This is a genomic window from Hyphomicrobiales bacterium, assembly GCA_017642935.1.
Taxonomy (GTDB): domain Bacteria; phylum Pseudomonadota; class Alphaproteobacteria; order Rhizobiales; family MH13; genus MH13.
In genome coordinates this window covers 343,831-805,203 of the sequence record JAEPOK010000001.1, presented here as the reverse complement: position 1 = coordinate 805,203, position 461,373 = coordinate 343,831, and the positions used below count along the sequence as shown (strand labels likewise).

Genomic DNA, 461,373 nt, shown 5'->3' with positions numbered 1-461,373 from the left:
AATCCAAAAACGTGCTCGGCACCCGCCGCACGCGCGGCTTCCACCATGGCGTCATGTTCAATCCGAGAGGCGCGGTCGTGCATGGGCTCGGGCGCCAGAACGACGATCCGGTGGATGCCACGCTCCGCGCTGTAAAGATCGACAACCAGCGCACTGGGCAGTTGCGCAACAAACTCATTGTCTGGCCGTTCAGTGGCATCGCCAAGCCAGTCCGCCAGCGTCACCTCCGAAAGGACGGTTAGCCGGGGAGCTGCCTCGGCAATGGCTGCCGATATCGCACCTGTCGTCGGCCAGGCCTCATCGGGGCTATCTGCTTGAAACTCAAACCAAAGGGGCAAATAACCGCCAAACCTTTCTTCAATGAGCCGATGGGCTCGGCCCACATCGCTATCATCGGGCAGGTTTGCGTAAAGCGGGAACCACGCCTCCACGCGAGAAGACGCGACAGCACTGATCCCAAAAACGATTGCGCCGAGCACCAAAACCACCACCGGTCTGCGCAAGACGAGGTGCGGCAATGCTCTCGGCAATGTCGGGTGTGGAGGTCGTCGAGACTTTTCGTTGGGAAGCTGCTGCTTCAATGATCCGAGCAAACGAAGTTGGACGATCGGGAGAAGTGTGACGACGCCGGCGGTCACGACCCAATAGGCTGCGAGCACCGAAACGCTGCCCGACAGCGCCAACTCGTCAAGCTTGGCAAAGGACGACACGCCAATGGCGGCAAAGCCGATCGCCGTCGTAATTGATGTTAGTGCATTGGCAGGCGCGACCTGTGCGATCGCCGAACGCAACGCATCGTCCAAGTTTTGGGTTTTCAAATTGGCGCGGGTCGCAGTGGCCAAGTGCATGCCGTCAGCAAGGGCCAAAACCAGCACCAGGATGGGCACAACCACGCTGAGCACCGTGATCGGCAATCCAAGAAGTGAGAACAGCGCCAACGCTGTAAAGGCGGCCATCACCGCAGGCAAAAAAGCAACGATCGCCCAGCGGACACTTCGCAAAGCCACGAGCGCGATGAGGAAGGCAGCAAGGCTTCCTACCGCGTTGAGAACCACCAAATCCTGGCTCAACGCATCGGTCAGAGCAAAGGCGATGGCATCCTCGCCAGTGATCGATATTTGCAGTCGATCGCCTTCCAATGGCGCGATGAGCGCTTCGACATCAGCCAGAACCTCGCGCATGTCACCTAGGCTGAGGCCCGCCGAAGGCACGATCGTCGCGATCATTGTCGCCAGATCACCGGCGACCATCGGGCTTAAGCCGGTGATGCCTGACGTGTAATCCAGCAAGGCGCGCAGGCCAGATTGTCCATCTGCGGCCCGCAGGACCAATCCGCCAGGAGTGGAAGCATCGCTTGGTGGATAGCGTAGGGAGAAGGGCGAAATGACCTGCGCAATCCCGGGCGTGAGCGAAAGGTCAAGCATCAGCGCATTGAGTTGCTCCAGGTCCTGCACCGAGAACGGCGCGTCGGCCTCAACCAGCAGCATGACCGGGCGCGAGCGGGTTGAGCGTTCGCGGAGCAACGCGCCATAGGCCTGCTCATCTGCTGTCCCGGCTGAAAAGCCACGCTGAAGATCGGCCTCAAAGGTCAGCGATGGAAGGCTCACCGCAGCCAGAACAACAGTGAGCCCAATCAAAGCTGCAGCCACCCATCGATGCCGGGCAAACTGCAAAGCTCCGAAAGTGAAGGCAAATCTTTGTGTCAACGCGCCAACAGACTACAAACGATCTGGCACGCCAACGTCGGAAGAACCGGTGCGTGATGCAAAGTACATCCCCTCGCCTATAGACGTGTACCAACGCGCAAAGAACGCCTCCGCATGGTTCAGATTGCTGATGGCCGCGGTACTGAGGCCCTCGGCGATGTCCCCAAACTGATCACCACGGATGCCCAACACGAACGTGCGCGGTTCCGCGTTGAACAGAAGCGCGCACAGGGCGAGCGCAGCCGGCGGCGACACCGAGTGGCTACCGAGCGCCTCAGGCTTTGGATCGATAATCTCTTCAAACACAAACGGTGCATCGCCGTTGAGCAGCGCATCGGCAAAGACGACGCAATCATGTTGCGCCATGTCCAAGGCATGGTCTGCGGAGATCTGGTAGTCGGCCCGGACGGTCAACCCTTCTAGGTTACGTTCCGCCATGCGTTCGGCAAAAGCCTGACCAAGGCCATCATCGCCATGCGCTGGGTTCCCGTACCCGATGAGAAGCGTGGAGCGTTGCGTCATGCAGGCGTCATCGCCTTGTCGATGACCGCACCATCGGCATCCACAAGCTCGACTTGCAGTGGCATTTGCCCCAACGCGTGTGTGGCGCAGGACAGGCACGGATCATAGGCGCGGATGGCAACCTCGATATGGTTCAGCATGCCTTCGGTGATCGTGTCGTGCCCCGACAGGTGGCTGACGGCGACATCCTTCACCGCCCGGTTCATGCCCTCATTGTTGTGCGTCGTTGAGACGATGAGATTGCAATAAGTCACCTGGTCATTCTCATCGACTTGATAGTGGTGGATGAGGTTGCCGCGCGGCGCTTCAATGACCCCAACGCCCTCCTGACGCCGGTCGCCTTTGGCCACCAAATCCGTGCCCTGCAGATCGGGATCGTTGAGAAGTTCGCGGATTTTCTCGACACAATGCAGGACCTCGATCATCCGCGCCCAATGGGTTGTCAGCGTGGTGTTGTTCGGCAATCCATCCGAAACCGCACGCAGTTCGCGATGGGCTTCATTGGCCAGCGGCGTGTCGATGAAGCTCGCCGTGTTCATGCGCGACAGCGGGCCGACGCGGTACCATCCCTCTCGTGGGCCGAGCACGTTGAGAAAAGGAAACTTCATGTAGGACCAGCTTCGCACATCCTCCGTGAGGATGGTGTGGTACTGACGGTAGTCCAACCCATCGATCAGTGGCTCGCCCTTGGCATCAATGGCCCGAAGGACACCGTGATAAAGGTCCAACGCGCCATCCTCAGCTCGCACCAGCGACATGTGGCTCGATGGAAAAGCGCCGAAGGTACCAACTAAGTCGGCATGATCGAGCGTATAGTCGCGGGCGAGCGCCAACGCCTCTTGCGTCCAACCTTCCATTTCGTCGATCTGCGCCAGGAAGTGATCGCGCTTCTCCAAAGGCAGGTTCCGGTTGATCCCGCCAGGGATAGCGCCCGTCCCGTGGATTTTTTTGCCCGCCGTCGCCTCAATGATTTCCTGGCCAAACTTGCGCATGAGGACGGCACGCCGTGCAAGATCCGGTTTTTCTTTGATCACCTCGAAGATGTTGCGTTTCTGCGCCGGCGCGCTGAATCCGAAAAGCAAATCAGGTGCTGACAGGTGAAAGAAATGCAGCACATGGCTTTGCATCACCTGCCCATAGTGCATGAGCCGGCGCATCTTCTCGGCTGTCGGCGGTAGTTCATCAACACCGACGATCCGGTCCATCGCCTTGGCGGCCGCCAGGTGATGGCTGACCGGGCATATGCCGCACAAACGCTGCACGATGACCGGCACCTCCCAGAGGAGCCGACCACGAATGAAACGCTCGAAACCACGAAATTCGACGATGTGCAGCCGCGCCTCATCGACCTTATTGTCGCGATCCATATGGATCGTCACCTTGCCGTGCCCTTCGACGCGGGTCACCGGTGAGATTTCGATCAGTCTTGGCTCTGCCATGGCACGGACCCTGTTTGTCTCAATCGAACCGGATGGTTTCGCGTTCAAAGCCACGGAACTTGCCGGCCAACAGCTTGGTCAGCGTGTTATAAATGAAGTCGCCCTCGGGCGCGCAGCCGGGGATTTGATGATCGATCTCAACCACTTCAGCGCAGCTGTAGACATTGTCCAAGATAAGCGGCAGCGCCGGATCATTGGGAACGTTGTGGGTGGCGTTCCGCAGATACCGGCCTGAAATATAGGCTTCTTCCAAACATTCACGCAGCGGATCGTCGGAATGCATGATGGCGTTGCGCATAGCCGGCAGACCACCCATGATCGCGCACTGCCCTATCGCGACCAAAACGTCGCAATTGCGCCGGAAATCCTGAAGGACCTCGACGTTCTCCTCATTGCAACAACCGCCTTCGATAATGCCAATGTCGCAACGCTGCGTGAAACGTTTTTTATCGGTCAGTGGCGAGCGATCAAATTCGACCTGTTCCATCAGATCGATCAGACGCTCATCGATATCCAGGATCGCCATATGGCAGCCGAAACAACCGGCCAAAGAGACGGTGGCGATACGGGCTTTCCTTGGTTCGCTCATCGGTCTGCGTCCTCGGCACTCTCGCCTTCGCGCGCAAGAGCCTCAATCTCACTGCCGATGAGTCCATCATCGAATTCGCGCTCGCCAATCGGCGTGGAAAAACCTTCACGCTTGCGAATGATGCAACCGACCGGGCAGACCTCCGGCGACATGGCGTGATCAGTGACATCCGCGTCGGTATGGGCAAGGTCCGGGCCATTGACCGCCACCCGCCGGTGAATGCCGCGCCCGACATAGCCGAAGATGCCCTTTCCATCGACATCCTGCGAGGCCCGGATGCAGCGCCCGCAACTGATGCAGCGATTGGTGTCGAGCGCGATATCGGGATGCGAGGCATCAAGCGCCCGGCACGGCTCAAGATAAGGGAACTTCGTTGGCTCGGTGGTCATTCCCAGCCGATACGCCATGGCCTGCAATTCGCAGTTTCCGCTGGCCTCGCAGATCGGGCAAAGGTGGTTACCCTCGTGGAACAGCATCTCCACCAGATTACGGCGCATCGCATTGATGTGCTGGCTCTCATTTTCGACCACAAGGTCAGGCGCGGCAGGCTGGGTGCAGGCCGCAACGCTGTGGCCATCAGCCTTCACCGTACAGACTCGGCATCCGCCCTGGTGGCGCAAGCCCTCATGATCGCACAAACGTGGAATGTAGATGCCCGCAGCGTCAGCCGCTTCCATGATCGATTGATCGGGCTCGGCGGAAATCGTAACGCCGTCGATCGAGAAGGTGAACGCAGCCTCCGTCATTGGGTGAAGTCCTTGTCGAAGATGTAGGACCGTCGTTTGGCGATGGAACGCGCCTCACTGATCGCATCTTGTATGTCGAATGTCGCCTTCATCCCCTCCTCGTTTTCCTTGGTGATAGCCGAATAGACCAGGGGAAAGTTTTGCAAAGTCGAGAGGATCGGATTCGGCGATGTCATGCCCAAACCACAGCGACTGGTCTCAACAATCGTCGAGGAAAGATCCCGCAGATAGGCAACGTCAGAGCTGTCGGCATTGCCTTTGCGGAATTTCTGAATCGCCTTTTGCAAAAAGACGTTGCCGACGCGGCACGGCGTGCAATAGCCGCAGCTCTCATGAATGAAGAAGCCGAGATAATAGTCGACGATCTCAAGAACGTTGCGTTCGCCTGAGAAGACGATGACAGCGCCGGCCGTGGCCAGATCATCAAAGCTGAGCAATCGGTCAAAGCTGTCACGCGCGACCATGGTTCCAGAAGGTCCGCCGACCAACACGGCAGCGGCATCGGTTCCACCGGCCAGTGTCAGCAGATCGCGAACACTGATCCCATAGGGCAACTCGTAAATGCCGGGGTTGCGGCAATCACCACAGACACTGAACAGTTTTGTGCCATTGCTGCCCTCAGTGCCGATGGATTGAAACCATTGCGGGCCCTGATCAAGGATGCGCGCTGCGTGGCACAGCGTCTCGACATTGTTCACCACGGTCGGATAGCCGAGATAGCCACGACTGACCGGATAGGGCGGACGGGTTTTTGGTTCGCCGGGTAGGCCTTCGCAGGAGCTGATCAGCGCGCCCTCTTCGCCGCAAACATAGGCCCCTGCCCCCATCTGGATGCGGATATCGAAATCGAAGCCGGCCTTGCCAAAAACGTTGGTGCCCAAAACACCGCGCTCGCGGCGCTTGGCAAGGATCGTCTCCAGATGGTCGCGCAAATAGATGTACTCACCGCGCAAGTAGATCAGACCTTCCTTGGCGCCGATCGCGCGGGCGGCAATGGTCATGCCCTCAACCACCAGATCAGGGCGCTCGGTTAGAAGAACTCGATCCTTGAAGGTGCCGGGCTCGCCCTCATCGGCGTTGCAAAACACGAACTTTCGCGGCTCGGTTTCCGTCGCTGCGGCGCGCCATTTGGTGCCCGTCGTGAAACCCGCACCACCGCAACCGCGAAGCCCGCTGGTTTCCAGTGACGCAATGATCTGCTCAGGACGCAACACGACGGCTTTTTCCAGCCCCTTGTCCGTCGGCACAGGTCCCAGCAAGGCCTCTCCGGCGTGACGGATGTTGTTGTCGACGGTCCGCGAGGCCCGCTCATAGGGGCTAAGGGCTTCGAAGTGCGGGCTCACCAAGTCTTCGGGCTTGGAGCCGTTTTTGAGCGCGGCGGCGATACTGCGCGCCTTCTCAACGGTCAGGCGCGTGACAATCACATCGTTGATCATCGCAGCCGGCGCTTGATCGCACATGCCAATGCAGGGGGTGTACTCAAGCGAGAAGCGTCCGTCCGTCGAGGTTTCGCCGACGGCGATGCCAAGTTCCTGCTCGAAGGCAGTCACAGCATCAGCCAATCCGGCATAGCGATCAACAATGTCGTCGCACAGCCGAATGGTAATCGCGCCTTTCGGCTCCAGAGACAGGAAATGGTAGAAACTCGCCACACCCTCGACCTGGATGCGGCTTTGACCGGTTTGGGCCGCGATCGTTTCCATCGCCTCCGGGGAGATCCAGCGGAAGTGATCCTGGACGGCCAGCAGAATGTCCAAGGTTCGATGCTTGTCATTGGCAAATCTGGCGCAAAACTCGACGATCTCAGCGTTCGCTTTGCCGCTTGCGCTTGTCAGGCCGTTGGCGCTTGCCAAGCCATTGCCGGTTGGGGTCTCAAGATCGCCCATGCGGCATTGTTAAGCCATCGCGGCAAACCCACAAGCTCGGCCTTTCGCTTAGGCGTCGATCTTCAGTTGGCTTTCGCCGACCACGCTTTCCCGACACTCAAGGACCCGATACTCACACCCGCACCCATCCGTTTTGCACTGAGATGGCCAGCGCCTGCTCACGCGTTAGTGCGCCAAGCTTCTTGCGCGCATTTTTGAAGTGAAACTCTACAGTGGCTGGCGAAATAGCGATCCGCTCGGCAATGCGTTGGGTGCGTAGCCCTTGGGCCAGAAGCGAAAGGCACTCCTTTTCGCGTTCGCTAAGATGCTTGGGTTCAACGTCATGGTCGGGCCGTTCATCAAGGATGCGCATAAACTGGTCATAGCTTTGGATCGCCACGCGTTTGGCTTCGATTTTGCGTTCGGGCTGAATCTGCGCGCAGCGTCTGGTCGGTACGAGTACCCAACCGGCTGTTTGGACTGCATGGGCAGCACCAAGCGAAATGGTGAACCCACCAGGACGCAAGCGACTTGGAAGCTCACGCGTCACCCGATCGACCACATGTGAGATTGCCGCGCCTGAGCGAAGCACGCACAGCCCTGTGGGCAGTCGATCGTGGCGAAGAACACAACTGACGTTGGAAAAACCCAGTTGCTCCAGAGCGGATAGAGCGCTGTTCCAAGCTTTTTCCAAAGCCGCATGAGGCGGTGGGTCAAACCTGCCTGAGGTGCCGTGCTCCATGGCAATTTGCGTCTGATGGTTCACAGGCCTGCCGCTCGGTTGTCATGATGGGTGGCCAATGTGTGCGCTGACACACTCGGATTTCTATAGGGCAGTTGCCCTATTGGAAAAAAAGCGCTTACGTTTCCATGGGGACCTGCTACGGAGATCAGAGCAAATGCTCGAAGCGATCAACAGAATTCAGGCCGCCATCCTCTCCGGTTATGACAGTCCAACCGAAGTCTGGGCCCACGATATCTGCTCTTCGATGGGTAGCCTGCTGGGTACCGACCATGTCTATTTCATCGAACCAGAAGAGCCCGACGCACCCCACGAGCCGCGGGAAAAACTTGGCGTTTACAGCCGGTCAATCGGACAGACTTTCGCAGATGGCATCGCCTCGCATTTTGAAGGTTTTGACGATGATGGTTTCAGCGTGTTCCGCGAAGACTATGCGTCGGCGCTGCATCGGATCATCCGCGCCAGCGGCGTTGGCGCCTATCACGATGCGCCGCTTTTTGATCGCCGCACTCGCGAGTCGATGGAGCTTCATCAAGAGGTGTTCAAGCCGGTGGGGCTTGAGCGCCAAATGGCGCTCTCTGCGCCACTTGTGCGTGGTGAAGCTATGCTTATCGCCGGCTTTGGGCACAAGGATTTTCCAGAGCATGACGACGAACGCCACCAAGCCCTCCAACTGCTCACACCGGCCTTTGAGGCGGCCATTGCCTTTCGCGCTCGCTTGAAGCGCAGCTATCTGGAAACCAGAGATGCCATGGAGGGTGCTGGCAAGCCTTTCGCGATCGTCAGCATTGATGGAACATTACTGTTTCTCAGCAAGCAGCTTCAGGTCTACCTGGCTGGCCATGATCATCGCAAAGATCTTCTGGCGGCGATCCTTTCGATGGCGCAGGATGCAACGCAGGCGCTTGTGACCAATCCTGGTGGCGGGCTAGCCCGACCTGCGCAGCGTGCCAAAATCGGAAACCGACACTACACGCTGCGCGCGCGAATTGGCACGGCCTTCAACGGCGACCCGGAAGTGCATATTTGGATTGAACCGCAATCGGGTCGAACGCTGAACAAAGACCTTGCCGGCGCCTATGGTCTGACGCCCAGAGAGTGCGACGTGGCAGTGTTGGTTGCCGAAGGCCTGCGCGACAAGGAAATTGCCCGGCGCCTCTCCATCAGTCCGCATACGGCCCGGCGTCACTGCGAAGCGCTGCTGCGCAAGACAGAACTGTCAAACCGGGCCAGCCTCGGGCCGCTTCTGTTTCAACCCTATGGATTTCGGTAGCTATCCAGTCGCCGTGCCTTTGGCCTTCAATGCCCAGCGTTCGTGGGGCGATGGACAAAACTGGATGATGCGCATGACACCACCTTCCAAAGCGACTCTCGGTCTGGGCATTGCCTTGGCGCTGATGGCCTGCAACGCGAGTGCCAGTGAGCCAGTCCGCATTTGCCTGGCCGCTGGAAGTGAAGCCGATGGCATGACGGCCATGATCCATCACGCCGACGACAGCTCGGTTCGTGTGGATAGCCCCTATTCTGATAATCCCAACTCACGCATCACGCGCTGGAGCGAAGCGGGCTATTTCGCCAGGTTCTGGGCTGCCGCAGAACAGCCTCTTGCCGCTATGGATGGCATGACTCCAGACAGCTGTGACGACGACTGGCGTGACATTTTGGTTGTGACATTCGCCGATGGAACGGCGATCCGCCAGGAAGCGTCGTGTCCGCGCAATCCCATCCATCTTTTGCGCAACGACCTGGCGATGAACCTGCCCAGCTTCGTTGAAAACGCCAGCCGCGACGAAGTGGAGGGCGCGGTAGACGGCGTCTTCGCTCCGTGTGCGCAAGACTGGTGAGATAGCAACCTTGTGTGTGCGCCGTCACAGCCTGCCAATCTATTCGATCACTATCTGAGCGACAGCAGCGCGGTTCAAACCATGCGCAAACCAATCCTCATGAGGCAAACATTGACTGGATTCTTCAAACGCCTGTGTGCGGTAAGCCTTGGTTTTCTGGCCCTTTGCACCCTCCCTGTGAACGCGCAGCAGAGCGATCTGCCGCGTGCGATCCTGGTTTTTGATGGCTCCGGATCGATGTGGGGCCAGATCGATGGGATCAACAAGATTGTCACGGCGCGCGAGACGTTGGCGCGGGTGCTGCCAACCTTTCCGGCCACGATGGAGCTGGGATTGATGGCCTACGGCCACAATCGCCGTGGCGATTGCAACGACATTGAGATGCTTGTGCCAACTGGCCCTGTGACGACAACGGCAGGCTCAATCTCCGCTGCCGTCAACTCGCTGAATCCACGCGGGAAAACACCGCTGTCCGAAGCGGTACGCCGCGCGGCATTGGACCTGCGATACACCGAAGAACGCGCCACCATCATTCTGATCACCGATGGCCTGGAAACCTGCGAAGCCGACCCGTGTGCCCTGGCCAATGAACTGGAGAGCGTTGGGATAGATTTCACCACCCATGTCATCGGGTTCGGGTTGACAGAAGAAGAAGGCCAACAGGTCGCGTGTCTGGCTGAGAACACCGGCGGTAGCTATTTCCAAGCCAGTGATGCTGACGCGCTGGGCGAAGCGCTCACGCAAACCGTGGCCTTTGTGCCGCCCCAGCCACCAGCGCCGCCAGTACCTGCGTTGGAGCCGGTTGAGCAAAACCTGTTCGTCACCGTGCGAATGGAGGCGGCCAGCGAGCCATTGACCACTCAAGACCCCATTCGTGTGGAGTGGGATTTGGAACCGCTGGACCCTCAGATTGATCCGGCTTCGGTTCCCTTCATCGCTGCCGTGCCAAGTTTTGAGCGTTTCATTGAGCCAGGCCGATACCGCCTAACGGCCAGTACGAATCGCGGCCTGCAGGTAAGCGAGGAGATAACGCTCACTGCGACCGAACAAACGGCCGTTGATTTGGTTTTTGGTGCAGGGACGCTCGATCTCTATGCGGTCATGCTCAACGACGGGTTTGGGCTCTCCAACACAGATTTCGGTTGGACCATCCGTAATCTTGAAACGGATCGCTCGTTCACCGTGTACGCCCGCAATGCGCGGGAAATCGTTCCAGCTGGGCGCTACGAAGCCGCGCTCGTCATCACGCGCCTTGAAAGCATGTCGCCTGGAACCGTGACGCTCGACGTCTCGGCCGGCGATGTGACTGAGCAGGAGGTGATCGCTTCGACCGCGCGCGTCGGTTTCCGGGTCTTCAACACAGATGGCAGTGAACTGACGGGGTTCGAGCTGCGCCACCAAGTGCTGCGTGGACCGACGGATCAAAGTGAGGTCGTTGCAGGCAAGATTGGCAACGATACCTATTTCCTTCTGCCTGGCAGCTATACCGCGCGCCTTGAAGCTTGGGACGATGGTCCACGCCGCTCGGTCGAAACGGTGTTTGAACTGGCGGCTGGCGATGATCGGATCATCGAAGCGACCATGCCAGACGCACCGTAGTGATCGCAGGCCTGCGACCTCAAACAAAGAACGGAACACGCCCATGAGCTGGAAATCTGTTGTTGCGGGTGCGGTGGCTTTGGCGGCGCATGTGGCGCTCACCTCATCGCCGTCGCACGCCGACCCCAACACCTGTGTTGGCAGCGCGCCCAACGGATCATCACTGCCCGTCTTTGACCAGCCCAACCCACAAAGCGCCGTGCTTGGCGGCATTGGCGTTGGCCAGTGCGACATCACGGTGACCAACCAGTGTGAGGGCAATTGGTGTGTGATCGTCTACCAGGGTCTCAATGGCTGGATAGAGATGCGGCACCTCACGGGCAGTCCGGTGCAACCACCGGCTGGAGCAACCGGCCAGCAATCAGGCGGTGCAGTGCAGACATTCGAGGTGATCGGTGGCAGCGGCACGGTCACCATGATGGGGCAAACCCAGCCCACGCCGGTTGATCCTGGCGGTACGGTTAGCCTGACCCCAATCGATGGTTCCACCGCTCGTCTGTCCATGCCAGCGGCGATCTTTCCTAGCCAACCGACGATGCAACGCGGCCCAGGCGGCGTTTGGACCGGATCGTTCGGTGAGTGGGCAGGTATTCCGGCCAATGTCGCCGTCACCCTGCGCGACCTCACCACACCAACGCCAATGCTCGTCCTTGATGGCACCAGCCCGATGGCGGAGTTCTTTTTGGAGTTGCAGCTTCGCCCCGTCGGTGGGTCCTCGGGCGTTCAGCAAAGTGGTGTTCAAGGCACCCCAAACAATCCTCCACCTGCGCCGCCCGGAGCGGCATCTGCCGACAGCTGCGCGCAACTGGAAGCGATGAGCGCTCGCATAAATGCCATGGGCAGCACCGACAGCGTCCAGGAATTACGCGGCATCTATGTGGTGGCTGGTTTGGCCTTTGGCGGCGCGCAGACCCCGGACAAATGCCAGCAGGCGCTCGATCTGATAGCCGCATCGCCACCCCTCCAAGGCCTGCTGGCATCTGGCGGCAGTGGTCAGTCGCCAAACGCGGGCGCTGTTCGCAATGCCAGCGCGAATTGTTCGGCTGTCGATGAGATTGCCGTCGCCATTGAGCAGGCCAATGATCGCCGTCTGAGCGGCCTGTTTGGCCAACTGATCGATGAGGTCGGCATCATGGATCTTTTCGCGGCCAATGAAGAGCAGTGTGGTCGCCTCCTCGATCTGCTCGAGATGGAAGGGATCATCGACGGGCCATCGGTAGCCTTGCAGGCTGGAATCGGCACACAGAACGGGACGCCCCCCTCTCCGACGCCTGCACCATCGCCGGGATTGGGTAATGCGTGCCGCGAGGTTTTGGCGATTGATAGGGCCGTGGAAGCGGTGAACGACCGCACGGTTTCTTCGATCTTCGGCAGCAGCATGGCCTCGGTACCGATGTCCGACGTGTTCTCCGCAACCGAAGGGGAGTGCCTGGCGCTGCTTGAGCTGCTTGCCATGGAAGGCATGGGCTCGCCGGAACAGGTTCGAGCATTGGCGCAGAGAATTGCCCAATCCAACGCGACCGCCAACCCTGTGCCGGAAGGCCGGCCCCTTGCTTGCGAGGCATTGGCGCGTGCCATCCGGCCAATCTTGCGTGGCGGTGCACCTGATGCGCGGCGCGCTGTTACCAGCACACTTCAGGCCAATGGCATAACCAATGTGGCCAGTGCCTCGCAGCAGGTATGCGCGCAAGTGATGGCGCAATTGATCGCAGCCAACGCGATTCCTGATGATGGCGTAGGCTGGGGATCGGCGAGCGCGACGCAACCAGCCCCCGCACCGGCGGCTGCGCCGACCCAAAACGATGCCTGTTTGGCGCTTGGCGACCGGGTTGTCGCTATCGTCAACCGCGGCGTGAATCGCGAACTCACCGCCATGAGCGACATCCTGGCCGACGCGGGCATCCGCTCGCTTTCCGGTGAGACCAACACGGCCTGTGCTTCGGCACTCGACGCCGCAATTGCTGCCGACCTTGGATGACGATCATCGTTCCACTCGGTTCACGTTCGCACGAGCTTGCGACGCTGGAAACTGGCGGACTCCTAAGCCCGCTTTGAGAGCGGCACTTTGCTCAGTCGATCCGCCATGCCTATCACTGGACCGTGTGGCTAGGTCCTTAGCTTTGCCAACCAGCCAAGCGTGTCGTCGGTTGAACCGTGCGGCTTGTATTCCGCGCCCAAGGGTTTGGCGTAACCAAAATCGTCAAGCAGGGCGAAGATATGGGCATAGTCCACCTCGCCCTGGTCGGGTGCGCAGCGATCAGGCACCGAGGCAAATTGGACATGGCCGATGCGCGGCAACAGCGCCATCAGCCTGTTCGAAAGGTCACCTTCCATCAATTGCACATGGTAGCAGTCGAACATCAGGCGCACGCTATCCGAGGCAACCTCATCCAAAATCGCGACGGCCTGCCCGGTGGTTTGCAAAAAGTACCCCGGAGCATCGTAACGGTTGAGCGGCTCAATCAGAATGCCGATACCGTGCGGTGCGGCCCGCGCGCCGGCATAGCGCAGCGCCTCAATAAAGCTTTTGTGCGCGGCCTCGCCTGAAGCAAAACCCGCCATGACATGAACATTCTGCGCACCAACCGCGTGCGCATAGTCGATGGCTTGATCAATGGCCGCCCGCGCATCGCTTTCACGTCCCGGCAAGGCGGCAAGACCATTCTCGCCCGCTGCCACATCGCCGCGCGCGGTGTTGAGTCCAAGCATCGCCATGCCGGTTTCTTCAAGCGCTAACGCTACCTCGTCCGCTGGCGTGTCATACGGCCAATGACACTCGACCGCATCAAAGCCTGCGCGTTTGGCGGCGCGAACGGCATCGGGAAGAGAAAGCTCAGTCCACAAAAATCCAAGGTTAGCCGAGAACCTCACGCGCCCCACTCCACGTCAAACTTTGTCACAATGGCATCGATCTGGGCCGGCGTTAGCGTGCGCGCCTCAAAGCCTCGCATCAGCACGGCCAGCCGCGCCGTTTCTTCAAGCTCTTCGATGGCGTTGCAGGCTGCTTCGACATCTTTGCCGGCAACCACCGGTCCATGATTGGCCAGCATGACGGCCGACCGTTTGCCAGCAAGGCCGCGAACCGCCTCGCCCATCGCCGGGTCGCCCGGCAGAAAAAAGGGCAGCAGCTTCACTTTGCCCAGCTTCATGATGGCGTAGGGCGTGAGCGGCGGCAGGAAATTGTCCTCATCGGCCTCCGGCATCAGCGACCAGGCCACCGAATGGCAGGAATGCAGGTGGACGACCGCACCAGCGGTGCTGCGTGTATCGTAAAACGCCGTGTGCAATGGCATTTCTTTGGTTGGCGGGTCACCGTCAACGAACTGACCTTGCGCGTCGAACCGACTGAGCCGGCCTGGATCAAGGCGGCCAAAGCTTGTGCCTGTGGGCGAAACCAGTAATCCGCCGTCGCCGGTACGCGCGGAAATGTTACCGGTGCTGCCCCCGGTCAGCCCGCGATCAAACATGGATTTGGCGAGCAGGCACATGTGCTCGCGCAGTTTTGCGTCGCTCATGCTGTCTCCAACAGATCAAGGGCGTGGCTGAAAAAGGTTTCAGAACCGAAATTGCCCGATTTCAAGGTCAAGGCGATGGGCACGCCAGCGCTCTGGCTATAAGTCCAAGGCACGCCTGGCGCGATTTCCACGCCGATGTCGAGCCGTGTCACGCCCAGCGCTTTAGTTACGGCGCCGGATGTCTCGCCGCCGGCGACAACAAATCGACGAACGCCCCACTCACGCGCTGCAACCGCCAAAGTCGCCAAAGCGTCTTCGACCAGCTCACCAGCCCGCTCAACACCCAAGGCATCTTGCGCTGCGCGAACATCTTCAGGTGCAGCCGACGCGTAAATCAGCGGTGCTTTTTCATTGCCCTGAGCAGCGAGCCAAGCCAGTGCCTGGTTCGGTCCATCATTCGCAAGGACCCGCGGATCGAGATGATAAGAAGGTGCTTGCGCCGCATAGTCGGCGACTTGCTTGCGTGTCATGGCAGAACAACTGCCGGAAAGAACGATGGCACGCGGGTCGACGTGCGGTTTTTCACCAGAAACACCAGTCACATCGTCCGCGCCTTGCGCCGCATACAGCGCAGGTAAGGGCATCGCCAAAGCGCTGCCACCGGTCAAAAGCGGCATGGTGTGGCAAGCCTGCGCGATGAGGCTCAGGTCTTCATCCGCCACGGCGTCGATCACCACATGGGCAACGCCCTCCCCCTTCAGAGCATCAAGCGCTCGACGGATGGCTTCCGGGCCCTTGGCGACTGTCAGCCGGTCCACCAAACCCACAGACTTACTGACCTGCGGTTCCAGGAGCCGCATCAAATTGCTATCGCGCATGGGCGTTAGCGGATGGTCTTTCATCGGGCTTTCCGCCAAAGGCTGCTGACCGACAAACAGATTGCCCATGAAGATCGAACGACCATTTTCCGGAAAGGCCGGACAATAGATGGTTTGGTCGGTTCCAAGGTCTGCCATCAAGGCTTCGGCAACCGGACCGATATTGCCCTCCGGCGTGGAATCGAAGGTCGAGCAGTATTTCCAGAAGAAGTGCTCAGCGCCCGCCTTCTTCAGCCAAGCCAGCGCCCGCCGGCACTCATCGACCGCCTCTTCGACAGGTGCGGTGCGACTTTTTAGGGCAATGACCTCAAAGCTCGCCGTTTGCGCCGGCGGCTCGTCCGGAACGCCAATGCGCAGGCTGACCGGTGCCCCACTGCGCGCCAACATCCCCGCAAGATCGGTTGCCCCAGTAAAATCATCGGCGATGCAACCAAGAAGCGTGCTCATACGTCCTCCATGCCCGGTAGCGTGACATTGCCTTTGCGCGCCAAAAGTTTGGCAAGGGCGGCGTCGTCTTCGCCGCCCATCCCGGCACGGCTGGCTTCCTTGAACAGGTCAAGGGCGGCTTGGGTCATGGGAGTTGGGAAGGTCTGGGTTCCGGCTTCGGCGGCGACGATACCGAGGTCTTTGACGAAAATATCAACCGCCGAATGCGGGGTGTAGTCACCGGCCACGATATGGGCACCGCGATTTTCAAACATCCATGAATTGCCTGCGCTTTGCCGGATCACATCGTAAAGCGTTTCCAAGTCCACGCCGATACTCGCGCCAAGGCTCATGGCTTCGGCTGCGGCCGCGATGTGCACACCGGCGAGCAACTGGTTGATCATCTTCACCCGACTGCCGGCACCCGGCGCATCGCCAAGGCGGAAAACTTTGCCGGCAATGACATCCATTGCGGAAGCAGCCTTGGTAAAGGCAGCGTCCGATCCGGCTGCCATCATGGTCATTTCACCGGCCTCGGCTTTGATCGACCCACCAGAGACCGGCGCGTCAATCACCAACATCTCGTGCTCGATGAGTTCCTTGGCGATCGCTTCAGCCGAACTGGGCGGCATCGTCACGCACAACACGAAAACGGTGCCGGGCCGCGCGGCGCCGGCAGCGCCATTCTCGCCGAAAAGCACTTGGCGTGCCTGCGCTTCATTGACCACGAAGACGAACACAATGTCGACGCTGCTTGCAGCCTGTGCCGGAGTGGAGGAGGATTGACCGCCAAACTGCGTGAACCGAGCAAGCACGTCTTCGCGGATATCAACGCCAAGCGTCGGTATTCCGGCGCGCACCAGCGACATTGCCGCACCCCAGCCCATCGAGCCAAGGCCAATTACCGCGGTGGTGATGCCATTGTCATTGGAACCGGTCACGAGGCGGACCCCCCTCGCGCCACGGTCACGGCGTCGCGCCTTGTGGTCCGGACCCGGTACACCTTGTCCGATGATGTGATGAACATGTCGGTGCCGCTCGACCCGCCAAAGCAGAGGTTGGAGGTTGCCGCGGGCAGCACGATCTTGCCGATCACGGCACCGTCATGATCCAGGCAGCGGATGCCGTCCATCGCCGATGTCCAGACATAGCCCTCATGGTCAACCCGAAGCCCATCAGGCACGCCGGGGTGGGTTTCGGCAAAGACGTCGCCGCCAGAAAGCGTTGTGCCAGCGACATCAAACACCCGAATATGGTGCGGCAGATCGTAATCGATGCCCGGAAAGCTCGCGCCTTTAATCGCCCCGGAATCGGCGATGTAGAGGCGTTTTTCGTCCGGCGAGAAAGCCAGGCCATTGGGCTTGTCAAAATCCGTAGCGACCGCGCGCATCTGCCCGTCAGGCATCACGCAATAGACAAAGCACCCGTCCTGCTCGCTTTCAGCCGGATAGCCCTCGACGTCGCTGTTGATGCCATAGGGCGGATCGGTGAACCACACAGAGCCGTCCGAGCGCACCACAACATCATTGGGCGAATTCAGAGGTTTTTCGGCAAAGTGGCTGGCAACCACCTCAACACTGGCAAGCTCCTCGGGCACCTCGCGACGAACAACGCGGCGACCGCCATGCTCGCAGGAGACCATCTTGCCATCCAAATCCAGCGTGTTGCCGTTGGCAAACTCGCTGTTTTCAAGTGCCACACGAACACCAGCCGCCTCGGTCCAGCGCAGCATCTTTTTGTAGGGGATGTCATTGAAATAGAGCCCATCGTTCAGCCAAACCGGGCCCTCGGTCCACGTAAAACCCTCCGCAATCACTTCAGGACGAGCGGTGATATCGACAAAGCTCTCAAAACGCGGATCCACCGTTTCATAGGCCACACTCATGCGCGCGTTCCTTTTCTGCGAAGGGTCTGGAACAGCAGCATGATGATGATGATGCTTCCGAAAATGATGTTCCGCCACGCCTCAGAGATCTGAAAGACGGAGAGGATCGAGGTAAGAATGGTGATGAAGAGAACACCGCCAATGGTGCCGACCAATGATCCACGACCACCCAGGATGGACGTGCCGCCGATCACCACTGCTGCGATAGTGGGAAGTAGGAACGGGTCGCCCATCGATTGGTAGGCTTGGTTGGCATAGCCGGCCAAGAGCACCCCGCCCAAAGCGGAGCACGCACCAGCGATCATGAACGCGGCAAAGATCACGCTGGGTGTCGAAACACCCGACAGGAACGTCGCTTTTTCATTGTAGCCGATGGAGGAGAGGTAGCGGCCAAAGCCTGTGCGCGAGAAGAAAAGCCCGATGATCAACGCGATGGCCATCCAGAGGAGAAAGGCAAACGGTATGCCCGCAACCGTGCCCGTCGCCGCTTCAATCATCAGCGGAGACGCAACGCCGCGTGGGCTGAACCCGCCGGTGTTGAGCACGGCAACACCGAGCAGCATGGAGTTCACCGCCAGCGTCCAAACCATGGAAGGTATGCGAAAGACGGCAACGCCCACGCCATTGATGATGCCAACCAGCACGCCGAACAGCAGCGCGGCAGGCACAGCCAATGCACCCAACATGGCACTGTCCGTGCCAACCAGAGCCGTCGAGATGATTGCTGCGCCACCGAGAACCCACGGCACCGACAGGTCGATATGGCCGAGCAAGATGACCACGGTTGCGCCCAGCGCCAGGACGCCGAGAAACGAGGCCACCTGCAGCTGCTGCAACAAATAGTCCAGGCTTAAAAAGCGCGGCACAAAGAACGCGCCAATGATGATGATCGCTGCCGTAGCCAGAAACGGGATGGCGGCATCAAGATCGAAGTTTGGTCGTTTGAGGGAAAGCGTTGTCATCGCCGAAAAACCTCCAAACGGTTGCGTTGGCGCAAGATCGTGAGGCTGCCAACGGCAATGGCTGTGGCGAGCACCAGCCCCTCCACAAAGGGTTGAGCCAAAGGCGGCAGGCCAGAGAAGAACATCAGAAACGCGATAGTTTCTAAGATGAATGCGCCGATCACCGCCCCGACCAAGCTGCCGACACCGCCGCTCAGCGCCACACCACCGAGCACAACGGCAGCGATGGAATTGAGCGTGAAGTTGGCAGAGATGCCAGCATCACCGGTGGTGGTGACATAGCTGAAATATGTGCCAGCCAAACCGGCAAAAAGACCGCCCAACGCAAAAGCTGCAATGCGCACCGTGTTGATCGGGATACCCGACTGGTAGGCCGCCGTCTCCGACGACCCCAAGGCATAGATCGACAGACCGAGACCACTGCGGCGCAGCGGCAGCCAGAAGGCGCCGATGATCACTGCCAAAATCACAAGCGCGGTGGGGACGCCGAGAACGTCCAGCGTCATCGCATCTGCCAGGTCGAAGTTGACACTTCCACCTGGCGTCGGACGGAGCAGCAGCGCGATGCCGACATAGATCGATGCCGTGGCCAGCGTGACGATGATTGGCTGAATGCGCCCATAAACGACGATCAACCCGTTGATCACGCCGCATGCAGTGCCGACAGCCAGCACAAGCAACATGCCACCGAACAGGCTGAGCCCTGTACCGGCCAACACATAGGAGGCAACCGTGTTGGTCAGCGCCATCATCGCGCCCACGGACAAATCGATGCCGCGAACCAGAACAACGAAAAACTGAGCAATCGCCGCCAAGGCCAAAATCAAGCACTGGTTGGCCCAGATGGTCATCACATAGGTTGATGGTCCGCGCGGGTGCGTGGCGAGATAGGCGATCAACGCGATCATCAAGATCGAGAATGCGATCAATTCGCGCCGATTGGAGAGAAGGAACTGACGCATCTTAGGCCGCATCCTCCATGGTCTCCGTCAGCCCAAGATTGAGCGAGGCCGCAATGATGTTTTCAGCGGTCAAATCGTCACCGGATAGACGCTTCACTACCTGACCAGCATAGAAAATATGCACCTCGTCGCAGAGGTGGATCAGCTCTTCATAATCGGTGCTGAGCAGCAGAACCGCCACGCCATCCTCGGCCAACTTGCGCAGCAGCGCGTAAATCTGTGTCTTGGTTTTCACATCAATGCCGCGCGTTGGGTCGGCCAACAGCAAGCATTTGGGCGAAAGCACCAGCCATTTGATCAGCGCCACCTTCTGCTGGTTGCCACCGGAAAGATCTTCAACCGGTTGATCCAGGCTGCGGCATTTCAGTTCAAGCGCTTCGATGAATTCTTGAAAGATCTCTGGGCTGGGGGCGTCATGGCCCGTTCGGTCGGTCGCAGCCAACTCCATGTTCTGGCGGATCGACTGGGCGAGGATCAGGCCCTCGGTCTTTCGGTCTTCGGGTACCAAGGCGATGCCCGTATCTGGTTGTTTCGCGTCTTTGGGCGAACCAAGGGCAAGAGGTTTGCCGTCCATGGTCAAGGCGCCATCAGTTTGCTTCAGCAGACCAAACAGACCCTGAAGCACCAGCATCTGGCCCTGACCGTCCAGCCCACCCAATCCGGTGATCTGGCCCGCACGCAGGCAAAAGGAGACATCGCGCAGCACATCGCCCCACCCGAAATTCTCCAACCGAAGCACTTCTTGCGCGTGCGGGTCAGGCTCGGGTTTGGGTGGGAACAGTTCATCGAACGACTGTCCAACCATCTTGTCGATGATCGCTGGATAGTCGTAGGCGCCATTGGCAAACGTATCGATGTGCTTGCCATTGCGAAACACAGATATGGTGTCAGCAAGCGCTTCAATCTCGTGGAAACGATGCGAAATGAAGAGAACCCCTGTCCCGTTGTCACGTTCCTTGCGAACGAGCGCAAAGACCTTATCAACGACCGATGCGTTGAGGGCCGACGTCGCCTCATCGAGGATCAACAAGCGCGGTGAACGGCTGAGCGCCTTGGCGAACTCAACCTGCTGGCGTTCGGCCAATGTCAGATCGGCAACAAGGGCGTTGAAAGCGATGGAAGCACCGTCAATCTCATCAAGAATGGTGCGAGCGCGCTGCAAACCGTCAGACTTCAATCGGCCAAGCCCGCTGCCAGGCGCGCCGAGCAATAGATTGTCGCGAACGGTTAAGTCCGGCACCAGCGAGAGTTCCTGAAACATGCAGATGAGGCCGAGGTCCATCGCAACGCGCGGTGACGACAGGTTCTGCTCCTTGCCATCGACAAAGATCGACCCTTCGCTCGGCTCGATCACGCCGGCAATCAGCTTCATGAGCGTGGATTTGCCAGCACCGTTTTCGCCCAAGATGGCGTGAATTTCGCCAGCATAGCAGTCAAAATCCACATCGGTCAGCGCCGCCGTCGGACCGTAGAATTTCGACGTGCCGGAAAGGCGCACCAAGGGTGTCGTTGCTTTGGCCATTATGATCCCCTGCTACAAAGACAAGACGCATCGCCACAGTCGTGGAGCTTTGTCGCCTTGGTCAATGCACCGCGCGAAAAAGCGGCGCCCGGAAAAACAGGCGCCGCTTCGCTGTGGGCCTACTCGACGCTTTGGCCGAGCAGCTCTTCGGGGGAGAAGGGTTCAAAACACTCAGCGAACCCTGTGCCGGTGTTGAACGAGTTCGGCAGATCAGGGAAATAGTTCACCCCAGCTTCCAGATCGTCCGCCGGCACTTGCGGAATCGGCAGGAAGATCGTTTGCGGCAACGCGTTGCCCTGAAGCAGTGCAACGGCAGCTTCCAGCGCGATCGCCGACATGGCCGGGGCCTGGCTGGCGGAAATGCCTGGAATATCATGCTCGTCCATCAGGATACGCACGCCATTCTCCCCATCCACACCCATGGGAACGATGGGGTGGTCGGCGGCGAGCATCGCGTTGATGGTTCCGGCAGATCCGTGCTGCGACACCACGCCGTCAAATTGACCATGGGTCGCCAGCGCGTCGGCAACCACACGTTGGCTGGTGCCGGTGTCCCAGTTGCCCACAACTTCGACAATCTCAAGACCTTCGACGTCTTCCAGGATGCTCATCATGCCCAAACGACGATCGCGGTCCGTGGCGTTACCGGGCAAACCGTTGACCATCAAAATCTTGTCGGCCTCACCGCCCAGCTCGTTTATCACGGTCTCAGCCTTCAAGCGACCAAGCGCGAACTGGCTTTCATTCACCTGCACCACCTGGTCGGTGTCGAGCACATTGTCGAATGGCACAAGAATGGTGCCAGCGCGTTCGGCGCGGCGGATAACACCCTCAAACGCAGTTGGGTTCACAGCGATGAAGGTAATGGCGTCGTAGCCGGCGGCGATGAAGTTATCGATCGCCGCGATTTGCGCCGCGCTGTCGTCGCCAACCGATACAACGTCAAAGGTTTCAAGGTTGGCTGCATTTTCTGGACGCGCCGCCCAAGCCTGCGCCGATTGAATGGCCTGAATGCGCCAGTCATTGCCAGCAAAGCCGTTCACGAAGGCAATCTGATACGGGCCTTCGCGCTCATCATACTCGATGACTGCCGAATCTGGCGCCGGCGCAAAACATTCAGCGCGGTGGGTCGCATGGTTGTCGGCGGCTGCCGGGGCGCTGAAAGACGCGGACCCAGCAATTGTGCCGGCCATCAACGCGGCGAAAGCAAAAGCGATTGGTTTCATGATGTCCTCCCAGGACCATTGGTTATTCTTGTTGGTGTTACGCCACGATGGCGACCTGCACATTTGACAGCGCATAAGCCATTTCTGTTATGTTAGCGCAAACATATTTTGCAGCGCCATATTATGATTGCGCAAACACATGTCAAGAGTAGACTTTGAACCTCAAACAATGGTCTGACTGCGAACAAAGGGGAGCAGGACATAATGGCGAGCAAAAAGCAGGCTGCGACAACCGCGCGTCAGCCGACAATGAGCGATGTCGCTCGGCTTGCCGACGTCAGCCAGATGACCGTTTCGCGGGTCATGCGAAAAACCGGCTATGTAAGCCAGGACATTATCGACAGAGTGCAAGCGGCATCCGCGCAGCTAGGCTATGTGCACAACCGCATTGCCGGCGGGCTGGCTGGCGAAAAAAATGCGCTTGTTGGCGTGGTGTTGCCAACGCTCGGCAACCGCGTCTTCACCGAAGTGCTCACGGGCATCACACAGGCCCTTGCCTCCTCCGGGGTCCAGCCCGTCTTTGGCGTCTCGGAATATTCGCCGCAGACTGAAGCCGCGCTGGTCGAAGATCTTCTCTCCTGGCGACCCATGGGCCTCATTTTGCCTGGGTTGGAACAGGCCGAGCCGATCCGCAAAATGGTGGAAACATCCGGCATTCGCACCGCCCAGATCATGGATATCGATGGCGCGCCGCTGCTGGGCGAGTACGCCGCCTGCTTCGGCTTTTCGCAGGTGCGCGCGGGCACCGAAATGGCGGAGCATCTGCTGCAAAAAGGTTATCGCCGATTTGGCTATATCGGATGCCAAGTCGATCTTGATGTGCGGGCCGCCAAACGGCGCCGAGCGTTTATCGACACAATTCAGGCCAACGGCGGGCACATGGTTGCCGAGCGGCAATCCGACGAACCCTCGTCCATGGTCGTGGGTCGCAGGCTAACGGCCGAAATCGCAAACGATCCAACACCGCCCGACGTCATCTATTACGCCAATGATGACCTGGCATCCGGCGGTCTCATGCATTGCATCGCTGAAAACATTGCCGTTCCCGACAAACTGGCTTTGGCTGGGTTCAACGGTTTGAGCTTTCTGGAATCAATGCCCATCGACATCACCACCACGCGCACACCGCGCTACGAGATCGGCTTCCAGGCCGGCCAATATGTCAGTGGCACCGAACACACCGGCGCCCGCCTGGTTGACCTCGGCACGACCATCGTTCCCGGGCGGACAAGCTGACTTTTATCTGAAGCGGCAGCAGTTTAGTCTTCCGTTGAAGCCAGGCGCCAATAGGATCCTTCTTTGCGTCCGATATGCTTGATGAGAATGTCCTCGGCCGCATCAACATCACCCGCCTTCAAGCAGTCGACCATTCTTTGGTGCTCATCAAAGGATTTGCTCATATGCTCGGGGTGATTGCCTAGCCGGTTCCGTAACGCAGCCATCTTCGATGCGATCGTCTGATAGGCATCGTTGAGGAACCGGTTGTCGGCACGGTCGAACAGGATCTGATGGAACCGCGTGTCAGCGGCCAAATAACGTGAATCATTGCCAGCCTCTCGCGCTCGGCCCATGTCATTGACACAGGCACCAAGGTCTTTCGCCAGCGCCTCGGGCTGCACCCGGAAGGCATGCCGAAGTGCGGCCGTTTCCAGGCTGACGCGAACATCGCTGATTTTACCAAGCTCCTCAGGTTCCAGCGAAAAAACAAAGGTTCCGCGCTGAGGTACCGTGCGGACCAAGCCCTCCATTTCCAGGCGGTTAAACGCTTCACGGATCGGCGTGCGGCTGATCTCCAGGCTCTTCGCCAGACGCACCTCAGACAACATCGCGCCTAGGTCCAGTTCACCGGAAACGATCTGTTGGCGGATTTCATCGGTCACCAGCCCAGTGAGTGATTTTGGCTTTTCAAATTTTGACATGCGCACTCCTGTCCTTGGCAAGTTCTAGCCCGAGCGCCACTGGCATACAATGCACATGAATTGACACGCTGCCGACTGTATGCCAGTTTGGCGTCATCGCTCAATCGGGAGGAAGCGGTGAACGCCCTGGAACGCCACCTTGTGGCCCTCAACCGCGCTTTGGTCGCGCTGGTTCTGGGCGCAATCTTCGTGATCGTCTTCATCAACGTGATCGGCCGCTACTTCTTCGGGGAGTCCCTCGCCTGGGGCGAGGAAGCTGCGCGTCACCTGATGGTGTTTGGCGCCTTCTGTGGCGCTGGCTTGGCGCTTCGCGACGGCCGGTTGGTGTCGATCGATCTCATCCCCGATCTGTTGCCCAAGCCTGCCACTTTGGCCATCCGCTGGCTGGGTGTCGCTCTCATGGCGATCTTCATGGCGGTCGTGTTGTGGCTCGGCGCGGAGTTTGCAGCCTTCAGTTGGCGCAACCAGACCATGTCCACCGGCATGTCGCGCGGCATCCCCTATCTCTCCATCCCCATCGGCTGCGGCCTGTTCCTCATCCATCTGGCGTTTTTTGCCCGCCGCTACGTGCGCGGCGCGTTTCATTCGGTTGAGGACACCGGCAACGAAAGCGAACAGGGCTAGGCGATGGGCAACACGCTGATCTTGCTGTTCTTCGCGACGCTGCTTCTCGGCGTCCCGGTGGCGTTCACCATGGGCATGGCGGGCATTGCAGCCATTTTTCTGGATGGCGGCCTCAATCCTCTGGTCGCCGCGCAGCGGATGTTTGCCGGCATTGATTCCTTCCCGTTGATGGCGGTGCCGTTCTTTATTCTGGCGTCAGAACTGATGACCGCCTGTCGCCTGACCGACAAGTTACTGCGCTTCGCCAACGCTTTGGTCGGGCACCTGAAGGGTGGCCTCGGGCACGTCAACATTCTGGTCTCGATGCTGTTTGCCGGCATCAGCGGATCGGCGCTCGCCGACGCGGCCGGACCATCCGCTATCGTCATGCGCATGATGCGGGCCGCCGGATACGACAAGCACTACGCAGGGGCGCTTTCGGCCGCCACGGCGACCATTGGGCCGATCATTCCACCATCCATCTTGATGGTTATCTACGCGATCTCCACCACCGGCGTCACGGTGGCTGGGCTGTTCTTGGCCGGCATCATCCCTGGCCTGATGCTCGGTTTGGCACTTGCGGTGGCAAATCAGATCGTCTCGACGCGCGCCGGATATCGCGGCCAGGAAACGCGGGCGAGCGCATCGGAGCTCGGTCAGGCGACGCTGGCCGCCCTGCCCGCGATCATCATGCCGGCGATCATTCTCGGCGGCATTCTCTTTGGGGTTTTCACGCCAACCGAAGCCGGCGCCGTGGCAAGCGCCTACGCGCTTCTTCTCGGCGTGGTCACCAGGAAGCTCTCTTGGAGTGGGCTCAACCACGCGTTCACCCAGGCGGCCATCACCACAGCGTCCGTTCTGCTCATCGTGGCCATGGCATCGGTCTTTGCCTGGCTGCTGACCTATGTACGCATACCGCAAACCCTGGCGGAGATGATCGCGCAGATTTCCGACAATCGCTTGGTCATCCTTTTCATCCTCGCGGCGTTCGCACTGATCTGCGGCTTCTTCATCGACACCCTGCCCGCGCTCATCATTCTCACGCCCATTCTTGGACCCATCGCGGCAAGCGCCGGCATCGACCCCATGCATTTCGGCATGATGCTCGTCCTCAATCTGACCATCGGCATGATCACGCCGCCGGTCGGTCCGGTTCTCTTTGTCATCGCGACCGTGGGCAAGCTGCGGGTTGAGAGCCTGTCCAAGGCGGTCCTGCCACTGCTCGCAGCTGAATTGTGCGTGCTGCTGCTCGTCATTCTGGTGCCGGAACTGAGCACCTTCATCCCAAATTTGTTTGGTTACTGACATGAAAACGGAGGAAACAACCATGAAAACCATGTCCAAACTCGCCGCCACGACGGCGTTGGTGGCTATGGCCATCGGAACCCAAGCGGCCCTGGCCCAAGACGCGACTGTTCTGCGCTATGCGCACTTCCAGGCCGCAGACCTCAGCTCACCGAAGCACGCTGCTGCGTTGGCGTTTGAGACCTGCGTCGAGGCGATGACAAGCAGTTCCATCGACGTTCAAATCTTCCCCGCCAGCCAGCTTGGCAACGGCGCGGAAGTCATGGAAGGCCTGCAGCTCGGCACCATCGAAATGGGCGTCGTCCATGACGGCCCGATCTCGGCAAGCTACGCGCCGTTTAGCGTATTGGCCCTTCCCTACCTGTTCGACCACCAAGCCATGGCTTGGTCGGTCATGGATGGTGAATTTGGTGACGCACTGTTTGATGACATGCGCGACCAAACCGGCATTCGCGTGTTCGGCGTCGCTGACAATGGCGTGCGCAACTTCACCAACTCCGTACGCCCAATCGACGATCCATCCGATATGGAAGGGTTGCAGATGCGCGTTATGACGGCGCCTGTCTGGGTCACACTGGTGGAAAGCCTCGGCGCCTCCGCGACGCCCGTGCCATGGCCAGAGCTTCCCGGCGCGCTGCAGCAAGGCGTCGTTGATGGTCAGGAAAACGGCGTCACCAACATCGTCAACGCCTCGCTCTACCAGCATCAAACCTACGTGTCGCTCGATGCCCATGTGTTCTCCTGGCACGCCTACATGATGTCGGACATGTTCTACAACTCGCTCTCTGATGCTGAGCAGGACGCGGTGAGCCAGTGCATGGACATTTCCATTGCCATTCATCGCGGCATGACAGCGGCACAGGACGCGAACGCAGCCACGATCCTCGGTGATCTCGGCATGGAGGTTGTGCCGGTTTCTCCCGAGCAACGCGCCGAGTTCCGCGACCTCGCCCAGCCGGCTGTTCGCGAGTTCGTCGTTGGTGAGATCGGCAGCGAATGGCCAGCAGCGCTCGACCAAGCCATTGCCGACTACCGGGCGGCATTCGAGTAAGGCAATGGACGACCATTCCGCGAACCAACCTCGGATCAGCGTGTTGGAGCCTGGCTATGCCAGCTACCAAACCGAAGCATCCATCCTTGCCCGTCACGGCGCCACACTGGTGCCCGTGGCGGAAGAGGACGATGCCGTTGAAGCGCTAAAGGCGATCGATCCGGTTGCCATCCTGGTTCGCGAACGACTCGTCGGACAGGCGGAGCTTTCCGCCTGTCCCAACCTCAAAATCGTCCAACGCTACGGCGTTGGCGTCGACAACATCGATTGCGCTGAGGCAACACGCCGAGGCATCTTTGTCGCCAACGTGCCGACCTATGGTGCTGAGCACGAGGTTAGCGACCACGCGCTCGGTCTTTACCTGGCGCTGCAACGTCGGATCGTGACCCGTGACGCTGAAGTGCGTTCTGGCCAATGGGACATCGGGCAAGCCCAGCCGATCATGGGTCGTGGTGCCTCCACGCTCGGCTTGATTGGCTACGGGCGCATAGGCGCGCAGGCCCGCAAAAAGTTCGCGGTCTTCGGCTTTTCCCGCGTCCTTGTTTCAGACCCCAGCCTAACCCAATCGGCAGCCAGGGAAGACGGGGTTGAGGTATCCGATGTCGACACGATCTGTTCTGAGGCCGACGTCATCAGCCTCCATGCGCCGCTGACGTCCATCACCCATCACATCATCGACCAGCGGCGCATTGCGCTGATGAAGCCGACGACGCTGGTCATCAACGTTTCCCGCGGCGGGCTCATCGATGAGACTGCACTTGCCGATGCGCTTTCTTCGGGCGCGCTTTCCGGCGCTGGCCTCGACGTTTTCGAAACCGAGCCGCCAGCCCTCGATCACCCCTTACGCCTCACACCGAATACGATCCTGACCGACCACAGTGCTTGGTACTCCGAACGCTCGGCCAGGGCTCTGCAAGAAACCGCTGCCCAACAGATCGCAAAGGTCATGGACGGCAATCCCCCCGACCACTGGGTCAACCGTTGGCCCAGCTAATCCTCACCCCCACTCCAAGGAGTTTTGCCATGGACACTCAAGCCCTCGTGGCCGGTTTTCGAGACGTCGCCACCGCTTCGGTCGCCGATGCCGTTGACAGCATCGCAGGTCGAACAGGCTTCCTGCCGCAGTCGATCAAGCCACGCATCAACGAAAACAAGGTCGTTGGTCCTGCCGTCACCATTCTTGAAGGACCAACCGAAGAAACGGTCCCGCCGCAGCACGCTTTGGATGCGATTGACGAGGCCGAGGCGGGCTCGGTGATCGTGATCTCCACCAATGGCACGACAGACGTCGCCGTCTGGGGCGGATTGATGACGGCAGGCGCCGTCGCCAACAAACATGAAGCGGCTGTTCTCGATGGCGGTGTGCGCGATCTGGTTGAGATCAAGCGCGATTATGACTTTCCGGTCTATGCCCGCTGCGTCTCGCCAGGCACGACTCTGGGCCGGATCAAGACCATCGCATCGAATGTCGAAGTCGCCATTGGCGAAGTCATCGTGCGTCCCGGCGACATTCTGGTTGGCGATGTCGATGGCGTCGTGGTTGTCCCGCGTGAGCATGCCGAAGCGGTGTTAACCCGCGCGCAAGAGATTGACGCCCGTGAAGCCGAGCAGGCGCGGTTGATCATTGCATCCGGCTCGCTTCGCGAAGGTTTAGCGAAATACGGCCGCATCTGACGGGCAGGAAAGAAACGCGCATGACACCTGACATTCTCTGTCTCGGCGAACCCTTGCTCGAGTTCAACGAGCAACCGGATGGTCGCTATCTTTCCGGCCATGGCGGCGACACGTCCAATGTCGCGATCGCAGCCGCCAGGCAGGGAGCGTCAGTCGGCTATGTCACGCAAGTTGGAGCAGATGCCTTCGGCAACAGCTTCATGGAGTTGTGGCAGTCCGAGGGCGTCGACACGTCAACCGTCAGGCAGGTGACGGACGCCCACACCGGCATCTATTTCGTCACCCATGGCCCCAAAGGCCATGAGTTTAGCTATTTTCGTGCCGGGTCGGCGGCAAGCGAGATGACGCCTGACGATCTGCCCGACGAGGCGCTGGACGCCTGCAAGATCCTTCATGTGTCCGGCATCAGCCAGGCGATATCCGACACGGCGGCGGACACGGTTTTTGCGGCCATCGAGACCGTCAAACAAGCTGGCGGACAGGTCTCTTATGACACCAATCTGCGGCCAAAACTTTGGCCGCTTGACCGGGCGCGGGCCGTCACCCATGCCGCCATGGCAAAGTGCGATATCGCGCTTCCAGGCTTGGAGGATGCTGAGCAACTGACGGGATTGAACAATCCTGACGCCATCGTGGACTTCTACCTCCAATTGGGGGCGAGCATCGTCGCCCTCACCCTCGGGCCCAAGGGCACGCTGGTGGCAACGCCAGATCGTCGTGACACCCTCCCCGTCAAAAAAGTGGAGGCGGTTGATGCCACAGCGGCAGGCGACACCTTCGACGGTGCGTTTTTGGCACGCCTCTGCGCTGGCGACTCGCCGTTTGATGCGGCAAGGTATGCCAACGCTGCCGCGGCGTTGGCGGTTCAAGGGTATGGTGCGGTTGCGCCAATGCCGCGTGCCGATGCTGTGCGCGCTTTCTTGGCGGAGTGAGACTGCATGAAAAAAGCGTTGGTAACCGGTGGCACACGCGGCATTGGAGCCGGTGTCGTGCACGTTCTTGCCAGCCAAGGATGGCAGGTTATCGCCGCAACCCAGTCCGAGGCAGAGATCGAGGAGTTCGAGGCGCCGGCAGGTACGACAACGGCCCGCGTCGATGTCACGGACCAAGCGACCGTCGATGCTTTGTTGGCCGGCATCGATCGGCTCGATGGGCTGGTAAACTGCGCTGGCATTTTGATGCGCGGTGAAGAGTATGACCTCGACAACTTTCAAAAGGTGATCGACGTCAATCTGGTCGGCACCATGCGCATGTGCGTCGCCGCCAAAGACAAGCTCGCCGAGACGGGCGGATCCATCGTCAATATCGCCTCCATGCTAACCTATTTCGGCGGGCCTTTGGTGCCGGCCTATTCCGCCTCAAAGGGCGGCGTGGGTCAGTTGACCAAGGCGCTCGCCGGCAAATGGGCTGGCGATGGTGTGCGCGTAAACGCCGTCGCACCCGGCTGGATCGACACCGAGATGACCCAAGCCCTCCAAGCCGATCCAAGCCGCAACGGGCCGCTCATGAACCGAACCCCGATGAACCGTTGGGGCCAGACAAACGAAGTCGGCGCGCTTGTCGCCTGGCTGCTTTCCGACCAAGCATCCTTCATCACCGGGTCAGTCTATCCCGTCGATGGCGGCTACAGCGCAATGTGAGGACCCGATGCCCCTGCAAAAGACCGACGAAAATCCGCTGACGCCCTATCAACTGCCCTTCCCGGCCGATGCGCAGGACGAGATCGTTATCCCCGATGCCGTTCCCAAGGATGAACGGATCTGGGTGCCCCAGGCCGACAACGTTTGGTTCCGGCCGCTGTGCCTCAACCGATCGCAGGGTTACTGGATGAACCTTCTAAAAGTTCGAAAATCCGGAGTCTTGTCACGCCATCGCCACCCGCAAGCCGTACACGGATGGGTTCTCAAAGGACGCTGGCACTATCTGGAACATGATTGGGAAGCGACGCCCGGCAGCTATGTTTTTGAACCGCCGGGCGAAACCCACACCCTGGTTGTGCCTGAGGGCGTCGAGGAGATGATCACCTATTTTCAGGTCAATGGCGTGATGTGCTACGTCGATCCTTATGGCGAAGTCCTTGGCTACGAGGACGTCTTCACCAAGATCGACAATTGCCGCAAACACTATGCCGAGGTCGGACTCGGCGCCGATTATGTCGATCAGTTCATCCGGTAAAAACCGAGATTTCCAACGAGAGCTCGCCGGTTGTCGTTAAAAATGCCAGAGGGACGTGTCCAATCTGCCGGCTTGTCATCTCATCACCGTCACGGCGGCAACGAATTGGTCCGGCTGGACTCTAGGTCGCGATGATCTCCAAGCCCTTCTGACGCGCAGCCTTCATAAAGTCGGTTGGTGCAGCCTTATTGGTAATCAGCGTATCGGCGCGCCCTAGCTCCACGATACGTGCTGAAGCGATGTGGTTGATCTTGGTGTAGTCGGCCATGAAGACCACCCGCTTGGCCGCGCGCACCATGGCTTTGGTAACCTCCGCCTCGGCCCAACTGCTGTTTGTGAACCCCCGCGTCTCATGCACGCCAGAGGCGCTGAGCAGGGCTAAGTCGGCATTGATCTCACGAAGCAGCACATCGCCCAACGGCGAAACCAGCGAGTTGCTCTTCGGCCTCAGTGTTCCACCCGTCACAATGACGGTAACGCCCTCATGACCGGTCAAGATACGCGCAACATTGATGGAGTTGGTCACCACGACCAGGTCCTTGATGGCAGCCGGTATATGCGCGGCCAGAAGTTCGGCTGTTGAACCGCTCGACATGAACATCGTCTCACCGTCACGAATCATCTCGACGGCAGCGCTCACAATGCGTTCTTTTTCTTTCAAACGTGTTGGCACCGAAAGGCCGTCATCGCCATCATGACGGCTGGTAAAAGCCGCAATCGCTCCGCCTCGTATCCGACGTAGAAGATGTGCTTGCTCAAGCTGCGCTAGGTCGTTGCGAATGGTTACGGCGGAAACGCCCATCGACGCCACAAGATCATCGATCTGCACGCGACCGTGATCCTTGAGGTCATCAACGATCAATTTTTGTCTTTCGGTAGCTTTCAAAGATGGCATATAGTAAAGCAACTCTCATGCAGGGCCAGGTGCTCAAACGGCCGATCCGATTCAGGTGAAGTTCGAGACTTTGCATTCTTGGATCAGCATCAAGCCTCGGCCAACTATCTGAAAAGTGAGGACAATTGTCTATCCCCCCCGTTATTGCTGCGCTTCAAATCCCAGCTTTCGCCGCCGGTTCCGCGCGCAGCATGGCATGGTATGAAGATTTTTTGCTTTCCAACGCAAAAAGCTTTGTCGAAAACGGCATCAAAGCCATCAAGATACAAGACGAGACGGTCGAGTCCGGTCATGCGAGTGAACGCACAATTGCGCGCATGGCCAGCCTTGGGCAGGCGGTGCAACGAGAATTCGCTGACCTGTGTCTGGGTGTCATCGTTCAAGCTCACGATCCCAAGGCCGCGCTGGCAATCGCCGATGCATGCGGCGCAACCTTCGTCCGACAGAAGATTTTTGCGGCAGCAGCCGTGAACGCCGAAGGTGTGCGTCAGGCGCTTGGCCCAGACGCCATTGCGTACCGCGAGGCCATTGGTCGGCCGGATATACAGATCTATGCCGACGTTCAGGATCGCACGTCCGTGCCGCTGGAGAATGTACCAAGCCAGATGGCGGCCCATTGGACCGAACGCTTGGGCGCCGACGCTCTCGTGATCACAGGAAGCAACTTCGCCGACACCAAGGACCGCATTGCCAAAGCGCGCGCCTATGGCGTGAGGGCACCGATCCTGATCGGCGGCAGTATCACCAAAGACAATGTCCAAGAGGCACTCAGCGTGTGTGACAGCGTGGTCGTCAGCTCATCGCTCGTCCGGTCCGGCGCTGCACGAGACGCTTTCGATCGCTGGGATCCAGCCAGCATTCGCCAATTCATGGAGGAAGCAAACGCATGACCGTTTCTACTGCCCCCGTTTCGCCATTGGTCGGCGAGAGTTCCCCCTTGAATGCCTCGGACCAAGCCTTGATCGCTCGTCTCAACGAGGAAGAATCTGCCCACATTGCTGGTCTGCCATCTGACGATCCGAACGACCCCAGACGTCAACGCCGCGTTGGTTTTACCCTGCCGGAAATCCTTGATCAGCCGGCCTGCATCGAAAACACGGTGAAAGGTCACCGCGAGACCATCCGCACCACAGCCCAGTCCATTGCCAAAGCCGATTTCACGCGCATCGTCATGACCGGTTGTGGCGACTCCTTGGCCGTTCATGAGGCGGTTCGCAGCCTCATGGAAATGATGACCGGCGTACCATGCGAACCGGTGCAGGCCTTGGAACTGGCCTATTATCAAAACCGATTCATCGACGCACAAACCCTGGTGATTGGCCTGAGCTCCAGCGGATGGACGCCCCGGACACTTGAAGGCATGCTGCTGGCCAAGCAGCAAGGCGCAAGCCTGTTGGCGCTGACCAACACCGCTGGATCAGCAATCACCGACATCTCTGATTACACGCTCATGATCGAGGCGCAGCGCAAGGGCTGGCCAACCCAGTCCAGCACGGCCGCGATCGCGCTTCTCGCTCAGCTGGCGCTCGACATCGGCGAGGCCAACGGACTGACCGGCGACCGTATCACACGCTGGCAGCAGGAGTTGGATGCCATGCCCGCCACGGTCTCCAAGGTGCTGGAAGCGATCGGCCCCGACGTTGAGGCGTTGGCCCAGGAACTGTCCGGCGCACCCATGGTGCTTTTCACCGGCGCGGGTCCGTCCAACGCGGCAGCACGCTTTGGCGCCGCAAAGATCAAGGAATGCACTTCCGGACACGCACTTTCGATCCCGTTGGAAGAGTTTCACCACTACACGTCGATCAAGCCAGGCGAACCTCTGTTCATCGTGGCGCCACCGGGACCGCTGCAGTCGCGCGCGCTCGACACGGCGCGGCGAGCCAAGGTTTGGCACGGACGTCCCTTCGGCATAGTGGATGCAAGCAACACGCTTGTTGCCGGTGAATGCGAAAAGAGCTTCGTCATGCCGCCGGTAAGCGAAGAGCTGTCCAGCCTTATCTACAGCCTCCCCGTGCAGGTTCTGGCCGTGCACATGGCCTTGAGGGAGTTCGAAACAGCGAGCGCCAATGACTGATCCTTCGCTGGTCTGCTTCGGTAATTTCACCATTGACGATGTTGTCTTGGCCGACGGCCAGAAGCACGACGGCTGCACGGGTGGTGACGCGCTTTACGCGACGCTGGCAGCGCGCGCTTTCGAGCCAGCCAGTGAGCTGGTGGCACCCATCGGCAATGATATGCCGCCTGACATCCTCGCACGGCTTGAAGAGCTCGGCCTATCCCTCGTCGGAATGCCGAAGCGCGACGTGCCCAACTTGCACAACCGGGTCGACTACAAGGCCGATGGTAGCCGCGAATGGACGCTCTACAGCGACCCAGACCATTTCGACGTGCTTTCCCCCTTCGCCCGCGACATCCCCCCCTCTTTCCTGGGCGCTGATCGCTTTCTTGTATTGGCCATGGCCTTGCCGGCACAAGAAAGTCTGATCGAGGACCTGAGCGGCAGGACGGACGCTCTAGTGGCGCTCGACCCGCAGGAAGACTACATTTTTGGCAACGAAAACCGCCTTGAAGCGATCGTTGCCCAGACCGATATCTTCATGCCCAGCGAAGAAGAAGTGGTGCGCCTAACGGGACTTCGTGACTGGTCGCAGGCCGCCCGGCAGTTCGCACAGCTTGGTCCAAAGCTTGTGATCATCAAGCTCGGTGCCAACGGCGCCTACCTGTATGACAAGGAGCGTGACGCGAGCTTCGAGATACCCGTTTTTGATGGCGGCAAGGTCGTCGATACGACCGGTGCAGGGGACAGTTTTTGCGGGGCCTTCATGGCCATGATGGGTCGCGAGGCACCTGAATACGCGGCTCTTGCCGGCGCTGTCGCTGCATCAGTGACCGTCAGCGGCTATGGCGTCGATCCTCTGCTCACGACACCTTCCAACATTATCGCACAGCGCTACGATGAATGGCGGTCACAGCATGATTTCCGGCTGGAATCCGACGGCGTTCACCGCTTGCGACCAAACGACGGGGCTTGAATGTGACAAAATCCATCGTTCGAGCACGCTGGCTTCTGGAGGGGTTTGATGGGGAAACGCCGATCATTCACGAACAGAGCGCCGTGCTCGTCGTCGATGGTGTGGTTGCCAAGATCGGTGATGCCGATGACTTGGCCGCCGAACAGCCTGATGCCGAACCGATCGGGAGCGGCCAGGATTTGGTCATTCCAGGGCTCATCAACGCCCACCACCATGTTGGCCTGACACCTTTTCAACTGGGCTCAGTCGACCATCCCTTGGAGCTTTGGTTTGCCAGTCGCTTGGGATTGCGGGCTGTCGCGCCCTATCTCGACACGCTGTATTCCGCGTTTGAAATGATCACATCGGGCGTAACAACGGTTCAGCATCTGCACAGCCGCGCACCCGGTGGTCTCGAAGGCCTCCATAAAACGTCGCAAGAGATCCTCTCAGCCTATGACGACATCGGCATGCGGGTGTCATTCTCCATGGCGCTGCGCGACCAGAACCGCCTGGTGTATTTGGATGATGATGCGTTTTTGAATCGCTTGCCTGAGCGCTTGCGACCGCGGCTGGCGGCCTATTTTGAAGCCTATAAGGTGCCGTTCACCGACCAGTTGGCGCTGTACGACGATCTGACATCCATGACAGACGGCAAACCGAAACAGCAAGCCCAATTGGCACCGTCAAACCTCCACTGGCTCAGCGACAACGCGCTTCAAGCGACCGCCGACCTCGCGGAAAAAAGCGGTGCCCATTTGCACGCGCACATCTTGGAGACGCCCTATCAAAAGCAATACGCCGCCAAGCGCACCGGCGGTTCAGCCCTCGCTACGTTTGATGAGATGGGGCTTCTGAGTCCAAAGATGACCATCGGTCACGGTGTTTGGATGAGTGAAGAGGACATTGAACTTTGCGCCGATCGCGGCTGTCATGTCTGCCACAACTGCAGCTCGAACATGCGGCTGAAGAGCGGCAAGGCGCCGGTCAATGCACTTCTCGCGCACGGTATTCCCGTCGCCATCGGTATCGATGAAGCAGGCATCAACGACGACCGCGACATGCTGTCCGAAATGCGCCTTGTCATGCGCGCGCACCGCGATCCAGGCCTTGCTTCCCCTGCCCCAAGCGCGGCCGATGTGCTGAAAATGGCGACCACCCACGGAGCCAGCACGACGCCCTTTGGAACGTCCATCGGTCATTTGGGCGTCGGAGCGCAGGCCGATTTGGTCATGTTCGATTGGAAAACTGTCACCTGGCCCCATCAAGACCTTGATCCAGGGCCAGTCGACATCTTGCTCCACCGCGCCAAGACGAACGCGGTGAAGCGCGTGATGATTGCCGGTGATATCGTGTATGCAAATGGTGCCTTCACCCATATCGATAAAGACGCAGTCCTCTCAGAGATTGCAGAGCGTCTTGCCGAACCGCTTACCGATGACGAAGTGGCGATGAAAAAGCTCGCCCGCGACATGCTTCCCCATGTGCGGGCCTTCTATGAAGAGCACTACACCCACGACCCCGCACAGTTCTGACGACGCCATGCTTTCATGACCCAAGATTTTTACGGCTACGGTCCGAACCCACCCGACATCACTTGGCCCAATGGCGCTCGGGTCGCCGTGTCATTCGTGGTCAACGTGGAAGAAGGGGCACAGCTTTCGCGAAGCGCCGGCGATGAGCGCAATGAAAGTGTCTATGAGGCGCGTGAGGAAGTGGTTGGCGCGCCGGATCCATGCATGGACAGCCACTACGCCTATGGGCCCCGCAAGGGGTATTGGCGCATCGCGCGAGCACTGGAAAAGCAAGGCGTTTCGGCAACGTTTTCAACCTGCGGGCGCGCCGCCGAAGCCTGCCCCTGGCTGATCAAGGATGCGGCTCAACGCGGCCATGAGGTGGCCTGTCATGGCTGGCGTTGGGAAACCCATGCGCACATGGATCATGAGTCCGAGCGCGAGGTTATAGGACGGACCCATGCAACGCTGGAACGTATCGCAGGCATCGCGCCCGTCGGCTGGCACACGCGCTCGGCCTCAACGCCGAACACCCGCGACCTTCTGCGCGAACATGGTGGATTTCTGTACGATTCCGACGCCTATGACGATGATCTTCCGGTGATCCTGGACGACCAAAAGGGACGGCACGTCATCCTGCCCTACGCCTTCGACACCAACGATATGCGTTTCCAACCCGGCGGTGGGTTCATCCATGCCGAAGATTTTTCCCGCTACTGCCTGGCCGCTTACGACCGACTGCTGGCCGAAGAAACACCCTCTGTGCTTTCGATCGGACTGCATCTGCGCATTCTCGGGCGCCCCGCGCGCATTGTGGCACTCGACCAGATACTTGATGGCATCAAAGCACGCGGCGACGCTTGGATAGCCACGCGTCGGCAAATCGCAGAGCATTGGTTGGAAACTACAGGCTAACCCGCGCTTTCGATCCGCGCTTCGGCTAGGCAAACCGCGCTGACAATCGGCTCGATGATCGGCACATCGAAGTGCGGTTTCAAAACGCGCGCGGCCTTCGCCAATGGCCCGCCGCCTATCACCACTGCCTGTGCGCCATCGCCAATGCACTGATCAATCGTCTTGGCGAGGGCCGCAACCAGACGGTCTGTGTCGGCCATAACCACGAATGGGTCACCGTCAGTGAACCGCACCGAGAGGCATTCCGTCTCCAACCTCAATTGGGCGGCACGCTCCTTGATGCGCGGACCAAGCGCTGGTGTCGTTGTCGCCACGCTAAACGATCGCCCATTTTGGCTGGCTTCAAGCAAGCTGGCTTCGGCGATGCCAACCACCGGCACAGACAATCGGGCGCGTAGGCTATCGATGCCCGGATCACCAAAGGCTGCAACGATGACGGCGCTGTACACGCCATCGATTGGCGTTTGAGACACTGCTTCGGCGGCCTGATCCAAGGCTTCAGGCGTTGTGATGATCGGCGGCACACCGGTCATGGTCACGCCGTGAATCGTGCTGGTCTTGGCTGCCTCGCCTGCAATCTCCACCATTGCGCTAGTGGTCTGCGCACTGCTGTTCGGATTGATGAGCAGGATTGAGCGTGGCATCGCCAACTTAGGAACGGGCCGCCAGAAACGCGCGCGCGATATCCTCACGCGTCGCGATCCAAATGCGGTCTTCGTTGCGCTTGAGCAGTTTCAAAATGTTCCAGACCGCCTGAAACCGGGCCGGCCTCCCACAAATCCGCAAATGAAAGCCGATATTGAGCAAACGACTCTTGCCCGCGTCGGCTTCTCGCAAGAGCGTAGCCAGTGCGTCCTCGACATAATCCTCCATGTCCCGCGAGCGCACGAACCCGTTGGGGTGGAAGAACTTCATATCGTTGCTGTCCAAGGCGTAGGGAACAATCAGCAAGTCTGGGTGATCAGGGTCTGTGTACGGCAGATCATCGTCAAAAGCGTTGGATGTGTAGAGAAAGCCACGTTCGGCAAGGAGGCCGCGCGTCCAAACGCTTTCGCTGCCACGGCAAAAGAAGCCGGTCGGCTTGCGTCCCGTTGCGGCCTGGATTGCCGCAATAGCACGGTCAAGATCTGCACCTTCGTCTTCCGATGTTTCGTAGTCGGTCTGCGGTCGCCATCGCCAACCATGGCATGCTGCCTCATGACCTTGGTCCGTTATCTGTCTAGCCAACTCCGGCGCGCGCTCCACCGCCTGCCCGCAACAGAAGAAGGTCGCTGGAAACTCATAGTGCGACAAGGCATCCATGAACCGCCAGAAGCCAGCACGCATGCCATAGGCAAAGATTTGCTCCTGGCCCATGTCGCGCGTGCCCGGCGCGACCACGCTCATCACCTCACCCATGGGCTCCGAAACAGGGTCGCCGTCGCCAACCTGCCACTCGGCACCCTCCTCGAAGTTCACGACGACGGAGACAGCCAAACGAGACCCGTTTGGCCAGAGGATATCGGGCGTCACCCGGCCATAGCCGATGAGGTCGCGGGAGGCGTCCATCACTGCTTGGCCAAGCGCTCAAGCCCCATGGTGCGCGACAAGACGATCATGATGAGGAACGCCAACAAGATTTCCAGGCTCGACAGCGCCGCCACCATCGGACTGCTGTCGAACTGGACGAGATTGTAAAGCTCCACTGCGAGGGGACGCGAACGCGGGGACGATGTGAAAAGCGCCACGGTGAGATTATCGAAGGACTCGATGAACACAAAAGCCGCAGCGGCAGCGATCGAGCCGGTCAACTGCCGCACCGTGATGCTGGTGAACGTGCGAAACTTGGTGGCTCCCATGGACAAGGAGGCTTCTTCAAGCGCCGGATCCAACTGGGCCAGGCGTGCCATCACGATGCGCACGGCAAACGGCATGCAAAACACCGTCAGGCCAAGAACAAGCATCAGATTGGATTGCCGAAATGCGATAAACGCGCCGAAGAACAGCAGCGCGACACCAATCACCATGCCAGGGATCATCTGCGGCGCCACGATCAAAGCCGAGGCGAAGGCCTTGCCGGGATAGCGCCCTCGTACAAGCGAATAGGCTGCCGGAATGGCAAAACCCAAAGCTATCGCGGTCGCCGCCCCAGCCACCTGGAGGCTAGTGATCGCCGAGTCGATGATCTGTTGGCGGCCAAACAGATCGGCATACCAGTGAAGCGTGAACCCCTGAGGCGGGAACGTGATGTAACGCGTCTCGGTAAAGGAGATCGCGATCACGATCAGGCTCGGCAAGACCAGCAAAAGCAGGGCAAAGACGGCCAAGGTCACCATCACCGCTGTTCCAAGATGATCAAGCCAGCGCGAGCCTCCCGCTTGGGGCAGCGAACGTGCCGACGGTGCAGTGTCCGTTGGGGATGTTGACTCGACAACGCTCATGACTTGGCGGGCTCCATCCATTTCATGAGGCGGTTGCCGACCACGCCAATCAGCATGATGAAGACGAAACAGCTGCCGAGCAGCAGCAACGCCAGCATCGCGCCCTTGCTCCAATCCAGGATCACCACGATGGACTCGTACACCTGCACCGCCAGCGTCGTGTAGGCGCCACCACCAAGCAGCTGGGGAATGATGAAATTGGTGTAAGAGAGCGCAAAGACGATTGTCAGGCCTGCCACGATGCCCGGGACGCTCATCGGCAGCACCACGCGGAAAAAAGTCTGAATGCGGCTCGCGCCCATGCCCAGCGACGCCGCTTCCAAATTGCGGTCACGCATGGCGAGCACAGTGATCAGCGGCAAGATCATGAACGGCAGGTGGACCTGCGTCATGCCGACGATCACTGCAAAATCGGTGTTCAGCATGCGAATGGGCCGGGTGATGATCCCTAGCTCGATAAGCGCTGAATTGATGACACCGCGACGCCCGCCGAGGATAACCAACCAAGCGTAGGTGCGCACGATCGCGCTGGTTAAAAGCGGCGCGATGGTCAGGATGAGAATGAGCATCTGCATCCGGCGACCAACCAGCGTGTAGACGTAGGCAACCGGGTAAGCCAGCAATAGGCAGACAACGGTGGAGATGACCCCGACATAGAAGGACTTCCACCAAACCCGCCAAAACAGATCATCCTGCAGCGTTTCGGTGAGATATTGGAACGTGAAGCCGGTGCCCATCACCTGGCCACGTTCGATGGTGGTGAAGCCGAACGAGAAGAGCACCAACATCGGCGCGATGAAAAAAATCGTCAGGAAAACAAAGGCTGGCACAGCTGGCCAAACCCCTTTCCCCTCTTTGAACCGTTCAAGTGCGGTCGCGATCATCACAGGGTGCCAAGCACGGGTTTGCAGCCATCCTTGTCGCGCACCGACACATAGACCGGGTCGCCAACGTCGAGCTGAATATGGTCATGGCGGTCGATGAGCGCGCGCACGGACGGTCCACCATCAAGCGCAATTTCATAGGCCATGTCTGGGCCAGTCAGCCGGACAAAATCGACGCGGCCAGACACTGAACCCGGCACCGCCTGTGGCGTCAGGCTGAAATTTTCCGGTCGGACCACGATGCTTTGCGCGTCCCTCGCCCAGCCTTGATCGTCGGCAACAAACTTATCAGCTGCTTGCCGTGGCAACACATTGGCCGCGCCAATGAAGTCAGCCACAAACGCAGTGGTCGGATTGTCATAGATCGTCTGTGGGCTAGCAAACTGCTCGATGCGCCCTTCGGACATCACCGCGATCCGGTCGCTGATGGTCAGCGCCTCATCCTGGTCGTGCGTCACACAGACGGCCGTCAGCCCGACCCGCTTCACGATCTTGCGTAGCTCAATCTGCATGGCGCCACGAAGTTTGGCATCAAGCGCGTTGAAGGCTTCGTCCATCAACAGCACTTTAGGGTGGAGAACCAGCGCACGCGCCAGGGCCACGCGCTGTTGCTGTCCGCCCGACAGTGACTTTGGAAACCGGTCACCAAACCCGGTTAGCGAAACCATGTCCAAAGCTTCAGCAACGCTGCTTTCCATGGTTTTGCGGTCCGCGCGGCGCACCGAAAGGCCGTATCCAACGTTTTCCGCCACCGTCATGTGCGGAAACAAGGCGTAGTTTTGAAAGACAAAGCCCACGTCGCGCCGATTGGGCGGCAGGGCGGTTACATCCTCGCCAGCCAGCGTCACGCGGCCCTGCTGCGGCGTCTCAAAACCGGCGATACAACGCAGCAGCGTAGTCTTTCCGCAGCCTGAGGCACCAAGCAACGTCACGACCTCACCAGCATCGATCGCCAGCGAACAATCGCGCAGCACATGGTTGGCCCCGAAATGCTTGTTGAGGGCTGAAACCTCAATCATCAACTCAATCCCCTCAAACAGCCGTGGCCGGATCACCCGCCACGGCATGAAGCGACCGCCGGGTCAAAAGACGGCTGGTCTTGAACCGCGTCGTATCGTTCTTCAAATGCATGCGGCGATTGGGGTCGAAGCCAGCCGCAACGGCCCAATGATAGGCCAAGAGCTGCAACGCGCCAGATGCCAGCGTCGCGTCATCCACGTTTGGATCATCGCGCCAAGTCAACTGCCAACGCGCGGTATCGACACCAAGGCTGGCCGGCCCGATTGCTGCCGTATCGACCTCCATGGCGCGCAGCGCATCAGCCGATTCCTTAGCGATGTTGGCCACGAACGCGCTTGTCGGTAGCATGACGGCCACCTCTCCTCTGGCCATGGTCCAGTACTGGCGATGGGCAAACTCTTCGATGTCATCGGACCAGACCGGCGTTGCTGAGAGTTCGACGATTTTGGCCGCACCATAGTCCGCGATTGCCGCGCCGCGACGTCCACAGGAGAGATACCGCAGACCAGGCGCGCCATCGGCCTTTTGAGCTGCAATCTCTTCGGCGATCGATGCGGTTTCTGCCAAAAGAGCTTCCAGCGCATCTGCGGTGGCAATCATCTGCTGCTCAATGCTGCTCACCGACTGGCCGTCAGCTAATGCAGAAAAGGCAGCCAACACGGTGCGCGTCGCGGTGAAGCTGGACGTCCCGCACAAGAAAGGTGCGACATCATCAATCTGAAGCGAAAAATTCGGCAAGCCGAGCTCGGCGAGACGCCCGCCGGCGCTGTTGGTGAGACTAACCGCCTTGCCCCCTTGCTCGATGGCCAGCGCAGCCGCTTCGACGGTCCGATCGACATTGCCGGACATGGAAATGGCAATCAGCCGATCATTAGGCGTGATCAACGGGCCCTGATCACCCGCGATTTCCAGCCCACTGGCTGCCAGTAGGCCCGGCTCGCTAGCGCGAGTGGTCACGCTGCGCGCCGCAAACCAACCGTCACCGCTACCAAAGGCGATCAGGCGCGACGCATCGCTCAGATGCTCGCGCCAGAAAGCTTCGATCTCGCCCAAACGTGACGCCAGCCCTCGAAGAAGCGAGGGCTGGCGCAAAATGTCGTCGAGCATGGGTCGTTCAGACACCCGTGCCTCCGTGGTGCAGGTAACGGGAACGCTCAGACAGCGAACTCACGGTCAAAACGCTCCACCAACTGCGGACGAACGGCCACGATGGCATCCCAGTTGACCGTCTGTAGGTTTGCAACCTCTTCCGGCGTCGACGGCGTGTAAGGCCGAGCGGCCTCTGGCACCGAAACGCCCTGCACGGTGACACCGAAGAAATAGGGCGAGTCGGCGGCCATCTCCTGGTATTCCGTGCTGATAACGCCATCCATGAAGCGATGCGCCATTTCCGGAACACGGGTGCCGGTGATTTCCGACATCATGGACAGGATCGCGACAGGACCTGGGTCCGGCTTGACGAACTTGATTGGCAAGCCGCGTTCGGCGGCAACGGCGGCATCATTGTTCCAAAGTGGCGTCACGCCAATCTCTCCACGCTCCAGCATCTGCGCGAGAATACGCGGGCTGCGACCGGCGATGGGGTTCAGCTCTTTGAGCTTCTCCCAACCCGGCTCGAGGTTTTCTTCCGAGCCGCCAAAGATCTTCGAAACGACCGCCAGCGTACCAAGGCCAAGGTTAGAGGACGTACGGCAGAGACCAACCATGCCGGCATATTCCTCGTTCCAAAGGTCAGCCCAGCTGGTTGGTGGTGTCTCGACCATCTCTTCATTGTAAGCAATACCGATCAAGGAGAATGTGGCCGGAACACCAAAGCCGTTGGTCTTCTCCCAGAATTCCGGAACGACATTGTCGTAGTTATCAATCGTCGACGGGTCGAGCTGCTGAATGTAGCCATCACGCTGGGCAATCAGATGCGGCGGCTCGCCGTTCGGCATCACGTCATAGGGGCTGAATCCCTGCGCCGCCTTGATCTGCGCGACGATGTCTTGGGACTCACTGGGAACCAAGCGCACGGTCAGTCCAGGAAATTCTTGTTGCAAGCGATCACCTAGCCAGCGGTGCGGCTCCTGCAAAGCACCGCCATAGCTGATGACGATCAGCTCTTGCGATTGGGCGCGAACAATGTTCGGCATCGATAGTGCGGCACCGGCTCCAAGAAGCGTTTTGCCGAAGGCTCGTCTGCTCAATTTCATGAATCATTCTCCCTGTGTGCCATGCAAGCCCCTCGACCTGCGATTGCGACCGGGCTCATCGCCACTGCCTTGAACATCCGATGACACCGCCGAACATCAAGGACTGTCTCCTATGAAATCTACGCCCCCAAGACGCGGGGCCGATGATCCAGCGAGACAGGAAACCCGTCCGCAAAACCACTCCCCATACTTTCACCTTATATCGAAAAAAAAGAAAGCACAATTTTCGTGCACCTGCTGCCACAAGCTTGATCGCAGCCCACCACCGACTGGTTGGAACGGAACCGCAAACCGCTGCCGCGCGAAAGGATCATGCGCAATTTCGCACTTCTACGCTTTCGTTTTGCCTCCATGAAAGGAGTTGGCTGCCGCTGTTGTGACCAACCAAGATTTTTGCAGCCTTATCGCTTATGCAGAAACGCAAATGCGTCGATCAGTTTTCTTTCGAAGAAATCCAAATAGAAAGAATAAAAAAGAGTATAAGCAAACTGCAACGCGCCATACGCAGCGCTCAGGCTGTGCACTTTGTAGCGACGGTTGATCGATGACATGGCTGGCGCAGGGATGGCGCCTCCAGGCGCCCTTCTTCAGATGGAGTGCGCCTCTTTGGCCAAAGGTTTGCCGTCCAAAAAAGCGCGTGTGGTGACATAGATGCGCATGGCATGCTCCGCCACTTTGCTTTCAGCAAGATCAGGGTCACCGGCCTCCAAGGCTGCCAGAATGGCGCGATGATCTGACAGGCTTTCGGCAATTGAGCCAGGCTCGGCGACAATGCGGCGTCGGTGATCGAGAAGATGGTTGTAGAGCGACATCGCCAAATCAAAGAACACATCATTGTCCGCGGCCCGATAGAGCGCGGCATGAAACTCCCGATCACAAAGAAGAAAACGCACAGGGTCATCCCCGCATTCTTCCTGTGCGGAAATCGACGCCCGGAGCGTTGCTAGCCCCTCCTTGCCGATGCGCCGGGCTGCATCCGCAGCGATGCGGCGTTCCACCAGAAGCCGTGCCTCGTGCACGCTTTCCAGATCGTAAGGGCCATCAAAACCCGCTGCCGCTGGACCTCGAACAAACGAGCGGGTGTCAGCGGTCGCAACTGTTGTTCGCGCGCCGTGCGCAACCCGCAAAATGCCGTGCGAGGCAAGAATGCCAATTGCGCCACGCACCGTCTCGCGACTGACAGACAATGAGGCCGCTAGCTCGCGTTCGCCGGGAAGTTCGTCGCCCACCGCAAGCACACCGGAGGACACCAATGCGGCAAGTTTCTCCGCAATTGTCTCACGAACCGAACGACGCGAGACATCGCCCATAAGGGCTTTGGTTTGCTCAAGCGGCATCCGTTTGGCTGGTTCCATGGTGTCGTTTGTCCTCAATTGTAGACGCAAAAGGCAGATAGCAGGTCCGTGTTCTCGAATACAGCGCCGGCATCGAAGGCACTGTTAAAGAAGCCGCAAGCGCGACAACGGCCAAAGCTCAGCCCTCTGTTGACAGTGAATTCCCAATGGTACAGTGTCCAGACCAGTAGTCCAAATAAGACGTCAAAGAACGTTCTACAAAATTGGGCCGCCTTGCCAACCGGCGGTGGTCTGAACAGCCGAAACGGCATTTCCATGGGAGGAAACCAAACATGATCAACCGCAGAACTTTCGGAAAAACGCTAACGGCAGCGGTCGCGACCAGCATGCTCGCCTTTGCTGCGCCAGCACAGGCGCAGAACAATGGCGAACTGGTCTATATGACGCCAGGCCTTGATCTGGCGTTTTGGCGTTATGTCTCCGAGGGCGTGCGCTCGGTTGCCGAGGAAAATGGCTACGGATTCTCCGCGCTTGATTCCACCAACGACCCGCAAACACAGCTTCAAAATGCACAAGACGCCATCGCGCGTGGCGTGGCGGGCATCATCCTGTCGCCCACAGATAGCTCCACCGCACCGGCCGTGCTGCAACTGGCCCAGGATGCGGACATTCCGGTGGTGATTGCCGACATCGGCACGGACTCAGGCGAATTCGTTTCGGTCATCGGATCAAACAATTACGAAGGCGCCAACGGCGTTGGTCAGGCCCTTGCAGCTGCCATGCAAAGCGCTGGCACTGCTGATGCCAGCGTTGGTATCATCGGCATCAGCCAGGCCCGCTTGAACGGCCAAGCACGCACCCAAGGCTTCTTGGATGCGATGGCCGAAGGCGGCGTGACCGGCGATGCGGGATTGCAGCAAATGCAGGCCTACACAGCCGATGAAACCTTTCGGTTCACCCAGGATATGATCACCGCCAACCCGGATCTGGGCGGTATGTTCGTACAAACCGATGGTCCAACGCTTGGCGCTCTGCGTGCCATCAGGGCCGCGCGGATGACCGGCGATGTGCTGGTTGCAGCGTTTGATGGCATCCCTGAGTTTGTGCCGTTGCTTCAGTCAGGCGACCTGGTCGTCTCCGGCATGCAGCAGCCTTACCTGATGGGTGTGCGTTCTGCTGAAGCGATGCTGGAGCATCTGGGCGGTGGTACGCCAGACAAGGAAATCACTGTTCCGATTTTGATCGTGACGTCGGACAACATCGATGAGATGTTGCCAACGATCACCGAAACGGTTTTCGCGAACGAAATCGAATAGACTGGGTCGGTTCTGCTGGGGAGAGGCGCGTCCTCCCCCCGGCAGGATCGGTCCTTCTGCCATGGTAAAAATCCAGTCGTCACATGACATCGCGGCGCGTGCTGAGCCGTTGCTCACCGCCCGTGGCGTTTCCAAACATTTTGGCCAAACCCATGCCCTAGTCGATGCGGCCCTGACGCTTCGTCCTGGCGAGGTCACGGGGCTGCTGGGCGCCAATGGCGCTGGCAAATCCACCCTTTCGCGGATTGTCTCCGGCCATATTCAGCCAACAGGTGGCGACTTGAGCTTTGACGGCGCTCCACTGGCGCTGTCTTCAACGCGCGATGCTTTGCGACAGGGCATTGCCCTGGTTGCTCAAGAAACCTCGCTGGCGCCTGACCTCTCTGTCCTGGAAAACGTGTTTCTACCCGATCTGGCGAACCCTGGTCGGCTTTCTTTTCGCGCCATGCGCGCCCGTGCCACCGATCTGCTGGCCGACCTCGGCCACGAACATGCCCTGCCCCTGGATGCGGAGGTACGCACCCTGTCGGCAGCGCAACGCCAGCTGGTGGAAATCGCCAAGGCCCTCGCCTTGGAGGCACGACTGGTCATCTTCGATGAACCCACCGCTTCGCTGTCGGCAACCGAAGTCGACAGATTGTTTGATATTGTCGATCGCTTGCGCGCCGGTGGCCGTGCGCTTGCCTTTGTCTCACACCGTCTGGAAGAAGTTTTTGCCATCACCGACCGCGTGACCATTTTGCGCGAAGGCCAAGCGGTCTGTGAGGATGTAGCAACTTCGAGCCTGACCCAGGGCGACATCATCCAGCACATGGTGGGCCGCGATCTCGGTGCCATCTACACAAAACGAGATGTCGCACCAGACGCCGCTGGCGACACCGTTTTTGAAGTGCGTGGCCTGAGAGCAACCCCTTGGGTGCGCGACATGAGCTTTTCCGTGCGCGCCGGCGAAATCATGGGCCTAGGTGGCCTTGTTGGCGCGGGGCGCTCCGAAGCCATGGAAGCAATCTGGGGCCTGCGCAATCGGCAGGCCGGCGAGATTTTGGTGCACGGTAAGCCGGTAAATCTACGCAAACCCGCTGACGCCGTGCGTGGGGGCATTGGCTTTGTGCCCGAAGACCGCCGCGCGCAAAACATCGTGCCGGACCTTTCAGTGCGCGAGAATTTGCTGATCGCCCAAATGGGGCAACATCGCGGTTTCTTGCGAGGCTATGGCCGCAAAACAGAGGAAACCGCAGCGCTGCTCGCTGACCTTGGCCTGCCCGCAGATCGGCTCGACACGAGCCTTTTGAACTATTCCGGCGGTATGCAGCAAAAGATCATCATTGCCCGTTGGCTGCTCACGGCACCAGAGATTTTGATCCTGGATGAACCGACCAAAGGCGTGGACATCGGCACACGTTCATCGATCTATCGCCTCTTGCAAGACGCCGCCGACAAAGGGCTGGCGGTCATCGTGATTTCCTCAGACTTCGAAGAGCTGCTTGGTCTTGCCGAACGCATCGTAGTGGTGTCCGACGGCGTGACCATCGCTGACCTACCGGCAGAGCTGCTCACCGAAGAGAAGCTGACGCTGCTTGCGGCGCCACGCACATCGACAGAGCGCAACCAGGCCGTGCTGAGCGATATCTCAGCGGCGCACGGTGGCGATGCGTTTTGGATCCTGCTCGACCAGGAAGAGACAATTTGCCTTGCGCAATCTGGTGAACAGCTCTCGGGTTTGGTGCCCGGTCAAGCTGCCCTCGCGCACCAGACCCAGATTCCAAACGCCATTGGCACGCTAGGATCCGACTTCGTTGCCGAAGACGCTGGCCATCGCACCTTGCTTACCCAAATGACCGACCGACGAGGCCATGATCTTGGTTGGATCGGTCTGACGCTGCCCGCCGACGCCACCTTGCCAGAACCTGGTGACGTGCGGGCTCGCGTCCATAACCTTACCCATCTGGAGACCTGAAATGGCGGAACGCACAAGCGCAGCGAATGGCTCAGCGCTCGCAGCAAAGGTTTTTCGCAGCCTGGAATTCAGGATGCTCTGCCTCGCGCTACTTCTGGCGGTGGTTTTGTCGTTTGCGTCGCCCTTCTTCCTGACCGAACGCAACATATTCAACATCCTTGATCAGTCGGTTGTCATCGGCATCGTAGCCGTGGGTATGACATTTGTGATCCTCACTGGCGGCATTGATCTGTCGGTTGGGGCGGTGTTTGCTCTGACGGGCATCATTCTCGCTCAAGCGCTGCAAATCATGCCAATCCCCATGGCCATACCGCTGGCCATTCTCTCTGGGGCAGGCATTGGCCTGTTTTCCGGCATTTTGATTGCCGTGTTTGGCCTGGCACCGTTTGTGGTGACGCTTGGCGTGATGGCCATCGGACGAAGCCTGTCCTTCATCTTCTCTGGGCAACGCAGCATTTCCGGCCTGCCGCCAGAACTGGACTCCATCGTCTATTCAACCTTCTTGGGCATCCCCGCCAACGTCCTCTTCCTCATCGGGCTCTACCTTCTGGCCTGGGGGTATCTCACCTACACAAAGGGTGGGCGCACGATCTACGCCATCGGATCGAACCATGAAGCAGCGCGCGCTGCCGGGCTTTCCACCATGTTCTATTCGATCCTGCCCTATGTGATTTCAGGCGCCTTGGCTGCCGTCGCTGTCACGTTCAGCCTGGCACAAATCATGTCCGCGGACCCGCTTGCCGGCAACCAGCTGGAGCTGGATGCCATCGCAGCCGTCGTGATCGGTGGCGCGAGCCTTTATGGCGGGCGCGGATCGATCATCGGCACGCTTTTGGGCGTGCTCATCATGGTCATGATCCGCAACGGCCTGAATCTGATGGGCGTATCGCCCTTCTGGCAGGGCACGGCCATCGGCTCCATCATTATTATCGCGCTTTTGGCAGAACGCCTCATCAACTGGCGCTCTGCGCGCGCCTAGAGGGAAACATGATGCAAAACCCATCTCGCGCCATTGCGCTCTACGGCACCGAGGAAGATGTACCTGCACCCCGCATCCTACGCGCTGGCAAGCTTTCCGCCGAGCTGGAAGCAGGCAATCTGCGCTACATTCGCTGGGATGGCGAAGAGGTGCTGCGCGCCGTCTCGTTCATCGTCCGCGACCGCGATTGGGGCACCTATGCGCCTGAGATTTCCAACCTCACCGTTGAGGAAAGCGCTGAGAGTTTCAAAGTCTCTCTGAACGCCGTTGCCCAGGGCCAAGGCGAGAGCTTCGCCTATGACGCAGAGATCAAGGGCCGCACGGACGGCACGCTGATCTTCCATGGCCGTGGCACCACCCCAACCGGCTTTGAAACCAACCGCACGGGTTTTGTGATCCTACACCCCATCGACGGTGTTGCCGGTGCTCCCGTCACCATCGAGCACACCGATGGCCGCGTCGTGGAAGACCATTTTCCAAAAATCATCGATCCGGTCCAACCCATGATGGATCTGCGCGCCCTCTCCCACCACACACCAGGTGGATTGGCGGTGAAGGTTCTAATGGAGGGCGACACCTATGAGATGGAGGACCAGCGAAACTGGACCGATGCCTCCTACAAAACCTATGTGCGCCCACTTGCACGCCCATGGCCGTACCAGATCGCGCCTGGCGAGGTCGTGGATCAAACAATCACCGTCTCCATCAATGGAGAGAGTGGTGAAGAGGCTGAGACCGGAGCCGTGAACCTGGTTCCAGGGGCAACCGTCGGCGCTATGCCACCTCTCGGTATTGGCCTGCGACCAGAAAACACCGCTACAGCGGCGGCCGCGACCGATGCGCTAAAGGCTCTTGGGTCCCATTACATGGTGCTGCATCACGATCCGCGCGCCGGTCACGACCAAGCATCGCTGCAAGCCATGGTGGATGTGGCCCATGCCATCGGAGCCGAGCCGTGGCTTGAAGCCGTGATTGAAAACACCAGCGACGAAGGTGCCCACGACGAAATCGTGGCACTGGGCCAGATCGCAGCAAACTTGGGCAACCCGTTTGCCACGGTTCTTGTCTCCCCAGCACCTGATCTGAAATGCACACTGCCGGGCTCGGTCTGGCCAGACGCACCGGATGCGCGCGCGCTCTATGATGCAACCCGCAGTGCCTTCCCGCACGCGCGTATTGGCGGTGGTATGTTCAGCTACTTCACTGAGCTCAACCGCAAGCGGCCACCATCCGATGTTTTGGACCTCGTTTCATTCACAACCTCGCCCATGGTCCATGCAGGCGATGATCGCTCGGTGATGGAAAGCCGCGAGGCCCATGGTGCAATCGCAGCATCCGTGACGGGCATTGCAGACGGCACGCCTTGGGCGGTCGGACCCTCAGCCATCGGCATCCGCGACAATCCCTACGGCGCGTCCGCCAAAGACAATCCGGACAACATCCGGCAGGCGATGAATCGCAACGATCCGCGGCAGCGCGGCCTGATGGGGGCTGCTTGGACCCTTGGCTACATTGCAGACTTCGCAGAAGGTGGCGCATCGGCCATCGCCATGGGCGGCGCCACCGGTCCCTTCGGCGTTCTCTCTGCGCCTGGTGATGATCCCGATCCATGGTTTGAGGGCAATGGCGGTCTCTATCCGGTGTTCCATGTCCTTCGGGGCCTCACACGCCTGAACGGTATGCAGAGGCTTGCGCTCGATCTTCCAGCCTCCGGACCTGTTGCGGCCATTGCGACTCAGACCGAAGACGGTATCGAGATCTGGGTCGCCAACACGAGGCCTGAGAAAGCGGAGATCACACTGCCAGCAGCCGCACAGATCGCCGTGTTGGACGCAAGCAATTTCGCAGCGGCAGCCGAGAATCCCAACCATTTTGACGCGCTTGCCGACCATCAGGGCGCCCTTGCTCTGGACGGCTTTGCCATCGCTCGCATCCTCCTGAAAGGCTGATCCATGCACGTTGCAATCATAGGCGCTGCGGGCATGATTGGCCGCAAACTGGCTGAACGGATCGCCGACACAGGCAAGATTGGTGCTACATTAGTCGACGCCTTGACGCTGATCGATGTTCACGCGCCCGACGTAGCGAAGCATTTTGCGGGCACTCGAACGGCCTTGGCCGCAGACCTCTCCAACCCAAAAACTGTAGCGGGGCTAGTCGCCCAAAAACCTGACGTCATTGTGCATCTGGCGGCGATCGTTTCCAGCGAAGCTGAGGCCGACCTCGAGAAGGGTTACCGGGTCAATCTGGATGGCACCCGCGCACTGTTCGAAGCGCTGCGCCACGCCGAAGGCTACACGCCACGGCTCATCTACGCCTCCTCACTTGCCGTTTTTGGCGCCCCCTTCCCCGTCCGCATCCCCGATGATTTTCAGCTCACGCCTCAGTCGAGCTACGGCACGCAAAAGGCGATGGGCGAACTTCTGCTCGACGACTATTCACGGCGTGGCTTTCTGGACGGCGTGGGCATCAGATTCCCCACCATTTGCATCCGGCCAGGCAAGCCCAACAAAGCCGCGTCCAGTTTCTATTCCAGCATTTTGCGCGAACCGCTGAACGGACAGACAGCGATCTTGCCCGTCAGCGAGGATGTGCGCCACTGGTTCGCGAGCCCTCGCGCTGCGGTTGGCTTCATTGAGCATGGCGCCGCATTGGATACTGCCCAGCTTGGTCCACGTAGAAGCATGACGATGCCTGGCGTATCAGCCACCGTTGCTGATCAGATCGAAGCTCTGCGGGTGGTCGCCGGGGACAAAGCTGTCGCGCTCATCCGCCGCGAACACGACCCAGCAATCGCCAGCATCGTTGAAAGCTGGCCGCGTGATTTTGACACCGCCCGCGCGAACCAATTGGGCTTTCGCGCAGAAACATCCTTTCGCGAGATTATCGAGGTCTATCTGGAAGATGAGATGGCCGATAGCCGCGTGCACTAGTCTGCAAAGCGAGCTGGCGCACTTATCCACTCCCGCGCGTTTGCTTCCTTGACGTCGATAAAGGCGCGTATCCGGTCGACGCCGATCTCAGGCCCGCTGGCACACCTTTTCTTTCAGCGCGAACAATAAAATGAGCATCCGTTCAATGCGTCACCTCACAGGCTGAGCGGCCTTGCAACCAGACGCACATCTGTCAGCCTAGAAGAGTCTTTGAACGCGGCAGGAGTACACAATGAGGATCGCATTTTTGGGGACAGGCTTGATGGGACTGCCAATGGCTCGGCGCTTGATAGCAGCCGGACATGAGCTAACCATCTGGAACCGCTCGCCCGATCGTGCCGCCCCCCTAGGAGATATTGCCAAAGTTTGCGCTTCTCCGTCCGAAGCCGCAACGGACGCCGAGTTGGTGATCGCCATGCTTCTGGATGGACCAGCCGTGCGATCGGTGTTGCTCGACCAAGGCGTGCTTGACGCCATGCCATCGGGTGGTCTGGTGATCGACATGGGATCGGTCGATCCAGCGACCGATCGCGCATTGGCCGATGCGGCCAAGGTTCGCGGCCTCGATTATCTCGATGCGCCGGTTTCGGGCGGCGTTGTTGGCGCAGAGGCCGGAACCTTGTCGATATTCGTCGGTGGAACGGAAGCGGCAGTGCGCCGCGCCGCGCCCGTCTTAGAGGTTCTCGGACGGCCAAAACATCTTGGCCCGTCAGGCGCTGGGCAGATCGCCAAGCTGGCCAATCAGGTGATCGTTGCCACCACCATTGGCGCCGTCGCTGAAGGCTTTCGTTTGGCACAGGCCGGTGGCTGCGACTTGGCCGCCCTACGCGAGGCGCTGATGGGCGGCTTTGCCGATAGCCGTATTCTGGAGCTGCATGGCGCGCGCATGGTGGCGTCCGATTACGCCCCTGGCGGTCGGTCGGCCACGCAACTGAAAGACCTCGACAATGCCGCAGCCCAAGCCGAAGCAACCGACCTTGATTTGCCCCTGACTCAGGCCACGCGTGATGCGTTTCGCGATTTGGTCGACCATCATGATGGTGCCGAATTGGACCACGCAGCCTACTTCCACTGGCTCACGGTTCGGTAAAGCCGGACTGCGTTGGCTTAGCTATGCACGTTAGCCTCGTCAAAACGGAGCGGCAGCCTAACGGACCTCGCCGGTTAGGCGTTAATCAAAGGTTTTGCCTGTCCACTGTTGATCCGACATGGCTTTTCGCAAACGCTCATTTGCCCTGCGCTATCACAGCGTCGATTAGCTGGTTCACCTGCGTTGGCTTCTCAAGCGGTACGCTGTGGCCACTTGCCGGTATCTCGTGAAACGTTGATCCAGCTATGGTGTTGTGAATGATACGGGCTTCTTCAGGCGGCGTTGTCGTGTCGGCGTCGCCGACGATGACCACGGTGGGACAGGTTATCAATGCCAGCCGGTCGGTCGCGTCTTCACGGGCGATGATGGCCTTTTGCTGTTTCTCATAGGCTTCAAGACCAATTTCCACCGCAGCATCGGTCATTGCACGAAATGGCGGAGTGTCTAGCAGCGAAGCGTCAACACAGTTCAACGCCTGATTGGCGCGATTGAGAAACCCGATTCCTTTGCGGCGTGCCACCTCGATCTGCCGGTGGCGATTGCGAGTGCTCTGTGCGGAATCCGCACGCGCCGATGTGGCGATCAAAGCCAGGCTGAGTAGCCGGTCAGCAATCTCCGGCAGCAATTGAAAGGCCACGTATCCGCCCATCGACCAAGCCACCAGATGAAACCGCTCCGGCAGTTGCGGCAGAATGATACGGGCCATCCCAGCCAGACTGTCCTGGTTATGAAAGCCTTCTGCGACGATGACGGGATGGCGATTTTGGAAGTGTGCAATTTGATACACCCAGGAACGGTGATCCGACTGCAGGCCCGGAAGGAAGACAATCGGGTCAATCACAGCGCGTTGCTGCCAACGTGTTCTATGTCATCGTCGCGGACCCCGATGAGACCGGGCGATGCGAAATCTTCAGCGAAATGACAGGCAACCTGTTGTGCCTCACCGAAGAGACGCAAAGCTGGAACATCTTGCCCGCATCTGGGTTGGGCATAGTGACAGCGGGTGCGGAAATGACACCCTGATGGCGGAGAAAGAGGGCTTGGCAGTTCGCCTGTGACATCGGCTTTTTCGCCGCGCCGGTCTGGCGTTGGTGTCGGGATCGCCGCCAGCAACGTCTGTGTGTACGGGTGTTTGGGAGACTTGAAGACCTCATGAACCGGTCCGGTCTCCACAATCCTGCCCAGATACATGACTGCCACCCTGTCGGCCACGTGGGCAACGACAGACAGATCATGGGAAACGAAGACCAGCGTCAGCCCCATACTTTTCTGCAAGCGCATGATAAGATTGAGAATTTGCGCCTGAATGGAAACATCCAGCGCAGAAACGGGCTCATCGGCGACGATAAGATCAGGCTCCAGCGCGATCGCACGGGCCAGACCCACCCGTTGGCACTGACCGCCAGAAAGCTCGTGGGGGAAGCGGTCAAGATGGTAGCTACTCAAACCCACCTGCCCGGCCAGTTCCTCGACACGAGCGTTGATGTCCGCCTTGGATCCATAGCGGTAATTGACCAGCGCTTCGGCAAGGCTTGCGCGCACCCGCATGCGCGGGTTGAGGGAGGCATAGGGATCCTGAAAGACCATCTGAAAGCGGCGGCGCTGCGCCTTCAACTCGGTCTTGCTTAGCGTTGCCATGTCGACACCATCAAGTGTGATGGTACCGCTGCTTGGTTCCTCAAGCCGCATGATCAAACGGGCAAGCGATGATTTTCCGCAGCCGCTTTCACCGACCAGGCCCAGCGTTTCGCCTTTGGCCATGGTGACCGACACTTGGTCGACGGCCTGCACAACCTTCTGCGGGCGGCCAAGCCGTCGCTGCCCAACCGGATAGTTTTTTGAAACGTCAGACAGGCAGAGGAACGGTGAACTCATGACCACCGCACCACAATGGGGTGGCCGCGAACACCGGAGAATACCTCTGCATGGCGCACGCATGCGGTACGGTGATCGGCACTGATGGCGTGCGGAGGTGGGAGCGGTTCTTTGCACTCAGGGCCGGCAAAGCCACAGCGATCAAAATAGCTGCATCCAATGCTCGGCTTGTCCAGACGCGGTACGCTGCCGGGGACTTCAGCCAGCATAGTTCGGTGACCTGTGTGTCCACCTGGCAGAGACTGCAGCAACCCAGCCGTGTAGCCATGCGACGGCCGGCGAAACACCGAGCCCGTTGGCCCTTCTTCGACAATCCGGCCTGCATACATCACCATCATTCGGTCGGCGCAACCGGCCACCACACCCAAATCATGGGTGATGAGAATGATGCTCATGCCTAGCTCATCTTTCAGCTCGTTGATGAGGTCTAGGATTTGCGCCTGGACGGTTACGTCGAGCGACGTGGTCGGCTCATCAGCGATCAAAAGCTCCGGGTTGCAGGAAAGCGCGATCGCAATCATAACCCGCTGCCGCATGCCGCCAGAAAGCTCATGGGGGTAGGCATCCAGCCGGTTCTTGGCATCGGGTATCTTCACCAAATCAAGCAGCTCAAGAGCCCGGACCCGCGCGTTCCGTTGGCTCAGACCAAGATGGCGTCGAAGGGGCTCAGCGATCTGCATACCGATGGTGTGAACCGGGTTGAGGGAGGTCATGGGGTCTTGAAAAATCATACCGATGCGAGCGCCACGCACCCGGCGCATAGCTCGTTCGCCGCAACCCAAAAGCTCCTCACCGCCTAGGCTAATCGATCGACCACTAAGCTCTGCCCCCTCGGGTGGCAGCAGACCAAGGATCGCCATGACGGTGACACTTTTGCCGCAACCCGACTCGCCAACAAGGCTCAGAATTTCGCCGGGATGCACGTCAAACGAGATACGGTCGAGTGCCTGCAAGACGGACCCATGGGCATGAAACCGCAAGCTGAGTTCGCGCACGCTCAAGACAGGCGTTGCCGTCTGTGCGACTGCATCCATCACAGCGCACCACGCTTCATCTTGCGCGGGTCAAGTGCATCGCTCAACCGGTCGCCGAGCAGGTTGACAGCCAAGACCAACAACGAAAGCAATAGCCCCGGATAGAGCATAAGCTCCGGGTGAATGCGGAAATGGCGGCGCGCATCGGCCATCATGCCGCCCCAGCTGGGCACTTCCGGCGAGGTGCCGACGCCCAGAAAACTCAAGACAGCAGAGGTGATGATGGCGGAGGCACACACATAGGTCGCCTGAACCATAACCGGCCCCATCGTGTTGGGCAGTATGTGGCGCCAGACCATAGCTAGGCCCGATGTCCCGATGGATCGCGCCGCCATCACATAGGGTTGTTCGCGCACGCTCAGCACAACCGAGCGCACCAGCCGCACCATGCGCGGTATCTCTGGCACAGTGATCGCAAAGATCACGGTCGTGAGACCAGCGTCGAAAAGTGCCGCCAAAGCGATCGCCAGCAGAATGGCCGGGATTGCCATCATGGCATCGTTGAGCCGCATGATAATCGCGCCGCCAATCGTCGATAGACCGGCATAGATGCCAATCGCGACGCCGATGATGCTAGTAAGTGCGGCAACCGCAAAACCAACGGTCAGCGAGGCTTGCGTGCCATAGACGGCGCGGGCGAACACGTCGCGCCCCAGATGATCGCGGCCGAGCAGCGCCGTCTCGTCCGGCCCAGCGAGCCGACCGGCAGGAAAGATTTGCAGCGGATCATCAGCGATCAGCGGCGCGAAGACGGCGGTCAACAACAGTGCCAGCAGGATCAAGCTGCAAATGAGCGCGGCTGGATCCTTGAAAAAGGTCAGCGTCTGTTGCTGCCAACTGAGATGCGCCGGTCGGTCGTTGACGGCAACTGAGGACGGTTCGGCCAGGCTCATTGCTATCCCCTCACCCGAGGGTCGAAAAGCCCGTAGCTCATATCGACCAGCAGATTGACGCCGATCAGCATCAGCGAGAAGAACAGAATGACCCCTTGCACGACGGGATAGTCACGCCGTGTAATCGCATCCACTGTTAGCCGTCCAATACCGGGAATATTGAAGACCGACTCGGTGACCACCACGCCGCCGATCAGCGTGGCGAAACCAATGCCGATCACCGTGACCACCGGCACGCCTGCGTTCTTCAGCGCGTGCGTGATAAGAATACGCGCGGTGCCCATACCTTTGGCACGCGCCGTGCGGATATAGTTTTCGTTGAGAGCCTCGAGCATCGCTGCGCGGGTAACGCGTGCAATGAGCGCAGCAAATACCAACGCAAGCGCGATCGATGGCAGCGTAACGGAGTGCAGGCTTGCCAGAATACCATCTGATAAGGACTTGTACCCCTGGACGGGGAACCATCGTCGTTCCACCGCAAAGAAGTAGACGAGCATATAGCCGATAACGAAGACCGGAACTGAGAAGCCGATCACCGCAAAGCCCATGATTGCACGGTCAAGCAAGGTGTTGGCTTTCCAAGCAGCAATCACACCCAGCGGCACCGCAATGGCAACGGTGAGAATGAGCGTCACAATGCTCAGGACAAATGTCGGTTCAATACGCTGAGCGATCAGGCGTGTGACCGGTTGGCGCGAATAGATGGACTCGCCAAGATCAAGCTGCACAGCGTTGACGGCCCAGATACCGAACTGCTCGTGTAGTGGGCGATCAAGCTCCAGACGTTCCCGAATCTGCTCCACCTGCTGCGGCGTTGCATTGTCGCCGGCCAGGAGCACGGCCGGGTCGCCAGGGGCCAGGTGAACCAAGGAAAAGATGAAAACGGCAACCAGCGCCGTGATCGGAATGGCGGCAAGCAGGCGTCCAGCGATGTAAAGCAACATGGAAGGTTCTCACCGCATGGCACGACAGGCAAAAAGCTTGCCGCGGGATGGCGTAGTGGCTGTCCCGGCCAGTAAGGGGCTGGCCGGGACAAAAATCATTGAGCGGGTATGGTTTAGTTTGCCCGGCGAACGTTCCAGAAGAAAGGGACCGGGCTTTCCAGGAAACCTTCAAGGTTGGTGGCGATGCCCTGAGACGGGAAAACCTGACCAAGTGGCACATAGCTCACCAGATCATGGGTCAGCACCTGCATCTCCTCAGCCAGAGCGGCTTTCTCCGCATCGCTCTGGGCGACCGCAAAGTCCTCCCGCAGTCTTTGCAATTCTGGAGAACAGGCCCAGCCGAACCAGGCATCATCGCAAGCGCCCGACACATAGACATTGGTCATCGGGTTGATCTGATCAATGTAGCCCCATCCGGTGAAGAAGAGGTTCCAACCGCCTTCATCAACCGGCGCCTTGCTGGCACGACGCGTAGCAACCGTGGCCCAATCACTGATCTGCTCTTCGACGACAAAGCCTGCCTCTTCCAACATGGGCTTAAGCACCGAGTAGTAAACATCGTGCGTGGCAATGTCGGTCACATGCATCAAGAGAACCGGCGTACCGTCATAGCCGCCGCGCTCCAGTAGAGCAGCGGCTTCTTCCAGATTGCGCTCCAGCACGCGCTCGGTGTTGGCATCCGACGCGTAAGGTCCATTGCAAAAAAACACGGCCGCACACTCAAGAAAGCGCTCGGTGTTGTTACCAAAGGCGGCCTGCAGGAACGGGGTCTGTTCAAGGGCCAATTGCAGCGCATGACGAATATCAGGATTGTCGAATGGTGGATTGAGATGGTTGACCACCAGCTGCATGGAGTTGCCGGACTGGCGGGCGGCAATGGGCATGGCATCATTCTGACCATCAAAGAAAGCAAGCATGTCGGCTGGCACCTCTTCTACCCAGTCGATCTCGCCAGCAATGAGCGCGTCGATGGCCGTGGCAGTATCGGGAATGTGGATCAGCTCAACCCGATCAAAATGGGCAATCTTGCCACCAGCAGCCATGCTGGCAGGCTCTGAGCGCGGCACATAATCATCAAACCGCTCGAACACCGCGATGCTACCAGGGACCCACTCATCCATCACAATGCGATATGGGCCGGAGCCGATCGGCTCGCTCACCGCTTCGCTGGCTGGCGTCGCTGCCAATCGGGCCGGCATGATCACAGGTACGTTGGAGGATATCTTCGCGAGCGCATCGAGCACTAGGCCCCAAGGTTCAGCCATCTGAATGACGAACGTGTCATCATCACTGGCGGTGATGGTGTCCATCTTTGAAAAGAGAATGCGGCCAAGACCATCGACTTCCGCCCAGCGTTCCAGCGATGCAACAGCATCTGCTGCCGTCACAGGTGATCCGTCGTGGAACATCAAACCGTCACGCAGCGTGATGGTGTAGGTCATCCCATCGTCGGACAGCTCGTAACCCCCGGCCATCTGCGGCTGAACCGCGTAGTCAGCATCCAGCGCAAACAGGGTGTCATAGATCAAATAGGAGGCGTTACGAATCGTGAAGTTCGTGGTTGCGATCGGATCCATCACATTGATGTCGCCGTTCATTCGCAGGCGCAGGGTTTCCTGTGCAGCCGCGGCCATCGTGCTTGCGGCCAGCAGCGTGGCCGCCAACCCTGGCACGATAATGTATCTGAGTGATCGCATGGTCATTGTCTCCCGGTTATGACACAACGCAAATCGTTACGTTGTTCTGGTTCGCTAACTTCAAGAACGCCTATTTTTGTTGGCATATTGTTTACGCGTAACGATACGTTTCTAGCAGAGGTTGCGGTTGATGCAAGAGCGCAGTGGCACTAAAAGCAACACCGTAACCCTATTGCGTGAATTGCAACTGGGGCGCGTGCATGGGATGAGCATGCCGCCTGGCAGGAGCTGATCGATTGGCAACAATGAAGGACGTAGCGCGGTTGGCCGATGTATCGGTGACAACCGTGTCAGCAACCCTTTCTGGCGCAGCGCCGGTGAGCGAAACGCTGCAGAAACGGGTTTGGGACGCAATTTCCGAGGCCGGCTACCAGCCCGATCTCATCGCACGAAATCTGCGCAAGGGAACCTCAACAACCGTCGGCCTGGTCGTGCCCGATATTGCCGTGCCATGGGCGGCGCATCTGGCGCGCGCCATGCAGCAGGCTTTGTCAGACCGCGGCTACCATATGCTGTTTGCAAGCAGCGGTGATGATCCCGAACGGGAATTTCGGGAGATTGCCCTGATGATGGCGCACAAGGTGGCTGGCCTTATCATCGCGCCCACCAGCCTTGGCGAGGGTTATGCGGATCGTTTTGTGAAGACCGTGCGCGGTCCGGTGGTCCTTGTGGACCGAGTTCTACCGGGCACGGGCTTCGATACGGTGACCGATGATAATGTTTACGGCGCTCAACTCGTCACACGCTATTTGTTGCGACTTGGCCATAAACAGATTGCCTTTCTCGCCGGACGCCCGACGATTTCGGCATCCTACGAACGTTACGATGCGTTCCGGTCGGTGCTATCCAGTGATGGCGTGGAGCCTCGTGAAGAGCTGATGCAGCAATCGATTTTTAAACGCAAACAAGCCTACTCGGCGGTCCAGCAGCTTATGTCTCTGCCGGCCCCGCCGACCGCGATTATCTGTCTGACCATTGCCCAGCTGAAAGGCACCATGGAGGGATTGAAGAATATGGGGCTTCGGGTGCCCGATGATGTTTCAGTCATCTGTTTTGACGGGCATCACCCGGCCGAAGGATGGACGCCATCGATAACGGCGCTGTCACCTGATATTGCCGCACACAGCCAGCAGACGGCAAAACTGTTGCTCTCTCAATTTGCAGGCAACGAACCCAGGGGCGAGGTCATCCGGATCAAACCGCTGCTCCAGATCCGCGAATCTTGCCGCGCCATCGGCTAGTCAGACGTACGCAGGCGCTTCTCAACGGCGAGGCCGCGCAACCGGTGTCGCAAGGACAAACCTCAAACGGCGTAGACCAATGGTGGTCTAGGCCTTACCGACGCGCTCATCCAACTTGCTTCCGTCCGCTGATCAACGGACCCGGGTCGATGGCGCGCGATCCGGGTTCAGAGCTGCAACCCGCCCAGCTCAAGGACGCTTTCCATAGACACGAAGGTTGATGTGGATGCAAGGTGCGGCAGCTGCGAGATCTGCTCACCCAAAACTCGTCTATAGGCGGCGATATCCGTGGTTCTGACTTTGAGCAGATAATCGAATCCGCCGGCAATCATGTGGCAGGATTCCACCTCGGGGATGAGGCGCACTGCGTCGTTGAAGTCGGACAAAGCCTGCTGCCGCGTATCGGAGAGCTTCACCTCCAAAAAGGCGACATGCTCAAGCCCAAGTTTGCTTGCCGAGAGCTCAGCCCGATAGCCCGTAATCACACCAAGCGACTCCAGCCGCCTCACGCGAGCCGTGACCGGGGTTTTGGAGAGACCAACTTCCAAGCCGAGTGCTGTCATCGAAATCCGCCCATCGGCCGCCAACGCGCCCAGGATTCGATGGTCAATTTCGTCCAAGCGCTCATTTTTCAGCATCAAGAATCGTCTTCTTTTCAGTCATACTTTGGGCTTTTTGCCCTTCATTGGTCAGCCTACAGTCGAAACGGCTCTTCGTAAAATGGTAGAAAGCGCGCAACCTGAGTGAGCGTGTCAATGATCGACATCAACCAAGCCTGGGACGAGAACAAGCGGCGTAGCGAAGCCGACGTTCTTGGCGACCTTGAACGAACTGCGCAGCTGGAACCGGGCTCGCGGGCCGCAATCGTCACAAGAGCTACGTCCTTGGTGGAGCAAATCCGCGAGGCATCCAGACCCGGCCTCATGGAAACCTTTCTGGCCGAGTACGGCCTATCCACCAGCGAAGGCGTCGCCCTAATGTGTCTTGCCGAGGCACTTCTGCGTGTGCCGGATCCCAAGACAATCGACGCGCTGATTGAGGACAAGATCGCGCCATCCAACTGGTCTGACCATCTGGGTCAGTCCAGCTCACCGCTTGTCAACGCTTCGACATGGGGGCTGTTGCTGACAGGGCGTGTGTTGGATGACGCAGAACCGGGCGTGGCCGGGACGCTGCGCTCCATGGTGCGCCGCCTCGGCGAACCGGTCATCCGTACCGCCGTTGCTGCTGCCATCAAACAGATGGGTCGGCAATTTGTCCTTGGCGAAGACATAGGCGCTGCAATGCAGCGTGCACGCGGAATGGAGGCAAACGGTTACACCTATTCCTACGACATGCTGGGCGAAGGAGCGATCACGGCCGCCGACGCGCAACGCTATGCCCGCGCCTACCGCGATGCCATCGCTCACATCAGCGCCGCATGCAAAGGCCCGGACATCACGATCAACCCAGGAATTTCGGTCAAACTGTCCGCCCTTCATCCGCGCTACGAGGTGGCACAAACCGACCGCGTGATGACTGAACTGGTGCCGGTATTGACCGGGCTAGCACGGCAGGCTGCCGACGCCGGAATGGGGCTTAACATCGATGCCGAAGAGGCCAACCGCCTGGCTCTATCGTTAAAGGTCGTAGAGGCCACGCTTGCGGATCCGAGGCTTGCCGGGTGGAGCGGCTTCGGTGTGGTCGTTCAGGCCTACGGGCAGCGCGCCGGCGGCGTAATCGACGAACTCCACCGGATGGCTGAAACGCATGACCGGCGGATCATGGTTCGGCTGGTCAAAGGCGCCTACTGGGACATGGAAATCAAACATGCGCAGGTTCAGGGCCTGGACGGCTTTCCAGTCTTTACGCGAAAGGCTGCGAGCGATGTCAGCTATATCGGACTGGCGCAAAAGCTCTTGCGGTTGACCGACCGCATCTACCCGCAATTCGCGACACACAACGCCCATTCCGTGGCCGCGGTTTTGGAGATGGCCGAAGACCTGCCGCGCGAAGCGTTCGAATTTCAGCGGCTGCATGGCATGGGCGAGGCGCTGCATGATCTTGTCCTTGCCGACAAGGGAACGCGATGCCGGATCTACGCGCCAGTCGGCGCCCATCGTGATCTCCTCGCTTACCTGGTGCGGCGCCTGCTCGAAAACGGCGCCAACTCCTCCTTCGTCAACCAGATCGTCGATAAATCCGTTCCTGCATCAGTCGTGGCGGCCTGTCCTTTTGAGCAGTTGGCGACAGATATGTCCTCAGGCGGGTCCACTGTCACGACAGGGCCGGAGCTGTTCGCACCTGATCGCCGCAATGCAGCCGGTTTCGATCTAAGTGATGTCAACGAACTCTCCCGTATCGATGCAGCGCGTCAGCGCCCGGCCGGCCTAACGGTCGGCCCGATCATCGCTGGGACACCCATCGGCGGCATATCTGAAGCCATTGCCGACCCAAGCTCCGGTGAAATCATTGGCTCAACAGAGTTAGCATCCGCCGACGATGTGGCAACCGCTCTGTCAGCCGCAAGCCCTTGGACAGCCCCACCCTCCGACCGCGCCACTGTGCTGCGCCGCGCCGCGGATATGTTTGAGGCAGAATTCGGAGAGGCTTTTGCGTTGCTCGCGGCAGAAGCGGGCAAGACACTTGGTGATGCTGTCGCAGAACTTCGCGAGGCGGTGGATTTTCTGCGCTACTATGCGCGTGAGGCCGAGACGCTCGAAACGCCGGCCCGGGGTGTCTTCACCTGCATCAGCCCCTGGAATTTCCCGCTTGCGATCTTCAGTGGCCAGGTCGCAGCGGCACTGGCTGCGGGCAACGCCGTGCTTGCCAAGCCCGCCGAAACGACGCCCGCAATTGCCGCCTGGGCCGTCCAAAAGCTTCATCAGGCGGGTGTGCCGCACGCGGCCCTTCAGTTCCTGCCAGGAACGGGAAGCCAGATCGGTACCGCCTTGACCTCCGACCCGCGGGTGGGCGGCGTGGCCTTCACCGGCTCAACGGCAACGGCGCGCCGCATCCAGTCGGCCATGGCCACCGGCTGCGCGCCGGGCACGCCCCTAATTGCCGAAACCGGCGGGCTCAATGCGATGATTGTCGACAGCACGGCCCTGCCCGAACAGGCCGTTCGCGACATCATCGTCTCCGCGTTCCAGTCGGCCGGTCAGCGCTGTTCGGCGCTGCGCTGCCTCTATCTTCAAGAGGATATCGCCGCGCCCTTCCTGGAGCGCCTAGCTGGGGCAATGGACGAACTGGTTCTTGGTAACCCGTGGGACATCGCAACCGATATCGGGCCCATTATCTCAGAGACGGCCGCAGTTAGGATCAACGCCTATATCGACGCCGCTGCGCGTGACGGTCGGCTGATCCATCGACGTGAGGCACCTAATTTGGGGTCTTTCGTCGGGCCGGCCCTCATCAGCGTGTCCGGCATTGACGACTTGGAAGAGGAGGTCTTTGGACCTGTCCTCCATGTCGCGACCTTCAAGGCCGATGAGATTGACCGTGTCATCGCGGCCATCAACGCGACCGGCTATGGTTTGACCTTCGGCCTGCACACAAGGATCGACGACCGTGTGCAGACCATCGCCGACGCAGTTGATGCCGGCAACATCTACGCCAATCGCAATCAGATTGGCGCAATCGTCGGCAGCCAGCCTTTTGGCGGCGAAGGTCTATCGGGGACCGGGCCGAAGGCCGGTGGACCACATTATCTGACCCGTTTCACCGCCTCACCCGCCCCGCAAATTTCGGCGGACTGGGCGACACCGACGGACATTGGCGCTCTCAAAAAGGCATTGCGTGCATTGGATACCCGGTCGGTCCTCAGTCAAACGCAAATCCTTCCAGGACCAACAGGCGAGCTCAACAGGTTGACCACCCTGCCCCGAGCCCCGCTCATGTGTGCAGGCCCCGGCCCCGAGGCTGTTGCCCTGCAATGTGCTGCCACAGTGGCACTTGGAGGCCAAGCCGTTTGCATCAATGGCGTGCTTGACCCGATGGATTTGCATGATCTGCCGCCCTTTGGCGGGTTGATCTGGTGGGGAGAAGAGACTGCCGCGCGTGCTTACGCAGAAGCGCTTTCCCAACGCCAAGGACCGATCATCCCGCTCATCACGGGGCATCCGGATAAGGCGCATGCCTGTCTGGAGCGCCATCTTTGCGTCGATACGACGGCCGCTGGCGGCAATGCCGCGCTCCTCGCTGGAGAGCGTAGCAACCCACGCCGGGTTGCCTGATGCAAACGCAGATAGGATGAGCTGTCGATCGACCACGCTCAGTGATTTAGCGCTGGCGACAAAGGCGCGATCGCGTTGAACAGCCCCGTCTCCATCGCTGTCATCGGCTCGGGCATCGTTGGACTGAGCGTGGCCTTCTTTTTGAGGAGAGACGGTCACGACGTAACGCTCTCCGCCTTCTACGACGGGATCGGCATCGCGTCCCACCAATCCATGGTGGAACGGCCCGCCTCAGCTTGCCGCTGAACTCAACCATGCCATTTCCGGTTTTTGCGGCCCAAGGTGGCGGTCGGATTCACTGCTGTGCGGCGGCGCCGATGATACCGAGACAATGCCTCGTTTTCCAAAAGCTGTTGTTGATACCGTCCGCGCAAGTGGCAGGGGCAGCAGGGTTCGAACCCGCGACCTACGGTTTTGGAGACCGTGATATCTTAGTGCAAAATATTGTTTTTATTTGTTTTTTGGCAATGTATAGCATTGTTGTGCAAGTTTTTGTGCAAAGCTTTGTGGTCGTTTCTACGCTTCTGATTGCTCAATTCCACGCGCTATGAGCCAGTCTCACGGACAATAGGGTTATCAGCAAACCAGATTTGGGCGTAGCAACGAGAGTGAGTGCTCAGCAATGCCTGGCGAGTCACTAAGACTTTCGTGATATCCGATGGAGCAACGAAATTTTTCAAAATTGACAATTTAAAACAGACAACCTTCATGCAATCATCAACTCAGACGTATTGACGGATGATGGAGAAATTCATGATGCGCTTTGTGGTAGTTTTTCTTTGCCTCACTATGCTTGGCTGCCAATCTGCGAGCATCAACCTTTCGCACGTCAAAACTGACCGAGGTTTTTTAAACACCGGCCTGTTGGGTGTGGGCGATCTGTATCTGTTGGACACACGCGATGACTCTTTGAGTATCCTTGCGAATTTGGGACCTGAATTTCAGCGGTTCGTTGTTAACGATAACTCGTTTGACCGAATTCGCGCCAGTAGTATTCGTGGGATCACAGTGGAAGGCAGCCTGTCCGCCGCTGTTCAAGCTCAGGTAGAGTTGGAGGTCGCTGGTCAAGCGTTCATCGAGTTGAACAATGGACGCAGAGAAACCATTACCGACACACACGACGCACTAAGTTCAGCAATCAACCGGCGAGAGGCGCGCGGTGTAGATCTTGGGACTCGCTGGTTCCTTGATGCAGCAGCAGAAGAAAACTCACCGTTTAGACTTGTATTGGTAGCCGGTGCGATCACGGCAGATTCGACCCTGGTAGGGTATCGCAATGCTCTGTCCTCCGGAGCGACCATTTCGGTTCCAGTTCCGGGACGGCGGGGCGGATCGGTAAATGTCGAAATCGTTGGGGCGTCGACCGAAGATTGGCAGGGTCAAAACCTACCAGTCCTATTGGATATTCGGATCTACACCGTGTTTTTAAACGACCAGAGAAACTATGATTACCAGGCCGACATATCATACCGACCAACTGAACGCTTAACAGACGCTTTTCGCAGCCTGTAGTTGCGAAGTGTCTCAATCTCCATGCGCGGGTCGCATACTAAGGTTCAGTTGCCCAGCCCATACCGACCAGAAGGTTTCTTTCGCGGTTAGCAAGAATCGCAGCACCTGCTCGATCATAGTCAGTGTTGCCCATCATCTGGGCCAATCTGGTGCCAGAACGGTAATTATCCAGCAGATACCCAAGCGGTACGGTTTTGGATCGGTAAGTGCCTACTTCGAAATACCCATGGATCACGCCGGCTAAAATTAAAGCTTGCATTCTCCGGTCATTTTTCGAGAACTCTTGTTCAAACAGAGCTCTATATAGATGCAAAAACTCGATCACCTTGAACGCTTTGTTCTTGATCGATGCGCAGTACGAAAAAAAATAATAGAGATTGGTATCCACAGACATAGGCTGGTGCCAGCTTGGAGCACTATCAACCCAGAAATCAATGTTCTTTGGTAGCGGAAGGACCCCGTGCTCGCCCAGAGAGTGAATATGGGTTGTATCAACATAACCACCAGGCGTCAGTCCAGCTTCTGCATTGAAGATAGCACAGACGTCTTCAAGAGTGATTTCAATAACTGGTTTGTTGGTTTGTTGCGCAGTCTCTCGATTTATCCGATTAATTAGGTTTAGCAAAATCGCTTTGTTAAACGATATAAAGTCATGCTTCCGCAAGCCATCTTGCTCCCAATCAAAGTTCGGTGGTGCCATCAGTTCGCACCAATGCGGTGCCATTCAAATGCTGGACCGATATCTCGCTTCCCCGTACTACGATAATTCACGTGGCTTGAGATACCTCGAAATTTGGCTGCTTCTTCCGATCTTGCGAATGGCTCAAACCGCGTCGAAAGGTTCAGGAATCGACGTGGAATATCGTATTTATCGCATAAGGCATCCAGGAGAGCATTTAAGCTTTTGTATTGTAAGGCAGTAAATGCAGCATAATACTCATACCCGCGATAGGCAGAACGTAATTTTGTGTAATAATTTGTTTCTGTCGCGCGGCAGTACTCATTTCCCCAATACGTGAACATCAAGTCACCAGATTTTTCAATGTGTCCAACCGAGTTCAACTCAATGCCAATCAATGCCTTTGAGCCACGCGTGTTTCCGCCTATTGCGCCACGTCCCAAATGATATGACCAATAGTCAGGGTCGAATAGCTGCACGATTTTTCCGCTCTGCCCGATCAAGAATGGTACGCTCACTTTATAATCGTGGCGGGTAAGATACGAAATATCGCCCCCCAAATAGCCTTCAGTGTAATGAAGGCAAATCCCCGTTTTCCTTGTGCGAGATTTATAGAAAAAACCAGAGTGCTCATTGTCGTCGAAGTGAAGCACCGGGAGGCCTTGAAATTCTCCATCACGGATACGTCCTTTGCGACGATGCCAGGCTAAATCACGCTCCTCGCGAGCTACCAATTCACTTGCCATTACCATTTTCACTTACCCGCATTGATGCCAAGGCCTACACTATCAGTGCATCTTTAGCACGGCGTTCTCAAGTATCCAAAGCGATGAGTTCAATTTGGGCAAGCACACCCCGTACAGCCTGGAGGATATAACCTCGGTCAAATTAACTTGAGGTTGCGCTTGGTCATTCAAATAGCCTTCTATAGTGGGAATTGTTGACGCGAATCTAGCAACCTCTTGCTCAGTTTTACGAATACCGGTTTGGCTAAAGCTCTCAAATAGGCTGAGACACGTCGAGTACAAACAGTTGGGTTTTGGCGTTCAAAGGTCGAGGCGACTGACTCTGCAACATTGTCATCAAATCAGCAGCTGAATTCGGCCTACCGATCGTTCGAATTCCAGGCGGGTTCCTGCCAGCAACATCGCCAAACCAAACCACCGCATAAATTCCCCGCCCATCACTTCGGTAATTGCGCGCGTAATTGTCCTCCAACTGCTCACAGGCAGCATTCCAAAGATTGGGATGCCACTGACCTTTGATTTCAATCGGAAGGTCCAATTCGCCAATAGTGCACAAGAGATCACAGCGTCGCCGGTCAGGCATCGTCCCCTCGCTATGCACCCTGACACCGTATGGGAGCAGGTAGGGTTCGAGGTGTTCGGCCAGGCGATCACGGCAATAGTTCTCGTCGTGTGGTTGATTGTCATTCCAGAAGGGCTGAACACTATTGAACGTACCGTCGCGAACTCGCTCCTGTGCTGACACGAGCTCCGACATCACGAGGCTTTGAAGGTCGTCAATGGTCTGTGGTGGACCAGCAAGGAGTACTGGGCGTATGCTTTGAAGCGTGTTGGCACGCCAAGCCGCATCTGCCAGCGAACGCGTGTGTTCCGCCAAAACATGGCGCGCATTGTCGATGTGGTTCCCAAGCATGCCGCCATCGACAATCTGCTCAAGAGCTGAGTGAGCCGCATCGGTCAGATGTGAGCCCAGTTCGTTGATGCAGCCAGCGATATACTGAGCTTGCTCATAAGGGTGCGTGCCCGCCCATCCGCCTCGAGGAAGTTCAGTTATCTGATATGCTGCAGCATAGTGGGTAATGACAAAGGTGAGTTGGCCGACGGATCGCTTCAGTTTCGTCTGTTCACCACTGTTTGCTCCCCAGCTCAGGTCCCGCAACGCATGAAGTGTTGCCTGGTCTTGCTGTGCGAACGATTCCAAATCTGATCGAAAACGCTCAAAATCAACCGCGAATGCTGCAGCCATCCACCGACGTTTGTGCTCGTCCGACGGAAAATCGTCGTTTTCCAGCTTTCTTGCGACAAGATCGGAAAGTGCAGTTTTGTCACAAACTGACAGTGCGGTTTCCAGTAGCTGTTTGAGTGGCTGGTCCGATACTCTCTCGCTGTTTTCCAACCACTCCAATGTCAAGGACTCGGCATGCTTGGTGAAACGCTGATCACTAGCCAACTCATGCAAGCCTGACACATGTTGCTCAGAGGCAAAGAGCGCGGGCTCGATTGAATCGCGAAGGAACTGCTCTGTCTCCTGATCATCTTGAAGCAGGAGGTCCTCGAGCTGCTCCTGCAGTGCTTCAATTGCCTTGTCGTCATGAGAATACAGCCCCCAACTGCAAGCCGCTAAAGCACACCACAAGGCAGAAGGCGGGAGGTCTTCTAGAGCATGACCGCTCGCTTGATGGGCAGCGCACGCGGCAAGGATAATCCGTTCCAGGAAGTAAGTTTTCTGTTCTTGGACCGAGAGCTCAGCCATTTCACGCGGGCTTGGTAAGTCCTCGCGTTGACAGGCCGCCAGTAGTCCATCGCGTGCCATTTGTAGGTTCGTATCACCGACCAACCAGGCAACACGCTCCGCTGGGTCTTCAATCTCGCGTACTTCGCCAAAGAGGCCAAGGTAAGCCTGCGCGATTTGATGCAAATTGTGCAGGTGGCTTCCATCACGAACAGAATCTGCGACGTCTGCGAATTTCTTCCGACGAAGCTCATCCCGCCGACGCTGTTTTGCTTCCTCAACGCGTTGACGTTTTTCTTCTTCGATTTCCCAGGCTGGCCGTGGACGATTTTCAATTTCATCTAAGACGGCGTTCAACTCGGGCCGCAGGGTGGCGAGTTCGCGAGCACGCATCCAGGAATCGCCAGCGAAACCTGACGAGCCTGCCGCCCAATGAGCCAACTCTCGCCATTGTTCTATCAAGTTCTCAGAATCTGAATTCCTCGAACACAGCTTCGCCATGTGGTAGACAACGTCATCTTCGTTGGGCGTCAGTCCCGAGGCTACATCGCGAAGTCGAAACAATGCAGCGCGAGTGCCGTCTTCACCAGCGTTGACCAAAACCAACTCTTGGATCGCCCGCCGCAATTCAGGCCTTTCGCTGAAGTACTCGATTGAGAACTCGTCGAACTTCTTTGCCTGATAGCCAAAGCGGCTCGTGTTACATACCCACCCCCAAAACTGGGAAGCTGTTGGCTCACTGCTTTTCGAGAGCAGAACTATAACAGCGGCTTGAACACGGTCTTCGACGCGTTGCTGATAGTCGGTGCGGCTGTGTGGGTCGGATGGCAATTCCGCTGAGATCGCTTGTATGGCCGTCTGTAGCTGGTCAACACGCAGAACTGGCCACAATCGAAAGTCTATTCCTAATATCGTACGCCCATCCTCACGCGCATTTAGGCGGTCATTGTTCAGAACAACTTCTGCAACCTTGTCACCGGAGAAATCATCTGGATGGCGGATAATGATTTCCACAGCCAACCGTGCGGAATCGAGCGTATCGTTGGAAGACAAGCTGCTTGATAGGGCCACCCAGTCTTCCGGTTCTCCGCTTTCCTCTAACGCTTCAAGTGCTCTGGACCGCACTGAAAAGACCATCGCATCGTTGAGTACGACTCGTCTGAGGTCTTCGCGAACTGAAGCTGCGAGTGCCACGCCCTTAAGAGACTGAAGCACTACCGATGACAATCCGAATGGGACGTCGGGTGAACTGATCAATTGGACGACTTCATCCCGAACAGCATGTCGTACAAGCCCGGCCGCCACTGGCGCATCCCAATCCTCACCTCGGAAGTAAGGATCAATGGCGGCCAAATCCTGGAGTTGCTCAATCAGGACCCTGATCTGTACATCCGAGAACTGACTAACGTCACCGTAGCGCAGGCAACCATAGGGGTCATGGCTTGAGAGTTTGTTTGTGCGAGATCGGTGCAGCGTCGCCATCCAAGCATGTAGACCTCGTAGGGAAGTTGGTACGGTTCCTTCAACATAGATGGCCGATTCCAGGCGTCTGTAGGAAAGACTCCCGGCTTGTTGTGCTGACACCAGCCAGCGTGCAGCGAGATACTCAGCCACTGTGCGGTGCATGGGCTCGACTTTGTCGTTTCCCACCGAACGAAACAGCAGCGTAGATGCGGCTGACCTAATGCTTTCAATTGAGAAAGAACCACCGGCAAAGGTAGCGGTAGGCAGAAATTGGTCGTCACTGTTCTGGTTGTCGAGGTCTATTCCCCTCACACCGCCGAGTAGTAATTGAGCACACACAAAACCGGCAATGCTAAGCAACTCCTGGCTATCAGGCACGGTCGGCGATTGTGAGCGATGATACCTGTTGCGCTCTTGAACGAAGTCCACGCAAGCGCGCTCATAAATCTCGGTTCTCGTGCTTGGCCAGCCGTCAGCACCGATCGCCGCGATCAACAAGCGCAGCGATTGGGGGTTGCGCGCCAGCTCAATGGCGTGGCGGTTATGTGCCTCTTTTACAAACTCATCGCCAGAAGAAGAAAACGTCCCCAAACCTTCAACCACTGACGCAACTTCGTTGTCATTGAGAGGTTGAAGATGGCCAATGACGGGCTTCCTGCCTGTCCAAGCCACAATCGCCCGCTCTTTTTGAACTGCGGCCAAATCTGCCGCTCGGCAAGTAATGACAAAAGCCTCTATGCCTTGAGAATGAAGTCGTTCCAGTGCCAACTCGATGGGTTGATGAGCCGAGCTCGCAGGCACTTCATCAAAGCCATCGATAACGGTATAAGAACCTGTGGCTAACTGAGGGAGCGGAACACTGGACGCCACACGATAGGCTTCAAGAAGGACGCCTTGCCGCAATGTACATATCGCGCTCGCAGTATCCGACTTGCCTGAGCCCGGCTCGCCAACCAGTATAAGGGGGCCGTCGAGCGCAGCAAACTCGATGTCGGAAATTTCACGCCAGTTGTCAGCATCATCGCTGACCCGAATTCTACGGGAAACATAACTCACAAACCGACGATAACATCTCATTCGACGTATTTGAACAACATCTTACGATGTGTTTCTCATGCGCCGCCTATCATTCCTATAATTTATCAACATTCAAACGGAAGCGTTTGATTGAGTGCTCAATTGCAACCTTTCGCTTCAAGTCACAGGACAGCCCAACAATTCAAACTCGTCGACCGTTTCATCCATCCCTCCGGCTCAGCCAGCCGACAGCTGTGCTTAGCTGTTCCCAAGCCCAAGCGACCGGTGGCGCAGCGGGTCAAGGCCAGCAACGTTCTACCCTCCTCAAAAAACACAAAAACCGCCTTGAGGCGGAGAGCAGGCGATCGCACAGTTCGGATTTACATGAGATTTACATGAAAGCGATGAGGTGATGTGTTTCTATCATAGGTTATTGTTTTAAATGGTGGACCTGAACGGAGTCGAACCGATGACCTCCTGCGTGCAAATCGCATCGTGGAACAGATTTTAAACCAGGCTGACCACGGTAACATACTGAATTCATTGCGAATAGTTCGCACTAAGTACATTTTTAAGTTGCGCAATTACTGCAATAAATGTATATTTTCTTTAAAGGAGATTTACATGAAGTGCCTAAATTATATTTGAACGATACTTTTGTAGGAAGCGCGATTTGCCCAGCGGGCAAAGATCAAGAACTGTTTTGGGACAGCCCACTCTCACTGGACGGCAAAGTTCGAGGCGGAGCTATCCCGGGTTTGGGACTGCGGGTAACCGTACAAGGCCACAAATGCTTTGTTCATTCGTTTGAATGGGGCGGCAAACGTCGTCGCATCAAACTCGGTGACCCGGCCAACATGAATGTCGCGTCCGCCCGCTTGCTGGTGAGCCAGCGGAAGGCGCAGTTGACGAACGGCGAGAATCCCGACCTCAAATCTCTGGGGTACTCAGATGACAAGCCACTGACTTTAAGCCGCATCATCGACCAGTTTTGGGTAGCGAATAGTGGCGGCTGGTCCGAATCTCACCGCTATAGCATGGCATCGCTGTTGTGCCGTCGACTGCGTCGCTCAAGGGTGTCGGCTCGCAAAGCTTGCCGCCATGCAAGCTACCGCGACCTCGACTCCGTTCTTGGAGACTATGTTGCAACCAAAATCAAACCCGCCGATATCAGTAGTTACCTCTCCCAGTTTACTGGAGCAGCGACACACAACCGAGCTTATTCGTCGGCCAAGTCCCTCTTCAATTGGGCCATCCGCATGCAGTTGGTCGACATGCGCAACCCGTGCGACCCGCTGAGCTTACGCAAAAGCATCAGGCAGCGACGGGACTACAGCTCCACTGAAATCCAAGCCATCGCGCGGCATATCTTCCAGCCCCAATTCGACCCGCTCCCCGCTGTCATTGGCACTGGCACCGAGAAACGCCTCACAGCCTTGGCACATGGCCGCGAACTGGTGAGCCAGAAACAGATGCAGGAGCTTTGCCACTTCATGGGCATTCTGTTTCTGACGATGGCCCGGCCCAAAGAGCTACGCGAAGCCGAATTCAGCCACTTCGACCTAGAGCGGCTGATTTGGCACAAGCACAACACCAAAGGCATCAAGCTCTCTCGGCAACCTTATGAGTATGCCTTTCGCTCTATCCCCATCCATCGACGGGTCGCGGACATCGTCAGAGCGCAACGACAGCTCTATCCCGGCTCACGTTTCGTGTTTCCTTCGCAAACCGATGCCACGCAACCGCGTGACAATTTCAAGCGGCAGTTGGCCAAATTCAAACAGCTGGACGGGGTGCCAGAGCACTTCCAATTGTATGACCTTAAACGTATTGCGATTTCGCTGATGCTGGTTGGCCAGGGGGTCCGTCGCGAGGATGTCTCGCACTACGTCGATCATCGCGGAAACCTTGCCACCACCATGATTTACGACCTGGGATTTGTTGATCCCATGCGTCCAGTGACTGACCGTCTGGGCGAGCTGCTAGGCGTCTAAAGTTCTTGACCGTTCGCACGGAACGCCACAGGATTCTAACATCTGGAGACCTTATGCCTCCAATGCAGCACCGTTCCGGTGCTTTTTTTATGCCGAAACCCAATGAAAGCCCGAACCATGAAAGCACAACCCGCGCTCATTCTTGCGCCTGACCAACTTGAAGACCTGCTCGCCCAAACTGCCAAGCAAGCCGCCGACCAAGCGGTGGCCGCCTTGCGTGAAGACCTGGCCCGCGATCCGCGCGAACAGCTCGTTCACGACCTCCGCGCATACATTCTCGATCACACCACTGAACCCAACCCGGAAAGCCGTTGGGCCAATGGTCATCACATCCGCCAAATCGAGCTAAACGGGCGTGGCCGCCCGAAGTCTTTGGCGTGGTTTCAGAAGTTCAAGCAGGATTCAGGGCTCGCAAAGTGCCCACACCGCTCAAGCCCGCAGCATGGGCGGCTGCAGGAATGGACGTTCCGCGACATCGCGTTAGCTTGGCATGGCTATTACGCGTTTCGGTAGTCTGGTGGTTTGGCCAAATCAAGACGCAGACATGAATGAATGCTACTCCTGCGGGCCAAACACATAATCCACATCAACAATTGGTCGATGGGCTGATGCTAGGATAGTGCAGTTTTCATCGCGCCCGGTGGACGCCACTTCAACAATGAAAGCTGGATTGCCGATGTAATAGCCGTAGTAGATGATACGCTCACCGTCCGGATATTTGTTCACAACCTCGGGCCGCCATTCCAAGAATTCAAACAAATCTTCCAGCTCTGGTCCAACCGTCGAAGCGTGCTCAAGGTAAAGCGGAGAGGTGCAATCCGGAGTATAGTCCATCAAATCTGCATGGAAGTTCGTAAGTAGGATGCTCGCCATTACGTCCGCCTTGGCTGAAGGTGTTGCTGGCATGCCTGGACCTTCGTCAAAATCTCCGTTTTCGAACCCATCAAAGTTTAGAGTGAATAGGACTAGGGCTGATGCTCCACCACTAGGATTCCAATGCGTTCCAGATCGACGCGCGTTCTCTGTGTAAGGAATGAATTGATCTTCACGAACCGCATCGCCCAAAAATGGCGCGACCTTGACTATTTCTTGGCCTTCAAAATCGAGGCGTATCCCCGCGTCTGTCAAAAAATCATAGAACACGATGAAGTTCTCAAATTGAACGAGCAAGCTGCGTTGAAAGAAGCGAGACCAGTCACGCCCCATCACGCGTTCTACCTCTTTCGGCAGGCCAAAGTGACTGGTGGTCGCTTGCTGGGCAGCCTCAAGGCGCCAGTTTTGCGCTGCAACCACTCTTTCTTCTGCCGGAGTCAATGAATCCGAACAGCCAGCCACCACAATTGCAATCAATAGGATGAATGTGTAACGCATGTTGCACATTAGTCAGAACGAGACGCCAATGTTGGTCAAGCAAAAAACGCGAAGCCACATCGCACAAGCTGCGTTGATCGTGACTTTTTTGATAAGCCTCATATCAGTCAGCTTCGCTGAAGAAAGCAGCGTCTCCGAAGAACTCGAAATACCACTGTTCATACTTGATGCTGCATCCGAGCACGGGCAAACCTTTGCGAGCAATACACCAGTTGGGCGAGCGGCACGCTTCGTGGGTGAGGCCCAAACAATTGTGGGAACCTCAGCACGAATTAAAGATGGCATTCCAGTACTCGAAACTGTAGTTGATGCCAGCTCATCCACCTTGCTTGGCACCGTAGGTTACCGTGTATGTGGACTTGCAGCCGCTACCGCGTTGTGTGTCCCTGCCAACGGAGCAACGCCATTAGGCTATGCGGCCTGCGTCGGAGCTGTGAGCACTGCCTGTTTATATGGCGGCCAAGAGCTCGGTAGTGATTTTGCCGACCAAGTTTCACCTAAGATCAGATCAGCATATGAGGGGGCGGTAGAGCTCATCGAGGCTATCCACGAGACAGCTCGTGCGCAGGCGCATACGGCATGGGTTAACCGTGAAATAGAAGCGGTAAAGCAGCACGCAATCGCCAGTCTAGCCGGCTCTGGCGTTTCCGAGGACGAGTTAGAGATATTTCCGATCAACCTATCGCCCCAAGACAATCTGCATAATGAATACATGGTTTTTACCGACTCCGCTCTGTTCTGCGGATCAGCAGGTTGTCCAATCAATCTGTACCAGTTAGGGCATCGGGCTTTTGAGCCAAAGCTAATCCTAGCAACTGGCGGTTTTACTGTAAGCATCGCTAATGAGTTTGTAGGCGGCCAGACACTCGTCCCGATTATCATTCATGGGCGGCTGGGGCGAACGACTTACTACTACAACGGTTCCGAATACGAGATGGGGCAAACCGAAGAATGGTCTCAAGGTCAGTGGGGGGACTGGTTATTCAATGTCGCGGGTTTTCCGTTCGCCTCAGCAAACTATGCAGATGAATGGATTCACATATCCTTCTCCTTGTATTGCAGAGATGACGGCCTGATCAGATTGTCGACGGCTAGTTTCGCAGGAGGAGCGTATACCGGAGATCGTGTATTTTTGGCCTTTCCTGAAAACGAAATTTCCTGGCGAGCGGATCTTGAGCCACCTGTAGCCGCTCCAGATGAGCTCGATGGTAGAATGCTAAATTCTGTCACGACGGTCCCAACAGCATTTCTAGAAGCGTTAGAGGCGGAACGTTCTGTCCTCATCCACTCTGCTCTTTATCGTGGTTCGATACCATTGAACGGTTCCGCCGATGCAATTGGACGGCTCAGAGGGGTTTGCAATGATTTGAAGAACCGAAATGAGCCTACCGCTGATCGAGAAATCATTGCGGAGGCACAGAATCTTCAAGGAATAGAGGCCGTAGTAGGGGAGTGGATTGCTGAACGACCCAACACCACAATGGACACTTTTGGCACACCCAGTCGACAAATCTTGTTTACTCGCGATGGTCGATTTGGGCTTGTTGTCAGAAGTACTGGAGTTATTGGTCGCCACCTAACCGCTAACAATCCAATTGTTTGGGGCACTTATGAGGTTTCCGGGAACACCCTGATTATGACCACCCCGGGTTCGGGTGCCTTTTCGCCTCCCGAAGTGCGTCGCGGCAGATTTCAAAGGGAAGGTACCGACCTCGTTCTAGATGGCATGCGGTTTCGTCCCCTTTAATAGACCTGGCGAAGACGTCACAACACATTAACGACATCTATATGTCTCATATAACTCGGCCTCACCTAATTCTCCGTCTGCCCTTCTACTCATATTCAAAACAGCTGATATCATTACGAGCGATCATGTGACGACATGCGATAATCGAATCTGGCCCTCTGCCTTGTTTGACGAAAAATAGTAAAACGTAACTTGAATCTGACACCATGCTCTCGTGAAGGCTCGTGGAAACAAGCTCATAACCATCATTGATCAGAGAGTACGGTGAAACATCGGGTACAAAGCGCGTTTGGGCACCGGAATTGGCTGGATAAAACATCAGTGCGAATAACAGTGCGATTGCCGATTTCTGAACCATTTTTGTGCCACTCCCTCATGTGCTTCGGCGAATGGCAAAGTTACTGCAACAGATAGTGAAAATCCATCGCCGATGCACAACTCCAGGCAAACCCTCCTACGCAGTTGGCCGAGCGCAATTGGGATTGGAGGTCGATAAAGAAGGGGTGGTTGGGCCGCTGGCAACTTAGGTTTTTCTAGCGGTTCCAATTGCAATCATCTCATACTCCCCGTACCCACGAGCCTCCGGCATCGTTAGGTGGTAGGTGACGCCGGCGACTGCATTGCCGCTTTTCTTTTTTGCAGCCTGCCGGTTGCAACTGACTGGTCTCACCAGGCGGCGGGCAAGTAAATTGCTTCGGTCTTCAGTACGGCAATAGGTTTCGACCAAAAATCTGTGCCATCAGATCATCAAATGCCTGATCAATTGCGCCAGATTGCTGAATGAAAAACGCTAACGCCACGCCGATCACAACCAAGAGAATCATCGGCAGATTTGCTGATCGCTTTGGCTGGTTGGCGCGGAACTCCTGAGGCGGCAATGGTGGCGGAGTGTTGCTTGAATCGTCACGTTTGAGAGGGTCGTTGGACATCGATTTGGCTCTTGGTTCTTAGATGAGGCCGGGGCACGCCGTCATTCACATTGAATGGGTGGCTCCCTTTACCGTTTTCTGTGGCCAAAAGGCCTCGGCGGTTGGGCCGCTATCGCAATCGGTTACTTCGCACGCGGTCGTCTTGAACCGGCCTGCTGACATGGGGTGCACGCTCTACCGTCACCGATCGGGCGGCAATCGCGTTGATCCTCGTGTACTTTCCTTGATCGCCCCAATAGCACCCAGTCCAACCAACCCTACCGCAACGACCCAAGCTCCCATGTAAACCTCCCGATCGAGACAGGTGGTCTGCATCGTAATGTCGCCGATGTGGTAGCAGCTCTCCCCAAACACGCGGGTTTCCTGAACGAAGACGAACAGTCCGGCTGCCAGCGCAGCTCCCAAAATGAGTAACGGCTGCCATGGTGGCAGTGCATTGTCTGATGATGGTCGGTTGTGCGGCGGCAATGGCGGCGGTGTGATCCGCGAATCCCGGTCGTGGTTCTGTGAATTCTCAGACATTGGGATGTCCTTCTGACGCGCGATGAAGAAGCTGCGACAGAATTGGGAAAACTGTTACATCATTGATTCCAATTTGATTTTTGCTTGATTAGGCCACCCAGATTGGCCTAGCATGAGACTTGACCAGCCGATGGCCGTTGGTGGCCTAGGCTTTTTTCCAGACGCGACAGTTTTCCCAATTCTGTCGCGTACTTAGCCCGCAAAGGGAGGCAAAAAAGAGCAACAAAACAGAAAGCTTCGCGCATGACGCAGCACGTATTTCCCGCGTATCAGGCCCTGTATGCGCCGAACGCGGCCCGCAAGTATCTCAACGCGGATGAACGGCAGCGTTTTCTGGTCGCGGCCCGCCAAGCGAGCCCACCCGTGCGCACCCTCTGCGAGACGTTGCTCTTTACCGGTTGCCGCATCACCGAAGCCCTGAACCTGTCACCAGCTGCCATCCAATCGCGCGAGGGCGTCGTGGCCATCCGGTCACTCAAGAAGCGCGAGCGGCTGGTGATCCGGGAGGTGCCGATTCCAACCATGCTGATTGATTTGTTGGTGGCATCGCACAAGCTGGACCAGCGGCAGCCATCGTCAGAATGCCCCTATCTGTGGCCGTGGCATCGGGGTCATGCATGGCGACACGTCAAGCAGGTGATGGCAGCGGCGGAGATATCTGGCATTCAAGCGTGTCCGCGTGGGCTGCGTCATGGGTTTGGCGTTCATGCGATCCGGTCAGGTGTACCGCTGACACTGGTGCAACGCTGGCTAGGCCATGCCGCCCTGTCGACCACCGCCATCTATCTGGACGCGATTGGGCCGGAGGAACGGCTGATGGCCGAACGGATGTGGACGCGGCTGTGAGCTAAGAATGGGACAATGGGCGCGATCAGCGCACCGCTCAATTCATCTGACAAACAATGTTGCTTGCGCGATTTGGGTAGTGACGGGGCACCGGCCCCGTCACTACCTTCAACGTCAGCAACGCATTCCGACGATATTTGATGGCTGACGGTAAATGCCCGGCAAATGCCAGCAACAGACGCCGCAAATATGCAACTTTTGATTGCATTTTTCCGCGTTTTGTGCCATGATTTCAGTAACGTGCCAGAAAGCTAGCGCACGTCATCTTTCCCACAATTTGACCGAAAAGGAGCACGTGATGCCGTACCAGGTGACCGTGAACGCATTTCCATAGCGGGTAACGAAAACCGCTTAACTGTCCTCAATCAAAAGGAGACTCAAATGCCACCTTAATCTGACCCACTGACCTGACGCGTGACGCCATTGGCTCCGCGACCGCCCATCTGGGCATCATGACCGCGCACCAGCCCCAACACGGGGCTTTTTTTGTGCGCGCTGGTCATCGATGACGACCGTCACCGATGCACCAATGCGGTCAATATCGCCGCTTGCGGCGAACCGACCAGAGCTAAGGCCTGGCGGTGACCAATAACACTTAGCAACAATCAAATAACAACGTGAAAGCCAGAGCCATGAACAACCTAGCACTGGCTCTGGTGCGCTTGACCAAGCACAATCGCGACGGGGCATTGGCCACCCAAGCCAATCGGCGGCGCGGCTTGGTTGCGATTGCCAATGAACTCCATGGGCTGGGGTTCAAACTGCCCAGGGCCAACTCCCTCAAGCCCAAACATATTCAAAAACTCGTCAGCACTTGGCAGACCAACGGCCTGAGCAACGGTACCATCAAGAACCGCCTAGGTTGGCTGCGCTGGTGGGCCGCCAAGGTCAACAAGGCATCGGTCATGCCAAGGACCAATGCCGAATTGGGGCTACCTTTACGTGAAGGTGCTCGAACAAACCGAGCTCAAACCACCGTCAAAACAACAACACTGCGCAACCCTCGGATGCAGGCTTCACTCAACTTGATGGAGTTGTTCGGTCTGCGGTTCGAGGAAGCTTTGAAGCTGCGCGTGCGTGTCGCCGATAAAGGCACGGTCCTGGCCCTCAAACCGTCTTGGACCAAGGGCGGGCGCGGTCGCTTTATTCCGATCCGCACAGCGGCACAGCGCACGTTGCTAGATCAGGTTTCCATACTTGTGGGCAACGGCTCGCTCATTCCGGCGGACAAGTCCTACATCGGCTGGCGCAAGGTGTTTGAAACACAGCTGGCCAAGCACGAGATCAAGAATGTGCATGGCCTGCGCCACCGCTATGCCCAAACCCGTTATCTCGAACTGGTGGGGCAGCCTTGCTCACTGGCGGGCGGCAAGCGGCATGTTGACCTATCACCGGCTGAGCAGGCGCAAGCAATCGCCGCGCGTCGGCTGATCTCGGCGGAGCTCGGCCATGCACGGCTGAGCATCACTCGCGTTTATCTCGGCGAATAGGAGGGATTGACGATGCAAACCCTCTTTCGATTATTGTGGCCCTTACTAAGAGAAATACTGAGCTGGACTGTGCTCGCGGTTGCTGCAATTTTGATTTGGCGATTACTCACACTGCCGCTTTAGCGTCGACGAACATCGGATATCCGATGTGCTTAGCTAGCCGGCTGCAAGCTCTCGGGGATACAGTGATGGCTGAGGCAGACGACGATCCGATACTGGAACCACGGCCTGCGCGTCCTTGGTATGTACAAGCGATCGACACGCTTAATAAGCGGTCTTCTTCGCTGTCTCATGCTGAACCCAACTTCCCAAAAGAAAAATCACTCGACGACAGTCGCTTAGGACAGATGGCGACCTATGAACGCGAGCTCTTTGACCGAGCAACGGTCAAATGGTGGCCAAGCCGGGCCGAACGCGAGGCTCTGAAACTGGTCAAGAACCAGTCAGCTCAAGTGCGCGGCTATTATGAAGAACGCATCATCCAACGTCGAATGGACTATCTGCGAGAAAAAGATCGCCAAGCCTATTGGCGCAGCATTCAACCGGATGTGACGCCGACATTGCGGGAACGGATGGCTTGTTTTTTGAAACGGCGAGTGTTGGAAGAGCGGGAAAGGTAGCAGGCCTTTCTTGTAATAAAAATGCCAGCTCTTACTTGGAAGTAATGAAATCCAAGCGGAGAGAGGCAAAGATGAATCGAGTTATATTTTTAGCCGTCTCATTAATATTGTTCAGTGTCGGGCATGCTGCTGCACAAAGCCAGCCGACGTATGAAGATATGATGACGCAGTCTTTACGCCTCTGCCTTTTGGGCATGGGTGTAGAGATATCATCAGAAGGGGATGCGGGCATTCGACTGCTGCGCCGAGGCGTAGCAGGGGATTTCACCATTCGTAGGGAGGAGTATCCCTCGATCCTCGATAGACTCGACCAAGAATTAAAGGGTGAGTTCACCCGTGACTCTCGAGAGTGCGTGGAGCGCAATGTTGAACAGATTAACCGCTATTTTCTCGAAAGAGATCGCTTAGAACGGTCGGACCGAACCGAAGATGATCCCATAGAGAGCTACCTCCCCAGACCGGAGGTCACCGCGCAGGTCAATGGGCAAGAGCCGAACGCAGACATCATGTCAGGTCTGGAAAGTGCTTTCTTCGGCGGTCTAGCCGCAGAACATCAGGATGACATCACGCGGCTACATTTCACAGTTCCCAGAGCCGGCCATCAGTCACAGCGCATGGCAAGAACGGATCAGATGGGCCTTTGCCCTGGTCGCGCGTTTGGAACCATTAACAGTCACGTTGCCGAGCTATCTGCAGAAGTCATTGCTAAGACTGGCAATCGATTTGTCACCGATGCTTCTGTGACTTTGGTCGATTGTTCCGACGATGATCAGAACAATATTAGCAGGCAAGTGCTCTTTGCGGCGGCAGAGAATGCTGGCTGCGCGTTTTCTGCATCTTTGAATGGGGATCGGATATCGCGCAGCGATCGCCACGTCCAGGTTAGCGCAAGGCCGCTAACCTTTGTCGGGAATCCAGAACCAATTCAGATTCCGCTACCGGCATGCCGATAATGCTCAACCGGCCTGTTGCCGCGATCTACCAAGCTGGAAGTGGCCACCTGAGACATTGTCGCGAACTTGGTCAATATCCCCAATTTTCTGGGTTTTCGTTGGCCAGGCAGCAAATTGTTCAACCTACAATCAGCAACTCTGGCTCGACCTCATAAACCCAACCTTCGTGTGTGAGGTCACGCCCCAATCGCTTATAATCGATGAAGCGGTGATGCGATCCGGCAAGTCCTCGCAGTCTCGGATGAGGTCTTCGGCATAGTCAGCGATGCTGCCACGATACACGTAATGGTCATCCCAGTGGTCCGCGAGCTGATCCATTTCATAGCCGTATTCAGCCAGATGGCAGGCCACCAAATAGCGATCTTGGTCATTACCAAGAGCGTCGAGTAGATCAAACCAGTCGCCCAAGTTGGCTTGATTGATCCGCAATGCACTGAAAAAAGCCTGCCGTTCGCCATCGATGTATTGCAGTTCGTACTCTTCAATGGGCCTGCCTAAGGCATTGCGATTGTCATCGACACAGTTTCGATATTCCTCCGGCGAGGTGAAGTAGAACCCGATGGCATCAAGGCTGTAAGGCTGAGCGAAGTACACGGACTTCGCCCAGTTGGTTTGCGGAGACTGGCTCATGCGGCGGCCTCCTGCTTCGGCTTGACCTTGCGGACCACAGTACGTCCAGCCACCAGCGGGGTGTAATTGATCACCATGTTTAGGCCGTCCTGGTCTTGATGAGCCCAGCCGACCCCGATCTTCGTCCAGCGGGCTTTGTCGCCGTCACCGATCACGTGGAAGACTTCGTGCGTCGGAGTCTTTGAGTTGGTTTGTTTGTTCGTCATGGTTTGATCCTTTCCTTTGGTTTGACCGGCCACCCTGTGTGACCGGTTGGGAAAGGGCCGACCCCAGCCTTCAAGACACTGGGCCAGGGGGTTCTCGGTCTGGTGCGGAAGCTCCCTTGACCGGTGGCTGGCTGGGGTCAGGTTCTCCCAATCCGTGTCATTGGTGGTTGGACGCTTCAGGAAAGGATCGTGACGAACGACCTACCGCTCAGGCTCTTCACGCTCATAGTCATCGGTCATCCGCCGTCGTGCGCGATCCAAGCTGCTGGGCAGCATCGGTTCACCATCGGGACCGGGTTCAGGCTGCGGGTAATCCTGATAGTTCTGCCGCTGTTCGCCCAAGTACCGCTCCAAGGCTGCACGCTGATCAGGCTCCAATCGTTCATGCAGTAAGTCCAGCCGCTGAGTGCGTTCATCAGCAACTGCTGCCAATTGCTGTTGGTAGGCAATCTCAGCGGCTAGAGCCTCTCGTACCGCATCGGGTGCATCGGCGGTCAACGCTTGCAGTTCAGCTGCGGGGCCAGATTGTTCAACTTGCTGGTCAGGTTTTGCAGGCTGCCGCTCGTCGGCTGCGGCAAGCCCATCCACGGCCTGCTCAAACCAACGGCGATCGGTCGTTACGGTTGGGTCTGGTGACTTACGGGCCATCGTGGTGGCTCCTTGCGTGGGTTGAGATTGGTTTTGCAACCGGGCACGTCGGGCCCTGCGTTCGGCAGGGTTTGGCCCGCGATGCTGGGTGGGCTGCGCCGCAATCCCACGGGCTTTGTAGCTCCGCGCGTCCACGCGGACGCTCAGCCCGTTGGCCTTGAGATACGCATTCGTGAGGTCAGCCCAGTGCGTCCGCGCGGTCTTGACGAACGCTTTTTGATTCACGGTTGGCAGTTTACGCCCAAAGCCGTTCGGCTGCAGGGCGTGAACGGTAAGGAGGACATGCAAGTGCGGATTGTGCAGCGAGCCATCTTCATGGATCGCTACATCCGCAATCTGACCCTCATCCAACCAAGGCTGGACATAATCGGCGGCCAGCTCTGGCCATTGTTCAGGCGGAATTCCTCGGGTGATGGCCACCACCACTTCTTTGGCCAGACGGCCATCCTTGCGTTTCACATTGGCTTCAACGGCATTCCACAGCTGGGCACGTTCGCGTGCCCACGCCGGTGCGCCCTTCGGCGTAATCACCGCCGTGTACACCACGTCGTGCCGGGTTGGCAGCGTGGTGGTGCGGTCTTCCCGTTCAATCGGCAACGCTTCACCACTGTTGTAGGCGGCCTTAGCTACGACTGAGCGTAGGCGTCCGTCTTTGCCGCGCCGCGTAATGTTCTTCACATGGCAGTGGAGATTTCCGTCCTGCATGAGATTTATGACCACGCCAGCGGCTTGGTGGCCTGAGGGGTCTTGGGGCCAGGCCGAACAACGGCCCCAAGCGCAGTTCCGTGGCCGGACCGCGTGCCGCGCACGCCCGTCCGGCCACGGCAATGTTGCCAACCTGTAATACAGGTCTGGCAACATGTAAGTGCGCTGTTACGAGATAAGGACATGTCCCAATTGCACGATCACGTTGTTGTCTGCCGATAGTATTGGTGGAGACAATACAGTGGTGCGTATATGAGCGACGATCCGTGGAAAGACCTAACCAAGATGCGTCTGCCACCGATTATTGAGTTGGATAGTCGCTCTGGGATGATGAGTGATCTCAGTACGCGCGACATCACCGACACTATTCGCATGGGCATGACGTTTGGACGGTCGATTACCGCCTCGTCTGTTAAAAAGAAGCTGCGGCAACGCGGTTATGACCCCATCACTATTGCGGCGGTTGTTGCGGCCATCAAAGACGGTCGTGAGTATGACGGGATACTCATGGCGGCGGAACAAGCGGCGGCGACACGGGCTCGCAATGACGAACTGCGCCGCAACCCAACACCGATTCATGGCGGGGCACACTGGGCCACCAGTGAACACCTAGCCCATGCCAACTTGCTTGAACCGGACATACCGGATGTTGGCCCGGGACTGTGGCTGGGCACAACGCATGATAGCTCGTCGGTTTATTGGCAGGGTGAAAGCCACTTGTTGACCGTTGCGCCAACCCGCACCGGTAAGGGCACGATGCAGATCATCCCCAATCTGCTGCGTTATCAAGGTAGTGCGGTGGTGCTTGATCCAAAGGGCGAGTTGGCGGCTGCCACAGCTGCTTGGCGGGAGGCGCACATTGGGCCAGTGCATATCCTCAATCCGTTCGGCCTGCCTGCTTTCGGGGGCAAGACCGCTGCCTTCAATCCGCTTGATCAGGTCACCGACGCCCCGTCTGCCTTGAAGCTGGCGGAGATGATCTACCCGCGTACTGATGACGATCGGCAGCGGTTTTTTGACAACGAAGCGATTGGGTTCTTGTCGGCGGTGTTGGAGTTCACCGCCTGCTTTGCGCCAACCGAGTACCGCACCTTCGGCACCATCCGGGATACGGTTTCTACGCTCAATGAGGACTTCTATCGCCTATTGCACGCCATGACTGATCCGCGCCTGCCGCCCGCCGTGCGCAATGGTGCACAAAACGTCCTGACCAAAACCAGCGATGTCGGCCAACCGCGTCTGATCGATAGTCTTAGTCAGCATTTACGGATGTGGGATACCCCGGGTTTGCGAGCCGCCACGGCACGCTCCGATTTTACTTTCCAACAGCTGAAGGACGAGCCCACCACCGTTTATTTGGTGCTGCCGTTCGACGAGCTGAGCACCTACGGCACCTTCGTCCGCATGGTGTTTGCCTGCGCGCTGGATGCGATGCTGACGAATCCACGTCAGCCGGATACGCCGGTATTGTTCGTGCTCGACGAGTTCTTGGGGCTAGATGCCGATGATCGGTTTGTCAGTGCGCTGCGCACCCATGCCAGTGCTGGAGCCCGGTTGTGGTTCTTCCTACAAGACCTCCCGACCTTAGAGCAAAAGTACCCCACCACCTGGAAGTCGTTCCTCCAAGCTGAGGTGAAGACGTTCTTCGGCACCGACGATCCGCATACCGCCAAGCTGATCTCTGACTATCTGGGCGATACGACAGTCGCCTATGACCAACCAAGCGTCAGCCCAGCGGTCAGCGGTGGAGCCGCCTCCTACAGCATTGGTGACACGGTGCAGCTCACTGGGAGACGGCTCTTGAAGCCGGAAGAGGTCATCAACCAACTGGCTGCCACCGACTTGGCCCAGCCGCGCCAAGCGATCCACTTCTTACGCGGTGTTCCACCGGTGCAAGCCAAGCTTCATCCCTGGTTCACCGACCCGGTGGCCGTCGCGCGACAACAAACCGGAAAGGGCGCAACCCATGGCCATCAACCCAAAGGGCTTTAGGAACTATTTGCCGCTGACGGTGCTGCTCATGGCTGGGTTGGCGACTTTGGGCGCGTTATGGGGGGCGACGGCCACCACCACCGCCCTAATGAGCAGTGCCATGGTGATGGGGCCACTGGCCTTGATCACCACAGTGCCGCTGGCCTTGGCCACTGCGTCTTTCGGCAACCTATTCGCATTGGTCGCAACACCAGTATGGGCGATCCTTGGCGGTCAAACCTTCGCAGGCAGACAAGCCTGGGCGGCAGCGAACAATGGCAGTCATCCGTTAGGTGTGACCCTGTTTGCTGATACCCATCCGATCCATCAGCACCTCAATCACTTCGCGCGGCAACTCGACCTTCCGCGTATCAAGTGGGTGGGGTGGTTTCCGGACGACAGCATCAATGCCTTTGCCATGGGGCTCAAACAAGACGAGGCATTGGTGGCGTTTTCCAGTGGTGCAATCAACAAGCTAACGAAAGACGAAATGCAAGCCGTCATGGCGCATGAGTTGGCGCACATCGCGAACCATGACATGGCGCGCATGACCTACGCTGTCGCTGTGCAAGACGCGCTGACCTGGTTTTTGCGCTGGCGCGGTCTCAAACAATTTGCCCGTTGGGTGTTCACCCCATTGTCTGAACTGGAGTTGATGCGGATGTCGCGCCGTCGGGAATATTGGGCCGATGCGATTGGAGCTCGTTTGGTCAGTCCTGAAGCGATGGCTGGCGCGCTACGCAAAACGTCCGCGCTCAAAACCAACAGCAAAGCTGCCGCTGACTTCCGACATTTTATGCTCAACGCGGATGCCAGCAGTTTTTTTGCCTCTCACCCCACCACCAAACAGCGTATTGAAGCCATTGAACGGCGCATGTTTATCAATCGTTTGCCGGAAACAGGGGTTGCTAGCAGCGACGTCGACTTAGGCGGCGTAGCGGCTCGGCTCAAGACCTGGGTCTATCGCCGGTTTAACGAGCCGCCTCACAAGCCAAGCTGAACAACTGTCAGTTTCCATTTGTGCGCGGTACGAAAAAGTAGTACCATGAGAACAAATGGAGAATATTTGATATGGCCACAGTAGATAAGCGCAGCATCTCACTGACCCCAGAACTCGCCTCGATTGTCGACGCGGCGGTTGCTGAGGGTAATTACGCTAGTAGCAGTGAGGTTGTGCGTGACGCGCTACGCGAATGGAAGGAACGGCGTGATTTTCATGGCTATACGCGAGAGGAAGTTCGCGTGCTCTTGCAAGAAGGGTTGGCCAGTGGCGCACCGAAGCCGTGGGACAAATCCAAGTTTCTGTCAGAGGCTCGCAAGCGACTGCAAGCAGATCAAGACGACAGTTAATTCCACTGCATGCCTCTAAGGCTCCTACTCACACCGCAAGCCGAAGAGGACCTCTTCGAGATTTGGCTGTTTATCGCTGCCGACAATCCAGCTGCAGCAGATCAGCTTATTGCTGACGTTGAAAAGGGCTGGTCGCATCTAGCGGAGTTTCCATTGTCGGGCGAAGCCAGGACCGACCTGGCACCAGGCATTCGACGGCAAGTCACGCGTCGCCACCAAACGCTGTACAAAATTGAAGACGATGCCATTTTGATCATGCGCGTATTGGCACCAAAAGGTAAGCCGGTTGACAAAGAGGCGAGCGAGGTTTGATCGATTGCCTCGCGCCATCCTCCTGCACGTGGCATTCTCAATGAGCGTTCAAGTTAGATGCGTATTTAGCTCCAACCAGCGCGCTTCATTGCCTTTGCCTGACTTGCTTTGCCGCCGGTTCACCGCTCGCGCATCGATCGCGTTTTTCAAATGGACCGCATAATGCTGCTCAATCATCTCCACGCTGGTGCGGCAGTTTTTGGCGATCTGGTAGATGTCTGCGCCTTCTAATAGTCGAAAGGAAATGTAGCTGTGCCGCAGTGAGTAGAAGGTCCGTTGATTGCCTTGGCGATCGGTCTTCAACTCGAGGTCATGCAAGATGCGGTTGAAAGCCTTCTTGTGATCATGGGGAAACACGCGATCGGTCGGTTGCGGTTGGTTGCGCTTCACCAGTCGCTGGAAGGGAAACACGGCACCGGCGGTTGATTTGCAATAGCCGACGCCGCGCTTGCCGCGCACCTGGATGACCAGGATGGTCTCGCCGCTGTCTTCGTCTTCGACGATCTCGACATCACGGTATTCCAGCACATTGATCTCGTCGGGGCGGAGGCCGGTGTTGGCCATGAACAGCACTTTGTCGTGTAGCTGTTCGGCCAGATAGCGGTGCTTGGCGTTCTTCATCTGTTGGATGTTGGCGCGCGTGGACTCGTAGAGGCGTTTGTATTCCTCGGGTGAGAACCAGCCACGATGAACCACCTTTCCGGCAGACCGGTAGGGGGTCGACATATCGGGTAGATGTGTGAGCCATCCATGCCGGATCGCGGTCTTCAGCACCAGGCGCAGCGTCACCATTTCATGATGGAGCGTGCTGCGAGAGGGCGGCTTCCAAGGTTTGGCATCTTCGCCATCTTCGTTCGCCTCAGCACCTTCGACTGGCGGCTTTAGCCGCTTAAGCCGGTATTCCTGGATCAAACCTGACGTAACCTTCGATAGGCCGTAGCTGCCAAAAAAGGGAACCAGGTGGAGCCGGAGCCGCCGATAGTGGTCATTGACCCAGCGTGCATTGCGATCACCGTCGGTCAGGGCTTCGTATTCTGCCTGAAAGCGATCCGCCGCTAGCTTGAAGGTTGGTTCCCCGAGATTCTCACCACGCCGCTGCATATCGCGTAGTGTGAAAAACCAGTCCTCCGCGAAATCCTTGGCGCGCGCGAGGCTGGTTTCTTTCGTACTCACACGTTGATTTTTGCCGCCCAAATAGGCCGAACACTGCCAGGTCGGGCCGGTGTTGCGCCGATACAAATGCACTTTGCCATCGAGAATGGTGTGCTTGTCCATCGCCTCTGTTCCCCATCAATCACATGTGCAATTTTGTGTAAGGGTTGTGTCAGGGCGATTCTAACGCACGAGCACCAGAAAGCGACAGGTATAATACTGATTTTAATGGGAAAATGGCAGGGGCAGCAGGGTTCGAACCCGCGACCTACGGTTTTGGAGACCGTCGCTCTACCAACTGAGCTATACCCCTAGAGCAACTTCAGCAAAAGTTGCCGACTTTTGCGCTCCGAAATTGCGCACAACAACGACTGTGCGTCTTGCGCGTGATGCGCAGATCGCGAGAAAACGCTGGCGCATCACGCGCGTTGATTACGCGCCAAGTGCACAGATTTCAAGAGCTAGTTTGACGGCGCAACCGCTTCTAACGCCTCGATATCAGCGCCGACAATGGCCGCTTCGTTTTTCAAGATCGTCTCAATCGGCCAATCCCACCAGGCGATTGCGTTGAGGCGGGTGATGGTCGCCTCATCAAAGCGCATTTTCACCACTTCTGCGCGGTTGCCCGCAACGATCGCATAGTCGGGCACAGTGCCGCCCACCACGGCCCCAGCGCCGATGATCACGCCATTGCCAAGGCGCGCGCCGGGCAGGACCGTCGCGCCTGTTCCGATCCATACATCATGGCCGATCACCGTATCTTTCGTGCCGGTGGGCATGCTCGGTCGATCATAGTCCACACCGCCTTCAAGACCGTCGAAAACGGCGAAGGGATAAGTTGAAATCCCGTCCATGCGGTGGTTGGCGGACGAGGTGATGAACTGCACGCCGTCGGCAATTTGGCAGAAGCTGCCGAGCACCAGCCTCTCTCGGTTGCCGCCAAACAAATAGGGCGCAAGCGCCATAGCCCAATTCTCTGGCGGCTGGTGCGCCGAGGCGTAGGTGTAGCGGCCGATCTCCCAACTTGGATGATCGATCGCCGCCTGCAAGAAAACCGTGCCCTTATGGATCGAACCATCAGGCAGTGTAATCGGGTGCAGTGTGTCCGGTGGTGGAAAAGGCATCAGGTGGACGCCTCCCCGCCTGCCCCTGCCCGGGCCAGCGCCTGTTCCAAGTCGTAGATCAGATCGTCGGCATCCTCGATCCCGATGGAAAGCCGCAAAAGGCGCGGATGCACTGGAAAGCCTTCGCCTGACACCGTCTTGCGATGTTCGATCAGGCTCTCAACGCCGCCCAGCGAAGTCGCCGGATAGAACACCTCGGTAAAGCGACAAACATCGATGGCGGCCTGCTCGCTGCCCTTGACGATAATCGACAGCATGCCACCGAATAGCCCACTGGTCTGACGCTTGGCAACCGCGTGACCCGGATCGGAAGGCAGCCCAGGATAAAGCACGGCGTCCAGCGCTGGGTGACCGTCAAAGTGTTTCGCGATGGCCATGGCGTTGGCGCTGGCTTTCTCGACCCGCAGAAACAGCGTGCGCATGCCGCGCACCAAAAGCCAGGCATCGAAGGATTGCAGCACGGTGCCCTGCAGCTTGCGAATGAGAGCAATCTCGTCCCAAAAACCGCCCTCGCCGCCCGTTTCACGTACCGAGAGCACGCCGGCGGTGACATCCGAGTGTCCGCCCAGGTACTTAGTGGCCGAGTGAAACGAGATGTCGGCCCCAAAGTCGAGCGCCCGGGTGATATTCGGTGGCGTGCCGGTGCAGTCGGTGATCAGCTTAGCCCCTGCCCCATGCGCTATATCAGCGGCGGCCTGAATATCGGTCACTTCCCAATTGGGGTTATTGGGCGTTTCCACCCACACAAGCTGTGTTTCGCCGGGGCGCACGGCGGCGGCCAGCTCATCCAGATTGCCCGCCGTGTAGCTGGACAGCGTGATCCGGCCATTCGCCTCATAGGCCAGCAGCTGCATGCGCACGCCGTGATACATCACCTCCGGCGCCACCACATGGGCGCCGGTCGGCAGATGCTCGATAACGGCGGTTGCCGCCGACATGCCTGACGCGAAGAGAAGCGACTCCTTAGCGCCCTCCAACTCAGCTATGACCGCCTCGGCGTGCGCCGTCGTTTGGCTGCCATCGCGGCGGTACCAATAGGGCTTGCGGATATCGTAATTCTCATCACGCGCATAGGTGGCGGCCGGCTGAATGCCCGGCACGACAGCGCCGGTCTCGTCTTCGACAAAATGCAGCGCCTGCGCCACGCGCGTCGCCAGGCTTGGCTTGCGGTTGCTGGGGTCCGTCATAGGGTCCTTAAAAAGGTTAGAAAGCGTAGAGCTCCACGCGGTAGCCGTCCGGGTCGAAAACCTGAACCCGTGTCGGTCCATGATCCTGCCATTCGGCTTCGACAATCCCATCGTCCGAAAAGCGTTGTCGCGCAACCATCACCTCATCGACGCTGTCGCACTGAAAGCCGAAATGGGTGGTGCGTGGCACATCGACCACAGGTGTGCCCTCACTCAGCGCAAGAAGGCACCCCGACACGCTGGCGAGAATGAGCAAGTGGTCGTCCTCATGCACGCGCTGATCCAGGCCGAAATAGCGCGCATAAAAGGCGGCCGAGCGTTCGCGATCCGCGACCGTCAAAGCAACATGGTTCAGACGCATGGCAGACCTCCCGTTATTGTTTTCGGCAGCATAAACGAAAACAGGCGGCCCGAAGGCCGCCTGTTATTACCCCTGAGGCGGTGCCTCTACTCGACGATTTTGGAAACGACGCCGGCGCCGACGGTGCGGCCGCCTTCGCGGATGGCGAAGCGCAGCTTCTCTTCCATGGCGATCGGCACGATCAGATCAACATTGATCTCAACATTGTCGCCCGGCATCACCATTTCCGTGCCTTCCTTCAGCGTCACGATGCCGGTCACATCGGTCGTGCGGAAGTAGAACTGCGGACGGTAGTTGGTGAAGAACGGCGTGTGACGGCCACCCTCTTCCTTCGTCAGGATGTAGGCTTCAGCCACGAACTTGGTGTGCGGCGTCACCGACCCTGGCTTGCAGAGGATCTGGCCACGCTCAACATCTTCACGGCCAACACCGCGCAAGAGAGCACCGATATTGTCACCAGCTTCACCGCGATCCAGCAGCTTGCGGAACATTTCCACGCCCGTGCAGGTCGTCTTCTGGGTGTCGCGGATGCCGACGATTTCGATTTCATCGCCCACATTCACAACACCGCGCTCCACACGACCGGTCACAACCGTACCGCGGCCGGAGATCGAAAACACATCTTCGATCGGCATCAGGAACGGCTGGTCCACCGGACGCTCAGGCTGTGGAATGTAGCTGTCCACCTGCTCCATCAGTTCGCGGATCTTCGTCTCACCGATTTCAGGTGTCTTGCCTTCCAGAGCGGCCAGAGCGGACCCTGCAATGATAGGGATGTCATCGCCCGGGAAGTCGTAGGACGAAAGCAGCTCACGGATTTCCATTTCGACGAGCTCAAGCAGCTCTTCATCATCGACCTGGTCAACCTTGTTCATGAACACGACAAGCGCCGGCACACCAACCTGACGGGCCAGCAGGATGTGCTCGCGGGTCTGTGGCATCGGGCCATCGGCAGCCGAGCACACCAGGATCGCACCATCCATCTGCGCCGCACCGGTGATCATGTTCTTCACATAGTCAGCATGGCCTGGGCAATCGACATGGGCGTAGTGACGGTTGTCCGTCTCATACTCAACGTGCGCGGTCGAAATGGTGATACCGCGGGCACGCTCTTCAGGCGCACCATCGATCTCATCATAGGCTTTGAAATCGCCAAAATACTTCGTGATCGCCGCCGTCAACGTCGTCTTGCCATGGTCAACATGACCAATCGTGCCAACATTCACATGCGGCTTGTTACGCTCAAACTTCTCTTTCGCCATGGCGATTTTCCTTCGGCTGGGCGGTTGTCGGGAGGGCGTAAACGAGAGCCGCTACGCTTGAGCCGCGCACATAAGGCTTTAGGCCCCAACAGGCAAGAGGTTTCCGACGGGCGATGGCCGGCGGACCAGTCAGAAAAGACGTTGGGACGCTATGAGGTGGGCGTTGCTGTGCCAGCAGGTGCCGTCGGTGTTGGTGCCGCATCGCTCGCCGCCGGGGCAGCCGCCGGATCGACCACATCGCCAAATGTGACGATCACCGGGTTGGGGTAATGATCATTCATAGCGCCTGTCGACGCATCGACAACCGCACCGACAACGCCGCCCAAGATCAAATTACCCGCCATACCGGCCGCCCCGGAGCCAGCGACCTGCGTCGTCACAGGGACGACACGCGGCTCAAAACCTTCAAGGTTGAAGGTCGCTGTGAAGCTCTGGTTGCGCGGCACGTCAAGCATGCAGGGCGTGACGCAGGTTTGTTGCAGCGAGGTCAGAACCGTCGCGCCCGACGGCGTGCTTTCAAAATGCACCTCATTGGTCGTCCCGCGCGTCACCGTCGCGCACCCCGACAGCGCCAATGCGGCGACCCCACAAATGATCAGCTTTTTCATTGCCCCAAACCCCGATTACGCAACCCAACCTTGCCCGTCAGCCCACGAGCAGGCGAGAACCCTAACGGCAAATGGGGGAAAGTCCAACTGACCCGTAGGCAGACGCCGGCACAAGGAAAAGGGAGATCGTCAGGGAATGGAGCGGGTAGCGGGAATCGAACCCGCATATTCAGCTTGGAAGGCTGCTGCTCTACCATTGAGCTATACCCGCGATCACGGTCGCAAGATGGGCGTTGTGGGACGGGCCGTCAATCCAAATCGACCAGGTTATGCACCCATGCGGTTGGGTATCTTTCTTTGCTCTGTTCCTTCGAAACAACCGCAGAAGCCCTAGAGCAACAAGGATGCCCGGTTGGGCTGAAAACCCAGGACCAAGGGGGATGTCGTTCTCGGTGATTGTTCCACAATCACCCGCCACGACCACGCCGCTTTCTGCGAAAGCAGCTTGGTGGAGGAGGCTGGATTCGAACCAGCGTACGCTAAGCGAACGGATTTACAGTCCGTCTCCTTTAACCACTCGGACACTCCTCCACGAAGCTCCCTGGCGTGTGCCTCTTGCGAAGCCCGCGCGTTATCAACATTCGCACCTGCGCTGTCAATCCGTTCGCACCACTGCTAACAGCCTCCTCGCCAATCTTTTCTCCCAGCCAGGCTGATCAGCATGACAGATGACACCGGCCCCACCAAAGGGTCTGCTAAACCTCGTTCCAGCTTTCAGCGGTTGAAGGCCTCCAAAGCGGCCAAAAAGGGCGGGGAAACCAAAGCGCAGCGCCAGAAACGGTTCGCCGCCAAGCCCAAGGCGGATACGCCGGAACGCGACGTGCCCTACCATGTACACGGCCTGCATGCAGTGCGCGCCGCACTTGGCAATCCACGGCGCAAAATCTTCAAATTGATGGCAACACCCAACGCACTGCAGCGCTTGGAGATTGAGCCGCATCCCTCCATCGAAGTTGAAACCGTTCACCCCAAAGCGCTCGATGAGTTGCTCGGCGAGGATACGGTGCATCAGGGCATCGCCGCGCTGATTAAGCCGCTACCCGAGCAGCCGCTGGAAGCCCCCTACCCCAGTTTCTCCATCGTGCTCGATCAGGTCACCGATCCGCACAATGTCGGCGCGATCCTGCGCTCCGCCGCCGCGTTCGATGCCGACGCATTGATCACGACCACCCGCCACGCCGCGCGCGAAACCGCAACGCTCGCCAAGGCGGCCTCCGGCGCGTTCGAGCTGGTGCCGATCCTCACCGTGCGCAATCTTGCCGACAGCTTGGAAGAACTGAAAGCCGCCGGAACGCTGGTCGTCGGATTGGACGGTGAGGCGTCAACCGAACTTCCGGCCGCGCTAAAAGCCTTTCGGAAGGCGCCCGATCAGCCCATCGCGCTCGTCTTGGGGTCCGAAGGAAAAGGGCTTCGGCAAAAAACCATGGCGACCTGCAGTGTGGTCGCCAAGCTTCCGCTGACAGGCGAAGCACTGGCCAGCCTCAACGTGTCGAACGCTGCGGTGCTCGCTATGTACATCGCGCGAAGCGCTTAGCGGCACAAACAAAGTCTTGCGCGGCAGGCCGACGCGCAGTATGGCGGGTCGCATCGCTTCCATGCGCATCGTGCTGGCATAGCTCAGTTGGTAGAGCACCTGATTTGTAATCAGGGGGTCGCGGGTTCGAACCCTGCTGCCAGCACCATACATCCCCCACTCCATGCCGTCAGAACGGCGGTACGCCTCGGATCAAGTCCGAGGATGACATGGGCATAGGATGCCCACCCTACTCCGCCGCATCCACCTTTGGCGGCTGGGTTTCGGTCAAGAAACCGCCGGACTGGCGGCGCCACAGCTGGCTGTAAAGGCCGCCGGCTTCAAGCAAGCTGGCATGGGTACCATCCTCGATGATCTGGCCCTTATCCATCACGATCAGCCGGTCCAACTCAGCAATCGTCGACAGCCGGTGGGCAATGGCGATCACGGTCTTCCCAGCCATAAGCTCGTAAAGACTGTCCTGGATCGCCGCCTCAACCTCGGTGTCGAGCGCCGACGTCGCCTCGTCGAGCAAAAGGATCGGTGCGTTTTTCAACAGCACGCGCGCAATCGCAATGCGCTGGCGCTGACCGCCGGAGAGTTTGACCCCGCGTTCGCCAACCTGCGCATCGAGCCCTTTGTGCCCAGCCATGTCTTCCAGATCGTAGACAAAGCTGTCCGCCCGCGCCATTTCCACGGCCCGGCGAACATCAGCCTCGGACGCATCGGGCCGGCCATAGGCGATGTTCTCGCGCACAGAACGATGCAGCAAAGCCGTGTCCTGCGTGACCACACCAATATGGCGCCGCAAGGTTTCCTGCTGAACCTCGGCAATGTTCTGACCGTCGATCAGCACCCTGCCCGTTTCCACATCGTGCAAACGCAAGAGCAGATTGACCAGCGTCGTCTTGCCGGCGCCGGAGCGTCCGATAAGGCCCACCTTCTCGCCCGGCGCGATGGTGAGGTTGAGGTTCTCCATCACGCCATCGTCTTTGCCATAGTGGAAGGCGACGTTCTCAAACCTGATCTCACCGCGATCCACATGCATGACCGGCGCATCGGGCTTATCCTGAACCAGGCGCGGCGTGGAGAGCATGGCCATGCCATCATAGACGGTGCCGATGTTCTCAAACAGCGCCGCCATCTCCCACATGATCCACTGGGAAATGCCATTTAGGCGCAGCGCCAGACCCATCGCGACGGCTATCGCACCGACCGAGATCGCGCCGGTCAGCCAAAACCAAATCGACATCGCGCCCAGCGCGAACAGGAGCAACATGTTCAGCGAATAGAGCAGAATGTTGAACCAGCTGGAGAGCCGCATCTGCGCGTGCACGGCCTGCAAGAACGGATCCATGGCCTCACGCGCATACTCCTCTTCAGACCCTGAATGGGCAAAGAGTTTGACCGTGGTGATGTTCGTGTAGCTGTCGACGATCCGCCCGGTCATATCCGAGCGCTTATCGGCCTGGATCTGCGCCACATCGCGCAAACGCGGCACGAAATAGACCATGATGGCGAGGTAAAGCACCAGCCAGACCAACATCGGGATGAGCAAGCGAATGTCGGCCGAGGCCGCCACGAAAAGCGTGCCGATGAAGAAGGCAACGACATAGACCAGAACGTCAAACAGCTTCAGCACGCTTTCGCGCACGGCCAGCGCCGTTTGCATCACCTTGGTGGCGACGCGGCCTGCAAAATCATTGGCGTAGAACGCGTGGCTTTGCCCGAGCAGATAACGGTGCGCCCACCAGCGGATACGCATGGGATAGTTGCCAAGCAGCGTTTGGTGGACGATCAGCGTTTGCCAGATGACTGCCGCTGGCAGGACGAGGAGCATCAAAAACGCCATCCACAGCAGCGTGCTGCCCTCATCGGCCAAAAAACTCTCCCGCTCGCTGGTCACCAGCCAGTCCACCACCTGACCGAGGAACGAATAGACGTAGACTTCGCCGATACCGATGAAGAACGACAGCGCCGATGCTGTCAGCACGGCCGGCCACGCACCACGGGTGTAGTGCGCACAAAACGCCAGCAGCGTGGCCGGTGGTGTGACCGGCTGCTCGGCGGGAAACGGATCAAGGCGTCGCTCAAACCAGGCGAACATGAGGGGACCTCAAGGCCAGCGCCCGTTCAGGTCGGGGCCGTCTTTATGGGTTTCGAATCGGGAAAAGCAGACCGCAACTGTCCGCGAAGGCAAACTATACATCGCCCAACTGTGACACCGCGAGGGCAGTGCCGCCGATTTCGGTCAAAACGGCAATCATTCTTGCCATACCGTGCCATTTAAGCGACACACCTCGGCGCCCTGTTTTATGGCCTTCCTTCACCCGCGCATTTGAGCCTCCCATGTCGCAGACCTCCTTTTCCCGCATCGGCTTCATGGCAAGTTCGGTGGACGAAGCGCAGCAGGCCAAGGCGCGCCTTCAGACCCGCTATGGTGCCCATGATCTGGCCAATTGCGATGTCATCGTCGCGCTTGGCGGCGACGGGCTGATGCTGTCGGCGCTGCATGAGTTCATGAACACTGGCATCCCGATTTACGGCATGAACCGTGGCTCGGTCGGTTTTCTGATGAACGAGTATGCCGAGGAAGGCCTGACCGAACGGCTCGCTGCGGCCTATCCGACCACCATCCATCCGTTGGCGATGAATGCCTGGGACAAGGATGGTGCGCTCCATGAAGCCCGCGCGCTCAACGAGGTTTCCTTGCTGCGGCAGACCTATCAGGCCGCCAAGCTGAAAATCTCGGTCGATGACCGGGTACGCCTGGAAGAGTTGATCTGCGATGGCGCGCTGGTCGCAACACCGGCCGGCTCCACCGCCTACAATCTCTCCGCCCACGGTCCGATCCTGCCGATCACCGCCAGCATGCTGGCGCTGACACCGATCAGCCCATTTCGGCCACGGCGCTGGCGCGGCGCGATCCTGCCGTCCATCGCCAAGGTCCGCTTTGATGTCTTGGAAGCCGAGAAGCGGCCCGTCGCCGTTGCCGCCGATGCCCAGGAGACCCGTTCGGTGGTGCGCGTCGATGTCGTCGAGTGCCGCACGGACTCCGCCAACATGCTCTTCGATCCACACCATTCGCTCGAAGAACGCATCTTGAACGAGCAGTTTTCCGGATTTTAGACCGGGTCGAGGGTGAGATCGTCCTCCAAAGTGGTGTCTTCGACCGTCATTGCCGGCATGTCGCTGCCGGATTGATCGTCAGGTTCGCTGACACCTGACCTAGAAGCCGTCGCGATCGCGCGCGGATTCAAGACGCAGCTTTCCAGGCGCAGGCGCAGCATTTTTGCCGAGATTGGTTTGGTGAGAAAGCCGCTCACACCCGCATCACGGGCCAGGATGACACGGCTAAGTTCTGCGTGCGCAGAGAGCATAAGGATGGGGATGTGCGGGTTCCTGCTCTGCGGGTCGCGCACAGCTTGGGCCAGTTCCAGCCCGTCAAAGACCGGCATCACCCAATCGGTGATGATGATATCGACTTCGTTTTGCTCGAATGCCTGAAGCGCGGCAACGCCGTCCTCCGCCTCGATCACACTGCGAATGCCCAGCCCGTTGAGCAGCGAGCGCACAAGGCGGCGCATAAACGCCGAGTCATCGGCAAGCAGTATCCGCAGTCTCGATAGGTCCAGATGCAATACAACCATCCTGCAATCAAAGATTGTATTTGCACCTAAGCCTACGCCGGTTAGGTGAGGCTTAACTCGCCCTGTAAAATGCCGGAGATGGACGGAAAACGGTGCCCTGGACGCAACAGCCGAGCAATGCGGATCGTCAAGTTAAGCGTCTGCTAACAGGATTGGAGCATCCTAACGTCCGTTCCATCATGGGAAGTGCGCCGGCTTTGCCTCAAGATCTGTCCCAAATCAGCGTCTTGCTGGTTGATGACTCGCTCTACATGCGGCGTCTGTTGCGCTCGCTGTTGCAAGGGCTTGGCGTGCGCCACGTGCTGGAGGCCGAAGACGGTGCCTCGGCGCTGGAAGTCTTCCAACAGCAGCCAGTCGACATCATCATCACCGACTGGGTGATGCCGGTCTTTGACGGGCTGGAGCTGACGGCGGCGGTCCGCAATCCTGAGACCAGCGACAACCCCTACACGCCGATCATCATGCTCTCGGCCTATACCGAGCGCAGCCGCGTCATCCAGGCGCGCGACGCCGGCGTGACGGAGTTCCTGTGCAAGCCGATATCGGCCAAACAGCTCTATCTGCGGTTGGAGAACTGCATCGTGAAGCCGCGTCCCTTCATCCGCACCCAAAGATTTTTCGGACCTGACCGCCGGCGCTTTGTCCACCCGAACTATGTCGGCGAAAAGAAGCGGCAAGACGATACCGATGAAGACGAAGAGTTCCAGGAAATCGACGATGCCGTCGAAACCTGACCAACTGGCGGCCAATGGACCTGACCTGCACCGCAACGCCTAACGCTATGGCAACCCTTTTGGCTTAGTGTTCAGAAGCGTCGGTACACAAGGGCCAATTTTCGAGGATGATGATGGACGAGACGATCAAAAAGGGTGGCTATCAAACGATCACCCCGCCCAACACCTTGCAGAAAAAAGTCCGCAAGCTGACCGGTCGCGATGCCCAGTTCGATCCGATCAAGAAAGCCGAACAGGCCGTTGAACGTCTATCCGTGAACTTTGCCGACTGGATGGACGAGGAAGTGCAGCGCCTGATGAAAGTCTGGCAGCAGAACAAAGACACCGGCTTCACCAAAGAGGCGCGCGGCGACCTCTACCGCACCGCCCATGACATGCGCGGCCAGGCGTCCACCTTAGGCTTCCCGTCGGTCGGCAAGATCGCCGGCGTCTTTTGCGACATCATGGATGCGATGGGCGAGCGCGAGGTGCCCGACGCGTTCATGGAAAAATACATCAAGGCCATCCGCGCCATCGCCCGCGAAACCAAGGCTGGCGAAGACAATTCCATTGCAACCACACTTGCCGATGAACTGTCCAAGGCCGGGGCGGAAATGATCGCCAAGGTCGAAGAGGAAGACAGCAAGGCCGCCTAACCAGCGTAAATTCGGTTAGGCCGCGATCGCGTCGGTGATCGCCACGTCCACCTGAACCTCCGGCGAGGCTTCGGCAAACATTTCTTCCAGGTCGGTTACGTCAGGCACGCGGCTTGCCACCGTGTAGGCACGTGCGTCCGCCTGCATGATGTCGGCGGCAATGCTGTGGCAAAGCGCGACCGTCGCATCGATCGGACCGTTCGCGGCAACGCCATCGATGACCTGTTCGACGCTGCGCTGATCGACGACCTCGATCAGCGTTTCGGCGAAAAAGGATGGCGTCCAATCCACATCCGCGCGAGCCAATTCGCGGGCCATCACCAAGGCCATCGAAAGCACGTTGCGCACGTCGTCATTGAGGCCGGTTTTTTTGAGCAGCGTCGCGGCGACCACCGGACGCGGATGGACAAAAGCGCTGCGCACCCGGTCCATCGATACATCACATAGCCGGGCGACCATCGCCTCCAGCGTCGGAATATGTCCCGAAAGCGCCACCCGCAGCACGAAAGCCGGGGTGATGATGCCACGCCCATGAAGCGCGCCAGCAGCCTGCCAACAGGCCTTGCCATCAAGGCGCATGAGAACGGCAAGAAGCGCTCGCTCGCGCGCCGCGCCCGTCAAGCGCTCCAACCGCTTGTCCGGCACCAAGGCGCGCACAAATTCATTGGACTGATAGGCTTCAGCACAACGCGCCACAAGCAGACATTGATGTTCCGGCGACAGCCGTCGGTTCGCCTGCAGAGCATCCAGCGCTTCCAGATCGCCGCTGAAACGGTCAATGAATCTGGATAGTTCCTCACCCGACAACTGAACATAAGGGTTGCCGACAAGCGCCTTGCAGGCTGCAACGCCTGCCTTTTGGAGGATCCAACTGATGGTCGCCTGATCAAGACCCATTCGCTGCGCAATCGCCTCATCCAAGCGCGGCTCACCGCGCTGCAGGGCCTCGATAAGATGGGTCGTCAAAAGCACCGGCGAGCGCGCAAACAAAGCCGCGCTGACTGACGGCACATCATCGATGAGGCGCAGGACAAGCGCACGTGGCGCATCGCGCCGGTCAGCAAAAACGCTCGCCAACCGCTCGCGGACCTCAACGCACGGATCATCGAGCAGCGCGAAAAGCCCGGTCAGCACCTGCCGGCGATCGGCATCATCAAGCGGGGAATGCAGATAGGATCGGGCCAGAGCATCGGCCGCCTCAATCCTGCGTTCACGCGGGGCGCGCTGCGACCACTCCAAAAACGCATCGACAATCATACCGGTGGCACCAACTCCGAGCCCGCACGGATCGCCGCTGGGTTGCGGTAGGTTTGCGTCAACTGGCCGGATTGAACGAACCCGACCAGATCAAGTGGCGGGCCAACCTCTTGCGGGCGCGACACGGGATTGGGCACCACAGGCGCGCGCTGATCGCCAAAAGGCTGTTGGCCTTCCATTCCAGGTGAAGGCGAATCGTGCGTGGCCACCAAATCTTCGGCGATCTCCGGCGCCTGCACGCCATCAGGGCGATAGAGGGCGGCAAAAAACGGCACCGAGCCGCGACCGGCCGGCGAGAACAAGCCCATCTGGGCGAACTGATCTGGCGGCGCGGCCTCCGGCAGAGCATCGAAGCCGGCCGGTTCAAGCACCACGGGTTGGCTTGGATCGCGCGGCACCGGCGCGGCGACGGTCTCAGGTCGCGCGGTAAGACTGGTGCCTGCAAGACGCGTATCGGTGGAGACGGTGTCGGTGGGGAAGCCATCCACCAAGCGGTCGTAAAGCTGGCGCACGGACACCGGCTCACCAGAACGGTCATAGAAAAGACCGCGATTGGCCGCAGCCTGGGTCGGAAAAACATCGGCCGCCACACGGTTAGGCTGCTGTTCTGCAAGCGAGATCAAGCGCGAAGCACCCGACGGACCAAACACATGGGCCACATAGCCCTCGCCCACGGTTACCGGCCGGCCCAGCGCGTTTTGCAGATCGCCCGCGTTTTCCTGCAGATAGAGCCCACTCATAACCGCCGAAAGCTGCGGGTCGTGGCGCATCGCCAGAACCGCTTCACGGGTTTGCGGATTATCGACCAGGAACCGTCCATCGGAGCGGCGCTCAATCGCCGCCGCCTCTTCGGCAAGACCCAAAGCCTCGCCATGCTCATGAACCATGCCGAGCCAGGTCTGCTCAATGAACTGGAAGGGACCGCGCGCCGAGGAGGTGGTCGCTGCCGCGTTCACATCAAGGCTGCTCTCGCGCATCGCCGTGGTCATGAAGAAATCGAACGGCAGTCCGGTCGCCGCCGAAGCGTTGGCGAAAGCCTGTTCGATGCGCTGCGGCGCCGGCGTCGCGCGTGCCGGATCGCTCGGGCGCGCTAACGCCGTGTCGGGCACTGAAAACAGGGACAGAAAAGACTGCACCGCACCACTCCGCAAGTTACCCGCAACTGTGGAGCCGTTATGGTAAATGCACCCTTAACGCGTGGGCGAGGCGCAGTGATTTCAGCGCGTTAGGGCTCCTTGGGCCGTTTCTTTTCGACGATATGATCGGCAATCGCGTAATCAAGATAGCCACAGCGGGCCATCAACGCGGCCTTGGTCGAATCAAATCGACCCTGGTCGGTGAGATAGTCGTCATGAATGTGGACGCCGACCACTTCGCCAAACACCATCCAGTAGCTGCTGGCATTGCCGTTGCGGTCGAGCGGCTGCTGAACTTGCGTCACCACGCATTCCAGCGCCGAGGGCGCATCGACAAGCCGTGGCGCATCCACCTTCTCAGCATCGACACACTGAAGCCCGGTTGCGGCGATTTCGCTGACGCCGCGCGGATAGGTCGCCGAGCTTTGGTTCATGGTATCGAACATCGCCTCAGACACGCTGTGGGCAACGAAGCAGCCGCTTTCACGCGCAAAGGTGAGGGAATCTTTTTCACCGCCCGATGAAAACATCACAATCAACGGTTCATCGCTGACGGCGTTGAAAAAACTATAGGGCGCAAGGTTCTCCTCGCCGTTCTTGGCGCGTGTTGCGATCCAGCCGATGGGGCGCGGCGCAACCAACGCCTTGAAAGGGTTGTGGCGAAACGGATGGCCGTCCTGCGGCGAATAGAACATCGTGTCAGGCCTCGACAGAAAGAACTGTCAAATGGTCCTCAACAGCTGGCCTTGGCCGTTCGGTCGGCGGCGCGCTCGCCGTGCCGATGTGAAGGAACCCAACGACCTTTTCCTCCGGTTGGACGCCAAGCAGTGCTTTGGCATCGCCATTGTAGGTCGCCCAACCGGTCAGCCACTGGGCGCTGTAGCCCATCGCATGGGCACCATGGATAAGGTTCATGGCGCTTGCTCCGGCGGAAAGCTCCTGTTCCCAAATCGGGATTTTGACGTGCTCGGCAGCCGTGCTCACAACCACCAGGCAGAGCGGCGCTTGGACGAAAATGCTGTCGACCTTGTCGCGGCTTTCCACCGGCAGGTCCGGCTCGTCCACTTCGCGCAGCGCGCGCAGCTTCGGCGCCAGCGTTCGCCGCGTGGATTGATCGAGCGCGATGTAACGCCAGGGCGCCAGCTTGCCATGGTCAGGAACCCGCATCGCAATGGTGATCAGCGTGTGCAACTCATCCGCCGACGGCCCGGGCGCCTCTAGAAAGGCGGCCGTGACGGTCCGCCGTGTCTGCAACTGGTCGAGCGCTGTCGGTTCACCCATCAAATTTCTCTCCATTGGCCTGCGATTTTCCGCCTCATCGGACCTGAATGTGCCAGCTTGCCAGTCAGTAACCTTGAAGCCAGACAACCTCTTTGGCAAAGGTTTTGCCCAAGCGGCGCTGATCACGCGGGTGGTGAGTCGCGCTGTCGCCGGGCTCTCGCCCCTGCACTACCTGCACCACCTTGAAATCGCCATACCCAGACGGTCGAACGGATTGATGCTTCACAAACCCCTCACCCACCAGGCCACCCCAATGGAGCGCTCTGCAGCCGGTATACTCGCCGTTATTCTGGTGGCGGGCGCTGCTTTTCTCGTTCCATCCGGTAGAGCCTTAGCGCAGGACGCAGTGATCCGCGAAACGCCGCCCAATCCGGTCGCGCGACCCGCAGAAATCGTCTCAACGCCGTTGCAGCCTGGCCAATCGCCGGCCCCAGACCCGTTCAACCCGGATGCTGGATCGCCGCAAGCGCTTGATCCCAATGCCGTTTCACCGCTTGCCGAACCGAGTTTTGAGGTCGTTATACCCGATCTGGACGCCGCCGGCGTGCCGGTGCAATTCACCGCAATCCTCAACGAAGATGGTCCCCCGCTCCAGCGCGATCTGATCTGGACCATCTACGCGCTTGGTGATGATGAGGTTGATGACGAGGACCTGGTGCTGAACTCGCAGGGTGGCACGCTTAACGCCGATGTCCCACCCGGCAGCTATGTCGTGCACGTGTCCTATGGCCTGGCAACACTCTCCCGACCTCTGACCGTCGGTCCTCAGGGTCTGACGGAGGTTTTCAATCTCAACGCTGGGGGAATGGCGCTACGCGCCGCAATCTCCAGCGACAACTTCCTGCCCAATGAAGCGGTGTCGTTTCAGGTCTTTCCTGAAACGGTCGAGGATTTTGAAACCGCCCGCCCGCTGGCCCGCGACATTGATGAGCAAGCCATCTTGGTTGTTCCAGCCGGGCGCTACACGGTGGTGAGCCGCTATGGCGATGTGAACGCCATCGTCCGCGCCCAGATCGATGTCGAACCAGGGCAGTTGACCGAAGCGGTGATGTTCCACAACGCAGCCCAAATCACGCTGAAACTGGTCAACGAACCTAATGGCGAGGCGCTGCCCAACACCGCTTGGAGCGTCTTGAACCCAGGTGGTGACATTGTGCGTGAGTTCGTCGGCGCCTTCCCAACCATGGTGCTATCCGAAGGCGATTACACGATCATCGCGCGCCATGACGGCCAGGTGTTCAGCCGCGAGTTCGCCGTCGTCTCCGGCGTCAATCGCGAAGAAGAGCTGGTTGCCCAATAACGCGGGACTTTGTCGCGACTGAATGTGTGTTTGTCGCGACCAAAGGGCCGTTGTTCCAGACGATTGACGCGACAAGGGCACGACGAAAAGGCTTTCGTCGCGATTACATTTTGTCCCTCAACGCCAAACGAGTGAAACTGCATGACCGACCCACTGGATGATCGACGCGCCCGCGGCACACGCATTTTGGACGAACTTCATCCGGATGCCTATGGCGCCGTGAAGGACGCCATGGCCGATATCGCACCGGAATTTGCCAATTTTGTCAGCGATTTCGCCTTTGGCGATGTTTATGGTCGCGAGGACCTGGCGCTACGCGACCGTCAGATCACCACCATCGCCGCGCTGGCTGCAATCGGCAATGCCGCGCCGCAGCTGAAAGTGCACATCCAGGCAGGTTTGCGCGTCGGCCTTTCACGCGAGCAAGTGGTTGAAATCCTGATACAAATCGCAGTTTACGCGGGGTTTCCTGCCGCCCTCAACGCGCTGGCCGTGGCCAAGGAGGCCTTTGCCGAGTTGGATGAAAAAACGCCCGGCGCTTAAGCACCGGGCGTTTGCTCTAAGCCTCTGATTTTCTGGCCAAATCCGGCGGTGTCGCTTCCTTTTTGAGGCTAGCAAGTGCCTCATCCAGGCTCATCGCCGTTTGATGCTTGACGCCCAAGCGGCGCACATTCACCGAGCGCTCTTCGGCCTCGCGATTGCCGACCACCAGGATCACCGGCACTTTTTGCAGCGAGTGCTCGCGCACCTTGTAGTTGATTTTCTCGTTGCGATTATCGAGTTCAGCGTTGAAATCATTGGCCAAAAGCGCCTCATACACCTCTTGGGCGTAGGCGTCCGCGTCCTGCGTAATGGTCGCGACCACCACCTGCGTCGGCGCCAGCCAGAGCGGGAAATGCCCGGCATAGCTCTCAATCAAAATGCCAAGGAACCGTTCCAACGATCCGCAGATCGCTCGATGCACCATCACCGGCTGCACTTTGTCGCCATCCTTGTCGACGTAAAATGCGCCGAACCGTTCGGGCAGATTAAAGTCCACCTGCGTGGTGCCAAGCTGCCAATCGCGGCCAATGGCATCCTTCAACGTATACTCGAACTTTGGCCCATAAAACGTTCCCTCGCCTTCATTAATTCCGATCTTGATGCGCGGGTCTTCGGCCGCCATGCGCTCCAGCGCGCGCTTCAATATGTCCTCGGCATGGTCCCAGGCCGCGTCGGTGCCGACGCGTTTTTCTGGCCGAGTAGCGAGCTTCACCTCGACCTCTTCAAAACCGAAATCCTCGTAAACCGACATCATCAGATCGTTGATCTTTAGAATTTCGGATTCCAGCTGGTCCTCGGTGCAAAACACATGCGCATCGTCCTGCGTGAACGCCCGCACCCGCAGCAGGCCATGCAAAGCGCCAGAGGGCTCATAGCGATGGACCGCGCCGAATTCGGCGAGCCGCATTGGCAGGTCGCGATAGCTTTTCAGCCCGTGCTTGAAGATCTGAACGTGCCCTGGGCAGTTCATCGGCTTGAGCGCAAACACGCGCTGGTCGGCGTTCTCATCGTCCGGCTCAACGAGCGCGTCAGCGGCCTTCACGCCGAACATGTTCTCCGAGTACCAACCCCAGTGACCCGACGTCTCCCAGAGCGATTTATCGAGCACTTGCGGCGCGTTGACCTCCTTGTAGCCATCCTTGCCGATGCGCCGGCGCATATAGCTGGTGAGGTTCTGAAACAGCGTCCAGCCCTTGGGATGCCAGAAAACCGTGCCCGGCCCCTCTTCCTGGAAATGAAACAAATCCATCTCGCGGCCAAGCTTGCGATGGTCGCGCTTCTCGGCCTCTTCGAGCATGTGCAGATAAGCTTTCAGCCCCTTCTCGTCCTGCCACGCGGTACCGTAGATGCGGGTCAGCATCTGGTTGTCGCTGTCCCCGCGCCAATAAGCGCCGGCCACCTTCATCAGCTTGAAAGCCTGGCCAATCTGCCCGGTTGTCGCCATGTGCGGGCCCCGACAGAGATCGAACCAATCGCCTTGAAAATAGATTTTGACGTCTTCGCCGTCAGGAATGGCGTCGAGCAACTCGACTTTGAAGTCCTCGCCCTTCTCCTTGAAAACTTCTGCGGTCTTATCGCGGCTCCAAACTTCTTTGGTGAAGGGTTTGTTGCGCGCAATGATCTCGCGCATCTTCTTCTCGATGACCGGCAGATCCTCGGTCGTGAACGGCTCGTCACGATAGAAATCGTAAAAAAAGCCGTTCTCGATCACCGGGCCGATGGTGACCTGCGTGCCCGGCCAAAGCTCCTGCACGGCCTCGGCCATCACATGGGCAGCGTCGTGGCGTATCAGCTCGGTTGCGCGCGGATCATCGCGGGTCACGATCTCGACCTTGGCCCCATCGGGCAGCGGATCGGTCAGGTCGCCGACTGTTCCGTCAACGGCGACAGCGACGGCCTTTTTGGCCAGAGACTTGGAGATGGACGCGGCCAGATCGGCGCCCGTCGCACCGTCATCCAGCGAACGCTCTGTTCCATCAGGCATGGTAAGAGAGGGCATTGTCATCGCTCCTTTGGCTCAACTCCTGCCTACGAGTGCAGGTAAGCGCGAAATGTTCGATCCGGCTTGGATTAGTCCGGCAGCCGATGATCTTTGGGTATATGGGCGCCGGTCCAGTGCCCATAGCGCCAGGGCGTATACCAGCGCGCCTGCGGGTTCAAGCGTTCCGGCACCGGGTCTAGACCGGATGACCCAAGCGGCCGACAACGCCAGATGCGCGCCGCTCCCATCCAAACGCCGGGCCATGCGCCGTGCAGGGCAATCGCCTCGTCGGTGTAAGCCGAACAAGAAGGCATATGCCGGCAGGTACGCCCAAAGATCGAGGAAAGCGTCAGCTGGTAGAAGCGAATAAAAGCCCTGAGAACCGTCGTCACGAGACCGGTTCGGCCTGGCTTGCCGGTGCCTCTTCCAGTGCTTGCTCCATGGCCTGCGCCGTCGCTTCAAAGGCAAGCATCACCGACGCGTGGCGCGCCTTGTAGTCACGCACCGCCTCAAAGATCGACAGATCGGCAAAACGGTCACCAAACGCCACATCCTCGCCAGCAAGCAGGGATCGAAGCCCGTCGCGAGCCTGGCTGACCTCCTTCGGCGAAGCACCCATAACCCCTTCCCCCAAAACGGCCGCCGAGGCTTGTCCAAGCGCACAGGCTTTGACGTCCTGCGCAAACTCGCAGACCAAACCATCAGAATTGAGAACAACATCGACGGTGACCACCGAACCGCACATCCGCGCATGACGTGTTGAACTGCCCTGCGGGGCGTCCAGACGGCCGAGATTGGGAATATTGGCCGAAAGCGATAGCAGTCGTGCGCTATATAGATCGTCAAGCATGCTTGCGTTCGGCCGAGGCCGCCACCTAACGTTATTGTGATGCCTCTGGAATGTAGGCCGATCTGCTCCATATGCAATCGGGCGTTGAGGCGGCATAGTGTCAGCACCGTGGCACGACCGCCAGCCGAAGACGCTGGACCGGTTGGTCCATACTCCTGCCAATGTCGTACGTTCCGGTGCAATGACCAAAAAAGACCAATCCCACCCGGAGAATATCATGGACGCGATCCTCGACAGCCTGAAAACGTCCGAGGCACGCCCGGCCCACGCGCGCCCGTCGCGCGAAGAGGCCGAAGAGGCGGTTCGCACGCTGATCGCCTGGGCGGGCGACGATCCGACCCGTGAGGGTCTGATCGACACGCCCAAGCGCGTCGCCAAGGCCTATGGTGAACTGTTTTCCGGCTATGATGCTGATATTGAAGAGATTCTCGACCGGGTGTTCGAGGAAGTCGAAGGCTATCAGGACATCGTCCTGCTCAAAGACATCCCCTTTCACTCGCACTGTGAACACCACATGGTGCCGTTCGTCGGTAAGGCGCATATCGCTTATTACCCGCGCGCCGGTGTCGTTGGCTTGTCCAAGCTTGCCCGTTTGGTCGACGCCTATGCGCGCCGCCTGCAGACTCAAGAGGCGATGACGGCACAAATCTCTATGGCCATCGAAGAGTATCTCGGGCCACGCGGCGTCGCCGTGATGGTGGAAGGCGAGCATATGTGCATGTCGATGCGCGGCATTCGCAAAGCCGGATCCTCGACGATCACGACGCGCTTTACCGGCGTGTTCGAAGAAGCCGACGAACAGGTGCGCTTCTTGACGCTTGTGCGCGGATAGGGTTGCTGGGGCAGCGCGGCCAACCGGTCACGCTGTCCTTTTTTCAATCCTTACCGTGTTCCGCCATGTCATTCCCGCCACCGTCTGCCGAAACCGAAATTCAGGAACTTGGCGACCGTTTCGCGCCGCGCTTCGACGCAAACGGCCTGGTGACGGCCGTTGCCGTCGATCATGCGACAAAGCGGGTCCTGATGGTCGCGCATATGAATGCGGACGCAATCCAGGCGACCCTGCAGTCGGGATACGCCCATTATTGGTCGCGCTCGCGGGCATCGCTTTGGAAGAAGGGCGAATCGAGTGGCGAACTTCAAAAACTGCAGGCGCTCTATGTCGATTGTGACCAGGACGCGCTGATCGTAGAGGTCAGCGTCGAAGGGCGCGGAAGCGCCTGTCACAACGGCTTCGCGTCCTGCTTTTACCGCGTGGTGCAAAGCAAGACCGGCGATTGGGTGTTGCACACGCACGAGCAGCCGCTTGTCTCCAAAGATACGCTTTACGGCGGATCATAGGGTCCACGATGCCCGTCACACACCACGACACGCTCAGCAGCGTTCAAAGCCAAACCAATGGACGCCCGACAATTGGTCTGGCGCTTGGCGGTGGCGCCGCGCGGGGTTGGGCGCATATCGGGGTGCTGGAAGTTCTGGCGGAAAACGGCATCGTGCCCGATGTGATTGCCGGCACGTCGATTGGCGCCGTCTCAGGCGGTGCGTTCAGTGCCGGCAAGCTGGCAGAACTCAAAGCTTTTGCCCTATCGCTCACCTCACGGCGCGTGTTTTCGCTTGTTGACCTGACACCGCTTTCGAACGGGCTAATCGCAGGCAAAAGGCTTGAGGCGCGGCTCGCGGCTCATATGGCTGGATTGCGCTTGGAAGAGCTGCCGATCCGCACCGTGTTCATCGCCGCGGAGTTGGCGACCGGCCATGAAATTTGGCTGCGGCGGGGCGATCTGATCCGGCTGATGCAGGCGTCCTACGCGCTGCCCGGCGTGTTTCATCCGATTGAGATCAATGGACGGGCTTTGGTGGATGGCGCGTTGGTCAATCCGGTGCCGGTTTCGGTTTGCCGGGCCTATGGTGCACGCCTGGTGATTGCGGTGAACCTGTCGCCAGAAACCATGCCACATGGCGGTGTCGTGCCCGACCTTCCAGATTTTGAAGGCGATCCTGTCGGGCAGGACGCTCGCAACGACGCTGACGAGTCCACATTCGGCTGGAAGGACGTGACGGGTTTTGCCAATCCGTTTCGCAAAATTTTGCGCAGCCAGTTTGGCGCCGACGATGATGACGGGCCGCGCGGTATTCCAGCGGTCATGATGCAGTCGTTCACGATCATCCAAGATCGGTTGACGCGCATGCGGTTGGCTGGCGATCCGCCTGACACCACCATCGCGCCCCATGTGGGGGGCATCGGCATGTTCGATTTTCATAAGGCGGATCAGGCCATTGCCGCTGGTCGCGCAGCCGCCACACGCGCCTTGGACGACATCGCCGCCCTTACCGAGCGATTGTCGGCGCACTAGGGCACTATGCGATCAAGCTGACCCGCGACACGCCCTAGATTCAAGCGTTTTGCGGCGCTTACCTGAATCAGCCAGATCGCAAAGTGCTCTAACCAAAGGTTAACCGGACCGAAAGGCTTTGTTGATAGCTTGAATCGTGGCGGCAGCCACCCCCGCGCTGCCACGACGGACAAGGTTCCATGTTGGAAGAAATCAGCAAACTGCTTGGACTAAGCCTGCTCATGAGCGTGCTGATCGCCGCGCTCTTCACCTTCGGTTCGCCTGTCCAAGCAGAAGACTCTGTCAATGCTCAGAACCAGCAGAACATACTGGGCCAAGCAGCAACCACGCAGGGCGTGCCTTTGCTTGGCATCGACGATGACGAAGACACCGATCAGAGCGCCGCAGGCGATGATTCATCGGCAGACTAGCTGGCTAGCTTGTTAACTGGACGCGATGTAGTCGCGCAGGGCTTCGGCCTCGCGCTGAACCTCTTCGATGCGCGCCTTGACGATATCGCCGATCGAAATCACACCAACCAGCCGCATATCGGAGACAACCGGCACGTGGCGGAACCGCCCGGCTGTCATTTTGCCCATCAAATCATGGCTGGATTCATGCTCTGAGCAGGTGACCACCGACTGCGTCATGTAGTTTGCCACCGGCTGGTCGAAGACCGTTGCACCATGCTGGGCCAAGGCCCGCACAATATCGCGCTCGGAGATGATGCCGACCACCGATTGGCGCTCATTGGTAACGATGATGGCGCCGATGTTTTTCTCCGAAAGGTCTTCCATGACGGCCATCATGGTGGTTTCGGGATTGGCGGTTGCGACCTCATGGCCTTTTTCGGCCAATATTGCGCTTACTTGCATGGCATCCCCCTCCTAAACTTGGCAGGCGTTGATCCTTTACATGACAGCTTCTTGGAAAGGCTGCCCTGAAAGAGCGAGCATGCGCCAAGCTTGAGCAGATTGGCAAGACCGGCTTTTGGCCGCCTGCTTCACGGGCCATGTCGCGATGTTTCAGACGCCGGGCGCAGTCATCAGACGACGCGGATGCGAGGACGCTTATCGAACAGCGGGAAACCGAAAAAGCCAAGCGCAAAGCCGCCCAGATGGGCCTGCCAGGCTATGCTTGATCCGCCTTCACCGCCGGGAACCGAAACCGCGCCGAAAAGCAGGTTGGAAACGATCAACATGCCGCAGAACATTAGGACGGTCGGATTGCTCCAAAGATCTTGCAGGGATTGAACTGGCCGCTCGCGCATCAGTTCAGGATGCCGCAAGGAGGCAAACATGCCCCGGTCACGCGGATCGAACACGAACCGCGCCGCGCCGCCCATAACCGCTGAAATGCCCGCCGACGCGCCGACCAAGGGCGCCGCACTGCCCCAATGGACGATCACATGGGTCGCCGCGCCAGCAATCGTGCCGAGCAACAGGAGCAGCAAAAAGCGCTGCGTGCCCAGACGGCGGACCACTGGAGCGCCGAACGTGACCAGCCAAAGCGCGTTCATACCCAGATGCATCCAGCTGCCATGTAGCAATCCATAGGTGGCAAAGGTCAGATAGCCCAGCCAAGCTGGGCCAACGAAAAACTGGTTGAGAACTTCGTCCGACGCCAGAAGGCGAGCCGGAAAGAACGCAAAATTGAGAAACAGCTCGGTCCCGAGCGTCTGCGGTCCGTGATAGACAAGCGCGTGAATGGCAGCGAACAGCAAAACCAGACCCAACAGGAGCGGCGGCACGTTGAACGCCGGCTCACGCGGCGGACGTGGTGGCACCGGGCGCATCGCGCCATCATCACCACCCTGTCCTGATTGTCTCATCGGCTCCATTCTGCCTGCCTTTTCAAAAACCTTGGTGTGTTGCCACAACGCTGCTCAACGCCCAGCCGCTTCCCCTATATAGATCGCACCGCTCACGATGCGACCGTCATGGGCGCACGTGCTCGGCAAAAAAAAGCCGCCGGCTTTCGCCAGCGGCTGGTCACATCCCCTTGTCGGAAAATTCTGCCTCAGCGCGAGTCTGGAAGAGCGCCGAAACGGGGCAAATCCGCCCGTCGATGTGTTGGTTTCAATAGAAAACCGAAGGTGTGTGTAGGCGTTAACGTCGCCCAATCCACAGGCGAGGGCAATGATAACGCCTTGTTAAGGTTAATCATCACAACCGCCTGCATTTCATGGAAATCCGTGCTGATTAGCATCTCAACACACCCCCACCACCTGTCTCCAAGTGAGACACAAAGGTAAACATTGGTTGAGATGTCATGAAATCTGTTAGCAGCAAGCGGCTCTATCAATACTGGCAGGACCTGCGCGGTGACCGCCCTGCCCCAGAACGCCGCGACATTGAACCGGCTGCGATCAAATCTCTGCTCAGCGACGTCTTCATCCTTGAGCACGTGTCGGGGGTCGAATTTTCTTACCGCCTGGCTGGCTCATCGCTCTGCGCAGCCTACTGCCGGGAGCTGAAGGGCCGCTCCTTCCGTCAGTACTGGAATGAGGAGGACCTTGAAGCGCTGGACACCATGTTGATGGCGATCCGCGAAGACGCGGCAGCGGCTGTCGTCGGCTATCACGGGATTAATCAGCGCGGCCAACGCGCGCCGTTTGAAATGCTGCTCCTGCCGCTGCGCTATGGCGGCAAAGACTATCCGCGCATTCTTGGCATCGCCGCGCCATCGGACTCTGACTACTGGCTCGGCCTTCACCCGGTCGAACGTCACGAGATCACCTCGATGCGCCTCATTTGGCCGGACGAGCAGCCGGCGTTCCTGCGCCATGCGGTGAATGCCGACGCCCTGATGGAATCCGATTTCCTCAACGATGACGGGCCTTTGGGCGATCTGGTCGAAGGTGACTTCGACGTTGCAGTGCGCGATTCGACCGTTTCAGAATCGCGCGCCACCGCGCGCCGCCAGGCCTTCCGGATCATCGAAGGCGGCCGGTCCTAAGCCCGCTCGGCAAGGCGCGATGCAAGTCTTTTCGGCGGCTTTTCGATAAACCGGCAAAAGAACGCAACAAGCGCGCCCGCGTTTAGCTGGCATTTACCTAAAGCCTTCAAGGTGCAATTCGACTGATCACCGTCAAGCGAATTGCCAATGCAGCCCAGCGCCCTTGAAATAGCATCTTCACAAGCTGCCGACCGCCGCCGATACCAGCGCGTCGAAGTGAACTTGCTTGGACGCTTTATGTTGCCCAATTGGCAGGAATATCCCTGCCAGGTGATCGATATGTCGCCAGGCGGCGCTGGCATCGTCTCGCCGGTTACCGGCAATATCGGTGATCGGGTGGTCGCCTACATCGATCATATTGGCCGTGTCGAAGGCACCATTGCCCGTCACATCAGTGGCGGCTTTGCGATGACCATCAAAGCCTCCGCGCACAAGCGGGACAAACTCGCCTCCCAGCTGACCTATCTGGCCAACAAAGAGATTCTCGACCTGCCCGAGGATCGACGCCACGAACGCCAGCCGGTCGAAAATCCCTATTCGCGCATCACCATGTCGGATGGACGCCACTACCAATGCGTCGTGCTCGACATTTCTTTGTCCGGTGCCGCTGTGCGCACGACCGTTCGCCCGGCGATCAATTCGATGGTTCAGCTCGGCAATATGCGCGCCCGCGTCGTGCGCCATCTGGACGATGGGATCGCCCTGGAGTTTGCGGTCGTTCAGAAAGACGGCGACACATCGGCGGCCTTCGTTTCCTAGAGCCGAACGCCTAGGCAGCAGCCAACACCAAATTTCTTTTACAGGTTTCGCTTTGCAAGCCGCGCCCACAGCGCGGCTTTTTTGTTGCGCGCCTGGCCTAGGCATAGCCTCCAATCTTGAGACCGTGGCGCAATGCGGATCGCCACCTATCAAGGCGCCGGTATGATGCATCGGCACACGGGCAAAATTTGATTCAAACTTTCATCAAACACGTCACAAAGGCGATTCAAACTCAAATAAAACTCAAATCAAATACAATATAAATACTTCGATAATTTGCCTCATATTGCCATTTGAACTTGAACGTCAAAGTAAAAAGGCAGTGCTAGAACCGATCCTGTAACAAGGAGGGGTTCCATGCGTAACAAAGTTCTTGGGATTATTGCAGGCACACTGTTTGCGGGGCAAATGGGCGTCGCCCATGCCGAACTTCCCTATATGGAAGTGCTCGGCGCGACGAGCGCGCCGATTGGCTACGTGCAGCTTTGCCAACGCACGCCATCGATCTGCGTGCAGCGCACGGCATCGCCAAGCGTGGTTCAACTAAGCGAAACGTCGTGGCGCGATCTTCTGGCCGTCAACACGCACGTCAACCAGGCCATCCAACCGGTGACCGATGCCGAGCTCTACGGCCATCCGGAAGTCTGGACGATGCCGACGACCTACGGCGACTGCGAAGACTATGTGCTGATGAAGCGCCAAATGCTCATCGACAATGGCTGGCCGGCCTCGGCGCTGCTAATCACCGTGGTGCGTGAACGTTCTGGCGAAGGTCATGCGGTGCTGACGGTACGCACCGATCGCGGTGACTTCATCCTCGATAACCAGGAAGCCAACGTCCTGCGCTGGGATGAAACCAACTACCACTACATCAAGCGCCAGTCGGAGTTCGACGAGACCGTCTGGGCCTCCATCAATGACGGCCGGGTGTAACGCCTAGCCGAAACGGAAAACTGGTCCGGTCACGTCCCCACCCTCCCCGTCCCCAAAGATCGGGCCAGCGGGCCGACGCTCACCCAAGCGTCGGCCCATTTTTTGATGCAAATGCAGACCGGAACGTCATTCTGGGAACGGCTGCTAGGCGGACAAAACGACAGTTCAGTCAGCGAAAAGCTTCTTGAGCATAGGGCAGTCTTTCCGTCCTGTACGGCAAGACGCGACGAGTTCCTGCAATGCCTGTTCCATACACTTTAGGTCGGCAATTTTCTGACGGACAAGCGCTAAGTTATCCGTGCCGATCTTCCCTGCTTCTTCGCAGGTGGGCTTATCCGAATAAGAGAGCTTCATAAGCTCAGTGATGTCTGGAATTGAGAACCCAAGCTCTCGGCATCGCTTTACAAATCGTAACTGCGAAATCGTCTGCGCGTCATAGTCGCGTCGCCCAGCAGATGTGCGCGGCGGCTTCGATGTGATGCCCTCGCGCTCATAGTAGCGGATGGTCTCGATACCAACACCGCTAAGCTCAGATGCTTTGCCAATAGCCCAGCCCATTTTTCCTCTTGCTCCTGTAGTTACTACAGGTTGTATACTCCAGTCTCAAGGCGAACAAAACAGTCAATTCCTTGGCGGTTATCGCAGCCGTAGAAAAGCTTGAGACAACGATCATGAGTAACAAAAAACTCCTTGCAACAGGGATCGTCGGCACCCTCATTACCGCACTGTGTTGCTTCACACCTGCTTTGGTGGTGCTGCTTGGCGCGGTCGGCCTTTCGGCGGTCGTGGGCTACCTCGACTTTGTGCTTTTTCCCGCTCTGGCAATCTTCATCGGCATCACGCTTTACGCTGTGTGGCGCAGGACAAAGGCGCAAGCATCATGAGCGGCAACAGCACATTCGATGTGGCCGTCATTGGAGCGGGTTCGGCTGGATTCTCTGCGGCAATTACAGCGGCAGATGAAGGCGCGCAGGTTGCTCTCATTGGCCACGACACGATTGGGGGAACGTGCGTCAATGTCGGCTGTGTGCCGTCAAAGGCTCTAATACGCGCGGCCGAAACATTGCACATCGCAAGCGCTGCCGAACGGTTCAACGGTATCGAGGCTTCAGCGAAGGTGACCGATTGGCAAGCCGTGGTGCGACAGAAACAAGAACTGGTCGATGACCTTCGCAAAGCGAAATACAGTGATCTGCTGCCAGCCTATAACTCCGTTTCCTATCTCGACGGCAAAGCAGCATTTTCAGATGATGGAACGCTCCTCGTCGATGGTGATGTCATCAACGCCAGCAAGGTCATCATCGCCACAGGAGCCCGAGCTGCTCTGCCATCAATAAAAGGGATTGAAGGCGTACCCTACCTCACCAGTACCACCGCCCTTGAGCTGGAAACACTGCCTGAATCCCTTCTGGTGATTGGGGCAGGCTATATCGGCGCAGAAATTGCCCAAGTGTTCGCGCGGGCTGGGGTTAAAGTGACAATCATCAGTCGTCGCGGCCTTCTCCCAGAAGCGGAGCCTGAAATTGGCATTGCTCTTACTGGATATTTTGAAGATGAAGGCATCACGCTCATCAGCGGCATTTCGTACAGCCGTATCGAGCAACGTGATGGTTCGATCGTTCTAACGGTTCAAGAGAGCGGAAATCCCCGCGAGATTTCAGCCGAAAAAGTTTTGGTGGCGACGGGGCGCACGCCCAATGTGGAAAGCCTGAACCTTGATGGCGCAGGCATCGACACCAACCGGTTTGGCGGCGTAAAGGTGGATGAGCAAATGTGCACCACACGCAAAAATGTTTATGCGGCAGGCGATGTCACGGGACGCGACCAATTCGTTTACATGGCCGCTTATGGCGCGAAAGTCGCCGCTAAAAATGCCATGAAGAGCAATTCCCTTTCCTACGATAATTCGGCTATGCCTGCCGTTGTGTTTACCGACCCACAGATGGCCAGCGTTGGTCTCACCGAAGCGCAGGCAATGGAGCAGTACGAGAACGTGCTCACCTCTATTCTCACACTCGATAATATGCCCCGTGCCTTGGCCGCCCGAGACACACGTGGCCTCATCAAACTGGTTGCCGACGGAGAAACCAAGAAGTTGCTAGGTGCACATATTCTTGCGCCCGAAGGCTCGGATTCCATCCAAACAGCTGTCTTAGCGATCAAAGCAGGCATGACCTACGATGATTTGGGAGCAATGATTTTCCCATATCTGACAACCGTTGAAGGACTAAAACTTGCTGCTCAAACCTTCAATATGGATGTGAAAAAACTTTCCTGTTGTGCAGGGTAGCCGGCATTGTCCAATGTCTTAAAAGGGCTCATTCTTGCTATGCACGGCATCGGGCACCAAGACCGCGCTTAGACCGGAAGTGACGCAACGGTTTCACCATGCCAAGGTCTGCATCGAGTCAGACCTGATGCTGCCTCAGCCGACACCCACCAATACGCGTAGCGATGAGGACCCAATGGATCACGCACAAAGCCTGGAGGGCCTGCTCGACAAAGCGGCCATCACCGACGTGATCCATGCTTACTGCTATCACTTCGACCGGGCTGAAGCGGAAAATGTCTTGGCGCTTTTTACCACCGATGCGGTCGTCGACTACGGCCCAGATGTTCCAACGATGACCGGCTTGGACGAGATCAGCCCGATGGTCGAGCGTGGGTTGGCAAGCTTTTTCGCCGCCACAAGCCACCACATCTCCAACATCCAGATAACGGTCAACGGACCGGATGCGGCGAGCAGCGTTTCCTATCTCTATGCGTGGCATCGCTACCAGGATGGCAGACCCAACAGTGAGCTTTGGGGGCAGTACCATCATGATTTCCGGCGCACGCCGGACGGATGGAAGATAGCGCGTCTTTATCTTTGCGCCGCCGGGTCCAAGGGCTTTCACCGCGATGCGATGCATCCCATTGGCCGCCGAGAGCCGACGATTTCAGCCTAGCCGGATCGCCTGGTTGGACAGCACCGATATCAATCGTCGATGCGCTTCAATCCATCGCGGAACCGAGCCGCGTTTTGCACATAGTGCGCAGCAGACTTTTCCAGCATCGAACAGGCGCCATCGCCAAGCTCTTTGACCTCACGCGCCGGCACGCCGACCGCCAGCGATCGCTTCGCGATGCTCTTGCGCTCCGACACCAGCGCATTGGCGCCGATGATGGCGTTGTCACCTATGGATGCGCCGTTGAGCACGGTGGCGCCCATGCCGATCAACGCGTAGTCGCCGAGCGTGCAGCCATGAAGAATGGCCTTATGGCCAATCGTGCACCCTTTTCCGATCGTCACCGGAAATCCCGGGTCGGTATGCATCATCACCATGTCCTGGACATTGGTGTCCGGGCCGACATCGATCCACTCATTGTCGCCACGCAGCACCGCGCCAAACCAGACATTGGCGCCAGGATGCAGGCGAACCTTTCCGATCACCCGCGCCGAGGGTGCCACCCAAACGCTATCGGGGTCGATTATGTCCGGCCGCACACCATCAAGTTCATAGAGCGCCACGTCTGTCCCTTTCCTTTCCTCGCGCCACCTGTTCCAGGATGAAACCTCTCCTGGCCAGTGTCACAGGACGGTACAGGCAGTGGCCTTGCTTTGTCACCCAAGGGCGATGGCAAAACTGAGCACAATGATGCCCGCGCAGACGCTCCAAATCCCGGCGATGAAGAAGCTGGCGACCAGCCATCCAAGCGGACGACGTTCGATCAGGCGGCCGCGCACCGCGTTGCGCATGATGATGTAAGGCGCCGCCCAAATCACCAAAAGTGCCCGCCCGACCGCGCCAAACAGCGAGGCTTCGGCCACATCGCGCACCATCTCAAAGCGCGCCGGTCGATTGGCCACGAGCTGGTAGCCGGTAGCGAGCAGCGCGGCGACGACAAAGCCGCACGCCGCAGCATAGGTGAAGAGAAGCGGTTCGGTCATGGAGGAAGGCCCTGTTTCACTTTGCGCCACTGCCGGGCGCTTCGAACAGGGCGCTGCAACCGCCGTGCCGGATGGTAAACCAGGTGTTAACCGAGAACGCCGTATTTTCACGGCATGATCCAGGCTGACCATCCTATTCTGCGGCATGATCGCGGCTTTGCCGTCTTGCCATTCTCCCTTTTGACCGGCGCACTGGTGCTTTTGAGCGCCCTGTTCATCGGCCATGCGAGCCTGCGCCATATGGGCTTGGTGGTTCCAACCGGCACCGTGGAACGCGGCGAAGCGGCGGCCTATGAACTGGTTGTCGGTGGCATCAATTTTCGCGTGCCGACCGGTTATTTGCGCTTTGCCGAACAGCACCGCAATGGCGTGCTGCCGGGCATCGACCTGGCGCTCGCCTGGCCAACTATGGCGCCGCTCGGTGACGCCGAAACGCTGCGTGCCACGCCACGCGAAAACATCGTGTTCATTGGAATTTCCGACGTGGATGGCGCGATGGATACGACCGATCTGCTCGGCACGGTCTACCGCGAGGTCTTTGTCGGCCCGATCGAGCACACATCCTCAGGCCTGGTTCGTCGTCAGCTCGATCCCGAAGCAGGCTATGTCGATGAGACTGTGTTTTATGACATCTCAACAGGGTCGGGCTTTGCCGCCCGCTGTGCCGGTGGCGGCGCGACGGTTTGGGAAACCTGCTACCGCGACGTCGTCCTCACCAACGGGCTCACCGTGACCTATCGCTTCTCACCGACGCTTCTGGACGAGTGGCGTCAGCTTGATGAAAGCATTCTTGGCTTTTTGCTGATGTTGGCCCGCTCCAGCCAGGACTATGCCGGCAATCAGTAGAATTGCCTGCAGGGCAATCTAGTTCAAATCGTAATCCAGAATGGCCATGGTGAAATTGTAGGACAAATCGTCCTCATCTTCGTCGTCCTTGTGAATAAGGCCGACAAACTCATCGCCCACATAGACCTCCGCGGAATCGCCCTTGCGCGGCCGCGCCTTTACGGCGATCGACGGCGAATCAAACAGGCGCTTCAAATAGGCTTCCAGCTTCGATAGTTCCTCGGCCTGCATAGCCTGCTCCTTGGGTGTCGCGATCAAAATGTTGGGTGCATGTAAACGCGATGGCGGCGGCGTTGCAACGCCCTCAGCGCGATCGCTCAGATGCCCGAGCCGCTATCCACATGCCGTTCGTGGTCACGTTCGTGCGGCACGGTTTGATCCATGTTGAGCGAGGGCATGCAGTCCGGGCCAAGCGGCTCAGCGATGCTCACGATTTTCGCTGGTATACCAGCCACCGTCGCGCGTGGCGGAACCGGATCAAGAACCACCGAACTTGCGGCAACGCGCGATCCCTGACCAAGTTCGATATTGCCCAGAACCTTGGCGCCGGACCCAACCAGCACGCCGCAGCGCACTTTCGGATGACGATCGCCACCCTCTTTGCCCGTGCCGCCCAGCGTCACGTTCTGCATAATCGAGACATTGTCGTCGATCACCGCGGTTTCACCGATCACAATCCCGGTGGCGTGATCAAAAAAGATACCGCCGCCGATCTGCGTGGCGGGATTGATATCCACCTGAAACACGGCGCTGATCCGGCTTTGCAGATAGAGTGCCATGTCCTGGCGACCGGCTTGCCAGAGCGCGTGCGAAAAGCGGTGGGCCTGCAGCGCCTGGAAGCCTTTGAAATACACCAAAGGCTCGACATAGCGGTGGCATGCTGGATCGCGGTCGAAAACCGCCTGCATATCGGCGGCCAGATGCTCGAACACATCGGGCGATGTTTCCAACACTTCATGCAGCAGCTTGCACAGCGCCTGGTCGGCCCAAAACGCGTCGGCAAGCCGCGAGCAAAGAACCGCGATCACCGCGTCTTCCAGACGCGCATGTTTCAACACCAGCGTGTCGAACATCGGCGCGGTCGCCGGATCGCGATCGACGGCGGCCAACGCGTCATCGCGCACCGCACGCCAGATCGGGTCCTGGGGAACGATCAGTGGCGCAGCAGACTCAAGCGCTGCTGCTTCATTCGGATGGCTGTGTTTGTTCATCGTGAGGATCGTTATAGCTGGCTGTGTCAACTTGCCAACCGGGGAGCGTGCAACGCTGATGGCCAAAAAGGACAGTCTTGGGGTGATCACCTATCACATCGAGGGCGCCCATGCCGCCCTTACAATCAGCAATCCGGCGCGGCGCAACGCCATTTCTCTGGCCATGTGGAAAGAGCTCTCGGCGCGTGTTCAGGAGGCCGATGCTGATCCCAGCATCCATTTGATCAGCCTGCGCGGGCACGACGGCACGTTCGTTTCCGGCGCCGACATTTCTGAGTTCGCCGATAACCGCGCCGATGTGGACCGCGCGAAGGCCTACGAAGCCTTCAACGGTGCGGCCTTTGCGTCGTTGCGCGAGGCAAAAACGCCGACACTTGCCTTGATTGAAGGCTTCTGTTTCGGCGGTGGTGTTGGGCTGGCGGCAGCCTGCGATATCCGCCTTGCTGCATCGACAGCGCGGTTTGCCGTACCTGCCGCCAAGCTTGGCCTTGCCTATCCGATCGATGGCGTTCGCGACCTTGTTCGCTTGATCGGTCCAGGCGCCACAAAACGACTGTTCTTCACAGCTGATCCCATCTCCGCTGACGTCGCGCTGCGGATTGGGTTCGTCGACGAGTTGGTTGAGGTCGAATCCTTCCAGGAATCAGCCGAACAGCTCATCGCCACGATCCTGTCGCGTGCCCCCCTCACCCAACGCGCCGCCAAATCTGCAATTGCGGCAGCGCTCGACTCAAGCCTTGAGGCACAAGCCCTAGTGGACGCGGAAGCATGCTTTGCCTCTGAGGACTACGCCGAAGGTTGGCAGGCATTCTTGGACAAGCGTGCGCCTGCATTCAAAGGCAGCTAGCCCTCAAGAAACTCCAGAACACCTGCCTTGAACACTTTGTCGCCAACAGCCGTCATGTGATCGCGGCGCGCGATGTCGAGAAACTGGCCTTGTGGCAGCAAGTCGACCAACGCCGGACCGTCGCCTGACACCTCATCTTTGCTGCCAACGCCCACCAGTACCGGCGTCTCGATGCTGCGCACATCCGCTTCGCTGATCGGGTCGCGGGAGGCCAATATGCAAGTCGCCAGCGCCTCGCGGTCTGAGCCTGTCTGTTCAGCAAACGCGCGAAACGCCCGGCCAACTGGGTGTTCGACCTCGCGCAAGGTCGGCGCGCGCAGGGCCTCTGCGATGATCTCCGCACCGCCAATCCCGCGCACCATGTTGATGCCTAGCCCGCCAAAGACAAGCTTCGACACCCGCTCAGGCGCATCCATATTCAGAAAAGCTGAAATGCGCGCTCCCATGGAATAGCCCATGACAACGGCCTGATCGATGTCCAGATGATCAAGCAGTCGGCGGGCATCGCCAGCCATCTGCCTTGAGGGGTAAAACGCCGGATCGTAGAGCTTCTCGCTCTGCCCATGGCCGCGATTATCAAGCGCAACCACCCGGTATCCAGCACCGGTCAGTGTCTCGAACCAACCTGGCCCAACCCAATTGATCTGATGGTTTGACGCGAACCCATGAATGAGAAGGATCGGATCGCCCGCGCCTTCATCGCGATAGGCGATCTGGATGCCATCAGAATCAAAGCTTTGCATGCGCGCACCTCACAGTTTTGTGGCGCGGCGTACCAGTGATCGGCGTCAACGACAAATGGCGCGCTTGCTGCGACTTTAAAGCCGCGCTAGACGGCTGACAGAACCTACTCGCACCAGCAAGGGCAGACCATGGCCGACAAGGCAATTCTCCATGTCCACAATCATGATGGCCTTCCAAGGATCGAGGTCGGCGCACATTCCTTCATGTGCATAGGCGCCAAACCACCTTTCGACCATCCGCATGTGTTTTTGACCTTTGGCGATGAGCACGAAAAGGTGTGCCCCTATTGCTCGACGCTCTTTGTACACAACGAGGCGCTTGGCGAACACGGCGCCAAACCGGACCAAAGTGTCTGGTCCGGTGAAGACGCGGCCTAACGCGCGCTGGTGCACGATCCCGTTCCCATTGTTGGTGGTGGCATTGCCGGGCTGACGACCGCGCTGTGCCTCGCGCATCAGAGTCTGCCATCGGTTGTCTACGAACAGGCCAAGACCTTCGACGAGGTCGGCGCAGGCATTCAGGTTTCGCCCAACGCTATTGAGATATTGCGCGCGCTTGGCCTGGTTGAGCGCTTGCGGTCCTATGCGGTCGCGCCGACCCGCATTCGCCTGCGTGACGGCCGTGCGAACACAGACCTTGCCGAAGTTCCGCTCGGCGCGGTGGCCGAGAAACGCTATAGCGCACCCTATTTGGTGATCCATCGCGCGGATTTGCAGCGCGTCTTGGTTGAGGCCTGCCAACAGAACCCGGCGATCACCATTGAGCTTGGCGCAACGATCGATCCAGACCCGTCAGCAAAGCTCATCGTGGCCGCCGATGGTGTCCACTCGGCCTTCCGTGCCTTGCTACGCTCATCTTCGCACAAGCGGTTCACCGGCTATGTTGCCTGGCGCACCGTTGTTCCGCTTGATGAAGCCGACGCGATGCCAGAGACACATGTCTGGCTCGGCCCCAATGCGCATCTGGTCGACTATCCAATTTCGGCCGGCAAAGCCCGCAATCTGGTCGCTATCGCCCGCGCCGATGATCCGCGGCCGGTCCGCTACAACCCGGATCGGGTGCTCGCCAAGGCTTTTGAAGGGTGGCATCAGGAAATTCTTGAACGCCTGTTGGCGCAAACCGATTGGACGCCTTGGCCGCTGTTTGGTGTTAATCCGGAAGAACCTTGGGTGGACGAGCACATCGCCTTGGTTGGCGATGCAGCCCACGCCATGCTGCCCTTTGTGGCGCAGGGTGGAGCGATGGCCATCGAAGATGCTTGGGTCTTGGCGCAAATGCTGACAGCAACGCCGCAGGTCAATCAGGCGCTTGCCCGATATGAGATGGCCCGCAAGCCTCGCGTCACGCGCGTTTGGCATGAAGCGGCGCGCAACGGCAAAATCTATCACCTGTCGGGACCGCTTGCCGCCGGACGCAACTTCGTCCTGAAATCGCGATCCGGCGAGCGTTTGCTGTCACGCTTCGACTGGCTCTATGGATGGAACGCCAGCGGCACTTAGCCTCGTTCGTTCAAGCCGCGGCGTTTTCTGATTGCGCCGGGTTCGCCAGCTCATCGAGCGCCCCGTAATTCAGCTTGCCCGTTCCCAGCACCGGTAGCTCTTCGACGCTCACGACTTTGCGCGGCAACATCAACTCCGCCACACCGTTCTCTTTGGCCCAGGCGCGAACCTCTTGCAGGTCCGGATCCTCCTTCTCGGTGACGAGCACCAAAGTCTCGCCCTTGCGCGGGTCCGGCACGGCAACGACCGCATGCGTCGCGTCCGGCCAGACCTGGCTGACATAGGCTTCAACCGCGCTTAGCGAGACCATTTCACCGCCCAGCTTGGCAAAGCGCTTGGCCCGGCCTTTGATGCTGATGCGGCCTGCTTCATCAATATCGACGATATCGCCGGTGTCATGCCAACCGTCTACCAGCGGCTGCACCACACCGGGGGCATCGACTTTGATGTAGCCGGCCATCACATTCGGCCCGCGCACCATCAAACGCCCACCCTCGCTGAGGCCCGGAACCGGTTCCACTTTGTGTTCAATGGCAGGCATCATGTAACCGACGGTTCCAGGCGTGTTGTCATCTTCGTGGTTCGCCGCAAGCACCGGCGCCGTCTCGGTCACCCCATAGCCTTCGAGCAACTCGATATCGAACCGCTCGCGGAAAAGTTGGCGGGTTTGTTCGCGCACCCGTTCAGCGCCAAGGACGACAAGACGGACGTTTTTGAAGTCATCGGGTTCAGCGGATTTGATCCAGCCGTTGACGAAGGTGTCGGTCGACACCACGATCTTGGCTCCGGATTTACGGATATGCTCCGGAATTTCTTTGTAATGAAGCGGCGACGGGTAGAAGTAGGCGCCGACGCCAAGAACCACCCCGGCGATCAAACCGGCGGTGAGGCCAAAGGTGTGAAACACCGGAAGCGCTGTGAAAAAGGTGTCGCCGGGATGCAGATCGATCACATTGTCAAACTGCCAGCAGTTGGAGAGCAGGTTGGCATGAGTAAGCGCCACCCCTTTGGGAACGCCCTCAGTTCCTGAGGTGAACACGATCACGGCGACGGCATCCGGTGACGTATGACGACCGGGCACATTGCTCAGGCCGAGTTTGAGGCGCGCCATGCCCTTGATCTTGTCAAACGTGCCGATCTGAGCCCGCAAATCTTCGGTCCAAACGAACTGGCAGCGCTTGGATAATCCTTCCACCAGGTCTTCCAGTCCAGCTTTTTCAATGAAAGCCCGCGAGGAGACAATCACCGATATCTCGGCCGCATCGCAAGCAGCGTTCAGGCTACGCAGACCACTGGAATAGTTGAGCATCGCCGGCACACGCCCAACAGCCTGGCAGGCAAAGAACACGGCCGCCACGCCGGAGGCATTGGGGAGCAAAATGCCAAGAGGCGCATCTGCGCGGCCGAGATCACGCAGCTTGTCGCCAAGAAGCATGGCGCCGAGCGTCAGCCGGTCATAGGTCAGCTCGGTCTTGGCAAAATCATTGTAGACAACCGTTTTGCCGCCAAACCTTGCCCGCGAATCGCAGAGCGCCGTGAACAGGGATTTGCGCCAGGGCTCCTTGCCAGGCTCTGGCAGATCGACCTGTTTTGTGCCGATAGCAATGCGGCCGAACGGCTGATCGGTTCCCGTCGCAGGCGACGCAACACCTTGTGACATGCGCAGTTCTCCCCTCTTCGCGCTGACAGCATCGTCCGAGCACGTTGTTTTACGTATCTCTAACATAAGCAGAGATGGAGAGAAACCAAATGTGAACCGGTTTGGCCTCGCGCCGAACCCCAACTGGAAGGGTTCAGCGCGAGTAAAGGCGGTTGATCCGCCCAACCTATTTCAAGCGCGCCAGGGCCGCTTGAACCGCTGGGCGCGCGTCAATCGTCTCCACCCAGGCGCGCGTCGCTTTCAGCGGCGGCAAACGATCGGGCGAAGCTTTGTTCAGGAACTGATAGCCGCCCTTGACCCAAGGAAAGCTCATCATGTCGGCGATGGTGTAATCCTCGCCAGCCAGATAGGCGTTTTTGGAAAGACGCTCTTCCATCACCTCCAGCAGTCGGATGGATTCAGCCAGATAGCGCTCGATGGCATAGGGGTGCTTTTCCTCCAGGCGCGAGAAGTGACCCCATTGGCCAATCATGGGGCCTAGGCCACCGACCTGCCAAAAGGTCCAGACCAAGGCGTCGGTCCGCGCCTGACCGCTGGCTGGTAGGAACTTGCCGTGCTTTTCGGCCAGGTGCATCAAGATCGCACCGGATTCGAACATCGTTTGGTCGCCATCGACCAGTGCCGGGATCTTGCCGTTCGGGCTGATGGCGCGAAAGTCCGGCTGATGTTGGTCGCCTTTGCCAATATCGACCATCACGACGTCATAGGGCAGGCCGAGTTCTTCCAGCATGATCGCCGGTTTTTGCCCGTTGGGCGTGTTCCAGGTGTGAAGTGTAAGCATGGGGGGTATCCAATCGCGTGTGTTGCTGTGTTGGCGCCCATATGCGCCTCGACCCGCACCCTGACCACCCGCTGACTCCCGTTGCCACGCGAATGTGATAGGCAGAGAGCAGTGCGCGATCAGAGGATTTTCATGCCATCTCAAGAGAAGACGCCCGGCCCGATGCCGCTTGCCGGATTGCGGGTGCTGGACTTTGGTCACACCGTTATGGGTCCAACCGCCGGGCTAATCCTCGCCGACCTTGGCGCCGAGGTGATCCGCATCGAACCTGCCCCGGGCGGCGACCCAACCCGCAAACTCAAAGGTTTTGGCACCGGCTACTTCCCCTTCTTCAATCGCAACAAGAAGAGCATCGCGATCGATCTCAAGGCGCCAGAGGGCCTGGCGCTGGCCAAGAAGCTGATCGCCACCGCCGACGTGCTGATTGAGAATTTTGGCCCCGGAACCATGGAGCGTCTCGGGCTTGGATTTGACGCGCTGAAGACCGAGTTTTCGAGGCTTATCTATTTGTCCTTAAAGGGCTTTTCATCGGGCCCTTATGAGAACCGCGTTGCGCTCGACGAAGTTGTGCAGATGATGAGCGGCCTTGCATACATGACAGGACCGCCGGGCCAGCCGCTGCGTGCCGGGTCGTCGGTGGTCGATATCATGGGCGGCATGTTCGGCGTGATCGCGATTCAGGCGGCGCTCCGCGAGCGCGATACCACCGGCAAGGGCCAATTGGTGACGTCAAACCTCTTCGAATCGGCGATGTTCCTGATGGGCCAGCATTTGGCCTATGCCGCGCTTTCCGATGCCCCGGTCCCACCGATGCCAGCGCGGGTCTCGGCCTGGGCGGTCTATGATCAGTTCACCACTGGCGACGGCGAACGGGTTTTTCTCGGCATCACATCCGACCGCCATTGGACGCGGTTCTGCGAGGTTTTTGACCTGCCGGACTTGGCGACCGACGCAGGCCTTGCGACGAACAACCAACGGATCGAAGCACGTGACCGGCTGATGCCAAGGATGGAACAGATTGTCGGCGCACTGACGCTCAGCGAGTTCACCGATAAAGCAACGCGAGCTAAGCTGCCCTTTGCGCACATCGCCCGGCCCGAGCAGCTGTTTGACGACCCGCATCTCAACGCCGGAGGGCGTCTGCTGGAAACCAAACTGCGCGGCGGGGTGACAACGAAGCTTCCCGCGCTGCCCATTGAGATGGACGGTCGTCGCTCAGACATTTTTGCCGATCCACCAGAGCTTGGCGCTGACACCGCCAACGTGCTGGCCGAGCTGGGCTTGCCTGAAGCTGAATTGGCCGATCTCGCCGCCCGCAACATCATCGCCACCGCGCAAGACAAGGACTAGACCATGAGTGACGTTTCCGACTGGTGGTCAACCGCGATCATTGACATGGAACCGGGGCGGATCGACCTGCGCGGGCATCCTGTGCAGGAGCTGATTGGACACGTCACCTTCCCGCAGATGATTTGGCTTATGGTGCGTGGTGAGATGCCCTCACCCGATCAAGCCAAGCTACTGGAATGCGCTTTGGTGGCCGCAGTCGACCATGGGCCGCAAGCCCCATCCATTGCCGCCGCGCGGATGGCTGTGACCTGCGGGCTAGGATTGAACGGTGCAATGGCAAGTGCGGTCAACATGCTCGACGATGTCCATGGTGGCGCAGGCGAACAGGCCGTGGAGCTCTATGGCTGGGTGAAGGGCCAAATCGATACAGGTGAACCAGTAGAATCGGCAGCCGAACGGGCAATCGACCGCTGGCAGGCCGAGCGCACGCCGTTCGTGCCGGGGTTTGGCCACCGTTTCCACAAACCAGAGGACCCGCGCGCGCCGCGCCTGTTGGCACTTGTCGATCAAGCCGCTGCACAAGGCACTGTCAGCGGCGATTTTGCCGGGATTGGCCGCGCCATTCAAACCGTGCTGAACACACGCAAAGGCAAGCCCGTGCCGATGAACATCGATGGCTCCACAGCGGTGATTTACGCCGAGCTTGGCTTTGCTGGCCCCTTGGCGCGCGGGCTTTTTTGTCTATCGAGGTCGGTGGGAATCATCGCCCATGCCTGGGAACAGATGCAGCAGGGTGGGCGCAACAAAGGCCCAACTCCGCCCTCCTATCGCTGGACCTACACCGGCCCGGCCTCCGATCCGTCGGCCAAAGGGTAATCCGCAACCAGGTGGAACCGGCCATCCTCGGCCTCACCGACCAAGGCCAGAGCGTCGATAACAAACGGCTCCGCCAAAACCTGCGCAAAATGCTGGTCAAGCCGTTCGGCAAGCGCGTTGGCATCTGACCCATCGAGCTTGCCCGACAACGTCATGTGAAAGCGGAACTCCTCCATCACATAAGGGTAGCCCCAGCGCTGAAGCAAGCGGTCCTGCACGTCTGACAGACCCGACCGTCGGCGCCGGGCCAGTTCTTCAGGTGATGGCGGCGCACGGAAGGAATCCAGGGCTTCAACAACCTGGGCCGCCAGCGCGTCGAGCGGCGCACAGGGTTGCTCAGGCACCATGGCGACGAAGCCGCCCAACGGCTGCACGACCAGGCGCCCTACGCGAACCGCGTCAATCCCGGCGGCGAGTTCAGCGCAGGCATCCTGCAAGCCGCTCAGCGTCTTGCCTTCCGGAAGCCGAAACGGCGGTTTGATCGTACCATGAAAGCCGTAGCGCCGTGGCGTGGCCGTCAGGTCCGGAGTTGGCGCAGGTAACCCGCCGATCTCAGGCTGTTCGCGGACCAAGCCACGCCGTGCGTCCCAACCAAGCCATGTCGAAGCCCTGTCATAGAGCGGCCCTTTGGGCATGACATAGATGGCGTAGCGGCTGTATGGCGCCATGGTTTGATCCTGTTCGCAGCGATTGCGCAGACCCGTCGCATCGTGAAAGAACCCCGCTATGACGCAAACCACCATTCTCGCCAATGCCAAGTTGATCCTGCCGAACGAAATCGTCCAGGGAAGCCTTCGCTTTCAGGACGGTGTTCTGACCGCAATAGACCAAGGCAACGCCGTGCCACCAGGAGCGGTGGATTGCGACGGCGATTATGTAGCGCCGGGGCTGATCGAACTGCACACCGACAATTTGGAACGCCATCTGCATCCGCGGCCCAGCGCCAACTGGCCACACAACGCCGCCATAGTCGCGCATGACGCGGAACTGGCATCCACCGGCATTACAACGGTTTTCGACGCGGTACGGCTCGGCTTTGCCGAACAGGTGAAAGACACCGCACCGATCAAACCCTATGCCCGCGCCATGGTGAGCGAAGTTCTTCAGGCCCGAAGCGCAGGCCTTCTGAAAATCAGCCACCATATCCATCTGCGCGCCGAGCTTTGTTCAGAAACGCTGATCGATGAACTCGACACGTTCGGGCCAGAAGATCGCGTCGGCATCGTCAGCCTGATGGACCACACGCCCGGCCAGCGCCAGTTCACCGACACGACCCAGTACGAGACCTATATGCGCGGCAAACACGGCATGTCGAAACAGGACTTCCAGGCGCATATCGCCGAACGCAAGGCGCTCAGCGCGCGCGTCAGCGAAAAGCACGAGTTGGCTGCCGTTGAAGCGGCGGGGCGCTTCGGCGCCGTGCTGGCAAGCCATGACGACACAACGCGTGATCATGTTGAGCGCAGCGCAAGCCACGGTATCCAACTGGCCGAATTTCCGACCAGCTTGGGCGCGGCGCATGCCTGCCGCAAAAACGGCATTGCCATTATGATGGGCGCACCCAATCTGGTGCGCGGCGGTTCGCATTCAGGCAATGTCGCTGCCCACACGCTGGCTGAAGCGGATCTGCTCGACATTTTATCGTCTGACTATGTGCCCTCAGCGCTGCTTTATGGCGCCGCCAAGCTCGGGCAGCTTTGGGACGACCTGCCGCGCGCTATGGCAACAGTGACGCAGGCGCCGGCCAGGGCCACGCATTTGGATGATCGCGGCACCCTAGAAACCGGACAACGCGCCGACTTGATTCGGTTTCGATTGGCCGACGATGTGCCTTTGTTGCGCGGTGTTTGGTCCAACGGGATGCGCGTCGCTTAGACAAGTATCGTCGCTATAGCGACGCCCGCACCGGATCGGCGCCTGACGCGACGCGGTCGGCTGCCGCCCTGCCAAGCGCCTTGAAAACTGCCCGATGTTTGGCGCGATGCAGCAGCAATTCCGGGTGAAACTGCACCGCCAAAAAGAACCGCCGCGCGCGATCCTCCATCGCTTGAACGACATTGTCACCATCGCGGGCCGTCACCTCAAGACCATCGCCGACACGATCCACAGCCTGAGTATGCAGTGCGTTGATCGTCAGGTTCGTCGTCTCGACGATCGACGCCAAACGGCTTTCCGGCTCGATCGACGCCTTCTTGCGGAACGTTAGTGAAGGCCAAACGCCGGCACCAGGGTAATTGTTGCGCTCCGCGACCGTGCGCACGTCAAAGTGCAGCGTGCCACCGCGCACCACGTTGGACATTTGCAACCCGCGACAGATCGCCAGCACCGGCAGATCGTGCTCCTGTGCGCAGGTCAGCCAGGCTTCCTCCATCTCATCGCGCGCCATCTGGTAATGGTAATTGGGTTTCGACTCGCCGCCATAGCGCTCCGGATAAACATCCGACCCACCGGTCACCATCAACCCGTCAATGGGGTGCGTGGGGTCCGGAGCATCGGCAGTGATAGACACCATGCGCGCGCCGGCATGACCGAGTGCCAACCGGATCAAGATGTTAGAAAAGGTCGACCCCTTAACCGAATGCGTCACGCCGATAATCGGCTTGCGAGCCGCCATCAGGGCTTCAGCTCCGGCGGCAATTCGCCATGCTCCAGCAATGACCCGAGCACGAACAGGACGCCAAGCCCGACCAGCGGATCGTCATCATCGATCCCCACTGTCTCAACGGCATCGGCGTCTTGCAGGCGCTTTTTCAGATCCTGAAAGGCGTGACGCAGGCCAAGTCCCGTGTTCGGTTGGCTGGCGAAGCCTTGGAACGCCTCGCGCACCTTGCCCGATTTCAGCTTTTCGAGCAGTTCAGCGTTGGCTGTCTCGCGCTCGGCGCGGTCCTTGTCGGCGTCCTGGTTTTCCAGCGCCGCAAGAAGCCACAAGCCTGGCAGCTTCGAACGATGCCCAATTTCCGGCTTCGGCGTGTCGCTCACCTTGCCGGTGACGGCCTGCTCGTAATGCATCCAGGGAAAATCGACACCGGAGGAAACCGAATGATCCAAATTGGCCCAGAATCGCGGGTTGAGCTCGATCATCCGCGGCGTGTCGCTTTCCTCACCCGTCCACATGAAGTCGATCTGCCCGACTCCGTTCCATCCTGTGTCGCTGATCAGTTTGCGGGCCGCCTCCTGGAACGGCGCATGCTCCACCGTCTCGCGAATAACGCCGGCGCCATAATCGGCCGGGTAGCTGACGAGATTGCGGTAGGCCATGTCGGCCACAATCTCGCCGTCTATGGCCAGAAAGCAGTAGCAATAGTCATCACCCTTGCTCAGCGCCTGAACGACCGGTGCGCCGGGAAATTCCTCGTTGAGAAACGCCCAGGCGTCGCGTAACGCTGCCTCATCATCAACCTTGCTGATGCCGCGACCGCCGACACCATCGGCTGGCTTGATGATGCATGGGAATTTCATTGCGGCGATGGCGTCTTCGAGTTGGTCTTCGCTCTCACAGGCAAAAGACTTGGGCGCCGGCAGATCAAGCCGATTGATCGTGCGGGCAAAGGCGTCCTTCGGGTGGACGGTATCGATGGCCGATGCTGGCGGCGCTGCGACTGTTACGTGCGGCGCAAAACGCTCGGCATTCTTAGCCACCAATTCCGTTTCCTTGAAGATCGGCATCAGGACGTAGGGCCGATCATCCTCCGGCTTGTTGTCGCGAACGATACGCTCAAGATCATCAAGAAAGGCTTCGGGGTCGTCGACGGCTTTCGCGTGTTTTTCACTCTTCTCCGACCATTTGGAGAAAGCGAGAACTGTCAGATCGACATCATCAGCGGCGATCACTTCAACGCCGCGCTGCGCCAGCGATCGGGCGATCGCCAACGCCATCAGCGAACGACCATAGGTGACGATGACCCGGCCGGCGGAAAGATCGGTCATAAAGGCTCCTTGAAAAATCGGCCGTGAAACGGCCCGCGCGTCATTTCTCTTACGCGCTACCGCCTGGTTGGTTCCCGGCGGTGGAGCAATTCAATGCTAGGAGGCCAGAACGACAGGCAATCGTTCCATGGAAACGGAGCGTTTGCTTCCAGAAGAAAAGTGTTTCAGCGCTCTCGGCATTTGTTTCACAAACGCCTGTCGCTCATTACGCCATTCGCTCAGCGATTGGCTCTGGTGCGGGCGGCGGGACTCGAACCCGCACGGCCTAGGGCCTCGGGATTTTAAGTCCCGTATGTCTACCAATTCCATCACGCCCGCAGCGCATTGTGACGTCAGTCGCCGGCGTCGCGCGCGATTGGCGGCACGAACGAATAGCCAAGATCCCAAGGGAAATAAATCCAGGTGTCTTGGCTGACTTCCGTCACGAACGTATCGACCAGCGGACGCCCCTTCGGCTTGGCATAAACGGTGGCAAAATGCGCCTCTGGCAACATCGAGCGAACCTCCTGCGCAGTTTTGCCCGTGTCCACCAGATCATCGATGATCAGAACGCCGGAGCCTTTGGTTTCGAGGATCTTGCTAGAAATCGTCTTCAGAATAGCCAGATCGCCCTGCGTCTGCTCGCCGGTCCCTCCATAATCATAGCTGGCAATGGAGATCGTATCGATCTTGCGAATACCAAGCTCACGGCAGACGATGGCCGCTGGCACAAGGCCGCCGCGGGTGATCGTCACCATGGAATCGAATGGGCCTTTTTCGGCCAGACGCCAGGCAAGCGCACGCGCGTCGCGGTGGAACTGATCCCAGGAGACCGGGAAGGCTTTGTCGTTGAGAGCTTCACTCACGGGGCTCAGGTCCTTGTTTCTCAGGCAGCATCAAGTTGGGTGCGCAGCTTTTGGGCCGCTTGGGTTGCGGCGTCAAGCGCCGCCGCATCGCGCGAACGCAGGACAATTTCGGTGGAAAATTTGCCATCCACGAGCTTGGGATAGCTTCCGATGGCAACCTCTGGATGGTCCGCATCGATGGCCGCCAGGCTTTCAGCCAAATCACCCTCGCCGCAGTTGAACGGCAGGGTGTTGACGGCAATCGGCAGGCCGCCTTCCAGCGTCGGCAGAACGCTTTCCAGCATCGCGGCAAACACCGACGGCACGCCGGCCATCACATGCACACTGCCGATACGAAAACCCGGTGCGATGGACACCGGGTTGTCGATGAGATCGGCGCCATCGGGAATACGGGTCATGCGCTCGCGGCCTGCATTCATTTCTCGGTCGGTCTTGGCGTAGAAATCCGACAGCAGCTTGTAAGCGCGCGGATCGACACCAATGCCAACGCCAAAGGCTTTGGCTACGCTGTCGGCAGTGATGTCATCATGGGTCGGGCCGATCCCGCCGGACGTGAACACATAGGAGGTTTGCGCCCGTAGCGCATTGAGCGCCTCGACAATGGCGGCCTCATCGTCCGAGACGATCCGCACTTCGACCAGATCGATGCCAACCATCGTCAGAGCCTCGGCCAGCACGCCGATGTTCTTGTCTTTGGTCTTGCCTGAGAGGATTTCATCCCCAATGACCAGCATGGATGCGGTCGCTGTCATCTGCACTCTCCTGTGCACGCATCCCTAACGCCGCCGCCTTGCGCTTGCAATTTGAGGATGCACTGGCCAAGCCAAAAGCATGCAGTTTCCCACACCCCTTTTCGAAGCAAGGCTGATCAAGCGCTACAAACGCTTCCTCGCCGACGTTGAAATGCTCGAAGGGCCGGACGCCGGCCAGATGCTGACCGTCCATTGCCCCAATCCAGGTTCGATGATGGGACTGGCACGGCCGGGCGCGCAGCTTTTCGTCTCGCGCTCCCCGAACCCTAAGCGCAAACTGGCCTACACCTACGAGTTGGAACAGGTCGATGGCCCGGGCGCGCCGTGTCTGGTCGGCATCAACACCATGCTCCCCAACAAACTTGCCGAAGAGGCGATCATCGACGGCCTCATTCCGGAACTTGCCGTGTTTGACCGTCTGAAGCGCGAGCAGAAATATGGCGAGACATCCCGGATCGATATCCTGCTCGAATTCGACAACGCCCCCCTCACCTATGTTGAAGTCAAAAACGTCCACCTGATGCGCCAGGCCAGTCATTTGGAATTTCCCGATTCGGTCACAGCGCGCGGCGCCAAGCATCTTGCCGAACTGTCGGCCATGGTCGCGGCGGGTCATCGCGCGGTGATGCTGTTTGTTGCGCAATGGCCGGGCGGAAAAACGATGAGCGTGGCGGCCGACATCGATCCGACCTACGCCGCCGCACTCAGCGCTGCAATGAATGCCGGGGTCGAGGTGCTGGCGCTGGATTGTGCTGTCGCGCGGGAGGGCATCACACCCTGCGGGATGTTGGACTTCGTTCCAGGCTAACGCGTCAGAACAACATTAAGCCGTGTCTCGGAGATGACCTGATAGCCGTGCCGCCGCGCCAACGCGATGCAGTCGGTCTGCCAGCTTTCCGGGCTGTTTTCGATGATCATCAGTCGCGGCCAAAGCTTTTCCGGCGCATCGCGCAAAAACGGCACAAGCGCCAAATCTTCTGCGCCTTCAATGTCGATCTTGAGGGCATCCACCCGCGGCAGATCGCGCTCACCCAAAATGTCCGCCAGCGGCTTGGCCTGAACCTCGATCATACTCTGAGGATGGGTTTCGCTGCCGATCCGGCGCATGCTTGTTTCACCGGCATTGCCGCGATCGACGAAAAGTTGGATGGGACCGTCAAGGTCAGCCACAGCCAACTCGATTGGCTCGATCGGCACACCCGGATTATAGGCGATGTTGTCGCAAAGCCTTTGATAGACCGCTGGCTGGGGCTCAATCGCCAGGATCTTAGCGACCGAACTCATGCACGAAGCTGCAAAGAAGCTGTAGGCACCGACATTTGCGCCAATATCGACAAACACCCCATCGCCGGGCAACACCCGGCGCAACAAATCGCGTTCAACGGGATCAAAAAATTGCGGCGTGAAAAGAACTCGTTTTTCAGCCAAATTGGCAAACGGTTCGATCCGCATCTTGTGGCCAAAAACCTCCACGTCGAGCGGGCCGTCAACCTGCATCATTGCCAGCTTGCGAGCCAGAAAGGCCAGCCGTTTGCCGACATAACCGTTCGCCCTGGCACTGGAAAAGGCGCGCAATCGCGCGACACTTGCCGACGGCCTATACGCGCCCCATTTATGCGACGTCGAAACCGGTTCTTCGGTGGAGATGGCTTGCAGGTTAAGCTCTGTCACGATGGATCAATACTGATTACGATGTGACCTGCCGGTAAGGCCAACATCTATCCTATCCGTTTATTGCCGCCCTTCTTTTTGCGGCGATTTCCAGTTAGGTTTATGTCGTTGCGGCCCAGGGATTAGCCTTGGTCGCTCCCGGCGGCTCATTCTAGGCGCCGCTTTTACACCATTTCGGTGGCGTGTCACCTCGCTGGCATGTTGCCATGATGCGGCGCTACCGCGCCTTTGCCGTTCGAGTGGAGCCACAGCTACGTCATCATGCTGCAGACCCAACCGCCCATCAAACTGTTCGGACCTGAAGCCTTTGAAGGCATGCACCGCGCTGGCCGCATGACAGCGACGATCCTCGATCAGCTGACCGACCTGATAAAGCCCGGCGTCACCACGCAGGAAATCGATGATGCGGTGATGGACTTCGCGATCGCCAACAACGCGGTGCCGGCCACGCTCAACTATCGCGGCTACGGCAAATCAAGCTGCACATCGATCAACCACGTCGTGTGCCACGGCATTCCCAATACCAAGCCTCTGCGCCAAGGTGATATCGTCAACGTCGATGTGACGCTGATTGTCGATGGTTGGCATGGCGACTCCAGCCGTATGTACCCCGTCGGCGACGTCAAGCGCGCACCCGAACGACTGATGGAGGTCACCTATCTGGCGCTAATGCGTGGTATCGCTGCAGTGAAACCAGGCAATCGAACCGGCGACATAGGTGCGGCCATTCAAACCTTTGCCGAAGCTGAACGCTGCTCGGTGGTCCGTGATTTTTGCGGCCATGGCATCGGCGATGTGTTCCACTTGCCGCCCAACATTCTGCATTATGGCCGCCCCGGCGAAGGCGTTGATCTGCGCCCCGGCATGATCTTCACCGTCGAGCCGATGATCAATCTTGGGCGCCCGCACGTGAAAATCCTGTCCGATGGCTGGACGGCGGTCACGCGCGATCGGTCCCTGTCGGCGCAGTACGAGCATTCGATCGGCGTGACCGAAGACGGCTGCGAGATTTTCACAGCCTCGCCAGCCGGACTGTTTGCTCCGCCGACCTTGCGCGAAGAAGCGGCAGCCAGCTGAGCGAAACGCTGTTCGCCGATGCCGGACACCATAAAGCCTGACAAACCCCACTATCACGGCCACCGCGAACGCTTGCGCACCCGCTTTACCGAAGGTGGTCGCCAAGCCTTGGCAGACTATGAGTTGTTGGAGCTGTTGCTGTTTCGATCGATTCCGCGCCGCGACACCAAACAGCTCGCCAAAGATCTCATCGCACGGTTCGGGTCGCTCGCCGATGTGCTGACTGCCCCCTCAGCCCAGCTTTGCGAGATGAGCGGCATCAAGCAGGCCACAGCCAATGATCTGGCGTTGGTGCGCGCCGCCGCCGAGGCCTTGGCGCAAGGCAGCATGGCGCAGAAAGAGGTCCTTTCCTCCTGGTCCGATGTGGTGCGCTATTGCCGGGCAGTGATGGCCTACGATGCAATCGAAGCTTTTCGGGTCCTGTTTCTCGACAAGAAAAACCGGCTGTTGCGCGATGAAGTCCTGCAGTCAGGCACCGTCGATCATACGCCAGTCTATCCCCGCGAAGTCGTCAAACGCGCATTGGAACTTGGTGCCTCGGCTCTCATTCTGGTCCACAATCATCCCTCTGGTGACCCGACCCCATCCCAGGCCGACATTGAGATGACAGCGACCATTATCGCCGCCGCGGCAGCACTCGATGTCACGGTTCACGACCACATCATTGTCGGCCGTGAAGGTCATGCGAGCCTGCGAGCGCTCGGGTTGATGAAGGCGAATTGATTTTTCAGTCTTTTTTCGGAACCGAACGCTGCGTCATGCGTTGGCTCGACCAACAGTTGCGCGTTTACTTAGCCGTTAGATCATGCTGCACTCTCATCGGAGAGCGGCACGTCGCGCGCGATATTCATTCCAACCGCCAAGGTGCCGGTTACCGGTAGCCAAGGCGCCAAAAAGGGGCGCAATGACAGCATTTGATGAGATGAGCGTGGACGGCAGCCAATGCCGTGCACCCTATGAGATGGTGCGAACGTGGCTCGATAGCCTTGATCCAGAAGCACTGAAACGCCAGAGCGCAGAAGCCGAGATGCTTTTCCGCCGCATTGGGATTACCTTCGCAGTGTATGGCGAAGCAGACGCCGAAGAGCGGCTCATCCCCTTCGATCTCATCCCGCGCATCATTGCCCATGACGAATGGCTGCAGCTGGAAAAGGGCCTGACCCAACGGGTCAACACGCTCAACGCCTTTCTGGCCGACATTTACGGGCCACGCGAATGCATCAAGGCCGGCATCATTCCAGCTGACCTCATCGATCAGAACCCGCAATACCGCCCAGAAATGATCGGGGCTAAACTGCCCGGCAATATCTGGGTGAACATTGCCGGTGTCGATATCGTCCGCGTTGATTCTGACAACTTCTATGTGCTGGAAGACAATGCCCGCACGCCCTCCGGGGTCTCCTACATGATGGAGAACCGCGAGGTGATGATGCGCATCGCGCCGGAAGTGTTTTACGACCATGCCGTCGAGCCAGTCGACAATTACGGCGATGAATTGTTGCAGGCCCTGCAATCGGTGGCGCCCCGCAATGCCAACAAAGAGCCGACCTGTGCGCTGCTAACGCCTGGTCCGTTCAACAGCGCCTATTACGAGCATTCCTTTCTGGCCGACAAGCTCGGCATTGAGCTCGTCGAGGGGCGCGACCTCTTCGTGCGCGACGCTGTGCTCTACATGCGCACAACGCTTGGGCCGCAGCGAGTTGATGTCATTTACCGACGCATCGATGATGATTTCATCGACCCGCTGGTCTTCAATCCCGATTCCATGCTCGGCGTCCCAGGCCTGATGACGGCTTATCTCGCCGGAAACGTCACGCTCGCCAACGCCGTCGGCACGGGCATCTCCGACGATAAGGCGATTTACACCTACATGCCGGAGCTGACGAAGTTCTTCCTTGAAGAAGAGCCGATGCTCAAAAACGTGCCCACCTGGCGCTGTCGCGAGCCGGAGGCTTTGTCCTATGTGCTCGACCATCTCGAAGAGCTCGTGGTGAAGGAAGTCGCCGGTTCTGGTGGCTATGGCATGCTGGTCGGACCACGATCGACGAAAGACGAGATCGATATCTTCCGCGCCAAGCTGAAGGCCAATCCGGACGATTTCATCGCCCAGCCGACCCTGGCTCTCTCCACCTGCCCGACGTTCGTCGGCGAAGGTGTCGCACCACGCCATGTGGACCTTCGGCCATTCGTCCTTTCCGGCACCAACGGTGTGCGCATCGTGCCAGGCGGTCTGACCCGCGTTGCCTTGAAGGAGGGATCGCTGGTCGTGAACTCCTCGCAAGGCGGGGGAACAAAAGACACCTGGATCTTGGCACGATAGGAGGGACGACCATGCTACTTAGTCGAACAGCCGACAGTCTCTTCTGGACGGCACGCTACATCGAACGCGCAGAAAACACCGCCCGCCTTTTGGAGGCCGCCACGCGGCTTTCAAATGTTGGCGGCAGCCAGGAACAGGTTTCCAACGAATGGGAATCAGCCGTGCTGGCCACCGGCATGGAAGAGCTATTCGAGGAGCGCTATGGCGAGCCAACGGCCCGCACCGTCGTCGACTTCCTCGCTTTTTCCGAGGCCAATCCCTCGTCGATCCGCTCTTGCTTGGAGGCAGCGCGGGCCAATGCGCGCTCAGTGCGCACCGCGATCACTATCGAAATGTGGGAGACGATCAACGCTGCCTGGCTCGAGCTCAAACGCTATCGCACCTTTGGACAGTCGCGCGGCGAGCTTTTGGAGTTTCTGCGGTTCGTCAAACAGGTCGCGCTCAGCGTCGATGGGATCGCCCACCGCACGATGCTGCGCACCGACGGCTTTTCGTTCTTCCAGCTTGGCGGCGCCATTGAACGCGCCGACAACACGGCGCGCATTTTGGACGTGAAATATCATGTGCTCTTGCCCGCCGGTGACCGTGTTGGCGGCGGGCTCGATTACTTCCAGTGGACGTCCATCCTGCGCTCCGTATCGGCGCTGACCGCCTATCACTGGGTGTACCGCGAGAGCCTCAAACCTTGGCTCATCGCCGACCTTTTGATCTTGAACGAAAAAATGCCGCGCTCTCTGGCAAGCTCCTACGGCAACGTCACGCGGTATCTCGACAGCTTGTCGAAGACCTATGGCCGGCAAGGCAAGGCCCAGCGCATGGCCAGATCGATCCACAGCGAGTTCCGCAACCGCGATATCGACGCGATCTTCCAGGCCGGTCTGCACGAGTTCGTTGAAGATTTTATCAGCAAGAACAACAAGCTGGGCGCCACGATCGCCGAGCAATATCTGTTCTAACCAGTTCCAGCCTCAAAAGGCCCGTTATGCGTTTATCCGTCCGCCACACCGAAACCCTCACCTATGCAACGCCGAGCATGGGCACCATTCAGGTGCTCCGGCTGACGCCGCGCGACCACACCGGCCACTATGTTTGCGATTGGACGGTGGATGTGGATGCCGATTGCAAGATTGAGAGCCACAAGGACGCTTTTGGCAACATCGTCACCAGTTTCTCGCTCAATGGTCCGCTGGACGAGTTAACGATCAGCGCTGTTGGCGAGATCGAAACCGAGGAAACGCACGGCATCGTGCGCGGCGCGCCAGACAAAGTCCCGCATGGCGTTTTCCTGCGGCCAAGCCACTCCGAAAGCGATGCGGCGTTGGTTCGCACAGCGATCAACGCACTCGCCGACGTTACGGGCCCTGAGCTTGCCCAGATGCATGCCCTGATGGCCGTGCTGCATGCAGCCCGACCCAATGGCGATGACGATGAAGACACAGACAATTCCCATGAGCAGGCCCACGAACAGGCACAAGCTCAAGCGCAGATGGGTGGCTCACATAGCCAACAACAACAGACCGCCGGTGACGCCGAAGACGTGGCACTGAAATCCTCAGCCTCCTCCCGCCTGCGCGACATGCTGGCGGAAAAGAAAATCCGCGAGGCAGGCGATTTGGCCGATATCTTCTGCAACACAGCGCGACGCCTTGGCTTGCCGGCTCGCCTTGTGTCCGGCTATCGCTGGCACGGCAAGGATGCGAGCCAAGACCAACGCGACATCTGGGCTGAAGCCCACATAGGCGATCTGGGATGGGTGGCCTTCGACCCGAGCCAGGGCAATTGCCCAAGCGAAGACAGTGTGCGCGTCGCCATCGGTCTCGACCAGCACGGCATCGCAAGTGCAAGAGTTGGGCATTATGGCGGGATGAGCGATTTTGAGCGCGAAACCAGCATTGCCGTGCGCCGCGTAGGAGGCTAACGCTAGCCTTTAGCGGCAGACCATCGGCGCGCTTTCCGCGCGGCGATGACGGCATGAAGGAACGTCAGCCTTGACCTATTGCGTTGGCCTCTTGGTCGAAGAGGGCTTGGTGATGATCGCCGACACCCGTACCAATGCCGGGCTCGACAACATCGCGACTTTTCAAAAGCTCTATCGCTTTGAGCAGCCAGGCGAGCGCAGCATTGCCATTGCCACTGCCGGCAATTTGGCCGTCAGCCAGGCGGTTATGTCCATCATGTCCGATGGGTTTGAAAACCCGCAAACCGGCATGCTGGAAACGATCTACGATCATCCCACCATGTTTCTGACCGCAAGTTACGTCGGCCGCGCGATTGGCGAGGTCATGCGGATGAACAATGGCAGTTCGCAGGGCATGGGCGCCGCCTTTGACGTCACCATGCTGGTCGGCGGACAGGTTAAGGGCGGCCGCTTGCGCCTCTTCATGGTCTACGCGGCAGGTAACTTCATCGAAGCGACGGAAGACACGCCCTACCTGCAAATAGGGGAACACAAATATGGCAAGCCCATCCTCGACCGCGCGATCACGTTTCAGACCAACCTGTCGGATGCGGTGAAGATAGGCCTAATCTCGATGGATTCCACCATGCGCTCCAACCTTGGCGTGGGCATGCCGATCGACCTCTGGGCGATCCGCCGCGACGCGATACAGGCCTCTCTATCGACCCGCATCGAACATGGCGAACCCTACTTCCACGATCTGCAGGAGCGATGGTCAGCTGCCCTAAGGTCAGCGCATCAATCGATCCCAAAACCACCCTATCTTGAATCGAATGATTAAGTTAGCTTTTCATGATAAGTGATTGCTAGCTAAACAGTTTCTTAAAAAATGACTCAGCGTCACTTTTGATAGCAGCGCGGCGTTCATCGCTCGTTCTTTCTAACGAACGATAGATCATGCCCATCCTTGGATTGGCTCGAAGGTGGTCCGCATTGCGGATGATGAAGTCCCAATAAAGATAGTTGAACGGGCAGGCATCAGGTCCGTTTTTCTCCTTCACCTTGTACCGGCACCCAGCGCAATGATCGCTCATGCGGTCGATATAGGCGCCGGAGGCAGCGTAGGGCTTGGAGGCCATAATCCCGCCATCGGCAAAGATAGCCATGCCGTGGGTGTTGGGCAGCTCAACCCACTCATAGGCGTCGGCATAGACAACCATGTACCACTCGTTGATAGCGCCCGGCGCAATCCCGGCGAGCAGCGCGAAATTTCCGGTGATCATCAGCCGTTGAATGTGGTGGGCGTAGGCGTGCGTCTTCGTGGTCGCGATGGCATCGGCCAAACACGCCATGTCGGTGTCACCGGTCCAAAAAAAGTCCGGCAGCGGGCGATCGGCGTCTAAGGCGTTGAGCATCTTGTAGTCCGGCATTTTCAGCCAATAGAGGCCGCGCACATATTCCCGCCAGCCAAGGATCTGCCGGATGAACCCTTCAACGGCGTTAAGCGGCGCGGAACCCACGTCATACGCCGCCTGCGCGGCGTCACAGGCCTCTTTCGGCAAAAGCAAGCCGACGTTCATGACTGCCGAGATGGTGGAATGGAACAAAAAGGCCTCGCCCTCCACCAACGCATCTTGATAGTCGCCAAACTGCGGCAAACAGGTATCGATGAAATGGTCGAGCACCCCAAGCGCCTGATCCCGGGTCACCGGCATGTCGAACGGTTCCAAGTCACCGAAATTGTCTGAGAAGCGCGCGTTCACCAGCTTCAGTACCTCGTGCGTGATCGCGTCAGGCTCAAACTTCAGCCGATCCGGCAACGCCACATCTTTGGGCAGCTTGCGGCGGTTTTCCTTGTCAAAGTTCCACTGCCCGCCTTCCGGTTTATCGCCGTCCATCAGATAGCCGGTCTCGCGGCGCATCTCGCGATAGAAAAACTCCATGCGCAGTTGCTTTTTGCCATCGGCCCATCGCTCGAACTGACCGAGGCTTGCGAAAAACCGGGTGTCCTCGCGCACGATCACCGGAACATCCAAGCTGTCCTGCCAGCTATGGATCATCTCCATCACCCGCCATTCGCCAGGCTCAGTGATCACAACGCGGTCGTAATCGCCGGCGGCCAATGCACGCTGGAGCTCACCGGCAAAGCCACCCGAATTGTCCGGATCATCGAGCTGCACGTACCGCACGGCCTTACCTGAGGATTCCAGCGCCTCGGCAAAGTGGCGCATCGCCGAAAATACAAAGGCAAGCTTCTTCTTGTGATGGGGCACATAACTGGCCTCCTCCATCACCTCGCACATCAGGATTGTGTCCCCCCCTTGCCAATCAGCGAGCGACGAAAGGCTCATGGAAAGCTGGTCACCGAGCACGAGACGGAGTGTGGGCATAAAACACCTGCAGTTTGTGATGGCCGGTACGCTGGCGATAGGCGCGCGACGCCTTAGATTAGCTCCCACCTAGGGCGCAGGGAGTCAGTTCAACCCCAATGATCGAGCTTGTTTGGTTCAAACGCGACCTGCGTGCCGCTGACCATGCCCCCTTGGCGATGGCGGCACAAAACGGCCCCGTTTTGCCGCTTGTTGCGGTTGAATCAGATTATTGGGAACTGCCTGAAACCTCTTCGCGGCATTATCTTTTTTGGCGCGAGAGCGTCGATGATCTGCGAACGCAGGGCGTTCCGCTCTGCGTACGGATCGGCAAGATCACGGCCATCCTCAACGCGCTCCATGAAAGCCATGGCATTCGCCACATCTGGTCGCATGAGGAAACGGGCAATGCCTGGACCTATGAACGCGACAAAGCCGTTGCACGCTGGTGCCACGGAATGGGCATCGGTTGGACGCAAATCAGGCAGTTTGGCGTGGTGCGAGGCCCGATCAACCGCGATCGCTGGGCGCGGCAGTGGGAAGCCTTCATGGCTGAGCCACTTGCCACACTGCCTGACACCATTACCTACGCCGATGCGACAAGTGAACCATTGCCAAGCCTGGACGATCTGGGCCTTGTCGATGATCCCTGCCCGCAGCGACAGCGCGGCGGCCGCGCTCGGGGTCTTGCGCTCTTTGAAAGCTTTTTGACATCAGGCCGGGCGCGACACTATCAACGCGCGATGTCGAGCCCAATCAGTGCGGCTGACGCCTGTTCTCGGCTTTCCCCTCACCTTGCCTATGGCACGCTCTCAATGCGCGAGGTTGTGCAGCGCGCCTACAACGACTTGCGTGCGCTGAAGACTGTACCGCCAGACCATCAGCCGATCCCGCCCCGTGGCCTCAACGCTTTCATCGCACGACTGCACTGGCACTGCCACTTCATCCAAAAGTTTGAAAGCGAACCGGAGATGGAGTGGCGCGATCTGCACCCAGCCTTTCGTGAGGCGCGCACGAAAGGTGTCGGAGATCCGCTTTTTGAAGCCTGGGCGATTGGCAACACCGGTTTTCCGTTCGTTGATGCCTGCATGCGCTCTCTGATCGCGACCGGTTGGATCAATTTCCGTATGCGCGCGATGTTGGTCGCGTTTGCCAGCTACCATCTTTGGCTTGATTGGCGGGCCACCGGCACGCGGCTGGCGCAACTTTTCACCGACTACGAGCCCGGCATTCACTGGCCGCAGGTTCAGATGCAGTCAGGTTCGACCGCAATCAACACACCGCGGCTCTACAATCCAGTCAAGCAAGGCCATGACCAAGACCCTGACGGATTGTTTATCAAGCGGTGGGTACCCGAGCTAAGCCAGCTCACGGGTCGCGCGGTTCATGAACCCTGGACACTTTCGCCGCTGGAAGCACGTGAACAGGGCTTTGTTCTCGACGAATCCTACCCAGCTCCGATCATCGACCATCAAGAAGCTGCACGTGCTGCCCGAGAGCGCCTCACCCGCATCCGCGCCAGCGATGGGTTTTACCAGCATCAACGCGCCATCTACTTAAAACATGGTTCGCGCAAGTCCTCGCGCCACACACCAAAACAAGGGCGCGCTTGGGTGAAGAAGAAACCGGCCAACCAACTGGAGTTGGACCTTTAGCCATGGCCAAAATGCGCAAAAAGGCCGACCTGCCGTCGAAAATCTGCCCGGTCTGCCAAAAGCCGTTCCTATGGCGAAAGAAATGGGAGCGAGACTGGGACAACGTCGTTTACTGCTCAAAACGCTGCCGGTCGCAAGCCAGTACGATCAGTCAGGCCGACCCAACGGCCGCTAAAGGTCAGTGATCACGGCCGCTCTTGCGGCATCACGACACTGCAACAGCCCGTGAAGTGGGGTTCCAAGGCGCTGCGCCTTGGGCCATATCAACATCAACAACGGCCAATCTGGTGTATCGCTCAAGCGTGCACTATCGACGCGGCAAAGCGAGCGGATAGGAACCGACGGATCAATGATCGGCGAACTGACATTTGCAGCGGTTTTTCTCGCGGGCGTTATTTCCTTTCTCTCCCCCTGCGTGCTGCCGCTTGTCCCCGCCTATCTCACCTATATGACAGGCGCGTCGCTGGAAGAGCTTTCCGATGATGCGCGCAGCGCCAAGCTCTCGCGGTTCCTGCTGATCCAGTCAGTTGCTTTTGTTGTCGGCATTTCGCTGGTGTTCGTGCTGCTTGGCGCAACTGCAACGCAGATCAGCCTGCTCTTGAGACAATATTCCGCCATTCTGTCGATCGTCGCGGGCATCGCCATCATCATTATGGGCCTACATTTTCTCGGCGTCTTTCGCTGGTCCCTGCTCTATCGTCAGGCAAAGATCGAAGGCCCAAAATCGACCTCCGGCCCAGGTGGCGCATTGGCGATGGGATTGGCCTTCGGCTTCGCCTGGACGCCGTGCATCGGTCCGATCTTGGGGGCTGTCCTGGCTGTCGCAGCGAGCCGTGAAACAGTTGGTCAAGGCGCGAGCCTGTTGCTTGTCTACGCGCTGGGCATGGGACTGCCGTTCATTCTGGCGGCGCTTGCTGTCGGTCCATTCACGCGGTTTCTCGGCAAGTTCCGCGAGCACATGCAAACCATGGAGCGGGCGACCGGGGCCTTACTGGTCGCAACCGGCACGGCATTCCTGCTTGGCTGGCATACGATCCTTGCCAATTGGATGCTCGATCGCTTTCCTGGCCTAGTAGCGCTGACCTGATCGAGGGTCAGCCCGCTTCACGCACCACCGGCTCGAACGGCCAGATCAATCCGTCACGCCATTGCCAAAGCTGAAACGATGGCACGTTGGCATCACCGATGGCATCAAAGCGGATTGGACCGAGTACGGTGTCAAAGGGCGCCTCGTCGCCATCGAGCATCGCAAGAGCAACCTGTGCGGCCGCCATCGACGGCAGAACAAGCCCTGCCATTGATCCGAGGTCCTCGCCCTCAAGCTCAGATAGCGTGGCCTCATCCACCAGTGTGCGCCACGGCGTTGGTCGCGCAAACACAACGCCCTCCACACCCTCACCCGCCATCAAGCGGAATTCGGCGGTCATGACGCTGTCACCGGCGAGCACAGGCACATCCGGCAACCGTTGATGCAGCGCATCGGCCAGAAGCGCACTGTCGGCCTGCCCCGCCAACACGATCACCAAACCCGCGCCCTCGGCCTGCGCACGGCCGACCAACGCATCCAAATTACCGTCCGGCACAAAGGCCTCAGATAGCGCCAGAGTGACGCCCTCCTCACCGAGCGCCGCTTCAACGCCATCGGCCAAGGTCCGCCCATAATTGCCATCGGTGTAGAACACCACCAGCGGGCGGTTGCGCGCAGGGCCACCAACAGCGCCATCCAGCGTGCCGTCCAAAATGGCGTCCGCCAGGTAGCGCGCCTGATCATCGTCGCGCCCACTCAGACGAAAAACCGGGCCATCGGCTTCATCGGTGAAACTTTGATAGCGAACGCCGCTTGATACAAAGGGAATATCGGCAAAGGCAAAAACATTGCGCGCCGAGACCGCTGGTCGCCAACACACCCCGCCAATGACGACATCGACCTGCGCACCGACAAGCTGATTGGCCGCATCGCGCCCGCGTTCTTCCTCACATGCATCATCCACCGCCGTGACCGTCACATCGACGTCATCGCCTAACCGCTCGATCGCAAGCGCGACACCTCGCTCGACTTGGCGCCCCAGCACTTCAAACGGCCCGGACAGAGGCGCCAGAACACCGATATGAACCGCTTCACGCACTGGTGCGCTGCTTTGTTGCGCGACAACCGGTTGGCTGACCACGGCCAAGCAAAGACATCCGAACACCAGAGACTTTACTTCGCGCATGATTTCCCTTGGGTTGGAGACGGATCGCAGCGATTAAGATCAACAAGCGCGGCGGCTCGCAAGGCTTTGAAGCCGTGGCAATCCGTCCAACGTGCCACAAAACAAGGAAAAAGCGCCATGTGGCATAAGGGAGAAACCAATAGCCCGGCCGATATCGCCGGCGTGCGCATCGGGCATGCCAGTGATCAGAAAGCCAAAACCGGCACAAGCGTGGTGGTCTTTGATTCGCCCTCGACCGCTAGCGTCTCAATTCTCGGACAGGCGCCAGGCACACGCGAAACCGAACTTCTTGATCCAAGCCGGACGGTCGACAGAATCGATGCACTGGTCTTGTCGGGCGGTTCAGCCTTTGGTTTGGCCGCCACCGAACCGGTTGTGCAGGAGCTTGCTAAGGCGGGGCGTGGTTTTCAGGCCGGCCCGGCGCGCGTGCCCATCGTACCGGCGGCCATCCTGTTTGATCTCGCCAACGGCGGTGAAAAACCCGATGATCTCCAAGCACATTATCGATCTCTGGGGCAATCGGCCTTTCACAACGCCGACCGATCACCGAGGCTGGGCGAAGTCGGCGCCGGTGCAGGCGCGACAATCGGAACGGGCGGCTCCGGCGCTCTGGGCATGGCGTCTTGCGTTTTCGGCAAGGACGCTCCGGAAAGCCTGCAGGGCAAAACCGTCGCTGCCCTTGTGGCGGTCAACGCGGTGGGAAGTCCGTTTCTTGACCGAGGACCCTATTTGCGCGCCTGGCCATTTGAGTTGGACGACGAGTTTGGTGGCTTGGGCGCGGGTCCAGTCGATCCAACGCGGCTTTTCATGAAAACACTGGCCGAGCCCGGGCAAAACACCACCATCGGCTGCATCATCACTGACACCGCTTTGGACAAACGCGGTTGCCATAGCCTTGCCATCGCCGGACAGGATGGGATCGCCGCAGCAATCTATCCCGCCCACACAGCGTTGGACGGCGACTTGGTCTTTGGCGCATCGGTGGCAACGTCAGACCCACTATCAGACCCAGGGCTGCTCGCCTTGGTCCAGGCCGCCGGGACGGCGACGATGGCACGGTCCATTGCGCGTGGAATTCATAAGGTTTTGCAGAAAGACCGTTCCATGCTGTGAGCCAACGCAGTAAAGCGCACGGATGTCGCGCGCCGTGAACCTGCTCCTCGCTCCCCTCACCTTTCTGGGCCGCCATGGCACACTCGCCATCGCGCTCAGCCTTTTGGTCGGTGCAGCACTACCGTTCTTATCAGCGACGATGCGACCGTTTCTTGATGAAGCGATCCTGACACTCCTGACTTTGGCCTTTTTGCGCATCGGTTTTCGGGCGGTTGGCCGGGAATTTCGCGCACCCTTGCCCGTCATCATCGCGACGATCATTGCGATGCTCATCATGCCGGGCCTGGCGTTCTGGATTGCCCAAGCAATCGGTTTTGATCAGTCCCATCCCGATCTCTATCTCGCGCTGTTCATCGCGCTCGCCGTTCCACCGATCACAGCCGTTCCAATTTTTGCCAGCCTTTTGCGCCTGCCCGGCGCCATCGCCCTGGCCTTCCTGATCCTTTGCATGGCGGCAACACCGTTCATCGCGACCTTGCACGCGCGCCTCTTCTTCTCGGCCGAGGCCCTGCCTTTTGATGGCATCACGATTGGATTGCGCCTGGCGGGTTTTATGGCCGGCGCGATGATCCTTGCCGCGATCATCAAACGCCTGGTTGGCCAGGAAAGGCTGGAACGCAACCGCACCACCTTCGACGGCGTCAATGTGCTTGTGATGCTGGTGTTTGCGATTGCCGTCATGGACGGATTTGGACCGGCGCTCCTCGCCTCACCAGCGCTGGTGGCAGGCCTGTTTGTCGCCACCTTCGCGCTGGCCATCGGTCAAATGGCGTTGATGCGCGCCGCGCTCTTCTTTCTGCCTGCCGATCAAGCCATGTCCATCGCGTTTGCCACAGGCTTGCGCAACATGGGCTTGATGGTGGCGGCGCTGGGCCTTGCCATCCCCGAGACCACCTGGCTCTGGTTCGCCGTCGGCCAGTTTCCGATCTACTTCATGCCCTGGTTTATCGAACTTGCCCGTCGCCAGCGCCAATCCTCACAGCTTACGCCTTAGCGGCCCTTGACCCTCGCCAGCCGATGACGCACTCGAAACCCATGACTCAGCCTCTCATCATTGCCCCCTCCATTCTTGCCTCGGACTTCTCCCGCCTGCGCGATGAAGTGCGCGCTATCGATCAGGCCGGCTGCGATTGGGTGCATCTGGACGTGATGGACGGCCATTTCGTGCCCAACATCAGTTTCGGGCCGGCAATCGTTGAAGCGATCCGCCCGCACACGGACAAGGTGCTCGACGTGCATTTGATGATCGCGCCCTGCGATCCTTATCTCGAGGCTTTTGCCGAGGCCGGCGCGGACATCATCACCGTGCATGCCGAAGCCGGTCCGCACCTTCACCGCTCGCTGATGGCCATCAAGGCTCTGGGCAAAAAAGCCGGGGTCTCGCTGAACCCCGGCACGCCCGCCAGCGTCATCGCCGAAGTGCTTGATTTGCTCGATTTGGTGCTGGTCATGACAGTGAATCCGGGCTTCGGCGGACAAAGCTTCATCGCCAGCCAGACGGCCAAGATCGCCGAGATAAGAACCATGATCGGCGAACGCGACATCACACTTGAGGTCGATGGGGGCATCACGCCACAAACAGCGCCAAGCGTCATCGAGGCCGGCGCGAATGCGCTGGTGGCAGGCTCCTCAGTCTTCAAAGGCGGAACGCCGGACGATCCGAGCCACTACCAAGCCGCCATCAACGCCATCCGCGCCGCAGTACCAGCCTAAGGACATCCCCCATGATACCTCGCTATGCGCGTCAACCGATGGTCGACATCTGGTCGCCGGAGACCAAGTTCCGCATTTGGTTTGAGATCGAAGCGCATGCCTGCGACGCGCAAGCCGAACTCGGTGTGATCCCAGAAGAAGCGGCCGAAGCCGTTTGGGCGCGCGGTGGGAATGCGACGTTCGACATTGATCGCATTGATGAAATCGAGCGCGAAACCAAACATGACGTCATCGCGTTCCTGACGCATTTGGCCGAAATCGTTGGGCCGCAAGCGCGGCTTGTTCACCAGGGCATGACCTCTTCTGATGTGCTCGACACCTGCCTTGCAGTTCAACTCACCCGTGCCTCCGACATCTTGCTCGACGATTTGGATGGCCTGCTGGCAGCGCTGAAGAAGCGGGCCTATGAGCACAAAATGACGGTCTGTATTGGCCGCTCGCATGGCATTCACGCCGAACCGGTAACCTTCGGCTTGAAACTGGCGCAGGCCTATGCCGAGTTTGATCGGTGTAGGGACCGTCTGTTGGCCGCGCGAGCCGACATAGCCACCTGCGCGCTGTCCGGCGCTGTTGGCACATTCGCCAACATCGACCCAGCGGTCGAGGCGCATGTGGCAGACAAGATGGGTCTAACGCCTGAACCCATTTCCACCCAGGTGATCCCGCGCGATCGGCACGCCATGTTTTTTGCCACGCTCGGCGTGATCGCCTCGTCCATTGAACGGCTGGCAACGGAAATTCGCCACCTTCAACGCACCGAAGTGCTTGAGGTGGAAGAGTATTTCTCGCCAGGGCAAAAAGGCTCCTCGGCGATGCCGCACAAACGCAACCCGGTGCTGACAGAAAATCTCACAGGTCTGGCCCGTATGGTGCGCAGCTACGCGATGCCAGCGATGGAGAATGTTGCCCTCTGGCATGAACGCGACATCTCGCACTCCTCCGTGGAGCGCTATATCGGACCCGATGCCACCATCACGCTGGACTTCGCACTGGCGCGGCTCACCAGCGTGATCGACAAGCTGCTGGTCTATCCCGATCGCATGGAAGCGAACATGAACCGCCTTGGCGGACTCATGCATTCGCAGCGCGTGCTCTTGGCGCTGACCCAGGCCGGCGTCAGCCGCGAGGACGCCTATAGGCTCGTCCAGCGCAACGCCATGAAGGTCTGGCACGAAGGCGCCGACTTTTTTGAGGAACTGACGGGTGATGACGAGGTCATGGCCGGCCTCTCGCGCGATGCGCTCGAAGAGCTGTTCGATCTTGGGTATCACACCAAGCATGTCGACACGATTTTTGCCCGCGTGTTCAAGGACTAAGCCCAGCCCAAGCGAGGATCTCCCCTATGGCTATTTCCGACATCGACGTCTTGGTGGCACCCGGCTGGAAAGGCGGCGACAAGGACACCTGGCATGCCGGTTGGATCGAAAAGCTACCGCATGCGCGCCGTGTCGAGCAGCGCGATTTCGAAACACCGACACTGTCCGACTGGACTGATGAAATTGAAAAACAAATCCTTTTGAGCGAGCGCCCAGTGGCGCTGGTCGGCCATTCACTGGGCGCGCTGACGATTGCGCATATGGCGGACGCGCTCGCCAAACTACCGGTGATCGCAGCCTTTCTGGTCACGCCGCCGGAATTGGATGGCCCGAGCACGATCGGTCCAATGCTGACCGGGTTTCAGTCGATGCCCACCGATCCGCTGCCGGTGCCATCCTTCCTTGTAGCCAGCCGCACCGACCCGTTTGCCAGCTATGAATTTGCCGAAGCTTGCGCCAATGCCTGGGGCTCGGAACTCATCGATGCCGGCGATGCCGGGCACATCAATTCTGATTCAGGACACGGGCCATGGCCGGAGGGTCTGCTTCGTTTCGGCGTTTTGTTGAAGCGCGCGCGGGCCAATATCTGAGGCCTGCACAGGGGCAACTGCCGCAATTGCGCCGCGCAATGGTCATCGCCGGGTGAAAAAACCGCCCAATTGCTCAAATCTGATCAATCAACTTCAGCGGGCTGAAACGGCCCGTGCGTTACCTGTGTTTTTGGCCAGTCAGATGGCTTAAACAAACAGACCTCACAAATCATCAAACAGACTCGTGTTTGGCGGCCCATGGCAACATGTTGGCCGCCTTTTTTCTGCGTGTCTTCAAGTGTTAAGGGGCGGCGGTGCCAATCGCAGCTGCAGTTTTCAAAGCGATGACGTCTGACCCGACGGCAGCCAAGGTGAAGCCTCTGTCAAAGAATGCCTTGGCCTTGTCGGCGTCGAAAGCGTAGACACCGGCGATCTTGCCGGCCTCCCGCGCCGCCGTGCCGATAGCAACTGCCGCATCGACGACATGCGGCGCCGTTGCCTCAATCCGCGCACCATTAGCAAGCGTTATCGACAAATCGGACGGGCCAACAAAGATGCCATCGATGCCTGGAACAGCAAGGATGGCATCGAGATTGTCCCGCGCTTCCACCGTTTCGATCATCGCTATGGTCAGCACCAGTTCATTGGCGGCGGCCAAATAGTCGCTTTGCGCCGTGGCCCAGAGTTCCAGCGCAAGCGCAGGCCCCCAAGAACGACCACCGACCGGCGGGTATTTGGTGGCGGCAACCAACGCCTGCGCATCGGCAACAGTGTTGATCATCGGCGCGATGACGAATTGTGCGCCAGCATCCAGCGCCCGCGATGCCAGGTCGAACCGACCAACGGGAATGCGCAATCCAGGCGACCCGCCCGCCTGATGCACCGCCTGCATGGACGCGAACATAGACGCTTCGTCGTGAAACCCATGCTGCAGATCGACACAGACTGCTTGAAATCCGCCGCGGGCCAAAGCTCCGGCGTTCATCGGGGCCGGAATCGCACTCCAGCCCATAGACACCGTGTCGCCCCCGCGCAAACCGCGCGCAAAAGCCAGACCATTTTCGAGAGGTGCGGACACGCCGCTACCCCTTGGTCTGAATCTCTTGGATCGCGGTATCCATCATGTCGGCCATCTCGCGGCGCAGTTGGTGCTCAGAAACGTCGATATTCTTCTCTTCAAAGTCGCCTTTGACCTTCCGATAAACATCTTCATCGCCCGGCTCTTCAAAATCGGCCAGAACCACCGATTTGGCGTAGGCCTCGGCTGCTTCGCCTGAAAGACCAAGTTTCTCCGCTGCCCAGGCACCAAGCATCTTGTTGCGGCGCGCTTCGGCCTTGAAACGCAGCTCTTCATCGTGCGCGAACTTGTTCTCAAAACCTTCTTGGCGTTTGTCGAATGTGGACATCGTTGTTTCTCCTCAAAGTGCACCGGTCGGCGGTGTGTCGCTTGCATGACCGCTTAGATGGGGTGCAGCGAACCTTCCCCCAAGGCCATAGCCAGCGCACTGTCGCAAATCAATGACCATAAGGAGGGTAGGAGAAGCCCGTGCAAAGCCGCGCAATCTGTTTGCGCGCCGACCCCTGCTTGGCGTAGGTTCCCGCCACACTTAAGATTCTTTGGCAGGCCATGGTTGCCGCCATCCTCACCCCTGACAGAAGGCACCTTTATGAGCCGTCGCCGCAAGATTTATGAGGGCAAAGCCAAAACGCTGTACGAGGGCCCCGAGCCTGGCACGTTGGTTCAGCACTTCAAGGATGACACAACGGCCAACAACGCCGAAAAACACGAGGTGATCGACGGCAAGGGCGTCATCAACAATCGCATTTCGGAGTACATTTTCGATCAGCTCAATGCGATGGGCATCGGCACGCATTTCATCAAGCGTATGAACATGCGCGAACAACTGATCCGTGAGGTCGAAATTATTCCGGTTGAGGTCGTTGTGCGCAATGTCGCTGCCGGATCGCTCGCCAAACGCCTGGGTCTGGATGAAGGCACCGCGCTGCCCCGCTCTATTGTTGAATTTTACTACAAGAACGATGCGCTGGGCGATCCGATGGTGTCGGATGAACATATCACGGCGTTTGGCTGGGCGAACCCACAAGAGATAGATGAGATGATGGCCATCGCCATCCGCGTGAACGATTTTCTCACTGGGCTTTTGTTGGGCGCCGGCATCAAGCTGGTCGACTTCAAGATCGAGTGCGGACGGCTTTGGGAAAACGATCTGATGCGGATCGTCGTGGCCGACGAAATATCGCCCGATTCCTGCCGCCTGTGGGACAACAAGACCGGCGAAAAGCTCGATAAAGACCGCTTTCGCCGTGATCTCGGCGGCATGCTGGATGCCTATCAGGAAGTCGCGCGCCGTTTGGGCGTGCTCAACGAAAACGATCCGGTTCCGACCGGCGGACCACGCTTGGTCAAAGGCTAGTTGTCATGCCTCATTACTCCGCCCGCCTCATCATCACGCTAAAGAACGGCGTGCTGGATCCGCAAGGCAAGGCAAGCGCCGGCGCGCTGTCCGGTCTGGGTTTCGACGGCATCCAAAGCGTGCGCCAAGGCAAGGTTATGGATGTCGAATTGTCTGCCGCCGATGAAGCATCAGCCAGGAGTGACCTGGCATCCATGTGCGAGAAGCTGCTGGCGAACACGGTGATCGAAGATTTTGAGGTCGCCTCGCTCCACGAACGGCAAATGGCGTAACCGATGGCCGTTTCTGTCATCCAGTTCCCCGGTTCCAACCGGGATCAGGACATGCTGGACGCGATGGCGCACACCACCGGCAAACCGCCGCACAATGTCTGGCACGCTGACACGCAGCTTCCCCCCGACACCCAGGCGATTGTTCTGCCCGGCGGCTTCTCCTACGGTGATTACCTGCGCTGCGGGGCCATTGCTGCCCGCGCGCCGATTATGGCCGAGGTTATCAAGGCGGCCGAACAGGGCATGCCGGTACTCGGTGTGTGCAACGGCTTTCAGATCCTCATCGAAGCCGGTCTTCTACCCGGAGCGCTGATGCGCAACGCCAGCCTGCGGTTCGTCTGCAAGTCGGTCGGTCTGAAAGTGGAAAGCACCCGCTCCACCTTCCTGTCAGGTTTTTCCAAGGACGATATCTGGTCCTGCCCTGTTGCCCATGGCGATGGCAACTATGTCTGCACGCCGAACATGCTGAAACGTTTGCAGGATGAGGATTCGATAGCCGTCACCTACGCCAACGGAACGAACCCCAACGGGTCGGTCGCCGATATTGCCGGCATCACGAATAAGGCCGGCAATGTACTTGGCATGATGCCGCATCCGGAAAACATCGCCCTGCCACACCAGCCGAGCCAAACCGGCGCCAAGCTGTTTGAAGGATTGTTGGACCTTGCTGCCTAAAGCGCTTCTCGGTTTCGCCGCCGCAACCCTGCTTGCCGGGTGCATGAGTATCGATCTGCCCGAAGGATCGTTCGCTGCACGCGGCGGCCTTGGCTCGACATCCGAACGCATCGCCGAGCGCATTCGCGAATGCTGGTTCCAATCGGGCGATGAAGCCTTTGCAGCCTACCGCCAGGAAACGGAGATTACCTCCATGTCCGGCCAGCCGCGCATTTTGCTCGTGAACCGCGATGATCGCGGTGGTTTGCCTCAGCTAGTGGTCACCATGCGCACGATCTCAGGGGCCGGCACGGTGGTGTCGTCCTTCGGGCCGCTGACCGAAACGCCGCTTGTTGGCCGCATAAACGCCGATCTATCGCGCTGGGCCCGTGGAAGCCGTGCCTGTGGAGCCGCCGCCTGATGCTCAATCCCGATATCGCGATCACCGAGGAGATGATCGCCGCGCATGGCCTTACCGACGATGAATACGCCCATTTCAAAAGCCTGATCGGCGGTCGCGAACCGACATTCACCGAACTCGGCATCGTCTCGGCCATGTGGAACGAGCACTGTTCTTACAAAAGCTCCAAGAAATGGCTGAAAACCCTTCCCACTGAGGGCCCGCGCGTCATCGAAGGGCCGGGCGAAAATGCCGGCGTCGTGGACATCGACGACGGTGAGGCCGTGGTCTTCAAGATGGAGAGCCACAACCACCCCTCCTACATCGAGCCGTACCAAGGCGCTGCGACCGGTGTTGGCGGAATTTTGCGCGATGTTTTCACCATGGGCGCGCGGCCTGTCGCGGCGATGAATGCGTTGCGCTTCGGTGAACCGGACCATCCCAAAACCCGTCATCTTGTTTCCGGCGTGGTTGCCGGAGTCGGCGGTTATGGCAACGCGTTCGGCGTGCCGACGGTTGGCGGCGAGGTCGAGTTTCACGCTCGCTACAATGGCAATTGCCTAGTGAACGCGTTTGCCGCGGGCATTGCGAAAACCGATGGCATCTTCACCTCACGTGCTGAAGGCGTTGGCCTACCGGTGGTCTATCTTGGCGCAAAAACCGGCCGCGATGGCGTTGGTGGCGCAACCATGGCCTCGGCGGAGTTCGATGATTCCATTGAAGAAAAACGCCCAACTGTGCAGGTCGGTGATCCCTTCACCGAAAAATGCCTGCTCGAAGCCTGTCTGGAATTGATGGCAACCGGCGCAGTGATCGCCATCCAAGATATGGGCGCAGCTGGTCTCACCTGCTCGGCGGTGGAGATGGGCGCAAAGGGCAATCTCGGCATCCACCTTGATCTCGACAAGGTGCCATGCCGCGAAACCAATATGTCGGCTTACGAGATGATGTTGTCGGAAAGCCAGGAGCGCATGCTCATGGTGCTGCGGCCCGAAAAGCATGCCGAAGCCGAGGCCGTTTTCATCAAATGGGGATTGGATTTTGCGGTGGTTGGCAAGACTACCGACACACTGCGCTTTGAAATCTTCCATGAGGGCGCCAAAGTCGCTGACCTGCCGATTAAAGAACTCGGCGATGAGGCACCGGAATATGATCGCCCCTGGGTGCCACCGGCCGCGTCTAAGCCTCTGGAGGACAACAGCTTTGACGGTGATGTGGCCGATGGTTTGCTAACCCTGCTCGCGTCACCGAACGGGTCATCAAAACGCTGGGTTTTTGAGCAGTACGATACGCTGGTGCGTGGCCAAACCCTGGCGACGCCCGGCGGCGATGCTGGTATTGTCCAGGTCAATGAGGCAGGCAAAGCCCTCGCCTTCGCGGCCGATGTCACACCGCGCTACGTCGAGGCTGATCCGTTTGAAGGCGCCAAGCAGGCCGTCGCCGAGGTCTGGCGCAACTTGACCGCCGTTGGTGCAACGCCTCTGGCTATCACCGACAATCTCAATTTCGGCAACCCAGAACGCCCAGAAATCATGGGTGGGTTTGTCAGTGCTATCAAAGGCTTGGGTGAGGCCTGCCGCGCCCTCGATTTCCCCATCGTGTCGGGCAATGTCTCGCTCTACAACGAGACCAATGGCGTTGGCATTCTTCCTACGCCCGCCATCGCAGGCGTTGGGCTTCTCGAAGCCGGCGCCAAGCGAGTCGGCGCTGCATTTACCGACGAGGACGAGACGATCTTTCTAGTCGGAGCCCCCAAAGGCTGGGGCACGCATTTGGGCCAGTCCGCCTATTTGCGCGATGTTCTCAGCCGCGAGGAAGGTACGCCACCGCAAGTCGATCTGTTTGACGAAAAACACACTGGCGATTTCGTGCGCGGCCTCATTCAATTGGGCAAGGCAACCGCCGTGCACGACCTGTCGGATGGCGGCTTGGCCGTTGCGCTGGCGGAGATGGCGATGGCCTCTGGTATCGGCGCAAAGATCGACGCGCCGGACAACTCCGTTGCGGCCTTCTTTGGCGAAGACCAAGGTCGATATTTGCTCACCTGTTCGTCCGCGAACCGCCAAAGCATCCTCGATCAGGCCGAAACGCTGGCGATTTCTGTCATGATCCTCGGCGCCACCGGCGGGAAAGAATTGAAACTGGGGCAAAGCCGGGCCATATCTATCAAAGAATTGCAGGCCGTGCATGAGGGCTGGATGCCCACCTTCATGAACGCCGCTGCAAGCTGAGGAACAAAGGGCCCGCTCTCCATGCCGATGAATGCCGCTGACATCGAAAAGATGATCCTCGAAGCCCTGCCAGACGCGCATGTAGAAATCCGCGATTTGGCCGGCGATGGCGATCATTATGCCGCTGTCGTGGTGTCTGAGGCATTCCGAGGCAAGTCCCGTGTTCAGCAGCACCAAATGGTTTATGATGCGCTCAAAGGAAACATGGGCGGCGTGCTGCACGCGCTTGCCCTGCAGACCTCCGCGCCCACGACAGATGCCTGACAAAACTCGCGCCTAAACAGCGTTCGCCCACACATTCGAGGACAATCCGATGACCGACGCCGCCACAACCATCGACAATGCCGTGAAATCCAACGATGTCGTGCTGTTCATGAAAGGCACCAAACAGTTTCCGCAGTGCGGATTCTCTGGCCAGGTCGTGCAGATTCTCGACTATGTCGGTGCGGACTATCAGGATGTGAATGTTCTGGAAGACATGGACATCCGCGAAGGCATCAAGACCTACTCCAACTGGCCGACCATCCCGCAGCTTTACATTAAGGGCGAATTTGTTGGCGGCTGCGATATCATCCGCGAGATGTTTCAGGCTGGCGAACTACAACAGATGATGACCGACAAGGGCATCGCGGTGAAGAACGCCGAAAGCGCCTAAACCTTGGCCGACATTCCTCCCTTCAAGGGTATGGGCAAAAAGGCCCTGCCCTTTTTGAAGGCGCTCGGCTTTCATCAAGACCGAGACTGGTTCAAGGAAAACAAGGCGCTCTACGAGAGCGACGTCAAAACGCCGCTCGGCGATCTCATTGAGCATGTCTCTGCGCGCATGGAAGCTGAAGGACTCCCACTGCGCGGCACGCGTAAAACCTCGCTCTACCGCGTCAACCGCGACGTGCGCTTTTCCAAGAACAAAGACCCATACAACACGCACGCCAGCGCATTGCTAACGCGCACGGGCACCAAGAAAGACCAGGGCTTTGCCTACGTGCACATGTCCAACGAGCGCTCTTTCGTCGCCACCGGGTTTTATGGGCTGAACAGCGCTGAGTTGGCCGCCATGCGCGCGGCGATCGTCGCCAACCATGCAAAGCTTCAAACCATGCTGGATGGGTTCAGAAGCCAAGGCCTGGAGTTCGACTATTCCGAAAGCTTGAAACGCAATCCCCGCGGGTTTGAAAAGCTCGATGATGAAGCACTGCAAAAGCTGGTGCGCCTGAAGAACCACCACTTTGTTCGCGAGATCGACAGCAAAGACATCACAACGCCAAAGATTGCCGACGCGCTATTGGAGTTGACCCACACCACCCTGCCGTTTCTGGAGTTTGGCTGGGCCGCGATCGATCCCGTGCGCGAAGAAGAAGCGCTGAAAAACGCCACCTAGCCAATGACCCATTGCCCATGACCGATCTGTCCAAATGGCAAGGTTGCGCACCCCCTCGTCCTGATCGCCTGGAAGGGCGGACTGTGGTGCTTGAAGCGTTCAGCGCAGACACCCACGCCCACGACATTTGGCAGGCTCTTGGGGGCGCCATGAGCGCCAACGAGCGTATCTGCTTCTTCCCCGATGCGCCTTATCGCGACGCTGATCATTTCGGCCAAACCTATCAAGCCAAGCAGGGCGAATGGCACACCATGGTCATGCGCGATGCCCATTGGAACATCGTGCGCGGGATGGCCAGCTACATGCGCATGCGCCCTGACCAAGGCTCGGTGGAAATTGGCGCGGTGGCCCATGGCGATGCCATGGCGCGCTCGCCGCTGGCGACCGAAGCGCACTACCTGCTCGCCAAGCATGTGTTCGACGACCTTGGCTACCGTCGTTATGAGTGGAAGCTCAACGACGACAACGCACCGTCCCACAAAGCCGCCGTCCGCCTTGGATTCACGTTCGAAGGCACGTTCCGCCAGGACATGGTGGTCCATGGCGAAAATCGCGATACGGCATGGTACTCCATGCTCGACAATGAATGGCCAAGCCGCAAAGCGGCATTGGAAGCCTGGCTCGACCCCGGCAATTTCGCCGAGGACGGCCAGCAAATTCAAAAACTTGAGGTCCTGCGCGTCAGCTAGGTGGCAAACCGCTTGATGCTTTCTGCCGATGCCAGAACGGCGTCACGCGCCGGAATGAAATCAATGCCGAGCACATCGCGTGCACGTTGATTGGACACGTTTTTCGGCACGCCAAGTTGCGGAATGATCGATTTGATATTGCTGTCAAACAACGCCATCATCTTGATCAGAAAGTCCGGCGCTTCGCGGGCTTTAATCCCGCGGTCGGGATAGGCCTGCCTCAAGATTTCTGCCACATCTTTGAGCCACAAGAAGCTCTCGCTGGCCAGGATACGTTGGCCCTCGCTCTGGGGTGTGGAAAGCGCTTTGACGTGCATCGCAGCCACATCGCGCACATCGACAATGGGCAGGCCAAAACGCGGTTGCATCGGGTCCTTGCCAGAAAAAACCCGTTCAACCACCTGAAGCGACGTGCCGTAATTGCCATCGAGCGCAGGGCCCAGCGCCAGAACAGGGTTGATCGTTGTTAGCTTGATCGTCGATGCTTCATTGGCAACAAAGGCCCAAGCTGCTTTTTCCGCGTGCGTCTTGGAGCGGCCATACGCGTTCTGCGTTGGATAGAAATCTTCGGACCAATCGGCCTCGTCATAGACGGTTCGCCCCTTCGGCAAGTCGCTGTGCATCACAGCGACGGCGGAGGATGTGACAACGACGCGTTCGATACCGGACGCTTGCGCCGCCTTCAGCGCGCGTTCAGTCCCATTCACCGCTGGCCGAATGATCTCTTCTTCATTGTCCGGCTGTTGCAACGGAAAGGGTGACGCGGTGTGCAGCAACGCCGAACACCCATCCATCACGCCATTCCAGCCTTCATCTTTGCTGAGATCCAACGCTACAAACGAAAGCCGTTCGTCCAACTTGTTGGCATCGTCCAGATGGGGTGTCACAGCGCTGACAATCTCGTCTCCACGCGAGAGCGAACGCACCGATCCGCGCACCTGGTAACCGGCGTTGAGCAATTGCACGATGATATGCTTGGCAATGAAACCGGATGCGCCGGTCAGAAAGACCGTCTCGGCCATGTTAGCACCTCTCACTTTGTTAAGCCGTGCACTTATGGTGCCGCTTCCAGGGTTCAACCCCTGAGAGGAGAGAAAGCTGCAATGGGGCTCAGGATTTTGGTACGGATGCCGCCGCGAGCCGTCGGTCGCCAAGTATGTTGATCGCTAGGCCGGCGAGGACCAAGATCGCACCGACACCGACGCCAAGGCTCCAGCGCTCGCCCAGGAAAATTGCTGCACCGCCAAAGCCGAATAGTGGGACAAGCAGAGCGAACGGCATGACAATGGCTGCCTGATAGGTGCGCAGGAGCCAGACCCAAATCGCAAACGCCAGCACCGTGGTGGGAATCGCCAGCACGAACGTCGCCCAGGAAAGCGTCCAGAGTTCATCGGCATTCAGCCTGGCGATTCCAACCAGCGCACCAGGCTCAAACACGAGGCTGCCAAGAATCAAAACCGGAGGGGCAGCCGCGCTCGACCAGACGATGAAGGAGACTGGGTCAGCAGTCTTGGCTCGCCTTGAAACGATATTGGCCATACCCCAGGCCAGAGCCCCCAGGAGCGTCAAGATCAACGGCCAGAGCGGCACGTCTTGACCGCCGGTCTTGGCAAGCGCGATCACACCGATGCCGATCGCCGCGATGCTGCCGGCAAGCAGATGATGGCGCTGCGGGCGTTCGCCATCAAACACCACAGCCAGCGCGACGGTGAAAAACACCTGACATTGGACAACCAGCGAGGCGAGGCCCGCCGGCATGCCAATGGCGATCGCATAAAAGACAAGACCGAACATGACCGCACCCTGAAGCAACCCATAGGCGGCAACGATCCGCCAAGGCGCGTCGGGCGGCTTGAGAAAAAAGATCAGCGGGATGGCAGCAAAGGCGAACCGCAAGGCGGTTAGGAGCAGCGGCGACACCACATCCAGTCCGATGCGGATGACGGTGAAAGCGATGCCCCAGATCGCGGCAACCAGAAGCGCCAAAGCCATATGTTTGAAGGCCATGGCCCTGCCCTAAACCAGTTGGCGGCAAACAAAAAGGCCGCCCGAAGGCGGCCTTTGAAATTCCAAACCAATGGGGTTCGCGCTTAGCGCGAGTAGAATTCGACCACCAAGTTCGGCTCCATCGCGACCGGGTAAGGCACATCGGTCAGCGTGGGAACGCGGGTCAGGCTGGCCGTCAGCTTGCCGTGATCAGCATCGACATAGTCGGGCACATCGCGCTCATCCAAGCCAACCGCTTCAAGCACGATGGCCAGTTGACGCGAGCGCTCACGCACTTCAACGACATCGCCGATTTTCACACGATAGGATGGGATGTTCACCCGCTTGCCATTCACTAGCACATGGCCGTGATTGACGAACTGGCGTGCCGCAAAAACCGTCGGCACAAATTTCGCGCGGTAGACGATGGTGTCCAAACGACGCTCAAGCAAACCAATCAGGTTTTCCGACGTGTCGCCCTTCATTTTGGACGCCTGGTCGTAAATCTTGCGGAACTGCTTCTCCATGATGGAGCCGTAATAGCCTTTCAGCTTCTGCTTGGCGCGCAGCTGAATGCCGAAATCGGAGAGTTTGCCGCGGCGTCCTTGACCATGCTGGCCAGGCCCGTATTCGCGGCGATTGACGGGGCTTTTTGGGCGGCCCCAAATGTTTTCGCCCATGCGGCGATCAATTTTGTACTTCACACTGTCGCGTTTTGACATCGCGGTATCCTTTCAAAAGGTGAGGTTACGCGCGCCCTCCTCTTTCGCCTCGAACGAGACAAACGACAGGATTGTGACGCCAGCGATTTCGCCACTACACAATCCACGGGACACGGGAAAAGCAATGGGAGCGCGAACGCCCCCAGAACTTCAGCGGTTCTCTAGGGCCATCGGGCTCGCCCGTCAAGCAGGCCCGTACTGGTTATCGCCCTCATCACCGCGCTGCGCGAACCAATAGATCAGGATCAGCGTGCCGATGATCGGAATGAAACCGATCAACAACCACCACGCCGTCCGGCCAAGATCGTGCATCCGCCGAAACCCCACCGCCAATGAGGGCAGGAAGGTACCAAGGCTGAAGAGCGGACCAAGAATGGCCGCATCGTTTTCATCGAACCCGAAAATGAAGCCGTCAACAATCGCCAATGCGATGCTGACAAGCACAATGAACAAGATCCAGTACCAATATTCCGATCGTCGGGCCCGACCGCGAAATTGGACATAGCGGCCGAAAACAGTGCGAATGACATCGGCAAATTGGGTTGGATGATAGGTGGCGCCGCCGCCATACCCTGGATCACCGAAACCATCTGAACCAGATGACTCCGGCGCTTGTCCGCCCAATTGTGGCGGCCGCGGCGCCGATGGCGATGCCGAAAGGCCATCGACCCAGCTTTGTGGAACCATAGAACCTGGCAGGCTGGCCCGCGCCGCGCCCCATTCGCTCATGCCTTCCCGCCACACCAACGTATCGGGACCGATCTCGCCACGCCCGATCAACAGCGCAACATCATCGGTGCTGACCGGACCACGCTGTTCACTGCCGACGGCATAATACCAAGCCGCATCACTCATCACTTATTCCATTCATATTGTCCGCCCCGTTTCCGCCTACGCCGGTTCGCCAAAAGGCTCAACCCCGCTGCGTTACCGCAACGTCAGGGTGCAAGTCCATTAGCGATCTTCGCGGTTACGCTCGTGAGCGCGATCAAGGGAGGAAAACACGCCGCGCAAGGTCCGCACCTCCTGTTCATTCAGCCGGGCTCGTTGAAACAGCGTACGTAGATTGTGGATCATCCCAGCGCGCTTCTCGGGGGGACGGAAGAAGCCGGACGAGTCCAGCAGACCCTCAAGATGATCAAAAAGCCCCTGCATGGCACCCTTGTTGGCCACGGGCGAGCGTTCCGGCGTCGCGATCGGAAGGCTGTCTTCCTCATGCTCGGCACCATCGCGCTGCAACGCATGACGACGCCATTCATAGGCACAAACTATGGCCGCCTGGGCGATATTGAGTGACGCGCAGTCCGGATCGACCGGCAGCGTCAAAACATCATCGCACAGAGCGACTTCGTCGTTGGTAAGGCCCCAGGCCTCGCGGCCAAAAACATAGCCAACACGCAAACCCTCAGAAGAGGCGATAACGCTACGCTTGCCGGCATTTTCCGGTCCGACGACCGTTTTGGCCAAATCATGCTTGCGCGCCGATGTTGCGAAAACGAGCGACAGATCGGCCAGCGCCTCCTCCAGGGTGTCGAACAATTCGGCAGCATCGACAACATGCTTGCCGCCGCTGGCCGTTGCGATGGCGCGCTCGTTTGGCCAACCGTCTCGCGGATTGACAATGCGCAGGCGCCGCCAACCGAAATTGGCCATCGCGCGGGCAACCATCCCAATGTTCTCGCCCATTTGCGGCTCCACCAGGATCGCAACCGGCGGCTTCACGCTAAGGCGGCCAAGATCGCCCGTATCCGCCATAGGTCCAAATCGGCTCACGAAAACTCCAAAACTTTCAGCAGGCTGTCGCAGGATAAGGGAAAGCTTCTTCACCCTTCGGCCGGTTTGAAGCCGGTCTTGGCCTTTGCTATAGCCCGCGCAGACACATCACCAGTGCCTCCCAATTTCCATACACACCTACAGCGCGCAAGCGCTCACCAACACGAGGACCTTTCATGGCGAAGATCAAGGTTGCCAATCCCGTTGTCGAACTCGACGGCGATGAGATGACACGGATCATCTGGCAGTTCATCAAGGACAAGCTGATCCACCCCTATCTCGATATCGACCTGCACTATTACGATCTCGGCATCGAAGAGCGTGACCGCACCGACGATCAAATCACCGTTGATGCCGCCAATGCGATCAAAGAGCATGGTGTGGGTGTCAAATGCGCCACGATCACGCCCGACGAGGCGCGCGTTGAGGAATTCAACCTAAAGCGCATGTACCGTTCGCCCAACGGCACGATCCGCAACATTTTGGGCGGCGTTGTTTTCCGCGAGCCAATCATCATGCAAAACGTGCCACGGCTGGTACCGGGCTGGACGCAGCCCATAGTGATTGGCCGCCACGCTTTCGGTGATCAGTACCGCGCCACCGACATCATCGTGCCTGGCAAAGGCACGCTGACCATGAAATTCGTCGGCGATGACGGTACGGTGATTGAAGAGGAAATCTTCAAGTTCCCTGAAGCCGGCGTCGCCATGGGGATGTACAATCTGGACGAGTCCATCAAGGATTTCGCCCGCGCATCCATGAACTATGGGCTCAACCGCGGATACCCCGTCTACCTGTCCACCAAGAACACCATCATGAAGAAATATGATGGTCGCTTCAAAGACATCTTCCAGGAAATCTTTGATGCCGAGTTCGCCGACAAGTTCAAAGAGGCCGGCATCACCTATGAACACCGTCTGATCGACGACATGGTGGCTGCCGCCATGAAATGGTCCGGCGGTTATGTGTGGGCCTGTAAGAACTATGATGGCGATGTGCAATCCGACACGGTGGCACAGGGCTTTGGCTCGCTTGGCCTGATGACGTCGGTGCTTATGTCGCCTGATGGTAAAACGGCAGAAGCCGAAGCAGCACACGGCACTGTGACCCGCCATTACCGCATGCACCAGCAGGGTAAGGAAACGTCGACTAACCCGATCGCGTCCATCTTTGCCTGGACACGCGGCCTCGCCCATCGCGGCAAGCTGGATGAAAACCAGGCGCTGGTCGATTTCGCCAACACGCTGGAGCGGGTTTGCATTGAGACAGTGGAAGCCGGTGACATGACCAAGGATCTCGCGATCCTGATCGGCCCCGACCAGACCTGGCACACCACGCAGAGCTTCTTGGCCAAGATCGACGAAAATCTGCAGAAGGCAATTGGCTAAAGCGGTCGGTCCGAAGGACCGGAGCGTAGCCGAAGGAAATAACGGCTAATTAAGGCGCCCAAGCGGTCGTGCCGCTGCACAGAGCGCCGGGCGAGAAAACCGAAAGCCCGCCATCATCACGATGGCGGGCTTTTCTTTTCCTAGGCCGCGACGGGCACGCAAATCTCCGTCAGCAGATCATTGGCCGCGACCTCACGCGGATTGTTCAGATAGTTCTCATAGGGCGGTACGGCGCGCACGGTCTTCTCGTTTTCGCGCAGCCAGACCGAATACATCCAGTCATAGGCCGCTGGCAGATCCGAATAGGGACCCTTCAAGGTCAGAACGGCATAAGTTCCGTAGGTCAGAACGCCTGGCTCCAACGGCGCGGAGGCCAACTCGGAATCCTGAACGATGAAAGCGGCGTGCGATCGCAGTTCAACCTCTGGTGTGGCCATCGGGTCATCATAATAGACACCGACCATGCCGCGCACATGCGGCATCAGTCCACGCGTACTGCCAAGGCTGACAAGCTTCTCAAAGCTTTCGCCGATCTTCTGATACGACCCCTTGTGGAGTAGGCCAACAATCGGGCGTTCAGGCAGGGTTTGGATTTCTACGTCATACATTGTGTTGTTCACCGTTGTTTCGGGTTTGCGATAACGGCTATGCCCACCTGAGGCGCGATAGGCCGACGGCGTCACACCATAGATGTCGGTGAACGCCCGCGAAAACGATCGCAGATTGGGATAGCCGCAGCGCCGCGCAACGGCTGCCAGTGGCAATGTTCCTTCGGCCAAATCAAAGCCCGCCCGCGAAATGCGTACGCGTTTCAGCGTCTGGGCCACCGTCTCGCCTTGGATCGCACGATAAATACGATGCCAATGAAACCGCGACAGACACGCCACTTCGGCAAGCCGATCGAGGTCAAGTGGTTCATCCATATGGGCGTGGATATAGGCCGTGACGCGCGCAATGCGCTCTTCATAGGCAGACCAATCCCCCGGCATGTTGGCCAAGCATAAGTCAGCTTCGGGCCGTTTGGCTTCGGTCATAACGAGTTCGATCCATCCAGCAGGAACACTGCCGCTGATGGGTGCATCTGACAGGACCCAACCATCGCGCGACGGTTGAACACAACCACGCCTTGAGCGGACAAATCTTGCTGACTTGATGTTGGTGTGGCTAGCCGGCCAAAGCTATCTTCACGGCATCGATGGCATCGGATGCTTTGGTTGCGTCTGGCCCGCCAGCCTGCGCCATGTCGGGCCTGCCGCCGCCGCCCTTGCCACCCAACGCAGCTGAACCGGCACGCACGAGATCGACCGCGCTGTGGTTGCTAGTGAGGTCATCGGTGACGCCCACGACGATAGCGGCCTTGCCCTCACCGGTTGCAACCAAAGCGACGACGCCCGAACCAAGCTCGCGCTTCATTTCGTCGGCAATGCCCTTCAGGTCCTTCGGGCTAACGCCGTCCAGAACGCGTCCCTCAAATGCGACGCCGCCAACCTCTTCCTTGGCGGAGGCTTGTTGTCCGCGACCTCCAAGCGCAACCTGTTTTTTGAGCTCCGTAACTTCGCGCTCCAGCCTGCGCCGCTCTTCCATCAGAGCATCAACGCGCTCGAGCGCCTGGTCAGGCGTCACCTTCAAGCGACCGGCAATGGCTTTGACACGTGTATCTTGTTCTGAGAGATAGCTGCGCGCCGCCTCGCCCGTCAGCGCTTCAACTCGGCGCACGCCGGCGGACACCGCACCTTCAGACACGACCCGCACCAGGCCGATTTCGCCGGTGCGGCCCACATGCGTGCCGCCGCAAAGCTCCACCGAGAAGGTCGAGCCATCGGGCCTGTCACCCATGGAGACGACACGAACCTCGTCACCATACTTCTCGCCGAACAGGGCCCGCGCGCCGGATTCAATGGCGCTATCGACGTCCATCAGACGCGTTTCCACCGGGCTGTCCTGAAGGATCACGGCGTTGGAAATGTCTTCGATTTTGGCAAGCTGATCGGTCTCGATCGGCTTGGGATGCGAGAAGTCGAACCGCAGGCGATCCGGCGCCACAAGCGAGCCCTTCTGGGCGACGTGATCGCCTAAGGTTTCGCGCAGCGCCTCGTGCAGCAGATGAGTTGCCGAATGGTTGGACCGGATCGCCTGGCGTCGCGCACCGTCGACGGCCAGGTCAACTGGCTCGCCGACACTCAGCGGCGCGCCTGAAACGGTGCCGAGATGAACGAACACACCATCGGCACGCTTCACCGTATCGCGCACCATGAAGGTCGCATCACCCTGCTTGATTGTGCCTTGATCACCCTGCTGGCCACCGGATTCGGCGTAGAACGGTGTCTGATTGACGACGACCGCGCCCTCCTCGCCCGGCCGCAGAACCTCTACCTCTGCGCCGTCCTTGACGGCAGCAACGACGACGCCTTCGGCCACGAGCGTGTCGTAGCCCAAGAACTCGCTCGCCCCATGGGCATCACGCACCGCGAACCAGACGGTGTCGGTGCCTGTGTCGCCGGACCCTGCCCAGGCCGCCCGCGCGTCGACGCGCTGGCGTTCCATCGCGGCATCGAAGGCGTCTGTATCGACGGCAATGGACCGAGAGCGCAGCGCATCCTGGGTCAGATCGAGCGGGAAGCCATAGGTGTCGTAAAGCTTGAACGCCACGTCGCCATCAAAGGTGTCGCCCTCGCCCAACCCTTTGGAGGCATCATCAAGCAGACCAAGTCCGCGATCGAGCATCTTTTTGAAGCGGTTCTCTTCAAGCTCCAGCGTCTCAGAAATCAACGCCCGGGCACGGCCCAGTTCCGGATAGGCTTCGCCCATTTCGCGGATAAGCGCGGAGACCAAACGGTGCAGTACCGGGTCTTTGGCCCCGAGCAGATGGGCATGGCGCATGGCGCGGCGCATGATCCGGCGCAGCACGTAGCCACGACCTTCATTCGACGGCAGAACACCATCAGCGATCAAAAAGCTGGTCGCGCGCAAATGGTCGGCAATCACACGGTGGCTTGCCTGCGCATCACCCTCCGCGGCCACACCCGTCAGATCTACCGACGCCGCGATCAAAGACTGAAAGAGATCTGTGTCGTAATTGTCGTGTTTGCCCTGAAGCAGCGCCGCCAGGCGCTCCAGCCCCATGCCGGTATCGATCGATGGTTTGGGCAACGCAACCCGATTGTCAGCATCGACCTGTTCATACTGCATGAACACAAGGTTCCAGATTTCGATGAACCGATCGCCATCTTCATCCGGCGAGCCGGGAGGACCGCCTGGGATATGATCGCCATGATCGTAGAAAATCTCCGAGCACGGTCCGCACGGGCCGGTATCGCCCATGGCCCAGAAATTGTCGGAGGTACCGATGCGAATGATCTTCTCATCCGGCAATCCGGCGATTTTGCTCCAGAGATCGAACGCTTCGTCATCACTGGCGTAGACCGTGACCAGAAGCTTGTCGGGATTGATGTCGAAGTCCTTGGTAACGAGGTTCCAAGAGTGGTGGATCGCCTCTTCCTTGAAATAGTCTCCAAAGGAAAAGTTGCCGAGCATCTCAAAGAAGGTGTGGTGGCGCGCCGTGTAACCGACATTGTCCAGATCATTGTGCTTGCCACCGGCGCGCACACACTTTTGCGACGTCGCGGCGCGCGGCGGATCGCGCGTTTCAAGTCCGGTAAAAACGTTCTTGAACTGCACCATGCCCGCATTGGTGAACATCAGCGTTGGGTCATTGCGTGGAACAAGCGGCGAGGATGGCAGGACCGCATGGCCATGCTTTTCAAAGTAAGACAGAAATGCCGACCGGATTTCGTTTACGCTGCTCATTTCAACCGTTCACCCTTGCACGCACTTGGTCTGCCACTGCTGACAACCGGGCATCTAGCGACACCAGACGACACCCCGACATCCAAGTGATCCTTGGCACAGGGCAGCAGACAACAGGAAACGGTCGACCTCACGATAGTGAGATCGACCGCTCAATAAGGCTATCTATAGCCGGTAAGGAAGGCTGTCCAGCAAACCCAAGCGGGTTCGCCAATCCAAAGCAGTCAACGCCGCGCGCTACTCATCTTTGGCAGGTACCGGCGCATCGGCCTCATCATCGTTCACCGGCTCGCCTTCCAAAATCTGTTCAGCAATCAAACCGGCATTCTGACGGATCGAAGCCTCGATTTCATCAGCGATATCGGGATTGTCGCGCATGAATTGCTTTGCGTTTTCCCGGCCCTGGCCAAGGCGTTGGCTATCGTAAGAGAACCAGGCCCCGGATTTTTCCACGATCCCAGCTTTCACACCAAGGTCGATGAGTTCACCCATCTTCGAGACGCCCTCGCCATACATGATGTCGAATTCCACCTGGCGGAACGGCGGCGCGACCTTGTTCTTCACCACCTTCACGCGGGTCTGATTGCCCACGACCTCATCGCGATCCTTGATCGCGCCGATACGGCGGATATCAAGACGCACAGAGGCGTAGAATTTTAACGCATTGCCGCCGGTTGTGGTTTCCGGATTGCCGAACATCACGCCGATCTTCAACCGGATCTGGTTGATGAAGATCACCATTGTGTTCGACTTCGAAATCGACGCGGTCAGCTTACGCAGCGCCTGGCTCATCAGGCGCGCCTGCATACCCGGCAGGCTGTCGCCCATCTCACCTTCAAGTTCGGCGCGCGGCGTCAAGGCGGCCACCGAGTCGACCACCAACACATCCACCGCCCCTGAGCGGACCAGCGTATCGGCGATTTCCAAAGCCTGCTCACCAGCATCCGGCTGCGAGACGAGAAGATCATCAACATTGACGCCAAGCTTACGTGCGTAAATCGGGTCGAGCGCGTGTTCAGCATCAATAAACGCGCAAATGCCGCCCTTCTTCTGTGCTTCGGCAATGGTGTGCAGCGCCAGCGTGGTTTTACCGGACGATTCCGGGCCGTAAATCTCAATCACCCGGCCACGCGGCAGACCACCAATACCAAGCGCGATATCAAGCCCCAACGACCCGGTGGAAACCGACTCGATCTCCAGCGCATCGCCCTTGCCGAGCTTCATGATCGAGCCTTTGCCGAACGAGCGCTCAATCTGCGAGAGCGCCGCATCCAGGGCCTTGCGCTTATCCATACCGTTGCCTTCCACCAAACGAAGCGTCGATTGCGCCATATCAGATATCCCTTCTTTTCACGCAGCGCCGATTCCCGCAACGCAAACCCGTTTGGCAGGTTTCGCTGTCACCTTTGGAGCGCCCAATAGGGGATATGTACCAGTTTTGTTCTGCGTGAACAAGAGAGGAACAAACGAATTGTTGGCGCGACTCTAGCTGGCGAGGACGCGCTTCACGGTTTCGGCAAAATCCTTCATCGAAAAGGGTTTGGCGAGGAACGTGAATTCCTGATCATCCGGCAGGTTTTTGGCAAAGGCATCTTCAGCGTAGCCGGACACGAAGATGAACCGCATGTCGGGATAAAGCGTCCGCGCTTCGTTAAGCAGCGTCGGCCCATCCATTTCCGGCATCACGACGTCGGACACGATGAGCTGGATTTCATCGCCGAACTCTTCGAGCACTTCGAGCGCCTCAACGCCGCTATCAGCCTCATGCACCGTGTAGCCTCCCGAGCGCAGAAGCGTGGCATTGACCATCCGCACGCCCTCATCATCCTCGACCAAGAGAACACTCGCGGCGCCGGTCAGATCTTCTTGCGGTTGGTTCTGCGATTGCGCAGCCTGAACGGCGGCGACTTCCGAGCCGACATAACGCGGTAGGAAGATGTGGAAGCTCGTCCCCTCGCCGACCGTGCTTTCTGGATACACATAGCCGCCGGTCTGCTTGATCGTGCCATAGACGGTCGCCAAGCCCAGCCCGGTGCCTTTGCCGACATCCTTGGTGGTAAAAAACGGCTCGAAAATCTTCTCCATGATCTCCGGCTCGATACCGGTGCCCGTGTCAGTCACTGAGACGAGCACATAGTCCGCCGCTTCCAGCCCCTTGAAGTTGAAGGTCGCGCATTCCTCTCGCATCACGTTGCGCGTGGTCATAGTCAGTTTGCCGCCTTCGGGCATCGCATCGCGCGCATTGACGGCGAGGTTGATCAGCACATTCTCAAGCTGCGTCAAGTCGGCCATCACCGGCCACACATCGCCAGCGATATCGACATCCAGCTTCACCGTTTCGCCGACGAGGCGGTCAACGGTCATGGAGAGGTCGGAGAGCACGTCATCCATGTGCATAACCTGCGGGCGCAGCGTCTGTTTACGCGAGAAGGCAAGCAGATGACGCACCAAGGCAGCTGCACGATTGCAGTTTTGGCGGATCGGCGAGATGTAACGATAGCTTGGGTCGGACGGCGGATGGTTGAGCATCAGCAGATCGACATTGCCCATGATCGCCTGAAGCATATTGTTAAAATCATGCGCAACGCCGCCCGCAAGCTGGCCAAAAGCCATCATTTTTTGCGTCTGCGCGAATTGCTGCTCAAGCGCCTTTTGCTCGGTCGTGTCGATCAGGAACACCAGCGCCTCAGTGTCGGCACCATCGCCAACGGCAGACACAAACAGCTGCGCTGAGATTTGATGGCCAAGGTCTGGCATGCCGGGTTGCTCGGATTTCTCCGGCGCCTTGCCGATCACCACATCGACCGGCCGCATACGCCCGCGCTGGGCCGCGGCATCGTTGAGCGCGCGCTGCACGGCGTCGCGCGCTTCATCGGAGAATAGGTCTACGAGCTTGGCGGCGCTTGGCGAGGCCTCATCATGGGCTGACAGAGAGGCGCCATCGGAGGCTTCTTCGGGGAAGAGGCTGGCAAAGGGTGCGTTCATCTGCACCAACGCGCCGTCGCTGTTGACCACGGCAATCGCAATCGGTGCGTTGTTGAAGAAACGGGCAAATTTCACCTCAGCGGCCCGCACACTTTCATCCACATCGAACCCGCTGGACCGGTTGATGACCAAGGTGCGCGAAGCGCGCGGCGATCCATCCACCGAGATCGGCACGCGGTGGTGAATACGCACCGGCAGGCGCGCGCCGTCGCGGCGCACCAGATCAACATCGACGATGGTCGCCAAACCATCGAAATCCGTCGTGGTCGGCGCCGCCGCCAACAGCGCCGCGCCATCTCCGGCCAGAAGCTCGTTCAGCGTCAGGCCGGTTTGGTCGATCATCGCAAGATCATAACCAAGCCAGGCCGCCAGCGTGGCATTCATATAGTTGATGGTGCCTTCCGGATCAGAGGAGAAAAATCCGGCGGGCGCATGGTCCAGATAATCCACAGCCTGCTGCAGATCCTGGAAAACTTGCTCCTGGCGAGCACGCTCGTCGGTGACATCAGCGATCCGCCAGACCACGCCATAGGGCGTCTCCGTGTTGGCGACGTCAGCCGCTGCCACACCATCTTCCGGCAAGGGTCGGGCGGTCACATGATACCAGCGCGGCGCGCCCTGCCCGCCTGCACCGCGTGCAAGCCGTACATCGGCCTCACCGACTTTTCCTTCGGCCACGGTGCGCAAAAGCTGAAACATCGTGTCGGCGGCGTCTGCCTCGGTTCCAAACACACGGTCCGGCAAACGGATCATCTGCGGGTCATCAACACCGGTGAGCGCACCATAGGCGCCGTTGGCGTAGACGATCTGGCCTTGTGAGTTGGTGGAAAGGACGCCTTGCACGTCCTCATCCATAAACTGATCAGCCCAACTGGATGGCGGCGCGCGCCCGGCAATCTGCAAAAAGCCGAGCACCAGCGCCAACAAGGCCGCAATTCCGAGCGCGGCAAAACCGCCAAGCACGATCAGAAGCGCCGTCGGATTGGCGCCAAAATCGGAAAACCCAAGGAAAAACAACAGCGCCAGCATGCCGACCAGCGTGACGGCAACCAACCACTGGTGCGGTCGGCTGCGCGAGGAACGCGGCGCATCAGCATTGCGCAGGTCAATGAGTGGCTGGGTCACAGAACGGTGGGCACCATGGCGACGGGACGGAAACAGGCTTTACCAAACACAACGATTCGGCCAGCCCAAACTACCGCGCCGCGCCGGGCTTCGGCCAGCACGGTGGCGTCGAAGCGCCGGTAAAGGCTGTTGGATGGGACAATTAGAGGCGCGCCGAGCGTTTCTCGCGCATGCGCATGACAAAGCCGATGACCTTCGCCACCGCTTCAAAATGCTCAGCCGGAATTGACTGATCGACTTCCACGCTTGCATGCAGTGCGCGGGCAAGCGGTGGATTCTCAACAATCGTGACCTCGTGTTCGCGCGCGACTTGGCGGATTGAAAGCGCCAACGCATCGACACCCTTGGCAACGCAGAGCGGCGCATTCATGCCGCTCTCATACTTCAGCGCCACGGCAAAATGGGTCGGGTTTGTGACCACCACCGTCGCGTCCGGCACGGCGGCCATCATGCGTTTGCGTGAACGCTCCATGCGCACCTGACGCAGCTTGGCTTTGACGGTCGGATCGCCTTCTTGCTGCTTGTACTCGTCGCGGACCTCTTTGACGGTCATTTTCTGGCGCTCGAACCAGCGGTGACGTTGGTAGAGATAGTCGGCAACACCGATCACGATCATCACGGCGGCACTGGCGAGCAAAAGCGCCACCGCCAACTCCAGGACAGCCGGTAAAAACTGCGTCAGATCGGTGAATAGGATGGCATCAAGCTCGTCCTGCCTTGGCAGCAAGATCAGCACCATCAGCACGCTGATGAGGCAGACCTTCAGCAAGCCTTTGACGAAATTCATCAGGCTTTCGCTGGAAAACAGCCGCTTGAACCCAGCGACCGGAGAGATCTTGGAGAGCTTCGGCGTGATCGGCTCGATGGAAAGCACCGGGCGATGCTGCACCACATTGCCGAGCACCGCCATCGCCATCAGAAACAGAAACGGCACGGCCACAGACAGCGCGATCGCCGGACCAAGCGCGCCGGTCAGATCAACAATGGCGCCACCATCGACCGGGATGAGCGCTGCCTGCTGCATCATATTGGCGAACATCGGCGAGAGGTTCGCCATCGCTGGCCCGATCATCAAGCCAACAACCAACGTGCCTCCGAGCAGAACGAAAGCCGAGGACAGTTCTTGAGATTTGGGAACGTCGCCCTTCTGATGGGCGTCTTCTAAGCGTTTTTGGGAGGGGTCCTCAGTCTTTTCTGACTGGTCGGCTTCTTCCGACATTAGGCCTCCTGCGGCCTGCTGATGCTAGCCCTCAGGAGGGAAAGAGCACCATCATGACCTCGCGCACATGGTCGATGTAGAGCGCCATCAGTGCACTCAACATCGCCGCTAAAAGAATGAACCCGCCGAGAATGTTCACCGGCATGGCAATCATGAATATCTGCAATTGCGGCATCAGCCGCGATAGGATGCCGAGACCTAGATAGAAGATCAGCCCGAACACCATGAATGGCGCCGAAATCTGGATCGCGACCTCGAAGGCCTTTGCCATGCTCATCAAGGCGTACTGGGTGAAGTCGCCAATCGGCACGACGCTGCCGACCGAAAACACATCGTAGCTGCGCACAATCCCGGCAAGCGCCAGATGATGCAAATCCGACAGGAATATCAGCGTGATGCCGAGCAGCCCGAGGAAGTTGCCGAGCAACACGCCCTGCGTGCCCTGTGACGGATCGACGTTGAGCGCAAAACCCAGACCCATTTGGAAGGCGATTGTCGTTCCGGCGACCTGCATTACCGACAGCACGAAACGCACTGCAAGGCCCAATGCCAAACCGATCAAGATTTCCCAGATTATGAGGCCGAATACCTCCACCGCGCTTTGCGGTACGTCGGGCAGAACCCCCGATACGGTTGGGTAAACGACCAGCAGCGTTGCCAAAGCTAACACGAGCCGCACGCGCACCGGAACCGTTTGCTCGCCGATGCCGGGCATCAGCAGAAACAGCGTGCCAAGCCGCGCGAACAAAAGCAGCGCGAGCCATGCAAGTTCCGGCAGGAGCGATATGTCCAAGGACGGTGCCCATCATCGTTGCAGATCCGGCCACCGCGCTGGCCTTAACCGGCAATGATTCGTTCAGCCACGCGGTTCATGTAGCCTGCCATGAGGCTGCCCATGAACGGAAGCGTGAGCATGAAGGTCACGAAAATCGCCATGATCTTCGGCACGAACACCAGCGTCATTTCTTGGATTTGCGTCAGCGCCTGGATAAGTCCGATGGCAACACCCACGCCAAGACCGACAATCATCATCGGACCGCAGACATAAATCAGGGTCACGACACCATCGCGGGCAACGTCGAGAACTTCAGGTCCGGTCATGGAAAAATCCTAGAAAAAGAAACGGAGAAACAGCCCTAAATCGGCATTCGTAGAATTTCTTGATAGGCTTGGATCACGCGGTCACGCACCGTCACGACCGTCTCCAACAGCACCTCGGTCTCGGCAACGGCCGTCACAACATCGACCACGTCGGCGCGGCCTTGAACCAGATCCATGCCTGCGGCCTCAAAGGCCTGGCCTTCATTGACCAAATTGGTGGCTTGCTGCTCGATCAGCGCCCCAAAGCCCTCGGCGGCATCCGAAGCGGCCGGCTGCGTGCCGCCTTGGCCATTGCCGGACAGCGCCTGCGCGGCCTGCGCATAAGCCTGAATGGCCTGATTGGTTGGGATGCTGGTCATGCTGGCCTACTTTCCTAAGCGCGCAAAATATCAAGCGTGCGCGAGATCATCTGGCGCGTTGATTGCACGACGTTGAGGTTGGCCTCATAGGACCGCTGGGCGTTGCGCATATCCATCGCTTCGACCAGCCGGTTGACGTTCGGCATGGCCACATAGCCCTCATCATTGGCCGCCGGGTGGCTTGGGTCGTAGCGCAGGCGGAACTCGCCGCGATCAGGGCGCACTGGACCGAGCTCGACGGTCCGTGAATCGGTCTCCCGGTCGAGCGCGGCCCGAAACGTTGGGATTTGCCGCCGGTAAGGGTCGCCTTCCGGCGTCTGCGCGGTGGAATCGGCATTGGCGATGTTTTCCGCGATGATGCGCATCCGCCCGGATTGGGCTTGCAGGCCCGAGGCCGCCGTCACCAAGCTTTTTAGGAAGTCCATGCGTTTATCCTTCCGTTAGAGGCTAGCGGCGACCCACGGCCGTGCGCAGCATGCCAAGGGATTTCTGGTAGAGCGTCGCCACCGTTTGGTAGTCGAGCTGGTTGGCGGTCATTTTCATGACCTCTTCTTCCAAGACGACCGAGTTGCCTTCCGGCGTCACCTCGAATGTCGGCTGACGGTCATTTTTAAAGCCCGTCGTATCGGCAACGGCGCGCCCGGCAATATGCTTGGCGTCGGTGCGTACCGGCGCCGTCGCCATGGGACGAGCAACTGAAAACTGTGTCTCGTGGTCCACCCGTTGGAGATCGCGCGCCGCGTAGCCTGGCGTGTCGGCGTTGGCGATGTTCTCAGCCAACACCGACTGGCGCGCCGAATGCCATTGCATCTGCGTGCGCAAGGCTGAAAAGAAGGGCAGATCACGAAGCATCGAGCCGAAGCCACCAGCGGTTTATGGTTAACGGGACGTATCAATCTGGGCAGAATGTGCCGCCTTGACGGTTAACAAGCTGTTAATGCTCAACCGCTGATTTCGCTGACCCCTTGGAATACCTTAGGAATTCCCGGCAACTAGTTGGGGGCTTGGGCACCGGCGATAGCGACAAGCCTTGCCCAATTCGGTACTCTTGCTCACCAAGTGTGCCGAATCGCGACAGCTGGCCAAACCTAGCGAGCGAACGGCTTGATCGACGGACCCAGTCCCAGCCTCGCAAACAGACGAGGCGTCTTGGAGCCTGCGTCGCGCGTTGGAGGGGTGAGTTGTGTTCGAAGAACAGTTAGGGGAAACCGGCGGCACCATCGCCCAATTCGGGCTGTCGCTGGTCGTCGTCGTTGCCCTGATCTTCCTGGTGGCCTGGGTGGTGAAACGCTTCGGTGGCTCGCGCTTTGGCGGCCATCATGGCGATGAAGCCGAGCTGCAGGTTGTATCGACACTCGCCATCGACCCCAAACGCAAGCTGGTTTTGGTCCGCCACGGCAAATTGGAACACTTGCTCTTGATTGGCGGCGGATCGGACGCGGTGATTGAACGCTCCATGGTTGGCGGTATCCCGCTCGCCGCCCGCATGCAGGCAAGCAAGGCGCAGGAAAAGCAGGACGAAGAGACCTATTCGCGCCCGGCTGATCGCTTTCGCACGTCCAACCGGTTCTCATCCGCGCTCCTAAGGAGCAAGGCCGCCGAAGAAACGAGCGAGCGTCCGACAACGCGTTCACGCACCAGCGAAACGCCTCAATCCGACGACGCTCAAAAAGCCACCGTGGCCGCGACCGCTGGCACAGCAGCAGCCACCGCCGCCGTTGCCGCCGCGAGCACCAGGCCAGCGGCACCTGCGCCAACCACACCTGGGCCCACGACCAGCAGCAGCGCCAAGGCTAACGAGCCCAAGCCGCTTGTCACGGAAATAGCCAAAGCCAAGCCAGCTGAACCCACACCTTCGGCAGCGGACGATGAACGCGCCGCCATCGATCGATCGCTGGATGAGGCCTTATCGGCATCGCTGCTCGATGACCTGCCCCCGCCTGCAGCCCCTGCGGTCGAACCGACCAAACCGGACCCATTAGCTCCAAAAACGCCGGCCAAAGACGCTGCACCCCCAACTAAACCCGTCCCAGCCGAACCGAGCTCGACTGTGGACGATCTCAGCCTTGAACGGGAGTTGGAGGCTGCGCTTGAGCTCGACGCATTTGAACGCACGCCATCGCAAAGCGGTTCAGCCGACGCGCCGATTGACCTTCCGCCGCTCGACGATTTGCCGGACTTGCCCGACCTATCGACACTCACCGGCAATGGCGATGAGGCAACCTCTGAGCCCAAGGATGCCGACAAGAAACCAGACGAACCGGCCATCGAAGACACCAAAAGCGAGGACAAGCCCGATCCGCTGAAGCTTTCCAGCGTTCGTGAGGCCACCCCCGCAACCTCACCAGCCCCTACCGAGGAACCACAATCGGCGGATCAAGATGGCAAATCTGAAGACCAGCCCGCCGAAGAAACGCCGCCGGCACCCGATATCCCGGTGGCGCTGTCCGGCCGCGACGACCCTCCGATCCCGGTGGCCATTCCAAGCCGTGGGCCGGCCGCCAACGCAACGACGCTTGCCAAGGCCGATGAAGACAAAAAATCGGAGACGCCAGAGACCAGTGGCGATGACGTGGTCGATATCTCATCCATGTTGCAGCCGTCTGGCGGTGGCAAAGCGGACGGCGAACCCAAAGGCGACAAGTCCGACGATCTTGACGATGAGATGCGCCGCCTTCTTGGAGAAATCGCCGGAGATCCGGAGCAGAAGTGAGCGGTCTGGTCCGCAACAGGAACGGTGATCAAGGCCCGCGCGTACCGGCCAACCAATCGCGCCTACTGAGCCGTCGATCGATCTGGTGGGGCTTGGCACTGCTGCCAGTCGCGCTGGCTTCACTCGTCGCCATGGTCCCCGAGAGCCTGGCGCAGGACATCTCAATTTCGCTAGGCGATGATATCGGCGTCACTGAACGCGCCGTTCAGATCATCCTTCTCATAACCATCCTGTCGCTGGCGCCCTCAATCCTAGTGATGGTGACGTCGTTCACGCGCATCGTTGTCGTTCTGTCGCTGCTGCGCACGGCCATCGGCCTGCAAACCGCGCCACCTAACACCGTGATCATCTCACTGGCGTTGTTCCTGACGGCCTTCATCATGGCGCCCACCTTTCAGGAGGCCTATGATGCTGGCATTCAGCCACTGATCGATGAAACAATCGATCTTGATCAGGCCTTTGAGCGCGCCTCTGAACCCTTTCACGTGTTCATGCGGGCGCATGTGCGGGAAAACGATCTGCGGCTTTTCCTCGATCTGTCACAGACACCAACGCCGGAAGGTCCAGAGGCCATTCCGCTGACGGTGCTGGTCCCGGCCTTCATGATCTCCGAGTTACGTCGGGCGTTCGAGATCGGCTTTTTGCTGTTCGTGCCGTTCATCATCATCGATCTGGTGGTCGCATCGGTGCTGATGTCGATGGGTATGATGATGCTGCCGCCGGTGATCATCTCGCTACCGTTCAAGCTGATCTTTTTCGTGCTCGTTGACGGCTGGAACCTCGTCGCTGGCTCTCTGGTGCAAAGTTACGGGCCGCCGCCGGGCTTATAGCCAGGATGAATCCGTCCATATTCACAGAGTTAAGCGCCTGGCGAAGCGATCGGTGTGGTTTGCGAAGAAAAGGTTGAGCGGTAGTCGGCGAGGAACCGGTTCAGTGTGTTGAGCCCTGCGATCCCTCGGGCCACATCGCGAAACGCGCTGCCCTGGGTTTCGATAGGTGCGGTCACGACATCGAACGCGCTGGCATAAATGCCTTCCGACATCTTGCCATCAAAACGCGCGCGCAAACGCTCCAGCGCATACTCATCATTGGCAAAGCTGAATGCGATTGAGGCGCGCAGCACCTGTTGCATTTCGTCCTCATCAAGCGGCACACGATCGCGCCACCGATCGGCAAGCGACCGCTCCAAGACTTCGCCAGCTTCGGCCCAGCGCTCCGCATTCCATAGGACGTCAGCGCGCACCGCATCGATATCGTTGCCATCCAGGCTACGCAGCATTTCCAAAGCCAGCTCGTGGCGGCCAAGTTCAGAAAGCGCGCGGGCCTCGATAACGCGACGGCCGCGCTCAATGGATTGAGGCGCCTGCGACACTCGCGAGCGCTGCAAAACGGCCACCGCCTCGGACGGGCGATAATCCATCAGATAGATTAGTGCCAAATCGGCGGCAATCTGCGCCTTTGCCGTTCCGGTCAAACGGTTATCGACCTGATGCAGCAAAAGATCGGCAGCCTGATCGAGCAGGTCAATGCTAACCAACCGGTCCGTGAGGCGTCGCACCAGCTCATCTCCGCGCCGGCCGATCGGCGTTAATTCTCGAAAATCGTAGAACAGGCTCAAAGCATCGATGGCCGGCATTTGATCCGCCTCGCCATTCAAATAGAGGTCAACAAAGATCGCCTGCATATCGTCAGATACATCGTTGGCCTCGGGATGATTAGGCTGGGCGATTAAGATGCCCTTCAGGGCCGTCAGCGCATCGCTGTAACGCCCTTGCTCCACATAGAGCTCCCCTAGGAACCGACGCGTGCGCACCTCGGTATCATCGCCGCGCCAGGCAACCGCCAGGTTCTCAAGCTGATCCAAGCCCTCGGTAAGCGTCAGCTCATCGTTGAGAACGCGCGTTTCAATGCCAAGCAGGGTCGCTTGGGCGCCTAGCGGGCCTTCATTCTCTGCACGAATTTTGTCGAAAACCTCCAACGCCTCTTCCATGCGGCCTTTAGCAAGCGCGACCTGCCCCTGTAACAAGGCCAAACGATCTTCCTTCGGGCTGCCCATCAACCGCGTCGGGTCGATCTGCGATAGGCGCTCGGTTGCCAAATCAATAGCTTGCACGTTCAACGCCGCCTCAACGCCATCAAGGCGGGCTTGCGCAACGAGGCCAGACGGATAGCCGTCAAAAAGCGCTGCGACATCGTCGTAGGCGGCATTCACCGCCGGCCAGTCGCGCAGTGACGCGTTGGCAAGCAAGCCCCAAAAGCCGGCATCGGCAACGCCATCCATCACGTGAGAGTCGATAATGTCCCGCGCCTCATCGCTGCGCCCGGCTAGGGTCAAGGCGGCCGCACGCACCATCAGATAGGCTTCGTCATGCTCAAGCGCGGAAGCTTCAGAAACGACGATATCGAGAATGCCATTGGCTTCCTGTCCAAGATCGAACGCCAAGAGAAAGCGCGCAAAGGCCATGAGCCTTTCAATCCGTACGGCGCCTTCGGCAGCCGCGACGGATTCTTGGAAGTCCTCATAGCGATCGCGAAATCCCGATGCACCCTCTCCGGCATAGGCGCGCAGGTCAAAGTAGCCCGGTCGCTCATCGGGCGAAAAACCAAAGGAGCCGAGCGACAAGCCAACCTCGGACAGCGTCAGGCCCTGTTCGCGGGTGATCACCACCCGGTTTGGCTCAACGTCCAAGGCCAGCGCATCGGTCTTTGGACGAACAATCAAACCCTGCGCCGATGGAAGTATCTCGAATTCCACCAGTTCCTGCCGCGCCAACGCACCTTGCGACGGCGCCAGCATCGGAACGACCAGCAGTTCATCGCCGACATGGGGATGCATGATCCGGCGCATCCGGCCAAACCCGTCACCCAAGACTTCGGCAAACGCTTTACCGTCAGGCAACGTGCCTCGACCGACATCAAGCCCCTGCGGCGGTTCCACGATGGAAGGCCCGAGCACCACGATCCAGCGATTGCCGGACGGCACCATCGAAACGAGCGCACTGTCGCGCATCTCAAGATGAATGAGATTGAGATCGTTCACGCGAACCGGACGAATGGACCGCACCAGATCGTTGAGTTCCAGCCGCATCGCCCGCAAATCAAACGGGATCGGGTTTTCAAAAACCAAGGTGACAAATGACTCGCGGCGGAACGCGGCGGCAGGCGTCGGCTGCGAGAACGGAAAAAGCAGCCGCGTCTCATCACCTTCCATGCGTACTTCAACCCGAACAATGTTGGGATCGACGGCTTCTTCCATGGCTTCGCCGACCTCTGGCGCACGTCCACCCTGCAGTGCCCGGGCCGTTACCACATCCGGCCGCTGCGCCAGTATTTCCAGATCTTCTTCAGTGATTGCCGGTGAGCCATCAGCAAGCAGCGGGACGTCTGCCGAAGGATCGGGTTCGCCGCCAGCCAAACCGCCCTCGCCAATCGGCGCTGTATCATCGGCCATGTCGGTTTCAGGCTCCGGAACGATGGGCGTGAGGCCACTCGGATTCAAAGGCCGCGCCACGTCGATGATCTGCGCATCCTCTTCCGGCTCGATGACCTCGTCGGTTCGCGCGCCGACTGTCGAAAACCTGGTGGTTTCGTCCGTTACGCCATCAATCGCAGGCGAAAGCGTCGCCATCACACGGTCGAGTTCTTCCTGATCGATGCCGTCTATATCGAGCGGCGTTTCACGCTCCAAATCCACCACAAAGCGCTGATCATCCTCAAACCATCGAAGACCAGAACCTGGCGTCACCTCCATGGTGATCGACAGGCTGGCGCCGTCGCGGTCGTAGTCGAGATTCACCAATTCTGATGGCTGATCGACAAACGCCTGCGACAGATCGATGGGAACATCATAATCGAACTCCATCGTGAGTTCCGGGCCTGACTGGGCCACAGCGACATTGAAGGGAACGTTCCAGTTGAATGCGTAGCGCGTGAAGGTCGGCGCCGCGCCAATACGCAACGTCACCTCCGGTTCCAGCTCACCCAGCAATCGACGGCGTTCGGCTTCGGCGGCTTCGCGAGCCGCCTGTTCGGCGCGCTCAGCGAGCCGTGTGACGACCTCTTCTGGCAGGGGTGGCGGAAAACCCTGCCACGTCGTCGGCAGGAAATCGATGAACAGCGTCTCGCCGGCTTCCATCGTGTTGATCCGTACCGCGCGCGACAGACCGAAACGAAGTGCGCGACCGTCGGGGTCGCGGCGCGCGATGGTAACAAAATCGGACAGCACGCGCATCGAATCGCGGATATCGGTGTCGACCGCCTCTTCAAAAACGATCCGCAGCACACCGTTTTCGGCATCAAGCTCATAAGGTGGCAGGTCAAGGCGGTCGCGGAACCGCAGGGTCAGCCGCCCGAAATCGCGCTCGCGTTCGGCAATCGCGACGGCCTCCAGCGACTGCGCGGCAACAGGCTCTGAATGCGCGGCCGTCAGGGCGAGCAGAACCGCTCCCAAAAGACCATGAAACAGGGTCGATCGAGGCGAGAATGGATCACGCAGAAAGGCAGGCAGGGACAACAACTTTTGGACCACCAGACTCCTTGTCTGGCGACCTTAGATTCCACGCCTTAAGAACCGCTTACTACGCGCCTATTGGATAGGCACGCCTTCAATGCGCGGCAGTTCATTGTTGATCGAGTTGGTTTCGACCGGCGCCTGCATTGGCGAACCTGCCAAGGCGATGGTCAAACGGCGCGCGGATTCCGGCGTCATTTCGCCAAGAATATCGGCCATTTTGCGTGGGTTCATGGCGGTGGCGACTTCGACAAGGATCGGCAGGTCGAGAAGGTCGAAAATCGCGGCGGCATCCTTGGCGCGCATTGCCGAATAGACTTGAACGAGGCGAGCAATCTCCTGGCTTTCGCGCTCATCTTCAGCGTCAGCGACCGCGCTCACCCGTGCTTCAAGGGCTTCCAGTTCGGCCAAGCGTTCCTCAAGACGGCGCTCGGCGGCGGCAAGCAACTGTTCGCGCACCCGCAAATCCTGCTCGCGCTCTTCCATCAAGACACGCCGTTCGCCGAGCCGGTCCAGCAAAGCGTCGCGCGACGTTTCGATCTGCAAATCCTCAACGTTCACACCTTGTGCATCCTGCGCGTCCTGCGCCGCTTCAGCAGCAGCGCGCAAAGCGGCTGCCGACTCCGAAATCTGGTCTCCAGTCGACTCAGCCTCTGGCTCCTCCTGCGCGACCGCCACGTCCACACCGGTGACCGTGTTGCCAGGACCGGCAATAAGGTTGAAACCTTTCATGCCAAGCAGCATCAACGACGTCAGGATGACAACCGGGAGCAGGCGGATCGAGCGCATGGCTTAACTCCTATCCATGGCCCCTAGGAGGCCACCCGTTGGAGACGGTCTTGCAGAGCGCGCGCGGCATCATCTAGGCGCTGGCTAGGGCTTGGCGCGGCCGGCGCAGATTGAGTAGCCGGCCCGGCCTGCGCTGCAGGCGCGCGGTTGGCGGCGGGCTGGATCGGTCGTGGTGAGGCGGCTGGCGCCTTGGCCTCACCAACAGGCAACCCAGCCATTTTGCCAAGACGTTCCACCACGGCACCGGCCGAGTTCAGTTTCGTTGAAAGCTCTTCGGACACCTGATTGGCCTGATGCAGGCGCTGGCCAAGCGTCTGATCGCATTGCGCCGATGTTGTGCGCAGGCCCTGAATGGCTCGCTCAGCAATCTCGGTGGCTGTCAGCAGTTCAGCGATCGTGGCGCGCAGGCCCTCTTCATCGGCTCGTAGACGTTTCAACCGACTGTTGAGCAGGATGCAATAGCCGATGGTGATCACCAGGAGGATGGCCACAAGACCTTCGATCACAAGGCTCAAAGGAAGGTTCAACATCACGACTCCATCGGGTTGGGTTGCTCGGCATGTTCAAACGAGGCGAGCGTTGTTTTTGGCTTGCGCAGATTGCGGGTCACGCGAACCGCAACATTGCGATCTCGCTGCCCCAATTGGCCTTCGGTCAGAACCGTCTCACCGCATTTCAGATAAATCGGATCAGTGGGCGCTGTTTCAAACATCAAGGTCTGCCCTTCTTTGAAGTCCATGACCTTGGAAAGCGGCATCATCTCTTCGTAGATGACGGCATCGACACCGATCTTGGCCGAGTAGATTTCGGTGGCCAAATGGCCTTCCCAAATCGAGTCGCGACCGAATTTTTCCCCCATGAACATCTGCAGGAGAAGTTCACGGATCGGCTCGATCGTGGCGTACGGAATCAGCAGCTCAACCTTGCCGCCGCGATCCTCCATATCGACGCGCATCTCAACCAGGATCGCCGCATTGGCGGGCCGGCAGATGGTTGCAAAACGCGGATTGGTCTCCAGTCGATCAACGTTGAACGTGACCTTGGAAAGCGGCGCAAAGGCCGCCTCGGCATCATTGATCAACACCTCGACCATGCGGCGGACAAGGTTCATCTCGATGGTCGTATAAGGACGCCCCTCGACGCGCATCGACGACGAGGAACGACGACCGCCCAGGAGCACATCAATGACCGAGTAGATCAGGCTGGAATCAACCGTGATCAGACCAAAATTGTCCCATTCTTCGGCTTTGAAAACCGAGAGAATGGCCGGCAAGGGAATGGAGTTGAGATAATCGCCAAAACGCACCGAGGTGATACCATCCAGCGAAACTTCGACGTTGTCGGAGGTAAAGTTGCGCAGGCTTGTGGTGGTCAATCGCACCAACCGATCGAAGATGATCTCCAACATCGGCAGGCGTTCATAGGAAACCAGCGCGGAGTTGATGATCGCGCGAACACCGGACGTCTCACCGTCATGGCCTTGCTCAGCATTGAAGCCAAGCAGATTGTCGATCTCATCCTGGCTTAAAACACGGTCGGCGCCCTTTTGCTGGGATTCAGAGTCTTCTTCATCCTCGTCATCCAACATCGCCGCCCATTGGGCCGCCATGTCGTCGGCGTCGTCCTCATCGTCCCAATCGTCTTCTTCGGCCATCATAATGGGCTCCTATTGAACGATGATTTCGCGGAAAAGAACGGCATCGACCTCGGCAGGAAAGATCGCGAGGTTTATGCGCCGCTGAAGCTCATGCTTCAGGCGAAACAGGCCTGCTGATCCTTCCAGGTCGGACACCCGCAATTCGCGCAAGTAAGTTTGAAAAACATCGAGAATGCGCGGCAAATTTGGCTCGATGACACCAGCGATTTCTTCATTGCTGATTTCCAACGCAACGATCAGGCGAAGATATTGCGCGCGCTGCTCAGCATTGGCGAGGTTCACCGTGATTTCCGGCAAGTCGTAATAGAACTTCGGCGCCTGCGCCTGCTCAAGGGCAACCTCTTCAGGCGAGGACCCGCCGACCCATCCGAGCATGAATGCCGCACCGGCCCCGCCGCCAAGAAGCATGACCACAGCGCCACCGCCGATGATCATCAGCATCTTTTTGGAGAGCTTTCGCTTGCCGCCCCCTTCCTGAGACTCCTCACCCTCCGCAGCCGCGTCGGCCTCCATATCATCGGGTGTTACGTCTGCATTCGCCATGGACTACGCCCTATCGAATTTTCTCACGCATTAACCAATGAGCGCGGTTGGTTAACGAAGTGTTGACGACCCGGTCAGAATTGCCGGGCGAGAACCGGTAGCAGGCGGCAACATCACGCCATCAACGGCGTGATGCAAAGGCAAAAATTCGATAAACAATTGATTTTTATGGTTTTTCAAAACTGGCACGGCTCCTGCATAGGGTAACGCATCGTTCACCATGTTGCCCGCTGGGGAGCTCGGCATTGTGGCCAGAACGAGACCCACATCGCCGGTCTTTGGCGGCGTGTTTTAACGATTCAAGGAGAGGAATCGCACGTCATGATGAACGCACAGCTTGTCGCACTGTCCCGCGAGGTCGCCCTGCGCCGCGAACTGGATGTCATCGCCAACAATCTGGCCAACATGAACACCACCGCCTTCCAGGCTGAACGTGTGGCCTTTGAAGATTATCTCATGCCGCGCGCCGAAGCCTCCGCCTTCCAGAACCGCGACCATGATGTGGCATTTGTTCAAGATTGGGCGACCTACCGTGATTTGGAACCCGGCGCTCGTGAGGTCACCGGCAATGAACTGGACGTGGCGCTTTCGCCGGGCGGCTTTCTGACGGTCGAGACACCGCAGGGCGTTCGTTACACCCGCGATGGCTCCCTGCAAATCAACGACCAGGGTCAGTTGGTTACCCAGCGCGGGCATCCCGTCATCTCACTCGGTGGGACGCCGATCCTCTTCACCCCTGCCGACAGCGACATCACTATCACCGGCACAGGCGAGGTAACCACCAACAATGGTGCTCGTGGCACGCTGCAGCTGGTGTCCTTCCCCAACGAACAGGCGCTGGAAAAGCTCGGATCCAATCTATATGCGGCGGACGAAGAGCCAAACCCGGATCCTACCGTCCGCCTCACGCAGGGCGTGCTGGAGACATCCAACGTGCAGCCGGTGCGGGAAATGTCCCGTCTGGTTGAAGTCCAACGGGCCTATGAAATGCAATCGAACATGCTTCGCCAATCCGATCAGATGCGTCAGGAGGCCATTCGCCTCCTTGGCCGCCTGAGCTAACGCTTCCAGGAGATCGATCCCATGCAAGCGCTTTATATCGCATCCACCGGCATGATGGCCCAAGAGACGAACGTCGAGGTCATCTCCAACAACATCGCTAACATGCGCACCGCGGGCTTCAAGAAGCAGCGCGCTGAGTTCCAGGACCTGCTCTATCAGAACCTACGCCGTGTCGGCGCCGAGACATCCGAGCAAGGCACGCTGGTGCCATCCGGGGTCCAGATTGGCTCAGGTGTCATGACGGCGGCGACACCGCGCATCATGAGCCAAGGGTCTATCCAACCGACCGACAAAGAGTTGGATATGGCGATCTCCGGCGACGGTTTTTTCCAGATCCAATTGCCTGATGGTGGAACAGCTTACACCCGCGCAGGCACTTTCGAGCGCGACGCGAATGGCACGATGGTCACAGCCGACGGGTTTACCGTAGAGCCTGGCATCACCATCCCGGACAACGCACGCGGCCTTGCCATCGGCATCGATGGAACGGTGACCGCGATCCTTGGCACCGGTGGCACAGCAACCAACATTGGCCAGATCGAACTTGCCCGCTTCATCAACCAAAGCGGTTTGCAAGCGATCGGCGACAATCTGTTCATGGAAACGGCCTCCAGCGGCGCCCCAGTCACCGGCAATCCAGGTGAAGAAGGCTTTGGCTCGGTTCGGCAGGGTTACATCGAACTCGCCAACGTGAACTCAGTCACTGAAATCTCCGATCTCATCGCCGCGCAACGCGCCTATGAGATGAACGCCCGTGTGGTCCGCGCAGCCGATGAAATGCTGTCCAACACCTCGCAGATGATGCGCTAAGGGGGCGTTGAACCATGATCACCCGTTTGCTTCTTGCCTTGCTTTTCTTCTTCGTGGCCGCCCCTTTTTCCGCAGCCCAATCCACCATCGAAACGCGCCTCGCCGACCAATTCGATACACCTCTGCCGCTGCTTCGCCCGCAGGTCATCGTGACATCGGATTTGGTGACGCTGGGCGACCTATTTGACCATGCTGGCATGCATGCTGAAACACCGGTTTTTCGGGCGCCTGCGCCAGGAACACGCGGGCGAGTGCCAGCCCACACTGTGCTCGACGCAGCGCGTCAAGCTGGTCTCGACCTGGTCGATTTGGCTGGGCTCACTGAGATCACCGTGGAACGCGCCGGCATTCGCCTCCACGCGGTGGACTTTGAACAGCTTCTCGAAGAGGCACTGCAAACGCGCCTGATCGATCAACGCGGTGAAAATGCCGGACGCTATGCCATTACGCTTGCATCAAACCCATCGCCGACAACGCTGCCAGCAGAGATTGCCGGCCGTTTGCGTGTTGATTTGCTGGCGGCGCCATCCGGTCGGTCCGAGCGGTTTTCGGCGGTCATCCGCACGCCCTCGGGTCAGGAAATCGCCCGCCTCTCCGGCCGCGCTGAACATCGGGTCATGATCCCGGTGCTTGGCCGTCCGATCGCCCGCGGTGACGTCGTGCGCGCCTCTGATTTGCGTCTTCAGGACGTGGCTTACAGCCGGACGGTTGGCACGCCGACGCTGATCGAGACTGCGGACATTATCGGTCAGGCTGCACGCCGGTCGCTTCGTGCGGGCGCACCAATCAACCCCGATGATCTCACAGAGCCGTTGATGGTTGAGCGCCAAGAACTCGTGACGTTGATTTATCGCCATGGCGCCCTGGCTCTGACGGTGCGTGCCCGCGCCATGGATGACGGCGCCGAAGGTCAGTCCATCGATGTGATGAACCTTCAGTCCAACCGCGTTGTTCGCGGCGTCGTGGCTGGCCATGGCCTCGTGCATGTTCTTGGCCCGATGCAAGACATCGCAGCCTCCACTCGGCTTACTCTTTCCAACGCTGACACGGCGGAGCGCATTCAATGACCTCGATTTCCAAATATCAGCGCCTGGCCGCCATCGTTCTGACGGGCGTCGCGCTTGCAGGCTGTTCAGCCGCCGACCGCGTCGCCAACATTGGTGAACAGCCAGCGCTTTCGGCCATTCAAAATCCAACGACTCAACCCGGCTATCGCCCGGTTTCCATGCCGATGCCTGAACCGGTGGTCGCAACCTACAGCCCCAACTCGCTCTGGCGTTCCGGTTCACGGGCCTTCTTCAACGATCAGCGCGCTTCCCGTGTTGGTGATCTGGTAACGGTGCGGGTCGAAATCACCGACAGCGCCCAAATCGCCAACCAAACCTCGCGGAACCGCACCGCGAACGAGGAACTGGGTGGTTCCGGTATTGTCGGTTACCAGCTTGAGCGGCTCTTGCCGCCTGGTCCAACCGCCGAAGTCATTGCCGATTTTGACACCAACTCATCCTCTGGCGGCCAAGGTTCAGTGAACCGCTCTGAAAGCTTGACCACGACCGTCGCTGCCGTCGTCACCCAGGTTCTGCCCAACGGCAACATGGTCATCGAGGGCCGCCAGGAAGTGCGGGTCAATTTCGAAGTGCGCGAGCTAATCGTCGCCGGTGTCGTGCGGCCGGAGGATATCGACGCTTCCAACACCATCGAATCGTCCAAGATCGCCGAAGCCCGCATTGCCTACGGTGGGCGCGGCCAGATCACCGACGTCCAACAACCGCGCTATGGGCAGCAGCTGTTCGATATCCTGATGCCCTTCTAACCAGATCGCGGTCGTCGCGCGGCCCCCAACCCGCGCGGCGACCTCACCTGGCACGTTCTCTCCCATCGATGCGTTGAAGCTCCCCAACATTCGACCCATCACAGCGCGTGCCAGACAAAAAAGGCGCGGCATCCAGAACAGATGCCGCGCCTTATTGATTCTGAAAAAGAACCCGATCAATCAGTCGTCGCGATACACCTTTTCGCGGCGCTCATGGGCTTCCTGCGCTTCCAGCGACAAGGTCGCAATAGGCCGAGCATCCAGCCGTTTCAGCGTGATCGGCTCGCCGGTCTCTTCGCAGTAACCGTAGGTGCCATCCTCGATCCTGCGCAAAGCAGCATCGATTTTGGAAATCAGCTTGCGTTGACGATCGCGCGCGCGCAGTTCGATCGAACGATCTGTCTCGGAGGATGCACGGTCGGTCAGGTCGGGATGATTGACCGTGTCATCCTGCATATGGGCCAGCGTATCACGCGCCTCTGCCAGGATTTCTTCTTTCCAAGCGATCAACTTTTTCCGGAAATAGTTGCGCTGGCGCTCGTTCATAAAGGGCTCATCCTCAGATGGCCGGTAGTCATCTTGTACGTCCAACATAACGCTCCCTCCGCCCAGATTCGGCCTGCCGCCAAGGTTCGAGTTTGGGCAGGCTATACGCCATAGCTTCGTGCGCCACAAGCAACGCCTTCGCGAGCGTTGTGTGAAGCCGATGTGAGGCTGTTAGCAAGTGGCGCGCGACAGAATTATGATGGCTGCAGAGATTGTTGGCGACGATTAGGCGTCGATGCCAAGCTTGGCCAACTCGACCCGCGCACGCAGTGCAATGTCATCGATGAGCGCTGCCAATTTCGGGTCTTCAGCCGCCTGTTTGGCGCGGATCAAGGAGAGAAGCGCGCCAACACGTTGCGGCGAAATCTGGCCTGCCAAAAGGTCAGCGCGCAACGCTTCCAACTGATCCAAGAGATCATGGCCATGGCGCACTGCGCGGCGTTCCCGGTCCTCTGCATTGTCCACAGATTGCAGCGCCAAGATCGCATCGAGACTCTGGACACCGGCAATGCCTGCCGAGGAAGACGCGGCAGAAGATGTCGCGCTTGAGCCCTGCGAAGGAACGACAAAACCACGAGCCGCTTCGCCGCTTTTGCGCGACTTGCCAACGCTTGCAGAAGATTTCGGTCCCTCGACCCGCATAGGCCCTCCAGCCCCTCGTTTGCCCACCCTTCTTGTCCTGCCATTTTGGTTAACCAAACCTTAAAAGCCCGGCAGAATTGGCCCAGCCACCGGCAAGGCGCGCCATGGTTCGACCATCTTGTAGCCGTGCTCTGGCCGCATTTTCATTCGCTTTCCATAACGAAATCAGAGACTTGATGAAGGCGTCGACTGTTGGCACGACACTTGTAAAGGATAGGACAAACCGCTGCCATTAGGAACCGCTCATGCGCGCCCACATCCTTTCCATCACGACACTCATCTTCGCCATTGCGCTGACAATTGCCCTTGCGATTCCCGCCGCCGCCACCTCGCGCATCAAGGATATTGCCGATTTCGAAGGTGTTCGGGAAAACCAGCTGGTGGGCTACGGCCTGGTGGTTGGCCTCAATGGAACCGGTGATACGCTGAACAACGCACCGTTCACGCGCCAGTCACTGCGCGCCATGTTGGAGCGGCTCGGCGTCAACACGCCGAGCGCTGAACTGCGCACCGCCAACGTCGCCGCCGTGATGGTGACGGCCAACCTTCCCGCGTTCGCAACGCAAGGTACACGCATCGACATCACGGTTTCGGCCCTGGGTGACGCGGACAGCCTTCAAGGCGGCACGCTTCTGGTGACCCCACTTTTGGGCGCCGACGGCGAGGTCTATGCCATTGGCCAGGGCCCGGTTGCGATTGCCGGGTTCGAAGCTCAAGGCGCCGCCGCATCCATCACGCGAGGCGTACCGACGACCGGACGGATCGCCAATGGCGCCTTGGTGGAACGCGAGGTTCATTTCGACCTTGCCAGCATGAGCACCATTCGCCTGGCGCTGCGCAATCCCGATCTCACCACAGCGCGCCGCATGGCGCTTGCGATCAATGCGCTGCTCGGCGAGGAACTGGCGGTCAGTACCGATCCTGGAACCGTGCAACTCTCGCTGCCGGCGCACTACAACACGTCGATGGTCGAGCTTTTGACTGACATCGAGCAACTGTTGATCGAGCCCGACCAAACCGCTCGCATCGTTGTTGACGAAAGCTCCGGTATTATCGTTCTTGGCCGCGATGTTCGCGTCTCAACGGTTGCCATTGCGCAAGGCAATCTGACGGTGACGATCACCGAAGAGCCGCAGGTCAGCCAGGCCCTGCCCTTTGCCGAAAATGGCGAGACCGTTGTCGTGCCACGCACCGCCATCGACGTCGTCGAAGGCGAAGAAACTCAGCTCGGCATTGTCGAGCAGACGGTGACGCTTCGCGAACTGGTCGACGGCCTCAACGCGCTGGGCATCGGTCCGCGCGACTTGATCGCCATCCTCCACGCCATCAAGGCGGCCGGTGCGCTGCAAGCCGACATCGAGGTGATGTAATGGAAACCAGTCTTCAAACCCAAGCCTCGACGCTACTGAGTGCGGGATCAACCTCGGCACTTCAGCGCATGGCTGCAGCGACACAAGGCGACCCGGAAGCCGTCAACTCCGCCGCCGAAGAATTCGAGGCTGTGATGCTGACCGCAATGCTCAAGCCAATCTTTGAGGGCGTGGAAATCTCAGAACCCTTCGGCGGTGGCGAAGGCGAGAAGATGTGGCAAGGCCTGCTTGTCGAAGAATACGCCAAGGAAATGGCAGCTTCTGGCGGCATCGGCATTGCCGACCAAGTGCGCTCTGAACTCCTCCGCATCCAAGAAGACGCCGTGAACTAGGACGACACGATGACCGACGCCACCTCGACTGCCGATACGCCGATCACCGACCGCGATAGTGCGACAAGCTTCGCTGAATGTTTGCACGGCTTAATGATCGCCCTCACCCAGCATCTGCGCCGCGAAACAGCAGCACTTCGCGAAGGCGCCTTGACGCGAACGACGATTGATCACGACACCAAAAACGAGCTGATGTTCGCCTATCGCTCAGCGCTTCAGCATCTGCAGGCGCACAAAGAGATCATCTCCCGCTATGTGCCGGTGAAATTGGACGAACTGCGCCGTCTCAACGATGAGTTTCAGGCCGAGCTTCAGAAGAACCTCGCCACCGTTTCAACCGCCAAAGCCGTCTCCGAGCATTTGCTCTCGCGGCTATCTGATCAGGTTTCAGGAAGCCGCCAGCCCAAGACCTACGGCGCGTCAGGCACCATGACGCGTAGCGGTCAGGCAGCCGCAATCTCGGTCGATCGTGCTCTCTAGAACCTTGCCGCTACGGCAAAACACCTAATGGAACCCTTAACAGAAGATTCACGCGTTCGTCCTATCCTGACTCACAATAAAACAGGTTCGCCTCTTGTGTAGTGAGTACCGAGGACAGGACAATGGATACGCGAGCACCACAGGGTTTTGTGCCCCTCGTTGCCGCTGTCGAACCCAAAGCAAAACGCGGTTCGACCGCGACGGACTTGCCAAAACCAAAGACCGTAGAGCCCAGCGCCAAGGCTGCGCGGGCCGGCAGTGAGCAAATTGCGCAGGATGAAGCGCGCCGTGCCAAACAGAAGGCAACGGCAGAGGCTTTGCGTGCGCAATCGGAAATGGATGTTAAGACCCACGAGGCCACAGGCTCGCTGGTCATCCAAACACGCGATGCCGATAGCGGCACGCTCATGCACCAATTTCCGAACAATGCCACGCTGAAAAGCCGCGCCATTGCGCGCTATGAAGCGGTGCAAGGTGCGCCCAGTATCAAGCGCGTCGTTTAACGCCCTGCCCCGCCCGCTTTGAATAAAACTTCACGGCCCATCGTTGGACGGAGCGATCTCCTGCTGCTTGCCCACATGACACGGTTAAGAAAATCTCGCCAAATTTGCCGCGTTAAGACGATGGCAAACATAGCCACCATTATCGTCTAAGTTGCTCCAATTACTCAAATTTTACCATTTCCCTTAGCGCGGTTTTAGGGCGCCGGGCGCCATAGGATTTGCGCGTCTCAGAAGAAGGCGTGCTTGAAACCTAGAAAGGGAAGTCAATGACTGACGTAACACTCTCGAGCGCCGTGCGCTCAAACCTCCTCTCGCTGCAGAACACCGCCAATATGATGGCCAAGACGCAAGAGCGTTTGGCATCGGGCCTTAAGGTGAACTCTGCACTTGATAACCCAACCAACTTCTTCACTGCATCTTCGCTCAATAGCCGTGCAAACGACCTTGGTCGCCTGCTCGACTCCGTGTCGAACGCAACGCAGACGTTGGAAGCCGCCGACAACGGTATCTCGGCGATCACCAACTTGGTGGAATCAGCCCAAGCCACAGCGCGTCAGGCTCAGCAAACCCCAGCAACTGTTGATCAAACGACGGTGTCGGCTGAAGCCGCTCAGACCGGCTCAGCCACAATCACCGATGATGCGGCAGCCGTTTTGACCGGTTCAACAACGCTGACTGGTACAGATGCCGGTAGCACCGCTGTGTCCAACGGTCAGACTCTGTCGATCACGGTTGGTGGCGACAGCGTGACGTTCGAGTTCGACACTGATGGCTCGAACACGCCAGCAGGCGGCAACGTTGAAATCGATGCGTCTGGCGACCTCGACTCTGTGGCTGCCAACATTCAAACGCAACTTCGCTTGGTGACCGGTGGCACAGAAACTGTCGCGATCACAGGTGGCAACCTGACGATCACGGCGGATGACAACACCACAAGCATCAGCGGCATCAGCGGCACAGCAGCATCTGCCCTTCTTGGCACGTCCACAGCAGCTGATCCGACCAACGCTCAGATCGGCGCCCTGTCCGGCACCGTGACGATTGGCTCGAACACGCTGACCTTCGGTTCAGGCAACATTGAAACCCGTGCTGATCTGGAAACTGCTCTTGGTGGTCTGACCGGTGGCATCACCGGTTCGATCGATGGATCCAACAACATTCAGCTGACCGGATCCAGCGGTGCATCCTTCACCGTCGGCGGCGACTCGGCCAACCTGACTGCCCTCGGCCTGACGGCTGGCACCGAAGAAGCCACCACCTCAGTGACGCAGGTGACCAACCCTGAGCGTGCGGAGTTCGTGTCGCAGTACAACGAACTGATGGGTCAGATCGATGAGTTGGCCGAAGATGCCGGCTTCAACGGTGTGAACCTACTCAATGGCGATGACCTGTCGGTGATCTTCAACGAAGACGGTTCCTCGACGCTGGACATTTCCGGTGTGTCGTTCGATTCGGCTGGCCTTGGCCTGTCGCAGTTGAGCGCCACGGGTCTGGATGCCGATTCCGACATCGATGCTGTTCTGACAGCCCTCGATACGGCGACCAGCTCGCTGCGTTCGCAGGCGTCGGAGTTTGGTTCCAACCTCTCCATCGTGGAAACCCGTGAGGACTTCACCAAGTCCATGATCAACACGCTGGAAACCGGTGCTGCCAACCTGACGCTGGCCGACACCAACGAAGAGGGTGCCAACCTTCTGGCCCTGCAGACCCGCCAGCAGCTGTCTTCGACCGCTCTGTCGCTCGCCTCACAGGCCGACCAGAACGTGCTGCGTCTGTTCTAAGACCAGTTCCTCTTTTCAAAATCCACGAAAGCGGCGCTTCGGCGCCGCTTTTTTTGTGCGCGAAACCAAGCTGGTGCGCGCCCATTCGCTGCCAAAGGAAAATACCTGCAATTTTACTGATCTGAAAAATGCGCTGTTAACGACCTTTTATCGTTTCCCGGGGCAATGTCGGGCAACGCCCAGGATGAGGCGTTTTGTGTACCCTAGGAAAGGATCAGCTATGTCTGACGTGACACTCTCGAGCGCGGTGCGCTCCAACCTTCTCTCGCTGCAGAACACTGCCGACATGATGTCGAAGACGCAGGAGCGTCTGGCCACCGGCCTGAAAGTGAACTCAGCTCTCGACAATCCGACCAACTTCTTCACCGCTTCGGCGCTGAACAGCCGCGCAAGCGACCTTGGCCGCCTTCTTGATGGTGTGTCGAACGCCACGCAGACGCTGGAAGCTGCCGACAACGGTATTTCCGCCATCACCAAGCTGGTTGAGTCCGCACAGGCAACCGCACGTCAGGCCCTTCAGACGCCTTCAACTATCGACGTTGTCGGTGCAGCAACCGCTGGTACGGCCACTGCAGGCGCATTTTCGGCCCTTGATATCACGGGCGGCAGCTCTCCGGCTGAAGCCGGTACGCTTACCGGTACTGGTTTTTCCGCGCTTGACCTCTCTGGAGCGCTTGTTACTGGATCGGGCGGTACATTGAACGGCGCCGCAACCGGTACTGTCGATCTTTCTGGCGTCAACGATCTGACGATTTCTGTCGACGATGGCTCCGGCGCTCAGACGATCACGATTGACGCTGCTGCGGTAACTCAATTCACCGGTGGCGGTGGCACAGTCACCAACCAGGCTGATGTTACTGACGCAGAACTGGCGAACCTCATCAACCAGGAACTGACGGATGCCGGTCTCGCCGTCACCGCAACAGTTGATACCGGCAGCATTCGCCTGACGACCGATGCCAATGGCGGCACGCTGACCATTGGTGCAGTTGGCGGTTCGCAGGCAGCCAACTCTGGCTTGAACGATGTCTCGTTTGCCAGCTCCACAAACACCGGTACACCCGACGATCCAGCTGACTCCATCAGCTTCGACATCGCTGTCGATGGTGGCGGCACGTCAACGATTACTATCGATGCTGCGGCAATCACACAGCTGGGTACTGTCGCAGATGACTCAGCGATCACTGGCGCCGAACTCGCATCCCTGATTAACCAGGAACTGACCGATGCCGGTGTCGGCGCAACAGCTAGCTTTTCTGGCGGTGAACTGACCCTTGCATCAGACACAACCGGTGCAAGCTCCGATATCACCATCAGCAGCTACAACGATGCGGCGACAAGTGGCGCATCTGGTCTTAGCAACGCAACGGACACCGGTGCCGCCGCTGTTGCAGCAACCGACTCGATTTCGTTCGACATCGCGGTTGATGGCGGTACAGCCACAACCGTTACGATCGATGACGCCACGGTCACAGCCTATAACACTGCAAACGGCACGTCGTTGGATTCGTCCGCTCTGGCCGCCGCTGATGTCGCCGCCTTGATCAACGATCAGGTCACTGGCGCAACGGCAGCCGTCGATGGCACATCGGGCAACCTGACCATTACGTCGGGCACAACCGGCGCATCGTCGAGCGTGGCGATCACCAGCTACTCAGCGACCGTAGCAAGCGGCTCGACGGGTATCGCCGACGGAACCAGCACTGGCGCTGATTCAACGACGACAACATCGGTCAACCCTGAGCGCGCTGAGTTCGTTACCCAGTACAACGAGCTTATGGGGCAGATCGATGAGTTGGCTGAAGATGCCGGCTTCAACGGTGTGAACCTTCTCGATGGCGATGACCTGTCGGTTATCTTCAACGAAGACGGCTCGTCTACTCTGTCGATCACCGGTGTCTCCTTTGATGCCACCGGCCTTGGCCTGTCGCAGTTGGGTTCAACCGGTCTTGATGCCGATACGGACATCAACGCGGTGCTCGGCAACCTCGACACCGCCATCGGCAGCTTGCGTTCGCAGGCTTCTGAGTTTGGTTCCAACCTCTCCATCGTGGAAACCCGTGAGGACTTCACCAAGTCGATGATCAACACGCTGGAAACCGGTGCTGCCAACCTCACCCTGGCCGACACCAACGAAGAGGGTGCCAACCTTTTGGCCCTGCAGACCCGTCAGCAGCTGTCCTCGACCGCTCTGTCGCTCGCTTCGCAGGCCGACCAGAACGTGCTGCGTCTGTTCTAAGACGCCCTCACCTTCCAAGCCTTTTTCCAAAGGGCGGCGCTTCGGCGCCGCCCTTTTTGATTGCTGGCAGTGCGTTTTCATTGCCTCTGCAGGTCGTTTAACTATTATTTACCAAACACTTAAGCTGTTCATTAACCACGTCTTCACCGGCTTCAGGGTAGGTTGGCATCGCGTCCAGGATGGATCGCACGCGTTGCCTAGGATGAGGCCAGTATTGTGTCAGATGTTACGCTTTCGAGCGCTGTGCGCTCGAACCTGCTGTCTTTGCAGACAACCGCCGATTTGATGTCGATGACGCAGGAGCGTCTGGCAACAGGTCTCAAGGTCAATTCTGCCCTCGACAACCCAACCAACTTCTTCACAGCATCTTCGCTCAACAGCCGGGCAAGCGATTTGGCCCGTTTGATGGACGGCGTGTCCAATGCCACGCAGACGCTGGAAGCTGCCGACAACGGAATTTCGGCGATCACCAAGCTTGTTGAATCGGCACAGGCCGTCGCGCGCCAGGCACAGCAGTCAAGCGATACAGTCTTTGTCGCTGGGGTGTTTGGCTCAACCATCGTCAACGACACCAATGCGACGGTTACGGGCACAGTTGCCATCGCCAATGATGTTGAGAACGCTGTCCTTGGCGAGGAAATCAGCGGCCTAGGTACCAACGATACCGCGGCATCCTTTCTTTCTCCGGTACAAAGCTTTTCAGGCAGCACGTCGGCAGGCAGCGTGATCAACCAGGGTGAGACGTTGAGTTACTTGGCCGGCGGTGAGCAAATTGACTTCGCCTTCGATGTCTCCGGCGGCTACGTTCCCTCGGGCTCCGAAATCGTCATTGACGCCTCTGGAGATATGGACTCCGTGTTCAGCGCAATTCAGCAGGCAGCCCGCAATCAAGGCGGTAACTTCGCAAGTTTCACAATTGGGATCGACGGTTCAAACCAAATAGCTACCACCACCGGACAGGTCGGTGCGGGCGATCTAACTATCCTTGATGGCACCAGCAACGTCTTCGATCAGGCGCTGAACGTCATCGTTTTCCCGCCCTTGGCAGAAGACACCAACTCGATCCTCTCTGGACTAAGCAGCACACTTAATCTTCTCGACACGACGGGCACCCCGCAAAGCGTCGACATGAGCACGATCAACAGCATTGAGGACTTTGCTGCCGCAATTGCCACCTTGGGTGATGTCAGCGGTACGATTGTCGGCGATCAAGTCCTCTTCTCTGCCGATGATCCATGGACCATGTTGGGCACAGGCGATGGATGGGACTTAGGTTTCCGTCAAAATCCGCAGTCCTCCGATACAGTGAACGCTGGCTTGAGGGCGCTGGACGGGCAGACACTGACGATTGGTGATGACACTCTCACCTTCGGCAGCGATGATTCCGCTGGCCAAATCGACACGCGGGCAGAGTTCGAGACTGCGCTGGCCAATCTAACGACGCTAAACCTCGTTGCATCCATCGATGCTACGACCAATCAGCTGACCATTTCGACGACAGGTGATCCGAACACAACATTCACCGTCGGCGGAACGGTTGATGCCCTAGCAGCGTTCGGCATTTCCGAGTGGACCTATACCGGCACCAGTTCGGCCCTGACATCTTACTCCGCCCCCTCCACACCAGAAGACCAGACTTTCTACTTCAATCAGGGTGAAGGTCTAGGCAACACCCAGGTTTCTGTTCTCGGCGTCGACTCAGTTGAACTCCTGACATCGCTGGTCAGCCTTTTGCCCGGCGGTTCCTATGACCCAGTCGATCAACGCGTTGAGTTCACGCCCCTTGACGGGGTCGACACCATAACAATCACCAACAATGGGGCGAGAAAGTTTGGCCTTGAGCCTGGTGTGTACGCGGTGGGTGATGTCGCCAATCCGGAGCGGGCCGAGTTTGTCGATCAGTACAACGAAATCATGCAGCAGATCGACGACCTAGTCTCCGATTCAGGCTTCAACGGTGTCAATCTGATCGATGGAGACGATCTGGCGGTGATCTTCAATGAGGATGGATCATCGCGCCTCGACATCTCCGGATCAGATCTTACCGCTGCTGGGCTGGGATTGTCGGCATTGGGAAGCGAGGGTTTCGATAGTGAAGCCGGTATTGATGGAACGCTCGATTCACTGGGCCAGGCGATTGATACGCTGCGTTCGCAGGCGTCGGAGTTTGGTTCCAACCTCTCCATCGTGGAAACCCGTGAGGACTTCACCAAGTCCATGATCAACACGCTGGAAACTGGTGCTGCCAACCTCACGCTGGCCGATACCAACGAAGAGGGTGCCAACCTTTTGGCCCTGCAGACCCGTCAGCAGCTGTCCTCGACCGCTCTGTCGCTCGCTTCGCAGGCCGACCAGAACGTGCTGCGTCTGTTCTAAGACGCCCTCACCTTCCAAGCCCTTTTTGGTTATCAGCACCTTTCCGCCACCGCTCAAATTGCCACCCCCTCGCCGACCCAGCGCTTACATCTTTCTGCCATAACCTTTCCGGTTGGCCCTTTGCGCGACGGCGCAGTTTTCGGGCCTTGGGGTGGAAATGGTCGATACAGGTCTCTTCAGGCTCGGTGTGCTGTCTTCTGCATTTTTGATGCAGACCGCTCCCCTGCGCGATGGACAGATCAGCCAGACCGGCAACCCCGCCGGCACATCGACGTCTTCCACCGCTCAATCCCGCCAATCTTCCCGCTCGTCTGCCATCGCCGCGACGTCAGCGTTGGATGGGCGCATTGGCCGGATCAGCGCCGCCATCGACGATATGGGCAAAACGCTGAGCATGCTCAGCCGCGCCGAAAGCACCGCGGGCAACATCACCCAAACGCTGCGCGATCTTCGTCAGAAGCTATTGGACGGCACGAGCGAGGCTTCCGAAACGCGTGAAACGACCGTTATGGACGTCACCCCGGTCAATGCGCGACGGACTGGCGCGACCGCCCTGCCGGCTGCGGGCGATCTTTCGAGCGTTCTGGCGGGCGGCCAGGACGGCGAACTGTCGATCACCATTGGTCAAACCACCACCACACTCACCATTGCCGCCTCGGCCACGCGTACCCAGGTCGCTGATCAGTTGAATGCCGTTGACGGCTTGTCGGCCGCTTACGACGATCAAGATCGCCTAACGCTGGAAGCGACCAACGGCCAGCAACTGCAGATCCGCAATGCGGAAACGCTCGCTGACTTCGGCTTTTCCACCAACCGCACCGAAACGTTGAGCCGCGACGTTGAGGTCACCGACAACGCCTTGGCCTCAGGCACCAAGGACTTGTCAACCATTGCCAGCGCACAGGACTACGACGCAGCCAGCCTCGAGTCGGGACTGGAAATCACCATCGGAACCAACCCAACCGTCACAGTTACCCGCGCCGATGCGGCGACCTTGGCCGATTACGTAACGGCGCTCGATGCCGTAACCGGGCTGTCAGCCATGCTAGATGGCAGTGGCGCGCTGCAATTGGAGGCTGAAGGCGAACAAGCACTCGATGTGCGTTCCACCAGCAATACGATGTTGGACGTGCTCGGTCTGACCGCAACTGGCACCGAAACGGTCGATCTGACACGCACGGTTCAAGACAACGCGCAATTGACTGGAACGACGAACATCCGCGATTTGACGGTGCTCGACGACCTTGCCGGCACGCAGGACGGCGCCTCCTTCGACATTCAGCTCGGCAGCGCTGGATCAGCCACCCGCATTGATGTGACAAGCACAACCACCGGGCAGGACTTGCTCGACAGCTTAAACGCGGTTGCCAATGTCAGCGCCAGCTTTACCGCTGAAGGCGCGCTGCGGATCGAGGCAACGGACGGCTCCACGCTGGGGCTCACTGACATCAACGGCTCATTGACGAACGATCTCGGCATAACCGAGAACAGCACCCAGATCGTCACTACCGGCGACACCAATGCCGCCTATGCCACGAGCATCACAGGCACTGTTGATATCTCATCAGGCAAGCTGGAGGACTTGGCTGGCGTTTCAGTCGGCGGCCAGTTCGACATCCAGGTAGAGGGTGCCGCTGGCCCGACAACAATCACGATCAACAGCAATGATCGCTCCTCTGCCCTCCTCTCTCAACTCAACGCCATTGCGAACCTGACGGCCAGCCTCGACGGCAACGGCCAGCTACAGATCAGCACCGACAATGGCGCCGGCTTTACGATCACAGAAGGTCCGAGCCTCTCGCTGGAATCGCTTGGTATCGTTGAGAATATTCGCAATCCTAGCACGATTGAGGCCGAGATTACCGGGACCATTGATCTTGGCACCGGGCGCCTGCGTGACGTGGTCGGCATCAATCAGGACGATGCTTTCTCGCTGACGGTCAATGGGGCGAGCACGACGCTCACCATCGGACAGAACACATCGGCGGATGATTTGGCGGCCAGCATCAGCGCCATTGATGGTGTTTCAGCAACTACTACGGTCAATGGTGAGCTCCAAATCACCGGGCAGAACGGCTACCGCGTGGAACTGCGCAACGAAGTCGGCACCGTTCTCGAAGGCCTCGGTATCACGCTCAATGATAGCGAAGAACTGCCCACCGCCAGTTACACCATCACCGCATCAACAACCGGCAGCGTCGTCCTTAATCGCAACGACCGCCTGAGCAGCGTCGACGGCGCTTTTGCCACCGGAAACCTGCAGATCGACATCACAACGGATGTGGGTGGCACGCCGATCACCACGCCCAATACCATCATAATCAACGAAAATGACCGCGTGCGTGACCTGGTGGATCAGATCAACGCCATTGCCGGCATTTCGGCCAGCCTCAACGCCGACGATCAGCTGGAAATCATCGCCGACAACGACACAACGGGCTTCTCGCTCGCTTCGATCGGATCTGACGTGCTCTCCCCGCTAGGCCTGAGCGCAGGCGACTATGACCCCGTCATTGTGCCACCTGGCACCGAAGACGTGGCCTATGCCTCGGCGGACTCGTCGGTTGGCCCGGAAACACGCACTGTGCGTGTTGGCAGCGCCACTGCCAATGTGACCGATCGCGAGGAAAACTACACTGAAGATTGGGGCATTGTTCAGCAGACCGCCACGCAGCGCACCGTAACTGAGGACTACCAGTCGGACTTTTTGGAGGTGAACCCGACGACTTTCACGTCGTTCCGGACGGTGAATGAACCGCTGGCCGAAGGAGAGGAAAGCTTCGATCCTGCGTTCGAATGGGAAACAGCCCGCCTGTCGATAGAGAACGACATCAGTCTGGCCATTTCAGCCGGCGCGGTCGTTCTGACCGGAACTTCGGCAAGTGTCGCGGGCCGTGAGGGCCAATCCAATGGCAGCGTCGTACGTGGCCAGGATTTGTCGATCGAAGGGCTCGGGCTGTCTGGCCTAGGTGATCTCCTTGCCGCAAACGATATCGATGGCGCCATCACCCAAATCGACCAAGCCATTTTCCAAACGAGCTTTGCTGAACGCCAATTCTCTGCCGATTCAGCGCGCATCGACTTGGATTCCTCGATCGCAAGCGCATTGGAATCTCGGCTCGGAGACCAACGCGCTTCGCTGTTCAGCGTCGCCGCGCCGCAACAGACAGCGAGCAACACCGGCAATCAGCTAGCCGCTCTGCAACTGGCCTTGGCTGGCAACCGAACCGATCAGCTTCGAAGCTTCGCCTAGCCCAGCCACGAGCAAACCGTGATAGGTTCCACCAGCCGCAGAATCACTGGCGATGGAGAGGCTAGAATGGCCCTTAAAGTTGAACTGAAACCGGGCGAACGCATCATCCTGGGTGACTGCGTGATCACCAACGACAACCAACGCACTCGGCTCTTCATCGAAGGCGACGCGCCGATCTTGCGCGAGAAGGATATTCTCACCGTCGAGACGGCCGATACACCCGCCAAGCGTGTCTATTTGTCGGTTCAGCTCATGTATTTGGATGGCAATATCGACAGCCATGCGGACGATTTTTTGCGCCTCAGCCAAGACTTTTTGAACGCCGCGCCGTCCAGCGCGGGAATCATCGAACGCATTAATAACAGAATATTAACGGGTGACCTCTACAAAGCGTTAAGAGAAGCTAAGGCTTTGATTTCGCACGAAGAGGAGCGACTGAAGGATGCAACACTCAGCGGCGGCGGCCTACGGGCGCACGACACAGGCGACGGTCCAACCACGTGACCTAGAAGCCCATTTGCTGATGAAATCAGCCGCGCAATTGCAGACCATCCACGACAATTGGGATGACCTTCACGAAACGCTCAATGATGCCCTGCTCTACAACCGACGCTTGTGGGCAGTGTTCCTGGACGCCGTGACCGCAGAAGACAGCCCCCTCCCCCGCCCAGTGGCGCAGAACGTGGCCAATCTCGGCTTCTTCGTCTTCAACCACACCCTAAAAATTCAGATGAAGCCGGAAGCCGACAAGCTTCGCAGCCTCATCTCGATCAACAAAGAGATTGCCGCTGGTCTTCGTGGTGTTACCGAAGACGATGCCAGCGTTGAAAGCGCTGGCACACAGTCGCCTTCAGCCGCCTGAACCGATGCCCGCTCTTCAAACCAAAAAAGCCCGGCGATTTCGCCGGGCTTTTTTTTTCAGGTTTAGGAAAAACCGTTCTAGCGCAGATAATTGACCAGCGAGAGTTCGCGCAGCATGGCCGTCACCGAATAGGTCGCTTCCAAGCGCGTTTGGATGTTGAGGAGCTTGGCCGCGACCTCCTCCTGCGTAATCCCATCGGTGCCGTCCAGAATATCATTATAGACCGCGCGGGTCGCGATATGACGCTCTTTGGTGGCTTCCATAAGCGTTGATGCCGTGCCGACCTCCAACGCGATTGAGCGTGGAAGTGTGCCACCGGATGGATCGTCGAGGTTCTCGCGCGTGCGACCGGCCACTTGCGTGTAGCGATTGGCAGCGCTTGGATCATCAACATCGAAGCTTTGGGCGGAAAACACCGCCAGTTCGCGCAAGGTCGTGCGCAGCGCGTCTTCGCTGGCGCGGGCACCATAGGCCACTTGTACGCCATCATCGACACGTGTGGTGTTGGTCAGACGTGCATCCAGCGGACCGTCTTCGCCCTGATACCAGACGACCGTGTTGGTCGCATCGGCCACCGTCGACGTCGCGCCGGCGATGCCATTCACAACGTCTGGTACGACCCGCAAAGGCGGGTTGTTGTCGAAAAAGTCTTGGCCGGCGCGGACCGCCGATGCCGCGGCCAGATCAGTGCGGGCCAGATCATCGATAGCATTGCGGATTGCGACGCCGAGGTTCGCCGCCGTTGCCGCCGGATTGGGGTTAACCTGGAATACATTCTCGCCATCCCCCCAGCTATCAGCAGCGGTCAGCGTGATGTCCTGGCGTGTGCCATCCGGCATGGTAACGGCAAAGCGAACCGTTTCACCGACATCGACCGGGCCTGTGACCTCAAAGCTCAGCGCCTCGGGTGCACCGGCGGGACCCGTCGTGGTGATCGATGGTGACGTTGCTGAAGCGCCAGCAACCGTATCAAGCTGAAAACCGAACGCATCGCCCCCGGCCTCGGTGATAGAAGTGACGGCGCCAACCGTCGCCAAATCAAGGCGCCCCGTGAGCAAAGGATCAGACAGCGACCCACCAAGATCGGCCGTTTGGCGCTCATCGAGCACCTGCTTGAAACCGTCGCGCGCGCCAACCCCTTCCATGATGTCGGCGGCAGGCGCCACGGGCTTGGTGTCACCCGCCAGACCGGAGAACAGGAACTGGCCTTCAACATCTGTGTTGAGAAGGGTCACCGTTTCGTAGAAGCGAAACTCGGCAGAGACTTGTGCTGTCGTGCGGTCACCATTTTGGATGACAAACGAGGTCGGGATCGCATCGCCTTTCATCTCGCTGGCGATGCCATCAAGCCGCTCCAGAGTTTCCGACATGATCGCAAACGTTACTTCGGTCCGCTGGATCGCCTCCTGGTAGCCATCAAGGGCTGCGCGTTCAGCGCGAAACTCCAAGGATGTGGAGCGTACCGACCCCAGATCGGCGTAATTGTCGGCGCGCATACCAGTGCCGAGCTGACGTTGGAGGTTGTCAAGCTGCGAGCGCAGCGAGAGCATCCGATCGGTGTTGATGGAGCTCTGCGTGACGGAATTGACGGTCATTCGATACGCTCCCTTAGATGTTCAGCAAGAGGTCCATCATCTCGCGCGCGACGCTCATCACCTGAGCATTGGCAGCGTAGATGGACTGCAATTCGGTAAGGCGGGCCATTTCTTCATCGATATTGACGCCCGATTCCGCGCTCTGACGAGCCAGAAGACCGTTGGTGACGATGTCCTGACCTTCCAGGGCCCGCTGCGAGGAGGCGGCATCAAACCCCGTCTTGTTGACGATTTCACGCCCGAAGGACGCAAGATCAATCGACAGCGGATTGGCGGAGGACCCGATGCCCGTGTTGGAGTCGATGCCGAACCGTGTGGATGTGAACTGCTCAAAAAGATAGGTCGCCCGCGTCGTATCCCCCGACGGCGTGCTCGCTGTCATTTTGGAAAGCACTGACGGATCGCTCAGGATTTCGTTGTTCAGCTGGATGCGCGAGGAAAAGCCGACCTTTTGGTTCTGGCCATTCTGGCTGTTGGTGTAAAAGCCATTGTTCTCAATGCCATCGTTGAACATCGGCAGTTCCGGCGAACCGGACTGCAAGCCGGTCACCGACAGCCGCGCCGACAGCGAGTTAATTTCATACTGGCCGGTCGCACCATCATCGATGAACTGCAACGCACCGCCGGTTCCAGTGGCCGTTGTCAGATTGATCCCATTGGCAGCCAGCGCCGCTTCAACCGCGGCCGGATCGGTCAGATCCACACCGATCACCAAATCGTTTGGATCGACGGTCAGGTCATTCTCAAGCGGCAAGGAGGCCGGGTCGGTGACGTGGACCAACGTGACTTGCCGCGTAGCAGGCGCAACCGTGTCGGTGACATTGAGCGAAACCTCATTGCCGGGCTGAATGCCGGTCAGATCGATCTGCAGGCCGTCAAAGCCTGTACCACCGATCGCCGTGCCATCAGCAAGCGTGGTGACGCCGGTGAGGTTGGTTTCGGCATAAGACGCAACCGACACGTTCGATGCCGCACCAGTCGATCCTGATCGCAGATCGATCGCCGTGCCATCGGAAACAGCATACGTTACACCAACCGTGGAAAAGGCTGTGTTGGCCTCCTGGTTGATCAGTGCCACCAATTCAGCCTGCGTCACGGCAGCAGGATCTACCGCGCCAGCAGCAGCTTCGGCGTAGGTGATGTCCACGGTCTGGGTGACGCCATCGACGGTCAGGTCGAAGGAGACCAAGCCATTATTGGCACCACCATTGGTGAAATCGACGGGTGCGTACGTGCCGGTGCCACCCAGGTCAGCGCTAGTGTCGCCAGGGATCGGATCAAGAGCAGCACTGGGTTCCATGCGCGTCGACATGCTGAGCGCCAAATGGTGAGCAAACTCATCGAGCCGGTTCTGCATCTCGACCAGCGTGTCGTCGCGCAGCTCCACGAACCCAGCCAGGCGCCCCGAACGGATGTTGTTTCCGGCCAGCAGATCGATGGAGTCACCACCCAGCATACCGATGGTCACGGTTCCGACAGTACGCTCGCTCGGAATGCTAGAATACTGCGACAGCGGGTTGAGTTTGGCCGCTTGATCGAAGTTCAACGTCTGTGCTTCGCCGCTGAAAAGCGAGATGCCAGAATTGGTGAAGATCGAAACCGAACCGCTCTGCTGTTCCAGCACCTGGATATCGATTTCCTTGGCCAGTAGGTCGATGTAACGATCGCGCTCATCCAAAAGGTCGGCAGGAACCTTGGCATCGCCGGCAATGCCGATGATTGAATTGTTGACCTGCTCAATGCGCTCCAACGCATCGTTGATGTTGCGCACGCTGTCGGCGATCCCCTGCTCCGCCTCGGTGCGCAGTTGCTGCACATCCTCGCTCATGGCGTTGAGTGTTTGCGCCAGAACCTGGGCATCCCCGATCACCGCTTGCTGCGCGGTGAACGAGGAGGGATTGTCGCTAAGGCCAGAAAGGCTGGAGGAAAAGTTACTCACCAATGTGTCGAAGGCGCTAGCCGAACCAGGCGCGCCCATCATCGTATTCAGGCGATCCTGATAGCTCGCTACGGTCTGCACATAGCCCGACGCACCGAGCTCAGAACGGATCTGTTTTTGCAAAAGCGTGTCAAGCTGACGGTCGAGTGACTCAGTGCGAACACCAATGACCTTGGTGCCGGCAATGGTCGTCGATTGCGAAACCGATTTGCGCGTGTAGCCGGGAGTATCGGCGTTGGCGATGTTGACCGCCAACACGTCAAGCTGCGCTTTGGTAACCGAAAGACCGGAAAGCGATGCGCCAAGCGCGCCGTATACACCCATCGTTCTGCCCTTACTCTACACCCGAGGCCGCGTTCAAAGGCCCTAGCGGACCATGCCCAGAACTTCCTGCATCATCTCATCGGAGACCGAGACGATGCGGGTGGACGCCGAGTAGGCCTGCTGGGTGACGATCAGTTTGGTGAACTCGTTTGAGATATCGACGTTCGACATCTCCAAGGCGCTGCCCACGACATCACTGGCGTCGATGAGGATCGGATCGCCGGATTCACGGGTGGCGAGAAACCCGCCGCCTTCGGTTTTGCGCAGCTGCGAGTCACCGTTGAAGGTGGCAATGGCAACCTCGGCGATATCAACCACCTGGCCGTTGGAATAGGCAGCCACCACGCGACCAGCTTCAGAGATCGAGACGCCAATCAACTCACCAGCACCATAGCCGTTCTGGCTTAGGGTCGTGAGCTGCGCATTGCCGCTCGGATCAGAGAACTGCGTCACACCGTCCGTGTCATGGCGCATACGCACGCCACTCAGCGTCGAGCCATTGATCTGGAAGTTGACCACTGGATCAGCCGCCGGTGCGGTCATCGTGCCATCGGTCGCAAAGGTGTAATCGGTGCCCGTGTTGCGCCAAGCAGGATCGGTGCCTGACGCATTGGAATCGCTAAGATAATAGAGCTGCCATTGGTCAGCCGGATCGCCATTACCGACGGATGCGGTCTTTGCCCAGCGGAACTGAATGTTCACAGGCGCGCCGGATTCATCGAACACTGTCGTGGCGCCGCCAGCCACAGTGTTTTGCAGGAACACCGGAACGTCAGCGGCCTGAATGAAGCCATCCGTCGCAGTCGCCGGGATCACGGTCGGATCATTGGTGAAATCAACAGGATCAAGCAGCTCCGATCCCGCCACAGCCGGGTCGGAGTCAGCGGTCAGGGGGAAGCGAGCCAAGTTGACGCGGTAGTCGATCTGGCTTGTTGGCAGAGCGGCCAAGAAATCGCTCTGAATTTGCACCGTTTCCGGTGCTGAGCCTTGTGGGTTACCGGTGGTGGGATCAATCGGCAGGCCTTGAAGGAAGTATCCTGCCCCGTTCACCAAATAGCCGGACCGATCGATCTCAAAATCACCGCGGCGCGTGTAAGCATCGGTGTCATCAAAGACCGGGCGGTTATCAACCTCGCCGATCTGCTGGGCGACGACAAAGTAACCGTCACCCTGGATCGCCATGAAAGTTTCAACGTCGCTTCGCTGAACCGAACCCTGAACATCATTGGTCGCCCGCGTCGAGGCCGTCACACCGCCTGGCGCCTGCCGCGATGGCGCAGCATCGGCCACCATGTCGGCAAAACTCGTCTCAGCGCGTTTATAGCCGACGGTTTGCGAGTTCGCGATGTTGCCGGAAATCTGCTCCAATGCGTAGGCCTGCGACTGCAAGCCGGAAACCGCGTTGTTGAGTGCGCCAAAGATACCCATAACTGTGCCCTAGCCTTTACCGTTGGGTTGATCGTTGCCCGGTTGTCGCGGGCGTGTTTGTACTGTCGAAGCTTTTGCAGCTTCCGTGCCAAACGTTTTTTCTATTACTTTTCAATAGTATAGAGAAATGAACAGGCCCTACCCGCGCACGCCGATCCGGCAAAACCCGCCGCGCCCGGCAAGATTTACCGACCAGGTGAACTTGCTCCGCCAGCTTTCCAAGGGCGCAAGGGTGGACTAGCGTTGGGCATGGACGAGATTGAAACAGCGCCTGTGACTGGCCGCAAAACCTTGCTTTTGATGCGCCACGCCAAATCGTCGTGGCAGGACGCCGATTGCCCCGATATCGAGCGCCCCTTGAACAAGCGTGGCCGTCAGGCCGCCGACGCGATGGCGCCGCTTGTCGCCGCCTGGCAGCCGCAATGGATTGGCTGCTCCATCGCCCAGCGCACGCGCGCCACCCTTCTGCCTATCATCGACAATCTCACCGCGCCCGCGGAGATCGAGCTCACTGCGGCGCTGTACGACAGCAATGAAGCAGCCTATCTGCGCCTACTGCGGGCTCTGCCCAACACGATCAATCGCGCGCTGTTGATCGGCCACAACCCGGTGCTGGAAGAGCTTTGCCAAATGCTGATCGGATCAGCCGAGCCCAATGCCTTGGAACGGCTGATGGAAAAACTGCCGACCGGCACGCTGGTTGTACTCGAATGCGCCATTGCGCGCTGGTCAGACCTCGCGCCGCAGACAGCTGATCTGCGTGATACTATTCGCCCGCGCGACCTGCTCAACCAGCGCTAGCGGCTTGCAATCGCGGTCTTGCGGGCAAATATGTGAGGGCTACGCCCGAGCATCATGCCCCCTACCCGGACCCAGCCCGCTTGCCCAACCTCACTGTTCTTGACGATGTCCGCCTCGGCGCCCAGAGCCTGCTCAGCACCGCCGGCGATTTGGCGACGCCCAGCCTGCGCATTGGCGTCACCGGTCTCTCGCGCGCCGGCAAAACCGTGTTTTTGACATCACTGGTGCATGCCTTATTGCATGGCGGTCATTTGCCCTCCCTTCAGGCGTCGCGATCAGGCCGTCTGATCGGCGCGAACCTCACCCAACAGCCGGACGATGACGTGGCGCGGTTCGCGCTGGAAGAGCATGTGCACGATCTGCTGCATAACCGGACCTGGCCGAAGTCCACGCGCCAAATCTCTGAGCTTCGTCTGACCTTGCGCTTTGAGCCGACCTCGACCTTGGCGCGAACGCTGGGCCGCACCAGCCTGCATCTTGATTTGGTCGATTATCCCGGCGAATGGCTGCTTGACCTACCGCTGCTCGATCAGGATTACGAGACCTTTTCCAAGGAGGCTTTGAGCCGCGCCCGCGACCCGGAACGCAAGGCCCTAGCCCAGCCGTTTCTGGACGCCATGCGCCAAGCCGATGGTGCCGCCGCGCTGGACGAGCCGACGGCGAGCCGCCTGGCCGACCTCTACACCCAGTATCTGCGCGCCTGCAAAGAGAGCGAAACGGCTCTTTCGATGCTCCCGCCCGGCCGTTTTTTGATGCCTGGTGAGCTTGAAGGCTCGCCGGCCCTCACCTTCGCGCCGCTCGACAAACCGGTGGACGGAAAATCCGGCAAATCAAGTCTTTACGGCGCCATGGAGCATCGGTTCGAAGCCTATAAACGGGTCGTCGTCAAACCCTTTTTCATCGATCATTTTGCGCGTCTGGACCGCCAGATCGTGCTGGTCGATACGCTCGCTGCGATCAATGCCGGTCCAGGCGCTATGCGCGATCTGCGCGATGCCCTCTCGGCGATCCTTGCCTGCTTCAAGGCGGGCGAAAACTCGATCCTGTCCAAGCTGTTTGGACCGCGCATCGACAAGATCGTCTTCGCCGCCACCAAGGCCGATCATCTTCACCACAGCCAGCACGACCAGTTGGAGGCGATCCTCGATCACCTGGTCACCGACGCGCGCAAAAAAGCACTTTTCTCCGGCGCCAAGGTCGAAACACTCGCCATCGCGTCTGTTCGCGCCACACGCGAGGCCAGCGCCAAAACCGGCAGCGACACCATTGGCGCTGTTGCCGGCGTGCCGATCAAGGGCGAGACGATCAATGGCCAGACCTTTGATGGTGAGCGCGAAGTGGCGATCTTCCCCGGCGATCTACCGACCGATCCCGGCAAGCTGATGGGACCCACGGCCAAGACCTATCCGCTGCGTTTCGTTCGGTTCCGCCCACCGAAGCTCGACACGCGGCCAACCGCCAAGCCCGGCCTGCCGCACATCCGGCTCGACAGGCTCCTGCAGTTCCTTCTCGGCGACAAGCTTGCCTAATCAGGCTGAGCCAAATCAACGCGTGACCCATCGATCATGAGCAAAACCCGCAAACCGCAAGTTCTTGAGCTCACATCCGTCGAGGTGGAAAGCGAGGCGCCGCTTTTTGCCGAGCCATTGGACGAGGGCCAATCGCAAACTGTGGCAGCGCCACGCGGGTTCCGCTGGCTTGCTTTATTCGGCTCGGCCTTTGCCGGTCTGATCCTGCTTGGCCTGACTCTATGGGCCGAAAACTTTGTCAGCACGCTCCTTGAGCGCCAGCCGGCGCTTGGATGGGTCGCCCTTGGCCTTTTGGTTTTGGCCGCGCTGGGGCTGCTTGGCTTCATCGCAAAGGAAACGCGCGCCATCATGCGTTTGGAAAAGCTCGATGATCTGCGCGACAGTTTCCAAAAGGCCTATGACGAAGACGATACACCGGCGGCGCGCAAGGCCCTTGATCAAGTAACGGCGATCTATCGCAGCCACCCAAACACGGCCCATGGCCGCGCGACCTTCGAGCAGCAGCGTGTCGGCGTTCTGGATGCGCAGGACCTTATTGTGATTGCCGAAGAGTCGCTGATGGCGCCGCTTGATCGTGAGGCGGTACGACTGGTTTCCACGTCGGCCAGGCGCGTGTCGCTGGTCACGGCACTCTCGCCGCGCGCCCTGGTGGACATTGCGATGGTAGCGTTTCAGTGCGTCACCCTCACCCGCCAGATTGCCCAACTCTATGGTGCGCGGCCTGGATTCCTGGGTGCCCTAAAGCTCGGACGGCATATGATGGCCCATCTGGCGATCACTGGTGGCATCGCGGCGACTGAAGGATTGGTTTCGCAGGTGCTTGGCCACTCGCTTGCTGCGCGGCTTTCCACCCGTTTGGGCGAAGGGGTGATCAACGGCCTGCTGACGGCGCGTGTTGGCATTGCCGCCATCGCCGTCACACGGCCCATGCCGCATATCGCCGGCAATGGCCCAACGCTGAGTGAAGTCACGCGCGGGATCGCAGGTCTTGGCGGGTCAAACGGAACGAAGAAGGACGAGACCTAACCGGTTCGCGCCAGCGGCAGATCGAACACCGTGATGTTGGCACCATTGACGATGGTCGTCACCAGAAGTCGCACCTGATTGGTCCCCTGCGCGACCAACAACAACCGTCCCTCCGACCCATCATCGGCTGACAGGCGCAGGAACAAGTCACCACGCGATAAGCGTCCATTCAGCCCACCGCTGATGTAGTTCAGAGGGCTGGAAAGCTCGCCGTGAAATTGCTGCGTCATGTCGCTGAAATAAAGCGACATGCCGATCCGGCCGGATTGATTGGGTGTGCGGCAGTTCGCGTTCAGCGAAATTCTTGCCGCGCTGTGCAGCTCACCTTGAACATCGCAGAGCACGGCAATCTCGCCCTGCGTCGTCGCAGCGCGCCCTTGGCCCGCCCATTGACCTTCCAGCAGTTGCAGAAAGACAACCTCATTGGTGCCGGCAACGCCAGCACCGCCGGTCCAGAGCCCAATGCACAACGCCGCCAGGATGGCGGCGCCATGGCGAAATCGAACTAGGAGATTGGAGCCGATCAAAGCACGCCCAGCTTCTTCTGCAGGTTCGAGGACGACGTCGTGTACTGAAACACGATCCGCTTATCCGGAAACACAATGCGCCCAACGGCCTGCGCCATCAAGGCAGCTTCATGGAAACCGGAAAGGATCAGCTTCAGCTTGCCTGGATACCAGTTGATATCACCGATGGCGAAGATACCTGGTTCAGATGTCTCAAATTTCTCGGTGTCCACGGTGATCAGATTTTCGTGCAGGTTGAGGCCCCATTCAGCGACCGGCCCTAGCTTCATGGTGAGGCCGAAAAACGGCAACAAGCGCGTACACGCGACTTCCGTTTCACTGTCCTTGTTTTTGATCACAACCGAGGCGAGCTGTCCCGCCTCGCCCTTCAACTGCGACACCTGTCCAAGCTCAAAACGCATAGCGCCAGCTTCGACCAGAGCGCGCATCTTGTTGACGCTGTCGGGTGCGGCCCGAAACTCATCACGCCTGTGCACAAGCGTCAGCGAGTTGGCAAGAGGCTGAAGATTGAGCGTCCAGTCGAGTGCGGAATCACCGCCGCCCACGACAACCAGATCATGGCCACGAAAAGCCTCCATCTGACGCACGGCGTAGGCCACGGACGTGCCTTCAAAAGCCTCGATGCCTGCAATCGGTGGGCGCTTGGGTTGAAACGAACCACCGCCGGCCGCCACGACAACGGCCTTGCAGAGAAAGCGCTGGCCAGTATCGGTCGCGATCGCAAAGCGCCCGTCATCCTGCTTGTGCAGTTCGGTGACCATTTGGCTGAAGTGAAACTCCGGCTCAAAGGGTTTGATCTGCTCCATCAATTGATCGACGAGACCTTGACCAGAAATCTCCGGCCAAGCCGGGATGTCGTAAATCGGCTTTTCCGGATAAAGCTCAGCGCATTGGCCGCCTGCGCGATCGAGGATGTCGATCAGATGTGCTTTGACGTCGAGCAGCCCAAGTTCGAACACTGCAAACAGGCCCACCGGCCCGGCGCCAATGATAACGACATCCGTTTCGATGGTCTGGGCTGCGCTGTCGCCAGTCACGGTGTCGAGCATGGTCGTCTCCTCGCCTGGCTAAGGTGACAGGCGCTTGCGGCGCTTAGGCCTGGAATTCTGGGACCCGCACGACCAAGCCGTTGAACGCCGGTGTAACGCGCAGTTGGCAAGACAGGCGGCTTTCATCGCGCACATCATAGGCAAGGTCGAGCATATCCTCTTCCATCACCTCTGGGCTTCCCGTCGTCTCTTTCCACGCGGGTTCGACATAGACATGGCAGGTTGCACAGGCGCACGCGCCACCGCAGCTCGCTTCAATGCCCGGCACGCCGTTCATCACGGCAGCCTCCATCACCGTTGAGCCTTCCTGAGCCTCAACTTCGTGCTGCGTTCCATTGTGTTCGATGAATGTAATCTTGATCATAGACCTGCCTAACGGTGGACGCGTGCGCTTGCCTCGGCAAAAATGCCAAGCTTGCCGAGCGCACAGTGATGGCGCGTCCTAACAAAGCCCACCTTGCCTTGTGAAGCGCAACAATGCGCGCAGAAACGGCATTGTCTTTGTTGCGATGTCGCAGGATGCTCAAAGATGTGGCGTGTCAGATGGCCAAAAGCTCATCGACGCGAGACGAAACGGCCTCGATCGCAGAGAGTGTCGCGGCAAGATGGGCATCATCTTGCGGGTCGTCCTCACCGTCTTCTGCCAGAGCCGCCAGCTGGAAGGCGCCAACGCCACGTGCGCTGCCTTTGACGAGGTGATAGAGCCTGCCGCGTTCAACCGCGCTGGTCGTCGCGCGCAGCGCCCGACCGGTGCTTTCAACTTGATCGAGAAAGAGCAGCAAGACATCGCGCTCAAGTTCGGGATCGCCAAATGTCTGGCAGCTCAGGTGAACCAGATCGAGCAGTTTGGGTGGATAAACCGTTTGGCCATCCACAACCTTTTCGCTGGTTCCGATCAGCGACGGCACTTGGTGTGCGCCCATCCTCTTGTCCCCTTGTCTGACACGAAATTCCGGCCAGCCCTTACCCTTTCTCCTTAACCACTCTGCGCCCCAGCCCTTTCATCGGCGTTAACGGCCGACCGATTCTTCTGGCCTCCTGCGTGACGTTAACTATGATGAACAAATTGCTAACAAAGAGACGTAAGTGTCTTCAATTTGAACGGTCAAAGGAATAGTTTGTCCGTTGAAATGTGGGCAAGTGTGGCTGTTTGAACGCGCTGAGTTTTCAGCCGGTCAAATGTGAGGATGCCCAAAAAGCGTGAGGCGTATCAATGGCGAAGAAACCATCCGAAGCAAACAAGGCGGCGCTTGACGCGGTCGAAGAGGCCCTGGCCATCGACTTCGCAGACGACGGCTTTGATGGCGCATCGGACGACGCGGACAAAACGTCAGCACAGCAAACATCTGGCCGCACCGCTGCACGCATGCCGCGCGCCGATGATGTGCTGGGCGATCCATTGGCAACGCCGGTTGGTGAGGATGATGCGCCGACAGCGCGCGAGGCCGCCGACGATCAACGCCTTCGCGAACGCCGCCCACCGGCCAATGATGATCGCCGCGCCACCAGCGCCTTGGTCTATGAATTGCAGCGTCGCCCGGCCAACACGCCTTACGTTTTCGCCGCCAGCGCCAGCGCCATCTGGGTTGCTGCGGCGGCGCTTCTTGCGCCGGCCCTCTTCAACACCAGCGCAGGTGCCCTGCTCAGCGACGGCGCAACACTGACCTCGCCTGGATTTATCGCCTACGCAATCGGTGCCTTCGCGCCGGTCCTCCTGTTTTTCACCATCGCGTTCCTGGTCTATCGCGCAGCCGAATTGCGCATCGTTGCCAAATCGATGGCGAACGTCACCATGCGCATGGCGCAGCCCGATGAACTGGCCAAAGAACAGGTTTTGTCGGTCAGCCAAGCAATCCGCCGCGAAGTCGCTGCGATGGGTGACGGCGTAGAACGCGCGCTTGCACGCGCCGGCGAACTTGAATCGATGGTCCAGGGCGAAGTCGCCAACCTGGAACGGGCCTATTCCGACAATGAAACCAAGCTGCGTACTCTGCTAGGCCAGTTGACCAGCGAACGTCAGGACATTCTTCTCAACGCCGAGAAGGTGCGCGAGGCCATTTCCTCCTCGCACGACCGTTTGAACGCCGATCTTCTGACAGCATCCGACGCGCTGACACAATCGCTTGCTGAAACCGGCTCAACCGTCGCGCACAGCCTGGCCGACAAAGCCTCGCAGATCACCAACGCACTGTCGCAGGCTGGTGAAACGATGAGTGACACCTTGCAGTCGCACGGTGATCGTCTGGTCGAACAGCTTTCCTCGACCGGCCTTGATGTGTCCGACAAGCTGGCCATCATCGGCGGCGATATCGTGCGCGAAATCACTGAAAAATCAGCAGAAGTTGACACGGTGCTGAAAGATCGCTCGGCCACGATCTCCGCTGATCTGGCGTCCACGACCAGTGCGATCGTCACCGAATTCGAGCAGCGCGGTAACAATGTGACCCGCGAGCTTGAAGAAACCAGCCATTCGGTCACCGAGAATTTCGCCGTGCGTGCCGAGGACGTGACCACAACGCTGAAAACCACCGCCGATTCGCTGCTTATCGACATGGAGCTGCGCGGCACGGCGATCACCGCCAAGCTGGATGAAGCCGGCACGCAAATCTCTGACAGCATCACCGAACAAGGTGGTGCCCTCGCCCAGCGTATGGAAGCATCCGCGGAACGTCTGCACGACGCCGTTGTGGAACGTGGCGTTGAGCTACGAGACGGATTTGAGCTTTCTGCTCAATCACTTATCACGTCTGTCGATGCCAAGCTTGAAGAGTTGCGCAAGACAGCTGACGACACCAGCAGCACCATCGAAACAAGCATTATGCGCGACCTTGATCTGGTCGATATGCGCCTTGCCCAGGGCCGCGATGCGGTTGAAGATTTGATCAAGACTGGGACCGGCGACCTCACCGATAAGGTGCAGGCGGTTGGCGAGCGCGTTGTGCAGATCGTTTTGGAACAGGGCGAAAACCTTGGCCTCGCCTTCACGCAGCGCGCTGAAGAATATGCCAATATCCTGAAATCTGACAGCGATGCGCTGGTTTCCGCGCTCGATGATCGTACCGCTGCGCTCGATGAGCAGATGCACACGCGAGCCGACGCCATCCGCGCACTGCTGGACGACAAAGCGCAGTCCATCGACCTGGCGCTGGCTGACCGATCCGGTGCCATCGAAGCCTCGTTCCTTAACCAGCGCACCGCGCTTGAGGAAAGCATCGACCGTGCCGCAGCCGAAGCAAGCGCTGTTCTTGGCGAGCGCTCTGCTGTGTTGGCCGAACACATCAACACGTCCACCCGCGATTACCTGGAGACGTTGAACGACCGCACCCAGCGCTTCATGAGCGTGCTCACCGACGCCAATTCCGGCGTCGAAAGCCGCATGAACGCCCTTTCCGACACGCTGGTTGATCGCATTACGACCGACACCAATGGCTATCTGGAGGCCATGGACACCCGCACGACCAGCCTGATCGATGCGCTGAACGAACGCTCAGACACGCTTATGCAGTCGCTGCAGGATGTCACAGGCAGCACCGAAGAGCGCATCATTGGTGTCGCCAGCGAACTGAATAACCGCGTTGTCGACACAGCCGACGGCTTCGTCGATCAGTTGGAAAAAACCGCCACAGGGCTGGTTAATCGCGTCGATCAGACCGCGATCGGCCTTGTTATCCGCGTTGATGAAAGCACGACCAACCTCACCAATCAGGTTGAGGAAACGTCCAGCAGCATCACCGGCCGGATCGACCAGGCTGCGACCAGCCTTGCCAGCCACGTCAACGAGACGACGACCAACCTCGTCAATCGCGTCGAAGGCACGACCTCCAATCTGGCCAGCCAGGTTGATCAAGCGACCTCGAACCTTGTCAGCACCATCGACAACCGCACCCAGGGCCTCACCGATGCCATGAGTGCCGTTGGCGGCGATCTGACGACCCGCGCCGAGGCCATCGACAACCAGCTGCGTGAGCAGATCGAAAGCCTGTCGAGCGCGTTGCAGATGCGCACGGTTCAGCTCGAGACCACGGTCGATGAGCGCCTTTCCGCCTTCGATGTGAAGGTCAATCAGCGCATTGAAGACGCGACAACCACGTTCGTGGAACGCGCCGATCAGCTTGATGGCGCTTTGTCCAACCGTGGCCGTGAGATCTCCGAAACGCTCATTGAGCGCACCCGTGAAGTGGCGCAGGCCTTTGTTAGCGGTCGCGACGATATCGAGCGTGCCATCACCGCACGCATCGAGGCCGTTGGTGAAACCGTCAACGAACAGACCAACAATCTGACCGATTTGATGGCCAACCGCGTTGCGGACATCAACCAGTTGCTTGGCGACCGTGTGATGGAGGTTTCCGAAACCATCAAGGCCCAGGGCGATGCGCTCGAATCCATGGTCAACGAGCGCGCCAATACCTTCGGCGAAACGCTTTCCACTGAAGCCACCAATGCCCTGCAGGGCTTTGAACTTCAGGTCGGGTCGGCGACCAATGCGCTGGTCGCTGCGGCAGCCAATGTTCGCTCAGCAGCACACGACGAAACGCTTGTGGCCAGCCAACAGCTCGCCGAACGTGCCGATGCTCTGCGTGAAGCGCTGTCCAATCAGGCAGGCGCCATGGAGTCGATCCTCGATGATCGCGGCCAGGCGCTGGTCGGCTCGCTGGAAAGCCGCACAAGCGAGTTTGCACGCTCCATTCACGCTGCCACACAGACCCTTCAGAGCAATGTCGCCGAGCGCGAGCGTGAACTGGCTGAAACCCTCGCGGGCCAGACCGATCAACTCGCTCAAAGCCTGCAGTCGGCCACCAGCCAGCTCGGTACGGTCCTTGACAGCCGCACCAAAGAACTGGCTGGCGCACTAGAGGAGCGGACATCGACCTTGGAGCACAGCATCAACGCGGCTTCCGGTTCGGTTGCCAATGTGCTCGACACGCGCTCTCAGGAGGTCGCCGGCCTCATCGAAAGCCGGACTCAGGCGCTGGCCGACACGCTGGACGCTCGCAGCCAGGCGCTCTCCGACAAGCTGGAAGATCGCCGTTCAACGCTGGAATCCAGCATAACGGCGGCTACCGAGTCCATCGAAACGGTTCTCAACAGCCGCGGCCACTCGCTGCTTGGCGCACTCGACACGCGCACCAATGCGTTCAACCAGTCGGTGGAAGCAGCAACGCAGCTCATGGACTCGACATTGGAAGAGCGCACACGCGACGCATCGGCAAATCTCGCCCGTGCCCGCAATCTGCTCAACCAGGATTTGCAGGAGCTCACCGGCCAGATCGGGTCGGTCAATTCTTCCATTGAGGAACTGCTCAGCAATTCCGCTGTGACCCTCGGATCCATGGGCGAAGTGCTGCAGGAGAAAATTGCCCGCTTCAGCACATCGGTTCAGTCGATCAGCAATGACACGGCCACAACCTCTGAAGCGCTCGAGAAGCAGCTTGAAGCCCTCAGCGGCATTTCCACCGAGGTTCTCAGCTCTATTGTCGACCTATCGGATCGCTTCGATGTGCATGGCCGCGCGCTTTCCGGGGCCTCTCAGGCGATCCTGCGTACTACCGAGAAGCTGGATGGCTCCGTCGGCACGCAGGTCACGCAGATGGATACGATCAGCGAATCCATCGCCGACCGAACCAACCGGGCCGAGCAGGCGTTGCAGTTGACCTCCGAACGCCTGGCTTCGACACTAATCGACGCCGAAGAGCGGGCCGCCTCCCTCGCCTCTGCTTTGTCTCTGGCTGCCGATGACGCGGCCAAGGGCGTGATCGCTCAGTTCAACTCCCTGCGCGAAACCGCCAGCGAAGAAAGCAGCAAGGCCAGCGACATCGTCCGCAAGACCCAGGAAGAGGTCGCGCGCGAACTGCAAGGTGGTTTGGAAACGGCCGTTTCGGCGTTCCACTCCTCCATTGAGGACATGCGCAAGATGACGAGTGATATGAGCTCTGAGCTTGCGACCACCCGTGCGGACATCCGCCGTGGCGTGTTTGAACTGCCCGAAGAAGCGCGCGAAAGCGCAGCCGCTCTTCGCCAGGTCGTGAACGAGCAAGTCGCTGCCTTGAAAGAGCTTTCCAGCCTAGTGTCCGATGAGGGCAATGCGCGCGATGCCTCTTCGCGTCAGCTTCAGGCGCCGGCTCCGGCACCTGCTATCGCCTCCTCACGCGGCGGTGCGCAGTTGGCCGAAGCCAGCGCGTTGAGCTTGGAAGACCAACGCGTTGACGACGACATCGCCCGCAGCATGGAAGATGTCCGTCAGGCGGTTGCCCCGGCTGTGACGCCCGCATCCTCAGGCGGCAATTCCGACGCTCCGTCGGGCGGTTGGATCAGCGATCTTCTGCGCCGCGCATCCTCTGATGATGGCAAAGGCGGTCCGCTGGAAGACATCCGCGAGCAGATCGGCGATGCGCTCGACGAACGCGCCTATGCTCAGCAGTGGGACAGCTATCTGGCCGGCAACAAGGCGAGTTTCTCGCGCCGCATCTACACATTGAACGGCCAGCAGGTCTTCGACGATATTCGTCGTCAGATCGGCCGCGACAATGATTTACGCACGGCTGCTCAAGAGCACCTGACCAGTTTCGAGGGTACGCTGCGCGAAATGGCCTCGCGTCGCGCAAGCCGCGCCGAGACCCGCACACTGTTGATGTCCGATCAGGGCCGTCTCTACACGGTTCTGGGTCAGGCTCTGGGTCGCTTCGGCAACTAAGCGACGGAACATACATGCAAAAAAGGCCGCCGGTCAGACCTTGACCGGCGGCCTTTTTGTTTTCAGTGGGCGGAGCCGTTGGCCTTAAACGGCGTCGAGAACGAACTTCACCATTTCGCGCGACAGAGCATCGAACGCGGCATTGAGCGCTTCAACGCCGTCTTCAGCGCTATCACTGGCCGCAGGCATTGTCGCCGCGAAATTCTGGCTTGCCAGAATGCGCCCATTGGCGTCGTTCATCACCTTCAGCGCAATGTCGATAACCGCTGTCGCCTGCCCGCCATCGGAAATCTCGATCTCAAAAGCACGGATTTCCGGCACAAGGCGCACATCAATCAAGAGACCTTGGCCCGGCCGGCCCACCGCTCTTGCCCGTCCGGTGCGTTCAAGAGCTTCAGCAAAACGCGCCTGAAGCAAGTCCGGCAGCGCGTCCGACCAGGAGGCGCCGGGGAAATAGGCGAGCGTTGCCTCGCTGTCGCGAACAACGATGCGATCGGTTGCGTAAAAACGAACCGCAGCCGGCTCGGCCACGAGCAACTGGCGGCTGGTGCGACTTCCACCAACATCGATCGACTGAGGTGCGCGCAGATCGTAGATCCGCGGCGCCATCTCCAGGCCAAGGGTCGAACAGCCAGCAAGCAGAAGCGCAGCACAGATTCCGCCAACCAGCGGTAGCCGCGCACGTCCGGTTCTGCGCTTGGCGCCCCAAAGGTCCGTCATTGTTTGTCCAACATCACTCATCGGACCCTACTCACACATTCGCGCCCATCAAACCAGTTCAAGCCGCATTTAGCAAAACCGATCATCATATCACCGCCGCTGCGGCGAATATTCGGGAGCGCGATCGCCGCCGAAGATAAACTGCTGCGGGTTGCGTTCAATCGACGTGACCACGCGTTCAAGCCGGTTCAGCACCCGCCGACCGTCGCCAATCAAAGCCTCGGCATCACGCAAACCTGGTCCAGTGAAACGCGCCAAACCGGCGGCAATCTCATCCGACCTGCCCTCAAAGGCGACCGCAACATTGCGCAAGGCGCGCGCCGCTTCTCGTGCATCCGCAATCAACCCTTGTGTCTCGTCCTCGCCAAGCAACCCATCAACGGAGGCCAGAAGACCATCAATACGGCGGGAAGCGACTTCCAGCCGGTCGGCGATGACCACGGCATCCTCAAAAATCGCGTCGACCTGCTCGGCATTGTCTTCAAGGCTCGCGGTAAAGGCCGTCACGTTGTCCGTCGCCTCCTGGGCGCCAGCAAGCACGGCATCGACCCGTTCGCCCGCTTCAGGCAGCCGGGCAGTGAATGTGCCAACATCGTCAACGGCCTGGGCAACCACCGCCGGATCGACCGCAGCAACAACCACTTGGACGGCATCCAGCGTTTCCACGAGCGCGGTGGATGAGGTTTCCAGATTGTCAAACACTGTGCCGCCGCGCGCGATCAAGGCCCGCGCGTCTTCGCCGACGCCGCGAAACTCGGTCGAGGCGACCCGCACATTCTCCACCACTTCGCTGACGCTTTGCGGATCGACCGCTGCGATGAGCTCTTCGGAGCCAGCAATGATGTTTTCAAGCCGTCCTGACAGACCGGATATCTCGCTCGCGATCGCGCCAACGCCCTCCATCAAAAGCTCAATATTGTCCGACTGCTCGGCAACCGTACTCGTAATTTCGTTAATGTCGGCAATGGTTTGGGTCAGAAACGGTTCATTGACAAGCAAGAAATTCTCAATCGTCTGCATCGCATCATCCGCCCGGCCAAGCACATTGCGCGCGCCATCGATCAAGTCTTGAACAACGGAGACCTCTGCCTCAATGATCACCGGTGAGTTGGGATCAAGCACCGCCGGTTCGTCCATTGAGCCACCGCGCAGGGCCACAAAAGCTGTGCCCGTAATCCCGGTGATGCCAAGTTCGGCATTGGTATCTTGACGGATCGGTGTGGCAACATCGACGACCGCCAGTGCCAAGGCTTCTTGCGGGTTGTTGGGGTTGAGCGACAGCGTTCGCACCTCACCGACCTGAATACCGTTAAAGAGCACCGGGCTGCCGGCACTCAGGCCATTCACCGGGCCATTGAACTGAAAAATGACCTCCGCCGTCTCGTCTTGGCCACCAATTTCGGCGACCCAATAGATGAACGCCATCCCGGCGGCGATCACGGCCAGAGCGAACAGTCCAATAACGATATGGTTGGCGCGGGTTTCCATGCCTCAGGGCCTTAGCGTGCAAGTCCAAGAGCGCAAAGCGCCGTGTGGCCCAACGCGAGCAAACAGCTGCACTTTTCGCCAAACCGTTGCATTTTGACTGCGCATTTGTGGCTCAACTCGATTGATTGCTGGGTGCCAAGGGGCTTGAACCGCGTCCGATGGCTCGGCCGGTGTTGAAATAGTCTTGCACCCAAGGGTGATCGAAGCGCCGCACCTCATCGACTGTGCCGACCGTTAGCACCTTCTGGTTGCCAAGCACCGCAACACGGTCACAGACCGAAAACAGGCTGTCGAGATCATGAGTCACCATGAACACGGTGAGCCCAAGCGCTGAACGCAAATCGGCAATAAGCTCGTCAAAAGCCGCTGCACCCAGCGGATCAAGACCTGAGGTTGGCTCATCCAGGAACACAACATCGGGATCAAGTGCCAAGGCGCGCGCCAGCGCGGCGCGTTTGATCATGCCGCCCGAGAGCTCCGAGGGCGTTTTTAGCGCGGCATCTTCCGGCAAACCGACCATGGAAAGTTTCACCGCCGCCAGCCGATCCATCATCGGTTTATCTAGACGCCAATGCTCGCGCATCGGCACTTGGACGTTCTGGATCACGTTGAGCGAGGAGAAGAGCGCGCCATGTTGGAAGAGCACGCCGAGCCGCTCATCGACATGAACCCGTTCACGCTCATCCAACTCCGAGTAGGGTTCGCCAAGCACATCAATAGTGCCGGCCCGGCGGCGATTGAGGCCCAAAATTGCCCGCAAAAGCACCGACTTGCCGGTACCGGACGCACCAACAAACCCTAAGATTTCGCCGCGATAAACAGTGAGATCGAGGTCTTTGAGGACTGTCACGTCACCAAAGCCAACCTCCAAGCCGCGCACCTCGATGACCGAGGTGCGCGCGTTGTGAGGATCGTCGATTGCTTGAACTGCCATGCCCCTGTCCTAGTAATCGATCGATGCGAAAAAGATCGCGAAAACACCGTCCATCACGATGACGGCAAAGATCGACTTCACAACCGCCGCCGTAACACGTTGGCCAAGTGACTCGGTGCTGCCGCTGACCCGGAACCCTTCCATGCAAGCGATGCTGCCGATCGCAAGCGCCATGAAGGGCGCTTTGATCAGACCAACCATGACAGTTTCCAGCAAGATGCCGTCATGCATGCGATCGATGAACACGACGGGGCTGATGCCCGAATAGGCCCAAAGCGTCAGCATGCCGCCGAGAAGCGCCGAAGCGTTGGCGATGATGGTGAGCAGCGGCAAGGCAACGACCAGGCCAAGGATACGCGGCACAACGAGCACATCGACAGGATCAAGGCCGATTACGCGCATTGCATCGACCTCTTCGCGCATGCGCATCGCGCCGATTTCAGCGGTGTAGGCTGATCCTGTTCGGCCAGCGACCATAATTGCGGAAATCAACACGCCGATTTCCCGCAGCACGAGAATGGCCACCAGGTTCACGGTGAAGATCTCGGCGCCAAAAAACCGCAGCTGGTAGGCACTTTGCTGCGCAACGATCCCACCAATAACGAATTGAATGAGCACGATGATCGGCACCGCCCGAAATGCACTTTTATCAAGCTGCGTGACGAACGCATTGAAGCGCCAGCGGGTGGGATTAACTAATGTCAGCCCGATAGAGCTGAGCACCACCCCAAACATGCCGATCACACCGAGCAAATCATCCCAGGTGGCGACGACGCCGCGCCCAAAAGCTGCGATCAGGGCATCGAGGCCAAAACGTGGGTCTTCCGGTCGGCGAACGTCGGCGCGGGCGCGCACCGCTTCATAAAGGTCCCATTTGTCCCCGGGCAGATTGACCAGTTCGACCGTCTTACCGGAAGCGGCCAACTCCTTTTCCAGATCGGCCAATGCCAGGCAGCCAAGCGTGTCCAACTCGCGCAGGCCCGACGCATCAACGCGGATCGAAGGCCCAGAGGCCTCAGCCGACCACTCTGACGCCTCGGAAAACCCGTCTTGCATCAGCACCGTGCGCACGCAGGGCCGGATCCAATCACCCTGAACCACCAGCCCATCGCCATCGCGCAGAATCTCTGCCGCATGCGGTGCGGCTCCGCCACGTTTGGCAAAGGGAACGTCTGTGGGTGGGCCCGACCAAAGGGCGTCAATCGCTGTCACGCGCAAACTGCCAGATCACTGATACGTGCCCCTATACCTGCCACGCGTGATCGCCATGCGCAAAGGCCATTTCGCAGCATCAGAAAATATGGCACGTGATATGATCTCCTTCTCTTTTCCAACCCTTACGGATGCTTTCTTATGGCCGAGCTGCGCAAACCCTATCTTCTGTTCCTGGGCGACGTTCCCGACGCGCTGGCAGCCAAAACGGCCATCGGTGTGGTGGATTGGCGGCGCAATTGGTGCGTCGGCCAAGTTCGCCTCGATGGCTGTATGGCCGACACAGGCCTGCCGGATATGAGCATTGCGGACGGTGTCGACAAAGGCGCGAAAACACTGGTGATCGGCGCTGTAAACGCCGGAGGCGTTCTGCCGGACCATTGGGTTACAAGCATCGTTGAGGCCATCCATGCCGGTCTTGATATCGCCAGCGGTCTTCATGCCCGGCTGCAAGACGTGCCCGAGATAGCCGAAGCCGCCAGCGCGAAAGGCGTGGCGCTTCACAATGTGCGCCATGTGGAACAGAAGCTCGCCACGGGCAAAGGCGACAAACGCCCTGGCATGCGTGTTCTGGCCGTCGGCACCGACTGTTCGGTCGGCAAAAAATACACGGCCCTCGCCTTGGAACGCGGCATGGTGGCCCATGGCATGAAGGCGAGCTTCCGGGCGACCGGTCAAACGGGCGTTCTGATCTCAGGGCGTGGCCTAGCCATCGATTCGGTGATCGCCGATTTCATTTCTGGTGCCGCAGAATGGATTGCACCGGCCAACGACCCCGATCATTGGGACGTCATTGAAGGCCAGGGTTCCCTGTTTCACCCCTCCTTCGCCGGCGTCACGCTTGGCCTCCTCCATGGATCGCAGCCGGACGCCTTCATCGTCTGCCACGAGCCGACACGCACCACGATGCGCGGCGTCAAAACGCCATTGCCCTCGATCCATGACGTCATCGACGCAACTATTGCGATGGGACGGCTCACCAACCCAGCGATCCAGTGCGCGGGCCTGGCGATCAACACCGCCGCGCTGGATGAGCAGGAAGCCCGGTCGCTGCTCAAAAAACTTGAGGATGAGCACACCTTACCCGCCACCGACCCGGTACGTTTCGGCGTCGATAATCTTGTCAAGCCACTTCAAGATATGACGCCAATATCATGATTTTAATCGATATTCACGACGATACTTTTCGCATTCGTGGTGGCTTTTCGATCTCTCGTGGAACCCGCACCCACGCGCATGTGGTGACCGTGATCTTGCGTGACGGCGACCATGTCGGCAGAGGCGAATGCACGCCCTATGCGCGCTATGATGAGACGGTCGACAGTGTCACCGTCGAAATCGAAACCGTGCGAAAGGCCGTCGAGTCGGGGATTGATCGCGATGCCCTCCAGGGTCTGTTGCCGGCAGGTGCGGCCCGCAACGCTGTAGACTGCGCCCTCTGGGACCTTGAAGCCAAGCGCAGTGGTAAACCGGCGCATGTGCTGGCAGGCGTGCCGGAAGGAAAGCCCGTTGAGACGGCCTATACGCTGAGCCTCGATACGCCCGATGCGATGGCCCGCGCCGCTTATGATCACCGGGACCGCCCGCTCCTGAAAGCGAAACTCGGCGGCGACGGTGATCTTGAACGTATGCGCGCCATCTGTGGCCATGCCGGCAACGCCAAAGTGATCGTCGATGCCAACGAAGCCTGGTCGCCGGACAGTCTCTGGGACTGGCTAGACGTTGCCGCAGAACTCGGCGTTGCGCTGGTCGAACAGCCCCTGCCGGCAGGCGAAGATGCGATCCTGGCCGACCGACCGCACGCCGTTCCGGTGTGTGCCGATGAAAGCGCCCATGACCGCGACGGGCTTCAGGACCTACTCGGTCGCTATGACATCATCAACATCAAGCTCGACAAGACAGGCGGGCTCACTGAGGCGCTAGCTTTGAAAGAAGCCGCTAAAGCGGAAGGTCTTGGGATATTTGTCGGCTGCATGATGGGGTCCTCGCTCGCCATGGCACCGGGAACATTGCTTGTGCACAATGCCGATTATGTCGACTTGGATGCCCCACTGCTTCTGGAGGAGGATCGCGAGCCGTCGCTGCAGTTTGATGGCAGCATCCTCTACCCGCCAACGCCGGAGCTCTGGGGGTAGAGTGTTCTGATCACAAGTGGGAACCGGTTTTGCGTCCGAAAACGCCATAGAACAAAGACATAGAACGCAAGAGGTGAGCTAATGCTCGCCTCTTGGGTTCTAACTTTCGCAGGTCGGCTGGACCCGCGCGCCGCCCGGTATCCGCACGCGATTGACGAAAATGATCACGACGCCAAGCGCCGTCATCGCGCCCATGCCGAGATAAGCCATCGCGCCAAAGGCCGCGTAGAGCGGGCCGGCGGCCAGCGTTGCGACCGCCATCAAGCCGCCTGATACAACCCCGTAGACACCTTGCGCCGCGCGAAGCTCGCGTGGCCGTGCCCGTCGCTGAACATAGGTGATCAACGCCAAATGGGTCATGCCAAACGAGAATCCGTGCAAGATCTGAAGCAGGCCGGTGAATGCTAGATCCGGCGAAAACGCAAAAATCGCCCATCGGATTGTCGCGCCGACGCCGCCCAGGATCAGAAGTCCGCGCGCGCCGAGCCGGGCAATGATCGTCGCAGAGACGGCAAACAGAACGATCTCGCAGAACACACCAAAAGCCCAGAGCATGCCGATCGCGGTCTCGGAGAAACCCTGCGCCGCCCAGGACAGACTGCCAAAACCGTAAAGAAAGGCATGGCTCGCCTGCATCAGGCCCGCGCCGATAAAGACGCTCATCGCGCCTTTGCGGCGAAGGAAAAACACCCAGCCTGAGCGCAGTTTTGGCTTTCTCGTCACCTCGCCGGGCCCAGACACCACTTTGGGTTGCACAAAGCTGCGCGGCAAGGCTGCGCAAACCAGGACCAGCGCGCCAAACGTTGCCAGCACCAGCCAAGGCACGGTTTGAACGCCATAGCGATCGACAACCGCGCCGGCGGCAAAGCTCGACGCGACGAACGCAATCGATCCCCAGACCCGAACGCGGCCATAATCCGCGCCTGATTGGCGAGAAAGTTGAATGCCAAGCGCATCGCTGAGCGGCAGCAAGGCGTTCCAGCCGACAGCCATGAGACCGATCACAACGAGCAGCACCCAGGGCGTTGCAATTAGGTCTGGCCCACCCGCAAACAGCGAAGCTGCAGGGACGATCGCAAAAGCAACCATCGCCGCCAGCGCAAGTGCCAAAAGCGGCTTGCGGGGATCGTCGAATCGCTCTGCAGCATCGGTAACCATCGACGTCGTCATCACCCGAACGACCAGCGGTGCGGAGACCAAAACCGCGATCCACGCCGCCGAAAGCCCAATCCAATCGAGCCAAACGGGAAAAAACGGCAAAAAGACCCCAAAGCCCGCGAAATAAGCTGCGAACAACGCGGCCACGGTAACTCTTTGGTGACCAGCTTGGGTTGCAATGGAGACAAGTGGCTGCACGAAGTGAAACCTTACACGTGAAGGGCACGGCATTGATTCGCTGAATTCAGCGAGTATCCGTGATCGGTTTGGGCAGGCAGAAGGAAAGCAAACCGCCGAAACGAGCGATCGTGCCGGCGATTGAATGGGGTTAGAGCCTGTGACGCTGCCGCCTCGGGAGCATCACAGGGTCTATTGGGTCACGGGACAGACCATGAGCGAAACGCCTCTGGCGACCATGAGTCAAGACGGTGAGGACGGCGACGCGCGTCCCGCTTCCAGTGACCACGCCTCCGACACGACCGATCTTGCACCTGCCGCGCAATCCGGCCCGCCCATAAGCGATGCGGACTATGAAGCCATCGCCGCTGCGGTAATGGAAACCGAGCGTGGCCGCTGGTTCCTGAAAGAATATGCACGCCGCAACCGCAATAGCGACACGCAAACCGTGCTCAACGCGTTGGAGCGCCTGGAAGACCGCATCAGCGTGTCCGCCGATAGCAATGGCGACACGTCGGTCGCTCTGATCAGTCACAATGTGATCGATCTTGCCGAAGCCATCACGCAGGTGAAGCGTGAAGTCCAGGAATTGGGCGGGAACGGTGAGGAGAAGGATCACTTCAACTCGGCCACCGTCGAACTTGAAGCCATCGTTACCCAGACGGAGACTGCAACGGGCGAGATTCTCGAGGCTGCGGAGAAAATCCAGGAAGTGCTTTGGACACTTCGCGAAGAAGGCGCCAACGAGACTCAATGCGACATCATCGAAAGCAAGATAATCGATGTCTACACCGCCTGCTCCTTCCAAGATCTGACTGGCCAACGTTCAAGCAAGGTGGTGCGTCTGGTCGGCTACGTTGAAAAACGTGTTTCGGCGATGATGGAAATCCTCGGACTGGCTGACGAGGATGGCCAAAAGGGAACAGCCAAGCCAGATACGCGCGAAACCGCGAATGAATCCGATGCAGGCGAAGCCTACCAAGAAGGCGACACCCGCAGCGATGCTCACCTGCTGCACGGACCGGCGCTGGACGGGGAAGCGATCGAGCAGGACGATGTCGATGCGCTGTTCGGAGGGGCAGATGCCGCCGACGAAGGCTTTGACTCAATTGAGCCGGATGAGCCCGAGGCGCCCAGCGAAGTAACTGACGCAGAAACGGCTGAGGCGGTCGACGAACTGGAGGACGCAACCTCACAGGAGGAAGAGACGGCCGCACCGCACGATTCAGACGACGTATCTCCTGCCGAAGACGACCAAGCGAATGATGCGATCGAGTTGACCGACATCGAACGCGATCTTGCTCGCCTTGAGGAGGAAGCCAAGTCCATCGCAGCGGAAGCCGATGCCTCCAGCGATGACGGCGAACCGATCGATATCATCACCGACGATATGGTCGTGGAGATCCACGATGCCGAAATCCTCCGCCGCCCAGCCGAAGATGCTCTAATTGGTGACGCGCTCGCCAAACCCTCACAGGCGCCCGACATCTTTGATGTCGATGCCCTCGATTTCGACGGCCCGGATATGTCCGAGCGCGCCTTGAACGACCTCGATGGCGAAATCGAACTGCACCAACGCTCGCCGCGCGACGATCGCAAGATGATGGTGGATATGCCCGATGACTTTGCTGTCGATGAGGGCGCTGCCGACATGTTCGTTGAAACCGTCGCCAAGGGTCAGGAGAGTGCGCCGAAAAAGGACGACACGTCCGATTCGACTGCTTCCGCGGCGCAAGACATATTCGATGTGGACGAATTTGGTGTTGATGACTTTGACACCGCAGACGAGGTCGCCATCGAAGAAAGCACCGAGGTCACGATGGTGGCAACGGAGCCAGAAGAAGAGATGCTTGATAAGGCTCTGGCCGCTCTTGAGACTGACGACGCAGCAGAAGCGGCTCTGGACGATCAGGACACGTCCGGCATCAATCCGATTAAGGACGACGACAACCCGCCTCACGCCGACAACAGCGATGAGGATGTGCCCTACACAGACGAAGAGCGCATCGCCCTCTTCTCTTAAGGCTCCGCGCCTAGAAAACGCGAAAATCCCGGATCAGTTCAGCGCGCTGGCCAGCATCGATGGCTCGGCGTTCCCGCCGGACAAAACCGCAAGCACAACCCTACCTCTGACGTCCACCTTGCCAGCTAACAAGGCCGCAAGGCACACGGCACCGCCTGGCTCGACCACAAGCTTCAATTCGCGAAACGCGAACGCCACCGCTGCCAAGACCTCATCATCGCTGACCGACAATCCTTGAACGTGATTGGCCATGTTGATGGGAAAGGTCAGTTCGCCGGGCGATTGCGTCAGGATCGCATCGCAGATGGAACTGGCTTCGGGGTCGTTTATCTCACGCTTGCCGCTGGCAAAAGACCGCACCGTATCGTCAAACCCCTCCGGCTCCACGGCATAGAGCGTACTCCACGGATAGGCATCACGCCAGACGGTTGAAACGCCGGCGCACAATCCCCCACCACCGCAACAGACCAGACCGATATCGGCCTCCAGCCCGAGAGCATTCAGCTGATCAACGGCTTCCAAACCAAGCGTGCCCTGCCCTGCCATAACGTGAACATCATCATAGGGATGCACAAAGGCTGCGCCCGTTCGCTCCACAATCTCCTGTGCAAGGATGTTGCGATCGTATCGCACACGGTCGTAGGGCACGACCGTCGCGCCTAGCCTCTCCACCCGCTCGCGTTTGATAGCAGGCGCGTTCGACGGCATCACGATGGTCGCCGGGATGCCAAACAGTTGAGCGGCTTGCGCAATCCCTTGAGCGTGATTGCCAGACGAGACGGCAACAACGCCATGGCGACGTTCATCCGCGCTCATGGCGGCCAGTGCGTTGTAGGCCCCACGAAATTTGAACGAGCCAGTTCGCTGAAGGGTCTCGCATTTCAGAAAAACCTGCCCGCCGACAAGGTCATCCAAAACGCCATTGGAGATCAGAGGAGTAAGAACCGTTTCGCCCGCAATCCGACCTCTGGCCTCTTTAATGTCGGCAAGGCCGAAAGATGGGGCTTCAATGGTCATAATCCGGCACGCTCCAATCGGCCTTCAATGGGTAAAGATGCTGAAAAAACGCCTTGGCGCTTTCATGCCAGCTGTAGTTTTGGGCGAACGCCGCACAGTCCTCGCGTTTCAGTGTCAGCGCTGCCAACGCCGCATCCCGCAGATCGTTGGAAAGCACGCCAACCTTGGCGTCCGTCACGACATCTTTCGGACCTGTGACGGGAAAGGCGGCCACCGGCAATCCTGAGGCCAAAGCCTCCAGCAAGACGATCCCAAACGTGTCGGTGAGGCTTGGGAAGACGAACACATCGCTGCCAGCATAGTACTGCGCCAGATCCTCGCCAAGTTGTGGCCCAACAAACACCGCGTCGTTGTGTTTCGCCTTCAAGCTTTCAAGCGCTGGCCCGCCGCCGACGATCAGCTTGGTGCCCGGAAGGTCAAGGTCAAGAAATGCCTCAAGGTTCTTTTCCACCGCGACCCGGCCAACATAGACGAAGATGGGACCGGGATAGGGCAGCTTCACGGCAGGCCGCGGATAAAACCGCTCCAGATCTACCCCGCGCGACCACCGCACCAAATTGTTGAACCCGCGCCCGCGCAGCTCCTCTTCCAGGCTCGGTGTTGCCACCATCACGCCCGTCGCCGCGTTGTGAAAACGACGCATGAACGCGTAACTCCAACTTTGCGGGATCGGCGCGCGCGCCGCCACATATTCGGGAAACCGTGTGTGATAGCTGGTGGTGAACCCCAGCCCATGCTTGATGCAGAAACGCCGCGCCACAGTGCCCAACGGCCCTTCAGTGGCGATATGGATGGCGCGCGGTTCCTCAGCGCGGATCGCGCGGCGAATGGAGCGCGGATGCGCCAATGCCAGCCGAATTTCCGGGTAACTCGGCATTGCCATGGTACGAAATCGAGCCGGCCCCAAGACCTGCAGATCAACGCCGAATTTCGGCGCCTCTTTCACCATCCATTCGATGGTGCGCACGACACCATTGATCTGCGGATGCCAAGCATCCGACACGATCAATGCCCGTGCGGGATTGGAAGCGTTGAACTCAAACATCGGTGTGCAAATTGGTCGCCTGCGGCTTAGGCAGCTTCAGATTGGTCGTCAGACTTACGCGAAGCGGCGGCCTGCGGATCGAAGGCGAGCACCTGAGCAGGATCATCGGCGACATTTTCAGCAACCGCCTTAGCGGCGCGCAGTTCCTCTTCGCCATAGGCGCTCAAACGGGTCCATTTGATCAGCTCAAATGACCCGTCTTCGTTTTCAGCAACCGCTGTGCAACTTTCCACCCAGTCGCCCGTGTTGACGTAATGCACATCGCCAACGTCCTGCATGGTTGCATGGTGGATATGTCCGCAAATCACGCCATCAACATCAGCCTTGCTGGCCTCATGGCTCAAGGTTTCCTCATACCGACCGATGAAGGACACGGCGTTTTTCACCTTGTTCTTAGCCCAGGCCGAGAGCGACCAATAGTCAAAGCCCATGCGCCGGCGCACAAGGTTCACATAGATGTTCGTCCAGAGCGCAAAATTGTAAGCCCAGTCGCCGAGGAAGGCGAGCCATTTGGCGTGACGCACAACCACATCGTATTGGTCGCCATGAACGACCAAAAAGCGTCGACCATCGGCCGCCTCGTGGACGGCAGAATCAACAATCTCAATGCCACCCATCTGCATGCCGAGATAATCGCGCAGGAACTCATCGTGATTGCCCGGCAAATAGACGATGCGCGAGCCCTTACGCCCTTTGCGCAACAGCTTCTGCACCACGTCATTATGGGCCTGCGGCCAATGCCAACGCTTTTTCAACCGCCATCCATCGACGATGTCGCCGACCAGATAGATGGTCTCCGCGTCGTGAAAACGCATGAAATCAAGCAGCAGATGCGCCTGGCAGCCACGTGAACCAAGATGAACATCGGAAAGAAACAGCGTGCGGAACGTTTTTGGCTCGGGCACGCCAGCCGCGTCCTTGGAGAACGCGTCCTTCGAAGAAGACTGCGTGCCAGCTCTGAAATCCGACGTTCCGGGTCGATTGCCCATCCTGCAATCCCTTCTTGCGCTCCGCGTCACAAACACATTCACGAAGGCGGTCAAAGCGCGGCGCCCCAATACATTCAGGGCATCGCTGGCAGGTACATAGGACGTTCCCATGTCCAAAGCCAGTAGGCACTCTACCTGCGGAGACTTACGGGGATTCTGTTGTCACTTTTGTGACACGTAAGCCACCACCGACCTTGACCAATGGGCGTAAAAGTCGCCATCAACGCCGACCAAATCAACAGAAAGACTGAGTTTTATGGACCTTCAGATCGCTGGAAAATGGGCCATCGTGGGCGCGTCTAGCCGCGGCTTGGGCCTTGGTTGCGCCAAGGCGCTGGCCGAAGCCGGATGCAACCTCGTCATCAACGGCCGCGACACGGCAAAGCTTGAGAGCGAGGCCGAAGCCCTTGGGGCTTTGGGCGCGCCGGAAGTGATCGTGGTCGCCAAGGACATCGGCACCAAAGAGGGTCAGGACGCGCTGTTTGCCGCCTGTCCGAACCCCGACATTCTGGTCAACAACAATGGCGGTCCACCGCTGAAGCCATTCGAAGCTTTAGACGCCGATGCGATCATGGCTGGCGTTGAGCAGAACATGATCACGCCGATCATGCTCATTCAGCGTGCCCTGCCCGGCATGAAGGAGCGCGGGTTCGGGCGGATCGTCAACATCACATCTTCGTCGGTATTGGCGCCGATCCCGGGCCTCGATGTATCCTCTGGCGCGCGCGCCGGGTTGACCGCCTTCGTTGCTGGTGTCGCCAAGAACGCTGCCGAGCACAATGTCACGATCAACAACATCCTGCCCGGCAAAATGGACACTGACCGGCTGCGCGGCAATCTGGAAGCGCTGGCCAAGCGCACCGGCAAAAGCGTGGAAGACGCCAAGGCCGGTTCCATTGCCTCGATTCCGGCCAAACGTTTCGGCACCGCCGATGAATTTGGCGCTGCCTGCGCCTTCCTGTGCTCGGGCCATGCAGGCTACATCACAGGCCAAAATCTTTTGATGGATGGCGGACTTCTTGGCCGGGCTTTTTGACGTTATAAGGCCAGCGGGAAGAGTTACTCCATCACCGCCGCTTTGAGGATACACACCATCGTGGCGCGGCCCTTTTGGCAGCCCGCGGTTTCCAGGCACCGAACCGTATGCGGGCGATCACACCGATAGCGCACTGTGCCGCCGGTTTCGACGCGGCGTGTCTCTTGCCCAGCGATGACTTCAAACGTGCCAGAAAGCACCGATAGGCACTCGATCGACCCGCGCTGGTGACCTTCGGATTCAAGAACCGCGCCGGCCTCGGCTGCAACATCATACCATTGCAGCCATTCCACCGTTTTCGACCAGCCGATGATGGTGAGCTGCATCTTGCCGTCTTCCGACGTCAGCACCGGCATATCGTTGGGTGGGATATCTTCCACGAAATCAGCGTCGTGGGCGGCCGACAAAACCCGGTCGATCGACACATCCAGTGCCTGAGACAGCCGCCAGATCGTCGCGAGTGTCGGGTTGGTCTCATTGCGCTCGATTTGGCTGATGATCGATTTGGCAACGCCCGATTGTTCCGAAAGCTCCGACAGCGACAGATTGTAGGCCTTGCGCAGCCGTTGGATCGTCTTGCCGAGCTGACCGGAGAACGCCAACGCGTCGGCTTCGCTTTGCGCGTTACGCGGGGATTTGTCGGCCATGGCAAGACTCACTGGATCAGAACCGTTGATCAGCTTGGCGTGCGCGCTTTCAAGGCTGCTTCACGCGATATGCCGATCTGATGTTCGCGGTAGATCACAAACAGCCCTGCTCCGACAACCAGCACCGATCCAGCAAGCACGGCAAGTCCAGGCACCTCATCGAACAGGACGTAGCCGACGATGAGCGCAAAGATCATGGCCGTGTAGTCAAATGGCGCGACCACAGAAGCGGGCGCAAGGCGGAAACTGTGGGTCAGCAGGATCTGACCAATACCGCCCAGAAGACCAAGGCCAATCAACAAAGCCCACGTCGTTGCATCGGGCATCACCCATCCAAAGGGTAGCGTGGCCAATGCGAAAACGCTGGTGATTGCAGAAAAGTAAAAGACGACGGCGGTGGTGGATTCCGACTTGATGAGCTGGCGCACATAGACCTGCGCCAAGGCCATAAACCCGGCTGATGCAAGGGCGAGCATCGCCCCGAGCGAGCGGGTTTCATCCTCCAAGGTGCCGACAAGTCCAAGGTTGGGCGAAAGAATGATCAGAACACCGACAAAGCCAACGATAACCGCTGACCAACGGTACAATCTTACCACTTCGCCCAAAATCACGACCGCAAGCGCCGTCGTGATCAGCGGCTGAGCAAAACTGATCGCGGTCGCATCGGGTAGAGGCAGCCGGGAAAGCGCCATGAACCAGAGCGTCATCGCGCTTGCACCGATGATCGCGCGACCGACATGACCCAGCGGCCGTTTGGTGGCCAAAGCCGACGACCAAGTGTGCTGGTACTGGATCATGATCACCAACGGGATCAGGCCGAAAAACGCCCGCGCGAACACGATCTGACCCACCGGTACGCTGTCACCGAGCACTTTCACCCCTGTCACCATGAAGGTGAAGGCGAGAACGGAAAGCAGCTTGAAACCGATACCGGCGAGGGGCACGAGGACGTCCGATGTTCGAGGAATGGGTTCTTCTGGCAGGATTCCTCGATCGACACCACCACCGCGACCGCATGCCTCCCATGCACGGCACCTGTTCACCGCATCCGCCATCGGTTGAACTTTCCACTGGCAGGTCGCGTTGAGCCTCTCTAACCTAGGGTCCGGTTGCGATGCCTCGTAAGCGCGCCCACTGCCCCCCAATTCGCCCGCCCGGGCGCCTGCCAAAGGTCCTTCATGTCCCTGCTTGCCTCGCTCACGCACACCACGCGCTACAGCTATGACCGTCCGGTCACGCTCGGTCCGCAGCTCATTCGCCTGCGCCCTGCCCCGCATACCCGCTCGCGCATTCCCTCTTATGCGCTGACGATCAAACCCGAAGGTCATTTCATCAACTGGCAGCAGGACCCGCACGGCAACTGGGCTGCCCGTGTCGTCTTTCCCGAGCCGGTGATGGAGTTCTCTATTGAAGTCGATTTGCTCGCCGATATGGCGATCATCAACCCGTTCGATTTCTTTGTCGAGCCCGAGAGCGAGGAACTACCGGTCGTCTACAATGAGCGCCTGAAGCGCGACCTGATGGCCTATTCACAAGTCGAACCGCAGGGCGATCTGTTTGATTCATTTTTGCAAGGCATCGACGCAAGCCCTCAAAACACAACAACTTTTCTTGTTGGCTTGAATCAAAAGGTGAGCGACGCCGTCGAATACATCATCCGTATGGAACCAGGCGTCCAGACACCCGAAGATACACTGAAAATCGGCCGAGGGTCCTGCCGGGATAGCGCATGGTTGATGGTCCATCTGTTGCGCCATCTCGGCTTTGCGGCGCGTTTCACCTCTGGCTATCTGATCCAGCTGAAACCGGACGAAAAGGCACTGGATGGTCCGGCCGGCACCGACCATGATTTCACCGATCTGCACGCCTGGACAGAGGTCTACATCCCCGGCGCCGGCTGGATCGGCCTTGACCCAACCTCAGGCCTGCTCTGCGGAGAAAGCCACATCCCGCTCGCTGGCACACCGCATTATGAGGGCGCAGCGCCGATCGAAGGCGCCGCCAGCGCTGCCAATGTCGATTTTCATTTTGACATGCAGATTGGTCGCGTCGATGAGCGTCCGCGCGTCACAGCCCCGATTGCCGACGAAGCATGGGAAACGCTGCTGTCCGTCGGTGATCAGGTCGATGAGGCCCTGCAGGCGGAAGATGTGCGCCTCACCATGGGTGGCGAGCCAACCTTCATATCCATCGATGATCTGGAGGGCGAGGAATGGAACACCTCCGCCGTCGGCCCGACGAAACGCAAGCTCGCCGATGAACTCACCCACCGGCTGGCCGACAAATTCGCGCCGGGCGGTTTCCTGCATTACGGTCAAGGCAAATGGTATCCGGGCGAAAGCCTGCCGCGCTGGAATTTTGCGATCTATTGGCGCACTGACGGCAAGCCGATCTGGGAAGATCGCGCCCTTTTCGCGCGCGAGCCATTGGAAGGCGAAACACCGGATACCGCCATTGCCAAGGAGGATGGCCCAAAAGCCGCTGAAGAGCTGGCCTTGGCGATCGCCGAGCGACTTGGGGCAGACTCATCCCATCTCATGGCCGCCTTCGAGGACACGGCGGCTTGGCTCTCCAAGGAAGCGGCCTTGCCGGACAATGTCACACCGGAAAACGCAAAGCTGGCAAGCACCGAAGACCGCGCCCGTATCGCCCGCGTTTTTGATCGCGGTCTGACAGTGCCAACCGGATACGTCCTTCCCATCGCGCGCCACGATGATCTGGAATCCGATCAACGTTGGGTGTCGGAGGCCTGGACGCTGCGCCGCAAACATTTGTTCCTGGTCCCCGGCGATTCCCCGGTCGGCTACCGCCTGCCGCTGGACTCCCTACCCCATTTGGAACCGGAAGACTTTCCGTACATCGAACCGGAAGACCCGCTCGCTGACAAACCGCCTCTGTCCGAGCCTGCTGACATTCGCGCCCGCGTGAGTGGTCCCAAAACCGGCACGCCGGAACCGCACAAACAGCATGTGCGTACTGCACTCACCATCGAACCGCGCGAAGGCAAGCTCTGCGCCTTCATGCCGCCGACCAAGACGGTCGAAGATTATCTGGAATTGGTCACGGCCATCCAAGAAGCGGCTATGGAAACCGGCCACCCGATCCAAATCGAGGGCTATCACCCACCCGCCGACCCTCGCATCAGCGTTATCAAGGTCGCACCTGACCCCGGTGTCATTGAGGTGAATGTGCACCCGGCCTCGTCCTGGCGCGACAGCGTCGAGATTACCGAAACGGTGTATGAGGAAGCACGTCAGACCCGCCTTGGCACCAACAAGTACATGGTCGATGGCCGCCACACGGGCTCCGGTGGTGGCAATCATGTGGTTGTCGGCGCGTCGAAAGCGCCCGACAGCCCGTTCCTGCGTCGCCCGGATCTGCTCAAGAGCATCATCACCTATTGGCAGCGCCACCCCTCGCTTTCCTACCTGTTTTCCGGCCTTTTCCTCGGTCCGACCAGCCAGGCTCCGCGGGTCGATGAAGCGCGCCATGACACGCTCTATGAGCTTGAAATCGCGATGGCGCAGGTCCCCCATCCCGGTGAGGGCGAAACGCCGGCTCCTTGGTTGGTCGACCGCTTGTTTCGCGATCTTTTGACCGACGTCACCGGCAACACCCACCGCGCGGAAATCTGCATCGACAAGCTCTATTCGCCCGACGGTCCGACCGGGCGCCTGGGGCTGGTGGAGTTTCGTTCCTTTGAGATGCCGCCCTCGGCACGCATGAGCCTGGCCCAGCAGCTTCTCATCCGCGCCATCATCCTGATGGTCTGGCGCGATCCGCAAACGCCGCCGCTTGCCCGCTGGGGCACGGCGCTGCACGACCGGTTCATGCTCGGCGCCTTCCTTTGGGAGGATTTCCTCTCGGTTATCGGCGACCTGCAACAGGCGGGCTTCGCTTTCGATCCGGACTGGTACCGCGCGCAATACGAGTTCCGCTTTCCCCATTTCGGGGGCCATCGATCACAATGGCGTCTCGCTGGCCATTCGCGGCGCTCTGGAGCCCTGGCATGTACTGGGTGAGGACGGCGTCGCCGGCGGCATGTCGCGTTACGTCGATAGCTCCGTTGAGCGCATCCAGGTGGAAGTCACCGGCTACAATCCGGCCCGCCACGCCATCACCTGCAACAATCGCCTCGTTCCGGTGCACGCGACCGGATCAGGCACCCACGCTGGCGGCGTGCGCTACAAGGCCTGGCAGCCTTGGCGCGGCCTGCACCCGACAATTCCGGTCCACGCACCCCTCACCTTCGACATCATCGACCGCTGGAATGGCCGCGCGCTTGGCGGTTGCCGCTACCATGTCGGCCACCCCGGCGGGCGTAACTATGAAACCCCGCCGGTCAACGCCTATGAGGCTGAAGCCCGTCGTCTGGCGCGCTTTGAAGCCATGGGACACACGCCTGGGGCGGTCAAAGTGAAAGAGGAAAAGGCCAACTCCTATTTTCCCTATACGCTGGATCTGCGCACGCCTGCGCCGGACGAAACGCGATAGGTCACGATGGAAAGGCCTGCGCCAGCACAGCTAACGCCTGCCCAAGGCGGCCTTCTCGATGGCTATGCGCCATTGCCGGAAGCCTTTGACGAATGCGTTGATGATACCGGCGCGGTTCGGCCAGCCTGGCGCGACGCCATCGATCTTTGGAGCCGCCAATCGGACGTCGACAAAAGCGCACGGCGACAAGCCGCCGACCGCTATCTGCGCGACAATGGCGTCGCCCACCGCGTCTATGGCGATGATCGCAGCGTGGAACGTCCCTGGCCGTTGAGCCACCTCCCGCTGGTGATCGGCGCTGACGAATGGCAAACCCTGGAACGCGGGCTTATTCAGCGCGCCAATCTGCTGGAACGCGTGCTGGCCGATCTTTACGGCCCGCAAAGGTTGGTTCGCGAGGGCCATATCCCCGCCTCGCTGATTGCCGGCGCCCCTGGCTTCCTGCGCCCGCTGGTCGGCGCCCTGCCGAAGGGCGGCCACCATTTGCATTACATCGCCGTGGAGCTGGGCCGTGGCCCCTATGGCCGGTGGTGGGTGCTCGGCGACCGAACACAGGCCCCATCGGGTGCCGGCTACGCCTTGGAAAACCGGCTGGCGACCAGCCGTGCCAACGGCCGGGACCTCAGCAGCTTGCGCGTGGTTCGGCTGGCGCGTTTTTTTCAGCGTTTTCGCGAGGCATTGGGAAGCATGAAAGGTGTCGACGCATCGCGTGTCGGCCTGTTGACGCCCGGACCGTACAACGAAACCTATTACGAACAGGCATTTCTGGCGCGCTATCTGGGGTTCTTGCTGCTGGAAGGCGGCGATCTCATCATGCGCGACGAAAAGCTGTTCGTGCGCACAGTGCGTGGGTTGAAACAAATCGATGTGCTGTGGCGCCGCGTTGACGCTGATTTCTGCGATCCCCTGGAACTTCGCGCAGAATCTCGCCTAGGCGTGCCTGGCCTTGTTCACGTGGTACAATCCGGTGGGCTTACCTGCATAAACTCGCTGGGCGCAGGGCTGTTGGAAAGCCGGGCCTTCATGGCCTTCTTGCCGAAACTGGCGAACCATCTGCTTGGCGAAAATCTGCACCTACCCAACATCGCCACCTGGTGGCGCGGTGATCCTGCGATGCGCGCCAAGGCAGACCAGGCCCATGGTGACACGGTCTGTTTGAACGCCTTTGGGACCAGCCTTCCGATGGACGGCACGCTGTTTACTGGCCAAGGCGAAATGCCGCTGCGCGAAGAAGAAAGCGTCAGCCAAGAAAGCGTGCGCCTTTCTACCATGCCAACCCTTCCAGCATCCGGCGATGGACCGCTTGTGCCCCGTCCCTTCAGCCTGCGGGTCTTTTTGGCGCGCACCGCCGATGGTTGGACGGTTATGCCCGGCGGGTTCTGCCGGGTCGCCGAAAGCGACGACACGCGCGCCCTTTCCATGCAGGATGGCAGTCGCTCCTGCGATGTCTGGGTGCAATCGGATGCGCCGGTCAGGCCCGTCACGCTGCTTCCGAAACCCGGCAAACGATCGGTCCGCCGGGTTCCGGGCACCCTTCCCGCCCGCGCCGCCGACAATCTGTTCTGGCTCGGCCGCTACACCGAACGCGCGCAGCTTGCCCTGCGCCTCACCCGCGCTTGCCTGGAACGTCGCGCTGACAGCACTACCGATCAGGATGCCCTCTTGCACGCCATCGAGGACCAACTCGGCCACTGGTGTGTGGACGCCAAAACCACACCGACGCTTTTTGCCGATCAGCTTCTGCCCATCCTGAACGATGCCCACCGTACGGCCTCGGCCATACGGGACAGGTTCTCGCCCGACGCCTGGCAGACGCTCAACCGTTTCATGGTGCGGGCGAGCACCGACGCCTTCGCCCGTCTCAGCGCGCCGGAACAAATCGACGAGGCGCTTTCCATGCTGGCCGCCTTCGCTGGCCTCGTCGGTGAAAACATGATCCGCCTGTCAGGTTGGCGGTTCTTGGAAATCGGGCGAAGGCTGGAACGGGCCATCGGCACCTGCCAACTGACCCAACACTTTGCCAATGCACCCTCGTCAGCTGACCAGCCGCTGCCGGGCGCCTTTGATTTGCTCCTGGAAATCGCCGACAGCGTGATGAGCTATCGCCAGCGCTATTCGATCACCACCGACCGCAACACGGTTGTCGATCTGGTGGTCCTTGATCCCAACAATCCACGCTCCGTCGGCTTTCAGCTCGACAAGATTAACCTACACATCAACGAGATCATTGATCATCAGGCCTTCGATGCCCAGACCGACCTGCAACGGCTGGCCTTTTCCATGTGGAGCACCATTCACACGCTGCGCGTCGAGCAACTCGATGGGGGCTACCTCGTCACACTGCAAAGCAGCCTTGCGACATTGTCCGAAGCCATCAGCCAGACCTTCATCGCACCCGGTGAAGTCGGCCGATCCATCTCAGCATGAAAAGGTACGCGATCACATCGGTGAGCGCTTATCGCTATTCTGCGCCGGCAAGCCACAGCTATCACCTCACCCGGTTGATGCCAGCGGAAAGCCATGACCAGAAAGTGTTGCAATCAGGCGTCGAGGTCACGCCGTCACCGGCGCACACGGGCACGCAGAGCGACTTCTTCGGCAACACCGTCCAATGGTTCAGTCTCGACCAGGCGCATGAGAAAATCAGTTTCACAATGCGGGCGACCGTCGAGGTTGAACGATCAACGCCTCTCTTAGCACCGACGATCAGTTGGGAAGATGCTGCCGCCAGCGCACTGAAAGTCGCAAGCTTGGACCCACAGAGCCCGGCGCATTTTCTGCGGGCGACCTCCCACACGGTGGCCGATGCGCCGCTGCGGATCTTTGCAACACGGTTTTTTCATCTCGGCGCGCCACTTGATGACGCGATGCTCGCGATGAGCAAAGCGATCCAGAACGAGTTGCGCTATGATGGCAAGGCCACAACCGTCGAGACCACCGCAGGCGCAGCGTTCGCCGCCGGCGCAGGGGTCTGTCAGGATTTCGCGCACATCATGATCGCCGCCTGCCGCAACACTGGCATCCCGGCGCGCTATATAAGTGGCTACATCCGCACCGACCCACCGCCAGGCCAACCACGATTGGAAGGCGCCGACGCCATGCACGCCTGGGTGTCCGTCTGGATGGGCCCGAACGCCGGGTGGATGGATTTTGACCCAACCAATGGCTGCCGGGTCGGCGAGGACCACATCGTCGTGGCGGTGGGGCGTGATTATCAGGACACGCCACCGGTGCGCGGTGAAGTTGTCGGTGGCGGCGAGCAAAGCCACACGGTGTCAGTGGATGTCGTTGAGCACAGCTAAGCAGGCTCAGGCGCATCGCCGATCACGACATCGGCGCGCGTCCCGCATAGCGCCAAATGGACCATCAGCCGCGTAGTCACCGGCCGCTGCGCACCTAGGCTTTGGCTGACCTCGATCACAGACTCAACGACACTCATCGGCAACGGGTCTTTCGACTTCAAAAGAGCGGATTCGCGCTCCCCAGCAAGCCGTGCGATGACCCGTGTGCGTCGGGTCACCTGCTCGGCAAAGCCGTAAGCCTTAAGCGTGCCTTCGATCGAGCCAGCCTTACGCAAAGCATCATTGAGATGCGGGAAAAATCTTGTCGGCATCCAGATCGTCGCCAAAGCCAGCGGCGAGCCATCAGCGCCAAGGATTAATTCGACCTCATGCACCTGGTCAGTTGGCACAAGGTCGAGATCCTGGCCCATTCGGGTTCCAGCCTCCACCTTGCGATGGCGCACAAATGCGCTGGTGAGCTCTTCGACGTTGAGCCAGTTGGTATCGGACAGCGGGCTGTTGGTGTTCACGCGGTACTGGGCTTTGATACCGGCGGTGATGAAGGTGCCGCGCCCCTGCGTGGTCGCCACCAGGCCGTCGCGAGCAAGCTCAGCAAGGGCACGACGCACGGTGTGCCGATTAACCCGAAAATGCGCCGCCAATTCCAACTCGATAGGCAGTTTCGCACCGGCGGGCCACTCGCCCGTTTCAATGGGATCGCGCAGCGTTTCCACAATGGACCGCCAGACCGAGCCTTGTTCTCGTGGGCCCTGCCGGGGTTGCACCGGAAGTCGCGGCAACGGAACCGTCAAAGTGACGGGTGGCGGCGCGGGCGGGCTGATGGCTTTGATCGGCGAGCGTGACATTGATAGCCGAGGCTGGAGACGGGTGGCGTGGAAAAATAGCCTAATGGGCAGAGCGCCAAAAGAAAACGGACCGGGCGACGTTAGCCACCCGGTCCGAACTATCGAAGTTGGCCGAAACAGACGTTCAGTCGGAAACCTTAGTGTCCGTTCGCGTCGGGGATCAGCACCGAGTCGATGACATGGATCACGCCATTGTCCGCATGAATGTCGGCGGACACGACGTTGGCACCATCGACAGTCACAGAGCCGTGAGACTTGGTGACGCGCAGCGTGTCAGCAGTGTTGAGCGTGCGAACTGGAATCGTGCGGCCCGGCAGGTCGGTCGAGCGCAGCTCGCGCGGCAGTACGTGATAGGTCAGGATCGCGACGAGCTGATCGCGGTTTTCTTCAAGCAGGAGCGAGTCGACCGTGCCTTCTGGCAATGCAGCGAAGGCTTCATCGGTAGGCGCGAACACGGTGATGTTGTCGGTTGTTGCCAGTGCATCGGCAAGGCCAGCCGCGGTGGCAGCGGCAAGCAAAGTGTTGAAAATACCTGCTTCTGAGGCGGTTTCAACGACATTGGCAGCCTGGGCGCCAGACGCGATCATGGTGGTGCCAGCAAGGGCGAGGATCAGTTTACGCATAGAGTGTGTCTCCCTAGACAACGATTGTTGGTGAGCTCGGCATGACGGTCATGGTGAGCGGGTCATGTCGTCAGCACCCCGATTGTCCCGCGCCTTTTGGAAGACACGACCATGCTGTTGACGAGAGGCGTACGCCACCAACCGACAATCGGTTTGCGACATCACGCGCCTGTGAACGTGCGTGATCGCCCGCTGACAATTGTCAGTGCCAGGACAAAGTCGCGCGCTAGGTTCCGGTCCGCTCATCAGATGCTAGGAGAAGGACCAGAACGATGGACAATGTTGAGACGCTGCTGAAGGGAACCGTGGAGGAGCTCGACAAGCTGCTCAATGCGAAGAACGTTCTCGGCGATCCGATTGAGCGCGAGGGCGCCACCGTAATCCCCATCGTCAGCTACGGATTTGGATTTGGCGCCGGCGGCAACACCGGCGGTAAAACAGGAACCGGTGGTGGCACGGGTGGCGGTGGCGGCATCAAGCCGCTTGGCGCGATCATCTTCGATAAGGACGGCGCTCGCGTGGAATCCGTGCGAGGAGCGGTCTCCAACGTTGCCGAATTGGTTGCCGACACGGCCGCGCGCGCCATTCGACTTCAGGAAGAACGCAAGTCAGACTCCGGCGCCAAGAGCTAGCGGCTGGCAAATGATCGCGGTCGCGCTCTGGGTTCTGGTCGCGCTGGCAGCGGCAATTCTCGTTATTGTGTCGCTGCCAGTGCACCTCATCGCTCATGCCGAGAGCGAGCCGCATCTTTTGCTGACCGTGCGGGCATCGCTTGGGAACGGGCTGGTTCCAGCGTTTCCCGTTTATCGCAGCGATGCTCCATCCGAGAAAAAGAAAGCAAAGAAGGCCAAAAGGAAGCGAGACAAGGCGACAAAACGCGAGGACAAACCGGGTCGCAAACTGGATTGGATGCGGGCCATCCCAAATCTACTGAAAGACCTCAAAAAGGAAATCGCGATCGAGCACTTTCGAGCGCACGCGATTGTCGGGCTCGGCGATCCTGCCGACACCGGCGCCCTTTTCGGACAGTTGGCGCCTTGGCGATACGGACTGGGCAACTGGACCGGCTGCCATCTGGAGCTGCAGCCTGATTTTGACCAAGCCCGGTTGGCCGGTCAGCTCGACCTGACGGTGAAGGTCACGCCCATCCGCCTGCTTCCGCCGCTCGTCAGGTTTGGCCTCGATCTTTGGAGACCGAAAGGCGCACGCAATGACGATCAGCTTGCAGTTCGGACCCAAGCTTAACGGGCAACGCGTCGCCGTTTTGGTCGAAACCAAGCGCGCGACCACCAATTGTTTCAAGGGGTTAGGCATTTGGCTATCGAAGAAACCGCTGGCCATCTTGATCGATGACGCCGGCAGTGTGTCCGTTACCGATATGTCCGGCGCGCCAATGGATACCGACATGATCGAACAGCTCTGCCCGGGCGCCTTGGTTGCGTTTAAAGAGAGCGCAGAGCCTACCCCCTCCACGACTGGACCCTAAGGCCGCCAGCCGATATTCAATCGGGCAATGAAAAAGCCGCATCCATGCACCGCTGTGCAGGTGGATGAACGGTGTTGGCGAGGGGGAAAAAGAAACGTGCTCCATGACGATCGGCTCTTTCCCGTGGAGCAAAGAACCCGCGCCATCGCCCGCGAGCTTTATAGCTCGGTCAAAGACCTGCCCCTGATCTCGCCCCACGGCCACACCGACCCGGCTTGGTTTGCAGAAAACGAGCCCTTTCCCGACCCGGCCCAGCTTTTCGTAGTGCCCGATCATTACGTTTTCCGGATGCTCTATTCACAGGGTGTGTCGCTGGAGAAACTCGGCATTGCGACCGCCGATGGCTCGCCTGTCGAAGCGGATGGGCGGGCGATTTGGCGCACTTTCGCCGAGCACTATCACCTGTTTCGAGGCACTCCGACACGGCTCTGGCTCGACCATGCTTTTTCGGACCTTTTTGGCCTCACGCAGCGCCTAAGTCCGTCAAATGCTGACGCTGTTTACGACCAAATTGCCGACTGTCTGGCTGACGATGCCTATCGCCCCCGCGCGCTCTATGAACGCTTCAATCTGGAGGTGATCGCGACCACCGAAAGTGCCCTCGACCCTCTTGAACATCACAAGGCCATCCAAGCGACCGATTGGTCCGGTAAGGTCATTTCCGCTTACCGTCCCGATGCCGTGATCGACCCGGAGTTTGAAGGCTTTCATTCCAACCTCAAGGCGCTTTCAAGCCTCACGGACGAGGATTGCCTGACTTGGGACGGTTATCTTGAAGCGCATCGCAAACGCCGGGCCTATTTCAAACTGATCGGCACAACCTCGACCGATCATGGCCACCCGACTGCCAGAACTGCTGATCTGTCTGAGGCCGACAAACGCGCGCTTTTCAACCGCGTCACCCTTGGACCGGCCAATGCCGCGGATGCAGAGCTGTTCCGAGCGCAGATGCTGACCGAGATGGCGGTGATGAGTCTCGGTGACGGTCTTGTCATGCAAATCCATGCGGGTTCCCATCGCAACCACAACGGCCCGCTGTTTCAGCGCTTCGGTCGCGACAAGGGGGCCGACATCCCCTCGCCCACCAATTATGTCGATGCGCTGAAGCCTTTGTTGTCCAAGGTCGGCAATGCGCCAGATCTGAAGGTCATCGTCTTCACGCTGGATGAAACCGCCTATTCACGCGAGCTGGCGCCGCTCGCCGGACACTATCCTTGCCTGTTCCTTGGCCCGGCCTGGTGGTTCTTCGACGCGCCGGACGGCATGAAGCGCTACCGCGAACTGGTGACCGAGACAGCCGGCTTCTACAATACCGTCGGCTTCAACGACGACACCCGCGCCTTCCCGTCTATACCGGCCCGCCACGACGTCGCCCGCCGCATCGACTGCGGATTTTTGGCTGAGCGCGTCGCCGACCATCGTCTTGACGAGGACGAAGCCTTCGAGGTTGCACACGATCTTGCCTATGGGCTCGCCAAACGGGCCTACAAGCTATGACCCGCCTGTCCGCGGAAACGCTCAATGCACTGCCACAATCAGTCGAAGCGCCGGCCTATGATCGCCAGGCCGTGACGCTGGGTATCGTCCATCTGGGCATCGGCGCCTTCCACCGGGCCCATATGGCAAGCTATGTCGATGCCTGCCTGCCCGATGATCCGCGCTGGGGTATTTGCGGGGTCAGCCTGCGATCCTCAGCAACCAAAAATGCGCTCGGCCCGCAGGACGGGCTTTACACGCTTGGCGTCCAATCCTCACAAGGACTTACGCCTCGGATTATTGGCGCGGTCAAAGACCTCATCGTCGCCCCGGAAAGCCCTGAAAGCGTGGCCGAGCGTCTGAGTGACCCTGCCATTCGCATTGTTTCCCTGACTGTGACCGAAAAAGGTTACTGCCACGATCCGGCGACCGGACGGCTCAACGCTGACCATCCGGACATCGCGCATGATCTCACAACAGCCAACTTTCCAAGGACGGCCGTCGGATGGTTGGCGCACGGCTTGCTCGCGCGCAAGGCGGCAAGCATCGCGCCGTTTACGATCCTTTCCTGCGATAATTTGCCGTCGAACGGGCAAACGGTACGACAGGTGCTCGCCGACTTCCTGGAACACAAAGCACCGGACGCGGTCGACTGGTTCGCCAGCGAGGTCACCTGCCCGTCAACGATGGTTGACCGCATCGTGCCAGCGACAACGGACGAGGACCGCGTCGCCGTGGATCGCGCCCTTGGCGTGCAAGATGCCTGGCCGGTCATCACGGAGCCGTTCACGCAATTTGTCGTTGAAGACCATTTCACCCTCGGTCGGCCCAACTGGGAAGCGCACGGCGTAACGATGGCCGAGGACGTCGAACCCTTTGAAAGAATGAAGCTTCGCATGCTCAATGGCAGCCATTCGACGCTGGCCTATCTCGGGTACCTTGCAGGCGATGAGACCGTGGCCGATACGATGGCCGACCCGTCCTTTAAACGCTTGATCGGCGACCTTATGACCGAGGAAATCAAGCCGACGCTGTCTATGCCGCCGGAGGTCGATCTGATCGCCTATCGCGACGCGCTGCTTGAGCGATTTTCCAACGCGGCGCTGAAACATCGCACTTGGCAGATCGCCATGGATGGTTCGCAGAAATTGCCACAACGCCTGCTCGGCACCATTCGCGACCGCCTCGATTCAGGCCAGTCGTTTGACCGTCTGGCGCTCGGTGTTGCCGCCTGGATGCGCTACGCCTTGGGTGCCGACGAGCAGGGTAACGCGATCGACGTTCGTGACCCGATGGCCGATGATTTTGCCAAGATACCCTCGACCAATGCCGTTGAGACCGTTCAGGCATTCCTAGGCATTATGCAGATTTTCGGAACTGACCTACCCAACGAACCAGCATTCGTGCGCACGGTGACCGACAAGTTCGCGCAGCTGCAACAGGACGGCGCGCGGGCGACGATCTCCGCGCATGCATCTGACAGTTGAAGAATGGTGGGTGGCCAGGGGTTCGAACCCTGGACCGTTCGATTAAGAGTCGAATGCTCTACCAGCTGAGCTAGCCACCCAAGGGGGCGTGCAATACGCTCAGCCGCAGGCAAGATCAATAGCCCCGCCGCCAAAGGCATAGGCCGCTTGGCCTATTCCCGTTGTCAGATCGTCCGCCGACTAAGCGCCGAATAGCATCGCGCCACTGACGATCAAGAAAATGAACCAAAAACAGATCTCTAGAAAGTGCTCGGGTTCCATCTGACTGGCCCTGCCTTGCTCTATCGTCCGGTCCTTTGCGTTCGCCGTTTGGTGCCGCTGCTATGAAAAACTCCTGGGCCTAGGACCGCACGAGGCCCCTCCTGCGTCGCACGCGAATGTCTCACGGGAACTGACGGCATGCATGGTCCCGCCGATCCTGCGATCTGGCAAGGTGACGGCGGACACAACCACGTGAACGGCACGCTAACCCTATAGCTAGGCCATGCTCGTGCGGAAAATAGGGCAAAAAAGAAAGGGCGCCAAAGAGGTGCCCTCAATTGTCAGCTCGCCTGGAGCACGTCCACAGGCGGGCGCTCGCGGCGCATGGCCAACTTGTTGAGCGCCGACACATAAGCCTTCGCGGAGGCCACAAGCGTGTCGGCGTCGGCGGAACGACCGGTGACAATGCTGCCACCCTCTTCCAAACGCACGGACACTTCGGCCTGCGCGTCCGTGCCCTCGGTCACGGCGTGCACCTGGTAAAGCGACAAGCTCGCCTCATGCGGCATCAACAGCTTGATGGCGTTGAAAACCGCATCGACAGGACCGGTCCCTGTCGCCTCGCGGGTGTCGTGCACCCCATCGATGTCCATGGTCAAAATGGCTTTCTGCGGCCCGCCGGTCCCAGCAATCACGGTCAGAGCCAACACATGGTTACGCTCGCGGCTTTCGGTGATTTCGGTTTCCACCAGCGCCTCAATGTCTTCGTCATAGACATGCTTTTTGCGGTCGGCGAGGTCCTTGAAACGGTTGAAGGCATCCTCAAAGGCGTTGTCGCCCAGCTCAAAGCCCAGCGAGACCAGCTTCTCTTTGAACGCATGGCGGCCTGAATGTTTGCCCATCACCAAGCTTGTCTCACGCACGCCGACGTCTTCCGGGCGCATGATTTCATAGGTCTCGGCGTTTTTCAGCATGCCGTCCTGGTGAATACCGGACTCATGGGCGAAAGCGTTCTTGCCGACGATCGCCTTGTTGTACTGAACCGGAAAACCGGAAACCGCCGCCACCAGCTTGGAGGCGCGCGTCAGGAACGTTGGATCAACCGCAGAGGCATAAGGCAGCGCGTCACCGCGGGTGCGGATCGCCATCACGATCTCTTCCAGCGCCGCGTTGCCCGCGCGCTCACCCAGGCCATTGATTGTGCATTCCACCTGGCGGGCACCGCCAGCTACGCCAGCCAGCGAGTTGGCGACCGCCATGCCCAGATCATCATGGCAGTGGACGGAGAAGACCGCTTTGTCGGCATCCGGCAGACGGGCGCGGATGTCCTCAAACATCTTTTTGTATTCTTCCGGCGTCGCGTACCCGACCGTGTCAGGCAGGTTGATCGTCGTTGCGCCGTTTTTGATGGCCTCATCCACGCACTTGCAGAGAAACTCAATCGGTGTGCGGGTGGCGTCCATCGCCGACCACTCCACATCGTCCACCAAGTTGCGAGCGCGGGCGACAGTGGATTTTACTATTTCCAACACATCGTCTTCGCTCTTGCGCATCTGGTGCGCCAGATGGATCGGCGAAGTGGACACAAAGGTGTGGATGCGGCCACGCTTGGCGAGCTTTACCGCCTCGCCTGCCCGGTCAATGTCGGCGTTGATGGCGCGCGCCAGACCGGCGATGATCGCGCCGTCGGAGCGCTTGGCGATCTCGCTGACCGCTTCAAAATCGCCATTGGAAGCGATCGGAAAACCGGCCTCGATGATATCGACGCCCATCTCTTCAAGCAGTTCGGCGACCTGCAGCTTCTCTTCCAACGTCATCGAAGCGCCGGGCGATTGCTCGCCATCGCGCAGTGTGGTGTCGAAGATGCGTACATAGTCGCGGTGTGATGGATCGATGTCTGACATCGTTGAATCTCCTTGTGCGCTCATTGTCGGCGCAATCTCAAAATGCGGGTTAGCAGCTTTTGAAATCCCCTAGAAGCCCGGCTCTCAAAGAAGAACCGACGGCGCCTAGGGGCAGATAAGGAGGAGGCTGGCCTGATTGAGGCGCGCATCTAGGCGCAGGCGTGTCGCCAGCGTCTCTAGGGTCTGCAAGGAGGATGTGCGCTCACGCATCCGATGGGTCGCCATATCTCGTTCGTTGCACGACAAGGTGCGCCCTGTTGGTTACCCAGTCGTTAACGGTGATGCAAGAGCGCCGAACGACCAAGCTGTGATCAAAGCGAAAGCGTGCCCTCGGCGACACACACCGCATTGCCGCCAAGACGGGCGGCAGACAGGTCGCCAGCGGCATCCATTTCCAACTCAAGCTCGATTTGTGAGGGCCGGCCCATGGCGAAGCCCTGCTCGATCACCAACCGATGGCGTCCTTCCATCGGTGCATCGAACTTGACGATAGCACCAGCGAGCGACGACACGCCCGACCCGGTTGCCGGATCCTCGCGTACCGCTCCGCCGACTGGCCACATCATCCGCGCAGCAAAGGCACTGTCAGCGCCCACCGTTTCACGGGTGTACATATAGACGCTGTCGTGACCCCGACCGCCAGCGAAAAGTTGGGCGAACAAAGGGCCATTCGGCTGGACACTGTTCAGCGCCTCCAGATCATGCACCGGCACGCAGAAATAGGGCATGCCACCATCGAAATCAGTCGGCACATGGTTTTCAAAGCCGATCTGCTGCGGTGCCAACCCAAGCGCCAGCGCGACATCATCCTTGTCGGGCGTCCATTCCTTTTCCGTCGGCTTGGTCACCAGATCGAACTCGGCAAAACCGCCATCCCGATCCGATTGCTCGCCATCCACACGGACAGCGGCGCGAATAAGTCCGATCTTTTCTTCCATAAGAACCAACCCGGTCGAAAGCCCATCGGCGATGCTTTCGCGCGCCAAGGCAACAGCAGCACCGATGGTCGGGTGTCCCGCAAAAGGCAGTTCACGATCAGGCGTGTAAATGCGCAAGCGCGCCGTGTGGACGGGGTTCAACGTCGGGACCAGAAACACGGTCTCTGACAGATTGAATTCTTTGGCGACCTTTTGCTGATCGTCATCGGAAAGGTCCGACTGCCGCAAATCGACAACTGCCAGCGGATTGCCCGCCAGCGGCGTGTCGGTGAACACATCGTAGATGCGATAGGGCAGCGGCATGGCAGGGCTCCTTAGAAGAGACAGGAGCCCTGCCCTACGCGTCCGGTGAAGCTTCGGTCAACCGATCGTGCAGCCAACCTCCGCGATGGGTTACTGGATGTAGGGCGAGCGGCAATGGTGATAGCCGCCGCTATAGGCCAGGAACAGGTTAGTGTGAGGGTTGTAAGAGCGAAACCGGTGCGTGCAGTAGTGCAAATGGTGCGACCACAAAGGGCCGGCGCCAAAGGCATAGCGATGGCCGCGATAGGCATAGTGCATCAGTTGCACCGCCTGAACCTCATGCTGGATGACAATCGTTGTGCGGCTTTGCACAACCACGCCACCGGCCAATTGGCCATGGGCCGGGTAATGGCGCATGCCATGGGCCTGCGCGCTGGTTGTCGCCAATCCGGCGCAAATCATCAATGCCAGTGCGGCAAGACCTGCTTTGGCAAACTGTTTCATAGGAAAATGTCCTTAGCTCGAGTGTTGCCGCACTGCTGATCGTCTGCTGTACCAACCCCCGTGATCAACGGATCCAAGGCGACCGGCAGTGCCGGTGATGCCCGGAATAGGCCAGAAACAGGTTGGTATGGTGGTTGTAGGAACGGTAACGCCCGTAGCAATACTGTACGTGTTGCTGCCAGACTTGACCGTGGCCAAAGCGCACCTGCCGACCCTGATAGCGATAGTATTGCGGCTGGTAATATTGCCGATGCACTTGGCTCGACAGAATTGTTGCTGTCACGCCGCCAATGATCAAACCGGCGATCAAGGCGCCGCGCCGATTGTGAGCGTCGGCGGAATCAACCGATACCGCAAACATGGAACCGGCCAGCAGCGTTACGGCCGCTAGTGAAAGAAATCGTTTCATTCCGAAGCTCTCCTCCAAGCTTGATGAACGTGCCCTCCAAGCAAAGCCTAACACACTGTTAACCTTTTGGCGCCCCGTGAAACGCCTTAGGGCCAGGCACCTAGGATTCGGAGAGCAGCGCAGCGCCGTTGCGCAACACCAGAGAAACGCCGAGGATCGCGATCCCGGCGAGGAAGAGCTTGCGAAACATCTCTTCTGAAAGGCGCGTACGCAGCCGCTCGCCGATCGCTAGGCCCACCAACCCCGGCGGGATGCACAAAGCCGACAGAAGCACCAGATCGGGCGTCATGATCGCCTTGATGCCGAAGATCAGTCCGATCGCGGCTGTCGACAGCATGAACAGCAGACCAAGCGCCTGCACAAGTTCATCGCGCGTTAGGCCCAAGGATTGCAAAAACAACCCGCCTGGGATGATGAAAATGCCGGTGACACCGGTCATTAGACCGTTGACGATGCCAAGCAGAAACCCGAACGGCTTTTCCGCCTCTGGGCGAATGGTGATTTGGACGCGCATGGCGCTGATCGCCGCGAACGCCACCGCCAACAGGCCAAGCACCAGCCCGGGATAGGCCTCGTTCACCTGCAGTTGGATCGCTATACCAAACCAGATCAGCCCAATGGCGGGGATGAGAAACGGCCAAAGCCGTTTGAAAAGGGCCACCAAATAGGGCCCGCGAAAGGCCTGGCGGACATTGGTCACCAGGGACGGGCCGACATTGGCGGCGATCGCGGTGGTCAGCGGCATCGTCAGCGCAAGCAGCGAGATGGCAAACAGCGGCATGCCGAAACCGACCACGCCTTTTATGATGCCCGCCAGGAAAAAGATCATCATCGCCAGCGCAACAGTTTCTGGCGCAAGGGCAGCAAAAGCGGACGCAATTTGGTCAAACATGCCCGTCCCTTACGCCGCACTTTTTGTTAGCGCCAGCCAAACCCTTGACCAATGATGAGCCCCGGCGCATCACTCGCCCGCCTTGTGAACGGAGCCCTGCCATGACCACCCAGCTTTCGGTCAACGTCAACGCCATCGCCTATCTGCGCAATCGGCGCGATTTGCCCTGGCCATCGGTCACGGGACTGGCGCGCATTTGCCTGGATGCCGGCGCGATGGGGATAACCGTGCACCCGCGTCCGGACGAGCGGCACATCCGCACGACGGATGTGCATGAGTTGAAGGCCCTTCTGCAGGAGCCAACCTATCAACACGCTGAGTTCAACATGGAAGGCTATCCCGAAGAGCGGTTCTTGAGTCTCTGCGAAGCCATTCGTCCCGACCAGGTGACGCTGGTGCCCGATGATCCGGCGCAATCAACATCAGATCATGGCTGGGACGTGCCTGCCCACGCAGACCTGTTGAAACCAGTCTGCGAGCGCATGCACATTTTTGGTGCGCGGGTTTCATTGTTTGTCGATGCCGACCCGGCAATGGCCGAGCCGACCAAAGTGGTGGGCGCAGACAGGGTCGAGCTCTACACCGGCCCGTATGGCCACACATTCGATCCGGTCGCCAAAGCCGAAGAGTTAGCGAAGCTGAAGGCGGCAGCCGAGGCTGCTCATGCAGCAGGCCTCGGCATCAATGCCGGTCATGACCTCACCATCGACAATCTACCACCGCTCATCGATGCCGCACCGATGATTGATGAGGTTTCCATCGGCCATGCCCTCACAGCCGACGCCCTCACCCATGGCTATGCAGAAGCTGTACGGCTTTATCGAGCGGCGTGTGGGCAACAAGTATAGCGGTTAGGAAGCTGATACTGGGCGAGTGCCAACAAACCTAAACGCCACCGTCGTCATTCCTGTGCTTGTCACAGTAATCCATTCCAACGGGCTCTCCGCGTCATTGCGATAATCAAGGACTCATTGGAATGGATCCCCGCCACAAGGGCGAGGATGACGCAATAGAGTGGTCCGCACCATCTTACCCTCTTGACCCATCCTTCATTTTACTATTGAACGCCGTACCGAACCGTACAGTACGGCAAATTCAGGAAATCCCTTGTCCATCGCCAACGACAACCAGTCCGCCGACAAAACGGCCACCACGCATGAGAGCAGCGAGTTCTCGCCGCGCCAGAATGCCGTGCTCGCCGTGGCGTTGGAGATGCTGGTCGATGGCGGCGAAAAGGCACTGACTACGGCCGGTCTCGCCAAAGCGGCCAACTGTTCCAAGGAGAGCCTCTACAAATGGTTCGGCGACCGCGACGGCATACTGGCCGCAATCGTCAGCTATCAGGCGTCCAAGGTTGGTGGCGCAGATGATCGAGCCTCGCCATCCTCGCCGGAAGCCTTCAAGGCCGCACTGACAACCTTTGCCGAAGACTTGCTGGCGGTCCTGCTTTCCGATACCTCGCTGGCGCTTAACCGCCTCTCGATCGGCCAGGTGCGCGGCGAACAAGCGCGCGGAGAAAAGGCCGGTCTGGGCGGCGTTCTGGTCGAAAAGGGTAAGCGCCGGATCGAGGCGCGGGCCATTCATCTGCTCGCCCATGGCAAGCATCAGCGCTTCATCAGTTTCGACGATCCCGTGTCCACCTATTCCACGCTTTACGGTCTCATCATCGGCGATGCGCATATCCGCGCGCTGCTCGGCGATGATCCGCAGATCAGTGAAGACGGCCAGAAAGCGCACGCCGCCCGCGCCGTCGATCAGTTCCTTACCCTACACACCAATCAACCTCTCTAAAGACCTCCAAGGAGTGCACACGATGCGCGTTTATTACGACCGCGATGCGGACATCAATCTGATCAAGGACAAGGGCGTCCTGATTGTCGGCTACGGCTCACAGGGCCATGCCCATGCCCTCAACCTGCGCGATTCCGGCGTCAAAGACGTGCGCATCGCCCTGCGCGAAGGTTCCGCCACGGCCAAGAAAGCCGAAGGCGCTGGCTTCACCGTGATGACGCCCGCCGAGGGTGCCAAATGGGCAGACGTCGTGATGATGCTGACCCCGGACGAGCTGCAGGGCGACATCTATGCCGACAGCCTAGCTGGCAACATGAAAGACGGTGCTTCGCTGGTATTTGCCCACGGCCTCAATGTGCATTTCAACCTGATCGAGCCACGCGCTGACCTGGATGTGTTTATGGTCGCACCAAAAGGCCCAGGCCACACGGTACGTTCAGAATATCTGCGCGGTGGCGGCGTGCCAACGCTGATCGCCATCCATCAGGATGCGACCGGCAACGCCCACGACATCGCCCTCTCCTACGCCTCGGCCAATGGTGGTGGCCGCGCCGGCATCATCGAGACAACGTTCCAGGAAGAGTGCGAAACCGACCTTTTTGGCGAGCAGGTTGTGCTCTGCGGCGGCATGGTGGAACTCATCCGCGCTGGCTTTGAAACCTTGGTGGAAGCCGGTTACGCGCCAGAAATGGCCTATTTTGAGTGCCTGCACGAAACCAAGCTGATCGTGGATTTGATCTACGAAGGCGGCATCGCCAACATGAATTACTCGATCTCCAACACGGCTGAATATGGCGAATATGTCACCGGCCCACGCATCATCACGCCAGAAACCAAGGCAGAGATGAAGCGCGTTCTGGAAGACATTCAGTCCGGCAAATTCACCCGTGACTGGATGCTGGAAAACAAGGTCTCACAGACCTCGTTCAAGGCGACCCGCGCCCGCAACGCCGCCCACCCGATTGAAGAAGTCGGCGAGAAGCTGCGCGGCATGATGCCGTGGATCAGCGAAAAAGCCCTGGTCGACAAAGAGAAGAACTAATAGCGACGCGGTCGGGCGGAACGCCCGGAGCGAAGTGCAAGACAAACAAGAAGCCCCGGATCGCATCCAGCGTCCGGGGCTTTTGCATTGGCGGCACCTTCGCTTATCGTCTCGACATGGCAACCAAAGACGATTACGCCGCGCTCGCCGAAGCCCATTGGAAACTGCCGATCAAAGGTAAGGCCAATCCTTACACGTCGATGAACGGCAACATGTTCTCGTTCCTCAGCAAGGAAGGCGACATTTGCCTGCGCCTCAGCAAGGACAATCAAACCGCCTTTTGGAAGGCCCATGGCGGTGAACCGGTCAAGCAGTATGGCTCGGTCATGCAGGGCTACGTGGCGCTTTCGCAGGACGTGCTCGCTGACGAAGAAACAAGCCGACACTGGTTTGAGCAATGTTTAGCCGATGCACAGGCCCTGCCCGCCAAGCCGACCAAAAAGCGCTAGCGCACGATTGTCAGCCGTTCCGCAGCCCTCGTAATCGCCGTATAAAGCCAGCGCTCGCGATAGTCCTTGAACGCCCAGCTCTCATCGAAGAGCACGATATGGTCCCACTGTGAGCCCTGCGCCTTGTGAACCGTCAGCGCGTAGCCAAAATCAAATGCATCCATCGACCGCGGCACGGGCGGCGCATTCTCTGGGTCTTCAAAGGCCATCGCCGACAGCCGTACCTTTTGGCTGACGCCCTCATCCTCGGCCCGCACCAGAGCCTGCAAGGTGTTGCCCTTGCGCCGTCCAACCGATGCCACATGCCAGAGCGAGCCATTGAGCAAGCCTTTCTCAGAGCGATTGCGCAGGCACACCAGCTTATCGCCCTGAGAGGGAAGCAGTCCCGCATACCCCTTTAACTCGCGCAGCCGCCGATTGTACTTCCGGCGTGTCTTGTTGGTGCCGACCAGCACCTGGTCGGCCTCCAAGACCTCGCTTTGCTCAACATCCGATCGGCTAATCACTTTGCTCTCGCCGTATGACCCATGCTCCAGCCGCCCGCCCATACGCACAATATCGGCCATCTCGATGATCGGGTTTTCGCGCGCCTGGCGATGGATTTCGGTGAGCAGAACATCCGGCTCATGGTCGGTGAAGAACCCTCCACCGGAAACCGGCGGCAATTGCCCTGGATCACCCAAAACCAGGATTGGCGTGCCGAACGACAACAGATCACGGCCGAGTTCCTCGTCTACCATCGAGCACTCATCGATGATGACAAGATCGGCTTTGGACACCGGGGAGGATCGATTGAGCGAAAAGAGCGGCGAGGATTCGCCGGTCTCGTCGTCGGCTTCCTCGCCTTTCGGTCGGTAGATCAGCGAGTGAATGGTGCGCGCATTCTCCGCGCCCTTGGAGCGCAGAACCTGCGCTGCTTTGCCCGTAAAGGCCGCGAACTGCACATCGCCTGAGACGTCTTCAGCAATCAGCCGGGCGAGAGTCGTTTTGCCCGTTCCGGCAAAGCCGAACAGCCGAAAAACCGGACGATCCGGGGCGCGAAACCAGGCCCGCACAGCCTTGATCGCGTCTTCCTGTTGGGGGGAGAGATTCATGGCGCTGGTTTAGCCGAGTTCGCCCCGGCTAAACTAGTCTAAAATGGCCGCTCGAAGCCAGTTAAGCCAGCGCGGCCGATGCTTCCTGGACTTTTTGGATCGACGTATCGACGAGTTGCGCGGCGTCGGCGATATCGCGCACGCCTTCGCTGATCTGGCGCACACCATCGGCAGCCACCTGCATGGAGCTCGACATCTCACTGGTCGTCGCCGATTGTTCTTCGACCGCCGATGAAATCACGGTCGTGATCTCGTTGATCTTCATGATCGTCTCCGAAATCACCTTGATCGCATCGACCGCTTCGCCTGTGCTTGTCTGAACGCGTGTGATGCTCAGGCCGATCTCTTCGGTGGCCTTGCTGGTTTGCGTGGCCAGCGACTTCACCTCGCTAGCGACGACGGCAAAGCCCTTGCCAGCCTCGCCTGCCCGCGCTGCCTCGATGGTCGCGTTGAGCGCCAAAAGATTTGTCTGTTCGGCGATATCGGAAATGAGTTTGACGACGTTCTCAATCTCGTCGGCAGCTTCGGAAAGACTGCCGACCGTGTCGGTGGTTTTTTCGGCATCTTTTTCAGCCTGACGCGAGATGTTGCTCGCTTCGACAACCTGCTGGTTGATCTCATTAACCGAAGCGACGAGTTCTTCGATGCTTGCCGCCATCGCCTGCACATTGTTGGAGGCCTGGTCCGAGGATGACGCCACTGTTGCCGCCTGTTGGTTGGCGCTCGATACCGCTCCGGTGATCTCGCCAATGTCGCGCCCGATCACCTCCTGCGCCTCAAGACGACGCTGGCGCGACTCAACTTCGGCTGTGATGTCGGAGGCGAATTTGACGATCTTGTAGACCTTGCCGCTGCTGTCCAGCAGCGGATTATAGCTTGCTTGAATCCAAAGCTCTTCGCCGGACTTCACACGCCGACGAAACTCGCCTGACCGCGGCGTTCCACCCGCAAGGCCGCCCCAAAACTCTTCGCAGGATTGATGGCTCACATCATCCTCGAACATGAACATGCGATGGTGTTGTCCGACCATCTCTTCAAGCGAATAGCCGGCAACGGCCAAAAAATTCTCATTGGCGTCGATGATCGTTCCGTCGGGTTTGAAGGAGATGACCGCCTGCGAGCGGCCGACGGCCTCGATTTGGGCCTGATAATCCTGCCGCGCCAGACGGTCGGCGGCATCACGCCACTCCACAACGGTGCCAAGGCGCTTTGGACCATTCATGATCGGTTGCGCGATCAGATCGAACTGTACACCGCCAACCGTGATGGTCGTTTCGAACAGGCCGTCCATCTTGGCGATCATGCGCTTTTGGTGTTCGGGATCCTTGTGAAAAATATCAATGTTGGCGCCGACAAGTCCCTCGACCTTGAAGGCCGGCAGGTCGTTTTGAATGTCCCCCTCCGATTCCGTCAGAAACGAGATCAACGCCTGATTGATATAGACGATGTTACGGTCGTTATCGGCGACCATCACACTCGCGGACAGGTTCTCAAGGACAGTCAGCAGACGTGTCGTCTGCGTGGAGGAAGAACGGCCAAACATATCACACCCATAGTTTGTGTTTTGGCCGTTCTACGCAGTTTCACTTAACAACTTCTTGCTAATACAACTTATGATTGCAATTCCAGCTTAATCTACACGCCTCGCGTCAAGTTTTGGGCCATTCTGGCAGCACTTACGCGAGCGCGGCCGCTGTTTCCTGAACCTGGTGTACGGACGCATCCACCGATTGGGTCGCTTCGGCGATCTCGCGCACATCCTCGCTGATCGCACGGACGCCATCGGCTGCAACCTGCATCGAGCCTGACATCTCCCGGGTCGTTGCCGATTGCTCTTCAACGGCAGAGGAAATGATCGTGGTTATCTCGTTCACCTTCACGATCGTGTCGGAAATCATCTTGATGGCATCAACCGCCTCGCCAGTGCTTGATTGAACACGGGCGATACTCTGACCTATTTCTTCAGTTGCCTTACCGGTCTGCATGGCCAGCGATTTGACCTCGCTGGCAACCACCGCAAAGCCTTTGCCCGCCTCCCCGGCCCGCGCGGCCTCGATGGTGGCATTCAGCGCCAGCAGATTGGTCTGCTCGGCAATATCAGAGATCAGGCTCACAACATGTTCGATCTGGCGTGCAGCCTCCGACAATGACGCCACCGTCGCGGTGGTGCGTTCCGCCTCCACTTCGGCCTGGCGTGAAACGGTGCTGGCCTCAATCACCTGGCCGTTGATCTCACCGACCGATGCGACGAGTTCTTCAATGCCGGCCGCCATTGCCTGCACGTTTTCCGAAGCTTGGTCGGACGATGCCGACACCGAAGAGGCACGCTCCGTCGCACGCGACACCGCGCCAGTGATCGATTCCAAATCGGTTTTGATCGCAACCTGTGCGCTCCGCCGCCGTTCTCGCCGCAATACGACGTCGGTGATGTCGACGGCAAAAACCACGATTTTGTAGACGGCACCTTGCTTGTCGAGCAAAGGCGAATAGCTGGCACGCAGCCAGAGCGGCGCACCATCTTTGCGCACGCGTTCATACTCGCCCATTTGCGCCTTGCCGGCGCGCAGCTCATCCCAGAACTTTTGCTGGTCCGGCCCAGAAACTGTGTCCTGCGGTACAAACAGGCGTTGGTTCTTGCCGAGAATGTCCTCAAGCTCGTAGCCGGTCGCCTCGCAGAAGGCTGCGTTCGCTTCCAGGATCTCGCCTTGAGGGTCAAACGCGATAACCGCTTGGCTGCGGCCAACCGCTTCGATCTGCGCTTGATAGTCATCGCGGGCGATCCGTTCGGCCGCGTCGCGCCACTCAACGAAGGTGCCCATGCGCTTGCCGCCACAAACCACCGGTTCAGCCTTCAGATCAAACATGGCCTTACCGACTTGAATGGTCGTCTCAAACGGCCCGTTGAGCTTGGAAATCATCGCCTTTTGGTGCGACGGGTCCTTGTGGAACACATGCATGTTCGACCCGACCAACTCCGACACTTTGAAGTGCGGCAGCTTTTCCTGAATGTCCGCTTCGGCCTCTTTCAGAAAGCGTTCCAGCGCCTCGTTCAGATAAACGATGTTGTCTTTGGCATCGGCGATCATCACGCAGGATGCCAGCCTGTCCAACACCGCTGCCTGCATCGCCACCGGTTCGTTGCGTCCCAATAGACCAAACATTCAGATCACCCTTTCATGCATTCTCCTTCAACACTGATAGGGTGATGGGCCTTAACAAAAACCGTATCGAGCAAGACTATTTCCAAGTATTTGCTAGGTAAAATCCCGCAAATTTCTACCCTTGATTGTTAAACGGCTCCGCCTAAACCTTCAGCACCGCGACGAACGGCAGCAATTCCCGTACGGGAAACTTCAACAAGACCGATTTCCGCCATCAAATCGATGAAACGATCGATCTCGCGTGAACGGCCCGCCAATTGGAAAACGAAGCTTTCCAGCGTTGCGTCTTCCGGCGTCGCGCCAAAGGCCTGAGCCAAGCGTAGGGCTTCGAGCCGCGCTTCGCCTGTGCCTGCAACCTTGACCAGCGCAAGTTCGCGCTCCAACGGATCGCCGCCTTCAACGGTAAGGTCAGCCACCTGATGAACCGGCACAAGCCGATCAAGCTGATGGCGGATCTGTTCCAGGATCGCCGGCAGACCGGTTGTGACAATGGTGATCCGCGAAAGGTGCTTCTCGTGCTGCGTTTCGGAGACGGTGAGCGAGTCGATGTTGTAACCGCGCCCGGAGAAAAGGCCGATCACCCGGGCGAGGACGCCCGGTTCGTTGGTGACCACCACTGAGAGCGTGTGGGTTTCCACTTCCGTGCCAAGGTCGGTGAGGAAGTAGGCCGATCCGGTCGGCTGATGCTGTGCGTTCATAATCGTGTTCCTTAAACCAGCATTTTGCCGGAATCATCGATGGCGGTCTCGATGTCCTGCTCAGGCACATCATCGCCAAGCAACATTTCATTGTGCGCCTTGCCCGACGGGATCATCGGGAAGCAATTGGCCAGATTGGCAACCACGCAATCGAAGATTACCGGCCGCTTCACATCGATCATCTCCTGGATCGCATCGTCCAACTCGTCCGGCTTTTCCGCGCGGATGCCGACGGCCCCATAGGCTTCGGCCAGCTTCACAAAGTCCGGCAAAGCTTCGGAATAGGAGTGCGACAGGCGATTGCCGTGCAACAGCTGCTGCCACTGGCGCACCATGCCCATATAGGAGTTGTTGAGAATGAAGATCTTCATCGGCAGCTCGTACTGAACCGCCGTCGAGACCTCCTGCATCGTCATCTGCACCGAGGCGTCCCCGGCAATATCGATCACCAGCGCGTCGCGATGCGCCACCTGCACACCCAGCGCCGCCGGCAGGCCGTAGCCCATCGTGCCGAGCCCGCCCGACGTCATCCAGCGGTTGGGTTCTTCGAAGCCGAAATACTGCGCCGCCCACATCTGATGCTGACCGACCTCGGTCGTGATGTAGGTCTCATGGCCCTTCGACTTCTCGTACAGCCGCTGGATCGCATATTGCGGCATGATGACCTTGTCATTGTGCTTGTAACGCAGCGAGTCGCGCGAGCGCCAATGATCGATCTCGCCCCACCAGCTCTTCAACGCGGCCTTGTCCAGCTTGTGCGAGACCGACGGCCAGAGCCGCACCATCTCTTCCAGAACATGGCCCACATCGCCGATGATCGGCACATCGACGCGGATCACCTTGTTGATCGAGGACGGGTCGATATCGATGTGGATTTTCTTCGACCCCGGCGAAAACGCATCGGTGCGCCCCGTGATCCGGTCATCGAAGCGCGCGCCGATGTTCACCATCACATCGCAATCGTGCATGGCGAGATTGGCCTCATAGGTCCCGTGCATGCCGAGCATGCCCAGCCACTGCGGATCGGACGCGGGAAACGCGCCGAGACCCATCAGGGTCGAGGTGATCGGCATGCCGGTGGCGCGCACCAGTTCGCGCAGCAATTGTGAGGCCGCTGGCCCCGAATTGATCACCCCACCGCCGGTATAAAAGACCGGCTTCTTGGCGGTCGCGATCAGCTCCATCGCCTCGCGAATGGCCTCGCGGTCGCCCTTCAGCTTGGGGCGATAGCCTTCATAGCCGGTGCGGGCGCGGCCGTTTTGCGGCCCCTCATAGGTTCCGACGGCGAACTGCACGTCCTTGGGAATATCGACGACAACCGGGCCAGGCCGACCGGTGGTGGCGATGTAAAAGGCTTCGTGCAGAACGCGCGGCAGATCGTTCACGTCGCGCACCAGCCAATTGTACTTGGTGCAGGGCCGCGTGATGCCGACCGTGTCGCATTCCTGAAACGCATCATTGCCGATCAGATGCGTCGGCACCTGCCCGGTGATGCAAACCATAGGGATGGAATCCATCATCGCATCGGTGAGCGGGGTCACCATGTTGGTGGCGCCGGGGCCGGAGGTGGCGAGCGCCACGCCACATTTGTTGGTTGCGCGGGCATAGCCCTCGGCGGCATGACCGGCGCCCTGCTCGTGGCGAACGAGAATGTGCTCAATCTCGTCTTGTTGAAAGAGCTCGTCATAGATCGGCAGGACGGCGCCCCCCGGATACCCGAAAATATGCTCCACACCCTGATCTTTCAGGGCTTGGATCACCATCTCCGCCCCTGTCATTTCCCGTGTCATTGGCCTGTCCGTTCACACATTCGTTGGTCGTTTACTTGGGTTCGTCATTCATGTCGTTTGGTCGGCTTGCGCCATGCGATGGCAGGCGACCAGCATTGTTGCTTCAGGCAATAAAAAAGGCCCTTCGAAGAGGGCCTTTGCGCACACCGGATTGTTTACGAAACCTATCTGGTTCCGCACCCGGTGTGCTTACCTACAAGTACAATGCTGGTTGCATGTGTCATCATGCGTGGGTCGTAGCCGATGATCGGCGAGTGGTCAAGGATCCGATTGACCTACTAGAGGCCACAGTCGATGGGAAATCTGGCCTGGACGCGGAAGTTTGCTGTGCCTTAAATCGAGTTGAGCCGCGTAACACAAGCCATCATTCGACTGGCGGCCCAACGGCCTGTTTCGAGCGTTAATCATGCTGAGCTTACAACTGCCGGGCTGAAAGCACGTAACCCTCACAAATGGCGAACACCAGGTCTTCCTGATCTAATTGCCTTAGTTTTTCAATGTGGGGATGGTCTTTTGCAATCTCCAGGAGCCTATCCTTCGGTGTATCTTTGTAATTATCAACGAAGAATTCGAACAATTGAAATTCGTCCTCTGCTTTAACGCCTTGTTCTTTAAGCTCACCGAAATAGGCATTCCCGTACTTCTGATACGCCTCAAGCTCGACACTAGACAGGGGACATGACAACATTACATTACGACCGCTTTTTGTCTCAACTGATACTGTAGCCGTGGTGCTTTTTTCATGAACTAGAACTTGCTTCACAACCCCGAGAGTTCCGTTACCTTCTGTCTCTTCAAAAAAGTATTCTTGCCCAACAAAAAGCCTACTACTTTCACCGCCCGCCGCGATTTCAACGGCAGGTCTTCCGTCAAAAGTCTCCGGAAGCTGTGGGTACTTTCTAATGCTTTCCATAATGGCATATGCATCGGAATGGCGCCTTTTGCTCTTATAGGCTTCCGTAAGGGTGACGGGACCGACTTTTGCAAAATCCGGGATTCCTAGTCCGTATGCCAAAACCGCCTTCCCTACACGCGTGTCGTCAAGCGCGTGGTGATAAGGGAAGTTGGTCACGAATACGTATGCTTCCTGTCTATCCTTAAGATGCCTCTCGCGGTCAGCCAATCTATTGTATGCTCTCGGGCTCCACGATGGCTCACCGTCATTCTTTTCTGGTCCCGCATTGACATCAACAAAAATCAACCTCTTGTCGGGAGCCGGTTTCTTCAGCGCTTCGTTGACGTGTTTCGAGATTTGTGACGTAGGGTCGGTTCGCTTAGCGCTGTCTAGTTTTGATTTGCCTAGAAAGCCGGCAGAACTTCTCATTTTTGCTTCTACCCAATACTTTTTTCCCGTCGAAGGGGATTTTGCAGAAAACTCACAGTGCTTTGCGCTTCCGTCAGTTTCATCTTCGAGCTCTATTTCAAAACCAGCGCGAATTAGGCAGTTCGCAACTATGAGCTCATAGTAAGCGCCCTGGAACTGTTTGATGTTTTTCAGCCGTGCTACAAGCAGATTTTGAAGTTCAACATTGTGCTTAATGAGATAGAGATTGTACGCAAGCCCTAGATAACAGTAAGTCGCACCGGTCATATCGGCAGAAAACAGTTCACCGTCTCCCTTAGAAAGCCTGCTTTGGAGTTCAACTATCTTTTTGTGCCAGATTACGATTGGGTGGGCGACTTCATTGGGTTTCTCGAATTCTTCGGCACCCCATCCTTTTCCAAAAACGTGCCCCATGTAGTCGAAAAGAAAATCGGGAAAGGTCTTCCATTTCTTTGAGTAATGGACCGTGTTTCCCGTTGCGACTAGCTGATAGTCATCCAATTCCACACCGACAATGGGCCTCCCAAGCCCCTGTTGCATTACCCGTATTTTTTCCCTTGCATCGGCTTTGCGCACAGCGAGGTTAACCGCTTCAGATCTACCGATATGCGGCTCACCCTCTCCAGGTACGGCGGGGTAATGGCACTTTTTATATTTTCTTCCGCTTCCACACCAACACGGTTTGTTTCGCCCGAACTTGGACATTCAGCACAACCTCGATCGAATGATTCACTTATGCAAATATCATCTATGCTGCCGAATGTCCGGGATGATAAAGCTGTGGGGTAGCGCTGGCCTAGGGTCAGTGGTTCGTGCGAGGCCAATTCTCCCTTTCTGTCGCGGTTAATTTGCAACCAGCAATCATAGCTAACAGTGGAGCCACACAAAAACCCGCTCCCTCAAATCCGAGACTTTCCACCCGACGAAAAACCAACTGGCGCTGACAGGCCAGATTGCCGAAAGCGTTTCCATGACCACCACCCCTGCCCCAGACAGCAGCACTTTCGCCGCGCCGTCCTTCGTCCGTCAGCGCGTGGCCGTCTCCATCATGTTCTTGATGAACGGCCTGCTGGTGGGCGGCTGGGCACCGGCGATCCCAGTTTTCAAGGACAATCACGCGCTTGCTGAAAGCCAGCTTGGCCTGATGATCCTGCTGATCGGCATCGGGTCGCTGCTCACCATGCCGATCACCGGCGCGATCATCGCGCGGCGCGGCTCAACCGGCATCCTCAAAATTGCTGCCGCCGCCTGCGTCTTCCTGCTGCCTCTGGCCCTATTCGCGCCCACGCTCTGGCTCGCCGGCATCGCGCTTTTGATGTTCGGCGGCGGGCTCGGCTCTATGGACGTTGCAATGAACGCCAACGCGGCGCGCGTGGAAAGCGTGCACGGCAAGCCAATCATGTCATCCTGCCACGGGTTCTGGTCGCTCGGCGCGCTGATCGGATCGGGCGTCGGCGGCACGCTGCTCGGCTTTTTTGGGCTCGGCACACAAGCGCTCAGCATTGCCGCCATGATGCTGATCGGCACGGTGCTCGCCGCGCCGCGCATCATGGCCGACGAGGTGGAGCGTGGCGAGGGCATAGAAAAACCCAAGCTCGCCCTGCCCCGCACGCTGGCGATCTATCTGATCGCGATCATCGCCTTTGCCGGGTTCACGGCCGAAGGCACGGTGCTCGATTGGGCAGCGCTCTTCCTGCGCGAAGATCGCGCCGTGCCCGAATGGATGGCCGGTTACGCCTTCGCCGCCTTTGCCGGCACCATGGCGCTGGTGCGCTTTGTCGGCGATCCGGTGCGCACGCGGCTTGGCGATCTGCGCACCATGCAAATCTCCGCGCTGCTCGCCTTTGTCGGGTTCTTGACCGCCGGGCTCGCGCCAAACCTCACCGGCACGTTGATCGGCTTTGCGATTGCCGGTCTCGGGCTCGCCAATGTGGTGCCGATCGCCTTTGCCGCCGCTGACCGGGTGCCCGGCATTCCGCGCGGCATCGGCATTTCGATCGCAACCTTCTGCGGCTATGCAGGGATCTTGGTGGCGCCGCCGCTGATCGGCTTTGTGGCCGAGCATGTGGACTATGCCGTCATCTTCGCCTGCGTCGCCGTGCTGCCGCTCTACTGCCTGATGGCGGCCCGGACGGTCAAGCAAACCTAGGGCTCGATGATCTCCACATTCATGCGGGTTGCGTACACCGTAACCCGCACCAGCGGCGTGCCGTTGATGATGGCCCGGGCCGTATCAGGGCGCACGATGCCGCGCGACATCAACCGCTCGAAGCGCCCGCGCTCATGGCGGTCGTGGAACACCGGGTCGTCTTCATCCTCGGCATCGGGCTGCTCGAACCGGTGATAGTTGGCACGGTCCTGGCGCAGGATCGCCGGGGCCGTGTCCAAGCGCTGGCCAGCCGACGTGAAATGGTCCTGTTCGCTGATCCGCGCCGTGTACTCGGCAAGCACCCTGCCCTGCGCCCATCCGGTTGCAGGAGCCAGCAACGCCGCAGCCAACAGTGGCAGAACCAGCAGGGCCAAAACCATCGCCATCACGCGCATGCATTTTCCTCGTTTACCATCCAGTCGGCCATCGCCTCGACGCTCATCGTTGAAGGATCAAGGCGCGGCCAATCACCCATCTGCCCGCGAAACCATGTCTCCTGCCGCTTGGCATAACGGCGGGTCTCGATGGTCAAGGCGTCCAGGGCAGCCTCGCGGGTCATATCACCGTCGAGATAGGCACTGATGACCGAAACGCCAATGGCCCGCATCACCGGAAGCTCGGGCGAAAGGTCGCGCGCGCGTAAGGAGCGAACCTCTTCCAGGGCTTCGTCGCAAAGCATCGTCTCCGCCCGCCCTCGGATGCGTTCTTCGAGCCAATCACGCGGAGGTGCCAGAACCACATGGCGGGTCTGCTGCAGGTCCACCACCGCGCCCTCCGGCGGCAGTTTTTGCCACTCGGCCAGAGATCTGCCGGTTGCGAGCAGAACTTCCAGCGCCCGCGCCACCCGTTGGCTGTCGGTTGGCGAAAGCTGCTTAGCCATCGCCGCATCGAGTTCACCGTGCAGAACCACCGGCCCGTCTTGTGCCAACCGCTCGCGGACGTTCGTGCGGATGGCGTCGGGGATATCGGGTATCGGCGCAAGCCCTTCAGTCAGGGCGCGGAAGTAGAGCCCCGTTCCACCGACGAAGATGACCGGTTTATCCCCGGTTTGTTCCAGAACGTCTGCCGCTTTGTCGCGCCAAACAGCTGCACTTAGTCCGGACGAACCGTCGATTGTTCCGGAACAAAAGTGCGTTAGTCGCGACTCTTCTTGGTGGCTCGGGCGCGCCGTGATGATCCGTAAGTCCTTGTAAACCTGCATGGAATCAGCATTGACGATCACCGCATCGCCCAATCGCGCGGCAATTTCAGCCGCAAGTGCCGACTTGCCGCTCGCCGTTGGCCCTGCGATAAGCAGCACCTGCCTCGTTCCCCCAGATTTTTGAGCCCTTTGCATGACCCACCTATGCACGCTGATCGCCGACCGCACCACCCGCATCCTGACGCCGGCGGTGCGTGACAAGGCGGCCGATGTCATCACCGACACGCTTGGCGTTGCCGTCACTGTCGATGAACTGTCCGATCACGCCGCCTATGATCTGGCCTTCACGCCGCAAGACAAGCAAAGCCTTGATAGGCTTGCGGAAAAGGTGCGTCACGCGCTGGACCCGCTGCCCGTTGATGTTGCGCTGATGCGCAAGGACGGTCGCCGCAAGAAGCTGTTCTTGGCTGATATGGACTCCACCATGATCGAGCAGGAATGCATTGACGAACTGGCCGATCAGCTTGGCATCAAGGCCCATATCGCAGCCATTACCGAACGTGCCATGCACGGTGAGATCGACTTCGAGCCAGCGCTGCGCGAACGCGTTTCCATGCTGAAGGGGCTGTCGGAAAGCATCATCGATACCGTTTTCGCCGAGCGCATCACCTTCACGCCGGGCGGCAAGGAACTGCTAGCCACCATGCGGCAGGCAGGCACACGATGCGTGCTTGTCTCCGGCGGGTTCACGCATTTCACCCAAAAGGTCACTGATATCCTTGGTTTTTCGGCCAATCACGCCAACCAGCTACTGGTCGAAGATGGCCTTCTCACAGGCGCGGTTGCCGAGCCGATCCAAGGCAAAGAGGCCAAGAAAGCGCATCTCGAAAGCTACGCCAGCGACCTCGGTATCGGCCTTGAGCAAACGCTGGCCATCGGCGATGGCGCCAATGATCTCGGTATGATTGAGGCGGCTGGCCTCGGCGTGGCGTTCCGCGCCAAGCCCGCCGTTGTCGAGCGCGCCGATGCCGCCCTCCAGTTCAGCGATCTTACCGGAGCGCTTTACCTGCAGGGTTACAAAGACGCCGACATCGCTGGCTAAGGTCAGTCAGCCGGCAAGGCAACAAACTGGCTTTGGCCCTCATTGTCCTGAATGAGCATCAGGATTTGGCTGCGGCCCTCGTCGCGCAGGGCCTCGACGCGGTCGGCAACGTCCTGCGGTGTTTCGACAACCTGCTGGCCGACTTCCAGGATCAATGTCCCTGGTTGGATCTCCTTGGCCGCGGCTGGACCATCCGTGAACACCAGCGTCACAACGGCGCCGACGGCGCCCTCATCCATCTCAAAGCCGAGCTCATAGGCTTCTTCGACGGTCGAAAGCTCCATACCCAGAAGCGAGACCGGTTCAGGCCCAGGTTCGAGCACGGCCGCCTGACCACCCTCGCCGTCACGCAAGGCAAGGATCACGGTCAGCGTCAGCGTCTCGCCACGTCGGATCACCCCGACGGGCACCTCGGTGCCCGGCGCGATCTGCGCCACACGGGCCGGCAGATCGCTGTACATGTTGATCGCCCGATTGTTGAAGCGCACGATGACGTCGCCGCGCTCAATGCCCGCTTCATCAGCTGGACCACCTTCACTCACAACCGAGACCAGCGCGCCGCGCGGTCGGTCAAGCTGCAATCCTTCAACCAGGTCCGGTGTCACTTCCTGGATATTGACACCCAGAAGGCCGCGCCGCGTTTCCCCGAAGGTGATGAGCTGTGTGACGATCGTCTCAACCGTGGCCGACGGAATGGCAAACCCAACGCCCACCGATCGCCCATTGGGCGACAGGATGGCGGTGTTCACGCCGACAACATTACCAGCCAAATCGAACAGCGGGCCGCCAGAGTTGCCGCGATTGATGGCAGCATCGGTTTGAATGAATGAATCATAGGGACCAGCGCCGATGTTCCGGTTCATCGCCGAGACAATGCCCAGCGACACCGAGCCGCCTAAACCGAACGGATTGCCGATCGCCAGCACCCAATCGCCGATCCGCAGACGGTCCGAATTGCCGAAGGGGACCGATGGCAAGGGGCTATCGGGTTCAATGCGCAACACGGCCAGATCGGTGGCCTCATCGCGGCCAATTACCTCGGCGGGAAAGGTCCGCCCATCGGTCATGATGACCTCGATATCGTCCGCGCCGGAGATCACATGATTGTTGGTGACGACGATGCCGTCAGGATCGATGATGAAGCCCGACCCGAGCGAGTTTTCCCGGCTAGGCCCGTCGCGATCGCCCTCATTGTTGAAAAAATCATCGAAAAAGTCTTCGAACGGCGAGCCTTCCGGCAGGTTTGGCAGCGGCGTTGGTCTGCGCCCGGCGACGCGTTGGGATGTCGAAATGTTAACCACCGCACCAAGAAGCTCCTCGGCGAGATCAGCCACCGGGACAGGGCCTTGCGCGCGCAAGGGGCTTTCTGATTGGGCAGAAACACCAGGCGGCGCTGCGACAAGCGCGAGTGTCATAACCAAAGCGACAAAGAAGGGGGGCAGTCGGCGGTGCATGCGAAACCTCACTATGAGCTGCAGACCAGAAGCCGCAGCCGGACCGGTCGCTCCATGAGGACCACGGTCACAAACTGGTTCGCAACCGTGATGAGATCAAGGCATATTCCATGCCCCAGATTACACGCCTAAAGAGCGCGCCAGCCAGAACACCAACACACCAAGCGCCAACGCTGCGACCCCGCCGATCCGCAACGACTCGGGCGGCAGCTGCCCGACCATCTCCACCATGCGTCGGGCTTGGTCGGGAAACAGCGCATAAAAAAGGCCCTCGGCGACAAGTGCGCCGCCGAGGACCAAAAGGATGACTTCAGCAATCGCCATCAGCGAGGATCGCAGCGCTTACTGCTGCGTTTCCGCTTCGACCGGTGCCGCCGCCGTGGTTGGCGCCACGCTCTCGGTCGGATTCTGCGTAGTGGAGCTTGTGAACACTCCACCTTGCTGATCCCCGAAATAGCGGAAGAAGTCAGAGTCAGGTGAGATCACCAGGCTCGCACCGCTGGAGAAGCCGGCTTCATAGGCCTGCATCGAGCGATAGAAGGAGAAAAACTCCTGATCGCGACCAAAGGCATCGGCGAAGATGCGCGTACGCTGGGCATCGCCCTCACCGCGAATCTGCTCGCCTTCCCGTGTGGCATCAGCGACCAGAACAGTAACCTCACGATCGGCGCGCGAGCGAATACGCTGTGCGGCTTCTTCACCCTGCGCGCGGATTTCGGTGGCTTCACGCTCACGTTCGGTCTGCATGCGTTGGAAGATGGCTTGGCTGTTGGCTTCGGGAAGGTCAGCGCGGCGGATGCGCACGTCAACAATTTCCATACCGAAGGAGCGGCTTTCACGGTTCACCTGCTCACGAATGCGCGCCATCAACGAGGCACGATCATCGCGCACGATGGTGGTGTAGTTCACCTCACCGAGCACACGACGCGTTGCCGAGTTCAAAACCGTGGAAAGACGCGATTGCGCACCGGCAATACTGCCCACAGTTTGGAAAAACGCCAGCGGATCAGTGATCTGATAACGAGCGAAGGTATCGACGACCAACCGTTCTTGGTCAGCAGCGATGATTTCCTGCACAGGGCTATCAAGATCGAGCACGCGACGGTCGAAGTACGACACGTTCTGCACGAACGGCAGCTTGAAGTTCAGGCCAGGTTCCTGGACGACATCAACCGGCTCACCGAATTGGAGCACAAGCGCCTGCTCGGTTTCATCAACGATGAACAGCGACGAATAGATCGCCGCGCCCAGAATGACGAGAATAAAGAGGCCAACGCCTCCAAAGAGACTTTTCATTATTGGGTCCCTCCCGCACGGCGGTTGAGTTCATTGAGCGGCAGGTAAGGCACGATGCCTTGGCCACCGTCATCTGTGTCGAGAACGATTTTGTCGTTGTCGCGGAAGATGCGCTCAAGTGTTTCAAGATAGAGCCTCTGGCGGGTCACTTCAGGCGCCGTCTGATACTCTTCATAAACCGCGATGAACCGGTCAGCCTGACCGCGCGCTTCAGCGACGGTCTGTTCACGGTAGGCGGTTGCAGCTTCAAGAATACGTGCCGTTTCACCACGCGCTTCCGGGATCACCCGGTTGGCGTAGGCCTGAGCTTGGTTCTGCACACGCTCATTATCCGCACGCGCAGCCTGAACGTCACGGAACGCATCGATAACTTGGCTGGGCGGGTCAACCGTCAGCAGTTGAACCTGCGTGATTTCCACGCCGGCGCCATAGCTGTCGAGCGCATCCTGCATCAGCTCCTGCACGGCCGTCTCGGTAATCTGACGACCCTGGGTCAGCAGCGGTTGGATCTCAGAGCGACCAACAACCTCACGCATGGCACTTTCCGCCACAGCGCGCACGGACCCTTCGGGGTTTTGGATGTTGAAGAGGAACAACGGTGCATCAGAGATACGCCAGAAGACGGCGAAATCGATGTCCACGATGTTGCCGTCACCGGTCAGCATCAAGCTTTCCTCAGGCACATCGCGCGCACCGGCGCGGCGCGGATCGTCGGCACGTGTGCCAATGTCAGCGCGGTTGATGGTAGTCACCGACGGTGTGAACACCTGTTCGATTGGAGGCGGCAGGCGGAAGTTCAGACCAGGCTGTGCCTGGCGGTCGAACTCACCAAAGCGGAGGACAACGCCCTGCTGGTCGGGCTGCACGCGGAAGGTAAAGAAGTTGTAGCCGACGAAAACCAGCGCGATCAGCACCACCAGAACGATGAGGCCACGGCTTGCGCCAAGCCCACCGCCGGAACCGCCACCACCAGGCAGAATGGTTTTCAGCCGGTCTTGGCCTTTGCGGATCATCTCTTCAAGATCGGGTGGCTGGCCGCCACCTTGTCTGCCGGAGCCATTGTTGCCACGACCGGGGCCGCTGCCCCCGCCGGAACCCCATGGGCCGCCACCGCCGCCCCAAGGACCGCCATTGTTGCCCGTTTGGTTATTCCAAGGCATGTGTTTCCTTTCTCACACCGCTGCGCCGCCAGCGCTCACTAAATTGCGCCGTGCGCATCGCACATTTTTCTTCGCGATTGTGCGGATGGACATGGTCCGCAAATGCGCATCTTTCAAGCATTAAGCGACCTTTGGTAACGCTTTTTCGGCCCTTGAGGTTAAGTTTGGACCATTTGGTCGCAGGCTGGCCGATTCAAGCCTCTTTGCGGCGATAGGTGGTGAACACCATGTCCGCCTCATCTTTTGGCCCTGCCGGTACGTTTTCTTCGACTGTCTTAGCCCATCGCGACGGATCGATGGTGGGAAATCGTGTCGCCCCGTCTGCGTCCAATGCAACATGGGTGATTTCGAGCCGATCGGCCTCATCGATGGTCTGCGCATAGATCTGTCCGCCGCCGATAATGAAGAGCGCGGACTTGCCCAAGCCGTCGGCCAACATCTTGCCGCGATCGATCGCCGTATCGAGGTCCTGATAGACCTCGCAGCCCTCGGCGTGAAATTCCGGATCGCCCGAGACCACGATGCTCGGACGGCCCGGCAGCGGACGGCCAATGCTTTCAAAGGTCGCCCGCCCCATCAATACCGGATGGCCCAAAGTCAGTGCTTTGAAGTGCTTCAGATCGGTCGGCAGGCGAAACGGTAGATCATTGTCGCGGCCGATCACACCATTGCGGGCGACAGCTGCAATAAGCACCAACTCACTCATGCGTCGCCGCGCAAACGGCGGGCAATGGGCCTATCCATGCGCACTGCATAAGCGTCCAAGCTGTCACTTTCCGGCAGAAGATCGCGCACATAATTCATCGCACCGGCGAGGAAAAAGTCGGGGATCGTCGGCGCATCGCCCATCAGGTAATCGTGCGCGGAAAACTGCTTTTCCAGCAGTCCGCAGACCCGCTCATACATGCGTCTCTTGCCGGGATTATCATCGAGAACCCCATCGAACTTGGCGATCAAAGCGTGCTCAAACGTCGCCGCAAACCAGCTAATCCAAGAGAGAAACGGCCCGCGCTCGGGGTGACCAGGCGCTCGCACCAGCGGTGAGTCCGGAAAAAGCTCTGATAGGTAGATCGCGATGGCCGATTGCTCCCAGATCACTGCACCATTGTGGATCAGGGCTGGCACCTGTTTGTGCGGATGCGGGTTGTCGGGGTCTTCGCCACCGGAGCCATCGCGGCGAAGGACCGTCACCTCGCAAATGTCATACTCTGCATCCAACTCCTCCAGAATCACGCGCATCATGTCAGAGCGCGACATGGGGGAATGCACAAGCGTCAACATAAGAGGCTCCTAGACCGCGATCGGTGCCTTGATGGCGGGGTGCGGATCATAGCCCTCGATGGTGATGTGATCATAGCGGAAGTCGAAAAGGCTGCTGACAGTCGGGTCAAGTTTCAGCGTCGGCAGTGCGCGTGGCGCCCGCGAAAGCTGAAGTTCAGCCTGCTCGATATGGTTGAGATAAAGATGCGCATCGCCGAAGGTATGCACGAAGTCACCCGGCTTCAGCCCAACAACCTGCGCGATCATGTGGGTGAGCAGCGCATAAGAGGCGATGTTGAACGGCACGCCCAAAAAGATGTCCGCCGAGCGCTGGTAAAGTTGGCAGGAGAGCTTGCCCTCCGCCACGTAGAACTGGAACAGGCAGTGGCAGGGCGGCAGTGCCATCTCGTCCACATCGGCTGGATTCCAGGCCGAGACAATGTGCCGACGCGAGTCCGGATTTTTGGTCAAGCTTTCAAGCAGCTTGGCGATCTGGTCGATGCTCTCACCCGATGGTGCCGCCCAACTGCGCCATTGCTTGCCGTAGACCGGGCCAAGCTCGCCATTCTCATCGGCCCACTCATCCCAGATCGAAACCTTGTTGTCCTTCAGATAGCCGATGTTGGTATCGCCCGCCAAAAACCAAAGAAGCTCATGGATGATGGAACGCAGATGCAGCTTCTTGGTCGTGATGAGCGGGAAGCCTTCACCGAGATCAAAACGCATCTGATAGCCGAAAACTGAGCGCGTGCCCGTCCCGGTGCGATCCATGCGGGTGACGCCGGTGTTCAGCACGTGGTCGAGCAGATCGTGATAGGCGCGCATCGCAGCATCTCCCAAACAGAAAAGGGCGCTTCGCTGAGCTGAACCTTCAACCTGCAACGCGCCCTTACCTATCTAAACCACTCCGCCCGATTCCTGGCCGGATCGCTAGGACTTTTTGTGGAAAAGATCGAGCTTCCCGTACTGCTCGGCAAGCAGATAGTAAAACGTGACGCGCGCCTTGGTGGTGTCGGCCTTCATCGCCTCGCAGACCGTTTGGATGGCGCCATCTATCGCGTCATCGGACTCATCGAGACGAAGCTTCTTGCGGCAAAACCCATCGCGGATACGCGCCAGTTCCTTTGGATCCGTGCAGGCGACCATAGACGCATCGCGGCTGCGTAGCGCGACCCCCAAATGCCGCACGATGCCGTTCACCGCCGCTTCATCGACGTCGGAAGCGAACTTTTTCACATCAGCTAGATAATCGGCCATCGGCCAGTCTCCCTTACCATTAACCCGGCCAGTGGCACTGGCGCTTTGGGTTGCATGATAAGGAAACGTGGCGATTATGCGCCTATTTCAGGCTCGGCCAGTTAGCGTCGGCCTGCATGATGAAACCATCCACATCACGCAACCAACGCCGGTTCACGCCTTGCGTGGCGTTGAGGAAGAGCCGGCCATCAAAGATGCGCCAAATTTCTGGATCGCCCTGCGCCAAATATCCCTGCGCGGTCGCCCAGGCACAATGGCCGCCATATTCTGGGGCATAAGCGTCTGGATCGGCGGCGAACGCGGCGCGATTTGCTTCGCTTGAAAAACGCCACGTCGCACCCTCATGCTCAAGCGTGATGGCCGGATCCCCGGGAACCGCCTCGCCTTGCGTGTGGTAGGCTACAGCATCGTAGCCGCCAACAGCTGTGCCTTCGATGAAACCGGTGAAAATGCGCGCCCGTGCCGTACGAGCACTGATCATTGTGGCGGTCGCTGCCGCGAACCCCAGCGTGAGCAGGCGCAAAGCGCCGCGACGCGTTGGTTTGGCCGAGTTGGTGTCGGCCAAGGTTACCCGAGCTTTGTCTGTCTGAAACATTTGTGTCTCCAAGCATTTGCATGTGTTGGTGCCGAACCTGCCGACAGACCCAGGTGAAGTCCAATCACCAAGCTCGGTCTTTGCTTCACAAAGCCGTGCAGTCGCAGAGAGTGATCGTCGCTTAAAGGCAAACACGAATGCAACAAATAGCTATTTGCCCGGTTAACTGGGCCGATTTTGCCCAAAGACAACGGATATTCACCGGCAATTAACTGGCCTTGGCACATTAAAGCTGTTGGATTTTTCGCGCTGTCTGTTGCTGATCGGCGCAATGTGCACGGGTAATCAAATGAAAAAACTTCTCAGCATCTCGACGAAACTGCCTGTCATTATCGTTGGCGGAGCCTTGCTGGTTGGGACTGGCATCGGTACCGCGAGCTACATGACGGCGAGCAGCAGCATGGCGACGATCGCGCAAGCCCACCTTGAAGCGTCCGCAGAAACCGCCCGCGATACGTTCGTCAACTACATGCATACAATTGAACGTGACTTGCATTCGGTTGCAACCAACCCGGTAACGGCGCAGGCAATCAACGGCTTCAAGCGAGCCTGGATGATCATGGACACGCCGACCGAAACACTGCAGGCCGCCTACATCACGGACAATCCCCACCCAGTCGGCGAAAAGCACCTGCTCGATCAGGCAGCCAGCGGGCAAATGTATGACTCCATTCACGGCAGCTACCATCCCTGGTTTCGTGAACTCCAGGAATCGAACGGCTACTACGATGTCTTCCTGTTCGATACGGACGGCAACCTCATCTACTCGGTGTTCAAGGAAGCCGACTTCGCAACAAACTTTGGTGCGCCCGGCGCAGACATTTGGGCAGACAGCGATCTGGGTGAAGTGTTCCGTGCCGCTCTTGACGCCCCGGCCGATGCGCCAATCGCTTTTGAGGATTTCGCGCCCTATGGCCCAAGTGCAAACGCTCCGGCGAGTTTTGTCGCCCATGCCGTCAGGGACCCGGCTGACCGTATGGTTGGCGTGATCGCCTACCAGATGCCCGTCGATGCCATCAACGCGCTATTCGCTGAAGTAGGAGGGCTTGGCGAGTCAGGAGAGGTGGCGCTTGTCGGCCCGGATGGCCTGCTGCGCAATGACAGCACCTGGACCGACGGCAATGATATTCTTGCAACAAGCTTCGACGGGGAATTGTTAAATGCCACATTCGCCGACGGGTCTGCATCGGCCCGCGCGCCCTTCTATCGCGGCGAGATTATGCAAGCTTATGCCAATGGATTCACGTTCGAAGGCGTCGATTATGCTGTGGTCGCCATGAAGTCGTTGGCCGAGAAGATGGCGCCAATTCATGCGATCCGTGACCGCATGTTGATGATCGGGGCCTTGCTGATACTGATTGTCGGCGTGATTGGGTTTCTACTCTCCCGCTCGGTTACCGGACCAATCAATACCCTGGTGCGCGAAATGGGTGAACTTGCCAGTGGCAACACCTCTATCGCCCTCAAAGGTGCGGAACGATCCGACGAGTTGGGCGACATGTCGAAGGCCGTGGCCGTGTTCCGCGACGCCATACTGGAGCGCGAACGCCTTGAAGGCGAGAGTGCGCAAGCCGCAGCCCAGCGCCGTGCTCGCCAGCAAGAGATCGACAAGCTCATCGCAGACTTCCAGGTCGATGTGGAAAGCGTGGTTGAGGCGGTCTCGGCCAATGCGCAATCCATGACGGCCGCTGCCGGCACATTGACCGACGTTGCCAGCAGCACCGACGAGCAAGCCTCGAGCGCGGCAGCTGCTTCCGAAGAAGCATCGACCAACGTTCAAACGGTTGCTGCTGCGGCCGAAGAGCTGTCGGCATCGATCACCGAGATCGGACGCCAGGTCGCCAAGACCACAGAGGTTGTCGGCGGGGCTGCGACCCACGCCCAGGCGACCAACGCCCAAGTGGAGAAACTGGCTGAGACCGCCAACGCCATTGGCAACGTGATCTCGCTCATCCAGGACATCGCCGAACAGACCAATCTGCTTGCACTGAACGCCACGATTGAGGCGGCACGGGCAGGCGAAGCTGGTAAAGGTTTTGCGGTGGTTGCCAGCGAGGTGAAGGGCCTGGCCAACCAAACCGCCAAAGCCACTGGCGATATCGCCGCGCAAATCAGCGAAATTCAGACTTCGACTCAAGAGGCGGTGAGCGCAATCAATCAGATCACCGAAACCATGGGTGAAGTCGACCAATACATGTCTACCATCGCCGCCTCAGTGGACGAGCAAGGTTCGGCGACCGACGAGATTAGCCACAATGTGGCCCAGGCCGCTCAGGGAACGCAAAGCGTCGTTGGCAACATCACCGCCGTGACAGAAGCCACGACGCAGACCGCGCAATCGGCTGATGACGTGAACGCCGCTGCCGAGTCGGTGACGGAGAACACCAAGCACCTTAATGAAACGGTGTCTTCATTCCTGCGCGCGGTAGCCGCCGCTTAGACGCACTTGCACCGACATTGCTAACGAAAGCGCGCATCGTGATCGGCGATGCGTGCTTTTTTGTTTCTTGCTTTGAAAACCGTCCCGTCCGCGCTTATATTGGTTCTGCCGGGCAACCGGCTATGGCGATAAACTGTCATCGTAATAAACCATTCGGACCCGGGGGCGGTACCCGGCGCCTCCACCATAAGCCGTTGCAACCCAGTACGCTTGGGACGGTTTTTGTGGGGGCGAAATAGGATCGACGAGGGTGTAAAGGGTGTGCTTTCGCTCGGCATGGTACCGCCGTTATCGGACCAATTTGTAGTTGCAAACGACAACTATGCTCCGGTTGCACAGGCTGCGTAACGCAGTTTGTAATGCCGACTTAAACTCCCACTAGGTTAGCCCCTGGTGGTCGGGGTCCGCAGGCACCTGGCAACAGAAGCCTGCACTTTCTTCTTTAACCGTCACGTCCCATTCACACGAGCGTCATCATTGCGCAGGCAAGATGGCGCAAATCGCTCTTTGCAAGCCCAGCGAAGCGTTGCAGTATGCGACTCATGTCCGATGATCTGATCCGTTACGATGTCTTGGTGAGCGACGCCCTGCGCGGTGTCGTGCGCCAAGTGCTGACGGAAATCGCCTCGACGGGCCTTCCCGGCGAGCATCATTTCTACATCACCATCGACACACGGCTGCCCGGCGTGCGCATTTCGTCGGCGTTGCGTCAGCGGTTTCCTGAAGAAATGACGGTGGTACTTCAGCATCAATTCTGGGATCTGAAAGTCACCGAACAGACGTTTGAAGTCGGCCTCAGCTTTTCTGGTGTGCCAGAACGGCTTTTGATCCCGTTCTCGTCGGTGACGGGTTTTGCTGATCCGTCCGTGGACTTCGCCTTGAAGTTCGAGACGTTGCTGGTCGACGAAGAAGATATGATCGGCGAAGTGGCCGAACCGCAGCTCGAGGAATCAGGTGAAAACGCTCCCGTTCGCCTCGAAACGGCGACCGCAGAAGGCCCTGTGAACAGCGACGCCGATCCGGAAGCCGAAGAGGACGATGGCGAGGAAAAATCAGCCGATGTCGTCTCGCTTGATGCGTTCCGCAAGAAAAGCTGAACACCGCCAATCCAATCAGCCTGTTACCCGCCTGTCTGATGGTTTTGCCATCTGACGCGTGATAGATCACGCGCAAACCAGCCACACAGAAGGCCCGCTCATGACCGAAACCCGCCAAAAGTCTACCAGAACAGAATCCGACACATTTGGCCCCGTCGAGGTTGATGCCTCGAAATATTGGGGGGCACAGGCGCAGCGCTCTCTTGGCAATTTCAAGATCGGTTGGGAAACGCAGCCCGCCCCAATCGTCCGCGCCCTGGGCATCGTGAAGCGCGCTGCTGCCGAGACCAATATGGACCTTGGCAAGATGGACCCGGAGCTTGGCAAAGTGATTGTTCAGGCGGCGCAGGAAGTCATCGACGGCAAGCTTGATGAGCATTTTCCGCTGGTGGTCTGGCAGACCGGCTCGGGCACTCAATCGAATATGAATTCCAACGAGGTGATCTCCAACCGCGCCATTGAAATGCTGGGCGGCGAAATGGGTTCCAAAACGCCCGTTCACCCCAATGACCACTGCAACATGAGCCAGTCGTCCAACGACACCTTTCCGACGGCCATGCACATCGCCTGCGCTGAAGAAGTGGTGCACCGGCTGGTCCCTGCCCTCACCCATCTGCGCGATGCTCTTGCCGCTAAGTCCGAGGCCTGGGCCGACATTATCAAAATAGGGCGCACGCACACGCAGGACGCAACGCCTCTGACGCTCGGCCAGGAGTTTGGTGGCTACACCCAGCAGCTGACCAACGGCATAGCCCGCATTGAAAGCACCTTGCCTGCGCTCATGGAGCTGGCCCAGGGCGGCACAGCCGTCGGCACGGGCCTCGCGTCACCGGTGGGCTTTGCGGAAAAAGTGGCCGAAAAAATCGCAGGCATCACCGGTCTGCCTTTCACCACCGCGCCCAACAAGTTCGAAGCGCTCGCCGCCCATGACGCGATGGTGTTCACCCACGGTGCGATTAATACGGTGGCGATGAGCTGCTTTAAGATTGCCAACGACATCCGCTTCCTGGGCTCCGGCCCACGTGCCGGTTTGGGTGAACTAGCCCTGCCGGAAAATGAGCCAGGCTCGTCGATCATGCCGGGCAAAGTGAACCCCACCCAGTGCGAGGCGCTCACCCAAGTCTGCGCCCATGTACAAGGCAACAACGCCGCCATCGGCTTTGCCGGCAGCCAAGGTCACTTTGAGCTCAACGTCTACAACCCGATGATGGCCTACAATTTCCTCCAGTCAGTGCGCCTGCTCGCTGACGCGGCCATCTCCTTCACCGACAATTGCGTTGTCGGTATCGAGCCACGCCTTGAGAACATTGCCGAGGGCCTGGCCAACTCGCTGATGCTGGTGACGCCGCTCAAAGAAAAATACGGCTATGACCTTGCCGCCAAAGTGGCCAAAAACGCCCACAAGAACGGCACAACCTTGAAGGTCGAAGCGCTGGCCCTCGGCATCTCCGAGGAGGACTTTGACGCCATCGTCGTGCCCGCCAAGATGATTGCACCGTCCTAACCCATGGCGGAGATCGTCAACCTGCGCCAAGCCCGCAAAGCCAAAGCGCGGTCACAAAAAGAGAAGGTCGCGGAAACGAACCGCGCCCTTCACGGCCGCACCAAAGCTGAGAAACAGGTCGAAAAATCCACCAAGCACAAGGTCGCCAAGCATTTGGATGACCATAAGCTGGGCGACTGACAATCATGCTGGTCAAACGCTCGGTCAGCCTGGCTGGCCATCGCACATCCATTGCACTGGAACCGGAGTTCTGGGCCGAGGTGGAAAGGCTCGCCAAGGACAATGGCGCGAGCCTAGCGGCTTTCATTCGCACCATCGACAATGGCCGTGCGCCAGACTCCAACTTGGCCAGCCAATTGCGCCTTGCGGTCTTGTCCGACCTCAACACCCAGTTGGTCCGCCAGGAAAGAGCAGCCACCACCCCTAGCGAGGGGTAAGGTCGAGCGGCGCTGACGTGGCAGGCGGCGGGCTTTCGCCAATCGCCAGTGGATTGCGCGGCACTGTAATCGATTCAAGCGGCGGCAACGTCAGATCGAGCCCGGTCGGCGTGCTTAGCAGGTTCTGCTGCTCGGCCTCGCGCGCCAGCAGCGCCTCGCGCAAAGCCCGTTCGCGTTCTTCATCTGCCTGACGCGCAGCCTCTTCAGCGGCCTGGCGCTCCTCTGCGATCCGGGCCCGCTCACGCGCCTCTTCCTCCAGCCGCTCTTGCTCGATGCGAAGCCTTTCATCGCGCTCGAATTCCAGCCGCGTCTGGTCCAAATCTACTGCCGCCATGATGCGAAGCAGCCGCTCGCGCTCAAGAATCTCAGCGTTCAGGGCTTCCACGCGACGAATCTCCAGCTCAAGCTGGCGCACGTTCAAGAAGCTCGAAATCTGCGAAACGTCGAGCTCTCGTTGCGGCGCTGCCAACGGCCCGGCAAACGATAAGCCGACATTGGGCATTGCCTCCACATCGCCCGGCCCGTCAACCGCCGCATAGGCAAAGTCGGCATCGACTTCGTTGGTGGAAAGATCGATTGTCAGACCACCGCGCAGCGCAGTCTCACCGCCTTCAAGGTAAAGATTGCTGATCTGCGCAACACCACCGACGACACTCACAGGCGTGTCGGCGGCATCAATGCGCATGGTTCCGGCACTCAGCGCATCGGCAAACGCAGCTTCCAGATCGGCATCTTCATCGAGCAATCCCGCATCGGACGCTTGAAGAATGCGAGAAAACCCGGTCAGGCCAAGCCCGGTAACCGAGGTTTCGGCAAGCGCCAAGGTCCCGTCGCCCGTTAGGCCGGAAATCAGTGACGCCATGGACCCGCCAGCGCTTTCAAAACTGAGATTGGCCGACAACCGACCATCCATCACTGGCTGACCGTCTCGCTCCCAGGCGATGCGCGCAACGTCAAGGTTGGTCAGCGCAAGACGTCCCTCAGCAATACCGCCGCGATCAGCGTCGCGCAGCACAAGCCGTCCGTCCACTTGGCCGCCAAAAACCTCGCCTTGAAGCCGATCCAGTGTCAGACGGCCCTCCTCAGCTACCAGCACCATTGTGCCGTCCAGCGCGGTCAGCCCATCCCATATGGCAAGGCGTGGCGTGGCGAGTGTTAGAGTCAAATCAACTGGAACTGGGTTGAAGACCAAAGGCCCCTCGGGCCAAGTCGCGCTGAAGCCTTGATCAAAGGCCGAGGGCCCAAGAAAACCAGCCAAAACGCCACGCAGGACGACATCATCAGCCGAGAGATCGAGTGCGACGGAGGTTCCGAGTGGTCCGCGCTCGACACGCCCGTCGCCTGAAATCGGCACATCGGCGAAGGTTCCCGACAGGCCAGAGAGCACGGCGGTCTCGCTTTCCACGTCAAAAGCCACATCGAATACGGCCGAGGCGGCGATGGGGTCGAACAGGCCTGGCACCGCCATACCCGCCATCAAGCCAAGCTGGGCCACATCCCCGACAAAGAGCGATCCAAGTCCCTCGACAGTTTGGATGCCAACCTCGGTGTCGCCTTGCAGTGTCGCATCGAGGCGAAGGGCGGTGTCCAAACCATCAAAGGCCAGACGGAGCTGCGGCGCATTTTCCCCATCACTGACAAGACTGGCCACAGCGCTGCCTTCACCGGCGAGCTCGATCGGCAAGGCCGCAACGCCCAACTGGCCAACCAGCGCAAAGGCATCCTGCGATCGCGCTTCAAACCGGACTTCTGCCGCACGGTCGAACAGGCTCGCCAACCCTGTCGGCAAGGTGTTGGTCCCGTCAGTCGGCATCGTGCCGAAAAGATCAACCTCAGAACTGCCGAGTGACCCGGCCAAGCTGACTTCGACACCACTTAGCGCATCGTGGTTGTAGCTGCCGGTCAGCGACGCTGGTTCGTAGAGACCGGCATTGCGGTAGAGGTCGAGCAGGACGGCGTTGTCGCCGAACACATCGCGCGCCAGACGCAACAACCCGCCAAGACGGTCCATGTCGGCATTGACTGCCAATTGGCCAACCGGCGGGAAAGCACCACGCTCAACAAAGCCAGAAGCGGAAACCGAAGCGCCAACGGCATCACCGATTGCCAGTTCATCAATGCGAATCTGCGTTGGCGTTGCCGCCACCGAGACCGTAACCTCGCCCAGATCTTCAGCGCCGGCCACCAACTCTTCCACGACAAGGTCGGCATTAAGGGTGTCAATCAACGGCCCGTCCGATGTCGAACCACCTGCATGCGTCAACCAACGACCAAGGCCAGCCAAAAGACCGAAATCAAAACGCCCCGCGTTCAAGTCGACGTCCATCTGCCCACCAAGTCCAGCGACGTCGCGATAGGCGAGCGAACCTTCAAGTGCCGCCCCATCGATCTGGCCGCGCAGGCGTTCAATCGAGACGTCTCCTGGCGCCGCCACGACGCGACCCCGCAAATCGACCGAAGAGAGCTGCGAGAAGGTCCCGCCTTCATCGCGCCTGCCCGTAGACCAGCCAACGAACAGGTCCGGGGCCGCGCTTTCCAGCGTCATAATGCCGTCGAGCGCCAAATCCGTGCCTGCAACATCGCCAACCGCGCCAACGGCCCCGGTGAACCCAAACGATGTCTCGCCTGGAAACGTCGCCACCAGATTTTCCAAAGACATCGGCAAGCCCGGGCTGTAGGTCGCATTGAACCCAATATCGCGGATCACCGACCCGCCGAGCACAATGGCCGGAATATCGAAAGACACCTCGCCAGGCACGGTCATTTGATCGATCCAACGCACCAGCGTCCCCGCAGACGCCCAACCGGCATCCAGATTGACCGGATCAGCTGCGCCACCGCCTAGCATGCGGTCCAGATCGACCTGACGCGAGGAGATTTCTGCATTGAAAGCCGGGCGTTCGCCCAAATTCACATGCGCACGGCCATTCAGAACAAAGGCCTGATCTTGCGCCTGGCCGAGCGATAGTTCGATCTCATCAGCTTCCAGGGCATCCAGCGCGGCCACCACATCGGCAGCCACGCGCCAGGTCAGCGGTTGCGTCTCCTGATCGGCTTCGGCAACAAGATCATCCAAACTGCGGGCAACGCCCCGTCCTTCAAAGAAGGCATTGGCCTCCGACCAATCCAGATGCCCATCAACCGTTATTTCCATCGGCCGCGTCACCGGCAGCACCGCGACACGCATGCGCATGCGCCGTTCACCGCCATAAGCGCCTGTGTTGACCCGCAAGCTGACCCGTTCGCCGGCGATGATCGCCGAACCTGGATCGACGCGCCAAGGTCCAAGCAGGCTCGGCGCTGAAAGGCTGGCATTCAACCCTTCCATTAGCACTTGAACGGAGCCATCGGGTGCGATGCGTTCGATGCGGCCGTCGACAATGGTCGCCTCGTCGATACGCACCGCTCCAAGATCGAGCGTCTCGTTGGCAATCTGCGACATGCCCTCGCCCAGTGCTGCCAGGCGAATGGTCGGCGCGTCGAGCGTCAGCTCGACAATGTGCGTTTCACCGCTCAAAAACGGCGCCAGCGACATCAGCGCTTCCATCCGCCGTGCGGTGAACCCTGGTTCAGACCCATCCGCATCGCTGGCAATCTCAACATCCGAGAATGTGATGCGCGGCATCGGAAGAAACCGCAGATCAACCGCGCCGGAAACGTGAACCTCACGACCAAGAACGCGCGAGGCCTGCTCTTCAATGATGTCAGTGTAGTTGCTCCAATCGATGAAACGCGGTGCAATCAGCGCCGTCGTCAGCGCCAAAAGCAACAGCGATCCCAACAGGAGAAGGAAGCGATTCATCGTCCGCCGATAGCCAGTTCACAGGTCATTAGTGTGGCATGGGCGTGGGCCACTTTTCATGCATTGCACACAAAAGCCGCGTCACCCAGGAACAGCCATACAACTTTCGCAGAAAAATAAGCCATAAACCATTGCGCTAACGCAAGAATGCGCGCCCTACTGCGTTTAGGAGCAAAGGCTCCCAGAAGCTGCATTCACGTGATCATGGCCGACCTGTTTCGCACGATCTTCTCCAGCGTCTTTGTTTGGGCGCGCCCCAACGTCACTTACGCGCTGCGCAAGAAGCAGCCGCTGGTTTGGTTGCTGGCCGGTTTGATTGGCATTGGGACGTCGCTGGCCGCCATCGCCTTTCGCGAAATGATTGGTGCTGTGCAATGGACCTGGCTCGGCACGATGAGCGAACAGGTAGCAAGCGCCGCACGGGTTCTTCCCTGGTACACGGTGGTGTTTGTTCCGGCCTTGGGCGGCCTTCTGGTCGGCCTGTTCCTGCACTACATCCAGCCTCAGAAGCGTCCGCTGGGTGTGGCCGATGTGATTGAGGCCAAACACACGCCGGAGACGAGCTTGCGGTTTTGGCCGGGCGTCGGGTCCGCCATTGTCTCGGCGACCTCACTCGGTTTCGGCGCCAGCACGGGGCGAGAAGGCCCAGTGGTCCATCTCGGCGCCACCATTGCCGCCAGCATTTCTCGGCTCTTCAAGCTGCCGCGTTCCTCCAACCGCGTGCTTCTGGCCTGCGGGGTAGCGGGCGCGGTCTCCGCTTCGTTCAATGCGCCGATCGCCGGAGTGCTGTTTGCGCACGAGGTGATCCTTGGCCATTACGCGCTGTCGGCCTTTTCCGCCATCGTGATCGCTTCGGGCGCAGCCACCATTATCTCTCGGCTCTATTTCGGCGATGCCGTCGCCTTCACCATCCCCGACTATCAGATCACCTCGTTTTTCGAGTTCCCGGCTTTCGCGCTGCTCGGCTTGGTCTGCGCGCTGGTGGCAGTGCTCTTCCAATACGCTCTGATCGGCACTGACTATGTTGCCCGCACGGTGACAGCACCTACGTGGCTGCGACCAGCGGTAGGTGGCCTCGCTGTTGGCATCATCGGCGTCTGGTTTCCGCAAGTGCTTGGCGTTGGGTATCAGGCCACCGATCTGGCGCTGCGCAACCAACTGCCGCTTGATCTGATGATGACGCTGATCTTCCTGAAGACGGCGGCAACGGCCATTTGTTTGGCCTCTCGCTTTGGTGGAGGGATCTTCTCGCCCTCACTCTATGTCGGCGCGATGACCGGCGGGGCCTTTGGCTTGATCGCGGCGAGTGCCTTTCCCGAAATGGCATCCTCGGAGGGCCTTTACGCGATCCTCGGCATGGGCGCCGTGGCCGCTGCTGTGATCGGCGCGCCTCTATCGACCACCATGATCGTCTTCGAGCTTACCGGCGGCTACACGCTGTCGATCGCGCTGCTGCTCACAGTCTCGATTGCAACCGGCATAACCATCGCGGTTCACGGCCGATCCTATTTCTACTGGCAATTGGAAAGCCGCGGTCTCGCCGTCGCCGACGGACCGCACAGCCAGCTCATGCGATCGGTGCGCGTAGCGGAGTTCATGGAGCGGTTGCCGCCCGATCTCGACGAGCGGCCCTCACCGCTCGAAGAAGGGGCGCCTCGCCTGTTGACCACCGACACGATGGAACGCGCGCTGCGCGTTTTCGATGAGAATGGTCTTGAAGAGGTGCCCGTGGTGCGCGCGGCTGCGGTCTCCCAGACGGTTGGCTATGCCAAACAAGTCGATGCTTTGCGCCATTTCAACGAGGCGTTGATTGACGCTTCGATCGAAGAGCATAAATAACAACCATCAAGAACAGGAAGCGAACAGGCGACTCTGTCGGGTCGCTTCGATACTCTGTGCGCAACCGAATCATTCATCCATCCAATCGCCAAGGCCACTGAAACCCACCATGTCTGATCCAGCACCCCAAACAGGCTCGATCACGGCGCGCGCACTTGCTGCGCGCGGTGGCGCTGTGACGGGATCAAACGCGCCATGGTTGGAAGGGTTGAACCCTGAGCAGCTGCGCGCGGTGGAGACGCTCGATGGTCCGGTTCTGGTCCTCGCTGGCGCAGGCACCGGCAAAACACGGGTCCTCACCACCCGCATCGCGCATATTCTTGGCACCGGTCGCGCCTCGCCCGGTCAGATCATGGCCGTGACCTTCACCAACAAAGCCGCGCGCGAGATGAAACAGCGCATCGGCGGTATGATCGGCTCAGCAGTTGAAGGCATGCCGTGGCTTGGCACCTTTCACGCCATCGGCACCCGCATTCTGCGCTACCACGCCGAATTGGCGGGCCTGAAATCCAGCTTCACCATTCTCGACACCGATGATCAAATCCGGCTGCTGAAACAGCTCATTCAAGCTGAAAACATCGATGAAAAGCGCTGGCCCGCCCGTCAGTTGGCCGCCCATATCGACCGGTGGAAAAACCGTGGCCTGTTGCCCGACCAAGTGCCCGCCGCTGATGGTGTTTTTGCCAATGGCCGTGGCGTGGAACTGTATGCCGCCTATCAGGAGCGCATGGCTGTGCTGAACGCCGTCGATTTCGGCGATCTGCTGGTGAAACCCATCAAGCTGTTTACCGAGAACCCGGATATCCTCGCCGACTACCATCGCCGCTTCAAGTTCCTGCTGGTGGACGAGTACCAGGACACCAACGTCGCCCAATATCTCTGGCTGCGGCTGCTGGCCCAAGGCACGGACGAGGCCAAACCCAACATTTGCTGCGTCGGCGACGATGATCAGTCGATCTATGGCTGGCGTGGCGCTGAGGTGGACAACATCCTGCGCTTCGAGCGCGATTTTCCGGGTGCCACGGTGATCCGACTGGAACGCAACTACCGATCGACATCATCCATCCTTGCCACGGCTTCGCACCTGATCGCTCACAATGAAGATCGGCTCGGCAAAACCCTCTTCACCGACATCGCCAACGATGAGGGGGAGGAGAAGGTGACGGTCGCCTCCGCCTGGGATAGCGCCGAAGAGGCTCGCGCCGTCTGCGAAGAGATCGAAAACCTGCAAACCAAAGGCCATCCGCTGAACGAGATGGCGATCCTGGTGCGCACCTCAGCCCAGATGCGCGAGTTCGAAGACCGGTTCTTCACGCTCGGCCTTAATTACCACGTTGTGGGTGGTCCGCGCTTTTACGAGCGTCAGGAAATCCGCGATGCGCTGGCATATTTGCGCGTCATTGCCCAACCTGAGGATGGCATGGCGTTCGAACGCATTGTCAACGTGCCCAAGCGCGGTCTCGGCGACACCACCGTGCGCAAGATCAACGCCCTTTCACGCGACCAGGGCATGTCACCGCTCGCCGCAGCGCGCTTGCTCTCTGAAACCGAGGAGATCCGCCCGGCGGCGCGCACCAGCTTGCGCAAGCTCATTGACGATTTCGACCGCTGGCGCGGCAACCTCGACGCGCTGCCGCACACCGAGTTGGCCGAGATCGTGCTTGATGAGTCCGGCTACACGAAAATGTGGCAGGACGACACCTCGCCTCAAGCACCGGGTCGCCTGGACAATCTCAAAGAACTCATCCGCTCGATGGAAGAATTTGAGAACCTGGCTGGTTTCCTGGAACACATCTCGTTGGTGATGGACGTGGAGAGCGCTGAGAGCGAAGACGCCGTCACGCTCATGACGCTGCACGCTGCCAAGGGCTTAGAGTTCGACACGGTGTTCCTGCCCGGTTGGGAGGAAGGCCTCTTCCCGTCGCAGCGTTCCCTTGATGAGAATGGCCGCGCCGGTCTCGAAGAAGAACGCCGTCTCGCCTATGTCGGCATCACCCGCGCCCGCAAACGCGCCAAGCTCTGGTTTTCCTCCAATCGCCGTATTCACGGCCTTTGGCAATCTTCCATCCCCTCGCGATTTCTCGATGAACTGCCAGTCGACCATGTTGACGTGATCGAGCAGACGTCGAGCTATGGCGGCTATGGCGCGCGCGGCTATGGCAACTACGGCGCAAGCCGCTTCGACAAACCGCTGGAAATGGACAGCGCCTACCAGACCCCCGGCTGGAAGCGCGCACAAGCGGCCAGAAGCACTGGCAAACGCCCCTCCTCCGGCCCGATGACCATCGATGGTGAACTCGTCGCCCGATCGGTTGCAACCAAGGCATCCGGTTTTGCGTTAGGAGATCGCGTGTTCCATCAAAAATTCGGCTATGGCGATGTCACCATGATCGAGGGGAACAAGCTCACCATTGATTTTGACAAGGCCGGACGCAAGAAAGTGGTCGAAAGCTTTGTCACCCCCCACAATCAGGCCGGCTAATCCGCCGCCGCCCTCCGCAAAAGGCCAGCCGTGCACGATCTTATCTTCACCATCGCGCTGATCGGCGCGCTCGGCATCGGCGCGCAGTGGATTGCGTGGCGCACCCAAGTACCAGCCATCGTGTTGTTGCTGCTGGCCGGTATTTTGGCCGGTCCAGCCACGGGCCTTGTCAATCCGAGCGAAGACTTTGGTGACCTCCTCAAGCCGCTGGTGGCGCTCGCCGTGGCGATCATCCTTTTCGAAGGCGGGATGACGCTCAACTTTGCCGAAATTCGCGGCACCGCCAAAGCCGTACGACGTATCATTATCGTGTCGGCGCCGCTCGTCTGGCTATTTGGAACACTGGCCGCCCATTACATCGGCGGCATGTCGTTCGAGGCAGCCGTTGTGTTCTCCGGCGTTATGGTCGTGACCGGTCCGACGGTGATCATGCCCTTGTTACGGCAGGCAAAATTGCCCTCACGAACCGGCTCGGTGCTGCGCTGGGAGGCGATCGTCGTCGATCCAATAGGCGCGCTGTTCGCGGTGATCGCCTTTGAAATCGTTCTTGCGCTCAACAGCGGCGCACCGGCAACGACCATTGCGCTTCAAGTGGCTGCAGCCTTGCTCATTGGCGTAATCGGCGGCTGGCTTGCAACGAAGTTTCTCGCCACCGCGTTCTCGCGCGGCCTCGTGCCAGACTATCTGAAAAGCCCGATCATCCTTGTGTCGGCGCTGGTCGGTTATGCGGCCACCGACGCTGTGCTTGCCGAAGCGGGTCTCGTCACGGTGACCGTGATGGGCATCGTGCTCGCGAACGCCAAACTTGCCAGCTACACTGACATTCGCCGGTTCAAGGAGGTTATGACCGTTCTGCTGGTCTCCGGCCTATTCATCGTGCTGACCGCCAGTGTCTCGATGGACGATATTCTCTCGCTCGGCTGGCGCGACTTTGCCTATATTGCCGCGCTGTTGCTGGTTGTTCGCCCGCTTGCCATCCTGCTTGCAACCATCGGCACCGAGCTTTCCATGCGCGAACGGCTGTTGATCGGTTGGATCGCGCCGCGTGGCGTGGTCGCTGTGGCCGTTTCAGGTCTGTTCGCCGGCACGCTGGTCTCCATTGGCATCGAAGATGGCGCGCGGCTTGCGCCGTTGGCGTTTCTGGTCGTTCTGGTGACGGTGATCCTGCACGGCTTCTCTCTCAAGCCATTGGCCCAACTGCTCGGCATCACTTCGGCAGACCCGGATGGATTTCTGATCATCGGGTCCAACCGCTTCTCGTTGGCGCTGGCGGAAAAACTGAAAGGCGCGAACCTGCCGGTGCTCATTGCCGACCGCAACCATTCGCGCCTATCGGCCGCACGACAGGCAGGCTTCACCACCTATTTGGGCGAGATCCTTTCCGAAGCCGCCGAACACCGGCTCGATCTGTCGCGCTATGGCACGCTGATCGCTGCCACCGACAATGACGCTTACAACGCACTCGTCTGCACCGACTTTGGACCCGAGCTCGGCCGCTCGCGCGTGTTTCGGCTCGGGGTGGAAGAAGGCAAGCGCGATGAAATCGCCACCACGCTCAGCGGCCAGCGGCTCTTCAACCCATCCATGGGCGAGACCGAAGCTGAGTTTCGCATGATCGCCAACGATTGGACGATCCAGCGCACCAAGCTCACCGAGGAGTTCACGATGGAGGCGCTGCGCGCCCAGCGCGATCCGGCGGCGCAGGTCATGTTTGCGGTTTCGGCCAAAGGCGAGTTCATTTCGCCGGCCCTTGGTGCGCAGTTTAAACCGGCAGCTGGCGACACGGTGTTCCTTTTCGGCCCACCGACACCGCAGAAATCCAACACCAGATCCGAACCCGAAAAGACGAATGCCGACCGTTAAGGCCACCCTCACCGTTCCGCATCGCGAGGAAGCCGAGCGCATAGCCGACCTGTTAGGCCTCGCGTTTGAAAGCGATGAAACACCCATCGCCTTTTTTGAGGACGAAGAGGCGGGGCACTGGACGGTGGATGCGTTTCAGGAGGGCGATGACGCGCCAGCGTTGGCGAGCGCGATCCGCGATGCTCTGGGCAGCGATGCCTTCGCCGCGCCGCTCGACTGTCATGTTCTTGATGAGGTGGATTGGGTCACCGCCAGCCTGGAAGGCCTCCAAGCAATCCGCGCCGGTCGTTTCGTTGTCCACGGATTGCATGCACGCGATGCGGTTGGACCAACGGACATTGGCATTCGCGTTGAGGCAAGCCGCGCTTTTGGCACCGGCCATCACGGCACGACGCTTGGATGTTTGGAGTTGATCGATTGGGCCTGTGCGCGCCAGCGCTATTGCAACATTTTGGATGTCGGAACCGGCACGGGTGTGCTCGCCATGGCGGCTGTTCATCTGACCAAGGCGCCAGTCCTTGCAACGGACATCGATCCAATCTCGGTCGAGGTCACGCGACAAAACGCTAAGCTCAACCAACTGGATCCATGGATCACCGTGGCCGAAGCTGATGGCGTTCTAGGCGCACCGCAGACGCGCGCGCCCTATGATTTGATCATGGCCAACATTTTGGCTGGCCCGCTGATCGATCTCGCCGCCCCCATGACCAAACTGTTGGCCAGCGGCGGCGGGATCATCCTATCAGGTCTGATGCAGCATCAGGAGCGCGCAGTGCGCGCGCGATACCGCGCCGAGGGCCTGGTCTTGGTCAAGCGTATCCATCACGGAGAATGGTCGGCGCTCTTCCTTCAGCGGCTGTAATAGGCCCGGCTTAGTACGGCCAGATGTAAACGCCATTCTTGCCGGTCACCGCTTCGCCTAGGTCGAACTTAGCGCGGGTTTTCGGATCAAGAGTAGCGATGTGAGCGTCCACCTGACGCTGGGCTTGCGCCATGCGTGCTTCGATGATGGCGTTCAAAGCGCGGCGGAAGATCGAGGGCTTGTTACCGGCGCTTGCGAACACGGGACGTGGTTCGGAGAAAGTGAATACGGCCATTTCTGGCTCCTTATTGGCTAATATTTCCTTGTGGAGTCTCTGGGGGGAGACCTCGCATAGATGGCCCTCAATGCCCTTCTGCGGTAGACCCTTTTGTCTCAAGGCAGCCCTGCATCCAGTGCATAGTGCGCTGCACAATTTCTTAGGAATTCAGATGAGCGATCCGCAGCCCAAACTCGAACCGCTGCAAAGCTATGAGGACACCAGCGAGCCGGACAAAGGGCCGCAGCGCCTGGCTCAACTTCGGGCCGTGATGGCCGATGCTGGCTTGGATGGACTGCTGGTCCCGCGCACCGATGAACACCAGAGCGAATACCTGCCCGCTTATGCCGAACGCGTTGCCTGGCTCACAGGGTTCACCGGCTCCAACGCCTTTGTGCTTGTGCTGCCGGATGAGGCACGCGTCTTCACCGATGGACGCTACACGCTGCAGGTACGCGCTCAAACGGTTCAGCCGGACTTCACCGCAGATGACATGGTGGAAAACCCGATAGCAACCTATCTGAGCGGCCTCGATCTGGCTGGAAAAGCAATCGGTTATGACCCATGGCTGCACACGATCAACGGCTTCAAGCGTTTCAAAAAAGCAGCCGAAAAAGCAGGTGCCACCCTCGCTGCGACACCCACAAACCTCATTGACACCATTTGGACAGAAAGACCTGGACGGCCCATTGAACCTATTGTGGTTCACCCGCTGGAATTTGCCGGACAACCCTTGGCGGAAAAGATCGCCAGCATTGCCCGAACCGTGAAAGATAAGCGCGCCGATGCCGTCGTGCTCACCCAAGCTGATGGCGCGGCGTGGCTGTTCAATCTTCGCGGCAACGACGTGCCGCAAAAGCCGATGTTCTTGGCCTTTGCGATTGTCAGCAACGATGGCCTGGCGCAGCTGTTTATCGATCCTGGCAAACTGACCGATAAGGCTATCGAGCATTTGCGTGATGTGACGATCGCCGATATTGCCGACTTCCCCGCCGCTCTGCTGGCGCTCGGCGAGGCCAAGGCCACCGTTATGGTTGATCCGGCCAACGTGTCGGTGAAGATTGCCGACACGATCACCGAGGCCGGTGGATCCTTGGTGGAAGCCACCGATCCCATCGAAGCGCCACGCGCGCGCAAAAACGCTGTGGAGCAAGCCGGCGCTCGCGCGGCCCATGTACGCGACGGCGCGGCTGTGACTCGGTTTCTGGCTTGGTTCGCGCAGGAGGCCCCAAAAGGCGATCTCGATGAAATCCAAGCGGCGGAAAAACTGCTCGCCTGTCGCCGGGAGACCAATCAGCTCAAGGATATCTCCTTCCCCACGATCTCGGGCGCAGGGGCCAACGGTGCCATCGTGCATTACCGCGTCACCCACGCCACCAACGCGCCGATTGAAAAGGACACGCTCTATCTGGTCGATTCCGGCGCGCAATATCAGGATGGCACCACCGACATCACGCGCACGCTGCTGGTTGGCGAGCCATCAGATGAGCACAAGCACGCTTACACGCTGGTCTTGAAGGGCCATATCGCGCTGGCCACAGCACGCTTTCCGAAGGGTACCACCGGTGCGCATCTGGATGTTCTGGCGCGCCAGTTCCTGTGGGCCAACGGCCTGGACTATGCCCACGGTACTGGGCACGGCGTCGGGTCGTATCTGGGCGTTCACGAAGGGCTTGCCCGCATCGCCAAGCAGGGCAATGTGCCGCTGGAGCCCGGCATGCTGCTGTCCAACGAGCCTGGCTATTACCGGGAAGGTGCGTTCGGCATCCGTTTGGAAAACCTGGTCTTTGTCACCGAACCGGAGGATGTCGGCGGCGACCAACCCATGATGGGTTTTGAAACCATCACCCGCGCGCCCTTCGAGCGTCGCCTGATCGATCTGGATTTGATGACAGCGGCGGAGCGTGACTGGCTGAATACCTTCCACGCCAAGGTGTTGGCCGATATCGGCCCGCTGCTCTCCGGCGATGACTTGAAGTTCCTGGAAGCTGCCTGCGCGCCGGTTTAAAGCGCGTGTCATCCCAGCGATCACGCTTCGCGTGTGCGCCAGGATAGAGCGATCATTCTGAAGGCGTCACGCCCACCAGCTCAAACCAACCATCCTCATCGATGGTTTCAACGCCGAGGCTTTGCGCCTTGGTGAGCTTTGAGCCGGCCCCTGGTCCGGCCACCAACAGGTCGGTCTTTTTCGACACCGAACCCGACACCTTGGCCCCAAAACGCTCGGCCATGGCCTTGGCTTCATCACGAGTCATCTTTTCAAGCGAACCAGTGAACACCACCACCTTGCCAGCCACAGGGCTCTCCTGAACTTCGAAGACTTCATCCTCGATGGTCATCTCGGCGAGCAGCGCATCGAGCACCTGCTCATTGTGGCTTTCGCCGAAAAATTGGATTAGCGAAACGGCCACCGTCTCGCCGATGCCATCAATGCCGACCAGCTCTTCACGCGCCTCTTCATCGCCGGACGCCGCCGCCAGCATGGACGCACGGAAGGCTGAAAAGCTGGTGTAATGGCGGGCAATCACCCGCGCGGTCGTCTCGCCGACATGGCGTGCGCCGAGCGCAAACAAGAACCGTGAAAACGGCGCTTGCCGACGCGCATCGATAGCCGCCCAAAGGTTAGCGATGCTGGTCTCGCCCCAGCCCTCACGATCCTTCAGTTTTTTCAAGCTTCGCCCATCGCGCGCTTCCAGCGTAAAAATATCTGACGCGTTGGCGATCAAGCCATCTTCGTAAAACGCTTCGATCTGCTTGTCGCCAAGCCCGTCAATGTCGAGCGCATTGCGCGAGACAAAGTGCTTCAGCCTTTCGACAGCCTGCGCCGGGCAAATCAAGCCGCCTGTGCAGCGCGTGACGCTGTCCGGCTTACCTTTGGCGTCCACCTCGCGCTTGGCCTCACTGCCACAAGCCGGACACACGGTTGGAAATTGAAAAGGCTCACTGTCCGCAAGCCGCTCGTCGAGCAGCACATCAACAATCTGCGGAATCACATCGCCTGCTCGCTGCACGATCACCGTGTCACCAACCCGAAGGTCCCTGCCCTCGCGGATCGGCAAACCGTCATTGCCAATGCCGGCGATATAGTCGGCATTGTGCAGCGTGGCGTTGGAGACCACCACGCCACCAACGGTAATGGGATGCAGCTTGGCGACAGGCGTCAACGCACCGGTTCTGCCCACCTGGATCTCGATATTCTCCAGGATCGTGAACGCCTGCTCCGCTGGGAATTTGTGCGCGATGGCCCAGCGCGGCGAGCGGGAAACAAAACCGAGCCGTTCCTGATAATCGAGCCGGTCCACTTTGTAGACCACGCCATCGATATCGTATCCAAGTTCGGCGCGCTGGATCGCGATGCTGTCATAGACAGCAATCGCCTCATCGGGCGTTGCGCAGAGCTTCATCAGTGGATTGATATCGAACCCAAGGCTCGCGAGGCGTTCCACGGCCGTCATTTGGGTCTCTGCCAGTGGTTCGGACAACTCTCCCCAAGCGTAGGCGAAGAACTTCAACGGCCTGGCTTTCGTGATCTCAGGATCAAGCTGGCGCAGAGAACCTGCCGCCGCATTGCGCGGATTGGCAAACACTTTGCCGCCGGCCTCCTCCATGCGGGCGTTGAGCGCCGCGAAGTCCTCAGCCGCCATGTAGACCTCGCCGCGAACCTCCACCACGTCGGGCGCTTTGCCAGAAAGCGTTTGCGGGACGGTTGCAATGGTGCGCGCGTTGCGCGTGACGTCCTCGCCGACAGATCCATCGCCGCGCGTCGCGGCGGTCACCAGTTCCCCGCCTTCGTAGCGCAGAGACAGCGACAAGCCGTCGATCTTGGGTTCAGCCGTCATCGCGGGAGGCGCATCAAGCCGCAAAAATCGGGCGATCCGCGCGCCAAACTCGTGCACATCCTCTGCCGAAAAGGCATTGTCCAGCGACAGCATCGCCTTGGCATGGGTAACTTTGGCGAACTTTTCTGACGGCGAACTGCCAACCTTCTTTGACGGGCTGTCGGAGCGAACAAGATCGGGAAACCGCGCCTCAACCGCCAAATTGCGCGCTTTCAACGCGTCGTAGTCGGCATCGGATATCAGCGGTGCATCCTCGCCGTGATAGGCCTTGTCATGCGCCGCCATCTCTTCGGCGAGCGCCTGAAGCTCTTTCTTGGCCTGGCGCTCTGAGAGTTGCTCCACCGGCGCCTTACGCAACCCGCTCACACCCGCTCTCCCTGCAAAAGACTGGCTGCTGCCGCGCGCGCCTCATCGGTCACTTTGGCTCCCGACAGCATGCGGGCGACTTCTTCAAGCCTGCCATCTTCGGACAAGCGTTCAACCTGCGTGCGCGTTTCATCCGCCTTAATGGCCTTGGCGATCGAGAGATGCCAATGGGCACGAGCTGCCACCTGCGGCGCGTGGGTGACCGAAAGAACCTGCACCTGACCTGCCAGCCTGGCCAGTCGAACACCAATAGCCTCGGCCACCGCGCCTCCTGCCCCGGTATCGATCTCATCGAACACCAGCGTCGGTGCTGAACCTTTGTCGGCCAGCACAACCTTCAAGGCCAATAGAAAACGTGAGAGTTCCCCGCCCGAGGCAACCTTCATCATTGGACCCGGACGCGTTCCAGGGTTGGTCTGAACCTGAAACGCGACCTTATCGAAGCCGTGACTGCCGCGTTCTGCGGGATTGGACGTTACATCGGCCATGAAACGCGCCTGACCAAGCTTCAAATCTGGAAGTTCGGCTTCGACGGCGGCCGAAAGATGCTCAGCGCAACGATGGCGGGCCTGCGAAAGCTCCTGCGCCAATCCGTTATAGTGCGCTTCGGCCTCTTTGACGGCTTGATCCAGGACGGCACCGCGATCAACGCCGGCGTCCAACGCCTCCAACTGCTCGGCAAGCACAGCGGCTTTTTCCGGTAGCCCATCGCAGGTCACCTGGTACTTGCGTGCCGCCGCCCGCAGAGCGAACAACCGCTCCTCGGTGTCGTTGAGTTCCTTCGGATCGAACTCAATGCTCACCAGCGCGCGGTCGATTTCCATGGCAGCGTCGCCCAGCGCGTCCAGCGAGCGTCCAAGCGCCTCGATGATCGGACCAAGCAGGACTTCGCTGTCGGGACCCTTCCGCTCCAACCGCCGCATCAACGCGGCCAGAATGGGTGATGGCGAGGCCGCGCCGGACACCGCCTCATGGGCTTCCTGCACATCGGCGGCCACTTTCTCCGCCTGCATCATCAACGTGCGACGTGCGGCCAAAGCCTCCTCTTCGCCAGGCTCCGGCGACAGTGCCGTAAGTTCATCAACACTGGCCTTCAGATAATCAGCCTCCTGCGCGGCTTCGGCGAGCGCCGCAGCGTGTACATCGCGCTCACGCTCTGCCGCCTGCAGACCAGCAAACGCCTTAGAAACATCGCCAGCCAAGCCCTGCAAGCCGCCATAGGCATCCAAAAGCTGTCGGTGGCTTGCCGGATCGACCAGCGCGCGATCATCGTGCTGGCCGTGAATTTCCACCAGCGAGGCGCCCAAGGACCGCAGAAGCGTCATCGACACCGGCTGGTCATTGACGAACCCGCGCGCCCTGCCGTCAGCGCCCTGGGTGCGTCGAATGATGAGATCAGTTTCCGGTTCCAGCCCCGCCTCTTCCAGCGTCGCGAAAGCAGGGTGCCCCGGCTCCAACTCGAAAGCAGCGCGCACCTGCCCGCTTTTGGCGCCGGAGCGCACCAAGCCAGCATCGCCTCGCGCGCCAAGGGCCAATGCCAAAGCGTCTAGGAGAATGGATTTGCCCGCACCGGTTTCACCGGTGAGCACCGTCATGCCCCGGTCAAGCTCAAGATCGAGCGCTTCGATAAGAACAATGTCCCGTACGGACAGGTGGGTCAGCATATCAGCGACCCAATACACCCTGACCGAACCGGCCAAAAGGGCATGTCAGTTTAGGCATGGGCGAATCGTGGGGTTTCCAGCGTTTGGGCTGGAAGGAAGATGCGTCAGGAACCCTGGCCGGTAAAGCCAGCAAAGGCACGGCTGATCCAGGAGCCGGCATTTTCTTGCGGCTCAAGCCCACCTGACTGCAGGAGCCGGTAGGAGCGCTGATACCATTCAGAGTCCGGGAAGTTGTGCCCCAGTACGGCCGCAGCAGTCTGCGCCTCATCAACCACACCCATCGACATGTAGTTTTCGACAACACGGTGCAGCGCTTCTTCAACGTGGCGGGTGGTCTGATACTCTTCGATCACAACACGGAAGCGATTGATCGAGGCGACATAATTGCGGCGATCAAGATAGTACCGCCCGACGCGCATTTCCGACCCTGCCAGCTGGTCATAAGCAAAGCGGATCTGCTCCTGTGCCGGGCCGACATATTCTGAATCCGGATAGCGGCGTACCAGATCGCGAAACGCGTTGATCGCCCGCGCTGTCTGTTCCTGGTCCCGGTTCACGTCGGGAATCTGGTTGTAATAGGACTGCGCCACAATGAACTGGGCGTAGGCTGCGTCTTCACCGCTTGGATGGAGCGTCACATAGCGACGCCCGGCGTTGACGGCTTCGGGATAGCGGCCGGAGGAGAAATGCGAAAAGGCACCAAGCACAAGCGAACGCTTGGCATACTCAGAGTAAGGGTGAACCTGTTCCAGCTCATCAAACTGATCGGCAGCCGTCCGGTAGTCACCTGCCTCCATCGTTGCCAAGGCTTCATTGAACATGACCGCCGGTGGACGGGTGTCGTCAACGAAATCAGCAAAATCATCGGCCTCGGTCGAAGCGCATCCGGCCAACGCCAGAGCGGCGATGCCAACCAGAGCGCCCAAACGGGCTGATTTTGGGAGGATGTGAGCAAGCTTGAAGATCATGGTACCCAAACGCAAACAGTCTGCTTGAAAGCCAAAGAGCGCTTCACCCGCTGGCTGTGACGAGCCGCCATAACATGGCTGCGCCCGACGCCCTACCCCGAAGATGCAATTGGTCCACTCAAGGCTTAACGCTCAAAAGCCGCATCATCGCGCCGTGGCAAAACTAGGGCAGATGCTCTTACCCACCGCCATGGGAAGGGAAGTTGAAAAATCAGTTGGTTTCGGGGCGCAGCGCAGCGGCTTCCAGCCGCACATTCACTTCATCGCCAGCACGGTCACGGCGCGCGCGCTCTGCAGCCTGGCGACCATCCACAATCTCATAGGCCGTAGGATCGGCGAACAGAGCCTGCATCATCGAAACGTTGAGGCGGTGGCCACCCTTGTGAGAGCGGTAGCAGCCTTCGATCGGCAAGCCGGCAAGGGCAAGGTCGCCAATGGAGTCCAAAACCTTGTGGCGAACGAACTCGTCAGCCCAGCGTGCGCCCTCCGGGTTCACGATACCATCATCGCCAAGCACAACGGCATTTTCCAGCGAGGACCCCAGCGCGAAATTATTGGCCCACAGACGCTCGACATCTTTCAGGAAGCCGAAGGTGCGGGCGCGAGAAATCTCATCGCGGAAACCGTCTGCCGTTAGGTCGAAGACCATCGCCTGATGACCGATCGAACCGTGGGCATAATCGATGCTGACCTCAAAACGACATCCAGCATGCGGACGAAGCTCGCCAAACGCATCACCAGCATCAACGCGAACCGGCTTCAAAATCCGCAAAACCTTGCGGCGACGCGACTGCTGGACAACACCGACGCTGTCGATCGCATCGATAAACGCGGCAGAGGAGCCATCCATGATGGGAACTTCCGGGCCATCGACTTCGATCAAAGCATTGTCGACGCCCAGCGCGCGCAGCGCAGCCAGAGCATGTTCGACGGTGGAAACAAAAGCACCTTTGGGATCGCCAAGAACGGTGCAAAGCGACGTATCGGATACGGCTGACCAATCGGCCTTGATCTCGATATCGCGGGACGCTGGCAGGTTGGTGCGCAGGAAAATAATGCCGGTGTTTTCGTCGCTCGGATGGATGGTCATCGTCGCGGCTTTGCCGCTGTGGACGCCTATGCCTGACAGGGAAACACTCTCGCCGACTGTACCCTGATACCCAGAACGATAAACCATATGGCCCCCAGCGGTCCAAAAATCGGCACATTCAACCGACACAACATTAACCAACGTGATGAGGCTGCCTAAACCGGCAGCGCTGCAGTGGCTCGCCGAAACGCCGCGAGACCGCTGCATCACCTTTTGGTGCGTGGCAGCAATCTAACTGTCCGGCGCGCGAGACAAAAATCACGCTTTCTTACCGTCTGTTACACATTTTGCATCAAGTGTAACTTCTATAAATCGCTGAAAAAATTAAGGTTTTGATTAACAAAAAAGCCGGGCACGTCACCATGCCCGGCTAAAATGTTTCACTGTGTTACAGCTCTGTGAGGCTAGCCACTCTTCCGTCGGAGGAAGGCTGGGATGTCCATCGCGTCTTCCTCAGCCTGACGATTCGGGGTAACAGGCGCGGCTGTCTGCCGGCCAAGCCCATCATGGCTTGCCTGCGGTGGCGTGGCAGCACGTGGGGCAGCGGCAGTTGGCGCTGGCGCCGGACGCGCAGCCGGTGTCGGCTGTGCTGGGGCCACCTGCGGCGCGGGCTGTGCAGCCGGTGCCTCGTCGTCGCGCTTCGGCATGCCGACATGGGCAAGCTTACGCAGCAGGCCTAAGGCCCCTTTATCACCCTCTTCTGCTTGCGCCGCAGCGCGGGCCCGCATCTGGTCCTGGGCGATTGCCGGGAACTCTTCAACGCTTGGCATACGCGGTCCATTGGCACGCGCTCTTGGCGCGGCTGGACGTACAGCCGCCGGACGCTGCGGTGCCTCGGCCTCTTCAGACATGGCCTCGGCCATGATCTCATCGGCCAACGCCTCCTCGTCGAACAACTCGGGTACGGGGCTGAACGGCGCGATAGAAACAGCCGCGTCGTCCGCAGGTGCCTGATCGGCTTCATGCGGCAGGGAAAGCTCCCGCTCGATCCGATCAATGCGCTGCGACGGCGATTCCTCTGCAGGTGCCGCCATAGCGTCTGCAACGGCCGCTTCAGCTGATTGGGCAACCGCGGTCTGTTGAACATCCTGGGCCGAGGGGGCAGCCGCTTCGGCCTTAGGCGCGGACTGAACAATCGGACGACCAACCGTCGGCACGCTCGTTGCTGCACCTTGCGCCAAGTTCTGCGCGGCCAGTTCGTCATCAACGCCAGTGGCAACGACCGACACGCGGATCATGCCTTCCAGCGATTCATCGAACGTTGCGCCAAGAATGATCAGAGCGTCCTGATCGACCTCTTCGCGGATGCGCGTCGCTGCCTCATCCACTTCGAACAGACGCATGTCCTGGCCACCGGTAATCGAGATCAGCAAGCCCTTGGCACCGAGCATCGACACGTCGTCGAGCAGCGGATTGGCAATCGCCGCTTCGGCCGCTTGCAGCGCGCGCTTGTCGCCGGACGCTTCGCCGGTGCCCATCATCGCCTTGCCCATGCCGCGCATGATCGAGCGGACATCGGCAAAATCGAGATTGATGAGGCCGTCTTTCACCATCAAATCGGTGATGCAGGCAACACCGGAGAACAGCACCTGATCGGCCATCGCAAAGGCATCAGAGAAGGTCGTGTTCTCGTTGGCGATGCGGAAGAGATTCTGATTGGGGATACAAATCAGCGTATCCACTTCCTTGTGCAGCTCATCGATACCGCTATCGGCGATGCGCATGCGTTGGCGGCCTTCAAAGTGAAATGGCTTGGTCACCACACCAACGGTGAGAATACCCATCTCGCGGGCCAGACGCGCTACGACAGGGGCTGCGCCAGTTCCGGTGCCACCGCCCATACCGGCGGTGATGAAGGCCATATGCGCGCCAGACAGGTGATCGGAAATCTCGTCGATCACCTCTTCAGCGGCCGCACGACCGATTTCCGGCTGGGCACCCGCGCCAAGACCTTCGGTCACCGCCACGCCCATTTGGACGACGCGCGGCGCCTTGGAGTTGGTCAGGGCCTGAGCATCGGTGTTGGCGACGATGAAATCCACGCCTTCAAGGCCGGATTCAATCATGTTGTTGACGGCGTTTCCACCGGCGCCGCCGCAGCCAAAGACGACGATCTTGGGTTTCAACTCGTGGATATCGGGAGCTTCCAACTGAATAGGCATAGGACCCTCTCTCATTCTTCCTGGAACGCGGCGCACAATGGGAAGTCTTGTGGAGCCATGGTCGTCACTTCGTGACGGGTGGGGTTACGTAAGGCGCTTGTGCGGGACACACAGAACACGCCGGTGGGGTTGGGGACGGGAAGGAATTCAGCCGATAAGCGGTCGGACCAACGGTCCGGAGCGATCGGTAAACAGGTATCAAAAAGTCGCGAGCGAGCGGTTATTCCGAAAGAACGGAACGAGCGAGCTGAACTTAGAGAGAGCTGCGTAGCCATTGGCTTACCCTCCCAAAATATCCGCCTGTGCCAGTCGCCTGGCTTGAATAACCGTGAGAAATGATGTGGTCGCGCGGCACCATGCGCACGCATTGTGGATAGATCAAGAGCCCGGTGACTGAGGCGAAGGCCGGACCTGTGCCGGCTTCAGGCAGGCCCGTGACACCAAACGGACGGCCAAGGCGCACATTGCGCGACAGCAGGCGGCGCGACAGTTCAACAACACCGCTCATCTGGCTGGCGCCACCGGTGATCACCGTGCGTTTCGATGCAAGGCCGGCAAAGCCCGATGCAGCCAAGCGGTCCCGGGTCATTTCCAAAATTTCTTCAAGGCGCGGGCGGATAATCCGGGTCAGCGCGCCACGCGGCATTTGATGGCCGCCCTCATGGCCATCGTCGCTCACGGGCGGGATCGTCAGCATGTCGCGATCATCCGCCGGGCTTGGCAAAGCCGATCCGTGCAGGGTTTTGAGACGCTCCGCCTCGTCCACGCGCGTCGAAAGCCCGCGCGCCAAATCCATCGTGATGTGGTGGCCGCCAACCGGTACGACGTCGGCATGCACGAACTCGCCATCGTAGAAAACGCCGATCGACGTGGTGCCAGCGCCCATATCGATCACAACCGTGCCTAGATCCATTTCATCATCGGCAAGCACGGCAAGGCCCGATGCATGGGCGGACGTCACATAGCCTTCCACCTCAAGGTGAGAGGCATTGATGCATTGCTCCAGATTGCGCAGCGGACCGACATCGGCCGTTACCAGGTGCATATCCACGCCAAGCCCGGAACCGAACATGCCGCGCGGATCGGCAATGCCGCGATCGCCATCCAGCGCGAACCCGATTGGCATGGAATGCAGGATTGAGCGACCAGGCGCGATGGCGTGATCGCTGCCAGCTTTCAAAACTTTGGCGATGTCGCGCTCCGTGACAGCATGGCCATCAAGGGCCACTGTCGCCGACAGCGTTTCAGAGGCGATGCGCCCGCAGGTCAGCGAGGCCACAACCGAATCGACGGTGAGATCGGCCATACGTTCAGCCTGGTGCACGGCCTGACGGATGGCGTGTTCGGCGCGCTCCAAATCGATGACATAGCCAGATTTCAAACCCTGGCTGCGATAGTGCCCGAAACCCAAAACATCGACGGTATGGGTGCGCGTGCGGCCAGTTGAAGCCTCGCAGGGCTTCAGGCGGGCGATCATGCAACTCGTCTTGGCCGTTCCAACATCAAGCACGCAGATCGTCACCGACTTGCGCTGCGGCAAAGGATTGGGGCCATAAAAGTCGAGCGGACGGCGGCCAGAGGTCTTCATCAGGCACCCCCTCGCGCAGCTGTCAGGCCTTCAGCATCTTCGGCCATCGCCTCAACAGCAGCATCGGTGAGTTGCACCACCAACTGGTCGGGCAAACGCAGATCAATCACGGCTATCGCGCGTTCAAGCACGGCTTCACGGCGCATCATCTCTTCCAAACGGATCAGCGCAGCATCCACGCCTGTTTCCGGCAAATGCACCTGCACATCCTCGCGCATGTGCAGCGTCCAACGCCGGTCACCAACACGCTCCAAGGCAACCACACTGCCAAGAACGTGCGGACGGGCGGCAAGGTGGGCAAAAAACGCCGTCGCTTCGCCTGGCGCGCCCTCACCCACCACAAGTGGCAGGCCGGCATGCACGTCGGTGATCTCGTCGGTGATCTCTTCGCCTTCAACCGTCACCAGATGGACGCGGCCACGCTGCAACATGCGCGCAAACGGTGCATGCTCTTCAATCTCGACCATCAGCTGGTCGGGATAAACACGGCGGACAGAGGCTTCTTTTACCCATGGCAGGGCCAACACGCGGTCACGTGCAGCATCGATATCAAAACCAAGCACGGAGGTTGTCGGCGTCACGGCCAAATAATCGAGCACATCGCCCTCTCGCGTGTCGCGTAGGCCTTCAATGGTGATCGCACCCACGCCGAAACCTGCAGACGCCGCGACATAGGCAAGCGATTGCGCTGCCGTTTCGCGCGCTTCAGCCGTGCGCTCGCCGAACGAGAAGCCGAACACTAGCACCGGAAGAACCACCAGGCTCGACAACAAGGAGTTCGGATGATGGACCGCGCGCAATGCGCTCACAGTGGTGCGATAGGCCGTTTCAGCCCGCAAACGCTGCGTGCGCGAAAAGCGAAAGAGGTGGTTCAGCGCCGACATGAGGCGTCCTCCACCATCCATGACACCAGCTCTTCAAAGGAATGGCCGGCATGAGCCGCCATTTCAGGCACCAGCGATGTCGGTGTCATGCCCGGCTGCGTGTTGACCTCCAAACAGATCAGTTCCCCCGTGCCCATCGGCATGTCGTCATAGCGAAAATCGGCGCGCGTCACGCCCCGGCACCCCAGAGCCTTATGGGCGGCCAGCGAATAGGTCTGGATGCGCGCGTAAACGTCCGATGGGATCTCGGCAGGCAAAATATGCTCCGATCCGCCGTCGGCGTACTTCGCGTCGTAGTCGTAGAACTCTTGGCCCTGCGGCACGATATCGATGACGCCAAGCGCGACATCGCCCATCACCGCGCAGGTCAGTTCTCGGCCCCCGACAAAGCGCTCGGCCATCAAATCATCGCCATAAGGCCAGTCAGATCGGAAAAGCTCCTGCGGTGGATGCTCCATATCAGCGGCGACAATCAGGACGCCGAAACTTGAACCCTCGGCCACCGGTTTGATGACGTAGGGAGGCGCCATGACATGCGCCTTGGAGGCCTGTTCGCGGGTCGTCAGCACATGCTTGGCGACTGGAACGCCGGCGGCAGCCATGATGACTTTGGCGCGGTCTTTGTTCATCGCCAGCGCTGAGGCCATGACGCCGGAATGCGTGTAAGGAATCTGCAGAACTTCAAGAACGCCCTGGATCGTGCCGTCTTCGCCGTCCGGCCCATGCAGGGCGTTGAAGGCGACGTCGGGATTCAGCGCGCTTAGGGTCTGCGCGATCGAACGGTCAACATCCACAGCCGTGACGGTATAGCCCGCGCGCTCAAGCGCGGCGGCGCAGGCTTGTCCCGTGGAAAGACTGACCGGTCGTTCCGACGACCAGCCGCCCATCAACACAGCAACGTGTTTATCCTTGCCCGCCATAGCGTGCACAACCGTCCCGTAAATTCAGTCCAAGATGGACCTTCCCGGGAGCCAAGCTATGATTGAGATCGTAAGAAATCCTTAACCGGAAATCGAAAGGTCCGATTTACGATTTTTCCCCGATCACGTGGTGTTTCAGGGTCGAAAGGTTTCCACGGCCAGGCCATTGGTAAACAGACCCATGCGTTTCACCTCCCAGTCAAGGAGTGTGCCGGAATGCTCGTAAACGCGCTTTCGCACAGTCTCTCCGAGCAGTTCCAGATCGTGGGCGGTGGCGTCGCCGGTATTGATCATGAAGTTGCAATGCATGGGCGACATCTGCGCGCCGCCGACTTTGAAACCGCGCAGGCCCGCCGCATCGACGCACTTCCAGGCTGATCCGCCTGGTGGGTTTTTGAAGGTCGAGCCGGACGTGCGCTCCTTGATCGGCTGATTTTCTTCGCGGTGCTTCTGCACGGCATCCATCGCTGCTTCGATCTCATTGCGTGGGGCCGGATAACCCTCAAACAGCGCCGATACGAAGATCAATTCACCGGGCGCTTCAGTGTGGCGATAGGTGAACCCCATATCGTCGTGCGAAAGCGTCACCAATTCGCCTTGGCGATTGACGGCATCGACTGAAACAACGCGCTCTGTCGTTTCCACGCCATTTGCGCCAGCATTCATACGCAGCGCACCGCCAAGCGAGCCGGGAATGCCATGGTAGAAATGAAACCCGCCAATGCCTGCGTCCAGGGCGATGGCGGCGAGCTTGCGGTCCGACATGCCAGTGCCGGCGCGGATGCGCGGGCTATCCACCTCAGCCTTGCCATCATTGAACGGGCGCATGGTGAGGCGGATCACGGCGCCCTTGAGGCCCCCATCGCGGATCAAAGAGTTGGACGCCAAGCCCATCACATGCACCGGCGCATCGTCAGGCAGCAGCTTCATGAAGACCTGCAGGTCCTCGACATCGGCTGGCACGAAATAGAGCTCCGCCGGTCCGCCGACACGGAACCAGGTAAAGTCTTTCAGCGACTGATTGGTGCGCAGCTTGCCGCGCAGCGCCTCAACGCCCTGCCCCATGCGCGCCAGAAGAGCGTCTCCGTCAATCGCGCTCATGCGCCGCGCGCCTTCAATTGCTCCGGCAAAGCATTGGCCCACGCTGTAATGGTGCCCGCACCGAGACACAGCACCGTATCGCCCTCTTCGGAAATGCCCGCAACCTGTTCAGCCAGAACCTCTGGACCGTCAAGCGCCGCGACATGACGGTGACCATGCGCACGGATCGCATCAACCAGGTCGGTATGGGTGGCGCCTTCGATCAGCGTTTCACCGGCCTCATAGACAGGCGCGACGAGCACGTGATCGGCATCATTGAAGCAACCAGCGAACTGATCGAACAGATCTCGTAGGCGGGTGTAGCGATGCGGCTGAACAACCGCGATCACCTTGCCCTGGGCAGCTGATCGCGCCGCTTGTAGCACAGCGGCAATCTCAACCGGGTGGTGGCCGTAATCATCATAGATATCCACGCCCTGCCAGGACCCGGTGTGGGTGAAACGCCGTTTAACACCGGAAAAACGCGCCAGGCCCTGGCGAATATCGTCGTGCGCAATCCCCAAATGGTGGGCGACCGCGATGCCGGCTGTCGCATTCAAAAGGTTATGCAACCCAGGCATCGGCAGCGTCAGCCCATCGATCCGGGCGCGCTCATCAGTGCCACGCTGACGCAGCTCCACAGCAAAATGCGAATTCGGTCCCTGCATCTGCACATCGACCGCGCGGACATCGGCTTGCGGGTTCTGCCCATAGGTGATCACGCGGCGATCTTCGATCCGCCCGATCAGGCTCTGAACCTCCGGATGATCAAGGCACATCACCGCGAAGCCGTAGAAGGGGACGTTTTCCACGAACTGATGGAACGCGGCACGTACGCCATCGAAATCGCCATAGTGATCGAGATGTTCGGCATCTATGTTGGTCACCACCGCGATGTCAGCAGGCAATTTGATGAAAGTGCCGTCCGACTCATCGGCCTCAACGACCATCCAATCGCCCTCGCCCAAGCGGGCATTGGTGCCATAGGCGTTGATAATGCCGCCATTGATAACGGTCGGGTCCATTCCGCCAGAATCAAGAAGTGTGGCCACAATCGATGTGGTCGTGGTCTTGCCGTGCGTGCCGCCAATCGCAATGGCTGACTTTAAACGCATCAACTCGGCGAGCATTTCCGCCCGGCGCACCACGGGCAGGAAACGCGCGCGCGCCTCGATCAGTTCGGCATTGTGTGCTTTGATAGCCGACGATACGACGACAACCGCCGCACCGTCCAAATTCTCCGGGCGATGACCAACAGCGACCTTGATACCCATGGCACGCAGGCGCTGGACATTGGCATTGTCGGAAATGTCCGAGCCTTGAACCGCATAGCCAAGATTGTTCAAGACCTCAGCAATACCGCTCATGCCGATGCCGCCTATGCCGACAAAATGAACCGGTCCAAGCTCGCGGGGAAGTTTCATACGATCAATCCTATCCGTATCCGCGTGACGCGTTAGCGTGCCAGCGCTTCAACCTCAACGGCCAACTGCTCAACAGCCTCAGGGCGCCCGGCCTCGCGAGCAGCCATCGCCATCTTCTCCAGTTCCGTGGACATCGGGTCCATCAACCTGGTCAAAAGCTGCGAGAGCCGCACCGGACCAATATTCTTTTGCAAGGTCAGCACCGCGCCGCCGGCCTGTTCAAGACGTTCGGCGTTACGCGCTTGGTCATGATCAAGCGCGTGCGGATACGGCACCAAAATCGAGGGGCGCCCCATCACCGATAGCTCAGCCACCGTCGATGCACCAGAGCGTGCGATCACCAGATGGGCCTTAGCCATGCGCTCGGGCATATCGACAAAGAAAGCGCCGAGATCACACTGAACGCCGAGCGTTTCATAGGCCTCGCGAACGCGGGCGATGTCTTCCGGCCGGCATTGCTGGGTTACGCGGATGCTCTTGCGGGCGTCTTCGCCAAACTGTTCCAACGCTCCGGGCACCAAATCAGCAAACACCCGCGCACCCTGGCTTCCGCCAAAAACCAGTAACTCGAAAGGATGGTGGGGTTTTGGCTTCTGGTACGGCGTGCGCGCCGCCGCCAGAACATTGCCACGCACCGGATTACCGACATGGATGATGATGGCGCGCGACGAGGACGGTATGCCGTCAGTGTTGGCAAAACTGGTCGCAATCAATTTGGCCGAATTTGCAATTGCTGCATTGGCGCGGCCCAGCACGGCGTTCTGCTCATGCAGCACGATCGGCACACCACGCAGCCGCGCGGCAAAGAGCGGCGGCAGTGTCGGATAGCCACCAAATCCAACGATTGCCGCCGGCCGTTCGCGCCCCATCACGCCCAGCGCTTTGATCGCGCCGCGAGCAATCGTCAACGCGCCGGGAATCGCCTGGAAAATCTGGCGCGGCGAAAACGTCGCCGAGGGAATGATGTGGGTGCGGCGGGCCGGAAACGAAACACCGTATTGATCGGCGCGCTCATCGGTCATCAGATCGACCGTATGGCCGCGCCGCTGCAACACTTCGCTGAGCGCTTGCGCCGGAAACAGATGACCGCCGGTCCCGCCGGCGCACAGTATGAAATATGCCATTGACCGCCTTGAAGCGAAAGGGTGTCCTAGTCGACACCAGCTGGGTGATCAGCCGCGTTGCAGGCTCCACCGCCACTGACTGGCGGTTGGTCGGCCAAACCCGTTATGGCTCTTTCTGCCACGTGCGGTTTGCCGGGTAAGCCCAAGCAGGATGCCCGCGGCCAAACCGACGGACAAAAGCGATGATCCCCCATAGGAAAGGAACGGCAACGTCATGCCCTTGGCAGGCAAAAGTTGCAAGTTCACTCCCATATTGATCGCCGCCTGCATCGCCAAGAGCGCAACCAGGCCAATAATCGCATAGCGCGAGAATACGTCATCCTGGCGCAGCGCGGCGCGGATGAAACGGGCAAACAGAAACAGGTAAAGCCCGACAACGATGAGACACATGACGATGCCAAACTCCTCGGCCATCACCGCGAACAGAAAATCGGTGTGGCTATCGGGCAGGTGCTCTTTGACGACTCCCTCGCCCGGCCCGCGTCCAAGCCAACCGCCTTCGACAAAAGACTCGATGGCGCGGTCGGTCTGATGGTTGTCACCAGCTTCGGGATTGAGGAACCGGTCAATGCGGCTCGTCACATGCGGAATGAACAGATAGGCCATCGCCAAGCCGCCCAAGGCCGCGGATCCAAGCACGGCGATCCAAAGCCAGCTCATACCAGCCACGAAGAACAGGCAGCCCCAAACCGCTGTCACCAGCATGGTCTGACCAATGTCCGGCTGCGCCACCAACAAGCCGGCGGTGACCAGAAACAAGGCTAGCGCGATCAGGTTGGCGTGCAGATCAGGGCGTTTTGCATGCTCGGCAAAAAGCCAGGCTGATACCAAAACAAGCGCCGGTTTCGCCAGTTCCGAGGGCTGCATTTGGAAGAAGCCCAGATCGACCCAGCGCCGCGCGCCCTTCACCTCGGCGCCAAAGGCCAGCGCCGCCAGCATGCCAAGGATTGCTATGCCAAAGACGGCCAGTCCAATGCGCACCAACTGGCGCGTGGAAAGCATCGACATGCCAATGAGCAGCGCCAGCGTTGGTATCAAGAAAACAATGTGCTTTTGGACGAAGTGAAATTCGTTGGCGAGCCCGAGATCACGCGCGATGGGCGGGCTGGCAGCAAACGACATGACAACGCCGATCACCAACAGGACAAGCACGGTCAGCAGAGAAATCTTATCGAGGGTCCACCACCAATCACCCAGGGGCGAACGGTCGGCACGGGTCAAACGCATCTACGCTACTCAATACTCTTTACCGCGTGCGCTGATCCTCCAAAAAGGTGGACACCGCTCGCTTGAACGCATCACCACGGGCCTCAAAGGACGCGAACTGGTCCCAAGACGCACAGGCCGGTGAAAGCAGAACGCATGCGCCATCCAGCCCATCCGCTAAGGCATCCTGCGCAGCCATTGCCACCGCTCGCTCCACCGTTTCCGCCCGCGCGTAAGGCACTTGGCCCTCCAGCGTGGCGGCGAACCGGTCTTGCGCTTCCCCGACAAGGTAAGATTTCACGATTTGCGGAAAGAAACCGTTAAGTGAGTCGATCCCATCGCTTTTTGCCTGCCCACCGACGATCCAATAGATGCGTTCATAGGAGCCAAGCGCCCGAGCGGCGGCGTCAGCATTGGTTGCCTTGGAGTCGTTGACGAAGGATACACCGCGATAGGCCGCGACCGGTTCCATGCGGTGGGCAAGGCCTGGAAAGGAGCGGATCGCCTCGGCCATCTGCGTCGGATCCATGCCGAGCTTGAGCAAGGAGGCGACAACGGCGCAGACGTTCTGCGCATTGTGTTCGCCTTTCAAACTAGCCACGCCGCCCAGATCGAACAGTTCGTCCTGCGCCCCATCGCGCGCCAGCCAGATGGCCGAGCCGACCGCATAAACGCCATCGTGGACTGTGTGGACGGCGCTGATCCGCGAGACCACGTGTCCATCGCGCTCCAACGCGTCAGCCATGCGCGCCGAGAGAAGATCATCCACCCCGACCACCGCATGTTCGGCAGCAGCAACCAGCCGCTTTTTGATCGCGGCATAGTTTTGCATCGTACCGTGACGGGCAAGATGGTCCTCGGACAGGTTGAGATGCACTCCAACCGTCGGCGCCAAATGCGATGACAGATCAATCTGATAGGAAGAGCATTCGATGACATAGTGCCGGTGCGGTTCCGGCAGCGGCAGATCGAGCACAGGCACGCCGATATTACCGCCCATGGCGACATCAAAGCCCATCGCGCGCATGGCATGCGCCGCCAGCGCGGTGGTCGTCGATTTGCCGTTGGTGCCCGTGATCGCCAACACTGGCGCCTGCGGACATCGCGCGGCGCGCTCCTGAAAGAACAGGTCGACATCGCCGGTGATGGGCACACCAGCTTCGCGCGCACGTTGAACACTCCAATGCGGCGCCGGGTGTGTCAGCGGGATACCGGGTGAAAGCACAAGTGCATCAAAATCCCGCCATTCGGCGTTATCCAAATTCTCAACACGAACCCCAGCCGACACTGCCTTCTCGCGTGCGGCCTCACCATCGTCCCAACCAACAATTGTCGCGTCGGCCGCGTGCAAGGCATGGGCGGTCGGCAGTCCGGACCCACCAAGCCCAACAACAGCAACTCTTTTGCCTGCGAGCGTTGAAACGGGGATCATCGGGTCAGCGCAGTTTCAGCGTTGAAAGCCCGGCGAGCGCCAACACGAAGGCGATAATCCAGAAGCGGATCACAACCTGCGGTTCTGTCCAGCCAAGTTGCTCAAAATGATGGTGGATCGGCGCCATACGGAAGACGCGCTTGCCGGTCAGTTTGAACGAGGTGACCTGAATAATCACCGACATCGCTTCCAGCACGAACAGCCCGCCGACAATGGCGAGCACGATTTCGTGCTTGGTGGCCACGGCGATTGTTCCCAGAAGCCCGCCAAGCGCGAGTGACCCGGTATCCCCCATGAAGATTTGGGCTGGCGGCGCGTTGAACCACAAAAACCCAAGCGATGCGCCGATCACCGCGCCGCAAAGCACAGCCAGCTCGCCGGTGCCAGGCGTAAAATGGATCTGCAGATAGTCAGAAAAGATCGCGTTACCAGCCAGATAGGCGATCAGCCCGAACGTCGCGGCTGCGATCATCACCGGCACGATGGCCAACCCGTCCAGCCCGTCAGTGAGGTTCACCGCATTGCCAGCGCCGACGATCACCACTGCGCCAAACAGGATGAAGAACCAGCCAAGATTGATCAAAAGGTCTTTGAAAAACGGAAAGGTCAGTTGGTTGGAGAGCTCTGGAACCGATACTTGAGCGATCACGAAAACCGCAGCCCCGGCGATCGTCGCCTCGATGGCCAGCCGCGCTTTGCCAGACAGCCCTTTGTGGGACTGTTTCGTGACCTTCAAAAAGTCATCGTAAAAGCCAATCGCGCCGAACCCAATCGTCACGGCCAGCACGGTCCAAACCAGCGGACTTGCAAGATCAGCCCAAAGCAGCGTGGAGAAGATGAGACCGGCCAGGATCATTAGGCCGCCCATCGTTGGCGTGCCCTTTTTGGTGAGCAAATGGCCCTGCGGTCCATCTTCACGGATCGGTTGTCCCCTGCCCTGGCGGACCCGTAAGCCGCGAATAATCATCGGACCGAACAGAAAGACGAACAGCATGGCGGTCACCACAGCGCCGCCGGTGCGGAAGGTGATGTAGCGAAAGACGTTGAACAGAGGGATGGCGTCGGCAAAGTTGGAGAGCCAGAAAAGCATACGTTTTCGCGTCCTTACTTTGTGCCGCGTTCAGCGGTCCTTGTAGCGCTGCAGGATCAAGTCGACCAATGGGCCCATCTTGCTGCCAAGTGAGCCTTTGATCATTACCGCATCGCCTGGCGCAAGGTCTGCAACCAAAGGTTTTTGCAACCCCTGGGAAGTTTCCGCATAGGCGCCGCGCTTTTCCATCGGCAGAACCCGCCACAACGCCTTCATCAAAGGACCGCAGGCATAAACCTTATCGACGCCAAGCGCCGTCAAATCATAGACCAGCGCGCCGTGCATCGCTGCGGCATTGTCGCCAAGTTCCAGCATATCACCCAAAACGGCAATTCTGCGCCCCCGCTGCCCGGTCGGCAGGCGTGAAAGAACTTTCAGCGCCGCCTTCACCGAAGCTGGATTGGCATTGTAACTCTCGTCCAGCAGCGTGATCGCATCGCCCGGTGTGTCGATGATGTGCTTACGGCCACGGCCGTCGGGCTGCTCCATATTGGCTAGCGCAAGACCGGCTTTGGCCAGATCAAGCTCAAGCGCTGAACAAATGGCCAGCACACCCAGTGAGTTGATAACCAGGTGTTCGCCCGGAGCCCCAACCTTGTAGGCGATGGTCTGGCCGCCAATTTTGGCTTCTACGGTTGAGCAATCAGCATGCAGCGCAACTTGCATGAGCTCCGCGTCATTGCTAGCCCCATGGCCGAAGGTCATCACACGGCCCGCGCCCGCCTTCGAAGCCCGATCTTTCAAGAACGGCGTGTGTTCAATGTCGCCATGAACCACGGCTGTACCACCGGGCAATAGCCCGTCGAAAATCTCAGCCTTTGCCGCCGCAATTGCATCAAGGCTGCCAAGATTCTCAAGGTGAACCGGCGCAACAGTAGTGATCATCGCGATGTGCGGCTGCACCAGTTTCGAAAGCGGGGTGATCTCTCCGGCATTGTTCATGCCGATCTCAAAGACGCCGAATTCTGTGTCCCGCGGCATCCGGCAAAGCGTCAGCGGCACGCCCCAATGATTGTTGAAGCTTTTCACCGGCGCATGCGTCACGCCGAACGAAGACAGAATGAGCCGAAAGGTCTCTTTGGTTGATGTCTTGCCCACCGATCCGGTGATGGCGAGCATTTTTCCGGTCGCTCGCGCTCGAGCCGCCCGGGCCAGATCATAGAGCCCGTCATAACTGTCCGGAACGATGATCAATCCACCCTTGGGAACAGCCAAACTATCGGCCTGATCGGAAGACACAAGCGCCGCCGTTGCGCCTGCTTCCAGCGCCGCGTCCACAAAGGCATGGCCGTCGAATTGGTCACCCTTGATAGCAATGAAGAGATCGCCGGGTGCGACCGTGCGGCTGTCGATGGAAACACCAAAAACGTCACCAGGCTCACCACGTACGGATCCATGGGCGGCAGCAAGAACCTCATCAATGGTCCAAAGCGGCGTGCCCAAGGTCACGCTCCTTCGTCCAGAAGCGTACGGATCACCTCATGATCGGAGAAGGGATGCTTCACGCCATGTATCTCTTGGCCGGTTTCGTGCCCTTTTCCGGCGACCAGCAGAATGTCGCCATCTTCCAGCATCGCCAATCCAGCGGCGATCGCATCATGGCGATCGCCGATCTCCATCGCGTCGCTACCGGCACCTGCCATCACCGCTTGGCGGATCGTTGCCGGATCTTCGGTGCGGGGATTGTCATCGGTGATGATGACCGCATCGCCATAACGCGCTGCCGCTTCACCCATCAGCGGTCGTTTGCCCTTGTCGCGATCGCCGCCAGCGCCAACCACAATCACCACCTTACCATCCGCAAAGGGCCGCAGCGCCTTCAGCGCCTCCTCCACCGCGCCGGGCTTATGGGCGTAGTCGACAAAGGCTTTGCCACCACGTTTTGTCGTGCCGATGTATTCGAGGCGGCCACGTGCGCCCTTCAATGTCTTAAGGGCGCTAAAGACGGCGTCGGCATCGCACCCCGCCTGGATGGCAAGTCCCGCAGCCACCATGGCGTTGGCCACTTGGAACAGGCCAGGCAGCGGGAGTTCAACCGTGCGCTGATCGCCGAAATAGGTGAAACCGACGGTTTGCGCATAGCCAGACGGTTTGACGGTCTCGACTGCGATATCTCCTTGGCCCATCCCAGCCGTGAGCAATCGGTGATTGCGCTTGCGTGCGAGGTCCGCCATGCGCTCGCCATAAGAACCATCGAGCCAGACAACAGCGCCTGCGCCTTCCGGCAACAGCGGATCAAAAAGCCGCGATTTGGCCTGGAAATAGTCTTCCATTGTTGGGTGATAATCGAGGTGATCACGGCCTAAATTGGTGAAGGCCGCGGCACTCAGTTCCACGCCATCTAGACGACGCTGTTCCAACCCGTGTGAAGAGGCCTCCATGGCCATATGGGTCACGCCATCATCGGCCAGCGCTGTCAGGGCCTCGTGTAGCGAAACGGAATCGGGCGTCGTCAAAGCACCAGCCTCAGCCCCATCACCGCGCGTGATCCCAAGCGTGCCCATCGCTGCGGATTCATGGCCGAGCGTCTGAAATATCTGTCGAACGAAGGCAGCCACCGAGGTCTTGCCCGACGTGCCGGTCACCGCCACCATCACTTCAGGCTGCGGCGCAAAGAACTTGGCCGACATTAGGGCAAACGAACGCCGGGCATCCGGTGCACGCAGTTCAACAACGCCATCCGGAACGCTCGCCTCTACGCCATCGTCGAGCAGAATGGCCGTCGCGCCGTCCACCACCGCCTGGTCAATGAAATCCTTGCCGTGCCGCGCTGCGCCTTCCAGGGCTGCGAACAAAAACCCAGGCTGCACTTTGCGACTGTCGAGCGCCAAACCTTTGACCGCCAAGTCGCCATCACCGGACACCAGGCGCACACTCGGATCGATCAACTCAGACAAAGAACGGGCAACGGTCATTGATGGGGGCGATTCTGCTTTCGGGGTAATCGTCCCTTGCCATAAGGCTTTTTGCGCGGCGCGTCACGCCTACTGCACGGCGATATCGTCGCGCGGACGTACGCCAAGGATCGGCGCAATCCGTTCAATAATCTGCCGTGTCATCGGCGCCGTGTTGAGGCCTGCTGTGGCGCTGGTTTGTCCCTCAGCAGGTTGCGGTTCGTCGATCACCACGATCATCGCATATTGTGGGTCGCGCATCGGGAAAGCGGAGACAAAACTGTTCAGCCGGTGATCACCGGAATAGGCACCATCAACGATCTTTTCCGCCGTGCCCGTTTTGCCACCGACATCCAATCCATCAACCGCAGCGCGGCGCCCGGAACCATGGTCAACATTGGCGCGGAAAAGCTCGCGCATCTGCGCGCTTGTCTGGCCCGACAAGACCTGACGCGCGTGACGCATGGCCTGGTCTTCGTTGCGTGGCAGAAAGGTCGGCTCCACATAAACGCCGCCATTCACCGTGGCAGCAGTCGCCGCCAACAGTTGCAGGGGTGTCGTCGTCAGGCCGTGACCGAAGGAGATGGTGGCCGCCGACAAGCGTGACCATTCTTCGCGCGGAAAGAAGGGGGAGGCCGTTCCCGGCAACTCCACATCCATGCGGGCCAACAAGCCGAGGCGATCGTAATAGGCGCGCTGGGTCGCAACACCCATTGCTTCAGCGATGCGTATGGTGCCGATGTTCGACGATGAGGTGAAAACCTCCGACGTCGAGAGGATCGCGCGGCGGGCATGGAAGTCATTTATCGTCGACGACCCGATGCGGATCGGGCGGCGCGCGTCATGCTGGCTATCCATCGTGATTGCACCGGAATCCAAACCAGCTGCGATGGTGAACACCTTGAATACTGAACCAAGCTCGAAAACGCCGCCGGTCGCGCGGTTAAGCGCGGCTTCTTCGCCCAGCCCCTCGCGGGTGTTGGGATCAAAATCGGGCAGTGAGACGAGCGATAGAATCTCGCCGGTGCGAACATCCATGACCGCCGCTGTGGCCGCCATGGCCTGGTAGGTTTCCAAACCCTCCGTCAGAACATCGCGAACCACATGCTGCACACGCAGATCAAGCGAAAGATGCTGCGGCGCAAAGTCAGGGTTTGTCCGGTCCAAAAAGCCCAGTGCTTCAAGTTCGGCCAAGGGACCATTGTCGAGATAGCGCTCGATGCCCGCCAGTCCTTCATGATCGACATTGACCGCGCCAAGAACGTGCGAAGCGAGGCGCCCTGAAGGGTAGAAGCGCCGCGCTTCTTCCAAGAAGCCAACGCCAGGAATCCCCTGCCCCATGAGAAGATCACGTTCGGCTGGCGTCAGATCACGGGCGATCCACTCAAAACGGGACGTGTTATCAAGGCGTTCGCGCAGATCATCTCGCTGCAGCTCCGGCATGACCACTGACAAACGGTCAACCGCATCGTCCACATCGACCAGCACTGAAGGGTCGGCGTAAACGGCTGTTGCCGGTACATCGGTCGCCATCAGCACGCCGTTGCGATCAACGATGTCGGGCCGGTAGGCCGCAATTTGTTCCTGCGGGGTTGGCGCGCGCACCCCGGCGCTTGGTGTGTCTAGCGCCAGATCAACCAGTCGCACACCGATGACGCCATAGACCAAGGCCAGTCCGATGGCGAACATGATGAGCCTCGTGCGCGTCGCATCAAAAAGCGCCTTGCCCTGCCCATCAAGATGGATGGACGCGCCATCGCCGTGCTCGTCACGCGGTTCGGTCGGCGCCTTGCGCAAAATTCTGCGCGCTTTGCGCAGCCAGGACGCCACATCGGTGTGGGCCGGGTCGTTCACATGATCTGGAAAGGGCGGCAGATAGGTCATGGCGTGCGCTCTTCGATGCGCATCTCAACGCCGCCGGAAACCACGCCGTCAAGCAAGGCGCCGATGCTGTCGCTCGGCGCTGACGGGATCAGCGGTACAGGCTCAGATGTTTGGGAATCTGCGCCGGTGAGAACCTGCAACAGCAGATCGATCTGGCCGGGAGCCTCGATAGCAATCACACCGCCGCCAGGTGCGTTTTCGTCGACGTCACCGTCAAGCGCGTCGTCCTCGACAATCAACTCGCTACGAAATGGGATGTCGGCAAGGCGGACATAATGGGCCGACGTGATCGGCTCTAAGGCAAAAACATCCGGCAAATCCGACACAACCGCTTGCAGGCGCGCCGGCTGTTCCAGCGCCGCCAAATCGGCCTCCAGCAGACCAACATCACGCGATAGCGCACCGATTTCACGCTCCAGGCCGCGGCGCTCGTCATTGGCGATCTCCGCCTCATGCTTCACATTGTAGACATAGGCTGCCCCGGCAATCGCGGCGACCAGGCACACCACATCAACCACGCGCATGGCTTGGCCTCCGCTTGGTGCTGCGGGCGCCACTAACCCGCTTCAAAACCGGTAAACCTAGAGCACGCGCTTGGCTGTCATCCGATCCAATCGGCTGCCTGGCGGGTGCATCGGTTCGGCGCGCTGCGCGCAATTTAGCGGATCGCGCACGGGGATTGACTGCCATCTCCTCATCGCCGGGAACAGTGGGGCGACGAGTGATGGGCTCAAACCGCGCAGGCTCCAGAACCACATCCGGCTGGTGCCGCGACCCCCGCGACGTTTTTGCGGCATCGGCGATAAAACGTTTGACTATGCGGTCTTCCAGGGAATGGAACGTCACAACGGCCAGACGCCCGCCCGGCTTTAGCAGTTTCTCAGCGCCGTAAAGCGCGCTCACCAACTCGCCGAGTTCATCATTGACGGCGATACGCAGCGCCTGGAACACCCGCGTTGCCGGATGGATAACCGGCCCCGGCCCGCGCTTGCGTACTGGCATCAGCTTTTCGATCAGCGTCGCAAGGCCGCGCGTGGTCTTGATCGGCCACTCCTCGCGCACCTCGCAAATGAACCGCGCAATGGCGCGCGAACGGCGCTCCTCACCATAGGTGAAGAAAAGATCAGCAAGATCGGTTTCCGACCAGCTGTTGACGATATCGGCAGCCGTCGGCCCTTCCTGATCCATGCGCATGTCCAGCGGACCGTCATGGCGAAAGGCAAAACCACGATGGGCTTCATCAAGCTGCATCGAGGAAACGCCGATATCGAGCACGATGGCATCAACCGAACCGACGCCGCGCGCAACAAGCTCGTCGTCCATCAGCGAAAACGGTGCTTCGATCAGCGTCAGCGCATCACCATGGGCAGCCAACAGTTCTTGCCCACCAGCAATCGCATTCGGGTCACGATCAAAGGCGATGACGTTCGCGCCTGCCTCCAGAAAAGCGCGCGTGTAACCGCCGGCACCAAAGGTTCCGTCGACGACCAACGCACCGTCCAGCGGTGCGATTATCTCTATGACTTCTTGCAGAAGCACCGGAACGTGCCGGTCGGTGTCAGGCCCATCACTGGTCATGAGGCTGACCCAACCGGAGCCGCTGATGTGGTTGCTTGATCGCCCCAAAGGACCCGACGCGCGGCGCTGACCGCCTGGTCGCGATAGGCTTGGTAGCGCTCCGGTGACCAGATTTGAAACTTGTGGCCCTTGCCGACAAAAACCACTTGTCCATCGATGCCCACCAAGGCCTTCAATCGCGGTGGCAAAGCGATCCGGCCTTCCTTGTCGAGCGAGAGGATTTCGCTCTCCCCAAAGAAGGCAGTCGCCAGCAAATCGTAATCGAAAGAGGTCGGGTCGAGCGCGGCGAGCTTGGCCTCGAACATGGAAAAAAGACGCTTGCCGCCAGCGTCCACCGACTGCCCGTCGGGGCTTGGAATGCAGTAGAGGCCCTCGAAGCCATCGGCCTTCAAAACATCGCGAAACGGTTTGGGGATGCTGACGCGCCCTTTGGCATCGGTCTTCATCTCGATGGTGGACACAAAGGCGTGCATCAAATCTCGCGAAACGGGGCTGCGACCGTGAAAATGAATGGTCACCTGCCCCTACGGCCTTGTGCGTATCAGCGCGCTGTGGGCAACTCCATTCCTGCCAATGGGCTACCATGGGAAGCCATGGGTCACAATGGGAAATTGCTTCACAAAACATTGCCGTACGCGCTAATCAAAACCGGTTTCTGTTTGTACCCGGTTAAACTTAACATGCCGTTTCCAGCGCCAAGTCTTTGAAAAAAAACAGGAGTCAACGTCGCCAGCAAACGCGATTTGGCGGCCCAGCCTGTGGAAAAACATGTGGAGAAAACCAGCCAAGACGAGCGCACAAATTTCGAGCACGCTCGCACAGGTAGAAAAATGCAAGAGCCAGTTGACCTGTAAGCCGGGTTCTGTCCTCCAACCCCGAAGGATTGTGGGGCAGCCATTCCTCTAGGGCGGGCCTTGCGACCCACCTCAAGCAACCAACCCGAACGCCTCACTTGGAGACAAAGCTGCCGGGCAAGCCCGGCGCGACGTTCCTATTTGGTCTTGCTCCCAATGGGGTTTGCCGTGCCGCCAACGTTGCCGCCAGCGCGGTGGGCTCTTACTCCACCCTTTCACCCTGACCCTGATCCGAAGAACAAGGCGGTCTGCTTTCTGTGGCACTTTCCCTGAGGTCGCCCTCGCCGGGCGTTACCCGGCATCGTGTCTCCATGGAGCCCGGACTTTCCTCCCGGACGCAAGTCGCCTCGCGCCCCGGCGGCTGCCCGGTCAACTGACACGGTTGGCCTCGCACGCCACTGCTGGTGCGGTCAACTCCGCCCTTTAGGGCTGTCAACTAGCGAACGGCGGGATGGTTCTTCAGATGACCGGCCTCAGCAACGCTTTCAAGCAGTTCAACGGCGGTCGGATAGGCGCTCATACGTTCACCGAGAAGCTGGACGGATCGTGCCAGGGCGCGCACTTCCACCGGCGTATCGCAGCCCCGGCGAGTCATCAGTTCGAGCACATCAACGGCATCGCTGATCCCCTGGGCCGGAGCGCGTTCGCGCAACAGGCGCACAAGCGCTTCCACCTTGGGCCGCACATCGACAAAGGCGGCTGCCGGAACACCCACATGGTCTCCGAACGGGCGATCATCAATCTCAGGCTCCTCTTCGACTAGTTCGCCCTCGCCGGCATCAGGCGCGTCGGAACCGGGTCCCAACAGATCATCATCGCCATCAGGCTCGTCATCTGCGGGAATGGGAAATGGCGGCGGCAAAGGCGGGAGCGGGCCTTCGTCTTCATCAAGGTCCGACGGCTCGTCGTCCACCGGACCATCGACCTCAAGTGCAGCCGAAACATGTGTCGTCCGATCGTCATCTTCCTCGCTGCCGTCGTCCGGATCATCACGCGCATCGTGCGGCGGAAGGGGCGGTAGATCAGGTTCTTGGGAAAGCTCTGGATCCGGTTCCACCAGTTGCGGCTTTTCCGACCGAGGCGGCGACGAGTTCTCATCCGTGGCCGCGTCCTCATCCTCGGAGAAGACCGGCAAGGTCAGTGCCATCGGCCCTTCGTCGGGCGTGTTCGCCAACACGTCGATCCCGCCTGCCGGCGGGCCGAAATCGACTGACCGATGAGCCGCATGAACATAGAGCGAGGATTGAGCGCGCATCGGATCACTCCAAAGGCGCTCAAACGCTTCCAGACAGCGTGTCAGAAAATTGCCATCGCGCGACAGCACACCAAGCGCCGATCCATCGCGCAAAAAAATCGTAAAATGCTGGCGGGGGCGCAGCCAATAGGTGCCGTAGCCGAACGCGATTAAGGGCAACAGCGACAACGCAAACAGCGTGTAGTCGGGCTCAAAAAACTGCAGCGTTTCCAGGAACGCACTCACAGAAGCGGTGAGGCTGACCAGGAACAATCCCGCCACGATCACGAACGATAGCCGAACGCCAAACGTGTCGATGCGTGCGCTGGCCAGCATGTCACGCCGCACGACGACATCGTCAGCGGTCAGGCGCTCGCCTTCCAGCGTGATGGATTGCACCCAACGGATGTTTTCGGTCAGCAAACTCAAGAAACAACGGGCCTTTTTGGCGAACTCGACGCGGTCGGACCTAGCCGATAAGGCTGCTCAACAGCTGATGCAAGGTTGAAACAGTGGAACTATCGGCCACGCCATCGATCCGCGCAGGTCGAAAGTGGCGCTGAAAGGCGCGCACAACCGTCTCCGTTTGGCTGTCAAACTGGCCGGTCAGCGCAATGTCATAGCCATAGAGTTTGAGCATGCCCTGCAACGCTGTCACCGGGTCGCCGGCATCGCCAGTCGCCATGAACCGGCCATCAACCAGCGGCGCAGGTGGCAAATAATGGCCAACGCCAGCTGCCGCTAAGCGATCCCATGGGAAAAGCTCACCGGGGTCTTCTTTGCGATCTGGCGCGATATCGGAATGCGCCAGCACATGTTCTTTGGCAATCTGGTGACGCGACACGATAGCCTGTCCAAGCGCAATGACCGCCTCGATCTGCGCATCGGGAAACGCGCGGTAGCCATGCTCATGGCCCGGGTTACAGATTTCGATACCCACCGAGCGGGCATTGATATCGGACACACCTTTCCAGGACCCCTGCCCCGCATGCCAGGCTCGGGATTCCTCGTCCACCATCGCGACAATGCGGCCATCTTCGTGGACGACATAATGGCAGGAGACTTTCGAACGCGGGTCGGCCAGCCATTGCACCGCCGCGTCATCGTCCACCATGCCGGTGTAATGCAGGAGCAGGATATCGACCGGTGGGCCATTGCGCTCATCGAAATTGGGCGACGGGATAGTTGTATCGATGGTTGGATAGGCAACGCTCACGATGCTGCCCCAACGCCGCCCTGAGATGGTCTGTTGCGTAGCTCGATCTGATCGAAGGCCGCATTGATCGCAGCCAACCGGTCGGAGGCAATCTTGATGAACTCCTGTGGCACGCCGCGCGCCATCAAGCGGTCGGGATGGTTCTCCGCCACGAGCTTGCGGTAGATACGCCGCACTTCGTCATAGGGCAGATCGGCATCGACCCCGAGCACCACATAGGGGTCAAGCTCGCCTTCAAGCACGTGGCGCGCACGAACCCTGCGATACTCAACATCATCCATGCCGAACTCGCCGGCAACGATCTCCAAGTAGGCCGCCTCACGGTCGTGCAGCACACCATCGGCCATGGCGATGTGAAACAATCCATCGAGAATGTCTTCCAGGATTGCATGCTCGCCCTCAAACAGGTTGGCGATCTTGCGCGCATAGGCATCAAACCCGGCAACGTCCTGCTTGGCCAGATTGTAGAGCCGCGCGACGTTGGCAGACTCCTCCTGAGGGAACTCGACCAGATCGCGGAAGGCTTCGATTTCATCGTTCGTCACGACGCCATCGGCTTTCGCCATCTTTGCCGACAGGCCGATCATCGCCACCGTGAACGCCACTTGCCGACGCTGCTCTTCATCGCCAACCAGATTGCGTAACCGGTCAACAAGCGTGCCAAGCACCGCCCCGGCGCCTGAGGCAGCCGACCCGACCAAGGAAGAAAGCGAAGACCAAATGCTCATGGAAAAAGACTGCTGATCACATCGCTGCGGCAGCGCGCGCCGCCTGATCGTAGGACCCAGATAAGGCGCGCATCATCGCCGCGAGGTTGGAAATGTCCTTGCCTTCAATATTTAAGGCTTTGACCGAGTCGATGAACAAGGCTTCGCGCAGCTCGCCATAGCGCTCGCACACGGCCGTGCCTTTTTCGGTGATCTTCACGGTTTTTTCCTTGCCTTTGCGCCCACTTTCGACAAGCCCACGCTCAGCGAGCTTCTTTACGGCGTAGGACACCAGATGGGTGTCCTCAATGTTGAGAACAAGGCAGATGTCGGCAAGCGTCTTAGGCCGGTCACGGTGGTTGACCAGATGCACCACAAGAACCTCAAGCGGCGACAAGCCTTCTTCGCCAGCCGCCGTCATGCAGCGCGTCATCCAGCGATGAAACGCGTGCACGGTCATCGTGAGCGCAAATTCAAACTCCGACTGCGCCGGCAGCGAGGATTTGGCGAGGTGCGCTGAAGAAACAACCGGGCCAACCTTCGGCCCGGCATCCTTTTGCCCATCATTATCAGGCACCACCTCTAGCGGTTCGACAGCATCGTTTCGGGCAACCATAAAGCGATCTCCGGAAAAACGACCAGGAGCACCGTGCCCACCACCAAAAGGCCGAAAAACGGCAGGGCATAGAGCGCGACCTGGAAGATATTGCGCCCCGTCATGCCCTGAATAACGAACAGATTGAACCCCACTGGAGGGGTGATCTGGCTCATTTCCACCACGAGAACCAAAAAGATGCCGAACCAGATCGGATCGATGCCCGCTGCCTGCACCATTGGCAAGATGATGCTGGTGGTCAGAACGACAATCGAAATGCCGTCCAAAAAACAACCGAGAACAATGAAAAACAGCGTCAACGCCGCAAGCAGCGCATAAGGCGAAAGCTCCATCACGCCGATCCATGCGGCAAGCTCACGCGGGATACGCGTGTAGCCCATGGCAACGGTGAGAAAAGCTGCGCCAGCCAAGATGAACGCGATCATACAACTGGTGCGCGTTGCGCCAAGCAGTGCTTCGGTGAAGCTGTCTTTGGTGAGGGTGCCGGAAACCCAGGAAAGGATGAGCGCGCAGAACACGCCGACGGCTGCCGCTTCGGTCGGCGAGGCAAGCCCGGCATAGATCGATCCGATGACGGCCACAATCAGCAGGATAATCGGGATGAGACGCAGCGTTGCGCCCATCCGCTCACGCAAAGGAATGGCCAGTTCATGGACTGGCATCTTGTCCTTGTTGGTCAGCGCCCAGATCGCCGTGAACCCCATAAAGAGGACGGCAAGCATGATGCCCGGCAAAACTCCAGCGATGAACAGCCTAGCAATGCTTTGCTCCGTCGCCGCCCCGTAAACAATGAGGATGATCGAGGGTGGGATCAGCAGACCCAGCGTCCCCGAGCCGGCTAATGTGCCGATCGCGATCCGTGGGTCATAGCCGCGCTGTGAAAGCTCCGGCAGCGCCATACGCCCAATGGTGGCCGTGGTTGCCGCCGACGAGCCTGATACAGCCGCGAAGATGGTACAGCCCAAAATGTTCACATGCAGCAGACGACCCGGCAGCCCGCGCATCCAAGGTGCAAGCCCGGCGAACATGTCTTCCGATAGCTTGGAGCGGAAAAGAATTTCCCCCATCCAGATGAACATGGGCAGCGCCGTCAACTCCCAAGAATTCAGCTTGCCCCAGAACGTGGTTGCCAGCACTGTCCCAACCGGTACGCTGGTGGCGATCACGATACCAAGCACCGCTACGGCTGTGAGCGCCAGCGACACCCAAAGCCCGAGCGCCAGGGCCGCCAACATGGCAAGCCCAAGCACGATGGCGAGCGTTTCGATACCCATCAGCTCATCCCCCGCTCGGCATCTTCCGGCGTGATTACCGGCTTCTGAAGGATTTCCGATTTGGCCTCTTCATGGGCCTGATAGGTCGGTATGCCGGTGGTGAGAACCGCGACCAGTTCGTCAGCCATCGCAATTGCGAAAACCACCAGACCGGCGGCAAGCGCCGACTGCGGGATCCATAAAGGGATCGGGATGACGCCAAAGGAGACTGTGCTGAATTGGATGGAATCCACAACCTGCAGAACAGCGTGATAGGCGGCATAGACCGCGATGGCAGCACCGATGGTGAGAACGACCGTTTCGAGTACGCGCCGCACACCAAGCGGGACGGCCTTGATGAGCATGGATACACGGATGTGATCGGCTTTGCGTAGAGTCGCCGCCAAGGCCAAGAATGTGGCCGCGACAAAAAGAAAGCCAGCGATCTCATTAAGTGATGGCACGGTGATGCCGGCGATCGGCATATCCAGGGCGCGCAACGTGCCGTCCAAAATGCGCCCAAAAACCTGCACCAGTACTAAGCCGGCGATCACGCACAGGCAAACGGCAGCCGCCGCCGATGAGGCTCGATAGAGCCCGTCCAATATCGCACGCATCACGATTCCCCTCTGGTGACGCAGGAATGGAAAACTGAAAGAAAAAGGGCGAAGCGCCTTTGGCACCCCGCCCAGTCTCAGGCAGAACTACATGCGGTAGGCGTCGATGACAGCCTGTCCGGCTTCGCCGGCGCTTTCCAGCCATTCGCTGGTCATCGTTTCGCCGATCTCGCCAAGTTGTGCAGCCAACGTGGCGGAAGGTTCAACGACGCCCATGCCATTGTCGGCCAGCGTGCTGGTCTTGGAGCCGGTTTCTTCTTCCGACATCGCCCAACCGCGTGTTTCAGCCTCGTCGGCAGCGGCAAGCAACGCCGCCTGTTCATCGGCGGACAAAGCATCGAAGGCACGCATGTTCACGATCACCATGTTCTTCGGCAACCAGGCGCGCGTGTCATGATAGACCGACACAAAATCCCAAGCCTGAGAAGCAACACCGGTGGAGGGCGAGGTAATCATGGCGTCCACACGACCAGTGGAGAACGCGGTTGGAATGTCGCCTGCTTCAACCTGCGTTGGAACAGCGCCCATTAGGGTTGCCAGGCGCTCAGTGGCCGCATTGTAGGCGCGGAAGCGTACGCCATCCATCTGCGCCGCATCGGTCACTTCTTCGCCGGCATAAATGCCCTGCGGTGGCCACGGCACAGCGAAGAGAAGTTTCAAACCTTCTTCTTCCAGCAGTGCAGCGATGGCAGGCTCAGAAGCTTCCCAAAGTGCACGGGCTTCATCATAGCTGGTGGCGAGGAATGGGATAGAATCCACGCCGTAAAGCGGGTTTTCATTGGACAGACGCGAGATCAGCACCTCGCCGATGGGAGCCAGCTGACGGCGCACCGCGTCTTTGATCTCCGGGTGGCCGAACAGAGAGCCCGCAGAATGCACGGTGATACCAAGCGATCCGCCCGTGGCATCGCGCACATCATCAGCAAATTGCATGATGTTGGCAGTGTGGAAGATGCTATCGCCATAAGGCGTTGGCATATCCCAGGAGGTTTGCGCGAACGCACCGGTGGCTGCGATAGAAATCGCCCCAAAAGACATGGCGCCGGCGAGCGCTAGTGTTTTCAATCCAGTCATGAGTTTCCCCTCTCACAGTTTGACAGCGTTTCTGACCGTTGTGTTTCGGTCCGTGAACGCACCGCTGATCAGCTCAGCGTTTTGAGAGGTTGACGCGACGATGACAATTTGTCAACGTTTTATCAGCGATTAGTTTTTGACGCCAATTGGAGGCACCCATGGCCAGCGCGACACCCGCCCCGAGCGAAAACACCGAGGGCCTTTGGGATTTCTGGATCGATCGCGGTGGCACGTTCACCGACATCGTTGCACGCAGGCCAGATGGTGAACTGCTGACCAAAAAACTTCTTTCGGAAAACCCAGAAGCCTACCGCGATGCCGCGGTTGAGGGCATTCGGCGCTTCTTAGGTGTGCAATCTGGTCAACGCGTGCCCGCCGAAAAAATAGCAACAGTAAAAATGGGCACCACCGTGGCCACCAACGCCCTGTTGGAGCGAAAAGGCGAGCCGACGGCGCTGATCATCACCAAAGGTTTTCGTGATGCGCTGCGCCTTGGCTATCAGGCGCGCCCGGACATCTTTGCCAAAAACATCATCCTTCCCGAGCAGCTTTACGATCTGGTGGTCGAAATCGATGAGCGCGTGTTAGCCGATGGCACAGTTGAAACGGCGATCACCGACGAGGCTGTTGATGCAGCGCTTGATGCGGTTGAAGCCAAAGGTTTCAAAGCGTTGGCCATCACGCTGATGCACGCCTACGCCTACCCCAAGCACGAGGCCAAAATTGCTGTCCGTGCCCGTGCTCGCGGCACCATCCCGCAGGTATCCGTAAGCCATGAAGCCTCGCCCTTGGTCAAACTGGTCGGTCGTGGTGACACCACCGTTGTGGATGCCTATCTCTCGCCAATCCTCAAACGCTATGTGAACCAGGTCGCCGAAGAGCTCGGCGTTGAAGGCACCGGTTGTCGGTTGATGTTCATGATGTCGTCAGGCGGGCTCACCGCCGCCGACATGTTTGAGGGCAAAGATGCCATCCTCTCCGGCCCGGCAGGTGGCGTGGTCGGCGCTGTGCAGACCGCCCAGATGGCAGGATTTGATAAGATTATCGGCTTCGACATGGGTGGCACCTCCACTGATGTCAGCCATTTCAATGGCACCTATGAGCGCGCCTTTGACACCGAAGTGGCTGGTGTGCGCATCCGTGCGCCGATGATGCGCATCCACACAGTGGCAGCGGGCGGTGGCTCGATCCTCCACTACAAGGACGGCCGCTTTCAGGTTGGGCCAGACTCAGCGGGCGCCAACCCAGGACCGGCCTGCTATCGACGCGGCGGACCGCTCGCCGTTACCGACGCGAACGTCATGGTCGGCAAGCTGCAACCCACCTTCTTCCCGTCGATTTTCGGGCCCGATCAAGATCAGCCGCTCGACGTTGACGCCGTTCAAAAACGCTTCGAAGACATGGCAGCAGACGTTGGCGACGGCAAAAAACCTGAAGAGATCGCCGACGGGTTCCTCAAAATCGCGGTCCAAAACATGGCCAACGCCATCAAAACCATCTCGGTTCAGCGCGGCTATGACGTGACCCAATATGCTCTGGTCAGCTTCGGTGGCGCTGGCGGCCAACATGCCTGTGCGATCGCTGACACGCTCGGTATGACGACCGTGCACCTGCACCCTTTCTCGGGCTTGCTTTCAGCCTATGGCATGGGCTTGGCGAGCATCTACGCATCGCGGACCAAAGCCTTTGTGCAGCCGTTGGCCGATGACAGCCGGTCGAGCCTAAACGCGTTGATCAACGATCTAACCGACCAGGTGCTGGCAGAATTCAAGGATCAGGGTGTTACGGAAGCGGCGCACCATCCGGTTTTGCACCTGCGCTACGAAGGCACCGACACCACTATCGATCTGGATTTCTCCGCCCGCGATATGGCGGCGATCCGCACCGCATTTGAAGCTGAGCACAAAGCTCAGTTTGGCTTTGTCTATCCTGGTCGCACGATCATCATTGAGAGTGTCGAGCTACAGGGCGCTGACGCAACGACTGCCGGGCGTGATGAAACGGCGCAAGCCATCGTGGATGGCGAAGCGCCGGGCGGCGAAAGCACCCGCATCTTCACCGACGGCGCATGGCACGATGCCGCCATCGTTAGGCGCGGCGACGTGGCACGCGGCCAGACTATATCCGGCCCAGCGATCCTTGTGGAAGATCACCAGACCGTGGTCATTGAACCAGGCTGGCAAGCGCAACTCACCGCGCGCGATCATCTGGTGCTGAAGCGCGTTGAAGCCAAAACGCGTGATCTGGCGATCGGCACACAAGCTGATCCAGTGATGCTGGAGGTCTTCAACAACCTCTTCATGTCCATCGCTGAGCAGATGGGCGAGACGCTGCAAAAGACGTCCTCCTCGGTGAACATCAAGGAGCGGCTCGATTTCTCCTGCGCGGTCTTCGATAGATCAGGCGCGCTGGTCGCCAACGCACCCCACATGCCGGTGCATTTGGGATCGATGGACAGGTCGGTGGAAGCGATCATCCGCCAGAATGAAGGCCGAGTGCGCCCTGGCGATGTCTATGCCCTCAACGCTCCCTACAATGGCGGCACCCACCTACCGGATATCACGGTGGTCACGCCGGTGTTCGACCCCGATGAACGCGAGATCATCTTCTGGGTCGCCTCACGCGGTCACCATGCTGATGTCGGCGGCACCGCCCCAGGCTCAATGACGCCGCTTGCCACCAGCGTGGAAGAGGAAGGCGTGCTGTTCGATAACTTCAAGGTGGTGGATCAGGGTATCTTCCAGGAAATCGCCCTGCGCAATCTGCTGACCGATCACCCCTACCCTTGCCGCAACCCTGACCAGAACATTGGGGACCTCAAAGCGCAGATCGCCGCCAACGAAAAAGGCGTGCACGAGATGCGCAAGATGGTCGCCCAGTTCAGCTGGGAGGTGGTTTCAGCCTATATGGGCCATGTGCAGGACAACGCCGAGGAGAGTGTGCGGCGTGTTCTGGAACGGCTGGACGATGCCGAGATTGAATATGCAACCGACCAAGGCGCCGTCATTAAGGTAAAGATCACGGTTGATCGCGAAAAGCGCGAAGCCACGGTCGATTTCACTGGCACATCACCGCAGCAACCCAACAACTTCAACGCACCCGAACCGGTGGCGCGAGCGGCGGTGCTCTATGTGTTCCGCGTGCTAACCGAACAGCCCATCCCGATGAATGCCGGCTGCCTGAAGCCGATCAATCTCATAATCCCCGAAGGCTCCATGCTGCGCCCGCAATATCCTGCTGCCGTTGTGGCAGGGAACGTGGAAACCAGCCAGCACGTGACCAATGCCATGTTCTGCGCCACCAAGGCGCTCGCCGCGGCCCAAGGTACGATGAACAACTTGACCTTCGGCAACGCGACATATCAATACTATGAAACCATCTGCTCCGGCGCACCTGCTGGCCCGGGCTTTGATGGCACCTCAGGTGTCCACACCCACATGACCAACTCACGCCTCACCGATCCGGAAATCCTGGAAATGCGGTTTCCGGTTGTGCTGGAAGATTTCCACATTGATCTTGGGTCGGGCGGCAAGGGCCGATGGAACGCTGGCGACGGCACGCGACGGGTCATCCGCTTCCGCGAAAAGATGGACTGCGCCGTGCTTTCTTCGCATAGGAAAATCGCACCCCCAGGTGTGGATGGGGGGCAGCCGGGACGCTTGGGTAAAGCCGAAGTGCGACGCAACTCCAGCGAGATTGAAACCCTGCGCAGCTGTGATCAAACGGTTCTTGAGCCCGGCGAGGCCATCATCATCACCACACCGACCGGCGGTGGGTATGGAGCCATTTAGCCCCACCAGCATTCACAATAGTCATCCTCGGGCTTAACCCGAGGATCCATCTCTCCAGCGCAACTGGGCGTGCCCCAGGAAGGCGATAGAGCTGGATGGCCGGGTCAAGCCAGGCCATGACCGTTCTTGGAAGCAGACAGTTCGGCACTTGACGCAGAACCGTTTCGCAGGATTGCTCCTTTCAACCTAGGAGCCCCCATGACCCTCGAACTCTACCTGTCCTACGTCATCGCCTGCTTTGTGGTGCTGGCCGTGCCTGGTCCGACGATCCTTCTGGTCATTTCCTACGCCCTCTCTCAGGGCAAACGGGCAGCCCTCTCCACGGTTGTCGGCGTGGGCCTGGGAGATGCGATAGCTGTGACTGTCTCGTTAGCGGGGCTCGGCGCGGTGATGGCGACCTCCGCCACCGCGTTCACTGTGGTGAAATGGATCGGTGCCGCCTACCTCATCTATCTTGGGATCAAGATGTGGCGCACGCAGCCCAAGCTCAGCCTCACCGACCAGCCGGAGATTTCAGGACGCAAGATGACGCTGCACACCACCATCGTCACGGCGCTTAACCCAAAGGGAATCGCCTTCTTCATTGCGTTCTTGCCGCATTTCTTGAACCCAGCTGCCCCTGCCGTTCCGCAATTGGCGTTGCTTGGCACGACCTTCGTGGTGCTCGGTGCGGTGAACGCCACGCTCTACGCGCTGTTTGCCGCCCATCTGCGCCAGCGCATCACGCAGCCCTCGACCCTGAAATGGGCCAATCGCGCTGGTGGAACCATGTTGCTCGGTGCTGGCCTTATGACCGCCACATTGCGGCGCGCCTGAGGTTTCTCCAACGCCAATTTCGCCTGCTAAGGCATTGAACTTACGTCGTTTGTGCAGTGCAGCGACGAATTTCCTTCACCCATGTGCGACTTTCGGGTTAGCTTCCTTGCTACCAAACGAAGAGGGGAGGCCCGAGCCTATGAACGGTCAACGCGCTTTGAACTTGGTGATTGTCGGTGCAGCATTTGTCTTCATCGGCGCCATCGTCTTAGGGATGGTTTGATCAAAGAGTTTTAGTGAGTGTGACAGTCGTCGACACGGCCTGATAACAATTTCGCGGCAACAACAAAGTCAATCCGCATTTCTGAAAACGGCGCCTCAATTGGGGCGCCGTTTTTTGTTGTTTGTCAGCGCGTTAGGCGGCAAGAGCATCGATCGCGGCATCGGCTTTGGCCATTGACGCCTCAGCGTCCACCATCAGCCGGTCGGCCGCCACCACATCCACATCATGGATGCCGATAAAGCCAAGCACATGCTTCAGGTAAGGCGTGGCAAAATCGATCGGCGAGCCGGATTCCGTGCCGCCAGAAGAGATGACGATCGTCGCGCGTTTGCCTTCCAGAAGGCCCTTTGGACCATTTTCGGTGTATTGAAACGTCACGCCAGCGCGGGCGATCTGATCAACCCACGCCTTCAGGGTCGCTGGAACGCCAAAATTCCAGATCGGCGTGGCAATCACGATGTGATCAGCCGCCATAACCTCGCCGACCAAAGTTTCAGAGGTCGCAAGCGGGCTTTTGTCCTCGCCGCCAAAGGCCGCACCAATCCACGCGCCATCAACGACCGGAACACCGTCACTGACATCGCGGGTGATGATTTGGGTGCCATCGCCGCCTAGCCGGGCGATGACTTTGTCTGCCAATTGGCGGCTAACCGAGGCCTCGCCGCGTGGCGAGGCGACGACGTTCAAAATGGTGTTTGCAGGTGACATGGGGGTTTGTCCTCAACGCATGAATGGGTTGAGGCAAATGTGCGCTGAAACCATTCATCGCAAAAGACCGATTAATGGAAACGTGCTGTCGCCTACCTGCGAACAATCGACACCTTACTGTGCAGCTGCGGTGAGGATGTCATCCGGATTGTAGGCCAAAACGGGACGCAGCCAGGTTTCGGCCTGCTCGATTGTCCAGCCCTTGCGGGCCGCATAATCCTCAACCTGATCACGCTCCACCTGACCGACGCCGAAATAGTAGCTGTCAGGGTGGGCAAAGTAGAGACCGGAAACTGACGAGCCCGGCCACATGGCAAAGCTCTCGGTGAGTTTGATGTCGGTGCTGCTCTCCGCATCCAAGAGATTGAACAGCGTCTCTTTTTCGGTGTGATCGGGTTGCGCAGGGTAACCCGGCGCCGGGCGGATGCCATCATATCTTTCACCGATCAGCTCTTTCGGCGTCAGAGCCTCGTCAGTGGCGTAACCCCAGAACTCCTTGCGCACGCGCTCATGCATGTGTTCGGCAAAGGCCTCGGCGAGCCGATCACACAGCGCCTGGATCATGATCTTCTTGTAGTCATCATCGCCAGCGAGCGTTTTGATAGCCTCCTCCTCGCCATGACCGGCGGTCACCGCAAAGCCGCCAATATAATCGCCATCGGGCGCCACAAAATCGGCAAGCGCGGCTTGCGCGCGGTCACCGGTCGATCGTCCGATCTGCTGGCGAAGCGTGTGGAATGTTGCGACCCGCTGCTTGCGTGTCTCATCGGCAAAAACGGCAACGTCATCGCCATCCCGCGCCGCTGGCCAAAGCCCGACAACCGCTTTGGCCGAGACAAGCCCAGAACCGATGATCTCATCGAGCATGACCTCGGCATCGTCCAGCAGTTCGCGCGCCACCGGTCCCGCCTCCGGGTGGTCGAGCACCGCTGGATAGGTGCCTTTAATCTCCCACGTCGCCAAAAACGGCGTCCAGTCGATGTAAGGCACCAGTGTTTGAAGATCGTACGTTTCAAACAGTTTGGTGCCCAGCATCTTTGGCTTCATTGGCGGTTTGGCCGCAAAATCTGGCTGGAAAGCTTTCGCCCGCGCTTGCGCGATCGGAAGACGGGCTTTGGTTGCTTGCGCCCGCGCATGACCTTCGGCGATACGGTCATACTCGGTAGAAATCTCGGCAAAATAGGACGCTTTGTCTTCGCCAAGCACCTTTTGACAGACACCGACGGCGCGGCTGGCGTCGGTGACATAGACGGCCTGGCCGCGATGATACGCCGGATCAATCTTAACCGCCGTGTGCACGCGGCTCGTGGTTGCGCCACCGATCAGCAGCGGCACCTCAAAGCCTTGCCGCTCCATTTCGGAGGCAACGGACACCATTTCGTCCAGTGACGGCGTAATGAGCCCTGAAAGCCCAATCACATCGGCGCCAATTTCCTTGGCTTTGTCGAGGATCGCCTGTCCGGGCACCATGACGCCCATGTCGACGACCTGGTAATTGTTACACTGCAGCACGACGCCGACGATGTTCTTGCCGATATCGTGGACGTCGCCCTTCACTGTGGCGAGCAGCACCTTGCCAGCCGACGGTGCATCGACGAGGCCCATTTCCTCTTTTTCACGCTCCATGAAGGGCATGAGATAGCCGACCGCCTGCTTCATCACGCGCGCCGACTTCACAACTTGTGGCAGGAACATCTTGCCCGAGCCGAATAGGTCGCCGACGACGTTCATGCCGTCCATCAACGGGCCTTCGATGACGTGCAGGGGGCGCTCGACCGATTGACGGGCTTCTTCGGTGTCTTCGGTGATGAACTCGGTGATCCCATGGACCAGCGAGTGTTTCAGCCGTTCGGCGACTGGCCCCTCACGCCAGGACAGATCGACGACACGCTTTTTGGCGCCGCCACCTGCGAACTCACCTGCCGCATCAACGAGCCGCTCGGTTGCGTCCTCACGGCGGTTGAGCACGACGTCTTCAGCCAGTTCTTTCAAGCGCGGGTCAAGCGCATCGTAAACACCGAGCTGACCGGCATTGACGATGCCCATATCCATGCCCTGCCCAATGGCATGGTAGAGGAACACCGTGTGCATCGCCTCACGCACAGGTTCATTGCCGCGGAACGAGAAGGATAGGTTCGACACCCCGCCCGACACATGGGCGTGTGGCAGGTTCTGGCGGATGAACTTGGTCGCGTTGATGAAGTCGTTGCCATAATCGGCATGCTCTTCAATGCCGGTGGCGACGGCGAACACGTTCGGATCGAAGATGATGTCTTCCGGCGGGAAGCCCACTTCGTCCACCAGCACGCGGTACGCGCGCTCGCAGATCTCGGCTTTGCGGGCATAGGTGTCGGCCTGGCCGTCCTCGTCAAACGCCATCACGACAACCGCCGCACCATGCCGCAGACAAAGCTTGGCGTGTTCGATGAACTGGTCCTTGCCTTCTTTCAGCGAGATCGAGTTCACGATCGGCTTGCCCTGAAGGCATTTCAGCCCGGCTTCGATGACCGACCATTTGGACGAATCGACCATCACCGGCACGCGGGCAATATCCGGCTCGGCGGCCACAAGGTTCAAGAAAGTGACCATCGCCTCCTCGGAGTCGAGCAGCCCTTCATCCATGTTGACGTCAATCACCTGCGCCCCAGCTTCCACTTGGTCACGCGCGACATCAAGCGCCGTTGGGTAGTCATTGTTCTTGATAAGCTTGCGGAACTTGGCAGACCCGGTGACGTTGGTACGCTCGCCCACATTCACGAACGGGATGTCGCTGGTGAGCTCGAACGGTTCCAAACCGGACAGCCGCAGACGCGGCTCAAGCTTTGGGACAGTGCGCGGCGCTTGGTCCCTCACCGCATCAGCAATGGCACGGATGTGCTCTGGCGTCGTTCCACAGCAGCCGCCGACCACGTTGACTAGGCCAGCTTCGGCGAATTCGCCCAACATGCCCGCCGTCGCTTCGGGTGACTCATCATACGCGCCGAACTCATTCGGCAGGCCAGCGTTCGGATAGGCGCAGACCAACGTGTCCGATACTTTTGCAAGCTCAGCGATATGTGCGCGCATCTCCTTTGCGCCGAGCGCACAGTTGAGGCCGATGGAGAACGGCTTTGCATGACGCAGCGCGTACCAAAACGCGCTCGGAGTTTGGCCCGATAGTGTCCGCCCGGAAAGATCGGTGATCGTGCCGGAAATCATGATAGGCAGCTTCACGCCCATCGCTTCGAACGCTTCATCGATGGCAAACAGAGCTGCCTTGGCGTTCAACGTGTCGAAGATGGTCTCAACCAACAGGATATCGGCCCCGCCAGCGATCAAACCCCTCGCCGCCTCTCCATAGGCGGTGCGCAACTCATCAAACGTGACGGCCCGGAATCCTGGGTTCTGCACATCGGGCGATATGGACGCGGTACGGTTGGTCGGACCCAAGGCCCCCGCTACAAAACACTCCCTGCCCGGCTCATCAGCCATAATCTGATCAGCAGCCTCGCGGGCCAGCCGCGCGCCCTGCTCGTTCAGTTCATAGGCAAGGCTCTCCATGCCATAATCGGCTTGGGCAATCGTGGTGGAAGAAAAAGTATTGGTCTCAACAATATCCGCGCCGGCCTTGAAGTAAGCCTTGTGAATGTCGCGAATAGCGTCGGGCTGGGTGAGGATCAGAAGGTCATTGTTGCCTTGAAGATCTTGCCCCCAATCGGCAAAGCGTTCCCCGCGGAAATCAGCCTCCGAAAACTTCTGATCCTGGATTTGCGTACCCATCGCGCCATCAAGCACAAGGATGCGCTCAGCACTGAGCTGATTCAAAACATCAAGACGCGGATGATTCAGAATCATAAGTGGAAGACCTTCATCTAAGCCGCTGATGCGCTTGCATTATTCGCGCCATCTTGAATCATTTTCTCGACACCAGGCTTCGCAGGCCGCATGCCGAGCAGATGGCAAATGGCATAGACCAGATCGGCCTTGTTCATGGTGTAAAAGTGGAAATCTTTGATGCCATGGCGGCGCAGACCTTCCACCTGTTCAGCAGCCACCGTCGCTGCGACCAGCTGATGGGTCACCGGATCATCATCCAGCCCCTCAAAACGATCTGCTAGTGCTTGCGGAATGCGCGCACCACAGCCTTTGGCAAAGCGGGAGATGGATTTGAACGAGTGGATCGGCGCGATGCCTGGCACGATCGGAATGGTGATTCCGGCGTCGGTCACGCGGTCCATATAGCGGAAGAAGTCGGTGTTATCGAAAAAGAACTGGGTGATCGCGCGCGTCGCGCCAGCATCGACTTTGCGCTTTAACACGTCGATCTCCGTGTCCCAGTCCGGACTTTCAGGATGCCGCTCCGGATAGGCCGAAACAGAAATCTCCATCGCGTGGTGGGCGCGGATCGCCGCAACCAAGTCAGCGGTATCCTGATAGCCCTGCGGGTGCGCATGGTAGGCCGTACCGATCCCATCGGGCGGATCACCACGCAGCGCGACGATGTGATTGACGCCCGCCGCGCGATAGCTCTCCACGACCTCGTCGACATCAGTCTTGGACGCGTTCACACAGGTCAGGTGCGCCGCAGGATTAAGTGTTGTCTGCTCCTTCAGCGCCTGAACCGTGCGATGGGTGCGCTCGCGCGTTGAACCGCCAGCGCCATAGGTCACCGACACGAACTTCGGCTGCAAAGGCGCCAAACGCTCGATCGAGTGCCATAGAACCTTTTCCATCTTTTCCGACTTCGGCGGAAAGAACTCAAAGCTCACATTCAAGGCGGTCGGTGTGGGCATCAGATGTCCTCAGGCAAAAGCGGCAGGCGTGGCGACGGACGGCGGATCAACAAGCATCCGCGTGTCATGAGCAACCCAGATACAGACCGGCAAAGCCATTCCAGCGTTTGTGGACGTGTTGTCCAGGAGAATGGGCTCATCGACACGCAAATCAAGCGCTTCCAGCCATCGACGCACCTCAGCTTCGTCAAAACCTAGCCTGCGATGTTGGTGCTGGCTACGCAGTGCTTCGACACCATGGGGAGCGAAATCGACAATGAGAAGGCGGCCCGACGGTGCCAGCACGCGGCGCGCTTCGGCCAAGAGCGGTCGTGGATCGTCGAAGAAGTGAATCACCTGATGCAGCGTCACAAGATCCTGGCTGTCGCGAGGCAGACCGAGCGCCATGCCATCACCATGGCGCACTTGCGCATGGTCGATCGCGTTTTCAGCCAGCGTGGCACGGGCCACCTGAAGCATCGCATGGGTAGGATCGATTCCGATCGCGCTGGCATAAAGATCGCGCAGCAGGACAAGCATACGCCCTGTCCCAGTGCCGACGTCCAGCAGCCGATCGACGCGCGCCGTGCCAAGCGCTTCAACGATAGCAGCTTCGACATCGCCATCAGGCACCAAATCTGCGCGAAGAGCATCCCAGCGGGCAGCATGCTCCTGGAAGAATGCCTGGGCATGGGCGCTTTGCTCAGCCTTAAGCCGCGTCAAACGCTCGGCATCATCGCGCAGTACATCGTTGTCCAATCCGACCAGCGCAAACACGGCTTCCCAGACCGCGCGGAGTTCGGCGTCTTCGGCAATGCGGTAATAGACCCAGGCCCCTTCCGGGAACCGAACGATCCAACCGGCATCGGAAAGCAACTTTAGATGTCGTGACAGGCGCGGTTGGCTCTGTCCCATCAGGCTGGTTAGATCTTTGACGCTGAGATCCCCATGGCGCAGCAAGGCAAGCAGCCGCAGCCGCGTCGGCTCAGCGAGTGCTTTAAGCGTTTCAATGCTGGTGTCGAAGGGGCGAGTCACGCTTCTCTCTTACGCAAAAGACATAAAGATATCTTTATGCGGATATGACTGGCGGCGCAAGACCTTCATTAGAACGCAGAAATACCTGGCGGAACGGGCCCGCCAGGCATCTGGATAACAAAAAGCTGAGAGAAATTGCCGCTAGGCGGCCTCGTTGACCCGGCGTTTTTTCCACTCTGAGAAAATCTGTTCGGCCATGCCCTGATCCAGAGACTCATAGTCGAACATGGCGCGCTCGCGCTCTTCGCGATCCAGACGACGCAGCCAGGGTCCGAGCTTCAAGAACGCAGCCACCGTGTCCGAGGAGAACCGCATCGATTTGCAGACGATCAGGAATGGCTTTGGATCAGCTCTTACCGACCAGTGCTTGGCTTCTTCCAGCGCCACACCGGCGCACAGCGCAAACATCACCACCGCCTCAGGGAACTTGCCGGACCGAGCCATCGTCGCGACGGCCGCTTCATTCACCGGCTGCGTTTTTAACGTCTTGCAGACCGAACGATAGGCCGCTTCGAAATCATAGCGTAGCAACCATTGCTCATTGGACAACCGCTCAGCTGCCAAGCCAGCCGCCTCTGTCACGCGCTTGGCGACCTCTGGGCGTCCATGGCGCAGAAGTTTGCGGCGCACCGAAACGCTGGCGACGTCCACCAACGCCCGCACCACGCCAACCGGAAGGTCTTCGCGATCGGCCAAGGAGCTTTGCAGCGATTCATCACCGCGCGAGTCTTTTACCAGTTTGGCATAGGAGTCATCGGTGATCTTTGCGCCTTCATTGCGCGTCAGTTTCACCTTCACCGGGTTGTTGCCATGTTCGATGATCGCGGAGCTAACAACCGGCGCCACGTCCTGGCGGGCCGCAATCGCTTCCATGTGATCAATGCCCTTTTCCGTGACGATCTCTGTCAGATCCTCATCGGACAAGAGCGGGCTTTGCTCCAACACGGGGCGCGCCACCGAAATCGGCTCATTGGCGAGTTTTCGCACCATGCCACGCGGCGCTTTGGCAAGCGGCGCAAGCTTCTCGGCGACAAACGCAAGCGCTTCCTCTTCGACCAGGTCGGCAAGGCGCACCAAAACATCATCATAGACAGCCAGAAGCTCAGGATTGATCCTGTCTGTCGTCAAGGCGTACAGTTGGACCACATGGGTCATCAACCGATTGCGCTCGGCTTGAGAGTGCGTGGACTCCACGCGCTCAAAATCAACAAGTTCACTCATCAGGGCAGCTCGTAGCTGTCCCTCCACCGTATTCCCAAGGCGGACAGTACCAACCGGACGTTGGCAAACGCTCAAACCGATCGTTCAAATTGCAACTATTGGGAGAAATGCAGACTGAAGCGCAAAGCCACATTCGGGCTACTCGACGAACTCATAGTCGCCATCGTCGATGAAGCGCACAAATTGCGCTATCGACCGGTCCCAAATGTCGAGATAGGCGGCAAAGGCGGCCTCGCTCATGGCGCCCTCTCGAAAGAGAAAGTCCATCTCCATGATCACGGAGTTCACATCGGCGGTGTAGAGCTTGGTCCAACGCTGCTCGGTGTTCCAGGTGTTCATCGCTTCAAACGACGCCCGACCAGCGCTCATACGCTGCGTACGCAGGGCCAGCGACGTGCAGTCTTCATGCTCGGTGCAACCGTAAAAGATGATGTTGTAGTCGACATTGTCGACACTCGTTTCGATGAACGGGTCGTTGAATTCGTCGACGGTGATGATCGCGGTTTGGCCGCGGTCGCGCAGCAGTTTGGCGATGCCGCCCGGGTCCTGCGAGGAGATCATCTGCGCGAAGGCAGGCATGGCGATCGTGCCAAACAAAATGACAATCAATCCTTGCCCAAACCTGCCTATCATTGATGAACCTCTGTCGTGCAATTGAACGATAAGTGTGGCGCAAGGCAACGCCTTGCTCAACCATCACGTGCGCTGATCCGTCAGCTTTGCTCGCTGCTGCAGCGCTGCAAGGGACCAACCGACCAAGGCCGGCTCGCCGCGTCATCCTCATCTATGGCAAACCATGTCATGGAAAGCGTTTCACCAACGCGCGCAATGTCGATTTCCCAGGGCCGCTCGACAGCATCCTCGCCACACATCGCACGCAGCCGCCAACCGTCGCCGGATGGCCCGCTCATTGGATCAACCTGCATCACAAGGCAATAAAAGAACCAGCGCGACATCCATTGGCCGTCAAAGCGGTAGGGCGCGTCGGTCACGTGCGAGACGGTTTCATCGGCACCAACCTCTGCTTGGGCGTTACATTGCCCGGGCTCGCCCCAATCACCGAGCAAATCGTCGGGCACCATTTCTTGCGCGGAAGCGATGGGCACGAACGCCAATAATGCCATGAGGACAACGAGCCGGATCATTTCCAAAGGCTAGCCGAGCGCAGGCGTGGAGAAAACCAACCGGCGTTCACGCTTGCGCGAGCGGTTATCGCCCCTAGCCTTCCCAAATCCATTGCTCGGGAACCTGGACCGTGACGGTTTCACCAGCTGTGATGGTTCCCGGTTTTTCGACCCAGCCAACAAGCCCGCGTTTGCCAACGGCCTTTTTGGGAAAAGCCAAAGCCAACGCCATCGCATCCTGATCAGGGTAGTGTTCGGCAATGCTTTCACCGGCAAACCGGCACGGCGCGTTCTGGCCGTCCACTTTGACCGTTGCACCACTCTCGAAGAACAACAGGCTGCGCGGCGGCAGTTTGGATAGATCCTTCACGCCAGCCAGCACGATGTTGGCGCCGATCCATTCCGGCTCGATCCGGTCCAAGTCCATCGCTTGTGCAGCGTCAGCCAACTCTGTGCCACACAGGATCGAAAGCTGGCGCTCATTGCGCATTTCTGTGCCGCGCTTGTACCAGCGCTCCCGCCCGCCCGACTGCCGCGTAAGCCCGCCATGGCGATCACCGGCAATGCCGTCATAGGTGAGATCAAGACTCCCGACCGGCGAGGACACAAACCCCTCACCCAAGGCCGCAAACAGCCCATCAACCCGCGCCTCGACGCGTTTGGCGTTGTAAATGGACATACGATTTCCCTGTTCGATTCAAACCTAGCCATGTCTAGCACGATGACCATTGACGTCAACAAAAAGATCTGAAAAGATCGAAAAAGTTCTTAAAAGATCAGGATTGCTTTGTATGAAGACGATCAGCGTTAGCGCAGATGTCTATGCCGCCATCTGGCGAAACCACCGTCAAGGCGAAGAAACGGAGGATGAAATTTTGAAAAGACTGTTATTGGCCAACCGAAACCTGGAGGCACGGCCTGCCGCTCGACGTCGGAAGACAAAATGGATTGAAGATGTTGTCACGGGCCTCGGCAGAATTGATGGCGCTGGTCACCTTGCAGCCATCTACGATGCAGTTTTGGCCGTCAGGAAAGAAAACGGACACCGGATACCGGTGTCCGCTGAAGCGATTATTCGAAGAATCCTAGAAGAAAACTCGTCACAAACCGAGTCCTTCAAGGGCAAACAAGACCTGTTCGTCGCACCTAATGGTGTCGGCGCTGGATACTGGGCACTTCGCTAGCTACCGAGTCAGGCGCTTGTACGTCACGCGTTTCGGGTTGACGCTTTCCGGTCCCAAACGCCTGATCTTGTCCTGCTCATAATCGTGGAAGTTGCCCTCAAACCACTCAACATGGCTGTCGCCTTCAAACGACAGCATATGCGTGGCCAGACGGTCCAAGAACATGCGATCGTGCGAAATCACAACAGCGCAGCCGCCATACTCTTCAAGCGCATCTTCCAGCGCCGCCAGCGTCTCGGTATCGAGGTCATTGGTCGGCTCATCGAGCAGCAACACGTTGGCGCCTGACTTCAGGATTTTGGCCAGATGCACGCGGTTGCGTTGACCGCCTGAAAGCGTGCCAACTGGCTGCTGCTGATCCCCACCCTTGAAGTTGAAGCTGGAGCAATAGGCGCGCGAGTTGATCTCTTTGGTGCCAAGCTTGATGATTTCATCGCCGCCGGAAATCGCCTCCCAGACGGTCTGCTTGGGATCAAGGCTGTCGCGGCTTTGATCGACATAGCCCATCTGGACCGTCTCACCGATGGTGATCGAACCGGAATCGGGTTGCTCCTGTCCGGTGATCATCCGAAACAGCGTCGTCTTACCGGCGCCGTTGGGACCGATGATCCCGACAATGCCGCCTGGGGGCAGGTTGAAGTTGAGATCTTCAATCAAAAGCTTGTCGCCAAACCCTTTGGTCAGGCCCTCGGCCTTGATGACATTGTTGCCCAGGCGCTCGGCCACCGGGATGACAATCTGCGCGGCGCTCGGTGCGCGGGCCTCGGCCTTTTGCAGCAGCTCGTCATAGGCGTTGATGCGCGCTTTTGATTTGGTCTGGCGGGCTTTCGGGCTGGCGGCGATCCACTCGCGCTCGCGCTCCAGGGCCTTTTGGCGCGAGGCTTCCTCACGGCCTTCCTGCGCCATGCGCTTGGCCTTGGCTTCCAGATAAGCCGAATAATTGCCCTCGTACGGAATGCCGCGCCCACGATCGAGCTCCAAAATCCAGCCCGTCACATTGTCCAGGAAGTAGCGATCATGGGTGATGATCATCACCGCGCCGGGATACTCGCGCAGATGCTTTTCAAGCCACGCTGTGGTTTCAGCATCCAAATGGTTGGTCGGCTCGTCGAGCAGCAAAAGGTCAGGCTGCGATAACAACAACTGGCAGAGGGCCACGCGACGCTTCTCACCGCCTGAGAGGTTGGTGACCGGCGCGTCACCGGGAGGGCAGCGCAACGCGTCCATCGCTTGCTCCACCTGGCTTTCCAAGTCCCAGAGGTTTTGGCTGTCGATTAGATCTTGAAGCTGAGCGCCCTCCTCCGCCGTCTCATCGGAGTAGTTCATCATCAACTCGTTGTAACGGTCGAGGATCGCCTTCTTGTCCGCCACACCGAGCATGACATTTTCCATGCAGGTCAGGCTTTCATCAAGCTGCGGTTCCTGCGGCAGGTAGCCAACCGTCTTGCCATCGGCCAACCAAGCCTCACCGGTGAACTCCTTGTCGAGCCCGGCCATGATGCGCAGCACAGTGGATTTACCGGCGCCGTTCGGCCCGAGAATGCCGATCTTGGCATCGGGGTAGAACTGAAGATGGATGTTATCGAGCACCTTCTTGGCGCCATACGCCTTGGAAAGCCCCGACATGTGATAGATGAATTGCCGCGCCATGAACGCCCCGCATGAACCGAAGAAACTGGGATGAACCCGCCTTCTAATCGGCGTTGCGACGCGGTGCAAACATCAATCGTGCGACAAGACCCGGTTTATCGTTCTGAGGAGAAATGCATCTTCAGATAGGCAAGGATCGTCTCGCGCGCCTCCGGCCCATAGTCCGGCATATTTTGATCGGAAATCATCCAATCCCACAGATACTCCCAGCGCGCATCGGTGACACGAAGCTGAGCGAAGGTCTGCGCCGAGTGGCAGGCTGTGCACATGAAATAGGTGTCTTCAACGCCCGGCGTGTCGGGCAGATTGCCCAGATCTGATCGCAAAGCGACTTCCTCGCCAGTTGCCTGCGGCGTGGCCACCATCGGATTGAGAATTCCACCGCCTTGCGGCATCGGGTTCGGCATGGCGGGCGCAGGCATGGCGCTCGTGCCGGTTGATGGCGCGGTTGGCGTCGGAGCCATCGGATTCGGCAACAAAGGCGTAACGGCCATCGGGTTGGGCAGCGGCGCCATAGGGTCAGGCACAGATGTTTGGGCGAACGCGGGCGCAGAAAACGAGACCGAAAGGAGCACAGCCGATACAGCCGCGCTGGCAAAAAACCTGAAATGACGCATCACGTTTCCCTGCATGCGAACAAAATGGAGGGGAAAACTGCCCTAGCTCCACCAATGGCGGCCAGGGCAGTTTTGTCGCACTAGGCCGAGATGACAGCGATCCGATGGATCATGTTGTTGCCATAGCCGCGCGGGTTCCAGCCTGGCGTGGTCGGCGGCTGGGTCCGACCATGATCGTCGGTGGCGCGCACCCACACCTCATAATAACCGGCCTGCGGCACTGTGATCGAGGCGGTGAAGTGCTGCCAAGCGAAGCGATTGCGTGGCGCACCCAAAGACGCTGGCTGCCAGGTCTGGCCAAAGTCAATGGAGGTTTCCACCGTTTCCACCTCGCCGTCAGCCCAAGCATGGCCACGCACCGAAAACGCTCGATCAACTTGCGTACCTGTCGGTGGATTGGTGATCAGCGATTTCACCGGCATGGTGTCCATGATCACCATGTCTTCTTCGGGCACCTCGGTGCCCGGCGCCACCGGATAGGCAGGCATACGATAGGAATAACCGCCCATCTTGGCGCCGTCATGCACCTGATCACGCACCCAAATGCGGTCAAGCCATTTCTGCGAAGCCGATCCCGGATAGCCCGGCACTACCAACCGCAGCGGGAATCCGTGAATGCCGGGCAGGTCACCGCCATTCATGCCGAAGGCGATCAGCGAATCCTCTTCAAGCGCTTTGTTGATGGGCACGCCACGCGAAATCGACTCTTTTTCTGGGTCGCCGGAAAGATGCGGATCATTGCCGTAATGGGCGGTGTAAACCGCGCTCGGCTTAACACCGGCACTGTTGAGCACATCGCGCAGCCGCACGCCGGTCCATTCCGGGCATCCAATGGCTCCAGTGGTCCACTGATTGCCTGACGCGCCAGGATTGAAGAAGGCGCGGCCATTGCCGCCGCACTCCAAGATCAATTGGCGCGTGACCACTTCATAATTGTTGCGCAGATCATCCAGGCTCAGCTCAAGCGCGTTGTCCACTTCGCCATCCACGGTGAGCGTCCATCCGGATGCGTCCATGGTGAAGGCCTGCTCGGGAACCATGCCATTGTTACGCACGAACAGCCGGCTGGCGGGTGTGATGTTGTCGTCGAGCAAATGCGCCGGCGTCTCCGCATTCACGGGACGCTCATTGAGAATAGTCAGGCCATCCTTGTCGGCCATGGCCTCCATGTCGACGCCCTGAGCATGCGCCAGACCAACCGGGCGATAACCTTCGGGCATGTATTTGCCAAAGGGAATGCCGACACCCATCATCGCCGTCAGCGCGGCAAGGCTGGTGCCCTTGAGGAAGGCACGCCTGCCGTTTTCGATCGGCGCATCGTCCGCGGCCAGTGCGCTATCACGCTCGGCTTCGTCTACGCGGTCTGCTTTGTTGTCACGAAAGTCCATGGGTCGCTCCTCCGGTTGCTACGGGCCCTCTTTTTTGGGACCATCTGTCTTATGCGTAGTACTGCGAAGGTATCGCCGCACTGACGGGCGTCAATAGCGAACTGTTTCACGCGGCGATCAAATCGGTTGCCAACCGGAAAAGCGTGCCACCAATTTGAAATCGGTCGAATTGTGACCTACGTCACCGCACGCTTAAGTTCGCGCGTGCACACTGTTGGCGCGGCTCCCCGTCACACCTCTTGGCCCATTCATGCCCTTTGATCCCATCGCCGCTCTGGCGATTCTCCTTGGCCTGCAAGCCAAACACTTTCTGTTCGACTTTGTGTTTCAAAGCGATTGGCAGGTCCGCAACAAGGGCCGGTATGGGCATCCTGGCGGCTTGGTGCATGCGGGACTGCATGGCACGGGCACGCTGGCTGTTGGCCTTCTGGCCGCATTGATGGGCGTCATCGGTTTGGGCGCCGCGCTCGTTTTGGCGCTCGCCGATGCGATCATCCACTACCATGTAGATTGGTCGAAAGCGCAGATCTCGCGCCGCATGAAGCTGACGCCGGACCGGCACGCTTTCTGGATCGCGCTGGGCGCCGACCAAGCGGCACACCATGTGACGTATCTCGTATTGCTAGCTGGACTTGTCGCCTCGGCGGCCTGAGGCAATACGGGCGTTAGCCGCCGATCAAAAGCCCAATCGCAAGGCCAAGCAGCAACACGAGAACCAGTGCGCCCCAGACGATCGGTTGTTTGAAGGCCAGCTTGAGCGCATCGAGGGGTGAGGCAACAGACTCCGCGCCATGGGCACCTTGATGCTGTGCTTCCAGCGCGGTGTTCAGAAAATCGACCTGCGCTTCGTTCAGACCTGACTGGAACTGCGCCAGATAGCGCTCCCGTTCCTCGCCGCTCACTTGGCCCTTGTCGAGACTCTGTTCCAGACGTGTGCGCGAGCGTTCAAAAAACACCGCTAGATCGTCAACAGATCGCGGCGGCGCTTTTTCCAAAGCGTCGAGAAGCATTTTTTTGAACACGCGAACGACGTTGCCTTCTACCCCACCGGCGCTTCAGGCGGGCCGGTTAATGTTCACATTAGAAAGGCAAATCGAACGGAACTGCAAGGAACCGTCGGTCCAAACCCTCAAAGCCCAGTTGATAAACACTGATCATGGCAACCGCGCGGCCGGGGGCGCCGTCAAAAGGCGTGATTATGGCCGAGATGCCGTAATGCGCCGGGCAAGCGCGTGAGTAAGGAAGGCGCTCATCGCGATGCAGGGTTCGCCCGGGGCCACCGTCAGCCTGCAGCGTCAGAGCAAATCCGGCAGTCTCGACCATGTCAAAACAGTCGCGCGGGCTGGCCATCGGGAAGTTTTCAAGACGCATCGTCAACAGCGGGTCGATAGGCGTGAGAATGGGTCGCGGGTTGAAGGTGAGATGGCGTTCCTGGTCGCCAACTTCCATCGGTGTCGTTGCAGCGAGCGTGCGGTAGGCAGCGCTAATATGCAGGCGATCCAGATGGGTCTGCGCTTCGGCCATCGCCTCGGCGCGTACATCGAACAGCCGCTCGGTCTCATCGACAGCTCGCCGACGGACAGGGGTACCCGGTACCCAGCGATCCCGTTCCAAATCGATCACGAACACGTTGGAATAGGCAAAGCCCGACCCATCTTGAACGCCGAACTCCTCAAACGCAAAGTACCGACCATCAACGGAATAGCCAATGAGCGCGCTCTCGGCCAACTCAGCAGCGTGTGCAGTCGCAAGCCCGCCTGCTACCCATGTCAGAAGGACCGCGACAAATGCACAAAGCTGACGTAACACCGGCAAAGTCGTTTTCCTAAGCATGTCGCAATCCTTCTCTTCACTGCACGAGCCCTTCCATGCCTGAGCCCGACACGAACCGCGTCATCGACTGGGACGCCGTGGACGCCTTATACGACGAGGCGCACAAGGCCGATGTGACCGGCGACACAGAGCGGGCCATCGCACTCTACCGTCAATTGATGGCGACCGACCCCGACGATCATCTTGGCGTCTCCTTGCGTTTGGCAAAAATCACCGGTGAACATCCTGCCAAAGCGCCCAACGCCTATGTCGCTGCCCTTTTTGATCAAACGGCCGACCGCTTCGACAGTATTCTGGTCGATGAGTTGGGCTACAACGTGCCCTTGCTCATCGCCGACGGGTTAAAAACGCTCGACCTTGGCCCGTTTGCCAAATGGCTCGATCTCGGCTGCGGCACAGGTCTTTGCGCCATGGCTCTGGAAGACGTGACCGAGACCCGCATTGGCGTCGATCTTGCGCCCACGATGATTGAGATCGCCGCCGAGTTGGAGATCTATCAGGACCTTTATGTCGGTGAGGCCGTGGCTTTCCTGCGCTCTGAAGAGGCAACCGGGCCCTACACGCTGATCACCGCTGCGGATGTGTTGCCTTATCTGGGTGATCTCGACCCGCTATTCACCGCACTTGGCGATGTCACGGAATCGGGCACGGTGCTCGCCTTTTCCAGTGAACACCTGGAAAGCGACGCCTGGGATTTTCAGGTTGGCGAGCACAAACGTTTTGCCCATTCTTCTGCCTGCCTGACGCGCACGATGAAGAAGTATGGCTGGAAACCGCTGCGGATCGACCGGATCACCGTGCGCCTGGAACAGGGCGAACCGGTGCCCGGCGAACTGGTTTTTGCCCAACGCATCGCCTAGCGGACAGCACGCGAATCGGTACCCTTGTCATTTTGTGCACTGCAACATAAACTCCTTGATCATCGGAATCATCTGCCGTGGCAGCAGATTGGAGGGCTACTATGGCTGGATTGATCATCACCGTGGCGCAGCAAAAAGGCGGGTCAGGCAAGACCACGCTTTCGGCCCATTTGGCCACAGCGTTGGCTTATTCCGGCATGAGCGTCGCGATCCTTGATTGCGACCCACAAGGCAGCCTTGGCGAATGGTTTGAAGCCCGTGAGCAGGCCCTCGGCGAAGAGGAAACCGGCCTCTCCTTCCGCACCGCCTCCGGTTGGGGTGCACGTCGCGAAGCGCGCAATCTGGCTGGCAGCCATGATGCGGTGGTGATCGACACACCACCCAAAACCGACACCGAAGCCCGCCCAGCCATCGAAGCGGCAACGCTGGTGGTTGTACCGGTCCAGCCCTCGCCCATGGATGTGTGGGCCTGCGGCTCGACGATTGCGTTGGCGAGCAAAGAACGCACGCCTGCGATCCTTGTGCTCAACCGCGTGCCGCCGCGCGCGTCCATCACCGAAGAGATGGCCGAAGCGCTCGGCGATATCGATGCTCCGCTCGCCGACACGCGTATTGGCAACCGGGTTGGCTTTGCAGGCGCGATGAAGCAGGGCCTCACCATCATGGACACCGATCGCTCAGGTAAAGGAGCAGCGGAGATGGAGGCGCTGCGCGCTGAAGTGATGAAAGAAGCGCGGGCTGTCTAGCCGAGATGGGCGCGGGCCAAGCGCACCGTGCCATCAGCAAAGCCTCGCCCATAGACCGCATCGGTGTCGTTGCCGGTGCGGCTGGCAAGCCAAGCCGTCAGCAATAAGCGCCGTGCCATGATCATTGTCGGCAAGATCGCTTCATCTTCGGCGTCAAACGGAGCTATCCCACGATAGCCTCGCAGCCAGGCTGCCTGCAGCGCGGGGATGGCCTCATCCTCTTCGTGAAAGCTGATCGCCGCCGCAAAGTCGTAGGCGAACCAGCCAAAGCCACAATCGTCAAAATCGATCACCGCGAGGCGCTTGCCGTCGTCCAAAAGATTGGCGACGCGCAAGTCGCCGTGGATGAGCCCAAACCGCTCCGGTCCTTCGCCAAAGGTGGCCAAGCGCTCGCGCAAACTGTTTTCCAACGTTTCAAGCAGATCAATGTCGGCCTTATCAGAAAAGGCCGCCCGCCAATCGCCCCAAATTGGTGATGCCCCGAACATCAGATCAAAATCCCAACGTTTGCGGGCGAACTGTTCCGGCCTTTGCCAGCTCTTAACGTGCGCATGAAGGCGAGCATTGATTGCACCAAGCTCCTCGAAGCGCTCCACCAGATGGGACCCAACCACCGGTTCCTCACCCTCAAGAAAGGAAAAAGCGCTCACCCAATGGCGGGTTCCGTCATGCTCAACGGAACTAAGGCGCTCTCCATCGCTGCGCGCCAATGGCTTTGCCGTGTGCAACGTCGCATCGCTGTGCAGGTCCGAAACCCAATCCAGTTCACTGAGGATTTCCTCGCGCGTGTGATAGCCAGCGCGGTGAACGCGCAACACCAAGCGTGCATCGCCATCGTCAACGCGATAGGTGTGGTTCTCAGAGACCGTGAGCCGGGTGAGTTCGGCTGACGCGCTTCGACCATAAGACGGCAAAAGCGTTCGCAAGTAGCGCAGAAACGGATCGTTGGGCGGTGTCTCGGTCAGCACTTGGGATTTCTATTTGGGACGACAATAACGCTGAGTTTTCAAGCGAAAGATGCGCTTTTTCCTCGCCGCCCACTGATTCCATCTCGTCGCGTGGCTTGTTCTCGTCCAGCTCTAAGACCATCTGAGCGTCGGTCAATCCAAAACCACAAAGGCCACACATAGCATCGATCCCTTCGCGCAAAGTGATCGCATCAGCGCAAGATCATCTTCCCACATCGGCACGCTAGCGTTACATCCGCAGTGCCCACATTGAGGTTCATCAATTCGCCGTATGCGCTTTTCCATCAGCCACCAGACTCGCTACCAATTCTCGCAGCCGGTCGAACTGCACAGCCATCGTGCTATGCTGCGCCCGCGCGATGGTCATCATCTGCGCGTCGTCAACGCCACCCTTGCGCTAGCCCCGAACGCGCCTATCACTTGGTCGTTCGACGTCTTCGGCAATTCTATCGCCACGATCGCCTTCACCGGTCGATCATCGCAGCTTTCGGTCACGTCAAAACTGGTGCTGGAACGTTTTCCCGCTTCACCGGAAAGCATGGTCGTCGATGGCCGCCAAGCTCCCTACCCTATCCAGTACAGTCCGGAAGATCGGCGCGATTTGGCAACGCTTCTCTTGATGGATGACGAACACGCCGCCGCTGATCTGGAGACCTGGATCAATGCACGCGGCATTCGCAACAACGCCGACGCCTTGCAGGTGGCACGCAATCTCATGCAAGCGGTCTATGAAGGTTTCGCCTATGAAGCCCGTTATGACGAAGGCACGCTAAAGCCGCTGGAGCTTTTGGCCCGGGGCTCTGGCACCTGCCGCGACTATGCATTCTTCATGATGGAGGCGGCCCGCGTGCTCGGTTTTGCTGCCCGCTTCTCGACCGGTTACCTCTATTCGCCGGCCCTTGATGGTGGCCAACAAGGGTATCAAGGCGCCGCCTCGACCCATGCCTGGGCAGAACTTTTCGTACCCGACATTGGCTGGGTCGATTTCGACCCCACCAACAATCTCACCGGGACCGCCGATCTCATTAAAGTGGCCAGCGTGCGCAAACCTTCGCAAGCCATCCCGTTGACGGGGAGCTTCACCGGGCCAGCTGGCGTCGGCGGCCCGCCGGAGGTCAACGTCACCGTGGCCTTACAGACTTAGGAAAGCGATATGACTACGCTCCAGTGCCTGTCTCCCATCGACGGATCAGTGTTTGCGACCCGCCAAGCGCTTTCGCTGGACGAAGCGCGTGGGCGAATCGAAGAAGCCAAACGAGCCCAAAAGGTTTGGGCGCAAGTACCGCTGGACGATCGCATCACGCAGGTTATGGCCGGCGTCGCCAATCTTGGTGCGATGAACGAGGAAATCACCGTTGAATTGGCCCACATGATGGGCCGGCCGGTTCGGTATGGCGGCGAGTTTGGCGGTGTGCAGGAGCGCGCCGACTATATGGCAGGGCTAGCACCCTCGGCCCTGGCGCCAACGATCATCGAAGACTCCGACGCCTATGAGCGGCGCCTCGCCCGCGAACCAATGGGCCTGGTTTTCGTGATCGCACCCTGGAACTATCCTTATCTGACAGCCATGAACACGGTGGTTCCAGCGCTGATCGCAGGCAACGCGGTGCTGATCAAACATGCCGAGCAGACGCTACTGGTCGGAGAGCGTATCGCCCAAGCGTTTCACCAGGCCGGCATGCCAGACGAACTCATCGCCAACATCTTCGTAGACCATCCAACCGCCGAGGCGCTGCTCGGTGAAGGTGCGTTCGACTATGTTAACTTCACAGGGTCTGTCGAAGGCGGGCGCCGTGTGGAACGCGCCGCAGCAGGCACGTTTACGTCGATGAGCTTTGAGCTCGGCGGCAAGGACGCAGGCTATGTGATGGACGATGCCGATCTGGATGCCGCCGTCGAAACGCTGGTCGATGGCGCGATGTTCAACTCCGGCCAATGCTGCTGCGGCATTGAGCGCATCTATGTGACGGCAAAGCATTATGATGCGTTCGTTGAGAAAGCCGTCGCGCTGACCCGCGGCTATAGGCTCGGCAACCCGCTGGATGAGGCCACAACGATCGGGCCGATGGCCAATGAACGTTTCGCCAAGACCGTCCGTCGCCACATTTCCGATGCGATGGGCGCTGGGGCTGTCGCCCACATTCCAACGCTTGAGGGTGATGATGGTGGCGCTTACGTCTCACCGCAGATCCTCACCAATGTTGATCACACGATGGCGCTGATGCGCGAGGAAACCTTTGGCCCTGTCGTTGGCATCATGAAGGTTGAAAACGACGAGGAGGCCATCGCGTTGATGAACGATTCAGCCTACGGCCTCACCGCATCGCTCTGGACCAGTGACGCAGAACGCGCCGCCGCCATTGGAGCGCGGCTCGAAAACGGCATCGTCTTCATGAATCGCTGCGACTATGTCGATCCGGCTCTCTGCTGGACAGGCTGCAAGAACACGGGGCGCGGGGGATCCCTATCGATCCTCGGTTTCCACGCTGTAACCCGCCCGAAATCCTATCACCTCAAAAAGCAACTTTAACTGGCGCGCACCATCGAGGCTTCGACTTGGCTGACCATATAACGATAGGCATGGTCAGAAAGGGCGACATTGTCGGTCCACATGTTCCGCCAGATCGCGATGTCGTTGGAAAGCCCCTCGTCGAGCACTTCCGATGAAAAGCTCTCAAAGGTAATCCAGCCTTTGTAGTCGATGTCGCGCAGTGCGGTGAAGGCACCGGCGAAGTCGATCGAACCGGAGCCCAGCGGTCCGCGATTGTTCTCGCCGATATGGAAGTAGCCGAGCTTGTCGCCTGCGCGCCGCAGCGCATCACCGATGTCACATTCTTCAATGTTCATATGGTAGGTATCAAGGTGAAGTTTCGGCCAGTCATGGCCGACATCAGCAAGGAATTGCAGACCCTGATCAGTGGAATTTAGCAGGTTCGTCTCGTAGCGATTGACGATCTCCAGCACCGTCGGCACCTCGGCCGCCTGCGCTTTGTCGGCGATCCGGCGAATGGCATCGACCGCATTCTGTCGGCCTTTAGGCGTCGGTGCTTTGGGGTACTTTCCGAGCGCCGAGTACAAGATGCCGCCAAGCAGTTCCACGCCAATGTCACGTGCGGCTGAGACTGCATTCTCCAGCATAACCTCTCCACGACGGGCGACCTCTGGATCAGGATTGGAGATGTCCGCATCCCAGGCCAGCCCCATGGTGATAGCGCATTTCAGATCGTGCTTGTCGAGCAGGGCGCGAAGCTTGTCCACGCTGATCATGGACGGGTCGAAGCGCGGCAGCTCAATCAGCTCGTACCCAATCCTGCGTGAATTCTCGAACGCACGGTTGAGCTCGTCCTCGTCCCACGATGCGGTCCAAACCAGCGCATGAACGCCAAGCTTGTTGGGGAGATGATCAGTGGACATGATGGGTTCCTTCAGGCATGCGCATGCAGCGCGTCGTGAGAAATGCGTTCGCCCCGTTCGGTAACCAAATGTGGCGCAGCATCCAGAACCGCGCGCCAACCACGGGTGGCAAAACGAATGTCCAGATGCCTGTGCGGCGGAAGGCTCGCGCGCTCGCGAATTTGCGCCACCAGTGCATCGCGCGGATAGCCACGCATCTCCAACACCCCACCGCCGAGCACAAGCGTCTCTGGGCAAAGCATGAGCAGGCTCGACGCGGTGGCAAAGGCCTGATCCCGCACGAACGTTTCAAGATCGGCGCTGAGCGCGGGCGAACCTTCTTGCTCAAAAAGCGCATCCACGGGCACGCCATAGGTCGTCGCCAGTTGGTTCAGCCGGCGGCCCGACGCGTAGACTTCCAGACTGTCGGCCTTCAACCCATCAAGCGGTTCGGCATCGCCGTGGATCGGCATGTGCCCGATTTCCAGCGCCCAACCGGCGCCGCGAAAAACCTTGCCATCCTCGATCAAGGCAGCACCAACGCCGGTGCCAAAGAAAATGCCGAGCACGCTGCTGCAACCTTGCGCAACACCTTTGGCCTGCTCGCCCTGAAGGAGCAGCACAGCATCCCGTTCCAATACCACCGGCAAGCCAAGACGTTGAACCAGACCCGACGCCAACGGCAGTCCATTGAATTCCGGCAAGTTGGCTGCAAAGAGCACGTGATCAAAGTCGCGATCAACAAATCCGGGAACCGTCATCACCACGGCATCGAAGGCAAGGCCATGGGCATCGGCAAAGCTGCGAAAGACATCTTCCAGCGCGCCCAGCGGGTCAGCGCAGCGCAACTCGCGAGAGGAAACCCGCTGGCTGTAGGATGACGGGGCACCGTTGACAACGGCGCCGAGCTTCATCGACGTACCGCCGACATCGGCCACCAAGATCGTCTCGGCGCTAGCCATGCTGGTGCCCCAACACCGGGTTGGAGGTGGCACTTTCCGAGGCCTCAACGCCTGATACAAACTGTTGCAGCGACGATGAAAACTCGCTCAAATACCGCTCTTTGCTGGTGCTTTTTGCCGTGATTTCAACAAGCTGCGCGCCTGGAACGGCATCGGCAATTGCTTGCGCCATCGACCAGGGATGAACCGCATCAAGCCCATGGCCGATCACCTGCACCGGCAAGCGCAGCGCGTGATAATCGGCAAACGAGATACCGGGGCCATCAACGGCCAACCGCGAAAGCAGCAATTGCGTCGACAGCGGATCGGCCCGGTCAAACTGACCGAGAAGAGACGCCGCATTGTCAGGCGAAGCCTCCAAGAGTACTTTGAAAGGTGCTGAGGCTTCGAATTGCGCCCGGCCCTCTTCAACCCCATGAGCTTCAAGAAAGGCTGATGCGACGGCAAAGATCGCCATGTTGTCTGGCGCCGCACGATCGAACCAGGCAGGGCGGGCGATGCATAGCGACTGGGCGCGCAATGGATTGAGAACTGCAAACCGCGTTGTGATGGCTGCGCCCATGGAGATGCCACCGACCTGGGCGCGGGCAATTTCCAGATGGTCCATCAGCGCCAACAGGTCGTCGGCAAAGGTGGCAATCGATAGGTCCTCAGCAGCCCCGAGATGACTGCCGCCATGTCCTCGACACTCCAGTGTGATGCGCCGGAAGCCATCGAGATCGCTCATAATTTCAAAGGGTTGATCTGCGTTTGCACCGAGCCCGTGCTGGAAGAGAAGCACCGGGCCAGCCCCCTCATCGCGGAAGGACAGCGACAGCCCGTCATGATCGAAGCTGCGCATCATGCCAATTGCTCCTTCAGGAACGTGGCAACCCCTGGTGCTTCGTCCGCCGACAACCCATGGGTGACCAGCGGCCCATCGAAGCCAACGTCCCGCAAACGACCTAGAAAGAACGGGTAATCCAGAACCCCCTGCCCCGCGGCAGTGAAATCGCCATCCTCGGTGCGGTCTTTGGCATGGGCCATGCCGATGTAGCCTGCGAGCCGTTCCAAGCCTTCGGCGACGATGTGCTGCTGCTCGTCCAGCGAGGCGATTTCAAACAAATTGGCAGGATCAAAGACGATGGTAAGCGCGTCACTTTGAAGCTCATCGATAAGCCGCTTGGCGGCCTCGGCGCTGTTGATAACATTGGCCAATTCTGGCTCGACGCCTAGCTTGAGGCCAGCTTCTTCAGCGACCGGCACAAGCTGCTCAATGGCGGTGAGAAGATCAGCCCAGGCCTCCTCGCTGTGATTGTCGGCATGATCGGCCCACTGATCCTCCGCATTGCGTGACCCGGTGCAGAGCGTCACCACCGGCGCGCCGATGGCCGGGGCAGAGCGGATCACGGTTTTGAGATTGTCGATGCCGCTCTGGCGCACCTCCAAATCCGGGTGGATGAGGTTCACCGTGCCCGACACGGCAACCATGTCGAGATCGTGAGTCTTTGTCGCGACTAAGACATTTTGTTCCAGACGAGTTGGGATTTCGTCTGGAACAGAGGCCAGACCAGAGCACGACCAATTGTATTGAGTCGCGACAAAACCGGCCGCGTTGACCGCAGCCAGAACCGTATCAGGATCGCTGCCGGGGAACGTCTTGGCGAAGATCCCGATCTGCATCAGACCGCTCCGCTCGCGCTGGCCACATCGACCGGTTGACCGCTTGCCACCGACTGGCGGATCGCTGCCATAACCTTCACGCTTTGCACGCCATCAACAATGTCAGCGGCTTGCGTTTTTTCCCCACGCGCGCCCCGCGCAAACCCTTCCACCTGGCGGCGGAAAAAGTGTCCATCGGCCCCAAGCACGCGTGTGGTGCTGGCGGTCGGTTCATCGAAAATATCGACTTCGGAGGAGCGGTAGTACCAAGGGTTATAGGTTTTCGCGAGAATGGCGCCGTGCTCGCCATACATCTGGAAGCCCTCGTGCCAGTCCATGCGCACGGCCACGGTGAGGTCCATATGACCTAGCGTGCCATTGGCAAACTCCACATCGACAAACCAGCAATAGGCGCCGAACTTTTCCGACAGTCGCGCTGAAACGCTGGTGATCTCACCAGCCAAATGACGCATCAAATCAACAAGATGCGACCCGTGCGCGAGCATGAAATAGCTCTGCTTGTCGGCCTTGGGATCGCCTGCCGGTTTCTTGGCGTTGGCCGAACGCACCGGTAGCGGCTGCACCGCGTCGGTGTTGGTGTAGCGGTGGGTCGAGTCGCAGTACCAGGCCTTCAGCGCCAGAACCTCTCCCAACTTCTCGTCGATGAAGGTCTTGGCCGCCTCGATCCCAGGATCAAAACGCTTCATGTGGCCGACTTGCAAATAGCCGCCCGTCCGCTCAACAGCCGCTTCGAGCTCCAACACGTCTTCCACGCTGATGCCGAGAGGCTTTTCGCTGAGGACCGCCTTGCCCGCTTCGAGCGCCTTGATCGACATCGGCACATGGAACGGATCAGACGTCGCGATAATCACGCCATCCAGATCCGGATCAGCGAGCATCGCATCGTAGTCGGTGAACACTTGGCCCGCGTCGTGGGTCACCGCCATACGCTCGGCAAGGTCCTCGGCCACGTCGCAGATCGCGTAAAGCTCGGCGTTGCTGGCTTTGGCGCAGGCCTCAAAATGGCCGAACTGGGCGATCGGCCCGGCGCCGAGAACACCGATCCGGAAGGGGGATTGATCGCTCATGTCTAGGCCGCTTGCGTCTCTTCTGGCGCACGTGTTTCGTCCACATGCGCAATGCGTTGTTCACTCAACGCGTCGAACAAAAGGGCTTTGGAAAGATCGGCTTTGAACCGGTAGCTCTTACCTGCTTCCACGTCTGCATCGCCGGAAAGCGATGCGTGAAACTCGGTGCCATCAACCTCAAAGAGGGCGAGTGTTGCCGGACCCGTTGGTTCGGTGACATCAACAGTGCGCTCGAATTCCCAGCCCTGATCGATACGGTTGTCGTGCGCGACTTCTGATGCCAAATGCACCCCTTCAGGACGGATGCCAAGTAGAACGTCCTGGCCTTCGCGCAAGCCAGAAACATCCACATGGCGCGGCACGGCTACCTTCTCTGTTCCGTGATCTATAACCCAACCAGCACCATCCTTCTTGATGGTGCCGGTGAGAAGGTTCATCGCCGGCGAACCCATAAAGGTTGCAACAAACGTGTTGGACGGGCGGTCATAGATATCCTTGGGCGCACCAAATTGTTGGATAATACCGCCCTTCATGACGGCGATTTTTGTCGCCATCGTCATGGCTTCGATCTGATCGTGGGTCACATAAACGATCGTCGCGCCAAGGCGTTGGTGCAGTTTTTTGATCTCAACACGCATGTCCACGCGCAGCTTGGCGTCCAAATTCGATAGTGGCTCGTCGAACAGAAACACTTGCGGCTCGCGCACCAAAGCGCGGCCCATGGCAACGCGCTGACGCTGACCGCCGGAAAGCTGGCTCGGGCGACGGTTTAACAGGTCGGTGATTTTCAAAAGCTCGGCGACTTCTCGGATGCGCTCCATCCGCTTGGCTTTGTCGACGCCGGCCATTTCCAGCGAGAAGCCGATGTTCCGTTCGACAGTCATCGAGGGGTAGAGCGCATAGGACTGGAACACCATCGCAATGTCCCTCTCCTTGGGCTGCAAATTGGAAACATCGCGCCCGGCAATCACCACTTTGCCGGAGGTTTGGTTTTCCAACCCGGCAATGATGTTGAGCAGTGTGGACTTGCCGCAGCCCGATGGGCCGACCAGCACCAAAAAATCGCCGGTGCCGATCTCCATGTCGATGTCTTTGAGCACCTCCGTCGGGCCAAAGTTTTTCTTGATGTCCTGAACAGCAAGCGTGGTCATTGTGAGTATCCTTTTCGGCCCTAGGGTCGCGTCCCTAGCCTTTGACGGCGCCAGACATCAGGCCGCGCAGGAAGAAGCGCCCCGCCACGATGTAAACGAAGAGAGTTGGAAAAGCGGAGATCATCGCGCCCGCCATATCCACATTGTATTCTTTGACGCCGGTGGAGGTGTTCACCAGATTGTTCAGCGCCACGGTCACCGGCTGGCTGTTGCCGGAGGAGAACGACACGCCAAACAGGAAGTCGTTCCAAACGCCGGTGAACTGCCAGATCACGGCAACGGTCACGATGGGCCAGGAGATCGGCATCAAGATGTGCCACCAGGTGCCCCAAAAGCCAGCGCCATCAACGCTTGCCGCTTTCACAAGCTCCTTGGGAACCGAGGCGTAGTAGTTCCGGAAAAACAGCGTCGTGAAGCCAATGCCATAGACCACGTGGACGAACACAACGCCGGGTATCGACCCGGCTATGCCCATGATCCCAAGCATGCGCGCCATCGGGATGAGCACGATCTGGAAGGGAATGAAGCAACCGAAAAGCAGCGCACCAAATACCCAGTCGGCACCCGGAAAGCGCCACATGGTAAGCACGTAACCGTTGAGCGCACCCAGCGCGACGGAGATCAGAACAGCCGGCACAACGATCAGCAAAGAGTTGATGAAATAGGGCGCCAACCCATCGCATTGAACAGAGATGCAAGCCTCGCTCCACGCCTTCAGCCATGGGGCAACAGTCAGATCAGCCGGTGGCGCCAGCAGATTTCCCCCCCGGATTTCGTCCATGTCCTTTAGGCTGGTGAAGACCATCGACATCAACGGCACCAGGAACACCAGCGCCGCGAAGATCAAAACTCCATAGACCGCGATCCGGCTAAACCGTGCACCCCAGTCCACCTTGTCGTCCGCGACGGACGACGGCTCAAGCGCTGCGACGCTCATTGCGAATCTCCGAGTAAAGGTAGGGGACAACGACCGCGGCAATGGTGCAGAGCATGATCACGGCGCTGGCCGCACCAAGCCCCATCTCATTGCGGGTGAAGGTGGTGGAATACATGAAGGTCGAGGGCAGCTCGGTGGCAAACCCCGGTCCGCCCTTCGTAAGAGCGACCACCAGATCGTAGCTCTTAATCGCTAGATGCGCCTGGACAACAAAAGCTGTCAGGAACATGGGCCGCAGCTCCGGCAGGATCACATAGCGATAGGTCTGCCATGTCTTTGCACCATCGATCTTGGCGGCGTTCACGATATCGGTATTGATGCCGCGCAGCCCGGCGAGGAACAGCGCCATGATGTATCCGGAAACCTGCCAAACCCCTGCAATAACAACGCAGTAAATGGCCAAATCATTCTGGACGAGCCAATCGAAGGTGAAATTCTCAAACCCCAAATTGCGCATAAACGTTTGGATGCCGAGGCCAGGGTTGAGGATCCACTGCCAGATCACGCCGGTGACGATGAACGAGATGGCCATCGGGTAGAGGTAGATCGTGCGCAGCACGCCTTCATTGCGTATTTTCTGGTCAAGCAAAATCGCCAGCGTCAGACCGATGAGCGTTGAGAGCAAGATGTAGAGAATGCCGAAGATCAGCATATTCTCCACTGCCACCTCCCAACGTGGATTGGCGAACAGGCGGGTGTACTGATCAAAGCCGACAAAGTTGAAGCGCGGGAACATGCGCGATCCGGTGAACGACAAGATCACCGAGAAAAGGATGAACCCGTAGATAAAGATCGTTGTCAGAATGATCGTCGGCGACAACACCGCAACAGGCATGAGGCGGGCGAGAAGGCGCTGCATCGGGCAGGTCTCCGCTAGGGGGCACTGGAAGCGCCACCAGAAAGGGTGAAGCGGACGCCTTAGAGGGGATCAGGCGCAACAAATACCCTGCCGCAGGATAACTACCTGCGGCAGGGCTTGATAGAACGCGCTTTACTTAGCGCGCAGCGTTGATCGCGGTTACCAGCGCTTCGACAGCTTCCTGGGAAGACATGTCGGAGTTGAAGTGCTGGGTGACGGTGTCAACCATAGCGCCCTGGATCGAGCTTGGCTGCGCGTGACCATGGGCCATCGAGCCCATCAGCGTTCCCGCTTCAGCGGCGGCCGCCATGTCGGAGATCGACTGCTGGCCACAAGCATCGAAGTTGTCAGGAGAGACATCGGTGCGTGCCGGGATCGAACCCTTCACCAGGTTGAAGGCTTCCTGGAAGCCTGGATCAAGGATACCGGCAGCAAGTGCCTGCTGCGCTTCAGCATCGGCCGCGTCAACATCGAACATCGCGAAGAAGTCGGTGTTGAAGAGGAACGCACCTTCAGTGCCCGGTGCCGTGGTGCACATGATTTCATCGCCCGGTGTCAGACCAGCAGCAATGAACTCACCTTTTGCCCAGTCGCCCATCAGCTGCATTGCGGCTTCACCGCGCACAACCATGGCACTGGCAAGGTTCCAGTCACGCCCGGACATGTTGTCATCCACGAACCCGCGAATGGTGCGCATCTGGTCGAAGACGGCAACCATGGTGTCCGAAGACAGCGCATCTTCATCCAGATCGATGATCGCGGCCTGGTAGAAGTCAGGGCCGCCAATGCCAAGCACGACATCATCAAAGATGGTTGCGTCCTGCCAAGGCTGACCGCCGTGCGCCAACGGGATGATCCCCAGATCCTGCAGCTGTTCAGCCACAGCGTTGAACTCATCCCAAGTGGTCGGAACGTCCAGATTGTTGGATTCGAACACTTCGCGGTTCATCCACAACCAGTTCGGGCGGTGCACGTTCACCGGAGCGGCTACCCACTCACCGTCATAAGTGCCGAACTGCTGGATCGCGGCGGGCACAACATCATTCCAGCCACCGGCATCGGCGACATCGTTGAGGTTGCCGAGGAAACCTTCCTGCGCCCATTCGGTAACCTGCATGCCAAGCAACTGAGCAGCGGTCGGCGGATCACCAGCGACAACGCGAGCACGCAGTGTGGTGCGGGCAGCGTCACCGCCGCCGCCGGCCACGGCCATGTCTTCCCACGAATAGCCTTCGGCTTCGAGCGAGTCTTTGAGAACCTGCACGGCGGCAGCTTCACCACCGGACGTCCACCAGTGCAAAACCTCCACGCCCTCAGCCTGAGCCGGAGCGGTTGCGCCAACCGCAAGTGCGGCCACGCATACGGACGATGCGAGCAATTTTTTCATGTTTTTCCATCCCTAGACAGGCGCGCTCGGTCACGCCGCAGGTTTTTGGTTTTTTCTTGGCCCGGTCGCCAGAGTGAGGCAAAGACGCTCCAGCTCCGAAACCGATTTCTCCGAGTTTGTTCAGAGTGCAAACAAAGTCAGCACCTGTCAACCGGCAAGCCTTGCCTGGTCGGAACTTATTTCAGTAGTCCTTAAAAATCAGGCGCTTAGCGCGCCGTCGGTATTGGCTGAAACCGCAAAACTCTGCCGATGCATCACGCTGGCCATACCAACGCTGGCGGCAAGCACGCCCAAAGCGCTGGAGCGCAAAACCGGCGTCTTGAACATAAACCGCAGGTGCCGATTGGTCTCATCGTGGACCCGCTTTGGATCAATAGCAAACAAAGCCGCAGTCTTGCCGCCGAACACGATTTCTTCGGGATTGAGGATGACGCAAAGGTTGGCAACACCCACCGCCAGACACCGCGCCCAGATCTCGTAAACCCGTCGAGCGCCGGGGTCGCCGGCCTGCGCCAGATCAACAAAATCCCGGATCGAGGTCGCAGGCACCTGATGGCGGGCGCACATGCGCAACACCCCTTCCCGGCCAACCGTATCCTCGAAGGTCGGCGTCGCCGCAAAATCCACATCATCGCTGAAGCCGCCGAAGAACCGCGCATGGCCGATCTCACCGGCCACCCCCTCTTGGCCGCGAAAGACCTGCCCCTGATGCAGGATGCCCAGGCCAACGCCGCTGTCCATCAGAAAGTACGCCAGCGTGCCTGACGCGCCGGTCTGCGCCCGATAGCCTTCAGACACCGCGCAGGCGTTAGCGTCATTGTCGAAGTATAGGTTGATCGGGACGTCAAAGGCCTGCTCGATCATGCCTTTGATATCGACGTTGCGCCAATTGAGAATAGGCGCGAACACGATCACGCCATCGGTTTCCACCAAACCGGGAATGGCGACACCCAGCCCCTCGACCGCTGAAAATTCCAACCCGTTGTCGGCCAACAATTTTTCGACCGCCGGCCGCACAAGGCCAACGACATAGTCGGGCGTTGCTGGATCGGTGTAAGGCACCGTCAGCGAGGCTATAACGTTGGCTTTCATGTCCAAGGCGACAATGCGCAGCTCCGAAACCGCGATATCGACGCCGATATAGGTACGCGCGCCAGGATTGAGCTTTACCACAAAGCCTGGTCGACCGATCCGCTCCACATCGGCCGTTTCTTCGGTTTCCAGAAGCAGCCCGCGCTCCACCAAACCGGCCACCAGCGCCGAGGCCGTCGATCGGGTGACCTGAAGTTCACGGGCAATATCGGCGCGCGAATGCGGCCCGCGCTGGAAAAGCAGATTCAAAACGCGGGTCTCGTTGATCGTCCGCAGAAGGTTGGGCGTGGCCATACGAGCAAACCGAGCAAAATTCGGCGCAACTGTATAGCCCTCTCCTGAGGCTTCGTTCCGAAACCACACTTTGCAAGACGGTCAGCCAAACCCACTGCTGACCTGCGAGACATGCCGTCGCACCAGTTGCAAATCGTTCGCAACTAGATTAGTTCTTGCAAATCATTCTCATAATCATTCAAAACTAGACTTGCTTGAAGGAGCCCTCCGATGGACCAGCCTGGTGCCGCCCGCACTGCATCGACCGATCTATCCCAGACCCAGCCCTCGCACCTGCCGCAGGTGCGCAAAAGTCGGGTGCGTAAGAGCACCGCGTTTTTCACGACCGTGTTCGGCATCGCTGTGGCGCTGCTTTACACCACCAGTTATGTCCAGGCCGATGAAAGGCTGAAGGTCGTGACGACCTTCACGGTGTTGGCTGACATGGCACAAAACGTCGCCGGTGACGCCGCTGATGTCGTCTCAGTGACCCGTCCTGGCGCCGAGATTCACGGCTATCAGCCGACGCCGGGCGACATTCGCCGCGCACTCGATGCCGACCTCATCTTGTGGAACGGTCTCAATCTGGAGCTGTGGTTCGAACAGTTTCTGGACAATCTCGGCGAGGTCCCCTCGGCAACGCTGACCGAAGGCATTGACCCGATTGCCATCGCGTCCGGCTCCTATGAAGGCCAGACCAATCCCCATGCCTGGATGGGCTTGGAAAACGCGCTGATCTATGTCGATAACATCCAGCGCGCCTTAAGCGACGCCGATCCGGCCAACGCGGACATCTACGCCGCCAATGCCACGGCCTACAAAGGTCAGATCGAGGAAACGATTGCGCCGCTGCGCGAAGCAGTGCTCACCATTCCCGAAGACCAACGCTGGCTGGTGACCTGCGAAGGCGCTTTCTCCTATCTTGCCCGCGACTTTGAAATGAGCGAGCTCTATCTCTGGCCCATGAACGCCGATGCCGTCGGCACACCGCAACAGGTGCGCCGCGTGATCGACACGGTGCGGGCCGAAGACATCCCGGTCGTCTTCTGCGAAAGCACGGTCAACACTGATCCTGCTCAACAAGTCGCCCGCGAAACCGGTGTGGCCTATGGCGGCGTGCTTTACGTCGACAGCCTGTCGGAAGCCGACGGCCCTGTCCCAACCTATCTTGATCTTCTCACCGTCACGGCGCGCACGGTGGCTGAAGGCCTCACAGGGAACATCAATTGAGCCTAACGACCGAACCCTTCGAACCTGACGATATCACCGCGGCTCGCCCCGACACCAAAGGGGTGGAGGCGAGCCGCGTTACCGTGACCTACCGCAATGGCGTGACCGCCTTGCACGACGCCTCGTTCGAGGTTCCAACCCACACGATCACAGCACTTGTCGGCGTCAACGGCGCCGGCAAGTCCACCCTCTTTAAGGCCCTGATGGGCTTTTTGCCACTTGATGGCGGCACCATTTCCATACTCGGCCAATCGGTTGCGGAGGCCCTGAAGAAAGGGTTGGTGGCGTATGTTCCGCAGGCCGAAGAGGTCGATTGGAGTTTCCCGGTTCTTGTAGAAGATGTGGTGATGATGGGCCGCTATGGCCACATGAACATGCTGCGCATTCCCAGCAAGAACGATCATCAAGCGGTGAACAGCGCCCTCGCCCGCGTCGGCATGGAAGAGTATCGTCACCGCCAGATCGGCGAGCTTTCCGGCGGCCAACGCAAGCGCGTTTTCCTTGCCCGTGCTCTCGCCCAAAACGGCCAAGTGATCCTACTCGATGAACCCTTCACCGGCGTCGATGTGCAGACAGAGGAAGCGATCATCACGCTGATGAAAGAGCTGCGCGATGAGGGCCGTGTGATGCTGGTTTCCACCCACAATCTCGGCTCGGTGCCGGAGTTTTGCGACCGCGTGGTCCTGATCAAGGGCACGGTGCTTTGCTACGGGCCGACGGAAACCACCTTCACCCACGACAATCTGTCCAACGCTTTTGGCGGCGTGCTACGCCACTTCGTACTAGGCGGCGATGATCTGCACGATGACGACGATGCCCGCCAAGTGACCATCCTCACCGATGATGAGCGCCCGGTCGTCATTTACGACGACAAGACCCGCACCAACACGCCGCAGCCAGAATCAGAAAATGACATCGGCGAAGAGAAGCCATCATGAGCGTTCTCGCTGAGCCCTTCACCTACAATTACATGCTCAACGCCATGTGGGTCTCGGCCTTGGTGGGTGCGGTCTGCGCGTTTCTGTCCGCCTATCTGATGCTGAAAGGCTGGTCGCTCATCGGCAATGCCCTTTCCCATGCCATCGTGCCCGGCATCGCTGGTGCTTACATGCTCGGTCTGCCCTTTGCTTTTGGCGCATTCTTGGCCGGTGGGCTGGCCGCAGGCGCCATGCAGTTTCTCGGACAACGCACCGGCTTGAAACAAGACACGATCATCGGCCTGGTCTTTACGTCCTTCTTCGGGCTCGGCCTCTTCATGGTGTCGGTCTCGCCAACGCCCATCGACGTGCAAACCATCATCATGGGCAACATCCTTGCGATCACGCCGGGCGACACGCTCCAGTTGGCGATCATCGGGTTTGTTTGCCTGGCGGTTTTGCTCGCCAAATGGAAAGACCTGATGGCGGTCTTTTTCGATGAGACCCACGCCCGTACCATCGGCCTCAACCCGGTGCGCCTGCGTTTCATCTTCTTCGTGCTGCTGTCGGCTGCCACAGTCGCCGCCCTACAGACGGTCGGCGCTTTTCTCGTGATCGCGATGGTCGTCACGCCCGGCGCCACGGCCTATCTGCTGACCGACCGTTTTCCCCGATTGTTGGTCATTTCGGTCGTGTTGGGCGCGAGCACCTGCTTCGTCGGCGCTTACATCAGCTATTTCTTGGACGGTGCGACTGGCGGCGTAATCGTCGTCCTGCAGACGCTGCTGTTTCTGGCCGCCTTTGTTTGGGCTCCCAAGCATGGCCTGCTTGCCAACAGACGCCGAAGCCGTGAGGTCCTCGAACGTCAAGGCGGTGAGGCCCAACCATTGGCGACGCCTATTGTGGGGCATTAGCCATGATAGACGCGCTGCTTCTACCCTTTCAGTTTGGCTTCATGCAAAAGGCTTTTCTGGTTGCCGCGATCTTGGCAGTGCCGACGGCCTTGCTGTCCAGTTTTTTGGTGCTCAAGGGCTGGTCGCTGATGGGCGACGCACTTGCTCATGCGGTGCTACCCGGCATCGTCCTGGCTTACCTGATCGGCATCCCGCTTTTGGTCGGCGCGTTCATCGCTGGCATAATCTGCTCCATCGCCACCGGCTATTTATCGGACAACTCGCGGGTCAAACAGGACACCATCTTGGGCGTCGTTTTCTCCGGCATGTTCGGGCTGGGGCTGGTCATCTATGCGTCCATCACAACCAGCATGCATCTGGACCATATACTGTTCGGCAATATGCTCGGGATCGGCACGCAAGACCTCTGGGTCACGGGCTCGATTTCTCTGATCGTCACCCTTGGCATCGCTTTTTTCTGGCGCGATCTTATGCTGCACGCTTTTGACCCCGCTCAGGCACGCACCATCGGTCTGCCGACAAAGGTGTTGCACTATGGGCTTCTTTCAGCGCTTTCACTGACCATCGTGGCCACCTTGAGCTCGGTTGGCATCATCCTTGCCATCGGTCTGCTGATTGCGCCGGGCGCGATCGCCTTCCTTGTCACGCGCCGCCTCGCCAGCATGATGCTGGTCGCTGTCGGCGTGACTTTGATCGCGAGCTTTGCGGGGATTTACGCCAGTTTCTGGATCGATTCCGCCCCGGCGCCAACGATCATCCTAATGCTGACGGCCGCCTTCCTCGTGGTTTTCGTCGCGAAAACGTTGAAACCCAACCGGCGGGCGCCTGCCATTATCTCAGATTCGGCATCGCAGCCGGCGGAATAATCGCGCCTTTTTCGCCGATAACTGCGCTGGCCAGCCTGTGGCCCACCATCGCTGCATCCTCTGGCAGCTTGCCTTGCAAGCGCGCGGACAAATAGCCCGCGTTAAATGAGTCACCCGCTGATGTCGTATCAACGACCTGATCAGCCGCAGGATAATCCGCCCTTGGCAAAGCCGCGCCGGTGAAGAGCCAAGGCCCGCCTGCGCCGTCTTTCAGGGCGACTTCGGGCACATTGAGCCGGGCAAATAGCTGCTCGGGCGTTTCCCCTGGCCAAAGCTTGGCTTCATCATCGCGCGAAGGAAGGCCGACACTGGTCGCTGCCCACATGGCACTGATCACCTCTCGCGCCTCATCCTCGCTGGACCAGAGCGCCGGTCGATAATTGCTGTCAAACACGACGACCTTGCCAGCGGCTTTCATCCGCCCACAAACATCAATCAGACGCTTGCGCGCATCCTTCGGTAGGATCGCAAGCGAGATCGCCGACAGGGCAAAAACGTCGAAGCTTTCGATGGTCTCATTGCTCAGCCCTTCCTCACCGAACATGCTTTTCGCGGCTGATTGCGAGCGCCAATAGCGAAACGAGCGCTCACCAGCTTCATCCAGCTCAATCGCATAGATGCCAGGCAGTTTGCCCTTTAGGCGCACCACATCGTCCGACGCGACCTGTTCCTCCCGCATGGCGGCAATCATCCGATCCGACAACTGATCATCGCCAAGCGCCGTCAGATAGCTGACCTCGATGTTGGCCCACCGGCAACAACGCGCGAGGTAGATGGCAAAATTCAGCGTGTCCCCGGCAACGCCCATCGCGACGCGTCCGTCGCTGGCGCCAAGGTCGGAAAGTTCAATCATACACTCGCCGAGCGTCGCAACGCGCAAAGATCGGCCAGGGTCGGCGAGCGAAGCAAAGGGGTCTTGAAAGGTCATGCCCTTGCCTTACAAGCCGACCGGCGCCGCGCAAAGCCCTTGCCGTTGTCGCGTGCAACCGGCTATGCCGCCCCAACCCGCCTCAAGGCAAACAAGCAGGAATGCAGAATGGCACCGCGTCTAAGTGACAACGCCCCCACCCCTCCCATCATCCCGGTGGTTGTCGTGGAGGATGCTGACGACGCGCTTCCGCTTGCTGACGCTCTATTGGAAGGCGGCTTGACGAGCATTGAAATGACCTTGCGCACCCCAGCTGGCCTTCCAGCGGCCCGGCGGATCGCCGAGGCGCGATCGGAGATGCTTGTCGGTGTCGGGACCTTGTTAGCACCGGACGATCTTCAGACCTGCCTGGATGCCGGCGTGCATTTCACCGTCAGCCCGGGGCTTTCGCCGCGCCTTTTAGAAGCAGTTGCAAAGTCCCCGATCCCTCATCTTCCAGGCTGTCAGACGATCTCCGAGGTTATGGCCTGTCGCGATCAAGGATTGAACGATGTGAAGCTCTTTCCAGCTTCGCTGGCTGGCGGAACAGCCATGGCCAAGGCGATCTATGCGGTGATGCCCGACATGAAGGTCTGTCCAACCGGCGGTATCAAAGCCGAAACCGCATCAGAGACATTGGCGGAGCCGAACATCTTTGCGGTCGGGGGCACTTGGCTGACACCGAAAGAGGCCATTGCCGCCAAGGACTGGAATCGTATCACAGACCTCGCTCGCCAGGCTTGCGCCAGTCTCTGAGAAAAGCCATGTGCTGAGCCAGCCCTCTGACGCTGTGGACACCAGCCGACCTTTGGGCCTACCGTTCGACTCGAACCTTTCCGCCCGGACAAACCATGGCCACCGGCACACAGCCTCGCTCGACCGACTGGACGCAAGATCGCAATGCTCTGGCGCTAGCTCTGGCCAATCTAGCTTCGCAAGCCGGGCGCGCGGTGATGGCCATCTACGCGGACGGATTTGAAGTCATCGGCAAAGAGGACGGGTCACCGCTGACCCAGGCCGATCTTGCCGCCGACGAGATCGTTGCCAACGGGCTGCGTGACCTGGCGCCAGACATCCCCGTCCTATCTGAGGAAAGCGCTGAAACCGTTGACCCAGACGCGCTGGGCGATCTGTTCTTCGTCGTCGATCCGCTTGATGGCACACGCGAATTTGTCGAGAAGAACGGCGAGTTTTCCGTCAACATAGCGCTTGTCGAACACGGTGTGCCCATCGTCGGCGTCGTTTATGCGCCTGCCCATGACAAAATGTGGCTTGCTGGCGACACAGCCTTCGCCGCCAAGGTCCACCCTGGCGATGCCGTGGACCGAGACGACATCCACGCCATCAACACCTGCCCCGACCCGGATACGCCCATTCGCGCGGTTGCCAGCCGCTCGCACCGCGACCCGAAGACCGAAGCCTTTTTGGGGAAGATGAGCGGTTGCAACACCACCGCCATTGGCTCGGCCCTAAAATTCTGCTTGGTCGCCGAAGGCAAAGCCGACGTCTATCCGCGCTTTGGACCGACCATGGTGTGGGACACGGCTGCCGGCATCGCCGTATTGCAAGCCGCCGGCGGCGTTGTGCTCAACGAACAGGATGAACCCATGCGGGTGCGCTTCGGACCAGAAGGCTGGCGAAACGGCGCCTTCACCGCCTGGGGTTGCGAGAAATTGAAAGACCGAACGGACAAGAATGGCTGACCGACGCGAGCGCAACAGAAAGAAACTGACCATGACCTACACACCCGCCGCAGATCGCTACGACCGCATGGTTTATCGCCGCTGCGGCGCATCCGGCCTGCAACTGCCAGTGATCTCGCTCGGGCTGTGGCACAATTTCGGTCATGACACGCCACATCAGGTGAAGCGCGATCTCTGCCGGACCGCGTTCGACCATGGCATCACCCATTTCGATCTTGCCAACAATTATGGACCACCTCCCGGCAGCGCCGAGGAAGCCTTTGGCGAGATACTGCGCACAGACTTTGCCGGCTATCGCGATGAGCTGATTATTTCCTCCAAGGCCGGCTATCTGATGTGGCCTGGCCCCTATGGCGAATGGGGCACCCGTAAATATCTGATCTCGTCCTGCGACCAGAGCCTGAAGCGCATGGGCCTCGACTATGTCGATATCTTCTATTCCCACCGTTTCGACCCGAACACGCCGCTGGAAGAAACCATGGGCGCGCTCGACCAGATCGTGCGCTCCGGCAAGGCGCTCTACGCAGGCATTTCCTCCTACAACTCGCAGCGCACGCGCGAGGCCGTCGCCATCCTGGAAGAGCTTGGCACGCCCTGCCTTATCCACCAGCCAAGCTACAATTTGTTCAACCGCTGGCTGGAACGTGACGGTTTGAAAGACACCCTGAAAGAGCTTGGTGTCGGCTCGATTGCCTTCACGCCCCTTGCCCAGGGTCTACTGACCAAGAAATATCTGGGCGGCATCCCCGAAGGCAGCCGCGCAGCGCAGGATAAATCCCTCGATGCGGGCGTCCTATCGGACGCAACACTGGCGTCCATCCGAGGCCTGAACGCCATCGCCGAAAAGCGCGGCCAGACCTTGGCCCAGATGGCGATTGCATGGGTGTTGCGAGAGGGCGGCATCACGACGGCACTCATCGGCGCGTCCAAACCCTCGCAGATCGAAGATTGCGTTGGCGTGGTCGGCAATATGGAATTCTCCGAGGACGAACTGGCCGAGATCGACCAATTTGCCCATGACGCCGACATCAACCTCTGGGAACAGTCCTCAGAGGGCGTCTGACGCCATCACTCTTCACCTTGCTCCAAGAACCGCCGCGCCTCCTCAGCCGTTTCGAAGATGTGCGGCGCGCGGGTCAGCGTCTGGCCAAGCTTCAGCCGCATAAAGGCTGAGGAGGAATAACGCGTAACACGAGCATAGAAGCGATCTTCCAGATCGGCGACCATCGCCGCATAGTCCTCGGCGATGTCTTCATCAATCCGAGTGCCATCATAATTGACGATCACGTCAACAGCGCGGTCGTGCGAACCTAGCAGGGTTTCGACACGCGCGGCGATCTGCTCCACATCCTCGGCTGAGCGAATGCGCAGCTTCTCAAAATTGATGAAGAGCCGGTTGGTGGCGGCATCCAGGGCAATGCGATCTTCCAGATCGAGATGCAGCAAATCGATGCGAAGACCCATCGGCTCGGTGGCGAACAGGCGGGCATCCATCAAGTCGGGCCGGTCGACAATGGGAGCGAACCCCATCTGATCAAGAATATCAGCCTGCACATCGATACCCGGCGCGACCTCCGCCAGGTACAAGCCATCCTTGGTGAGTTGGAAAACGCAGCGCTCCGTCACGAACAGCACCGGCGTGCCGAGATCGGCCGCGCGTTCGCCAGAAAAGGTCACCTGCTGAACCTGTTGCAGGAACTTCCGGGCCCTGCCTTCGGTGGCGATCGAGATTTGCCCGCCACCAACATCCACCTCAAGTCCGCCGGCTGTGAAGGTTCCGGTGAACACGACCTGGCGTGCATTCTGGCTGATATTGATGAAGCCGCCAGCCCCGGCAAGCCGTGGTCCAAACCGTGAGACGTTGACATTGCCGACCGCATCGACCTCCGCCATGCCGAGAACGGCCAGATCGAGGCCGCCGCCATCATAGAAATCAAACTGCTGATGCTGGGGCAGGATGGCATCGGTATTGATCGCCGCACCAAAATCGAGCCCGGATGCAGGCTGTCCGCCCATGACGCCCGGTTCAGCCGTCAGCGTTACATGCTCAAGCAAGCCTTCTTCGGCTGCCACAGCAGCAACGCCTTCCGGCATGCCAATGCCAAGGTTCACCACACCATTGACCGGGAGCTCGAAGGCCGCCCGCCTGGCAATGATCTTGCGTGGACTGAGGTCCATGGCGGGCGCTGCGCCAGGTGGCGCGCGGAACCGTCCGGCAAACAGGTGCGAATAGGCAGTCGCAAAGGTCTGCATATGGTCCTGCGGCTCGGCCACCACCACCGCATCGACGAGAGCGGCCGGTATCTGAACCTCGCGCGGGCTCAGACTCCCGCGCGCTGCAATGCGTTCCACCTGCACGATGACCACGCCGCCAGAATTGCGCACTGCCATCGCTTGCGCCAGACCATCAATGACGAGCGCCTCGCGCTCCATGGAGATATTGCCTGCCGGATCAGCAGTCGATCCGCGCAGCAAGGCTACGTCAATCGGGAAGGCTTGGTAGAAGAGAAACTCCTTGCCGCCAACTTGCATCAGACTGACCAAGTCGTCACGCGTGTTGGCGTTGATCTTACCGCCTTCCACGCGCGGATCGACAAAAGTTCCGAGGCCAACATGGGTCAGTGTTCCCGGCTTACCGGCGGCGATGTCGCGGTAGAGATGGCTGACCACCCCTTGAGGCAAATTGTAGGCTTCAATTAGCCCGTCGATTGCGAGCCGTCCAACCTTGGGGATGAGCCCCCAATGACCACCAACCACACGCTTGAGAAGCCCTGGATGGCCGAGATGGTTCAGGCCGCGATCTTTGCCATCCCCCTGCCCTGCGGCGAAGAAAAGCGTCAAATCGCGTGGTGCCGCCGTCTCAATGAACCGCGTTTCCAGAGCGCCCAAAAGGGCCTCCGGCACGCCGATCCCAACAAAGCCCGATGTGGTGATCGTATCCCCGTCGCGGACCAAGGCCGCAGCGTCGGATGCTGAGAGAATTTTGTCCTTCACGGCAGCCCCTCCCGGATTGTTTTTTCCGCCATCCTAGAGGGTTTTTGGCGAGTGTGGATACCGCTTTCCCATCCGAAAACGTGCCAAAACAAAGGTCAGCGCCTGTACGGCCAACCAATGGTCGCAGCCCAGGGGTGACCCTTTCGACAGACGCTGCCGAGTGAAGAGGCGTGCACGACCAAAGCATAAGCAAAAACCCTACTGTCCATAAGAAGGGTTCGCTATTAGCGCGAAGGATACGGCAGTATTAAGAAAAGCAATTATTGAATACTAGCATGATTAACGTAACGTAAGATTAGGTGGATTGATCAATGTTTTCACCAAATCAACGACATTCATCGAACATTTATTCTTCAAGGAGAACAAAATTTCATAATAAATTTCGCCGACTTATCACGCGCAATGTAAAAACAATTGTCACATGCGGAGTGGTGGTTAGCTTGGGTGCGATGGCATCAGCTTTTCTCGCAACGCCACAGTACACAGCAACAGCGCTTGTTCATGTCGATACTTCCGCAACGCCCTCAAATGAGCGGCAGTCACCGATCGGATTGACGGTTGTGGTTGAAGGATTCGTCAACAGCGAGGTGGAACTTCTTCGGTCTGATACAACCCTGCGCAGGGCAGTGCGCGAGATGGACCTCATCCGCGCCGATCTATCCGGTCCGCCTGGCCTCCTACAGCAACTTGCCGATCGGTTATTACGCGCATCGCCGGCGTCAGCCGACACGCAGCAACAAGAAACACGGCTTGTTGAGCGTCTGGCCGACCAGACCACAATCGCGCGCCGCGGCGATACCTTTGTCATCGGCATTACGGTCAGCAACCCCTCGCCTGTCCAAGCCTCTCGGCTCGCCAACGGGATTGCCACCGCCTATCTGACCGTACGTTCAGATGCCGATGCCCACTCCACCCGACGGACGCAGACAGCGCTTGCCGCCCGGGTCGCCGACCTTGCGGTGGAGCTGCGCGCCCTGGAAGGGCGGATCGACGACATGTTGCTTGCCGCGGCTGCGGCCAACCTTGCGTCACAAGACGGGGTTAGTGCCGAGCAAAAAAGTGCGGTTGCAGCGGTCCTTGGTCAGTTGGCCGACGAAAGACAGGCCTTGTTCGTCGAGCGCGCCGGCCTGACCGAAACCTTGCGACAAACTGAGCTTGTGGTTGCCGGTTACACAGGCTCAGTCACTGCAGCCAGCGTCGCTGCGTCGAGCGATGGTGCAGACAATCGCCGCGACGCTCTGGAGACGCGACGAACGCAAATCGATGAACGCCTTCTGGCCCTCGAAACGGCAACGATCGATGCACGCGATCAGTTGCAAGATTTTCTCGATACTGGCGGCCTGGCGCCCAGCGTCGCGCATGCACTGCGACGGTTGACTGAACAGGCTGAATTAACGCGCGGGCTTTACCGCGATGCAGTCGAGCGATGGCAGGATGCGCAGCTTCTTTCCCACGACCAGGCACTAGGCGCACGCATCTTATCACCGGCCATGCCGCCTTTATCCGACAATCGCATACCGGTACCGATTGCGACGATGCTCGGGCTGTTAGCCGGGCTTGCCGTTGGCGTCGGCGTTGGTGCGGTTCGTGAACGGTTTATCGGCGGCGTCATGGACGCAGAGACTATCGAGCGGGCAACGGACCTCCAAGTTGCAGCGACCCTACCTCAGGTCTCGCGCTTCGATGCCGGCGCGCCGCAGGACTTGATCACCAACGACCCTGTATCCCTCTATTCTGAAGCAGTACGGCGGCTGAGCCTGACCGTTGCGTCTTGGCGCGGCGAAGACGGGCATCTGAGTGTTCTGATGACCTCGCCAAATGCCGGCGAAGGCAAGTCGACGCTTGCCCTGTCTTTGGCCATGCATGTGGCTTTGGCGGGCAAACCAACGTTGCTTATCGACACTGATCTACGCCAATCGGCACTGTTCGACCGCCTACAATGGCAGGTCGATGCCAAGGACGGACAATTGTCCGACGTGCTCACAGGCCATACCCCGCTCTATGATATCGAAACGCTCACCTTTCAGGACCCGCTCACCGGCTTGCACGTCCTCGGCAACGCATCGCCGCCGCTCGACCAACCCGAGAGGCTTGTGACCGGTCAAAATTTCGCTGATCTTATGCAAGCCGCACGACAGAGGTTCGATCTGATCGTCATCGACAGCGCGCCCGTCCTACCCTTTGTCGACGCAAGGTCGCTGCTATCTTTCGCCGATGTCGCCATCCTGACGATGCGCTACGCACAGACGCCGCTCACCGATGTACGCCATGCGCTGCGACGCCTGGAACAGCACCGCCAACCGCCGGTCCTTGGCGCGCTCACATTCGTCGATCACTAGCCTGAGAAGCGTTGTCCATCAGGCGCCGAGTCTCACCGGACCCAGCGTCTCGCGCAGCATGATCTGCGTCTGCAATTGGGTACTAGGGCCTGGGTCGGCGCCGCCCAGCATCCGGATCAGAATTTCGGCGGCACGCCGACCCATCTCGCGATGCGGCACGTGGACTGTCGTTAGACGCGGTGTAGAGATCTGCGCCAGTTCGATATCGTCAAATCCGGTGATGGAGACAGCCTCTGGCACAGCGATACCCATCTGCCGCGCCATATCCAACGCGCCGACCGCCAGCACATCGTTGCCGCACATCACCGCTGTAGGCCGATAATCACCTTCCATCAGCTGGCGAAACGCGGTCGCACCGTTTTCAATCGAATAATTCGTTTCGATGATCTGCAGCGTTGCAGGATCGAGGTCATAGCTTTCCAGCGCCTCGGCAATCCCCTCCACGCGCTCACGCGCTCGGTCATTGTGGGTTGGGTCGGCGGTGATAATCGCAATGCGCCGATGCCCGCGTTGCAGAACTTCCAACGCAAAATCGCGCATCGCCACCCTATTGTTGAATCCGATCGACAGGCGGTCAGCCTCGGGATTGAACGTCCAGGCCACCAAATAAGGCAGCGCACGCCGGTCAAGAAAATCATAGGCCTCTGGCATGCGATCATGGCCGATCAGCAAAAGCGCATCGGCGCCACGCGCCACCAGATTGCGGATTTGCTCAGCTTCCAGATCCTGCCGGTAGGCTGAGCTCGCCACCAGCAGCGTTTGGCCATGCCGCCCAAGTTCTTCCTGAAAGGCCTGAAGGCCGCGCGCGAAGATCGCGTTCTCCATCGTCGGGATGATAGCGCCGATGGTATTGGTGCGTTTGGCGGCCAGGATTTGCGCACCGTAATTGGGCGCATAACCAAGCTCGCGCACTGCCTTCATAACACGATCACGCGTTGAATCGACAACCAGATCGGGAGAGTTCAGACACCGTGAGACGGTCGCGGTGGACACCCCAGCGCGCTCGGCAACATCTTGCAGGGTGGGAATCGAACGCGCGTCGGCCGGTCGCTTGGCGTTGTTTTTTTTCAAACTCATACCCTCAAGGCCCTGCACACCGGCCATCTGCGCAACCTGACCAACCAAACGTGCCGGTCCGAAGCCTTGGACAAACCTTAGAAAATCCACCATCGCAAGGGAAGGCCCGCGCCTGAATGGGATTGGAGGGGTTTACATTTCAAAATGAAAGCGCTTACATACGTGTAATGGTGCAACCCAAGGATAAGAAAAATGTACTTTGCACTCGCCGCCTTGCTGTTCCTTGCCTTCGTCGGAAACGTTGTGTCCGGATCGATTGATGGTTCAGCCATTCTAAGCAACGTGCAGGAAATGCTGCTGCTTTTTGCCGCCGCGATTAGTTTCTCGGCTGCAATCCTCCTCGCCGAGGCTAAGGCGAAATCAAAAAACGAAAAAACTGACTGATCCCTAGGGAGGACACGATGAACGATACAAAACAGATCAAGTCGCTGGAACGACGCAATTTTATGCGCCTTGCTGCCAAAGGTGGCTTCACCGCCGCTGTTGTTGCCGGCGCTGGCGGCATGCTCCTTTCTGATGAAGCGATGGCGCAGACAGCTGCTGAAGAGCGCGAGCGCGAAGCCGCCGCTGACCACGTGATGACGCTGGCAACAGCCTATGTGCTGGGCGCATCACGCAGCTACCCCATCATGCAGCTGGACCTCAAAGAAAACGTTCAGAACATGACGAACGGCAAGGTCTATGTGCGTTTGGCACCCGGCGGCCAGCTTGGCGCTGGTGGCGCATTGGCGCAGGCTGTGCAGGGCGGCACGATCCAGTGTGCACAGCACAGCCTGGCAAACTTTGCACCGTTTGCATCCGTGGTTGACCTCATCAACCTGCCTTACTTCTGCGGTTCCAACCAGCGCTTCACCAACCTAACGTCGTCCGACGCATGGAAGCAGGAAGTTGACCCCAAGATCGCAGCATCAGGCTTCAAAGCGCTGTTTTACATCGTGATCGATCCACGTGTTGTGGCTGTTCGTCAGGGCGGCAATGCGGTGATTACGCCGAGCGACCTGTCGGGCGTGAAGTTCCGTGTGCCTGGTTCTGCGATGCTTCAGCAGTACTATCGCATGGTGGGTGCGAACCCGACGCCGGTGGCATGGGGCGAAACACCTTCTGCTATCCGTCAGGGTGTTGCCGATGCGCTTGACCCATCTGTGGGCGCGCTGCACGTGTTTGGCTTCGGCGAGATTCTCAGCCACGTGACCTTCACTCAGGCAGTTCCTGACAGTCAGGTCTACTCCATCAATCTTGAGTGGTTCAACAGCCTGCCTGCGGACGTTCAGGAAGGTATCGAGTTTGCTGGCGAAGTGACCCAGCATCAGAACCTTTCGAAAGTTCCATCGGCGCGCTCCTACGCCATGTCACAGCTGATTGAGAACGGCGTGGAATTTCACACTCTGTCCGATGATCAGCTTGCCGAATGGCAGGATGCTGGTGGCTACCAGAATAGCGACTGGGACACGTTCAAAACGGACCTGGCTGGCGATATGGATACGTTCACACGTCTGGAAGAGGCAGCTGGAACGCGCGGACGCTTCTACGTCCACGACGCCTAAGCATAGATCTGCGGTCGGCGCTTTGTTGGCGCCGACCCACCATCCCCCTGCACCGTAAAGCATTGCACCCGCATGCTCGGCAGTCGCTGAGCGCGCGATGCATCTTGGCCGCACGCGAGGAACTCATGACGGCACTGTACAAGGCAATTGATAAGAACGGTGAGCGGTGGTTGCTGCTCATGTTCTACGTGATGCTCGTTGGAACCATGTTCATCGAAGTGGTGCGCCGCGAGGTGTTTTCTTACTCGTCCATCTGGGGCGAGGAGATCGTGCGCTACTGCTTCATCTATCTTGCATGGATCGGCGCTGCTGCTGCCGTCAAAGAGCGCGGCCACATTCGCATCGATGTGATCATGAACTACATCGGCCCGCGCGCCAAAGCACTGCTGTACATGTTCGGCGACATTGCAATGTTTGTGGTCGCCCTGATCGCTCTCTACTGGTCTTGGGAATCGGTACACGTCTCCTGGAAGTTCCAGTCGGTCAGCCATGGCCTGCGGGTCGGCATGTACTTTTTCCTTTTCGCAGTGCCCTTCGGTTTCGCGCTCGTCATTTTCCGCCTCGTGCAGTCCTTCCTGCGTGATCTCAACGACCTTCGTCACGGCCGCCCGGTCTACGAAGGCGACAAATTGTTCGATTAGGGAGGGCTCAGATCATGATGTGGCAACAACTCGGCGCAGCCGAACTCATCCTTGGCTGGGACTTTTACGCTCCCGTTATTCTTTTCGTTGTTCTCGTCGCGTTGGCCGTGCCTGTCTGGGCGGCTATCGGATCAGCTACCATCTTGATGTTGGTTTGGTCGCAGGCGCTTCCTCTCAGCCTTGTCGGCGAGAAACTGTTTTCTGGTATCGACGCCTTCGCGCTGACCGCCGTGCCGCTCTTCATCCTCACCGGCGATGTGCTGGTGCGAACGGGGCTCAGTCGTAAGTTCTTGGATGTTGCTGAGGCGCTGACCTGCTGGGCCAAAGGTGGCTTTGGCTCTGCCACGGTTCTCGTCTGCGGCATGTTCGCAGCCATCTCTGGCTCCGATGCTGCTGGTGCTGCCGCGGTGGGCCGCATGACCATCGACCGGCTGGTGGAAAGTGGTTATCCGAGGCCCTATGCCTGCGCGCTGGTGGCAGCCGGTGCCTGTACCGGCATCCTTATCCCGCCGTCTATTGCCTACATCATTATCGGCCTCGTGCTGGGTGTTGCTGTGTCCACATTGTTCCTGGCAGCCGTGATCCCGGGACTTCTGATCCTGTTCTCCATCCTGGTCACAAACATCGTGATGAACCGCCTGAACCTCTGGGAGGGTGGCGGCATCATGACGACCAGCGAATGGGCTGCGAACCTTTGGAAAACCATCAAGTCCGGTTGGTACGCTTTTCTTGTTCCAGGCATCATCTTCTACGGCATTTTCTCTGGTCGTTTGACGCCTACTGAGGCTGGCGCTGTGGCGGTGGTGGTGACCATCATCATCGGCTTCATCATCAAGACTCTGAAGTTCTCCGACTTTCCGGCCATGCTGGTCTCTTCAGCGAAAGTGAACGGTGTGATCCTCCCAATCATCGCCTTCTCAATTCCGCTCGCCGAAGCGCTCGCCATCATTGGTGTGCCGCAAGGCTTTGTTGGCGCGCTGACATCAGTCAGCGAGAACGAGTACATCCTCATCCTGATGATGGTGATCATCCTCATCTCAGCTGGCTGCGTGATGGAGACAACGCCAAACATTGTGATCCTGGCACCGATCCTCTGGCCGCTCGCGCAAGAGATCGAAATGAACCAGATCCAGTTCTGCATCATGATGATCACAGCGCTTGGGGTGGGCTTCATCACGCCCCCCTTGGGACTCAACCTGTTTGTGGTGTCGGGGATAACCGGCGAGTCGATCTTGAAGATCGCCTACCGCGCCATTCCCTTCGTCTTCTTCATGCTGATTGTGACGTTGATGATTGCCTACATCCCGGCCTTCTCCACGTCTCTTCTGCCCGATAATTTCCGATAGGACGTGCGATCAATGACCGTTGAATACCTGAAAAAGGCCCCGCTCACCGCCGAGAGCGATGCGTCAGACACCAACAAGATCGTGCAAACCATCCTCGACGAGATCGAGGCTGGCGGCGATGAGAAGGCGTTGGAGTATGCTGCCAAGTTCGACAAATATGACGGGCCGGTTTTGCTCACAGACGAGGACATCGCGGCGGCATCGGCGCAGGTTCCCGATCGGTTGAAGCGCGACATCGACTTTGCCCACGCCAATGTGAAGCGCTTTGCCGAAGCACAGCGCAGCACCTTGCAGGATGTCGAAGTGGAGATCGTGCCAGGCCTGGTGGCGGGGCAACGCACTATTCCGGTGTCGGCGGCTGGTTGTTACGTGCCCGGCGGGCGCTACAGCCACATTGCCAGCGCGATCATGACAGTGACCACGGCCAAGGTGGCAGGCTGCGATCATATCGTTGCCTGCTCGCCACCACGTCCAGGCGTCGGCATCAACCCAGCCATCGTCTACACCGCCCACAAATGCGGCGCCGACAAAATCCTCGCCATGGGCGGTGTCCAAGGCGTGGCAGCCATGACGTTCGGTCTTTTCGGCTTGCCCAAGGCCAATATTCTTGTTGGCCCGGGCAACCAATTCGTGGCCGAAGCCAAACGTATCCTGTTTGGACGTGTCGGCATCGACATGATTGCCGGACCCACCGACAGTCTTATCCTTGCCGACAAGACAGCCGATCCGAACGTAGTGGCAGCTGACCTCGTTGGCCAGGCCGAGCACGGCTACAACTCGCCGGTCTGGTTGATCACGGATGATCGCTCACTTGCCGAAGAGGTCATGCGTCTGGTGCCGGAACTGATCAATGATCTGCCGGAGGTCAATCGCGACAACGCCACCGCCGCCTGGCGCGACTATGCCGAAGTCATCCTGTGCGGTGATCGCGAAGAAATGGCGGCAACATCAGATGCCTATGCACCCGAACACCTAACCGTGCAGGCCGATGATCTGGATTGGTGGCTTGGCCGCCTCTCCTGCTATGGGTCCCTGTTCCTAGGCGAAGAAACGACCGTTGCCTTTGGCGATAAAGCCTCTGGCACCAACCATGTGCTGCCCACGTCAGGTGCCGCGAACTACACTGGCGGTCTTTCGGTCCACAAATTCATGAAGATCGTGACCTGGCAGCGGGCCACCCGCGAGGGTGCCAAGCCGGTGGCGGAAGCCACGGCCCGTATCTCGCGCTTGGAAGGCATGGAAGGTCACGCCCGCACGGCCGACATTCGCCTGCACAAATACTTTCCCGATGAGACCTTCGATCTGACGGCGAATGACTGAGCCGTCTGCCCTCTTTGATGTCAAAGGCCGCGTTGCCTGCGTCACTGGAGCTAGCGCCGGCCTTGGCCGTCGTGCGGCGCTTGTGCTGGCACGCGCCGGAGCGCATGTCGTCGGCGTTGCCCGTCGTCGATCTGCGCTCGATGAACTTCAAGCCGAGGGCGGCAACAAGGTGCGTGGCGTTGAGGCCGATCTATCCGATCGCGCATCGCTGAGGGGCGTTGCAGCCCAAGTCTCTGAACCGTTTGGATCGCCATCGATATTGGTTCATGCGGCAGGCATCAACAATCGCGAGCCAGCCGACGACGTCACACCCGATGGTTGGGATGTGACGATGGACTTGAACCTCGCCGCGCCGTTTTTCCTAAGCCAAGCCCTCGTGCCAGCTATGCGAGAAGCAGGCTGGGGCCGCATCGTGACATTCGCGAGCCTGCAAACGACCCGGGCCTTTCCCGGTGGGCTTTCTTATGGCGCGTCCAAGGGCGGCATCGGCCAGCTTACCCGCGCGATGGCGCAGGCCTGGTCGGCTGACGGCATCACTGCAAACGCCATCGGCCCGGGCTTCTTTCGCACCGAACTCACCGCCGCCGTCTTCGACGATCCGGACCGTGCCGCCCGGAACGCCGCGCAAACCTGCATCGGCCGCAACGGAGAGCTGGAAGATCTTGACGGTCCCCTTCTCTTTCTGTGCTCGCAAGCGTCCGCCTATGTGACCGGCCAGGTGCTGATGCTCGACGGAGGCTACACCGCCAAATGAAGGCCCTCGTCTACACCGCGCCCGAGACGCTTGCCTATCGCGATGTCGCCGACCCGGTGGCAGCCGATGGCGAGGTCATGGTGCGCGTCGACAGTGTCGGCATTTGCGGCTCGGACTTGCACGCCTTTCTCGGTCACGATGAGCGCCGCCCTGCCCCGTTGATCCTTGGGCATGAGGTGAGCGGAACCCTGACCAGTGGACCGAACAGCGGGCAACGCGTGACGGTGAACCCGCTCGTCACCTGCGGTCATTGTAAGGCCTGCGTATCGGGCCGCGACAATCTTTGCCCCGATCGGCAGATCATCTCCATGCAGCCGCGCGAAGGCGGGTTTGCTGAACAGTTGGCGATGCCTGAGCGGAACCTCGTTGCCCTGCCCGATACGATCAGCACCGACAAGGCGGCCTTGGCCGAACCCATCGCCTGTGGCTGGCATGCCGTACGCCTTGGCAAAGCACTGATCGTAAATCCCAGCCAAGCAAATGCGCTTGTCATGGGTGGGGGCGCCATTGGCTTGGGCGCTGCCTTGAGCCTGAAGGCTCAAGGCATCTCTGACATTTTGATTGTTGAACCCAACGCTGAGCGACGCACATATCTGAATGAACAGTGCGGCCAAAACTCGATCGCCCCCGATCAACTGTCGGCCACTCAGATGTTTGACATCATCGTCGATGGCGTTGGCATCGAAGCCTCACGCTCGCAGGCCTCGGCGCACGCCAAACCCGGCGGGGTGATCGTTCATATCGGCCTCGGCAGCGCCGCTGGCGGTCTCGATATCCGGCGGATGACGCTGCAGGAAATCACCTTTATAGGCACGTACACCTACACCGCGCAGGACTTCCGCGACACGACCCAAGCGATGTTCGAGGGCCGCCTCGGCACCCTCGACTGGACCGACAATTGGCCTCTGGAAGATGGCCAGGCGGCCTTCCAGGCGATTCGCGCTGGCACGGTCCCCGCACCAAAAATCCTATTAAAACCAGATCATTGAGGAGACATCCATGTCTGAAATTCCACACCTTCTTGTTCACGAGCAGGCCGACAATGTCGGCGTTGTCGTGGTTGAGGGGCTAACTGCAGGTACCGACATGCTGTGCTGCATTACCCACGACAATTCAACGTTCCGCCTGACCGCCAAGCACGATGTGCCCATTGGCCACAAGATCGCGCTGAAAGACCTGAAAACGGGCGATACCTGCATGAAATACGGCGAAGACATCGGCAAAATCGTCGCCGACGTGGCGCAGGGCGAGCACCTGCACACCCACAACTGCAAAACTAAGCGCTGGTAGGACCGAAAATCATGGCATCGAAATATTCAAACATCACTTTCCATGGCTACCGGCGCGAGAACGGCCGCGTCGGCGTGCGCAACCACGTGCTGATTTTGCCGGTGGACGACATTTCCAATGCTGCCTGTGAGGCGGTTGCCAACAACATCAAAGGCACGCTGGCGATCCCGCACGCCTATGGCCGCTTGCAGTTCGGCGAAGACCTGGAATTACATTTCCGCACCATCATCGGCACAGGCGCCAACCCCAACGTCCACTCGGTTGTGGTGATCGGCATTGAGCCGGGCTGGACGAAGCGCATCGCCGACGGCATCCGCAAGACTGGCAAGCCGGTTGCCGAGTTCTCCATCGAGCAAAAGGGCGATTTGGAAACCATCCGCGCTGCGTCCTGGGCCGCCAAGGATTTCGTCCATCAGGCGTCGGAAATCCAGCGTGTAGAATGCTCGGTCAAAGAGCTTTGGGTGTCCACCAAATGTGGTGAATCCGACACCACCACCGGTCTGGGTTCCTGCCCTACCGTCGGCAACATGTACGACAAGCTGCTGCCTGAAGGCATCACCGGCTTCTTCGGTGAAACGTCGGAGATCACAGGCGCCGAGCACATCTGCCAGAAACGCGCCATCAATGAAGAGGTTGGCGAGCGCTGGTACAAAATGTGGAAGGCCTATCAGGACGACGTCATCTTCGCCCACCAGACCGATGATCTTTCCGATAGTCAGCCAACCAAAGGCAATATCGAAGGCGGTCTGACGACCATCGAAGAGAAGGCCCTGGGCAATCTGGAGAAAATCGGTCGCACGTCGCAGTACATCGACATTCTTGAGCCAGCCGAAGCGCCCGGTCAGGGCAACGGTCTCTATTTCATGGACTCCTCGTCTGCAGCTGCCGAATGCGTGACGCTGATGGCCGCCGGTGGCGCCGTCATCCACACTTTCCCGACTGGGCAAGGCAATGTGGTCGGCAACCCCATCGTGCCGGTGATCAAAATCACCGCGAACCCGCGCACCGTGCGCACTATGGGTGAGCATGTGGATGTCGATGTGTCCGGCATTTTGCGCCGCGAGCAGACCATCGATGAGGCGGGTGATGCCTTGATCGAAATGATCCGTCGCACGGCCAATGGCCGCAACACGGCTGCCGAAGCGCTGGGTCACCGCGAGTTCTCGATGACCAAGCTCTATCGCAGCGCCTAAAACCCCTCCCATGCGGGCGGCTCGAACGGCCGCCCGCAACCAGGACATGCCTCATGAGCGACATGGTTCGTCTCAGCCTTGAAGACGCGAACGCGCTGGTGTCATCGGCCTTTGTCGCCAATGGCGTGCCCTTGTCGACGGCCGATAGCGTTGCCCGCGCTTTGGTCGGGGCGGAAGCCGAGGGTCAAGCCGGCCATGGGTTCTCACGCATTGACGACTATGTGGCACAAGTTCGAAGCGGCAAGATTGCTGGCAACGCCAACCCACAGACAGAGGTCCTGGCGCCGGGAAGTCTGCTGACCGATGCTAAGTTTGGCTTCGCCTACCCGGCCCTTGAACAAGCCATTGAGGAAGGGGAAACTGCAGCTGAAACTCAGGGCGTCGCCACGATGGCCGTGACCAACTCACATCATTGCGGTGCCCTCGCCCAGCATGTCGAAGCGCTGGCCACCAAAGGGCTGGTGGCAATGATGTTTGCCAACGCACCCGCAGCGATTGCGCCTTGGGGGTCGTCGGTTCCCGTCTTTGGCACCAATCCCATCGCCTTCGCCGCACCACGCCAGAATGCGTCACCCCTGGTGATCGACCTTTCGCTGAGCCGTGTAGCGCGCGGCAAGGTCATGCATGCGGCAAAAACGGGCGCGCGCATCCCCGAAGGATGGGCGCTCGACGCCGGCGGCAATCCGACCACCGACCCGCACGAAGGCCTGAAAGGAACCATGGTGCCGATTGGCCGCGCCAAGGGGACGTCGTTGGCTCTCATGGTGGAGATTTTGGCAGCCCTGCTCACAGGCGCTGCGATGAGCCGCCAAGCGTCGTCCTTTTTTACCGGCGAAGGCCCGCCACCGCGCGTTGGACAGTTCTTGATCGCGTTGAAGCCGCACGAACAGTCTGGATTTTCCGAGCGGCTGGAAGAATTGCTGACCACTATCAGCCATCTGGAAGACGCGCGTTTGCCCGGAGAACGCCGCGCGGCAAGCCTTAAGGCCGCACGGGAACACGGTCTGGATGTGCCCCGGCATTACGTCCAGCAAGTACAAGCGTTGGCCGAGGGCGAGGCGCGCCTGGCTGGTGGTCAGCGATGATCGATCAAGCCAACATCGCGCTCAGTGAACCGCCAGACACGTGGTGGCAGCGCCTCTACGATTTCTTCCCCGGTCTAGCGCTTGCCGCGCTCATCGCGATGGCGAGCCAGTTCATCGCTGATAACTCACAAATCCCAGCCATGCTGATGGCGCTGGTCATCGGCCTGATGCTGAATTTTTTGTCGCAAGTCCCGCGCTGCAAACCGGGGATCGCCTATGGCGCCAAACCTGTCTTACGGATCGGTGTGGCACTGCTCGGCGCGCGGATCAGTTTTGAGATGGTGACCGGTCTAGGTCTGCCGACTGTCTTGCTCATCGCAGGCGCTGTTTTTGCAACCATTGCCTTTGGCCTGGTGACCGCACGGCTTGCAGGGTTTCAATATCGCTTTGGGTTTCTGTCAGCCGGCGCCGTGGCCATTTGTGGGGCATCAGCAGCCATTGCTATCGCCGCCGTTCTGCCACGCGATGAGCGCTCAGAAGATAGGCTGGTCTTCACCATTGTCGGCGTCACGGTGCTGTCCACTGTTGCCATGATCGCCTACCCGCCCGTGACGCACTTTTTCGGGCTCAGCGACTATGTGGCCGGTGTGTTTCTCGGCGCCACCATCCACGATGTGGCACAAGTTGTCGGTGCGGGTTTTTCCATTTCCAACGAGGCCGGCGAGACGGCTACGCTGGTGAAACTGCTACGCGTTTCGATGCTGGCACCCATTGTGATCGGCGCGGCCCTCATTATCCGGTTCGTCAGCGCCACACGGGAACGGGATGGCGAGACGAGCAGCGCCCGACCGCCGCTGATGCCGGGCTTTGTGATGGTGTTCGTTCTGCTCGCCACCATCAATTCACTTTTTGCCGTCCCGCCGATCCTCACCCAGGTCGCCGCCACGCTTTCAGGCTGGCTGCTTCTGCTCGCTATTGCCGCCGTTGGCCTCAAAACCCGCCTTAGCGATGTGGTCAAAGTCGGCAGATCAGCTGTGGCATTTCTCGTTGCACAGACCCTCTTCATTGCAATCTTCTTCGGGCTCGGGCTCCACGTCCTGGGTGTTATCGCGCTTTGGTGATGCCCCCCGATGGCAACCGATAGGAAAGGACACCATGTATAATTCTATCCTCATCCCCGTCGCGCTCGACCATGAAACGCTCGTCGCGCAAAAACTTGTCCGCGCCCGCGAAATGCTGGCGCCGGGCGGCAAGATCATCCTTCTCACCGTGCTGGAACAGGTCAGCGGCTTCGTCGCCGAGTTTGTGACCGTAAAGTCGGAAAACCATCTGACAACGAGCATCCTTGGTAAGCTGCAAGCTGTAGCTGGCGATGCCCCTGACCTTGAATGCAAGGTGATCACAGGTAAGCCAGGCGTCCAAATCGCCAACTACGCCCATGAGAACGGCATCGAACTGATCATCATGGGCTCGCATGCCCCTGGCGCCACTGATTATGTGCTGGGCTCGACCACGGCGCGCGTTGTCCGCCGCGCCCACTGCTCGGTGTTGGTGCTGCGTTAATCGCGACCGATGTTTGAGGGTGGCGCCAGCGCGTGTCACCCCACGCGTCACGGCACAAATCACAGCCAAAATCACGCCAGCGATTGACTCTTGGCGCTGGGGAGTCTGTTATAGAACAAAACAGGAACATATACTCTTAAGGCTGTGAATCACATCATGGGCCAACCGATAAACGCGTCCGCCGTAAACTTACGCCGCCAATTGGAGGCGCTAACCCCCCGTGACCATACATGGCGTGCGCGTGGCCAGCTTGCCCTGGGTGTTCCTGCCATCGATGCGCATCTGAAAGGCGGTCTGCCGCTGGGGCTTTTGCACGAAGCTTACGCCAGCGAGACCGCCGATATGGCCGCCACCAGTGGCTTTGCTGCGGCGCTTGTCCAAAGGGCCACGCTCTCAAACCGTTCTGAAGATGCACGTTCCATTGTGTGGATCCGCCAAACGATGAGCGAAAGCGAAACAGGCCGGCTTTATCCGCACGGGTTAAGCGGCATCGGACTTGATCCGGCCAATCTCATCAGCGTGCGGGTCGGCAAGCCGATTCATCTTTTATCTGCCGGGCTGGAGGCGGTGCGCTGCGCCTCTCTCAGCGCCGTTATTATCGAAGCCTGGGGATCACCCAAAGAGCTTGATCTGACCGCAACGCGGCGCTTGGCGCTGGCCGCCGAACACTCAGGCACAACCCCTTTTTTGTTGCGCGCCGCCACCCAAGAGCAGGCAAGCACCGCCTTCACCCGCTGGCAGGTGCGCGCCGCGCCCTCACGGGCTTTGGCAGCGGGCGCCCCTGGATATCCAACCTTCGACATCACCCTTTTACGCAACAAAGCCGGCACCCACGGACAAAGCTGGCGTGTGGAGTGGCACCATGAGCTCGGCCAGTTCAAATCCATCGCAACAGAGCAAGCCATCACGCGTATCGCAGGCGAAAAACGCTCAGCCGGTCAGCCGCTCCCCGGCGAGCCGCTATCTGGCGGTGTGGTTTCCGTTTCTGCCCGCCGATCGCTTAAGGCGGCAGGCAAGCCATTGGCCCGAACAGGATAAGGCTCCGATCGTCTTCATCGAGAAGCATCGCGGCGCGATGCGGCTCGCAGCCGTCAGCCAAACTGCGCTGACGCTTGGCCTGACCCCTGGTCTGACACTGGCCGATGCAAGGGCGCGCGTGCCGGAGCTTATCGCCGTCGATACCGACCGGCCCGCCGACAGCGCGCTTCTGGACCGCATGGCCGATTTCTGTGATCGCTACACACCTCTGGTCGCCTTGGATGGCGCCGATGGCGTGGTGCTCGACATCACCGGCTGCGCCCATCTTTTCGGCGGCGAGAGCGAACTGCGCAACGATCTAAGCCTCCGCTTCACGCAAGCCGGCATGGAGATCGCCTCTGCCATCGCATCCACCCCCGACACGGCCCGCGCCCTTGCCCGTTTTGGCAAAGGTGGCATCGTGCCCAAAGGCGCCGAACCCGCTGCCATGGCCACGCTGCCCGTGGCTGCACTGGGCATTGGCCACGACACCTGCGTCGCCCTGAACCGCGCCGGGCTTGCCACCATCGGCGATCTCGCCACCCGGCCGCGCGCACCCTTGGCGGCGCGTTTCGGCAGGGATCTGCCCACAAATCTGACACGGGTTCTTGGCGAAGAAGACATCGCCATCATTGCCCGCCGCCCCTTGCCCCAATGCACGGTGGAGCGTCGGTTCGGCGAACCGATTGGCCGCGAAGAGGATGTGCTGGCGACCATCGAGCATTTGATGGGCGAGGCTGGTGCGATGCTGGAAAAGCGTGGGCAAGGCGGCACGGCATTCGAGGCAAGCCTGTTCCGCACCGATGGTGCGGTGCGCCGTTTGCGCGTGGAAACGTCCCTGCCCACCCGTGCAGCCGCGCCCATTTTGCGACTTTTCCGCGAGCGCATCGACACGCTCGCCGATCCGCTTGATCCCGGTTTCGGCTACGACCTTCTACGTCTGTCGGTGGCCGCCTGCGCGCCGTTTGCGCAGCCTCAGACCAGCCTTGATAGCCATGAAATGGCCGATGAGGAGGTGGCCGCGCTTGTCGACACGCTTTCAACCCGGCTCGGCAAGGACGCGGTACTGCGCTTTGCCAGTGCGCAAACCCACATCCCCGAGCGCGCCGCTTATGAGGTCGCCGCCAAGGACTATCCTTCCAAACAGCTGACCGATCAGATCGCCATGCCGGACCTTGTTTGGGACGCCGGCCATCCTGATGAACCGCCGCGCCGCCCCCTCCACATGTTCCAGCATCCGCAGCGCATCGAAGCGCTGGCGGAAATTCCCGACGGACCGCCGCTGAAATTCCGTTGGCGCCGCGTGCTGCACGATGTGGCACGCGCCGAGGGGCCTGAAAGGATCGCTCCGGAATGGTGGCGGCTCGATGATGCCAGCCTCACCCGCGACTATTACCGCGTGGAAGACACGCAAGGCCGCCGTTTCTGGGTGTTCCGCGACGGGCTCTACGGCCAGGAGACCGAGCGTCCCGGCTGGTTCGTGCACGGACTTTTCGCCTGATGCCAGACACGAACCCCGCCTTTGCCGATCTTTGCGTGCGCAGCAACTTCACCTTCCTGCACGGCGCGTCGCATCCTGGCGATCTGGTGACAGAGGCCCTGGCGCTCGGCCATACCGGGATCGGGATCGCCGATGAGAACAGCGTCGCCGGTGTCGTGCGCGCCTACAGCGCTTTGAAAGAACTTCGCGAACACGAAGACGCCTCCGTGCGCAAAGCAGCCGAGAGGTTTCAACTGGTCGTTGGCGCACGGCTGGTTTTTGCCGATGGCACACCGGACATTCTCGCCTATCCGGAAAACAAAGAAGGCTGGGGCAGGCTCTGCCGCCTTCTCACGCTGGGCAAGCGCCGCGCCGAGAAGGGCGACTGCCTGCTCACCTGCGAGGACCTGTTCAGCCACGCCCGCGACCTGCTTTTGATTGTCCTGCCAGACACCGGCGAAGCGCGCCTCAAGGCAACGCTCCAAGCGCTCAACCACCATGCGCCGGGCGCGGTCTGGCTCGCCGCCACCATGGGTCGCAAGGGCGATGATCGCCGCCGCTTGGCCGCGTTGAAAACGCAAGCCGACAAGGCAGGCGTGCCGCTTCTGGCGACCAACGACGTCCTCTATCACGCGCCGGAACAACGCGCCTTGCAAGATGTGCTCACCTGCATCCGCGAAGGGTGCACGCTGGATCAGGCTGGCAAGCGACTGGAAGCCAATGCCGAACGGCACCTGAAACCGCCAGCGGAAATGGCCCGCCTGTTCAAGGATGTACCGGAGGCGTTGACCGAAACGCAGGCCGCTCTCGCCCGCATCGACTTCACGCTTGATCAGCTTGCCTACACCTACCCCGACGAGCCCGTGCCGCCTGGCCGAACCGCGCAGGACTGGCTGGAGGAACTGGTCTGGCGCCACGCGCCCTACCGCTACTACCACACCGGCGTATCGGAGAAGGTCAAACGGCTTTTGAAGGACGAATTGGCGCTGATCAAACAGCTAGACTACGCGCCCTATTTTCTGACGATCCACGAGATCGTGCGCGTCGCGCAGGACAAGGGTATTTTGTGCCAGGGGCGCGGCTCGGCTGCCAATTCCGCCGTCTGCTACGTGCTGGGCATCACCGCTGTCGATCCGGCCGAACACGACCTTTTGTTCGCTCGCTTCATTTCATCAGAGCGCAAAGAACCGCCCGATATCGACGTCGATTTTGAGCATGAACGACGCGAGGAGGTCATCCAGCATATCTATGAGCGCTATGGCCGCGACCGGGCAGGCATCGCCGCGACCATCGTGCGCTATCGCCCGCGCAGCGCCTTGCGCGAGGTCGGCAAGGCTTTGGGGCTGACCGAAGATGTCACTGCCCGCATGGCCGGCACCGTCTGGGGATCGTTTGGCCGCGAGGTGAACGCCAAGCACATGCGCGAAGCCGGCCTCGATCCGGCCAATCCCATCGTTCACCAGGTGCTTGACCTTGCCCATCAGATCATGGGCTTTCCGCGCCATCTCTCCCAACATGTGGGCGGTTTCGTCCTCACCCGCGACCGACTGGACGCGCTGGTACCCGTTGGCAATGCGGCGATGGACGATCGCACCTTCATCGAATGGGACAAGGACGATATCGACGCGCTTGGCCTGATGAAGGTTGATGTGTTGGCGCTCGGCATGCTGACCTGCATCCGCAAGGGGCTCGACCTGCTCAAAGAGCATGAGAAGCTGCACCTTGAAATGCACGACATCGAAGAGGGCGATGAAGACGTCTACGACATGCTCTGCCGAGGCGAATCCATCGGCGTGTTCCAGGTGGAAAGCCGGGCGCAGATCAACATGCTGCCGCGCCTGAAACCGCGCGAGTTCTACGACCTCGTCATTCAGGTTGCCATCGTCCGTCCCGGCCCGATCCAGGGCGACATGGTTCACCCCTATCTGCGTCGGCGAAATGGCGAGGAAGAGGTGGTGTTTCCCGAGCCCGCCCCGCCGCATGATCCCAAGGAGCTACGGCATGTGCTCGGGCGTACGCTTGGGGTGCCGCTGTTTCAGGAGCAGGCGATGAAGATCGCCATGGTGGCTGCAGAGTTCAGCCCCGAACAGGCCAACGGCCTGCGCCGTGCCATGGCAACGTTTCGCCATGTCGGCACGATCCACAAGTTCGAAGAGATGATGGTCGAAGGCATGGTCAAGCGCGGCTATGAGCGTGACTTCGCCGAGCGTTGCTTCAACCAGATTAAGGGCTTTGGCGAATACGGCTTTCCTGAAAGCCACGCCGCCAGTTTTGCCAAGCTGGTCTACATCTCCTCCTGGATCAAACACCACCACCCGGCGGTGTTCGCCTGCGCCCTGCTCAACGCTCAGCCGATGGGCTTTTACGCGCCCGCACAGATCGTGCGCAACACGCAGGAGAACCATGTCGAGGTGCGCAAAGTGGACATCAACCACAGCCACTGGGACAACACGCTGGAGCGCGAAGACGGCGAGCTGGCGCTGCGCCTTGGCTTTCGTCAGGTCGATGGCTTTCACCAAGAGTGGGCGGACAGACTGTTTACCGCTCGAACCGAAAACTACGAGAACGCCGAAGATCTTTGGCAGCGTGCCCGCCTGCCCCACCGGGCGCTCAAGCTTCTGGCCGAGGCCGATGCGTTCCGCTCCACCGGGATGGACCGCCGCGAGGCACTTTGGGCCGTGCGGCGCCTTCCCGATGATGACCCCCTACCCTTGTTCGAAGCCGCCAACCGCAATGAACTGAGCGCCGAACCCGATGCCAAGCTGCCCACCATGGCGCTGAATGAGCACGTGGTCGCCGACTACCAGACCATTCGCCTGTCGCTGAAAGCTCATCCCATGGCACTTCTGCGCCCGCAGTTCGATGCCGAAAAACTGCTCACCTGCCAGCAAGTGGAAAACGCCCCTGATGGACAATGGGTGAAAACGGCAGGCGTGGTGCTGATCCGCCAACGTCCCGGCAAGGGCAACGCCATCTTCATCACGCTGGAAGACGAAACCGGCATTGTGAATGTGGTGCTTTGGGCGAGCCGCTTTGAACGCTTTCGCCGCGTGGTGATGGCATCAAAGCTGATGCAGGTGATGGGCCATGTTCAGCGCAGCAAGGAGGGTGTGATCCACTTGATGGCAACGTCTTTGAAAGATCGCACCGATGCCTTGCAAAGCCTGTCCACGCTGCACGCGGCCTCCAACAGCCTGGCCCGAGCCGATGAGGTTCTCCGACCCGTGCTTTCACGCGCCGACAGTGTGAAAGCCGGGCTTGTCCGCGATGCCCGTTTGCAGGACGCGGTGCCAAGCCGCGGCGCCCATCCACGCGATGTGCGCATCATCCCCAAATCACGCGATTTTCACTGAAGGTCCGGAGCGCCATCAGTCCGTTTTTTTCAGCGCATACTGCGTCATCAGCGGCCCGACGATCTCAAAAAAGATGGTGCTGGCAATGGTGATCGTCACCAGCGTCTCGCGATACTGCGGGAAGTGATCGCTGGCGACCAGCGCCATGCCGATGGCAACGCCCGCCTGCGGCATCAGCGCCATGCCCATCAAGACCCCTTCGCCAGCGGGGAGGCCAGACGCCTTGCCGCCAAGCCAGCCGCCAACCAGCCGCGCGCCAAACCGCAGGACGCAATAACCGACACCGGCAACGCCGAGCGCCATCAACGCTTCAACATGCAGCGAGGCGCCGGCCATGACGAAAAAGAGCAGCAGAAACGGCCATTCGATCCGCTCAATCTCATGAAACGGCCGATCATGGTGACGGGCAAAATTGACGATCACCGCGCCGCACACCATGCCGGTCAAGAGGAACGAAACCTCAAAATAGAGCGAAAGGCCGGTGCAGAGCATCACCACGCCAATCGCCTCCACCAGCGAGGGTTCGCCTTGCTTCAACCTGCCCGTCAAGTAAGCCGCCGGCAGCCCGATCGCAAAGCCAAGGACAATGCCACCACCAGCCTCATAGAAAGCGTGAAACACGGCCCCGCCATCGGTGCCGTTGCCAAGCAAAAGAGCGGCAAGTGTCAAAAGCACACTGAAGGCCAGAAGGCCCCAAGCATCATCGATGGCGACGATGCCCGTGAGATTGGTGACGAATTTGCCTGTTTTGCCCGACTGCCGGATGACATCATGCGTAGCCGCCGGTGCGGTGGCCGCGGAAATACCACCCAGCAGCAGAGCGATGGGCAGCGGCACGCCGAGCAGATAAAGCCCACCGGCAACAAGCGTGATCGAAACGAGCACGACGATGATCGAGATGAGCAGGATTTCCCGGCCATGCGCCGCCAGCGTCGCCCGGCTCAGCGAGCTGCCAAGCAGAAACGCCACCATGGTCAGCGCAAGATCGGTGTAGATCGGGTTGCCGTCGGCAATTGCGTCCGGCAGCACATCCAGGATGGGTGGGCCAAGCAGCGCACCAAGCAGCATCAGAAGTGTGACGCGCGGAACATGCACGATCCGCCCGAAGGCATCCAGTGCCAGACCACCCAGAAAGAGGACGCCGATAGCAACAAGCACCAGCGCGTGCGATTGGGCGAGATCCATTCAGCAATCCATGCCGGTCAGAGGGGCAGACGGTCCGACCGGCACGCGGCCACTAGGGCCTTGTTAGCGAGGCAATATCTACGCTCACCTGGCCGCTCAGGTCCTCAAGGCTGTCATAAAGCAGTTGCAGCGCATAGTGAGGATTGTGCGCATACGCGCCATGATCCTTGGCGATGAACTGGTAGTTGTAAGCAGCCTTCAACAGGCGCGGGGTCCAAGCGGCATAGCGATTGGGGAACGCTGCTTCGCCGTCGCTGACCTCGCCATCGCCGTTGGTGTCGATGAAGAAATACGGGAACTGATCGGCATAAATGATCGGCGTCCCAGCGACATCGGCGCCATAGGCCTGGATGGCAGCGTGGAGCTGGTCATGCAGTGTATGGATCGGGTTGGCGATCCCTTCGGACGTATCGCCGTCGCCGTCCACATCAACCTGTGTCGTGCGGATGTCGGCAAACTCCTCAGCACCAGTGTGGCACGCAGCGCAGGTTTCGATCGCCGCCGCCGGCTCAAGGCTGTGCGGCTGGTGGCAGCTTGTGCAGGTCGCAAAGTCCGGCACGTGCGTGAACTGGCCCTTATAGTCACGGCCTGGATATTCGAACCCACCACCGGTAATCGATCCCATCAGCGTTGCTGCTGAGGGCGCGTAGTGGACGTTTATAAAGCTCAGATCTTCCGACACCGAATCCTCGTCCAACCCATCGGTCGCTGCCACAACGTCGGTCCCGGCATTACGGCCTTGATGACAGACAGCGCAGGTCGCCGAGCTGCCAAACGTGTCAACGCTGACGCCGGACGGGAAAGGAACGCTGACCAGCACCGCCGATGCCTCGCTATGGCACGCCGCGCAATTCACCGTGCCGCCGGTGGGCATCGCCATCGGCGCGACACCTGCCTGATCCATTGCGCCGCGCACATATTCGATGAAACCGAAGCTCGTATGGCAGGTCGCACAGGTTGCCGGGATTTCGCCATCCTCATCCCAATGGTGGAATGCATCGCTGGTGATGTCGGCGTGTGGCGATGCAAGCCAAGCCTCGACGATGCTTTGCAACTGAACGATCGCGTTCTCTCCCGCATCATCTTGAGCGGCCACCTGACCGGCGGGCAGCCCGATCACGGCGATCAAAACGGCAACGGCGAAGATTTTGGGGATGCGCAAAGCTGAAAGGCACATGGAGGTCGATCCTGTCCTTGAGGGAAGGGAAGCCCGACTGGCCCTTCGGTCTTACCCTGTCGCTCCGCCGACGCATTGACGACCGTCAATGACCCCTATTCTGCGATGCTGGAAGGTGCATCGTGGCCCGATCAACGCTCCTGTCTCGGCGGTAAATGTCGATTGAACGCAAACCGTTAAAGTCCGTCTCCGTTCGGAGCGGACTGCGCTTCGCTGCGTCCAGCACCATGTCACCGGAAATCGACCGGTCCAAGCGTGTCGCCGCCGCCGCGCTTCTCGGCATCGATTATCCCGGCACGCGGCCACGCTTCCAAGTCGACGTCGGCGCAAAAGTCGATGAGGGCGACACGCTTTTTGTCGACCGCAAAGACGAAGCGGTCCGTTTCGTCGCGCCTCTAGCCGGCGAAATAGTCTCGATGGACTACGGCCCGCGGCGAACGCTTTCGGCCGTCGTCATCCGGGCAGTTGCCGGAGACCGTGAGAACGGCGCCTCCGCCAAGCTCCCTGATTGCAGCAATGCCGATTCCGTTCGATCGGCACTTTTGGATCACGGCCACTGGCCTGCATTTCGTTCCCGACCCTTCGGGCTCATCCCGGCATCGGACGCCACACCCAAAGCGGTATTTGTGTCGGCAATTGATTTGGCACCCGGCGCGGTCGATCCCGATCCCGTCATCGCGGCGAGCCAAGAAGCCTTTGAACGCGGCCTGTCCGCGGTGGCCAAGCTGGCCGATGGGCTGGTCTATGTTTGTCTGCCGAAAGTAAGCGGTGTGCGCATCCCGGAAGGCGTGGCCCTGCGCGCCGCACACTTTGACGGCAGCTACCAGGCCGGCCTGGCCTCCACGCACATCCATCGGCTTTCGCCGGCATCACTCGAAGCCCAGGTTTGGACCATTGGCTTTCAAGATGTGATCGCCATCGGCACTCTGTTCCTCACAGGCCGTCATGATGGCCGGCGGGTCGTCGCGCTAACGGGCGACCATCTTAGCAAACCTCGTCTGGTTGAAGCGCGGCTCGGTGCCCGCCTGCGCGGTCTGCTGGATGGCGAGCAGACCGCGGCAACCAACGAGCGGAAGCTCACCCGAACTCTGTCCGGATCTTCGGTTTCCGGCCGTGAACTCGGTTTTCTTGGTCGCTACGATACTCAGATTTCGGTGGTGTCGGGACGCCAACACAGACAACGCCCGGCTTGGACCGACCGCCTACCCTTTTTCGGCAGCAACAATGCATCGCCCTTGGTCCCCAACAACACCATGGACCAGGCACTGCCCGCCAATGTGCTTGCTGTGCCGATGATGCGCGCCTTGAGTGTCGGCGATGCGCAGGCGGCCAAACGGCTTGGCGCGCTCGATCTGGTCGAAGAGGATGTCGCCGCGCTCAACCATGTTTGCACCAGCGGCGCCGATTACCGCCAGCTCCTGCGCGCCGTGCTCGACGAACTCGCCGAGGATGCCGCCTGATGCGCCATCTCAACGGCCCAACCCTGCGCGCGGCGCCTCTGCTGCCGCTGATCTCCAGCGCTGGCCGCGTCAGCCTTCTACAAGCGATCGCGCTCGCGCCAATCCTGGCGGTGGATATCATCGCGCGTGGACCGCTCGTCGTCCCGTTGTTTCTAACCTGCCTGGTTGTGGCGCTGATCTGGGAAAACCTTTTTGCCTTCCTGCGTCACGCTGATTTCTCTTTTCACGGCTTGACCACCGCAATGGTGGTCACCCCGTTTGCACCGCTTGGCGTTGAGGCCTGGCAGCTGGCGGTTGCCTTGTCGCTTGGCGTGGTGCTTGGGGAACTGGTATTTGGCGGGCGAGGATTTGGCTTCGTCAACCCGGCAGCGGCGTCACTTGCCCTTCTGGTCTTTTCGTTTCCACAACTCACGCTCGCTGCGCCCGAGTTGACGGTCGCACTGGCAACACTGCCCGGCGCGATTCTGTTGTTCATTGCCGGGCTCATTTCTTGGCGTGTTCTCTTGGCGACCTCGCTCATCGCACTCGCCGCCATCGGCTTCACATCAACAATCTGGGACCCGATCTCTCTGGCCATCACACTGTCGGTCGGCCTGGTGTTCCTGGTCGCGGACCCTCTTGGCGCTGCCTGCACCAACCCCGGTCGTTGGGTCTACGGCGCCCTCGCTGGCTTTTTGACAGCCCTTTTTGCTGGGTTCTCCATGGAAGGCCTGACGGCCGAGGCAGTTGTCTTTGCCGCCCTGCTTGCCAGCCTTTTTGCGCCGCTCATCGATCATCTCATGGTGCTTGCCAACGCCTACAATCGTGAGCGCCGCCACGCACGAGGTCAGCATGGCTAACCCCGTCGCCGCAATTTTGGCACGCCCTAACGACGACACCACCAAGACGGTTGTGATCGCCGCGCTGGTCGCCTTCGTATGTGCCGTCTTGGTCTCGACCGCATCGGTGCTGCTCGACCCAATCCAACAAGAACAGATTGAGGCCGAGCAGGCCGCTCGTATGGAGGCCATGCTCGACACGCTGCCGGGCATGCGCGAGGTGATGGAAGAAGCTGGCGTTACAGCGCTAGAAACACGGATCGTTGACCTGACAACCGGAGCCTTCGCGCCAGAGATCGATCCAGCCAGCTTCGACATGATGGCCGCCGCCAACGATCCGGCTCAATCGATCGAACTCTCAACCGAAGAAGATTTGGCAAGCATCCGCCGCCGACCAAACCACGCGCCGGTCCATCTTCTGGAACGCGACGGCAACATCTTGCTCATTGTCCTGCCCGTTTATGGCAGCGGCTACGCATCGACCATCAGAGCCATGCTGGCGCTGGAGGCAGACCTATCAACTGTCGCGACCCTCACGATCACCGAGCAAGGCGAAACCCCCGGCCTTGGCGCACGGATCACCGAGCCCGACTGGCAAGCCCGGTGGCCGGGCAAAGAACTGCTCAATGAGCATGGCGACATTGTCATTGAGGTTGTGCGGGGCGAGGCGCAGAGCGTGCATCAGGTGGACGGCATTTCCGGCGCGACGCGCACCGGGGATGGCGTGACCTTCGCCTTGCAATTTTGGATGGGCCCGAACGGCTACGGCCCCTTCCTTGACCAGCTTCGGCAGGAGGGTTTGTAGATGGCGCGATGGACCCACCACCTCACCACACCGCTGGTGAAGGAAAACCCGGTCACGCTGCAAATCCTCGGCATCTGTTCCGCGCTCGCGGTTACAACGTCGCTGACGACCGCAGCTATGATGTCGGTGGCGCTGACTGCGGTTCTCTGCATGTCGGCGGCGATCATCAGCCTCATCCGCCATCACATTCCCACCAGCATTCGCCTGATCATCCAGATCACCATCATCGCTTCGCTGGTGATCGTGATCGATGAGCTGATGCAGGCGTTCGCCTTCGAGATCAGCCAGCAACTTTCCGTGTTCGTCGGCCTCATCGTCACCAATTGCCTGGTACTTGGCCGCGCCGAAGCCTTCGCCATGCGCAATCCGGTTGGTCCATCCATCCTTGACGGTCTGGGCAATGGCCTCGGCTACAGCCTGATCCTGATGATCGTTGGCGGCATCCGCGAACTGCTGGGCGCCGGGACCCTGTTCGGCCAGACCGTGTTGGTTACGGTGGCCGATGGCGGATGGTTTGAGCCACTGGGGCTTATGCAGCTTGCGCCGGCAGCGTTCTTCATTATCGGCTTACTGATTTGGGTCATCCGCACCCGCTGGACCGCACAAGTCGAACCACCGAAGTTCAAACTGCACCCCTCGCTGAAATCGGCAGGGGGTCGCTCATGACCGATCTGCTTCTTACGGCCATCTTCGGGGAGAACCTGGCGCTCTCCTTTTTTCTTGGCGTCTGCACCTTTCTCGCTGTTTCCGAACGTTTCGAAACAGCAGTTGGTCTGGGCATCGCGGTCATCGCAGTGCAGACGCTGACAGTTCCACTCAACAATCTGATCTTCAACGGTTTGCTGGTCGAAGGCGCTTGGGGCTTTCTTGGCCTGCCGGAGATGGACCTCACCTATCTGAAGCTGATCGCGTTTATTGGCGTCATCGCCGCCTTCGTCCAGGTGCTGGAAATGGCGCTCGATCGGTATGTGCCGGTGCTCTACAACGCGCTTGGCGTTTTCCTACCGCTGATCACCGTCAACTGCGCGATCCTCGGCGGAAGTCTGTTTATGGTCGAGCGGCAGTATGATTTCGGCGAGTCCGTCGTCTACGGATTCGGCAGCGGTTTCGGCTGGGCGCTCGCCATCATCACGTTTGCAGCCATTCGTGAGCGGTTGAAATACGCCAACATCCCGTCCGGCCTTCAAGGCCTTGGCATCGCCTTCATTGTCACGGGGCTGATGTCGCTGGGCTTTTCCGCCTTTGCCAGGCTCGCGCCATGAGTGTGATCCTGTTCGGCACCCTTTTGATCGTCATCGTGGTGCTCGCGCTCACCGCCATGGTGATGCTGGCGCGGGGTGTACTGATGCCGGCTCACCCTGCCGTTATAACCGTCAACGGCTCGAATGCGTTCGATGTCAAAACCGGTCAAAAACTTCTCACCGCCCTGCATGAACATGATGTGCTTGTGCCGTCTGCCTGCGCCGGGGCTGGGACTTGCGGCTTATGCCGGGTCACCGTGCTCGACGAACACCAAGGCTACCAGCCGGTTGAGACCGCACGGCTTTCCAATGCCGACCGGCGCGCCGGAGTCCACCTTGCCTGCCAGGTCACGCTTCGTGACGACATGCAGGTCGAAGCGCCACAGGAATGGGTTGGCGCGACCAGCTACACTTGTACCGTTCACTCGGTTACCGCCCTCACGCCCCTCATCCGCGAGATCGTTCTGCAACTGCCTGATGAAGTCGACGCCACGATCGTCGCCGGCAATTATGTGCAAGTCAGCGCCCCGCCCTACGCGCTCGACTACACAAGCATTGACGTGCCCGAAGCGCACAGCACCGCTTGGCAATCGATCAAGAATCTCAGCGTGCGCAGCGATGAAGAGGTCACCCGCGCCTACTCCATTTCCAATCGTCCAGAGGATACGGCCGCCCGCCGCGTCGTTCTCAACATTCGTCTCGCTCTGCCGCCGCCATCCGTCCCCGAGGCCGAGCCGGGGATCGTATCGTCATGGCTCTTCGCCTTGCAGCCGGGCCAGGAGGTCATAACGTCCGGGCCGTTCGGCAGCTTCCGCGCCCAACCGACCGACAAGGAAATGGTCTTCATTGGTGGCGGCGTTGGCATGGCGCCGCTTCGTGCGCTCATCCATGAGCAGCTCGGGATCACCAAAAGTGGGCGGAAGATGTCGCTTTGGTATGGCGCGCGCAACAAGGCCGAACTGCTTTACGTTGATGAGCTGGATGGGCTGGCGGCCACGCACGAAAACTTCGATTGGACAGTCGCGCTCTCCGACCCACAGCCGGATGATGATTGGCAGGGTGCCGTCGGCTTTGTCCATCAGATCGCACTCGACCGGTATCTGCGTGACCATCCGGAACCGGAGAACTGCGAATACCATCTCTGCGGCCCGCCACTCATGATCCGTGCGGTTTTCCAGATGCTCGACGATCTGGGTGTCGATCGCGATCACATCTTCAACGATGATTTCGGGGTCTGACGATGACGTTTACACGACGCAGTTTTTTGGCCAGTACCGCAACCATTGGGCTGGTTTGGGCGCTTCCATCGCAAGCCTCTTCTTTGTCTATTGGCGGGCACGCCTTTGGCAGCACCTGGCGCTTTTCCGGCGAGCCGGGCTTGGATGAAATGCGTCTGCGCCCGTTGATCGAAGCCGTAATCCGGCGCGTGGACCAGCAGATGTCACCCTGGCGCGCCGACTCTGACATTTCACGATTCAACGCTTTGCCGAGCACAGATTGGCAAGCCATGCCGGGTGATGTTTGCCGCGTTGTGTCAGCAAGCCTCGACGTCGCACGTGCCACTGGCGGCGCCTTCGACCCAACCGTCGGACCAGCGGTTGCCCGGTTTGGCTTTGGCCGCATTGAAGGGGGCTCGGGAACCTTTGATGCGATCGGTGTTCGCGGTGATGCCGTCCGCAAGACTCAGGCCGACATGACCCTGGACCTTTGCGGCATCGCCAAGGGCCATGCCCTGGATGAGATCAAACAAGCCTTGCGTCACGAAGGCGTGACCTCGGCACTGGTCGAGCTAGGCGGCGAAGTGGCCGCTATCGGTGAGCATCCCGCAGGCCGGCCCTGGCAGGTTGCCATCGAGCGACCAGGAGAGCGTCAGATCACGGCCCACCGCATCGTCGCGCCCGGGCAGATGGCGCTAGCAAGTTCCGGCCACACACCCAATGGCCATCGAGGGCGCATCGCGTTCAGCCACCTCATTGACCCGCGCCAACAGCGCCCAGTTGATCAAGACCTGGCCTCGGTGTCGGTTCTGGCCGCCAGCGCCATGCAAGCCGATGCGCTGGCGACCGCCCTCACCGTCCTTGGGCCGAGCCGGGGGATTGAACTCGCACAAGAACAGCGCATCGCGGCGCTTTTCTTAGAACCAACACCCTCCGGCTTCCGCGAAACAATGACCGGCGCTTTCGCCGACCATGTGACGGCGTAGGAGGGGACGATGATCTTTCTTTTCACTTTCAGCATCTTCGCATTGGCCATCGGCGGGCTCGCCATCGGTGTGATGGCAGGGCGCAAGCCGATCGAAGGCTCCTGCGGCGGCGTTGCCTGTCTGAAAGACATTGAGTGCGCCACCTGCCCGAACCGCAAAATGGTGGAGCACGAGCCATGAACACCAGGTCCGCCGATTCCCTGCCCCTGGTCGCTGACTTTATGACGCGCGATCTGGTGACGCTGACGCCTGACATGGAAATCAATCGCGCGATGAACATCCTGCTCGACCGGCGGATATCCGGCGCGCCAGTACTCGACAGTGATGGGTTGCTGGTCGGCGTTCTCACCAAGCGCGACTGCCTGAAGGCTGCGCTGGATGCCAGTTACTATCGCGATTGGGGCGGGCATGTGGACGCTTATATGAGCCATCCAGTGACGACGATCGACGCCAGTATCGACATCATCAGCGCCACAAACCTCTTCATTGAAAAGCCGTTTCGCCGCTTTCCGGTGATGGATAGCGGCAATCTGGTCGGCCAATTGAGCCGCACCGATGCGCTGCGCGCCCTCGCAAGCCAATGGGGCTAACGACCGCCAGACACAAACTAAACACGCAAATTCACGCAACAATCGCCGCAGAGCGGTAGCAGAGAGGAAACAGCATGGGCACGAAAAACATCATCTGGTTTGACGATTTGGCACGCGGCGACGTTGCCCTGGTCGGCGGCAAAAACTCCTCGCTTGGCGAAATGGTTCAGCAGCTGGGCAGTGCCGGCATCAAGGTCCCGTCCGGTTTTGCGACCACCGCTGATGCGTTTCGCAATTTCGTAAAACACAATGGCTTGGACAAGGTGCTCGACGAAACGCTGAAACGCCTCACCAACAAGCAGATGACGCTGCAAGAGGCGGGTACACACATCCGTAAAGCCTTCATCGCCGGTGAATGGCCGCAGGATTTGCGTGACGACATCGTGGCGCATTTCGACGAGCTGCAGAAGCGGGTCGGTGCGGACGAACTTTCCGTGGCCGTGCGTTCAAGCGCCACCGCTGAAGATCTGCCCGATGCAAGCTTTGCTGGCCAGCAGGAAACCTTCCTCAACGTACGCGGGCCCGATGCGCTGCTCGCCACCTGTCGGCGCTGCTACGCCTCGCTGTTCACCGACCGGGCCATCATGTACCGCACCATGAAAGGCTTCGACCACGAGAAGGTCGCGCTTTCAGTTGGGGTTCAGCTCATGGTGCGCTCCGATATTGGCGGGTCGGGCGTCATGTTCTCCATCGACACCGAAACCGGCTTCGACAAGGTTGTGCTCATCAACGCCGCCTGGGGCCTTGGCGAAAACGTCGTCCAGGGCGCGGTGAACCCCGATGAGTACCAGGTGTTCAAGCCCTTCCTGGATAATGAAGCGCTCCAACCGATCGTCGAAAAACGGCTCGGGGAGAAAGAGCAGAAGATGATCTATGCTGGTCAGGAAGGCGGCGAGACCATCAACGTGCCCACTTCCAAGCGCGAGCAGCAAAGCTTTGTCTTGAGCGACGCAGAAATCGCGGCCCTGGCGCGCCAAGCCGTCACCATCGAGAAGCACTATGGCCAGCCAATGGACATGGAATGGGCCAAGGACGGCGAAACCGGCGAGCTTTACATCGTGCAAGCGCGGCCAGAGACGGTGCAATCGCGCGCCGATCATCAGGTCATGAAAAACTTCACCCTCAACACCAAGGATACCCCGATCCTGAGCGGTCTGAGCGTCGGCAACGCCATCACCCAGGGTCCGATCTGCATCATTGAAAGCGCACAGGACATTGAGCGTTTTATCGACGGATCAGTGCTTGTCACATCGACGACCGACCCCGACTGGGTGCCGATCATGAAGCGGGCGGCCGCGATCGTCACCGACCATGGCGGGCGCACCTCCCACGCCGCCATTGTCAGCCGTGAGCTCGGCATTCCGGCCATTGTTGGCACAGGAGACGCCACACATGTTCTGCACGACCGCCAGCAGGTGACGGTTTCCTGTGCTGGGGGCGAACAGGGCGACATCTATCAGGGCTATCTCGATTTCGATGTCGAAGACATCAAGCTTGACCATGTGCCCGACACCAACACGAAAATCATGCTGAACTTAGCCAACCCGGCCTCAGCATTTCGCTGGTGGCGCCTACCGTCGGATGGAGTCGGCCTCGCCCGCATGGAGTTCGTGGTGAACTCCGCCGTGCAGGTGCATCCGATGGCGTTGGTGAATTTTGATACGCTGCACGATGATCACGACAAGCAAGAAATCGAAGCGCTGACGCGCGGGTACGATGACAAGAAACACTATTTCGTCGAAACGCTAGCCCGAGGCCTTTCGCGCATCGCCGCTGTTGCTCATCCCAACCCGGTGATCGTGCGGATGAGCGATTTTAAAACCAACGAGTACGCCAAACTGCTCGGTGGATCGGCGTTCGAGCCGGATGAAGAAAACCCGATGATCGGGCTGCGCGGCGCCTCGCGTTACTATGCCGACATCTACCGCGATGGTTTTGCTCTGGAATGCCAAGCAATCCGCCATTTGCGTGAGGATCTTGGCTTCACCAACGTACTGGTCATGATCCCGTTCTGCCGGACGCCGGAGGAAGCTGATCTGGTGCTCGATGTCATGGCCAAAAACGGCCTGGAGAGAGGTAAAAACGGCCTCGACATCTATGTCATGTGCGAGGTGCCATCGAACGTCATTCTGGCAAACGAATTCGCCAAGCGGTTCTCCGGTTTCTCCATCGGATCGAACGATCTGACCCAGCTCACCTTGGGCGTTGATCGTGACAACGAACATCTCTCCGGCGTTTTTGAAGAGCAGAACGATGCCGTCAAATGGATGATCGAAACGGTGATCGCCCGCGCCCATCAGGCGGGTGCCAAGGTTGGGCTGTGCGGTCAGGCGCCGAGCAACGACCCGACCTTTGCCAAGTTTTTGGTGGAAGCAGGAATCGACAGCATATCGGTGACCCCTGACAGCTTCCTCGCTGTCAAAGCCAATGTCGCCGAAGCCGAAAAGGTCAGCTGATCAACAGGTTGAGAGAGACATTGAGCGCCATCAGGCGCTCAACTGATCCAGCCACTCTTCATGTGCCGCCGTCTGCGCCAACCGGTGCACGTCGGTGATTGCAAAGGTCTGCGCGTCGATGATCGTTAGAATGTCGTTGCGCGACATCCACTGAATCTGACGCGATACAGTCTCCGGTGTCGTGCCAAGATAGAGTGCCACATCCTTGCGACTAACCGGAAATGTCACGATTTGTGTTTCTGGTTTCCCGGCCTTTTCACACCCCATGAGATTGGACCGCCGCAGCAACATTAAGAGGAAGCTTGCAACCTTCTCGCGGGCCGTTTGGCATCCAAGCAGCACCATCCATTCACGCGCAGCGTCCAACTCGGTCAGCACCTGCACGAGCAGCTCATGTTCAACTTCGGGATACTGCGCAAGCAGGCTCTCAAACGCCTGGCGTTCAAACACGCAGATCTCAACATCTGTCGCTGCCTCGAAGGAAAACGGCGCGGCATCTTCAAAGGGTCGACCAAAAAAATCGGACGGGAACAGCAGCCCGACCACTTGCTGACGGCCGTCTTCGAGCGTCTTGCACAGCTTCACCATGCCGGAGACGACATTACCGAGAAATCCGCCCGGCTGACGCTCACCAAGGATCACCTGTCCAGCAGAAAACTTACGGATTCGGCTGAGGCTTTGAAGCTCTTGGGCGGCAGCCGACGATGCTCGGCTGCAAATGGCGCGATTATGGATGGAGCACTGATCACAACGCGTGCGAAAAGACGCATGCGGCGAGGAATAATTCATCAACCGGCCCTGAAGGATACACGACTACTTTAGCCGACCCTTACACATCGCGAGAACCTGGTGAAGGAAAATCGGACGACCTGAAGCTGATCCATGTACGATTCAACGTAAGGGCGTAACGATGCGTCAGGCGGTTGCTGCGGCAGCCTCGGCCGCCGTTCCATAGCGCGGCAGATCGGCAAGGCTCTTGCCATGTGCCGCCATCAACGCGTCGCGTACAAAGGCAATATGCGCTGTTTCTTCAATGATTTCGGCCAGATACTGCGCGGCCATCAGAGTTTTTCCAACGCCAATCGTTCCGTGGTTAGCGAGCACCGCGGCGCGGATCGATGGGTCTTGAAAGACCGGTGAAATCTCCACATCCGTCTGCGGCCCGCCATTGGCCGACAGCGGTATCAACGGCATACGGCCGATCTTCTCGATGGTTTGAACAGTCAGGCACGGTATCTCGATACCGGCCGAGGCGTAGCCTGTCGCCCACGGGCTGTGGCAGTGCACGATGGCATTGATGTCCGGACGGATGCGGTAGAGATCGGCGTGGAAATCAAGGTCCTTGGACGGCTTAAAGGCCGACGGTTCCAGTGTTCCATCCAGAAAGGCGACTTGTAGATTGTCCCGCGTGCATTCGGCAAAGCCGACACCCGACGGTTTGATGACAATTGCGTCGGCTGACGCCAAGCGAACGGAAAGATTGCCCCCGGCGTTGGTCTGCAAGCCCCGATCAAAGCAGCGCCGCGCGGTGGCAATTAGCGCATCCTTCTTGGCTTCCAGTTCTGATACGTCAGGCTTCTGCGCGGGCATGGGGGGCTCCTTCACGGGGGGCTTGTTCAAGGGCAGGCAGATGAGGGCGCAGCGCATTCATTATGGCGTGCACCGTGCCGGCATCGTTGATGTGATGGTCGAGCGTCTGCAGGGTGACGGTCGAGGAAACGCGCGCGCGCATGACCTCCAAGAACACTTCGCGCAGCGCTGGCGATTCAATGGCGCCGCCTGGCCGGTCCTGGTGGGAAAAACCACCCATCGGCACAAGCAGGGTGACCGGGACCTCTGCACCATCAAGCGCGTCGGCGAGTATTCCGGCGACCAAGGCCATTTCGTCTTCACTCACCTGCACATGGGTAAAATAGCCTGTGTGCTGATAATGCGGGCGCTCCAGATAGGCCGGTGGCACCAGCGACAACTCGCCAAGACCGATGAAGTTCAGCCCTCCCGGCAAGACCACCTGGGGCACACCGCAGTCGCGTGCCGCCGTCAGCCGATCCGGCATCTCCACATGCGCGCCTGCCACATGAATGCGGGTCAGTTCGTGAAGGGTCATATCGACGACGGTGTGGAATGTGCCGCAGCGGGCAAAACGGGCATAGGCGGCGCCACCGAACCCATTGGCGTGGAACACTGTCGCCTCCCGGCCTTCGGCGTTCAATGCAGCCGACAGACCGTCCGCGCAGGCGCCCGTGGCTCCAAGTGCCGTGATGCCAACGGAAGGATTGGTGGAAACGTGGGGGAGCATGTTCGATGTCTGGCAGAGGCCAGCCAGCATGGCAGCGGCGTTTTCGAGCACCTGCCGGAGGGCTGCGTTGATGCCGCAGACATCGGCCAGCGTCGGCACGATGATGATCGCATTGTCAGCCAGCGCATAGCGCGGATCGAAGGGAAGCGTGGTCACCAGCATTTTGGGAAACGCGAAGGGCATGCCGCGCATCACCTGCAGCGCAATTTCACCACCCGTTCCACCGCCAATGGAAACGGCCGCCGTTGCCCCGGCCTTAATGGCCTCACGCGCCATAACCGAGGCATTGTTCGCCACATCAGCCATGGATTGCAGCTTGCGCGCGCCTGACAGCACCTCGCCATCGGCGTTCAAGGACAGGTCAAGCACATGGCAATGCACGCCATGCCGGTCCATCGCCTGTTTGAAATAGGCAATGGCCTCATGCTTGGTTTCCATCGTCGCCAGCAGCAGGACGGAACAGCCCATCGACGCTAACCCTTCACGGCACCCGCGGTCATGCCGGTGATGATCTGACGCGAGGCAAAGAAAGTGAAGAGGATGGGTGGAATGGCAAGCAGCATGCCGGTGGCCATGATCACACCCCAGTCGATGTTGAACTCGGTGATGGAGTTCACAATCGTCACCGGCACGGTGCGAGTGTTGCGGTCAGCCAGTGCATTGGCCAGCAGGAACTCGTTCCACGCCACGCGGAACGTGAAGATTGCTGCCGCAGCAAGACCCGGCTGTATGAGCGGTAGGACCACCAGAAAGAAAACACGGAACGGCCCTGCCCCATCAATGCGGGCTGCCTCTTCCAGCTGGATGGGAACCTGCACGATAAAGCTTTGCAGGATCCAGATCACGAACGGCAGGTTCATGGCCACATAGACCAGGATGATGCCCGAGCGCGTGCCATCCAGCCCGAACTGTTCGTTCCAGATGCCGAACACCGGCACCAACAGCACCGCTGGTGGCACCATGCGCATGATGAGCGTCGTGAAGCTTGCCGTGTCGCGGCCCAGATATTTGAAGCGCACGATGGAATAGGCTGCCATGCAGCCCAAAATCAGTGTGAGTGCAGTGGAGGCCAGCGAAATGATCAGCGAGTTGACCAACGCCCGGCCAAACGTCGGGTCGCAGCGGCGCAGATGTTCTGGCTCATAAGGCAAAAACTCGCAAAGCGCCGTCTCATAGTTTTGAAGAGTCGGCATGAAGAACAGGTTGGCGGTCGGCGAGGTGATGTCCACGTTCAGCTTGAATGAGTTCATCAGCATCAGCACGATCGGGCCGGCTGACATGAAAACCAGGCAAATGAGCAGCACATAGAAGGCGGGGTTGACGCGCTCTTGGCCGTGCGAGGCGGGCTGGGACATGACTAAACGGCCTCCTCTTCGGCCTGTGCGGCCTTGGCGCCAGCAGCACGGATGCGCGCCAATCGAGCATCGTTGAGCCGCGTGTAAATGAACATGACGGCGGTGATCAGCATCAACAAGATGAGCAGATAGTTCGACATGGCCGCCGCCTCGCCGAGCTGCCGGAACTCCGAGGCCGTTCGCGAAATGCGCAGCGACAAGATTTCCGTCGAAAGTCCCGGCCCGCCATTGGTCATGACAAGGATCACTTCGAGAACTTTAAAGGCATCGATCAGGCGCAGCAGGCAGGTGACAATCAGCACCGGCATCATCAAAGGCAGTTTGATGTAAAGCACCTGCTGCCAGCCATTGGCGCCATCAACGCGCGCTGCCTCAAGGGCCGACTGGGGAAGCGACTGAAGGGCGGCAAGCGCAAGAATAAAAATGAACGGCGTCCACTGCCAGATGTCGGCAATGACGACCGAGGCAAAGGCCCAGCTGCTGTCACCCAGAAATGGGATCTTGTCGAAGCCCAGTGCTTCCAGCCAGCGGTTAAATGGGCCAACCTGCGGGTGGTACATGTAGCGCCACATCAGGCCGACCACGATGGGCGCAATCATCATCGGCAGAATGAATATCGTGCGCAGCACGGCCATCCCGCGCAACTGCCTGTCGAGCAGCAGGGCCAAACCAACGCCTAAGAACATTTCCAGGGAAACAACCAGCGCTGCAAAACGGATGGTGACGCCGAAGCTTTCCCAGAAGCTGGCTGAATTCCAGAGATTTATGTAGTTGCGAAGGCCGACAAACTCCGCCTCGCCGATGCGCTGGCTCGGGTTCCAGTCCAGAAAACTGGCATAGACCATGTACCCGATGGGGTAGAGCAGCGCGATGATCATCACCGCAGCAGCAGGCGCCAGGAACATATAGGGCGTGAGCCGGTTGGCAGCTTGGATGTTCATGGTTGCCTATTCATGGCGCGGTTGCTTTGAGCCTTGGTATTGGGCTTCGGTGGCAGGGTGGCGGCGGGCCGATGTCCAGTCCGCCGCCAGTCTTCAGGCATAGGCCTGGCTTAGTTCCAGGTGTAGTACCCAGCTTCTTCCATGATCGCGCGGCTACGTTCCGCAACGCCGTCCAAAGCTTCCTGGATGTCCAGATCCTCGGTCAGGATCTGGCTGAGCGTTGTGCCAAGGTCAGCGTTGATTTCACCCCAGGTCGGGATGATCGGACGCCAATCTGGATCTGCAAACTGCAGGGCTTCTCCAAAGGTTGCCGAGTAAGGGAAACGCTCGTTGAGAGCGGCATCCTGATAGGTGGAGAAGCGTGATGGGTTACCGCCTTCCATGGCGATCATCAAATCGATCCGCGGGGAGGTCAGCCACTGCATCAGCAGGAACGCAGCTTCGGGGTTGTTGGCATTGCGCGGAATGGCAAGGCCAAAACCGCCTGTCTGCGAGGCGCGCTCAACACCCATCGGGTGCATCGCCCAGCCCACATTGCCGGCAACCGTAGAGCGTGATGGGTCTTCAAAACCAGCAGCAAACGCGATGGAGTCAAGGAACATCGCATATTGACCCTGCGCGAAAGCAGCAGCAGCTTCGGATGGGCCAAATGTCGTGGACCCTTCGATGCCGCAATCGACGATGGTTTTGAGAGCTTCAGCCGCCTCAACGCCAGCGGCGTTGTTCACGATCGGCTCCCAGTTATCGTCAAAGATGCCACCGCCCAGCGGGTTGAGGTGCAACAGATACGCGTGGCTTGCCTGGTGACCGGAAGCAGCGCGAGAGGCAAGACCGCCCATACCAGGTTCCAGCTCAGGGATAAGGCATGCCAGTTCCAGCAGCTCTTCGTAGGTTTCAGGCACCTCAAGACCGTGCTCTTCGAAGATGTCGGTACGGTAGCCAAGAACCGAGGTTTCCGAACCGAACGGAATGCCGAACAGCGAACCGGTTGGACCGGGCAAATAGCCTTTTGTGCCACCGGCGACGCCGATGTTTTGCACATACCCGTCGATCAGATCGTCAGCATTGTAGCTTGGGTCAGCCAGCGCGGGGTCCATGAAAAAGCGGGCCAGATTGTGCAACTGGTCGGCAAACACGTAGTCAGCCTTTGAAAACACGACGTAGGCGATGAGATCGTAATCACCCTCATCCTGCGTCAGTTCCAGCGTTTGGCGTTCGCGCATACGCAGATACTGAAGCTGATCAACTTCGACTTCGATGCCAGTTTCTTCGGTGAACAACGGCAGCACTTCCAGCACCGCATTGTAGTGCGGGTGGGCGGGGAAGTTCACCACAAGCGTTTCGCCCTCATAGGGCGCATAGGGATTGGCCAGAGCCGCCCCGGTCATGGCGACCCCAGTGAGCGCCGTCGTGGCGACAGCCGCTGCGGTCAGTGTCTTAAACAGTTTCATCTTTATCCTCCCAGGATGGTGAAAGACCTGTCGTGCAGGCCGGTCGTCTGCGGCGTTAAAGCGCCGCTTCAGTTTTCGGATCGAAGAGATGCAGTTCCTTTTCATCGATCCGGAACGACCGCGACTGCCCTGCTGGGATCGGCGCTGCCGTTGAAATTTCGATTTGGACGTTCTGTCCGCCCAACTCCGACATCAGCACAGACTGCGCGCCGATATACTCCGATAAGATGATGGGCAGGGTCAGGGCGTCCGGCCCCGCATCTTCAGAAAAGGCCGACGGCCGCACGCCAAGTTGCACGTCCCGACCAACATGGCTGGACAGTTTTTGGTTGCGCTCAGGGGAAAGCGGGATTTTGAAGCCAGGACCAGTTGCGAAGAGAAGCTCACCCTCTTGGGCGAGCTCTGCACTCAGGAAATTCATGGTCGGCGAGCCGATAAAGCCGGCAACGAAACGGTTGGCCGGTCGGCGATACAGTTCCTCGGGCGTGCCGGCCTGCATAATTTCACCACCGCGCATCACCACGATCTTATCGCCGAGGGTCATCGCCTCGATCTGATCATGGGTCACATAGACCATGTTCTTTTGAATGCGCTTGCTCATCAGCGCCAATTCCGCGCGCATCTGACCGCGCAGCTTTGCGTCGAGATTGGAGAGCGGTTCGTCGAACAAAAAGGTGGACGCATTGCGTACCAAAGCCCGGCCCATCGCCACACGCTGACGTTGGCCGCCGGAAAGTGCGCCAGGTTTGCGGTCAAGATACTCGGTTAGCCCTAGCGTGGCGGCCACCTCTTTGACGCGCTTATCGATATCCGCCTTGGGGTATCGAGCCAGGCGCAAGGCAAACGACATGTTTTTGGCGACGTTCATGTGCGGGTAGAGCGCGTAATCCTGAAACACCATCGCCAGATCGCGATCTTTCGGATCAAGCCGTGTCACATCACGATCACCGATGGAGATTGTCCCGTCCGTGACAGACTCCAACCCGGCAATCATCCGCAGCGTCGTGGACTTGCCACAGCCGGAAGGTCCGACGAGCACCGTGAACTCACCGTCATCCATCGTAAGGTTGAGATCCTCGATGACCGTGACGGCGCCATAGGCCTTGCGCAGGTTTTCCAGCCGGATTTCGGGCATTACAGCTCTTCTTTTCTCCCAGTTCGCCGAGGAACACATATTTTGTATACAAAAGCAATCAAAAACATACAAAATAGCCCGATCATTGTGTTTACGCCCGACCTAGGCTACCTCTGAGTGCAAAGGAGACCCTTTGAATGAACACGGTCACCCAACGCGCTCGCGTCAGCGTGGCACAGCGCATTGAAAGCGCGCTGCTCGACGAAATCGCCGCCGGTCAGATCGAGCCAGGCCAGCGCCTGGATGAAACCCGCCTGGCCGAGCGCTTCGGCGCGTCGCGCACCCCTGTCCGTGAGGCGCTTGGGCGTTTGACCGCGCAAGGGGTCCTGGAGCCAAGCGAAGGTCGCGGCACCCGCGTTGCGCAGTACACGCGCGAAGAACTGGCGCAGATGTTTGAGGCGATGCACGAGATTGAGGCTCTGTGTGCACGGCTGGTGGCACAACGCCTGACGTTGCTGGCCAAGTCACAGCTCGAAGCCGCCCAAGCTCGCTGTCATGAAGCGGCGAAAGCTGGAGATTTTCAGGCCTATTTGCGCGCCAATGAGGCGCTGCACTTCGCCATCTATCAGGCAACAGGCAACCCCTATATCCAGCAAATGGCCTCGGACTTTCGTCGCCGAACAGGGCCGTTTCGCGCCAAGAAATTCGCCACGAAGGCTGACCTCATCGCTTCGGCTCACAGCCACGATGAACTTCTGGAAAAAATCTTCTCCGCCGATTCCAACGATGCCTTCGACTATATGCGCAAGCATATGGAAGAGAGCTTCATGCGCGTGCTCGCCGCCAACTGATCACATCAAAACCGCCATTCTGATCGCTTGGCACGCTTTCCTGTAGACAGATGTGAAAGTTTGTATACAAAAGGCGAGTGCAATAGCCGGAGCGGAGCAGTATGGGCATTCAAGAGACGAAAATTTATCCGATCAACACCGGCTGGCTGGAGGCCGATCTCGGCACCTACATTTTCTGGAAGGGACCGGCGGGCCAAAAAATCTGGAACCCGGTCTACTGCCATTATGTCGATACCGGCGAGCATAAGATCCTGATCGACACCGGCCTTTGCGATGAGGAGCGCGCCACCAAATACCATCACAAGTGCGACAAGCGCGGCTGCCTGCAGGTGCATGAGCATCTTGAGCAGAAGCTCGGCGTGCACCCAGACGAAATCGACGCCATCGTCTTCACGCATCTGCACTGGGACCATGTGCAGAACATGAAAGAGTTCAAGAACGCACGCTACATCGCGCCCAAGGCCGAAATCGAAATGGCCTATAACCCGCTTCCCCTCTACTACCGCACCTATGAGTCCGGCTATCTGGGCATAGAACACGCGTATGCAGGCTGTGTGTTTGAGGCCGTGGAAGATGAGTGTGAAGTACTGCCCGGCATCACCATGTTCCACACACCAGGACATTCTGTCGGCCACATGGCGGTGACAGTCGCAACTTCAGCCGGCGACATCGTCGTTGCTGGCGATGCCATCTTCCAAGAGCGCAACATGGAACCCAATCCTGCCGAGGGATGGCGCTACTGGGTCCCAGCGCGCTTCGTGAACTCCTTCGAAGGCTGGAAATCGGTGGAGGAGTTGGACAAGCGCGCCGATTACATTTTGGCCTGCCATGACAAAGTGGCGAACGCCCGCTCCGACGTGTTCCCTTATGAAGGCATGCCGATCCGCAAGCGCCGCCAGGTGATCCCGGGCTATCAATTCTACTTTGGTGACATGCCTGCGGGATCGGTAGACAAAGCCGCACCGGCAATGCCCAAAGAGGATGTCGAAGCCTACATTGCTGGCCTTGTGCCCCCAACACCGGATTGATCAAACGCGATGCACATCATCGACAGCCTGATGGCCGTGGCCGATCAATGCGATGCGGTGGTGTTTGATCAATGGGGGGTGCTGCACAATGGCTCCACCCCCTACCCCGGCGCCGCCGAAGCAATAGTGGCGCTCGCTGCGGCGGGTAAGAAGTTGGCCGTCCTTTCCAATTCCGGCAAGCGCGCTGCACCCAATCGCGAGCGTATCGCGGCGATGGGTCTGCCCGCCGATTTGTTCGATGAGGTCATGACCTCCGGCGAGGCGTTCTGGCAGGACGTGCACATAGGACGGGTCAATCCCGGCCGCCTCTTCGCGATAACCGCCAAACCAGGCGACGAGCAAAGGTGGGGCGAAGGATTATCCGTCGAATGGACCGACAATACGGACGAGGCCGATGCGGTGCTTTTGATGGGCCTGCCTGAAGGCGGTGATGGCGTCGCGGAACGGGCCCAGCTTGACGAGGCACTGAAACAAGGCTTGCCGCTTTTCTGCACCAACCCCGACCGTGGATCGCCGCGCGCCGATGGGGTAGTGCAACTGTCCCCTGGCGCCCTCGCCCATGCGTACCAAGACTCTGGAGTAGATGTGGTGTTTTACGGCAAACCCTATCGGCCCGTGTTCGATGCCCTAGCCGCAGCACTCTGCATCGCGCCGTCATCCATACTGATGGTCGGCGACTCACTGGAACACGATGTTGCAGGTGGTGCCGCCGCAGGCTGGAAGACGGCATTCGTCACAGGGGGGCTGCACGCAGAAGCGTTTGAACACGGTGACGCGCTGGCAACCGCTGCCGAATTGGCAAAGGAACACCAAGCGCCATTGCCCGATTTCGTCATTGGCCGCCTGGCAGGAGAGAGAAAAAACTATGGGTGAGCAAGCACCCCTTCCGCGCGACTTCTTGGAGCTTTCCGCCGATTGCGGCAGCGACCCGCTTCGCGTCCAGGGCCCAGGCGGCAACACGTCCATCAAACTGGGCGAGACACTGTGGATCAAAGCCTCCGGGACGGAACTTGCCAACGCCCTCGACCAAGACATTTTCGTCGCCGTAGACCGCGTGATCGCTCTTTCTGAAGCTAAAGGTGCCGGCGATGGAACCTGTCAGGCTGCCATACTAGATCCCGAGCGCGGGCTGCGCCCCTCCATCGAGACCACCTTTCACGCGCTTATCGATTGGCCCGTCGTCGCACACACCCACTCAGTGGCTACACTCGTCCATGCCACCAGCGATCAAGGGTTGGACGCGGCACGCGAAAAACTAAATGGCTTGCCGGCGGCATTCGTGCCCTATCGAAAGCCCGGACGTCCGTTGACCGAAGCCATCGCCGCGGAGATGACACCCAACGTTCAGGTTTTTGTGCTCGGCAATCACGGCTTGATCGTTGCCGGAGACAGCGCCCCCGACGTCGCCACTCTAATGTGTGAAGTGGAAATACGCTTGGCCGTGCCCATTGTGACGGATGGCGCGACACCTCAAAGCGATGCGCCAGATGGATTCGTTTGGCTGAACACCAGTGCGGTGGCGCAGGACAAGCGGCTGTTCAGCCTTGCGACGACAGGCTCCTATTACCCCGATCATGTCGTTTTTCTTGGACCCGCCCTGCCGACCAAACCAGTGGATGGTGCACCGGCCTGTCTGATCGAGGGCCAAGGATTGGCTATTCGAGCCGATGCAACGTCGGCGCAGCGCGCGATGGCACAATGCCTCAGCGATGTTCTCACGCGCCTGCCTCCATCCTGGACGCCCAATGCCATAGGCAGTGAGGCCGAGGCCGAGCTGCTCAACTGGGACGCCGAAAATTACCGCCAAGCCCTGGCCGCCCGTAAGTCATGACCAACGGCGCATCCGACTTCGCGCTTGGCATTGATATCGGCACCTCCGGTGTGCGCACCGCCGTCGTTAACGGCAATGGAAGCGTGATAGGAACCGCGAAAGCGAGCCACGCGTCCACCTCAAACGAAGACGCACTGGCTTGGTGGGATGCCGTGTCGCGGGCGTTGGACACGCAAATCCAACAGTTACAGACCCTGGGCATTGATCCCCAGCACATCAGCCGCGCCGCGGTCGATGGAACATCAGGGTCCATAGTTCTTGTTGATGATCAGCTGACCCCCGTCACACCAGCGCTTTTGTACAACAGCTCGGGGTTCACGCCGGAAGCTGAACGCATCAACCATTTTGCTGAACCGACATCCATCACACGCGGAAGCTCATCAGCCTTGGCGCGCATGTTGCACCTGCAAGCCCACGACAAAGCTGGCAAAGCCAAGCACCTCATGCACCAAGCCGATTTCATCACCGCAAAGCTTGCGGGCACCTCGCTCGGCTCAGACGACAACAACGCGTTAAAGCTCGGCTGGGACCCAGAAACCTGCCGCTGGCCATCCTGGTTCGAAGCGTTGGGCGTGCGAACCGAAATCCTGCCTGACGTTCATCGCACAGGCACACCCATCGCCACACTTGGCGGCGACATAGCAAAACGTTTTGCATTATCGCCCACCCTTCAACTGCATGCGGGCACCACCGACAGCATTGCGGCGTTTCTAGCGTCTGGCGGGCGACATGTCGGTGACGCTGTGACCTCGCTAGGCACAACGCTCGCGATCAAACTGCTCAGCGATAAACGCATCGATGATCCGGTCAGCGGTGTTTACAGCCACAAGGTCGGTAATAGCTGGCTGGCCGGCGGCGCATCCAACACCGGCGGCGGTGTGCTGGCCGCGTTTTTCACAAGCGATGAACTGACCGCATTAAGCGCGCAGATCGATCCCAAAACACCAAGTGACTTGGACTATTACCCGCTGCTCAAGCCCGGCGAACGGTTCCCCATCAATGATCCAGATCTCGCGCCACGGCTCGCACCACGCCCACAAAGTGACGCGGACTTTCTCAAAGGAATGTTGGAGAGCATCGCCCGCATTGAGGCGCAAGGTTACGCACGGCTGACAGAGCTTGGCGCCCCTGCCCCAAAACGCGTTCTCACTGCCGGAGGCGGTGCCAAAAACCCCGTCTGGACAGCGATACGCGAGCGGCATTTGGGCGTGCCTATCGTGCAAGCTGACGAATCCGAAGCCAGTGTTGGCGTGGCGCGCCTCTGCTGGCGCGCCACATAGCCGTGCAATCGGCCGCTATTTGACGGCGACGGCTTCAATCTCAACCGTTGCGCCAAGAGGCAGCGCGGCAACGGCAATGCACGAACGCGCCGGTTTATGGTCGCCGAAGAACTCCGCGTAAACGGCGTTCACAGCGGCGAAATCGCCCATATCAGTGAGAAAAACCACCGCTTTAGCAACATCGCTCGGCCCAAGGCCGCCTGCCGCCAGCACCTTGCCCAAATTGCTCAGCGCCTGACGAGCCTGGGCTGCAGCATCGCCGCCAAGGAACGTGCCCGTCTCATCAAGCGCAAGGCAACCAGAAATGTAGAGCGTGTCGCCTGCCTGTGCGGCATGGCTGTAGGGACCAACAGCTGGCGGGGCGCCTTCAGCAATCAAAGTGGTAACGGGCATTTGGATGTCTCCCTTTTGGGTGTGTCAGAGAAAAAGAAGCTTGGCCGCGATCGCCGCGCCAAGCAGGAAAACTGTCTGAGCAACCACCAGCGCAATGTGATTGCCGCCAAGATTGACCATGGCACCGAGTGAGGTTTTGACCCCCAGCGCGGCAATGGCCGTGATCAGCATCCACCGGCTCGCTTCAACGAAAGACGCGACAATCGCTTCCGGCAAAACGCCGGTCGAGTTGATCAACATGAAAACGATAAAGGCGATCACGAACAGCGGGATGCCAACCCGTTCGCCATCACTCTTTTGCGTTGCCAGCAGGATGGCGAGAATGACCAATGGCAGGAGCAAGACCCGCTGAAGCTTGGTGAGCGTTGCAACATTGCCGGCCTCATCGCTGATCGAAAAACCAGCGCCGACGACCTGCGCCACATCGTGGATTGTCGCTCCGATCAGAAACCCTGCCTGCTCATCGTTGAATCCGAGCACGGAGAACAGCAGCGGGTAGAGCACCATCGCGACAGTGCTCAGCGTGGTGACGGCGACCACCGTGAACAGCGTGTCCCGCTCCAGATTGTCGCGTTTGGGCATAACCGCCGATATCGCCAGAGCGGCAGACGCCCCGCAAATGGCCGTCGCACCTCCGGTCAAGATGCCAAACGCGATCTTGCGCTTGAACAAAGGGGCTAGCAGCGCACCGCTGGCGATCGTCAACACCACCAGTGCAATGATCACCGCCACCGGCTCCCAGCCCTGCGCCGTGACATCGCCAAGGCTCAAACGAAAGCCTAGCAATGCGACGCCCATTCGCAGCAGCGACTTGGAGGCGAACGTGATCCCGCCAGCACATTTGGGGTGGTCGGCGAGGAAGTTGAAAGCCATGCCGACAAGCAGCGCGAACAGCATGACCGGCGCGCCGTAATGCTCTGACAAGAACCCCGCGCAAAGCGCAATGGTAACAGCCAGCGCAAGACCGCTATAGCCGCCGGCCAGCGGTTTGAAGATGGAAAACAAGGGACAGCCCCCAGACTAGCTGGTCGCGCGAAGATCGAACGTCTCTTGAGGGAAGTATTTCTCAAGGCGAATGTCCGCCGTCTTAGCATGCCCTTCCATGCCTTCAAGGCGCGAGATGCGCGCCGTCGCTTCGGCGACCGGCCGAGCGCCATCACGTGTGGCGCGCTGCCAGGTCACAGTCTTCATGAACTTGTGCACTGACAACCCGCCGGTGTAGCGCGCCGCTCCCGATGTCGGCAGCACATGGTTGGGGCCCGCAGCCTTGTCGCCAAAGGCAACCGTGGTTTCCTCGCCCAGGAACAGCGAACCGTAACTGGAAAGCCGCGCCAGCCACCATTCCAGATCGTCCGCCTGCACGTGCAAATGCTCGGGCGCATAGGTATCAGCCAGTTGTGCCATCTCTTCACGATCCGCGCAGAGGATGATCTCGGCATAATCGCGCCAAGCAGCCTGCGCGTTGTCAGCATTGGTTTTGGGCAACTGACCGATTAGCGACGGTACACGCGCCATGACCTGATCAGCCAATGCCTGGCTGTCCGTGACCAGCCAAACCGGTGAGTTGTAGCCATGCTCGGCCTGCCCCACCAGATCCCAGGCCACAACATTTGGGTCGGCGAGGCTATCGGCAATGACCATGGAATCGGTCGGACCGGCGAACATGTCGATCCCCACCTGTCCGAACAGCAACCGTTTGGCTTCGGCGACAAATTGGTTTCCGGGACCAACCAAGATGTCGGCCTTTGGCAGGCCAAACAGGCCGTTCGCCATTGCGGCGATGCCTTGGACGCCGCCCATGTTCAGGATCACGTCCGCGCCGCAAAGGTCCATTGTGAATAGAATCGCCGCCGGGATCCCTTCACCAGCCTTTGGAGGCGTGCAAGCGGCAATGTGCGGCACGCCGGCCACCTTGGCAGTGGTGATCGTCATGATGGCCGAGGCAATATGGCTGTAGCGACCACCGGGCACATAGCAACCGGCCGCTGACACCGGGATTTGTTTCTGGCCTGCCGTCAGCCCGGGAATGACATCGATCTGGCACTCCTGGATGGTTGCGCGCTGAGCCTCAGCGAACCGGCGAATGTTATCGTGCGCGAAACGGATATCCTGCTTCAACTGCTCGGGTACCTTGGCAACTGCTGCCTCAATCGCCTCGCGCTCAACGACGATATCGCCACCCCAACCATCGAATGTGCGGCAATAGTCCATGGCGACCGCGTCGCCGCCGGCCTCAATGGCCCGCAACATCTCGGCAACGGTCTGCTGCACGTCGGACTGGTCCGTCTCAGCCGTTTTCACCGCTGACTTCAAATAGGTCGGCATAGAGAATCCTTAGGTCTTCAAATCGGCGCGGCGGAACGCACCTTGCACAATGCGGTCGATGACCATGGCAACGAAGAGAATGGCAAACCCGCCCAGAAGACCTGGCCCCTTGGCTGCGAACTGCAGCGCCTCCAGGATCACCTGGCCAAGGCCGCCGCCACCGATCAGCGAGATGATCACCACCATCGATAGGCACATTAGGATGGTCTGGTTCACGCCGGTCATGATGGATGGCAGCGCCAACGGGATTTCCACATCACGTAAGATCTGTCGCCGCGAAGCCCCGAAGGCGGAAGCCGCTTCTTTGATGCTCTCTGGCACACCGCGAATACCAAGCGCTGTCAGCCTAATCACTGGCGGCATGCCGAAAATGATCGTCGCAAGGATACCAGGCGGGTTGCCAGTCCCGAAAAACGCAATGATCGGAATGAGGTAGACAAAGGCCGGCAGCGTTTGCATCAGGTCGAGCACCGGCTCGGCAAACTTGTAGGCCCGCAAGGACTTGCCAAACCAAATGCCAAGCGGGATGCCGATCACCACGCAAAGCACAACCGCCGCGCCAACAAGCGCCACCGTTTCCATGGCGATTTCCCAGTAGCCCAGGAAAGCGATGTAAGCGAGTGCCGCAGCCGTGAAGATCGCCACGCGCGGGCCAGCCGAACGCCACGCCACCACACAGATGACAATCATGACCACCGGCCACGGCGTGCCCATCAGCGCGAGTGACACCGTGTCGAGCACGGTGCGAACGGCGAGCACGATCCCGTCGAACGTACCCGAGCCAGCCGATGCCGCCGCATCGATTTGGCCTTCAAGCCAGCGTGCCGTATCGGTGTAGTGATCGGGCGTTGCCGGGAAGGCGAGAAGAAACTCCGGCACGTTTTCAACTGTGAAGCGGTAGACAGTCAGTGGCATCACTGCGAGCAGCAACAGCGCACCGAAGCCAGCGGACACCATGCTAACGCCGGACGCCACCTTGTCGGGCGTCACTCGCCAGGCCGAATACTGCTTCTCATAGGCGATGTTGCTCCAGATGCCCTGCACGACACGAATGACGATGAGCAGCACGATTCCGGTCATTAGGATCATCAGTGCGTCGGCGGCAGCAGCCTCAGCGGCACCACGGCTGCGTTCCGCTGCCCGCATCAAATTGTTGCCGAGCGTCTCAAATCGCGAGCCATCTTCGCCCGCCGCAATCGCGGCAGCGGACCGATCAAGAAACTCCTGCGCCCGCGTTTCCTGGCGGATTGCCTGTTGCAAGTCAGCGGCGCCGAGTTCACCCCAAGTCCCGCGCCCGATCTGCACCCAAGCGATGATTTCCAGGATCAGGAACCCCCAAAACATTCCCCAGGCACCCCGCGCGGCGGCCCATAGCGGTCCGAGCAAGGCAGCAGCGGCATTGAAGGTGAGCGGAATGCCCGATGTCGTGTCGTGGATCTTATGGAATATGCGCTGATAGTAGGCAGCGTTGCGCTGCGCAAACTCTGCGATGGATTGGTCGAGCGCCGCACGATCCACCTGGACATCGGCAACGGCAGACGCCTTCGGCGCGTCGGCACTGGACCTGGACAGGTCTCGCGGCATTGTCTGGTCGGTCATGGTCTGATCGGTCATCGCAGCCCCCTATTTCCCGCCCTGGATGCCGCGCAGCAACATGGCCTTGGAGATGTAACCAACCTCGTTTCCGCCTTCGGTGACGACCACCGGCGCGTCGCTATCGACCGACATGTCGATCAACGTGTCGAGGTCGGTGTCGCTCGACGCGCGTGTCGCATTGGTCAAAGCCGATCGGTCATAACCGTTGAGCGGCTGCATGATGGAATGCGCCTTCACCAGCTTCAGCCGTGAAATGCCTTGAACAAACTCACGCACATAGTCATCGGCGGGCTTGGTGACGATCTCTTCGGGCGTGCCGATTTGAACAATCACACCGTCCTTCATGATGGCGATGCGATGGCCAATACGGATCGCTTCATCCAAATCATGGGTGATGAAAAGCGTCGTCTTTTTGAGCTCCGAGACCAGCGCACTGAACTGATCTTGAAGCTGCAGGCGGATCAAGGGATCGAGCGCGGAAAACGGCTCGTCCATCAGAAGGATTTCCGGGTCGGATGCCAGCGCGCGCGCAATCCCCACACGCTGCTGCATGCCACCGGAGAGTTCACGCGGCAGCCGGTCCTCAAAGCCCTGCAAGTCGACTAAGCCCAAAGTGTGATCTGACACAGCCCAGCGCTGCGATTTCGGCACGCCGCGAATTTCCAAAGGATAGGCAACATTCTCACGCACCGAGCGATGCGGCATCAGCGCCATGTGCTGAAACACCATGCCGATATGGCGCGAGCGCATCGCGCGCAGATCCTTTACACCCATCGCACTGACATCTTCGCCGAGCACTTTGATGGTCCCAGCGGTCGGCTCGATCAGCCGGTTCACATGGCGCACCAGTGTCGATTTGCCCGACCCCGACAGACCCATGATGCAGAAGATTTCGCCGCGCGCGACCGAGAAACTGGCATCGCGCACGCCAATGACGGTGCCGTACTCCTCCAGTGCTTCGGCTTTGGTGAGCCCAGTGTTTTTGGCTGCTTCGACGGTCTGTGCAGAGCGTTCGCCGAACACCTTCCAGACATTGGAAAGCTCGACGACGGCTTCCGGCTTGGGATTCACATCCACGGGCTTCACTTCCACGCTGGCACTGAAGGCTTCAAAAAACGGGGGGAGACGAGTGGCCGCCGAAGCGGCCACCCGGGAGGGAGCTAGTTTGTCAGCCAGCCAAGAACGACATCTTCGTTCTCGTCCACCCAGCGACGGGCGAAATCGGCAGCATCTTCGCCCTGCACGCTGAGGGCGTAACCCATTTCGCTAAGGGCTTCAGACGGCATCTGGTAAGCATCAAACATGGCGGCGACTTCAGGGAAGTCATCCTGAACGCTGGCCGCGTAGTGCAGATGCAGCGTCGCGCCGTTCCAAGCCGTCGAAGCTTCAGACTTCTCAAGCCAGGCCGGGTCGTCGGTCGGCTGAATGATCGTCCAGGTGTCCGGGTCATGGGCCGGTTCTTCCAGGATGGTCAGGTCATAAGCAACGAAGATGAAGTGTGGATCGTAGCAGAAGCCGATCCATGGCTCTTCAGCGGCAACCGCCGTGCCAAGTGCACCCCATGCGACCGATCCGTCATACTCCTGCAGGTCCATGACCTCATCATAGCCATAAGAGCGGGCACGAATGCGCTCGATAGCAGTAGAGGCCCAACCGGGCGCGCCGATCCAGACTTCCGGCGTTCCGTTGCCGTCAAAGTCGAAGATTGCCATCTTCTCCGGATCGGTCAGGTCTTCAATGCTGGTGATGTCGTGCTGCTCAGCAATGTAGGTCGGCACGCACATGCCTTGCACGGCTTGCACAGGATTGGTGTTCATCACAACCGATTGATTTTCCTGCACATAACGGTCGTGCAAGTTTTGCTGGTTCGGCATCCACACTTCGGGGTGCAAATGCATGGACCCAGCGTCCATGGCCTCAAAAATGATCGGGTTTGTGCCGTTCTGCAATTCGACATCAAGGCCGAAATTCTCTTCGATCACGACTTTGAGAATGTTCGCGGTCGCGTTGGCCGCCGGCCAGTTAGGCACGCCAAGCACCAGATCGGCCGCTTGGGCCGATGAGACGGCCGCGAGCGCACACACACTGGTTGCCAGTGCCGTCTTTGACACGGATTTCATCATAATGCTGCTTCCCTTTTTGTTTGACCGGTTTGGTGTTTCGAGGCGGACGTGCCCGGTCGATGCACGGCCGTGGGGGAGACGCCTTTTGCGGTGTCCCCAGAGTGCGAAAAGGAAATGGTTGCGGCGACAAGCGCATCGAGGCTGTCGATGGTCGCGCCGTGAGCGGCGATGGCTGAAGTAAGCAAAGAGAACTCGCTGCACCCGACCAACACCACATCGGCGCCAGCAGCCCGCAACGCGTTGGCGGCCTGAAGGGCTGTTTCTCGTGCACCTAGATCGCTGCCATCCTGCTTCAGGCAGCGAATGGCCTGCAGCAACTCGCCCTGGTCTTTGGCATAGAGCGGCGTGAGATCTACCGCGTCAAAGGCCAGTTCAAACACGCCGGTTAGCTTCACGGCAGGAGACGCCAACATGCCGACAGTCGCGCCTGGATATCGGGCAGCAATGGCTTTTGCGGTCACGTCCACCATCGACAAGAAGGGTATGGTCACAGCGGCTCGAATGGCGGGCGCATAGGCGTGCGCGGTATTGCACGGCATGACGAGCGCCTGGGCGCCTGCCGTTTCAAGACGCCGTGCCATAGCTGCAAGCACTGGCGAGGGATCCTCGCCTCTGTCTTCAATCAAGGCGGCAATACGTGAGGGGACTTGTGGATTTTGATCGACAAGCAACGGGATATGATCGGCATCATCTTGCGCAGGCACGGCAGCCAGAACGCGCTGCATGAACAGCAACGTCGCTTCCGGGCCCATGCCCCCCAAAACACCAACAGGTCGAAGGGCGGCTCGTTCAGGCATTGGCCACCAGCGCGTTGGCCGCTTCGACGATATGGGCGGCAATCAATTCGCAATCAGCCAACGAAAAGGTCAGCGGCAAGCGCATATCGAAAAGACCGGCTAACACGCGGTCCGTTTGCGGCAAGTGTTGCCGCGGCACATAGCGCCAGCTCGGGTGGGCGGAGGTAAAGGCAACAGGATTGGCATCGCCGAACCATTTCAGGTCAACGCCACGCTCCGCCGTGTCGCGCAGAAAGGCGCGCGCAGCTGCCGCCTCCAAGCCAGGCATCATGAATTGAATCGATGAGCCGACGAAGAACTCTTCGCTTGGGCGCTGAGGCAGATGGAAAATGTCGGATTGGGCAAGACCGGCTTCGACAGTGCGGTAGCGATCATTCCAGCGCGCGATGGCATCATCGAGCTTGGCCAACTGCGGGCGAAGGATCGCCGCCCGCAGATTGTCCATGCGCGCCGATATGTTGGGCGTGTCCAGCTTGATGTCGGCATAAACGTCGGCTGAAGGGCCAGCGCCATGCCGATCGAACATCATGTACGAGCCCGACAGCATGATGGCGCGCGCCATGAAGGCGTCATCGGAGGAGGTTATCAGCCCGCCCTCACCGGAATTGATATGCTTGTAGGTCTGGCTTGAGAAACAACCGGCCAACCCAAACCTGCCAGATTTCTTTCCCCGCCAAGATGCGCCCATGGTGTGTGCGCAGTCTTCAAGCACCGTGATATCAAGGCTCGCCGCCAGCGCCATCAGCGCGTCCATGTCGCAGAGATGTCCACGCATATTGGAGAGCATGAGCACCTTGGCACCCAACCCTTCGGCTTTGGCCCGAAGATCATCCAAATCGATGACCAAGTCCTCGGTGATTTCCACCAACACAGGCTCAGCGCCAACGCCAGCTATGGCGCCAGGCACGGGCGCGAGCGTGAACGCGTTTGTGAGAACCTTGTCGCCAGGTTTGACGCCTGCGGCGCGCAGAGCGATCTGCATCGCTTGGCCGCCAGATGCCACGGCCAGACAGTAGTCTGAGCCTTGCCAAGCGGCGTAGTCGCGCTCCAGCCCGACCGTCTCGGACTCTTCACCCGCCAAGACGTTATAGCGGTGCAAACGTCCGGACTGCATCACCTCGACAGCGGCCGCGATCCCCTCATCGGGGATCGGCTCCTGCTGCGTGAAACTGCCTCTGAAGGGTGGCAGACCCATGCCCTACTCCGCCGCCTGCGCCATCGAAGTGTCGGCGAAAAACGCATCATAGCCGAACAGAGCCGCGGACCCGCCCGTGTGCAGGAACACGATCCGCTCGCCCTTTTTGAAATGCCCCTTGCGCACATAATCGATGAGGCCCGCTGCCCCTTTGCCCGAATAGACCGGATCAAGCAGAATGCCTTCCAGTTCAGCAAACATGCGGATGGCTTCCAACGTGTCATCGCGCGGCAGGCCATAGCCTTCGCCGACATAGTTCGTATCGGCGCGCACATCCTCGCGAGCGACGACACCAGGTAGACCCATCTTCTCAGCCGTCTTGCAGGCCAGATCGTAGACCATCTGCTCTTGTTTGGGCTGCGGCGCGCGGGTTCCGAACCCGAGCAGTGGAATCCCAGCGTTCAACGCCTTCAACCCAACGATCAAGCCAGCCTGTGTTCCAGACGAGCCGGTGGCGTGCACCAGATGATCAATCACAAGGCCCTGTTCATTGGCCTGCGTGAGCAACTCCATCGCGCAATTGACGTAGCCGAGCGCGCCAGTCGGGTTCGACCCGCCACCGGGGATCACATAGACGTTTTTGCCCTCGGCGCGCGCCGCCTCGGCGGCCTTTTCCATCTCACCGGGCATGTCGTGGCCACCGGGATATTTGGCCGTCGTCGCGCCATGCAAATGGTCGAGCAACACATTGGCATTATCGTTGTAATTGTGATCGCTGTAGCCCGTGCGATCCTCCAGCAAGATATGGCACTTCATGCCAAGCTTGGACGCGAACGCCGCTGTCTGACGGGCATGGTTTGACTGGGTCGCCCCCTGCGTCATGACGATGTCGGCATTCATCGCCTCGGCTTCGGCCATCAGGAACTCAAGCTTGCGCGTCTTGTTGCCACCGGTCGACATGCCTGTGCAGTCGTCACGTTTGATCCAAATCTCCGGGCCTCCAAGCTCCTTGCTTAATCGCGCCATCGGTTCCAGAGGAGTTGGAAGATGCGCCAGCCTAAGCCGAGAAAAACGAGCGAGGTGCATGGTCCGTCCTTTGTCAAAATTGCACCATCGCAGTCTTGCCGACCAAAAACCTCAATGCAAATGCGAAATTTTTGATCTAAAGTGCAAATCTTGCAACTTAGGAGGTTATCGTGCGTTTGGAGTGGCTTGAAGATATTTTGGCAGTCGCCGATACCGGCTCATTCACCGAGGCGGCCGATCGCCGACACCTGACGCCCTCGGCCTTTTCACGCCGCATCCAGCAAATTGAAGATCATCTGGGCGTGGAGCTGTTCGATCGAACCCGGAAACCGATCCAGCTGAAACCGACGACGGATGAAAACAAGTCCGAGATCGCACGGTTGGTCGGCAGCCTGCGGCAACTTTCAACCGATCTCCAGCGAAGCAGCCGTCTTTCCGGCAATCGGTTGGTGATTGCCAGCCAGCACGCCCTCACCGCCGCTTTTACACCGCGCGTTCTGAGGGTCCTTCAGAGCCGTCATGCCGAGCTCTATGTTCGCCTTCGCTCAGCCAATTTGGACGATTGTTTCAGCCTGCTGCTCGCCCGTCAGGCCGATCTGGCACTTCTCTATCAGGCGCCGGATCAGGAACTCGATGAGTCAGCGGAGTTCTTGCAAACGCTGACGGTCGGCACGGACCGGCTCGTGCCGGTCTTCTCGGCGACCGATGACAGCTTGCTCAACGAACGATTTGCCGCAGGCCAGTTGCCGATCATCGCCTACCCAAACGATGTTTTTCTCGGACAGGTCATGGACCGCACAATTTTGCCGCGCGTGAGAAGCCTTGCCGACGCGGTGCCACGGGTCGAAACCGCTCTCACCTTGGCTGCTCTGGAATTCGCGGCTTCAGCGATTGGCGTTGCCTGGGTCCCGCTGTCCCTGGCACGCAAGGAACTGGAGACCGGCAGCTTGCATGACCTGTCCGCAACCCTGCCAAGCTGCGAACTGACCATCACTGCCGCCCGCCTCAATGATGAGACGACCAAAAGCGAGGACCTCATATGGTCGCTGCTTGAAACCTTCCCGCTGGACCAGACTGGAGATCGTCCAGCTTAGGCTCGTTTTCGCGGTTGTCCACGCCCTAGTCGTAGCGCAGCTCGCGCACCTTGCCGCGAAACACCACATAGGCCAGAACCGAGTAAGCAGCGATCATCGGCATGACAAAGATCACGCCGACCAGGATGATCATCAGGCTTTCCGGCGCGCTCGCTGCCTCATAAAGCGTCAATTGCTCCGGCACGACATAGGGGTAGAACGAGTAGGCGAGACCGAAAAAGGCGAGTGTGAACAGAATGCTCGCGCCGATGAACGGCACATGCCGAAACCTGTCGGTTTCATCCGGAAGATGCGTCAAGGTCCAGGCCAACAAGCCAGTGACCAACACGGCCGTGATCGGTAGCGGCGCGAGCAAAATGATTTCCGGGACCGAGAACCATTTGGCAAAGATCCGCTCCGAGACCAGCGGCGTTGCCGCTGAAATCCCTATAAAGCCGATAAGGACCCCGGCCAGGCCGCGTTTCGCCCACAGGACAGCGCGAACTTGTAAGCCACCTTCGGCTTTGATGATGAGCCAACAGGCCCCGATAAAGGCGTATCCCGCCGCTGTGCAGAGCGCGGTAAGGCCGGCAAAGGCGATGGTGGCGAAGCTCCATTCCAGGCCCATAATGTAAAGGCCGAGCATGAAGCCCTGCGACAACGCCGTCATCAAGGAACCGCCGAAAAAGGCCCAATCCCACAAGGGTTTGTTGGGGGCCGGAGCCTTGACGCGAAACTCGAACGCGACACCGCGCAATATGAGACCAACAAGCATGACGCCGACGGGCAAATAGAGCGCAGTGAGAATGGTGCCGTGAGCAGCGGGAAAGGCCACAAGCAGCAATCCCACCGCCAAAACGAGCCAGGTTTCATTGGCATCCCAGAACGGGCCGATCGATGCGATCATTTTGTCGCGGTCAGCTTCACCAACCAACGGCGTCAACATGCCGATGCCAAGGTCGAAGCCATCCAGGATCACATAGATCAGGATCGTTGCCCCCATCAGCCCGGCAAACACCACCGGCAGCCAGACTGTAGGGTCGTTGAACAGCAAACTCATCACTCTACTCCCCCGGAACCAGCGCGACTTCTGCCGCACCTGACGCAGGTGTCATCGACTTGGGCAGATCACCTTTGGCCGCCCTGCGGGCAAGGTAGAAAAGCACCGCCACATAGGCGAGCGTCAGTCCGGCATAGATCGCCAGGTAGACAAGTAGCGTGGAGAGCACCATCGGCGCGGGCACATTCGCGACTGCCTCATAGGTTTGCATAACACCGGTCACGAGCCAGGGCTGACGGCCAATCTCGGTCGTGTACCAACCGGCTAGAGTCGCCACCCAGCCAGAAAAGGTCATGGCCACCAACCCGCGCAACAGCCAGGGGTTCACCTGCTCTGTGCCACGCCGCCAGAAGAGAAAGGCCGCAGTCCAGGATAAAGCCAGCATGGCAAGACCCGTTCCGACCATAATACGGAACGACCAGAACACAGGGTTCACCGGCGGATGCATGATCGTTCCATCCTCGGCCACAAAGTTATTGAGACCTGGAACGACGCCATCGGCTTCGTGTTTCAAGATGAGGCTCGCGCCGTTGGGAATGGCGATCTCGAAATGGTTCTCGCGGGCCTCTTCATCCGGCAAGGCAAACAGGAGCAGTGGCACATTGCCTTGGGTTTCCCAATTGCCTTCCATGGCCGCGACTTTGGCCGGCTGGTGCTCCAATGTGTTGAGACCATGAAGATCGCCAGCGAAAATCTGGACCGGGATTAGGGCGGCAGCCAACCAGACGCCGGTTTTCAGCGAAAGCCGCGCCGAACCTGAGCGCTCGCCGACCAGGATACGGAAGGCCGAAAGGCCAGCCAAAAGGAACGCGACCGTCAATCCACTGGCGAGCAGCATGTGCGCCAGACGGTAAGGCATCGATGGGTTGAAGATGATCGCAAACCAATCGGTCGCATGGGCGACGCCATCAATCATTTCGTAGCCTGCCGGCGTGTGCATCCAGGAGTTCAGCACAAGGATCCAAAACGCGCTCATGGTCGTGCCAAAGGCGACCAGGAAGGTGGCCAGCGTGTGGAGCCAACCCGGAACACGGCTGAAACCGAACAGCATGATGCCAAGAAACACAGCTTCCAGGAAGAAGGCCGTCAGCACCTCATAGGCGAGCAGCGGCCCGGCAATATTGCCGACCGTTTCCATGAAGCCCGGCCAGTTGGTGCCAAACTGGAAGCTCATCGTAATGCCCGACACCACGCCAAGCGCGAACGTAAGCGCGAACACTTTGACGAAGAACCGGTAGGCATCCATCCAGCGATCATCGCCGGTCGCATTGAAGCGCAGTTTGAAGAACAACAGCACCCAGCCAAGCGCAATCGTGATGGTCGGGAAAAGGATGTGGAAGGAGATGTTCGCGCCGAACTGAATACGCGAGAGAATAAGGGTATCCATCAGGAGCGTTCCTCCTTGGCAGCGTCTTTGGCGGATCGACCAAAGGGCACAATCGTCTCCGCCTTGGTGACGAATTTCTGCAGCTTGGAGCCGAGTGCCAGCAGTTGGACGAGCCGTTCGGTGTCGAGCCGGTTCATGTCGTCATACCAACCGGTGAGCAGCTCAATCAGCTGGCGTAGCTCGGCAATTTTGGTGTGAGCGTGTTGGTCAGCATCGCTGGCCGGAGCCTGCATCTCCAACTCGCGCAGCTTGGTCAGTGTCGGGTCGATCTCACGCTTTTTGCGCTCGGCCACCAGCGTGCGCACGATCTCCCAAAGATCGTCGGGCGCGGTAAAATAGTCGCGCCGGTCGTCAGGCAGATGTTTCAGGCGTACCAGGTTCCAGGCTTGTAGTTCCTTAAGGCCCATCGAGACGTTGGAGCGCGAGAATCCAAGCTTCTCCACGATCTGCTCAGCGTTGAGCGGATGCTCGGAGAGAAAGAGTAGCGCGTAGATTTGCCCGACTGTCCGGTTGATGCCCCAGCGGGACCCCATTTCGCCGAAATGAAGAACAAACTCCTGCTCCAAGGAGGAAAGCCGCATTGTTCGTGACCTTTATGCATTTCAGAAATTTCTGAAATTACATACGCACGAACATTCCCCTGGACCATAAGGCCACCTGCGGTCAGGTGCCGCAGGCGTTCCCAATCCCTAAAAGATCGGTTTATCAACCAGTTACACCACTCAAACCCTGTCCAGGATCATGTGGGTATTGACGCAAAAAACCGGGACCCTTGCGGGCCCCGGTCTCTTCAAGCGTTGGCAAATTCAGCGGAGCACTGATGAGCTCCGAACCGACCTTACTGCCAGGACTGGATCAGCTCGTCATAGCTGACGGTCATTGGCTGCTCATCTTCGTTATCTAGCTCAGCCTTCGGAGAACCTGGCTGGCTCAGCCAGAATTCTGGGTCCATTTCCTCGTTGAGGACCGGACCAAGGTCGCCCTGAACGCCAGACCGTTCCAGACGCTCCAGCACACGCTCTTGCTCGGCACAGAGATTGTCGAGCGCTTCCTGAGCCGACAGCGACCCGGAAGAGGCATCACCGATGTTCTGCCACCAGAGCTGCGCCAGACGCGGATAGTCAGGAACGTTGGTGCCAGTTGGCGACCACTGCAGGCGAGCTGGCGAGCGGTAGAACTCGACCAGACCACCAAGGTTCGGTGCGCGCTCGGTGAAGCTCTCATGGTTGATCGTCGATTCACGGATGAATGTCAGACCAGCATGGGACTTCTCAAGATCGACCGTCATGGAAGTTACGAACTGTGCGTAGAGCCAAGCGGCCTGGGCACGATCAACCGGAGTCGACTCCATCAGCGTCCAGGAACCTGCGTCCTGGTAGCCAATTTTCATGCCTTCTTCCCAGTAAGCGCCGTGTGGGCTTGGGGCCATGCGCCAGCGCGGTGAGCCGTCTTCGTTGAGCACGGCAGCCGCACCTTCACCCACCATGTCGGCGGTGAAAGCGGTGTACCAGAACATCTGCTGCGCGATGCCGCCCTGCGACGGGATCGGACCGGATTCAGAGAAGTTCATGCCAGCAGCAGCCGGGGGAGCGTAGCTGGTTAGCCAATCGGTGTACTTTTCGATGGCGTAAACAGCCGCTGGACCGTTTGTGGCGCCGCCACGGGCAACACAGGAACCTACAGGCTGGGAATCTTCGTTCACACGAATGCCCCACTCATCGACCGGCAGACCGTTCGGCTCACCAACGTCTCCCATGCCAGCCATCGACATCCACGCATCGGTGAAGCGCCAGCCAAGCGAGGGATCACGACGGCCATAGTCCATGTGGCCGTAGACATCGCCCTCATGGCCCATGTGGGACAGATCACGACCCGTGAAGAACTCAGCGATCTGCTCATAAGCCGTCCAGTTCACCGGCACGCCAAGCGGATAGCCATACTCGGCTTCAAAATCGGCCATGTTCTTTTCGTCGGTAAACCAGTCATAACGGAACCAATAAAGGTTCGCGAACTGCTGGGTCGGCATTTGATAGAGCTTGCCATCAGGACCGGTGGTGAAGTCCAGACCGATGAAATCATCAAGGTTCAACGTCGGGCTGGTCACATCAGCGCCTTCACCGGCGATCCAATCGGTCAGGTTGCGCACCTGCTGGTAACGCCAGTGCGTGCCGATGAGATCGGAGTCGTTCACATAGGCGTCATAGATGTTTTCACCGGTTTGCATCTGCGTCTGCAGACGCTCAACCACGTCACCCTCACCGATCAGATCGTGGGTGACCTGGATGCCGGTGATTGCGGTGAAAGCTGGTGCCAGCACATTGGCTTCGTACTCGTGCGTTGTGATCGTTTCCGACACCACACGAATTTCCATCCCTTGATAGGGCTCAGCCGCGTCAATGAACCATTGCATCTCGGCTTCCTGCTCGGCGCGGCTGAGCACAGAGCGCTCAATTTCCGCGTCGAGGAATGCGGTGGCGGCATCCATGTCGGCAAACGCCGGCATAACGGGCAAAAGCCCTGCCGTCAGTGCAAGCACCGAGGTTGTTCTAAGGATTGACTTCATTGTTTCCTCCCAAAGGATTGGAACAGTTTGGTTTGGTGCGGCCGACTTGTTGGCATCAGTCCGCGTGGGAATTGCCCGTTACACCCAGCGGAAAACCGCAGCGGCGTAAGCAAGGCAGACGAGCAGCGCATAAGGCTGCGGTCCGACCTCTAGGCCCAGCCAGGCCAAATTAATGAAGGCTGAGCCAAGAAGCGTGATGAACAACCGATCACCACGGGTCGTTTCGATCCGAAGCACGCCGACGCGCGGCGTCTCCGGGAACTTGATGGCAAGCACCGTGAAAGTGAGCAGCAGGAACGCGATGACGCCGAAGAAGATCGCCGTCTCGAAGGTCCATGCCATCCAGGAAAGGTCCATGATTTTCTCCTTCCTTGCCGGGCTCTAAACACGCCCGAGGGCAAAGCCCTTGGCGATGTAATTGCGCACGAAATAAATGACCAAGGCGCCTGGCACGATGGTGAGAACGCCGGCGGCAGCAAGCACGCCCCAATCGATGCCCGACGCGCCGACGGTGCGGGTCATGATTGCGGCGATTGGCTTGGCTTCGGTGGCCGTCAGCGTGCGAGAGAGCAGCAACTCCACCCACGAAAACATGAAGCAAAAGAAGGCGGCCACCCCGATGCCGGAGGCGATCAGCGGCATGAAAATCTTCACGAAAAACTTCGGGAACGAGTAGCCGTCAATGTAAGCCGTCTCGTCGATCTCCTTGGGCACGCCGCGCATGAAGCCTTCCAGAATCCAGACCGCCAACGGCACGTTGAACAGCGTGTGCGCTAAGGCCACGGCAATGTGTGTGTCGAAGAGGCCAACCGAGCCGTAGAGTTGGAAGAATGGCAGCGCAAAAACCGCCGGCGGCGCCATCCGGTTGGTGAGCAACCAGAAGAACAGGTGCTTGTCGCCCAGGAAGTTGTAGCGACTGAACGCGTAGGCCGCCGGCAGCGCCACCGCAAGGCTGATGACCGTGTTCATCGTCACGTAAATGATCGAGTTCACATAGCCTAGATACCAGCTGGGGTCGGTGAGGATCGTTGCATAATTGGCGAAGGTCAGATTGGTCGGGAAAAGCGTCAGCCCGCCCAAAATCTCTGAGTTCGTCTTCAGGCTCATATTGATGAGCCAGTAGATCGGCAAAAACAGAAACAGCAGGTAGAGAGCCATCACGATGACTTTACGATTGATCATCACACGCCATCCCTCTTGTCGAGATTGGTCATCACGGTGAAGAACACCCATGAAATCAACAGAATAACCAGGAAGTACATGATCGAGTAGGCGGCTGCCGGACCCAGATCGAGCTGGCCGAGGGCAATCTTCACGAGGTCGATCGACAGGAAGTTCGTCGAGCTACCAGGCCCACCACCGGTCACCACAAAGGGCTCGGTGTAGATCATGAAACTGTCCATGAAACGCAGCAGGATCGCGATCATCAGCACACCCATGATTTTGGGCAGTTCGATGTAGCGAAACACACTCCAACGGCTGGCCTGATCGATTTTGGCCGCCTGATAATAGGCATCGGGGATTGACTGCAGACCGGCATAGGCAAGCAGCGCCACCAGCGACGTCCAATGCCAGACATCCATAAGGATCAGCGTAAACCAGGCGTCAAACGCATCCTGAGTGTAGTTGTAGTCAATGCCAATCGCTTCCAGCGTGTAGCCGAGCAGTCCGATATCGACGCGGCCAAAAATCTGCCAGATCGTGCCGACCACGTTCCAGGGAATAAGCAGCGGCAGCGACATCACGACCAGGCAGAATGACACCCAGAAACCCTTCTTGGGCATGTTGAGTGCGATGTAGACCCCAAGCGGAATCTGGATCAGCAAAATGATGCCAGAAAACATCAGCTGCCGACCAAAAGACGCCCACATACGATCAGATTGCAGCGTCTCGCGGAACCAATCCAATCCCGCTGGAAAGAATACATTGTTCCCGAATGTGTCCTGGACCGAATAATTGACCACCGTCATCAGCGGGATGACCGCAGAGAACGCGACAAGCACCAACATCGGCAAGACTAGAAACCAGGCCTTTTGGTTGTCTGTCTTGTTCATCAGGCGGCCTCCCCTTTTTCCGCGCCAAGCGGGGCAACACGCCAATCATCGGCGTAAACATTGATCTTTGAGGGATCGAAAGTGACTTTGACGTCAGAGGAAGGAACGGGCTCGCCCTCCGCCAAAATTGCGCTCAAGCCGATGTCGGCGACGCTAAGGCGCACGATCTTATGGCGACCAACGTCCTCGACCCGCTCGATAGTCGCCGAGAGGCCGTTACCGCCGCTTGAAAGTCGCACAAACTCAGGGCGTACACCGATCTGCACCTTACCGCTGGCTGGTCCATAGCCCTGGCCAAGATCAACTGATCCACCGGCGACTTGGGCTGTTGCGCCCTCAACCTTCGCGTCGAGCAAATTCATGCCAGGCGAGCCGATAAAATAGCCGACAAATGTGTGTTCAGGCGTTTCGAACAGCTCTTCGGGCGTGCCGATCTGGACCACGCGGCCGTCATACATCACCACCACCTTGTCGGCGAAGGTCAGCGCTTCGGTCTGGTCGTGGGTCACATAGATCATCGTGTGCCCAAACTCGTGGTGCAGCGATTTCAGCTGCGTGCGAAGCTCCCACTTCAAATGCGGATCGATCACAGTGAGCGGTTCGTCGAACAGGAGCGCGTTGACGTCTTCGCGAACCATGCCGCGCCCCAACGAGATCTTCTGCTTGGCATCCGCGGTCAGGCCACGGGCCTTGCGGCTAAGCTCGTCTTCCATGCCGATCATCTTCGCCACGGTCTGCACGCGCTGGCTGATATAGGCCGCATCAGCGCCGCGGTTGCGCAGCGGAAAGGCCAGATTATCGCGCACGCTCATGGTGTCGTAGACGACAGGGAACTGAAAAACCTGGGCGATGTTGCGCTCAGCAGTTGGCGCATGGGTGACGTCTTCGCCATTGAAGAAAATCTGCCCCTGGCTCGGCTGCAACAGACCGGAAATGATGTTGAGCAACGTGGTCTTGCCGCAACCCGATGAGCCAAGCAGCGCATAGGCTTCGCCGTCCGCCCAGTCGTGGTTGATTTCTTTGAGTGCGTAATCGTCTTCTCCCGAGGGGTTAGGAAGATAGGAGTGCGCCAAATTTTCGAAGGTGATCTTGGCCATGCTTACGCGGTCTCCGCATAAGGGGCCGGAGCGATCAGATCGCCATCTTGGGAAAAGATGTAAGCGTGGTCGGTGTCCAAATAGACTCTCAACTCCTGACCCAACTCCAACTCATGGACCCCGTGAATAAGACCAACCCACGGCTCGCCATGATGATCGAGATGCACAAAAGTTTCCGAACCCGTGATCTCGGTAACCGAGAGCTTGGTGTTGAACTCCATGGCGCCATCGACATGGCGATGCAGCTCCACATGGTTAGGCCGGAAGCCTGCCACATACTGGCCATCCGACACGCCCGAGAGCTGTTTGACCGCCGGAGCCGTCTGACCATCGCCAAAGGACAGAGTGTCGCCAGATTTCGTGACCGATAGAAAATTCATCGGCGGGTCAGAGAACACGCGAGCGGTGGTCGCGTTGTTGGGTTGGCGGTAGACTGAAGGCGTCAGGCCGAACTGGGTGATCCTGCCTTCCCACATGGCCGCCGTGTTGCCACCCAGCAGCAGGGCTTCTTCAGGCTCGGTCGTCGCGTAGACAAAGATCGCACCGGACCGCTCGAAGATTTTCGGAATCTCGATGCGCAATTCTTCACGCAACTTGTAATCAAGGTTTGCGAGCGGCTCATCCAGCAGGACCAAACCAGCATTCTTCACCAGCGCCCGCGCTAGGGCGCAACGCTGTTGTTGACCACCGGAAAGCTCAAGCGGTTTGCGCTGGAGCATCGGCGTCAGCTTCATCATCTCGGCGACTTCTTGAACCGCCTTGTCAATTTCGCTGCTCGCCATATTCAAAAGCCGCAAGGGCGAGGCGATGTTGTCGTAAACCGTCATCGACGGGTAGTTGATGAACTGCTGGTAGACCATGGCGACCTTGCGGTCCTGCACCCGCTGGCCCGTGACATCCTCACCGTTCCAAAGCACCCGTCCGGAATTAGGCACATCAAGGCCTGCCATCAGACGCATCAGTGTGGTCTTGCCGGATAACGTTGGCCCGAGCAGCACGTTCATGGTGCCGTTCTGCAGTTCCAGATCTGTTGGGTGAATGTGCATCTTGCCACCCACGGACTTCGACACACCCTCTAATTTCAATGACATTACCGCCCTCCCCCGAGCGCGCTGCGTGCTTCGGATGGCTCGCCACCATCGACGCCCCCGGGCGCGGCAAGATGGTCGTTCATCCATGTATCAAGCGCTGCAATTTCTTCAGGCTTCAGTTTCAAACCGAGTTTCGTCCGCCGCCAGACGACATCGTCAGCTGCGCGGGCATATTCGTGATCCATCAGCCATCGCACCTCGCGCTCACTGAGCGTCGCACCAAAATCTTCCCCAAGGTCTAGGTGACTTGTCGCACCGGTCAGCATCGCCGCAGCTTCCGAGCCATAAGCGCGCACCAAGCGACGAGCATGGCCCTGCTCAAGATAGGGGTGGTCACGGCGCAAAGCGTCGACGAGCGTGTCGAACCCATCGACGGGAAAGTGGCCTCCGGGCAGCGCAACACCCGCGGTCCAGGGACCCGACAAACCATCGAATTGTTCAGCAATCAGATCGAGCGCGCTTTCGGCCAACCGGCGATAGGTCGTGATCTTCCCGCCAAAGCAATTGAGAATCGGCGCACCGCCGTTCTGATCAACCTTCAGCGTGTAATCGCGCGTCGCCGCAGTCGCAGAACTCGCCCCATCATCATAGAGTGGACGGACACCGGAATAGGTCCAAACCACATCATCGACGGTCACCGGTTGCTTGAAATACTGGCTGGCGAATCGCAGCAAATAGTCCCGCTCTTCCGGCGTGCATTCGGCCGAAATTGATACATCCTCATGCTCGGCGTCGGTCGTTCCGATCAGCGTGAAGTCCTGCTCGTAGGGAATAGCGAATATGATGCGGCCATCAGTGCCCTGAAAGAAGTAGCACTTGTCATGATCGTAGAGCTTGCGCGTCACGATATGACTGCCGCGCACCAGCCGCACGCCCTCAGATGAATTGAGCCGAACCTTCTGGTGGATGATGTCGCCAACCCAGGGTCCGCCAGCATTGACCAGCATGCGGGCCTTGAAGCTCTGACGCATACCGGTTGCGACATCCTCAGTCATCACATCCCAATAATCGGCATGGCGTTCAGCACCAACCACTTTGGTGCGCACCATAATTGAGGCGCCCCGCGCTTCCGCGTCGCGGGCGTTGAGCACGACAAGCCGGGAATCCTCCACCCAGCAATCGGAGTATTCGTAGGCCCGCTCAAAACGGTCATTGATCGGCCGACCTTCTGGCGCCCGCCGCAGATCAAGCGTGGTGGTTCCCGGCAGAATCTTCCGCCCACCAAGGGAATCATAGAGAAACAGGCCGAGCCGAATGAGCCAAGCGGGCCGCCGCCCTTTCATCCAAGGCATGAACACATTCAGCAACCGCGAGGTCGGCGTGTCGCTCTCAAAGCGCATGTCCTTGTGATAGGGCAGCACGAAACGCATCGGCCAACTGATATGTGGCATGGCGCGCAGCAGCACCTCGCGCTCGATCAGCGCTTCGCGCACCAGGCGGAACTCGAAATATTCAAGATAGCGAAGGCCACCATGGAACAGCTTGGTGGAAGCCGAGGACGTCGCTGACGCCAGATCACCCATCTCAGCCAGGACAACGTCCAAGCCACGACCGGCCGCATCGCGTGCGATCCCGCATCCATTGATACCGCCTCCGATCACGAAAAGATCGTGGATATCCGATGTGCCTTGTTTTTCCGGCACCTGAGCCTCCCGCCTCAGAATTTTGCCAAGCATGGCAGGCCAGACAAGAAAAAGGAAGATAGTTTTTTTCGTTTTTTTTCGCTTTCCTTAGATCAATGTTATATCTATGTTTTTTCCTCCGAAAAGGCTTCCGTAAATTCGAAATTCCGTCAAATTTGAACGAATTTGACGCTGCGCAACATCCGAATGATACCCATTCTCGAATACCGAACAGAAACGCGCAATTGATGCACAACTTGCGGGCAACAACCGAAGGTGATGAAATCATGATCAGCAATGGAGAAGCCGCAAATGGCCCAGACATTCAGGCAGGTTGAGATCGTCGATGTCATCCGGCGCGAGGGTAAGATCACCGTTGAGGGTCTGGCCGAGCGGTTCGATGTCACCCTGCAAACCATCCGTCGCGATCTGTCTGAACTGGCCGAGGCTGGCAAGATTGAGCGGGTTCATGGCGGCGCGGTATTGCCATCTGGAACGGCCAATATCGCCTACGAACAGCGGCGCAACTTGAACTTTGACGGCAAGTTGGAGATCGCTCGCGCCTGCGCAGCCGCCCTGCCCGATGATTGTTCGGTTTTCATCAATCTGGGCACGACGACCGAGGCCGTGGCGCGCGAACTGCTGACCCACCGGGACATGCTTGTGGTGACCAACAACATGAACGTTGCGGCCATCCTCATCCCGAACGATGAATGCCAGGTGATCGTCACTGGCGGCACGTTGCGCCGGTCGGACGGCGGACTGGTGGGCAATCTGACCACCAACACGATCGAACAGTTCAAATTCGACTACGCCATCATCGGGTGTTCAGCGTTGGATGATGAGGGCGACATTCTCGATTTCGATATCCAGGAAGTCGGTGTCACCCAACGCATCATCAACCAGGCCCGCGACGTTTTTCTGGTCGCTGATCACATCAAGTTCCAGCGCAAGGCACCGGCACGCGTCGGCTCGCTCGCCGATATCTCATGCTTCTTCACCGACGAGCCGATACCGGGCGAACTCGCAAAAGCCTGCAGCGACTGGGGCACCCAGGTGATTGTCGGCCGAGATGGTTTCGACGCGGCCGGCTTCAGCAAAGAGCAGGACGTCGCTTAAGCCGCTTGGCGCAGCCCCAGCATAGCGCGTGCTTGATTGGGTGTCGCAACCGGTCGCTCGTGACGAGCGCAAATATCGACAACACGTTTGATCAAGGCCGCATTTGAGGGCGCAAGCGTCTCTTTGTCGAGCCGGACGTTGTCTTCCAAACCGGCCCGTGCATGACCGCCGGCTGCCACAGCCCATTCATTGAGCTTAATCTGTGCTGGCCCGATACCCGCTGCACACCATTCGCCGCCCGGCACCAAGCGCTCAACGGTTTTGACATAATAGTCGAACACGTCCTTGTCGGCCGGCATCGCGTTCTTCACGCCCATGACAAACTGAATGTACGGCGTATCGGGTATCCGCCCATCGGCATGCATCTTGGCCGCCTGATGAATATGGGAAAGGTCGAACGCCTCGATCTCAGGCTTCACCTCATAGGTTCGCATCTCGCCTGCCAGCCAGTCGATGAGATCGGGCGGGTTTTCATAGACCCGATTGGGGAAGTTGTTGGACCCGACCGAGAGCGACGCCATGTCGGGTCTTAACGACAGCATTCCACCGCGCTCATGCCCCGCGCCGGACCGCCCTCCGGTCGAAAACTGGATGATCATGCCGGGGCAGTGCTTCTCAACGCCTTCTTTCAGACGCGCGAACTTCTCCGGGTCGCTGGAGGGCGTTTGATCGTCGTTGCGAACATGCGCATGCAAGATGGTGGCGCCCACCTCAAAGGCTTCATGTGTGGATTCAACCTGCTCATCAACGGTGATCGGGACCGCTGGATTGTTCGCCTTGGTTGGCAACGATCCGGTGATCGCAACGCAGATAACGCAGGGTTTTGGGTCGGTCATTTAGTCTTGCTCTACCATGATGAAATCGAAAGAGGATTTCCACATCGTATCACCCTCCTCGCCCGGTTCCATGGTCGAAATCAGCGAAGCCTTGACCCCGAAAACCGCGTCCGACGTCAGCCACTCATCGCCATCAACAAAGGTGTGGGTGATGATGCGCTCATAACCCGGCGCGCTGACGATGAAATGCATGTGCGCCGGCCGGTTGGGATGGCGGCCAAGCGCAGCCAGCATCTGCCCCACCGGGCCGTCATCGGGAATCGGATAGGCGACGGGCCGAATGCCACGAAAGCTGTAAGCACCATCGGCACCGGTCGTGAAGATGCCGCGATTGTTGAACTTCGGCTGAACGTCCGGCTGCTGCACATCGTAGAACCCATCGGCATTGTCGCACCAGACATCGATGGTTGCGTTCGCGATGGCATTGCCTTGCCGGTCGAGAACACGGCCCTCGAACAGGCAGCTCTCGCCTTTGCCATCAAGCGATATGTTTTGCCCCATTGGATAGTGCGGGGCATCGACCACATGGAACGGGCCGAGCACTGTGTTTTCGGTCGCGCCGCTTGGCCGGCGATGGTTGATGGCATCCACCAACATCGAGACGCCGAGCGTGTCGCTAAGCAGGATGAACTCCTGGCGGTTCTCGTCGCACATCTGGCCCGTTCGGGTCAGGAAGTCGATGGCAACGCCCCACTCGTCCTGGGTCAGTTCCACATCTTTGGCGAAAGCGTGCAGATGCTTCACCAGCGATGCCATCACCGTCGCCAAGCGGGGGTTGATGTCCTCGCCCATGCGGCTGTTAACGGCGCTTTCTGATGTTTCTTCGGTGAACAAGGCCATGGAAAGCTCCTAGTTTGCGCGGTGCAACAGGGTGGTCAGAACACGGGTGAGCTCAACTTCCGGATTGTCGGCCATATCCTCCGCGCGCCACGCGACATGCTGGTCGGGGCGCACCAACACGCAGCCCGCCTCATTGACCTCGCGAGCGCGGGCCCAATCGCCATGATGGTCGATGATATCCCGGCGCGGCCCGATCACATGGGCGCGAATATCGAGGCCCAATGCGTCCCCAACCTTTGCAGCGGCTTCAGCCCAGGCCTCGCCATTGATCCCAGTGAGGATCGTGAACTGTCCGCGCCCGACCAGGTCGAGCGTCGAGTGCTTGCCACCATCATGATCGTAGACCCAAGCATGCGGGATACGTGCACCAGGCCAGGTGGTCGGCTGGTAATGCAGTTCGGCGTCCAACTCAAACGCAGGCTCCATCTGCCCGTCCGTCACGATGGCTGAGGATTTGTAGCGCTGGTTCATCTCAACGCCGTGGGCGTCGAACTCGTACTTCTTGAACGCGATGGCCTCGCGGATCGCTGCACGCTGCTGTTCAGCCTCCATATTAGCATCGCAGCGCTTGTCCATATTGGCCTGCATCACCTCCGGGTCGGTGGACTCCGTTAGACCAAGCGCCTCAAAAATCGGTCCGAATTCGCCGATCGATTGGTTGGCACGGGTCACGATCTGCTTGGCCACCGGCGCGCGCTCTTCGGAATAGCTGTCGAGCAGGCTTTCACCCGCCTGGCCTTTGAGAACAGCCGCCAGCTTCCACGCCAGATTGAAGGAGTCCTGGATTGACGTGTTGGATCCAAGCCCATTGGACGGCGGATGACGGTGGGCCGCATCGCCCATGATGAACACACGGCCGGCCTGCATGCTGGTGGCGTATTTGTTGTTCACCGTCCACGTCGAAACCGATGTGATTTCCGGCTCAACGCTCTGATCACCGACCAGATCGCGCACGACCTTGGTGGCAAACTCATCAGTCACCTCAGGCGCAGGCTGATTGATGTCGTAACCCCAAACGATCAGCCACTCGTTCCAGGGCCGCACCATACGCACCAGCCCCATGCCGATGCCGCCGACATCGGCGCCCGGCTGAACCACCCAATACAGAACCGAGGGACGGTGGGCGACATATTTCGAGAGGTCGGCCTTGAAGATGATGTTCATTGAGCCGCCGACACCCATCTCGCCTTCGAAGGGCAGGTTTTCCAGCTCCGCCACCTTCGAGTTGCCGCCATCGGCACCGATCAAGTATCTCGAGCGGATCGTGATCTCTTTGCCGCTGAGCCGATCCAAACAGGTGGTGGTAACACCATCGGCATCCTGTTCATGGCGCAAGTACTCAGTGGACATGCGTGCCTGCGTGCCGCGCGAACAGGCCGTCTTGAAGAGCAGCGGCTCCATCATCGTTTGCGGCAAATCGTTCATAAAAGTCGGCGAGGAAAGCAGATGCTCCGCCTTTGACATGGGGTGATTGCCCCAGCTTTTCATGCGGCCGATTTCTTCACCGGCCAGACTTTCGCAGAAGACGTTTTCGCCCATCAGTTCCTGCTCAGCGGCGAACAGATAAGCCTCGTCCTCAACCTCCTGGCCAAGGTCGCGCAGCACTTCCATCGTGCGCTGGTTGGTGATGTGCGCGCGCGGCGTATTGGCAAGCCAACGGTAGCGGTTCACCGCCATGTTCTCGATACCATAGCTGGAAAGAAGCGCCGCCGTGGCAGACCCGGCGGGGCCGGTGCCGATGATGAGTACGTCTGTGGAGATATCAGCCATTAGGTGCTTCCTCAGTCTGTTTTGTCTTTGGTTTTTGGATGTCCAGCGCGCCGCCCGTCAGCCGCCGGCGCACGGGGAAAAGCTCCACGCCAGTGCGCGCGGAGATCAGGCCCCACAGGCCTTTCGGCGCGAAAAGCATGATAATGATGCCGATGATACCGAGCAGCATCAGGTACCAGGTGCCGTAGTCGGCGAGCAGCGATTGCAGGATGAAGAAGACGAGCACGCCAACGATCGGACCCTCGATGGTGCCGATGCCCCCGATCACCACGATGAAGATGACGTAGGCCGTCCAGTCGGTGACCGAGAAAGCCGCGTCCGGCGAGATGCGCGCCTTTTGCAGATAGATCAGCGCGCCAGCGATGCCCGTGCCGAAAGCGGCGACCAGGAACACCACCCACTTCATACGCCCTGCGTCGACGCCGACCGATTTCGCCGCCTCAATGTTGTCGCGCACCGCCGCCAGGGCGAGGCCGCGCTTGGTGCGCAGCAGCCAGTAGATGCCGCCGATGGTGGCCACGGCCAAGATGACGGCCAGCCAGTAAGAGAGGATGTCGCGTGCTGCCGCGCTGCGCACGCCGAAGAGACTTTCGATGGCTTCGGCGAACATCAACTCGCGGGTGGCGGAGCGCGGGAGGGAGGTGCCCGTGCCGCCGCCAATCGCCTGCCACTGCGAGGTTATGAGGCGAACGACCTCGGCAATGACCCAGGTGCCGATGGCGAAATAGGCACCCTGTAATCGGAAGGCAAAAAAGGCCGTGGGGATGGCAAGAAGCACCGCCACGACGCCACCAAGCAGGATGGCGGGGATGGGGTCGAGCCCTGCCAAAATCACGACGCCGAACATGGCGTAGGCGCCGATACCGACAAAGGCCTGCTGGCCAATGGAAACGAGGCCACCATAGCCTGCAAGCAGGTTCCAGAACTGCGCCAGCACCAGCATGGTGAGGATGAAGAACATGTCTTGGATCAGGCTGCGCGAGGCGAAAGCCGGCAGCGCCACGAGCACCACGATCAGAAAAAGGCCAAGGATACCTGCGATCTTCGAAACTTTCGTGCCAGTGTGAACAGCGTAGGGAGTTGTGTGATCATCCATGGTCCCGCTCCTAATCCACAGCCCGTGGGAACAAGCCGCGCGGACGGATCAAGAGCACCACCAGGAAGGCGACGTGTCCGGCCAAGATCTGCCATTCGGGATTGATGGCCGCGCCAACCGTCTGTGCGACGCCGATGATGATTCCACCGAGCAGCGTGCCCCAGAGCGAGCCGAGCCCACCGATGATCACCGCCTCGAACGCGTAAATGAGGCGGGCCGGACCAATGTTCGGGTCGAAGTTGGACCGCATGCCAAGATAGAGCGCGGCGATGGTCACGATGATCATCGCGATGCCGGTCGCCTTGGCAAAAATATTGGCCGGCTTGATGCCCATCAGGCTCGCGGTGGTCGCATCATCGGATGTCGCGCGAAACGCCCGGCCAAGCTCGGTGCGATAGAACAGCCAGTTGAGCGCGACGATCACCAGAATCGCCGAGCCGAACGTGAGCAATGGCAGAACGCCTAAATTGATCCCCGCCACCTCAACCGACGCCGTGGACAGGGCGCCGGTCGGTAAGCGTTGGCTGTCGGCGGAAAAGCCTTCCAGCAGCGCGTTTTGCAGCACAACCGAGAGGCCGAACGTCACCAGCAGGGGCGGCAGGATGTCTTCGCCCAACACGCGGTTGAGCATGTATTTCTGCAGGCCGTAGCCGAGCAGGAACATGAACGGGATCGCCACCGCCGCCGCGATAAAGGGCGAAAGGCCCGTCATCGTGACAAGCAGCAGGATGAGATAAGCCCCCATCACGATGAGATCGCCATGGGCAAGGTTCACCAGCCGCATGATGCCGAAAACCAGCGACAGACCGGCCGCGAACAGGGCGTACAGCCCGCCGAGCAGAATGCCTTGGAGGATAGTGTCGATCCAAATCATGCCGCTGCTCCAAAATAGGCGTCGTGGATGGCCTCGCGAGAGAGTTCATCAGGCGTGCCAGACAGCGTCACGCGGCCTTCCATCATGCAGTAAACGCGGTCGGCGACCTGCATCGCCTGGCCGATGTCCTGTTCCACAACGATGAGAGAGGCGCCCGCTTCCTTGATTTTCGGCACCGCCTTGTAGATGTCGCGGATCACGACCGGCGCGAGACCGAGCGAAATTTCATCGCACAAGAGCACACGCGGATTGCTCATCAGCGCCCGGCCAATGGCGACCATCTGTTGCTGGCCGCCAGAAAGGGCTGTGCCCGGATTGTCGCGGCGTTCCTTGAGGATAGGGAAGAGGTCGTAAACCGTCTCCAGGTTCCAGTGACCGCCCGTTTTGCGGCCATACGTGCCGATCAGCAGGTTCTCTTCCACCGACAGAGATGGAAACAAGCGCCGGCCCTCTGGGACCATAGCCACACCCATCGCCATGATGGCATCTGCGGTCGCATTGCCGATGGCGCTTCCATCGAACGACACCGTCTCGCGATCATTTATCAGCACGCCCGCGATGGACCGCATGAGCGTTGTTTTGCCGGCACCATTCGCGCCGATGATGGCAATGGTTTCACCCTCGTTGAGGTCAATATCCACGCCAAACAGCGCTTGGAAATCGCCATAATGGGCGGTGAGATTTTTGGTCGTCAGAAGCGCCATCAGATTTCGATCCCCAAATAGATCTCTTTGACTTCTTTGGACTCCATGATCGTTTCGGGGTCGCCGACGCCGATCACCTTGCCGAAATCGAGCACAAGCAGGCGATCCACCACCGAGTTGAGCGCATGCAACACATGCTCGATCCAAATGATCGTGACGCCTTCTGCATGGATGGCTTTGATGGTCTCCACCAGCGCGTGGCATTCGCCTTCGGTGAGCCCGCCAGCGATTTCATCAAGCAGCAGAAGTTTCGGATGGGTCGCCATGGCCCGCGCCAGTTCCAGCCGCTTGCGTTCCAGCAATGACAAGGAGCCGGAGGTCTGATTGGCTTTGCCGATCAGCTCGGTGCGCTCCAAGATCACAGCGCACTGGCGCATCACTTCGTTCTCGGTTCGCTGTCGGCCAAATGTCGCCGCCACCACCAAGTTTTCGTAGACGGTGAGATGCGTGAAAGGTTGCGGGATCTGAAACGACCTCCCGACGCCCGAAATGCAGCGTTGCATCGCTGGCACTTTCGTGACGTCGCGCCCTTCGAAATGAACGCTCCCCTTATCAGCGGGCAGATTGCCCGTGATGAGGTTGAAGAGTGTCGACTTGCCTGCACCGTTCGGACCGATGATGCCGAGCGCCTGCCCCTCCGGCACATCGAAACTGACATCGTCCGTCACTTTCAAAGCACCAAAGCTTTTCGACACATTCTGCAAGGCAAGCATGCTCATGGCTCGCTCCCGGCGGCTTGGTAAAAAAGGGGAGCGTACGGCACAGGCTTGCGCCGTACGCGTTTGGAATGCCTAGGAAATCTCTTCCATCGTCCCGCCGATCGGGATCGACGGTTGATCAGAGTTGTCGACGATGACGAGGTCGTAGCCGCCGCCGTCATTCAGGCGCCATTGGCCGCCGACAAGCGGCGTTTTGCAAATGTTGCGCGCCGCAAAGGGCGGCAAACCGGCGCCATTGAACGCAATGGGCCCGACGATGGTGTTGAGGTTTGAGGCTGCGATCGCTTCAGCGACGGCGTCACCATCGCTGCTATCGTCGACCCGGCCCATCACATCGACAGCCAGCTCAAACAGGGCGTGCACAAAACCGATCGGCTGGGTCCATTGCTTGCCGGTTTCGCCGGTGTAGGCCTCAGCGACCTGGCCGGCCGTCAACCCGTTGATGGAGGAGGAGAAGGGATGACTTGGCGACCACCAGACCTCGGAAGAAAGGTTGTGGCCGCTGTCCCCCAAGGCTTCCACGGCCTGCGGGAAAAGGATCGCCTTACCGATGGACGCAGCCTTGGGTGTGAAGCCCTGCTGCTTGGCCTGGTTCCAGAAGGTGGTGAAATCCGGTGGGATCGGCACGCCGGTCACGATCTCCACATTGCCCTGCTTGAAGGCATTGATTTGGGCAGAGAAATCGTCCGTCAGGTTCTGGTAGCGACCCGGATCGGTCAGCGTATAGCCCTGCGCATCCAGCACCGGCGGGAAGCCGACATTGGGATCGCCCCAGGCATTGCCGTCGCCGTCATTGGGGAAGAGGCCGCCGACCGACTTGTTGGTATCAAGCTGCGACCACATGGCGGTGAAGACGGAGATGACATCTTCAAGTCCCCAGAAGAAGTGGTAGGCGTAGTCGAACGGTTCCCAGCTTTCTGGGTTTCCAGGATTGCCCTGCTGGCCGATGAACCAGGGCTGCCAAGGCGCCACCGTCGAAATCACCGGCACGCCTTCCGACTCGGCTGTCGTGGCCACCGGATTCGTGGTTTCGGGGGTCGACGCCACCAGAAGCATGTCCACCTCATCATCGATGATGAGTTCCTGCGCCACATCCGCCGCACGGTTGGGGTTGGACTGGCTATCCTTGACGATCACCTCGAAATTGTCCGCAACCGCGGACTGCGCGAAATTGGAGAGGATGAAATTGTCAGCCTCAGCGAAGGCTGCCAGCGGCCCCGATTGCGGGCTAACGTAACCCAGCTTGATGCGCGAGCCTTGCGCGATGGCGGGCATAGGGAACGCACTAACTGCGGCAGCAGCGGCGGTGCTCTTCAAAAGTGTGCGGCGTGTGATCATGTCATCCTCCCAGATGATCAGTTTCGATTTTTCTTGGGTGTCAAAGAACGGGGGGGTCACCGGCCCAGGCGGCCTGCAAAAGCGTGCGGATCGCGTCGCGCTCCACAGGGCGCGGGTTCGGATAAGGCTTGCTGGTGGCAAGATCGCCGGCTCTGTCGAGATCACTCTCGTTGAGCCCCAGATCTTTCAACGCTGTCGGCGCGCTAACTTGTTCTGCAAAATCGTGCAGGGATTGGCCGGCGTTCGTGCCACCGAAGATGTCGCAGATCGGCTGAAGCTGATCGGCCACCGCGCGGGCATTGTAGGCAATGGCATGGGGCAAAACGACTGCATGGGTCTCGGCGTGCGGCAGGTCGAAGGAGCCACCCAGCGTATGGCAAAGCTTATGGTGCAGCGCCATCCCGACCTGACCAAGCACCGTACCGCAGAGCCAGGCGCCGTAAAGCGTCTCGCCACGGGCTTCGATATCCTGAGGGTTGTCGATCACCTTGGGCAGGGCGCGCTGGAAAGCAGACAGCCCTTCAATGGCGAGCATGGTGGAGACCGGGTTGCGGTTCACCGCGTAAAGCGCCTCCGCCGCATGGGCCATGGCATTGAGCGCGCTCGTCACTGTCATCGGCACCGGCAGTGTCGCTACCAGCTCCGCATCATAAAGAATGACTTCAGGTTGGATTTTGGGGTCGGTGACCGTGGTCTTCACGCCATCTTCGGTCTGGCCAAGAATGGCGGTCGCTTCGGAACCGGCATAGGTGGTGGGGATCACGATCTGCGGCAGATCCGTCTGATAGGCAATGGCTTTGCCAAGGCCCGTCGTCGATCCACCACCCAGCGCCACCAGGCAGTCGGCCTCCACGCTCTGCGCATGGGCGATGGCATCCGCCGTCACATTAACCGGGGTGTGCATGGCAGCCTTGGTAAAAACGCCGGCGGCCTTGCCGTTGAGGCTGGCGGCCATATCCAACGCGCTGTCGGCCTGAGGAGGCGTGGAAAGCACCAGCGCCCGTGTGCAGCCAAGCCGGTCGATTTCCTCCTCGATCTTGTGGCGCAAGCCAGCACCAAAGCGCACGCGAACAGCTGCACTTTGAGCTTCAAACTGGCTTTGAAAATGGGCCATCGATCCTCCCGGACGCCGCCCTTTTTGGGCGGTTACTCGTCTCATTAAAGGAACGCTAGCACGTCAATTTCCGTCACTTGATCCAATTCGCGAGCGTTAATATAACTTGATGTTATGAAATTTGACCCACGCCACCTTGAAATCGTTGCCGCCATCGTTGATTCAGGCGGACTGACCGAGGGCGCCGAAACCTTGGGCAAGTCCCAGCCCAGTGTTTCGCGCACCCTCTCTATGCTCGAAGCACGGGTGGGATCACGGCTATTTGAAAAAAACAAACGCCCGCTTCAACCGACCGAACTCTGCCTCGCCCTCGCCACCGAAGGCCGCAAGGTCTTGGCCGCCAATAAGGCCGCATCGGATGTGGTCAAGCGCTATCTGGATGGGCGCTCCGGCGTGGTCCGCGTCGGCGGTTCGCCGATCTTCATGGATGGCGTCATCTCCGGGATGATCGCCGAGTTCCAAACCGGCCACCCTGATGTGCGCATCGACCAGTCCTACAACTACGCGCCAGAGCTGATGGAGAAGCTGGAAGCAGGTACGCTCGATGTCGCGATATGCCCGATGAAAGTGGACGCAATCCCGACCGGCTTCACCTTCAAAGACATTCTCCCTGGAAGGAACGTCATCGCCTGCGGCGCAACCCATCCGGTGGCCAATCGAACCTCGGTGACGCTGTCGGATATCGCCCCCTACCCTTGGATCGCACCACCGACCGACAGCCCGCTTTACGAGGACTTACGCAGCGTGCTTTCCAGCATTGGCATGCGAGACTTTCGCGTGAGTTTTTCCGGCGGATCGCTGACATCGATCATCAACATTTTGGAGCGATCCGACGCGCTCACCGTCCTGCCCTACTCGGTGGTGTTCACGCTGCGGCGACAAAAGATGCTCTCCGCGCTCTCCATCAAGATCGGGCATCCTGAACGGAACTTGGGGCTTTTGACGCGCGCCGATGTACCGCTCGGACCAACCGTTAGGCGGTTCCACCAGTTCATCGTGCGCGAGTTCGCAACTCTCGCCGATACAATCCTGAAACATGAGCAGAACGCGCTTTGGCGCAGTTAGGCTCGTCAAAGCACGCGCGACAGAAAAGCCTTGGTGCGCTCCTGCTGCGGCGTGGAGAAGACATCGTCCGGCGCACCCTCTTCCAAGATACGCCCAGCATCCAGAAAGCAGACTTTGTTCGCCAGCTCGCGCGCGAATCCCATCTCATGGGTGGCAAGGATCATCGTCATCCCATCGCGGTGCAGTTGCCGCAGGACATCCAAAACTTCGCCGACCAGTTCCGGATCGAGCGCTGAGGTGATCTCATCAAAGAGCATGATCTCCGGCTCCATCGCCAATGCCCGGATGATCGCTACACGCTGCTGTTGCCCGCCTGACAGCTGGTCCGGATAGTGATCCTTGTGATCGGGCAAGCCGAAGCGTTCGAACAGGTCCGCGACAGGTTCGGTAAGCTCAGCTTTGCTGCGGCCATGCACCCGCATTGGCGCAAGCATGACATTTTCAGCGGCCGTCATATGCGGAAAGAGATTGTACGACTGGAAAACGATGCCGATCCGCTCGCGCACCGGCTGCGGGTCAAAACCAGGCTCAGCGATGTCGATGCCGTCCAGAAAGATTGCACCATCGTCGATCGGTTCCAGCAGGTTGATCGAGCGCAGCAGCGTCGATTTGCCGGACCCCGATGCACCTATCAGACAGACCATTTCACCGTCGGCGACATCCAGATCGATGCCCCGGCAGACGTGATTCTGCCCAAAGCATTTCTGCACGCCGCGCAGTGAGAGCTTAACACCTGACTGCGCCGTCACGTCCGGCGCCTCGTTTGCCGGTGCAACAAATAGTCGGCATAGCGTGTCGCTGGAATCGTAATCGCCAGGAAGATCAGCGCAGCGCCAACATAGGGCGTGAAGTTGGCAAACAGCGATTTGTAGACGCCGGCCTGGCGAAAAATCTCCACCGGCCCGATGAACGAGAGCAGCGCCACATCTTTTTGGAGCGCGATAAAAAGGTTCATGTTGGCCGGCATCACATTGCGGATCGCTTGCGGCAGCACCACAAACCGCATCGTGTCCTGATCGGACAAACCAAGGGAAGCTGCCGCAGCGCGCTGGCTTTCATGGATCGATTCAATGCCGGAGCGAAAGACCTCCGCCACATAGGCAGCGTAAACCAAAACCAGCGCCAATGAGCCCCAAATATAGGGGGAGTTCCACGGGCGAGGCAGCCCAAGGCCCGGCACGCCGAACCCAATCAGATAGATGACCAGGATTACCGGAACGCCGCGAAACACGTCAGTATAGAGCGCACCGAACATGCGCAGCGGAAAGAGGATCGGCGCTCGCACATCCCGGCAGAGGGCAATGGCCAATCCGAGGATTGCGATGATCGGCGCGCACCAGGCAAAGATCATCACGTTCTGCAGAAAAGCGTTCAGCAGGCCGGGAAAGGTTCGCGCGAAGACCTGACCGTTGAAGAAACTGCGCTGCACCGCCTCCCAACCGGGCGCGAACGGCACCAGAAGGACAAACGCAACGAATACCGCCAACGTTGATGTGACGGCGATCGTCAGGGACCGCCGCTTCATGCGCGCCTCGTAGGCCTCGCGACGGGTGGGCGTTGCTCTGGCCGTGGGCGCCGGGTTGGCGCCCGTGCTCAGTCCTGTGTCGGCCATCTATTCAATGACGGGCACGCCGGTGGCTTCCTGCAACCATTGCGCTTCGATGGCGGCAAGCGCGCCGGACTCGGTCAGTTCCACGATCGCAGCATCGACGCATTCCTTGAGCGGATTGCCCTCTTCCATCAGCAGCCCGAACTGGTCCGGGTTTTCCGACCGGTCTGCAGCGAACTGACCGAGGATCACCCCATCATTGACCACAACGGCTGCCAAATAGAGTGCCGTCGGCAAATCGAACAAGGCCGCATCGATCTGACCAGCCTGCATGGCCGCCGTCACATCGACATTGTCGCCATAAAGCAGCGGATCGCGCTCCGGCTGAACAATCTCATTGAGCATGGGCAAGGCGGTCGTGGTGGAATGGGCGCCCCAAACGGCGCCTTGCAGGGACTCCACATTCGGCTCGAGACCGGCATCAACCACCGATTGGGTGGTGAGCACCGCCATCGCCGAGGTATAATAAGGCAGCGAGAAATCGACCATCTCCTCGCGCTCGGCGGTGATCGAATATTGCTGCATATTGAAATCGAAATCCTTCGACCCCGGCTGGATGGCCTCATCAAACGAGGTGCGCACCCACGTCACATGGTCGGCGTCAAAGCCCATAGCGTCGGCAATCGCGTAAGCCACCGCCGCCTCATATCCCTCGCCGCTCGCCGGATCATCATTCAGAACCCAGGGGTAGAACGCAGGGTTGCCAGTCGCGATCGTTAGCACGCCGTCTTCAAGGGTCTTGCCGGCAGCGCAGCCATCATGATCGTGCGCGTTGGCGCCGGTTGCCGCCACGGCGAGAACGGAAAGACTGAGAAGCGACAACGACGTCACGGTTGAGAACAAGGTTTTCATGGTGCGGGCTCCATTTGGGTTTGGCCCATGGTTTGGCATGGCAACCCCATTTGTCCAGCCCCCCAGCCGCTGCAAAACCGTGCAGCTGGAACAAGCGCAGGCCCGATCAGTGACCGAGATAGTGCTCGAGTGTGCGACGGCTGCCTTGCGCCCAGAGCATGGAAAGCCAATGTTCAAAGGGCTCAGCCAATCGGTCATCATCACCAAGCTCGCCATAAATATGGCTTTGGGCGAGCCAAGCGCGCGGTTCGGCTTTGGCGTCGTGCGCGGCCTTACAGAGATCATCCCAATAAGGATCGTTGGGTTCGATCAAACTGCCGTCTTCACGCGTTCCAGCGCACATCCGTGCCCAAAGCGCCTCGACCAGTGCCAGCCCGCTAACACCGGCGCCAGTGTTAAGCGCGTCGCGCACGGTCGGCAGCAGAAACCCGGTATGACGCGCCGATCCGTCAAAGGCCACGCGCCGGGTCGTGTCTTCGATGGCTGGATTGCTGAAACGCTGCGTTATCAGGTCCAGATAAGCTCCAGGGGTCATGCCAGGCACCGCATCGACATGCGGCAAGACTTCTGAATCCAGAACCTTGGTGAAAAAGGCGCCAACCTGTGGATCGGCCATACAGTCGGCGATCGTCGTCAGCCCGAGAATCTCGCCAACATTGGCCAAAACCTGATGGCCGGCATTGAGCATGCGGATTTTCATCGCCTCATAGGCATGAACATTCTCGGTGAACGTGACCCCGACGACATCCCAAGCTGGGCGCCCGTCGCAAAAATCATCTTCGCAGACCCATTGGCGAAAGGCCTCGTGAGTCACCGGAACCTTGTCATCCAAACCAAAGGACAACGCTAACGCAACCTCCACCGGCCCGGTTGCTGGGACGATGCAGTCGACCATCGAGTTGGGAAACGCGCCATTGGCATCGATCCAATCAGCCAGACCAGGATCGGACAGTCGCGCCAGCGACACGACCGTCTGGCGGACGATGGCCCCGTTTCCCTGCAGATTGTCGCAGCTCTGAACCGTGAAAGGCTTGAGCCCCTGATCTCGGCGGCGCTTGAGCGCGGCGACCATGGCCCCAAAGGCTGTGCGTGGTGAACCGGGATGCGCCGCATCGTGCAGAATGTCCGGATGGCGTGCATCGAAACCGTTGGTCACCGGATCGATGTAATAGCCGCCTTCGGTCACCGTCAGCGAGACAATCCGGATAGCCGGGTCGGCTAAGCAGTCGATAAGCGCGGCGTGCCCCTCCTCGACCGGAAGGAAGTCGATCATCGAGCCGACAATCTCCGCCGACGTGCTCGTCGGGTTAAGCTCGATAAGCGTTGTCAAACAGTCTTGGGCGAGCAGCTTTTCGCGCATCACCGCATCGCCGGGTCGCACGCCGGCGCCGATAATCGCCCAATCGTGTCCAACGCCGACCTGCATCAGCCGGTGCAAATACCAGGATTGGTGAGCGCGGTGAAAATTGCCAAGACCGATATGCACGATCCCCGGTTTAAGGGCCGTGCGATCATAGGCCGGGCGGCCGATTTGATTGGGAATCTCGTCCAGATGGGCATTGGACAAGGGAATCAACTCATCCATTGGCCACCGTCGACATTGAACGTCTGCGCAACGATGTAGTCGGCTTCCGCCGTCGCCAGGAAGACGGCCATTCCCGTCAAATCCTCCGCCTGGCCCATCCGACCGAATGGCACGCCCTCGCCGACTTCTTTCTTCTTCTGACCGGGCGTCTTGCCTTCTAGCTCGGCGAACAAGGCATCGACACCATCCCAGTGCTCGCCATCAACGACACCAGGCGAGATCGCGTTCACATTAATCCCGTGTTCGATGAGGTTGAGACCAGCCGATTGAGTAAGGCTGACGACGGCCGCTTTCGACGCGCAGTAGACGGCGACCAACGGCTCGCCACGCCGGCCCGCTTGGCTTGCCATATTGATGATCTTCCCACCACCACCGCGGGCAATCATGTGCCGCGCAACAGCCTGCAGGGTGAAAAGCGTGCCGGCGACATTGATGTCGAAAACCAGCTGAAAATCCGTCGGCTCGATATCGACGATTGGTGCGGCTGAGAAGATCGCGGCGTTATTGATCAGGACGTCGATCTGGCCCATGGAATTGATCGCGCCATCAACGCCTTCGGCGATGCTGAGTTGATCACTGACATCCATTTCCACCGCCGTGGCGGCTGAGCCGATGGTATCAGCTGCAGCCTTGGCAGCCTCACCATCAATATCTGCGATAACCACCTGCGCGCCTTCGCGGACATAGGCCTGTGCAAAGGCGAACCCGATCCCGCGGGCTGCGCCGGTGATCAGCGCGCATTTCCCTTCCAGGCGTTTCATTCGATGCGCAATCCCTGGGCATCGAACTTGTGCAGGCGATCCCAATCGGGCGTCATGTAGATCGTGTCGCCATGGTGCATATCAACTTCACCGCCGGCGCGCACCGTCAGCGGATCGGCTCGGCCTTCCATATGGACATGGAAAAACGTGTCTGACCCCAGATGTTCCGAAACACCGATCCGGCCTTTCCAGGTGCCTTCGCTCGCCGAAGTCTGTATGTGTTCAGGGCGAATGCCGATGGCGTGGGCGCCATGCTTTTGCGCTTCCTCGCCTTCCAAGAAATTCATTTTCGGTGATCCGATGAAGCCCGCCACGAAGCGGTTGCGCGGTGTTTTGTAAAGCTCAAGCGGGCTTCCGACCTGTTCGATACGGCCCGCTTGCAGAACCACGATCTTGTCCGCCATGGTCATGGCTTCCACCTGATCGTGGGTCACATAGATCATCGTGGTATCGAGCCGCTTGTGCATTTCGCTGATCTCAAGGCGCATGCCCACGCGCAATGCAGCATCAAGGTTCGACAGCGGCTCATCAAACAGAAAGGCCGATGGCTCGCGAACAATGGCGCGGCCGATGGCAACGCGCTGGCGTTGGCCGCCGGAAAGTGCAGCCGGGCGCCGATCCAGATAATCGGTGAGATTGAGAACAGCGGCAGCCTGTTCGACACGGCGATCTTGTTCCGCCTTGTCGAGCTTGGCCATACGCAGCGGGAAAGCGATGTTTTTGCGCACGCTCATATGCGGGTAAAGCGCGTAGGACTGGAAAACCATGGCCAAACCGCGTTTTGCCGGCGGCACATTGGTCGCATCCTGCCCATCGATACGAATGGCGCCGCCTGTTGTATCTTCCAAGCCTGCGATCAGCCGCAGAAGCGTGGACTTGCCGCACCCTGAGGGCCCGACGAAGACAACAAACTCGCCTTCATTGATCTCAAGGTCTAGCGGGTGGATGACCTTCACGTCGCCGAAGGATTTTTCCACCTTATCAAGAACTATGTTGCCCATGCTGGTGTTCCTTACTTAACCGCGCCAAATGTGAGGCCGCGCACAAGTTGCTTCTGGCTGAACCAGCCAAGGATGAGGATTGGCGCGATGGCCATCGTGGATGCCGCCGAGAGCTTCGCGAAGAAGAGACCTTCCGGGCTTGAATAGCTGGCGATGAATGCGGTCAGCGGGGCGGCGGTCGCTGCGGTGAGGTTGAGCGTCCAGAACGCTTCGTTCCATGCGAGGATGAAATTGAGCAGTATGGTGGACGCGATCCCCGGGATAGCCATCGGGGTGAGCACAAAGAGAATTTCCTCTCGCAGCCCAGCGCCATCCATGCGGGCTGCCTCAAGAATTTCGCCGGGGATCTCTTTGAAATAGGTGTAGAGCATCCACACGATGATCGGCAGATTGATCAGCATCAGGACCAGCACCAGCCCGATGCGGGTGTCCAGCAGCCCTAGCTCAATGAAGATCAGTGAGATGGGGTAGAGCACACCCACGGCTGGCAGCATTTTTGTGGAAAGCATCCAGAGCAGGATGTCTTTGGTGGCTCGCGAGGGAACGAACGCCATCGACCAGGCAGCTGGAACCGCGACGATAATGCCCAGAAGCGTTGAGCCGCCGGCAACGATCACCGAGTTCCAAAGAAAGCGCATATAGTCGGAGCGCTCCTGGACGACGGAATAGTTCTCCAGCGTCCAGTCAAAGAAGAAAAACAGTGGCGGATCATTGATCGCCTGTGCTTCGGTTTTGAAGCTTGTCAGGATCGTCCAATAAATCGGGAAGAAGATCAGCAGACCGACTGCCCAGGCCAGAGCTGTCCATGCCATTTTGCGGCCAGGTGTGATTGCGCGTGCCATCGTCCGTTCCCCCTATTTGTCCAGGTTCTTGCCGACGATCCGCATCAGGAAGATCGCAACGATGTTGGCAAGAATGATGGCGTAGACGCCGCCGGCAGAGCCCAGTCCAATGTTCTGGCTGTCAACGACGCGTTGGAAGATGAGGTAGGTGAGCGTGCGGGTGCCGAATGCGCCGCCGGTGGTTACGAAAATCTCCGCAAAGATGGACAGCAAGAAGATCGTCTGGATCAGGATCACAATGGTGATGGCGCGCGACAGGTGCGGCAACACAAGGAACCAGAAGCGCGCCAGCGGAGGAGCGCCGTCCATTTCGGCGGCTTCCAACTGTTCGCTGTCGAGCGATTGAATGGCCGTCAGCAGGATGAGCGTCGCAAATGGCAGCCACTGCCAGGATGCGATGAGGATGATCGATTGGAGCGAGGCGTCGGAGAGCCACGAGACCGGTTCAGCACCAAAGAAACGCCACAAATGGGCAAAGATGCCGTTGACCGGATCCATCAGCATGTTTTTCCAGACCAGGGCCGACACGGTGGGCATCACGAAGAAGGGCGCAATCACCAAGATGCGCACAATGCCCTGACCCCAAATCGGCTGATTGAGCAGCATGGCCAGCAGCACACCCAGCACCACGGTGATGACCAGCACACCGCCAACCATGATCAGAGTGGTCTGAACGCTGGGCCAAAAAGCGCTGGAGGAGAGAAAGCGGGCGTAGTTGTCGAAGCCAACCCAGTCCAAGCCGCGCTCAAGGCTGTCACCACGCAGCGGCAAATACTGCTTGAACGAGAAGTACAGCGTCATCGTCAGCGGGACCAGCATCCACCCCAGAAGGAGGACAACGGCGGGCGCCATCATGAAGCGGGCGGCGGATCGGGATGCTTTGGTGGCCATGTTGCGTCCTCTGGATGCACGTCTTCTGTTGACGGGCCTTGCCTATGTCTGGGCATGCCCGTCGCAGATGCGATCAAGAATAGTGACTTCTATGCCGGGAAATGAACAAGGGGCCGCGGGAGAAATGCCGCCCCTCGTCAGTCTTGGAATTGCCAGGCTTGAATGCACCGCTCTTAGCGGTAGCCGGCAGCTTCCATAGCTTCGTTGGTGATGGCCTGGGCCTTCTCCAGCGCTTCTTCGATGCTCTGCTGACCAGCGTAAGCTGCGGAGAATTCCTGGCTGACTTCGGTGGCGATACCAGCGAACTCAGGGATCGCCGCGAACTGGATACCAACATACGGAACCGGGTCCACAGTTGGATTGTTGGGGTCAGCTGAGAGGATCGAGTCCAACGTCATCTGCGCGAACGGCACCGACGTATAGTTGGGGTTTTCGTACAGAGACGTACGCGCGCCTGGAGGCACGTTGGCCCAACCTTCGTTCTCTGCCACGAGCTCGATGTAGTCGGTGGATGTTGCCCACTCGATGAACTGGAGAGCTTCGTCCTGCTGCTGGGTGCCAGCTGGGATAGCGAGAGCCCAAGCCCACAGCCAGTTGGAGCGCTTGCCAAGACCAGTGTCTGGTGCCAACGCAAAACCCACCGAGTCAGCAACGGTTGAATCATCGCCTGTGACAAAGGACGCAGCAACCGTGGCATCAATCCACATACCGCATTTGCCTTGGTTGAACAGCGACAGGTTCTCATTGAAGCCGTTGGTCGAGTAACCGGTTGGACCGGACTCATCCATCATGCCTTTGTAGAAATTCAGCGTGTTGGCCCAAGCTTCGGTATCGAACTGGGCATTCCAGTCTTCATCGAACCAGCGTGCCCCGAAGGAGTTGGACATCGCGGTGATGAACGCCCCGCCTTCACCCCAACCAGCTTTGCCGCGCAGGCAGATGCCATTGATGTCGTTGTCACGGTCGGTCATGGCGGCAGCCGCTTCGCGGATGAACTCCCAAGTCGGAGCATCTGGCATTTCCAGGCCTGCCGCTTCCATCAGGTCCGTGCGGTACATGATCATGGAGCTTTCGCCATAGAATGGCGCGGCATAGAGTGTGCCGTCGTGCGACAGGCCACCGCGCATC

The 461,373-nt window shown here is 59.1% G+C and carries 427 protein-coding genes, 6 tRNA genes, 2 other RNA genes and 1 pseudogene (2 of these 436 cut by a window edge); 186 read left to right on the top strand and 250 right to left on the bottom strand.

Annotation, left to right across the window (positions count from 1 at the left end; translation table 11 throughout):
• The 7 genes from JJ917_03800 to JJ917_03770 form a co-directional block, all read right to left on the bottom strand.
• Nucleotides 1–1,649, bottom strand: partial view of an MMPL family transporter gene (locus tag JJ917_03800; GenBank protein ID MBO6697935.1) — the 5' portion only. 517 nt of this gene lie to the left of the window's left edge; 1,649 of the gene's 2,166 nt are visible here — the first part of the coding sequence; its start codon is at nt 1,647–1,649; the stop codon falls past the left edge of the window.
• A 69-nt stretch (nt 1,650–1,718) separates the two neighbouring features.
• Entirely contained in the window at nt 1,719–2,228 is a 510-nt protein-coding gene (locus JJ917_03795) for a hydrogenase maturation protease (GenBank protein ID MBO6697934.1), read from the bottom strand.
• Nucleotides 2,225–3,667: a Ni/Fe hydrogenase subunit alpha gene (locus tag JJ917_03790; GenBank protein ID MBO6697933.1), complete on the bottom strand. Its 1,443-nt coding sequence runs from the start codon at nt 3,665–3,667 to the stop codon at nt 2,225–2,227. The genes JJ917_03795 and JJ917_03790 overlap by 4 nt, the downstream gene beginning before the upstream one ends.
• A 19-nt stretch (nt 3,668–3,686) precedes the next feature.
• Entirely contained in the window at nt 3,687–4,193 is a 507-nt protein-coding gene (locus JJ917_03785) for an NADP oxidoreductase (GenBank protein MBO6697932.1), read from the bottom strand.
• A gap of 59 nt (nt 4,194–4,252) precedes the next feature.
• Entirely contained in the window at nt 4,253–5,002 is a 750-nt protein-coding gene (locus JJ917_03780; GenBank protein MBO6697931.1) for a (2Fe-2S)-binding protein, read from the bottom strand.
• Entirely contained in the window at nt 4,999–6,888 is a 1,890-nt protein-coding gene (locus tag JJ917_03775) for an NAD(P)H-dependent oxidoreductase subunit E (GenBank protein MBO6697930.1), read from the bottom strand. Before JJ917_03775 ends, JJ917_03780 begins: the two co-directional genes overlap by 4 nt.
• A 112-nt stretch (nt 6,889–7,000) precedes the next feature.
• On the bottom strand, nt 7,001–7,459 hold the full coding sequence (locus tag JJ917_03770; GenBank protein ID MBO6697929.1) for a helix-turn-helix transcriptional regulator: 459 nt from the start codon (nt 7,457–7,459) through the stop codon (nt 7,001–7,003).
• 307 nt (nt 7,460–7,766) lie between these two features.
• Here JJ917_03770 and JJ917_03765 point away from each other — a divergent pair, with 307 nt between their 5' ends.
• The 4 genes from JJ917_03765 (at nt 7,767) to JJ917_03750 (ending at nt 13,030) form a co-directional block, all read left to right on the top strand.
• Nucleotides 7,767–8,882: a helix-turn-helix transcriptional regulator gene (locus JJ917_03765; protein ID MBO6697928.1), complete on the top strand. Its 1,116-nt coding sequence runs from the start codon at nt 7,767–7,769 to the stop codon at nt 8,880–8,882.
• Between the two features lie 73 nt (nt 8,883–8,955).
• Nucleotides 8,956–9,453, top strand: coding sequence for a hypothetical protein (locus tag JJ917_03760; protein ID MBO6697927.1), 498 nt, complete (start codon nt 8,956–8,958; stop codon nt 9,451–9,453).
• 99 nt (nt 9,454–9,552) lie between these two features.
• Entirely contained in the window at nt 9,553–11,052 is a 1,500-nt protein-coding gene (locus JJ917_03755) for a VWA domain-containing protein (GenBank protein ID MBO6697926.1), read from the top strand.
• Nucleotides 11,053–11,095: 43 nt separating this feature from the next.
• Entirely contained in the window at nt 11,096–13,030 is a 1,935-nt protein-coding gene (locus JJ917_03750; GenBank protein ID MBO6697925.1) for a hypothetical protein, read from the top strand.
• Between the two features lie 128 nt (nt 13,031–13,158).
• Here JJ917_03750 and JJ917_03745 read toward each other — a convergent pair whose 3' ends face one another.
• The 9 genes from JJ917_03745 to JJ917_03705 form a co-directional block, all read right to left on the bottom strand.
• Nucleotides 13,159–13,923 carry a TIM barrel protein gene (locus tag JJ917_03745; protein MBO6697924.1) on the bottom strand — a complete coding sequence of 255 codons (765 nt, stop codon included), beginning with the start codon at nt 13,921–13,923 and terminating at the stop codon, nt 13,159–13,161.
• The gene (locus JJ917_03740) at nt 13,920–14,567 is read right to left on the bottom strand and encodes an aldolase (protein MBO6697923.1); all 648 of its coding nucleotides are present in this window, start codon (nt 14,565–14,567) and stop codon (nt 13,920–13,922) included. The genes JJ917_03745 and JJ917_03740 overlap by 4 nt, the downstream gene beginning before the upstream one ends.
• Entirely contained in the window at nt 14,564–15,832 is a 1,269-nt protein-coding gene (locus JJ917_03735; protein ID MBO6697922.1) for a four-carbon acid sugar kinase family protein, read from the bottom strand. The genes JJ917_03740 and JJ917_03735 overlap by 4 nt, the downstream gene beginning before the upstream one ends.
• A complete protein-coding gene (locus JJ917_03730) occupies nt 15,829–16,698 on the bottom strand; it encodes an NAD(P)-dependent oxidoreductase (protein MBO6697921.1) in 870 nt (289 codons plus the stop codon). Before JJ917_03730 ends, JJ917_03735 begins: the two co-directional genes overlap by 4 nt.
• A 50-nt stretch (nt 16,699–16,748) precedes the next feature.
• Complete coding sequence (locus tag JJ917_03725; GenBank protein ID MBO6697920.1) at nt 16,749–17,696, bottom strand: SMP-30/gluconolactonase/LRE family protein; 948 nt, start codon at nt 17,694–17,696, stop codon at nt 16,749–16,751.
• Nucleotides 17,693–18,658 (bottom strand): ABC transporter permease, encoded by a 966-nt coding sequence (locus JJ917_03720; GenBank protein MBO6697919.1) that lies wholly within the window; start codon nt 18,656–18,658, stop codon nt 17,693–17,695. The genes JJ917_03725 and JJ917_03720 overlap by 4 nt, the downstream gene beginning before the upstream one ends.
• Nucleotides 18,655–19,620 carry an ABC transporter permease gene (locus JJ917_03715; protein ID MBO6697918.1) on the bottom strand — a complete coding sequence of 322 codons (966 nt, stop codon included), beginning with the start codon at nt 19,618–19,620 and terminating at the stop codon, nt 18,655–18,657. The genes JJ917_03720 and JJ917_03715 overlap by 4 nt, the downstream gene beginning before the upstream one ends.
• Nucleotide 19,621: 1 nt before the next feature.
• Nucleotides 19,622–21,142, bottom strand: coding sequence for a sugar ABC transporter ATP-binding protein (locus JJ917_03710; GenBank protein ID MBO6697917.1), 1,521 nt, complete (start codon nt 21,140–21,142; stop codon nt 19,622–19,624).
• 119 nt (nt 21,143–21,261) lie between these two features.
• Nucleotides 21,262–22,368, bottom strand: coding sequence for an ABC transporter substrate-binding protein (locus JJ917_03705; GenBank protein MBO6697916.1), 1,107 nt, complete (start codon nt 22,366–22,368; stop codon nt 21,262–21,264).
• Between the two features lie 204 nt (nt 22,369–22,572).
• Between JJ917_03705 and JJ917_03700 the strand changes: the two genes are divergently transcribed.
• The gene (locus JJ917_03700) at nt 22,573–23,604 is read left to right on the top strand and encodes a LacI family DNA-binding transcriptional regulator (GenBank protein ID MBO6697915.1); all 1,032 of its coding nucleotides are present in this window, start codon (nt 22,573–22,575) and stop codon (nt 23,602–23,604) included.
• A 23-nt stretch (nt 23,605–23,627) separates the two neighbouring features.
• Here JJ917_03700 and JJ917_03695 read toward each other — a convergent pair whose 3' ends face one another.
• Nucleotides 23,628–24,287, bottom strand: coding sequence for a GntR family transcriptional regulator (locus JJ917_03695; protein MBO6697914.1), 660 nt, complete (start codon nt 24,285–24,287; stop codon nt 23,628–23,630).
• Nucleotides 24,288–24,404: 117 nt separating this feature from the next.
• Between JJ917_03695 and JJ917_03690 the strand changes: the two genes are divergently transcribed.
• The 8 genes from JJ917_03690 to JJ917_03655 all read left to right on the top strand — a co-directional run bounded on the left by JJ917_03690 (nt 24,405) and on the right by JJ917_03655 (nt 31,095).
• On the top strand, nt 24,405–24,911 hold the full coding sequence (locus JJ917_03690; protein ID MBO6697913.1) for a TRAP transporter small permease: 507 nt from the start codon (nt 24,405–24,407) through the stop codon (nt 24,909–24,911).
• A 3-nt stretch (nt 24,912–24,914) separates the two neighbouring features.
• The gene (locus tag JJ917_03685) at nt 24,915–26,195 is read left to right on the top strand and encodes a TRAP transporter large permease (GenBank protein ID MBO6697912.1); all 1,281 of its coding nucleotides are present in this window, start codon (nt 24,915–24,917) and stop codon (nt 26,193–26,195) included.
• Between the two features lie 67 nt (nt 26,196–26,262).
• The gene (locus tag JJ917_03680) at nt 26,263–27,246 is read left to right on the top strand and encodes a DctP family TRAP transporter solute-binding subunit (protein MBO6697911.1); all 984 of its coding nucleotides are present in this window, start codon (nt 26,263–26,265) and stop codon (nt 27,244–27,246) included.
• 4 nt (nt 27,247–27,250) lie between these two features.
• Nucleotides 27,251–28,240 carry a C-terminal binding protein gene (locus tag JJ917_03675; GenBank protein ID MBO6697910.1) on the top strand — a complete coding sequence of 330 codons (990 nt, stop codon included), beginning with the start codon at nt 27,251–27,253 and terminating at the stop codon, nt 28,238–28,240.
• A 29-nt stretch (nt 28,241–28,269) separates the two neighbouring features.
• Nucleotides 28,270–28,920: an RraA family protein gene (locus JJ917_03670; GenBank protein MBO6697909.1), complete on the top strand. Its 651-nt coding sequence runs from the start codon at nt 28,270–28,272 to the stop codon at nt 28,918–28,920.
• A 20-nt stretch (nt 28,921–28,940) separates the two neighbouring features.
• Complete coding sequence (locus tag JJ917_03665; GenBank protein MBO6697908.1) at nt 28,941–29,852, top strand: sugar kinase; 912 nt, start codon at nt 28,941–28,943, stop codon at nt 29,850–29,852.
• Between the two features lie 6 nt (nt 29,853–29,858).
• Nucleotides 29,859–30,560 carry an SDR family oxidoreductase gene (locus tag JJ917_03660; GenBank protein MBO6697907.1) on the top strand — a complete coding sequence of 234 codons (702 nt, stop codon included), beginning with the start codon at nt 29,859–29,861 and terminating at the stop codon, nt 30,558–30,560.
• 7 nt (nt 30,561–30,567) lie between these two features.
• Entirely contained in the window at nt 30,568–31,095 is a 528-nt protein-coding gene (locus tag JJ917_03655; GenBank protein ID MBO6697906.1) for a 2,4'-dihydroxyacetophenone dioxygenase family protein, read from the top strand.
• Nucleotides 31,096–31,216: 121 nt separating this feature from the next.
• Here JJ917_03655 and JJ917_03650 read toward each other — a convergent pair whose 3' ends face one another.
• Nucleotides 31,217–31,957, bottom strand: a complete 741-nt coding sequence (locus JJ917_03650; protein MBO6697905.1) for a DeoR/GlpR transcriptional regulator — start codon at nt 31,955–31,957, stop codon at nt 31,217–31,219.
• Between the two features lie 158 nt (nt 31,958–32,115).
• On the opposite strand from JJ917_03650, the gene JJ917_03645 reads away from it, so the two are divergent.
• Genes JJ917_03645 through JJ917_03625 form a run of 5 tightly spaced genes read left to right on the top strand, consistent with a single transcriptional unit; the run spans nt 32,116 to nt 37,430 of the window.
• The gene (locus JJ917_03645) at nt 32,116–32,880 is read left to right on the top strand and encodes a hypothetical protein (GenBank protein MBO6697904.1); all 765 of its coding nucleotides are present in this window, start codon (nt 32,116–32,118) and stop codon (nt 32,878–32,880) included.
• The gene (locus JJ917_03640) at nt 32,877–34,064 is read left to right on the top strand and encodes an SIS domain-containing protein (GenBank protein ID MBO6697903.1); all 1,188 of its coding nucleotides are present in this window, start codon (nt 32,877–32,879) and stop codon (nt 34,062–34,064) included. Before JJ917_03645 ends, JJ917_03640 begins: the two co-directional genes overlap by 4 nt.
• Nucleotides 34,057–35,022: a carbohydrate kinase family protein gene (locus JJ917_03635; protein ID MBO6697902.1), complete on the top strand. Its 966-nt coding sequence runs from the start codon at nt 34,057–34,059 to the stop codon at nt 35,020–35,022. Before JJ917_03640 ends, JJ917_03635 begins: the two co-directional genes overlap by 8 nt.
• A gap of 2 nt (nt 35,023–35,024) precedes the next feature.
• Nucleotides 35,025–36,536 (top strand): amidohydrolase family protein, encoded by a 1,512-nt coding sequence (locus tag JJ917_03630; GenBank protein ID MBO6697901.1) that lies wholly within the window; start codon nt 35,025–35,027, stop codon nt 36,534–36,536.
• A gap of 15 nt (nt 36,537–36,551) precedes the next feature.
• Nucleotides 36,552–37,430, top strand: a complete 879-nt coding sequence (locus JJ917_03625; GenBank protein MBO6697900.1) for a polysaccharide deacetylase family protein — start codon at nt 36,552–36,554, stop codon at nt 37,428–37,430.
• Here the strand turns inward: JJ917_03625 and JJ917_03620 are convergent.
• From JJ917_03620 to JJ917_03585, 8 genes are all read right to left on the bottom strand, one after another.
• Complete coding sequence (locus JJ917_03620) at nt 37,427–38,074, bottom strand: aspartate/glutamate racemase family protein (GenBank protein MBO6697899.1); 648 nt, start codon at nt 38,072–38,074, stop codon at nt 37,427–37,429. The genes JJ917_03625 and JJ917_03620 overlap by 4 nt on opposite strands.
• 7 nt (nt 38,075–38,081) lie before the next feature.
• Nucleotides 38,082–38,978, bottom strand: coding sequence for a polysaccharide deacetylase family protein (locus tag JJ917_03615; GenBank protein ID MBO6697898.1), 897 nt, complete (start codon nt 38,976–38,978; stop codon nt 38,082–38,084).
• Nucleotides 38,978–39,850 (bottom strand): ABC transporter permease, encoded by an 873-nt coding sequence (locus JJ917_03610; GenBank protein MBO6697897.1) that lies wholly within the window; start codon nt 39,848–39,850, stop codon nt 38,978–38,980. The genes JJ917_03615 and JJ917_03610 overlap by 1 nt, the downstream gene beginning before the upstream one ends.
• Nucleotides 39,847–40,734 (bottom strand): ABC transporter permease, encoded by an 888-nt coding sequence (locus JJ917_03605; protein MBO6697896.1) that lies wholly within the window; start codon nt 40,732–40,734, stop codon nt 39,847–39,849. The genes JJ917_03610 and JJ917_03605 overlap by 4 nt, the downstream gene beginning before the upstream one ends.
• Entirely contained in the window at nt 40,734–41,753 is a 1,020-nt protein-coding gene (locus tag JJ917_03600; protein ID MBO6697895.1) for an ABC transporter ATP-binding protein, read from the bottom strand. Before JJ917_03600 ends, JJ917_03605 begins: the two co-directional genes overlap by 1 nt.
• A 13-nt stretch (nt 41,754–41,766) precedes the next feature.
• The gene (locus JJ917_03595; GenBank protein ID MBO6697894.1) at nt 41,767–42,876 is read right to left on the bottom strand and encodes an SIS domain-containing protein; all 1,110 of its coding nucleotides are present in this window, start codon (nt 42,874–42,876) and stop codon (nt 41,767–41,769) included.
• A 32-nt stretch (nt 42,877–42,908) separates the two neighbouring features.
• Nucleotides 42,909–43,949 carry an extracellular solute-binding protein gene (locus tag JJ917_03590; GenBank protein MBO6697893.1) on the bottom strand — a complete coding sequence of 347 codons (1,041 nt, stop codon included), beginning with the start codon at nt 43,947–43,949 and terminating at the stop codon, nt 42,909–42,911.
• Between the two features lie 587 nt (nt 43,950–44,536).
• Nucleotides 44,537–45,286: a FadR family transcriptional regulator gene (locus JJ917_03585; GenBank protein MBO6697892.1), complete on the bottom strand. Its 750-nt coding sequence runs from the start codon at nt 45,284–45,286 to the stop codon at nt 44,537–44,539.
• Between the two features lie 290 nt (nt 45,287–45,576).
• On the opposite strand from JJ917_03585, the gene JJ917_03580 reads away from it, so the two are divergent.
• The 6 genes from JJ917_03580 (at nt 45,577) to JJ917_03555 (ending at nt 53,519) form a co-directional block, all read left to right on the top strand.
• Nucleotides 45,577–46,560: a substrate-binding domain-containing protein gene (locus JJ917_03580; protein MBO6697891.1), complete on the top strand. Its 984-nt coding sequence runs from the start codon at nt 45,577–45,579 to the stop codon at nt 46,558–46,560.
• Between the two features lie 61 nt (nt 46,561–46,621).
• Nucleotides 46,622–48,517 (top strand): sugar ABC transporter ATP-binding protein, encoded by a 1,896-nt coding sequence (locus JJ917_03575; GenBank protein ID MBO6697890.1) that lies wholly within the window; start codon nt 46,622–46,624, stop codon nt 48,515–48,517.
• A 1-nt stretch (nt 48,518) separates the two neighbouring features.
• Nucleotides 48,519–49,496, top strand: coding sequence for an ABC transporter permease (locus JJ917_03570; protein MBO6697889.1), 978 nt, complete (start codon nt 48,519–48,521; stop codon nt 49,494–49,496).
• Nucleotides 49,497–49,507: 11 nt separating this feature from the next.
• Nucleotides 49,508–51,445 carry a hypothetical protein gene (locus JJ917_03565; protein MBO6697888.1) on the top strand — a complete coding sequence of 646 codons (1,938 nt, stop codon included), beginning with the start codon at nt 49,508–49,510 and terminating at the stop codon, nt 51,443–51,445.
• Nucleotides 51,446–51,448: 3 nt separating this feature from the next.
• Nucleotides 51,449–52,429, top strand: a complete 981-nt coding sequence (locus JJ917_03560) for an SDR family oxidoreductase (protein ID MBO6697887.1) — start codon at nt 51,449–51,451, stop codon at nt 52,427–52,429.
• A gap of 232 nt (nt 52,430–52,661) precedes the next feature.
• Nucleotides 52,662–53,519, top strand: a complete 858-nt coding sequence (locus JJ917_03555; GenBank protein MBO6697886.1) for an NAD(P)-dependent oxidoreductase — start codon at nt 52,662–52,664, stop codon at nt 53,517–53,519.
• Nucleotides 53,520–53,655: 136 nt separating this feature from the next.
• Here the strand turns inward: JJ917_03555 and JJ917_03550 are convergent, their stop codons facing one another.
• From JJ917_03550 to JJ917_03525, 6 genes are all read right to left on the bottom strand, one after another.
• Nucleotides 53,656–54,360 (bottom strand): alpha/beta fold hydrolase, encoded by a 705-nt coding sequence (locus JJ917_03550; GenBank protein ID MBO6697885.1) that lies wholly within the window; start codon nt 54,358–54,360, stop codon nt 53,656–53,658.
• Nucleotides 54,357–55,394 carry an ATP-binding cassette domain-containing protein gene (locus JJ917_03545; GenBank protein ID MBO6697884.1) on the bottom strand — a complete coding sequence of 346 codons (1,038 nt, stop codon included), beginning with the start codon at nt 55,392–55,394 and terminating at the stop codon, nt 54,357–54,359. Before JJ917_03545 ends, JJ917_03550 begins: the two co-directional genes overlap by 4 nt.
• Nucleotides 55,391–56,428 (bottom strand): ABC transporter ATP-binding protein, encoded by a 1,038-nt coding sequence (locus JJ917_03540; GenBank protein ID MBO6697883.1) that lies wholly within the window; start codon nt 56,426–56,428, stop codon nt 55,391–55,393. Before JJ917_03540 ends, JJ917_03545 begins: the two co-directional genes overlap by 4 nt.
• Nucleotides 56,428–57,321 (bottom strand): ABC transporter permease, encoded by an 894-nt coding sequence (locus tag JJ917_03535; GenBank protein ID MBO6697882.1) that lies wholly within the window; start codon nt 57,319–57,321, stop codon nt 56,428–56,430. Before JJ917_03535 ends, JJ917_03540 begins: the two co-directional genes overlap by 1 nt.
• A 2-nt stretch (nt 57,322–57,323) precedes the next feature.
• Nucleotides 57,324–58,265, bottom strand: a complete 942-nt coding sequence (locus JJ917_03530; GenBank protein ID MBO6697881.1) for an ABC transporter permease — start codon at nt 58,263–58,265, stop codon at nt 57,324–57,326.
• Between the two features lie 113 nt (nt 58,266–58,378).
• The gene (locus tag JJ917_03525; GenBank protein ID MBO6697880.1) at nt 58,379–59,962 is read right to left on the bottom strand and encodes an ABC transporter substrate-binding protein; all 1,584 of its coding nucleotides are present in this window, start codon (nt 59,960–59,962) and stop codon (nt 58,379–58,381) included.
• Nucleotides 59,963–60,207: 245 nt separating this feature from the next.
• On the opposite strand from JJ917_03525, the gene JJ917_03520 reads away from it, so the two are divergent.
• The gene (locus JJ917_03520; GenBank protein ID MBO6697879.1) at nt 60,208–61,203 is read left to right on the top strand and encodes a LacI family DNA-binding transcriptional regulator; all 996 of its coding nucleotides are present in this window, start codon (nt 60,208–60,210) and stop codon (nt 61,201–61,203) included.
• 167 nt (nt 61,204–61,370) lie between these two features.
• Here JJ917_03520 and JJ917_03515 read toward each other — a convergent pair whose 3' ends face one another.
• Nucleotides 61,371–61,841, bottom strand: coding sequence for an Lrp/AsnC ligand binding domain-containing protein (locus JJ917_03515; GenBank protein ID MBO6697878.1), 471 nt, complete (start codon nt 61,839–61,841; stop codon nt 61,371–61,373).
• Between the two features lie 117 nt (nt 61,842–61,958).
• On the opposite strand from JJ917_03515, the gene putA reads away from it, so the two are divergent.
• The 4 genes from putA to JJ917_03495 all read left to right on the top strand — a co-directional run bounded on the left by putA (nt 61,959) and on the right by JJ917_03495 (nt 66,929).
• On the top strand, nt 61,959–65,417 hold the full coding sequence (putA, locus tag JJ917_03510) for a bifunctional proline dehydrogenase/L-glutamate gamma-semialdehyde dehydrogenase PutA (GenBank protein ID MBO6697877.1): 3,459 nt from the start codon (nt 61,959–61,961) through the stop codon (nt 65,415–65,417).
• 75 nt (nt 65,418–65,492) lie between these two features.
• Complete coding sequence (locus JJ917_03505) at nt 65,493–65,663, top strand: FAD-binding oxidoreductase (GenBank protein MBO6697876.1); 171 nt, start codon at nt 65,493–65,495, stop codon at nt 65,661–65,663.
• Between the two features lie 8 nt (nt 65,664–65,671).
• Nucleotides 65,672–65,968, top strand: coding sequence for a hypothetical protein (locus tag JJ917_03500; protein ID MBO6697875.1), 297 nt, complete (start codon nt 65,672–65,674; stop codon nt 65,966–65,968).
• Between the two features lie 202 nt (nt 65,969–66,170).
• Nucleotides 66,171–66,929, top strand: a complete 759-nt coding sequence (locus JJ917_03495; protein MBO6697874.1) for a hypothetical protein — start codon at nt 66,171–66,173, stop codon at nt 66,927–66,929.
• 37 nt (nt 66,930–66,966) lie between these two features.
• Here JJ917_03495 and JJ917_03490 read toward each other — a convergent pair whose 3' ends face one another.
• From JJ917_03490 to JJ917_03480, 3 genes are all read right to left on the bottom strand, one after another.
• Complete coding sequence (locus tag JJ917_03490; protein ID MBO6697873.1) at nt 66,967–67,629, bottom strand: hypothetical protein; 663 nt, start codon at nt 67,627–67,629, stop codon at nt 66,967–66,969.
• Nucleotides 67,629–68,354 (bottom strand): N-acetylmuramoyl-L-alanine amidase, encoded by a 726-nt coding sequence (locus JJ917_03485; GenBank protein MBO6697872.1) that lies wholly within the window; start codon nt 68,352–68,354, stop codon nt 67,629–67,631. Before JJ917_03485 ends, JJ917_03490 begins: the two co-directional genes overlap by 1 nt.
• 253 nt (nt 68,355–68,607) lie before the next feature.
• Entirely contained in the window at nt 68,608–72,606 is a 3,999-nt protein-coding gene (locus JJ917_03480) for a hypothetical protein (GenBank protein MBO6697871.1), read from the bottom strand.
• Between the two features lie 557 nt (nt 72,607–73,163).
• Between JJ917_03480 and JJ917_03475 the strand changes: the two genes are divergently transcribed.
• Complete coding sequence (locus tag JJ917_03475) at nt 73,164–74,561, top strand: integrase family protein (protein MBO6697870.1); 1,398 nt, start codon at nt 73,164–73,166, stop codon at nt 74,559–74,561.
• Between the two features lie 117 nt (nt 74,562–74,678).
• Nucleotides 74,679–75,074, top strand: coding sequence for a hypothetical protein (locus JJ917_03470; GenBank protein ID MBO6697869.1), 396 nt, complete (start codon nt 74,679–74,681; stop codon nt 75,072–75,074).
• 42 nt (nt 75,075–75,116) lie between these two features.
• Here JJ917_03470 and JJ917_03465 read toward each other — a convergent pair whose 3' ends face one another.
• On the bottom strand, nt 75,117–75,932 hold the full coding sequence (locus tag JJ917_03465) for a hypothetical protein (GenBank protein ID MBO6697868.1): 816 nt from the start codon (nt 75,930–75,932) through the stop codon (nt 75,117–75,119).
• 28 nt (nt 75,933–75,960) lie between these two features.
• Between JJ917_03465 and JJ917_03460 the strand changes: the two genes are divergently transcribed.
• Complete coding sequence (locus JJ917_03460) at nt 75,961–77,679, top strand: hypothetical protein (protein MBO6697867.1); 1,719 nt, start codon at nt 75,961–75,963, stop codon at nt 77,677–77,679.
• Nucleotides 77,680–78,380: 701 nt separating this feature from the next.
• Here JJ917_03460 and JJ917_03455 read toward each other — a convergent pair.
• The gene (locus tag JJ917_03455; protein MBO6697866.1) at nt 78,381–78,608 is read right to left on the bottom strand and encodes a hypothetical protein; all 228 of its coding nucleotides are present in this window, start codon (nt 78,606–78,608) and stop codon (nt 78,381–78,383) included.
• A 180-nt stretch (nt 78,609–78,788) separates the two neighbouring features.
• Nucleotides 78,789–79,130, bottom strand: a complete 342-nt coding sequence (locus JJ917_03450) for a hypothetical protein (GenBank protein MBO6697865.1) — start codon at nt 79,128–79,130, stop codon at nt 78,789–78,791.
• Between the two features lie 243 nt (nt 79,131–79,373).
• Here JJ917_03450 and JJ917_03445 point away from each other — a divergent pair, with 243 nt between their 5' ends.
• From JJ917_03445 to JJ917_03430, 4 genes are all read left to right on the top strand, one after another.
• Complete coding sequence (locus JJ917_03445; GenBank protein MBO6697864.1) at nt 79,374–79,976, top strand: tyrosine-type recombinase/integrase; 603 nt, start codon at nt 79,374–79,376, stop codon at nt 79,974–79,976.
• A 617-nt stretch (nt 79,977–80,593) separates the two neighbouring features.
• Complete coding sequence (locus JJ917_03440) at nt 80,594–81,466, top strand: integrase domain-containing protein (GenBank protein MBO6697863.1); 873 nt, start codon at nt 80,594–80,596, stop codon at nt 81,464–81,466.
• A 188-nt stretch (nt 81,467–81,654) separates the two neighbouring features.
• The gene (locus tag JJ917_03435) at nt 81,655–82,086 is read left to right on the top strand and encodes a hypothetical protein (GenBank protein MBO6697862.1); all 432 of its coding nucleotides are present in this window, start codon (nt 81,655–81,657) and stop codon (nt 82,084–82,086) included.
• On the top strand, nt 82,044–83,039 hold the full coding sequence (locus JJ917_03430) for a hypothetical protein (protein ID MBO6697861.1): 996 nt from the start codon (nt 82,044–82,046) through the stop codon (nt 83,037–83,039). Before JJ917_03435 ends, JJ917_03430 begins: the two co-directional genes overlap by 43 nt.
• Before the next feature lie 129 nt (nt 83,040–83,168).
• Here JJ917_03430 and JJ917_03425 read toward each other — a convergent pair whose 3' ends face one another.
• The 3 genes from JJ917_03425 to JJ917_03415 form a co-directional block, all read right to left on the bottom strand.
• Nucleotides 83,169–83,669, bottom strand: coding sequence for a hypothetical protein (locus tag JJ917_03425; GenBank protein MBO6697860.1), 501 nt, complete (start codon nt 83,667–83,669; stop codon nt 83,169–83,171).
• Nucleotides 83,666–83,875: a hypothetical protein gene (locus JJ917_03420; protein ID MBO6697859.1), complete on the bottom strand. Its 210-nt coding sequence runs from the start codon at nt 83,873–83,875 to the stop codon at nt 83,666–83,668. Before JJ917_03420 ends, JJ917_03425 begins: the two co-directional genes overlap by 4 nt.
• A gap of 201 nt (nt 83,876–84,076) precedes the next feature.
• On the bottom strand, nt 84,077–85,243 hold the full coding sequence (locus tag JJ917_03415; GenBank protein MBO6697858.1) for a MobA/MobL family protein: 1,167 nt from the start codon (nt 85,241–85,243) through the stop codon (nt 84,077–84,079).
• Between the two features lie 237 nt (nt 85,244–85,480).
• On the opposite strand from JJ917_03415, the gene JJ917_03410 reads away from it, so the two are divergent.
• A complete protein-coding gene (locus JJ917_03410) occupies nt 85,481–87,220 on the top strand; it encodes a type IV secretory system conjugative DNA transfer family protein (GenBank protein MBO6697857.1) in 1,740 nt (579 codons plus the stop codon).
• 3 nt (nt 87,221–87,223) lie between these two features.
• On the opposite strand, the gene JJ917_03405 is transcribed toward JJ917_03410, so the two are convergent.
• Complete coding sequence (locus JJ917_03405) at nt 87,224–87,388, bottom strand: hypothetical protein (GenBank protein ID MBO6697856.1); 165 nt, start codon at nt 87,386–87,388, stop codon at nt 87,224–87,226.
• Between the two features lie 106 nt (nt 87,389–87,494).
• Here JJ917_03405 and JJ917_03400 point away from each other — a divergent pair, with 106 nt between their 5' ends.
• The 3 genes from JJ917_03400 (at nt 87,495) to JJ917_03390 (ending at nt 88,861) form a co-directional block, all read left to right on the top strand.
• Entirely contained in the window at nt 87,495–88,199 is a 705-nt protein-coding gene (locus JJ917_03400; protein MBO6697855.1) for a M48 family metalloprotease, read from the top strand.
• A gap of 71 nt (nt 88,200–88,270) precedes the next feature.
• Nucleotides 88,271–88,549, top strand: a complete 279-nt coding sequence (locus JJ917_03395; GenBank protein ID MBO6697854.1) for a type II toxin-antitoxin system ParD family antitoxin — start codon at nt 88,271–88,273, stop codon at nt 88,547–88,549.
• 9 nt (nt 88,550–88,558) lie between these two features.
• Entirely contained in the window at nt 88,559–88,861 is a 303-nt protein-coding gene (locus JJ917_03390; GenBank protein ID MBO6697853.1) for a type II toxin-antitoxin system RelE/ParE family toxin, read from the top strand.
• A gap of 48 nt (nt 88,862–88,909) precedes the next feature.
• Here the strand turns inward: JJ917_03390 and JJ917_03385 are convergent, their stop codons facing one another.
• The 9 genes from JJ917_03385 to JJ917_03345 form a co-directional block, all read right to left on the bottom strand.
• Entirely contained in the window at nt 88,910–90,136 is a 1,227-nt protein-coding gene (locus JJ917_03385; protein ID MBO6697852.1) for a site-specific integrase, read from the bottom strand.
• Nucleotides 90,137–90,250: 114 nt separating this feature from the next.
• Nucleotides 90,251–90,326: transfer RNA gene (locus JJ917_03380), tRNA-Trp, on the bottom strand.
• Between the two features lie 148 nt (nt 90,327–90,474).
• Entirely contained in the window at nt 90,475–91,137 is a 663-nt protein-coding gene (locus JJ917_03375; protein MBO6697851.1) for a CatB-related O-acetyltransferase, read from the bottom strand.
• Nucleotides 91,137–92,324, bottom strand: a complete 1,188-nt coding sequence (locus JJ917_03370) for an aminotransferase class V-fold PLP-dependent enzyme (GenBank protein ID MBO6697850.1) — start codon at nt 92,322–92,324, stop codon at nt 91,137–91,139. Before JJ917_03370 ends, JJ917_03375 begins: the two co-directional genes overlap by 1 nt.
• 16 nt (nt 92,325–92,340) lie before the next feature.
• Nucleotides 92,341–92,685 carry a VOC family protein gene (locus JJ917_03365; protein MBO6697849.1) on the bottom strand — a complete coding sequence of 115 codons (345 nt, stop codon included), beginning with the start codon at nt 92,683–92,685 and terminating at the stop codon, nt 92,341–92,343.
• Nucleotides 92,686–92,771: 86 nt separating this feature from the next.
• On the bottom strand, nt 92,772–93,947 hold the full coding sequence (gene tuf / locus JJ917_03360) for an elongation factor Tu (protein MBO6697848.1): 1,176 nt from the start codon (nt 93,945–93,947) through the stop codon (nt 92,772–92,774).
• A 149-nt stretch (nt 93,948–94,096) separates the two neighbouring features.
• Nucleotides 94,097–94,555 carry a translation initiation factor 2 gene (locus JJ917_03355; GenBank protein ID MBO6697847.1) on the bottom strand — a complete coding sequence of 153 codons (459 nt, stop codon included), beginning with the start codon at nt 94,553–94,555 and terminating at the stop codon, nt 94,097–94,099.
• Between the two features lie 137 nt (nt 94,556–94,692).
• Nucleotides 94,693–94,766 (bottom strand) — tRNA-Gly (locus JJ917_03350).
• Nucleotides 94,767–95,001: 235 nt separating this feature from the next.
• A tRNA-Tyr gene (locus tag JJ917_03345) sits at nt 95,002–95,086 on the bottom strand.
• Nucleotides 95,087–95,216: 130 nt separating this feature from the next.
• On the opposite strand from JJ917_03345, the gene JJ917_03340 reads away from it, so the two are divergent.
• Both JJ917_03340 and JJ917_03335 read left to right on the top strand, forming a co-directional pair.
• Nucleotides 95,217–96,089 (top strand): RNA methyltransferase, encoded by an 873-nt coding sequence (locus tag JJ917_03340; GenBank protein MBO6697846.1) that lies wholly within the window; start codon nt 95,217–95,219, stop codon nt 96,087–96,089.
• A 72-nt stretch (nt 96,090–96,161) separates the two neighbouring features.
• Nucleotides 96,162–96,237, top strand: a tRNA-Thr gene (locus JJ917_03335).
• A gap of 81 nt (nt 96,238–96,318) precedes the next feature.
• On the opposite strand, the gene JJ917_03330 is transcribed toward JJ917_03335, so the two are convergent.
• Nucleotides 96,319–98,175 carry an ABC transporter ATP-binding protein gene (locus tag JJ917_03330; GenBank protein ID MBO6697845.1) on the bottom strand — a complete coding sequence of 619 codons (1,857 nt, stop codon included), beginning with the start codon at nt 98,173–98,175 and terminating at the stop codon, nt 96,319–96,321.
• Between the two features lie 242 nt (nt 98,176–98,417).
• Here JJ917_03330 and JJ917_03325 point away from each other — a divergent pair, with 242 nt between their 5' ends.
• A complete protein-coding gene (locus JJ917_03325; protein ID MBO6697844.1) occupies nt 98,418–99,197 on the top strand; it encodes an NAD kinase in 780 nt (259 codons plus the stop codon).
• Here the strand turns inward: JJ917_03325 and JJ917_03320 are convergent.
• Entirely contained in the window at nt 99,194–99,718 is a 525-nt protein-coding gene (locus tag JJ917_03320; protein MBO6697843.1) for a response regulator, read from the bottom strand. The genes JJ917_03325 and JJ917_03320 overlap by 4 nt on opposite strands.
• A 179-nt stretch (nt 99,719–99,897) precedes the next feature.
• Here JJ917_03320 and JJ917_03315 point away from each other — a divergent pair, with 179 nt between their 5' ends.
• Both JJ917_03315 and JJ917_03310 read left to right on the top strand, forming a co-directional pair.
• Entirely contained in the window at nt 99,898–100,452 is a 555-nt protein-coding gene (locus tag JJ917_03315; protein MBO6697842.1) for a response regulator, read from the top strand.
• A 113-nt stretch (nt 100,453–100,565) separates the two neighbouring features.
• Entirely contained in the window at nt 100,566–101,087 is a 522-nt protein-coding gene (locus JJ917_03310; protein ID MBO6697841.1) for an Hpt domain-containing protein, read from the top strand.
• Nucleotides 101,088–101,102: 15 nt separating this feature from the next.
• Here JJ917_03310 and JJ917_03305 read toward each other — a convergent pair whose 3' ends face one another.
• From JJ917_03305 to JJ917_03290, 4 genes are all read right to left on the bottom strand, one after another.
• Complete coding sequence (locus JJ917_03305; GenBank protein ID MBO6697840.1) at nt 101,103–102,344, bottom strand: DUF2336 domain-containing protein; 1,242 nt, start codon at nt 102,342–102,344, stop codon at nt 101,103–101,105.
• A complete protein-coding gene (locus tag JJ917_03300; protein MBO6697839.1) occupies nt 102,341–103,480 on the bottom strand; it encodes a hypothetical protein in 1,140 nt (379 codons plus the stop codon). The genes JJ917_03305 and JJ917_03300 overlap by 4 nt, the downstream gene beginning before the upstream one ends.
• An 89-nt stretch (nt 103,481–103,569) precedes the next feature.
• Entirely contained in the window at nt 103,570–104,175 is a 606-nt protein-coding gene (locus JJ917_03295; protein MBO6697838.1) for a flavin reductase family protein, read from the bottom strand.
• 4 nt (nt 104,176–104,179) lie between these two features.
• Entirely contained in the window at nt 104,180–104,761 is a 582-nt protein-coding gene (locus JJ917_03290) for a nitroreductase (GenBank protein ID MBO6697837.1), read from the bottom strand.
• Between the two features lie 217 nt (nt 104,762–104,978).
• Here JJ917_03290 and JJ917_03285 point away from each other — a divergent pair, with 217 nt between their 5' ends.
• Together JJ917_03285 and JJ917_03280 are read left to right on the top strand one after the other, a co-directional pair.
• On the top strand, nt 104,979–106,061 hold the full coding sequence (locus JJ917_03285) for a hypothetical protein (protein MBO6697836.1): 1,083 nt from the start codon (nt 104,979–104,981) through the stop codon (nt 106,059–106,061).
• Nucleotides 106,062–106,202: 141 nt separating this feature from the next.
• Entirely contained in the window at nt 106,203–106,604 is a 402-nt protein-coding gene (locus JJ917_03280; protein ID MBO6697835.1) for a carboxymuconolactone decarboxylase family protein, read from the top strand.
• A 16-nt stretch (nt 106,605–106,620) separates the two neighbouring features.
• Here the strand turns inward: JJ917_03280 and thrS are convergent, their stop codons facing one another.
• From thrS to JJ917_03265, 3 genes are all read right to left on the bottom strand, one after another.
• Complete coding sequence (thrS, locus tag JJ917_03275; protein ID MBO6697834.1) at nt 106,621–108,603, bottom strand: threonine--tRNA ligase; 1,983 nt, start codon at nt 108,601–108,603, stop codon at nt 106,621–106,623.
• A 71-nt stretch (nt 108,604–108,674) separates the two neighbouring features.
• Nucleotides 108,675–108,977, bottom strand: coding sequence for a membrane protein insertion efficiency factor YidD (yidD, locus tag JJ917_03270; protein ID MBO6697833.1), 303 nt, complete (start codon nt 108,975–108,977; stop codon nt 108,675–108,677).
• Nucleotides 108,974–109,435 (bottom strand): iron-sulfur cluster assembly scaffold protein, encoded by a 462-nt coding sequence (locus JJ917_03265; protein ID MBO6697832.1) that lies wholly within the window; start codon nt 109,433–109,435, stop codon nt 108,974–108,976. The genes yidD and JJ917_03265 overlap by 4 nt, the downstream gene beginning before the upstream one ends.
• 217 nt (nt 109,436–109,652) lie before the next feature.
• On the opposite strand from JJ917_03265, the gene folE reads away from it, so the two are divergent.
• From folE to JJ917_03245, 4 genes are all read left to right on the top strand, one after another.
• Nucleotides 109,653–110,267: a GTP cyclohydrolase I FolE gene (folE, locus tag JJ917_03260; GenBank protein MBO6697831.1), complete on the top strand. Its 615-nt coding sequence runs from the start codon at nt 109,653–109,655 to the stop codon at nt 110,265–110,267.
• Between the two features lie 65 nt (nt 110,268–110,332).
• Nucleotides 110,333–110,776 (top strand): phosphoribosyl-AMP cyclohydrolase, encoded by a 444-nt coding sequence (hisI, locus tag JJ917_03255; protein ID MBO6697830.1) that lies wholly within the window; start codon nt 110,333–110,335, stop codon nt 110,774–110,776.
• 8 nt (nt 110,777–110,784) lie between these two features.
• The gene (locus JJ917_03250) at nt 110,785–111,789 is read left to right on the top strand and encodes a patatin-like phospholipase family protein (GenBank protein ID MBO6697829.1); all 1,005 of its coding nucleotides are present in this window, start codon (nt 110,785–110,787) and stop codon (nt 111,787–111,789) included.
• A 179-nt stretch (nt 111,790–111,968) separates the two neighbouring features.
• On the top strand, nt 111,969–112,199 hold the full coding sequence (locus JJ917_03245) for a RebB family R body protein (GenBank protein ID MBO6697828.1): 231 nt from the start codon (nt 111,969–111,971) through the stop codon (nt 112,197–112,199).
• 12 nt (nt 112,200–112,211) lie between these two features.
• On the opposite strand, the gene JJ917_03240 is transcribed toward JJ917_03245, so the two are convergent.
• Together JJ917_03240 and JJ917_03235 are read right to left on the bottom strand one after the other, a co-directional pair.
• On the bottom strand, nt 112,212–112,643 hold the full coding sequence (locus JJ917_03240; GenBank protein MBO6697827.1) for a CBS domain-containing protein: 432 nt from the start codon (nt 112,641–112,643) through the stop codon (nt 112,212–112,214).
• Between the two features lie 170 nt (nt 112,644–112,813).
• Nucleotides 112,814–113,599, bottom strand: coding sequence for a rhomboid family intramembrane serine protease (locus JJ917_03235; protein ID MBO6697826.1), 786 nt, complete (start codon nt 113,597–113,599; stop codon nt 112,814–112,816).
• A 440-nt stretch (nt 113,600–114,039) separates the two neighbouring features.
• Between JJ917_03235 and JJ917_03230 the strand changes: the two genes are divergently transcribed.
• From JJ917_03230 to JJ917_03220, 3 genes are all read left to right on the top strand, one after another.
• A complete protein-coding gene (locus JJ917_03230; GenBank protein MBO6697825.1) occupies nt 114,040–114,726 on the top strand; it encodes a PAS domain-containing protein in 687 nt (228 codons plus the stop codon).
• A gap of 147 nt (nt 114,727–114,873) precedes the next feature.
• Entirely contained in the window at nt 114,874–115,485 is a 612-nt protein-coding gene (locus tag JJ917_03225) for a PilZ domain-containing protein (protein MBO6697824.1), read from the top strand.
• A 357-nt stretch (nt 115,486–115,842) separates the two neighbouring features.
• Nucleotides 115,843–116,418: a transglutaminase-like cysteine peptidase gene (locus JJ917_03220; GenBank protein MBO6697823.1), complete on the top strand. Its 576-nt coding sequence runs from the start codon at nt 115,843–115,845 to the stop codon at nt 116,416–116,418.
• A 165-nt stretch (nt 116,419–116,583) separates the two neighbouring features.
• On the opposite strand, the gene JJ917_03215 is transcribed toward JJ917_03220, so the two are convergent.
• Entirely contained in the window at nt 116,584–116,976 is a 393-nt protein-coding gene (locus JJ917_03215) for a MerR family transcriptional regulator (protein MBO6697822.1), read from the bottom strand.
• Nucleotides 116,977–117,089: 113 nt separating this feature from the next.
• Between JJ917_03215 and merF the strand changes: the two genes are divergently transcribed.
• From merF to JJ917_03200, 3 genes are all read left to right on the top strand, one after another.
• Nucleotides 117,090–117,302 carry a mercury resistance system transport protein MerF gene (merF, locus tag JJ917_03210; protein MBO6697821.1) on the top strand — a complete coding sequence of 71 codons (213 nt, stop codon included), beginning with the start codon at nt 117,090–117,092 and terminating at the stop codon, nt 117,300–117,302.
• On the top strand, nt 117,299–118,708 hold the full coding sequence (gene merA / locus JJ917_03205; protein MBO6697820.1) for a mercury(II) reductase: 1,410 nt from the start codon (nt 117,299–117,301) through the stop codon (nt 118,706–118,708). The genes merF and merA overlap by 4 nt, the downstream gene beginning before the upstream one ends.
• A 175-nt stretch (nt 118,709–118,883) precedes the next feature.
• Nucleotides 118,884–119,366, top strand: coding sequence for a nuclear transport factor 2 family protein (locus JJ917_03200; protein ID MBO6697819.1), 483 nt, complete (start codon nt 118,884–118,886; stop codon nt 119,364–119,366).
• 29 nt (nt 119,367–119,395) lie between these two features.
• On the opposite strand, the gene JJ917_03195 is transcribed toward JJ917_03200, so the two are convergent.
• Complete coding sequence (locus JJ917_03195; protein ID MBO6697818.1) at nt 119,396–119,929, bottom strand: gamma carbonic anhydrase family protein; 534 nt, start codon at nt 119,927–119,929, stop codon at nt 119,396–119,398.
• Between the two features lie 93 nt (nt 119,930–120,022).
• Complete coding sequence (locus JJ917_03190) at nt 120,023–120,349, bottom strand: hypothetical protein (protein ID MBO6697817.1); 327 nt, start codon at nt 120,347–120,349, stop codon at nt 120,023–120,025.
• Nucleotides 120,350–120,463: 114 nt separating this feature from the next.
• Here JJ917_03190 and JJ917_03185 point away from each other — a divergent pair, with 114 nt between their 5' ends.
• Nucleotides 120,464–121,195, top strand: a complete 732-nt coding sequence (locus JJ917_03185; GenBank protein ID MBO6697816.1) for a hypothetical protein — start codon at nt 120,464–120,466, stop codon at nt 121,193–121,195.
• Between the two features lie 18 nt (nt 121,196–121,213).
• Here the strand turns inward: JJ917_03185 and JJ917_03180 are convergent, their stop codons facing one another.
• Together JJ917_03180 and cysE are read right to left on the bottom strand one after the other, a co-directional pair.
• On the bottom strand, nt 121,214–121,426 hold the full coding sequence (locus JJ917_03180) for a DUF3126 family protein (GenBank protein MBO6697815.1): 213 nt from the start codon (nt 121,424–121,426) through the stop codon (nt 121,214–121,216).
• 86 nt (nt 121,427–121,512) lie between these two features.
• Nucleotides 121,513–122,406 (bottom strand): serine O-acetyltransferase, encoded by an 894-nt coding sequence (cysE, locus tag JJ917_03175; protein MBO6697814.1) that lies wholly within the window; start codon nt 122,404–122,406, stop codon nt 121,513–121,515.
• A gap of 58 nt (nt 122,407–122,464) precedes the next feature.
• Here cysE and JJ917_03170 point away from each other — a divergent pair, with 58 nt between their 5' ends.
• A complete protein-coding gene (locus tag JJ917_03170) occupies nt 122,465–123,253 on the top strand; it encodes an enoyl-CoA hydratase/isomerase family protein (GenBank protein ID MBO6697813.1) in 789 nt (262 codons plus the stop codon).
• Here JJ917_03170 and JJ917_03165 read toward each other — a convergent pair.
• Nucleotides 123,250–123,996, bottom strand: a complete 747-nt coding sequence (locus JJ917_03165) for an alpha/beta hydrolase (GenBank protein MBO6697812.1) — start codon at nt 123,994–123,996, stop codon at nt 123,250–123,252. The two genes, JJ917_03170 and JJ917_03165, sit on opposite strands and share 4 nt — an antisense overlap.
• 129 nt (nt 123,997–124,125) lie before the next feature.
• On the opposite strand from JJ917_03165, the gene JJ917_03160 reads away from it, so the two are divergent.
• Both JJ917_03160 and JJ917_03155 read left to right on the top strand, forming a co-directional pair.
• The gene (locus tag JJ917_03160; protein MBO6697811.1) at nt 124,126–124,374 is read left to right on the top strand and encodes a zinc-finger domain-containing protein; all 249 of its coding nucleotides are present in this window, start codon (nt 124,126–124,128) and stop codon (nt 124,372–124,374) included.
• Between the two features lie 9 nt (nt 124,375–124,383).
• Nucleotides 124,384–125,496 carry an FAD-dependent monooxygenase gene (locus JJ917_03155; protein MBO6697810.1) on the top strand — a complete coding sequence of 371 codons (1,113 nt, stop codon included), beginning with the start codon at nt 124,384–124,386 and terminating at the stop codon, nt 125,494–125,496.
• A gap of 10 nt (nt 125,497–125,506) precedes the next feature.
• On the opposite strand, the gene JJ917_03150 is transcribed toward JJ917_03155, so the two are convergent.
• Entirely contained in the window at nt 125,507–127,156 is a 1,650-nt protein-coding gene (locus JJ917_03150; protein MBO6697809.1) for an AMP-binding protein, read from the bottom strand.
• A gap of 166 nt (nt 127,157–127,322) precedes the next feature.
• The gene (locus tag JJ917_03145) at nt 127,323–127,937 is read right to left on the bottom strand and encodes a glutathione S-transferase N-terminal domain-containing protein (GenBank protein ID MBO6697808.1); all 615 of its coding nucleotides are present in this window, start codon (nt 127,935–127,937) and stop codon (nt 127,323–127,325) included.
• Nucleotides 127,938–128,099: 162 nt separating this feature from the next.
• Between JJ917_03145 and JJ917_03140 the strand changes: the two genes are divergently transcribed.
• Together JJ917_03140 and JJ917_03135 are read left to right on the top strand one after the other, a co-directional pair.
• A complete protein-coding gene (locus JJ917_03140) occupies nt 128,100–129,287 on the top strand; it encodes a CoA transferase (protein ID MBO6697807.1) in 1,188 nt (395 codons plus the stop codon).
• A 3-nt stretch (nt 129,288–129,290) separates the two neighbouring features.
• Nucleotides 129,291–130,103, top strand: a complete 813-nt coding sequence (locus JJ917_03135) for a citryl-CoA lyase (protein ID MBO6697806.1) — start codon at nt 129,291–129,293, stop codon at nt 130,101–130,103.
• Here JJ917_03135 and JJ917_03130 read toward each other — a convergent pair.
• The gene (locus JJ917_03130; protein MBO6697805.1) at nt 130,064–130,771 is read right to left on the bottom strand and encodes a DUF1045 domain-containing protein; all 708 of its coding nucleotides are present in this window, start codon (nt 130,769–130,771) and stop codon (nt 130,064–130,066) included. The genes JJ917_03135 and JJ917_03130 overlap by 40 nt on opposite strands.
• Nucleotides 130,772–130,829: 58 nt before the next feature.
• On the opposite strand from JJ917_03130, the gene JJ917_03125 reads away from it, so the two are divergent.
• Nucleotides 130,830–131,978, top strand: a complete 1,149-nt coding sequence (locus JJ917_03125) for an alpha-D-ribose 1-methylphosphonate 5-triphosphate diphosphatase (protein ID MBO6697804.1) — start codon at nt 130,830–130,832, stop codon at nt 131,976–131,978.
• A gap of 13 nt (nt 131,979–131,991) precedes the next feature.
• On the opposite strand, the gene JJ917_03120 is transcribed toward JJ917_03125, so the two are convergent.
• The 5 genes from JJ917_03120 to JJ917_03100 all read right to left on the bottom strand — a co-directional run bounded on the left by JJ917_03120 (nt 131,992) and on the right by JJ917_03100 (nt 135,627).
• On the bottom strand, nt 131,992–132,717 hold the full coding sequence (locus JJ917_03120) for a gamma-glutamyl-gamma-aminobutyrate hydrolase family protein (protein MBO6697803.1): 726 nt from the start codon (nt 132,715–132,717) through the stop codon (nt 131,992–131,994).
• Nucleotides 132,717–134,030, bottom strand: coding sequence for an ATP-grasp domain-containing protein (locus JJ917_03115; protein ID MBO6697802.1), 1,314 nt, complete (start codon nt 134,028–134,030; stop codon nt 132,717–132,719). The genes JJ917_03120 and JJ917_03115 overlap by 1 nt, the downstream gene beginning before the upstream one ends.
• 232 nt (nt 134,031–134,262) lie before the next feature.
• Nucleotides 134,263–134,348 (bottom strand) — tRNA-Leu (locus JJ917_03110).
• A 14-nt stretch (nt 134,349–134,362) separates the two neighbouring features.
• Nucleotides 134,363–134,884 (bottom strand): xanthine phosphoribosyltransferase, encoded by a 522-nt coding sequence (gene gpt / locus JJ917_03105; GenBank protein ID MBO6697801.1) that lies wholly within the window; start codon nt 134,882–134,884, stop codon nt 134,363–134,365.
• An 11-nt stretch (nt 134,885–134,895) separates the two neighbouring features.
• Nucleotides 134,896–135,627, bottom strand: coding sequence for a competence/damage-inducible protein A (locus JJ917_03100; GenBank protein ID MBO6697800.1), 732 nt, complete (start codon nt 135,625–135,627; stop codon nt 134,896–134,898).
• Nucleotides 135,628–135,706: 79 nt separating this feature from the next.
• On the opposite strand from JJ917_03100, the gene sfsA reads away from it, so the two are divergent.
• Nucleotides 135,707–136,435: a DNA/RNA nuclease SfsA gene (gene sfsA, locus JJ917_03095; GenBank protein MBO6697799.1), complete on the top strand. Its 729-nt coding sequence runs from the start codon at nt 135,707–135,709 to the stop codon at nt 136,433–136,435.
• Here sfsA and JJ917_03090 read toward each other — a convergent pair.
• The gene (locus JJ917_03090) at nt 136,432–137,298 is read right to left on the bottom strand and encodes an FkbM family methyltransferase (GenBank protein MBO6697798.1); all 867 of its coding nucleotides are present in this window, start codon (nt 137,296–137,298) and stop codon (nt 136,432–136,434) included. The genes sfsA and JJ917_03090 overlap by 4 nt on opposite strands.
• 261 nt (nt 137,299–137,559) lie before the next feature.
• Between JJ917_03090 and map the strand changes: the two genes are divergently transcribed.
• From map to JJ917_03060, 6 genes are all read left to right on the top strand, one after another.
• Complete coding sequence (map, locus tag JJ917_03085) at nt 137,560–138,375, top strand: type I methionyl aminopeptidase (GenBank protein ID MBO6697797.1); 816 nt, start codon at nt 137,560–137,562, stop codon at nt 138,373–138,375.
• 18 nt (nt 138,376–138,393) lie between these two features.
• Nucleotides 138,394–139,098: a DNA repair protein RadC gene (gene radC / locus JJ917_03080; protein MBO6697796.1), complete on the top strand. Its 705-nt coding sequence runs from the start codon at nt 138,394–138,396 to the stop codon at nt 139,096–139,098.
• 181 nt (nt 139,099–139,279) lie between these two features.
• On the top strand, nt 139,280–140,695 hold the full coding sequence (locus JJ917_03075; GenBank protein ID MBO6697795.1) for a circularly permuted type 2 ATP-grasp protein: 1,416 nt from the start codon (nt 139,280–139,282) through the stop codon (nt 140,693–140,695).
• An 11-nt stretch (nt 140,696–140,706) separates the two neighbouring features.
• On the top strand, nt 140,707–141,651 hold the full coding sequence (locus JJ917_03070) for an alpha-E domain-containing protein (GenBank protein MBO6697794.1): 945 nt from the start codon (nt 140,707–140,709) through the stop codon (nt 141,649–141,651).
• 26 nt (nt 141,652–141,677) lie between these two features.
• Complete coding sequence (locus tag JJ917_03065; GenBank protein ID MBO6697793.1) at nt 141,678–142,613, top strand: transglutaminase family protein; 936 nt, start codon at nt 141,678–141,680, stop codon at nt 142,611–142,613.
• A gap of 70 nt (nt 142,614–142,683) precedes the next feature.
• Complete coding sequence (locus JJ917_03060) at nt 142,684–143,433, top strand: peptidase (GenBank protein MBO6697792.1); 750 nt, start codon at nt 142,684–142,686, stop codon at nt 143,431–143,433.
• Between the two features lie 25 nt (nt 143,434–143,458).
• Here the strand turns inward: JJ917_03060 and JJ917_03055 are convergent, their stop codons facing one another.
• Nucleotides 143,459–144,982, bottom strand: a complete 1,524-nt coding sequence (locus JJ917_03055) for a cryptochrome/photolyase family protein (protein MBO6697791.1) — start codon at nt 144,980–144,982, stop codon at nt 143,459–143,461.
• Nucleotides 144,983–145,080: 98 nt separating this feature from the next.
• Here JJ917_03055 and JJ917_03050 point away from each other — a divergent pair, with 98 nt between their 5' ends.
• From JJ917_03050 to JJ917_03040, 3 genes are all read left to right on the top strand, one after another.
• Complete coding sequence (locus JJ917_03050; GenBank protein ID MBO6697790.1) at nt 145,081–146,616, top strand: deoxyribodipyrimidine photo-lyase; 1,536 nt, start codon at nt 145,081–145,083, stop codon at nt 146,614–146,616.
• A 2-nt stretch (nt 146,617–146,618) separates the two neighbouring features.
• Nucleotides 146,619–146,801, top strand: a complete 183-nt coding sequence (locus tag JJ917_03045; protein MBO6697789.1) for a DUF2256 domain-containing protein — start codon at nt 146,619–146,621, stop codon at nt 146,799–146,801.
• Nucleotides 146,802–146,965: 164 nt separating this feature from the next.
• A complete protein-coding gene (locus JJ917_03040) occupies nt 146,966–147,703 on the top strand; it encodes a sulfite exporter TauE/SafE family protein (protein MBO6697788.1) in 738 nt (245 codons plus the stop codon).
• Between the two features lie 7 nt (nt 147,704–147,710).
• Here JJ917_03040 and JJ917_03035 read toward each other — a convergent pair whose 3' ends face one another.
• Entirely contained in the window at nt 147,711–148,829 is a 1,119-nt protein-coding gene (locus JJ917_03035) for a branched-chain amino acid ABC transporter substrate-binding protein (protein ID MBO6697787.1), read from the bottom strand.
• 117 nt (nt 148,830–148,946) lie between these two features.
• On the opposite strand from JJ917_03035, the gene JJ917_03030 reads away from it, so the two are divergent.
• From JJ917_03030 to JJ917_03010, 5 genes are read left to right on the top strand one after another with little or no spacing between them, the layout of a single operon-like run.
• Nucleotides 148,947–149,942: a P1 family peptidase gene (locus tag JJ917_03030; protein ID MBO6697786.1), complete on the top strand. Its 996-nt coding sequence runs from the start codon at nt 148,947–148,949 to the stop codon at nt 149,940–149,942.
• Nucleotides 149,943–149,976: 34 nt separating this feature from the next.
• Nucleotides 149,977–150,936 (top strand): hypothetical protein, encoded by a 960-nt coding sequence (locus JJ917_03025; GenBank protein MBO6697785.1) that lies wholly within the window; start codon nt 149,977–149,979, stop codon nt 150,934–150,936.
• Between the two features lie 41 nt (nt 150,937–150,977).
• The gene (locus tag JJ917_03020; GenBank protein MBO6697784.1) at nt 150,978–151,655 is read left to right on the top strand and encodes a ribulose-phosphate 3-epimerase; all 678 of its coding nucleotides are present in this window, start codon (nt 150,978–150,980) and stop codon (nt 151,653–151,655) included.
• An 11-nt stretch (nt 151,656–151,666) separates the two neighbouring features.
• Nucleotides 151,667–152,971, top strand: coding sequence for an adenylosuccinate lyase (locus JJ917_03015; GenBank protein ID MBO6697783.1), 1,305 nt, complete (start codon nt 151,667–151,669; stop codon nt 152,969–152,971).
• Nucleotides 152,972–152,997: 26 nt separating this feature from the next.
• Complete coding sequence (locus tag JJ917_03010) at nt 152,998–153,561, top strand: serine hydrolase family protein (protein ID MBO6697782.1); 564 nt, start codon at nt 152,998–153,000, stop codon at nt 153,559–153,561.
• Nucleotides 153,562–153,802: 241 nt separating this feature from the next.
• On the opposite strand, the gene JJ917_03005 is transcribed toward JJ917_03010, so the two are convergent.
• Nucleotides 153,803–154,513, bottom strand: a complete 711-nt coding sequence (locus JJ917_03005; GenBank protein ID MBO6697781.1) for a 2,4-dihydroxyhept-2-ene-1,7-dioic acid aldolase — start codon at nt 154,511–154,513, stop codon at nt 153,803–153,805.
• Nucleotides 154,514–154,583: 70 nt separating this feature from the next.
• On the bottom strand, nt 154,584–154,907 hold the full coding sequence (locus tag JJ917_03000) for a DUF1476 domain-containing protein (protein ID MBO6697780.1): 324 nt from the start codon (nt 154,905–154,907) through the stop codon (nt 154,584–154,586).
• A 261-nt stretch (nt 154,908–155,168) separates the two neighbouring features.
• Here JJ917_03000 and JJ917_02995 point away from each other — a divergent pair, with 261 nt between their 5' ends.
• The 9 genes from JJ917_02995 to JJ917_02955 are packed head-to-tail and all read left to right on the top strand — an operon-like array spanning nt 155,169 to nt 161,560.
• Nucleotides 155,169–155,936 carry a phosphoribosylaminoimidazolesuccinocarboxamide synthase gene (locus JJ917_02995; GenBank protein MBO6697779.1) on the top strand — a complete coding sequence of 256 codons (768 nt, stop codon included), beginning with the start codon at nt 155,169–155,171 and terminating at the stop codon, nt 155,934–155,936.
• A gap of 5 nt (nt 155,937–155,941) precedes the next feature.
• On the top strand, nt 155,942–156,208 hold the full coding sequence (gene purS, locus JJ917_02990; protein MBO6697778.1) for a phosphoribosylformylglycinamidine synthase subunit PurS: 267 nt from the start codon (nt 155,942–155,944) through the stop codon (nt 156,206–156,208).
• Between the two features lie 3 nt (nt 156,209–156,211).
• Entirely contained in the window at nt 156,212–156,883 is a 672-nt protein-coding gene (gene purQ / locus JJ917_02985; GenBank protein ID MBO6697777.1) for a phosphoribosylformylglycinamidine synthase subunit PurQ, read from the top strand.
• Nucleotides 156,873–157,283 (top strand): hypothetical protein, encoded by a 411-nt coding sequence (locus JJ917_02980; protein MBO6697776.1) that lies wholly within the window; start codon nt 156,873–156,875, stop codon nt 157,281–157,283. The genes purQ and JJ917_02980 overlap by 11 nt, the downstream gene beginning before the upstream one ends.
• A complete protein-coding gene (gene purL, locus JJ917_02975; GenBank protein ID MBO6697775.1) occupies nt 157,283–159,493 on the top strand; it encodes a phosphoribosylformylglycinamidine synthase subunit PurL in 2,211 nt (736 codons plus the stop codon). The genes JJ917_02980 and purL overlap by 1 nt, the downstream gene beginning before the upstream one ends.
• 21 nt (nt 159,494–159,514) lie before the next feature.
• Entirely contained in the window at nt 159,515–159,757 is a 243-nt protein-coding gene (locus tag JJ917_02970; protein ID MBO6697774.1) for a BolA family transcriptional regulator, read from the top strand.
• 49 nt (nt 159,758–159,806) lie between these two features.
• A complete protein-coding gene (grxD, locus tag JJ917_02965) occupies nt 159,807–160,148 on the top strand; it encodes a Grx4 family monothiol glutaredoxin (GenBank protein ID MBO6697773.1) in 342 nt (113 codons plus the stop codon).
• A 3-nt stretch (nt 160,149–160,151) separates the two neighbouring features.
• Nucleotides 160,152–160,871, top strand: coding sequence for a TIGR02453 family protein (locus JJ917_02960; protein ID MBO6697772.1), 720 nt, complete (start codon nt 160,152–160,154; stop codon nt 160,869–160,871).
• Nucleotides 160,872–160,888: 17 nt separating this feature from the next.
• Nucleotides 160,889–161,560, top strand: a complete 672-nt coding sequence (locus JJ917_02955; GenBank protein ID MBO6697771.1) for a GNAT family N-acetyltransferase — start codon at nt 160,889–160,891, stop codon at nt 161,558–161,560.
• Here JJ917_02955 and JJ917_02950 read toward each other — a convergent pair.
• From JJ917_02950 to JJ917_02930, 5 genes are all read right to left on the bottom strand, one after another.
• Nucleotides 161,557–162,582, bottom strand: a complete 1,026-nt coding sequence (locus JJ917_02950) for an NAD-dependent epimerase/dehydratase family protein (protein ID MBO6697770.1) — start codon at nt 162,580–162,582, stop codon at nt 161,557–161,559. The two genes, JJ917_02955 and JJ917_02950, sit on opposite strands and share 4 nt — an antisense overlap.
• An 88-nt stretch (nt 162,583–162,670) precedes the next feature.
• Nucleotides 162,671–163,567, bottom strand: coding sequence for an EamA family transporter (locus JJ917_02945; protein MBO6697769.1), 897 nt, complete (start codon nt 163,565–163,567; stop codon nt 162,671–162,673).
• Nucleotides 163,568–163,650: 83 nt separating this feature from the next.
• Nucleotides 163,651–164,268, bottom strand: coding sequence for a 30S ribosomal protein S4 (gene rpsD / locus JJ917_02940; GenBank protein MBO6697768.1), 618 nt, complete (start codon nt 164,266–164,268; stop codon nt 163,651–163,653).
• Nucleotides 164,269–164,451: 183 nt separating this feature from the next.
• Nucleotides 164,452–165,123: a DUF805 domain-containing protein gene (locus tag JJ917_02935; protein MBO6697767.1), complete on the bottom strand. Its 672-nt coding sequence runs from the start codon at nt 165,121–165,123 to the stop codon at nt 164,452–164,454.
• A gap of 99 nt (nt 165,124–165,222) precedes the next feature.
• The gene (locus JJ917_02930; protein MBO6697766.1) at nt 165,223–166,023 is read right to left on the bottom strand and encodes an RNA methyltransferase; all 801 of its coding nucleotides are present in this window, start codon (nt 166,021–166,023) and stop codon (nt 165,223–165,225) included.
• Nucleotides 166,024–166,217: 194 nt separating this feature from the next.
• Here JJ917_02930 and JJ917_02925 point away from each other — a divergent pair, with 194 nt between their 5' ends.
• Nucleotides 166,218–167,429, top strand: a complete 1,212-nt coding sequence (locus tag JJ917_02925; GenBank protein MBO6697765.1) for an NADP-dependent isocitrate dehydrogenase — start codon at nt 166,218–166,220, stop codon at nt 167,427–167,429.
• 140 nt (nt 167,430–167,569) lie between these two features.
• On the opposite strand, the gene JJ917_02920 is transcribed toward JJ917_02925, so the two are convergent.
• The 10 genes from JJ917_02920 to flgB form a co-directional block, all read right to left on the bottom strand.
• Nucleotides 167,570–168,463 carry an AraC family transcriptional regulator gene (locus JJ917_02920; protein ID MBO6697764.1) on the bottom strand — a complete coding sequence of 298 codons (894 nt, stop codon included), beginning with the start codon at nt 168,461–168,463 and terminating at the stop codon, nt 167,570–167,572.
• A 130-nt stretch (nt 168,464–168,593) separates the two neighbouring features.
• Entirely contained in the window at nt 168,594–171,236 is a 2,643-nt protein-coding gene (gene alaS, locus JJ917_02915; GenBank protein MBO6697763.1) for an alanine--tRNA ligase, read from the bottom strand.
• A 237-nt stretch (nt 171,237–171,473) separates the two neighbouring features.
• Nucleotides 171,474–172,568 carry a recombinase RecA gene (gene recA / locus JJ917_02910; GenBank protein MBO6697762.1) on the bottom strand — a complete coding sequence of 365 codons (1,095 nt, stop codon included), beginning with the start codon at nt 172,566–172,568 and terminating at the stop codon, nt 171,474–171,476.
• 153 nt (nt 172,569–172,721) lie between these two features.
• Nucleotides 172,722–175,346: a response regulator gene (locus tag JJ917_02905; GenBank protein ID MBO6697761.1), complete on the bottom strand. Its 2,625-nt coding sequence runs from the start codon at nt 175,344–175,346 to the stop codon at nt 172,722–172,724.
• 142 nt (nt 175,347–175,488) lie between these two features.
• The gene (gene flhB, locus JJ917_02900; GenBank protein ID MBO6697760.1) at nt 175,489–176,565 is read right to left on the bottom strand and encodes a flagellar biosynthesis protein FlhB; all 1,077 of its coding nucleotides are present in this window, start codon (nt 176,563–176,565) and stop codon (nt 175,489–175,491) included.
• 31 nt (nt 176,566–176,596) lie between these two features.
• Nucleotides 176,597–177,358, bottom strand: coding sequence for a flagellar type III secretion system protein FliR (gene fliR / locus JJ917_02895; GenBank protein ID MBO6697759.1), 762 nt, complete (start codon nt 177,356–177,358; stop codon nt 176,597–176,599).
• A 44-nt stretch (nt 177,359–177,402) separates the two neighbouring features.
• Entirely contained in the window at nt 177,403–177,666 is a 264-nt protein-coding gene (gene fliQ / locus JJ917_02890; protein ID MBO6697758.1) for a flagellar biosynthesis protein FliQ, read from the bottom strand.
• Nucleotides 177,667–177,701: 35 nt separating this feature from the next.
• A complete protein-coding gene (fliE, locus tag JJ917_02885) occupies nt 177,702–178,025 on the bottom strand; it encodes a flagellar hook-basal body complex protein FliE (GenBank protein ID MBO6697757.1) in 324 nt (107 codons plus the stop codon).
• A gap of 14 nt (nt 178,026–178,039) precedes the next feature.
• Nucleotides 178,040–178,450, bottom strand: coding sequence for a flagellar basal body rod protein FlgC (flgC, locus tag JJ917_02880; GenBank protein ID MBO6697756.1), 411 nt, complete (start codon nt 178,448–178,450; stop codon nt 178,040–178,042).
• A gap of 22 nt (nt 178,451–178,472) precedes the next feature.
• On the bottom strand, nt 178,473–178,877 hold the full coding sequence (gene flgB, locus JJ917_02875) for a flagellar basal body rod protein FlgB (GenBank protein ID MBO6697755.1): 405 nt from the start codon (nt 178,875–178,877) through the stop codon (nt 178,473–178,475).
• 331 nt (nt 178,878–179,208) lie between these two features.
• Here flgB and JJ917_02870 point away from each other — a divergent pair, with 331 nt between their 5' ends.
• Both JJ917_02870 and fliP read left to right on the top strand, forming a co-directional pair.
• Complete coding sequence (locus JJ917_02870) at nt 179,209–180,738, top strand: flagellar biosynthetic protein FliO (GenBank protein ID MBO6697754.1); 1,530 nt, start codon at nt 179,209–179,211, stop codon at nt 180,736–180,738.
• A 131-nt stretch (nt 180,739–180,869) separates the two neighbouring features.
• Nucleotides 180,870–181,568, top strand: a complete 699-nt coding sequence (gene fliP, locus JJ917_02865) for a flagellar type III secretion system pore protein FliP (GenBank protein MBO6697753.1) — start codon at nt 180,870–180,872, stop codon at nt 181,566–181,568.
• A 29-nt stretch (nt 181,569–181,597) separates the two neighbouring features.
• Here fliP and JJ917_02860 read toward each other — a convergent pair whose 3' ends face one another.
• The 6 genes from JJ917_02860 to JJ917_02835 form a co-directional block, all read right to left on the bottom strand.
• Nucleotides 181,598–185,266 carry a hypothetical protein gene (locus JJ917_02860; GenBank protein ID MBO6697752.1) on the bottom strand — a complete coding sequence of 1,223 codons (3,669 nt, stop codon included), beginning with the start codon at nt 185,264–185,266 and terminating at the stop codon, nt 181,598–181,600.
• 57 nt (nt 185,267–185,323) lie between these two features.
• Nucleotides 185,324–186,037: a hypothetical protein gene (locus JJ917_02855; GenBank protein MBO6697751.1), complete on the bottom strand. Its 714-nt coding sequence runs from the start codon at nt 186,035–186,037 to the stop codon at nt 185,324–185,326.
• A gap of 23 nt (nt 186,038–186,060) precedes the next feature.
• Nucleotides 186,061–186,567 carry a chemotaxis protein gene (locus tag JJ917_02850; GenBank protein MBO6697750.1) on the bottom strand — a complete coding sequence of 169 codons (507 nt, stop codon included), beginning with the start codon at nt 186,565–186,567 and terminating at the stop codon, nt 186,061–186,063.
• On the bottom strand, nt 186,567–187,691 hold the full coding sequence (fliM, locus tag JJ917_02845) for a flagellar motor switch protein FliM (GenBank protein ID MBO6697749.1): 1,125 nt from the start codon (nt 187,689–187,691) through the stop codon (nt 186,567–186,569). Before fliM ends, JJ917_02850 begins: the two co-directional genes overlap by 1 nt.
• Before the next feature lie 12 nt (nt 187,692–187,703).
• Complete coding sequence (locus JJ917_02840; GenBank protein MBO6697748.1) at nt 187,704–188,207, bottom strand: flagellar basal body-associated FliL family protein; 504 nt, start codon at nt 188,205–188,207, stop codon at nt 187,704–187,706.
• 81 nt (nt 188,208–188,288) lie between these two features.
• The gene (locus tag JJ917_02835; GenBank protein ID MBO6697747.1) at nt 188,289–188,504 is read right to left on the bottom strand and encodes a hypothetical protein; all 216 of its coding nucleotides are present in this window, start codon (nt 188,502–188,504) and stop codon (nt 188,289–188,291) included.
• A 54-nt stretch (nt 188,505–188,558) separates the two neighbouring features.
• Between JJ917_02835 and flgF the strand changes: the two genes are divergently transcribed.
• From flgF to JJ917_02815, 4 genes are read left to right on the top strand one after another with little or no spacing between them, the layout of a single operon-like run.
• Entirely contained in the window at nt 188,559–189,299 is a 741-nt protein-coding gene (flgF, locus tag JJ917_02830) for a flagellar basal-body rod protein FlgF (protein ID MBO6697746.1), read from the top strand.
• A 21-nt stretch (nt 189,300–189,320) separates the two neighbouring features.
• The gene (flgG, locus tag JJ917_02825; protein ID MBO6697745.1) at nt 189,321–190,109 is read left to right on the top strand and encodes a flagellar basal-body rod protein FlgG; all 789 of its coding nucleotides are present in this window, start codon (nt 189,321–189,323) and stop codon (nt 190,107–190,109) included.
• 14 nt (nt 190,110–190,123) lie between these two features.
• The gene (flgA, locus tag JJ917_02820) at nt 190,124–191,176 is read left to right on the top strand and encodes a flagellar basal body P-ring formation protein FlgA (protein ID MBO6697744.1); all 1,053 of its coding nucleotides are present in this window, start codon (nt 190,124–190,126) and stop codon (nt 191,174–191,176) included.
• Nucleotides 191,173–191,922, top strand: a complete 750-nt coding sequence (locus tag JJ917_02815) for a flagellar basal body L-ring protein FlgH (protein ID MBO6697743.1) — start codon at nt 191,173–191,175, stop codon at nt 191,920–191,922. Before flgA ends, JJ917_02815 begins: the two co-directional genes overlap by 4 nt.
• Nucleotides 191,923–192,102: 180 nt before the next feature.
• On the opposite strand, the gene dksA is transcribed toward JJ917_02815, so the two are convergent.
• Together dksA and JJ917_02805 are read right to left on the bottom strand one after the other, a co-directional pair.
• On the bottom strand, nt 192,103–192,516 hold the full coding sequence (gene dksA / locus JJ917_02810; protein MBO6697742.1) for an RNA polymerase-binding protein DksA: 414 nt from the start codon (nt 192,514–192,516) through the stop codon (nt 192,103–192,105).
• 177 nt (nt 192,517–192,693) lie between these two features.
• Entirely contained in the window at nt 192,694–193,110 is a 417-nt protein-coding gene (locus tag JJ917_02805; protein ID MBO6697741.1) for a flagellar assembly protein FliX, read from the bottom strand.
• A 245-nt stretch (nt 193,111–193,355) separates the two neighbouring features.
• On the opposite strand from JJ917_02805, the gene JJ917_02800 reads away from it, so the two are divergent.
• From JJ917_02800 to flaF, 10 genes are all read left to right on the top strand, one after another.
• Nucleotides 193,356–194,480, top strand: a complete 1,125-nt coding sequence (locus tag JJ917_02800) for a flagellar basal body P-ring protein FlgI (protein MBO6697740.1) — start codon at nt 193,356–193,358, stop codon at nt 194,478–194,480.
• Nucleotides 194,480–194,812, top strand: a complete 333-nt coding sequence (locus tag JJ917_02795; GenBank protein ID MBO6697739.1) for a rod-binding protein — start codon at nt 194,480–194,482, stop codon at nt 194,810–194,812. The genes JJ917_02800 and JJ917_02795 overlap by 1 nt, the downstream gene beginning before the upstream one ends.
• Before the next feature lie 9 nt (nt 194,813–194,821).
• A complete protein-coding gene (locus JJ917_02790) occupies nt 194,822–195,292 on the top strand; it encodes a hypothetical protein (GenBank protein MBO6697738.1) in 471 nt (156 codons plus the stop codon).
• A gap of 122 nt (nt 195,293–195,414) precedes the next feature.
• On the top strand, nt 195,415–195,795 hold the full coding sequence (locus tag JJ917_02785) for a hypothetical protein (protein MBO6697737.1): 381 nt from the start codon (nt 195,415–195,417) through the stop codon (nt 195,793–195,795).
• A 266-nt stretch (nt 195,796–196,061) separates the two neighbouring features.
• Nucleotides 196,062–197,576, top strand: coding sequence for a flagellar protein (locus tag JJ917_02780; protein ID MBO6697736.1), 1,515 nt, complete (start codon nt 196,062–196,064; stop codon nt 197,574–197,576).
• A 220-nt stretch (nt 197,577–197,796) separates the two neighbouring features.
• Nucleotides 197,797–199,815 carry a flagellar hook protein gene (locus JJ917_02775; protein ID MBO6697735.1) on the top strand — a complete coding sequence of 673 codons (2,019 nt, stop codon included), beginning with the start codon at nt 197,797–197,799 and terminating at the stop codon, nt 199,813–199,815.
• Between the two features lie 216 nt (nt 199,816–200,031).
• Nucleotides 200,032–202,191 (top strand): hypothetical protein, encoded by a 2,160-nt coding sequence (locus tag JJ917_02770; protein MBO6697734.1) that lies wholly within the window; start codon nt 200,032–200,034, stop codon nt 202,189–202,191.
• Between the two features lie 157 nt (nt 202,192–202,348).
• Complete coding sequence (locus JJ917_02765) at nt 202,349–205,444, top strand: hypothetical protein (protein MBO6697733.1); 3,096 nt, start codon at nt 202,349–202,351, stop codon at nt 205,442–205,444.
• A 66-nt stretch (nt 205,445–205,510) separates the two neighbouring features.
• A complete protein-coding gene (gene flbT, locus JJ917_02760; protein ID MBO6697732.1) occupies nt 205,511–205,948 on the top strand; it encodes a flagellar biosynthesis repressor FlbT in 438 nt (145 codons plus the stop codon).
• Nucleotides 205,887–206,306: a flagellar biosynthesis regulator FlaF gene (gene flaF, locus JJ917_02755; protein MBO6697731.1), complete on the top strand. Its 420-nt coding sequence runs from the start codon at nt 205,887–205,889 to the stop codon at nt 206,304–206,306. The genes flbT and flaF overlap by 62 nt, the downstream gene beginning before the upstream one ends.
• A 77-nt stretch (nt 206,307–206,383) precedes the next feature.
• Here flaF and JJ917_02750 read toward each other — a convergent pair whose 3' ends face one another.
• From JJ917_02750 to JJ917_02740, 3 genes are read right to left on the bottom strand one after another with little or no spacing between them, the layout of a single operon-like run.
• The gene (locus JJ917_02750) at nt 206,384–207,901 is read right to left on the bottom strand and encodes a hypothetical protein (GenBank protein ID MBO6697730.1); all 1,518 of its coding nucleotides are present in this window, start codon (nt 207,899–207,901) and stop codon (nt 206,384–206,386) included.
• A gap of 13 nt (nt 207,902–207,914) precedes the next feature.
• The gene (flgK, locus tag JJ917_02745; GenBank protein MBO6697729.1) at nt 207,915–210,164 is read right to left on the bottom strand and encodes a flagellar hook-associated protein FlgK; all 2,250 of its coding nucleotides are present in this window, start codon (nt 210,162–210,164) and stop codon (nt 207,915–207,917) included.
• Nucleotides 210,165–210,206: 42 nt separating this feature from the next.
• Nucleotides 210,207–211,592 carry a flagellar hook-basal body complex protein gene (locus JJ917_02740; protein ID MBO6697728.1) on the bottom strand — a complete coding sequence of 462 codons (1,386 nt, stop codon included), beginning with the start codon at nt 211,590–211,592 and terminating at the stop codon, nt 210,207–210,209.
• Between the two features lie 249 nt (nt 211,593–211,841).
• Between JJ917_02740 and JJ917_02735 the strand changes: the two genes are divergently transcribed.
• The 3 genes from JJ917_02735 (at nt 211,842) to JJ917_02725 (ending at nt 214,948) form a co-directional block, all read left to right on the top strand.
• The gene (locus JJ917_02735; protein ID MBO6697727.1) at nt 211,842–212,393 is read left to right on the top strand and encodes a histidine phosphatase family protein; all 552 of its coding nucleotides are present in this window, start codon (nt 211,842–211,844) and stop codon (nt 212,391–212,393) included.
• 80 nt (nt 212,394–212,473) lie between these two features.
• Nucleotides 212,474–213,922, top strand: a complete 1,449-nt coding sequence (locus tag JJ917_02730) for a YcjX family protein (GenBank protein ID MBO6697726.1) — start codon at nt 212,474–212,476, stop codon at nt 213,920–213,922.
• A 36-nt stretch (nt 213,923–213,958) separates the two neighbouring features.
• Nucleotides 213,959–214,948 carry a TIGR01620 family protein gene (locus JJ917_02725; protein ID MBO6697725.1) on the top strand — a complete coding sequence of 330 codons (990 nt, stop codon included), beginning with the start codon at nt 213,959–213,961 and terminating at the stop codon, nt 214,946–214,948.
• Here the strand turns inward: JJ917_02725 and JJ917_02720 are convergent.
• From JJ917_02720 to JJ917_02705, 4 genes are all read right to left on the bottom strand, one after another.
• A complete protein-coding gene (locus JJ917_02720; GenBank protein ID MBO6697724.1) occupies nt 214,945–215,475 on the bottom strand; it encodes a hypothetical protein in 531 nt (176 codons plus the stop codon). The two genes, JJ917_02725 and JJ917_02720, sit on opposite strands and share 4 nt — an antisense overlap.
• Complete coding sequence (locus JJ917_02715; GenBank protein MBO6697723.1) at nt 215,472–216,524, bottom strand: NAD(P)/FAD-dependent oxidoreductase; 1,053 nt, start codon at nt 216,522–216,524, stop codon at nt 215,472–215,474. Before JJ917_02715 ends, JJ917_02720 begins: the two co-directional genes overlap by 4 nt.
• 43 nt (nt 216,525–216,567) lie before the next feature.
• The gene (locus tag JJ917_02710) at nt 216,568–216,888 is read right to left on the bottom strand and encodes a 2Fe-2S iron-sulfur cluster binding domain-containing protein (GenBank protein ID MBO6697722.1); all 321 of its coding nucleotides are present in this window, start codon (nt 216,886–216,888) and stop codon (nt 216,568–216,570) included.
• A 175-nt stretch (nt 216,889–217,063) separates the two neighbouring features.
• On the bottom strand, nt 217,064–217,447 hold the full coding sequence (locus JJ917_02705) for a histidine kinase (GenBank protein ID MBO6697721.1): 384 nt from the start codon (nt 217,445–217,447) through the stop codon (nt 217,064–217,066).
• 290 nt (nt 217,448–217,737) lie between these two features.
• Between JJ917_02705 and JJ917_02700 the strand changes: the two genes are divergently transcribed.
• Nucleotides 217,738–223,215, top strand: a complete 5,478-nt coding sequence (locus JJ917_02700) for an apolipoprotein A1/A4/E family protein (protein MBO6697720.1) — start codon at nt 217,738–217,740, stop codon at nt 223,213–223,215.
• Between the two features lie 84 nt (nt 223,216–223,299).
• Here the strand turns inward: JJ917_02700 and JJ917_02695 are convergent, their stop codons facing one another.
• The 4 genes from JJ917_02695 to JJ917_02680 form a co-directional block, all read right to left on the bottom strand.
• Nucleotides 223,300–223,935: a membrane integrity-associated transporter subunit PqiC gene (locus tag JJ917_02695; GenBank protein MBO6697719.1), complete on the bottom strand. Its 636-nt coding sequence runs from the start codon at nt 223,933–223,935 to the stop codon at nt 223,300–223,302.
• A gap of 90 nt (nt 223,936–224,025) precedes the next feature.
• The gene (locus JJ917_02690) at nt 224,026–225,423 is read right to left on the bottom strand and encodes an MCE family protein (GenBank protein MBO6697718.1); all 1,398 of its coding nucleotides are present in this window, start codon (nt 225,421–225,423) and stop codon (nt 224,026–224,028) included.
• Between the two features lie 112 nt (nt 225,424–225,535).
• Nucleotides 225,536–226,357, bottom strand: coding sequence for an ATP-binding cassette domain-containing protein (locus JJ917_02685; GenBank protein MBO6697717.1), 822 nt, complete (start codon nt 226,355–226,357; stop codon nt 225,536–225,538).
• A 9-nt stretch (nt 226,358–226,366) separates the two neighbouring features.
• A complete protein-coding gene (locus JJ917_02680; protein MBO6697716.1) occupies nt 226,367–227,413 on the bottom strand; it encodes an ABC transporter permease in 1,047 nt (348 codons plus the stop codon).
• Nucleotides 227,414–227,710: 297 nt separating this feature from the next.
• On the opposite strand from JJ917_02680, the gene JJ917_02675 reads away from it, so the two are divergent.
• On the top strand, nt 227,711–228,727 hold the full coding sequence (locus JJ917_02675) for a DUF1611 domain-containing protein (GenBank protein MBO6697715.1): 1,017 nt from the start codon (nt 227,711–227,713) through the stop codon (nt 228,725–228,727).
• The gene (locus tag JJ917_02670) at nt 228,724–229,704 is read left to right on the top strand and encodes a dipeptide epimerase (GenBank protein ID MBO6697714.1); all 981 of its coding nucleotides are present in this window, start codon (nt 228,724–228,726) and stop codon (nt 229,702–229,704) included. The genes JJ917_02675 and JJ917_02670 overlap by 4 nt, the downstream gene beginning before the upstream one ends.
• Before the next feature lie 99 nt (nt 229,705–229,803).
• On the opposite strand, the gene JJ917_02665 is transcribed toward JJ917_02670, so the two are convergent.
• Nucleotides 229,804–231,009: an MFS transporter gene (locus JJ917_02665; GenBank protein MBO6697713.1), complete on the bottom strand. Its 1,206-nt coding sequence runs from the start codon at nt 231,007–231,009 to the stop codon at nt 229,804–229,806.
• Nucleotides 231,010–231,253: 244 nt separating this feature from the next.
• On the opposite strand from JJ917_02665, the gene JJ917_02660 reads away from it, so the two are divergent.
• Nucleotides 231,254–233,062, top strand: coding sequence for a hypothetical protein (locus tag JJ917_02660; GenBank protein MBO6697712.1), 1,809 nt, complete (start codon nt 231,254–231,256; stop codon nt 233,060–233,062).
• A gap of 33 nt (nt 233,063–233,095) precedes the next feature.
• Here JJ917_02660 and JJ917_02655 read toward each other — a convergent pair whose 3' ends face one another.
• Genes JJ917_02655 through JJ917_02645 form a run of 3 tightly spaced genes read right to left on the bottom strand, consistent with a single transcriptional unit; the run spans nt 233,096 to nt 236,113 of the window.
• Nucleotides 233,096–234,079, bottom strand: coding sequence for a threonine/serine dehydratase (locus JJ917_02655; protein ID MBO6697711.1), 984 nt, complete (start codon nt 234,077–234,079; stop codon nt 233,096–233,098).
• Entirely contained in the window at nt 234,069–235,124 is a 1,056-nt protein-coding gene (locus tag JJ917_02650) for a glycosyltransferase family 1 protein (protein ID MBO6697710.1), read from the bottom strand. The genes JJ917_02655 and JJ917_02650 overlap by 11 nt, the downstream gene beginning before the upstream one ends.
• 26 nt (nt 235,125–235,150) lie before the next feature.
• The gene (locus JJ917_02645) at nt 235,151–236,113 is read right to left on the bottom strand and encodes a UDP-2,3-diacylglucosamine diphosphatase (GenBank protein MBO6697709.1); all 963 of its coding nucleotides are present in this window, start codon (nt 236,111–236,113) and stop codon (nt 235,151–235,153) included.
• A 256-nt stretch (nt 236,114–236,369) separates the two neighbouring features.
• On the opposite strand from JJ917_02645, the gene JJ917_02640 reads away from it, so the two are divergent.
• Nucleotides 236,370–237,149: an SDR family oxidoreductase gene (locus tag JJ917_02640; protein ID MBO6697708.1), complete on the top strand. Its 780-nt coding sequence runs from the start codon at nt 236,370–236,372 to the stop codon at nt 237,147–237,149.
• Nucleotides 237,150–237,172: 23 nt separating this feature from the next.
• Here the strand turns inward: JJ917_02640 and JJ917_02635 are convergent, their stop codons facing one another.
• The gene (locus JJ917_02635; GenBank protein MBO6697707.1) at nt 237,173–237,796 is read right to left on the bottom strand and encodes a helix-turn-helix transcriptional regulator; all 624 of its coding nucleotides are present in this window, start codon (nt 237,794–237,796) and stop codon (nt 237,173–237,175) included.
• A gap of 29 nt (nt 237,797–237,825) precedes the next feature.
• Complete coding sequence (locus JJ917_02630; protein MBO6697706.1) at nt 237,826–238,851, bottom strand: DMT family transporter; 1,026 nt, start codon at nt 238,849–238,851, stop codon at nt 237,826–237,828.
• A 123-nt stretch (nt 238,852–238,974) separates the two neighbouring features.
• On the opposite strand from JJ917_02630, the pseudogene JJ917_02625 reads away from it, so the two are divergent.
• From JJ917_02625 to JJ917_02615, 3 genes and pseudogenes are all read left to right on the top strand, one after another.
• Nucleotides 238,975–242,290: pseudogene (locus tag JJ917_02625) on the top strand (transglutaminase family protein).
• A gap of 6 nt (nt 242,291–242,296) precedes the next feature.
• Nucleotides 242,297–244,717 (top strand): circularly permuted type 2 ATP-grasp protein, encoded by a 2,421-nt coding sequence (locus tag JJ917_02620; GenBank protein ID MBO6697705.1) that lies wholly within the window; start codon nt 242,297–242,299, stop codon nt 244,715–244,717.
• Nucleotides 244,714–245,592: a transglutaminase family protein gene (locus JJ917_02615; protein MBO6697704.1), complete on the top strand. Its 879-nt coding sequence runs from the start codon at nt 244,714–244,716 to the stop codon at nt 245,590–245,592. Before JJ917_02620 ends, JJ917_02615 begins: the two co-directional genes overlap by 4 nt.
• On the opposite strand, the gene JJ917_02610 is transcribed toward JJ917_02615, so the two are convergent.
• On the bottom strand, nt 245,589–246,305 hold the full coding sequence (locus JJ917_02610; GenBank protein ID MBO6697703.1) for a GntR family transcriptional regulator: 717 nt from the start codon (nt 246,303–246,305) through the stop codon (nt 245,589–245,591). The genes JJ917_02615 and JJ917_02610 overlap by 4 nt on opposite strands.
• A 269-nt stretch (nt 246,306–246,574) precedes the next feature.
• Complete coding sequence (locus tag JJ917_02605; GenBank protein MBO6697702.1) at nt 246,575–247,060, bottom strand: fasciclin domain-containing protein; 486 nt, start codon at nt 247,058–247,060, stop codon at nt 246,575–246,577.
• A 272-nt stretch (nt 247,061–247,332) separates the two neighbouring features.
• On the opposite strand from JJ917_02605, the gene JJ917_02600 reads away from it, so the two are divergent.
• From JJ917_02600 to JJ917_02580, 5 genes are read left to right on the top strand one after another with little or no spacing between them, the layout of a single operon-like run.
• Nucleotides 247,333–247,692, top strand: a complete 360-nt coding sequence (locus JJ917_02600; protein MBO6697701.1) for a hypothetical protein — start codon at nt 247,333–247,335, stop codon at nt 247,690–247,692.
• Between the two features lie 10 nt (nt 247,693–247,702).
• A complete protein-coding gene (locus JJ917_02595; GenBank protein ID MBO6697700.1) occupies nt 247,703–248,305 on the top strand; it encodes a DUF2953 domain-containing protein in 603 nt (200 codons plus the stop codon).
• Entirely contained in the window at nt 248,271–248,546 is a 276-nt protein-coding gene (locus tag JJ917_02590; GenBank protein MBO6697699.1) for a hypothetical protein, read from the top strand. Before JJ917_02595 ends, JJ917_02590 begins: the two co-directional genes overlap by 35 nt.
• A 27-nt stretch (nt 248,547–248,573) precedes the next feature.
• Entirely contained in the window at nt 248,574–250,043 is a 1,470-nt protein-coding gene (gene uxaC / locus JJ917_02585) for a glucuronate isomerase (protein ID MBO6697698.1), read from the top strand.
• Nucleotides 250,040–251,509: a mannitol dehydrogenase family protein gene (locus JJ917_02580; protein ID MBO6697697.1), complete on the top strand. Its 1,470-nt coding sequence runs from the start codon at nt 250,040–250,042 to the stop codon at nt 251,507–251,509. The genes uxaC and JJ917_02580 overlap by 4 nt, the downstream gene beginning before the upstream one ends.
• Before the next feature lie 4 nt (nt 251,510–251,513).
• Here the strand turns inward: JJ917_02580 and JJ917_02575 are convergent.
• From JJ917_02575 to JJ917_02550, 6 genes are all read right to left on the bottom strand, one after another.
• Nucleotides 251,514–251,589 (bottom strand) — tRNA-Lys (locus tag JJ917_02575).
• 462 nt (nt 251,590–252,051) lie between these two features.
• Nucleotides 252,052–253,614 (bottom strand): 2-isopropylmalate synthase, encoded by a 1,563-nt coding sequence (locus JJ917_02570; protein MBO6697696.1) that lies wholly within the window; start codon nt 253,612–253,614, stop codon nt 252,052–252,054.
• A 311-nt stretch (nt 253,615–253,925) separates the two neighbouring features.
• Nucleotides 253,926–254,855 carry a PhzF family phenazine biosynthesis protein gene (locus JJ917_02565; GenBank protein MBO6697695.1) on the bottom strand — a complete coding sequence of 310 codons (930 nt, stop codon included), beginning with the start codon at nt 254,853–254,855 and terminating at the stop codon, nt 253,926–253,928.
• Nucleotides 254,856–254,945: 90 nt separating this feature from the next.
• Nucleotides 254,946–255,299, bottom strand: coding sequence for a BA14K family protein (locus JJ917_02560; GenBank protein ID MBO6697694.1), 354 nt, complete (start codon nt 255,297–255,299; stop codon nt 254,946–254,948).
• A gap of 64 nt (nt 255,300–255,363) precedes the next feature.
• Nucleotides 255,364–255,708: a BA14K family protein gene (locus JJ917_02555; GenBank protein ID MBO6697693.1), complete on the bottom strand. Its 345-nt coding sequence runs from the start codon at nt 255,706–255,708 to the stop codon at nt 255,364–255,366.
• Between the two features lie 100 nt (nt 255,709–255,808).
• A complete protein-coding gene (locus JJ917_02550) occupies nt 255,809–256,600 on the bottom strand; it encodes a sulfite exporter TauE/SafE family protein (protein ID MBO6697692.1) in 792 nt (263 codons plus the stop codon).
• 101 nt (nt 256,601–256,701) lie between these two features.
• Between JJ917_02550 and JJ917_02545 the strand changes: the two genes are divergently transcribed.
• From JJ917_02545 to JJ917_02530, 4 genes are all read left to right on the top strand, one after another.
• Nucleotides 256,702–257,448 carry a pyridoxine 5'-phosphate synthase gene (locus JJ917_02545; protein ID MBO6697691.1) on the top strand — a complete coding sequence of 249 codons (747 nt, stop codon included), beginning with the start codon at nt 256,702–256,704 and terminating at the stop codon, nt 257,446–257,448.
• A 196-nt stretch (nt 257,449–257,644) separates the two neighbouring features.
• Nucleotides 257,645–258,391 (top strand): TetR/AcrR family transcriptional regulator, encoded by a 747-nt coding sequence (locus JJ917_02540; protein MBO6697690.1) that lies wholly within the window; start codon nt 257,645–257,647, stop codon nt 258,389–258,391.
• A gap of 22 nt (nt 258,392–258,413) precedes the next feature.
• Nucleotides 258,414–259,433 (top strand): ketol-acid reductoisomerase, encoded by a 1,020-nt coding sequence (gene ilvC / locus JJ917_02535; GenBank protein ID MBO6697689.1) that lies wholly within the window; start codon nt 258,414–258,416, stop codon nt 259,431–259,433.
• Nucleotides 259,434–259,549: 116 nt separating this feature from the next.
• A complete protein-coding gene (locus JJ917_02530) occupies nt 259,550–259,882 on the top strand; it encodes a hypothetical protein (GenBank protein MBO6697688.1) in 333 nt (110 codons plus the stop codon).
• Here JJ917_02530 and JJ917_02525 read toward each other — a convergent pair.
• The 6 genes from JJ917_02525 to JJ917_02500 form a co-directional block, all read right to left on the bottom strand.
• A complete protein-coding gene (locus tag JJ917_02525; protein MBO6697687.1) occupies nt 259,879–260,976 on the bottom strand; it encodes an ATP-dependent RecD-like DNA helicase in 1,098 nt (365 codons plus the stop codon). The genes JJ917_02530 and JJ917_02525 overlap by 4 nt on opposite strands.
• Before the next feature lie 61 nt (nt 260,977–261,037).
• Complete coding sequence (locus JJ917_02520; protein MBO6697686.1) at nt 261,038–262,519, bottom strand: PAS domain S-box protein; 1,482 nt, start codon at nt 262,517–262,519, stop codon at nt 261,038–261,040.
• Between the two features lie 133 nt (nt 262,520–262,652).
• Nucleotides 262,653–264,137 (bottom strand): PAS domain-containing methyl-accepting chemotaxis protein, encoded by a 1,485-nt coding sequence (locus JJ917_02515; GenBank protein ID MBO6697685.1) that lies wholly within the window; start codon nt 264,135–264,137, stop codon nt 262,653–262,655.
• Between the two features lie 128 nt (nt 264,138–264,265).
• On the bottom strand, nt 264,266–264,835 hold the full coding sequence (ilvN, locus tag JJ917_02510; protein MBO6697684.1) for an acetolactate synthase small subunit: 570 nt from the start codon (nt 264,833–264,835) through the stop codon (nt 264,266–264,268).
• Nucleotides 264,836–264,846: 11 nt separating this feature from the next.
• Nucleotides 264,847–266,613, bottom strand: a complete 1,767-nt coding sequence (locus JJ917_02505; GenBank protein MBO6697683.1) for an acetolactate synthase 3 large subunit — start codon at nt 266,611–266,613, stop codon at nt 264,847–264,849.
• Between the two features lie 427 nt (nt 266,614–267,040).
• Complete coding sequence (locus JJ917_02500; protein ID MBO6697682.1) at nt 267,041–268,654, bottom strand: SEC-C domain-containing protein; 1,614 nt, start codon at nt 268,652–268,654, stop codon at nt 267,041–267,043.
• A 265-nt stretch (nt 268,655–268,919) separates the two neighbouring features.
• Here JJ917_02500 and JJ917_02495 point away from each other — a divergent pair, with 265 nt between their 5' ends.
• Nucleotides 268,920–270,098, top strand: coding sequence for an MFS transporter (locus tag JJ917_02495; protein ID MBO6697681.1), 1,179 nt, complete (start codon nt 268,920–268,922; stop codon nt 270,096–270,098).
• Here the strand turns inward: JJ917_02495 and JJ917_02490 are convergent.
• Both JJ917_02490 and miaA read right to left on the bottom strand, forming a co-directional pair.
• Nucleotides 270,095–270,493, bottom strand: a complete 399-nt coding sequence (locus JJ917_02490) for a hypothetical protein (GenBank protein ID MBO6697680.1) — start codon at nt 270,491–270,493, stop codon at nt 270,095–270,097. The two genes, JJ917_02495 and JJ917_02490, sit on opposite strands and share 4 nt — an antisense overlap.
• The gene (gene miaA, locus JJ917_02485) at nt 270,484–271,434 is read right to left on the bottom strand and encodes a tRNA (adenosine(37)-N6)-dimethylallyltransferase MiaA (protein ID MBO6697679.1); all 951 of its coding nucleotides are present in this window, start codon (nt 271,432–271,434) and stop codon (nt 270,484–270,486) included. The genes JJ917_02490 and miaA overlap by 10 nt, the downstream gene beginning before the upstream one ends.
• Here miaA and serB point away from each other — a divergent pair.
• Complete coding sequence (gene serB / locus JJ917_02480) at nt 271,433–272,341, top strand: phosphoserine phosphatase SerB (GenBank protein MBO6697678.1); 909 nt, start codon at nt 271,433–271,435, stop codon at nt 272,339–272,341. The genes miaA and serB overlap by 2 nt on opposite strands.
• A gap of 2 nt (nt 272,342–272,343) precedes the next feature.
• On the opposite strand, the gene JJ917_02475 is transcribed toward serB, so the two are convergent.
• From JJ917_02475 to JJ917_02435, 9 genes are all read right to left on the bottom strand, one after another.
• Nucleotides 272,344–273,795 carry a Do family serine endopeptidase gene (locus JJ917_02475; GenBank protein ID MBO6697677.1) on the bottom strand — a complete coding sequence of 484 codons (1,452 nt, stop codon included), beginning with the start codon at nt 273,793–273,795 and terminating at the stop codon, nt 272,344–272,346.
• A gap of 120 nt (nt 273,796–273,915) precedes the next feature.
• Nucleotides 273,916–274,101, bottom strand: coding sequence for a DUF2065 domain-containing protein (locus JJ917_02470; GenBank protein ID MBO6697676.1), 186 nt, complete (start codon nt 274,099–274,101; stop codon nt 273,916–273,918).
• Between the two features lie 36 nt (nt 274,102–274,137).
• A complete protein-coding gene (gene hflC / locus JJ917_02465; protein MBO6697675.1) occupies nt 274,138–275,091 on the bottom strand; it encodes a protease modulator HflC in 954 nt (317 codons plus the stop codon).
• The gene (gene hflK, locus JJ917_02460) at nt 275,091–276,251 is read right to left on the bottom strand and encodes an FtsH protease activity modulator HflK (GenBank protein ID MBO6697674.1); all 1,161 of its coding nucleotides are present in this window, start codon (nt 276,249–276,251) and stop codon (nt 275,091–275,093) included. The genes hflC and hflK overlap by 1 nt, the downstream gene beginning before the upstream one ends.
• Nucleotides 276,252–276,444: 193 nt before the next feature.
• The gene (locus tag JJ917_02455; GenBank protein MBO6697673.1) at nt 276,445–276,957 is read right to left on the bottom strand and encodes a dihydrofolate reductase; all 513 of its coding nucleotides are present in this window, start codon (nt 276,955–276,957) and stop codon (nt 276,445–276,447) included.
• Nucleotides 276,954–277,532: a glutathione S-transferase family protein gene (locus JJ917_02450; GenBank protein MBO6697672.1), complete on the bottom strand. Its 579-nt coding sequence runs from the start codon at nt 277,530–277,532 to the stop codon at nt 276,954–276,956. Before JJ917_02450 ends, JJ917_02455 begins: the two co-directional genes overlap by 4 nt.
• Before the next feature lie 9 nt (nt 277,533–277,541).
• Entirely contained in the window at nt 277,542–278,336 is a 795-nt protein-coding gene (locus JJ917_02445) for a thymidylate synthase (GenBank protein ID MBO6697671.1), read from the bottom strand.
• Nucleotides 278,337–278,441: 105 nt separating this feature from the next.
• Nucleotides 278,442–278,768 carry a DUF2853 family protein gene (locus tag JJ917_02440; GenBank protein ID MBO6697670.1) on the bottom strand — a complete coding sequence of 109 codons (327 nt, stop codon included), beginning with the start codon at nt 278,766–278,768 and terminating at the stop codon, nt 278,442–278,444.
• Between the two features lie 82 nt (nt 278,769–278,850).
• Nucleotides 278,851–279,363 carry a tat pathway signal sequence domain protein gene (locus JJ917_02435; GenBank protein MBO6697669.1) on the bottom strand — a complete coding sequence of 171 codons (513 nt, stop codon included), beginning with the start codon at nt 279,361–279,363 and terminating at the stop codon, nt 278,851–278,853.
• A 289-nt stretch (nt 279,364–279,652) separates the two neighbouring features.
• Between JJ917_02435 and JJ917_02430 the strand changes: the two genes are divergently transcribed.
• The 6 genes from JJ917_02430 to JJ917_02405 all read left to right on the top strand — a co-directional run bounded on the left by JJ917_02430 (nt 279,653) and on the right by JJ917_02405 (nt 284,841).
• Nucleotides 279,653–281,803: a HAMP domain-containing protein gene (locus JJ917_02430; GenBank protein MBO6697668.1), complete on the top strand. Its 2,151-nt coding sequence runs from the start codon at nt 279,653–279,655 to the stop codon at nt 281,801–281,803.
• Between the two features lie 68 nt (nt 281,804–281,871).
• Nucleotides 281,872–282,238, top strand: a transfer-messenger RNA (tmRNA) gene (ssrA, locus tag JJ917_02425).
• 107 nt (nt 282,239–282,345) lie between these two features.
• Entirely contained in the window at nt 282,346–282,900 is a 555-nt protein-coding gene (locus tag JJ917_02420; protein ID MBO6697667.1) for a hypothetical protein, read from the top strand.
• A 100-nt stretch (nt 282,901–283,000) separates the two neighbouring features.
• Nucleotides 283,001–284,404, top strand: coding sequence for a class II fumarate hydratase (gene fumC, locus JJ917_02415; protein MBO6697666.1), 1,404 nt, complete (start codon nt 283,001–283,003; stop codon nt 284,402–284,404).
• A 3-nt stretch (nt 284,405–284,407) separates the two neighbouring features.
• Nucleotides 284,408–284,584, top strand: a complete 177-nt coding sequence (locus tag JJ917_02410; protein ID MBO6697665.1) for a DUF4169 family protein — start codon at nt 284,408–284,410, stop codon at nt 284,582–284,584.
• A gap of 5 nt (nt 284,585–284,589) precedes the next feature.
• On the top strand, nt 284,590–284,841 hold the full coding sequence (locus tag JJ917_02405) for a ribbon-helix-helix domain-containing protein (protein ID MBO6697664.1): 252 nt from the start codon (nt 284,590–284,592) through the stop codon (nt 284,839–284,841).
• Here JJ917_02405 and JJ917_02400 read toward each other — a convergent pair.
• Complete coding sequence (locus JJ917_02400; protein ID MBO6697663.1) at nt 284,828–288,643, bottom strand: AsmA family protein; 3,816 nt, start codon at nt 288,641–288,643, stop codon at nt 284,828–284,830. The genes JJ917_02405 and JJ917_02400 overlap by 14 nt on opposite strands.
• A 204-nt stretch (nt 288,644–288,847) precedes the next feature.
• Between JJ917_02400 and JJ917_02395 the strand changes: the two genes are divergently transcribed.
• The 4 genes from JJ917_02395 to JJ917_02380 all read left to right on the top strand — a co-directional run bounded on the left by JJ917_02395 (nt 288,848) and on the right by JJ917_02380 (nt 295,689).
• Nucleotides 288,848–290,482, top strand: coding sequence for a chloride channel protein (locus tag JJ917_02395; protein ID MBO6697662.1), 1,635 nt, complete (start codon nt 288,848–288,850; stop codon nt 290,480–290,482).
• Between the two features lie 109 nt (nt 290,483–290,591).
• Nucleotides 290,592–292,964, top strand: a complete 2,373-nt coding sequence (locus JJ917_02390; protein ID MBO6697661.1) for a UvrD-helicase domain-containing protein — start codon at nt 290,592–290,594, stop codon at nt 292,962–292,964.
• 30 nt (nt 292,965–292,994) lie between these two features.
• Nucleotides 292,995–294,827, top strand: coding sequence for a sodium:proton antiporter (locus JJ917_02385; protein MBO6697660.1), 1,833 nt, complete (start codon nt 292,995–292,997; stop codon nt 294,825–294,827).
• Nucleotides 294,814–295,689, top strand: a complete 876-nt coding sequence (locus JJ917_02380) for a 50S ribosomal protein L11 methyltransferase (protein MBO6697659.1) — start codon at nt 294,814–294,816, stop codon at nt 295,687–295,689. The genes JJ917_02385 and JJ917_02380 overlap by 14 nt, the downstream gene beginning before the upstream one ends.
• Nucleotides 295,690–295,699: 10 nt before the next feature.
• On the opposite strand, the gene JJ917_02375 is transcribed toward JJ917_02380, so the two are convergent.
• Nucleotides 295,700–295,924: a hypothetical protein gene (locus JJ917_02375; protein MBO6697658.1), complete on the bottom strand. Its 225-nt coding sequence runs from the start codon at nt 295,922–295,924 to the stop codon at nt 295,700–295,702.
• Between the two features lie 154 nt (nt 295,925–296,078).
• Here JJ917_02375 and JJ917_02370 point away from each other — a divergent pair, with 154 nt between their 5' ends.
• Nucleotides 296,079–297,914: an aminopeptidase P family protein gene (locus tag JJ917_02370; GenBank protein ID MBO6697657.1), complete on the top strand. Its 1,836-nt coding sequence runs from the start codon at nt 296,079–296,081 to the stop codon at nt 297,912–297,914.
• Nucleotides 297,915–297,966: 52 nt separating this feature from the next.
• Here JJ917_02370 and ligA read toward each other — a convergent pair whose 3' ends face one another.
• From ligA to JJ917_02230, 28 genes are all read right to left on the bottom strand, one after another.
• Nucleotides 297,967–300,102: an NAD-dependent DNA ligase LigA gene (gene ligA, locus JJ917_02365; protein ID MBO6697656.1), complete on the bottom strand. Its 2,136-nt coding sequence runs from the start codon at nt 300,100–300,102 to the stop codon at nt 297,967–297,969.
• Between the two features lie 5 nt (nt 300,103–300,107).
• A complete protein-coding gene (gene recN / locus JJ917_02360) occupies nt 300,108–301,775 on the bottom strand; it encodes a DNA repair protein RecN (GenBank protein ID MBO6697655.1) in 1,668 nt (555 codons plus the stop codon).
• A gap of 104 nt (nt 301,776–301,879) precedes the next feature.
• Nucleotides 301,880–302,743, bottom strand: coding sequence for an outer membrane protein assembly factor BamD (locus tag JJ917_02355; GenBank protein ID MBO6697654.1), 864 nt, complete (start codon nt 302,741–302,743; stop codon nt 301,880–301,882).
• Between the two features lie 211 nt (nt 302,744–302,954).
• On the bottom strand, nt 302,955–303,920 hold the full coding sequence (locus tag JJ917_02350; protein MBO6697653.1) for a UDP-3-O-acyl-N-acetylglucosamine deacetylase: 966 nt from the start codon (nt 303,918–303,920) through the stop codon (nt 302,955–302,957).
• Nucleotides 303,921–304,237: 317 nt separating this feature from the next.
• On the bottom strand, nt 304,238–305,995 hold the full coding sequence (gene ftsZ / locus JJ917_02345) for a cell division protein FtsZ (protein MBO6697652.1): 1,758 nt from the start codon (nt 305,993–305,995) through the stop codon (nt 304,238–304,240).
• Between the two features lie 253 nt (nt 305,996–306,248).
• Nucleotides 306,249–307,583 (bottom strand): cell division protein FtsA, encoded by a 1,335-nt coding sequence (ftsA, locus tag JJ917_02340; GenBank protein ID MBO6697651.1) that lies wholly within the window; start codon nt 307,581–307,583, stop codon nt 306,249–306,251.
• Nucleotides 307,583–308,467 carry an FtsQ-type POTRA domain-containing protein gene (locus JJ917_02335; GenBank protein ID MBO6697650.1) on the bottom strand — a complete coding sequence of 295 codons (885 nt, stop codon included), beginning with the start codon at nt 308,465–308,467 and terminating at the stop codon, nt 307,583–307,585. Before JJ917_02335 ends, ftsA begins: the two co-directional genes overlap by 1 nt.
• Nucleotides 308,455–309,387 (bottom strand): D-alanine--D-alanine ligase, encoded by a 933-nt coding sequence (locus JJ917_02330; protein MBO6697649.1) that lies wholly within the window; start codon nt 309,385–309,387, stop codon nt 308,455–308,457. The genes JJ917_02335 and JJ917_02330 overlap by 13 nt, the downstream gene beginning before the upstream one ends.
• A 135-nt stretch (nt 309,388–309,522) precedes the next feature.
• Nucleotides 309,523–310,488 (bottom strand): UDP-N-acetylmuramate dehydrogenase, encoded by a 966-nt coding sequence (gene murB / locus JJ917_02325; GenBank protein ID MBO6697648.1) that lies wholly within the window; start codon nt 310,486–310,488, stop codon nt 309,523–309,525.
• Nucleotides 310,485–311,891 carry a UDP-N-acetylmuramate--L-alanine ligase gene (locus tag JJ917_02320; GenBank protein ID MBO6697647.1) on the bottom strand — a complete coding sequence of 469 codons (1,407 nt, stop codon included), beginning with the start codon at nt 311,889–311,891 and terminating at the stop codon, nt 310,485–310,487. The genes murB and JJ917_02320 overlap by 4 nt, the downstream gene beginning before the upstream one ends.
• A 32-nt stretch (nt 311,892–311,923) precedes the next feature.
• Entirely contained in the window at nt 311,924–313,015 is a 1,092-nt protein-coding gene (gene murG / locus JJ917_02315; GenBank protein ID MBO6697646.1) for an undecaprenyldiphospho-muramoylpentapeptide beta-N-acetylglucosaminyltransferase, read from the bottom strand.
• A gap of 48 nt (nt 313,016–313,063) precedes the next feature.
• Nucleotides 313,064–314,242 (bottom strand): putative lipid II flippase FtsW, encoded by a 1,179-nt coding sequence (gene ftsW / locus JJ917_02310; protein MBO6697645.1) that lies wholly within the window; start codon nt 314,240–314,242, stop codon nt 313,064–313,066.
• Nucleotides 314,243–314,261: 19 nt separating this feature from the next.
• Nucleotides 314,262–315,653: a UDP-N-acetylmuramoyl-L-alanine--D-glutamate ligase gene (locus tag JJ917_02305; GenBank protein ID MBO6697644.1), complete on the bottom strand. Its 1,392-nt coding sequence runs from the start codon at nt 315,651–315,653 to the stop codon at nt 314,262–314,264.
• Nucleotides 315,654–315,657: 4 nt separating this feature from the next.
• Nucleotides 315,658–316,743, bottom strand: coding sequence for a phospho-N-acetylmuramoyl-pentapeptide-transferase (locus JJ917_02300; GenBank protein MBO6697643.1), 1,086 nt, complete (start codon nt 316,741–316,743; stop codon nt 315,658–315,660).
• 30 nt (nt 316,744–316,773) lie between these two features.
• Nucleotides 316,774–318,186: a UDP-N-acetylmuramoylalanyl-D-glutamyl-2,6-diaminopimelate--D-alanyl-D-alanine ligase gene (locus tag JJ917_02295; GenBank protein MBO6697642.1), complete on the bottom strand. Its 1,413-nt coding sequence runs from the start codon at nt 318,184–318,186 to the stop codon at nt 316,774–316,776.
• Nucleotides 318,187–318,188: 2 nt separating this feature from the next.
• Nucleotides 318,189–319,658, bottom strand: a complete 1,470-nt coding sequence (locus JJ917_02290) for a UDP-N-acetylmuramoyl-L-alanyl-D-glutamate--2,6-diaminopimelate ligase (GenBank protein MBO6697641.1) — start codon at nt 319,656–319,658, stop codon at nt 318,189–318,191.
• Nucleotides 319,659–319,727: 69 nt separating this feature from the next.
• Nucleotides 319,728–321,521 (bottom strand): penicillin-binding protein 2, encoded by a 1,794-nt coding sequence (locus JJ917_02285; GenBank protein ID MBO6697640.1) that lies wholly within the window; start codon nt 321,519–321,521, stop codon nt 319,728–319,730.
• On the bottom strand, nt 321,518–322,045 hold the full coding sequence (locus JJ917_02280; protein MBO6697639.1) for a hypothetical protein: 528 nt from the start codon (nt 322,043–322,045) through the stop codon (nt 321,518–321,520). The genes JJ917_02285 and JJ917_02280 overlap by 4 nt, the downstream gene beginning before the upstream one ends.
• Nucleotides 322,032–323,099, bottom strand: coding sequence for a 16S rRNA (cytosine(1402)-N(4))-methyltransferase RsmH (gene rsmH / locus JJ917_02275; GenBank protein ID MBO6697638.1), 1,068 nt, complete (start codon nt 323,097–323,099; stop codon nt 322,032–322,034). The genes JJ917_02280 and rsmH overlap by 14 nt, the downstream gene beginning before the upstream one ends.
• The gene (locus JJ917_02270) at nt 323,096–323,572 is read right to left on the bottom strand and encodes a division/cell wall cluster transcriptional repressor MraZ (GenBank protein MBO6697637.1); all 477 of its coding nucleotides are present in this window, start codon (nt 323,570–323,572) and stop codon (nt 323,096–323,098) included. The genes rsmH and JJ917_02270 overlap by 4 nt, the downstream gene beginning before the upstream one ends.
• Nucleotides 323,573–323,934: 362 nt before the next feature.
• An RNA gene (rnpB, locus tag JJ917_02265) (RNase P RNA component class A) lies at nt 323,935–324,330 on the bottom strand.
• 59 nt (nt 324,331–324,389) lie between these two features.
• A complete protein-coding gene (locus JJ917_02260; GenBank protein ID MBO6697636.1) occupies nt 324,390–325,616 on the bottom strand; it encodes a hypothetical protein in 1,227 nt (408 codons plus the stop codon).
• A gap of 40 nt (nt 325,617–325,656) precedes the next feature.
• Nucleotides 325,657–326,301, bottom strand: a complete 645-nt coding sequence (locus JJ917_02255; GenBank protein ID MBO6697635.1) for an N-acetylmuramoyl-L-alanine amidase — start codon at nt 326,299–326,301, stop codon at nt 325,657–325,659.
• 98 nt (nt 326,302–326,399) lie between these two features.
• Nucleotides 326,400–327,131: a DnaJ family molecular chaperone gene (locus JJ917_02250; protein ID MBO6697634.1), complete on the bottom strand. Its 732-nt coding sequence runs from the start codon at nt 327,129–327,131 to the stop codon at nt 326,400–326,402.
• Between the two features lie 16 nt (nt 327,132–327,147).
• Nucleotides 327,148–327,726: a winged helix DNA-binding protein gene (locus JJ917_02245; GenBank protein ID MBO6697633.1), complete on the bottom strand. Its 579-nt coding sequence runs from the start codon at nt 327,724–327,726 to the stop codon at nt 327,148–327,150.
• Nucleotides 327,693–329,000: a TRAP transporter large permease subunit gene (locus JJ917_02240; protein MBO6697632.1), complete on the bottom strand. Its 1,308-nt coding sequence runs from the start codon at nt 328,998–329,000 to the stop codon at nt 327,693–327,695. The genes JJ917_02245 and JJ917_02240 overlap by 34 nt, the downstream gene beginning before the upstream one ends.
• Complete coding sequence (locus tag JJ917_02235; protein MBO6697631.1) at nt 329,000–329,596, bottom strand: TRAP transporter small permease; 597 nt, start codon at nt 329,594–329,596, stop codon at nt 329,000–329,002. The genes JJ917_02240 and JJ917_02235 overlap by 1 nt, the downstream gene beginning before the upstream one ends.
• Nucleotides 329,597–329,683: 87 nt before the next feature.
• Nucleotides 329,684–330,634: a TRAP transporter substrate-binding protein gene (locus tag JJ917_02230; GenBank protein ID MBO6697630.1), complete on the bottom strand. Its 951-nt coding sequence runs from the start codon at nt 330,632–330,634 to the stop codon at nt 329,684–329,686.
• Nucleotides 330,635–330,828: 194 nt separating this feature from the next.
• On the opposite strand from JJ917_02230, the gene JJ917_02225 reads away from it, so the two are divergent.
• Together JJ917_02225 and JJ917_02220 are read left to right on the top strand one after the other, a co-directional pair.
• Complete coding sequence (locus tag JJ917_02225) at nt 330,829–334,461, top strand: hydantoinase B/oxoprolinase family protein (protein ID MBO6697629.1); 3,633 nt, start codon at nt 330,829–330,831, stop codon at nt 334,459–334,461.
• 198 nt (nt 334,462–334,659) lie between these two features.
• Nucleotides 334,660–335,277, top strand: coding sequence for a LysE family translocator (locus tag JJ917_02220; GenBank protein MBO6697628.1), 618 nt, complete (start codon nt 334,660–334,662; stop codon nt 335,275–335,277).
• Between the two features lie 355 nt (nt 335,278–335,632).
• Here the strand turns inward: JJ917_02220 and JJ917_02215 are convergent, their stop codons facing one another.
• From JJ917_02215 to JJ917_02180, 8 genes are all read right to left on the bottom strand, one after another.
• Complete coding sequence (locus tag JJ917_02215; protein MBO6697627.1) at nt 335,633–336,208, bottom strand: NAD(P)H-dependent oxidoreductase; 576 nt, start codon at nt 336,206–336,208, stop codon at nt 335,633–335,635.
• A 114-nt stretch (nt 336,209–336,322) separates the two neighbouring features.
• Nucleotides 336,323–340,042, bottom strand: a complete 3,720-nt coding sequence (gene metH / locus JJ917_02210; GenBank protein MBO6697626.1) for a methionine synthase — start codon at nt 340,040–340,042, stop codon at nt 336,323–336,325.
• Between the two features lie 17 nt (nt 340,043–340,059).
• Complete coding sequence (gene metF / locus JJ917_02205; protein ID MBO6697625.1) at nt 340,060–340,980, bottom strand: methylenetetrahydrofolate reductase [NAD(P)H]; 921 nt, start codon at nt 340,978–340,980, stop codon at nt 340,060–340,062.
• Nucleotides 340,981–340,989: 9 nt separating this feature from the next.
• Nucleotides 340,990–341,994: a metalloregulator ArsR/SmtB family transcription factor gene (locus JJ917_02200; protein MBO6697624.1), complete on the bottom strand. Its 1,005-nt coding sequence runs from the start codon at nt 341,992–341,994 to the stop codon at nt 340,990–340,992.
• A 141-nt stretch (nt 341,995–342,135) separates the two neighbouring features.
• The gene (locus tag JJ917_02195; GenBank protein ID MBO6697623.1) at nt 342,136–343,215 is read right to left on the bottom strand and encodes a DUF2336 domain-containing protein; all 1,080 of its coding nucleotides are present in this window, start codon (nt 343,213–343,215) and stop codon (nt 342,136–342,138) included.
• 138 nt (nt 343,216–343,353) lie between these two features.
• Nucleotides 343,354–343,848, bottom strand: a complete 495-nt coding sequence (locus JJ917_02190; protein ID MBO6697622.1) for a YbjN domain-containing protein — start codon at nt 343,846–343,848, stop codon at nt 343,354–343,356.
• An 80-nt stretch (nt 343,849–343,928) separates the two neighbouring features.
• On the bottom strand, nt 343,929–344,321 hold the full coding sequence (locus tag JJ917_02185) for a hypothetical protein (protein ID MBO6697621.1): 393 nt from the start codon (nt 344,319–344,321) through the stop codon (nt 343,929–343,931).
• Between the two features lie 112 nt (nt 344,322–344,433).
• Nucleotides 344,434–345,018: a molybdenum cofactor sulfurase gene (locus JJ917_02180; protein ID MBO6697620.1), complete on the bottom strand. Its 585-nt coding sequence runs from the start codon at nt 345,016–345,018 to the stop codon at nt 344,434–344,436.
• Nucleotides 345,019–345,130: 112 nt separating this feature from the next.
• Between JJ917_02180 and JJ917_02175 the strand changes: the two genes are divergently transcribed.
• On the top strand, nt 345,131–345,523 hold the full coding sequence (locus JJ917_02175) for a hypothetical protein (GenBank protein MBO6697619.1): 393 nt from the start codon (nt 345,131–345,133) through the stop codon (nt 345,521–345,523).
• Here JJ917_02175 and ettA read toward each other — a convergent pair whose 3' ends face one another.
• The 3 genes from ettA to JJ917_02160 form a co-directional block, all read right to left on the bottom strand.
• Entirely contained in the window at nt 345,524–347,173 is a 1,650-nt protein-coding gene (gene ettA, locus JJ917_02170; GenBank protein ID MBO6697618.1) for an energy-dependent translational throttle protein EttA, read from the bottom strand. It abuts the gene before it with no gap.
• Between the two features lie 95 nt (nt 347,174–347,268).
• A complete protein-coding gene (locus tag JJ917_02165; protein MBO6697617.1) occupies nt 347,269–347,790 on the bottom strand; it encodes a hypothetical protein in 522 nt (173 codons plus the stop codon).
• An 80-nt stretch (nt 347,791–347,870) separates the two neighbouring features.
• Nucleotides 347,871–348,959: a sulfite oxidase gene (locus JJ917_02160; protein ID MBO6697616.1), complete on the bottom strand. Its 1,089-nt coding sequence runs from the start codon at nt 348,957–348,959 to the stop codon at nt 347,871–347,873.
• Nucleotides 348,960–349,428: 469 nt separating this feature from the next.
• Between JJ917_02160 and JJ917_02155 the strand changes: the two genes are divergently transcribed.
• On the top strand, nt 349,429–349,830 hold the full coding sequence (locus tag JJ917_02155) for a DUF3307 domain-containing protein (GenBank protein MBO6697615.1): 402 nt from the start codon (nt 349,429–349,431) through the stop codon (nt 349,828–349,830).
• A 13-nt stretch (nt 349,831–349,843) separates the two neighbouring features.
• Here the strand turns inward: JJ917_02155 and JJ917_02150 are convergent, their stop codons facing one another.
• Together JJ917_02150 and JJ917_02145 are read right to left on the bottom strand one after the other, a co-directional pair.
• Nucleotides 349,844–350,200 (bottom strand): hypothetical protein, encoded by a 357-nt coding sequence (locus tag JJ917_02150; protein ID MBO6697614.1) that lies wholly within the window; start codon nt 350,198–350,200, stop codon nt 349,844–349,846.
• Nucleotides 350,201–350,258: 58 nt separating this feature from the next.
• Complete coding sequence (locus tag JJ917_02145; GenBank protein MBO6697613.1) at nt 350,259–351,011, bottom strand: DUF2259 domain-containing protein; 753 nt, start codon at nt 351,009–351,011, stop codon at nt 350,259–350,261.
• Between the two features lie 35 nt (nt 351,012–351,046).
• Between JJ917_02145 and JJ917_02140 the strand changes: the two genes are divergently transcribed.
• Both JJ917_02140 and JJ917_02135 read left to right on the top strand, forming a co-directional pair.
• Complete coding sequence (locus tag JJ917_02140; protein MBO6697612.1) at nt 351,047–351,871, top strand: methyltransferase domain-containing protein; 825 nt, start codon at nt 351,047–351,049, stop codon at nt 351,869–351,871.
• Nucleotides 351,872–351,972: 101 nt separating this feature from the next.
• Nucleotides 351,973–352,617 carry a ParA family protein gene (locus JJ917_02135; protein MBO6697611.1) on the top strand — a complete coding sequence of 215 codons (645 nt, stop codon included), beginning with the start codon at nt 351,973–351,975 and terminating at the stop codon, nt 352,615–352,617.
• On the opposite strand, the gene JJ917_02130 is transcribed toward JJ917_02135, so the two are convergent.
• Complete coding sequence (locus tag JJ917_02130) at nt 352,614–353,585, bottom strand: phosphotransferase (protein ID MBO6697610.1); 972 nt, start codon at nt 353,583–353,585, stop codon at nt 352,614–352,616. The two genes, JJ917_02135 and JJ917_02130, sit on opposite strands and share 4 nt — an antisense overlap.
• A 271-nt stretch (nt 353,586–353,856) precedes the next feature.
• On the opposite strand from JJ917_02130, the gene JJ917_02125 reads away from it, so the two are divergent.
• Together JJ917_02125 and JJ917_02120 are read left to right on the top strand one after the other, a co-directional pair.
• Nucleotides 353,857–354,729 carry a transglutaminase family protein gene (locus JJ917_02125; protein ID MBO6697609.1) on the top strand — a complete coding sequence of 291 codons (873 nt, stop codon included), beginning with the start codon at nt 353,857–353,859 and terminating at the stop codon, nt 354,727–354,729.
• Nucleotides 354,730–354,738: 9 nt separating this feature from the next.
• Nucleotides 354,739–356,115 carry an aldehyde dehydrogenase family protein gene (locus JJ917_02120; protein ID MBO6697608.1) on the top strand — a complete coding sequence of 459 codons (1,377 nt, stop codon included), beginning with the start codon at nt 354,739–354,741 and terminating at the stop codon, nt 356,113–356,115.
• Here JJ917_02120 and JJ917_02115 read toward each other — a convergent pair.
• From JJ917_02115 to JJ917_02070, 10 genes are all read right to left on the bottom strand, one after another.
• Complete coding sequence (locus JJ917_02115; protein MBO6697607.1) at nt 356,112–356,999, bottom strand: sugar phosphate isomerase/epimerase; 888 nt, start codon at nt 356,997–356,999, stop codon at nt 356,112–356,114. The genes JJ917_02120 and JJ917_02115 overlap by 4 nt on opposite strands.
• A gap of 11 nt (nt 357,000–357,010) precedes the next feature.
• On the bottom strand, nt 357,011–357,940 hold the full coding sequence (locus tag JJ917_02110; protein MBO6697606.1) for an ROK family protein: 930 nt from the start codon (nt 357,938–357,940) through the stop codon (nt 357,011–357,013).
• On the bottom strand, nt 357,933–358,784 hold the full coding sequence (locus tag JJ917_02105; GenBank protein ID MBO6697605.1) for an alpha/beta hydrolase: 852 nt from the start codon (nt 358,782–358,784) through the stop codon (nt 357,933–357,935). Before JJ917_02105 ends, JJ917_02110 begins: the two co-directional genes overlap by 8 nt.
• A complete protein-coding gene (locus JJ917_02100; GenBank protein ID MBO6697604.1) occupies nt 358,781–359,602 on the bottom strand; it encodes a sugar phosphate isomerase/epimerase in 822 nt (273 codons plus the stop codon). Before JJ917_02100 ends, JJ917_02105 begins: the two co-directional genes overlap by 4 nt.
• Nucleotides 359,602–360,669, bottom strand: coding sequence for a Gfo/Idh/MocA family oxidoreductase (locus tag JJ917_02095; GenBank protein ID MBO6697603.1), 1,068 nt, complete (start codon nt 360,667–360,669; stop codon nt 359,602–359,604). Before JJ917_02095 ends, JJ917_02100 begins: the two co-directional genes overlap by 1 nt.
• Nucleotides 360,670–360,671: 2 nt before the next feature.
• A complete protein-coding gene (gene ugpC / locus JJ917_02090; protein ID MBO6697602.1) occupies nt 360,672–361,820 on the bottom strand; it encodes a sn-glycerol-3-phosphate ABC transporter ATP-binding protein UgpC in 1,149 nt (382 codons plus the stop codon).
• A gap of 34 nt (nt 361,821–361,854) precedes the next feature.
• A complete protein-coding gene (locus JJ917_02085; protein ID MBO6697601.1) occupies nt 361,855–362,757 on the bottom strand; it encodes a carbohydrate ABC transporter permease in 903 nt (300 codons plus the stop codon).
• Complete coding sequence (locus JJ917_02080) at nt 362,738–363,616, bottom strand: sugar ABC transporter permease (GenBank protein MBO6697600.1); 879 nt, start codon at nt 363,614–363,616, stop codon at nt 362,738–362,740. The genes JJ917_02085 and JJ917_02080 overlap by 20 nt, the downstream gene beginning before the upstream one ends.
• A 136-nt stretch (nt 363,617–363,752) precedes the next feature.
• On the bottom strand, nt 363,753–365,003 hold the full coding sequence (locus tag JJ917_02075; GenBank protein ID MBO6697599.1) for a carbohydrate ABC transporter substrate-binding protein: 1,251 nt from the start codon (nt 365,001–365,003) through the stop codon (nt 363,753–363,755).
• A gap of 198 nt (nt 365,004–365,201) precedes the next feature.
• Nucleotides 365,202–366,389 carry an ROK family transcriptional regulator gene (locus tag JJ917_02070; protein MBO6697598.1) on the bottom strand — a complete coding sequence of 396 codons (1,188 nt, stop codon included), beginning with the start codon at nt 366,387–366,389 and terminating at the stop codon, nt 365,202–365,204.
• A 210-nt stretch (nt 366,390–366,599) separates the two neighbouring features.
• On the opposite strand from JJ917_02070, the gene JJ917_02065 reads away from it, so the two are divergent.
• Genes JJ917_02065 through JJ917_02050 form a run of 4 tightly spaced genes read left to right on the top strand, consistent with a single transcriptional unit; the run spans nt 366,600 to nt 370,295 of the window.
• Nucleotides 366,600–367,598 carry a metal ABC transporter substrate-binding protein gene (locus tag JJ917_02065; protein MBO6697597.1) on the top strand — a complete coding sequence of 333 codons (999 nt, stop codon included), beginning with the start codon at nt 366,600–366,602 and terminating at the stop codon, nt 367,596–367,598.
• A gap of 32 nt (nt 367,599–367,630) precedes the next feature.
• Nucleotides 367,631–368,536 (top strand): manganese/iron ABC transporter ATP-binding protein, encoded by a 906-nt coding sequence (locus JJ917_02060; protein MBO6697596.1) that lies wholly within the window; start codon nt 367,631–367,633, stop codon nt 368,534–368,536.
• Nucleotides 368,533–369,429 carry a metal ABC transporter permease gene (locus JJ917_02055; protein ID MBO6697595.1) on the top strand — a complete coding sequence of 299 codons (897 nt, stop codon included), beginning with the start codon at nt 368,533–368,535 and terminating at the stop codon, nt 369,427–369,429. The genes JJ917_02060 and JJ917_02055 overlap by 4 nt, the downstream gene beginning before the upstream one ends.
• Before the next feature lie 2 nt (nt 369,430–369,431).
• A complete protein-coding gene (locus tag JJ917_02050; GenBank protein MBO6697594.1) occupies nt 369,432–370,295 on the top strand; it encodes a metal ABC transporter permease in 864 nt (287 codons plus the stop codon).
• On the opposite strand, the gene JJ917_02045 is transcribed toward JJ917_02050, so the two are convergent.
• Nucleotides 370,261–371,223: a sugar kinase gene (locus JJ917_02045; protein ID MBO6697593.1), complete on the bottom strand. Its 963-nt coding sequence runs from the start codon at nt 371,221–371,223 to the stop codon at nt 370,261–370,263. The two genes, JJ917_02050 and JJ917_02045, sit on opposite strands and share 35 nt — an antisense overlap.
• A 108-nt stretch (nt 371,224–371,331) precedes the next feature.
• Between JJ917_02045 and eda the strand changes: the two genes are divergently transcribed.
• The 3 genes from eda to mgrA all read left to right on the top strand — a co-directional run bounded on the left by eda (nt 371,332) and on the right by mgrA (nt 373,968).
• Nucleotides 371,332–371,958, top strand: a complete 627-nt coding sequence (eda, locus tag JJ917_02040) for a bifunctional 4-hydroxy-2-oxoglutarate aldolase/2-dehydro-3-deoxy-phosphogluconate aldolase (GenBank protein ID MBO6697592.1) — start codon at nt 371,332–371,334, stop codon at nt 371,956–371,958.
• A gap of 95 nt (nt 371,959–372,053) precedes the next feature.
• The gene (gene cysQ / locus JJ917_02035) at nt 372,054–372,905 is read left to right on the top strand and encodes a 3'(2'),5'-bisphosphate nucleotidase CysQ (protein MBO6697591.1); all 852 of its coding nucleotides are present in this window, start codon (nt 372,054–372,056) and stop codon (nt 372,903–372,905) included.
• A gap of 31 nt (nt 372,906–372,936) precedes the next feature.
• Nucleotides 372,937–373,968, top strand: a complete 1,032-nt coding sequence (gene mgrA, locus JJ917_02030) for an L-glyceraldehyde 3-phosphate reductase (GenBank protein ID MBO6697590.1) — start codon at nt 372,937–372,939, stop codon at nt 373,966–373,968.
• Between the two features lie 5 nt (nt 373,969–373,973).
• Here the strand turns inward: mgrA and JJ917_02025 are convergent, their stop codons facing one another.
• The gene (locus tag JJ917_02025; GenBank protein MBO6697589.1) at nt 373,974–375,899 is read right to left on the bottom strand and encodes an acyl CoA:acetate/3-ketoacid CoA transferase; all 1,926 of its coding nucleotides are present in this window, start codon (nt 375,897–375,899) and stop codon (nt 373,974–373,976) included.
• Nucleotides 375,900–376,330: 431 nt separating this feature from the next.
• On the opposite strand from JJ917_02025, the gene JJ917_02020 reads away from it, so the two are divergent.
• Nucleotides 376,331–378,238, top strand: coding sequence for an AAA family ATPase (locus JJ917_02020; protein ID MBO6697588.1), 1,908 nt, complete (start codon nt 376,331–376,333; stop codon nt 378,236–378,238).
• An 18-nt stretch (nt 378,239–378,256) separates the two neighbouring features.
• Here the strand turns inward: JJ917_02020 and JJ917_02015 are convergent, their stop codons facing one another.
• Nucleotides 378,257–379,315, bottom strand: a complete 1,059-nt coding sequence (locus tag JJ917_02015; GenBank protein ID MBO6697587.1) for a LacI family DNA-binding transcriptional regulator — start codon at nt 379,313–379,315, stop codon at nt 378,257–378,259.
• Between the two features lie 192 nt (nt 379,316–379,507).
• Here JJ917_02015 and JJ917_02010 point away from each other — a divergent pair, with 192 nt between their 5' ends.
• The 14 genes from JJ917_02010 (at nt 379,508) to JJ917_01945 (ending at nt 395,841) form a co-directional block, all read left to right on the top strand.
• Entirely contained in the window at nt 379,508–379,699 is a 192-nt protein-coding gene (locus JJ917_02010) for a hypothetical protein (GenBank protein MBO6697586.1), read from the top strand.
• Nucleotides 379,700–379,716: 17 nt separating this feature from the next.
• The gene (locus JJ917_02005; protein MBO6697585.1) at nt 379,717–380,859 is read left to right on the top strand and encodes a TRAP transporter substrate-binding protein; all 1,143 of its coding nucleotides are present in this window, start codon (nt 379,717–379,719) and stop codon (nt 380,857–380,859) included.
• A gap of 134 nt (nt 380,860–380,993) precedes the next feature.
• Nucleotides 380,994–381,500: a TRAP transporter small permease gene (locus tag JJ917_02000; protein MBO6697584.1), complete on the top strand. Its 507-nt coding sequence runs from the start codon at nt 380,994–380,996 to the stop codon at nt 381,498–381,500.
• 14 nt (nt 381,501–381,514) lie between these two features.
• A complete protein-coding gene (locus JJ917_01995; GenBank protein ID MBO6697583.1) occupies nt 381,515–382,846 on the top strand; it encodes a TRAP transporter large permease in 1,332 nt (443 codons plus the stop codon).
• A 12-nt stretch (nt 382,847–382,858) separates the two neighbouring features.
• On the top strand, nt 382,859–384,166 hold the full coding sequence (hisD, locus tag JJ917_01990; protein MBO6697582.1) for a histidinol dehydrogenase: 1,308 nt from the start codon (nt 382,859–382,861) through the stop codon (nt 384,164–384,166).
• Nucleotides 384,159–384,920, top strand: coding sequence for an SDR family oxidoreductase (locus tag JJ917_01985; GenBank protein MBO6697581.1), 762 nt, complete (start codon nt 384,159–384,161; stop codon nt 384,918–384,920). Before hisD (JJ917_01990) ends, JJ917_01985 begins: the two co-directional genes overlap by 8 nt.
• Nucleotides 384,917–385,909 (top strand): alcohol dehydrogenase catalytic domain-containing protein, encoded by a 993-nt coding sequence (locus JJ917_01980; protein ID MBO6697580.1) that lies wholly within the window; start codon nt 384,917–384,919, stop codon nt 385,907–385,909. Before JJ917_01985 ends, JJ917_01980 begins: the two co-directional genes overlap by 4 nt.
• A 10-nt stretch (nt 385,910–385,919) precedes the next feature.
• On the top strand, nt 385,920–386,210 hold the full coding sequence (locus JJ917_01975; GenBank protein ID MBO6697579.1) for a UxaA family hydrolase: 291 nt from the start codon (nt 385,920–385,922) through the stop codon (nt 386,208–386,210).
• Nucleotides 386,211–386,221: 11 nt separating this feature from the next.
• Nucleotides 386,222–387,403: a UxaA family hydrolase gene (locus JJ917_01970; GenBank protein MBO6697578.1), complete on the top strand. Its 1,182-nt coding sequence runs from the start codon at nt 386,222–386,224 to the stop codon at nt 387,401–387,403.
• Nucleotides 387,404–387,465: 62 nt separating this feature from the next.
• Nucleotides 387,466–388,488: an Ldh family oxidoreductase gene (locus JJ917_01965; protein MBO6697577.1), complete on the top strand. Its 1,023-nt coding sequence runs from the start codon at nt 387,466–387,468 to the stop codon at nt 388,486–388,488.
• Nucleotides 388,485–389,549: a putative sulfate exporter family transporter gene (locus JJ917_01960; protein MBO6697576.1), complete on the top strand. Its 1,065-nt coding sequence runs from the start codon at nt 388,485–388,487 to the stop codon at nt 389,547–389,549. The genes JJ917_01965 and JJ917_01960 overlap by 4 nt, the downstream gene beginning before the upstream one ends.
• 34 nt (nt 389,550–389,583) lie before the next feature.
• On the top strand, nt 389,584–389,991 hold the full coding sequence (locus JJ917_01955) for a universal stress protein (protein MBO6697575.1): 408 nt from the start codon (nt 389,584–389,586) through the stop codon (nt 389,989–389,991).
• Nucleotides 389,992–390,853: 862 nt separating this feature from the next.
• The gene (locus tag JJ917_01950; GenBank protein ID MBO6697574.1) at nt 390,854–392,509 is read left to right on the top strand and encodes a DNA polymerase Y family protein; all 1,656 of its coding nucleotides are present in this window, start codon (nt 390,854–390,856) and stop codon (nt 392,507–392,509) included.
• Entirely contained in the window at nt 392,509–395,841 is a 3,333-nt protein-coding gene (locus tag JJ917_01945; protein ID MBO6697573.1) for an error-prone DNA polymerase, read from the top strand. Before JJ917_01950 ends, JJ917_01945 begins: the two co-directional genes overlap by 1 nt.
• A 15-nt stretch (nt 395,842–395,856) precedes the next feature.
• On the opposite strand, the gene JJ917_01940 is transcribed toward JJ917_01945, so the two are convergent.
• Both JJ917_01940 and JJ917_01935 read right to left on the bottom strand, forming a co-directional pair.
• A complete protein-coding gene (locus JJ917_01940) occupies nt 395,857–397,026 on the bottom strand; it encodes a cation:proton antiporter (GenBank protein ID MBO6697572.1) in 1,170 nt (389 codons plus the stop codon).
• Between the two features lie 52 nt (nt 397,027–397,078).
• Entirely contained in the window at nt 397,079–398,203 is a 1,125-nt protein-coding gene (locus JJ917_01935) for a polyheme membrane-associated cytochrome C (protein ID MBO6697571.1), read from the bottom strand.
• A 155-nt stretch (nt 398,204–398,358) separates the two neighbouring features.
• Here JJ917_01935 and JJ917_01930 point away from each other — a divergent pair, with 155 nt between their 5' ends.
• The 10 genes from JJ917_01930 (at nt 398,359) to ppsA (ending at nt 407,776) form a co-directional block, all read left to right on the top strand.
• Entirely contained in the window at nt 398,359–399,663 is a 1,305-nt protein-coding gene (locus JJ917_01930; GenBank protein ID MBO6697570.1) for a hypothetical protein, read from the top strand.
• The gene (locus JJ917_01925) at nt 399,663–400,502 is read left to right on the top strand and encodes an RnfABCDGE type electron transport complex subunit D (protein MBO6697569.1); all 840 of its coding nucleotides are present in this window, start codon (nt 399,663–399,665) and stop codon (nt 400,500–400,502) included. The genes JJ917_01930 and JJ917_01925 overlap by 1 nt, the downstream gene beginning before the upstream one ends.
• A complete protein-coding gene (nqrC, locus tag JJ917_01920) occupies nt 400,495–401,286 on the top strand; it encodes an NADH:ubiquinone reductase (Na(+)-transporting) subunit C (protein ID MBO6697568.1) in 792 nt (263 codons plus the stop codon). Before JJ917_01925 ends, nqrC begins: the two co-directional genes overlap by 8 nt.
• Nucleotides 401,287–401,952 carry an NADH:ubiquinone reductase (Na(+)-transporting) subunit D gene (locus JJ917_01915; GenBank protein MBO6697567.1) on the top strand — a complete coding sequence of 222 codons (666 nt, stop codon included), beginning with the start codon at nt 401,287–401,289 and terminating at the stop codon, nt 401,950–401,952.
• On the top strand, nt 401,949–402,548 hold the full coding sequence (gene nqrE / locus JJ917_01910; GenBank protein MBO6697566.1) for an NADH:ubiquinone reductase (Na(+)-transporting) subunit E: 600 nt from the start codon (nt 401,949–401,951) through the stop codon (nt 402,546–402,548). The genes JJ917_01915 and nqrE overlap by 4 nt, the downstream gene beginning before the upstream one ends.
• Entirely contained in the window at nt 402,545–403,765 is a 1,221-nt protein-coding gene (locus tag JJ917_01905; GenBank protein ID MBO6697565.1) for an NADH:ubiquinone reductase (Na(+)-transporting) subunit F, read from the top strand. Before nqrE ends, JJ917_01905 begins: the two co-directional genes overlap by 4 nt.
• Before the next feature lie 2 nt (nt 403,766–403,767).
• The gene (locus JJ917_01900) at nt 403,768–404,730 is read left to right on the top strand and encodes an FAD:protein FMN transferase (GenBank protein ID MBO6697564.1); all 963 of its coding nucleotides are present in this window, start codon (nt 403,768–403,770) and stop codon (nt 404,728–404,730) included.
• Between the two features lie 9 nt (nt 404,731–404,739).
• The gene (gene nqrM, locus JJ917_01895) at nt 404,740–404,910 is read left to right on the top strand and encodes a (Na+)-NQR maturation NqrM (protein MBO6697563.1); all 171 of its coding nucleotides are present in this window, start codon (nt 404,740–404,742) and stop codon (nt 404,908–404,910) included.
• On the top strand, nt 404,907–405,320 hold the full coding sequence (locus JJ917_01890) for a CBS domain-containing protein (GenBank protein ID MBO6697562.1): 414 nt from the start codon (nt 404,907–404,909) through the stop codon (nt 405,318–405,320). The genes nqrM and JJ917_01890 overlap by 4 nt, the downstream gene beginning before the upstream one ends.
• A 74-nt stretch (nt 405,321–405,394) precedes the next feature.
• Entirely contained in the window at nt 405,395–407,776 is a 2,382-nt protein-coding gene (gene ppsA / locus JJ917_01885; GenBank protein ID MBO6697561.1) for a phosphoenolpyruvate synthase, read from the top strand.
• A gap of 30 nt (nt 407,777–407,806) precedes the next feature.
• On the opposite strand, the gene JJ917_01880 is transcribed toward ppsA, so the two are convergent.
• The 7 genes from JJ917_01880 to ugpC (JJ917_01850) form a co-directional block, all read right to left on the bottom strand.
• Nucleotides 407,807–408,565 carry a Crp/Fnr family transcriptional regulator gene (locus JJ917_01880; GenBank protein ID MBO6697560.1) on the bottom strand — a complete coding sequence of 253 codons (759 nt, stop codon included), beginning with the start codon at nt 408,563–408,565 and terminating at the stop codon, nt 407,807–407,809.
• 126 nt (nt 408,566–408,691) lie between these two features.
• Nucleotides 408,692–409,366: a class II aldolase/adducin family protein gene (locus JJ917_01875; GenBank protein ID MBO6697559.1), complete on the bottom strand. Its 675-nt coding sequence runs from the start codon at nt 409,364–409,366 to the stop codon at nt 408,692–408,694.
• Entirely contained in the window at nt 409,347–410,543 is a 1,197-nt protein-coding gene (locus tag JJ917_01870) for a Tm-1-like ATP-binding domain-containing protein (protein ID MBO6697558.1), read from the bottom strand. Before JJ917_01870 ends, JJ917_01875 begins: the two co-directional genes overlap by 20 nt.
• 5 nt (nt 410,544–410,548) lie before the next feature.
• Nucleotides 410,549–411,430, bottom strand: coding sequence for a carbohydrate ABC transporter permease (locus tag JJ917_01865; protein ID MBO6697557.1), 882 nt, complete (start codon nt 411,428–411,430; stop codon nt 410,549–410,551).
• Between the two features lie 2 nt (nt 411,431–411,432).
• Nucleotides 411,433–412,335, bottom strand: coding sequence for a sugar ABC transporter permease (locus tag JJ917_01860; GenBank protein ID MBO6697556.1), 903 nt, complete (start codon nt 412,333–412,335; stop codon nt 411,433–411,435).
• A gap of 146 nt (nt 412,336–412,481) precedes the next feature.
• Nucleotides 412,482–413,822, bottom strand: coding sequence for an extracellular solute-binding protein (locus tag JJ917_01855; protein ID MBO6697555.1), 1,341 nt, complete (start codon nt 413,820–413,822; stop codon nt 412,482–412,484).
• Nucleotides 413,823–413,877: 55 nt separating this feature from the next.
• Complete coding sequence (gene ugpC / locus JJ917_01850) at nt 413,878–414,957, bottom strand: sn-glycerol-3-phosphate ABC transporter ATP-binding protein UgpC (GenBank protein MBO6697554.1); 1,080 nt, start codon at nt 414,955–414,957, stop codon at nt 413,878–413,880.
• Between the two features lie 137 nt (nt 414,958–415,094).
• Here ugpC (JJ917_01850) and JJ917_01845 point away from each other — a divergent pair, with 137 nt between their 5' ends.
• The 5 genes from JJ917_01845 to JJ917_01825 all read left to right on the top strand — a co-directional run bounded on the left by JJ917_01845 (nt 415,095) and on the right by JJ917_01825 (nt 419,887).
• On the top strand, nt 415,095–415,748 hold the full coding sequence (locus JJ917_01845) for a GntR family transcriptional regulator (GenBank protein MBO6697553.1): 654 nt from the start codon (nt 415,095–415,097) through the stop codon (nt 415,746–415,748).
• 101 nt (nt 415,749–415,849) lie between these two features.
• Nucleotides 415,850–416,776, top strand: coding sequence for an N-acyl homoserine lactonase family protein (locus JJ917_01840; GenBank protein MBO6697552.1), 927 nt, complete (start codon nt 415,850–415,852; stop codon nt 416,774–416,776).
• Nucleotides 416,777–416,785: 9 nt separating this feature from the next.
• The gene (locus tag JJ917_01835) at nt 416,786–417,649 is read left to right on the top strand and encodes a TIGR01459 family HAD-type hydrolase (protein ID MBO6697551.1); all 864 of its coding nucleotides are present in this window, start codon (nt 416,786–416,788) and stop codon (nt 417,647–417,649) included.
• Entirely contained in the window at nt 417,642–418,607 is a 966-nt protein-coding gene (locus tag JJ917_01830) for a class II aldolase (protein ID MBO6697550.1), read from the top strand. The genes JJ917_01835 and JJ917_01830 overlap by 8 nt, the downstream gene beginning before the upstream one ends.
• Entirely contained in the window at nt 418,604–419,887 is a 1,284-nt protein-coding gene (locus tag JJ917_01825) for an FGGY-family carbohydrate kinase (GenBank protein ID MBO6697549.1), read from the top strand. The genes JJ917_01830 and JJ917_01825 overlap by 4 nt, the downstream gene beginning before the upstream one ends.
• Before the next feature lie 15 nt (nt 419,888–419,902).
• Here the strand turns inward: JJ917_01825 and JJ917_01820 are convergent, their stop codons facing one another.
• The 9 genes from JJ917_01820 to JJ917_01780 form a co-directional block, all read right to left on the bottom strand.
• Nucleotides 419,903–420,280 (bottom strand): hypothetical protein, encoded by a 378-nt coding sequence (locus tag JJ917_01820; protein MBO6697548.1) that lies wholly within the window; start codon nt 420,278–420,280, stop codon nt 419,903–419,905.
• Between the two features lie 24 nt (nt 420,281–420,304).
• Nucleotides 420,305–421,285 (bottom strand): putative sulfate exporter family transporter, encoded by a 981-nt coding sequence (locus JJ917_01815; GenBank protein MBO6697547.1) that lies wholly within the window; start codon nt 421,283–421,285, stop codon nt 420,305–420,307.
• 15 nt (nt 421,286–421,300) lie between these two features.
• The gene (hisD, locus tag JJ917_01810) at nt 421,301–422,605 is read right to left on the bottom strand and encodes a histidinol dehydrogenase (protein ID MBO6697546.1); all 1,305 of its coding nucleotides are present in this window, start codon (nt 422,603–422,605) and stop codon (nt 421,301–421,303) included.
• 9 nt (nt 422,606–422,614) lie between these two features.
• Nucleotides 422,615–424,219, bottom strand: a complete 1,605-nt coding sequence (locus JJ917_01805) for an ABC transporter permease subunit (protein MBO6697545.1) — start codon at nt 424,217–424,219, stop codon at nt 422,615–422,617.
• A gap of 9 nt (nt 424,220–424,228) precedes the next feature.
• Nucleotides 424,229–425,272, bottom strand: a complete 1,044-nt coding sequence (locus tag JJ917_01800) for a glycine betaine/L-proline ABC transporter ATP-binding protein (GenBank protein ID MBO6697544.1) — start codon at nt 425,270–425,272, stop codon at nt 424,229–424,231.
• 89 nt (nt 425,273–425,361) lie between these two features.
• Complete coding sequence (locus tag JJ917_01795) at nt 425,362–426,324, bottom strand: amino acid-binding protein (GenBank protein ID MBO6697543.1); 963 nt, start codon at nt 426,322–426,324, stop codon at nt 425,362–425,364.
• A complete protein-coding gene (locus tag JJ917_01790) occupies nt 426,321–427,121 on the bottom strand; it encodes an aspartate/glutamate racemase family protein (GenBank protein ID MBO6697542.1) in 801 nt (266 codons plus the stop codon). Before JJ917_01790 ends, JJ917_01795 begins: the two co-directional genes overlap by 4 nt.
• The gene (locus JJ917_01785) at nt 427,114–428,316 is read right to left on the bottom strand and encodes an aminotransferase class I/II-fold pyridoxal phosphate-dependent enzyme (protein ID MBO6697541.1); all 1,203 of its coding nucleotides are present in this window, start codon (nt 428,314–428,316) and stop codon (nt 427,114–427,116) included. The genes JJ917_01790 and JJ917_01785 overlap by 8 nt, the downstream gene beginning before the upstream one ends.
• Before the next feature lie 3 nt (nt 428,317–428,319).
• Nucleotides 428,320–429,342, bottom strand: a complete 1,023-nt coding sequence (locus tag JJ917_01780) for a D-cysteine desulfhydrase (GenBank protein ID MBO6697540.1) — start codon at nt 429,340–429,342, stop codon at nt 428,320–428,322.
• A gap of 110 nt (nt 429,343–429,452) precedes the next feature.
• Here JJ917_01780 and JJ917_01775 point away from each other — a divergent pair, with 110 nt between their 5' ends.
• A complete protein-coding gene (locus JJ917_01775) occupies nt 429,453–430,376 on the top strand; it encodes a LysR family transcriptional regulator (GenBank protein MBO6697539.1) in 924 nt (307 codons plus the stop codon).
• Nucleotides 430,377–430,401: 25 nt separating this feature from the next.
• On the opposite strand, the gene JJ917_01770 is transcribed toward JJ917_01775, so the two are convergent.
• From JJ917_01770 to glpD, 10 genes are all read right to left on the bottom strand, one after another.
• The gene (locus JJ917_01770) at nt 430,402–431,409 is read right to left on the bottom strand and encodes a cytochrome d ubiquinol oxidase subunit II (protein ID MBO6697538.1); all 1,008 of its coding nucleotides are present in this window, start codon (nt 431,407–431,409) and stop codon (nt 430,402–430,404) included.
• Between the two features lie 10 nt (nt 431,410–431,419).
• The gene (locus tag JJ917_01765) at nt 431,420–432,802 is read right to left on the bottom strand and encodes a cytochrome ubiquinol oxidase subunit I (GenBank protein ID MBO6697537.1); all 1,383 of its coding nucleotides are present in this window, start codon (nt 432,800–432,802) and stop codon (nt 431,420–431,422) included.
• Nucleotides 432,802–433,383, bottom strand: a complete 582-nt coding sequence (locus JJ917_01760) for a GbsR/MarR family transcriptional regulator (protein ID MBO6697536.1) — start codon at nt 433,381–433,383, stop codon at nt 432,802–432,804. The genes JJ917_01765 and JJ917_01760 overlap by 1 nt, the downstream gene beginning before the upstream one ends.
• A gap of 257 nt (nt 433,384–433,640) precedes the next feature.
• Nucleotides 433,641–435,305, bottom strand: a complete 1,665-nt coding sequence (locus tag JJ917_01755; protein MBO6697535.1) for a carbohydrate ABC transporter substrate-binding protein — start codon at nt 435,303–435,305, stop codon at nt 433,641–433,643.
• 138 nt (nt 435,306–435,443) lie between these two features.
• The gene (locus JJ917_01750; GenBank protein MBO6697534.1) at nt 435,444–435,722 is read right to left on the bottom strand and encodes a DUF2160 domain-containing protein; all 279 of its coding nucleotides are present in this window, start codon (nt 435,720–435,722) and stop codon (nt 435,444–435,446) included.
• A 24-nt stretch (nt 435,723–435,746) separates the two neighbouring features.
• On the bottom strand, nt 435,747–436,523 hold the full coding sequence (locus tag JJ917_01745; GenBank protein MBO6697533.1) for a carbohydrate ABC transporter permease: 777 nt from the start codon (nt 436,521–436,523) through the stop codon (nt 435,747–435,749).
• Nucleotides 436,524–436,546: 23 nt separating this feature from the next.
• Nucleotides 436,547–437,419, bottom strand: a complete 873-nt coding sequence (locus JJ917_01740) for a sugar ABC transporter permease (protein ID MBO6697532.1) — start codon at nt 437,417–437,419, stop codon at nt 436,547–436,549.
• Complete coding sequence (locus JJ917_01735; GenBank protein MBO6697531.1) at nt 437,419–438,516, bottom strand: ABC transporter ATP-binding protein; 1,098 nt, start codon at nt 438,514–438,516, stop codon at nt 437,419–437,421. Before JJ917_01735 ends, JJ917_01740 begins: the two co-directional genes overlap by 1 nt.
• A gap of 2 nt (nt 438,517–438,518) precedes the next feature.
• Nucleotides 438,519–439,607: an ABC transporter ATP-binding protein gene (locus JJ917_01730; protein MBO6697530.1), complete on the bottom strand. Its 1,089-nt coding sequence runs from the start codon at nt 439,605–439,607 to the stop codon at nt 438,519–438,521.
• Nucleotides 439,607–441,283: a glycerol-3-phosphate dehydrogenase gene (gene glpD / locus JJ917_01725; protein ID MBO6697529.1), complete on the bottom strand. Its 1,677-nt coding sequence runs from the start codon at nt 441,281–441,283 to the stop codon at nt 439,607–439,609. Before glpD ends, JJ917_01730 begins: the two co-directional genes overlap by 1 nt.
• A gap of 258 nt (nt 441,284–441,541) precedes the next feature.
• Here glpD and JJ917_01720 point away from each other — a divergent pair, with 258 nt between their 5' ends.
• On the top strand, nt 441,542–442,348 hold the full coding sequence (locus tag JJ917_01720; GenBank protein MBO6697528.1) for a DeoR/GlpR transcriptional regulator: 807 nt from the start codon (nt 441,542–441,544) through the stop codon (nt 442,346–442,348).
• Here JJ917_01720 and JJ917_01715 read toward each other — a convergent pair.
• From JJ917_01715 to JJ917_01675, 9 genes are all read right to left on the bottom strand, one after another.
• Complete coding sequence (locus JJ917_01715; GenBank protein MBO6697527.1) at nt 442,345–443,184, bottom strand: 3-keto-5-aminohexanoate cleavage protein; 840 nt, start codon at nt 443,182–443,184, stop codon at nt 442,345–442,347. The genes JJ917_01720 and JJ917_01715 overlap by 4 nt on opposite strands.
• The gene (locus tag JJ917_01710) at nt 443,185–444,024 is read right to left on the bottom strand and encodes an intradiol ring-cleavage dioxygenase (protein MBO6697526.1); all 840 of its coding nucleotides are present in this window, start codon (nt 444,022–444,024) and stop codon (nt 443,185–443,187) included.
• A 9-nt stretch (nt 444,025–444,033) separates the two neighbouring features.
• Nucleotides 444,034–445,794: an FAD-dependent monooxygenase gene (locus JJ917_01705; protein ID MBO6697525.1), complete on the bottom strand. Its 1,761-nt coding sequence runs from the start codon at nt 445,792–445,794 to the stop codon at nt 444,034–444,036.
• Nucleotides 445,787–446,890: a branched-chain amino acid ABC transporter permease gene (locus JJ917_01700; protein ID MBO6697524.1), complete on the bottom strand. Its 1,104-nt coding sequence runs from the start codon at nt 446,888–446,890 to the stop codon at nt 445,787–445,789. The genes JJ917_01705 and JJ917_01700 overlap by 8 nt, the downstream gene beginning before the upstream one ends.
• 10 nt (nt 446,891–446,900) lie before the next feature.
• The gene (locus JJ917_01695; protein ID MBO6697523.1) at nt 446,901–447,764 is read right to left on the bottom strand and encodes a branched-chain amino acid ABC transporter permease; all 864 of its coding nucleotides are present in this window, start codon (nt 447,762–447,764) and stop codon (nt 446,901–446,903) included.
• Entirely contained in the window at nt 447,761–448,468 is a 708-nt protein-coding gene (locus JJ917_01690) for an ABC transporter ATP-binding protein (protein MBO6697522.1), read from the bottom strand. The genes JJ917_01695 and JJ917_01690 overlap by 4 nt, the downstream gene beginning before the upstream one ends.
• Nucleotides 448,468–449,187, bottom strand: a complete 720-nt coding sequence (locus tag JJ917_01685) for an ABC transporter ATP-binding protein (GenBank protein MBO6697521.1) — start codon at nt 449,185–449,187, stop codon at nt 448,468–448,470. Before JJ917_01685 ends, JJ917_01690 begins: the two co-directional genes overlap by 1 nt.
• A gap of 72 nt (nt 449,188–449,259) precedes the next feature.
• Nucleotides 449,260–450,525: an ABC transporter substrate-binding protein gene (locus JJ917_01680; GenBank protein ID MBO6697520.1), complete on the bottom strand. Its 1,266-nt coding sequence runs from the start codon at nt 450,523–450,525 to the stop codon at nt 449,260–449,262.
• A gap of 40 nt (nt 450,526–450,565) precedes the next feature.
• The gene (locus JJ917_01675; protein ID MBO6697519.1) at nt 450,566–451,639 is read right to left on the bottom strand and encodes a maleylacetate reductase; all 1,074 of its coding nucleotides are present in this window, start codon (nt 451,637–451,639) and stop codon (nt 450,566–450,568) included.
• 114 nt (nt 451,640–451,753) lie between these two features.
• Here JJ917_01675 and JJ917_01670 point away from each other — a divergent pair, with 114 nt between their 5' ends.
• Nucleotides 451,754–452,704, top strand: a complete 951-nt coding sequence (locus tag JJ917_01670; GenBank protein MBO6697518.1) for a LysR family transcriptional regulator — start codon at nt 451,754–451,756, stop codon at nt 452,702–452,704.
• Between the two features lie 5 nt (nt 452,705–452,709).
• Here JJ917_01670 and JJ917_01665 read toward each other — a convergent pair whose 3' ends face one another.
• The 9 genes from JJ917_01665 to JJ917_01625 form a co-directional block, all read right to left on the bottom strand.
• Complete coding sequence (locus tag JJ917_01665; GenBank protein MBO6697517.1) at nt 452,710–453,348, bottom strand: amino acid ABC transporter ATP-binding protein; 639 nt, start codon at nt 453,346–453,348, stop codon at nt 452,710–452,712.
• A gap of 101 nt (nt 453,349–453,449) precedes the next feature.
• Nucleotides 453,450–454,316 carry an amino acid ABC transporter permease gene (locus JJ917_01660; GenBank protein MBO6697516.1) on the bottom strand — a complete coding sequence of 289 codons (867 nt, stop codon included), beginning with the start codon at nt 454,314–454,316 and terminating at the stop codon, nt 453,450–453,452.
• Nucleotides 454,317–455,165 (bottom strand): amino acid ABC transporter substrate-binding protein, encoded by an 849-nt coding sequence (locus JJ917_01655; GenBank protein MBO6697515.1) that lies wholly within the window; start codon nt 455,163–455,165, stop codon nt 454,317–454,319.
• 106 nt (nt 455,166–455,271) lie between these two features.
• Nucleotides 455,272–456,750, bottom strand: coding sequence for a mannitol dehydrogenase family protein (locus JJ917_01650; GenBank protein MBO6697514.1), 1,479 nt, complete (start codon nt 456,748–456,750; stop codon nt 455,272–455,274).
• Nucleotides 456,738–457,511, bottom strand: a complete 774-nt coding sequence (locus tag JJ917_01645) for an L-iditol 2-dehydrogenase (protein ID MBO6697513.1) — start codon at nt 457,509–457,511, stop codon at nt 456,738–456,740. The genes JJ917_01650 and JJ917_01645 overlap by 13 nt, the downstream gene beginning before the upstream one ends.
• Complete coding sequence (locus tag JJ917_01640; protein MBO6697512.1) at nt 457,508–458,512, bottom strand: ABC transporter ATP-binding protein; 1,005 nt, start codon at nt 458,510–458,512, stop codon at nt 457,508–457,510. Before JJ917_01640 ends, JJ917_01645 begins: the two co-directional genes overlap by 4 nt.
• An 11-nt stretch (nt 458,513–458,523) precedes the next feature.
• Nucleotides 458,524–459,354, bottom strand: coding sequence for a carbohydrate ABC transporter permease (locus JJ917_01635; protein MBO6697511.1), 831 nt, complete (start codon nt 459,352–459,354; stop codon nt 458,524–458,526).
• A 12-nt stretch (nt 459,355–459,366) separates the two neighbouring features.
• Nucleotides 459,367–460,245 carry a sugar ABC transporter permease gene (locus JJ917_01630; protein ID MBO6697510.1) on the bottom strand — a complete coding sequence of 293 codons (879 nt, stop codon included), beginning with the start codon at nt 460,243–460,245 and terminating at the stop codon, nt 459,367–459,369.
• Nucleotides 460,246–460,418: 173 nt separating this feature from the next.
• Nucleotides 460,419–461,373, bottom strand: partial view of a sugar ABC transporter substrate-binding protein gene (locus tag JJ917_01625; GenBank protein ID MBO6697509.1) — the 3' portion only. It continues 356 nt past the right edge of the window; the window shows 955 of its 1,311 coding nt (coding positions 357–1,311); the start codon falls outside the window, past its right edge; the stop codon is at nt 460,419–460,421.

What these genes read in the sequence shown, in the direction of transcription:
- JJ917_03795 (MBO6697934.1), bottom strand. Translation starts at nt 2,228, where the DNA reads ATGACGCAACGCTCCACGCTTCTCATCGGGTACGGGAACCCAGCGCAT.
- JJ917_03790 (MBO6697933.1), bottom strand. Translation starts at nt 3,667, where the DNA reads ATGGCAGAGCCAAGACTGATCGAAATCTCACCGGTGACCCGCGTCGAA.
- JJ917_03785 (MBO6697932.1), bottom strand. Translation starts at nt 4,193, where the DNA reads ATGGCGATCCTGGATATCGATGAGCGTCTGATCGATCTGATGGAACAG.
- JJ917_03780 (MBO6697931.1), bottom strand. Translation starts at nt 5,002, where the DNA reads ATGACGGAGGCTGCGTTCACCTTCTCGATCGACGGCGTTACGATTTCC.
- JJ917_03775 (MBO6697930.1), bottom strand. Translation starts at nt 6,888, where the DNA reads ATGGGCGATCTTGAGACCCCAACCGGCAATGGCTTGGCAAGCGCCAAC.
- JJ917_03765 (MBO6697928.1), top strand. Translation starts at nt 7,767, where the DNA reads ATGCTCGAAGCGATCAACAGAATTCAGGCCGCCATCCTCTCCGGTTAT.
- JJ917_03760 (MBO6697927.1), top strand. Translation starts at nt 8,956, where the DNA reads ATGACACCACCTTCCAAAGCGACTCTCGGTCTGGGCATTGCCTTGGCG.
- JJ917_03755 (MBO6697926.1), top strand. Translation starts at nt 9,553, where the DNA reads ATGAGGCAAACATTGACTGGATTCTTCAAACGCCTGTGTGCGGTAAGC.
- JJ917_03750 (MBO6697925.1), top strand. Translation starts at nt 11,096, where the DNA reads ATGAGCTGGAAATCTGTTGTTGCGGGTGCGGTGGCTTTGGCGGCGCAT.
- JJ917_03740 (MBO6697923.1), bottom strand. Translation starts at nt 14,567, where the DNA reads ATGAGCGACGCAAAACTGCGCGAGCACATGTGCCTGCTCGCCAAATCC.
- JJ917_03735 (MBO6697922.1), bottom strand. Translation starts at nt 15,832, where the DNA reads ATGAGCACGCTTCTTGGTTGCATCGCCGATGATTTTACTGGGGCAACC.
- JJ917_03730 (MBO6697921.1), bottom strand. Translation starts at nt 16,698, where the DNA reads ATGGGCTGGGGTGCGGCAATGTCGCTGGTGCGCGCCGGAATACCGACG.
- JJ917_03725 (MBO6697920.1), bottom strand. Translation starts at nt 17,696, where the DNA reads ATGAGTGTGGCCTATGAAACGGTGGATCCGCGTTTTGAGAGCTTTGTC.
- JJ917_03720 (MBO6697919.1), bottom strand. Translation starts at nt 18,658, where the DNA reads ATGACAACGCTTTCCCTCAAACGACCAAACTTCGATCTTGATGCCGCC.
- JJ917_03715 (MBO6697918.1), bottom strand. Translation starts at nt 19,620, where the DNA reads ATGCGTCAGTTCCTTCTCTCCAATCGGCGCGAATTGATCGCATTCTCG.
- JJ917_03710 (MBO6697917.1), bottom strand. Translation starts at nt 21,142, where the DNA reads ATGGCCAAAGCAACGACACCCTTGGTGCGCCTTTCCGGCACGTCGAAA.
- JJ917_03705 (MBO6697916.1), bottom strand. Translation starts at nt 22,368, where the DNA reads ATGAAACCAATCGCTTTTGCTTTCGCCGCGTTGATGGCCGGCACAATT.
- JJ917_03700 (MBO6697915.1), top strand. Translation starts at nt 22,573, where the DNA reads ATGGCGAGCAAAAAGCAGGCTGCGACAACCGCGCGTCAGCCGACAATG.
- JJ917_03695 (MBO6697914.1), bottom strand. Translation starts at nt 24,287, where the DNA reads ATGTCAAAATTTGAAAAGCCAAAATCACTCACTGGGCTGGTGACCGAT.
- JJ917_03685 (MBO6697912.1), top strand. Translation starts at nt 24,915, where the DNA reads ATGGGCAACACGCTGATCTTGCTGTTCTTCGCGACGCTGCTTCTCGGC.
- JJ917_03680 (MBO6697911.1), top strand. Translation starts at nt 26,263, where the DNA reads ATGGCCATCGGAACCCAAGCGGCCCTGGCCCAAGACGCGACTGTTCTG.
- JJ917_03675 (MBO6697910.1), top strand. Translation starts at nt 27,251, where the DNA reads ATGGACGACCATTCCGCGAACCAACCTCGGATCAGCGTGTTGGAGCCT.
- JJ917_03670 (MBO6697909.1), top strand. Translation starts at nt 28,270, where the DNA reads ATGGACACTCAAGCCCTCGTGGCCGGTTTTCGAGACGTCGCCACCGCT.
- JJ917_03665 (MBO6697908.1), top strand. Translation starts at nt 28,941, where the DNA reads ATGACACCTGACATTCTCTGTCTCGGCGAACCCTTGCTCGAGTTCAAC.
- JJ917_03660 (MBO6697907.1), top strand. Translation starts at nt 29,859, where the DNA reads ATGAAAAAAGCGTTGGTAACCGGTGGCACACGCGGCATTGGAGCCGGT.
- JJ917_03655 (MBO6697906.1), top strand. Translation starts at nt 30,568, where the DNA reads ATGCCCCTGCAAAAGACCGACGAAAATCCGCTGACGCCCTATCAACTG.
- JJ917_03640 (MBO6697903.1), top strand. Translation starts at nt 32,877, where the DNA reads ATGACCGTTTCTACTGCCCCCGTTTCGCCATTGGTCGGCGAGAGTTCC.
- JJ917_03635 (MBO6697902.1), top strand. Translation starts at nt 34,057, where the DNA reads ATGACTGATCCTTCGCTGGTCTGCTTCGGTAATTTCACCATTGACGAT.
- JJ917_03625 (MBO6697900.1), top strand. Translation starts at nt 36,552, where the DNA reads ATGACCCAAGATTTTTACGGCTACGGTCCGAACCCACCCGACATCACT.
- JJ917_03620 (MBO6697899.1), bottom strand. Translation starts at nt 38,074, where the DNA reads ATGCCACGCTCAATCCTGCTCATCAATCCGAACAGCAGTGCGCAGACC.
- JJ917_03615 (MBO6697898.1), bottom strand. Translation starts at nt 38,978, where the DNA reads ATGGACGCCTCCCGCGACCTCATCGGCTATGGCCGGGTGACGCCCGAT.
- JJ917_03610 (MBO6697897.1), bottom strand. Translation starts at nt 39,850, where the DNA reads ATGAGCGTTGTCGAGTCAACATCCCCAACGGACACTGCACCGTCGGCA.
- JJ917_03605 (MBO6697896.1), bottom strand. Translation starts at nt 40,734, where the DNA reads ATGATCGCGACCGCACTTGAACGGTTCAAAGAGGGGAAAGGGGTTTGG.
- JJ917_03600 (MBO6697895.1), bottom strand. Translation starts at nt 41,753, where the DNA reads ATGATTGAGGTTTCAGCCCTCAACAAGCATTTCGGGGCCAACCATGTG.
- JJ917_03590 (MBO6697893.1), bottom strand. Translation starts at nt 43,949, where the DNA reads ATGAAATTGAGCAGACGAGCCTTCGGCAAAACGCTTCTTGGAGCCGGT.
- JJ917_03585 (MBO6697892.1), bottom strand. Translation starts at nt 45,286, where the DNA reads ATGCCGCTTGAGCAAACCAAAGCCCTTATGGGCGATGTCTCGCGTCGT.
- JJ917_03580 (MBO6697891.1), top strand. Translation starts at nt 45,577, where the DNA reads ATGATCAACCGCAGAACTTTCGGAAAAACGCTAACGGCAGCGGTCGCG.
- JJ917_03575 (MBO6697890.1), top strand. Translation starts at nt 46,622, where the DNA reads ATGGTAAAAATCCAGTCGTCACATGACATCGCGGCGCGTGCTGAGCCG.
- JJ917_03570 (MBO6697889.1), top strand. Translation starts at nt 48,519, where the DNA reads ATGGCGGAACGCACAAGCGCAGCGAATGGCTCAGCGCTCGCAGCAAAG.
- JJ917_03565 (MBO6697888.1), top strand. Translation starts at nt 49,508, where the DNA reads ATGCAAAACCCATCTCGCGCCATTGCGCTCTACGGCACCGAGGAAGAT.
- JJ917_03560 (MBO6697887.1), top strand. Translation starts at nt 51,449, where the DNA reads ATGCACGTTGCAATCATAGGCGCTGCGGGCATGATTGGCCGCAAACTG.
- JJ917_03555 (MBO6697886.1), top strand. Translation starts at nt 52,662, where the DNA reads ATGAGGATCGCATTTTTGGGGACAGGCTTGATGGGACTGCCAATGGCT.
- JJ917_03545 (MBO6697884.1), bottom strand. Translation starts at nt 55,394, where the DNA reads ATGAGTTCACCGTTCCTCTGCCTGTCTGACGTTTCAAAAAACTATCCG.
- JJ917_03540 (MBO6697883.1), bottom strand. Translation starts at nt 56,428, where the DNA reads ATGGATGCAGTCGCACAGACGGCAACGCCTGTCTTGAGCGTGCGCGAA.
- JJ917_03535 (MBO6697882.1), bottom strand. Translation starts at nt 57,321, where the DNA reads ATGAGCCTGGCCGAACCGTCCTCAGTTGCCGTCAACGACCGACCGGCG.
- JJ917_03530 (MBO6697881.1), bottom strand. Translation starts at nt 58,265, where the DNA reads ATGTTGCTTTACATCGCTGGACGCCTGCTTGCCGCCATTCCGATCACG.
- JJ917_03525 (MBO6697880.1), bottom strand. Translation starts at nt 59,962, where the DNA reads ATGCGATCACTCAGATACATTATCGTGCCAGGGTTGGCGGCCACGCTG.
- JJ917_03520 (MBO6697879.1), top strand. Translation starts at nt 60,208, where the DNA reads ATGAAGGACGTAGCGCGGTTGGCCGATGTATCGGTGACAACCGTGTCA.
- JJ917_03515 (MBO6697878.1), bottom strand. Translation starts at nt 61,841, where the DNA reads ATGCTGAAAAATGAGCGCTTGGACGAAATTGACCATCGAATCCTGGGC.
- putA (MBO6697877.1), top strand. Translation starts at nt 61,959, where the DNA reads ATGATCGACATCAACCAAGCCTGGGACGAGAACAAGCGGCGTAGCGAA.
- JJ917_03500 (MBO6697875.1), top strand. Translation starts at nt 65,672, where the DNA reads ATGCCATTTCCGGTTTTTGCGGCCCAAGGTGGCGGTCGGATTCACTGC.
- JJ917_03495 (MBO6697874.1), top strand. Translation starts at nt 66,171, where the DNA reads ATGATGCGCTTTGTGGTAGTTTTTCTTTGCCTCACTATGCTTGGCTGC.
- JJ917_03490 (MBO6697873.1), bottom strand. Translation starts at nt 67,629, where the DNA reads ATGGCACCACCGAACTTTGATTGGGAGCAAGATGGCTTGCGGAAGCAT.
- JJ917_03485 (MBO6697872.1), bottom strand. Translation starts at nt 68,354, where the DNA reads ATGGCAAGTGAATTGGTAGCTCGCGAGGAGCGTGATTTAGCCTGGCAT.
- JJ917_03475 (MBO6697870.1), top strand. Translation starts at nt 73,164, where the DNA reads ATGTATATTTTCTTTAAAGGAGATTTACATGAAGTGCCTAAATTATAT.
- JJ917_03470 (MBO6697869.1), top strand. Translation starts at nt 74,679, where the DNA reads ATGAAAGCACAACCCGCGCTCATTCTTGCGCCTGACCAACTTGAAGAC.
- JJ917_03465 (MBO6697868.1), bottom strand. Translation starts at nt 75,932, where the DNA reads ATGCGTTACACATTCATCCTATTGATTGCAATTGTGGTGGCTGGCTGT.
- JJ917_03460 (MBO6697867.1), top strand. Translation starts at nt 75,961, where the DNA reads ATGTTGGTCAAGCAAAAAACGCGAAGCCACATCGCACAAGCTGCGTTG.
- JJ917_03455 (MBO6697866.1), bottom strand. Translation starts at nt 78,608, where the DNA reads ATGTCCAACGACCCTCTCAAACGTGACGATTCAAGCAACACTCCGCCA.
- JJ917_03450 (MBO6697865.1), bottom strand. Translation starts at nt 79,130, where the DNA reads ATGTCTGAGAATTCACAGAACCACGACCGGGATTCGCGGATCACACCG.
- JJ917_03445 (MBO6697864.1), top strand. Translation starts at nt 79,374, where the DNA reads ATGACGCAGCACGTATTTCCCGCGTATCAGGCCCTGTATGCGCCGAAC.
- JJ917_03435 (MBO6697862.1), top strand. Translation starts at nt 81,655, where the DNA reads ATGGCTGAGGCAGACGACGATCCGATACTGGAACCACGGCCTGCGCGT.
- JJ917_03425 (MBO6697860.1), bottom strand. Translation starts at nt 83,669, where the DNA reads ATGAGCCAGTCTCCGCAAACCAACTGGGCGAAGTCCGTGTACTTCGCT.
- JJ917_03420 (MBO6697859.1), bottom strand. Translation starts at nt 83,875, where the DNA reads ATGACGAACAAACAAACCAACTCAAAGACTCCGACGCACGAAGTCTTC.
- JJ917_03410 (MBO6697857.1), top strand. Translation starts at nt 85,481, where the DNA reads ATGAGCGACGATCCGTGGAAAGACCTAACCAAGATGCGTCTGCCACCG.
- JJ917_03395 (MBO6697854.1), top strand. Translation starts at nt 88,271, where the DNA reads ATGGCCACAGTAGATAAGCGCAGCATCTCACTGACCCCAGAACTCGCC.
- JJ917_03390 (MBO6697853.1), top strand. Translation starts at nt 88,559, where the DNA reads ATGCCTCTAAGGCTCCTACTCACACCGCAAGCCGAAGAGGACCTCTTC.
- JJ917_03385 (MBO6697852.1), bottom strand. Translation starts at nt 90,136, where the DNA reads ATGGACAAGCACACCATTCTCGATGGCAAAGTGCATTTGTATCGGCGC.
- JJ917_03375 (MBO6697851.1), bottom strand. Translation starts at nt 91,137, where the DNA reads ATGCCTTTTCCACCACCGGACACACTGCACCCGATTACACTGCCTGAT.
- JJ917_03370 (MBO6697850.1), bottom strand. Translation starts at nt 92,324, where the DNA reads ATGACGGACCCCAGCAACCGCAAGCCAAGCCTGGCGACGCGCGTGGCG.
- JJ917_03365 (MBO6697849.1), bottom strand. Translation starts at nt 92,685, where the DNA reads ATGCGTCTGAACCATGTTGCTTTGACGGTCGCGGATCGCGAACGCTCG.
- tuf (MBO6697848.1), bottom strand. Translation starts at nt 93,947, where the DNA reads ATGGCGAAAGAGAAGTTTGAGCGTAACAAGCCGCATGTGAATGTTGGC.
- JJ917_03355 (MBO6697847.1), bottom strand. Translation starts at nt 94,555, where the DNA reads ATGAAAAAGCTGATCATTTGTGGGGTCGCCGCATTGGCGCTGTCGGGG.
- JJ917_03340 (MBO6697846.1), top strand. Translation starts at nt 95,217, where the DNA reads ATGACAGATGACACCGGCCCCACCAAAGGGTCTGCTAAACCTCGTTCC.
- JJ917_03330 (MBO6697845.1), bottom strand. Translation starts at nt 98,175, where the DNA reads ATGTTCGCCTGGTTTGAGCGACGCCTTGATCCGTTTCCCGCCGAGCAG.
- JJ917_03325 (MBO6697844.1), top strand. Translation starts at nt 98,418, where the DNA reads ATGTCGCAGACCTCCTTTTCCCGCATCGGCTTCATGGCAAGTTCGGTG.
- JJ917_03320 (MBO6697843.1), bottom strand. Translation starts at nt 99,718, where the DNA reads ATGGTTGTATTGCATCTGGACCTATCGAGACTGCGGATACTGCTTGCC.
- JJ917_03315 (MBO6697842.1), top strand. Translation starts at nt 99,898, where the DNA reads ATGGGAAGTGCGCCGGCTTTGCCTCAAGATCTGTCCCAAATCAGCGTC.
- JJ917_03310 (MBO6697841.1), top strand. Translation starts at nt 100,566, where the DNA reads ATGGACGAGACGATCAAAAAGGGTGGCTATCAAACGATCACCCCGCCC.
- JJ917_03305 (MBO6697840.1), bottom strand. Translation starts at nt 102,344, where the DNA reads ATGATTGTCGATGCGTTTTTGGAGTGGTCGCAGCGCGCCCCGCGTGAA.
- JJ917_03295 (MBO6697838.1), bottom strand. Translation starts at nt 104,175, where the DNA reads ATGTTCTATTCGCCGCAGGACGGCCATCCGTTTCGCCACAACCCTTTC.
- JJ917_03290 (MBO6697837.1), bottom strand. Translation starts at nt 104,761, where the DNA reads ATGGGTGAACCGACAGCGCTCGACCAGTTGCAGACACGGCGGACCGTC.
- JJ917_03285 (MBO6697836.1), top strand. Translation starts at nt 104,979, where the DNA reads ATGCTTCACAAACCCCTCACCCACCAGGCCACCCCAATGGAGCGCTCT.
- JJ917_03280 (MBO6697835.1), top strand. Translation starts at nt 106,203, where the DNA reads ATGACCGACCCACTGGATGATCGACGCGCCCGCGGCACACGCATTTTG.
- thrS (MBO6697834.1), bottom strand. Translation starts at nt 108,603, where the DNA reads ATGCCCTCTCTTACCATGCCTGATGGAACAGAGCGTTCGCTGGATGAC.
- JJ917_03265 (MBO6697832.1), bottom strand. Translation starts at nt 109,435, where the DNA reads ATGCTTGACGATCTATATAGCGCACGACTGCTATCGCTTTCGGCCAAT.
- folE (MBO6697831.1), top strand. Translation starts at nt 109,653, where the DNA reads ATGGACGCGATCCTCGACAGCCTGAAAACGTCCGAGGCACGCCCGGCC.
- hisI (MBO6697830.1), top strand. Translation starts at nt 110,333, where the DNA reads ATGTCATTCCCGCCACCGTCTGCCGAAACCGAAATTCAGGAACTTGGC.
- JJ917_03250 (MBO6697829.1), top strand. Translation starts at nt 110,785, where the DNA reads ATGCCCGTCACACACCACGACACGCTCAGCAGCGTTCAAAGCCAAACC.
- JJ917_03245 (MBO6697828.1), top strand. Translation starts at nt 111,969, where the DNA reads ATGTTGGAAGAAATCAGCAAACTGCTTGGACTAAGCCTGCTCATGAGC.
- JJ917_03240 (MBO6697827.1), bottom strand. Translation starts at nt 112,643, where the DNA reads ATGCAAGTAAGCGCAATATTGGCCGAAAAAGGCCATGAGGTCGCAACC.
- JJ917_03235 (MBO6697826.1), bottom strand. Translation starts at nt 113,599, where the DNA reads ATGAGACAATCAGGACAGGGTGGTGATGATGGCGCGATGCGCCCGGTG.
- JJ917_03230 (MBO6697825.1), top strand. Translation starts at nt 114,040, where the DNA reads ATGAAATCTGTTAGCAGCAAGCGGCTCTATCAATACTGGCAGGACCTG.
- JJ917_03225 (MBO6697824.1), top strand. Translation starts at nt 114,874, where the DNA reads ATGCAGCCCAGCGCCCTTGAAATAGCATCTTCACAAGCTGCCGACCGC.
- JJ917_03220 (MBO6697823.1), top strand. Translation starts at nt 115,843, where the DNA reads ATGCGTAACAAAGTTCTTGGGATTATTGCAGGCACACTGTTTGCGGGG.
- JJ917_03215 (MBO6697822.1), bottom strand. Translation starts at nt 116,976, where the DNA reads ATGGGCTGGGCTATTGGCAAAGCATCTGAGCTTAGCGGTGTTGGTATC.
- merF (MBO6697821.1), top strand. Translation starts at nt 117,090, where the DNA reads ATGAGTAACAAAAAACTCCTTGCAACAGGGATCGTCGGCACCCTCATT.
- merA (MBO6697820.1), top strand. Translation starts at nt 117,299, where the DNA reads ATGAGCGGCAACAGCACATTCGATGTGGCCGTCATTGGAGCGGGTTCG.
- JJ917_03200 (MBO6697819.1), top strand. Translation starts at nt 118,884, where the DNA reads ATGGATCACGCACAAAGCCTGGAGGGCCTGCTCGACAAAGCGGCCATC.
- JJ917_03190 (MBO6697817.1), bottom strand. Translation starts at nt 120,349, where the DNA reads ATGACCGAACCGCTTCTCTTCACCTATGCTGCGGCGTGCGGCTTTGTC.
- JJ917_03185 (MBO6697816.1), top strand. Translation starts at nt 120,464, where the DNA reads ATGATCCAGGCTGACCATCCTATTCTGCGGCATGATCGCGGCTTTGCC.
- JJ917_03180 (MBO6697815.1), bottom strand. Translation starts at nt 121,426, where the DNA reads ATGCAGGCCGAGGAACTATCGAAGCTGGAAGCCTATTTGAAGCGCCTG.
- cysE (MBO6697814.1), bottom strand. Translation starts at nt 122,406, where the DNA reads ATGAACAAACACAGCCATCCGAATGAAGCAGCAGCGCTTGAGTCTGCT.
- JJ917_03170 (MBO6697813.1), top strand. Translation starts at nt 122,465, where the DNA reads ATGGCCAAAAAGGACAGTCTTGGGGTGATCACCTATCACATCGAGGGC.
- JJ917_03165 (MBO6697812.1), bottom strand. Translation starts at nt 123,996, where the DNA reads ATGCAAAGCTTTGATTCTGATGGCATCCAGATCGCCTATCGCGATGAA.
- JJ917_03160 (MBO6697811.1), top strand. Translation starts at nt 124,126, where the DNA reads ATGGCCGACAAGGCAATTCTCCATGTCCACAATCATGATGGCCTTCCA.
- JJ917_03150 (MBO6697809.1), bottom strand. Translation starts at nt 127,156, where the DNA reads ATGTCACAAGGTGTTGCGTCGCCTGCGACGGGAACCGATCAGCCGTTC.
- JJ917_03145 (MBO6697808.1), bottom strand. Translation starts at nt 127,937, where the DNA reads ATGCTTACACTTCACACCTGGAACACGCCCAACGGGCAAAAACCGGCG.
- JJ917_03140 (MBO6697807.1), top strand. Translation starts at nt 128,100, where the DNA reads ATGCCGCTTGCCGGATTGCGGGTGCTGGACTTTGGTCACACCGTTATG.
- JJ917_03135 (MBO6697806.1), top strand. Translation starts at nt 129,291, where the DNA reads ATGAGTGACGTTTCCGACTGGTGGTCAACCGCGATCATTGACATGGAA.
- JJ917_03130 (MBO6697805.1), bottom strand. Translation starts at nt 130,771, where the DNA reads ATGGCGCCATACAGCCGCTACGCCATCTATGTCATGCCCAAAGGGCCG.
- JJ917_03125 (MBO6697804.1), top strand. Translation starts at nt 130,830, where the DNA reads ATGACGCAAACCACCATTCTCGCCAATGCCAAGTTGATCCTGCCGAAC.
- JJ917_03120 (MBO6697803.1), bottom strand. Translation starts at nt 132,717, where the DNA reads ATGGCGGCTCGCAAGCCGATTATCGGCGTGACGCATTCGGTTAAGGGG.
- JJ917_03115 (MBO6697802.1), bottom strand. Translation starts at nt 134,030, where the DNA reads ATGACCGATCTTTCCGCCGGCCGGGTCATCGTCACCTATGGTCGTTCG.
- JJ917_03100 (MBO6697800.1), bottom strand. Translation starts at nt 135,627, where the DNA reads ATGACAGCGACCGCATCCATGCTGGTCATTGGGGATGAAATCCTCTCA.
- sfsA (MBO6697799.1), top strand. Translation starts at nt 135,707, where the DNA reads ATGCAGTTTCCCACACCCCTTTTCGAAGCAAGGCTGATCAAGCGCTAC.
- map (MBO6697797.1), top strand. Translation starts at nt 137,560, where the DNA reads ATGCTGCAGACCCAACCGCCCATCAAACTGTTCGGACCTGAAGCCTTT.
- radC (MBO6697796.1), top strand. Translation starts at nt 138,394, where the DNA reads ATGCCGGACACCATAAAGCCTGACAAACCCCACTATCACGGCCACCGC.
- JJ917_03075 (MBO6697795.1), top strand. Translation starts at nt 139,280, where the DNA reads ATGACAGCATTTGATGAGATGAGCGTGGACGGCAGCCAATGCCGTGCA.
- JJ917_03070 (MBO6697794.1), top strand. Translation starts at nt 140,707, where the DNA reads ATGCTACTTAGTCGAACAGCCGACAGTCTCTTCTGGACGGCACGCTAC.
- JJ917_03065 (MBO6697793.1), top strand. Translation starts at nt 141,678, where the DNA reads ATGCGTTTATCCGTCCGCCACACCGAAACCCTCACCTATGCAACGCCG.
- JJ917_03055 (MBO6697791.1), bottom strand. Translation starts at nt 144,982, where the DNA reads ATGCCCACACTCCGTCTCGTGCTCGGTGACCAGCTTTCCATGAGCCTT.
- JJ917_03050 (MBO6697790.1), top strand. Translation starts at nt 145,081, where the DNA reads ATGATCGAGCTTGTTTGGTTCAAACGCGACCTGCGTGCCGCTGACCAT.
- JJ917_03045 (MBO6697789.1), top strand. Translation starts at nt 146,619, where the DNA reads ATGGCCAAAATGCGCAAAAAGGCCGACCTGCCGTCGAAAATCTGCCCG.
- JJ917_03040 (MBO6697788.1), top strand. Translation starts at nt 146,966, where the DNA reads ATGATCGGCGAACTGACATTTGCAGCGGTTTTTCTCGCGGGCGTTATT.
- JJ917_03035 (MBO6697787.1), bottom strand. Translation starts at nt 148,829, where the DNA reads ATGCGCGAAGTAAAGTCTCTGGTGTTCGGATGTCTTTGCTTGGCCGTG.
- JJ917_03030 (MBO6697786.1), top strand. Translation starts at nt 148,947, where the DNA reads ATGTGGCATAAGGGAGAAACCAATAGCCCGGCCGATATCGCCGGCGTG.
- JJ917_03020 (MBO6697784.1), top strand. Translation starts at nt 150,978, where the DNA reads ATGACTCAGCCTCTCATCATTGCCCCCTCCATTCTTGCCTCGGACTTC.
- JJ917_03015 (MBO6697783.1), top strand. Translation starts at nt 151,667, where the DNA reads ATGATACCTCGCTATGCGCGTCAACCGATGGTCGACATCTGGTCGCCG.
- JJ917_03010 (MBO6697782.1), top strand. Translation starts at nt 152,998, where the DNA reads ATGGCTATTTCCGACATCGACGTCTTGGTGGCACCCGGCTGGAAAGGC.
- JJ917_03005 (MBO6697781.1), bottom strand. Translation starts at nt 154,513, where the DNA reads ATGGGCTGGAGTGCGATTCCGGCCCCGATGAACGCCGGAGCTTTGGCC.
- JJ917_03000 (MBO6697780.1), bottom strand. Translation starts at nt 154,907, where the DNA reads ATGTCCACATTCGACAAACGCCAAGAAGGTTTTGAGAACAAGTTCGCG.
- JJ917_02995 (MBO6697779.1), top strand. Translation starts at nt 155,169, where the DNA reads ATGAGCCGTCGCCGCAAGATTTATGAGGGCAAAGCCAAAACGCTGTAC.
- purS (MBO6697778.1), top strand. Translation starts at nt 155,942, where the DNA reads ATGCCTCATTACTCCGCCCGCCTCATCATCACGCTAAAGAACGGCGTG.
- purQ (MBO6697777.1), top strand. Translation starts at nt 156,212, where the DNA reads ATGGCCGTTTCTGTCATCCAGTTCCCCGGTTCCAACCGGGATCAGGAC.
- purL (MBO6697775.1), top strand. Translation starts at nt 157,283, where the DNA reads ATGCTCAATCCCGATATCGCGATCACCGAGGAGATGATCGCCGCGCAT.
- JJ917_02970 (MBO6697774.1), top strand. Translation starts at nt 159,515, where the DNA reads ATGCCGATGAATGCCGCTGACATCGAAAAGATGATCCTCGAAGCCCTG.
- grxD (MBO6697773.1), top strand. Translation starts at nt 159,807, where the DNA reads ATGACCGACGCCGCCACAACCATCGACAATGCCGTGAAATCCAACGAT.
- JJ917_02955 (MBO6697771.1), top strand. Translation starts at nt 160,889, where the DNA reads ATGACCGATCTGTCCAAATGGCAAGGTTGCGCACCCCCTCGTCCTGAT.
- JJ917_02950 (MBO6697770.1), bottom strand. Translation starts at nt 162,582, where the DNA reads ATGGCCGAGACGGTCTTTCTGACCGGCGCATCCGGTTTCATTGCCAAG.
- JJ917_02945 (MBO6697769.1), bottom strand. Translation starts at nt 163,567, where the DNA reads ATGGCCTTCAAACATATGGCTTTGGCGCTTCTGGTTGCCGCGATCTGG.
- rpsD (MBO6697768.1), bottom strand. Translation starts at nt 164,268, where the DNA reads ATGTCAAAACGCGACAGTGTGAAGTACAAAATTGATCGCCGCATGGGC.
- JJ917_02935 (MBO6697767.1), bottom strand. Translation starts at nt 165,123, where the DNA reads ATGAGTGATGCGGCTTGGTATTATGCCGTCGGCAGTGAACAGCGTGGT.
- JJ917_02930 (MBO6697766.1), bottom strand. Translation starts at nt 166,023, where the DNA reads ATGGCGGATACGGGCGATCTTGGCCGCCTTAGCGTGAAGCCGCCGGTT.
- JJ917_02925 (MBO6697765.1), top strand. Translation starts at nt 166,218, where the DNA reads ATGGCGAAGATCAAGGTTGCCAATCCCGTTGTCGAACTCGACGGCGAT.
- JJ917_02920 (MBO6697764.1), bottom strand. Translation starts at nt 168,463, where the DNA reads ATGACCGAAGCCAAACGGCCCGAAGCTGACTTATGCTTGGCCAACATG.
- alaS (MBO6697763.1), bottom strand. Translation starts at nt 171,236, where the DNA reads ATGAGCAGCGTAAACGAAATCCGGTCGGCATTTCTGTCTTACTTTGAA.
- recA (MBO6697762.1), bottom strand. Translation starts at nt 172,568, where the DNA reads ATGGCGCAATCGACGCTTCGTTTGGTGGAAGGCAACGGTATGGATAAG.
- flhB (MBO6697760.1), bottom strand. Translation starts at nt 176,565, where the DNA reads ATGTCGGAAGAAGCCGACCAGTCAGAAAAGACTGAGGACCCCTCCCAA.
- fliQ (MBO6697758.1), bottom strand. Translation starts at nt 177,666, where the DNA reads ATGACCGGACCTGAAGTTCTCGACGTTGCCCGCGATGGTGTCGTGACC.
- fliE (MBO6697757.1), bottom strand. Translation starts at nt 178,025, where the DNA reads ATGACCAGCATCCCAACCAATCAGGCCATTCAGGCTTATGCGCAGGCC.
- flgC (MBO6697756.1), bottom strand. Translation starts at nt 178,450, where the DNA reads ATGGACTTCCTAAAAAGCTTGGTGACGGCGGCCTCGGGCCTGCAAGCC.
- flgB (MBO6697755.1), bottom strand. Translation starts at nt 178,877, where the DNA reads ATGCTTCGTGATCTGCCCTTCTTTTCAGCCTTGCGCACGCAGATGCAA.
- fliP (MBO6697753.1), top strand. Translation starts at nt 180,870, where the DNA reads ATGGTCCCCGAGAGCCTGGCGCAGGACATCTCAATTTCGCTAGGCGAT.
- JJ917_02855 (MBO6697751.1), bottom strand. Translation starts at nt 186,037, where the DNA reads ATGCGCTCGATCCGCCTGCTCCCGGTTGTCATCCTGACGTCGTTGATG.
- JJ917_02850 (MBO6697750.1), bottom strand. Translation starts at nt 186,567, where the DNA reads ATGTTGAACCTTCCTTTGAGCCTTGTGATCGAAGGTCTTGTGGCCATC.
- fliM (MBO6697749.1), bottom strand. Translation starts at nt 187,691, where the DNA reads ATGGCCGAAGAAGACGATTGGGACGATGAGGACGACGCCGACGACATG.
- JJ917_02840 (MBO6697748.1), bottom strand. Translation starts at nt 188,207, where the DNA reads ATGGAGGCCGACGCGGCTGCGGAGGGTGAGGAGTCTCAGGAAGGGGGC.
- flgF (MBO6697746.1), top strand. Translation starts at nt 188,559, where the DNA reads ATGATGAACGCACAGCTTGTCGCACTGTCCCGCGAGGTCGCCCTGCGC.
- flgG (MBO6697745.1), top strand. Translation starts at nt 189,321, where the DNA reads ATGCAAGCGCTTTATATCGCATCCACCGGCATGATGGCCCAAGAGACG.
- flgA (MBO6697744.1), top strand. Translation starts at nt 190,124, where the DNA reads ATGATCACCCGTTTGCTTCTTGCCTTGCTTTTCTTCTTCGTGGCCGCC.
- JJ917_02815 (MBO6697743.1), top strand. Translation starts at nt 191,173, where the DNA reads ATGACCTCGATTTCCAAATATCAGCGCCTGGCCGCCATCGTTCTGACG.
- dksA (MBO6697742.1), bottom strand. Translation starts at nt 192,516, where the DNA reads ATGTTGGACGTACAAGATGACTACCGGCCATCTGAGGATGAGCCCTTT.
- JJ917_02805 (MBO6697741.1), bottom strand. Translation starts at nt 193,110, where the DNA reads ATGCGGGTCGAGGGACCGAAATCTTCTGCAAGCGTTGGCAAGTCGCGC.
- JJ917_02800 (MBO6697740.1), top strand. Translation starts at nt 193,356, where the DNA reads ATGCGCGCCCACATCCTTTCCATCACGACACTCATCTTCGCCATTGCG.
- JJ917_02795 (MBO6697739.1), top strand. Translation starts at nt 194,480, where the DNA reads ATGGAAACCAGTCTTCAAACCCAAGCCTCGACGCTACTGAGTGCGGGA.
- JJ917_02790 (MBO6697738.1), top strand. Translation starts at nt 194,822, where the DNA reads ATGACCGACGCCACCTCGACTGCCGATACGCCGATCACCGACCGCGAT.
- JJ917_02785 (MBO6697737.1), top strand. Translation starts at nt 195,415, where the DNA reads ATGGATACGCGAGCACCACAGGGTTTTGTGCCCCTCGTTGCCGCTGTC.
- JJ917_02780 (MBO6697736.1), top strand. Translation starts at nt 196,062, where the DNA reads ATGACTGACGTAACACTCTCGAGCGCCGTGCGCTCAAACCTCCTCTCG.
- JJ917_02775 (MBO6697735.1), top strand. Translation starts at nt 197,797, where the DNA reads ATGTCTGACGTGACACTCTCGAGCGCGGTGCGCTCCAACCTTCTCTCG.
- JJ917_02765 (MBO6697733.1), top strand. Translation starts at nt 202,349, where the DNA reads ATGGTCGATACAGGTCTCTTCAGGCTCGGTGTGCTGTCTTCTGCATTT.
- flbT (MBO6697732.1), top strand. Translation starts at nt 205,511, where the DNA reads ATGGCCCTTAAAGTTGAACTGAAACCGGGCGAACGCATCATCCTGGGT.
- flaF (MBO6697731.1), top strand. Translation starts at nt 205,887, where the DNA reads ATGCAACACTCAGCGGCGGCGGCCTACGGGCGCACGACACAGGCGACG.
- JJ917_02750 (MBO6697730.1), bottom strand. Translation starts at nt 207,901, where the DNA reads ATGACCGTCAATTCCGTCACGCAGAGCTCCATCAACACCGATCGGATG.
- flgK (MBO6697729.1), bottom strand. Translation starts at nt 210,164, where the DNA reads ATGGGTGTATACGGCGCGCTTGGCGCATCGCTTTCCGGTCTTTCGGTT.
- JJ917_02740 (MBO6697728.1), bottom strand. Translation starts at nt 211,592, where the DNA reads ATGGGTATCTTTGGCGCACTCAACAACGCGGTTTCCGGCTTGCAGTCG.
- JJ917_02735 (MBO6697727.1), top strand. Translation starts at nt 211,842, where the DNA reads ATGGACGAGATTGAAACAGCGCCTGTGACTGGCCGCAAAACCTTGCTT.
- JJ917_02725 (MBO6697725.1), top strand. Translation starts at nt 213,959, where the DNA reads ATGAGCAAAACCCGCAAACCGCAAGTTCTTGAGCTCACATCCGTCGAG.
- JJ917_02715 (MBO6697723.1), bottom strand. Translation starts at nt 216,524, where the DNA reads ATGCTCGACACCGTGACTGGCGACAGCGCAGCCCAGACCATCGAAACG.
- JJ917_02710 (MBO6697722.1), bottom strand. Translation starts at nt 216,888, where the DNA reads ATGATCAAGATTACATTCATCGAACACAATGGAACGCAGCACGAAGTT.
- JJ917_02705 (MBO6697721.1), bottom strand. Translation starts at nt 217,447, where the DNA reads ATGGGCGCACACCAAGTGCCGTCGCTGATCGGAACCAGCGAAAAGGTT.
- JJ917_02700 (MBO6697720.1), top strand. Translation starts at nt 217,738, where the DNA reads ATGGCGAAGAAACCATCCGAAGCAAACAAGGCGGCGCTTGACGCGGTC.
- JJ917_02695 (MBO6697719.1), bottom strand. Translation starts at nt 223,935, where the DNA reads ATGACGGACCTTTGGGGCGCCAAGCGCAGAACCGGACGTGCGCGGCTA.
- JJ917_02690 (MBO6697718.1), bottom strand. Translation starts at nt 225,423, where the DNA reads ATGGAAACCCGCGCCAACCATATCGTTATTGGACTGTTCGCTCTGGCC.
- JJ917_02685 (MBO6697717.1), bottom strand. Translation starts at nt 226,357, where the DNA reads ATGGCAGTTCAAGCAATCGACGATCCTCACAACGCGCGCACCTCGGTC.
- JJ917_02680 (MBO6697716.1), bottom strand. Translation starts at nt 227,413, where the DNA reads ATGCAAGACGGGTTTTCCGAGGCGTCAGAGTGGTCGGCTGAGGCCTCT.
- JJ917_02675 (MBO6697715.1), top strand. Translation starts at nt 227,711, where the DNA reads ATGGCCGAGCTGCGCAAACCCTATCTTCTGTTCCTGGGCGACGTTCCC.
- JJ917_02670 (MBO6697714.1), top strand. Translation starts at nt 228,724, where the DNA reads ATGATTTTAATCGATATTCACGACGATACTTTTCGCATTCGTGGTGGC.
- JJ917_02660 (MBO6697712.1), top strand. Translation starts at nt 231,254, where the DNA reads ATGAGCGAAACGCCTCTGGCGACCATGAGTCAAGACGGTGAGGACGGC.
- JJ917_02655 (MBO6697711.1), bottom strand. Translation starts at nt 234,079, where the DNA reads ATGACCATTGAAGCCCCATCTTTCGGCCTTGCCGACATTAAAGAGGCC.
- JJ917_02650 (MBO6697710.1), bottom strand. Translation starts at nt 235,124, where the DNA reads ATGTTTGAGTTCAACGCTTCCAATCCCGCACGGGCATTGATCGTGTCG.
- JJ917_02645 (MBO6697709.1), bottom strand. Translation starts at nt 236,113, where the DNA reads ATGGGCAATCGACCCGGAACGTCGGATTTCAGAGCTGGCACGCAGTCT.
- JJ917_02640 (MBO6697708.1), top strand. Translation starts at nt 236,370, where the DNA reads ATGGACCTTCAGATCGCTGGAAAATGGGCCATCGTGGGCGCGTCTAGC.
- JJ917_02635 (MBO6697707.1), bottom strand. Translation starts at nt 237,796, where the DNA reads ATGGCCGACAAATCCCCGCGTAACGCGCAAAGCGAAGCCGACGCGTTG.
- JJ917_02630 (MBO6697706.1), bottom strand. Translation starts at nt 238,851, where the DNA reads ATGGCGGATGCGGTGAACAGGTGCCGTGCATGGGAGGCATGCGGTCGC.
- JJ917_02620 (MBO6697705.1), top strand. Translation starts at nt 242,297, where the DNA reads ATGGAAAGGCCTGCGCCAGCACAGCTAACGCCTGCCCAAGGCGGCCTT.
- JJ917_02615 (MBO6697704.1), top strand. Translation starts at nt 244,714, where the DNA reads ATGAAAAGGTACGCGATCACATCGGTGAGCGCTTATCGCTATTCTGCG.
- JJ917_02605 (MBO6697702.1), bottom strand. Translation starts at nt 247,060, where the DNA reads ATGCGTAAACTGATCCTCGCCCTTGCTGGCACCACCATGATCGCGTCT.
- JJ917_02600 (MBO6697701.1), top strand. Translation starts at nt 247,333, where the DNA reads ATGGACAATGTTGAGACGCTGCTGAAGGGAACCGTGGAGGAGCTCGAC.
- JJ917_02595 (MBO6697700.1), top strand. Translation starts at nt 247,703, where the DNA reads ATGATCGCGGTCGCGCTCTGGGTTCTGGTCGCGCTGGCAGCGGCAATT.
- JJ917_02590 (MBO6697699.1), top strand. Translation starts at nt 248,271, where the DNA reads ATGACGATCAGCTTGCAGTTCGGACCCAAGCTTAACGGGCAACGCGTC.
- uxaC (MBO6697698.1), top strand. Translation starts at nt 248,574, where the DNA reads ATGAAAAAGCCGCATCCATGCACCGCTGTGCAGGTGGATGAACGGTGT.
- JJ917_02580 (MBO6697697.1), top strand. Translation starts at nt 250,040, where the DNA reads ATGACCCGCCTGTCCGCGGAAACGCTCAATGCACTGCCACAATCAGTC.
- JJ917_02570 (MBO6697696.1), bottom strand. Translation starts at nt 253,614, where the DNA reads ATGTCAGACATCGATCCATCACACCGCGACTATGTACGCATCTTCGAC.
- JJ917_02565 (MBO6697695.1), bottom strand. Translation starts at nt 254,855, where the DNA reads ATGCCGCTGCCCTATCGCATCTACGATGTGTTCACCGACACGCCGCTG.
- JJ917_02560 (MBO6697694.1), bottom strand. Translation starts at nt 255,299, where the DNA reads ATGAAACAGTTTGCCAAAGCAGGTCTTGCCGCACTGGCATTGATGATT.
- JJ917_02555 (MBO6697693.1), bottom strand. Translation starts at nt 255,708, where the DNA reads ATGAAACGATTTCTTTCACTAGCGGCCGTAACGCTGCTGGCCGGTTCC.
- JJ917_02550 (MBO6697692.1), bottom strand. Translation starts at nt 256,600, where the DNA reads ATGTTTGACCAAATTGCGTCCGCTTTTGCTGCCCTTGCGCCAGAAACT.
- JJ917_02545 (MBO6697691.1), top strand. Translation starts at nt 256,702, where the DNA reads ATGACCACCCAGCTTTCGGTCAACGTCAACGCCATCGCCTATCTGCGC.
- ilvC (MBO6697689.1), top strand. Translation starts at nt 258,414, where the DNA reads ATGCGCGTTTATTACGACCGCGATGCGGACATCAATCTGATCAAGGAC.
- JJ917_02530 (MBO6697688.1), top strand. Translation starts at nt 259,550, where the DNA reads ATGGCAACCAAAGACGATTACGCCGCGCTCGCCGAAGCCCATTGGAAA.
- JJ917_02525 (MBO6697687.1), bottom strand. Translation starts at nt 260,976, where the DNA reads ATGAATCTCTCCCCCCAACAGGAAGACGCGATCAAGGCTGTGCGGGCC.
- JJ917_02520 (MBO6697686.1), bottom strand. Translation starts at nt 262,519, where the DNA reads ATGTTTGGCCGTTCTTCCTCCACGCAGACGACACGTCTGCTGACTGTC.
- JJ917_02515 (MBO6697685.1), bottom strand. Translation starts at nt 264,137, where the DNA reads ATGTTTGGTCTATTGGGACGCAACGAACCGGTGGCGATGCAGGCAGCG.
- ilvN (MBO6697684.1), bottom strand. Translation starts at nt 264,835, where the DNA reads ATGAACGCACAGCATCAGCCGACCGGATCGGCCTACTTCCTCACCGAC.
- JJ917_02505 (MBO6697683.1), bottom strand. Translation starts at nt 266,613, where the DNA reads ATGACAGGGGCGGAGATGGTGATCCAAGCCCTGAAAGATCAGGGTGTG.
- JJ917_02500 (MBO6697682.1), bottom strand. Translation starts at nt 268,654, where the DNA reads ATGTCCAAGTTCGGGCGAAACAAACCGTGTTGGTGTGGAAGCGGAAGA.
- JJ917_02495 (MBO6697681.1), top strand. Translation starts at nt 268,920, where the DNA reads ATGACCACCACCCCTGCCCCAGACAGCAGCACTTTCGCCGCGCCGTCC.
- JJ917_02490 (MBO6697680.1), bottom strand. Translation starts at nt 270,493, where the DNA reads ATGCGCGTGATGGCGATGGTTTTGGCCCTGCTGGTTCTGCCACTGTTG.
- serB (MBO6697678.1), top strand. Translation starts at nt 271,433, where the DNA reads ATGACCCACCTATGCACGCTGATCGCCGACCGCACCACCCGCATCCTG.
- miaA (MBO6697679.1), bottom strand. Translation starts at nt 271,434, where the DNA reads ATGCAAAGGGCTCAAAAATCTGGGGGAACGAGGCAGGTGCTGCTTATC.
- JJ917_02475 (MBO6697677.1), bottom strand. Translation starts at nt 273,795, where the DNA reads ATGCACCGCCGACTGCCCCCCTTCTTTGTCGCTTTGGTTATGACACTC.
- hflC (MBO6697675.1), bottom strand. Translation starts at nt 275,091, where the DNA reads ATGAAAAGTCTCTTTGGAGGCGTTGGCCTCTTTATTCTCGTCATTCTG.
- hflK (MBO6697674.1), bottom strand. Translation starts at nt 276,251, where the DNA reads ATGCCTTGGAATAACCAAACGGGCAACAATGGCGGTCCTTGGGGCGGC.
- JJ917_02455 (MBO6697673.1), bottom strand. Translation starts at nt 276,957, where the DNA reads ATGAGTGAGTTGGTGCTTATTGCAGCTGTCGCCCGCAATGGTGTGATC.
- JJ917_02450 (MBO6697672.1), bottom strand. Translation starts at nt 277,532, where the DNA reads ATGTTGACGCTTGTGCATTCCCCCATGTCGCGCTCTGACATGATGCGC.
- JJ917_02445 (MBO6697671.1), bottom strand. Translation starts at nt 278,336, where the DNA reads ATGCGCGCCTATCACGATCTGCTCGACCACGTGCTGAACACCGGCGTC.
- JJ917_02440 (MBO6697670.1), bottom strand. Translation starts at nt 278,768, where the DNA reads ATGGCCGATTATCTAGCTGATGTGAAAAAGTTCGCTTCCGACGTCGAT.
- JJ917_02435 (MBO6697669.1), bottom strand. Translation starts at nt 279,363, where the DNA reads ATGTTTCAGACAGACAAAGCTCGGGTAACCTTGGCCGACACCAACTCG.
- JJ917_02430 (MBO6697668.1), top strand. Translation starts at nt 279,653, where the DNA reads ATGAAAAAACTTCTCAGCATCTCGACGAAACTGCCTGTCATTATCGTT.
- JJ917_02420 (MBO6697667.1), top strand. Translation starts at nt 282,346, where the DNA reads ATGTCCGATGATCTGATCCGTTACGATGTCTTGGTGAGCGACGCCCTG.
- fumC (MBO6697666.1), top strand. Translation starts at nt 283,001, where the DNA reads ATGACCGAAACCCGCCAAAAGTCTACCAGAACAGAATCCGACACATTT.
- JJ917_02410 (MBO6697665.1), top strand. Translation starts at nt 284,408, where the DNA reads ATGGCGGAGATCGTCAACCTGCGCCAAGCCCGCAAAGCCAAAGCGCGG.
- JJ917_02405 (MBO6697664.1), top strand. Translation starts at nt 284,590, where the DNA reads ATGCTGGTCAAACGCTCGGTCAGCCTGGCTGGCCATCGCACATCCATT.
- JJ917_02400 (MBO6697663.1), bottom strand. Translation starts at nt 288,643, where the DNA reads ATGAATCGCTTCCTTCTCCTGTTGGGATCGCTGTTGCTTTTGGCGCTG.
- JJ917_02395 (MBO6697662.1), top strand. Translation starts at nt 288,848, where the DNA reads ATGGCCGACCTGTTTCGCACGATCTTCTCCAGCGTCTTTGTTTGGGCG.
- JJ917_02390 (MBO6697661.1), top strand. Translation starts at nt 290,592, where the DNA reads ATGTCTGATCCAGCACCCCAAACAGGCTCGATCACGGCGCGCGCACTT.
- JJ917_02380 (MBO6697659.1), top strand. Translation starts at nt 294,814, where the DNA reads ATGCCGACCGTTAAGGCCACCCTCACCGTTCCGCATCGCGAGGAAGCC.
- JJ917_02375 (MBO6697658.1), bottom strand. Translation starts at nt 295,924, where the DNA reads ATGGCCGTATTCACTTTCTCCGAACCACGTCCCGTGTTCGCAAGCGCC.
- JJ917_02370 (MBO6697657.1), top strand. Translation starts at nt 296,079, where the DNA reads ATGAGCGATCCGCAGCCCAAACTCGAACCGCTGCAAAGCTATGAGGAC.
- recN (MBO6697655.1), bottom strand. Translation starts at nt 301,775, where the DNA reads ATGCTGACCCACCTGTCCGTACGGGACATTGTTCTTATCGAAGCGCTC.
- JJ917_02355 (MBO6697654.1), bottom strand. Translation starts at nt 302,743, where the DNA reads ATGATCTTCAAGCTTGCTCACATCCTCCCAAAATCAGCCCGTTTGGGC.
- JJ917_02350 (MBO6697653.1), bottom strand. Translation starts at nt 303,920, where the DNA reads ATGGTTTATCGTTCTGGGTATCAGGGTACAGTCGGCGAGAGTGTTTCC.
- ftsZ (MBO6697652.1), bottom strand. Translation starts at nt 305,995, where the DNA reads ATGCCTATTCAGTTGGAAGCTCCCGATATCCACGAGTTGAAACCCAAG.
- ftsA (MBO6697651.1), bottom strand. Translation starts at nt 307,583, where the DNA reads ATGAAGACCTCTGGCCGCCGTCCGCTCGACTTTTATGGCCCCAATCCT.
- JJ917_02335 (MBO6697650.1), bottom strand. Translation starts at nt 308,467, where the DNA reads ATGTCGGCGCTGAACCACCTCTTTCGCTTTTCGCGCACGCAGCGTTTG.
- JJ917_02330 (MBO6697649.1), bottom strand. Translation starts at nt 309,387, where the DNA reads ATGGCGGGCAAGGATAAACACGTTGCTGTGTTGATGGGCGGCTGGTCG.
- murB (MBO6697648.1), bottom strand. Translation starts at nt 310,488, where the DNA reads ATGAGCGCGATTGACGGAGACGCTCTTCTGGCGCGCATGGGGCAGGGC.
- JJ917_02320 (MBO6697647.1), bottom strand. Translation starts at nt 311,891, where the DNA reads ATGAAACTTCCCCGCGAGCTTGGACCGGTTCATTTTGTCGGCATAGGC.
- murG (MBO6697646.1), bottom strand. Translation starts at nt 313,015, where the DNA reads ATGGCATATTTCATACTGTGCGCCGGCGGGACCGGCGGTCATCTGTTT.
- ftsW (MBO6697645.1), bottom strand. Translation starts at nt 314,242, where the DNA reads ATGCGTTTGACCCGTGCCGACCGTTCGCCCCTGGGTGATTGGTGGTGG.
- JJ917_02305 (MBO6697644.1), bottom strand. Translation starts at nt 315,653, where the DNA reads ATGATCCCCGTTTCAACGCTCGCAGGCAAAAGAGTTGCTGTTGTTGGG.
- JJ917_02300 (MBO6697643.1), bottom strand. Translation starts at nt 316,743, where the DNA reads ATGCTTTTCTGGCTCTCCAACTTTGCCGACGCCATCCCTCTGTTCAAC.
- JJ917_02290 (MBO6697641.1), bottom strand. Translation starts at nt 319,658, where the DNA reads ATGACCGTTGCCCGTTCTTTGTCTGAGTTGATCGATCCGAGTGTGCGC.
- JJ917_02285 (MBO6697640.1), bottom strand. Translation starts at nt 321,521, where the DNA reads ATGACCTATCTGCCGCCCTTTCCAGATCATGTGAACGACCCGGCCCAC.
- JJ917_02280 (MBO6697639.1), bottom strand. Translation starts at nt 322,045, where the DNA reads ATGCGCGTGGTTGATGTGGTGTGCCTGGTCGCCGCGATTGCCGGGGCA.
- rsmH (MBO6697638.1), bottom strand. Translation starts at nt 323,099, where the DNA reads ATGACCAGTGATGGGCCTGACACCGACCGGCACGTTCCGGTGCTTCTG.
- JJ917_02270 (MBO6697637.1), bottom strand. Translation starts at nt 323,572, where the DNA reads ATGCACGCCTTTGTGTCCACCATCGAGATGAAGACCGATGCCAAAGGG.
- JJ917_02255 (MBO6697635.1), bottom strand. Translation starts at nt 326,301, where the DNA reads ATGGTGGACGATGACGCGGCGGTGCAATGGCTGGCCGACCCGCGTTCG.
- JJ917_02250 (MBO6697634.1), bottom strand. Translation starts at nt 327,131, where the DNA reads ATGAGCATTTGGTCTTCGCTTTCTTCCTTGGTCGGGTCGGCTGCCTCA.
- JJ917_02245 (MBO6697633.1), bottom strand. Translation starts at nt 327,726, where the DNA reads ATGGTTGCCCGAAACGATGCTGTCGAACCGCTAGAGGTGGTGCCTGAT.
- JJ917_02240 (MBO6697632.1), bottom strand. Translation starts at nt 329,000, where the DNA reads ATGGGTATCGAAACGCTCGCCATCGTGCTTGGGCTTGCCATGTTGGCG.
- JJ917_02235 (MBO6697631.1), bottom strand. Translation starts at nt 329,596, where the DNA reads ATGCGTGCGATATTGGACGGGCTCTATCGAGCCTCATCGGCGGCGGCT.
- JJ917_02230 (MBO6697630.1), bottom strand. Translation starts at nt 330,634, where the DNA reads ATGTCTTTTGGGGCGATTTCTATCGCAGCCACCGGTGCGTTCGCGCAA.
- JJ917_02225 (MBO6697629.1), top strand. Translation starts at nt 330,829, where the DNA reads ATGGCCAGCGCGACACCCGCCCCGAGCGAAAACACCGAGGGCCTTTGG.
- JJ917_02220 (MBO6697628.1), top strand. Translation starts at nt 334,660, where the DNA reads ATGACCCTCGAACTCTACCTGTCCTACGTCATCGCCTGCTTTGTGGTG.
- JJ917_02215 (MBO6697627.1), bottom strand. Translation starts at nt 336,208, where the DNA reads ATGTCACCTGCAAACACCATTTTGAACGTCGTCGCCTCGCCACGCGGC.
- metH (MBO6697626.1), bottom strand. Translation starts at nt 340,042, where the DNA reads ATGATTCTGAATCATCCGCGTCTTGATGTTTTGAATCAGCTCAGTGCT.
- metF (MBO6697625.1), bottom strand. Translation starts at nt 340,980, where the DNA reads ATGCCCACACCGACCGCCTTGAATGTGAGCTTTGAGTTCTTTCCGCCG.
- JJ917_02195 (MBO6697623.1), bottom strand. Translation starts at nt 343,215, where the DNA reads ATGAGTGAACTTGTTGATTTTGAGCGCGTGGAGTCCACGCACTCTCAA.
- JJ917_02190 (MBO6697622.1), bottom strand. Translation starts at nt 343,848, where the DNA reads ATGATAGGCAGGTTTGGGCAAGGATTGATTGTCATTTTGTTTGGCACG.
- JJ917_02180 (MBO6697620.1), bottom strand. Translation starts at nt 345,018, where the DNA reads ATGTCCATTTACAACGCCAAACGCGTCGAGGCGCGGGTTGATGGGCTG.
- JJ917_02175 (MBO6697619.1), top strand. Translation starts at nt 345,131, where the DNA reads ATGAAGACGATCAGCGTTAGCGCAGATGTCTATGCCGCCATCTGGCGA.
- ettA (MBO6697618.1), bottom strand. Translation starts at nt 347,173, where the DNA reads ATGGCGCGGCAATTCATCTATCACATGTCGGGGCTTTCCAAGGCGTAT.
- JJ917_02165 (MBO6697617.1), bottom strand. Translation starts at nt 347,790, where the DNA reads ATGCGTCATTTCAGGTTTTTTGCCAGCGCGGCTGTATCGGCTGTGCTC.
- JJ917_02160 (MBO6697616.1), bottom strand. Translation starts at nt 348,959, where the DNA reads ATGGAGGCCATGGCCGACAAGGATGGCCTGACTATTCTCAATGAGCGT.
- JJ917_02155 (MBO6697615.1), top strand. Translation starts at nt 349,429, where the DNA reads ATGCCCTTTGATCCCATCGCCGCTCTGGCGATTCTCCTTGGCCTGCAA.
- JJ917_02145 (MBO6697613.1), bottom strand. Translation starts at nt 351,011, where the DNA reads ATGCTTAGGAAAACGACTTTGCCGGTGTTACGTCAGCTTTGTGCATTT.
- JJ917_02140 (MBO6697612.1), top strand. Translation starts at nt 351,047, where the DNA reads ATGCCTGAGCCCGACACGAACCGCGTCATCGACTGGGACGCCGTGGAC.
- JJ917_02135 (MBO6697611.1), top strand. Translation starts at nt 351,973, where the DNA reads ATGGCTGGATTGATCATCACCGTGGCGCAGCAAAAAGGCGGGTCAGGC.
- JJ917_02125 (MBO6697609.1), top strand. Translation starts at nt 353,857, where the DNA reads ATGCGCTTTTCCATCAGCCACCAGACTCGCTACCAATTCTCGCAGCCG.
- JJ917_02120 (MBO6697608.1), top strand. Translation starts at nt 354,739, where the DNA reads ATGACTACGCTCCAGTGCCTGTCTCCCATCGACGGATCAGTGTTTGCG.
- JJ917_02115 (MBO6697607.1), bottom strand. Translation starts at nt 356,999, where the DNA reads ATGTCCACTGATCATCTCCCCAACAAGCTTGGCGTTCATGCGCTGGTT.
- JJ917_02110 (MBO6697606.1), bottom strand. Translation starts at nt 357,940, where the DNA reads ATGGCTAGCGCCGAGACGATCTTGGTGGCCGATGTCGGCGGTACGTCG.
- JJ917_02105 (MBO6697605.1), bottom strand. Translation starts at nt 358,784, where the DNA reads ATGATGCGCAGCTTCGATCATGACGGGCTGTCGCTGTCCTTCCGCGAT.
- JJ917_02100 (MBO6697604.1), bottom strand. Translation starts at nt 359,602, where the DNA reads ATGCAGATCGGGATCTTCGCCAAGACGTTCCCCGGCAGCGATCCTGAT.
- JJ917_02095 (MBO6697603.1), bottom strand. Translation starts at nt 360,669, where the DNA reads ATGAGCGATCAATCCCCCTTCCGGATCGGTGTTCTCGGCGCCGGGCCG.
- ugpC (MBO6697602.1), bottom strand. Translation starts at nt 361,820, where the DNA reads ATGACCACGCTTGCTGTTCAGGACATCAAGAAAAACTTTGGCCCGACG.
- JJ917_02085 (MBO6697601.1), bottom strand. Translation starts at nt 362,757, where the DNA reads ATGAGCGTCGCAGCGCTTGAGCCGTCGTCCGTCGCGGACGACAAGGTG.
- JJ917_02080 (MBO6697600.1), bottom strand. Translation starts at nt 363,616, where the DNA reads ATGCAGCGCCTTCTCGCCCGCCTCATGCCTGTTGCGGTGTTGTCGCCG.
- JJ917_02075 (MBO6697599.1), bottom strand. Translation starts at nt 365,003, where the DNA reads ATGAAAAAATTGCTCGCATCGTCCGTATGCGTGGCCGCACTTGCGGTT.
- JJ917_02070 (MBO6697598.1), bottom strand. Translation starts at nt 366,389, where the DNA reads ATGGCCACGCCCAACCTTCTGCGGACGATCAACGAGACCCGCGTTTTG.
- JJ917_02065 (MBO6697597.1), top strand. Translation starts at nt 366,600, where the DNA reads ATGGACCAGCCTGGTGCCGCCCGCACTGCATCGACCGATCTATCCCAG.
- JJ917_02055 (MBO6697595.1), top strand. Translation starts at nt 368,533, where the DNA reads ATGAGCGTTCTCGCTGAGCCCTTCACCTACAATTACATGCTCAACGCC.
- JJ917_02050 (MBO6697594.1), top strand. Translation starts at nt 369,432, where the DNA reads ATGATAGACGCGCTGCTTCTACCCTTTCAGTTTGGCTTCATGCAAAAG.
- JJ917_02045 (MBO6697593.1), bottom strand. Translation starts at nt 371,223, where the DNA reads ATGACCTTTCAAGACCCCTTTGCTTCGCTCGCCGACCCTGGCCGATCT.
- eda (MBO6697592.1), top strand. Translation starts at nt 371,332, where the DNA reads ATGGCACCGCGTCTAAGTGACAACGCCCCCACCCCTCCCATCATCCCG.
- cysQ (MBO6697591.1), top strand. Translation starts at nt 372,054, where the DNA reads ATGGCCACCGGCACACAGCCTCGCTCGACCGACTGGACGCAAGATCGC.
- mgrA (MBO6697590.1), top strand. Translation starts at nt 372,937, where the DNA reads ATGACCTACACACCCGCCGCAGATCGCTACGACCGCATGGTTTATCGC.
- JJ917_02015 (MBO6697587.1), bottom strand. Translation starts at nt 379,315, where the DNA reads ATGAGTTTGAAAAAAAACAACGCCAAGCGACCGGCCGACGCGCGTTCG.
- JJ917_02010 (MBO6697586.1), top strand. Translation starts at nt 379,508, where the DNA reads ATGTACTTTGCACTCGCCGCCTTGCTGTTCCTTGCCTTCGTCGGAAAC.
- JJ917_02005 (MBO6697585.1), top strand. Translation starts at nt 379,717, where the DNA reads ATGAACGATACAAAACAGATCAAGTCGCTGGAACGACGCAATTTTATG.
- JJ917_01995 (MBO6697583.1), top strand. Translation starts at nt 381,515, where the DNA reads ATGATGTGGCAACAACTCGGCGCAGCCGAACTCATCCTTGGCTGGGAC.
- hisD (MBO6697582.1), top strand. Translation starts at nt 382,859, where the DNA reads ATGACCGTTGAATACCTGAAAAAGGCCCCGCTCACCGCCGAGAGCGAT.
- JJ917_01985 (MBO6697581.1), top strand. Translation starts at nt 384,159, where the DNA reads ATGACTGAGCCGTCTGCCCTCTTTGATGTCAAAGGCCGCGTTGCCTGC.
- JJ917_01980 (MBO6697580.1), top strand. Translation starts at nt 384,917, where the DNA reads ATGAAGGCCCTCGTCTACACCGCGCCCGAGACGCTTGCCTATCGCGAT.
- JJ917_01975 (MBO6697579.1), top strand. Translation starts at nt 385,920, where the DNA reads ATGTCTGAAATTCCACACCTTCTTGTTCACGAGCAGGCCGACAATGTC.
- JJ917_01970 (MBO6697578.1), top strand. Translation starts at nt 386,222, where the DNA reads ATGGCATCGAAATATTCAAACATCACTTTCCATGGCTACCGGCGCGAG.
- JJ917_01965 (MBO6697577.1), top strand. Translation starts at nt 387,466, where the DNA reads ATGGTTCGTCTCAGCCTTGAAGACGCGAACGCGCTGGTGTCATCGGCC.
- JJ917_01960 (MBO6697576.1), top strand. Translation starts at nt 388,485, where the DNA reads ATGATCGATCAAGCCAACATCGCGCTCAGTGAACCGCCAGACACGTGG.
- JJ917_01955 (MBO6697575.1), top strand. Translation starts at nt 389,584, where the DNA reads ATGTATAATTCTATCCTCATCCCCGTCGCGCTCGACCATGAAACGCTC.
- JJ917_01950 (MBO6697574.1), top strand. Translation starts at nt 390,854, where the DNA reads ATGAGCTCGGCCAGTTCAAATCCATCGCAACAGAGCAAGCCATCACGC.
- JJ917_01945 (MBO6697573.1), top strand. Translation starts at nt 392,509, where the DNA reads ATGCCAGACACGAACCCCGCCTTTGCCGATCTTTGCGTGCGCAGCAAC.
- JJ917_01940 (MBO6697572.1), bottom strand. Translation starts at nt 397,026, where the DNA reads ATGGATCTCGCCCAATCGCACGCGCTGGTGCTTGTTGCTATCGGCGTC.
- JJ917_01935 (MBO6697571.1), bottom strand. Translation starts at nt 398,203, where the DNA reads ATGTGCCTTTCAGCTTTGCGCATCCCCAAAATCTTCGCCGTTGCCGTT.
- JJ917_01930 (MBO6697570.1), top strand. Translation starts at nt 398,359, where the DNA reads ATGTCGATTGAACGCAAACCGTTAAAGTCCGTCTCCGTTCGGAGCGGA.
- JJ917_01925 (MBO6697569.1), top strand. Translation starts at nt 399,663, where the DNA reads ATGCGCCATCTCAACGGCCCAACCCTGCGCGCGGCGCCTCTGCTGCCG.
- nqrC (MBO6697568.1), top strand. Translation starts at nt 400,495, where the DNA reads ATGGCTAACCCCGTCGCCGCAATTTTGGCACGCCCTAACGACGACACC.
- JJ917_01915 (MBO6697567.1), top strand. Translation starts at nt 401,287, where the DNA reads ATGGCGCGATGGACCCACCACCTCACCACACCGCTGGTGAAGGAAAAC.
- nqrE (MBO6697566.1), top strand. Translation starts at nt 401,949, where the DNA reads ATGACCGATCTGCTTCTTACGGCCATCTTCGGGGAGAACCTGGCGCTC.
- JJ917_01905 (MBO6697565.1), top strand. Translation starts at nt 402,545, where the DNA reads ATGAGTGTGATCCTGTTCGGCACCCTTTTGATCGTCATCGTGGTGCTC.
- JJ917_01900 (MBO6697564.1), top strand. Translation starts at nt 403,768, where the DNA reads ATGACGTTTACACGACGCAGTTTTTTGGCCAGTACCGCAACCATTGGG.
- nqrM (MBO6697563.1), top strand. Translation starts at nt 404,740, where the DNA reads ATGATCTTTCTTTTCACTTTCAGCATCTTCGCATTGGCCATCGGCGGG.
- JJ917_01890 (MBO6697562.1), top strand. Translation starts at nt 404,907, where the DNA reads ATGAACACCAGGTCCGCCGATTCCCTGCCCCTGGTCGCTGACTTTATG.
- ppsA (MBO6697561.1), top strand. Translation starts at nt 405,395, where the DNA reads ATGGGCACGAAAAACATCATCTGGTTTGACGATTTGGCACGCGGCGAC.
- JJ917_01880 (MBO6697560.1), bottom strand. Translation starts at nt 408,565, where the DNA reads ATGAATTATTCCTCGCCGCATGCGTCTTTTCGCACGCGTTGTGATCAG.
- JJ917_01875 (MBO6697559.1), bottom strand. Translation starts at nt 409,366, where the DNA reads ATGCCCGCGCAGAAGCCTGACGTATCAGAACTGGAAGCCAAGAAGGAT.
- JJ917_01870 (MBO6697558.1), bottom strand. Translation starts at nt 410,543, where the DNA reads ATGGGCTGTTCCGTCCTGCTGCTGGCGACGATGGAAACCAAGCATGAG.
- JJ917_01865 (MBO6697557.1), bottom strand. Translation starts at nt 411,430, where the DNA reads ATGTCCCAGCCCGCCTCGCACGGCCAAGAGCGCGTCAACCCCGCCTTC.
- JJ917_01860 (MBO6697556.1), bottom strand. Translation starts at nt 412,335, where the DNA reads ATGTTCCTGGCGCCTGCTGCTGCGGTGATGATCATCGCGCTGCTCTAC.
- JJ917_01855 (MBO6697555.1), bottom strand. Translation starts at nt 413,822, where the DNA reads ATGAAACTGTTTAAGACACTGACCGCAGCGGCTGTCGCCACGACGGCG.
- ugpC (MBO6697554.1), bottom strand. Translation starts at nt 414,957, where the DNA reads ATGCCCGAAATCCGGCTGGAAAACCTGCGCAAGGCCTATGGCGCCGTC.
- JJ917_01845 (MBO6697553.1), top strand. Translation starts at nt 415,095, where the DNA reads ATGAACACGGTCACCCAACGCGCTCGCGTCAGCGTGGCACAGCGCATT.
- JJ917_01840 (MBO6697552.1), top strand. Translation starts at nt 415,850, where the DNA reads ATGGGCATTCAAGAGACGAAAATTTATCCGATCAACACCGGCTGGCTG.
- JJ917_01835 (MBO6697551.1), top strand. Translation starts at nt 416,786, where the DNA reads ATGCACATCATCGACAGCCTGATGGCCGTGGCCGATCAATGCGATGCG.
- JJ917_01830 (MBO6697550.1), top strand. Translation starts at nt 417,642, where the DNA reads ATGGGTGAGCAAGCACCCCTTCCGCGCGACTTCTTGGAGCTTTCCGCC.
- JJ917_01825 (MBO6697549.1), top strand. Translation starts at nt 418,604, where the DNA reads ATGACCAACGGCGCATCCGACTTCGCGCTTGGCATTGATATCGGCACC.
- JJ917_01820 (MBO6697548.1), bottom strand. Translation starts at nt 420,280, where the DNA reads ATGCCCGTTACCACTTTGATTGCTGAAGGCGCCCCGCCAGCTGTTGGT.
- hisD (MBO6697546.1), bottom strand. Translation starts at nt 422,605, where the DNA reads ATGCCGACCTATTTGAAGTCAGCGGTGAAAACGGCTGAGACGGACCAG.
- JJ917_01805 (MBO6697545.1), bottom strand. Translation starts at nt 424,219, where the DNA reads ATGACCGATCAGACCATGACCGACCAGACAATGCCGCGAGACCTGTCC.
- JJ917_01795 (MBO6697543.1), bottom strand. Translation starts at nt 426,324, where the DNA reads ATGATGAAATCCGTGTCAAAGACGGCACTGGCAACCAGTGTGTGTGCG.
- JJ917_01790 (MBO6697542.1), bottom strand. Translation starts at nt 427,121, where the DNA reads ATGCCTGAACGAGCCGCCCTTCGACCTGTTGGTGTTTTGGGGGGCATG.
- JJ917_01785 (MBO6697541.1), bottom strand. Translation starts at nt 428,316, where the DNA reads ATGGGTCTGCCACCCTTCAGAGGCAGTTTCACGCAGCAGGAGCCGATC.
- JJ917_01780 (MBO6697540.1), bottom strand. Translation starts at nt 429,342, where the DNA reads ATGCACCTCGCTCGTTTTTCTCGGCTTAGGCTGGCGCATCTTCCAACT.
- JJ917_01765 (MBO6697537.1), bottom strand. Translation starts at nt 432,802, where the DNA reads ATGGATACCCTTATTCTCTCGCGTATTCAGTTCGGCGCGAACATCTCC.
- JJ917_01760 (MBO6697536.1), bottom strand. Translation starts at nt 433,383, where the DNA reads ATGCGGCTTTCCTCCTTGGAGCAGGAGTTTGTTCTTCATTTCGGCGAA.
- JJ917_01755 (MBO6697535.1), bottom strand. Translation starts at nt 435,305, where the DNA reads ATGCCGGCGTTTGCCGACATGGATGCCGCCACCGCATTCCTCGACGCG.
- JJ917_01750 (MBO6697534.1), bottom strand. Translation starts at nt 435,722, where the DNA reads ATGGACCTTTCCTGGATGGCATGGACCTTCGAGACGGCGATCTTCTTC.
- JJ917_01745 (MBO6697533.1), bottom strand. Translation starts at nt 436,523, where the DNA reads ATGGCTCTCTACCTGCTGTTTCTGTTTTTGCCGATCTACTGGCTCATC.
- JJ917_01740 (MBO6697532.1), bottom strand. Translation starts at nt 437,419, where the DNA reads ATGAACAAGACAGACAACCAAAAGGCCTGGTTTCTAGTCTTGCCGATG.
- JJ917_01735 (MBO6697531.1), bottom strand. Translation starts at nt 438,516, where the DNA reads ATGGCCAAGATCACCTTCGAAAATTTGGCGCACTCCTATCTTCCTAAC.
- JJ917_01730 (MBO6697530.1), bottom strand. Translation starts at nt 439,607, where the DNA reads ATGTCATTGAAATTAGAGGGTGTGTCGAAGTCCGTGGGTGGCAAGATG.
- glpD (MBO6697529.1), bottom strand. Translation starts at nt 441,283, where the DNA reads ATGCTTGGCAAAATTCTGAGGCGGGAGGCTCAGGTGCCGGAAAAACAA.
- JJ917_01720 (MBO6697528.1), top strand. Translation starts at nt 441,542, where the DNA reads ATGGCCCAGACATTCAGGCAGGTTGAGATCGTCGATGTCATCCGGCGC.
- JJ917_01715 (MBO6697527.1), bottom strand. Translation starts at nt 443,184, where the DNA reads ATGACCGACCCAAAACCCTGCGTTATCTGCGTTGCGATCACCGGATCG.
- JJ917_01710 (MBO6697526.1), bottom strand. Translation starts at nt 444,024, where the DNA reads ATGGCCTTGTTCACCGAAGAAACATCAGAAAGCGCCGTTAACAGCCGC.
- JJ917_01705 (MBO6697525.1), bottom strand. Translation starts at nt 445,794, where the DNA reads ATGGCTGATATCTCCACAGACGTACTCATCATCGGCACCGGCCCCGCC.
- JJ917_01700 (MBO6697524.1), bottom strand. Translation starts at nt 446,890, where the DNA reads ATGGATGATCACACAACTCCCTACGCTGTTCACACTGGCACGAAAGTT.
- JJ917_01695 (MBO6697523.1), bottom strand. Translation starts at nt 447,764, where the DNA reads ATGATTTGGATCGACACTATCCTCCAAGGCATTCTGCTCGGCGGGCTG.
- JJ917_01690 (MBO6697522.1), bottom strand. Translation starts at nt 448,468, where the DNA reads ATGGCGCTTCTGACGACCAAAAATCTCACCGCCCATTATGGCGATTTC.
- JJ917_01685 (MBO6697521.1), bottom strand. Translation starts at nt 449,187, where the DNA reads ATGAGCATGCTTGCCTTGCAGAATGTGTCGAAAAGCTTTGGTGCTTTG.
- JJ917_01680 (MBO6697520.1), bottom strand. Translation starts at nt 450,525, where the DNA reads ATGATCACACGCCGCACACTTTTGAAGAGCACCGCCGCTGCTGCCGCA.
- JJ917_01675 (MBO6697519.1), bottom strand. Translation starts at nt 451,639, where the DNA reads ATGGCCCATTTTCAAAGCCAGTTTGAAGCTCAAAGTGCAGCTGTTCGC.
- JJ917_01670 (MBO6697518.1), top strand. Translation starts at nt 451,754, where the DNA reads ATGAAATTTGACCCACGCCACCTTGAAATCGTTGCCGCCATCGTTGAT.
- JJ917_01665 (MBO6697517.1), bottom strand. Translation starts at nt 453,348, where the DNA reads ATGGTCTGTCTGATAGGTGCATCGGGGTCCGGCAAATCGACGCTGCTG.
- JJ917_01660 (MBO6697516.1), bottom strand. Translation starts at nt 454,316, where the DNA reads ATGGCCGACACAGGACTGAGCACGGGCGCCAACCCGGCGCCCACGGCC.
- JJ917_01655 (MBO6697515.1), bottom strand. Translation starts at nt 455,165, where the DNA reads ATGAAAACCTTGTTCTCAACCGTGACGTCGTTGTCGCTTCTCAGTCTT.
- JJ917_01650 (MBO6697514.1), bottom strand. Translation starts at nt 456,750, where the DNA reads ATGGATGAGTTGATTCCCTTGTCCAATGCCCATCTGGACGAGATTCCC.
- JJ917_01645 (MBO6697513.1), bottom strand. Translation starts at nt 457,511, where the DNA reads ATGAAACGCCTGGAAGGGAAATGCGCGCTGATCACCGGCGCAGCCCGC.
- JJ917_01640 (MBO6697512.1), bottom strand. Translation starts at nt 458,512, where the DNA reads ATGGGCAACATAGTTCTTGATAAGGTGGAAAAATCCTTCGGCGACGTG.
- JJ917_01635 (MBO6697511.1), bottom strand. Translation starts at nt 459,354, where the DNA reads ATGGCACGCGCAATCACACCTGGCCGCAAAATGGCATGGACAGCTCTG.
- JJ917_01630 (MBO6697510.1), bottom strand. Translation starts at nt 460,245, where the DNA reads ATGGCCACCAAAGCATCCCGATCCGCCGCCCGCTTCATGATGGCGCCC.